Source organism: Cardinium endosymbiont of Oedothorax gibbosus (assembly GCF_936981045.1).
GTDB lineage: Bacteria > Bacteroidota > Bacteroidia > Cytophagales > Amoebophilaceae > Cardinium.
The window spans coordinates 346,029-807,401 of record NZ_OW441264.1 but is presented as its reverse complement, the minus strand read 5'-3'; the positions used below and the strand labels follow the sequence as shown (position 1 = coordinate 807,401).

General features: G+C 36.6%; 326 protein-coding genes, 17 tRNA genes and 118 pseudogenes (2 of these 461 running past the window's edge). 211 read left to right on the top strand and 250 right to left on the bottom strand.

The annotated features are described in order from the left end of the window. The 3 genes and pseudogenes from NBW36_RS03735 to NBW36_RS03725 form a co-directional block, all read right to left on the bottom strand. A pseudogene (locus tag NBW36_RS03735) lies at positions 1 to 674 on the bottom strand (IS256 family transposase) (it extends 501 nt beyond the left edge of the window). A 139-nt stretch (positions 675 to 813) separates the two neighbouring features. Next, positions 814 to 1,695, bottom strand: coding sequence for an IS982 family transposase (locus NBW36_RS03730; RefSeq protein ID WP_250237876.1), 882 nt, complete (start codon positions 1,693 to 1,695; stop codon positions 814 to 816). A 765-nt stretch (positions 1,696 to 2,460) separates the two neighbouring features. Next, a pseudogene (locus NBW36_RS03725) lies at positions 2,461 to 3,060 on the bottom strand (IS6 family transposase); the annotation flags it as partial. 241 nt (positions 3,061 to 3,301) lie between these two features. Between NBW36_RS03725 and uvrA the strand changes: the two are divergent. The 5 genes and pseudogenes from uvrA to NBW36_RS03700 all read left to right on the top strand — a co-directional run. Then, the gene (uvrA, locus tag NBW36_RS03720) at positions 3,302 to 6,112 is read left to right on the top strand and encodes an excinuclease ABC subunit UvrA (RefSeq protein ID WP_250237874.1); all 2,811 of its coding nucleotides are present in this window, start codon (positions 3,302 to 3,304) and stop codon (positions 6,110 to 6,112) included. Positions 6,113 to 6,347: 235 nt separating this feature from the next. Next, a complete protein-coding gene (locus tag NBW36_RS03715; protein WP_250237872.1) occupies positions 6,348 to 8,447 on the top strand; it encodes a hypothetical protein in 2,100 nt (699 codons plus the stop codon). Positions 8,448 to 9,056: 609 nt separating this feature from the next. Beyond that, positions 9,057 to 9,284: a hypothetical protein gene (locus NBW36_RS03710; protein ID WP_250237870.1), complete on the top strand. Its 228-nt coding sequence runs from the start codon at positions 9,057 to 9,059 to the stop codon at positions 9,282 to 9,284. An 8-nt stretch (positions 9,285 to 9,292) separates the two neighbouring features. Next, positions 9,293 to 11,917, top strand: coding sequence for an alanine--tRNA ligase (alaS, locus tag NBW36_RS03705; protein ID WP_250237868.1), 2,625 nt, complete (start codon positions 9,293 to 9,295; stop codon positions 11,915 to 11,917). Positions 11,918 to 12,237: 320 nt separating this feature from the next. After that, a pseudogene (locus tag NBW36_RS03700) lies at positions 12,238 to 12,441 on the top strand (DDE-type integrase/transposase/recombinase); the annotation flags it as partial. A 106-nt stretch (positions 12,442 to 12,547) separates the two neighbouring features. Here the strand turns inward: NBW36_RS03700 and NBW36_RS03695 are convergent. Further along, a complete protein-coding gene (locus tag NBW36_RS03695; protein ID WP_250237867.1) occupies positions 12,548 to 12,706 on the bottom strand; it encodes a hypothetical protein in 159 nt (52 codons plus the stop codon). Between the two features lie 37 nt (positions 12,707 to 12,743). On the opposite strand from NBW36_RS03695, the gene NBW36_RS03690 reads away from it, so the two are divergent. Beyond that, complete coding sequence (locus NBW36_RS03690; RefSeq protein ID WP_250237865.1) at positions 12,744 to 13,055, top strand: reverse transcriptase domain-containing protein; 312 nt, start codon at positions 12,744 to 12,746, stop codon at positions 13,053 to 13,055. A gap of 429 nt (positions 13,056 to 13,484) precedes the next feature. After that, a complete protein-coding gene (locus tag NBW36_RS05725; RefSeq protein WP_439099463.1) occupies positions 13,485 to 13,685 on the top strand; it encodes a hypothetical protein in 201 nt (66 codons plus the stop codon). Between the two features lie 89 nt (positions 13,686 to 13,774). Here NBW36_RS05725 and NBW36_RS03680 read toward each other — a convergent pair. Next, positions 13,775 to 13,848: transfer RNA gene (locus NBW36_RS03680), tRNA-Arg, on the bottom strand. On the opposite strand from NBW36_RS03680, the gene NBW36_RS03675 reads away from it, so the two are divergent. The 16 genes from NBW36_RS03675 (at position 13,821) to NBW36_RS03600 (ending at position 28,499) form a co-directional block, all read left to right on the top strand. Then, positions 13,821 to 14,006, top strand: a complete 186-nt coding sequence (locus NBW36_RS03675; RefSeq protein ID WP_250237863.1) for a hypothetical protein — start codon at positions 13,821 to 13,823, stop codon at positions 14,004 to 14,006. The two genes, NBW36_RS03680 and NBW36_RS03675, sit on opposite strands and share 28 nt — an antisense overlap. A 131-nt stretch (positions 14,007 to 14,137) precedes the next feature. Further along, a complete protein-coding gene (locus tag NBW36_RS03670; RefSeq protein ID WP_250237861.1) occupies positions 14,138 to 14,947 on the top strand; it encodes a hypothetical protein in 810 nt (269 codons plus the stop codon). A gap of 163 nt (positions 14,948 to 15,110) precedes the next feature. Further along, positions 15,111 to 15,191: transfer RNA gene (locus tag NBW36_RS03665), tRNA-Tyr, on the top strand. A gap of 29 nt (positions 15,192 to 15,220) precedes the next feature. Further along, positions 15,221 to 15,293: transfer RNA gene (locus NBW36_RS03660), tRNA-Gly, on the top strand. A 16-nt stretch (positions 15,294 to 15,309) separates the two neighbouring features. Beyond that, positions 15,310 to 15,384, top strand: a tRNA-Thr gene (locus NBW36_RS03655). 95 nt (positions 15,385 to 15,479) lie between these two features. Further along, positions 15,480 to 16,667, top strand: a complete 1,188-nt coding sequence (tuf, locus tag NBW36_RS03650; protein ID WP_250237859.1) for an elongation factor Tu — start codon at positions 15,480 to 15,482, stop codon at positions 16,665 to 16,667. Positions 16,668 to 16,757: 90 nt separating this feature from the next. Further along, positions 16,758 to 16,830 (top strand) — tRNA-Trp (locus tag NBW36_RS03645). 11 nt (positions 16,831 to 16,841) lie between these two features. Further along, positions 16,842 to 17,033, top strand: a complete 192-nt coding sequence (gene secE / locus NBW36_RS03640; RefSeq protein WP_250237857.1) for a preprotein translocase subunit SecE — start codon at positions 16,842 to 16,844, stop codon at positions 17,031 to 17,033. 16 nt (positions 17,034 to 17,049) lie between these two features. Next, positions 17,050 to 17,604 carry a transcription termination/antitermination protein NusG gene (nusG, locus tag NBW36_RS03635; protein ID WP_250237854.1) on the top strand — a complete coding sequence of 185 codons (555 nt, stop codon included), beginning with the start codon at positions 17,050 to 17,052 and terminating at the stop codon, positions 17,602 to 17,604. A 46-nt stretch (positions 17,605 to 17,650) separates the two neighbouring features. Further along, a complete protein-coding gene (gene rplK / locus NBW36_RS03630; protein WP_250237852.1) occupies positions 17,651 to 18,094 on the top strand; it encodes a 50S ribosomal protein L11 in 444 nt (147 codons plus the stop codon). 11 nt (positions 18,095 to 18,105) lie between these two features. After that, on the top strand, positions 18,106 to 18,798 hold the full coding sequence (gene rplA, locus NBW36_RS03625; RefSeq protein WP_250237850.1) for a 50S ribosomal protein L1: 693 nt from the start codon (positions 18,106 to 18,108) through the stop codon (positions 18,796 to 18,798). 4 nt (positions 18,799 to 18,802) lie between these two features. After that, complete coding sequence (gene rplJ / locus NBW36_RS03620; RefSeq protein WP_250237848.1) at positions 18,803 to 19,342, top strand: 50S ribosomal protein L10; 540 nt, start codon at positions 18,803 to 18,805, stop codon at positions 19,340 to 19,342. 57 nt (positions 19,343 to 19,399) lie between these two features. Continuing rightward, positions 19,400 to 19,777: a 50S ribosomal protein L7/L12 gene (gene rplL / locus NBW36_RS03615; RefSeq protein ID WP_250237846.1), complete on the top strand. Its 378-nt coding sequence runs from the start codon at positions 19,400 to 19,402 to the stop codon at positions 19,775 to 19,777. A 208-nt stretch (positions 19,778 to 19,985) separates the two neighbouring features. Next, the gene (rpoB, locus tag NBW36_RS03610) at positions 19,986 to 23,825 is read left to right on the top strand and encodes a DNA-directed RNA polymerase subunit beta (RefSeq protein WP_250239131.1); all 3,840 of its coding nucleotides are present in this window, start codon (positions 19,986 to 19,988) and stop codon (positions 23,823 to 23,825) included. A 51-nt stretch (positions 23,826 to 23,876) separates the two neighbouring features. After that, positions 23,877 to 28,172 (top strand): DNA-directed RNA polymerase subunit beta', encoded by a 4,296-nt coding sequence (rpoC, locus tag NBW36_RS03605; protein WP_250237844.1) that lies wholly within the window; start codon positions 23,877 to 23,879, stop codon positions 28,170 to 28,172. Between the two features lie 24 nt (positions 28,173 to 28,196). Continuing rightward, positions 28,197 to 28,499, top strand: a complete 303-nt coding sequence (locus tag NBW36_RS03600) for a transposase (protein ID WP_250237842.1) — start codon at positions 28,197 to 28,199, stop codon at positions 28,497 to 28,499. 122 nt (positions 28,500 to 28,621) lie between these two features. Here NBW36_RS03600 and asnS read toward each other — a convergent pair whose 3' ends face one another. Then, positions 28,622 to 30,037 (bottom strand): asparagine--tRNA ligase, encoded by a 1,416-nt coding sequence (gene asnS, locus NBW36_RS03595; protein ID WP_250237840.1) that lies wholly within the window; start codon positions 30,035 to 30,037, stop codon positions 28,622 to 28,624. Positions 30,038 to 30,151: 114 nt separating this feature from the next. Between asnS and rpoN the strand changes: the two genes are divergently transcribed. Beyond that, positions 30,152 to 31,561, top strand: a complete 1,410-nt coding sequence (gene rpoN, locus NBW36_RS03590) for an RNA polymerase factor sigma-54 (protein ID WP_250237838.1) — start codon at positions 30,152 to 30,154, stop codon at positions 31,559 to 31,561. 630 nt (positions 31,562 to 32,191) lie between these two features. Here rpoN and NBW36_RS03585 read toward each other — a convergent pair. Beyond that, positions 32,192 to 34,123, bottom strand: coding sequence for a hypothetical protein (locus NBW36_RS03585; RefSeq protein ID WP_250237836.1), 1,932 nt, complete (start codon positions 34,121 to 34,123; stop codon positions 32,192 to 32,194). A 391-nt stretch (positions 34,124 to 34,514) separates the two neighbouring features. Continuing rightward, a complete protein-coding gene (gene uvrB / locus NBW36_RS03580) occupies positions 34,515 to 36,527 on the bottom strand; it encodes an excinuclease ABC subunit UvrB (RefSeq protein WP_250237834.1) in 2,013 nt (670 codons plus the stop codon). Positions 36,528 to 37,007: 480 nt separating this feature from the next. On the opposite strand from uvrB, the gene NBW36_RS03575 reads away from it, so the two are divergent. Continuing rightward, entirely contained in the window at positions 37,008 to 38,819 is a 1,812-nt protein-coding gene (locus NBW36_RS03575) for a tyrosine-protein phosphatase (RefSeq protein WP_250237832.1), read from the top strand. 664 nt (positions 38,820 to 39,483) lie between these two features. Here the strand turns inward: NBW36_RS03575 and NBW36_RS03570 are convergent. Next, positions 39,484 to 39,899: pseudogene (locus tag NBW36_RS03570) on the bottom strand (transposase). 185 nt (positions 39,900 to 40,084) lie between these two features. Here NBW36_RS03570 and NBW36_RS03565 point away from each other — a divergent pair. The 3 genes and pseudogenes from NBW36_RS03565 to NBW36_RS03555 all read left to right on the top strand — a co-directional run bounded on the left by NBW36_RS03565 (position 40,085) and on the right by NBW36_RS03555 (position 42,878). Next, positions 40,085 to 41,259 (top strand): annotated as a pseudogene (locus NBW36_RS03565) (IS256 family transposase). A gap of 122 nt (positions 41,260 to 41,381) precedes the next feature. Further along, a complete protein-coding gene (locus tag NBW36_RS03560; RefSeq protein WP_250237830.1) occupies positions 41,382 to 42,206 on the top strand; it encodes a sodium:solute symporter family transporter in 825 nt (274 codons plus the stop codon). 48 nt (positions 42,207 to 42,254) lie between these two features. Then, positions 42,255 to 42,878 carry a sodium:solute symporter family transporter gene (locus NBW36_RS03555; RefSeq protein ID WP_320412885.1) on the top strand — a complete coding sequence of 208 codons (624 nt, stop codon included), beginning with the start codon at positions 42,255 to 42,257 and terminating at the stop codon, positions 42,876 to 42,878. 87 nt (positions 42,879 to 42,965) lie between these two features. Here NBW36_RS03555 and NBW36_RS03550 read toward each other — a convergent pair. The 5 genes and pseudogenes from NBW36_RS03550 to NBW36_RS03530 all read right to left on the bottom strand — a co-directional run. Continuing rightward, a pseudogene (locus NBW36_RS03550) lies at positions 42,966 to 43,073 on the bottom strand (IS6 family transposase); the annotation flags it as partial. A 164-nt stretch (positions 43,074 to 43,237) separates the two neighbouring features. Next, entirely contained in the window at positions 43,238 to 43,603 is a 366-nt protein-coding gene (locus NBW36_RS03545; protein ID WP_250237826.1) for a group II intron maturase-specific domain-containing protein, read from the bottom strand. Then, positions 43,591 to 43,932 (bottom strand): annotated as a pseudogene (locus tag NBW36_RS03540) (IS982 family transposase); the annotation flags it as partial. The pseudogene NBW36_RS03540 and the gene NBW36_RS03545, both read right to left, overlap by 13 nt. A 261-nt stretch (positions 43,933 to 44,193) precedes the next feature. Then, positions 44,194 to 44,412, bottom strand: coding sequence for a hypothetical protein (locus NBW36_RS03535; protein ID WP_250237824.1), 219 nt, complete (start codon positions 44,410 to 44,412; stop codon positions 44,194 to 44,196). Between the two features lie 488 nt (positions 44,413 to 44,900). Continuing rightward, a pseudogene (locus tag NBW36_RS03530) lies at positions 44,901 to 45,500 on the bottom strand (IS6 family transposase); the annotation flags it as partial. 235 nt (positions 45,501 to 45,735) lie between these two features. On the opposite strand from NBW36_RS03530, the gene yihA reads away from it, so the two are divergent. Continuing rightward, a complete protein-coding gene (gene yihA / locus NBW36_RS03525; protein WP_256465571.1) occupies positions 45,736 to 46,341 on the top strand; it encodes a ribosome biogenesis GTP-binding protein YihA/YsxC in 606 nt (201 codons plus the stop codon). A gap of 21 nt (positions 46,342 to 46,362) precedes the next feature. Here yihA and NBW36_RS03520 read toward each other — a convergent pair whose 3' ends face one another. Beyond that, complete coding sequence (locus NBW36_RS03520) at positions 46,363 to 50,604, bottom strand: translocation/assembly module TamB domain-containing protein (protein ID WP_250237823.1); 4,242 nt, start codon at positions 50,602 to 50,604, stop codon at positions 46,363 to 46,365. 300 nt (positions 50,605 to 50,904) lie between these two features. Further along, a complete protein-coding gene (recA, locus tag NBW36_RS03515; RefSeq protein WP_250237822.1) occupies positions 50,905 to 51,915 on the bottom strand; it encodes a recombinase RecA in 1,011 nt (336 codons plus the stop codon). 267 nt (positions 51,916 to 52,182) lie between these two features. Here recA and NBW36_RS03510 point away from each other — a divergent pair, with 267 nt between their 5' ends. Then, entirely contained in the window at positions 52,183 to 54,513 is a 2,331-nt protein-coding gene (locus NBW36_RS03510) for a BamA/TamA family outer membrane protein (RefSeq protein ID WP_250237821.1), read from the top strand. A gap of 59 nt (positions 54,514 to 54,572) precedes the next feature. Here the strand turns inward: NBW36_RS03510 and fabV are convergent, their stop codons facing one another. The 5 genes from fabV to NBW36_RS03485 form a co-directional block, all read right to left on the bottom strand. After that, positions 54,573 to 55,787 (bottom strand): enoyl-ACP reductase FabV, encoded by a 1,215-nt coding sequence (gene fabV / locus NBW36_RS03505; RefSeq protein ID WP_250237820.1) that lies wholly within the window; start codon positions 55,785 to 55,787, stop codon positions 54,573 to 54,575. Beyond that, on the bottom strand, positions 55,784 to 56,257 hold the full coding sequence (locus NBW36_RS03500) for a bactofilin family protein (protein ID WP_250237819.1): 474 nt from the start codon (positions 56,255 to 56,257) through the stop codon (positions 55,784 to 55,786). The genes fabV and NBW36_RS03500 overlap by 4 nt, the downstream gene beginning before the upstream one ends. Positions 56,258 to 56,279: 22 nt before the next feature. Then, complete coding sequence (locus NBW36_RS03495; protein WP_250237818.1) at positions 56,280 to 57,065, bottom strand: M23 family metallopeptidase; 786 nt, start codon at positions 57,063 to 57,065, stop codon at positions 56,280 to 56,282. 138 nt (positions 57,066 to 57,203) lie between these two features. Then, positions 57,204 to 57,278 (bottom strand) — tRNA-Val (locus NBW36_RS03490). 201 nt (positions 57,279 to 57,479) lie between these two features. Then, a tRNA-Leu gene (locus tag NBW36_RS03485) sits at positions 57,480 to 57,562 on the bottom strand. Between the two features lie 291 nt (positions 57,563 to 57,853). Between NBW36_RS03485 and pssA the strand changes: the two genes are divergently transcribed. The 4 genes from pssA (at position 57,854) to NBW36_RS03470 (ending at position 60,284) form a co-directional block, all read left to right on the top strand. Then, a complete protein-coding gene (pssA, locus tag NBW36_RS03480; protein ID WP_250237816.1) occupies positions 57,854 to 58,540 on the top strand; it encodes a CDP-diacylglycerol--serine O-phosphatidyltransferase in 687 nt (228 codons plus the stop codon). 30 nt (positions 58,541 to 58,570) lie between these two features. Next, on the top strand, positions 58,571 to 59,563 hold the full coding sequence (trpS, locus tag NBW36_RS03475; protein ID WP_250237814.1) for a tryptophan--tRNA ligase: 993 nt from the start codon (positions 58,571 to 58,573) through the stop codon (positions 59,561 to 59,563). Then, complete coding sequence (locus tag NBW36_RS05660) at positions 59,554 to 59,919, top strand: GNAT family N-acetyltransferase (RefSeq protein ID WP_369127324.1); 366 nt, start codon at positions 59,554 to 59,556, stop codon at positions 59,917 to 59,919. Before trpS ends, NBW36_RS05660 begins: the two co-directional genes overlap by 10 nt. 122 nt (positions 59,920 to 60,041) lie before the next feature. Beyond that, positions 60,042 to 60,284 carry a hypothetical protein gene (locus NBW36_RS03470; protein WP_250237812.1) on the top strand — a complete coding sequence of 81 codons (243 nt, stop codon included), beginning with the start codon at positions 60,042 to 60,044 and terminating at the stop codon, positions 60,282 to 60,284. 16 nt (positions 60,285 to 60,300) lie between these two features. On the opposite strand, the gene NBW36_RS03465 is transcribed toward NBW36_RS03470, so the two are convergent. Beyond that, a complete protein-coding gene (locus NBW36_RS03465; protein ID WP_250237810.1) occupies positions 60,301 to 60,564 on the bottom strand; it encodes a carbonic anhydrase in 264 nt (87 codons plus the stop codon). Between the two features lie 666 nt (positions 60,565 to 61,230). Between NBW36_RS03465 and pdhA the strand changes: the two genes are divergently transcribed. From pdhA to recJ, 3 genes are read left to right on the top strand one after another with little or no spacing between them, the layout of a single operon-like run. After that, the gene (gene pdhA / locus NBW36_RS03460; protein ID WP_250239104.1) at positions 61,231 to 62,241 is read left to right on the top strand and encodes a pyruvate dehydrogenase (acetyl-transferring) E1 component subunit alpha; all 1,011 of its coding nucleotides are present in this window, start codon (positions 61,231 to 61,233) and stop codon (positions 62,239 to 62,241) included. Between the two features lie 5 nt (positions 62,242 to 62,246). Continuing rightward, positions 62,247 to 62,936, top strand: coding sequence for a tetratricopeptide repeat protein (locus NBW36_RS03455; RefSeq protein WP_250237808.1), 690 nt, complete (start codon positions 62,247 to 62,249; stop codon positions 62,934 to 62,936). Positions 62,937 to 62,963: 27 nt separating this feature from the next. Beyond that, a complete protein-coding gene (gene recJ / locus NBW36_RS03450) occupies positions 62,964 to 64,685 on the top strand; it encodes a single-stranded-DNA-specific exonuclease RecJ (protein WP_250237806.1) in 1,722 nt (573 codons plus the stop codon). A 481-nt stretch (positions 64,686 to 65,166) separates the two neighbouring features. Here the strand turns inward: recJ and NBW36_RS03445 are convergent. Beyond that, positions 65,167 to 66,048, bottom strand: a pseudogene (locus NBW36_RS03445) (IS982 family transposase). Positions 66,049 to 66,693: 645 nt separating this feature from the next. Continuing rightward, positions 66,694 to 69,117, bottom strand: a complete 2,424-nt coding sequence (priA, locus tag NBW36_RS03440) for a replication restart helicase PriA (protein WP_250237804.1) — start codon at positions 69,115 to 69,117, stop codon at positions 66,694 to 66,696. A 451-nt stretch (positions 69,118 to 69,568) separates the two neighbouring features. Here priA and NBW36_RS03435 point away from each other — a divergent pair. Next, positions 69,569 to 69,646 (top strand): annotated as a pseudogene (locus tag NBW36_RS03435) (IS6 family transposase); the annotation flags it as partial. 138 nt (positions 69,647 to 69,784) lie between these two features. Next, positions 69,785 to 70,375, top strand: a pseudogene (locus NBW36_RS03430) (IS982 family transposase); the annotation flags it as partial. Positions 70,376 to 70,386: 11 nt separating this feature from the next. Here the strand turns inward: NBW36_RS03430 and NBW36_RS03425 are convergent. Then, positions 70,387 to 71,268 (bottom strand): annotated as a pseudogene (locus NBW36_RS03425) (IS982 family transposase). Between the two features lie 103 nt (positions 71,269 to 71,371). Here NBW36_RS03425 and NBW36_RS03420 point away from each other — a divergent pair. Then, positions 71,372 to 71,674 (top strand): annotated as a pseudogene (locus NBW36_RS03420) (transposase); the annotation flags it as partial. A 14-nt stretch (positions 71,675 to 71,688) separates the two neighbouring features. After that, positions 71,689 to 72,291, top strand: a pseudogene (locus NBW36_RS03415) (IS6 family transposase); the annotation flags it as partial. A gap of 149 nt (positions 72,292 to 72,440) precedes the next feature. Here the strand turns inward: NBW36_RS03415 and NBW36_RS03410 are convergent. Next, the gene (locus tag NBW36_RS03410) at positions 72,441 to 72,644 is read right to left on the bottom strand and encodes a hypothetical protein (RefSeq protein WP_250237802.1); all 204 of its coding nucleotides are present in this window, start codon (positions 72,642 to 72,644) and stop codon (positions 72,441 to 72,443) included. Here NBW36_RS03410 and NBW36_RS03405 point away from each other — a divergent pair. Next, positions 72,643 to 75,645 (top strand): tetratricopeptide repeat protein, encoded by a 3,003-nt coding sequence (locus tag NBW36_RS03405; RefSeq protein ID WP_250237800.1) that lies wholly within the window; start codon positions 72,643 to 72,645, stop codon positions 75,643 to 75,645. The genes NBW36_RS03410 and NBW36_RS03405 overlap by 2 nt on opposite strands. A 14-nt stretch (positions 75,646 to 75,659) precedes the next feature. On the opposite strand, the gene NBW36_RS05720 is transcribed toward NBW36_RS03405, so the two are convergent. The 10 genes and pseudogenes from NBW36_RS05720 to NBW36_RS03365 all read right to left on the bottom strand — a co-directional run bounded on the left by NBW36_RS05720 (position 75,660) and on the right by NBW36_RS03365 (position 82,034). Next, complete coding sequence (locus NBW36_RS05720; RefSeq protein WP_250237722.1) at positions 75,660 to 75,800, bottom strand: hypothetical protein; 141 nt, start codon at positions 75,798 to 75,800, stop codon at positions 75,660 to 75,662. A 125-nt stretch (positions 75,801 to 75,925) separates the two neighbouring features. Continuing rightward, positions 75,926 to 76,882, bottom strand: a complete 957-nt coding sequence (locus NBW36_RS03400) for an IS256 family transposase (RefSeq protein WP_439099461.1) — start codon at positions 76,880 to 76,882, stop codon at positions 75,926 to 75,928. Between the two features lie 130 nt (positions 76,883 to 77,012). Then, a complete protein-coding gene (locus NBW36_RS03395) occupies positions 77,013 to 77,426 on the bottom strand; it encodes a group II intron maturase-specific domain-containing protein (protein WP_250237797.1) in 414 nt (137 codons plus the stop codon). A gap of 206 nt (positions 77,427 to 77,632) precedes the next feature. Then, a pseudogene (locus tag NBW36_RS03390) lies at positions 77,633 to 78,232 on the bottom strand (IS6 family transposase); the annotation flags it as partial. A 102-nt stretch (positions 78,233 to 78,334) separates the two neighbouring features. Continuing rightward, positions 78,335 to 79,624, bottom strand: coding sequence for a tyrosine--tRNA ligase (tyrS, locus tag NBW36_RS03385; RefSeq protein ID WP_250237795.1), 1,290 nt, complete (start codon positions 79,622 to 79,624; stop codon positions 78,335 to 78,337). Positions 79,625 to 79,759: 135 nt separating this feature from the next. After that, positions 79,760 to 79,867 (bottom strand): annotated as a pseudogene (locus NBW36_RS03380) (IS6 family transposase); the annotation flags it as partial. A 90-nt stretch (positions 79,868 to 79,957) separates the two neighbouring features. Continuing rightward, positions 79,958 to 80,098: a hypothetical protein gene (locus NBW36_RS05715; protein ID WP_250237722.1), complete on the bottom strand. Its 141-nt coding sequence runs from the start codon at positions 80,096 to 80,098 to the stop codon at positions 79,958 to 79,960. Positions 80,099 to 80,223: 125 nt separating this feature from the next. Then, complete coding sequence (locus NBW36_RS03375; protein WP_439099460.1) at positions 80,224 to 81,180, bottom strand: IS256 family transposase; 957 nt, start codon at positions 81,178 to 81,180, stop codon at positions 80,224 to 80,226. 130 nt (positions 81,181 to 81,310) lie between these two features. Continuing rightward, on the bottom strand, positions 81,311 to 81,616 hold the full coding sequence (locus tag NBW36_RS03370; RefSeq protein WP_256465608.1) for a group II intron maturase-specific domain-containing protein: 306 nt from the start codon (positions 81,614 to 81,616) through the stop codon (positions 81,311 to 81,313). Positions 81,617 to 81,653: 37 nt separating this feature from the next. Beyond that, positions 81,654 to 82,034 carry a reverse transcriptase domain-containing protein gene (locus NBW36_RS03365; RefSeq protein ID WP_250237792.1) on the bottom strand — a complete coding sequence of 127 codons (381 nt, stop codon included), beginning with the start codon at positions 82,032 to 82,034 and terminating at the stop codon, positions 81,654 to 81,656. A gap of 134 nt (positions 82,035 to 82,168) precedes the next feature. On the opposite strand from NBW36_RS03365, the pseudogene NBW36_RS03360 reads away from it, so the two are divergent. Then, a pseudogene (locus tag NBW36_RS03360) lies at positions 82,169 to 83,050 on the top strand (IS982 family transposase). A 338-nt stretch (positions 83,051 to 83,388) separates the two neighbouring features. After that, positions 83,389 to 83,493, top strand: a pseudogene (locus NBW36_RS03355) (IS6 family transposase); the annotation flags it as partial. A gap of 329 nt (positions 83,494 to 83,822) precedes the next feature. Here NBW36_RS03355 and murD read toward each other — a convergent pair. Together murD and NBW36_RS03345 are read right to left on the bottom strand one after the other, a co-directional pair. Next, entirely contained in the window at positions 83,823 to 85,151 is a 1,329-nt protein-coding gene (gene murD / locus NBW36_RS03350) for a UDP-N-acetylmuramoyl-L-alanine--D-glutamate ligase (protein WP_250237790.1), read from the bottom strand. Between the two features lie 6 nt (positions 85,152 to 85,157). Continuing rightward, positions 85,158 to 85,961, bottom strand: coding sequence for a CPBP family intramembrane glutamic endopeptidase (locus NBW36_RS03345; protein WP_250237788.1), 804 nt, complete (start codon positions 85,959 to 85,961; stop codon positions 85,158 to 85,160). A 47-nt stretch (positions 85,962 to 86,008) separates the two neighbouring features. Here NBW36_RS03345 and ruvB point away from each other — a divergent pair, with 47 nt between their 5' ends. Together ruvB and NBW36_RS03335 are read left to right on the top strand one after the other, a co-directional pair. Beyond that, complete coding sequence (gene ruvB, locus NBW36_RS03340) at positions 86,009 to 87,031, top strand: Holliday junction branch migration DNA helicase RuvB (protein ID WP_250237779.1); 1,023 nt, start codon at positions 86,009 to 86,011, stop codon at positions 87,029 to 87,031. A 139-nt stretch (positions 87,032 to 87,170) separates the two neighbouring features. Next, positions 87,171 to 87,917 carry a YebC/PmpR family DNA-binding transcriptional regulator gene (locus tag NBW36_RS03335; protein WP_250237776.1) on the top strand — a complete coding sequence of 249 codons (747 nt, stop codon included), beginning with the start codon at positions 87,171 to 87,173 and terminating at the stop codon, positions 87,915 to 87,917. 398 nt (positions 87,918 to 88,315) lie between these two features. Here the strand turns inward: NBW36_RS03335 and pdxY are convergent, their stop codons facing one another. Further along, entirely contained in the window at positions 88,316 to 88,819 is a 504-nt protein-coding gene (pdxY, locus tag NBW36_RS03330) for a pyridoxal kinase (protein ID WP_256465607.1), read from the bottom strand. Positions 88,820 to 89,309: 490 nt separating this feature from the next. On the opposite strand from pdxY, the gene NBW36_RS03325 reads away from it, so the two are divergent. The 10 genes and pseudogenes from NBW36_RS03325 to NBW36_RS03280 all read left to right on the top strand — a co-directional run. Beyond that, positions 89,310 to 89,552, top strand: a complete 243-nt coding sequence (locus tag NBW36_RS03325; RefSeq protein ID WP_250237768.1) for a F0F1 ATP synthase subunit delta/epsilon — start codon at positions 89,310 to 89,312, stop codon at positions 89,550 to 89,552. A gap of 347 nt (positions 89,553 to 89,899) precedes the next feature. After that, the gene (locus NBW36_RS03320; RefSeq protein ID WP_338140490.1) at positions 89,900 to 90,457 is read left to right on the top strand and encodes a Pvc16 family protein; all 558 of its coding nucleotides are present in this window, start codon (positions 89,900 to 89,902) and stop codon (positions 90,455 to 90,457) included. 5 nt (positions 90,458 to 90,462) lie between these two features. Beyond that, complete coding sequence (locus tag NBW36_RS03315; RefSeq protein ID WP_250237764.1) at positions 90,463 to 91,323, top strand: hypothetical protein; 861 nt, start codon at positions 90,463 to 90,465, stop codon at positions 91,321 to 91,323. A gap of 45 nt (positions 91,324 to 91,368) precedes the next feature. Continuing rightward, a complete protein-coding gene (locus NBW36_RS03310) occupies positions 91,369 to 92,856 on the top strand; it encodes a phage tail sheath family protein (protein ID WP_250237762.1) in 1,488 nt (495 codons plus the stop codon). A 94-nt stretch (positions 92,857 to 92,950) separates the two neighbouring features. Further along, entirely contained in the window at positions 92,951 to 93,415 is a 465-nt protein-coding gene (locus tag NBW36_RS03305) for a hypothetical protein (protein ID WP_250237760.1), read from the top strand. Between the two features lie 63 nt (positions 93,416 to 93,478). Further along, positions 93,479 to 93,934, top strand: coding sequence for a hypothetical protein (locus NBW36_RS03300; RefSeq protein WP_250237758.1), 456 nt, complete (start codon positions 93,479 to 93,481; stop codon positions 93,932 to 93,934). A 33-nt stretch (positions 93,935 to 93,967) separates the two neighbouring features. After that, complete coding sequence (locus tag NBW36_RS03295; protein WP_250237756.1) at positions 93,968 to 94,417, top strand: phage tail protein; 450 nt, start codon at positions 93,968 to 93,970, stop codon at positions 94,415 to 94,417. Positions 94,418 to 94,462: 45 nt separating this feature from the next. Beyond that, positions 94,463 to 94,630, top strand: coding sequence for a hypothetical protein (locus tag NBW36_RS03290; RefSeq protein ID WP_250237754.1), 168 nt, complete (start codon positions 94,463 to 94,465; stop codon positions 94,628 to 94,630). An 18-nt stretch (positions 94,631 to 94,648) separates the two neighbouring features. After that, positions 94,649 to 95,902: a CIS tube protein gene (locus tag NBW36_RS03285; RefSeq protein WP_250237751.1), complete on the top strand. Its 1,254-nt coding sequence runs from the start codon at positions 94,649 to 94,651 to the stop codon at positions 95,900 to 95,902. A gap of 567 nt (positions 95,903 to 96,469) precedes the next feature. Then, a pseudogene (locus NBW36_RS03280) lies at positions 96,470 to 96,631 on the top strand (IS982 family transposase); the annotation flags it as partial. Between the two features lie 520 nt (positions 96,632 to 97,151). On the opposite strand, the gene gyrA reads toward NBW36_RS03280, so the two are convergent. The 3 genes and pseudogenes from gyrA to ybeY all read right to left on the bottom strand — a co-directional run bounded on the left by gyrA (position 97,152) and on the right by ybeY (position 101,757). Beyond that, on the bottom strand, positions 97,152 to 99,623 hold the full coding sequence (gyrA, locus tag NBW36_RS03275) for a DNA gyrase subunit A (protein WP_250237740.1): 2,472 nt from the start codon (positions 99,621 to 99,623) through the stop codon (positions 97,152 to 97,154). Positions 99,624 to 99,893: 270 nt separating this feature from the next. Then, positions 99,894 to 101,068, bottom strand: a pseudogene (locus NBW36_RS03270) (IS256 family transposase). Positions 101,069 to 101,238: 170 nt separating this feature from the next. Beyond that, on the bottom strand, positions 101,239 to 101,757 hold the full coding sequence (gene ybeY, locus NBW36_RS03265) for an rRNA maturation RNase YbeY (protein WP_250237737.1): 519 nt from the start codon (positions 101,755 to 101,757) through the stop codon (positions 101,239 to 101,241). A gap of 45 nt (positions 101,758 to 101,802) precedes the next feature. Between ybeY and NBW36_RS03260 the strand changes: the two genes are divergently transcribed. The 8 genes and pseudogenes from NBW36_RS03260 to NBW36_RS03205 all read left to right on the top strand — a co-directional run. Next, positions 101,803 to 103,431 carry a 1-acyl-sn-glycerol-3-phosphate acyltransferase gene (locus NBW36_RS03260; RefSeq protein ID WP_250237734.1) on the top strand — a complete coding sequence of 543 codons (1,629 nt, stop codon included), beginning with the start codon at positions 101,803 to 101,805 and terminating at the stop codon, positions 103,429 to 103,431. Further along, positions 103,403 to 104,416, top strand: a complete 1,014-nt coding sequence (locus tag NBW36_RS03255; protein WP_250237732.1) for an NAD(P)H-dependent glycerol-3-phosphate dehydrogenase — start codon at positions 103,403 to 103,405, stop codon at positions 104,414 to 104,416. Before NBW36_RS03260 ends, NBW36_RS03255 begins: the two co-directional genes overlap by 29 nt. Positions 104,417 to 104,524: 108 nt before the next feature. After that, a pseudogene (locus NBW36_RS03250) lies at positions 104,525 to 104,888 on the top strand (IS6 family transposase); the annotation flags it as partial. 2,838 nt (positions 104,889 to 107,726) lie between these two features. Continuing rightward, positions 107,727 to 108,455 carry a hypothetical protein gene (locus NBW36_RS05640; RefSeq protein WP_250237728.1) on the top strand — a complete coding sequence of 243 codons (729 nt, stop codon included), beginning with the start codon at positions 107,727 to 107,729 and terminating at the stop codon, positions 108,453 to 108,455. A gap of 217 nt (positions 108,456 to 108,672) precedes the next feature. After that, complete coding sequence (locus tag NBW36_RS05635; RefSeq protein ID WP_250237726.1) at positions 108,673 to 109,347, top strand: SMI1/KNR4 family protein; 675 nt, start codon at positions 108,673 to 108,675, stop codon at positions 109,345 to 109,347. A gap of 442 nt (positions 109,348 to 109,789) precedes the next feature. Continuing rightward, positions 109,790 to 110,671, top strand: a pseudogene (locus NBW36_RS03220) (IS982 family transposase). Further along, positions 110,652 to 111,856: pseudogene (locus NBW36_RS03215) on the top strand (IS256 family transposase). Before NBW36_RS03220 ends, NBW36_RS03215 begins: the two co-directional pseudogenes overlap by 20 nt. A gap of 90 nt (positions 111,857 to 111,946) precedes the next feature. Next, positions 111,947 to 112,054 (top strand): annotated as a pseudogene (locus NBW36_RS03205) (IS6 family transposase); the annotation flags it as partial. A 156-nt stretch (positions 112,055 to 112,210) separates the two neighbouring features. On the opposite strand, the gene NBW36_RS03200 reads toward NBW36_RS03205, so the two are convergent. The 4 genes from NBW36_RS03200 to hslU form a co-directional block, all read right to left on the bottom strand. Next, positions 112,211 to 112,417, bottom strand: coding sequence for a BF3379 family histone-like protein (locus NBW36_RS03200; RefSeq protein WP_250237720.1), 207 nt, complete (start codon positions 112,415 to 112,417; stop codon positions 112,211 to 112,213). Positions 112,418 to 113,119: 702 nt separating this feature from the next. Further along, positions 113,120 to 115,597, bottom strand: coding sequence for an endopeptidase La (gene lon, locus NBW36_RS03195; protein WP_250237718.1), 2,478 nt, complete (start codon positions 115,595 to 115,597; stop codon positions 113,120 to 113,122). A gap of 97 nt (positions 115,598 to 115,694) precedes the next feature. Beyond that, positions 115,695 to 116,996, bottom strand: a complete 1,302-nt coding sequence (gene rseP, locus NBW36_RS03190) for an RIP metalloprotease RseP (protein WP_256465570.1) — start codon at positions 116,994 to 116,996, stop codon at positions 115,695 to 115,697. Positions 116,997 to 117,128: 132 nt separating this feature from the next. After that, the gene (gene hslU / locus NBW36_RS03185) at positions 117,129 to 118,502 is read right to left on the bottom strand and encodes an ATP-dependent protease ATPase subunit HslU (protein WP_250239098.1); all 1,374 of its coding nucleotides are present in this window, start codon (positions 118,500 to 118,502) and stop codon (positions 117,129 to 117,131) included. 491 nt (positions 118,503 to 118,993) lie between these two features. Here hslU and NBW36_RS03180 point away from each other — a divergent pair, with 491 nt between their 5' ends. Next, on the top strand, positions 118,994 to 119,167 hold the full coding sequence (locus tag NBW36_RS03180) for an ankyrin repeat domain-containing protein (RefSeq protein WP_250237715.1): 174 nt from the start codon (positions 118,994 to 118,996) through the stop codon (positions 119,165 to 119,167). A 184-nt stretch (positions 119,168 to 119,351) separates the two neighbouring features. After that, positions 119,352 to 122,081 carry a PD-(D/E)XK nuclease family protein gene (locus NBW36_RS03175; protein WP_250237714.1) on the top strand — a complete coding sequence of 910 codons (2,730 nt, stop codon included), beginning with the start codon at positions 119,352 to 119,354 and terminating at the stop codon, positions 122,079 to 122,081. Positions 122,082 to 122,165: 84 nt separating this feature from the next. On the opposite strand, the pseudogene NBW36_RS03170 reads toward NBW36_RS03175, so the two are convergent. The 7 genes and pseudogenes from NBW36_RS03170 to NBW36_RS03140 all read right to left on the bottom strand — a co-directional run. Next, positions 122,166 to 122,273: pseudogene (locus tag NBW36_RS03170) on the bottom strand (IS6 family transposase); the annotation flags it as partial. A 164-nt stretch (positions 122,274 to 122,437) separates the two neighbouring features. After that, the gene (gene ltrA, locus NBW36_RS03165; RefSeq protein WP_250237713.1) at positions 122,438 to 123,751 is read right to left on the bottom strand and encodes a group II intron reverse transcriptase/maturase; all 1,314 of its coding nucleotides are present in this window, start codon (positions 123,749 to 123,751) and stop codon (positions 122,438 to 122,440) included. A gap of 320 nt (positions 123,752 to 124,071) precedes the next feature. Next, positions 124,072 to 125,097 (bottom strand): annotated as a pseudogene (locus tag NBW36_RS03160) (IS5 family transposase). A 94-nt stretch (positions 125,098 to 125,191) separates the two neighbouring features. Continuing rightward, positions 125,192 to 125,668, bottom strand: a complete 477-nt coding sequence (locus NBW36_RS03155) for a transposase (RefSeq protein ID WP_250237712.1) — start codon at positions 125,666 to 125,668, stop codon at positions 125,192 to 125,194. Between the two features lie 510 nt (positions 125,669 to 126,178). Beyond that, positions 126,179 to 127,477 (bottom strand): UDP-N-acetylglucosamine 1-carboxyvinyltransferase, encoded by a 1,299-nt coding sequence (gene murA, locus NBW36_RS03150; protein WP_250237711.1) that lies wholly within the window; start codon positions 127,475 to 127,477, stop codon positions 126,179 to 126,181. A gap of 45 nt (positions 127,478 to 127,522) precedes the next feature. After that, entirely contained in the window at positions 127,523 to 128,119 is a 597-nt protein-coding gene (locus tag NBW36_RS03145; RefSeq protein ID WP_256465569.1) for a DUF4290 domain-containing protein, read from the bottom strand. A 41-nt stretch (positions 128,120 to 128,160) separates the two neighbouring features. Further along, complete coding sequence (locus tag NBW36_RS03140) at positions 128,161 to 130,395, bottom strand: ATP-dependent helicase (RefSeq protein WP_250237707.1); 2,235 nt, start codon at positions 130,393 to 130,395, stop codon at positions 128,161 to 128,163. 948 nt (positions 130,396 to 131,343) lie between these two features. On the opposite strand from NBW36_RS03140, the gene NBW36_RS03135 reads away from it, so the two are divergent. The 5 genes and pseudogenes from NBW36_RS03135 to NBW36_RS03115 form a co-directional block, all read left to right on the top strand. After that, positions 131,344 to 132,558 (top strand): esterase/lipase family protein, encoded by a 1,215-nt coding sequence (locus NBW36_RS03135; protein ID WP_250237705.1) that lies wholly within the window; start codon positions 131,344 to 131,346, stop codon positions 132,556 to 132,558. Positions 132,559 to 132,621: 63 nt separating this feature from the next. After that, the gene (locus NBW36_RS03130; RefSeq protein WP_439099487.1) at positions 132,622 to 134,022 is read left to right on the top strand and encodes a CCA tRNA nucleotidyltransferase; all 1,401 of its coding nucleotides are present in this window, start codon (positions 132,622 to 132,624) and stop codon (positions 134,020 to 134,022) included. A 195-nt stretch (positions 134,023 to 134,217) separates the two neighbouring features. Beyond that, entirely contained in the window at positions 134,218 to 134,544 is a 327-nt protein-coding gene (gene trxA, locus NBW36_RS03125; RefSeq protein WP_250237694.1) for a thioredoxin, read from the top strand. 556 nt (positions 134,545 to 135,100) lie between these two features. After that, the gene (locus tag NBW36_RS03120) at positions 135,101 to 136,870 is read left to right on the top strand and encodes an ABC transporter ATP-binding protein (protein WP_250237691.1); all 1,770 of its coding nucleotides are present in this window, start codon (positions 135,101 to 135,103) and stop codon (positions 136,868 to 136,870) included. A 75-nt stretch (positions 136,871 to 136,945) separates the two neighbouring features. Then, positions 136,946 to 137,544: pseudogene (locus NBW36_RS03115) on the top strand (IS6 family transposase); the annotation flags it as partial. Between the two features lie 106 nt (positions 137,545 to 137,650). Here NBW36_RS03115 and NBW36_RS05475 read toward each other — a convergent pair. Continuing rightward, positions 137,651 to 137,782 carry a hypothetical protein gene (locus tag NBW36_RS05475; RefSeq protein ID WP_256465568.1) on the bottom strand — a complete coding sequence of 44 codons (132 nt, stop codon included), beginning with the start codon at positions 137,780 to 137,782 and terminating at the stop codon, positions 137,651 to 137,653. A gap of 187 nt (positions 137,783 to 137,969) precedes the next feature. On the opposite strand from NBW36_RS05475, the gene NBW36_RS03110 reads away from it, so the two are divergent. Further along, positions 137,970 to 138,995: an IS5 family transposase gene (locus NBW36_RS03110; RefSeq protein WP_250237689.1), complete on the top strand. Its 1,026-nt coding sequence runs from the start codon at positions 137,970 to 137,972 to the stop codon at positions 138,993 to 138,995. Positions 138,996 to 139,236: 241 nt separating this feature from the next. Continuing rightward, positions 139,237 to 139,904, top strand: a pseudogene (locus tag NBW36_RS03105) (IS256 family transposase). Positions 139,905 to 140,177: 273 nt separating this feature from the next. Here the strand turns inward: NBW36_RS03105 and NBW36_RS03100 are convergent. Continuing rightward, positions 140,178 to 140,474, bottom strand: a complete 297-nt coding sequence (locus NBW36_RS03100; RefSeq protein ID WP_250237686.1) for a hypothetical protein — start codon at positions 140,472 to 140,474, stop codon at positions 140,178 to 140,180. A gap of 150 nt (positions 140,475 to 140,624) precedes the next feature. On the opposite strand from NBW36_RS03100, the gene NBW36_RS03095 reads away from it, so the two are divergent. From NBW36_RS03095 to NBW36_RS03075, 5 genes are all read left to right on the top strand, one after another. Continuing rightward, on the top strand, positions 140,625 to 141,401 hold the full coding sequence (locus NBW36_RS03095; protein ID WP_256465567.1) for a biotin--[acetyl-CoA-carboxylase] ligase: 777 nt from the start codon (positions 140,625 to 140,627) through the stop codon (positions 141,399 to 141,401). 42 nt (positions 141,402 to 141,443) lie between these two features. Next, the gene (gene truB, locus NBW36_RS03090) at positions 141,444 to 142,133 is read left to right on the top strand and encodes a tRNA pseudouridine(55) synthase TruB (RefSeq protein ID WP_250237681.1); all 690 of its coding nucleotides are present in this window, start codon (positions 141,444 to 141,446) and stop codon (positions 142,131 to 142,133) included. Positions 142,134 to 142,580: 447 nt separating this feature from the next. Beyond that, on the top strand, positions 142,581 to 142,751 hold the full coding sequence (locus NBW36_RS03085; protein WP_250237679.1) for a hypothetical protein: 171 nt from the start codon (positions 142,581 to 142,583) through the stop codon (positions 142,749 to 142,751). Positions 142,752 to 142,920: 169 nt separating this feature from the next. After that, on the top strand, positions 142,921 to 144,837 hold the full coding sequence (gene dnaK / locus NBW36_RS03080; RefSeq protein ID WP_250237677.1) for a molecular chaperone DnaK: 1,917 nt from the start codon (positions 142,921 to 142,923) through the stop codon (positions 144,835 to 144,837). A gap of 214 nt (positions 144,838 to 145,051) precedes the next feature. After that, on the top strand, positions 145,052 to 146,023 hold the full coding sequence (locus NBW36_RS03075; protein ID WP_250237675.1) for a M23 family metallopeptidase: 972 nt from the start codon (positions 145,052 to 145,054) through the stop codon (positions 146,021 to 146,023). Between the two features lie 19 nt (positions 146,024 to 146,042). Here the strand turns inward: NBW36_RS03075 and NBW36_RS03070 are convergent, their stop codons facing one another. From NBW36_RS03070 to NBW36_RS03050, 5 genes are all read right to left on the bottom strand, one after another. Further along, positions 146,043 to 147,230 (bottom strand): FtsW/RodA/SpoVE family cell cycle protein, encoded by a 1,188-nt coding sequence (locus NBW36_RS03070; protein ID WP_250237673.1) that lies wholly within the window; start codon positions 147,228 to 147,230, stop codon positions 146,043 to 146,045. A gap of 348 nt (positions 147,231 to 147,578) precedes the next feature. Then, positions 147,579 to 148,589, bottom strand: a complete 1,011-nt coding sequence (locus NBW36_RS03065) for a glycosyltransferase family 2 protein (protein WP_250237666.1) — start codon at positions 148,587 to 148,589, stop codon at positions 147,579 to 147,581. 17 nt (positions 148,590 to 148,606) lie between these two features. Then, entirely contained in the window at positions 148,607 to 148,897 is a 291-nt protein-coding gene (locus NBW36_RS03060) for a YbaB/EbfC family nucleoid-associated protein (RefSeq protein WP_256465566.1), read from the bottom strand. Between the two features lie 59 nt (positions 148,898 to 148,956). Next, on the bottom strand, positions 148,957 to 150,120 hold the full coding sequence (locus tag NBW36_RS03055) for an anaerobic C4-dicarboxylate transporter family protein (RefSeq protein WP_250237661.1): 1,164 nt from the start codon (positions 150,118 to 150,120) through the stop codon (positions 148,957 to 148,959). Between the two features lie 19 nt (positions 150,121 to 150,139). Beyond that, positions 150,140 to 151,465 (bottom strand): anaerobic C4-dicarboxylate transporter family protein, encoded by a 1,326-nt coding sequence (locus tag NBW36_RS03050; RefSeq protein WP_250237659.1) that lies wholly within the window; start codon positions 151,463 to 151,465, stop codon positions 150,140 to 150,142. Positions 151,466 to 151,740: 275 nt separating this feature from the next. Here NBW36_RS03050 and NBW36_RS03045 point away from each other — a divergent pair. From NBW36_RS03045 to NBW36_RS05630, 4 genes and pseudogenes are all read left to right on the top strand, one after another. Further along, a pseudogene (locus NBW36_RS03045) lies at positions 151,741 to 152,076 on the top strand (IS4/Tn5 family transposase DNA-binding protein); the annotation flags it as partial. A gap of 77 nt (positions 152,077 to 152,153) precedes the next feature. Further along, positions 152,154 to 152,567, top strand: a pseudogene (locus NBW36_RS05430) (transposase); the annotation flags it as partial. Beyond that, positions 152,560 to 152,883, top strand: coding sequence for a transposase (locus tag NBW36_RS05425; RefSeq protein ID WP_252393347.1), 324 nt, complete (start codon positions 152,560 to 152,562; stop codon positions 152,881 to 152,883). The pseudogene NBW36_RS05430 and the gene NBW36_RS05425, both read left to right, overlap by 8 nt. A gap of 83 nt (positions 152,884 to 152,966) precedes the next feature. Further along, on the top strand, positions 152,967 to 153,155 hold the full coding sequence (locus tag NBW36_RS05630) for a transposase (protein WP_369127316.1): 189 nt from the start codon (positions 152,967 to 152,969) through the stop codon (positions 153,153 to 153,155). A 38-nt stretch (positions 153,156 to 153,193) separates the two neighbouring features. Here NBW36_RS05630 and NBW36_RS03035 read toward each other — a convergent pair. Beyond that, positions 153,194 to 153,709 (bottom strand): annotated as a pseudogene (locus NBW36_RS03035) (transposase); the annotation flags it as partial. 360 nt (positions 153,710 to 154,069) lie between these two features. On the opposite strand from NBW36_RS03035, the pseudogene NBW36_RS05625 reads away from it, so the two are divergent. Continuing rightward, positions 154,070 to 154,201, top strand: a pseudogene (locus NBW36_RS05625) (transposase); the annotation flags it as partial. A gap of 461 nt (positions 154,202 to 154,662) precedes the next feature. On the opposite strand, the gene map reads toward NBW36_RS05625, so the two are convergent. Then, positions 154,663 to 155,424, bottom strand: a complete 762-nt coding sequence (gene map / locus NBW36_RS03030; protein WP_250237652.1) for a type I methionyl aminopeptidase — start codon at positions 155,422 to 155,424, stop codon at positions 154,663 to 154,665. A gap of 356 nt (positions 155,425 to 155,780) precedes the next feature. Here map and NBW36_RS03025 point away from each other — a divergent pair. The 4 genes and pseudogenes from NBW36_RS03025 to NBW36_RS03010 form a co-directional block, all read left to right on the top strand. Further along, positions 155,781 to 156,380 (top strand): annotated as a pseudogene (locus tag NBW36_RS03025) (IS6 family transposase); the annotation flags it as partial. A 488-nt stretch (positions 156,381 to 156,868) separates the two neighbouring features. Then, complete coding sequence (locus NBW36_RS05620) at positions 156,869 to 157,645, top strand: reverse transcriptase domain-containing protein (protein WP_250237649.1); 777 nt, start codon at positions 156,869 to 156,871, stop codon at positions 157,643 to 157,645. Next, positions 157,596 to 158,063, top strand: coding sequence for a group II intron maturase-specific domain-containing protein (locus NBW36_RS05615; RefSeq protein WP_250237647.1), 468 nt, complete (start codon positions 157,596 to 157,598; stop codon positions 158,061 to 158,063). The genes NBW36_RS05620 and NBW36_RS05615 overlap by 50 nt, the downstream gene beginning before the upstream one ends. Positions 158,064 to 158,589: 526 nt before the next feature. Continuing rightward, positions 158,590 to 158,697 (top strand): annotated as a pseudogene (locus NBW36_RS03010) (IS6 family transposase); the annotation flags it as partial. A gap of 116 nt (positions 158,698 to 158,813) precedes the next feature. Here the strand turns inward: NBW36_RS03010 and accC are convergent. From accC to NBW36_RS02960, 10 genes and pseudogenes are all read right to left on the bottom strand, one after another. After that, positions 158,814 to 160,169, bottom strand: a complete 1,356-nt coding sequence (gene accC / locus NBW36_RS03005) for an acetyl-CoA carboxylase biotin carboxylase subunit (RefSeq protein ID WP_250237645.1) — start codon at positions 160,167 to 160,169, stop codon at positions 158,814 to 158,816. Positions 160,170 to 160,328: 159 nt separating this feature from the next. Next, positions 160,329 to 161,515 (bottom strand): annotated as a pseudogene (locus NBW36_RS05610) (IS256 family transposase). A 167-nt stretch (positions 161,516 to 161,682) separates the two neighbouring features. Next, on the bottom strand, positions 161,683 to 161,931 hold the full coding sequence (locus NBW36_RS05605; protein WP_250237643.1) for an RNA-dependent RNA polymerase family protein: 249 nt from the start codon (positions 161,929 to 161,931) through the stop codon (positions 161,683 to 161,685). Continuing rightward, on the bottom strand, positions 161,882 to 162,658 hold the full coding sequence (locus NBW36_RS05600; RefSeq protein WP_250237641.1) for a reverse transcriptase domain-containing protein: 777 nt from the start codon (positions 162,656 to 162,658) through the stop codon (positions 161,882 to 161,884). Before NBW36_RS05600 ends, NBW36_RS05605 begins: the two co-directional genes overlap by 50 nt. A gap of 488 nt (positions 162,659 to 163,146) precedes the next feature. After that, positions 163,147 to 163,746 (bottom strand): annotated as a pseudogene (locus NBW36_RS05595) (IS6 family transposase); the annotation flags it as partial. A 573-nt stretch (positions 163,747 to 164,319) separates the two neighbouring features. Next, positions 164,320 to 165,078: an ABC transporter ATP-binding protein gene (locus NBW36_RS02980; protein WP_250237639.1), complete on the bottom strand. Its 759-nt coding sequence runs from the start codon at positions 165,076 to 165,078 to the stop codon at positions 164,320 to 164,322. Between the two features lie 15 nt (positions 165,079 to 165,093). After that, positions 165,094 to 165,837: an MlaE family ABC transporter permease gene (locus tag NBW36_RS02975; protein ID WP_250237636.1), complete on the bottom strand. Its 744-nt coding sequence runs from the start codon at positions 165,835 to 165,837 to the stop codon at positions 165,094 to 165,096. 186 nt (positions 165,838 to 166,023) lie between these two features. After that, positions 166,024 to 166,461, bottom strand: coding sequence for an MATE family efflux transporter (locus NBW36_RS02970; protein WP_250237634.1), 438 nt, complete (start codon positions 166,459 to 166,461; stop codon positions 166,024 to 166,026). Continuing rightward, on the bottom strand, positions 166,462 to 166,803 hold the full coding sequence (locus tag NBW36_RS02965) for an MATE family efflux transporter (protein ID WP_250237632.1): 342 nt from the start codon (positions 166,801 to 166,803) through the stop codon (positions 166,462 to 166,464). Between the two features lie 726 nt (positions 166,804 to 167,529). Then, positions 167,530 to 168,129 (bottom strand): annotated as a pseudogene (locus tag NBW36_RS02960) (IS6 family transposase); the annotation flags it as partial. Between the two features lie 53 nt (positions 168,130 to 168,182). On the opposite strand from NBW36_RS02960, the pseudogene NBW36_RS02955 reads away from it, so the two are divergent. Further along, positions 168,183 to 168,317, top strand: a pseudogene (locus tag NBW36_RS02955) (IS5/IS1182 family transposase); the annotation flags it as partial. Positions 168,318 to 168,541: 224 nt separating this feature from the next. Here NBW36_RS02955 and NBW36_RS02950 read toward each other — a convergent pair. After that, positions 168,542 to 169,132: pseudogene (locus NBW36_RS02950) on the bottom strand (IS982 family transposase); the annotation flags it as partial. A 170-nt stretch (positions 169,133 to 169,302) separates the two neighbouring features. Between NBW36_RS02950 and NBW36_RS02945 the strand changes: the two are divergent. From NBW36_RS02945 to NBW36_RS02930, 4 genes and pseudogenes are all read left to right on the top strand, one after another. Continuing rightward, positions 169,303 to 169,530 (top strand): annotated as a pseudogene (locus NBW36_RS02945) (IS982 family transposase); the annotation flags it as partial. A gap of 261 nt (positions 169,531 to 169,791) precedes the next feature. Further along, positions 169,792 to 170,118, top strand: coding sequence for a group II intron maturase-specific domain-containing protein (locus NBW36_RS02940; RefSeq protein WP_250237623.1), 327 nt, complete (start codon positions 169,792 to 169,794; stop codon positions 170,116 to 170,118). A gap of 164 nt (positions 170,119 to 170,282) precedes the next feature. Further along, positions 170,283 to 170,390 (top strand): annotated as a pseudogene (locus NBW36_RS02935) (IS6 family transposase); the annotation flags it as partial. Between the two features lie 93 nt (positions 170,391 to 170,483). Continuing rightward, positions 170,484 to 171,723 (top strand): annotated as a pseudogene (locus NBW36_RS02930) (IS256 family transposase). A gap of 134 nt (positions 171,724 to 171,857) precedes the next feature. On the opposite strand, the pseudogene NBW36_RS05590 reads toward NBW36_RS02930, so the two are convergent. Together NBW36_RS05590 and NBW36_RS02925 are read right to left on the bottom strand one after the other, a co-directional pair. Beyond that, positions 171,858 to 171,974: pseudogene (locus tag NBW36_RS05590) on the bottom strand (helix-turn-helix domain-containing protein); the annotation flags it as partial. Between the two features lie 175 nt (positions 171,975 to 172,149). Further along, on the bottom strand, positions 172,150 to 172,656 hold the full coding sequence (locus NBW36_RS02925) for a reverse transcriptase domain-containing protein (RefSeq protein WP_250237621.1): 507 nt from the start codon (positions 172,654 to 172,656) through the stop codon (positions 172,150 to 172,152). An 825-nt stretch (positions 172,657 to 173,481) separates the two neighbouring features. On the opposite strand from NBW36_RS02925, the gene leuS reads away from it, so the two are divergent. Beyond that, the gene (leuS, locus tag NBW36_RS02920; RefSeq protein WP_250237619.1) at positions 173,482 to 176,268 is read left to right on the top strand and encodes a leucine--tRNA ligase; all 2,787 of its coding nucleotides are present in this window, start codon (positions 173,482 to 173,484) and stop codon (positions 176,266 to 176,268) included. A gap of 796 nt (positions 176,269 to 177,064) precedes the next feature. Here the strand turns inward: leuS and NBW36_RS02915 are convergent. After that, positions 177,065 to 178,227: pseudogene (locus tag NBW36_RS02915) on the bottom strand (IS256 family transposase). Positions 178,228 to 178,317: 90 nt separating this feature from the next. On the opposite strand from NBW36_RS02915, the pseudogene NBW36_RS02910 reads away from it, so the two are divergent. From NBW36_RS02910 to NBW36_RS02890, 5 genes and pseudogenes are all read left to right on the top strand, one after another. Then, a pseudogene (locus NBW36_RS02910) lies at positions 178,318 to 178,457 on the top strand (IS256 family transposase); the annotation flags it as partial. A 9-nt stretch (positions 178,458 to 178,466) separates the two neighbouring features. Further along, the gene (locus NBW36_RS02905; protein WP_250237617.1) at positions 178,467 to 178,628 is read left to right on the top strand and encodes a hypothetical protein; all 162 of its coding nucleotides are present in this window, start codon (positions 178,467 to 178,469) and stop codon (positions 178,626 to 178,628) included. Positions 178,629 to 178,885: 257 nt separating this feature from the next. Then, complete coding sequence (locus NBW36_RS02900) at positions 178,886 to 182,497, top strand: sodium:solute symporter family transporter (RefSeq protein WP_250237615.1); 3,612 nt, start codon at positions 178,886 to 178,888, stop codon at positions 182,495 to 182,497. 685 nt (positions 182,498 to 183,182) lie between these two features. Next, entirely contained in the window at positions 183,183 to 183,722 is a 540-nt protein-coding gene (locus NBW36_RS02895) for an IS3 family transposase (RefSeq protein ID WP_250237613.1), read from the top strand. A 400-nt stretch (positions 183,723 to 184,122) separates the two neighbouring features. Further along, positions 184,123 to 184,308, top strand: a pseudogene (locus NBW36_RS02890) (DDE-type integrase/transposase/recombinase); the annotation flags it as partial. A 38-nt stretch (positions 184,309 to 184,346) separates the two neighbouring features. On the opposite strand, the pseudogene NBW36_RS02885 reads toward NBW36_RS02890, so the two are convergent. From NBW36_RS02885 to NBW36_RS02825, 13 genes and pseudogenes are all read right to left on the bottom strand, one after another. Next, positions 184,347 to 184,870: pseudogene (locus tag NBW36_RS02885) on the bottom strand (IS256 family transposase). A 109-nt stretch (positions 184,871 to 184,979) separates the two neighbouring features. Then, a pseudogene (locus NBW36_RS02880) lies at positions 184,980 to 185,861 on the bottom strand (IS982 family transposase). A 327-nt stretch (positions 185,862 to 186,188) separates the two neighbouring features. Further along, a complete protein-coding gene (gene aspS / locus NBW36_RS02875; RefSeq protein WP_250237611.1) occupies positions 186,189 to 187,589 on the bottom strand; it encodes an aspartate--tRNA(Asn) ligase in 1,401 nt (466 codons plus the stop codon). Positions 187,590 to 187,617: 28 nt separating this feature from the next. Then, a complete protein-coding gene (locus NBW36_RS05500) occupies positions 187,618 to 187,965 on the bottom strand; it encodes an ATP-binding cassette domain-containing protein (protein WP_320412869.1) in 348 nt (115 codons plus the stop codon). 8 nt (positions 187,966 to 187,973) lie between these two features. After that, the gene (locus tag NBW36_RS02865) at positions 187,974 to 188,462 is read right to left on the bottom strand and encodes an oligopeptide/dipeptide ABC transporter ATP-binding protein (protein ID WP_250237609.1); all 489 of its coding nucleotides are present in this window, start codon (positions 188,460 to 188,462) and stop codon (positions 187,974 to 187,976) included. A 578-nt stretch (positions 188,463 to 189,040) separates the two neighbouring features. Beyond that, complete coding sequence (locus NBW36_RS02860; RefSeq protein ID WP_250237607.1) at positions 189,041 to 189,265, bottom strand: hypothetical protein; 225 nt, start codon at positions 189,263 to 189,265, stop codon at positions 189,041 to 189,043. Continuing rightward, positions 189,255 to 189,734, bottom strand: coding sequence for an ABC transporter permease family protein (locus tag NBW36_RS02855; RefSeq protein WP_250237605.1), 480 nt, complete (start codon positions 189,732 to 189,734; stop codon positions 189,255 to 189,257). Before NBW36_RS02855 ends, NBW36_RS02860 begins: the two co-directional genes overlap by 11 nt. Positions 189,735 to 189,886: 152 nt before the next feature. Then, a complete protein-coding gene (locus tag NBW36_RS02850) occupies positions 189,887 to 191,629 on the bottom strand; it encodes an ABC transporter substrate-binding protein (protein WP_250237603.1) in 1,743 nt (580 codons plus the stop codon). Positions 191,630 to 192,019: 390 nt separating this feature from the next. Beyond that, a complete protein-coding gene (locus NBW36_RS02845; protein WP_250237601.1) occupies positions 192,020 to 192,184 on the bottom strand; it encodes an integrase core domain-containing protein in 165 nt (54 codons plus the stop codon). Between the two features lie 27 nt (positions 192,185 to 192,211). Continuing rightward, positions 192,212 to 193,033 (bottom strand): annotated as a pseudogene (locus NBW36_RS02840) (IS982 family transposase). An 85-nt stretch (positions 193,034 to 193,118) separates the two neighbouring features. After that, entirely contained in the window at positions 193,119 to 193,373 is a 255-nt protein-coding gene (locus NBW36_RS02835) for a DDE-type integrase/transposase/recombinase (protein ID WP_250237598.1), read from the bottom strand. Positions 193,374 to 193,417: 44 nt separating this feature from the next. Next, positions 193,418 to 193,726: a hypothetical protein gene (locus NBW36_RS02830; protein ID WP_250237596.1), complete on the bottom strand. Its 309-nt coding sequence runs from the start codon at positions 193,724 to 193,726 to the stop codon at positions 193,418 to 193,420. A 717-nt stretch (positions 193,727 to 194,443) separates the two neighbouring features. Continuing rightward, a tRNA-Ala gene (locus tag NBW36_RS02825) sits at positions 194,444 to 194,517 on the bottom strand. Positions 194,518 to 194,635: 118 nt separating this feature from the next. Between NBW36_RS02825 and NBW36_RS02820 the strand changes: the two genes are divergently transcribed. The 4 genes from NBW36_RS02820 to NBW36_RS02805 all read left to right on the top strand — a co-directional run bounded on the left by NBW36_RS02820 (position 194,636) and on the right by NBW36_RS02805 (position 197,811). After that, complete coding sequence (locus NBW36_RS02820; RefSeq protein WP_256465565.1) at positions 194,636 to 195,133, top strand: dihydrofolate reductase; 498 nt, start codon at positions 194,636 to 194,638, stop codon at positions 195,131 to 195,133. Positions 195,134 to 195,468: 335 nt separating this feature from the next. Next, positions 195,469 to 196,581 carry a DNA polymerase III subunit beta gene (dnaN, locus tag NBW36_RS02815; RefSeq protein ID WP_250237594.1) on the top strand — a complete coding sequence of 371 codons (1,113 nt, stop codon included), beginning with the start codon at positions 195,469 to 195,471 and terminating at the stop codon, positions 196,579 to 196,581. A gap of 92 nt (positions 196,582 to 196,673) precedes the next feature. Beyond that, positions 196,674 to 197,636, top strand: coding sequence for an esterase/lipase family protein (locus tag NBW36_RS02810; protein ID WP_250237593.1), 963 nt, complete (start codon positions 196,674 to 196,676; stop codon positions 197,634 to 197,636). Positions 197,637 to 197,722: 86 nt separating this feature from the next. Next, a tRNA-Ser gene (locus NBW36_RS02805) sits at positions 197,723 to 197,811 on the top strand. A 583-nt stretch (positions 197,812 to 198,394) separates the two neighbouring features. Here NBW36_RS02805 and NBW36_RS02800 read toward each other — a convergent pair. The 11 genes and pseudogenes from NBW36_RS02800 to NBW36_RS05470 all read right to left on the bottom strand — a co-directional run bounded on the left by NBW36_RS02800 (position 198,395) and on the right by NBW36_RS05470 (position 208,833). Next, positions 198,395 to 199,087, bottom strand: coding sequence for a hypothetical protein (locus NBW36_RS02800; protein WP_250237590.1), 693 nt, complete (start codon positions 199,085 to 199,087; stop codon positions 198,395 to 198,397). Then, entirely contained in the window at positions 199,059 to 199,445 is a 387-nt protein-coding gene (gene secG / locus NBW36_RS02795; protein WP_250237588.1) for a preprotein translocase subunit SecG, read from the bottom strand. Before secG ends, NBW36_RS02800 begins: the two co-directional genes overlap by 29 nt. A 2-nt stretch (positions 199,446 to 199,447) precedes the next feature. Then, entirely contained in the window at positions 199,448 to 200,083 is a 636-nt protein-coding gene (locus NBW36_RS02790; protein ID WP_250237586.1) for a DUF8458 domain-containing protein, read from the bottom strand. Positions 200,084 to 200,102: 19 nt separating this feature from the next. Then, entirely contained in the window at positions 200,103 to 200,627 is a 525-nt protein-coding gene (gene lptE / locus NBW36_RS02785; RefSeq protein ID WP_250237584.1) for an LPS assembly lipoprotein LptE, read from the bottom strand. Next, positions 200,602 to 201,843 carry a sigma-54 interaction domain-containing protein gene (locus NBW36_RS02780; RefSeq protein ID WP_250237582.1) on the bottom strand — a complete coding sequence of 414 codons (1,242 nt, stop codon included), beginning with the start codon at positions 201,841 to 201,843 and terminating at the stop codon, positions 200,602 to 200,604. Before NBW36_RS02780 ends, lptE begins: the two co-directional genes overlap by 26 nt. A gap of 11 nt (positions 201,844 to 201,854) precedes the next feature. Beyond that, positions 201,855 to 203,309 (bottom strand): tRNA (N6-isopentenyl adenosine(37)-C2)-methylthiotransferase MiaB, encoded by a 1,455-nt coding sequence (miaB, locus tag NBW36_RS02775; RefSeq protein WP_250239089.1) that lies wholly within the window; start codon positions 203,307 to 203,309, stop codon positions 201,855 to 201,857. A 105-nt stretch (positions 203,310 to 203,414) separates the two neighbouring features. Then, entirely contained in the window at positions 203,415 to 205,436 is a 2,022-nt protein-coding gene (gene acs / locus NBW36_RS02770) for an acetate--CoA ligase (protein WP_250237580.1), read from the bottom strand. A gap of 138 nt (positions 205,437 to 205,574) precedes the next feature. Then, positions 205,575 to 206,668: pseudogene (locus NBW36_RS02765) on the bottom strand (IS256 family transposase). 168 nt (positions 206,669 to 206,836) lie between these two features. Then, positions 206,837 to 207,043, bottom strand: a complete 207-nt coding sequence (locus NBW36_RS02760) for a transposase (RefSeq protein WP_250237578.1) — start codon at positions 207,041 to 207,043, stop codon at positions 206,837 to 206,839. A gap of 651 nt (positions 207,044 to 207,694) precedes the next feature. Continuing rightward, a pseudogene (locus NBW36_RS02755) lies at positions 207,695 to 208,531 on the bottom strand (IS5 family transposase); the annotation flags it as partial. A gap of 176 nt (positions 208,532 to 208,707) precedes the next feature. Then, on the bottom strand, positions 208,708 to 208,833 hold the full coding sequence (locus NBW36_RS05470; protein WP_256465564.1) for a hypothetical protein: 126 nt from the start codon (positions 208,831 to 208,833) through the stop codon (positions 208,708 to 208,710). Between the two features lie 356 nt (positions 208,834 to 209,189). Between NBW36_RS05470 and mfd the strand changes: the two genes are divergently transcribed. The 4 genes and pseudogenes from mfd (at position 209,190) to NBW36_RS02740 (ending at position 214,963) form a co-directional block, all read left to right on the top strand. Next, positions 209,190 to 212,453: a transcription-repair coupling factor gene (mfd, locus tag NBW36_RS02750; protein WP_250237576.1), complete on the top strand. Its 3,264-nt coding sequence runs from the start codon at positions 209,190 to 209,192 to the stop codon at positions 212,451 to 212,453. 394 nt (positions 212,454 to 212,847) lie between these two features. Next, positions 212,848 to 213,228 (top strand): annotated as a pseudogene (locus NBW36_RS02745) (DUF4277 domain-containing protein); the annotation flags it as partial. 352 nt (positions 213,229 to 213,580) lie between these two features. After that, positions 213,581 to 213,706 carry a hypothetical protein gene (locus NBW36_RS05465; protein WP_256465563.1) on the top strand — a complete coding sequence of 42 codons (126 nt, stop codon included), beginning with the start codon at positions 213,581 to 213,583 and terminating at the stop codon, positions 213,704 to 213,706. 81 nt (positions 213,707 to 213,787) lie between these two features. Then, positions 213,788 to 214,963 (top strand): annotated as a pseudogene (locus NBW36_RS02740) (IS256 family transposase). Here the strand turns inward: NBW36_RS02740 and NBW36_RS05420 are convergent. Together NBW36_RS05420 and NBW36_RS05415 are read right to left on the bottom strand one after the other, a co-directional pair. Next, a complete protein-coding gene (locus tag NBW36_RS05420) occupies positions 214,915 to 215,538 on the bottom strand; it encodes an IS256 family transposase (RefSeq protein WP_252393346.1) in 624 nt (207 codons plus the stop codon). The pseudogene NBW36_RS02740 and the gene NBW36_RS05420 sit on opposite strands and share 49 nt — an antisense overlap. Then, positions 215,535 to 215,894 carry a transposase gene (locus tag NBW36_RS05415; RefSeq protein ID WP_252393345.1) on the bottom strand — a complete coding sequence of 120 codons (360 nt, stop codon included), beginning with the start codon at positions 215,892 to 215,894 and terminating at the stop codon, positions 215,535 to 215,537. Before NBW36_RS05415 ends, NBW36_RS05420 begins: the two co-directional genes overlap by 4 nt. A gap of 153 nt (positions 215,895 to 216,047) precedes the next feature. On the opposite strand from NBW36_RS05415, the gene NBW36_RS02730 reads away from it, so the two are divergent. After that, complete coding sequence (locus NBW36_RS02730; protein ID WP_250237574.1) at positions 216,048 to 217,073, top strand: IS5 family transposase; 1,026 nt, start codon at positions 216,048 to 216,050, stop codon at positions 217,071 to 217,073. A gap of 375 nt (positions 217,074 to 217,448) precedes the next feature. Here the strand turns inward: NBW36_RS02730 and NBW36_RS02725 are convergent, their stop codons facing one another. After that, positions 217,449 to 217,802 (bottom strand): DUF4296 domain-containing protein, encoded by a 354-nt coding sequence (locus tag NBW36_RS02725; protein ID WP_250237572.1) that lies wholly within the window; start codon positions 217,800 to 217,802, stop codon positions 217,449 to 217,451. 313 nt (positions 217,803 to 218,115) lie between these two features. On the opposite strand from NBW36_RS02725, the gene NBW36_RS02720 reads away from it, so the two are divergent. The 4 genes from NBW36_RS02720 (at position 218,116) to NBW36_RS02705 (ending at position 220,824) form a co-directional block, all read left to right on the top strand. Next, complete coding sequence (locus NBW36_RS02720) at positions 218,116 to 219,018, top strand: DUF3822 family protein (RefSeq protein ID WP_250237563.1); 903 nt, start codon at positions 218,116 to 218,118, stop codon at positions 219,016 to 219,018. 64 nt (positions 219,019 to 219,082) lie between these two features. Further along, entirely contained in the window at positions 219,083 to 219,751 is a 669-nt protein-coding gene (gene tsaB, locus NBW36_RS02715; protein ID WP_250237561.1) for a tRNA (adenosine(37)-N6)-threonylcarbamoyltransferase complex dimerization subunit type 1 TsaB, read from the top strand. Positions 219,752 to 219,938: 187 nt separating this feature from the next. Beyond that, positions 219,939 to 220,658 carry a porin family protein gene (locus NBW36_RS02710; RefSeq protein ID WP_250237559.1) on the top strand — a complete coding sequence of 240 codons (720 nt, stop codon included), beginning with the start codon at positions 219,939 to 219,941 and terminating at the stop codon, positions 220,656 to 220,658. A 94-nt stretch (positions 220,659 to 220,752) separates the two neighbouring features. Next, a tRNA-Glu gene (locus NBW36_RS02705) sits at positions 220,753 to 220,824 on the top strand. Positions 220,825 to 221,521: 697 nt separating this feature from the next. Here the strand turns inward: NBW36_RS02705 and radA are convergent. From radA to NBW36_RS05570, 9 genes and pseudogenes are all read right to left on the bottom strand, one after another. Further along, the gene (gene radA, locus NBW36_RS02700) at positions 221,522 to 222,865 is read right to left on the bottom strand and encodes a DNA repair protein RadA (RefSeq protein ID WP_250237557.1); all 1,344 of its coding nucleotides are present in this window, start codon (positions 222,863 to 222,865) and stop codon (positions 221,522 to 221,524) included. A gap of 28 nt (positions 222,866 to 222,893) precedes the next feature. After that, positions 222,894 to 223,784 carry an IS982 family transposase gene (locus NBW36_RS02695; RefSeq protein ID WP_250237555.1) on the bottom strand — a complete coding sequence of 297 codons (891 nt, stop codon included), beginning with the start codon at positions 223,782 to 223,784 and terminating at the stop codon, positions 222,894 to 222,896. 80 nt (positions 223,785 to 223,864) lie between these two features. Next, on the bottom strand, positions 223,865 to 224,533 hold the full coding sequence (locus NBW36_RS02690; protein ID WP_338140488.1) for an SH3 domain-containing protein: 669 nt from the start codon (positions 224,531 to 224,533) through the stop codon (positions 223,865 to 223,867). A gap of 801 nt (positions 224,534 to 225,334) precedes the next feature. Beyond that, a tRNA-Ser gene (locus NBW36_RS02685) sits at positions 225,335 to 225,424 on the bottom strand. Between the two features lie 153 nt (positions 225,425 to 225,577). Then, complete coding sequence (locus NBW36_RS02680) at positions 225,578 to 226,156, bottom strand: DUF502 domain-containing protein (RefSeq protein WP_250237552.1); 579 nt, start codon at positions 226,154 to 226,156, stop codon at positions 225,578 to 225,580. Positions 226,157 to 226,575: 419 nt separating this feature from the next. Next, positions 226,576 to 226,683: pseudogene (locus NBW36_RS05585) on the bottom strand (IS6 family transposase); the annotation flags it as partial. 164 nt (positions 226,684 to 226,847) lie between these two features. Continuing rightward, entirely contained in the window at positions 226,848 to 227,432 is a 585-nt protein-coding gene (locus NBW36_RS05580; RefSeq protein ID WP_250237550.1) for a group II intron maturase-specific domain-containing protein, read from the bottom strand. Beyond that, the gene (locus NBW36_RS05575; protein ID WP_250237548.1) at positions 227,383 to 228,159 is read right to left on the bottom strand and encodes a reverse transcriptase domain-containing protein; all 777 of its coding nucleotides are present in this window, start codon (positions 228,157 to 228,159) and stop codon (positions 227,383 to 227,385) included. The genes NBW36_RS05580 and NBW36_RS05575 overlap by 50 nt, the downstream gene beginning before the upstream one ends. A 488-nt stretch (positions 228,160 to 228,647) precedes the next feature. Further along, positions 228,648 to 229,247 (bottom strand): annotated as a pseudogene (locus NBW36_RS05570) (IS6 family transposase); the annotation flags it as partial. Between the two features lie 764 nt (positions 229,248 to 230,011). On the opposite strand from NBW36_RS05570, the gene NBW36_RS02655 reads away from it, so the two are divergent. From NBW36_RS02655 to NBW36_RS02640, 4 genes are all read left to right on the top strand, one after another. After that, positions 230,012 to 230,671 carry a metal-dependent transcriptional regulator gene (locus NBW36_RS02655; RefSeq protein WP_250237546.1) on the top strand — a complete coding sequence of 220 codons (660 nt, stop codon included), beginning with the start codon at positions 230,012 to 230,014 and terminating at the stop codon, positions 230,669 to 230,671. A 48-nt stretch (positions 230,672 to 230,719) separates the two neighbouring features. Then, positions 230,720 to 231,607 carry a metal ABC transporter solute-binding protein, Zn/Mn family gene (locus NBW36_RS02650; protein WP_250237543.1) on the top strand — a complete coding sequence of 296 codons (888 nt, stop codon included), beginning with the start codon at positions 230,720 to 230,722 and terminating at the stop codon, positions 231,605 to 231,607. Between the two features lie 215 nt (positions 231,608 to 231,822). After that, entirely contained in the window at positions 231,823 to 232,722 is a 900-nt protein-coding gene (locus NBW36_RS02645) for a metal ABC transporter solute-binding protein, Zn/Mn family (protein ID WP_256465562.1), read from the top strand. A 2-nt stretch (positions 232,723 to 232,724) separates the two neighbouring features. Then, positions 232,725 to 233,489, top strand: a complete 765-nt coding sequence (locus NBW36_RS02640) for a metal ABC transporter ATP-binding protein (RefSeq protein ID WP_250237539.1) — start codon at positions 232,725 to 232,727, stop codon at positions 233,487 to 233,489. Between the two features lie 168 nt (positions 233,490 to 233,657). Here the strand turns inward: NBW36_RS02640 and NBW36_RS02635 are convergent. Both NBW36_RS02635 and NBW36_RS02630 read right to left on the bottom strand, forming a co-directional pair. Then, positions 233,658 to 234,892 (bottom strand): annotated as a pseudogene (locus NBW36_RS02635) (IS256 family transposase). Positions 234,893 to 234,968: 76 nt separating this feature from the next. Then, positions 234,969 to 235,850, bottom strand: a pseudogene (locus NBW36_RS02630) (IS982 family transposase). Between the two features lie 427 nt (positions 235,851 to 236,277). Here NBW36_RS02630 and NBW36_RS02625 point away from each other — a divergent pair. Further along, a pseudogene (locus tag NBW36_RS02625) lies at positions 236,278 to 236,385 on the top strand (IS6 family transposase); the annotation flags it as partial. 77 nt (positions 236,386 to 236,462) lie between these two features. On the opposite strand, the gene NBW36_RS02620 reads toward NBW36_RS02625, so the two are convergent. Genes NBW36_RS02620 through NBW36_RS02610 form a run of 3 tightly spaced genes read right to left on the bottom strand, consistent with a single transcriptional unit; the run spans position 236,463 to position 238,291 of the window. Then, positions 236,463 to 237,053 carry an energy-coupling factor transporter transmembrane component T family protein gene (locus NBW36_RS02620; protein ID WP_250237537.1) on the bottom strand — a complete coding sequence of 197 codons (591 nt, stop codon included), beginning with the start codon at positions 237,051 to 237,053 and terminating at the stop codon, positions 236,463 to 236,465. Beyond that, a complete protein-coding gene (locus NBW36_RS02615; protein WP_250237535.1) occupies positions 237,040 to 237,723 on the bottom strand; it encodes an energy-coupling factor ABC transporter ATP-binding protein in 684 nt (227 codons plus the stop codon). The genes NBW36_RS02620 and NBW36_RS02615 overlap by 14 nt, the downstream gene beginning before the upstream one ends. A 25-nt stretch (positions 237,724 to 237,748) precedes the next feature. Continuing rightward, positions 237,749 to 238,291, bottom strand: coding sequence for a biotin transporter BioY (locus NBW36_RS02610; RefSeq protein ID WP_250237533.1), 543 nt, complete (start codon positions 238,289 to 238,291; stop codon positions 237,749 to 237,751). Positions 238,292 to 238,452: 161 nt separating this feature from the next. Here NBW36_RS02610 and NBW36_RS02605 point away from each other — a divergent pair. Further along, a pseudogene (locus tag NBW36_RS02605) lies at positions 238,453 to 238,683 on the top strand (IS982 family transposase); the annotation flags it as partial. Between the two features lie 270 nt (positions 238,684 to 238,953). Here NBW36_RS02605 and NBW36_RS05695 read toward each other — a convergent pair. The 4 genes from NBW36_RS05695 to NBW36_RS02585 form a co-directional block, all read right to left on the bottom strand. Next, a complete protein-coding gene (locus tag NBW36_RS05695) occupies positions 238,954 to 239,175 on the bottom strand; it encodes a hypothetical protein (protein WP_439099484.1) in 222 nt (73 codons plus the stop codon). A 122-nt stretch (positions 239,176 to 239,297) separates the two neighbouring features. Next, positions 239,298 to 239,936 carry a 16S rRNA (guanine(527)-N(7))-methyltransferase RsmG gene (gene rsmG / locus NBW36_RS02595; protein WP_250239023.1) on the bottom strand — a complete coding sequence of 213 codons (639 nt, stop codon included), beginning with the start codon at positions 239,934 to 239,936 and terminating at the stop codon, positions 239,298 to 239,300. Between the two features lie 19 nt (positions 239,937 to 239,955). Continuing rightward, positions 239,956 to 240,516, bottom strand: coding sequence for an ATP-dependent protease subunit HslV (gene hslV, locus NBW36_RS02590; protein ID WP_250239021.1), 561 nt, complete (start codon positions 240,514 to 240,516; stop codon positions 239,956 to 239,958). A gap of 24 nt (positions 240,517 to 240,540) precedes the next feature. Further along, positions 240,541 to 241,767, bottom strand: coding sequence for a dihydrolipoamide acetyltransferase family protein (locus NBW36_RS02585; protein WP_250239019.1), 1,227 nt, complete (start codon positions 241,765 to 241,767; stop codon positions 240,541 to 240,543). A gap of 314 nt (positions 241,768 to 242,081) precedes the next feature. On the opposite strand from NBW36_RS02585, the gene tilS reads away from it, so the two are divergent. The 5 genes and pseudogenes from tilS to NBW36_RS02565 all read left to right on the top strand — a co-directional run bounded on the left by tilS (position 242,082) and on the right by NBW36_RS02565 (position 246,773). Beyond that, positions 242,082 to 243,485 (top strand): tRNA lysidine(34) synthetase TilS, encoded by a 1,404-nt coding sequence (tilS, locus tag NBW36_RS02580; RefSeq protein WP_250239017.1) that lies wholly within the window; start codon positions 242,082 to 242,084, stop codon positions 243,483 to 243,485. An 18-nt stretch (positions 243,486 to 243,503) separates the two neighbouring features. After that, positions 243,504 to 244,103, top strand: a pseudogene (locus NBW36_RS02575) (IS6 family transposase); the annotation flags it as partial. Between the two features lie 481 nt (positions 244,104 to 244,584). Continuing rightward, positions 244,585 to 244,707, top strand: coding sequence for a hypothetical protein (locus NBW36_RS05460; protein ID WP_256465598.1), 123 nt, complete (start codon positions 244,585 to 244,587; stop codon positions 244,705 to 244,707). A 101-nt stretch (positions 244,708 to 244,808) separates the two neighbouring features. After that, positions 244,809 to 245,688: pseudogene (locus NBW36_RS02570) on the top strand (IS982 family transposase). A 75-nt stretch (positions 245,689 to 245,763) separates the two neighbouring features. Further along, positions 245,764 to 246,773 (top strand): annotated as a pseudogene (locus tag NBW36_RS02565) (IS256 family transposase). Positions 246,774 to 246,892: 119 nt separating this feature from the next. Here the strand turns inward: NBW36_RS02565 and NBW36_RS02560 are convergent. From NBW36_RS02560 to NBW36_RS02535, 6 genes are all read right to left on the bottom strand, one after another. Next, positions 246,893 to 247,120: a DEAD/DEAH box helicase family protein gene (locus NBW36_RS02560; RefSeq protein ID WP_250239013.1), complete on the bottom strand. Its 228-nt coding sequence runs from the start codon at positions 247,118 to 247,120 to the stop codon at positions 246,893 to 246,895. 26 nt (positions 247,121 to 247,146) lie between these two features. Next, a complete protein-coding gene (locus tag NBW36_RS02555) occupies positions 247,147 to 247,881 on the bottom strand; it encodes an ankyrin repeat domain-containing protein (protein ID WP_250239011.1) in 735 nt (244 codons plus the stop codon). A 225-nt stretch (positions 247,882 to 248,106) separates the two neighbouring features. Then, a complete protein-coding gene (locus tag NBW36_RS02550) occupies positions 248,107 to 249,051 on the bottom strand; it encodes an FKBP-type peptidyl-prolyl cis-trans isomerase (protein WP_250239009.1) in 945 nt (314 codons plus the stop codon). 40 nt (positions 249,052 to 249,091) lie between these two features. Further along, on the bottom strand, positions 249,092 to 250,096 hold the full coding sequence (locus NBW36_RS02545) for a DHH family phosphoesterase (protein WP_250239007.1): 1,005 nt from the start codon (positions 250,094 to 250,096) through the stop codon (positions 249,092 to 249,094). 243 nt (positions 250,097 to 250,339) lie between these two features. Then, positions 250,340 to 252,106: a SurA N-terminal domain-containing protein gene (locus NBW36_RS02540; RefSeq protein WP_250239005.1), complete on the bottom strand. Its 1,767-nt coding sequence runs from the start codon at positions 252,104 to 252,106 to the stop codon at positions 250,340 to 250,342. Between the two features lie 104 nt (positions 252,107 to 252,210). Further along, the gene (locus NBW36_RS02535; RefSeq protein ID WP_250239003.1) at positions 252,211 to 252,684 is read right to left on the bottom strand and encodes a YcxB family protein; all 474 of its coding nucleotides are present in this window, start codon (positions 252,682 to 252,684) and stop codon (positions 252,211 to 252,213) included. Positions 252,685 to 252,856: 172 nt separating this feature from the next. On the opposite strand from NBW36_RS02535, the gene NBW36_RS02530 reads away from it, so the two are divergent. Continuing rightward, positions 252,857 to 254,257, top strand: coding sequence for a sodium:proton antiporter (locus NBW36_RS02530; RefSeq protein WP_250239002.1), 1,401 nt, complete (start codon positions 252,857 to 252,859; stop codon positions 254,255 to 254,257). Positions 254,258 to 254,301: 44 nt separating this feature from the next. Next, the gene (locus NBW36_RS02525) at positions 254,302 to 255,051 is read left to right on the top strand and encodes a cell division protein FtsQ/DivIB (protein WP_250239000.1); all 750 of its coding nucleotides are present in this window, start codon (positions 254,302 to 254,304) and stop codon (positions 255,049 to 255,051) included. Positions 255,052 to 255,160: 109 nt separating this feature from the next. Here the strand turns inward: NBW36_RS02525 and NBW36_RS02520 are convergent, their stop codons facing one another. From NBW36_RS02520 to NBW36_RS02495, 7 genes are all read right to left on the bottom strand, one after another. Continuing rightward, positions 255,161 to 255,475 carry a DUF167 domain-containing protein gene (locus NBW36_RS02520; RefSeq protein WP_250238998.1) on the bottom strand — a complete coding sequence of 105 codons (315 nt, stop codon included), beginning with the start codon at positions 255,473 to 255,475 and terminating at the stop codon, positions 255,161 to 255,163. Positions 255,476 to 255,748: 273 nt separating this feature from the next. After that, positions 255,749 to 255,940: a hypothetical protein gene (locus tag NBW36_RS02515; RefSeq protein WP_250238996.1), complete on the bottom strand. Its 192-nt coding sequence runs from the start codon at positions 255,938 to 255,940 to the stop codon at positions 255,749 to 255,751. Between the two features lie 89 nt (positions 255,941 to 256,029). Next, complete coding sequence (locus NBW36_RS02510) at positions 256,030 to 256,227, bottom strand: hypothetical protein (RefSeq protein ID WP_250238994.1); 198 nt, start codon at positions 256,225 to 256,227, stop codon at positions 256,030 to 256,032. A 146-nt stretch (positions 256,228 to 256,373) separates the two neighbouring features. Then, a complete protein-coding gene (gene gyrB, locus NBW36_RS02505; RefSeq protein WP_250238992.1) occupies positions 256,374 to 258,323 on the bottom strand; it encodes a DNA topoisomerase (ATP-hydrolyzing) subunit B in 1,950 nt (649 codons plus the stop codon). 105 nt (positions 258,324 to 258,428) lie between these two features. Then, positions 258,429 to 258,620: a Smr/MutS family protein gene (locus NBW36_RS02500; protein ID WP_250238990.1), complete on the bottom strand. Its 192-nt coding sequence runs from the start codon at positions 258,618 to 258,620 to the stop codon at positions 258,429 to 258,431. 520 nt (positions 258,621 to 259,140) lie between these two features. Beyond that, a complete protein-coding gene (locus tag NBW36_RS05565; RefSeq protein ID WP_369127318.1) occupies positions 259,141 to 259,281 on the bottom strand; it encodes a hypothetical protein in 141 nt (46 codons plus the stop codon). A gap of 140 nt (positions 259,282 to 259,421) precedes the next feature. Continuing rightward, a complete protein-coding gene (locus NBW36_RS02495) occupies positions 259,422 to 260,150 on the bottom strand; it encodes an IS256 family transposase (RefSeq protein ID WP_252393351.1) in 729 nt (242 codons plus the stop codon). A 408-nt stretch (positions 260,151 to 260,558) separates the two neighbouring features. Between NBW36_RS02495 and NBW36_RS02490 the strand changes: the two genes are divergently transcribed. From NBW36_RS02490 to NBW36_RS02465, 7 genes and pseudogenes are all read left to right on the top strand, one after another. Next, positions 260,559 to 260,852: a hypothetical protein gene (locus NBW36_RS02490; RefSeq protein ID WP_250238988.1), complete on the top strand. Its 294-nt coding sequence runs from the start codon at positions 260,559 to 260,561 to the stop codon at positions 260,850 to 260,852. 631 nt (positions 260,853 to 261,483) lie between these two features. Then, a complete protein-coding gene (locus NBW36_RS02485) occupies positions 261,484 to 262,374 on the top strand; it encodes a hypothetical protein (RefSeq protein ID WP_250238987.1) in 891 nt (296 codons plus the stop codon). A gap of 363 nt (positions 262,375 to 262,737) precedes the next feature. After that, positions 262,738 to 262,944 (top strand): transposase, encoded by a 207-nt coding sequence (locus NBW36_RS02480; protein WP_250238985.1) that lies wholly within the window; start codon positions 262,738 to 262,740, stop codon positions 262,942 to 262,944. Positions 262,945 to 263,112: 168 nt separating this feature from the next. Further along, the gene (locus NBW36_RS02475) at positions 263,113 to 263,925 is read left to right on the top strand and encodes an IS256 family transposase (RefSeq protein ID WP_252393352.1); all 813 of its coding nucleotides are present in this window, start codon (positions 263,113 to 263,115) and stop codon (positions 263,923 to 263,925) included. Between the two features lie 140 nt (positions 263,926 to 264,065). Further along, on the top strand, positions 264,066 to 264,206 hold the full coding sequence (locus tag NBW36_RS05560; protein ID WP_369127320.1) for a hypothetical protein: 141 nt from the start codon (positions 264,066 to 264,068) through the stop codon (positions 264,204 to 264,206). A gap of 109 nt (positions 264,207 to 264,315) precedes the next feature. Further along, positions 264,316 to 265,427, top strand: a pseudogene (locus NBW36_RS02470) (IS256 family transposase); the annotation flags it as partial. A gap of 117 nt (positions 265,428 to 265,544) precedes the next feature. Continuing rightward, positions 265,545 to 266,570, top strand: coding sequence for an IS5 family transposase (locus NBW36_RS02465; protein ID WP_250238983.1), 1,026 nt, complete (start codon positions 265,545 to 265,547; stop codon positions 266,568 to 266,570). A 596-nt stretch (positions 266,571 to 267,166) separates the two neighbouring features. On the opposite strand, the pseudogene NBW36_RS02460 reads toward NBW36_RS02465, so the two are convergent. After that, positions 267,167 to 267,274 (bottom strand): annotated as a pseudogene (locus NBW36_RS02460) (IS6 family transposase); the annotation flags it as partial. A 358-nt stretch (positions 267,275 to 267,632) separates the two neighbouring features. Here NBW36_RS02460 and NBW36_RS02455 point away from each other — a divergent pair. Beyond that, positions 267,633 to 267,740 (top strand): annotated as a pseudogene (locus NBW36_RS02455) (IS6 family transposase); the annotation flags it as partial. Between the two features lie 67 nt (positions 267,741 to 267,807). Here NBW36_RS02455 and NBW36_RS02450 read toward each other — a convergent pair. The 4 genes from NBW36_RS02450 to vgrG form a co-directional block, all read right to left on the bottom strand. Further along, a complete protein-coding gene (locus NBW36_RS02450; RefSeq protein ID WP_250238981.1) occupies positions 267,808 to 270,357 on the bottom strand; it encodes a baseplate wedge protein in 2,550 nt (849 codons plus the stop codon). Between the two features lie 255 nt (positions 270,358 to 270,612). Further along, positions 270,613 to 271,017: a GPW/gp25 family protein gene (locus NBW36_RS02445; RefSeq protein ID WP_250238979.1), complete on the bottom strand. Its 405-nt coding sequence runs from the start codon at positions 271,015 to 271,017 to the stop codon at positions 270,613 to 270,615. Positions 271,018 to 271,050: 33 nt separating this feature from the next. Then, positions 271,051 to 271,317 carry a PAAR domain-containing protein gene (locus tag NBW36_RS02440; protein ID WP_439099483.1) on the bottom strand — a complete coding sequence of 89 codons (267 nt, stop codon included), beginning with the start codon at positions 271,315 to 271,317 and terminating at the stop codon, positions 271,051 to 271,053. Between the two features lie 102 nt (positions 271,318 to 271,419). Next, complete coding sequence (gene vgrG, locus NBW36_RS02435; RefSeq protein WP_250238975.1) at positions 271,420 to 273,210, bottom strand: type VI secretion system tip protein VgrG; 1,791 nt, start codon at positions 273,208 to 273,210, stop codon at positions 271,420 to 271,422. A 1,466-nt stretch (positions 273,211 to 274,676) separates the two neighbouring features. Here vgrG and NBW36_RS05690 point away from each other — a divergent pair. The 4 genes and pseudogenes from NBW36_RS05690 to NBW36_RS02415 all read left to right on the top strand — a co-directional run. Continuing rightward, positions 274,677 to 274,895, top strand: coding sequence for a DDE-type integrase/transposase/recombinase (locus tag NBW36_RS05690; RefSeq protein WP_439099486.1), 219 nt, complete (start codon positions 274,677 to 274,679; stop codon positions 274,893 to 274,895). 145 nt (positions 274,896 to 275,040) lie between these two features. Then, a pseudogene (locus tag NBW36_RS02425) lies at positions 275,041 to 275,226 on the top strand (DDE-type integrase/transposase/recombinase); the annotation flags it as partial. 766 nt (positions 275,227 to 275,992) lie between these two features. Continuing rightward, positions 275,993 to 276,874: an IS982 family transposase gene (locus NBW36_RS02420; protein ID WP_250238973.1), complete on the top strand. Its 882-nt coding sequence runs from the start codon at positions 275,993 to 275,995 to the stop codon at positions 276,872 to 276,874. Between the two features lie 76 nt (positions 276,875 to 276,950). Beyond that, positions 276,951 to 278,063 (top strand): annotated as a pseudogene (locus tag NBW36_RS02415) (IS256 family transposase); the annotation flags it as partial. Between the two features lie 410 nt (positions 278,064 to 278,473). Here NBW36_RS02415 and NBW36_RS02410 read toward each other — a convergent pair. From NBW36_RS02410 to NBW36_RS02395, 4 genes and pseudogenes are all read right to left on the bottom strand, one after another. Beyond that, positions 278,474 to 278,593, bottom strand: a pseudogene (locus NBW36_RS02410) (IS982 family transposase); the annotation flags it as partial. A 100-nt stretch (positions 278,594 to 278,693) separates the two neighbouring features. Next, positions 278,694 to 279,728, bottom strand: a complete 1,035-nt coding sequence (gene ltrA, locus NBW36_RS02405; protein WP_250238971.1) for a group II intron reverse transcriptase/maturase — start codon at positions 279,726 to 279,728, stop codon at positions 278,694 to 278,696. 729 nt (positions 279,729 to 280,457) lie between these two features. Continuing rightward, positions 280,458 to 280,853 carry an acyl-CoA dehydrogenase family protein gene (locus NBW36_RS02400; protein ID WP_250238969.1) on the bottom strand — a complete coding sequence of 132 codons (396 nt, stop codon included), beginning with the start codon at positions 280,851 to 280,853 and terminating at the stop codon, positions 280,458 to 280,460. A 20-nt stretch (positions 280,854 to 280,873) separates the two neighbouring features. Beyond that, positions 280,874 to 281,440, bottom strand: a complete 567-nt coding sequence (locus NBW36_RS02395) for an acyl-CoA dehydrogenase family protein (protein WP_250238967.1) — start codon at positions 281,438 to 281,440, stop codon at positions 280,874 to 280,876. 535 nt (positions 281,441 to 281,975) lie between these two features. On the opposite strand from NBW36_RS02395, the gene NBW36_RS02390 reads away from it, so the two are divergent. After that, the gene (locus NBW36_RS02390; protein WP_250238581.1) at positions 281,976 to 282,188 is read left to right on the top strand and encodes an MbtH family protein; all 213 of its coding nucleotides are present in this window, start codon (positions 281,976 to 281,978) and stop codon (positions 282,186 to 282,188) included. A gap of 112 nt (positions 282,189 to 282,300) precedes the next feature. Then, positions 282,301 to 282,924: a 4'-phosphopantetheinyl transferase family protein gene (locus NBW36_RS02385; RefSeq protein ID WP_250238965.1), complete on the top strand. Its 624-nt coding sequence runs from the start codon at positions 282,301 to 282,303 to the stop codon at positions 282,922 to 282,924. 22 nt (positions 282,925 to 282,946) lie between these two features. On the opposite strand, the pseudogene NBW36_RS02380 reads toward NBW36_RS02385, so the two are convergent. The 4 genes and pseudogenes from NBW36_RS02380 to NBW36_RS02370 all read right to left on the bottom strand — a co-directional run. Further along, a pseudogene (locus NBW36_RS02380) lies at positions 282,947 to 283,054 on the bottom strand (IS6 family transposase); the annotation flags it as partial. A 332-nt stretch (positions 283,055 to 283,386) separates the two neighbouring features. After that, positions 283,387 to 284,268: pseudogene (locus NBW36_RS02375) on the bottom strand (IS982 family transposase). An 80-nt stretch (positions 284,269 to 284,348) separates the two neighbouring features. Next, a complete protein-coding gene (locus tag NBW36_RS05555; RefSeq protein ID WP_369127323.1) occupies positions 284,349 to 284,531 on the bottom strand; it encodes a group II intron maturase-specific domain-containing protein in 183 nt (60 codons plus the stop codon). 372 nt (positions 284,532 to 284,903) lie between these two features. After that, positions 284,904 to 285,194 carry a reverse transcriptase domain-containing protein gene (locus NBW36_RS02370; RefSeq protein WP_250238963.1) on the bottom strand — a complete coding sequence of 97 codons (291 nt, stop codon included), beginning with the start codon at positions 285,192 to 285,194 and terminating at the stop codon, positions 284,904 to 284,906. Positions 285,195 to 285,328: 134 nt separating this feature from the next. Between NBW36_RS02370 and NBW36_RS02365 the strand changes: the two are divergent. Together NBW36_RS02365 and NBW36_RS02360 are read left to right on the top strand one after the other, a co-directional pair. Next, positions 285,329 to 285,814: pseudogene (locus tag NBW36_RS02365) on the top strand (transposase); the annotation flags it as partial. A 92-nt stretch (positions 285,815 to 285,906) separates the two neighbouring features. Further along, the gene (locus tag NBW36_RS02360; protein WP_250238961.1) at positions 285,907 to 286,053 is read left to right on the top strand and encodes a hypothetical protein; all 147 of its coding nucleotides are present in this window, start codon (positions 285,907 to 285,909) and stop codon (positions 286,051 to 286,053) included. 106 nt (positions 286,054 to 286,159) lie between these two features. Here NBW36_RS02360 and NBW36_RS02355 read toward each other — a convergent pair. The 7 genes and pseudogenes from NBW36_RS02355 to NBW36_RS02325 all read right to left on the bottom strand — a co-directional run. Next, positions 286,160 to 286,357: pseudogene (locus NBW36_RS02355) on the bottom strand (DDE-type integrase/transposase/recombinase); the annotation flags it as partial. Between the two features lie 510 nt (positions 286,358 to 286,867). Next, positions 286,868 to 287,362, bottom strand: coding sequence for a glutathione peroxidase (locus NBW36_RS02350; protein WP_250238959.1), 495 nt, complete (start codon positions 287,360 to 287,362; stop codon positions 286,868 to 286,870). Positions 287,363 to 287,688: 326 nt separating this feature from the next. Beyond that, positions 287,689 to 291,126, bottom strand: coding sequence for a DNA polymerase III subunit alpha (gene dnaE / locus NBW36_RS02345; protein WP_256465597.1), 3,438 nt, complete (start codon positions 291,124 to 291,126; stop codon positions 287,689 to 287,691). Positions 291,127 to 291,325: 199 nt separating this feature from the next. Further along, complete coding sequence (locus tag NBW36_RS02340) at positions 291,326 to 291,820, bottom strand: hypothetical protein (RefSeq protein WP_250238956.1); 495 nt, start codon at positions 291,818 to 291,820, stop codon at positions 291,326 to 291,328. 58 nt (positions 291,821 to 291,878) lie between these two features. After that, a complete protein-coding gene (locus tag NBW36_RS02335) occupies positions 291,879 to 292,319 on the bottom strand; it encodes a hypothetical protein (protein WP_250238954.1) in 441 nt (146 codons plus the stop codon). Positions 292,320 to 292,508: 189 nt separating this feature from the next. After that, a tRNA-His gene (locus tag NBW36_RS02330) sits at positions 292,509 to 292,584 on the bottom strand. A gap of 351 nt (positions 292,585 to 292,935) precedes the next feature. After that, a pseudogene (locus NBW36_RS02325) lies at positions 292,936 to 293,610 on the bottom strand (IS5 family transposase); the annotation flags it as partial. 418 nt (positions 293,611 to 294,028) lie between these two features. Between NBW36_RS02325 and NBW36_RS02320 the strand changes: the two are divergent. Both NBW36_RS02320 and NBW36_RS02315 read left to right on the top strand, forming a co-directional pair. Continuing rightward, positions 294,029 to 294,184 (top strand): annotated as a pseudogene (locus NBW36_RS02320) (IS982 family transposase); the annotation flags it as partial. A 43-nt stretch (positions 294,185 to 294,227) separates the two neighbouring features. Then, on the top strand, positions 294,228 to 295,457 hold the full coding sequence (locus NBW36_RS02315; RefSeq protein ID WP_250238952.1) for an MFS transporter: 1,230 nt from the start codon (positions 294,228 to 294,230) through the stop codon (positions 295,455 to 295,457). 45 nt (positions 295,458 to 295,502) lie between these two features. Here NBW36_RS02315 and NBW36_RS02310 read toward each other — a convergent pair. From NBW36_RS02310 to NBW36_RS02300, 3 genes and pseudogenes are all read right to left on the bottom strand, one after another. Beyond that, a pseudogene (locus NBW36_RS02310) lies at positions 295,503 to 296,757 on the bottom strand (IS4 family transposase). A gap of 159 nt (positions 296,758 to 296,916) precedes the next feature. Next, positions 296,917 to 297,738 (bottom strand): annotated as a pseudogene (locus NBW36_RS02305) (IS982 family transposase). Positions 297,739 to 297,871: 133 nt separating this feature from the next. Then, positions 297,872 to 298,897 carry an IS5 family transposase gene (locus tag NBW36_RS02300; protein ID WP_250238950.1) on the bottom strand — a complete coding sequence of 342 codons (1,026 nt, stop codon included), beginning with the start codon at positions 298,895 to 298,897 and terminating at the stop codon, positions 297,872 to 297,874. 464 nt (positions 298,898 to 299,361) lie between these two features. Between NBW36_RS02300 and lysS the strand changes: the two genes are divergently transcribed. The 5 genes and pseudogenes from lysS (at position 299,362) to NBW36_RS02275 (ending at position 305,168) form a co-directional block, all read left to right on the top strand. Then, positions 299,362 to 300,885 (top strand): lysine--tRNA ligase, encoded by a 1,524-nt coding sequence (gene lysS, locus NBW36_RS02295; RefSeq protein WP_250238948.1) that lies wholly within the window; start codon positions 299,362 to 299,364, stop codon positions 300,883 to 300,885. A gap of 187 nt (positions 300,886 to 301,072) precedes the next feature. Next, positions 301,073 to 301,933 carry an acetyl-CoA carboxylase, carboxyltransferase subunit beta gene (gene accD / locus NBW36_RS02290; RefSeq protein ID WP_250238946.1) on the top strand — a complete coding sequence of 287 codons (861 nt, stop codon included), beginning with the start codon at positions 301,073 to 301,075 and terminating at the stop codon, positions 301,931 to 301,933. Between the two features lie 415 nt (positions 301,934 to 302,348). After that, positions 302,349 to 303,584, top strand: a complete 1,236-nt coding sequence (locus tag NBW36_RS02285; RefSeq protein ID WP_250238944.1) for a DNA recombination protein RmuC — start codon at positions 302,349 to 302,351, stop codon at positions 303,582 to 303,584. Between the two features lie 211 nt (positions 303,585 to 303,795). Beyond that, positions 303,796 to 304,392 carry an IS256 family transposase gene (locus tag NBW36_RS02280; protein ID WP_250238943.1) on the top strand — a complete coding sequence of 199 codons (597 nt, stop codon included), beginning with the start codon at positions 303,796 to 303,798 and terminating at the stop codon, positions 304,390 to 304,392. Positions 304,393 to 304,668: 276 nt separating this feature from the next. Further along, positions 304,669 to 305,168: pseudogene (locus tag NBW36_RS02275) on the top strand (IS256 family transposase). A gap of 326 nt (positions 305,169 to 305,494) precedes the next feature. Here the strand turns inward: NBW36_RS02275 and mnmE are convergent. The 5 genes and pseudogenes from mnmE to NBW36_RS02250 form a co-directional block, all read right to left on the bottom strand. Continuing rightward, on the bottom strand, positions 305,495 to 306,850 hold the full coding sequence (mnmE, locus tag NBW36_RS02270) for a tRNA uridine-5-carboxymethylaminomethyl(34) synthesis GTPase MnmE (protein WP_250238939.1): 1,356 nt from the start codon (positions 306,848 to 306,850) through the stop codon (positions 305,495 to 305,497). Then, positions 306,840 to 307,601, bottom strand: coding sequence for a tRNA pseudouridine synthase A (locus NBW36_RS02265; protein ID WP_250238919.1), 762 nt, complete (start codon positions 307,599 to 307,601; stop codon positions 306,840 to 306,842). Before NBW36_RS02265 ends, mnmE begins: the two co-directional genes overlap by 11 nt. Positions 307,602 to 307,842: 241 nt before the next feature. After that, positions 307,843 to 307,950: pseudogene (locus NBW36_RS05550) on the bottom strand (IS6 family transposase); the annotation flags it as partial. A 164-nt stretch (positions 307,951 to 308,114) separates the two neighbouring features. Continuing rightward, a complete protein-coding gene (ltrA, locus tag NBW36_RS05545; protein ID WP_250237730.1) occupies positions 308,115 to 309,428 on the bottom strand; it encodes a group II intron reverse transcriptase/maturase in 1,314 nt (437 codons plus the stop codon). A 525-nt stretch (positions 309,429 to 309,953) separates the two neighbouring features. Beyond that, a pseudogene (locus NBW36_RS02250) lies at positions 309,954 to 310,317 on the bottom strand (IS6 family transposase); the annotation flags it as partial. A 525-nt stretch (positions 310,318 to 310,842) separates the two neighbouring features. Here NBW36_RS02250 and rpsL point away from each other — a divergent pair. The 9 genes and pseudogenes from rpsL (at position 310,843) to NBW36_RS02205 (ending at position 320,183) form a co-directional block, all read left to right on the top strand. After that, on the top strand, positions 310,843 to 311,220 hold the full coding sequence (gene rpsL / locus NBW36_RS02245) for a 30S ribosomal protein S12 (protein ID WP_250238916.1): 378 nt from the start codon (positions 310,843 to 310,845) through the stop codon (positions 311,218 to 311,220). A 107-nt stretch (positions 311,221 to 311,327) separates the two neighbouring features. Beyond that, positions 311,328 to 311,798 carry a 30S ribosomal protein S7 gene (gene rpsG / locus NBW36_RS02240; protein ID WP_250238913.1) on the top strand — a complete coding sequence of 157 codons (471 nt, stop codon included), beginning with the start codon at positions 311,328 to 311,330 and terminating at the stop codon, positions 311,796 to 311,798. Beyond that, positions 311,799 to 313,940, top strand: a complete 2,142-nt coding sequence (fusA, locus tag NBW36_RS02235; RefSeq protein WP_250238911.1) for an elongation factor G — start codon at positions 311,799 to 311,801, stop codon at positions 313,938 to 313,940. A 24-nt stretch (positions 313,941 to 313,964) separates the two neighbouring features. Then, positions 313,965 to 314,270 (top strand): 30S ribosomal protein S10, encoded by a 306-nt coding sequence (gene rpsJ, locus NBW36_RS02230; protein WP_250238908.1) that lies wholly within the window; start codon positions 313,965 to 313,967, stop codon positions 314,268 to 314,270. 244 nt (positions 314,271 to 314,514) lie between these two features. After that, entirely contained in the window at positions 314,515 to 315,393 is an 879-nt protein-coding gene (rfbD, locus tag NBW36_RS02225) for a dTDP-4-dehydrorhamnose reductase (RefSeq protein WP_250238905.1), read from the top strand. A gap of 574 nt (positions 315,394 to 315,967) precedes the next feature. Next, positions 315,968 to 316,291: pseudogene (locus NBW36_RS02220) on the top strand (IS4-like element ISWosp8 family transposase); the annotation flags it as partial. A 381-nt stretch (positions 316,292 to 316,672) separates the two neighbouring features. Beyond that, positions 316,673 to 317,065 (top strand): annotated as a pseudogene (locus tag NBW36_RS02215) (IS4-like element ISWosp8 family transposase); the annotation flags it as partial. A gap of 274 nt (positions 317,066 to 317,339) precedes the next feature. Continuing rightward, the gene (gene der, locus NBW36_RS02210) at positions 317,340 to 318,656 is read left to right on the top strand and encodes a ribosome biogenesis GTPase Der (RefSeq protein WP_250238902.1); all 1,317 of its coding nucleotides are present in this window, start codon (positions 317,340 to 317,342) and stop codon (positions 318,654 to 318,656) included. A 606-nt stretch (positions 318,657 to 319,262) separates the two neighbouring features. After that, positions 319,263 to 320,183: an MlaD family protein gene (locus NBW36_RS02205; RefSeq protein ID WP_250238887.1), complete on the top strand. Its 921-nt coding sequence runs from the start codon at positions 319,263 to 319,265 to the stop codon at positions 320,181 to 320,183. 92 nt (positions 320,184 to 320,275) lie between these two features. Here NBW36_RS02205 and NBW36_RS05540 read toward each other — a convergent pair whose 3' ends face one another. Then, positions 320,276 to 320,398 carry an RING finger domain-containing protein gene (locus NBW36_RS05540; protein ID WP_369127322.1) on the bottom strand — a complete coding sequence of 41 codons (123 nt, stop codon included), beginning with the start codon at positions 320,396 to 320,398 and terminating at the stop codon, positions 320,276 to 320,278. Between the two features lie 336 nt (positions 320,399 to 320,734). On the opposite strand from NBW36_RS05540, the pseudogene NBW36_RS02200 reads away from it, so the two are divergent. After that, positions 320,735 to 321,762, top strand: a pseudogene (locus NBW36_RS02200) (IS5 family transposase). Positions 321,763 to 321,968: 206 nt separating this feature from the next. Here NBW36_RS02200 and NBW36_RS02195 read toward each other — a convergent pair. Further along, complete coding sequence (locus NBW36_RS02195) at positions 321,969 to 323,783, bottom strand: ABC transporter ATP-binding protein (protein ID WP_250238884.1); 1,815 nt, start codon at positions 323,781 to 323,783, stop codon at positions 321,969 to 321,971. A 690-nt stretch (positions 323,784 to 324,473) separates the two neighbouring features. On the opposite strand from NBW36_RS02195, the pseudogene NBW36_RS02190 reads away from it, so the two are divergent. Then, positions 324,474 to 325,040 (top strand): annotated as a pseudogene (locus tag NBW36_RS02190) (IS6 family transposase); the annotation flags it as partial. Positions 325,041 to 325,395: 355 nt separating this feature from the next. Here NBW36_RS02190 and NBW36_RS02185 read toward each other — a convergent pair. Continuing rightward, positions 325,396 to 325,539, bottom strand: coding sequence for a hypothetical protein (locus tag NBW36_RS02185; protein ID WP_250238881.1), 144 nt, complete (start codon positions 325,537 to 325,539; stop codon positions 325,396 to 325,398). A 238-nt stretch (positions 325,540 to 325,777) separates the two neighbouring features. On the opposite strand from NBW36_RS02185, the gene NBW36_RS02180 reads away from it, so the two are divergent. Continuing rightward, positions 325,778 to 325,996, top strand: a complete 219-nt coding sequence (locus tag NBW36_RS02180; protein ID WP_250238875.1) for a hypothetical protein — start codon at positions 325,778 to 325,780, stop codon at positions 325,994 to 325,996. A gap of 412 nt (positions 325,997 to 326,408) precedes the next feature. On the opposite strand, the pseudogene NBW36_RS02175 reads toward NBW36_RS02180, so the two are convergent. The 17 genes and pseudogenes from NBW36_RS02175 to NBW36_RS02100 all read right to left on the bottom strand — a co-directional run. After that, positions 326,409 to 327,682 (bottom strand): annotated as a pseudogene (locus NBW36_RS02175) (IS4 family transposase). 210 nt (positions 327,683 to 327,892) lie between these two features. After that, positions 327,893 to 329,067, bottom strand: a pseudogene (locus NBW36_RS02170) (IS256 family transposase). 307 nt (positions 329,068 to 329,374) lie between these two features. Continuing rightward, positions 329,375 to 330,046, bottom strand: coding sequence for a group II intron maturase-specific domain-containing protein (locus NBW36_RS02165; RefSeq protein ID WP_250238872.1), 672 nt, complete (start codon positions 330,044 to 330,046; stop codon positions 329,375 to 329,377). A gap of 42 nt (positions 330,047 to 330,088) precedes the next feature. Beyond that, positions 330,089 to 330,970: pseudogene (locus NBW36_RS02160) on the bottom strand (IS982 family transposase). A gap of 286 nt (positions 330,971 to 331,256) precedes the next feature. Further along, positions 331,257 to 332,510 carry a TolC family protein gene (locus NBW36_RS02155; protein WP_250238869.1) on the bottom strand — a complete coding sequence of 418 codons (1,254 nt, stop codon included), beginning with the start codon at positions 332,508 to 332,510 and terminating at the stop codon, positions 331,257 to 331,259. Between the two features lie 116 nt (positions 332,511 to 332,626). Then, on the bottom strand, positions 332,627 to 333,286 hold the full coding sequence (locus tag NBW36_RS02150; protein ID WP_250238858.1) for an ABC transporter ATP-binding protein: 660 nt from the start codon (positions 333,284 to 333,286) through the stop codon (positions 332,627 to 332,629). A 1-nt stretch (position 333,287) separates the two neighbouring features. After that, complete coding sequence (locus NBW36_RS02145; protein WP_250238856.1) at positions 333,288 to 334,409, bottom strand: efflux RND transporter periplasmic adaptor subunit; 1,122 nt, start codon at positions 334,407 to 334,409, stop codon at positions 333,288 to 333,290. 2 nt (positions 334,410 to 334,411) lie between these two features. Beyond that, positions 334,412 to 335,617: an ABC transporter permease gene (locus NBW36_RS02140; protein ID WP_256465596.1), complete on the bottom strand. Its 1,206-nt coding sequence runs from the start codon at positions 335,615 to 335,617 to the stop codon at positions 334,412 to 334,414. 70 nt (positions 335,618 to 335,687) lie between these two features. Then, positions 335,688 to 336,899 carry an ABC transporter permease gene (locus NBW36_RS02135; RefSeq protein ID WP_250238852.1) on the bottom strand — a complete coding sequence of 404 codons (1,212 nt, stop codon included), beginning with the start codon at positions 336,897 to 336,899 and terminating at the stop codon, positions 335,688 to 335,690. Positions 336,900 to 337,025: 126 nt separating this feature from the next. After that, on the bottom strand, positions 337,026 to 337,175 hold the full coding sequence (locus NBW36_RS05410; RefSeq protein ID WP_252393350.1) for a tyrosine-type recombinase/integrase: 150 nt from the start codon (positions 337,173 to 337,175) through the stop codon (positions 337,026 to 337,028). 34 nt (positions 337,176 to 337,209) lie between these two features. Further along, positions 337,210 to 337,947 carry a site-specific integrase gene (locus NBW36_RS02130; protein ID WP_252393349.1) on the bottom strand — a complete coding sequence of 246 codons (738 nt, stop codon included), beginning with the start codon at positions 337,945 to 337,947 and terminating at the stop codon, positions 337,210 to 337,212. 305 nt (positions 337,948 to 338,252) lie between these two features. Beyond that, entirely contained in the window at positions 338,253 to 338,447 is a 195-nt protein-coding gene (gene rpsU, locus NBW36_RS02125) for a 30S ribosomal protein S21 (protein ID WP_250239084.1), read from the bottom strand. Positions 338,448 to 339,068: 621 nt separating this feature from the next. After that, the gene (gene lnt, locus NBW36_RS02120; protein ID WP_250238850.1) at positions 339,069 to 340,757 is read right to left on the bottom strand and encodes an apolipoprotein N-acyltransferase; all 1,689 of its coding nucleotides are present in this window, start codon (positions 340,755 to 340,757) and stop codon (positions 339,069 to 339,071) included. 739 nt (positions 340,758 to 341,496) lie between these two features. Then, a pseudogene (locus NBW36_RS02115) lies at positions 341,497 to 341,958 on the bottom strand (IS3 family transposase); the annotation flags it as partial. 715 nt (positions 341,959 to 342,673) lie between these two features. Then, positions 342,674 to 343,384, bottom strand: a pseudogene (locus NBW36_RS02110) (IS982 family transposase); the annotation flags it as partial. Positions 343,385 to 343,613: 229 nt separating this feature from the next. Continuing rightward, a complete protein-coding gene (locus NBW36_RS02105) occupies positions 343,614 to 343,799 on the bottom strand; it encodes an AAA family ATPase (RefSeq protein WP_250238833.1) in 186 nt (61 codons plus the stop codon). Between the two features lie 75 nt (positions 343,800 to 343,874). After that, positions 343,875 to 344,108, bottom strand: a pseudogene (locus NBW36_RS02100) (transposase); the annotation flags it as partial. Between the two features lie 250 nt (positions 344,109 to 344,358). Here NBW36_RS02100 and NBW36_RS02095 point away from each other — a divergent pair. Continuing rightward, positions 344,359 to 344,619 (top strand): annotated as a pseudogene (locus tag NBW36_RS02095) (IS4-like element ISWosp8 family transposase); the annotation flags it as partial. Positions 344,620 to 344,680: 61 nt separating this feature from the next. On the opposite strand, the gene NBW36_RS02090 reads toward NBW36_RS02095, so the two are convergent. From NBW36_RS02090 to NBW36_RS02080, 3 genes are all read right to left on the bottom strand, one after another. Further along, on the bottom strand, positions 344,681 to 345,142 hold the full coding sequence (locus NBW36_RS02090; RefSeq protein WP_250238828.1) for a helix-turn-helix domain-containing protein: 462 nt from the start codon (positions 345,140 to 345,142) through the stop codon (positions 344,681 to 344,683). A gap of 365 nt (positions 345,143 to 345,507) precedes the next feature. Then, complete coding sequence (locus NBW36_RS02085; RefSeq protein WP_250238826.1) at positions 345,508 to 345,996, bottom strand: helix-turn-helix domain-containing protein; 489 nt, start codon at positions 345,994 to 345,996, stop codon at positions 345,508 to 345,510. Between the two features lie 286 nt (positions 345,997 to 346,282). Further along, on the bottom strand, positions 346,283 to 347,842 hold the full coding sequence (locus NBW36_RS02080; protein ID WP_250238823.1) for an LptF/LptG family permease: 1,560 nt from the start codon (positions 347,840 to 347,842) through the stop codon (positions 346,283 to 346,285). Between the two features lie 84 nt (positions 347,843 to 347,926). On the opposite strand from NBW36_RS02080, the gene NBW36_RS02075 reads away from it, so the two are divergent. Continuing rightward, a tRNA-Met gene (locus tag NBW36_RS02075) sits at positions 347,927 to 348,001 on the top strand. 41 nt (positions 348,002 to 348,042) lie between these two features. After that, the gene (trmD, locus tag NBW36_RS02070; protein WP_250238821.1) at positions 348,043 to 348,759 is read left to right on the top strand and encodes a tRNA (guanosine(37)-N1)-methyltransferase TrmD; all 717 of its coding nucleotides are present in this window, start codon (positions 348,043 to 348,045) and stop codon (positions 348,757 to 348,759) included. A gap of 115 nt (positions 348,760 to 348,874) precedes the next feature. Here trmD and NBW36_RS02065 read toward each other — a convergent pair. The 4 genes and pseudogenes from NBW36_RS02065 to NBW36_RS02050 form a co-directional block, all read right to left on the bottom strand. Next, positions 348,875 to 348,982: pseudogene (locus tag NBW36_RS02065) on the bottom strand (IS6 family transposase); the annotation flags it as partial. A gap of 164 nt (positions 348,983 to 349,146) precedes the next feature. Next, a complete protein-coding gene (locus tag NBW36_RS02060; protein ID WP_256465605.1) occupies positions 349,147 to 349,452 on the bottom strand; it encodes a group II intron maturase-specific domain-containing protein in 306 nt (101 codons plus the stop codon). Between the two features lie 3 nt (positions 349,453 to 349,455). Continuing rightward, on the bottom strand, positions 349,456 to 350,460 hold the full coding sequence (locus NBW36_RS02055; protein ID WP_250238817.1) for a reverse transcriptase domain-containing protein: 1,005 nt from the start codon (positions 350,458 to 350,460) through the stop codon (positions 349,456 to 349,458). A gap of 488 nt (positions 350,461 to 350,948) precedes the next feature. Continuing rightward, positions 350,949 to 351,548, bottom strand: a pseudogene (locus NBW36_RS02050) (IS6 family transposase); the annotation flags it as partial. Between the two features lie 211 nt (positions 351,549 to 351,759). Here NBW36_RS02050 and gatC point away from each other — a divergent pair. From gatC to NBW36_RS05455, 4 genes and pseudogenes are all read left to right on the top strand, one after another. Further along, positions 351,760 to 352,083 (top strand): Asp-tRNA(Asn)/Glu-tRNA(Gln) amidotransferase subunit GatC, encoded by a 324-nt coding sequence (gene gatC, locus NBW36_RS02045; protein ID WP_250238814.1) that lies wholly within the window; start codon positions 351,760 to 351,762, stop codon positions 352,081 to 352,083. Between the two features lie 18 nt (positions 352,084 to 352,101). Next, positions 352,102 to 353,145, top strand: a complete 1,044-nt coding sequence (locus NBW36_RS02040) for a lysylphosphatidylglycerol synthase transmembrane domain-containing protein (protein ID WP_250238811.1) — start codon at positions 352,102 to 352,104, stop codon at positions 353,143 to 353,145. 206 nt (positions 353,146 to 353,351) lie between these two features. Continuing rightward, a pseudogene (locus tag NBW36_RS02035) lies at positions 353,352 to 354,377 on the top strand (IS5 family transposase). Positions 354,378 to 354,513: 136 nt separating this feature from the next. After that, positions 354,514 to 354,645: pseudogene (locus tag NBW36_RS05455) on the top strand (IS256 family transposase); the annotation flags it as partial. Between the two features lie 131 nt (positions 354,646 to 354,776). Here the strand turns inward: NBW36_RS05455 and NBW36_RS02030 are convergent. The 11 genes and pseudogenes from NBW36_RS02030 to NBW36_RS01980 form a co-directional block, all read right to left on the bottom strand. Then, positions 354,777 to 355,082, bottom strand: a complete 306-nt coding sequence (locus NBW36_RS02030) for a group II intron maturase-specific domain-containing protein (protein WP_256465604.1) — start codon at positions 355,080 to 355,082, stop codon at positions 354,777 to 354,779. 12 nt (positions 355,083 to 355,094) lie between these two features. Beyond that, positions 355,095 to 355,292: a hypothetical protein gene (locus tag NBW36_RS02025; RefSeq protein ID WP_250238808.1), complete on the bottom strand. Its 198-nt coding sequence runs from the start codon at positions 355,290 to 355,292 to the stop codon at positions 355,095 to 355,097. Positions 355,293 to 355,409: 117 nt separating this feature from the next. Continuing rightward, a complete protein-coding gene (locus NBW36_RS02020; protein WP_250238805.1) occupies positions 355,410 to 355,676 on the bottom strand; it encodes a reverse transcriptase family protein in 267 nt (88 codons plus the stop codon). Between the two features lie 976 nt (positions 355,677 to 356,652). Next, positions 356,653 to 357,252, bottom strand: a pseudogene (locus tag NBW36_RS02015) (IS6 family transposase); the annotation flags it as partial. Between the two features lie 139 nt (positions 357,253 to 357,391). Next, positions 357,392 to 359,815: an FtsK/SpoIIIE family DNA translocase gene (locus NBW36_RS02010; RefSeq protein ID WP_250238802.1), complete on the bottom strand. Its 2,424-nt coding sequence runs from the start codon at positions 359,813 to 359,815 to the stop codon at positions 357,392 to 357,394. Positions 359,816 to 359,864: 49 nt separating this feature from the next. Next, entirely contained in the window at positions 359,865 to 360,167 is a 303-nt protein-coding gene (locus NBW36_RS02005) for an iron-sulfur cluster assembly protein (protein WP_250239078.1), read from the bottom strand. A 359-nt stretch (positions 360,168 to 360,526) separates the two neighbouring features. After that, complete coding sequence (locus tag NBW36_RS02000) at positions 360,527 to 364,111, bottom strand: sodium:solute symporter family transporter (protein WP_250238799.1); 3,585 nt, start codon at positions 364,109 to 364,111, stop codon at positions 360,527 to 360,529. 226 nt (positions 364,112 to 364,337) lie between these two features. Then, entirely contained in the window at positions 364,338 to 364,919 is a 582-nt protein-coding gene (locus NBW36_RS01995) for a sodium:solute symporter family transporter (RefSeq protein ID WP_250238796.1), read from the bottom strand. A 28-nt stretch (positions 364,920 to 364,947) separates the two neighbouring features. Beyond that, entirely contained in the window at positions 364,948 to 365,766 is an 819-nt protein-coding gene (locus NBW36_RS01990) for an SLC5/6 family protein (RefSeq protein ID WP_250238794.1), read from the bottom strand. A 67-nt stretch (positions 365,767 to 365,833) separates the two neighbouring features. Further along, positions 365,834 to 366,715, bottom strand: a pseudogene (locus NBW36_RS01985) (IS982 family transposase). Positions 366,716 to 366,810: 95 nt separating this feature from the next. Further along, positions 366,811 to 367,246 (bottom strand): annotated as a pseudogene (locus NBW36_RS01980) (IS6 family transposase); the annotation flags it as partial. A gap of 482 nt (positions 367,247 to 367,728) precedes the next feature. Between NBW36_RS01980 and NBW36_RS01975 the strand changes: the two are divergent. Continuing rightward, positions 367,729 to 368,610, top strand: a pseudogene (locus tag NBW36_RS01975) (IS982 family transposase). Positions 368,611 to 368,622: 12 nt separating this feature from the next. On the opposite strand, the pseudogene NBW36_RS01970 reads toward NBW36_RS01975, so the two are convergent. Continuing rightward, a pseudogene (locus NBW36_RS01970) lies at positions 368,623 to 369,021 on the bottom strand (IS6 family transposase); the annotation flags it as partial. Positions 369,022 to 369,131: 110 nt separating this feature from the next. Here NBW36_RS01970 and NBW36_RS01965 point away from each other — a divergent pair. Both NBW36_RS01965 and NBW36_RS01960 read left to right on the top strand, forming a co-directional pair. Continuing rightward, a pseudogene (locus NBW36_RS01965) lies at positions 369,132 to 369,341 on the top strand (IS982 family transposase); the annotation flags it as partial. A gap of 453 nt (positions 369,342 to 369,794) precedes the next feature. Beyond that, positions 369,795 to 369,902: pseudogene (locus NBW36_RS01960) on the top strand (IS6 family transposase); the annotation flags it as partial. 148 nt (positions 369,903 to 370,050) lie between these two features. Here the strand turns inward: NBW36_RS01960 and murB are convergent. The 6 genes and pseudogenes from murB to NBW36_RS05450 form a co-directional block, all read right to left on the bottom strand. After that, positions 370,051 to 371,073: a UDP-N-acetylmuramate dehydrogenase gene (gene murB, locus NBW36_RS01955; protein WP_250238790.1), complete on the bottom strand. Its 1,023-nt coding sequence runs from the start codon at positions 371,071 to 371,073 to the stop codon at positions 370,051 to 370,053. 339 nt (positions 371,074 to 371,412) lie between these two features. Beyond that, positions 371,413 to 372,837 (bottom strand): annotated as a pseudogene (locus NBW36_RS01950) (IS1634 family transposase); the annotation flags it as partial. Positions 372,838 to 373,050: 213 nt separating this feature from the next. After that, positions 373,051 to 375,954, bottom strand: a complete 2,904-nt coding sequence (locus NBW36_RS01945; RefSeq protein ID WP_250238787.1) for a hypothetical protein — start codon at positions 375,952 to 375,954, stop codon at positions 373,051 to 373,053. A gap of 185 nt (positions 375,955 to 376,139) precedes the next feature. Continuing rightward, positions 376,140 to 376,759 (bottom strand): annotated as a pseudogene (locus NBW36_RS01940) (IS256 family transposase); the annotation flags it as partial. A 16-nt stretch (positions 376,760 to 376,775) separates the two neighbouring features. Next, a pseudogene (locus tag NBW36_RS01935) lies at positions 376,776 to 377,657 on the bottom strand (IS982 family transposase). An 80-nt stretch (positions 377,658 to 377,737) separates the two neighbouring features. After that, on the bottom strand, positions 377,738 to 377,863 hold the full coding sequence (locus NBW36_RS05450) for a hypothetical protein (protein WP_256465593.1): 126 nt from the start codon (positions 377,861 to 377,863) through the stop codon (positions 377,738 to 377,740). 335 nt (positions 377,864 to 378,198) lie between these two features. Here NBW36_RS05450 and NBW36_RS01930 point away from each other — a divergent pair, with 335 nt between their 5' ends. From NBW36_RS01930 to NBW36_RS01910, 5 genes are all read left to right on the top strand, one after another. Continuing rightward, a complete protein-coding gene (locus tag NBW36_RS01930) occupies positions 378,199 to 378,663 on the top strand; it encodes a nucleoside deaminase (RefSeq protein WP_250238784.1) in 465 nt (154 codons plus the stop codon). Positions 378,664 to 378,708: 45 nt separating this feature from the next. After that, positions 378,709 to 379,347, top strand: coding sequence for a superoxide dismutase (locus NBW36_RS01925; RefSeq protein WP_250238781.1), 639 nt, complete (start codon positions 378,709 to 378,711; stop codon positions 379,345 to 379,347). Positions 379,348 to 379,519: 172 nt separating this feature from the next. Then, positions 379,520 to 381,475, top strand: coding sequence for an ATP-dependent zinc metalloprotease FtsH (ftsH, locus tag NBW36_RS01920; protein ID WP_250238778.1), 1,956 nt, complete (start codon positions 379,520 to 379,522; stop codon positions 381,473 to 381,475). A 239-nt stretch (positions 381,476 to 381,714) separates the two neighbouring features. After that, complete coding sequence (locus NBW36_RS01915; RefSeq protein WP_250238775.1) at positions 381,715 to 383,103, top strand: D-alanine--D-alanine ligase family protein; 1,389 nt, start codon at positions 381,715 to 381,717, stop codon at positions 383,101 to 383,103. A gap of 62 nt (positions 383,104 to 383,165) precedes the next feature. Further along, on the top strand, positions 383,166 to 383,876 hold the full coding sequence (locus tag NBW36_RS01910; protein ID WP_250238772.1) for a PASTA domain-containing protein: 711 nt from the start codon (positions 383,166 to 383,168) through the stop codon (positions 383,874 to 383,876). On the opposite strand, the pseudogene NBW36_RS01905 reads toward NBW36_RS01910, so the two are convergent. From NBW36_RS01905 to NBW36_RS01890, 4 genes and pseudogenes are all read right to left on the bottom strand, one after another. Continuing rightward, positions 383,839 to 384,791 (bottom strand): annotated as a pseudogene (locus NBW36_RS01905) (IS481 family transposase). The gene NBW36_RS01910 and the pseudogene NBW36_RS01905 sit on opposite strands and share 38 nt — an antisense overlap. Positions 384,792 to 385,331: 540 nt before the next feature. Then, positions 385,332 to 385,634 carry a PDDEXK nuclease domain-containing protein gene (locus NBW36_RS01900; protein WP_250238769.1) on the bottom strand — a complete coding sequence of 101 codons (303 nt, stop codon included), beginning with the start codon at positions 385,632 to 385,634 and terminating at the stop codon, positions 385,332 to 385,334. Between the two features lie 243 nt (positions 385,635 to 385,877). Beyond that, entirely contained in the window at positions 385,878 to 386,201 is a 324-nt protein-coding gene (locus NBW36_RS01895; protein WP_250238766.1) for a PDDEXK nuclease domain-containing protein, read from the bottom strand. 51 nt (positions 386,202 to 386,252) lie between these two features. Then, positions 386,253 to 387,134, bottom strand: a pseudogene (locus NBW36_RS01890) (IS982 family transposase). A 37-nt stretch (positions 387,135 to 387,171) separates the two neighbouring features. Here NBW36_RS01890 and NBW36_RS01885 point away from each other — a divergent pair. Continuing rightward, positions 387,172 to 387,456, top strand: coding sequence for a CatB-related O-acetyltransferase (locus NBW36_RS01885; protein ID WP_320412882.1), 285 nt, complete (start codon positions 387,172 to 387,174; stop codon positions 387,454 to 387,456). A 476-nt stretch (positions 387,457 to 387,932) separates the two neighbouring features. Further along, on the top strand, positions 387,933 to 388,958 hold the full coding sequence (locus tag NBW36_RS01880; protein WP_250238764.1) for an IS5 family transposase: 1,026 nt from the start codon (positions 387,933 to 387,935) through the stop codon (positions 388,956 to 388,958). A 104-nt stretch (positions 388,959 to 389,062) separates the two neighbouring features. On the opposite strand, the gene NBW36_RS01875 is transcribed toward NBW36_RS01880, so the two are convergent. The 3 genes from NBW36_RS01875 to NBW36_RS01865 form a co-directional block, all read right to left on the bottom strand. Then, positions 389,063 to 389,293 carry a hypothetical protein gene (locus NBW36_RS01875; protein ID WP_250238763.1) on the bottom strand — a complete coding sequence of 77 codons (231 nt, stop codon included), beginning with the start codon at positions 389,291 to 389,293 and terminating at the stop codon, positions 389,063 to 389,065. 87 nt (positions 389,294 to 389,380) lie between these two features. Further along, positions 389,381 to 389,752 carry a hypothetical protein gene (locus NBW36_RS01870; RefSeq protein WP_250238761.1) on the bottom strand — a complete coding sequence of 124 codons (372 nt, stop codon included), beginning with the start codon at positions 389,750 to 389,752 and terminating at the stop codon, positions 389,381 to 389,383. Positions 389,753 to 390,074: 322 nt separating this feature from the next. Continuing rightward, positions 390,075 to 390,359 (bottom strand): TrmH family RNA methyltransferase, encoded by a 285-nt coding sequence (locus NBW36_RS01865; protein ID WP_256465603.1) that lies wholly within the window; start codon positions 390,357 to 390,359, stop codon positions 390,075 to 390,077. 235 nt (positions 390,360 to 390,594) lie between these two features. Here NBW36_RS01865 and NBW36_RS01860 point away from each other — a divergent pair, with 235 nt between their 5' ends. Beyond that, positions 390,595 to 390,888, top strand: a complete 294-nt coding sequence (locus NBW36_RS01860) for a hypothetical protein (RefSeq protein WP_250238757.1) — start codon at positions 390,595 to 390,597, stop codon at positions 390,886 to 390,888. A gap of 743 nt (positions 390,889 to 391,631) precedes the next feature. Here NBW36_RS01860 and NBW36_RS01855 read toward each other — a convergent pair. The 5 genes and pseudogenes from NBW36_RS01855 to NBW36_RS01835 all read right to left on the bottom strand — a co-directional run bounded on the left by NBW36_RS01855 (position 391,632) and on the right by NBW36_RS01835 (position 395,962). After that, positions 391,632 to 392,854: pseudogene (locus tag NBW36_RS01855) on the bottom strand (IS256 family transposase). A 165-nt stretch (positions 392,855 to 393,019) separates the two neighbouring features. Further along, complete coding sequence (locus NBW36_RS01850) at positions 393,020 to 393,322, bottom strand: phage holin family protein (RefSeq protein ID WP_250238755.1); 303 nt, start codon at positions 393,320 to 393,322, stop codon at positions 393,020 to 393,022. A gap of 352 nt (positions 393,323 to 393,674) precedes the next feature. Then, positions 393,675 to 394,232 carry a rhomboid family intramembrane serine protease gene (locus NBW36_RS01845; RefSeq protein WP_250238754.1) on the bottom strand — a complete coding sequence of 186 codons (558 nt, stop codon included), beginning with the start codon at positions 394,230 to 394,232 and terminating at the stop codon, positions 393,675 to 393,677. A gap of 743 nt (positions 394,233 to 394,975) precedes the next feature. Beyond that, entirely contained in the window at positions 394,976 to 395,683 is a 708-nt protein-coding gene (locus NBW36_RS01840) for an IS6 family transposase (protein WP_250239072.1), read from the bottom strand. A 206-nt stretch (positions 395,684 to 395,889) separates the two neighbouring features. Then, a tRNA-Met gene (locus NBW36_RS01835) sits at positions 395,890 to 395,962 on the bottom strand. Positions 395,963 to 396,060: 98 nt separating this feature from the next. Here NBW36_RS01835 and era point away from each other — a divergent pair. Further along, entirely contained in the window at positions 396,061 to 396,972 is a 912-nt protein-coding gene (gene era, locus NBW36_RS01830; protein WP_250238752.1) for a GTPase Era, read from the top strand. Here the strand turns inward: era and yidD are convergent. Continuing rightward, positions 396,964 to 397,215, bottom strand: coding sequence for a membrane protein insertion efficiency factor YidD (gene yidD, locus NBW36_RS01825; protein WP_439099482.1), 252 nt, complete (start codon positions 397,213 to 397,215; stop codon positions 396,964 to 396,966). The two genes, era and yidD, sit on opposite strands and share 9 nt — an antisense overlap. A 394-nt stretch (positions 397,216 to 397,609) precedes the next feature. Here yidD and NBW36_RS01820 point away from each other — a divergent pair, with 394 nt between their 5' ends. After that, positions 397,610 to 398,317, top strand: a complete 708-nt coding sequence (locus NBW36_RS01820; RefSeq protein ID WP_250239072.1) for an IS6 family transposase — start codon at positions 397,610 to 397,612, stop codon at positions 398,315 to 398,317. A gap of 281 nt (positions 398,318 to 398,598) precedes the next feature. Here the strand turns inward: NBW36_RS01820 and NBW36_RS01815 are convergent, their stop codons facing one another. Next, on the bottom strand, positions 398,599 to 399,396 hold the full coding sequence (locus NBW36_RS01815; protein ID WP_250238744.1) for a 3'-5' exonuclease: 798 nt from the start codon (positions 399,394 to 399,396) through the stop codon (positions 398,599 to 398,601). 202 nt (positions 399,397 to 399,598) lie between these two features. Here NBW36_RS01815 and mutY point away from each other — a divergent pair, with 202 nt between their 5' ends. Further along, complete coding sequence (gene mutY, locus NBW36_RS01810; RefSeq protein ID WP_250239076.1) at positions 399,599 to 400,690, top strand: A/G-specific adenine glycosylase; 1,092 nt, start codon at positions 399,599 to 399,601, stop codon at positions 400,688 to 400,690. A 411-nt stretch (positions 400,691 to 401,101) separates the two neighbouring features. Then, positions 401,102 to 402,100 (top strand): dTDP-glucose 4,6-dehydratase, encoded by a 999-nt coding sequence (gene rfbB, locus NBW36_RS01805; protein WP_250238743.1) that lies wholly within the window; start codon positions 401,102 to 401,104, stop codon positions 402,098 to 402,100. A 197-nt stretch (positions 402,101 to 402,297) separates the two neighbouring features. Here the strand turns inward: rfbB and NBW36_RS01800 are convergent, their stop codons facing one another. The 5 genes from NBW36_RS01800 to NBW36_RS01780 all read right to left on the bottom strand — a co-directional run bounded on the left by NBW36_RS01800 (position 402,298) and on the right by NBW36_RS01780 (position 408,887). Further along, on the bottom strand, positions 402,298 to 404,448 hold the full coding sequence (locus NBW36_RS01800) for an HD domain-containing protein (RefSeq protein ID WP_250238742.1): 2,151 nt from the start codon (positions 404,446 to 404,448) through the stop codon (positions 402,298 to 402,300). Between the two features lie 188 nt (positions 404,449 to 404,636). After that, positions 404,637 to 405,857: an IS256 family transposase gene (locus NBW36_RS01795; protein ID WP_250238741.1), complete on the bottom strand. Its 1,221-nt coding sequence runs from the start codon at positions 405,855 to 405,857 to the stop codon at positions 404,637 to 404,639. A gap of 170 nt (positions 405,858 to 406,027) precedes the next feature. Continuing rightward, complete coding sequence (locus tag NBW36_RS01790; protein WP_250238740.1) at positions 406,028 to 406,909, bottom strand: IS982 family transposase; 882 nt, start codon at positions 406,907 to 406,909, stop codon at positions 406,028 to 406,030. Between the two features lie 519 nt (positions 406,910 to 407,428). Then, positions 407,429 to 408,649, bottom strand: a complete 1,221-nt coding sequence (locus tag NBW36_RS01785) for an ATP-dependent Clp protease proteolytic subunit (RefSeq protein WP_250238738.1) — start codon at positions 408,647 to 408,649, stop codon at positions 407,429 to 407,431. A 166-nt stretch (positions 408,650 to 408,815) separates the two neighbouring features. Beyond that, positions 408,816 to 408,887: transfer RNA gene (locus tag NBW36_RS01780), tRNA-Gln, on the bottom strand. A 285-nt stretch (positions 408,888 to 409,172) separates the two neighbouring features. Here NBW36_RS01780 and NBW36_RS01775 point away from each other — a divergent pair. The 5 genes from NBW36_RS01775 to NBW36_RS01755 all read left to right on the top strand — a co-directional run bounded on the left by NBW36_RS01775 (position 409,173) and on the right by NBW36_RS01755 (position 413,562). Beyond that, complete coding sequence (locus tag NBW36_RS01775) at positions 409,173 to 411,203, top strand: hypothetical protein (RefSeq protein ID WP_250238730.1); 2,031 nt, start codon at positions 409,173 to 409,175, stop codon at positions 411,201 to 411,203. A gap of 382 nt (positions 411,204 to 411,585) precedes the next feature. Continuing rightward, positions 411,586 to 411,816, top strand: coding sequence for an IS110 family transposase (locus NBW36_RS01770; RefSeq protein ID WP_320412881.1), 231 nt, complete (start codon positions 411,586 to 411,588; stop codon positions 411,814 to 411,816). Positions 411,817 to 411,840: 24 nt separating this feature from the next. Further along, positions 411,841 to 412,494 carry a transposase gene (locus NBW36_RS01765; RefSeq protein ID WP_250238728.1) on the top strand — a complete coding sequence of 218 codons (654 nt, stop codon included), beginning with the start codon at positions 411,841 to 411,843 and terminating at the stop codon, positions 412,492 to 412,494. 162 nt (positions 412,495 to 412,656) lie between these two features. Next, positions 412,657 to 412,812 (top strand): DDE-type integrase/transposase/recombinase, encoded by a 156-nt coding sequence (locus NBW36_RS01760; protein WP_250238726.1) that lies wholly within the window; start codon positions 412,657 to 412,659, stop codon positions 412,810 to 412,812. 42 nt (positions 412,813 to 412,854) lie between these two features. Further along, positions 412,855 to 413,562 (top strand): IS6 family transposase, encoded by a 708-nt coding sequence (locus NBW36_RS01755; RefSeq protein WP_250239072.1) that lies wholly within the window; start codon positions 412,855 to 412,857, stop codon positions 413,560 to 413,562. Here NBW36_RS01755 and NBW36_RS01750 read toward each other — a convergent pair. Together NBW36_RS01750 and NBW36_RS01745 are read right to left on the bottom strand one after the other, a co-directional pair. Continuing rightward, a complete protein-coding gene (locus tag NBW36_RS01750; RefSeq protein WP_250238724.1) occupies positions 413,517 to 413,924 on the bottom strand; it encodes a transposase in 408 nt (135 codons plus the stop codon). The genes NBW36_RS01755 and NBW36_RS01750 overlap by 46 nt on opposite strands. Before the next feature lie 104 nt (positions 413,925 to 414,028). Then, positions 414,029 to 414,700, bottom strand: a complete 672-nt coding sequence (locus NBW36_RS01745) for a hypothetical protein (protein ID WP_250238722.1) — start codon at positions 414,698 to 414,700, stop codon at positions 414,029 to 414,031. 533 nt (positions 414,701 to 415,233) lie between these two features. Here NBW36_RS01745 and NBW36_RS01740 point away from each other — a divergent pair. From NBW36_RS01740 to NBW36_RS01730, 3 genes are all read left to right on the top strand, one after another. Continuing rightward, positions 415,234 to 415,307, top strand: a tRNA-Ile gene (locus NBW36_RS01740). Positions 415,308 to 415,464: 157 nt separating this feature from the next. Further along, positions 415,465 to 416,280 (top strand): glutamate racemase, encoded by an 816-nt coding sequence (locus NBW36_RS01735; RefSeq protein WP_250238720.1) that lies wholly within the window; start codon positions 415,465 to 415,467, stop codon positions 416,278 to 416,280. A 69-nt stretch (positions 416,281 to 416,349) separates the two neighbouring features. Then, complete coding sequence (locus NBW36_RS01730) at positions 416,350 to 417,057, top strand: IS6 family transposase (RefSeq protein WP_250239030.1); 708 nt, start codon at positions 416,350 to 416,352, stop codon at positions 417,055 to 417,057. A 112-nt stretch (positions 417,058 to 417,169) separates the two neighbouring features. Here NBW36_RS01730 and NBW36_RS01725 read toward each other — a convergent pair whose 3' ends face one another. After that, positions 417,170 to 417,553, bottom strand: a complete 384-nt coding sequence (locus NBW36_RS01725) for a transposase (RefSeq protein ID WP_250238718.1) — start codon at positions 417,551 to 417,553, stop codon at positions 417,170 to 417,172. Between the two features lie 134 nt (positions 417,554 to 417,687). After that, positions 417,688 to 419,484, bottom strand: a complete 1,797-nt coding sequence (mutL, locus tag NBW36_RS01720) for a DNA mismatch repair endonuclease MutL (protein WP_250238716.1) — start codon at positions 419,482 to 419,484, stop codon at positions 417,688 to 417,690. A 693-nt stretch (positions 419,485 to 420,177) separates the two neighbouring features. On the opposite strand from mutL, the gene NBW36_RS01715 reads away from it, so the two are divergent. Then, positions 420,178 to 421,401, top strand: a complete 1,224-nt coding sequence (locus NBW36_RS01715) for a hypothetical protein (RefSeq protein WP_250238714.1) — start codon at positions 420,178 to 420,180, stop codon at positions 421,399 to 421,401. A 664-nt stretch (positions 421,402 to 422,065) separates the two neighbouring features. Here the strand turns inward: NBW36_RS01715 and NBW36_RS01710 are convergent. After that, positions 422,066 to 422,350: an FtsB family cell division protein gene (locus NBW36_RS01710; RefSeq protein ID WP_250238712.1), complete on the bottom strand. Its 285-nt coding sequence runs from the start codon at positions 422,348 to 422,350 to the stop codon at positions 422,066 to 422,068. Between the two features lie 710 nt (positions 422,351 to 423,060). On the opposite strand from NBW36_RS01710, the gene NBW36_RS01705 reads away from it, so the two are divergent. Both NBW36_RS01705 and NBW36_RS01700 read left to right on the top strand, forming a co-directional pair. After that, on the top strand, positions 423,061 to 423,936 hold the full coding sequence (locus tag NBW36_RS01705) for an NAD(+)/NADH kinase (RefSeq protein ID WP_250238710.1): 876 nt from the start codon (positions 423,061 to 423,063) through the stop codon (positions 423,934 to 423,936). A 159-nt stretch (positions 423,937 to 424,095) separates the two neighbouring features. Beyond that, positions 424,096 to 424,803, top strand: coding sequence for an IS6 family transposase (locus NBW36_RS01700; protein ID WP_250239072.1), 708 nt, complete (start codon positions 424,096 to 424,098; stop codon positions 424,801 to 424,803). Positions 424,804 to 424,918: 115 nt separating this feature from the next. Here NBW36_RS01700 and mnmA read toward each other — a convergent pair whose 3' ends face one another. From mnmA to NBW36_RS01670, 6 genes are all read right to left on the bottom strand, one after another. Further along, entirely contained in the window at positions 424,919 to 426,025 is a 1,107-nt protein-coding gene (mnmA, locus tag NBW36_RS01695; protein ID WP_250238707.1) for a tRNA 2-thiouridine(34) synthase MnmA, read from the bottom strand. 100 nt (positions 426,026 to 426,125) lie between these two features. Beyond that, positions 426,126 to 426,959: a translation elongation factor Ts gene (gene tsf / locus NBW36_RS01690; protein WP_250238705.1), complete on the bottom strand. Its 834-nt coding sequence runs from the start codon at positions 426,957 to 426,959 to the stop codon at positions 426,126 to 426,128. Between the two features lie 32 nt (positions 426,960 to 426,991). Beyond that, entirely contained in the window at positions 426,992 to 427,891 is a 900-nt protein-coding gene (rpsB, locus tag NBW36_RS01685; protein ID WP_439099480.1) for a 30S ribosomal protein S2, read from the bottom strand. Positions 427,892 to 427,928: 37 nt separating this feature from the next. Beyond that, a complete protein-coding gene (gene rpsI / locus NBW36_RS01680; RefSeq protein ID WP_250238703.1) occupies positions 427,929 to 428,318 on the bottom strand; it encodes a 30S ribosomal protein S9 in 390 nt (129 codons plus the stop codon). 10 nt (positions 428,319 to 428,328) lie between these two features. Further along, on the bottom strand, positions 428,329 to 428,778 hold the full coding sequence (gene rplM / locus NBW36_RS01675) for a 50S ribosomal protein L13 (RefSeq protein ID WP_250238701.1): 450 nt from the start codon (positions 428,776 to 428,778) through the stop codon (positions 428,329 to 428,331). 148 nt (positions 428,779 to 428,926) lie between these two features. After that, the gene (locus NBW36_RS01670; RefSeq protein WP_250238691.1) at positions 428,927 to 430,189 is read right to left on the bottom strand and encodes a M16 family metallopeptidase; all 1,263 of its coding nucleotides are present in this window, start codon (positions 430,187 to 430,189) and stop codon (positions 428,927 to 428,929) included. A 72-nt stretch (positions 430,190 to 430,261) separates the two neighbouring features. Here NBW36_RS01670 and NBW36_RS01665 point away from each other — a divergent pair, with 72 nt between their 5' ends. After that, positions 430,262 to 430,954, top strand: coding sequence for a ComF family protein (locus NBW36_RS01665; protein ID WP_250238689.1), 693 nt, complete (start codon positions 430,262 to 430,264; stop codon positions 430,952 to 430,954). An 8-nt stretch (positions 430,955 to 430,962) separates the two neighbouring features. On the opposite strand, the gene NBW36_RS01660 is transcribed toward NBW36_RS01665, so the two are convergent. The 3 genes from NBW36_RS01660 to smpB all read right to left on the bottom strand — a co-directional run bounded on the left by NBW36_RS01660 (position 430,963) and on the right by smpB (position 433,504). Next, positions 430,963 to 432,069, bottom strand: coding sequence for an SUMF1/EgtB/PvdO family nonheme iron enzyme (locus NBW36_RS01660; protein WP_250238687.1), 1,107 nt, complete (start codon positions 432,067 to 432,069; stop codon positions 430,963 to 430,965). Positions 432,070 to 432,259: 190 nt separating this feature from the next. Continuing rightward, the gene (locus tag NBW36_RS01655) at positions 432,260 to 432,793 is read right to left on the bottom strand and encodes a hypothetical protein (RefSeq protein WP_250238681.1); all 534 of its coding nucleotides are present in this window, start codon (positions 432,791 to 432,793) and stop codon (positions 432,260 to 432,262) included. Positions 432,794 to 433,054: 261 nt separating this feature from the next. Continuing rightward, a complete protein-coding gene (gene smpB, locus NBW36_RS01650; protein WP_250238680.1) occupies positions 433,055 to 433,504 on the bottom strand; it encodes an SsrA-binding protein SmpB in 450 nt (149 codons plus the stop codon). Between the two features lie 14 nt (positions 433,505 to 433,518). Here smpB and NBW36_RS05445 point away from each other — a divergent pair, with 14 nt between their 5' ends. The 5 genes and pseudogenes from NBW36_RS05445 to NBW36_RS01630 all read left to right on the top strand — a co-directional run bounded on the left by NBW36_RS05445 (position 433,519) and on the right by NBW36_RS01630 (position 438,591). Next, entirely contained in the window at positions 433,519 to 433,650 is a 132-nt protein-coding gene (locus tag NBW36_RS05445; protein WP_256465592.1) for a hypothetical protein, read from the top strand. A gap of 418 nt (positions 433,651 to 434,068) precedes the next feature. Further along, positions 434,069 to 435,622, top strand: a complete 1,554-nt coding sequence (locus NBW36_RS01645) for an AMP-binding protein (protein ID WP_250238679.1) — start codon at positions 434,069 to 434,071, stop codon at positions 435,620 to 435,622. Positions 435,623 to 435,708: 86 nt separating this feature from the next. Beyond that, on the top strand, positions 435,709 to 436,932 hold the full coding sequence (mraY, locus tag NBW36_RS01640; RefSeq protein ID WP_250238678.1) for a phospho-N-acetylmuramoyl-pentapeptide-transferase: 1,224 nt from the start codon (positions 435,709 to 435,711) through the stop codon (positions 436,930 to 436,932). A 151-nt stretch (positions 436,933 to 437,083) separates the two neighbouring features. After that, positions 437,084 to 437,683, top strand: a pseudogene (locus NBW36_RS01635) (IS6 family transposase); the annotation flags it as partial. Positions 437,684 to 438,171: 488 nt separating this feature from the next. Continuing rightward, positions 438,172 to 438,591 (top strand): reverse transcriptase family protein, encoded by a 420-nt coding sequence (locus NBW36_RS01630; RefSeq protein ID WP_250238677.1) that lies wholly within the window; start codon positions 438,172 to 438,174, stop codon positions 438,589 to 438,591. On the opposite strand, the pseudogene NBW36_RS01625 reads toward NBW36_RS01630, so the two are convergent. Both NBW36_RS01625 and NBW36_RS01620 read right to left on the bottom strand, forming a co-directional pair. Beyond that, positions 438,571 to 439,808 (bottom strand): annotated as a pseudogene (locus NBW36_RS01625) (IS256 family transposase). The gene NBW36_RS01630 and the pseudogene NBW36_RS01625 sit on opposite strands and share 21 nt — an antisense overlap. A gap of 103 nt (positions 439,809 to 439,911) precedes the next feature. Beyond that, a pseudogene (locus tag NBW36_RS01620) lies at positions 439,912 to 441,185 on the bottom strand (IS4 family transposase). Positions 441,186 to 441,353: 168 nt separating this feature from the next. On the opposite strand from NBW36_RS01620, the pseudogene eno reads away from it, so the two are divergent. The 4 genes and pseudogenes from eno to NBW36_RS05525 all read left to right on the top strand — a co-directional run. Further along, positions 441,354 to 441,503: pseudogene (gene eno, locus NBW36_RS01615) on the top strand (phosphopyruvate hydratase); the annotation flags it as partial. Between the two features lie 312 nt (positions 441,504 to 441,815). Continuing rightward, positions 441,816 to 442,229, top strand: coding sequence for an esterase/lipase family protein (locus NBW36_RS05535; RefSeq protein ID WP_250238676.1), 414 nt, complete (start codon positions 441,816 to 441,818; stop codon positions 442,227 to 442,229). A 6-nt stretch (positions 442,230 to 442,235) separates the two neighbouring features. Further along, entirely contained in the window at positions 442,236 to 442,850 is a 615-nt protein-coding gene (locus NBW36_RS05530; RefSeq protein WP_250238675.1) for a hypothetical protein, read from the top strand. Positions 442,851 to 443,373: 523 nt separating this feature from the next. Continuing rightward, positions 443,374 to 444,459, top strand: coding sequence for a lipase family protein (locus tag NBW36_RS05525; RefSeq protein WP_250238674.1), 1,086 nt, complete (start codon positions 443,374 to 443,376; stop codon positions 444,457 to 444,459). Between the two features lie 428 nt (positions 444,460 to 444,887). On the opposite strand, the gene NBW36_RS01595 is transcribed toward NBW36_RS05525, so the two are convergent. Then, on the bottom strand, positions 444,888 to 447,482 hold the full coding sequence (locus NBW36_RS01595; protein ID WP_250238673.1) for an ATP-dependent Clp protease ATP-binding subunit: 2,595 nt from the start codon (positions 447,480 to 447,482) through the stop codon (positions 444,888 to 444,890). A gap of 250 nt (positions 447,483 to 447,732) precedes the next feature. On the opposite strand from NBW36_RS01595, the pseudogene NBW36_RS01590 reads away from it, so the two are divergent. Next, positions 447,733 to 448,554, top strand: a pseudogene (locus NBW36_RS01590) (IS982 family transposase). Between the two features lie 48 nt (positions 448,555 to 448,602). On the opposite strand, the gene NBW36_RS01585 reads toward NBW36_RS01590, so the two are convergent. After that, entirely contained in the window at positions 448,603 to 449,226 is a 624-nt protein-coding gene (locus NBW36_RS01585) for a reverse transcriptase domain-containing protein (protein ID WP_250238672.1), read from the bottom strand. A gap of 488 nt (positions 449,227 to 449,714) precedes the next feature. After that, positions 449,715 to 450,314 (bottom strand): annotated as a pseudogene (locus tag NBW36_RS01580) (IS6 family transposase); the annotation flags it as partial. Positions 450,315 to 450,621: 307 nt separating this feature from the next. Between NBW36_RS01580 and NBW36_RS01575 the strand changes: the two are divergent. From NBW36_RS01575 to NBW36_RS01550, 7 genes and pseudogenes are all read left to right on the top strand, one after another. Then, positions 450,622 to 452,919 (top strand): transglycosylase domain-containing protein, encoded by a 2,298-nt coding sequence (locus NBW36_RS01575; protein WP_250238671.1) that lies wholly within the window; start codon positions 450,622 to 450,624, stop codon positions 452,917 to 452,919. Positions 452,920 to 453,324: 405 nt separating this feature from the next. Continuing rightward, entirely contained in the window at positions 453,325 to 453,450 is a 126-nt protein-coding gene (locus NBW36_RS05440; RefSeq protein WP_256465563.1) for a hypothetical protein, read from the top strand. An 18-nt stretch (positions 453,451 to 453,468) separates the two neighbouring features. Next, positions 453,469 to 454,707 (top strand): IS256 family transposase, encoded by a 1,239-nt coding sequence (locus tag NBW36_RS01570; protein ID WP_250238666.1) that lies wholly within the window; start codon positions 453,469 to 453,471, stop codon positions 454,705 to 454,707. Beyond that, positions 454,704 to 455,561: pseudogene (locus NBW36_RS01565) on the top strand (IS982 family transposase). Before NBW36_RS01570 ends, NBW36_RS01565 begins: the two are co-directional and overlap by 4 nt. A 26-nt stretch (positions 455,562 to 455,587) precedes the next feature. Continuing rightward, a pseudogene (locus NBW36_RS01560) lies at positions 455,588 to 456,031 on the top strand (non-canonical purine NTP pyrophosphatase); the annotation flags it as partial. A 318-nt stretch (positions 456,032 to 456,349) separates the two neighbouring features. After that, positions 456,350 to 456,438: transfer RNA gene (locus tag NBW36_RS01555), tRNA-Ser, on the top strand. 60 nt (positions 456,439 to 456,498) lie between these two features. Continuing rightward, positions 456,499 to 457,050, top strand: a pseudogene (locus tag NBW36_RS01550) (IS6 family transposase); the annotation flags it as partial. Between the two features lie 106 nt (positions 457,051 to 457,156). On the opposite strand, the gene NBW36_RS01545 reads toward NBW36_RS01550, so the two are convergent. Further along, positions 457,157 to 457,300 carry a hypothetical protein gene (locus tag NBW36_RS01545; RefSeq protein ID WP_250238664.1) on the bottom strand — a complete coding sequence of 48 codons (144 nt, stop codon included), beginning with the start codon at positions 457,298 to 457,300 and terminating at the stop codon, positions 457,157 to 457,159. Positions 457,301 to 457,755: 455 nt separating this feature from the next. Between NBW36_RS01545 and NBW36_RS01540 the strand changes: the two genes are divergently transcribed. Beyond that, positions 457,756 to 458,637: an IS982 family transposase gene (locus NBW36_RS01540; protein WP_250238661.1), complete on the top strand. Its 882-nt coding sequence runs from the start codon at positions 457,756 to 457,758 to the stop codon at positions 458,635 to 458,637. A 14-nt stretch (positions 458,638 to 458,651) separates the two neighbouring features. Here the strand turns inward: NBW36_RS01540 and NBW36_RS01535 are convergent. The 4 genes and pseudogenes from NBW36_RS01535 to lptC all read right to left on the bottom strand — a co-directional run. Next, positions 458,652 to 459,002 (bottom strand): annotated as a pseudogene (locus NBW36_RS01535) (DUF4277 domain-containing protein); the annotation flags it as partial. Next, a pseudogene (locus tag NBW36_RS01530) lies at positions 458,983 to 459,863 on the bottom strand (IS982 family transposase). The pseudogenes NBW36_RS01535 and NBW36_RS01530, both read right to left, overlap by 20 nt. A gap of 324 nt (positions 459,864 to 460,187) precedes the next feature. Beyond that, the gene (locus NBW36_RS01525; RefSeq protein WP_250238659.1) at positions 460,188 to 461,327 is read right to left on the bottom strand and encodes a UDP-N-acetylglucosamine--N-acetylmuramyl-(pentapeptide) pyrophosphoryl-undecaprenol N-acetylglucosamine transferase; all 1,140 of its coding nucleotides are present in this window, start codon (positions 461,325 to 461,327) and stop codon (positions 460,188 to 460,190) included. Between the two features lie 6 nt (positions 461,328 to 461,333). Then, positions 461,334 to 461,373 carry the end of an LPS export ABC transporter periplasmic protein LptC gene (lptC, locus tag NBW36_RS01520; RefSeq protein WP_250238657.1) on the bottom strand. The gene runs 551 nt beyond the window's last position, so the window shows 40 of its 591 coding nt (coding positions 552-591); the start codon falls outside the window, past its right edge; its stop codon occupies positions 461,334 to 461,336.

Genomic DNA, 461,373 nt, shown 5'->3' with positions numbered 1-461,373 from the left:
AAAGCTTTTTAGGCCATCAACACAGGCAATAAGGATATCTTCTACACCTCTTTCCTTAAGCTCGTTAAGTACACCCAACCAGAAGTTAGCCCACTCACTTTCAGACAAATAAATCCCAATACTTCTTTTTTACCCTCTTGATCTATGCCTAATAAGGTATACATGCATTTGCTTACACATCTGCCATCTTCTTTTACCTTAAAAAATATCCCATCCATGAAAACTATCGGATAAACTGATTGAAGAGGGCGGTTACGCCATTCATTTATTATCGGTAACAAGCTATCTGTAATAGATGATATTTCAGCAGCTGATACTTTATGATCATAGATCTCTTCAACATGAACGGCTATAGATTTATAGCTCATATCACTAGAAAACATGCTTAAGATCTTGCTTTCCAGCTCAGGATGTAGGCTTGTTTGACGCTTTTTAACTATTTGTGGATCGAAACTACCTGTCCTATCCCTAGGAGTTAGCAGATCAAAGGAACCAGAACTTGTACGTAAAGTTTTAAAGCTTTTTCCATTTCTTCTATTATTTTCTGTTGAATCACTAGATAAATGGTGTGCCATTTCACCTTCTAGACTTGCCTCTAGAAGCTTTTTTATCAGAGGCGTTAAAGCACCACCTTTTCCTGTTAAAGGCTTACCTAAACGGATAGAGCACAAAATATTTTCCTACAGAAATTTGTAATCTACTAAACCAACATAGGAATTGTTCTTATTTTCTTCCATGTCTAAAACCTTTAATGTTTATTTAATTAATTTATAACTTTTTATCGCCTTGACACAGTTTATAGAACACTTCCGATTAGACGTATTGTGAACCAGTCATATATATATTAGTTATAGAAGGTTTTTTCTCTTTTAGTGCATAAGCTGTAATTCCAGCTATCAAATTGACTAGAAAATTAGGTATGCTTCTATGCCTGGAATGTTCTATCTGGCTAATATTTTTGAGCTGATCTATAATAGTTTCAATTATAGATCGTTTTCTAAGCATCAGTTTATCCCAGAGTGGCATAAAAGCATTTTTCATATTTTTTCTGATTTGGGTAATGAGTTCCGCGCCTTTTTCGATCAGTTTTTCAAATAAATCTTTGCTTATGTAACCTTTATCGGCAAACATTTTACCCATGAAGTGTTTACATAAATTTTCTACAGGAAGCCTATCATTAGTTTTACCTGTGGTCAGTTGAAAATTCATAATTTCTCCTAAATCATTGACTATCAAGTGCAACTTTAATCCAAAAAACCAACCGGTGCTGGTTTTACCTTTAGTAGCAATCGATTTAAAAACCCTGTGCGTATAGGCTCTTTTGACATGGCAAACCTTGATGGCTGTTGCATCCATAAAATAACAACCTGTTTTTGTTTTAGAAAGACTTTGTGTAAAACAGTACAAGGGAACTAACGTTCTTTGGATCAGTTCTATAAATCTATTGTAGCTCACTAACTTTCCAAATTTACTAGAATGAAATTGCTGTAAATGAATATAATAAGACTTAAAATTTCTAAAACCAATCACATGAAAGGCAATAAGAACAGTCATTATTTCACTCAAAGTTAATGAACAAGTTCTAGTGGGTTTTCTTTTAGAGTTGGTTAACAGTTGTTTTTCCATGTACGGCATAAACTTTATGAGAAATTCATTAACAGCATAATATATTTCAACTAACTTTTCTACATTCATAACTGGCTCCTTTGGATAATCTGGTTAGTATTTTTTTATCTCCAAATTTAAAACACAAAGGAGCTTTTTAAAGCTATTTTTTAACAAGCTAATCCCGAACTGAGGTTTCTATGGGTTAAGTATCTGAGAAATCGGTTATTAATAAACGTGAGTTCGGGATTTATGTGACTGATTTACAACAATTTAATATCAATTATTTAGTTAATATTTGCACCTATTTAACAAGTTTTTATATCTAATTTTATAAATATAATATATATAATAAACTGATTATCAGAATTATTTGTTATTCAACTATCTATTTAACTGTCTATAAAACAAATTTTATAAATTTTCATTGATATTGATTATCAAATGAAAAAATAATATAATCCCAAACTCACGTTTATTGATTTCGCTTTACTTATACAATAAAGTTTCCAGTGGCCTACTGGATTCATATCAGATCTCCCGGACTACGATGTGAAACATTCATAGCGTGCAACCCCTAACACCCCGGCACTTGTATGATGGTCATGGTCTATTTTTTCCATCCTACTATCAGCCTTCCTGTAGCCACTAGATAGTCGGCAAATGCGCTTAAACGGCTTAACGAGGCTAATTTAGGTTCACTTTTGTTGCAGCCCGCTATTTTGCAGATGCATTTAAAGGTAACTTAAACCTGTGAATCACCCCACAAATCCAACCTCCTGCTAGACTCCCGAAATAGACAAATTAGAGTCAGGGGACTTACACCCCATTTGTTGCACACCTGTGCCGGCGTGCAATGGCTGCAGACTTAAAACACTTAAAACTAAGCATAGGTTTTAGCCGTTTTTTGATAAACCTATGATCTTGTTCAACTCTATTATTCAAGTATTTGTTTTGAAATATTTGAATGGTATGATCTTGATCAAGTTCTGTATTGATCGTATCAAAGGCAGCTTTATTACTACCGCTTTTGTCAATTACTACTTTCTTAAGAATATTATTTTCTGTGATCGCCTTACGAAAAAAAGAAAAAGTTGCAGACTTGTCTCTATGCTCAGATAGAAAAAAGTTAACTGTATCACCATAACGATCTACTGTTCTATATAAATAGATCCACTTCCCGTTTAGTTTAATATAGGTCTCATCGATTCTCCAACTACCACCAACTGGTCGTTTTCTTTTGCTTACTGCTTCATCTATAAGAGGAACAAACTTAATAACCCATCTTTGTAGCGTAGAACGATCAACTCTTGCGCCTCTCATACGCATCATCTCTTCCAAATCTCTATAGCTCAAGGAAAAACGACACTTCATCTAGACAAATAACAGGATGACTTCTGCTGAAGAACAATAGCCTTTAAAATAAGGTAATAATTTGAGCGAAATATTAAACATAATAACTACTTTTTTAACTGCAGATGCTAAAATAATGATTTTTTAGAATAAACGCGACAGAACCTTTTGTTGCAGCCGTTTTAAACTTTTGGTTATTGATTTGGTTGCCTTTGTTTTGATAGGGATCATTCATAAATTGAAAAAATCGGAAGAAAAATCTGCTGCACAGACCCCTACCCTTACAGAGAAGCTTTTGATGTAAATAAGGGATGCGCTAAAAAAATAGTACGGTATACAATTCATGCATTTCCATGTGTTAGGCTTAGATAACCTCAGTCCAAAAGATTTTATTATTATAAGGGGTGCTAAAATGCATAACCTTAAAAATATAAATGTAGCGATTCCACGTAACCAATTGGTAGTAGTGACGGGGTTATCTGGTTCTGGAAAATCCTCTTTGATTTTAGATACCCTTTTTGTAGAAGCCCAGCGCATGTATATAGAGAGCCTCAGCGCCTATGCGCGGCAGTTTCTAGGTAAAATGGAAAAGCCTGCGGTTGATACCATTCAAGGCCTTTCTCCAGCTATTGCCATTCAGCAAAATGTTGCCAATAAAAATCCCCGTTCCACAGTAGGTACGCTTACAGAGCTTTGTGACTATCTCTATCTACTCTATGCCCGTATCGGTACAACCTACTCGCCTATAAGTGGTCAAGAAGTCAAAAAAGATAGCGTTGCTGATGTGGTGGATTACATTCAACAGCAGCCGGATGGCACTAAGGTATTGATCCTTTACCCTATGGTAGTGACCAATCAAGCCGCGTTAATGCAGAAGTTAAAAGTCGAGCAGGGCAAAGGGTTTACCAGAGTTATGCAGGGGAACCTTCTTTTCTTTATAGAAGACCTGTTAGCAGGCAAGGCCCTATTGTCACTAGATCAGCCCATGTATGGGTTAGTAGACCGAATTATAGTTAAAAAAGAGAACCAGGACAACCAATATAGAATAGCAGATTCTGTTCAAGTAGCCTTTTTTGAAGGGATGGGCCATGCTGTAATAGAATTGGTTGGGTTAGGCCAGCGATCTTTTTCAGATCGCTTTGAACTAGATGGCATTTCATTTGCCTTACCTACCGTTTCCTTTTTTAGTTTTAATACCCCCCATGGGGCTTGTAAAGCCTGTTCAGGCCTAGGGCAGTTGGTGGGCATAGACCCCCGTAAGGTTATACCCAACCCCGCCCTTTCCCTAGTAGAAGGAGCGATAGCCCCCTGGAATGGGCCCACTATGTGTAAGTGGTTGGCTCCCCTTTTGGCCGCACATGCAGCGCTCCATTTTCCCATTTACACCCCCTATAGCAGCTTAACCCCCGATCAACAAAAACTTTTATGGTGTGGCAGTGGCGATTTTATAGGTATTGATCGATTTTTTGATTTTTGTGCTAGCCAAACCGATAAAATACAGTATCGGGTGTTGCTATCCCGTTACCGGGGCAAAACCATATGCCCTGCTTGTCAGGGTAGCCGTGTGCGTCCAGATGCCCACTATGTTAAAATCGATAACCATTCCATAATCGATCTATTATTGATGCCCATTCACGACTTAATTTCTTTTTTTGATCAGTTATCTCTTACAGCGCGTCAGGCCGCTATTGCCCAAAGCGTGGTAGTAGAAATTAAAAACAGCCTTTGTTATTTAGCCCAGGTTGGATTAGGCTATTTAACCCTTAGTAGGCCTGTAGCCACCCTATCTGGCGGCGAGCATCAACGGGTTAAATTGGCTGCGGCAGTAGGAAGTCCCCTTTTTGGCACCATTTATATTTTAGATGAACCCACCATTGGGCTCCATCCCCGTGATACCGATCAGTTGGTGCAGTTACTTTTAGATTTAAAAAGTCAAGGCAATACGGTTATTGTCGTAGAGCATGAGGAGTTGGTGATGCGTGTGGCCGATGCGCTTATTGAGATAGGCCCTGAAGCAGGCGCTGGTGGGGGCACATTGGTGTTTCAAGGAACCTTTCAAGCATTGATGCAATCTACCACCCATACCGCACAATACCTTAATGGCGGCGCTTCTATTCCCCTACCTAGGTACAGACGTTCTTGGCGCAAGCATTTGCTTATCAAAGAGGCTAGTCTCCATAACCTGCAGCAGGTTACCGTCACCATTCCCCTCAATGTATTTACCGTAGTCACAGGCGTGAGTGGATCAGGCAAATCCACTTTGATCAAAGAAGTTTTCTATCCTGCTTTGGTACAACACCTGACCAAACCCTTAGGGATTTTGGGGTTGTCCCCCACTACTTCTACGCTATTGGGTGGTGATTTAGGTTGTATTCAAGCAGTAGAGTTGGTCCACCAGCATCCATTGGGGAAATCTTCCCGTTCCAATCCAGCCACCTATTTAGCTATTTATGATCTTATTCGAGACCTTTTTGCCCAAACCAATCTGGCCCGTTCCCGCCACTATCAAGCAGGTCATTTTTCTTTTAATTCCGAAAAAGGGCAATGCCCCACTTGTCGCGGTGAAGGTCAGCAGAAGATAGAAATGCAATTTATGGCAGATATTTACCTACCCTGTGAGCGCTGTAAGGGGAGTCGTTTTAAGCCTGAAATAGCTGATATAACCTATTATGGAAAAAGCATTACCCAAGTACTCAGCATGACGGTAGAGGAGGCATTAGTGTTTTTTGCCGATCATCCTTCCATTGCCCATAAGTTAAAAGTTTTACAAAAGGTCGGTTTGGGGTATATACAATTGGGGCAATCTTCCAGTTCATTCAGTGGGGGGGAAGGGCAGCGGCTTAAGTTGGCTTATTATTTAGAAAAAGAGTTAGCAGATCAATCTATATTATTTATATTTGATGAGCCCACTACTGGGCTTCATATGCATGACGTAGCGCAATTATTAAAGGCCATCCATGCCCTAATCGATCAGGGACATACCGTGGTTGTGATTGAACACCATATCGATGTGATAAAGAGTGCAGATTGGCTTATTGATCTAGGCCCTGATGGGGGCCAGCAAGGCGGTAAAGTGGTATTTGCCGGCACACCAGAGGCGTTGGTCCAACAGCATGGCAGCCATACCGCGCATTATTTAAAGCAAAAAATGTAGTAAATAGTTGCATGCTGTTTTTTTTTATATTATTATTGTAGCAAATTTAAGGACTTTCTACAAAGCTGCCTATGTGTGCATGGATCAGATAACCTAAGTTTAGGTTAGTGCATTTGGATGGTGTTTGGTTATATATTATTTTTGTGTAAAAGCCCATTGATAGTATAGTTAGGTGTTTGAGCGCTTAAAGCAGTTAAATTAATAAGTAATTCATAATCAATAAAATTGAATAAAAATGGTGTATAAAAAAATTGGAGATAAAATTCCTTCTTTGTCCAGTCTGCTCTTGGCCGGCGTATTATTTGGTGGTTGCAAAGATGACAAGAATAAGAATAATGGTAGTGATACTGGGACTGATAATGCTATTTTTTCTGATCATAAGCAAGAAAATGCAGAGGGGGGTAAGGCCAACCAGAAGCTCAGCTCGGATCTTACAGCAGCTGTTCGAAAGTTCAAAAGAGCTCTTGCAAGTTGTTCAGCTATAGACCACTTAGCAGCTAAAGTAAAACCTCTAATTGTGAACCTAGATGAGTTGAAGGGAGACAAGGGTGGTAAGGCTAAGCTAGAAGACAGGGTTAGAGCCCTGATCTCTAGCTTTTATGATGGGTCTACATGTGCAGAAGCTTATCCTAAAAGCTTGAAGGGATGTTTTTCTAGTCTGAGTCACATTGTTAAGAGGAAGTCTTATATTCCTTACACTTATGCCTATGGTGCGGCTATGAAAGCAATAGCTGAATTTTGGAAGGAACTTCATGATATTTATGGAGAAATGATGAAGCAAATTGATAACGGTACGCCACAGGCTAAATCAGATAGTTTAACAAAAAAAGTGGATGCGTTATTGGAAAAAGTCAATGGTTCAGACTCAAAGTTTACCTCTTCTTATCAATTTCTAGATACAGGGGGGTATCAAATGCTCAACGGACCTCGACTAGCTAGGTTCTTGATTGATAAAAGTAAAGGCGGTTCATCTTACGGTCTGCAATCATTACTGAATGATCGCATGTTTAATAGAGTTTGGTTTAAGTATAAGCAAAACCCGTTGCCTAACCTGGATCCAACGGATGTTAGAATCAATAATGTTTTAACCAAAAAAGGGACTGGTATATCAGTTAGTTGGAAGGTAGAAGGGGGTGAGCGGAATGATCATATGCCTGGTATTGGGAATATTGATAATCACCTAAGTTATGATGCTGACACGATGACCCATAGGTTCGACTTTTCTAAGGTGGGTGGTGTAAATGATATTGAAGCTGCTAATTGCTTGGTTCGAATCACCCAGGGTGATACTCCTAATCAAAACGCTTCTACACAAAGAGACCTAACATTTGGTCAACTTTTGTTTACTCTTTTTAGGGGGAGAGCAGCTAATGATTTTTTAACCGTCGAACCTTCTTCTGAAGGGGATGATTTTGTTAAGCTTACTGCAAACAATGAAAAATATATGAATTGGGTAAAGGAAGCTAATAAAAGTGATGAGGAGTTTGCTCAATATTTGGGTCGTCATTTAGGGTCGAGTGAGGAGCTAAAAGGGTTGTTTGTTATTCCTGATACTAATGTACTTGAAAGTAAGCTCATGCAAGGTATGAATGAGACAAATCCAGCAAATGGTGGTAGTTCTGATAACGTCTCTGCTGCAGCAGGAACATCTTCTACTGTTCCAGGAACAGTAGGTACAGGTAGTGAATCTGCTAAATTATTTAAGAATATTTTGAGCACGTTCTCATCTGGCCAGAATGTTAGTGGAACAGGGGAAGAATTGAGGCAAAAAATTCAAACGTTGGCGAACCTGAAAAATAACCCCAACATTGGAAAAGTTTCAGATTTGACCTTTGATCAAAGGGTGTGTATTGAGCTTGCTGCTTCGCTCATAAATAGTCCAAGCATGATCACTAATATGGACAATGATTCGGCCAAGGCTCTTATAGCCAGTTTGAAGAATGAAATTAGCGTGCAAGCAGACCGTGCAATTGTGAAGCTTGAGTCGAGTAAGTATGTTTTTACTACTATAAGTAAGCAAATTAGACAGGCTATTTTAGATTTTGATGAAAAATTAAGGCAAAAGCATCGCAGGGCTGCTGTTACTTATGAAATGATTAATAGAGGTAGTACAACTGGAAGCTTTAACATTGATGATGTTCGTGAAGCTATGAAACAGGATTGCTTAGCACTGAAAGGTATTCTTACAGCGGATGTGGCTCCTGTCATTGAGGTGCCTGCTGGTCAGGTAGTGGATTATGTAGCTCGTTTCCCTTATCTGAAAGGGCTGACGGAGGCTCATTATCCAACTCTTGATGAAATCAGACAAGAGTATCATGATAAGGCAGGCAAGTGAGCAGCTCCAGACGCTTAGTTTTTAATTCTATCTTTTTAAATTAGGTCTTCTAGAATGGGGGTTGGCTTTTGCTGGCTCCCATTTTTTTATGTCTGTGTTTATACTTGACTTTTAGAGGGGAAAAATAGATGTTGCAGTTGTATGTGAATCTTGTTTCTAAATCACCCCTTTCCTTTCTATTTATCCCTTATTTAAAAGTAATTATATGGCTGGTAACCAGGTAAGTAAAAAATACTCTTGTATAGAGTATTCATATGCATCTTATGCAGCAAGCGTTTACCAACTATAGCTTTATTTTGGGGATTATTTATAGTAGTTTCTACAACTTGTAAGCAAGATAGGCCCACTTAAACAGTTAAGTCTATAAATGCATGGTGCTCATCCATGTGTTTCAGAAGTGAAACCCAGACCTCCTGTAATGCATCAAAGGCCTGTTGGTATTCCTAATAGAAGTGGTATTTGTTGTATCAATGTAGTACCCATTTATCTATTGTTGAAAATGATAGTAAGCTATTTGTAGATAGCCTATCAGAAGTTTATAGAAAACCATTACATGATAGAAGTGATGTGGTTTAGTTTTTGACTGTATTGCACGAGTTATCTCCTTTTTTGCCTAAAATTACTGTTGCTACTCGTTTTTCTAGGCAGGAGCAAGATGTAATTAAAAGCTATGCTTTCAAAATTCCTATGCCCTTTATATGGCTCTATCCACCCCTGTATCAAGGATTTCAAGTAGTATTGTTGTCAATCGATGCAGTAGTAACGTCTATGGCTCATACCGATGCTATTCAGGCCTCTAAACAAGCACGGGTTTTATTTTATCGCAAAGCAAACTAATTCAAACCATGCAATCCAAACGCATAAGAGAAAAATTTCTTCAATTTTTTATACAAAAGGGGCATCAACACCAGCCCGCAGTACCTATTGTTAATAAAGATGATCCTTCCTTACTCTTTGTCAATGCAGGCATGAATCCTTTTAAGGATATTATTTTAGCCAACCAACCCATTACTGTTCCGCGTGTGGTTACAGTACAGCCCTGTTTGCGTGTCTCCGGTAAACACAATGACCTGGAAGAAGTAGGGGTAGATACCTACCACCATACCTTCTTTGAAATGTTAGGCAATTGGTCCTTTGGGGATTATTTTAAAGAAGAAGCCATTGCCTGGGCATGGGAACTCCTAACAGGAGTTTACCAACTTCCTAAGGAGCGCATCTATGTGACCATATTTGGGGGAGACCAGCAAGATGGTTTGCCAAAAGACCATGAAGCCGCTGTAATTTGGGCTAAATACTTGCCTGCCACACATATTCTTTCCTTTTCTAGGGAAGATAATTTTTGGGAAATGGGCGAACAAGGTCCCTGTGGTCCCTGTTCTGAAATCCATTTAGATATTCGTTCTGATGCCCAGCGTAAGAGGCTACCAGCTGCCCAATTGGTCAACAAAGGCTATCCTCAGGTCATAGAGATTTGGAATCTGGTATTTATGCAATACAACCGACAAGCTTCTGGTAAGCTGGTTGGCCTGCCGCATAAGTATATCGATACCGGTATGGGCTTTGAGCGGTTGGCCATGGTATTGCAAGGTAAAACCTCCAACTATGATACCGATATTTTTACCCCACTTATAGCAAAAATAGAACAGATTTCTGGTAAAGCCTATCACCAAAGTGAAACCATTGCAATAGCCATGCGGATCATTGCAGACCACTTGCGTGCAGTAGCCTTTTCCATTGCCGATGGACAAGCCCCTGCGCATGCCAAAGCTGGTTATGTGATACGCCGTATTGTACGTAGAGCCATTCGCTATGGGTATAGCCACTTGTCCATACAAACCCCTTTTATCTATCAATTAGTACCTGTTTTAGGAGCACAAATGGAAGGAATATACCCAAATCTGACTACCCAACAACATTATATTGAACAACTGATTCAAGCAGAAGAAACCGCTTTTTTAAAGACATTGGCTACTGGATTGCAGCTCTTTAACCATCTAGATTCGGGCAAGATCCATCAGGGTGTCATAGAGGGCCGTGTAGCCTTTGAACTCTATGATACCTATGGCTTTCCTTTAGACCTGACCCTGCTGATGGCTAAGGAGCAAGGGCTAACCGTAGATCAAGCGGGCTTCCAAGAGGCACTCCAAGAACAAAAAAGACGTTCTCAAAAAGATGCTGCCATTCAACAAGGAGATTGGCAAGTAGTTACAACAGCAGTTCAACCCCGATTTGTAGGCTATGATCAACTGGTAGTGACTACCTTTATTGTGCAATGGCGTACCATTACCAATAAGCAGAGCGTTGTTTACCAATTGGTATTAGCAGCTACCCCTTTTTATCCAGAAGGAGGGGGGCAAGTAGCCGATGAGGGGGTCATCCTATCTGGCCACCAGTCTATTGCAGTGGTAGATGTACAAAAAGAACATGGATTAATCGTGCATACCGTTGATCAGCTGCCTGCTCAACTGGAAGCGCCTGTTGAAGCCCGTGTAGATTTCACCAAACGCACCTTAGCGGCCGGTAACCATACCGCTACCCATCTTTTACAGGCTGCTTTAAAACAGGTTATTGGCGCCCATGTGGTTCAAAAAGGTTCCTTGGTAACACCAGCCCTATTGCGGTTTGATTTTGCCCATCCTACTAAGTTGTCTACCACACAACTAGAAGCCGTGGAAGCGATCTTAAACCAAAAAATCAGAGAAAATATTGCTTGTGTAGAACAACGTGCTGTGTCACTTGAAGCTGCCAAAGCCATGGGTGCGCAAGCCCTATTTGGTGAAAAATATGGTGCGGAAGTACGTGTGATTACTTTCGATCCAGCCTATTCTATAGAGCTTTGTGGGGGTACCCATCTGCCCTTCACAGGACAAATTGGCTTTTTTAAGATCATCCATGAAACCGCTATAGGTAGCGGCATACGCAGAATAGAAGCCCTAACCGCTGGTCATGCCTACCATTTTGTAACCCAGCAATCTGCTGCTTTAACTACCATAGCGGATCTATTAAAACACCCCAAAGATCTCATTCAGGTAGTAGAAAAGCTGATCCACGAAAAAAAACAGTTGCAGAAACAGGTAATTGCCTACCAAGATAAAGCCATACAGCAAGTTACCCAGCAACTGCAACAGCAATTAGAACAAGTTGATGATGTCTATCTATTGATTCAGGTTGTCCAGCTGCCCTATCTCCATGCATTGCAACAGATTGCATGGCACTATAAAGCCCAATATCAGAAAATATTTATCGTATTAGCCGCTACATTGGAACAGCAAGCGCACCTTATGATACTCGTATCAGATCCATTGGGGCCATACAACCATGCCCATAAGATGATGCAATCTATAGCCCCCCTGGTTGGCGGTAAGGGAGGCGGGCAGCCTTGTTTTGCAACCGCTAAAGGCAATAACCCCGCAGGTATACCAGTTGCATTAAAAGCAGCAAGGCGCCTTTTTACCATGCCCCATGCATAGAGTTCAGCCATCTTAGCCAGGTTCTGTCGCGTTTATTCTAAAAAATCATTATTTTAGTATCTGCAGTTAAAAAAGTAGTTATTAACGTGAGTTCGGGATTAGATTATTTTTTCATTTGATAATCAATATAAATGAAAATTTATAAAATTTGTTTTATTAGACAGTTAAATAGGTAGTTGAATAACAAATAATTCTGGTAATCAGTTTATTATATATATTATATTTATAAAATTAGATATAAAAACTTGTTAAATAGGTGCAAATATTAACTAAATAATTGATATTAAATTGTTGTAAATCAGTCAAATAAATCCCAAACTCACGTTCCTAAGAAAGTAGTAATTGACAAAAGCGGTAGTAATAAAGCTGCCTTTGATGCGATCAATACAGAACTTGATCAAGATCATACCATTCAAATATTTCAAAACAAATACTTGAATAATGGAGTTGAACAAGATCATAGGTTTATCAAAAAACGGCTAAAATCTATGCTTAGTTTTAAGTGTTTTAAGTCTGCAGCCATTGCACGCCGGCACAGGTGTGCAACAAATGGGGTGTAAGTCCCCTGATTCTAATTTGTCTATTTCGGGAGTCTAGCAGGAGGTTGGATTTGTGGGGTGATTCACAGGTTTAAGTTACCTTTAAATGCATCTGCAAAATAGCGGGCTGCAACAAAAGTGAACCCAAATTAGCCTCGTTAAGCCGTTTAAGCGCATTTTCCGACTGTTTAGTGGCTACAGGAAGGCTGATAGTAGGGAGGCAGAGATTATCAATAAATTGTAGCAGCAACTACGCGCAAAGCTATACAAATTTACCTCAAGCAGGTTTGGTAGAAATACCCAAAGCTAAAGGTGGAACAAGGCCACTAGAGGTAATGACCGTAGAAGATCTCATAGTGCTCACAGCAATGAAAATAGTCATTGAACCGATCTTCGAAGCTGATTTTCATAAATGTTCATACGGCTATAGACCGAAACGAGGAGCCAAACAAGCGAGTTTAGTGATCCGAGAAGATCTATACCAGCAGGCATGGGGCGTAGTTGAGATTGATTTTCAATCATACTTTACTAGCATCCCACACGAAAAGTTATTAAAACTTATTAACGTGAGTTCGGGATTAGATTATTTTTTCATTTGATAATCAATATTAATAAAAATTTATAAAATTTGTTTTATAGACAGTTAAATAGGTAGTTGAATAACAAATAATTCTGATAATCAGTTTATTACATATATTATATTTATAAAATTAGATATAAAAACTTGTTAAATAGGTGCAAATATTAACTAAATAATTGATATTAAATTGTTGTAAATCAGTCAAATAAATCCTGAACTCACGTTAATAACCGATTTCGCAGATACTTAGCCTATAGAAGAAAAGGCCGTGGGTGTGGGTGTCAAAGCTATCCCAATAGCAAACTCTATACAATGGGGATGTTGTACATTGGTAGTGGAATGATTAAGTATCCTGAGAGAGTTGTGCAAGGTTTATGAAGAAGACTGTCGGACCGCCGTATTCGGGAAAACTGAACGTACCTTGGGATGAGAAGGGAATGGGTAAACAATGAAGAATCAAGTTAGTCAGCTACTGTATTGCGAGCAATCAGAAGCAATAGATATGCTTAATTTTAAGTGGTCCAACCATTTCTTTACTCTAGACCATTGCAGGAATGAAAACATTCCTATGATTCAAAAAGGACAAGTAATCGGAGCTAAAAATCATCTTTCTACTTTTGAGAATTTTGTTATGCTAATGGCCGAATAATAACCAATATATATCCAAAACTTCACTTAAAAGAAAAGACGTTACTAACGAAAATATAGAAGCGACAGAACCCATACAATTGCCTTCTGTGGACTTGAAGGGATTCGAACCCCTAACCGCTGCATCCGTAGTGCAGTGCTCTATCCAGTTGAGCTACAAGTCCATCCTAATGTATCTATTTCAGCAGTATGGCAATGTTATAGAAAAACCACCCCCCTGTGTAAAAAGTTGCCCAACTTTTTACACAGGGGGGTGGTTTTTTTGCATACTTCTTTGCCAAGAAAAGTGTGGTTAAAAATGCCTTATTTACTACTACCCTGAACAGATACATCCTAATAATACTATGCAAATTTAATGAACAAAAATTTATTTCAAAGTAATGTTTTGACTTATTTAAAAAAAAAACTACCTTTGTTAAGTAATATTTCTATGCTAAAATATCATTGATGTACATGAAAAAAAAGATCTTTCCTCTGTTATTGTTTTTTGTTGCTTTGCATGTTGTCCATCCAGTTTCTGCAGATGATGTAGATCCTGTTGTGATGGATACGCAAGAAATCCCAGCCGATACTTATGTGCCACTTATTGAAAATTATCCTAGCTTTATGGTTGAACCGCTACGAATGGATTATGTATACAATCTGGGTTCGGATCAATCTAAGCCATTTGATAAGGTGAGAAAATTTGATTGGCATAGTTTATTGCGTGGAAATGTAGCCTTGTTATATGCTATTCGTATCAATCAGTCTCGTTTTGCTTTCTGTCCAGGGATTGGTTGGAGTACTTTGTACTATGCTTTTGCTCTCGAGCATAAGGATGGTAAAATGACCTGTCCAACACTTGAAAGAGAGTCGGAATCGCAGACAATTGATAAATATTTGGAGAATGATGCAGATAAAAAATTTATCTATTCTGCTTTTAAGATTTCTTTCGTTGACCTTTTGTTGAGGCTTCGGTTCAACAGTGTCTTAGATGAGCCTAAGGCAGGATTTCATGCTTGGTTAGGTGTTAAGCTTGGTATACGTAGGTCTGCTTTTACGATAGTCGATTATAAAGAATATGGGCATACAGGTGCTTTGAAGTGTAAAGGTGATTTTAATTTTAAGCCATGGGCGTTTGCTGTTCAAGCTGGAGTCGGGTATCACCGTTTTGGTTTGGTAGGAGGTTTTCATTTGACGCCCCTTTTTAGGCAAAACCAAGGTCCTCCTCATTCCGATTCGCTTAGACCATTCTCTTTCGGTATATATATAGATCTGGTATAGACATTTTACTAGTAGGGGTTGCTTGTTTGTATGATGTAAAAGAAGTTCGTTTTTGCCGTTTATTTTGGGCCTTTTGTAGAAGAGAAATATTTTTCGTAAATTTGCTTGACCTATTTGAATGGTCGTGTGTTATTTTCTCCTAATCTTTATTTATTAATACCTGGGGGGGATGCCAGAGCGGTCAATTGGGGCGGACTGTAAATCCGTTGCGTAAGCTTCGAAGGTTCGAATCCTTCTCTCCCCACTAGGTGGCAGTAATCGTAGGGCATAAAAGCGGGAGTAGCTCAGTTGGTAGAGCGGCAGCCTTCCAAGCTTCAGGTCGCGAGTTCGATTCTCGTCTCCCGCTCTATAGTTTCTATAGGGCCGGTGTAGCTCAGTGGTAGAGTGCTTCCTTGGTAAGGAAGAGGTCGCGGGTTCAAATCCCGTCATTGGCTCCATTTTGCAATAGATCTGAGGAAGTTAGTTTTAGGTAAGTCCAAAAATGTATTGGATGAATTATTTATTTCATTGAAAATCTAGAGAATTATAAGCTATGGCAAAGGAGACATTTAATCGCTTAAAGCCTCATGTAAACATTGGTACAATTGGCCACGTTGACCATGGGAAAACAACGCTGACGGCTGCTATTACTACTGTTTTAGCTAAAGAAGGGTTGGCAGAAAAAAAAGAGTTTTCAGCTATTGACGCTGCTCCAGAAGAAAAGGAACGAGGGATTACCATTAACACCGCTCACGTAGAATACCAAACCAAAAATAGGCACTATGCCCATGTGGATTGCCCAGGTCATAAAGACTATGTTAAAAATATGATTACAGGCGCTGCTCAGATGGATGGCGCTATTCTTCTAGTCGCGGCTACAGATGGTGCAATGCCCCAAACTAGGGAGCATATTCTTTTGGCTAGTCAAATTGGTGTCCCGTGTATCGTAGTATTTTTAAATAAAGTGGATCTAGTAGATGATCCTGAAATGATCGAGTTAGTAGAACTTGAGATTAGAGAGCTTCTCAATGCCTATAAGTTTGATGGAGACAATACACCTATTATTCGCGGCTCTGCGCTGGGTGCTTTGAATGGAGAGCCAAAATGGGAAGCCAAAGTTCAGGAGTTGATGGATGCAGTAGATACTTATATCCCACTTCCTGTACGATTGGTAGATCAAGACTTTTTAATGCCTGTAGAAGGAGTATGTACGATTACGGGCCGTGGAACCGTTGTAACAGGTAGAATTGAAAAGGGTGTAATTACGACAGGTAGCTCTGTTGAGATTATTGGTATGGGGGCTGACAAGTTGACCTCTACTGTTACGGGTGTGGAAATGTTTCGAAAAAACTTGGATAGGGGTGAGGCTGGTGATAATGTTGGACTTTTGCTTCGTGGTATTGATAAGTCTTCTATTCAACGCGGTATGGTGGTTTGTAAACCGGGAAGTGTTAAGCCACATAGTAAGTTTAAAGCTGAGGTCTATGTTTTAACGAAACAAGAAGGAGGGCGTCATACACCATTCTTTAATAAATATAGGCCGCAGTGCTACTTTAGAACAACAGATGTTACAGGTGAAGTAAAGCTTCCTCAAGGTGTTGAAATGGTTATGCCAGGTGATAATGTTAACTTGGAAATTATGCTTATCCACAGCATTGCTATGGAAGTAGGGTTGCGTTTTGCGATTCGTGAAGGAGGAAGAACGGTTGGCGCTGGAAGGGTTACTGAGATTATTGAGTAATCCATTTTCGTACCCTTTTGTTACTTGTTTATCCTAGAAGGCGCTTTAGAAATAGTGTGATTTTTCTTCTAATTTCATGGTATAAACAATACGGGTGTAGCTCAACTGGTAGAGTGGTGGTCTCCAAAACCATAGGCTGGGAGTTCGAGTCTCTCCACCCGTGCATCAAATAATATGTCAAAAGCAAAGATATTTATACAGAATCTGATACAGGAAGTAAGGTATAAGATTACTTGGCCTCCTTACCATAGGTTGCAAAATGGTTCTGTACTTGTGCTTGTAGCCTCCTTTATATTTGCCCTTCTTATTGGGCTCATGGATTGGTCTTTAAAAAAAGCTTTTGTGTGGTTTTATAATGCTTTTTAAACAGTGGACGAGTTGAATGAATGCGTTACAGTGGTATGTGCTTAAAGTAGTTGCTAAGCAAGAAGAAAAAATAAAGGCTAATCTGCAAGTAGAGCTTGCAAGAAATAATTTACAACATATTGTTGGTGAATTATTAATACTCTATGAAAAGGTATATGAAGTCCGTGCTGGGAAAAAATATGTAAAAAATAGGCACTTGTTTCCTGGTTATATATTCTTGCAGGCAGACTTGTCAAATAATCTTCTTGTACAGTTGCTAAAGAGTATAACAGGCGCTTTGGGTTTCTTGGGTGTTAGAGGGTGGCGTAGTACACCTGTTCCATTGAGTCAAACGGAAGTAGATCGTATTATAGGTAAAACCAGTAATCTTGGACCTAGTCATCTGAAGTTGAATGCTATTTTCGCGTTAGGGGAAGTAGTTGAAATCATAGATGGCCCTTTTGCAGGCTTTTCTGGAAACGTGCAGGAGATTTTTGAAGAAAAGAAAACATTAAATGTGGTGGTTAAAATTTTTGATGAACGGAGTACCCCTGTAGAGTTAAGTTATACGCAGGTTAAAAAGATTTTTTAATCACGAGGCGCATCTGCGCTAATGATTTTTATAAAATTCATATAATATGTCTAAGCCAATTTTAGGTTATGTAAAGTTGCGGGTTAAAGGTGGCTCAGCTAATCCATCTCCACCAGTAGGTCCAGCATTGGGTAGTAAGGGTGTCAATATCATGGAGTTCTGTAAGCAGTTTAATGCTAGAACCAAGGATCAAAAAGGGGAAGTGATACCTGTCATCATTACTGTTTATCAAGATAAGTCTTTTGACTTTATCACTAAAACATCCCCTGCTGTTATTTCAATTATGAGGCTTACGGAGATCACAAAAGGTTCCCCTGAGTCCAATAGACGTAAAGTGGCGACTATTAGCTGGGGGCAGATTCAACAAATTGCAACGGATAAGCTTCCAGATTTGAATACCTTAAACCTACATGCGGCCATGCGTATGATAGCTGGAACAGCAAGAAGTATGGGCGTTGCGGTACAGGGTACTGCGCCTTGGGTCAAATAAAAGATATGAAAATGGCAATTCAAAAAATGGATAAATGGAGCGCAGTGGTTTCTTCTAAAGAGGTGTACAATTTAAGCGAGGCCGTTCAGTTGGTGCAAAAAAATACTTTTACAAAGTTTGATGCTTCCATGGATGTTGCGGTTCGTTTGGGTGTAGACCCTAAAAAATCTGATCAAATGGTACGGGGAACTGTATCTCTTCCACATGGCACAGGTAAGCCCTGTAGGATTTTAGTGCTTTGTACAGCTGATAAAGAACAAGAAGCCAAACAGGCTGGCGCTGACTATGTAGGGTTAGATGATTATCTAGAAAAGATGGCAGCGGGGTGGACAGATGTAGATGTGATTATCACTATGCCAACCCTTATGGTTAAACTGGGGAAATTGGGTAAGATATTAGGTCCTCGTGGGCTTATGCCTAATCCTAAGGTAGGTACGGTAACCATGGATGTTGCTAAGATGGTTAAAGAGGTCAAGAGCGGAAAGGTAAGCTTTAAGGCGGATAAGTATGGTATTGTACATAGTAGTGTAGGCCGCGTCTCTTTCCCCCAGGAGAAGATCGTAGAGAATATAATGGAGTTGTTAAGAGCGATTGTTAAGTTAAAGCCTGCCTCCTCAAAAGGGCTTTATGTAAATAGTATTAGTCTTTCTAGTACGATGAGTAGAGGCGTTTTTGTAGATAGAAGTATTGCCGTTGGGCTTTAGAGAAATGAAACGAGAAGAAAAATTACAGGTTATACAAGGTCTAGTGGAAAAATTTTCTACTTTCGACTGTTTTTATGTGATAGACGCTATGGGTCTCACCGTGGAACAGGTAAACAAATTTAGGAAAAGTTGTGCAGAACAAAATATAGTCTATCAAGTGGCTAAGAATACTTTGATACAGAAAGCGCTCGAGCGATCTGAGAAGCTTGCTGCTTATGTGGGCTCTTTTTCAAGCATATTGAAAGGGTTTTCTGGTATTTTGTTTAGTCATGACAGCGGGCGTGCTCCCGGAAAAATGTTAAAAACTTTTTTAGAAGCCGAAAAATTAAGCCTTCCTGCATTGAAAGGTGCTTCTATTCATGGTGATCTATTTATTGGCGCAGGATACTTAGATGCGTTGAGTAACCTAAAATCAAAAGAGGAGATTTTAGGGGATATTATGACGCTTTTGAAAGCTCCTATTTTAAGTGTTGTGACCGTGATTCAATCTGGAGCAAAACGTTTAATGGGAGTGGTAGAGTCTTGGTCGAAAGCATCTGCTTAACTAAGGTAAGTTTCTGTATTTTTATATCTATCTAAATTTTATAAACGTTTATAAATTATGGCCGAGTTAAAAGTTTTAGCTGAACAGCTTGTTAATTTAACGGTTAAGCAGGCAAATGAGCTATCTGATATTTTGAAAAATGACTATGGTATTGAGCCTGCTGCTTCAGCTCCTATCATGGTGGCAGCTGGTCCTGCTGTTCCGGTTGTAGCAGCGCCAGAAAAAACAACATTTGATGTGGTGCTAAAATCAGGAGGTGCTTCTAAGCTGGCAGTGGTAAAACTGGTAAAAGAAATAACCGAATTGAGTCTGAAAGAAGCCAAGGAGTTTGTGGATGGTCTGCCAGGTACTATGAAAGAAAGCCTTCCTAAAGAAGAAGCAGAATCCATCAAAAGAAAATTAGAAGAAGCGGGTGCAGAGGTTGAGTTAAAGTAGTCAGCTATCCTATTATAATATAATTTTTAGGGCGTGCAAGGGTGCCTATTTAGCTCTGGGCTTACTTATTTGCATATGTTGCTTCCTTTAGCGTTTGGTCTATTTTATGTTAATGTAGCTTAGGGTATATCCTTTTTTTACTTCCTATAAATTATAAGCTTGTAGCACCTTTGTGAAGAAAAAACAATCTAGTAAACAAAATTGCCATATGCCTTCTTCTGATGCCGCTGCAAACTATACTGATTTGCTTGAAATCCAATTAAAGTCTTTTAGAGACTTTTTTCAACTGGGTGTTAGTCCAGAAAGTAGAATCAATGAAGGGCTCTATAAAGTTTTTATGGAGCATTTTCCTATTGAAGATTCTAAGCGAAACTATATTCTGGAGTTTATTGATTACAATTTAGAACTTCCCCAATATACTCCTCGGGAGTGTATTGAACGCGGGTTGACCTATGATGTTCCTTTGAAAGCAAAGTTACGCTTGTTACAAAATGATGAGTATACTGGAAAGTATGAAGGAGTTGAGCAAGAGGTTTTTTTGGGTAATGTACCCTATATGACTGATCAGGGTTCCTTTATTTTGAGTGGTGTGGAGCGTGTGGTCGTTTCTCAGGTGCATAAATCTTCCGGCATTTTCTTTTTTCAGAATAGACACATTAGTGGGTCAAGTGTTTACACTGCTAAGGTGGTTCCTGCTAAAGGTGTTTGGATTGAATTTTCGGTTGATATCAATTCGGTGATGTATATCTACCTAGATAGGAAAAAGAAAATTCCAATTACCACTATGTTGCGTGCCATTGGGTATAGTAGTGATAAGGATATCTTAGATATATTTGGTCTTGCAGATGAGGTAGAAGCAAGTAGAGCTGTGCTGGAAAAGCATATAGGCCGTAAATTAGCTGCTCGGGTTTTAAAAAGCTGTGCGGAACGTTATGTAGATGAAGAAACCGGTGAAGAGTATGTACGCACCAGCCATGAAGTCCTTGTAGAGCGTAACACTGTATTGGATGAAGCGGCTATAGAGGTGATCCTATTTTCTGAGGTCTCTTCTATTATTTTGCATAAATCAGAAACAGCTTATATGGACTACCACCTTGTCTATAATTCCTTTGGAAAGGATAATACCAATGATACCAAGGAGGCAATAGAACAAATTTATCGCCAGTTGCGTAATGCGGAGGCCCCTGACGAGCAGGCGGCTCGTGAAACGGTAGAAAGCCTTTTTTTTAGCAGTAAGCGGTATACCCTGGGTGAGGTAGGTCGTTATAGGATCAATAAAAAATTAAATCTAGACATCCCGGTAAAGACTGCTGTATTGACACAAGAAGATATTGTACAAATTATTCATTATCTCATCAAAGTGGTCAATGGTAAAGCAGAAGTAGATGATATTGATCACTTAAGCAATCGCCGGGTTCGTTCTGTTGGAGAGCAGCTCTATACCCAATTTGGTGTAGGACTTTCTCGTTTGGCTAGAACCATTCGTGAACGCATTAACATTAGAGATAATGAGTTATTTAAGCCTGCAGATCTCATTAATGCACGTACACTTTCTTCTGTTATCAATTCTTTTTTTGGGATCAATCCACTTTCTCAATTGATTGATCAAGTGAACCCACTGGCAGAAATTACCCATAAACGTCGTGTATCTGCACTAGGGCCTGGTGGACTTTCTAGAGATCGTGCTGGTTTTGAGGTTCGTGATGTGCACTACTCCCACTATGGCAGGTTGTGTACCATTGAGACACCGGAGGGCATGAACATTGGTTTGATTTCTTCGCTCTGTATGTATGCGCGTGTAAATAGCATGGGGTTTATTGAAACGCCTTATAGGCGGGTAGAGGATGGTAAGGTTGATCTAAGTGGTGTGATTTATTACCTGAGTGCTTCAGAAGAAGAGAATGCTAATTTTGCTCCAGCTAATGTACGGTTAGATTCAAATGGTGCTATCTTAGATAGCCGTATTAAAGTCCGAAATGGAGATGAGTATCCTCTGGTAAAACCAGAACGGGTCAATTATATGGATGTTGCCAGTAGTCAGATTGCTTCGGTTGCTGCTTCTTTGATTCCATTTTTGGAGCATAATGATGCCAGTCGTGCCTTGATGGGTTCTAACATGCAACGTCAGGCCGTTCCTCTGGTCCGACCAGATGTGCCCATTGTTTGCACCGGTGTAGAAAAGAGAGTGGCTAAAGAGTTTAGGGGCTTACCTACTGCAGAGGGTAGTGGGCTAGTGACTTATGTGGATAGTAGAAAAATTGTTGTGCAGTATGATCGTTCAGCGGAAGAAGCACTCGTTGCATTTGATGATGCTTCTGTAACCTACTCTATGGATAAGTTTAGAGGCACCAATCGAAGTACTTGTATTAACCTATTGCCAATCGTTTCTAAGGGAAGTCGTGTGGAAAAAGGTCAAGTACTTGGTGAGGGCTATGCTACTAAAAATGCGGAGCTGGCACTGGGTAAAAATTTAAAAGTGGCCTTCTTATCCTGGAAAGGATATACTTTTGAAGATGGTATTGTGATTTCTGAACGTATTGTGCGGGATGATGTGTTTACCTCTATTCACATCAAAGAATTTATTCTAGAGGTAAAGGATACCAAATTTGGTGCAGAAGAGTTAACCAATGAAATTCCTAATGTTAGTGAAGAAGCGATTGCTAAGTTAGACCTTCATGGAATTGTTAAAATAGGTACAGAAGTTAAAGAAGGTGATATTTTAATTGGTAAAGTTACCCCAAAGGGGGAGGTAGATGTTACCCCAGAAGCAAGGCTTTTGAAAGCTATTTTTGGTGATAAAGCAGGCGATGTAAAGAATACCTCTTTAAGAGTCCCATCTGGCATGGAAGGTATTGTAATCGATACCAAAATTTTCTCTAGCCCTGAAAGAAATAAGCAAAATAAGGAAAAAATCAAAAAAGAACTAGAGCTCTTAAAGAAGGCACATGCCAAACATTTACTAAAATTGCGTGATATAGCTATTAAAAAGTTGTCAGTTGTTTTAGATGGGGTGGTTACTAATGGTATTTATCATCAGTTTGGCGATGAAATTATTGCAGAGGGTATACACCTGACAGCTTCACTCATTGCTGAAAAGCTTTTTCCTTCTAAAAATATTTACCGTGATGAGTCCCTTTACAATGTTCCGGCAGAAGCCAATCTAATTGGAGATCTTGTGCTGAGTAATTGGACGGCTGATCCATCTAAAAATGATTTGGTGCAGCGTATTGTAGGCAATTACATTAAAAAGTATACAGAGTCTATTGTGCGTTTTAAACGTGAAAGGTTTACGCTAGAAGCAGGTGATGGGCTACCCAAAGGGGTTGTAAAAGTAGCTAAGGTCTATATTGCAGAAAAAAGAAAGCTTAAGGTTGGTGATAAAATGTCTGGAAGACATGGTAATAAAGGTATTGTTTGTAAGATAGTTCCTCAAGAGGATATGCCCTTCTTAGCAGATGGAACGCCAGTAGATGTCGTGTTGAGTCCACTTGGATTGCCTTCTCGTATGAACTTAGGTCAGTTATATGAAGCAGTGTTAGGATGGGCTGGTTATCAATTAGGCAAGCGGTATACCAATCCTATTTTTGAGGGTATGACCCTGGATCAGATCTCCAGTGAGTTGGATCAAGCTGGCTTGCCTGCTTTTGGTAAAACAACCGTTTATGATGGGGGAACGGGTATGCCATTTGATCAAAAAGTTACAGTTGGGGTCGTATATCTTCTCAAGCTTGCCCATTTGGTAGATGATAAAATGCATGCCCGTTCTACAGGTCCTTATTCATTGATTACCCAGCAACCATTAGGCGGTAAAGCCCAATTTGGAGGACAGAGATTTGGTGAAATGGAGGTATGGGCATTGGAAGCATATGGCGCTGCCTATACTTTACAAGAAATGCTCAATACCAAATCAGATGATGTAGTCGGTAGGTCTAAAGCCTATGAAGCCATTGTGAAAGGTAATAATATTCCAAAGCCAAATTTATCCGAGTCATTCAATGTATTGATTCATGAACTAAGGGGGCTAGGTCTTGAAATTACACTTGTATAATAATGGTCCGTTTGATATTCCATATCTCAAATCGCTTAGCAAGTTAACCGTATGAAGTTTAAAAAAAATAACGCACACTCCACTCAATTTTCTGGTATTATTGCCAGTCTTTCTTCTCCAGAGGTTATTTTATCTCGTTCATCAGGAGAAGTGACCCTGCCAGAAACCATTAATTATAGAACCCACAAGCCTGAAACCAAGGGGTTGTTTTGTGAGCGTATATTTGGCCCTGTAAAAGACTGGGAATGTCATTGTGGCAAGTACAAAGGCATTCGCTATAAAGGCATTGTATGTGATAGATGCGGTGTTGAAATTACAGAAAAAAAGCAACGTAGGCAACGGGTTGGCCACATCGAGTTGGTGGTTCCGGTAACCCATATTTGGTACTTTAAGGTGCTCCCTAGTAAAATTAGTTATTTACTTGGTCTACCTACTAAAAAGGTGGAACAGATTATATACTATGAGCGTTATGTAGTAATGCAACCCGGTATCAAAAAAGAAGATGGTATAGCTGCTATGGATCTGCTATCCGAGGATGAGTATCTGGATATTTTAGATCAGTTGCCTGCAGATAATCCATTACTCAGTAACTCAGATCCTAATAAGTTTATCGCCCTAATTGGTTCAGAAGCTATTGAATCTATTCTAAAAGGGCTTGACTTAGAAAAGCTTTCAATTTATTTAAGGGAACAGTTATTGACCGATGCGTCTCAACAACGTCGTCTAGAAATTGTCAAAAGGCTAAAGATTGTAGAAGGGTTTAGGGATGTACATAAAAAAGTAGAAAATCGTCCAGAATGGATGGTGATGCGTATATTGCCTGTTATTCCTCCTGAGTTACGTCCTCTTTTTTCACTGGGCGGTGGGAAATTTGCTACTTCTGATTTGAATGATCTCTATAGAAGGGTTATTATTAGAAATAATAGGCTCAAAAGATTATTAGCTATTAAGGCCCCTCAGATCATCATACGTAATGAAATGCGTATGTTGCAGGAGGCAGTAGATTCTTTATTTGATAATTCCCGTAAAGTCAATTCTGTTGCTTCAGAGGGCATTCGGCCATTGAAATCCCTTTCTGATATGTTGAAAGGGAAGCAAGGCCGTTTTAGGCAGAATTTACTTGGTAAGCGCGTGGACTATTCCGGTAGGTCTGTTATTGTGGTAGGGCCTGAGTTACGGCTCCATGAGTGTGGGCTGCCTAAAGAGATGGCAGTTGAGCTATTTATGCCCTTTATCATACGTAGGCTTATAGAGCGTGGCGTAGCAGAAACCGTAAAAGTTGCCAAAAGGTTAATAGAGGAAAAAGATCCTGTTATTTGGGATGTATTAGAGAATGTATTGAAAGGTCATCCTGTATTGCTTAACCGAGCGCCAACCCTCCACCGATTGGGTATACAAGCCTTTCAGCCTAAGTTGATTGAAGGCAAAGCCGTTCAATTGCATCCTTTGGTTTGTACTGCTTTCAACGCCGATTTTGATGGGGATCAAATGGCGGTTCATGTGCCCCTTGGGCAGCAAGCCATTGCCGAAGCTTCATTGCTTATGTTGGCCTCTTACAATGTATTGAATCCTTCAAATGGTATTCCTATTACCATTCCATCTCGTGATATGATTTTGGGATTGCATTATCTAACCAAGGGAAAACGTAGTACTCCAGGTGATGTTGTATTAGGAGAGGGTATCTCTTTTTATGCGCCTGAAGAAGTATTGATTGCATTGGCCCATAAAAAGGTTTCTAAACATGCTTATGTCAAGCTGCGTGTGCCCACCACGGATTTAGATGGAACGGTCGAGTATCGTTTAATAGAGACAACGGTGGGTAGAGTAGTGTTCAATGAATATTGTCCAGCTGGCATGGCATTTGTTAATGAAACGCTTAATGTTAGAAACATGCAGCGCATTGTAACAGATATGTACAGTAAATTTGGTACAGTTGTTACAGTTGAGTTTTTAGATAATATTAAAGCTTTAGGTTTTAATACAGCATTCAAGGCAGGGATGACCATTGGGCTGGATGATGTGAAGGTACCAGCCAATAAGCATGAATTGATTGCCCAAGCTACTGAGGAGGTGGAGTCCATTTGGGGTAATTATATGTTGGGTTTAATAACTGATAATGAAAGATATAATCAAGTTATTGATGTGTGGACCAGAACCAATACACGTATTACCAATCAACTAATGGAACAGTTGGAGCAAGACCAAAACGGTTTTAATTCCGTTTACATGATGATGATTTCTGGTGCAAGGGGTTCCCGTGAACAGGTGCGTCAGTTAGGCGGTATGAAAGGATTAATTGGTAGGCCTCAAAAGAGTACACAAGGAGCAGTAGGAGAAATTATTGAGCACCCTATTATTTCTAACTTCCAAGAGGGGTTGAATGTGATTGAGTATTTTATTGCTACGCACGGTGCTAGGAAGGGATTGGCTGATACTGCCTTAAAAACAGCCGATGCAGGGTATCTCACCAGGAGGTTAGTAGATGTAGCACAAGACTTAACCGTCGTTGAAGAGGATTGTGGTACCCTTAAAGGTATTAGTGTAACTGCTGTGCAAGTTGAAAATAGAATAGTTGAACCACTTGCAGAACGTATTCTAGGGCGTGTAGTAGTGGATGATGTGTTGGATCCTCAAACAGGCGCTTTGTTGATTGCGCGTGGCCATGGAATTGATGAGCAAATTGCTGTTAACATAGAAAAGGCTGGTCTAGAAGAAGTGTTTGTACGTTCTGTATTGACCTGTGATTTGTCTCAAGGCGTTTGTGTAAAATGTTATGGTCGAAACTTGTCCACAGGTAATATGGTATCCGTTGGCGAAGCAGTGGGGGTAATTGCTGCCCAATCTATTGGGCAACCTGGTACACAGCTTACCATGAGAACCTTCCATGTCGGGGGTATTGCCTCTAATGTTACGGTTGATGCTAAGGTCAAAGCAAAGTATGCAGGTATTATAAATTTTGAAGACCTAATGGTTACAGAGTATGTAGATTCAAATGGCCAGGAAGTGAAAGTCGTCATGAGTCGCTCTGCTGAGCTGCAAATTTTAGATCCTGATACAAGAAAAGTATTAACCAGTACCCATTTGCCATATGGTGCCCACCTTAAGGTAAAAAACAATCAAATCGTAAGCTACGATCAAGAACTTTACCATTGGGATCCTTATAACGTTGTGTTATTGGCTACTCAGGATGGAGTAGTGAATTTCCTAGGTCTTGAAGAGGGCATTACCTATCAAGAAGAGTTTGATGAACAAACAGGGCGTAAAGCAAAGGTAATGATTGAGTCTAGGGATAAGACCAAACATCCAAGTGTTGTTTTATGTGATGATGCAGGTGTCACCATTGCCTCATATACACTTCCTGTTAAAGCACAACTGGCAGTGGAAGTAGGTGATAAGGTTCATAAAGGTGAAGTATTGGCTAGGGTCCCTCGTATCATTAATCAATCTCGAGATATTACGGGTGGTTTGCCTCGTGTAGTCGAGCTTTTTGAGGCTAGAAAGCCTGCTAATACTGCTTTTATTAGTGAGTTAAGTGGTGTGGTAACTTATGGTGGCATTAAAAGAGGCAATAGAGAAATTTTTATTCAATCTAAAGAAGGCATACAGGTCAAGTATATGATCCCATTATCTAAACATATTTTGGTTCAAGACAACGACTATGTTAAAGTAGGGGAGGTGATCACGGATGGTGCAGTAGCTGCTGCTGACCTTTTGGTTACAAAAGGTCCACTGGTTGCACAGGAATACATCATGAATGAGTTGCAAAACGTATACCGTTTACAAGGTGAGAAAATCAATAATAAACATATTGAAACCATCATTAAGCAGATGATGCGTAAAGTAGAGGTCATAGATCCAGGCGATACAACCATGTTGCATGGGCAAATTGTTGATAAAGTTAAATTTTTTGAAGAGAATGATAAAATTCGTGATCAGTCTATTGTGCTAACACCTGGAGATTCTAAATTGTTTAAACAGGGGCAATTTGTTTCCTCTAGCAGGTTGCTACAAGAGAATGATAAACTGAAGGAGCAGGGGTTGGTTTCTGTCGAAGCCAGGCCAGTAGAATTAGCGATTGCTCAGCCGAAACTGCAAGGTATTACACAAATCTCCTTGGCTACGGAAAGCTTCTTATCGGCAGCTTCTTTCCAAGAAACTGCTAAAGTATTGAGTGATGCAGCTGTTAGTGCTAAGTATGATAAGCTAAAAGGCTTGAAAGAGAACATTATTGTAGGTCATTTAATTCCTGCTGGAACGGGTATGCGATGTTATGAAAAATTGGTTGTAAATTCTAAAAAAGAGTACGATGCTTTAGCCTCTGCTAAAGCTAGTGCAACAGGAGGATAATTGCGCAGCGAGAAGGGTTCGGCTATGCGCATTATCAAACAAATCAAGGATTTACCAATAAGCATTTGTTTAAGTCCCCTTCTTCGTAGCATCTCGAATAGCCAGGCTAGAGTAGCTGCAAAATGTCAAGAAGCTTACCAAGCTATAGAAGCAACAATCGAGCAAAGCAAAGTGCTACATATAGATAAAACAAGCCACTATAATAGTGGTGAGTTAGGGTGGTGCTGGATATGCACCAGCCCTAAGGCCAGTCTACTCAAGCGAACCCCTTCTAGCAGCAGGAAGGTTTTAGAAAGTAGTGGATTACATCCTAATGCACAACGTTGAACGACAGATACAGGGACGGTTTTATTTTTTTTATAGACATGGCATACTGCTGAATAGATACCTAAAAATAGATTTTCCTTGAGTTGGGGATATGGGTTGAATAGATGCGAAACCCCATCCTGCTAACAGGGCACATGGCCTGGTGTACGTGGAAATGGGATGACGTCACGTATGTTTTCCATGCCTGTTACAAACAATACAAATCGGTCCAGCCCTAACCCAAACCCGCTATGGGGTATGGTACCAAAGCGTCTGGTATCCAGATACCAGTTTAAATTTTGTATATAGGTACGTTGCACCACTGCTTTCAAATAATCCATGCGTTCTTCCCTTTGAGATCCGCCAATAATTTCTCCTATGCCAGGGAAAAGCACATCCATAGCCGCTACCGTTTGGCCATCATTATTTTGACGCATATAAAATGCTTTGATCTCTTTTGGATAATCCGTTACGACTACCGGTCTTTTAAAATGATGCTCTACCAAATAACGTTCATGTTCCGATTGCAGATCCATGCCCCAACCCGTAATAGGATAGACAAATTTGCCCTTCTTGTTTGGTTCGGCATCCATTAAAATAGCAAGGGCTTCTGTGTAGGTAATACGGGCAAAAGGGTGTGCTAATACGAATGGTAACCGTTCCAATAAAGGCATGGGTTCAGTTGAATCTTGTTCATTTCTATCGTTCAGCAAGCGTTGGTTTAAAAAGTCAAGTTCTGCTGGGCAGTTTTTAAGTACATAGTCCAATAGGAATTTTAACAACGCTTCTGCAAGCACAATGGTATCATCCAGATTATTAAAGGCTACCTCTGGTTCAACCATCCAGAATTCTGCTAGGTGTCTGGATGTATTAGAATTTTCTGCTCTAAAAGTAGGCCCAAAAGTATAGACCGCCCCTAGTCCCATAGCAGCTGCTTCTGCAGCAAGCTGTCCAGAAACGGTTAAGTGGGTAGGTTGATTGAAAAAATCCTCTCTAGGATCCACGTTACCATCTGGATGGGTAGGTGGCGCATCTAGGCTTGTGACACGAAATAATGCTCCTGAACCCTCTGCATCTGCTGCAGTAATAATAGGCGTATGGAGGTAAAAGAAACCACGTTCGTGAAAAAAATGGTGAATGGCATAACTAATAGCATGCCTGATGCGAAACACTGCACCAAAAGTGTTGGTACGAAAGCGAAGATGTACCCATGTACGTAGGCATTCCAATGAATGGGCTTTGGGTTGCAATGGGTAGTCTGGGGCATTGCCTAGTAGGGTCAAGTGATGACCATGTACTTCTACCGATTGTTTGGTACCTTTTGAAGCGACTAAACTTCCAGATACGGCAACACTAGCACCTGTAATCAGTTGATTGAGTAGTGTTTTGGGTAGTTCAGATGGTGTCATCACCACCTGTAAGTTTTGCTGACAAGAGCCATCATTGATCGTAAGAAATACAACCTGCTTATTGATGCGTTTGGTGCGGATCCAACCTTTTATTTCAACTTTTGCGTCAACTGTGCCAAATTGTAAAAGTTCTTTAATTTTGGTATGCAATGTATTCTTTTTTAGATGAGAAATTAATATTTGTTTGGGTTTTAGTACCTATATAGTGTGCTTAGCAAGACCTAATCTATAAATAGTTTTTATTTAATCCAACTGAATGCTAAGATGCAGAAGTTACAATTAGAACAAAAGTTGGCTCAGAGATTATCTGGGCAACAAATTCAATTTATTAAGCTGCTACAAGTGCCTACTGTAGCACTCAATGACTATATCTCACAAGAGGTCACCGCTAATCCTTTGCTAGATGAAAGAAAAGAGGTAGAAAATAAAGAAGAAGGTGCTACAGAACCATTCGTTCAGGATTTTTCTGATTGTCGTTCAACGGAGCTAAATAAAAAAATATACAAAACACAACCCTCTCGTGACCTTTGGACCCCAGCTATTGTTTCGCTTCAAGAAAAGTTAAAGGAACAGCTCTACTTGCTCCATTTAAGCAAAGTAGGGTATATCATAGGCGAACATCTGATCGGTAGTTTAGACCAAGATGGTTACCTGCAATGTGACCTAGAAGTTGTGGTACAAGATCTCCATGTAATGCATTATTTAGAACTTTCTCTACAAGAAGTAGAGGAAGTATTAACCGCCATTCAGCGTTTAGATCCACCTGGTATTGCAGCTAGAAACCTACAGGAATGTTTGTTGATACAACTGCGGGAACAAGATCAGAAAGATCCGATCATTCGGTTGGCACAACGTGTGATAAGTAGTTGTTTTGAAGCCTTTACGAAGAAGCACTATGAGACAATGGTTAAAAAATTAGGACTTACAGATAGACATCTTTTGAAAAATGCCTTGGCCTATATTGCCCGGTTGAATCCCAGACCAGGGCGGCATAATCATGGCATTGATGATACTAATGATTACCTTACGCCCGACTTTATAATCGTCGAACATCAAGGCAAGCTTACCGCTGAGCTGGTCCACTATCCAGTGCATAGACTACGCTTTAATAAAAAATATCTTACCATGTTGGAAGCGTATGAACAAAAGCCCAGACAAGATCTAGAAAGTCAGGAGATGGTTTCCTTTTTGAAAAAAAAGCTGGAGCATGCCAAATGGTTTATGGAGGCGCTTAGTCAAAGGAGCCAAACCCTTTTAAAGACCATGGAAGCAATTTTACAATTACAATATACTTTCTTTGTAGAAGGAGAAGAAACAGATAGATTAAAGCCAATGGTTTTGCAACATGTAGCCGATAAGGTTGGTATGGATGCTTCTACCATTTCAAGAATTGTCAATCAAAAATCAGTACAAGGAAAGTTTGGTGTGTATCCGCTTAAATTTTTCTTTTCTGAAGGCGTCCGTACCGCTACTGGAGCAGATATCAGTAATAAAGTGGTTAAAAATAGAATTTTAGAATTGATTGACAGCGAGGACAAACAAAATCCTTATTCGGATGAGCGTATGGTAGACTTATTGATGGCCGAAGGGTATCATGTGGCACGTCGTACCGTAACCAAGTATAGAAAGCAGTTGCATCTGCCGGTTGCTAGGTTGCGGAAGGTATTGGCATAAGGATTGTATATACGTGAGTTCGCGATTAGATTATTTTTTCATTTGATAATCAATATCAATGAAAATTTATAAAATTTGTTTTATTAGACAGTTAAATAGGTAGTTGAATAACAAATAATTCCGGTAATCAGTTTATTATATACGTGAATTCGGGATTAGATTATTTTTTCATTTGATAATCAATATTAATAAAAATTTATAAAATTTGTTTTATAGACAGTTAAATAGGTAGTTTAATAACAAATAATTCTGATAATCAGTTTATTATATATATTATATTTATAGAATTAGATATAAAAACTTGTTAAATAGGTGCAAATATTAACTAAATAATTGATATTAAATTGTTGTAAATCAGTCAAATAAATCCAGAACTCACGTTATATGCTACTTTTTTCTGGATCAAAAAGTATCCAAAAAACCGCCCCTGTGTAAAAAGTTGAGCAACTTTTTACACAGGGGCGGTTTTTTGTTTCGTGTGGCAGAAACCTGAATGGATAGTATGGCATTGACCTACAAGCAGGAAAGCAACTAAACCTAGTGGCAGGCGGCAATGTAATACTGGAATACTTGCACCTTACCACTAGGTGGTAAAGTAAGTTAGGAACCTACTTCAAATGGCGTATTGTATTATCCTTCCCATTGATCAGCGTTATCATCATCATTATCATCATCGTCATCATTACTATTTGTCTGGTTGGCTCTAACCATTGCTTGAAACCTAGACGACTTTAGGATAGCTTGTGCGATATCTCCTTGATCTTTAGGTTGCGTTTTATTAGCAGCTATCCGTTCTTCTATAGTCCTCTCATTATAATCCACTTTTTTATTACCCTCTCTAATATCAGCCATTAACGCATCATGAGGATTTCCTGGTTTAGGATCTGGTTCACACTTCTTTAGGTTCTTACCTTGTCTAGTCTGGTCCAGAAAATGACCATTACCTTCGTTTGAACCATTTATATTCGAACAAGATTTAGACATTAGCGGTAGCGGCGGTGGTGGTGGAACAGATCCACTTCCACTTGGAATTGGCGGTGGCGGTGGAATTGATCCATTTTCAGAACCATTAGAAGCAGGTTGCCGATTCTGTACATTCTCACTATTTTGGGAGGAAATAACCTGTCTAGATGAAGTATGTACAGTCTTAGATGGCTCTAGCGGACCATTTATTGGAGGCAGTGGCGGTGCAGCGCATGTATTTATACTGGTTGTATTTTGTGCGGATGAAGCATCTTGACTTAGGTGCATCAACGCATCGGGAGATGGAGGTGGTGGCCAATTATCAGGATGCTCATGCGTAGCTTGTGCCTCCTGCTTATTTGGACTAGATTCTGAAACCACTGAATCGGTTGGCTTCTGTGGTGATATTACAGTTGGCGTCGGTGGAACCAGTTCAGCGTTTTCTGTAATCTGCATAGGTGAAGTTTGTGTATTATTAGTAGCAATACTAGTATTATTATTAATAGTATGGTTTGCATCTGGCGTAGATTGCTCTGCCGAACTATTGGTTATTGGATCAGTCTGTGCACCATTGACGTGTACACCATTTATATTTGACTGCCCATCATTTGTATCTCCAGATCTATCTGGCTGTGTTCGTGGTATTGCAGCAGTGCCATTTTTAGGAGCCCGCACTACTTGATTCCAACAGTACCGCTTTTCAGGGGACTCTTCTACCAAAGATTTTATATTTTCTAATTGTATCAACCGGCTATATTCCCCATCTTTAAGGTAACAGTAAATAGCGTAATCTTCTAACCGTACATCTTGTAATGGCAACGCTACATCACTTGAATCAAATTGTAATACATCGCCATCCAATGCAGCAGGACAAGTTATATAATCCGCTGTTACTTTTGCTTTAGTGCTCCATTCAGTACCCCCTTCTAGTATATTTTTTACCAAATGTATTAGACCACTGGTATCCTTTTTAACCAACACAAAACCTACTTTTTCAAGCTCTTTAAAGGTAGTGGAAGCTACGCTACCGCTAATCGATAGTCTGTTACTGGTTAAGTGGTTTACACTACTAATAGTAAATTCCGTAGAGGATCTGATGCCATCTTTTGTGAAGATAGGACTATCGCCAATAGCCTTTTTATAGTAAAATTCTATATCACGCCAAGATATGTTCTCGTTGCTGCTAGATTTCTGGGTGAATTGCTCAAGTACTGAATCATCAACTTTTATAATACACGGATCTGGGACAGCATTATAGCGAACACGTGATATATCTATTTGCCTACCTTGGCCGTCTTGCTGAGGTGGTTCAACGAGTTGCATCCATCCGTCTGCTGAAGGAAGCTTAATAATAAATGCCTCTTTGGTTGTAGATACGAAAACACCATATGGATCACCACCTAGATTGAACATCGCCCCCCTACCCGATAGAGACGTAACGCCTAGTGTATCACTTTTAGATTCGTCTGGACCTTTCGCTTGCGTTGATACTAGGGACTCGCCTATTGATCTTTTCCCTGCTGTAGTAGCATGAGATATACCACACATGTCTGCACCAAGTAAAATACAAGCTGCTGGAAAAATTATATTTGGGCGCATTAACCCTTTCGTAATAGATTTAAATGTATTAAATTCATAAGCCATAGTTGTTTTTTGTTTTTTATCTGTTGTTTGAGATGTTTTGCAAGCGGAACTATAGCGCTCATATGGAGCATCCTATTCCATAACTGAAAATATAGCTCCCTCTAATGGCTGATGTAAGCCATTAAAAGAGCATATGGCATGTAACATAACCCCCATCAATGATGGGGATATACCCATGCTAGCCGTTGATATGCGCTTCTATAGACCTTTTCTATAGAAAACTCCAGATAATGAAATAGATCCCAGGAGGTAACACCTACTCCACCTCCTCTTGCACCCGGGAGTCTGTTGCTACAGGCTCATAAGGGATGGTACTGAAAAAAAATTAAAAAACAAAAAAATTGTATTAAGCTTTGTGCTGTTTCTTTAAGTTTTCTATGGCTTCTTTTAGTCGGTCTGCTTCCAAAAATTGTAGCGCTTCTGCAGCTTGGTACATTTGATCTTCCAGTGTTTTAATACGCGTTTGTATGGTTGCTTGCTTGCCATAAGGAAGAGTACGATCGGAAACGACTGTAGGAAAATCTCTATCGTCTGTAACGAGTTGTGCAAACGGACGCACCATTTCATCCTCTAAGTCCATAGTGGTTTGTTTTTGGGGTATGGGGCTAGGGGTAATGTGATGTTGCCTATTATAATCCATTTGTAAAGCACGTCTACGCTGCGTTTCGCCAATGGCTTGCTCCATGGAAGCAGTAACTCTATCTGCATACATAATCACACGCCCTTGTGCATGGCGTGCTACTCTACCTATGGTTTGAATAAGAGAGCGGGTATTTCTTAAAAACCCTTCTTTGTCTGCATCTAAAATAATCATTAAAGAGACTTGTGGTACATCTAATCCTTCTCGTAGTAAGTTTACACCCACTAGTACATCAAAGGCACCATTGCGTAGCCCATTCAATATGGTAACACGATCTAACGTTTTGATTGCAGAATGGATATACCTGCAGCGAATGTTTGCATGGACTAAATAATCGGTAAGTTCTTCTGCCATGCGTTTGGTGAGCGTGGTAATGAATACCCGTTCCCCTTTTTTGACTGCTTGATGGATCTCTTCTAAAATATCATACATTTGATGCAACGTAGGTCGGACTTCTATTTGCGGATCTAGTAACCCGGTTGGGCGTATGATCTGCTCTATAACGATGCCACTAGATCTTGTTAGTTCATAATCGGCAGGCGTTGCACTTACAAAAATAACTTGGTGGATCAGTTGTTCAAATTCGCTAAAACTTAATGGACGATTATCCATAGCAGAGGGCAGCCTAAAACCATGCGCTACTAGATTTATTTTTCTAGCTCTATCCCCTCCTGACATAGCCCTGAATTGGGGAATGGTAACATGGCTTTCGTCAATAATCATCAGGTAATCATCAGGGAAATAGTCTAGCAAACAAAAAGGCCGTTCTCCAACCGACCTGCCATCTATATAGCGTGCGTAGTTTTCAATACCTGTACAATAACCTAATTCGCGCAGCATTTCTAAATCTAGCTCCGTTCTTTCTTGTAGCCGTTTGGCTTCTTCAAACTTACCAATTTCATTAAAATGGTTTGACTGTATATGAAGATCTTCTTGAATGTTTTTTATAACATTATCCAATATATCTTTACCCGTCACAAAAAGATTAGCCGGAAAAACAAATGCTTCTTGCAGCTCTTTTGTCTTTCTGCCAGAGGCTGGATCTATGATATGGATGGCTTCCAGTTCATCTCCCCAAAAGATAAAGCGATAGGCATAATCGCCATAAGCAACAAATAGGTCAATGGTATCCCCCATTACACGGAAACGGCCCCGTGTAAAGGTGTCATCATCTCGGCTGTAGAGCATCGCTACAAAGCACTTTAAAAGATCGTTGCGTGATAATTGGGAGCCTACTCTAAATAAATAGCTATTGCGCTTGAAGGATTCTGGCTTACTAAGCCCATAAATACAGGAGACAGAGGCTACTACAATAACATCTCTTCGGTCGCTTAATAAAGCGGAAACGGTACTAAGGCGCAGCCGCTCCAATTCATCATTAATGGCCAATTCCTTTTCTATATAGATGTCGCTAGCTGGTAAGTAGACTTCTGGTTGATAGTAATCGTAATAGGATACAAAATATTCAACCAAATTGTTGGGAAAAAAGGAACGTAGCTCACTATATAATTGTGCCGCTAATGTTTTGTTGTGGCTAATCACTAGCGTAGGCCTATTTAACGCCTTGATGGTATTAGCTATCGTAAAGGTTTTACCAGATCCCGTAACGCCCATCAGTACTTGGCTAGATACCTCACGGTTGATGTGCGTTACAAGTTCTACAATAGCCTTTGGCTGATCGCCTGCAGGTTGATAAGGTGATACAATTTTAAATGACATAGCAAAATTAAGCAAAATGGTGCGGTTAAAGATCGAACCATAGAAAGGGTAGGATTGGTCGGCCCATAATACGAAAGAAAAGCATCATACACAAATCCTATACTCTTATACGTAAGTTCGGGATTAGATTATTTTTTCATTTGATAATCAATATTAATAAAAATTTATAAAATTTGTTTTATAGACAGTTAAATAGGTAGTTGAATAACAAATAATTCTGATAATCAGTTTATTATATATATTATATTTATAAAATTAGATATAAAAACTTGTTAAATAGGTGCAAATATTAACTAAATAATTGATATTAAATTGTTGTAAATCACTCAAATAAATCCCGAACTCACGTTCTTATGAATAAAAAATGTTGCACTATAAATTTGTTTTATTGATTTGAAATCAATATTGTACTAGACATACATCTGTTCATATTTGCGGCACGCATGCACATCTCTTTCATAATATAATTTTAATATAAAAATGCCCTACGCTAAACAAGCTATTATTCTATGCGCTCTAACGCTGTTTTTACAAGCATTTGGGTGCAGCAATAAAACAAATAACAAATCTCATCTAATGGCTGTATCTCCCCAAATGGCTGATAAGGAGTTGGCATTAAGCCATCAAGAACAAGAAGATGATGACGATGAGGGTTATTATTCTGATTCTGATAATAGCCTTAAAACAGCATTACCTGGTCATGAAGCAAACAATGTAGACTTTGCAGTTTTGATTCACGGACTGCGTAGAATAGCTGATCTAAAAAGAGGTATTAGATGGGATGTATCAGGGGATAGATTGATACGAGAGGTAGCGGATGGTAAGGATAGCCTATACGCTGCAGAAGACTATGCCGTTCAAATACTGAATATATATCGTGCTGCAAAAAGAACATCTGATGTATATGGAAAAAATGGCGCTTTATTTGCAAGCATGGCCAATAGGTTTATGGATTACTATGGTAATGAAGTAGAAAAATCAGAAGAATTCTGGATACAAAAGATAAAAAATGAAAATACAAAGGTAGTATCAAAGCTACATAAAATAGTTTTCCCCAATCAAGATATGGATGCCATAAACAAAAAATTAAGATTAGCAGAAAACTATGTTGGATTAGATGATACACATTATAACGTTACTACTACCTTCACGATAGAAGGCAAAAAATTTGGATTAGAAGATAAAAAGTGGTTAACTCTAACAGAAAGACAGAAACAGGCATATCTAAATAGGAAATCACAGAAATGGTACAAGCGTTTAGACCCATTTGAACAAAAGCTCATTGATGCCTATCTCAATAAATTTTTAGATGGCAACCACTATATTCCAACCCAAATCCGAAATCTTCCAGGGTGTAGAAATGCCTATCAGAAAAGGATTCTGGCTTATGATCAAAATAACAACCCAACTGTATTAGGCCGTTACTATCATAGTGGTGCATTGGTTTCGCTGATTCAAGACAAAGATCCAACGATTAGCCAGCAAATCACCCAAGAAAATTGGAACCAAATTCTGCAACATGCCCAAGATCAAGGTATAGAGGTAATGTCTTTAAATCATAATACAGATTTTATTGTACCATTTTTGGGCAATTTCGGAGAAAAGCATATTGTAGAACCGGTCAAGCGTATAGTAGGTGCTAAGCGATTTATCTATTTACCCATCAATCATATCGGTACCTTGACAAGACCTATATTTAAGAATCAAGTCAATAAGTTGGTACAGGAAAGCACAAATTTTTATCAAAAAAGGTATCCAAACCTATGTGATGCTTTTATAAAGGGTACCAAAATGGATAGAAAAAAGCAAATAGAACAGATTAAAGATCCAAAAGATCAAGACTATTTTAATAGATTAGAACAATTAAAAGAGCCTGCTGAAAACTCTGATATAAAAAATACAAGAATCCATAATGTGGACGCAGTTACCAATAATTACTATGCCGATATTGCCTCAAATTATATTGCATGTAAGGCAGTATTAGGCCAAGCTACATCCACCGCTCCTGTTTTATTTTTTTGTAAAAGTGGCAAGGACAGAACCGGTTGCACGAGTAGTTGGGGGGATAAAAATATTATTGGGATGAACCATTCATCGTTGGCTGAAGATAAGGACATCGAAATCAGTAGGCAACTAGTACAGACTGGACATTATCAATTTTTGGCTTCGGTAAATGGAGGCATGCCGGGTAGATTTGGTATGAAACCTGTGAGAGTGAATACAATAACTTCTAATTTTACTCAACAACTATTTCCTAAAGCAGCACGGTCAACCGCAATTGATTTAAATTAATAGCATCCATGCTTGATAAAACCCCGCATATGTTAAAAGTATTAAAAGATACATCCGGGATATATTATTTTATATGCTGAAAATCAATATATTAACGTGAGTTTGGGATTAGATTATTTTTTCATTTGATAATCAATATTAATAAAAATTTATAAAATTTGTTTTATAGACAGTTAAATAGGTAGTTTAATAACAAATAATTCTGATAATCAGTTTATTATATATATTATATTTATAAAATTAGATATAAAAACTTGTTAAATAGGTGCAAATATTAACTAAATAATTGATATTAAATTGTTGTAAATCAGTCAAATAAGTCCCGAACTGAGGTTAGTTAGTATTTTTTTATCTCCAAATTTAAAACACAAAGGAGCTTTTTAAAGCTATTTTTTAACAAGCTAATCCCGAACTCAGGTTATTAAAAACAATGCGGCTACTTTCATCCTTCTATACAATGAAAAAGATTCTAGAAGGGAAGAAATAGGTTCTTTTTTAGGTATGAATTCGTTGGATATCGAAAAATATGTCAGTTTGCGCAGGCAAAATGGACCAGGAGGTTTTAGAGAAATCTTTATTAAAGAGATGGGCAGAAGCCATGTATGGCTACTAGAGCCCTCTCTTTGGCTTTGTCCACTTGAGTGTGTAAATTATTTTTTTGGTTTTATTCAATTCTGTTTTCAAATTTAATTAAAAAATGTGCCATAGCCTCGCTCCAGTTATGAATAGAGGTGGTCCATTTTCTAGTCATGTAGTTAATAGTTAGATATAATGTTTTAAAAACAGCTAGATCGTTAGGGAACACTTTTTTATTTTTGGTAACTTTACGAAATTGGCTATTTACAGATTCCAAACATTTGTTGTGTAAATGACCTTACGTATGGCATTAGGGTACTGTAAAAATACCATCAGATTATCCCAGTTAGCATACCAAGATTGGGCTATTTGTGGGTATTGTTGATTCCACTTAGTAGCAAAAGCTTCTAAGGCCATCAATGCTTCTTGCTCGGTAACTGCTGTATAAATTGGTTTTAAATCAGCAACTAATACCTTTCTATGTTTATAAGAAACATACTGCAAACTACCCCTAATTGCATGAACAATACAGAGCTGATGTTCCGTTTTTGGGGAAGTGTTCTATAAACTGTGTCAAGGCGATAAAAAGTTATAAATTAATTAAATAAACATTAAAGGTTTTAGACATGGAAGAAAATAAGAACAATTCCTATGTTGGTTTAGTAGATTACAAATTTCTGTAGGAAAATATTTTGTGCTCTATCCGTTTAGGTAAGCCTTTAACAGGAAAAGGTGGTGCTTTAACGCCTCTGATAAAAAAGCTTCTAGAGGCAAGTCTAGAAGGTGAAATGGCACACCATTTATCTAGTGATTCAACAGAAAATAATAGAAGAAATGGCAAAAGCTCTAAAACTTTACGTACAAGTTCTGGTTCCTTTGATCTGCTAACTCCTAGGGATAGGACAGGTAGTTTCGATCCACAAATAGTTAAAAAGCGTCAAACAAGCCTACATCCTGAGCTGGAAAGCAAGATCTTAAGCATGTTTTCTAGTGGTATGAGCTATAAATCTATAGCCGTTCATGTTGAAGAGATCTATGATCATAAAGTATCAGCTGCTGAAATATCATCTATTACAGATAGCTTGTTACCGATAATAAATGAATGGCGTAACCGCCCTCTTCAATCAGTTTATCCGATAGTTTTCATGGATGGGATATTTTTTAAGGTAAAAGAAGATGGCAGATGTGTAAGCAAATGCATGTATACCTTATTAGGCATAGATCAAGAGGGTAAAAAAGAAGTATTGGGATTTATTTGTCTGAAAGTGAGTGGGCTAACTTCTGGTTGGGTGTACTTAACGAGCTTAAGGAAAGAGGTGTAGAAGATATCCTTATTGCCTGTGTTGATGGCCTAAAAAGCTTTCCTTCAGCCATAAATAGCGTTTTCCCTAATGCACAAGTGCAGGTCTGTGTAGTACATCAGATACGAAACTCACTCAAGTATGTAGCTAGCAAAGACGTAAAACGTTTTTTAACTGATTTAAAGCAAATATATCAAGCTTCAAGTAAGGAAGTTGCTGAGCATTATCTATTGGAATTAGAAGAAAAATGGGGGGGGAAGTATCCAATGGTTACCAAATCTTGGCAAAATAATTGGGAACATTTGTCTGGTTATTTTAAGTATTCAGATCCTGTCAGAAGGCTAATTTATACCACCAATCCTATAGAAAGCTTGCATAGGCAGATTAGGAAGTTTACCAAGACAAAAGGAGCGTTTACCAGTATAAATGCTTTGTATAAATTAGTATATTGTGCCATAAAGAAGATCGAGGATAAATGGACTATGCCGCTGCGAAACTGGGCGTTGACTATATCTCAGATAGACATCTTTTTTCCCGGTAGATTAAAAGAGACGTTGAGATGAACAGGAGATGTGACACAGTTTATAGAACACTTCCTAAAATACTCAAAATTTCAGGTAAAGAGAACAAGCTATACAAAAAGAAATTATAGACGTGACAGAACCCGAAATATTACACTCCATCTATGCTACTGTATAACGCTCCCTTGCTAATAGTATTGTCCTTTCTCGTATTGAGCCTAGCAGTAGGTCTTTACAGTGGGCAAAAGGAAAATACATTTCGAGAATATGCTGTGGGTAGTAAACGATTTTCTACGCCTATTTTAATGGCTACTCTGTTAGCTAGTAACTTTGGAGGAGAAATACTGATAACTAGTATAGTGTTAACCTATATCAAAGGCCTTGAGAGCATAATCTGGGAGTTTATGGGGTTCTTTAGCTTCTGGATGACTAGTTTGATTTGGTTACACATAACTCCATTTATAAAGCACTTTTCTGTTTCAGAAACAATAGGTCATGTATATGGTAAGTACCCAAGGGTAATTACTGCTTTATTTATTTTTGTTTGGTGTATAGGTGGTATTTCTCTACAAATCAGTACAATGTGCATTGTTATGAGTATGTTTATAGAATCAGTAGATTACCGTATTATGGTTATATTGGCTACTTTCATCTTTATTACTTATGCTGCTTTAGGGGGTATTCGTTCCGTTACCAATACCGACGTATTGCAATTTATAACCTTTGTTATTATCATCGCCTTTTTTGCAAAACTCTGCTTTGAAAAAACAGGTAAGTCGGTTGTAGAGGTTGTATCCTTTCTGAAAAATCAAGAAAAATTTCAATGGAGTAGCCTACATTGTAATACAATATTACACTTAGTTCTCCAGGCCCCATATTGGTTTTTAACTATTTATGACCCATTGAGCATCCAAAAAGTATATATGGCTTCTAGTCCGTTTCAAGTCAAAAAAGTTTTTTATATAGCACTTTCTTTTACCTTTTTATAAAAATCGTTTTGTGCTCTACCAGCTCATTTATCTTTATAAAAGAACCAAATTCTTTCACAAAAAGAAATTATACCTTATATAATTGCTTATATACCATCCTTTTTTAAAGGATGTATTGCGGTTTGTATACTAGGAATGGCTATGTCTACAGCTGATTCTTATTTACATATTTGCTCTATTATGGTTAGTCATGATATATTGGAAAATATTAGAAGGGTAAAACCAATTACCGATACCTATAAAATTCTAGTAGCTAAACTGTCTTCATTAATTGGTGGTCTATTGGCTATGATGGCAGCTATTTATTACAATGATTTATTTAAGTTAGCCCATCGTTTTATATCTTTTATTACTATAGGTCTTAACTGTACAACAGCAGCTCCTTTTATCTTAGCTGTGTTTGGTTTTCAAGGTACTTCACGTACATTCCTAATAGGAATAGTTATAGGTATATTAAGTATTTTTATATGGAGGAAACTGTTTCCTGAAATATTATTATTCACTTATCATATTGGACCCATTATAACTACTGGATTGGCTATGATGGCTTCCTATTATCTATTGGCACAATCAGCTGATAAGGGGTGGATGAAGAGAAATGATCAACAGAAAAGAATCCAGAAATTGATACAGGCATTTAAAATGTATAAAAAACGTGTAGACCAAGAATAATACGACCCTATAAACAGCAGTAAAGGTTCTGTCGCGTCTATAATTTCTTTTTGTATAGCTTGTTCTCTTTACTTGAAATTTTGAATATTATTCGGCCATTAGCATAACAAAATTCTCAAAAGTAGAAAGATGATTTTTAGCTCCGATTACTTGTCCTTTTTGAATCATAGGAATGTTTTCTATCTCTACAATGGTCTAGAGTAAAGAAATGGTTGGACCACTTAAAATTAAGCATATCTATTGCTTCTGATTGCTCGCAATACAGTAGCTGACTAACTTGATTCTTCATTGTTTACCCATTCCCTTCTCATCCCAAGGTACGTTCAGTTTTCCCGAATACGGCGGTCCGACAGTCTTCTTCATAAACCTTGCACAACTCTTTCAGGATACTTAATCATTCCACTACCAATGTACAACATCCCCATTGTATAGAGTTTGCTATTGGGATAGCTTTGCCACCCACACCCACGGCCTTTTCTTCTATGGGTTAAGTATCTGCGAAATCGGTTATTAATAAAGTCCTGCAATCTAACAAAAGCTTCACTGGCATTCGTATGTTTAAAATAGTTAACCCATCCTAACACTACTGGTTTTATTTGCTCGATGAATGTTTGAGGTTTGATTGGTGCTCTTCTACAAGTCAGGTATTTTAGTCTGTTACGGATGCTTTGTTGGGATTGTTTCGTTGGAAATACATAAATGAGGCCGTTGCAATAAAATAACAACCTGTTTTTGTCTTAGCAAGACTTTGTGTAAAACAGTACAAGGGAACTAACGTTCTTTGGATCAGTTCTATAAATCTATTGTAGCTTACTAACTTTCCAAATTCACTAGAATGAAATTGCTGTAAATGAATATAATAAGACTTAAAATTTCTAAAACCAATCACATGAAAGGCAATAAGAACAGTCATTATTTCACTCAAAGTTAATGAACAAGTTCTAGTGGATTTTCTTTTAGAGTTGGTTAACAGTTGTTTTTCGATATACGGCATAAACTTTATGAGAAATTCATCAACAGCATAATATATTTCAACTAATTTTTCTACATTCATAACTGGCTCCTTTGGATAATCTGGTTAACGTGAGTTCGGGATTAGATTATTTTTTCATTTGATAATCAATATTAATAAAAATTTATAAAATTTGTTTTATAGACAGTTAAATAGGTAGTTGAATAACAAATAATTCTGATAATCAGTTTATTATATATATTATATTTATAAAATTAGATATAAAAACTTGTTAAATAGGTGCAAATATTAACTAAATAATTGATATTAAATTGTTGTAAATCAGTCAAATAAATCCCGAACTCACGTTAATATATCACTTATGCTTTTACCATCAATTCCTGCTGAACCTTGATTTGCTTTGACTTGACGCCAAGCTTCCCAAAGTACATCTTTTAGATAAATTTTATCATATATACTATAAAATCTGACTTCCTTACATTGCTTGGATTTGAGATATAGAGTTCTTTGGAGTTTCTGAACTTTTAATGTTCCGTTCATAGCTTTAGGGCAATCAGACATTCTCAACTCTTTTAAACTCGTTAACTGAAGTAGGGTCCCTTTCCTCTTGAGTGGTTTCCCAATCAATACGAACGGTATTATAGACCCCGCGGACTTCTGATATGACCCTTATTGATTTCGCTTTACTTATACAATAAAGTTTCCAGTGGCCTACTGGATTCATATCAGATCTCCCGGACTACGATGTGAAACATTCATAGCGTGCAACCCCTAACACCCCGGCACTTGTATGATGGTCATGGTCTATTTTTTCCATCCTACTATCAGCCTTCCTGTAGCCACTAGATAGTCGGCAAATGCGCTTAAACGGCTTAACGAGGCTAATTTAGGTTCACTTTTGTTGCAGCCCGCTATTTTGCAGATGCATTTAAAGGTAACTTAAACCTGTGAATCACCCCACAAATCCAACCTCCTGCTAGACTCCCGAAATAGACAAATTAGAGTCAGGGGACTTACACCCCATTTGTTGCACACCTGTGCCGGCGTGCAATGGCTGCAGACTTAAAACACTTAAAACTAAGCATAGGTTTTAGCCGTTTTTTGATAAACCTATGATCTTGTTCAACTCTATTATTCAAGTATTTGTTTTGAAATATTTGAATGGTATGATCTTGATCAAGTTCTGTATTGATCGTATCAAGGGCAGCTTTATTACTACCGCTTTTGTCAATTACTACTTTCTTAGGAATATTATTTTCTGTGATCGCCTTACGAAAAAAAGAAAAAGCTGCAGACTTGTCTCTATGCTCAGATAGAAAAAAGTTAACTGTATCACCATAACGATCTACTGCTCTATATAAATAGATCCACTTCCCGTTTAGTTTAACATAGGTTTCATCCATTCTCCAACTACCACCAACTGGTCGTTTTCTTTTGCTTACTGCTTCATCTATAAGAGGAACAAACTTAATAACCCATCTTTGTAGCGTAGAATGATCAACTCTTGCGCCTCTCATACGCATCATATCTTCCAAATCTCTATAGCTCAAGGAAAAACGACACTTCATCTAGACAAATAACAGGATGACTTCTGCTGAAGAACAATAGCCCTTAAAATAAGGTAATAATTTGGGCGAAATATTAAACATAATAACTACTTTTTTAACTGCAGATGCTAAAATAATGATTTTTTAGAATAAACGCGACAGAACCATCTAATACAACATATAGCTTGCTCTGAAGCATTACGAGTAAAAAACTCCTTTTAAGCTATACCATCCTTACATTAAGCTTAATAAAATTTTACAAAATCACAAATTGTATAAAAAATATTCTTTTAATTAACTTGCGTCATACCACATACGTCAATGATAGAAATTGCATATGAAAATCTATTCTAGTTGCCTTGTATCCAGTAATGCAAGCTATAAAATGTGTCCTCATGATGCCAAACCAGAAGTTGCTTTTATAGGCCGTTCTAATGTAGGAAAATCTTCCTTAATTAATGCGATTTTGCAACGGAAACAATTGGCTAGGGTATCTAAAATGCCTGGAAAAACAAAACTGATCCATCACTTCTTAGTGAATCACCAGATCTATTTTGTAGATCTTCCAGGATATGGATGGGCACAAGTAGGACATGTTATAAAAATAAAATGGGAAAAAATGTTGCGGGAATATCTTTTGCATAGACCCAATATGGTTACTGTTTTTTTGTTGATCGATGCCAAAATTGCACCTCAAGCCATCGACCTCGAATGCATAGATTGGCTGGGCGCGCATCACATTCCTTTTGCTATTGTACTTACAAAAGCAGACAAGAAACATAAAATGGTAGTCCAAAAGCACTACATCGCCTTAACCCATGTCTTGCAACAAGACTGGGCCACAATGCCACCATTCTTTTTTGTTTCTGCGCACAATAGACTAGGCATGGAAACCATCTTAGGATATATTCAAACGGTTACACAGTCTAAAAGAAGTAATTAATGCATGTATCGATCCGATTGGCTACCAAAATTGCTTAGTATAAGCAAAACTTATGCCAAAAAGATGCAGGTCCTGCGCACTGTTTACAGGTTGTCGATAAAACTTGGCATCCATATGGTGGGCTTTTGAAATAGAATAGGCAATTTCCCAATCATTGATGAAATAAGAGCTCCTTCCCATTGTACTGGACAATTTAAGTTTTGATAGCAGTAGATAGCTTACTTTAATGCTGGTTTTTTGTAAAATATTTGTTTCCTGATCATCTGAATGATGCATACCTAAACTAGTTTCTATCTCTAGGTTATGGTCAATTTTAGATGCTAAGTTTTGTATCCTTGGAGCAAGCAAATCATTTATACTATTGCTTAGTGCATCCCAGCCATTTATTTTTTTCTCATTATAGACTCTTTTAGCTATTAACAGGCTTAAAATTTGCTTGCTGAGATAGTTTTTATCTAATAATGCCTTTGATGCACACTCCTCTAAAGAAGTATTGAGTTCAAAATCCATACTTTTTACTGGAAAGAGAAGTTGTTGATAAGCAATATTTGGATGCGCTAATGTGCCAGATGCAGAAAGTACAATTTCTACTGGAAGCGGTCGCTTATCATGACTTTCAGGATAAAGCTCTGCCACAGAGGCAATCTGTCTGTAGGACGCACCAATACGGATTATCCCTTCTTGGGGATAACCATTAAAATTAACCTGGCTATTAGGCGCAATGGTAAATGTTTTTTGAATTAAACTATACACAGAAACCGTGTAGGTACCACTTTGAAAGAGGTAGTTGCCCATTACATATGGCTTGCGATTGGTACCTACTTCTAGTTGAATCGATCCCGTGCCTTGGACTTTTAGAATATCGCCTTTATTATTATAAGCGTCAAATAATACCTGAGCCTTGATAGTAGGTAGTATGGTTAGGTCAAGCATCAGTTTAATGGCTGATCTATTTCCATTTTTAGGGGCGTTATTTGGCTGCTTTTTTGCCTTGTTATAAACAAACTGTACCAATTTTGTGGTGTTCTCTATGTCTTCTTTATCGTGTGCAACAATCGTAAAGGTGCCTTTATCAATTGTGATTTTCATTTTAAGGAGTAAGTCATAAATAGAACCCTCCATTTGTAAAGTCCCAGTGGCATATAGATCTCCATAGAAGTCGGGATGATGCATTGGAGTCGTATGCAACAGATGTAATGCTTCCATGTGACCTGAAAGCATTACAGGAAATCCATTTTGTATTACCATATGGCCAGATAAAGTGGCATGACCTGACGCGCCATCATAAAGAGCAAGCTGGTTAACGCATAAGCGATTCTCTTGGACCTGAATGGCTCCAGCCACTTGGTAATAGGTGTTCAAGTAGTTAATTTTAAATGTTCCTTTATCTATTGTGCCCTTACCATTTAGCTTGGGCGCGGCCAGACTACCTGTTAGTTGAAACTGGCCGCTTAGTTTACCATTTATATCTGAACAAACAGATGTAAACCAAGTATTTAGTAGATCCAAATTCATGTGGTCAAATGTAGTGGTGATGGCTAGGTTATCAGAGGGTAGATCATAGCAACCATCTATCTGTAGCAATCTCTTGCCCTCTTTTTGGAGCACCCCTTCTAGGACTAATTTATTTTCTAATAGATTCCAATCTACCTTTGTACGCAAAGTACCTACAGCATAGTCTTGAATGGTAGCTTTTTGTAAACTGAATCTACCGGTTGCTATGAGCTGATCTTTTTGAAGATGGGCTACTAACTTAGTGTCTATTATACCTTTAATCGGTCCTACTGCTGAAGCATAGTTTAATGCAAGATGGCGTATGGTGCAATGTAAGGGATCTTTTGTATCTAATTGAGCAAGTTTACCACCTATGCAAATGGCCTCTTGGCCACTCGTTATAGATAAATTCCCAATGGCTATGGCTGCTTTGGAAATAAAACTGGTACGGTCTGTTTGTATGGTCCATATTTTTTCCTTGGTCGTTAGCCTAGAAGGAAGCAGGTCAACTTGTATCGCATCATCGGTAAGGGTACCGAAACAAGCTATAGATAGACGACCATGATGATTGGATAACCTATTTGAAATGGTAAATTTATCTTTATCCATCCATAACTGAAGGTATAGGTGATCTGTTTGAAATATTTGATGCCAATCTTGCTGGTCTGAAGAAATGTATAACTGAATCAATCGCTTTTGAACATCCATGAGATGCCCCACATTCAATTTCACTTTGACGTTTTCCAAGCTAAACTTCTTAAAACAAAGGGTTGATGCGGTAGGTAGATGGAAGGAAAAATGATAATCTCTATCGTAGGCAAAATGACCCCAAAAGGTTGTAGCAGGGGATATATATAAATCATCTAAAAACCATTTTAATACTGGCAATATCTTTTTACAGTTGATGGCGTAATCTACATGAAGCTTATCAGGGATAGGGAGCAGATCTACTGGATTTTTAAGTCGTGCGATAAGATGCCTTATATGATGGGCTAAGTCATTCATTGTAAATGTCCCTTGTAGCTTACAGTCTATAAATGGCGAGATAAGGGTTAACACATCTTTGTTCTCATGCTCTATAGCATGTATCGAAACCTGTTTGCAAGCTACTTTTTGGGCCAATCCCTGAACGATACATTGGTTTAAAATAACTGTTCCCCGTGGACGTTTACTTAATATATCTCTGATTTTGAATGAAAATTTTGTACTAAGTAATAGGGGCATTGGCACAAAACCAAGTTTTGATAGGTGGACCTCTTCTATTATTCCATCTGCCTTTAAACTCGTTTGAGAGTCCATATGATAACTGCCTGCTACCGTTAGCTTTGCATTAGGATCTTGGCTATTTAGATGAAATGTCACCATAGCATTGGAAACCATACAGGAGGCTTGTACCTGTTTATAGTTATAATGGTTGGTCCCGATTTCTGTTAGATGGGCTACTGCATCTAGAGCATTGAAGTGCTCTCCTTTTGATTTTATCGAAACTTTTCCTGAAAGGGACTGAATAGGAAAAGAGGGGAACAGGGCCTCTATATCTACCTTATGCAAGATTATTTTACCGATTAAATCCTGTATGGGTTTACCTAAATGGTGTACCATTAAATCTGTTTGTATAGTACCTATATTGGTAGTAATATCCCCAGTTAGTTTGGCTTTTTGGGTGTTACCCACAAACGTGGCATTGGTGATACTAACGTATTGCAATTGAGTTGGATATAGGGCTGGCTTTTTCTGTAGGTCATGCATATAGACCTTACCAGCTTTCACTAAGACATCCGAATCGACACGGTTATAGCAACCTGTACTCTCAATATAGCTATCTCCAAAAACTAGCTTACAGTTTTTCCATGCCATAGCATAAGGGGTTAAAGAGACTACGCCATCTAGCTTATATAATGTATGAGCGCCTTTAAAAAAATCTGCAAAGGCACCTAATTCAATCGATGACAGAACGGTTGTATGCAATCTTGCTTCCAGTTCAATGTTGTCCTGATCAGCAACAAGTGGAAGTTGTTTGGTGTGCCTCAGTGTGCAATCCCCTTGTAGATGGCTATATTTTGTAATCAAGCGACCATCTTTGAGCACTATACGATGAGGGGTAATGCTAAATGTACCCATCATATTTTTTAATACCAGTGGTATATCACTTGTTTCTTGGTAAGAAAAGTGCGTAAGGTTGCCTGAATGGTTCCCCGAAGAGGAAAGGAAATGGCTTATAGCTAGATCTATATTTTCTACTTTAACCTTTTGTTTTTTTATTTGATTATGGTAGTATAGGTTGATGCCATGTAGTTGAATCTTATTGATATATAGATCTGTATTTGCTTCTGGTACAAAGGGTAAAATAACCTTGGTATAGAATGTAACCATATTAAAATCTTGATCAATATGCTTTTCTAGGAAAAATTGTCCTCCTGTGACTGAAACGGAATCGATCATATTGGGCTTTAGCAAAAGTAAACTAAATAGATTGAGCCTACCCTTGCATAGATGCATGGTAAATAGGGGCTTGTCTTGAGGATCTGCAACGGTTACACCCTCTAATGCAATGTGGCGCAACCAGGTGAACTGGAACGCATCACACTTAATATGGTAATGGGTAGTTTTATGCAGGTAGCCCATTAAACTACGAAGCAGTTGTTGCTGTACCACAGGCAGGTGCAATAAAGCCAGCATGGCTGCTATCAGCATGGCTACAGTGCAGAATAGATTGCTAAGTGGCCTTAAATACCACTTTTTATGCAAAGATTTTTCTATCTTTTTCAAAGCAAGTAAAAGGGGCTATTTTGACCTTGCTGCAACATCTTTAGGCATTTGAGCTATTGCATGGATCTAAATCTGATGATTATAAAGTATCATCACACTTAAATACTGCAAGTATAAGGTTAATTGGGTCTAGATCCAAGCTTTAATATTGCGCTATACTGCTTAACCTTAATAAGGCAAAAACAAGCCCTAGTGAAGGGGAATGGCAGCACAAGGCATCTGCTTACCCTGCATCTACTACTATATAGAAAAAAATAAATACAATTCCATACGGTAGTGATGAGCAATAATCATATTTAGCTAGCCCTTATCCACAGCACCAGCAATTTTTGCTTTAATAGCTGCTTCTATCTTGCTAAATAGCTCTGGATGGTCATTTAAGAGCTCCTTACTAGCCTCTCTTCCTTGGGCAAGCTTATGCTCTTCATAGGAAAACCAAGATCCGGCTTTCTTAACCACACCCAATTCTACGCCAATATCAATCAGTTCTCCTACTTTAGAAATGCCTTCCCCATAGACAATATCAAACTCAACCACTCTAAAAGGAGGGGCTACTTTATTTTTTACAATCTTAACGCGTGTGCGCTTCCCGGATACGGTGCCATCACTCTCTTTTAATGAGGTAATGCTACGAATATCCAAACGAACAGAGGCATAGAACTTTAATGCATTGCCACCAGTAGTGGTTTCTGGATTGCCAAATAGCACACCAATTTTTTCCCTAAGCTGATTGATAAAAATGCAAGCACACCCTGTTTTATTAATGGTTCCGGTCAGTTTGCGCAAAGCTTGTGACATCAAACGTGCCTGTAACCCCATTTTGCTATCCCCCATATCCCCTTCTAGTTCACTACGAGGGACCAAGGCTGCCACAGAATCAATTACTAAAATATCTATGCTACCAGAACGAATCAAATGTTCCGCTATTTCTAGTGCTTGTTCTCCATCATCTGGTTGAGAGATGAGCAGGTTTTCTGTATCTATCCCCAAACGTTCTGCATAGCTTTTATCAAAAGCATGCTCCGCATCAATAAAAGCAGCGAACCCGCCTTTTTTTTGCGCCTCTGCAATACAATGTAAAGAAAGTGTTGTTTTTCCTGAAGACTCTGGTCCATAAATCTCAATAATTCTTCCACGCGGTATCCCACCTACCCCTAGTGCTAGGTCTAAACCAAGAGAACCTGTGGAAATGACAGGAATATCTACTATATGATTGTCGCTTAACCGCATAACTGCCCCACGGCCATATGTCTTCTCTAGCTTGTCAATGGTAATTTGTAGCGCTTTTAATTTGTCTGTATGATCAGTCATAATCTAAGTTTTAAAAAATAAAAAGGGACTAAATTTAACTTAATAAAACGGACACCAAAACAGGCCATCCACAGTTAACGCAATCAGATACAATAGGACGAACCGACCTAGTAGATCAACCTACCCCTAAACATACTACATTTATTTGATATGGCATCATAATAGGTCCGCCTTGTATACAAGGCATAAGCTGTTCCATTATATCTCGTATCTTTGATAGCGTTTCAAATAGGTAGACTATAACTTCAAAATTTTTAATATAGAAAATTGAAAAATTATTTCTTAGGCAAGAAGAAAGCTATTCTACCATGCATCATGCGGCTACTGCTATCTATTAGTTGTCTACATGCAACTGCTCAGGAAGCTTTACCCATTAAAGAGGTAATCATAGCTGTACATAATGGGCATAAGAAAGCATTACAAAAACGTTCCCTCCACCAACCTAACACTACTGTTTTAGGAATGCCTATTCAAAAATGGCTTTACCAACGGGGTCAAAACCATTTCAACGTTGAAAAGATAAAAAATGAGGTCGCATCTATTAAACAAATATATGCATACCGCATCAGTAAAGCAGCTGGTGAAAAAGAAAAAATGAAACTCATGGCCAAACGAGATAAACTTATTAAACGAAAAGAACGTATAATGACAGATGGAAACCGTCTCATGCGTATGGGTGAAAAACCCCTATACTATAACCCAACATATGTACAACATAATGAAAAAATATTTTTAAACTATCTGCATTCCAAAGGATATTTGGATGCTGAGGTTACCAGTAAAACGGATTTTGAGAAAAAAAGAGTATGTGTGACCTATTACATACAGCAAAAAAATATATATACAATTGCCTCAACAAGTCTACAAATAAACTATGAACCAATAAGAACGCTATTAGCTAGCCATAGTGATGCAAGTTTTATTAAGGTAGGTTGCGCTTATCAATATCAAGATTTTGTCAATGAGCAAGAGCGTATTATAAACTTATTGTCTGATAATGGTTACTTTGAATTCGATGAACAATATGTCTACTTTCAAGCCGCTCTATCACAGGATGACCATACCATAGCCGTGACTACTATAGTAGGTATACCCGAGTCTATAGTAGCCTATCATAAAACAAAAATAGGACGTGTCGTAGTAGATCTAACCACCCAAAAGGATTACCAATCAAGTAGTACGAACCTACAAACCAAAATATGCCAAGATCTTGATTTTTTAGTTCCATTAGACCGATATCCCCTAGACGATCTAGCAGGTAAAATACCCCTTCGACCTGGTGATTTGTATAACAAAAGTAAAATTCTAGAAACCTATGAACGACTCCATCGAATGAATACATTTGAATCTATTGCGATTTTCCCCAAAATAGAAGCGGACCAGTTAGTCATTTATATTCATGCAAAGCCTTATGAACGTGTAAGGTTGCAAACAGAATTGGGCGGGGAATGTATTAATCTGAACCTAAAGCGGCTCCGTCCTACTATCAAGTTAAACCCTACTATAAGACGGGTTGGTGGACTAGGTATACTGAACATAGAGGCAAGTATTGCGTTTAGGGAAGAGTTCATAACAAATAAGAAAGGATCCATAACAAATATTACATATGGATTACATGGCAAATTTAGCACACCACATTTTATATTCTGGCTGCCAAAAAAAACCAATCTGATGCTGGAAAATCTTCATCCAAGTACCACCATGGATATCGGCTACAGTCTCACCCAAAAACTTACTTGCAGTAGTAGCCAAAAAATAGATGCCATATTACACTATGACTGGTATAGTAAGCATATCTCCTACCAATTTGCGCCATTTAAAATGGTATTTGATTATCCCAAAGTCATAGATCCAACAAAAATAAATGAAGATAAAACACGATTAAGATCACCTTCTTTTTTGACTAGCATAGGATGCATATCTACCATAAGCGCAGCCATCTCTACGCTATATCTAAATGCGTTAGATAGGTATAAATGGATGGTTTCAATTGGTATAGAGCATGGAGGACTATTTGAGCATCTTTTTCCGTTTAAGCAGATTTTACCTAAGGGATTGCAAGTGTACAAATATATTAAATTTGATACAGAGTATCGTCATACTTTTAACCTTACCACCTATACGACACTGGCTTATCAAACTAAATTAGGTGTTGCTAAAGGCTATACAACAGCAGATAAAGTCCATCCAGAAAAACAATATGCAATAGGAGGACATGGTAGCGTGCGGGCTTGGGATAGACACATGGTTGGCCCTGGTGCGTACGAAGAAGATAAAAAGGAAGAACGAAAAGGAGATTTACTCTTGCTAGGCAATATAGAACTACGTCGAAAATTGATTGGATATTTAGAGGGGGCACTTTTCCTAGACATAGGAAATACCTGGCGGTTATCAAAAGATGCACCAGCAAAAATGCAATTCTATTTTCATAAATTTTACAAAGCTTTTGCAGTAGGAGGTGGTTTTGGCTTAAGATTAAATTTTCACAATACCTTTGTACTATGTGGGGATTTAGCGTTTCCGTTACATAAACCTTCTGGGAAAAAACTAAATAAGTTAAAACCAAACTTCAGCTTAGCTATTGGCTATCCTTTTTAAGGAAAAAATACATATGCCACTTTTTGATGCATCAAAAAGTGGCATACAACGATTAGGCTTTATTTAGGAACATTTAAAGAAGGTATGGGCACTTCTACCATCTGCGTTTGGGTATAATCCACCCCTTCTATTTTGAAACCAAACAATTTGTAAAATTCATGACGATATCCTACAAAGTCAGTGAGGGTAGCTACATTTTTATCATCTACCTTCGACCAAAGCTCCGAAACAGCTTGTTGTACATCTTCTCGGATCTCCCAATCATCTATACGAATCAGGCCTTGTGCATCTACTGGCACCTTACCATCTTGCCTATACAAGCGATCTGCATACAACCTGTACATTTGTTCTATACATCCCTCGTGTAGCTTTTTTGCTTTCATTATCTTGTAAAGCAATGAAATATAAAGAGGTACTACCGGTATGGCTGCACTTGCTTGTGTAACCAATGCTTTATTCACAGAAATAAAAGCGCTCCCATTAATAGGGAAAAGCCGTTGTTGTAGTATTTTACTTGCTGCTACTAAATCCTTTTTCGCTTCCCCAATGGTTCCTTTGGAATAGATTGGATCGGTTAGCTTAGGTCCAAGATAAGTGTACGCTATGGTTTGTGCAGCCTTAGCTAGTAGACTTTCCTTTAAAAAAGCCTCTATCCACATGATCCAGTCTTCACCTCCCATAACCGCAACCGTATCTACTACCTCTTTAGGTATTGCAGGCTCAATGCAAACATTCAAGAGATGACCACTTATTATATCAATGGTTTTGTTGCTATAAGGTGCTCCAATAGGTTTTAAAGCAGATGTAAAAGATATACCCGTTCGAGGATGGGTGCGACGCGGGGATGCTAGGCTATAGATCACCAAATCTACTGCACCACCCCAATCTTGTTTTATTAATGCAATGGCTTCTTGCTTTATGGCATCTGAAAAGGCATCGCCATTAATACTTTTAGCATAAAGTCCCGCTTGATGCGCAGCTTGCTCAAAAGCAGCTGCATGGTACCAACCAGCAGAAGCTGTGCGTTTATCGTTAGCTGCTCGCTCAAAAAAGATACCTATGGTCTGGGCTCTGGCACCAAAAGCAGCCACTATTCTGCTGGCTAAGCCATAACCCGTAGATGCACCTATGACCAGCACTTTTTTAGGCCCAGATGCAATTGGAGCATGGTTGGTTACATACTTGATTTGTTCGTGTACATTTTGGGCGCAGCCTGCCGGATGGGCGGTGGTGCATATACATCCACGTACCTTTGGTTCTATTAGCCTATTCATTTTAAGGAATGATTGATTGATTGATTTGAGCGGGTAGATGCTATTGGATTTTCTGAGTGATTCGTAGCACGTTCAACTGTTTCAAGTTCAGAAGATGGACCAGCTGCAGCAACAGAAAGGTAATCTTGCCCTTGGTCATGTATGGCTTTATGCTCCTTACCCATTTTACACTTTCCATCAAAACAAGCCCCTTCTTCAAAAATCAGTTTGTTGGCAATAATATCGCCCCATACGGTTGCAGTTGATTTAAGCACAAGCAATTCTATAACTTCTATGGTTCCTTTGACCTCTCCACCAATTTCAGCATTTTGTGCTACAATATTGCCTTCTATTTGAGCAGTATGGCTTAAAACTACTTTTGCTTTTGTCTTGATGCCGCCCGTTATCTTGCCTTCTATACGCAAATTGCCTGTAGTGTTTATATTGCCTTCTAAGTGAGAGCCCTGGCCTATGATGTTGCTAATGGCCACAGGATTTGTACTTTTTATTTTGTTATTGAACATTGTTTTGGGAATTAATATAGTCTTCCGGATTTAGTGCAAAGCCTTCTCTCCAAAGCTCAAAGTGCAGATGTGGCCCCGTAGAAATTTCTCCAGAGTTGCCCATAAGGGCTACTACATCACCTGCTCTAACCAAGTTACCAACTTTTTTAAATAAAATGGCACAATGTTTACAGATTGAAACCATGTTATCATAGTGTTGAATCACAATAACCCATCCTGTATCAACGGACCAATCAGCAAAAATGACGATTCCGGTTGATATCGCTTTAATAGGATCTTTTTCTTTTGCTACAATATCAATTCCATAATGGTTGCCTTCCCTATGGAATGGTTTTGTAATCATTCCATTAATAGGGGGAAACAATAAAGGTGGCCTATTTTCAATAGGCCTTTTCGAGCCGGTTGCTGTTGCTACAGATGGCTCTGCTTTTGAGGCGGTTTCTATTGGTGGCTCCAGAATAGTAGAAGGGGCTGTAGGACGAAGTGGGTGTTTAGATTTTCCTTGAATGATTTTTTGAAGGGTGGCAATAAACTTTGTTTGGGAGGTAATTTGCTGCTCCAACGCTTCTACTGTAGTAGCCAAGGAAAGTATTTTTTTTTGATTTTCTGTTTCTATATAGATGGGGCTCATCCATTTGGCTAAAACGGTTTTAGCCAGCCATAGGCTGAGGCCAAAACTTATGCACAACCAAGATAAAAATACTGTAATAAGGGTTGCATAACTAAAGGGAGGCGTTATATGCTCCGCAAAATTTTCAATATTCCGAATAACCAACTGATACCTACATTCGAAATAATCCAGAAATCTTCTATGGGTACGCAATGATCAATTTATTTTAGTATTTATTGATGCGGTTTTAAAAACCATCTCTACTACTTAGGACTGCAGCTGTTTTAAATATTGTCCATATTGTGGGCGGCATTGGATTCGAACCAACGACCTTTCCGATGTCAACGGAATGCTCTAAACCACCTGAGCTAACCGCCCCAAGGGCTTTTACAAGCCTACGCTTAAGTGCTTTAATGTTACGCCTTAACACCTACTTTAACAATTGGTTCAACCTTCTGAAAACACGAAACAAGAAAAAACACTGTTTGGAAAAAGTTGCGGCCAGAAAATAGACCTTACAGCTGCAGGGAAAAACCATTTAATGGGGGCCGCAGGGCGGCTTCTGATTTTCCTCTCCCGTGCGCACGGGGGGACTCGAACCCCCATGCCCGAAAGCACCACCCCCTCAAGATAGCGTGTATACCTACTTTCACCACATGCGCAAAAATTCTAGCTGCTTTAATGCTTGATATTTCAAGCGAAATAAAGCTACCTAATTTAATATATATTAGGGTATTTGCCAAATGTTGAATGGATAATTTGTAAGGCTGAATGCCTCTATTGTCAAGCAGTTTCAGATTTTCTGTAGGATACAGTAAAGTGCTGACACAGATAGATACCACTATGATTTTAATATCGAGCATAAATCAGTTATATTGCTACTACTTGTAACAGCATGATTTTAACATCCTATAGCAGCCGCTGCACAATGGTTAATTTCAATGTACTAAAATATGAAAAAATATATTCCCAATTGTTTATCTGTTTTAAACCTAATCAGTGGTGCTATAGGCACCCTATTGGCCCTAAACGGGCATCTGGTATATGCTGCTTATAGCATTTTTATAGGTGCTTGTTTTGATTTCTTGGATGGCTTTGCTGCAAAACTGCTGCGCGCGCAGTCTGCCTTTGGCAAGCAATTAGATGCATTGGCAGATCTTATTACTTTTGGGATGTTGCCTACAGCCATTCTTTATATGTTGATCAAAACCTACGAAAGCTGTCCTTATCGCCCTTATACAGCTTTGTTCATAGTTGTCTTTTCTGCGTTTAGGTTGGCTAGGTTTAATGTGGACCCTAAACAAGTAGATCAATTTGTAGGATTGCCCACACCAGCTAGTGCTACGATAGTAGCGACATTGCCTATTATTTTAAAGCGCGCCCTTTATCCGAACTTGGTCAATGGGTTAACGCAGCCCTTGGTTTTGCCTTTATTAACCATGCTGCTTGCTTATCTATTGGTTGCCAATATTCCATTTGTAGCTTTAAAATTTCAAGGGTTTTCCTTTCAAGCCAATAGGTCTCGTTATTGTTTAATAGCGCTATGGACACTATTAGCAGTTGCTATGCATGTTGAAGGATTTTTTTTTAGTGTTTGGTTGTATATATTGTATGCCTTATGTAAGGCTAAGATAGGATAAAAAAGATGTGTATAATAGGGTTACATAAGCATGAAAAAGAAAATTTTAACGGGTGATAGACCAACTGGGAGGCTCCATTTAGGCCATTATATTGGGTCCTTGCAAAACAGAATCAAGTTACAAAGTACGTATGATCAGTACATTTTAGTGGCAGATCTACAAGCCTTAACGGATCATTTTGATAATCCAGCAAAAATTACCCAAAATATTGTTGAACTTACTAAAGATTATTTAAGTATTGGGATTGATCCTAACCAAACAACGATTGTAGTACAGTCTCAAATATCAGAAATCGCAGAGCTAACGGTTTATTATCTCAACCTTGTTACCTTGCGTCAATTGCACCGAAACCCTACTATAAAGTATGAAATCCAGCAAAAAGGGTACAATAAAGCTATTCCGGCAGGTTTTTTCTGTTATCCGGTCAGTCAAGCGGCAGACATTACCCTATTTCAAGCAGAGTTGGTACCGGTTGGGGACGACCAATTGCCCATGATTGAACAAACCAATGCAATTGTTAGGCGTTTTAATAAGATTTATCATACCAACGTTTTAAAAGAATGTAAGGCGGTTTTAAGTAAAACATCTAGATTAGTGGGTATAGATGGTAAATCCAAGTCAAGCAAATCACTGGACAATGCCATTGCACTCTCCGACCCACCAGAAGTGATCAAACAAAAAGTTTTTCAAATGTATACAGATCCTAACCATGCTAAAGCTAGTAACCCTGGCCGTGTAGAAGGGAATGTTGTATTTACCTATTTGGATGCCTTTCATAGTGATGAAGAATCTGTTGCCGATTTAAAAGCCGACTATAGACGCGGTGGGTTAGGTGATGTAGTGATTAAAAATATCTTAAATGATAGTTTACAACTTTTATTAGCACCAATCAGAGAAAAAAGGAATAACTTGGATGCTAAAATAGTAAAAGAAATACTCCATCAAGGTACCGCAAAAGCAGCTCAATTGGCTAAAGTAACGATAGCAATGGTGCGAGAAGCGATAGGTATTCAATCTTTTTAAGGCGTAAACTAAATGAAACAGCTGAAGGGTTTAAAGCAGTTTATCCTTTTGGTTTTTTTATAAGAGACGAAGCCAAACAACTTAAGGTAGGTGTAAATGGCGATATCATCTATGGTGTGATTTATGTTGATCAACTTTGGGTGGATGCTGATTATCGCAACCGGGGCTTAGGGAGTCAACTTATGGAGCGGGTTCATAAACTTGGCCACAAGGAACGCTGTTCTATGGCAACCGTTTGTACCATGAGTTTTCTAGGTGTTCAAAAATTTTATGAACGCCTAGGCTATAAAGTTGACTTTGTCAGGTCGGGTTATGCAAATGGTGCAAGCTGTATATTTTTAAGTAAAAAGTTATAATATTTGAATATTATATCCTTAGCATGCTATTATTCAGGTATCTGTTCAGATGAGCGGTAAAAAATGAATTTTTATATCCTACTTTTTGATTAATCAAAAAGTAGGCAAAAAATCAAGCGCTGATGCAAAAATTTTCTAAAAGTGCGGCCTTAAAGTTGGAAAATCAGCATCTACCCTGCATACCCAACCAACCTGATTTTCTGATCATCTTTGTAAACACATTTCTAGTCGCAACTTTTTACAAGGCACGTTTTTCTATTTTTTCACAACATTGCCACGAGGCTGAACGACGGGTACATTGTTCAACCAATGGTATCACCCTTAAGTTGACACCATTGGTTAAAGAGATACAAATCTATGTGTAGCAAATAAAAATTAGTATTAAACCCTGTAACTATTTTTTGGATTGTTGCATCGTAGTTTTTCTATTCCGCCAAAGCCCACGTTACGCACCACAAATAAATCCCCTGGATCACATTGCAATATTAAAGCTGGATCTACTCTAGCATCACAACAGGCAATCACCATAATTTTAGGCTGTTGTCCATTACGATGCAAATTATACATAATAGATGCATCCGCATTAACGTATTTATTTCTAAATTCCTTGTAGCCTTGTAATATTTTTTTAAAATCATGTTCCATAGACTTACTTAAATTTAAACAAGATTAAAATAACATCATCCAATTTAAAGTAGAGCTTTAAATTGGATGATAAAACTGAAAATTCAAGGCCTAAATGAAATGTTCCTATAAACTTTCTGTACAGGTTTTGAGAACGTTCATATAAATATGTCATTTTAAAAATTTTCTTCAAACGTGAGTTCGGGATTTATTTGACTGATTTACAACAATTTAATATCAATTATTTAGTTAATATTTGCACCTATTTAACAAGTTTTTATATCTAATTTTATAAATATAATATATATAATAAACTGATTACCAGAATTATTTGTTATTCAACTACCTATTTAACTGTCTATAAAACAAATTTTATAAATTTTCATTGATATTGATTATCAAATGAAAAAATAATCTAATCCCGAACTCAGGTTTCAAAATTTATCCTAAGTACCTATCTAAAGGTGCCTACTACTGGCTTTAGGTATAGCTCTATCCTTCTGATATAGTTTTAGTGGGTGGATTTTCTTTTGATTTTTTGTGACTACTTGGATAAATTTGTAGCACGATAGGGTACATCCTTCTAAATTTCTAGGCAAAGTAAAAAATTAAGCATCCTTTGGAAACAGAAGATGTATCAAATGATAGCAACTAAGTATAATCATGGTATCGTCAACTATAGCTCAAATGCAACCTCCTTTATCGCCTACTGACGCAACAGATCTTTCTTCCTTTTATGAGCAATGGTATGAAATGATGTTGCTAATACGTAAATTCGAAGACAAAGCAGCCCAGCTCTATGGGCAGCAAAAAATTAGAGGATTTTGCCACCTTTACACAGGGCAAGAAGCTTGTATAGCTGGCGCTGTGACGGCACTGTGCCAGGGAGATAAATATATTACGGCTTACCGTGACCATGCCCATCCAATTGCATTGGGAACTAGTCCAAATCATGTAATGGCGGAACTTTATGGTAAAGCTACTGGTGTCTCTAAAGGACATGGTGGTTCCATGCATATGTTCGATAAAGCTTGTCATTTTTTAGGTGGTCATGGCATTGTTGGCGGGCATGTTCCTTTAGGGGTGGGTATTGCCTTTTCGGAGCAATATAAAAAAACAGGCAACCTTTGTATTACCTTTATGGGAGACGGCGCAGTGCGCCAGGGTGCGGTCCACGAATCCTTCAATTTAGCCATGCTCTATAGGTTACCCATTATTTTCGTCATTGAAAATAATGGATATGCTATGGGTACTTCAGTAGAACGAAGTTCTAATGTCACGGAACTCTATCGATTGGGTAGCAGTTATGCTATGGAAGCAGAGCGCTTAGATGGATTATGTGTAGAAGCAGTACACCGTGCTGTTCAGCGAGCAGCCTTAAAGGCTAGAAAGGGTATACCTAGTTTGTTGGAATTTGTAACCTACCGCTATAAGGGCCACTCCATGTCTGATCCTGCTACCTATCGCACGAAAGAAGAGGTAGAGGCCTATAAGAGGCAAGATCCTATTCTTAAGTTTAAAGCGTTGATTCTAAAAAATAAAGTTATGGATGAAGCAGCATTGAAAACGATTGAGCGCAAAGTCAAAGATCAAATTGCGCAAGCCGTTGCTTTTGCAGAGGCATCTTCCTTTCCAGATCGAGCAACTGTTTACCATTATGTTTACAAACAGACTGATTATCCATTTCTACAGCATTAAACTTTATGAAAACAATAGACATCAACAGTATTCCTAGAAGCCTTTCAAAAGACCATAAAGAAGTAAAAGAAACAATAGGCATTCTAAATTGTGACAAACGAAAATTGTATATCATTGGCTTGTGTGTAACCTTTTTTGCAGCGGCTTCTTTCTTTTGGTTTTTTTATCTAAGGGAAGCCAAAAATTTAAACGCACAGGATGATGTTTTTCAAGCGATCTATCATTTTGAAGCCGGTGATTTTGATAAGGCACTAAACGGGGATGGCTTCCACAAAGGCTTTTTAGAAGTCATCAAACAATACCCTTATACTAAAACCGCCAATTTAGCTTGTTTTTATGTAGGGGTTTCCTACATGCACCAAAAGGAATATGATCAAGCGCGCTCTTTTTTAAGTAGATTTAAAGCTAGAGATTGTATCTTACAAGCCCGTGCTTGGTGTGTGATGGGTGATGCCTATAGTGAACAAAAAAACTATAAGCAAGCGGCTATCTATTACATGAAGGCTGCTCGTTATAAAGCAAACAGTGTATATACCCCTGGCTATTTGGTTAAAGCAGCTATCGTTTTTGAAGCAGATGCGCAATATAAAAATGCCTATGGTTGCTATCAAGAGATAGTAGAAAAATATCCTACCTCTGGGTATGGCAGTGGTTTGGCTATTAAAGAAGCCAGTCGTTTGTCTGTACTTTTCTAGTTGGATCAACTTCTTTCTATTGCGCTTATGCAGAAACGTTGGGTCATTCAATCTTTTAAGGAGCCTGATCAGGTAGCAGGATTAGAAAAGGTACTGGGTACTCCTTCTGCTATTTCTGCCATTTTGTTACATAGGGAAATAGAAACTTTTGAAGCTGCTAGGTGTTTTTTTCGCCCCTCTTTAGCGCAGTTGTATGATCCATTCTTAATGCAAGACATGGAACAAGCGGTAACCCGTTTGCACCAAGCGCTAAGCAAAAAAGAAAAAATATTAATTTATGGTGACTATGATGTAGATGGTACCACAGCTGTGGCCATGGTCTATGGTTTTCTTCAATTATTACCTGGTACAGCGGTAAGTTATTATGTGCCAGACCGCATGGTGGAGGGCTATGGCGTTTCCATGCAAGCCATAGAAAAAGCACATCAAGAGGGTATTAAACTGATCATTACCCTAGACTGTGGCATAAAGGCTTATGCATCCATTGCTCGAGCGGTTGAACGGGGCATAGATGTGATTGTTTGTGACCACCATGAAGCAGGAGACACCTTACCACTAGCTTATGCCATTTTAGATCCAAAACAGTCAGGTTGTCCTTACCCCTTTAAAGAATTATCAGGCTGTGGTATAGGCTTTAAACTATTACAAGCTTTTTGTAAACAATACGGATGCAACCCTGACATCCTTTATACTTATTTAGACCTTGTAGCGGTTAGTATAGCTTGTGATATTGTTCCATTGGTAGGTGAAAACAGGATTTTAGCTTACTTTGGCATCAAACAGTTGGAAACGAATCCTCGTCCAGGGCTACAAGCATTAATAGAATTGGGGATTTTTGCCACTACGATTACCATTTCCGATATTGTTTTTAAAATAGGCCCACGGATTAATGCTGCTGGACGCATGAGCCATGCCGCTTTGGCTGTTCAGTTACTTATAGAACAGGATGCAGTAAAAGCCTATCACTTAGCGCAGTCTATTGACCAGCAGAACCTCTTACGCCAATCGCTTGACTATACCATTACACAAGAAGCCTTGGCTATGATAGAAAATAGGCCCTATCAAAGCAAGAGCAATGTGCTTTTTAATCCAGATTGGCATAAAGGTATTATTGGCATTGTAGCGTCCCGTTGCATTGAACAGTGTTACAGGCCTACTGTGATTTTAACACTGTCTGATGGTCAGGCTACTGGCTCTGCACGTTCCATACCTGGCTATAATATCTATGAAGCCATCTCCGCCTGTAGTGGGCTTTTACACCAATATGGTGGCCACGCGTTTGCTGCAGGTCTTACTATGCCACTAACACATATGACTAAATTTCAGAAAAAATTTGAGGAAGTGGTATCACAAACCATAACAGATGATTTGCTAATGCCTCAACAAACCATTCATGCCCTTATTCCCTTTCAGGCCATTACGCAAAAATTTGTTAATATATTGATGCAAATGGCTCCTTTTGGTCCAGGAAATGCTACGCCAGTATTTGCTAGTGAAAAAGTTTATGCCCGCAAATTTCACGCGATAAAAGGAAAGCATCTTAAGATGGAGCTTTACCAAATAGATTGTGCACAGTCCTATGAAGCGATAGGGTTTGGACTGGGTCCCTATCTACCACTAGTTTCCACTGGGAAACCATTTTCTATAGCCTATACCATAGGGTATAATTATTACTTAGGTAATAAATCTTTACAGCTTATGGTAAAGGATATTAAAGAAGCAGCATATATCAATCCCTACATACCCTAATCCCTTCTAAAATTATTCCTTTTTGCAGCAGCTTCTCTTCTTCATCTTGAATAGCTACATTGGTAATAACGTGAGTTCGGGATTTATTTGACTGATTTACAAAAATTTAATATCAATTATTTAGTTAATATTTGCACCTATTTAACAAGTTTTTATATCTAATTTTATAAATATAATATATATAATAAAATGATTACCAGAATTATTTGTTATTCAACTACCTATTTAACTGTCTATAAAACAAATTTTATAAATTTTCATTGATATTGATTATTAAATGAAAAAATAATCTAATCCCGAACTCAGGTTAATAAGATCATTTAAGCTGGGCGCACCTGCGTTGGCCCAAGCAGTGAACCAAAAATTGCCTACTTCTCTAATGGATTGTTGCAAACGTGCTTCAACCTGCCCTTGTAGACCTTGGTGGTAAGCAGTAGAAAATGCAATAGAGTACTGTTTTTTTAATAACCTGAATTCGGGATTATACGTATTGAAAGTCAGCCATATATATTCTAGTTATAGAAGTTTTTTTCTCTTTTAGTCCATAAGCTGTAATTCCAGCTATCAAATTGACCAAAAAATTAGGTATACTTCTATGGCTGGCATGTTCTATTTGGCTAATATTTTTGAGCTGATCTATAATGGTTTCAATTATAGATTGTTTTCTAAGCATCAGTTTATCCCAGAGTGGCATAAAAGCATTTTTCATATTTTTTCTGATCTGGGTAATGAGTTCCACGCCTTTTTCCATCAGTTTTTCAAACAAATCTTTGCTTATGTAACCTTTATCGGCAAACATTTTACCCATCAAGCGTTTACATAAATCTTCTACAGGAAGCCTATCATTAGTTTTACCTGTAGTGAGTTGAAAGTTCATAACCTCTCCTAAATCGTTGACTATCAAATGTAATTTGATGCCAAAAAACCAACCAGTACTGGTTTTACCTTTAGTAGCAATTGATGCCAAAACCTTGTTAGAATGGGTTCTTTTGATGTTACAAACTTTGACAGCCGTAGCATCCATAAAGTAACAGCCTGTTTGGGTTTTAGAAAGACTTTTGGTAAAAAAGTAAAAGGTAATCAAGGTTCTTTGAACCAGTTCGATGAACCTATTATAGCTTACTAATGTTTTAAATTCATTAGAATGAAACTGCTGTAAATGAAGATAATAAGCCTTAAAATTTCTAAAACCAATCACGTGAAAGGCAATAATTATAGTCATTATTTCACTTAAAGTTAATGAACAGGTTCTAGTGGGTTTTCTTGCTGAAGTGGGTAAGAGCTGTTTTTACGTATAGGGCATAAATTTTTTTAAAAACTCATCAACAGCATAATATATTTCTACTAATTTTGCTACATTCATAACTGGCTCCTTTGTTAATTTTACTACAAACTTGATCTCCAAATTTAAAACACAAAGGGGCTTTTTTAACACAATTTATAAACATTTAATCCCGAACTGACGTAATTAATATTTGCACCTATTTAACAAGTTTTTATATCTAATTTTATAAATATAATATATATAATAAACTGATTATCAGAATTATTTGTTATTCAACTACCTATTTAACTGTCTATAAAACAAATTTTATAAATTTTTATTAATATTGATTATCAAACGAAAAAATAATATAATCCCGAACTCAGGTTAAAGGAAAGGTTTCGGCTTTATTACCAACATAACCGTAGCTAACGTGGGATTCTATCGATAAAATGTTAGGCATTTATGTGCAAATTTTATTTAGTATCCGTTTTATCTTCTTTATCTTTTATAAGATTGATAGCTTGCAGGCTGTGTAAAAATTTTTTACGCCACAGTGTCTGTTTCATTTAATTTATAAACGCTAATGCATAAAAGTTGCACAGCTTGGCTATACGCTGCTTGCTGGCTTAACTTTTAGCCCGGGTGAGACGTTCTAGTTTTATTAAAATTTATAACGCTTTGCAAGTTAGCTATTTTAAAGAAAAATAGGCTAACCTCAAACAGACCTTGAAAGCATTTGGACTAAATCGGATCTATATCTAATACTGTTTTGATTTTTCTATATAGTCCTTTACCCAATGCATAGTTGCAGGCACTCCTTAAGGTTTCTTTTGTGTTTTGCAATGTGTCTAAATTTTTACTCGGTATTTTTAAAAATATATCCAATAAAAAGTGGTTCCTAACCTTACCAACTAATGGTTGTTGAGGGCCTAGTACCATGCCCTCAAACTTTTTTTCTAATATTTTTTTTAATGCAATGGTGCCTAATTGCAAGGTAGAGGCATCAACACAACTTAAGCTTAGTTTAATAAGTCTAACATAAGGAGGATATAGAAACCGCTTTCTTTCTGCTAACTCAGCTCTGTACATGCCTTCGTAGTCACCATTAGATAAGTAGTGAAATAAGGGATGATGGGGCTGCCTGGTTTGAATAAATACACTACCTTGTTGGTTGCGTCTACCTGCTCTTCCTGCCAACTGTGTAATCAATTGAAAACATTTTTCATTGGATCTAAAATCAGGAAAGTAGAGTAATCCATCTATATCTAGTATGCCTATAAGGCGTATGTTGGCCAAATCCAATCCTTTGGCCATCATCTGTGTGCCCACTAAAATATCTATCGATCCAGAAGCAACCTCTTTTAAAATAGATTGGTAACTATTTTTCCCTCTTGTGCTATCCAAATCCATGCGCCCAACTTTTTGTTCCGGAAAGATAAGTTGTAAGCTCTCTTCTAGTTTTTCTGTACCAAAGCCTATGTTGTGTATCTGCTGAGATCCACAATGGTGGCACGATCCAAAAGGAGGTGTAGCATAGTCACAATAATGGCAGCGTAGCTGATTTGCCTCTTGGTGGTAGGTAAGGCTTACCGCGCAAGTAAGGCAACGGGGAATCCATCCACAAGCGGCACATAAAAAATAGCGTGCATACCCTCTTCTGTTTTGAAAAATCATTGCTTGACCACCTTCTATACTATTTTTTTGAAGCTGAGATAGTAATGTAAGCGAGAAAATTTCTCGCATAGCTTTACGCTTTTTTTCTATGTTCAGGTCAATAAAAAATAATTTGGGAGGGCTTGCTGTGCCAAACCTATGGCCTAATGTTACCAGGCCATACTTCCCAGATTGGGTATTATAATAGCTTTCTATTGAAGGTGTACCCGAACCCAGTAAAACGTTTGCGTGATGCTGTTGGGCCAATAGGATGCTACTATCTCGTGCATGGTAAGTAGGCATCGCATCGCTCTGTTTATAGGCAGGATCGTGTTCTTCATCTACAATAATGAGTTGTAAGGCCTTAAAAGGTAGGAAGAGTGCAGAGCGTGTCCCTACCACCATTAATGTGGTTTGGTGTAACAGGCGAGACCATGTATTTAAACGCTCTTTATCAGACTGTTTAGAGTGATGTACCACCAGCCAGTTTCCTAAGAAAGGTCTAATACGCTCTACTATATGCGTTACTAAACCTATTTCTGGTACTAAAAGCAAGACTTGTTTTTGTTGGCGCAATGCTGATGTAATCAGATGCATATACAACTCTGTTTTGCCACTTCCTATAGCACCATGTAGGAGTACCACTGCTTTTTCAGCAAACTGTTTTTGAATGTTTATCAGTGCTTTATTTTGAAATGCGGTTAAAGTAGCTAATGGTGCTAAAGGTGCAGTAAAAATTGGTGAAGACAAATGGTCCAGACTAGTCTTTATTAAAATTCCTTTCTTAAATAAAGCATGAAAGGCTGATTTGGAATAAGCTAAAAGCGTTTTTTTAGAAGCATATAGAGTCGATTTTTCTTTTTTAGGTAAAAAATAAGCTAAAAGGGCTTGTTGTTTGGGGGATCGTGGTGCTACCTTGGCGATGGTAAGTGCGTCTAGATGGAGGGTAGGAGAGAGGGTAAAGTAGAGGTTGTCGTCATCTGTCGGATCGATTGTAGCCGTGGCAACTATCTGCACCAAGCGTTGGGATAATAAAGATATAAGTGCTTTGTTGGCTTCTTGTGGCGCCATTAATTGGACAATAGATCTATAAGATAAAGGTTGGTATTGTAACGCAGTGATAATAGCTTGCTCGATTGTGGAGGTTTGATTTGGGGAAATGGTTCTATTGATTTGAAAGACTATTTGGTTAGGAGCGTTGAGGACTTTAGGCCATGCAAGCGATAAGGTTTCACCAAGGCTAGATACGTAATAAGCGCCTATCCATTCTAGAAATGCCAATTGCTGAGGTGTAAATAAGGGTGTTTCGTAGATTACGCCTAATAGATCCTTAGTAGGGTAAGTGGGTGCGTTACTATGATATCTCATAACAATACCCAGCAAAAGTTTTCCTCTACGCAGCGATACGAGTACACTACTGCCTATATCTACCATACTTTGGTATATGGAAGGAATATGGTAGGTTAAAGGTTTAATGGGAAGTGGCAGTATAACATCTGCAAATTTTTTCAAGTGTAATGCAATTTTTTAGAATGGTTAGGTTTTTAAAATAAAAAATAGGAAGTGTTCGTTCAACCATAGGCGTCAAGTTAAGGAATGTTAGTAATAACATTAAGGATAGTATGGGCAATAATTTTAATTACGGTATAAAATAGATTCTGTCGCGTTTATTCTAAAAAATCATTATTTTAACGTGAGTTCGGGATTAGATTATTTTTTCATTTGATAATCAATATTAATAAAAATTTATAAAATTTGTTTTATAGACAGTTAAATAGGTAGTTTAATAACAAATAATTCTGATAATCAGTTTATTATATATATTATATTTATAAAATTAGATATAAAAACTTGTTAAATAGGTGCAAATATTAACTAAATAATTGATATTAAATTATTGCAAATCAGTCAAATAAATCCCGAACTCACGTTTTTAGTATCTGTAGTTAAAAAAGTAGTTATTATGTTTAATATTTCGCCCAAATTATTACTTTACTTTAAAGGCTATTGTTCTTCAGCAGAAGTCATCCTGTTATTTGTCTAGATGAAGTATCGTTTTTCCTTGAGCTATAGACCTAAGTTCGGGATTAGCTTGTTAAAAAATAGCTTTAAAAAGCTCCTTTGTGTTTTAAATTTGGAGATAAAAAAATACTAACCAGATTATCCAAAGGAGCCAGTTATGAATGTAGAAAAGTTAGTTGAAATATATTATGCTGTTAATGAATTTCTCATAAAATTTATGCCGTATATAGAAAAACAACTGTTAACCAACTCTAAAAGAAAACCCACTAGAACTTGTTCATTAACTTTGAGTGAAATAATGACTGTTCTTATTACCTTTCATGTGATTGGTTTTAGAAATTTTAAATCTTATTATATTCATTTACAGTAATTTCATTCTAGTGAATTTGGAAAGTTAGTAAGCTAGAATAGATTTATAGAACTGATCCAAAGAACGTTAGTTCCCTTGTACTGTTTTACACAAAGTTTTTCTAAAACAAAAACAGGTTGTTATTTTATGGATGCAACAGCCATCAAGGTTTGCCATATCAAAAGAGCCTATACGCACAGGGTTTTTAAATCGATTGCTACTAAAGGTAAAACCAGCACCGGTTGGTTTTTTGGATTAAAGTTGCACTTGATAGTCAATGATTTAGGAGAAATTATGAATTTTCAACTGACCACAGGTAAAACTAATGATAGGCTTCCTGTAGAAAATTTGTGTAAACACTTCATGGGTAAAATGTTTGCCGATAAAGGTTACATAACCTCAGTTCGGGATTAGACGTATTGTGAACCAGTCATATATATATTAGTTATAGAAGGTTTTTTCTCTTTTAGTGCATAAGTTGTAATTCCAGCTATCAAATTGACTAGAAAATTAGGTATGCTTCTATGCCTAGAATGTTCTATATGGCTAATATTTTTGAGCTGATCTATAATAGTTTCAATTATAGATCGTTTTCTAAGCATCAGTTTATCCTAGAGTGGCATAAAAGCATTTTTCATATTTTTTCTGATTTGGGTAATGAGTTCCACGCCTTTCTCGATCAGTTTTTCAAATAAATCTTTGCTTATGTAACCTTTATTGGCAAACATTTTACCCATGAAGTGTTTACATAAATTTTCTACAGGAAGCCTATCATTAGTTTTACCTGTGGTCAGTTGAAAATTCATAATTTCTCCTAAATCATTGACTATCAAGTGCAACTTTAATCCAAAAAACCAACCGATGCTGGTTTTACCTTTAGTAGCAATCGATTTAAAAACCCTGTGCGTATAGGCTCTTTTGATATGGCAAACCTTGATGGCTGTTGCATCCATAAAATAACAACCTGTTTTTGTTTTAGAAAGACTTTGTGTAAAACAGTACAAGGGAACTAACGTTCTTTGGATCAGTTCTATAAATCTATTGTAGCTCACTAACTTTCCAAATTTACTAGAATGAAATTGCTGTAAATGAATATAATAAGACTTAAAATTTCTAAAACCAATCACATGAAAGGCAATAAGAACAGTCATTATTTCACTCAAAGTTAATGAACAAGTTTTAGTGGGTTTTCTTTTAGAGTTGGTTAACAGTTGTTTTTCCATATACGGCATAAACTTTATGAGAAATTCATCAACAGCATAATATATTTCAACTAATTTTTCTACATTCATAACCGGCTCCTTTAGATAATCTGGTTAGTATTTTTTTATCTCCAAATTTAAAACACAAAGGAGCTTTTTAAAGCTATTTTTTAACAAGCTAATCCCGAACTTAGGTTACATAAGCAAAGATTTATTTGAAAAACTGATCGAGAAAGGCGTGGAACTCATTACCCAAATCAGAAAAAATATGAAAAATGCTTTTATGCCACTCTAGGATAAACTGATGCTTAGAAAACGATCTATAATTGAAACTATTATAGATCAGCTCAAAAATATTAGCCATATAGAACATTCTAGGCATAGAAGCATACCTAATTTTCTAGTCAATTTGATAGCTGGAATTACAGCTTATGCACTAAAAGAGAAAAAACCTTCTATAACTAATATATATATGACTGGTTCACAATACGTCTAATCCCGAACTGAGGTTTTAGAGATTTGGAAGAGATGATGCGTATGAGAGGCGCAGGAGTTGATCATTCTACGCTACAGAGATGGGTTATTAAGTTTGTTCCTCTTATAGATGAAGCAGTAAGCAAAAGAAAACGACCAGTTGGTGGTAGTTGGAGAATGGATGAAACCTATGTTAAACTAAACGGGAAATAGATCTATTTATATAGAGCAGTAGATCGTTATGGTGATATAGTTGACTTTTTTCTATCTGAGCATAGAGACAAGTCTGCAGCTTTTTCTTTTTTTCGTAAGGCGATCACAGAAAATAATATTCCTAAGAAAGTAGTAATTGACAAAAGCGGTAGTAATAAAGCTGCCTTTGATGCGATCAATACAGAACTTGATCAAGATCATACCATTCAAATATTTCAAAACAAATACTTGAATAATAGAGTTGAACAAGATCATAGGTTTATCAAAAAACGGCTAAAACCTATGCTTAGTTTTAAGTGTTTTAAGGCTGCAGCCATTACCATTGCAGGGATAGAAAACATTCGTATGATTCAAAAAGGACAAGTAAGAGGAGCTAAAAATCATCTTTCTATTTTTGAGAATTTTGTTATGCTAATGGCCGAATAATACCCAATATATATCCAAAACTTCACTTAAAAGAAAAGACGTTACTAACGAAAATATAGAAGCGACAGAACCAAAGTTGAGCAACTGTTTACAAGAGTTGGTTTTTTATTTTTTTCGTAGCATGGCCATACCGGTGAATAGATACTTTTTTATAAAAAATGTAAAAGGGCCATCACACAATAGTAAGATACAATAGAAATCCATATTTTGGCCATATGGAATTTTCCAATCATTTTTATAGATGCGGCCCATACCGTTCCATCTATATGACGCACCTGCATGGTGTAATAGATTGGTTGGTATGCACCAAGGCTACTACAGAAGCATGCTAATTTTGAAACTAATATACCCATGACACAACCCATATTTTCTATTATTTTAATAGCCATTTTCCTAATCGCCACTGCTTACAAAGGCTTCTCTATGGCCAACCATCAGCCTGGTCCATTGCCTCAGGCTATTTTTCATGAAGGGATAGTGCTTTTTGATCAACATCAATATGCAGCTGCCCAAAAGTACTTTGAGGCCTATTTAAACCGTCACGGAAAAAGGTATCAGCAAGAAGAGGCTGCCTACTATGCTGTTTTATCTGCTTTAGAAAATAAAGATCCGCATATAGAAACCCTTTTACAATATTTTATAGTAAGGTACCCTACCAGTGCATATGTAGAAACCGTGCGTTATCATTTGGCAAAGTGCTTTGCTCAAACAGGTTTATTTTATAAAAGTCTCTCTTTATATCGAAATATCAAAGCAGCTTGTTTGACACCTACGGATCGCGCAGCCCTTCCATATGTTGCAGGGACTACTTATTTGCAACTAAAAGATTGGGAAAATGCAAAAAAATGCTTTGCAGCCATTAACCATACAAACCATCCTTATTATTACGCTGCACAATTACAGATGGGGTATATAGCTTTTGAGCAAGGCGACTATAATGGTGCGCTTATAGCACTTCAAAAAGCAAGTAAAAAATATAAACTAGAAACCAAAAGGTTAACCTTAAAAGTATACCATAAAGCGGGTAAGTTTGAATCATTGCTTGACTATGTACAACGCTGTCCCGCGTCATCTTTTACCAAACAAGATCACCTACTCATTGCCGGTGCCTATTTTTTTCTCAAGCAATATCAAACTGCCATTATCCACTATCAGATGGCCTTAGATGATGCGGTAGACAGCATGACCCAGGCTAAGCTGGGCCATGCGTTATATAAAACGGAACAGTATGCTAAAGCAGTTGTTTGCTTTCAGAAACTGTTGCATAAGAATGATCATGCCAGTCAAATTGCTGCTTACTATAGTGGCCTTATTTATGAAAAAGATGGTGCTGTTTCAGCAGCAATAGCTGCCTTTTCCCAAGCTGCACGGCTAAAGTTTGATCCAGAGATAAGCGATTTAGCCGCTATCAAGCTTGCAGGCCTACACTATCAACAATGCGCCATTCCAGAAGTTATAGAAGCGATGACTGCTTTTATTGAAACCCACCAGGAAAGCAAACACCTTTCCACTGCACAAGCTTTACTGGCACAGTGTTACTATAAAACAAAAGCTTATCAACTGGCTATAGACTATATAGCAGGACTCTCTTATAAAACTGAACGACTCTTAAAGTTATACCAAAAAGTACTTTTTTACCAGGGGTTGGAAGCCTACAATAAGGCTGCGTTAGATGCCGCTATAAAATATTTAAAGCAATCTCTGCTTTTCCCTTTTAAACCATCTTTAGTGTTACAGGCTCAGTTTTGGTTAGGAGAAGTATTTTCTGCGCTTGGAAAATATGAAAAAGCATTAAAGTTTTATACGAAATACATGCAACAAGGCAGTTTAAATACGCTCTATTACGAGAAAAACCTATATGGACTAGCCTATGGTTATTTTAACACAGGCCATTACACCACTGCAGCCAAAACCTTTGAACAGTATATAGCGATTACCCAAAAACAGCCTGCTGCTACCCACTACGATGCAATCCTTCGGCTAGCTGACTGTTATTATGTAAAGAAAAATTATAAGGAAGCACTTAGGCTATATGCGTCTGTGTATACCTACCATCCTGCCCATGTTCGTTACCAAGAAACACTGATTTATCAGACATTAGAAGACACCCTTCGTGCGGAACTTTGCCTGCAAGAAATACTCACACACCACACAGAAACCAAATATTATGAAAAAGCATGCTATCATAAGGCTTGTACCCTATTCAATGCAGGCCATTATGAAGCAGCCATTCAATCATTTAGCTATCTTATTGAAAGGGAGCCAACTAGTGATCTACAGCCAGATTTATTGATGAAACGGGCCCTTGCTTATGAAAATCTTCAAAAGTATGAAGCTGCTACTGCGGACTATACGACCATTTTAGATCAACATCCTACCCATCTCCATGCAGAAAATACTTTGATGGCTCTATCGAACCTATTTGCTGGAACCCCTGAAAAAATAGATGTTTACTTAGAAAAGTATGCCCACATTGCTGAAAAAATGGCCAGCCATTCCGATAAGCGTGCCATTGATACGGCTAGGCAGCTCTTTTATAATCAGGCCTATCATAAAGCATTGCACCAACTTACTGCTTTTGATAAAAAGTATCCAAATAGTCAGCTGCTTTCAGAAGCGTATTTTTTAATGGCAGAAAGCTATTACAGGCTACAAAAGCACAAACAGGCGATAAGTTATTATAAAAAGGTAGTGGCTGACCGCCAAGCCACTTTCCATAAAAAAGCATGGTTAAGAATGGCTGATCTGGCTTACCAAAAGAAGCGTTTTCAAGAAGCCGTCACCCATTACCAAAAGCTACAGAAGATGCATCTGACAGATAAAGAATATCATCATACCTTAAGTGGGCTTATAAAAGCTAGTTTTGTCCTAAAACAATATCAAATTGCAACACCAGCTTGTTTACAATTATTGAATAGTCCTAAGGAAGCACCCATTGAAACCCTTCAACAAACTTCTCTTTATCTAGGCAAGATAGCCATGCAACGATCAGAATACAAACGTGCTAGAAGCCATTTTTTAAAGGCCAGTAGACCGTCACATACCGTTACTGCAGCAGAAGCACAATATCTATGGGCCCATACAGAATTTCAACTAAAAGCTTATAAAGCTTCCTTAAACATCTTATTTGACCTTGTAGAAAAATTTCCACACAATAACCATTATATAGATGGCGCCTTTTTACTTATGGCAGATAATTATATAATGCTAGGCAACCTTACACAGGCTAAAGCTACTTTGGACTCTATGATTAGTAAATCGAAAAATAAAAATAACATTGAACTGGCTAAGCAGAAAAGAGCCAAAGTAGTCTCTAAAATAAAAACAAAGAGCTCTGTCCACTTAAGTGTGTAAATTATTTTTTGGTTTTATTCAATTCTGTTTTCAAATTTAATTAAAAAATGTGCCATAGTCTCGCTCCAGTTATGAATAGAGGTGGTCCATTTTTTAGTCATGTAGTTAATAGTTAGATATAATGTTTTAAAAACAGCTAGATCGTTAGGGAACACTTTTTTATTTTTGGTAACTCTACGAAATTGGCTATTTACAGATTCCAAACATTTGTTGTGTAAATGACCTTACGTATGGCATTAGGGTACTGTAAAAATACCATCAGATTATCCCAGTTAGCATACTAAGATTGGGCTATTTGTGGGTATTGTTGATTCCACTTAGTAGCAAAAGCTTCTAAGGCCATCAATGCTTCTTGCTCGGTAACTGCTGTATAAATTGGTTTTAAATCAGCAACTAATACCTTTCTATGTTTATAAGAAACATACTGCAAACTACCCCTAATTGCATGAACAATACAGAGCTGATGTTCCGTTTTTGGGTATACAGCAGCAATGGCCTCAGACATGCCTGACAAATTATCTGTACATGCAATGAGCATATCGTTCATACCCCGATTTTTGAGTTCTGTTAAATTGCCTAACCAAAATTTAGCCCCTTCATTTTCACTCATCCAAAGCCCTAAAACATCCTTTATGCCAGATCTATCTATACCTAAAGCGACATAGACTGCCTTGTTGATGATGCGCTTATCTTGTCTAACTTTAACTACAAAGCAATCAAAAAAAACAATAGAATAGACTGATTCTAAGGGACGATTTTGCCATATCTTAACATCTTCAATAACAGAGTCTGTGATGTTACTTATCAGGCTTTCACTTACTTCTGCGCCATATAATTCCTGTATTTGAATCTGAATATCTGACAGACTCATACCTTTAGCATGTAAAGATAAGATCTTATCATCCAAACTAGGAATTCTTGTTTGACGATTAGGCAATAAAATAGGTTCAAAAGTCGATGCTCTATCTCTGGGTACTTCAACCGATATAACGCCATTATCAGTAATAACTTGCTTACTGGATAATCCATTACGTACATTCTCTGAATCACTACGTGCATACTTATTATAACCTAAATGGTCATCCATTTCTGACTGTAATGCTTTTTCTACAAGACGCTTACTTAATTGTTTGAGTAAGCCGTCTTGATCAAAAAGTCTGGAAAGGTCTACACCTGATTCTATCAGTACATCTATGGCCTTGCTTATCCCATCTTTAACTGTCTCTTTTCTTTTCATTGTTTTAAGTGTTATGATTTAGGTAAAGATAAATCCTAAAAAATATTTACACACTTAAAACAAAAGACCATTCCCTTCTCATCCCACCGTACGTTCAGTTTTCCCGAATACGGCGGTCCGATAGTCTTCTTCATAAACCTTGCACAACTCTCTCAGGATACTTAATCATTCCACTACTAATGTACAACATCCCCATTGTATAGAGTTTGCTATTGGGATAGCTTTTCCACCCACACCCACGGCCTTTTCTTCTATAGGTTAAGTATCTGCGAAATCGGTTATTAATAAAGTCCTGCAATCTAACAAAAGCTTCACTGGCATTCGTATGTTTAAAATAGTTAACCCATCCTAACACTACTGGTTTTATTTGCTCGATGAATGTTTGAGGTTTGATTGGTGCTTTTCTACAAGTCAGGTATTTTAGTCTGTTACGGATGCTTTGTTGGGATTGTTTCGTTGGAAATACATAAATGCTATTTCTGCCACTTGTTGGACTCTTTCTTTTTACAAAGTAAAATCCTACTATCAGCCTTCCTGTAGCCACTAGATAGTCGGCAAATGTGCTTAAACGGCTTAACGAGGCTAATTTAGGTTCACTTTTGTTGCAGCCCGCTATTTTGCAGATGCATTTAAAGGTAACTTAAACCTGTGAATCACCCCACAAATCCAACCTCCTGCTACACTCCCGAAATAGACAAATTAGAGTCAGGGGACTTACACCCCATTTGTTGCACACCTGTGCCGGTGTGCAATGGCTGCAGACTTAAAACACTTAAAACTAAGCATAGGTTTTAGCCGTTTTTTGATAAACCTATGATCTTGTTCAACTCTATTATTCAAGTATTTGTTTTGAAATATTTGAATGGTATGATCTTGATCAAATTCTGTATTGATCGCATCAAAGGCAGCTTTATTACTACCGCTTTTGTCAATTACTACTTTCTTAGGAATATTATTTTCTGTGATCGCCTTACGAAAAAAAGAAAAAGCTGCAGACTTGTCTCTATGCTCAGATAGAAAAAAGTCAACTGTATCACCATAACGATCTACTGCTCTATATAAATAGATCCACTTCCCGTTTAGTTTAACATAGGTTTCATCCATTCTCCAACTACCACCAACTGGTCGTTTTCTTTTGCTTACTGCTTCATCTATAAGAGGAACAAACTTAATAACCCATCTTTGTAGTGTAGAATGATCAACTCTTGCGCCTCTCATACGCATCATATCTTCCAAATCTCTATAGCTCAAGGAAAAACGACACTTCATCTAGACAAATAACAGGATGACTTCTGCTGAAGAACAATAGCCTTTAAAATAAGGTAATAATTTGAGCGAAATATTAAACATAATAACTACTTTTTTAACTGCAGATACTAAAATAATGATTTTTTAGAATAAACGCGACAGAACCCTGCTGAAAGACCTAGTGATCATCTTTTTGCAAAAAAATTATTGAACAACAATAAGGTAGTAATTTTTTTTGCCTTTTTGAACCAATAGGTAACGATCATGTAACAAAGTAAAATCGGGTTTTTGATAAGGATCGGTTATCAATATCTTATTTACCTTGATACCAGATGAGGCGATCAGGCGTCTTGCTTCTGCCTTAGAAGGCATAATAAGATTTTGCGTAGCCACGGATAATAAAGAGACCATAGAGTGTACTGCACTTAAAGCAGTTCTTGCGACATGCACCTTAGGTATAGTACCACAGACACTTAATAGATCATCTTCACTGAGTGCATAGAGCGCATCTACTGAATCGGCATGGCCAAAAAGAATATTGCTGCAGACCACGGCTTGCCTACAAGCCTCCTCTGAATGCACCATAGTGGTTACAATCTTAGCCAATGTTTGCTGCAACAGCCGCATTTCGGGTTTGGCTTGGTGGGCCACAATAAGGGCTTCTATCTCCTCTTGCGTACAAAAAGAAAATATTTTAATCCATTTCTCTACTTCATGGTCTCCACCATTCAACAAAAACTGATATAACTCATAAGGAGATGTTTGCGCTGGATCTAGCCATATATTGCTTCCAGAGGCTGTTTTTCCAAACTTGGTTCCATCCGAACGGGTCAATAAAGGGGCAGTAATCGCAAAGGCTTGATATTGCGCTTTTTTACGAATAAGCTCTACCCCTGTAGTTACATTGCCCCATTGATCAGCGCCACCCATTTGCAGGGTTACATTTTTATGTAGATAGAGATAATAGAAATCATATCCTTGTATGAGTTGATAGGCAAATTCGGCATAAGAGATACCAGTTTCTATGCGTTGTTTTACACTATCCTTAGTGATCATATACCCAATAGGTATATGTTTGCCTATATCACGTAAAAATCTTAGGAAAGAGAAATCTTTCAACCAATCAAAATTATTCAATAAAACAGCCTTGTTGGGACCAGTAGAGAAATCTAAAAACTTTTCTAATTGCTTGGCAATACAGGCCTCATTGTAACGCAACACTTCCTCTGTTAAAAACAGGCGTTCTTGGCTACGCCCAGAGGGATCTCCAATCATGCCAGTAGCACCACCTACTAGTGCAATGGGCTTATGACCCGCCTCTTGGAAGTGCTTTAATAACATTATAGGAACCAAATTGCCAAGGTGTAAAGAGGGGGCAGAAGGCTCAAAACCAACGTATCCGGTAGCCATGCCTTTGCTTAGATGTTTCGCTGTACCTGGAACCATATCATGGACCATACCACGCCAACGCAAATTGGCAATAAAACTTTTCATAAAACTCAACAATAATAATACCTCAAGATAGATAATATTATAAAGAATGACAATAAAGGAATGGGTTCTGTCGCGTCTACATTTTCGTTAGTAACGTCTTTTCTTTTAAGTGAAGTTTTGGATATATATTGTTTATTATTCGGCCATTAGCATAACAAAATTCTCAAAAGTAGAAAGATGATTTTTAGCTCCGATTACTTGTCCTTTTTGAATCATAGGAATGTTTTCTATCCCTGCAATGGTCTAGAGTAAAGAAATGGTTGGACCACTTAAAATTAAGCATATCTATTGCTTCGGCTCTGTCCACTTAAGTGTGTAAATTATTTTTTGGTTTTATTCAATTCTGTTTTCAAATTTAATTAAAAAATGTGCCATAGTCTCGCTCCAGTTATGAATAGAGGTGGTCCATTTTTTAGTCATGTAGTTAATAGTTAGATATAATGTTTTAAAAACAGCTAGATCGTTAGGGAACACTTTTTTATTTTTGGTAACTCTACGAAATTGGCTATTTACAGATTCCAAACATTTGTTGTGTAAATGACCTTACGTATGGCATTAGGGTACTGTAAAAATACCATCAGATTATCCCAGTTAGCATACTAAGATTGGGCTATTTGTGGGTATTGTTGATTCCACTTAGTAGCAAAAGCTTCTAAGGCCATCAATGCTTCTTGCTCGGTAACTGCTGTATAAATTGGTTTTAAATCAGCAACTAATACCTTTCTATGTTTATAAGAAACATACTGCAAACTACCCCTAATTGCATGAACAATACAGAGCTGATGTTCCGTTTTTGGGTATACAGCAGCAATGGCCTCAGACATGCCTGACAAATTATCTGTACATGCAATGAGCATATCGTTCATACCCCGATTTTTGAGTTCTGTTAAATTGCCTAACCAAAATTTAGCCCCTTCATTTTCACTCATCCAAAGCCCTAAAACATCCTTTATGCCAGATCTATCTATACCTAAAGCGACATAGACTGCCTTGTTGATGATGCGCTTATCTTGTCTAACTTTAACTACAAAGCAATCAAAAAAAACAATAGAATAGACTGATTCTAAGGGACGATTTTGCCATATCTTAACATCTTCAATAACAGAGTCTGTGATGTTACTTATCAGGCTTTCACTTACTTCTGCGCCATATAATTCCTGTATTTGAATCTGAATATCTGACAGACTCATACCTTTAGCATGTAAAGATAAGATCTTATCATCCAAACTAGGAATTCTTGTTTGACGATTAGGCAATAAAATAGGTTCAAAAGTCGATGCTCTATCTCTGGGTACTTCAACCAATATAACGCCATTATCAGTAATAACTTGCTTACTGGATAATCCATTACGTACATTCTCTGAATCACTACGTGCATATTTATTATAACCTAAATGGTCATCCATTTCTGACTGTAATGCTTTTTCTACAAGACGCTTACTTAATTGTTTGAGTAAGCCGTCTTGATCAAAAAGTCTGGAAAGGTCTACACCTGATTCTATCAGTACATCTATGGCCTTGCTTATCCCATCTTTAACTGTCTCTTTTCTTTTCATTGTTTTAAGTGTTATGATTTAGGTAAAGATAAATCCTAAAAAATATTTACACACTTAAAACAAAAGACCATTCCCTTCTCATCCCACCGTACGTTCAGTTTTCCCGAATACGGCGGTCCGATAGTCTTCTTCATAAACCTTGCACAACTCTCTCAGGATACTTAATCATTCCACTACCAATGTACAACATCCCCATTGTATAGAGTTTGCTATTGGGATAGCTTTTCCACCCACACCCACGGCCTTTTCTTCTATAGGTTAAGTATCTGCGAAATCGGTTATTAATAAAGTCCTGCAATCTAACAAAAGCTTCACTGGCATTCGTATGTTTAAAATAGTTAACCCATCCTAACACTACTGGTTTTATTTGCTCGATGAATGTTTGAGGTTTGATTGGTGCTCTTCTACAAGTCAGGTATTTTAGTCTGTTACGGATGCTTTGTTGGGATTGTTTCGTTGGAAATACATAAATGCTATTTCTGCCACTTGTCGGACTCTTTACTTTTTACAAAGTAAAAACCTATGAAGTTAAAGCCTTCTTTCAGTTTCGTTATTCGTGTCTTTTGGTGGTTAATAATGAGCGATAATCTCTTTGCTAATTCTGTGAATTTCTCCAGCGCTAAGCTAGCACTCTTACGACATACCAAAATTGCATCATCATAATACCTATGCAAGGTTGTGCTTAGCTTTTCTGGATACCCCCTTGAGTGCCACACTTGGTCTATAACATTTAGGTAGATATTACTATACAACGGTGATATTGGTGATCCTTGCGGTACTCCAACTTTCTTGCATGTAATTTTACCTTGTTTTACTATTGACGTTGTTAGGGTTTGTTTAATTAGCTTCAACATACTGCCATCTGCTATCCTTTTACTAATAACCTAAGTTCGGGATTAGCTTGTTAAAAAATAGCTTTAAAAAGCTCCTTTGTGTTTTAAATTTGGAGATAAAAAAATATTAACCAGATTATCTAAAGGAGCCGGTTATGAATGTAGAAAAATTAGTTGAAATATATTATGCTGTTGATGAATTTCTCATAAAGTTTATGCCGTATATGGAAAAACAACTGTTAACCAACTCTAAAAGAAAACCCACTAAAACTTGTTCATTAACTTTGAGTGAAATAATGACTGTTCTTATTGCCTTTCATGTGATTGGTTTTAGAAATTTTAAGTCTTATTATATTCATTTACAGCAATTTCATTCTAGTAAATTTGGAAAGTTAGTGAGCTACAATAGATTTATAGAACTGATCCAAAGAACGTTAGTTCCCTTGTACTGTTTTACACAAAGTCTTGCTAAAACAAAAACAGGTTGTTATTTTATGGATGCAACAGCCATCAAGGTTTGCCATATCAAAAGAGCCTATACGCATAGGGTTTTTAAATCGATTGCTACTAAAGGTAAAACCAGCATCGGTTGGTTTTTTGGATTAAAGTTGCACTTGATAGTCAATGATTTAGGAGAAATTATGAATTTTCAACTGACCACAGGTAAAACTAATGATAGGCTTCCTGTAGAAAATTTATGTAAACACTTCATGGGTAAAATGTTTGCCAATAAAGGTTACATAAGCAAAGATTTATTTGAAAAACTGATCGAGAAAGGCGTGGAACTCATTACCCAAATCAGAAAAAATATGAAAAATGCTTTTATGCCACTCTAGGATAAACTGATGCTTAGAAAACGATCTATAATTGAAACTATTATAGATCAGCTCAAAAATATTAGCCATATAGAACATTCTAGGCATAGAAGCATACCTAATTTTCTAGTCAATTTGATAGCTGGAATTACAGCTTATGCACTAAAAGAGAAAAAACCTTCTATAACTAATATATATATGACTGGTTCACAATACGTCTAATCCCGAACTGAGGTTATTAATAACCGATTTCGCAGATACTTAACCCATAGAAGAAAAGGCCGTGGGTGTGGGTGGCAAAGCTATCCCAATAGCAAACTCTATACAATGGGGATGTTGTACATTGGTAGTGGAATGATTAAGTATCCTGAGAGAGTTGTGCAAGGTTTATGAAGAAGACTGTCGGACCGCCGTATTCGGGAAAACTGAACGTACCTTGGGATGAGAAGGGAATGGGTAAACAATGAAGAATCAAGTTAGTCAGCTACTGTATTGCGAGCAATCAGAAGCAATAGATATGCTTAATTTTAAGTGGTCCAACCATTTCTTTACTCTAGATCATTGCAGGGATAGAAAACATTCCTATGATTCAAAAAGGACAAGTAATCGGAGCTAAAAATCATTTTTCTACTTTTGAGAATTTTGTTATGCTAATGGCCGAATAATACTCAATACGTGAGTTCGGGATTTATTTTACTGATTTACAACAATTTAATATCAATTATTTAGTTAATATTTGCACCTATTTAACAAGTTTTTATATCTAATTTTATAAATATAATATATATAATAAACTGATTATAAGAATTATTTGTTATTCAACTACCTATTTAACTGTCTATAAAACAAATTTTATAAATTTTTATTAATATTGATTATCAAATGAAAAAATAATCTAATCCCGAACTCACGTTCAATATATATCCAAAACTTCACTTAAAAGAAAAGATCTTACTAACGAAAATATAGAAGCGACAGAACCTAGATTTACGCGTCACAAAGTTGACGCCATGGCCCGTGCACTTACTTTTTCTTTAAATTGATTGCCCCGATCCTCAAAGTTTTTAAATAAATCAAAGCTGGCACATGCAGGGGATAGCAATATCACTTCTCCGGGCAGTGCAATGGCTACCGCTCTATCTATTGCTACAGATAGGTTGTCCGTCTCTTCTATGGGTAGACTTAGGGGATGAAAAGCTTTCATAATAGGGCTGTTCTCTTTTCCCAAACAGATGATTGCTTTTACCCGCTCTTGTACAATGGGTAATAGTGGGCTATAATTGTTTCCTTTGTCTATGCCACCTGCAATCCAGATAATGGGTTGATTAAAACTAAGCAATGCAGCTGTTGTAGAGGCTATATTGGTAGATTTGGAGTCATTATAACAGTCTATACCTTGTGGCGCGCCACACCATTCCAGTCGATGGGGTAGTCCACGAAATTTAGGTAAAGCAGTAGCGATGATTTTAGAGGATACGCCTGCTAATGCCGCTGCTGTAGCAGCAACCATAGCATTATACTGATTATGCCTACCTAGCAAAGCTATTTGTTCCCTGCTCATAGAAAAAGCGTAGCTGTGCCCATTAAAGCGAAATAGACCATTTTTAGAGCAAATAGGGGAGGACACAATAGGATGTAGTTGGGGTAAAATCTTCTGTGTTGGAAGATATTGCGTGGTGATTGGATCCGCTTTATGGTAAATAAAGTGGTCTAATGGGGTCATGTTGCGCAATAGGTTCAATTTAGCTTTTGCATAGGCTTCTATGGAATCATGATACCTATCCAAGTGGTCAAGTGTAATGTTTAATAGGCAGGCAATGTTTGGCTTAAAATTTTTGATTCCTTCCAGTTGAAAGCTGGAAAGCTCTAGTACATAGTAGTCATAGATCGATTGTGTGAGACATTTTGCAAAACTATATCCTATATTTCCAGCTAAAGCAACATGGAAGTCGGCTGCATGGAGCAAATGGTAGATCAGCTGTGCAGTGGTACTTTTTCCATTTGAACCCGTTACAGCTATAATCCTACCCTTTGCATAGCGTGCTGCAAACTCTATTTCGTCTATGATGGGTATATGGTGAAGTTGCTTGATGATCGTGGCTTCATAGGGTATACCAGGACTTTTGATGACCTCGTCAGCCGATTGTATTTTTTCTACCGTGTGGCCTCCTTCTTCAAATGCAATTTGGTTGGTTATCAGTAAATTCTTATAATCTGCTTGAATGATACCAGCATCCGAAACGAAAACATCTATGCCTTGTTGTTTGGCTAGAAGGGCTGCACCTGTACCGCTTTCTCCTCCACCTAGTACCACTAAGCGCATCTTCGTCTAGTTTAAATGATATGCTTTTGTGTTTTTGCCTGTTAGCATATAGGTTACATATCCATAAGTTGCTAGGAGAGACCCAATAGCTAGTATGATACGTGTTCCAATGGTTAAGCTATTGACGGCTAAGTCTAATGTTTTATCTAATGGGAGATACATTATAGATGTGGCACATAAGTTATGTAGTCCATGGGCAATAATAGGATAAATAATATGGTTGGCTTGGCGGTATAGGTAGCTCAGAAAGCATCCCATTACAAAATACAATAGGTTATTGATCATATTATAGTGCATCAAGCTAAAGGTTAGCGCACTGATCATGGTAATCCATGATCGGATGGGCGTAATGTTACTGAGTAGTTTTTCTAAAATACCTCGAAACAACAGTTCTTCTAAGATAGCAGCTAGGCAGGTTATTTCTACAATGCCACGGTATAAAAAATCGATTCTACTACTAAAATGTAATACAGGTTGTACGCTGGGATACCCTAATGCCTCTTGAATGCTGCTGAGTACCATTAAGGCAAATGTCATCATGAGTTGGGTCAATATTGTACCAATGGTTAATCTATAACCATTGGTACTTGGCTGTATAGGGTGTTCTATACCTTTTTTTTCCTGTAGATGTAAATAGTAGGTCAAAGCAGTGCAACAAATGATGATGCGTAACATAAAGCGCTCAAGCACACAGTGGTTCAATGGGCAGTAATCAGTCCACTCTATCAGCATGTTGGAAAGCCGAATAACCAGATAAAGCCCTATAAATGATAGCGTCAATAGCTTGAGTAGTTTGATTTTTGGTCTCATTATTGATATTTTTTTACGTATATTTTGGTTTAGTAAAGATAGAAAAAATGGAGCATGATCTTATCAATGGCCCCTTTAGTGTGCTAAGAAAACCAGAAGAACAGCTTGATAAAGCCTTACGTCCCCTTCAATTCAACGACTTTTTTGGGCAAGAAAAACTAGTCCAGAATATTCAAATATTTGCAGCAGCTGCTCAGCAAAGGAAAGAAGCCTTGGACCATGTGCTGTTACATGGTCCGCCTGGTTTAGGGAAAACGACATTGGCCTATATTATTGCTTATGAACTGAATACCAATATAAAAATTACTTCTGGTCCAGTATTGGATAAACCAGGGGATTTAGCAGGGTTGTTGACTAGTTTAGAACCTACTAATATGCTTTTTATAGATGAGATCCATCGTCTTAACCCTATAGTGGAAGAGTACCTATATACAGCCATGGAGGATTTTAAAATAGACATTATGCTGGATGCAGGTCCCAACGCACGTAGTGTACAATTGGCACTCAACCCTTTTACCTTAATTGGGGCTACTACTCGTTCCGGTTTGCTCACTGCACCATTACGGGCTCGTTTTGGTATTAATGCGCGATTGGATTACTATCATGCTACGTTACTGACCAAAATTGTTCAGCGCGCCAGTGGTATATGGGGTACACCTATTGACCAAGAAGCTGCTTATGAAATTGCAAGGCGTAGTCGAGGAACCCCACGTATAGCCAATAATCTGCTGAAACGTACGCGGGATTTTGCCCAGATTAAAGGGGATGGACGCATTACCAAAGATATGGTTACATTAAGTTTAGCGGCCTTGAATGTGGATGAGAATGGACTAGATGAAATGGACAAACGTATTCTTATCAATATTATTGAAAAATTCAAGGGTGGTCCTGTAGGCCTTACCACTATTGCAACTGCTTGCCTGGAGGAGGCAGAAACAATAGAAGAAGTATATGAACCATTTCTTATTCAAGAAGGATATATCAAACGTACGCCACGTGGAAGGGTTGCAACAGAGGCAGCTTATAAGCATTTGGGCTTGCCTTATACGGCTGATCTATTCGACAAATAATTCGCATTTCCCGGCTTTTTTTATCTTATAGGGTATCTAATTATGTTTATATATATTATTATTTGGGTAGTAATTGTTATACAGCTTACCTACAGTTCTAACTGTTTTTCTTATACTTTATCTATAATGAAGCAATACAATGGCAGGACATAGTAAGTGGTCTAATATCAAGCATAAAAAGGGTGTAAATGATGCAAAAAAAAGTAAAATTTTTACAAAGCTGGCTAAGGAGATCACCGTAGCTGCTAGGAGTGCAGGAGGGGAACCAGAGTTTAACCCACGATTGCGTTTGGCCGTTCAAAATGCCAAGGGGGCTAATATGCCTAAAGAGGCTATTCTTCGTGCCATTAGCAAGGCTAGTGGGCATGATGTAGCAGCCTATCATGAAGTGACCTATGAGGGGTGTGGCCCACATGGTGTGGCTATTATGGTGGTCTGTATGACTGATAAAATCGTTAGGACAGTAGCTAATGTGCGGGCCATATTTACTAAATATGGCGGCAGTTTAGAAAAAAGTGGTGCGATTGCTTTTTTATTTGATTACAAAGGGGTCTTTACCATTCCTGCAGCTGATATTAAAGGCCAGGATGATTTTACATTAGGGTTGATAGATGCAGGAGCAGAAGCATTAGAAAACGATGTTGCATATGCCCATGTGATTTGTGGTGTAGAAGACTTTGGAAAAGTACAAAAACACTTGGAAACACTTGCTATTGCACCAACTTCTGCGGGTTTAAAGTATATTCCTCGTACGCTGGTACAAGTAAGTGATGCCGCATTCCTTAAACTTATAAAGCTTATAGATGCGCTCAAGGATGACGATGATATACAAAAGGTCTATCATAATATCAATATTCAACCAGAGCAGGAAACTTTATGGGAGTAGAAGGATCGGTTGCTTGCTGGATTATCTAAGGGCTGGTTCAACAGTTATCCTAGTAATTAGAATAATCCTAATATAAGAATCTATCTTTATATTTAAATTGGGGTCAACTTCGTATCTAATTTAGAGTGTGCACAATAATTATGTCCCAAAATTTTTAATTCTCTTTGTTTAGCTAGAGTGATCTCCATAATAATTTCCTGCGTTTTATTGAATGCATATTCAAAAGATTTAAGCTGCGAATAGCCCAGCAGGTTAAATCCTAAATACAGCGCGGAAAAAAGATCTCCGGAACCATTGATAGGTGTGTCTAATGGTATCTTGGGTGCTGTAACAAGCCAGTGGGGTTGTATCCCTTGGTCTGAAAAAAAAGCGCAATGTTCATTTGGATATATGTCCTCCTATTGTAGGTCTGTAACCATAACCGTTTTAATGCCTTGTTGATGAAAAAAGTAGGCGGCTTGTTTTAATTGTTGGGTGTTGTTAATTTTTGCTCCGTATAGCATCTCTGCTTCGAAATGATTAGGTGTTATGATATCAGCTACAGATAAATATTCTTTAAAAAAGGGAGGAATATCTTCTTGTACAAAACAGCGCTTGTGATCATTACTACCCATTACTGGGTCACAAAGGTAGAAAAGATTGGGGTTGATTTTTTTGAAACGTTCAACCGTATTGATAATAACTTTACCAATAGATCTATCGCCGATATAACCGGATAAAATACCGTCACATTTTTCGGCAAGGCCTTGTGCTTCTAAGCCTTGAATCAGGTCAGTTATGTGTTGTGCGGAAAATACCTGACCCTTCCAATCGCCATAGCCTCTATGGTTTGAAAATTGGACGGTATGCACTGTCCATACTTCTAAACCTAAACTTTGTAATAACGTGAGTTCGGGATTTATTTGATTGATTTACAACAATTTAATATCAATTATTTAGTTAACCTGAATTCGGGATTAGATTATTTTTTCATTTGATAATCAATATCAATGAAAATTTATAAAATTTGTTTTATAGACAGTTAAATAGGTAGTTGAATAACAAATAATTCTGGTAATCAGTTTATTATATATATTATATTTATAAAATTAGATATAAAAACTTGTTAAATAGGTGCAAATATTAACTAAATAATTGATATTAAATTGTTGTAAATCAATCAAATAAATCCCGAACTCACGTTATTATTTTACTCAAAGCTAATGAGTACCTTCTAGTCGGTTTGCTTTGTGAGATGGTTAAGTGCGATTTTTATTCAGTACATTTGCTTTTAAAAGACCTTTTGGTTACCTTTCACTTAAGTAAGAAGGAGAAAAAATAATCAAAGGAGAAAAGATAATCAGTAGTTTAGGTTGTAAGTGGCTCTCTGCCAAATAAGTAAATACACTAAAGATGAACTTATCGATCATATCGCCTAGTGGTAAGCTTTTTAATGGAACGGTGGGTAGTGTGAAGTTGCCGGGTGCGCTTGGTCCATTTCAGGTACTTTCCAATCATGCGCCTACTTTAAGTAATTTAATACCAGGGAAGATCACTTATACGGTCGGGGCTATTTCATCGTCCATTTCAATAAGAGGTGGTTTTACCTCAATAGCTGATAACCAGGTTATGGTGGTTTGTGAGCCTATGGGATAGAGCCGAACATAGATGGGAGTAATGTGACCAGGTGTTTCGACGACTGTTTTTGATGCTACTTGTATTGGCTTGTAGTCTATTTCTGTAATAAAGGATGCCGTCTGTTGGCTACTAAATCGAGGCATAAGCGGTGTTTTTGTACGGTTTTTAGACAAAAAGTGATGGCATTTATCTTTTTGAGTAAAAAAGTAACCTAAAAATGTAATATAATTTAGACAATAAAGCGTCTTGTTTAGCTCAACCGATGGGTAACAAGGAGTAACAAGCCCTATTGCGTTTCACTTTTGTAATCATTACAGGTGGTCATAGGTTACAGATCATTAAAATAATATATAGAGCGGCTGACAATGCTACATCATTGCACTAGTACTATATTATCTGAGGCAAATCAATACGTTCAGTCTAAAACGAATGTAAAGTGTCCAGTTATATCCTTGGCAGTTTTAGGAAATTCCCAAGTAGAAAGCAAATCTTCAAAGGGAATTATGATGAGATTAGTGGATATTACTTCAGTGGAATTGTGCAGCAATCCTACTCAATATGTCCCACAGGGGGATGGTTTTATCGTACGTAAAGCACCGGAGGCATTTAACCTTTATTTCTTATTTTCTGTTGATTATAAAGCATCTGACCTATTAAAAAATTTAGAATTACTTGCTTATGTGGCGGCATTTTTTCAAAATAAATCACACTTTGATACCTCTAATACCCCTATTCTACAAGGAATAGGGATTGAAAGTTTTTCTGTTGAGTTGGTTAAAATGTCTACATTAGAGAAGTCTATGCTTTGGGAAAATTTACAGGCGCCTTATAGTCCTTCTTTGCTGTATAAGGTAGGTCTGATATTTATAGGAGATGCTACAGTGGGTTTAAAAGTATCAGCATTTTCATCACGTGAAAGGTAATAGGTATGGCATTTGCAACAAAATTATTTCGAATAGCTATTTCGAATCATTATTATAAATCTAATAACGTCCGCAATGATTTCGATATCGAGCCAACTCGGTCTACCGCTTCCTGGATGGCCGAACGCAGGGTTAGGATCTTGCGTCATTCAGATGGCATAGCGTTGATATGGCTTTCGCAGGATTATGATCATCCGCTAGAGTTGTTTAAAAAAAAGACAGATGGCATCACCCTTTCCTTTGTGATGACATTAAAAAATAGCCAAGCATTGAATCTTTTGGAATTAGAGGCTGGCCATTCGACTGGGCAAGTCTATTATTTGTATAATGGGCATACGCATAATCATAATTGGCTACATAGCAAACCTTTTATGGGTAGCGCTGATCTAGTCAAGATTCAGGAAGTGGCGCATTATCCTACGCAACCAGGTTGGAATGTATTTGCAATGATTGATATAGATCTTACCCATTGGAGCCATACTGTATCAAAACAAAAAGATAGCCGCTTTGTTGAGCCTATTACCTATTCCATTAAGATTCAAAATCGCTCCACCTTTTGGAGATACCATTTAGTAGACACCCAAAAGCGGCTCAATGGGCCTTTAAGTATTCTATCTAAAGGAGATACCGATTACTTTAGTCAAGTGAAGGCTTCCACTGAATTGCCTCATACCTATTGTGCAGAATCTACCATGCCCATAGAACTTTGTGATCAATACGATCGTTCTTTCTCGCTTTGTAAACTTGGTGGTGCAAAAGGCGAAACCATATTATTAGAAAAATTGCCTTATCCTACCTATGACTCGCTCAAAAAGGATAAGGATGATAAAAAGAAACTATATAGTGATATAGTTGTATATGTTTAGTTTAAATTTAATTTAGCCTTTATATAATTCATAAAATCAAATAAAATGGCTGAAAATTTAAAGACTCCCGGCGTGTACATCGTCGAGAAGGATACGGGTGCCAACGCCGTGGTTCAAGTATCAACCGCAGTTCCTGCTTTTATAGGTTTCACTGAAAGGGCTGAAATTAATGGAAAGTCTTTTCATATGAAACCCGTTCAGATCTCTTCGCTTTCTGAATATGAGTTGTTTTTTGGAGGACCAGCAGTTCCTGTCTATACCATTAAGGAGGTAACTGGTAGGGATAAAGATTTGGTGATGCATGGCAAGTCTTATGTCGTGGAGCAGAGTCCAAACTCTACATTTTACCTCTATAATAGTTTAAAACTATTCTTTGATAATGGTGGGGCAGATTGTTTTATTGTTTCTGTTGGTCAATATGGAGATCCTAACGCACCATTAGAAATTACAGCACATGTATTTAAGCAAGGTATAGATACGTTAGCTGGAGAAGAGGTTCCAACCATGTTGTTAATGCCAGACTCCCTCTTATTAGATGAAGAAGATGCCTCTTACTATGCTGTACAGACTTATGGTCTTGCGCATTGTGGCAAATATCTAAATAAAGTCGCATTATTTGATATATGGGGTGGAAACAAGGAATTATCTATCGAGGATAAGAATAAATATGTAAACAGGTTTCGTGAATATATTGGATTAGATAATTTGAGTTATGGTGCTGCCTATTATCCATGGATTAAAACGAATATTATCCCATTGAATAGTATTGATTATAGAAATTTTGATCTAGAGTCGCTCAAGGATGTATTACAAGAAGAGCACAAAATCATGCTCTCTAATCTGATGGGTGCTACTACAGAGAAAGAAAAAGCGTATTGGGATGCTGGACTAAAGAATGCCAGTAAGGAGTACAAATTACTGCGCAAAACCATTGCAGATCGGTTAAATATTCTTCCAGCCGCTCCGGCTATGGCTGGGCTTTACACCAGAACGGATAAAGCAAGAGGAGTATGGATTGCCCCAGCCAACCAAAACTTAAACTCTGTGATTGAGCCAATGGTTAAAATTACCCACGAAGAGCAAGAAGCACTTAACGTAGATGGCATTAGTGGTAAGTCTATCAATGCGATCCGTACCTTTAAAGGAGCAGGTGCTGCAGTAGTTTGGGGTGCCAGAACGTTGGCTGGAAATAGTCCAGAATGGAGATATGTTAATGTTAGAAGGTTGTTTATCCTTATCGAGCAGTCCATTAAAAATGCAGCCTTTTCCGTTGTGTTTAGGCCAAATGTTCCTGTTACTTGGGCAGTTGTACAGGGTATGATTTCAAACTTCTTAACCAATCTTTGGAGACAAGGTGCTTTAGTGGGTGCAAGTCCTGCAGAAGCCTTCACGGTACTCTGTGGGCTAGGTGAAACCATGTCTCAAGATGATGTTAATGAAGGCATCATGCGTATTTCAGTAAAAGTAGCGTCTCCTAGACCAGCTGAGTTTATTGTGATTACCTTTGAACAAAAAATGGGTGCAGACGGTTAAGCTACGTTTATCTATAGGGGGTAAACTACTGTTTTGCCCCCTGTATTAAGAAGATTGCTTGTGGTTCTAAAAATATTTAAAACTAAAAATCAACATGACCGAGAATTTGTTAATACCTGCTATAGTCCATTTTAATTTAGGCTCCTCAAAGGTTAATATAACCGATTACCATATAGCGATTGCCTTAGAAAATGGATCCCAATATGTTAGGTCCATTAATGCACAAGGTAAAGCCGTTTATGCGATACGTAAAGGAGGAGAAATTGGGCAGGCGACTGATATTAAAGTTTCTGTGTTGAAAACTCCAGATAAAAAATTTGATGATGACATTAAAAAATTAGAAAAAGCCTTAGAAGTAACCAAGGAAAATGATCCTAAAAAATATGTGGAAAATATGCTTTTTAGTATTGCCACCAACGATGATAAGCCATTTACACATATACAATTTCAGGGGTATGTTAGTGAAATGAGCAGTGAGGTAGATGCTGAAACTGGATTACAGGAAGTGACTGCCGAACTTGCTGTTTATGATCCAGTTAGTTTTGTTATTAAAAAATAGCTTGTTGAATTCATGATTGAGTTTTCCGGATATTAAGTAGTTTAACTAGAAGTTTGAGATATTATGCAAAGAGTAACTATTGATTATAAACACTTTAACAAAGCAGGTTTTGATAGTAAAACTTGTAGTGTTTCGGCTGTTAGTATGCCCAATCAAAGAACATCTACCAAAACAGCCATATATGATACGGCAACCAAAGCACCGCTTTTTCAGAATCAACACAATGCGCAAGAAGTGGTAACTTTTACCGTAGAGTTTTTACCATTTATAACCGGAAAAGAGTTGTTAGTGAAAGCATATAGCCTGGTTCAGGATGTGCTTTCGGATAAATATAATGCAGAACCATTTACAATTTGTGTACATAAAAAAGATGGTGCAATAGATACGAAAACAACTGTAAATGACGTTATCGTACAAAAAGCAGAGTTGTTTTTAAATAGAAAGCATGAGTCTACAGGTGAAATGGGGTATATTCGTATACGTTTTACTTTACAAGGCTTGAATCCAGATAAAAAGTAATCGTATGATGTTTTTAACCTTATTCTGATATTTATGACTGGTTTTAATTTAGTCCATTCACATTCTTTTCAAATAGAAATTTTGGGCGTAACAGATGGTAGTTCCCCAGAATATTTCTGCAAGGTTGAAGGATTAAATAATGCTTTGAAGATGGAGCCCTATCTACCTGGGGGCGCTAATAGGCCTTATTATAGATCCAATGCATGTGAGACTACTGACTTAATCTTGACTAGGCCCTTAGTAGAAGGCAAAACCAAAATGACCGTTTGGTGCGAAGAAGCCATTGATAAAGGTATTTTTAAACTTACACAGGCCCATATTTTGGTTCTCAATAAAGAAGGTAAGATTCTAGCGCAATGGAAGATAGAGGATGTGTATCCAAAGGGGATAGCCATTACATCTTTCCAGTTAGATGGTCAAGCGGATCCTGCCATAGGGGAAACCATTACCATTGGGTATTCTAGGTTGGTACGAACAAAGTAATATCCGTAATGTCTAATGTAGTGTACAAAATTAATTTTGTTGATTATGGCAGTTATAATTAAGGAACTAGTAATCCGGGTTGAAGTAACTAAAGAAAAAGTAGACAATACTAAAACTATGCCAGAAAATCTTCTATTGAATACTACTACGCAGCAGCAATTGGCATTGACAAGAGCCATTTCGAGCTTATTAAAAGATCAGGAAACCAGGTAAAATGATCCATCTATAGTTATGAGTAATGTTAGTAAACTAGTTATTAAAGCATGTAGTGACAATAAGTTTGCCTCTTTTACAGGAGAGTTTATTACATCTATTAATCCTGAGAACTTGGTTATTAAAAGTGCAGTGTCCTACCATGTTCCTGAGGGAATCCCGAGTTCTAGTTTGCTGAAATACCGTGGATCTCCTCCAAAGCTGCTCTCTTTTAGTCTCTTGTTTGATAATACAGGCATTATACCTGGTAGCAATACCATTGCTGTGATGGAGCAAGTAAAGCAACTTCAAAATGTTGCTTACAGTATCCATAAAAAGAACAATGCTCCCAATTACATCCGTGTAATCTGGGGCCAGATTGATTTTAAAGGCAGATTGGTAGCTCTAGACATCGTTTATTCTATGTTTCAAGTAGATGGTACGCTTGTTAGAGCAGAGGCGCATATATCTGTATTGGAGGAGCTCGTTCCTTTAGGAAAAGGGAAGTCTGCTGCTGGTGTAGATGGCAAATATGCAAAGGCATCTGGTGCCAATGCAACCTCGAATCAAAAGGTTCCTTCTGGCCAAGGTCCACCTGTTCAGGAGGTTTTTGGACCGACACCTAATGGCATGAGTGGTGCTTACAGTGGTGCGCCACCTGGTGCCTATGATGGAGGACCTGATCAGATTTATCAGGGATCTAATGGTGCTGGGGGTGCGGTTTATAGTTCCGGTGTTGGTGCAAGCCCTTCTGGTCGAACTTCTAGTATTGCTGCGAACCGTTCTGGGGATGGGGCTTATGGTACCAATGTTGGCGCAAGCCCTTCTGACAGTGGCTTGCAAGGAGGTGTTGCCGGCAATGGGCCTGGTGGTAGTGGAGGTGGAGTTGGAGGAGGTGGTCATAGGTTAGGTAGTAGTAGCAGTAGTGGTGGTCGCGGGCCGGGTAGTGGTCCAAGTGGATCCAGAAAAAGTAGTGTTAGTCCTAGACCGGGTGGTGGTGCAGCTGGGTCCCCAAAGAGCAGTGCTAGTGTTGGGCTGGGTAGTGGTAGAGCCGAAAAAAATAGTCTCTTTGGAATGGGTAGCATTGGAGCTGCCGGTGTAGCTGGTAGTGCTGTAGCTGCTGCAGCTGCCGGTGGAGCGAATAGTTTGCGTAAACTAAAAGCAAATGCCAATCTTATGCAGAAAATGGAGCAAAAGATGCGTTTTTGGAGAAGGTTGAAAAATTTTGCTAAAAAAGTATCACCTAAAGGATATGAAGCTGGAAAAAAATTAGTAAAGTCAAACGGTTTTTAAAGGAATAGGGAAAAGGTGCCCTATCGGCCATCTGGTAGCGTTACACTCCAAAAAAGTGAAAAATGCCCCTTGCAATGAGTTGCTGAAATTGTTCTCTTATAAGGTAGAAAATCAGCATTTACCTATAAACCCAATTAAGTTGATTCTTATATCATCTTTCATCGTCAATAGGCACCACCGTATGTTTACCATTTTGTGGTGAAGGATATGTATCTTACCGTGGGAGATCTATAGCATGTTTGATCGATATACGAAAGAACTGAACACCTTCCGGACGATACTAAGGATTACTAAATCTGGGCATTTCACCTCACACAGCTAAACCAATCTCATATAGTTCAAAAGGAGTATGTAACCTGATTCACAGTAAAATAATACATATGGCCATAAACAATACTTACTTGGAAAAGATAGGTTTAAACTCTCTATTGCAACAGTGAACTAATCGAACCGCTCTATACACCTGAGTTCGGGATTAGCTTGTTAAAAAATAGCTTTAAAAAGCTCCTTTGTGTTTTAAATTTGGAGATAAAAAAATGCTAACCAGATTATCCAAAGGAGCCAGTTATGAATGTAGAAAAATTAGTTGAAATGTATTATGCTGTTGATGAATTTCTCATAAAGTTTATGCCGTATATGGAAAAACAACTGTTAATACGTGAGTTCGGGATTTATTTGACTGATTTACAACAATTTAATATCAATTATTTAGTTAATATTTGCACCTATTTAACAAGTTTTTATATCTAATTTTATAAATATAATATATATAATAAACTCATTACCAGAATTATTTGTTATTCAACTACCTATTTAACTGTCTATAAAACAAATTTTATAAATTTTCATTGATATTGATTATCAAATGAAAAAATAATCTAATCCCGAACTCAGGTTATACGGATCCGTATTGTACGCTAGTGTGAGGAAGAAAACCCGTGAGGGCCTACCTGCCTCGATACATCAAGCCCTGTGCGAAAATTGCTGAAATCCCCCCTTACAGCTGGAAAAATAGAAGCCACCTTATGGCCTCCATTAAACTGTTTTTCTAATCAGCTGAAAGGTGTGCTTTCTAATCGCACCTTTTTACAAGGGTCGGTTTTTCTTGTTTCGTATTGCCAGAAGGCTGAATGGGTACTTTAATATTGGATCAACTAGTTTTGAAGGGGTTACTGAAATTAGCACAGGGTCAACGTATTTTTTTCTAATCTACTGATAATGAGTCCATATTTTCTGCATATACAGATGTTTAACGATCTTGTGCATCTACCTGTGCTAAAACATCTATTCTGGCTACGGAAGCGATCTTATCATTTTGACTCAAGCGAATCAAGCGAACGCCTTGAGTAGCTCTACCTATAAGCGGCAATGTACTTACTTCAATCCGAATGGCCACACCAGATTGGTTCATAATCATCAGCTCATCCTGGTTTTTCACAGCATGAATGGCCACTAGCTTTCCGGTTTTTTCAGTAATTTGAAGGGTTTTCACACCCTTACCACCTCTTTTGGTAATACGATAATCTGCAAGAGGGGAACGTTTCCCATAACCGTTTTCAGAAACAACTAAAACATCTAAATCCAGTGTTGGAAAACAGGCCATACCAATCACACGGTCTTGTTCATGCGCTAGCGTAATGCCCCTTATGCCAGAAGCCACACGTCCCATAGGACGAACATCTTGCTCATTAAACTGCGTGGCTCTACCAGACTCTAATGCCAATACAATATGGTGGGTGCCATTGGTTAATTGTACATCTAATAGAGAATCTCCTTCTCGAATTACAATGGCATGAATGCCATTGGCACGTGGCGTAGCATAGGCATGAAGAGGCGTTTTTTTAATAATGCCTTGCCTGGTACACATGACTACATGATGATGATCAACATATGTATTATCTTTCAAATCCCTAACCTGAATAATACTACGTACTTGATCCCCAGGAGCTATATTGATTAAGTTCTGTATGGCTTTGCCTTGTGTGGTCTTCTTCGTTTCTGGTATCGTATAGACTTTTACCCAATAGATCTTGCCATATTCGGTAAATATTAGTAAATATTGGTGTGCAGTAGCTATAAATAGATGCTCTGTAAAATCATCTTTTTTAGTAGTGATGCCCTTGGCACCTATTCCGCCTCGACCTTGTAGACGATAGTCAACCAATGGGGTCCTTTTAATGTAACCTTGGTTGGAAACCATAATCACCATTTCCGTATCTGGAATCATATCTTCCATGGTAAATGCATCTGCCTCATACTCTACTACTGTTCTACGTGCATCGCCATAACGCTCTTTTAGAGCAATCAGCTCCTCTTTAATCAACTGCATACGAAGCGCCTTATCAGCCAATATCTCTAATAAATGGTCAATCAGTTTTTGCACCTGATGATGTTCTTCTACTATTTTAGCACGCTCTAGACCAGTAAGACGCTGTAAACGCATTTCTAGAATGGCTTTTGCTTGTACTTCACTTAAGGGAAAAGTCTCCATCAATGCGGCTTTAGCTACTTCTGGATCTTTTGACTCACGAATCAGCGCAATCACCCTATCTAAATGATCTAAAGCTATAAGATAGCCTTGTAACAGATGTATTTTCTTCTTGGCATGTTCCAGATCAAAGGTGGTTTTGCGTACCAATACCTCATGTCTATGGTCTACAAAATGGACAATAAGTTCTTTGAGGTTTAAAATCTTAGGTCTACCCTCTACCAGTGCTACATTGTTCACACTAAAAGAACTTTGTAGTTGGGTTTGTTTATAGAGGTTATTGAGGACTACATGGGCTATTGCATCCCGTTTGAGGTCATAGACAATACGCATCCCTTCTTTGTCTGATTCATCTCGAATGTCGGCAATGCCTTCTATTTTTTTTTCATTCACCAGGTGTGCAGTCCTTTCTATCATGACCGCTTTGTTCACCTGATAGGGTATTTTCGTCACAATAATTTGCTCTTTTCCATTAGCAGTCACTTCAATCGTAGCCTTCCCACGCAATACAACACGTCCTTTGCCCGTTTGAAAGGCTTCGCGTACCCCATTATAGCCATAGATAATGCCGCCAGTAGGAAAGTCAGGTGCTATAACATATTCCATCAATTCAGAAATGGTGATATCATTATTCTCAATATAGGCCACAATAGCACTTAATATTTCCGATAAATTATGTGGAGCCATATTAGTCGCCATACCCACTGCAATACCAGAAGCACCATTTAAAAGTAAGTTGGGCAGTTTTGCGGGCAATACAACGGGTTCCTCTAAGGAGGCATCAAAATTAAACTGAAAATCAACAGTATTTTTATTGATTTCTTTAATCAGCTCTTCAGAAATGCGCACCAAACGGGCTTCGGTATAACGCATAGCTGCAGGGGCATCTCCATCGATAGAGCCAAAATTACCCTGGCCTTCTATAAGTGGATAACGGAGTGACCAACTTTGGGCCATACGAGCCATTGCTTCATAAATTGCTACATCACCATGTGGATGGTACTTACCCAGTACTTCCCCCACAATTCTTGCAGACTTTTTATAAGATTTACTCTGGCTCAGACCAAGCTCATACATACCATACAATACCCGTCTATGTACAGGTTTTAAACCATCCCGAACATCAGGCAGTGCCCTGGCTACAATAACAGACATAGAATAATCTATGTAGGCATCGCGCATTTCGTCCTCTATATTGATTGGTATGATACGATCCGTTGGTGCTATATCCATAAATGGGAAAATTAAGGTTTATAAATAGTTGAAAATACGAATAAAATGGAGAAAAATCGTAAGCAGTAGCAATTGTTGTGCAACTTAAATAATAAGGCATTAATCTATTGAATGTACGTCGTATATACCCATTGATAATACAACGGTCTACATGGCTTCTGGCCCATTCCAAGCTCAAAAAGTTTTTACTTATGCCACTATTTGTAGTGCTATTGTATGGGGCTTTATACTCCGGTGGAAGTGTTCTATAAACTGTGTCACATCTCCTGTTCATCTCAACGTCTCTTTTAATCTACCGGGAAAAAAGATGTCTATCTGAGATATAGTCAACGCCTAGTTTCGCAGCGGCATAGTCCATTTATCCTCGATCTTCTTTATGGCACAATATACTAATTTATACAAAGCATTTATACTGGTAAACGCTCCTTTTGTCTTGGTAAACTTCCTAATCTGCCTATGCAAGCTTTCTATAGGATTGGTGGTATAAATTAGCCTTCTGACAGGATCTGAATACTTAAAATAACCAGACAAATGTTCCCAATTATTTTGCCAAGATTTGGTAACCATTGGATACTTCCCCCCCCATTTTTCTTCTAATTCCAATAGATAATGCTCAGCAACTTCCTTACTTGAAGCTTGATATATTTGCTTTAAATCAGTTAAAAAACGTTTTACGTCTTTGCTAGCTACATACTTGAGTGAGTTTCGTATCTGATGTACTACACAGACCTGCACTTGTGCATTAGGGAAAACGCTATTTATGGCTGAAGGAAAGCTTTTTAGGCCATCAACACAGGCAATAAGGATATCTTCTACACCTCTTTCCTTAAGCTCGTTAAGTACACCCAACCAGAAGTTAGCCCACTCACTTTCAGACAAATAAATCCCAATACTTCTTTTTTACCCTCTTGATCTATGCCTAATAAGGTATACATGCATTTGCTTACACATCTGCCATCTTCTTTTACCTTAAAAAATATCCCATCCATGAAAACTATCGGATAAACTGATTGAAGAGGGCGGTTACGCCATTCATTTATTATCGGTAACAAGCTATCTGTAATAGATGATATTTCAGCAGCTGATACTTTATGATCATAGATCTCTTCAACATGAACGGCTATAGATTTATAGCTCATACCACTAGAAAACATGCTTAAGATCTTGCTTTCCAGCTCAGGATGTAGGCTTGTTTGACGCTTTTTAACTATTTGTGGATCGAAACTACCTGTCCTATCCCTAGGAGTTAGCAGATCAAAGGAACCAGAACTTGTACGTAAAGTTTTAGAGCTTTTGCCATTTCTTCTATTATTTTCTGTTGAATCACTAGATAAATGGTGTGCCATTTCACCTTCTAGACTTGCCTCTAGAAGCTTTTTTATCAGAGGCGTTAAAGCACCACCTTTTCCTGTTAAAGGCTTACCTAAACGGATAGAGCACAAAATATTTTCCTACAGAAATTTGTAATCTACTAAACCAACATAGGAATTGTTCTTATTTTCTTCCATGTCTAAAACCTTTAATGTTTATTTAATTAATTTATAACTTTTTATCACCTTGACACAGTTTATAGAACACTTCCGCTCTTAGCTATGCGCTAAGCTTCATAAGTAATCTATGCTTCCATTGTACATAGCGTTCGTTCTTTTAACGCTAAATATCGTCCTAACTGGTTCAAATAAAAGGTTTCTTTTTCTCTCATAATCAATTGATCTTCTGATTTTTGATCATTGTAGGCCAACAGGTGCAATAGACCATGTACCATTACTGTATAGAGTTCTTCTTCCATTGTTCGGTTATATATTTTAGCATTTTCGCCGACACGTTCAATGCTTATATACACATCTCCTAAGATGGTTTTTGCACCTGTGGAATAGTTAAATGTAATTACATCCGTTAAAGTGTCATGTCCTAAATAGGTTATATTTTTGGCATGCAAATAGTTATCCGAACAAAAAATAAAGTTAAGATGATCTAGTGTGTATCCTTCTTGTTTGATAACCGTTTGTAACCAAGCAGAAATTTTTCTTTTTTGTCTTAGTCTAAAACTAATTTCTTCTGAAAAATAATAAATATTCATTTTGATCTTATTATCTTGCAATACCAAACGATCAGGTAAGCTTTTTAATCTCATCCATTTGGCCGTAAATTACGGCTTATTTCGTTAAAAAGATACAATATGTCTACCCAAGATCAGTTTATACCTATTGAGCCTCAAGCCAGTCGTTGGCCCATTACCATACTTCATAAACACCACAAAGCTTTTTTAAGGGCAGTCGTGGATAAAAGTTTTAAATCTTTGTGCGCACGTTATCCAATAGATGGAGCGCTTTACCAGATATTAGCGCAAACAACTTCTAGAGAATTGGCTAGAATGGCATCAGATCCATGGAGCTGTGATCCTAAGGATGACCGTTCCTTTTGGGAGACTATCGCTTTGTCCATTGAAAGTAAAGTGGAAGCCACTAAGCTTTTAAAAAATGTTATAGAGCGATATGTAAGGGAGATTTGCAGCTGTTTTAGTGTGCGCCATTATGAGTATATATCCAAAGGTATGCACCATACCTTTATACATCTGCTTAAGCCCCATTGTTTTGGATCCGGAGCAGAACGTTGGACCACTCGCCACAAAAGGTTACAGGAAAAATTTCATTTGATGGGTCAAACGGATACCATTCGCGCATTGGCGAAAATAGGGACGATTGTTTTGGTACCTACTCATACCAGCAATTGGGATTCTGTTGTGATAGGATTGGCTATGAAACAATTAGGATTACCCCCTTTGACTTGGGGAGCAGGATTGAATTTGTTTAATAATAAGGGGTTTCGGTATGTTTTTAATAAGCTAGGCACCTATAAGGTAGATCGCCGCAAAAAGACCATACCCTATTTACAAGCACAGAAAGATTATGCGTGTCTTACACTAGAATGGGGCTGCCATATGCTATTTTATCCGGGTGGAACCCGTAGCCGCTTGGGTGCGATAGAGACTGATTTGAAATTAGGATTATTAGGTACCCCTTTTGAAGCACAAGAAAGTAACTTTCAAAACCAAGGGGCAAATGCTAAGAAGCTTTTTATTGTGCCCATAGTACTAAATTATCATTGTGTGTTAGAGGCCTGTCAATTGATAGGTGAATCGGTTCAAATAGAAAGTGTTGCAGCATCTTTGGCCGAGCAAAGTTGTTGTTATACCAACCTTCTATTCAGCAAAAATATATTATTTAAGGGTTCAGAAATATTCATTAATATAGGTACGCCTTTAGATGTAATGGGGAATAGGGTAGACATAGAGGGACGTAGTTATGATGATCAAGGTCAGGAAATAGACTTATATCAACAGTTTCTCAATTTGCCCATAAAAACGCCTACTAGAAAACGGTCAGATGACTATGTACAAACACTGAGTCGTAAAATTGTAGCAGCTTATTATCGTATTAATACCGTACTAAGTAGTCACTTAGTAGCTTTTGTAGCTTATGAATTGGCTCAAAAAAAAGAAGGATTTTCAATGGATCTAACGGATGTTACCATCCATCATGTCGATTTTATGGTGGCATTTGGGCATACGTATACAGCGTTGCAATTGCTTTATACAGCGCAAAAAATAGATTTTGCGCCTATTGTACGGGATGGTCCGTTGGAGGCTATTGCCAAAGATGGATGGACTAAATTGGGAATATACCATGCCCAAGCACCATTAGTGGTAACGGAAAGTGGTGATTTAGTTATTCAAGATCTTTTGATATTATATTATTATCACAATAGACTTACTGGTTATGGCCTCGAAGTACCTTTTTCGCAATAAAGTGGTAGCGGTTTTAGGGGCTGGAAAGTTTGGTACTGCTGTTGCAAACTTAGTGGCACCTAATGTAAACCGTGTGTGCTTGTATATGCATAAAGCGGAACATGCTTGCGCCTGGCAAATAAGCCGTAGCGTTGCGGATCAACTATTATCAGCTAATGTAGTTGTTACGAATGATTTGGTAATGGTCTTGCGCACTTGTTCTGTGATCTTTCCAGTAGTACCTGCTGCTAAATTTCGTGGATTGATGCAACAGATCGCTTCAGATCTCAGACCAGACCACATACTAATACATGGAACCAAGGGATTCGATTTTGCCCAAGATGATGATACATTGACCAGACGCCATGTGGCTACTATGAGTGAAGTAATCATGCAAGAAACAGTGGTGCAACAAATTGGTTGCTTGGCTGGTCCTAATTTGTCTACAGATTTGGTTAAAAAGCATCCCGCTGTTACAGTCGTTGCCAGTGCTACTCAAAAGGTTTTATCTGTAGGAGAGCAGCTTTTAACCAATGACTGGTTTCGTGTCTACACGACGCATGATTTGCTCAGTGTAGAAGTATGTAGTGTGCTGAAAAATATTTTTGCTATTGGTGCGGGTATAATAGGAGGCATGGGGTATCAATCTAATACCTATGCTTTTTTCATGACCATGGCCATCTCAGAAATGCGTTATATCATGACTACTATGCGCATCAGCAAAAATGCCTTATTAGGGCCAGCTGGTCTAGGAGATTTAATAGCCACTTGTGGCAGCACGGTTAGTAGAAACTATACCATTGGCTACCGTTTGGCCAACGGTGAAACGCTGGCCGATGTCTTGAGCACAACAAAAGAGGTTTCCGAAGGGGTGCAAACGGTTAAAGCCATTCACCAGTTGATGCAATCTTATGGGAGGAAGGCGCCCATTACGGAAATCATCTATCGCATTCTTTTTGACGAACTTCCATTGAAGCAAGGACTTGATGGCTTGTTTGATGTGTGATTCGGGTAGATCTACTGATTCGAGCCATTAAATATTCAATAATAGGTTTTGTCGCGTTTATTCTAAAAAATCATTATTTTAGTATCTGCAGTTAAAAAAGTAGTTATTATGTTTAATATTTCGCCCAAATTATTACCTTATTTTAAGGGCTATTGTTCTTCAGCAGAAGTCATCCTGTTATTTGTCTAGATGAAGTATCGTTTTTCCTTGAGCTATAGAGATTTGGAAGAGATGATGCGTATGAGAGGCACAAGAGTTGATCATTCTACGCTACAAAGATGGGTTATTAAGTTTGTTCCTCTTAATAGATGAAGCAGTAAGCAAAAGAAAACGACCAGTTGGTGGTAGTTGGAGAATGGATGAGACCTATGTTAAACTAAACAGGAAGTGGATCTATTTATATAGAACAGTAGATCGTTATGGTGATACAGTTGACTTTTTTCTATCTGAGCATAGAGACAAGTCTGCAGCTTTTGCTTAGTTTTAAGTGTTTTAAGTCTGCAGCCATTGCACGCCGGCACAGGTGTGCAACAAATGGGGTGTAAGTCCCCTGACTCTAATTTGTCTATTTCGGGAATCTAGCAGGAGGTTGGATTTGTGGGGTGATTCACAGGTTTAAGTTACCTTTAAATGCATCTGCAAAATAGCGGGCTGCAACAAAAGTGAACCTAAATTAGCCTCGTTAAGCCGTTTAAGCGCATTTGCCGACTATCTAGTGGCTACAGGAAGGCTGATAGTAGGATGGAAAAAATAGACCATGACCATCATACAAGTGCCAGGGTGTTAGGGGTTGCACGCTATGAATGTTTCACATCGTAGTCCGGGAGATCTGATATGAATCCAGTAGGCCACTGGAAACTTTATTGTATAAGTAAAGCGAAATCAATAAGGGTGATATCAGAAGTCCGCGGGGTCTATAATACCGTTCGTATTGATTGGGAAACCACTCAAGAGGAAAGGGACCCTACTTCAGTTAACGAGTTTAAAAGAGTTGAGAATGTCTGATTGCCCTAAAGCTATGAACGGAACATTAAAAGTTCAGCAACTCCAAAGAACTCTATATCTCAAATCCAAGCAATGTAAGGAAGTCAGATTTTATAGTATATATGATAAAATTTATCTAAAAGATGTACTTTGGGAAGCTTGGCGTCAAGTCAAAGCAAATCAAGGTTCAGCAGGAATTGATGGTAAAAGCATAAGTGATATAATAGATCAAGGTGAGGCAAAGATTATCAATAAATTGCAGCAGCAACTACGCGCAAAGCTATACAAATTTACCTCAAGCAGGTTGGTAGAAATACCCAAAGCTAAAGGTGGAACAAGGCCACTAGAGGTAATGACCGTAGAAGATCTCATAGTGCTCACAGCAATGAAAATAGTCATTGAACCGATCTTCGAAGCTGATTTTCATGAATGTTCATACGGCTATAGACCGAAACGAGGAGCCAAACAAGCGAGTTTAGTGATCCGAGAAGATCTATACCAGCAGGCATGGGGCGTAGTTGAGATTGATTTTCAATCATACTTTATTAGCATCCCACATGAAAAGTTATTAAAACTTATTAGTAAAAGGATAGCAGATGGCAGTATGTTGAAGCTAATTAAACAAACCCTAACAACGTCAATAGTAAAACAAGGTAAAATTACATGCAAGAAAGTTGGAGTACCGCAAGGATCACCAATATCACCGTTGTATAGTAATATCTACCTAAATGTTATAGACCAAGTGTGGCACTCAAGGGGGTATCCAGAAAAGCTAAGCGCAACCTTGCATAGGTATTGTGATGATGCAATTTTGGTATGTCGTAAGAGTGCTAGCTTAGCGCTGGAGAAATTCACAGAATTAGTAAGGAGGTTATCGCTCATTATTAACCACCAAAAGACACGAATAACGAAACTGAAAGAAGGCTTTAACTTCATAGGTTTTTACTTTGTAAAAAGAAAGAGTCCAACAAGTGGCAGAAATAGCATTTATGTATTTCCAACGAAACAATCCCAACAAAGCATCCGTAACAGACTAAAATACCTGACTTGTAGAAAAGCACCAATCAAACCTCAAACATTCATCGAGCAAATAAAACCAGTAGTGTTAGGATGGGTTAACTATTTTAAACATACGAATTCCAGTGAAGCTTTTGTTAGATTGCAGAACTTTATTAATAACCGATTTCGCAGATACTTAACCCATAGAAGAAAAGGCCGTGGGTGTGGGTGGCAAAGCTATCCCAATAGCAAACTCTATACAATGGGGATGTTGTACATTGGTAGTGGAATGATTAAGTATCCTGAGAGAGTTGTGCAAAGTTTATGAAGAAGACTGTCGGACCGCCCTATTCGGGAAAACTGAACGTACCTTAGGATGAGAAGGGAATGGGTAAACAATGAAGAATCAAGTTAGTCAGCTACTGTATTGCGAGCAATCAGAAGCAATAGATATGCTTAATTTTAAGTGGTCCAACCATTTCTTTACTCTAGACCATTGTAGAGATAGAAAACATTCCTATGATTCAAAAAGGACAAGTAATCGGAGCTAAAAATCATCTTTCTACTTTTGAGAATTTTGTTATGCTAATGGCCGAATAATAACCAATATATATCCAAAACTTCACTTAAAAGAAAAGACGTTACTAACGAAAATATAGACGCGACAGAACCGGTAGATAGTGGTGTATCTTCACCAGAAAAAGTAAGGTTTTCTTTTATAAATTTAACTTGCACGCCTTTACCTGTAAGGTACTTGATAATGCCTCTCAGATCTTCTAGGTTTCTGACCATTCGGTCCATACTATGCACAAAGACAATATTTCCTTGGCGGACAAAATCCAATAACAGTTCTAACTGGGGTCTATTTTTATCTTTTCCACTGGCTCTATCTATAAAGACACGATCTAGTGGAATATTGTCTAGTTATCGTTCTATGTTTTGTTCTAATTGTGCTCACATGCACATATCCTATTTTTTGTCCATTCATCTTTAGGAATGTAAATTTAGCGTCTAAGACGCTACTGAAAATGCGTGAATATATTAAAAAATAGACTTTAATGGCACACGTTTTAGGTAAGTTTATAGTATGTCATTAGACTATAACCTAAATAAACATTTTCCCTTAAGAATTTTATTTCCAGTGTTAAATACCATGAATGATAAACCTAAATAAATTATAATATTGAATATGAGACATATAGATATATATTAACTTAACAATTAAGTTGTATGACTATAATTATTTGTAGATTTTATTAATCTTTTGTACACTTATTGAATTGAATTATTCAAGGTGCTATTAATATTCTGAATTTAAGTTTGGCTTATGGTAAGTATGATAAAGATATATGGGAACAAAAAATATGCATTCATTTCATTAACTGTATTATTATTATGGTTTTTTAGTTTTTCCTTACAATCTTGCAGCTCTATTGGGCGGAACAAGTCGAATATAACTCCTATTACAAGTCAGGATCTATTAGGACAAGCACAACAAGCAAATGAGCCATTGATCCGGGAATTAGTTGATAAAATTGATTTATTAGAACAGAGTGGATTTGTAGGAGGTGTAGATCCTAATCATAATGACATAAGAAAGCATTTTATGTTTGTATTTCATCATTCTCTTACTCATAGACAAAACAACATTCCTTTGCAAAATAGGCTCGCTTTTTTTCAAAACCCAAATAATGTTGATGCTCAAAATTTAGTTTGGAACTGTAGACAAGTGAACATAACAAATAGAAGGACTGGGATACAAAGACAAGTATTAGAGTTTAGGCTAAGGAATCTTTTATTCTCAGCAAACGCTCCAGCAGGTAATTTGCATAGGGCAAGAGAAGGGAGAGCACCCGATGTTCTATACAATGGCGTATTGGAAAGTGTAGAAATAGATCATCTTCTTAAAAATAATGATATTGTGATTGAGCTGCCACAAGCTTTACATCAACAAAAAACCTTACTTATAGATAATCTAGTAAATCCTCCTCAAGAAGGAGTAATTAGGGACGCTCGTTCTCACTGGACAAGAAGGGCCAATCTTGGCCATGACTAATGATATTATATGACATTACATGAGTAGATCAGGGATACATTTCAACTTTACAAATCGAAGAAAAAATAGATTACATACAGACAAACAACCAAATTAAATAATTAATTATATTATGAACTCTAAAGCAATTCATCTTATTCTAAGTGCAAGAAATATATACCTTTTATTATTCATATGTATAATACACTTAGGTTGTTCATCAAGTTGTCGTTATCAAATGGAAAAAGGAAGTGGTGATTCAGATCGTCCATCTGGTTCTAAGATAGCATCTATGCCTAGTGTGGGTGAAGGTGATATTAATACACAGCTAGATGAAAAGATAAAAAAGTTCTTGGATGAGGAAGGTTCTAAAGAAGGATCACCTATAGCTAAAAGGATCAAAGAAGAATTACCTAAGACTAAAAAAAAATTTAAACAAGGAACATCTGTATCTGATAGCGAAATAAATAAGATAATTAAAAAATTAGATAAGAGTATAGACATACCCAATATAGACAAAGAGTACAATGAATTTTTAAATAAATATGGATGCATATATGGAGAAGGATTTGAGATATGTGGACCTATTGAAGGTACTATTGATAGCAAAATGAAGACTGAATATATATCATTAAAACAACTTGGATTTGAGAATCGTTGTAAGATGAATAGAATGACAGAAGAAGAAGTAAAATCCTGCTGGTTAATAGCTGAAATAGATCAAGGAGATCAATATTATATAAAATATAAAAAAAATAAGAAATGGCTTATATACTCTATGGATCGTTATGGTAAGTCTAAGATATTTGCTAAAAATTTCTTGGAATTTTTGGATAAGTTCTTTGAAGCTTATGAAATAAAAACAGAAGAAGGAGATTCTGAAGAAGAAGAATACTCCGAGTTAACTAAATAGTATTTAGTTGTGTGATTCGTAGAGGTTGTTACAACTTGATTGTCCGATCAAGTTGTAACAACCTCTAGAGCCTGTAAACCATTTTGTGTAAATAGGGTACTAGGCAAAATCGTTCGTAAATGCACGCTCAATGGTGTCAACTTAAGGCAAAATATGAGTAATTATTTGCTTAGTAACGTGAGTTCGAGATTATATTATTTTTTCATTTGATAATCAATATTAATAAAAATTAATAAAATTTGTTTTATAGACGGTTAAATAGGTAGTTGAATAACAAATAATTCTGATAATCAGTTTATTGTATATATTATATTTATAAAATTAGATATAAAAACTTGTTAAATAGGTGCAAATATTAACTAAATAATTGATATTAAATTTTTGTAAATCAGTCAAATAAATCCCGAACTCACGTTAACCAGATTATCCAAAGGAGCCAGTTATGAATGTAGAAAAATTAGTTGAAATATATTATACTGTTGATGAATTTCTCATAAAGTTTATGCCGTATATGGAAAAACAACTGTTAACCAACTCTAAAAGAAAACCCACTAGAACTTGTTCATTAACTTTGAGTGAAATAATGACTGTTCTTATTGCCTTTCATGTGATTGGTTTTAGAAATTTTAAGTCTTATTATATTCATTTACAGCAATTTCATTCTAGTAAATTTGGAAAGTTAGTAAGCTAGAATAGATTTATAGAACTGATCCAAAGAACGTTAGTTCCCTTGTACTGTTTTACACAAAGTCTTGCTAAAACAAAAACAGATTGTTATTTTATGGATGCAACAGCCATCAAGGTTTGCCATATCAAAAGAGCCTATACGCACAGGGTTTTTAAATCGATTGCTACTAAAGGTAAAACCAGCATCGGTTGGTTTTTTGGATTAAAGTTGCACTTGATAGTCAATGATTTAGGAGAAATTATGAATTTTCAACTGACCACAGGTAAAACTAATGATAGGCTTCCTGTAGAAAATTTATGTAAACACTTGATGGGTAAAATGTTTGCCGATAAAGGTTACATAAGCAAAGATTTATTTAAAAAACTGATCGAGAAAGGCGTGGAACTCATTACCCAAATCAGAAAAAATATGAAAAATGCTTTTATGCCACTCTGGGATAAACTGATGCTTAGAAAACGATCTATAATTGAAACTATTATAGATCAGCTCAAAAATATTAGCCAGATAGAACATTCCAGGCATAGAAGCATACCTAATTTTCTAGTCAATTTGATAGCTGGAATTACAGCTTATGCACTAAAAGAGAAAAAACCTTCTATAACTAATATATATATGACTGGTTCACAATACGTCTAATCCCGAACTGAGGTTGATAGAATCAGGTGTAGACCTTTCCAGACTTTTTGATCAAGACGGCTTACTCAAACAATTAAGTAAGCGTCTTGTAGAAAAAGCATTACAGTCAGAAATGGATGACCATTTAGGTTATAATAAGTATGCACGTAGTGATTCAGAGAATGTACGTAATAGATTATCCAGTAAGCAAGTTATTACTGATAATGGCGTTATATCGGTTGAAGTACCCAGAGATAGAGCATCGACTTTTGAACCTATTTTATTGCCTAATCGTCAAACAAGAATTCCTAGTTTGGATGATAAGATCTTATCTTTACATGCTAAAGGTATGAGTCTGTCAGATATTCAGATTCAAATACAGGAATTATATGGCGCAGAAGTAAGTGAAAGCCTGATAAGTAACATCACAGACTCTGTTATTGAAGATGTTAAGATATGGCAAAATCATCCCTTAGAATCAGTCTATTCTATTGTTTTTTTTGATTGCTTTGTAGTTAAAGTTAGACAAGATAAGTGCATCATCAACAAGGCAGTCTATGTTGCTTTAGGTATAGATAGATCTAGCATAAAGGATGTTTTAGGGCTTTGGATGAGTGAAAATGAAGGGGCTAAATTTTGGTTAGGCAATTTAACAGAACTCAAAAATCGGGGTATGAACGATATGCTCATTGCATGTACAGATAATTTGTCAGGCATGTCTGAGGCCATTGCTGCTGTATACCCAAAAACGGAACATCAGCTCTGTATTGTTCATGCAATTAGGGGTAGTTTGCAGTATGTTTCTTATAAACATAGAAAGGTATTAGTTGCTGATTTAAAACCAATTTATACAGCAGTTACCGAGCAAGAAGCATTGATGGCCTTAGAAGCTTTTGCTACTAAGTGGAATCAACAATACCCACAAATAGCCCAATCTTAGTATGCTAACTGGGATAATCTGATGGTATTTTTACAGTACCCTAATGCCATACGTAAGGTCATTTACACAACAAATGTTTGGAATCTGTAAATAGCCAATTTCGTAGAGTTACCAAAAATAAAAAAGTGTTCCCTAACGATCTAGCTGTTTTTAAAACATTATATCTAACTATTAACTACATGACTAAAAAATGGACCACCTCTATTCATAACTGGAGCGAGACTATGGCACATTTTTTAATTAAATTTGAAAACAGAATTGAATAAAACCAAAAAATAATTTACACACTTAAGTGGACAGATCCGAAGCAATAGATATGCTTAATTTTAAGTGGTCCAACCATTTCTTTACTCTAGACCATTGCAGGGATAGAAAACACTCCTATGATTCAAAAAGGACAAGTAATCGGAGCTAAAAATCATCTTTCTACTTTTGAGAATTTTGTTATGCTAATGGCCGAATAATAACCAATATATATCCAAAACTTCACTTAAAAGAAAAGACGTTACTAACGAAAATGTAGACGCGACAGAACAAAATTTTGGGAATCCTTCTATAGAGCTTGATATTTGGGCTGCTTTCTTATCAAGAAAAAAGATATAAGCGTTTAGAATTGCTCGTTAGGATTGTTTGCCTGGACGCTTTAGCCCCCCCATAGACGCTTTGTATACCGATACATTCCCTCGAATTTCTTGTGCAATTTTTTTTAACGTTTGCATACCTTTACGAACCCTTGTTCCAGCTGCTTTATTGTCTTTCTCGTAGAATTTATGAAACTCATCTTCTAATGAAAGTACTAATGTTTTTAATTCTTCAAATCGATTCATGGCATAATACCTATTTAGACTTATTAGGTGGTTTTATTTTCCCATAAAATGTCTATTATGGTTCCTGGTACTAACTAAAGATAATACCCAAATGCTGGGCCTTCAGTAAGGTTGGCTCCTGCTTACCTTTCTACTCTATGAATCTAATAATTTTTGATCAAATTATGCTGATCTTTCTTGAAATTTTTAACCTGTTGCATACATCTAAGACCTTAGCAATTTCTATGGTACTTTGTTCTTGTTTGTTTCCTAATTTAACATGAGTTCGGGATTTATTTGACTGATTTACAACAATTTAATATCAATTATTTAATTAATATTTGCACCTATTTAACAAGTTTTTATATCTAATTTTATAAATATAATATATATAATAAACTGATTACCAGAATTATTTGTTATTCAACTACCTATTTAACTGTCTATAAAACAAATTTTATAAATTTTCATTGATATTGATTATCAAATGAAAAAATAATCTAATCCCGAACTCAGGTTAATTTAAAGTACAAAAGAGCTTTTTTAATGTCTTTTTCCCTGGTAGTAAGCCAGGCTACTACTGGCCCTGAAGCACTCCTCTTAATTGGATCTGCAGGGTGGATGTTGATTTTATATCTTTAGGTGGGCACTTTCAGCAAATAAACGCTTTTTGCGCGTCTGCGCTAGTATCTGTTCAAGTCAGTGGTAAATGTATATCTTACTTTATTTACTTGCTATTGTGTCACTGCCATCCCAGACCTTTGGATCAGGTATTTTATGTTCTTGCAGCGCCAACCGATAAACTTGATCTACAGAATCTACATAATGAATGATTAAATTTTCACGGTAGATTTCTTTAATCTCTTGCACATCTTTTTTGTTCTTGCTACTCAGTATAATCTCTTTTATGCCCACACGTTTTGCGGCCAGAATTTTTTCTTTAATGCCACCTACGGGCAGTACTTCCCCCCGTAAGGTAATTTCTCCTGTCATAGCTAAGCGGTCTTTTACCTTTTTTTGCGTATAGAGGGAGGCTAATGAGGTAAAAAGGGTAATCCCTGCAGAAGGACCATCCTTAGGAACTGCGCCAGAGGGCACATGAATGTGCAAATCATAATTTTCAAATACACTATGTGCTACATCAAGGTATTGGTCATTTGCTTTTAGGTAAGAAAGCGCTGTCATGGCAGATTCTTTCATCACTTCTCCTAAGTGACCAGACAAATTAACCTTTCCTTTTCCCTTACTCAACACAGATTCTATAAAGAGAATTTCACCACCAGCAGCCGTCCAGGCTAAGCCAACTGAAACACCAGGCAGGGGCGTGGTTTGGTAGGGTGTTTGATCAAATGGTTCTGAACCGAGTAAAGTAATAATATCTGATTGTTTGAGTTTTTTAGTGTAAGCTTTGCCTAAAGCAATGGATTTAGCAGTCTTTCTGCAAATATTGGCCAATTGACGCGATAGTTCACGTACACCAGATTCCCGCGTATAACTTGCTATAATAGTGGACAAAGCATCATCTTGTATTATTAAATCAGTAGCTTTAAGGCCATGTTCTTTTCTTTGTTTCTGGAAAAGATATTTTTTTGCAATTTCTATCTTTTCTTCTAGAAGATAGCCACTCACTTCAATAACCTCCATTCTGTCTTGTAAAGGAGCTGGAATACGGTCCATCGCGTTGGCAGTGGCTACAAACAAAATATTAGAAAGATCGTATGGCACCTCTAAAAAATTATCAACAAAAGCATTGTTTTGCTCTGGATCTAGGACTTCTAGTAGGGCAGAGGCGGGATCTCCACGCATCCCATCTATTTTATCTATTTCATCTAATACAATAACAGGATTGGATGCGCCGCTCTTTTGAATGTTATAGATAATTTTTCCAGGCATAGCGCCAATATAGGTTTTTCTATGACCACGTACCTCAGCTTCATCATTTAACCCACCTAGTGCAATACGTGCATATTTCCTACCCATTGCTTTTGCAATAGACTTACCCAAGGAGGTTTTGCCTACCCCAGGAGGACCACATAAACATAAAATAGGCCCTTTCATATTTTTTTTTAGCTGTAAAACAGCTAAATATTCTAAAAGACGCTCTTTTACTTTTTCAATACCATAGTGGTCCGCATCAAAAATCTTCTTGGCTCGGTTCAGGTCTAGGTTATCTTTCGTATAGGTTTCCCAAGGAAGATCTACGAGTAGCTCTGCATGGTTGATGCTAATGGAATATTCTGGACTATGGGGACTCATCCGCTCCGCTTTTTCCAATGCTTTTTTAAAGTAAGCTGCTACTTCCTTAGGCCATTGTTTTTTATTGCCTTTTTCACGTAATGCATCGATTTCGTCGGAAAGATCATTTTCGCCTAGTTCATCTTGTAGGACTTTTACCTGTTGCCTTAAGTAGTAATCTCGTTGCTGCTGACTAATGTCAGAGTGAGCTTTATCCTGAATCTCTTTTTTAAGCTCTGAAATTTCTAGTTCCCTTAAAAGATGCTTTAAAAGTAAGTTGGCGCGTTTCGTGCTATTGCTTAACTCTAGTAGCTTTTGCTTATAGTGGATATCTGTATTTAAATTAGAAGCTAAAAAGTAGGTAAGAAAATCTAGACTTTTAATATTGGTCAACGCGGCTTCTGCTTCACTAGAAACATCAGATCGAAATCTAAGGATCTTAATCGCAACATCTTTCAATGACTGCATCAGTGCAAGCACTTTTTTATCCTCTTTATAGGGTTGGTCTTTAAGTAGTTGAATGGTAGCTTCTAGCCCAAATGACTCTGTAAAGAGTTGGATCGTTTGAAATCTTTGCTTGCCATGTACCAAAGCAATCGTTTTATCATTTGGTAAATTGATGATTTTAATAATTTTGGCCAATGTTCCTATTAGGTAAATATCTGTTTGCTTACCTTCAAAGGTTTCTGGGTTGCGTTGTGCAATGATGCCTAATAGGCCATCTCTTTCATGTATGGCTTCTATCAAATGCATGGCTTGCCTTTCTTTGACAGTAATAGGTACTACAACATTGGGAAAAAGAACCGTATTACGAAGTGCCAACAAGGGTATTCTACCTTGGGTGTTATCGTCGGAGAGTTGTTCTTTTTTATCAGAGACAATCAGCTCCACCATGCCGCCTATGCCATCCTCACCCCATGCAGAAGTAAGCCTTCCATCCATTGCTAGTGACTTATTGAAGTACATATGCTTGGTTTACATTTACCTGTTTATCATTTTATCACTTTGTATGGTAATACAAGCAAATAATATGCCAGAAAAGTGAAAACAGTAGGCTTATAACTTATAATAACTTACGAATATCATTACCGAATGCATAAAGCATCAGTAAAAGTATAAGGAGCATACCCAATTTTTGGGCGCCTTGTAAAAATCTATCGGAAGGCTTTCTGCCAGATAGTGCTTCATATAATATACATGAGGCATGTCCTCCATCTAATGCTGGAATGGGCAGCAAGTTGACTAAGGCAATCGCGATGGATAAAGAGGCAACCAGTACCCAGAATCTATACCCAATAAATTCATCTCCAAAACTTTGGGCAATGCCAATGGGGCCACTTAAAGATTTTAAACTAAGTTTGCCTGTGATAAGTTTCCAGATGGCTAAAAATTGCCCTTGCATTAACTCCAAAGCTTTTCCTAGACCCACAGGGATAGATTCTATAAATGAATAATTTAGTTTCTCATACTTAGGCCCGGCCAATTGAATACCTAATCTTTTGGGGTCCATCTGAATGTGGGTAGACATTTTTATACCATTCCGCAAATAGGTCACTTCGACTGTTTTGTCCCAATAAGTATCAACTACCTGGGCCAATTCATGTAGATAAGGGGTAGCTAGGCTACCTAGTTCAATAATTTGATCTCCAGCCATTAAGCCTGCTTGCGCAGCACTGCTGTTTGTGGCAACAGCGTGAATCAAACAAGGACAAATGGGCGTTACAATCCCCCCTTTTTTTAACGCTGATAGGCTTTCTATGACTTTATCTGGAATGGGTAGATCTAAGAGCTTACCCGCTCTTTTGATGGTATAGTAACTTTTATTACGGAGTAAAAGGTTGGGTGATAAGATCGCATTAAAATCTTCAAAATTTTTTCCATTGATTTTGATAATTTGATCCCCTGTTTTAAAACCCATTTGGCTACCTATGGCATTTGGCACAATGCCATATTTATTTACTTCATCTTTAGGCAAATAGCTATGCCCCACCATGTAGGTTATACCAATCCATATGAGCATGCCACTAATCAGGTTAAAAATAATACCCCCTAATATAGTGAGGAACCGCTGCCAAGCTGGCTTTGAACGAAACTCCCAAGGTTGTGGGGCATTTTGCAAATGATCGACAGCTAATGACTCATCCACCATGCCTGCAATCTGCACGGCTCCACCTAAAGGAATGGATCCTAAGGCATATTCCGTTTCACCCCATTTCACTTTAAATATTTTAGGCGGGTATCCGATTATGTAGCTATTGACCCGCATTTTAAATAGCTTAGCAAAAAGTAAGTGACCCAATTCATGGGTGCCAACTATAATGAATAGAGCTGCCAAAAATTGAATCATCTTAATAAGGAATGTCATGTGGTATAAGAATTGTTATCTTAAATTTTGGTAGTTCATAAATATAAGCAAAAAATAAAAAATATGTTCTAAAGGCATGATACACGCTGCGCCATCTATGGGCAAAAAGGACCCGTTGGCCAGAAAGAACCTTTATAAAATATAACTGCTAAGATTTTTCCGTTTTATTAAGTCAGCTAGCGCTTCTTGGACCATTTCTTTGGTGATGGTAATGGCTGTATAGGGGGCAATGGTATCTGGCACATCAAATAGTATGGGTGTTAACAGATGGCTCATTACGGTTTGCAACCGCCTTGCACCAATATTTTCTATCTCTGCATTGAGCAGGTAAGCAGTGGCTGCAATTTCTTGTTTTGCCTCTGGGGTAAACTCTAGCCTAACCTTTTCTACTGATAACAGAGCTTGATACTGGATCGGTAGTGCACTTTTAGGTTCATCTAGGATTTTATAAAAATCCTTTTGTGAAAGGTTGTCTAATGTCACACGAATAGGGAACCGGCCTTGTAATTCTGGAATCAGGTCAGATGGTTTAGTCATATGAAACGCACCTGCCCCAATAAAAAGAATATGATCTGTGTCGATCGGGCCATGTTTGGTTTGTACCGTACTGCCCTCTACAATGGGTAAAAGATCGCGTTGCACCCCTTCTCGACTTACACCTGGACTATTGCTTGAACTGGTATCGGCAATTTTATCAATTTCATCTATAAAAATAATACCTGTGTTGCTGGCTCTGGCTAAGGCTTCTTCTCTAACCGCGCTCATATCAATCAGCTTGGTGAGTTCCTCTGTCAATAGTAACGTGCGTGCCTCTGCAATGGTAACTTTTCTTTTTTTAGTTTGTTTGGGTAAAAAACTGCTGAGCATATCTTGAAAGTTCATGACCAATCCTTCGTCCATAGCAGGCCCTATCCCTAGACTACTTATATTACCAGAAGGGGTAGGATTGGTTATTTTAATTTCGATTTGCTGTTGATCTAGTGCGCCACTTCTTAGCTTTTCACGAAAACGATCTCGAGTAATAGTATGGTTGCTTTGGCCCTCATCTAAGGATAGGTCTACTGTTTTTTTTGGATGAAGGGGAGGAAGCAATATATCTAAAATAATTTCTTCTACTTGCCTAGTCGCTTTGTGTTGGAGTGCTTCCATTTTTTCTGCCTTTACCATGGCTACGGTACGTTCTACTAAATCCCTGACCATGCTCTCTACATCACGTCCTACATAGCCCACTTCTGTAAATTTAGAGGCTTCTACTTTAGTAAAAGGCACCTTTGCAATTTTGGCCAACCGTCTAGCTATTTCTGTTTTGCCTACGCCAGTTGGCCCAATCATTAAAATGTTGTTCGGGACAATGTCTTCCTTAAGCACTTCAGTAACCTGCATTCTACGCCATCTATTGCGCAATGCAACTGCAACGTTGCGTTTAGCTTCTGCTTGACCGATAATATATTTATCAAGTTCTTGTACAATTGCTTTGGGTGTAAGTGCATGCGGATCAGTTGACATCATTTCTAGTTGGTTGGGTCTATATAAGTTGCTTGGTCGCAATACCTTATCTGTCTTATCTTTAAGACGGTAGGGCTGCGTCGTTGGCACCTAACGCTGCTTGAATTTACTAATTTTTGAAGATTAAATAACTATATTGAAAACAGTTGTGCAAATCTATGTACTGTGCAGTTATTAAAGTTCGAAGTGTAAGAAAACCCTTCTAAAAGCTTGTGGAAAAATTAGAAAGTTTCGCTCAGTATAAATTTTAAGTAATTGTGGTAATTAATGCACTAATAATGATTAAGCGTAGGACATACTTTATGCGTACCAATCGGATATTCTGGGTGGTGCTAGTATCTTTTGGATTTATGTCACTTGCTGTTTGCAGTAGCTTACCAAGCAGGTACGGTATGGCTAACGATTAAAATCAGCAAGCAAAATTGTTGAATCCAGATAGCCTTGTATCCATTTCCTTACAACAACTTGTTGCATTTGGTCAGTAAGCCGAGTTGGAAGAGTTTCTGGGTAAAGGGATCGATATCGAATTATTAAATAGACTTAATCGGAACGGATCTGCTCTACTCCATCTGGCACTACAACATGGGCATGTAGGGGTAGTCAATGCTTTGATAACCAAAGGTATAGATGTGAATCTACAAGATAGTAATGGGGCTACTGCATAGAATAGTTAGCTATATAACGTTTATAAAACTATTCGTCCTCTAGTATTAGTGACCACTCCGTAGATATTAATTGACTGATAATCAATTATTAAAATTGCATAATCCTTGCTAGTTTCATCATATAAATCATTCAAAATCATTCACTTTTAGCACACTTTTAATCCCGAATCATGTTATAAGTGTCATGAAAACGATAACGCATCCCCCTTTTTTAGCAGAAGTTATTTCGCATGTAAATAAGTCCAATAGTGTGGGGAAATGCCTTTTCATATTTCCCAATCAACTATCTATTGATTATTTCCAATCCTTATGTAATAAGGAAAGGTGGCAAGATAGTTGTGTAACCTTGCATCAGTTGATGCTGACGCATAGTAGGATAGCGCCTCTACCTACTTTGGCTTTGTTAAGCAGGCTACATCGATTGGCCGAGCACATTTTAAATAGAAAGGAATCTTTTGAGCAATTTTATGGTTGGGGCTTTACCCTTTTACAAGATTTTAATACTATAGATAACCATCTTGTAAATGGTGCTGAGTTGTTTGCATCTTTAATGGAACAAAAACAACTGACCAGCGATGCTTTTGTAAGTCAGAAGGCGAGTGCACTACCATTATTGCAACCAAAAGAAGCGCTGCTTTTTTGGAAACAATTGCCTCTGCTCTATCAATCTTTTAGAAAAAAGTTAATAGGAGAAGGGAAAGGGTATGAAGGGTTATGCTATAGCATGGCCCAACCCTTACCGGAAATAATGGCTCAGGAGCTGATCTTTGTTGGATTTAATTTGCTAACGCCTGCTCAAGAACAGTTTATTAGGCAATTCCAGGCAGTTGTTTTGACCACCTTTTTCTGGGATGTGGATAGCCATTATTTGGATAATGCAGTCAACCTAGCGGGCCATTATCTACGCCAGCATAGGGAAAAAAAATGGTTCCAGAAAAATTTTGTGCCAGGTACTTATTTCAATGATCCCCATAAAAAGGTCTTTCTAAGAGAAGCATCTACTATGGTAGCCCAAGTGCAAGCAGTGGTAGCTGCCCTACAAGAAAAAACAGATGATGGCAAGCCAAAGTTTTTGCCTTGCCAAACCGCAATCGTAGTAAGTGGTAGCGATCTACTGATACCTTTACTGGATCACCTCTCTAACCTACCTATTTCGCTGCATTGTAGATTGGATTATCCATTTAGTGCTACGGTTGTCTATACCTTAGTAGCGCGATTGGTAGCGCTTTGGGAAGCCTTTATTGCAGAGAGGGAGGAAATATATCGCTATATGGCTGATGTATTGGCATTATGGTATCCGTTTGCAGAAGCAGCGGTGCAATCGCAGCTTACTGCTATACGCCAATCATTGGATGAACGTAAGGTATATCACGTCTTTGACCTATGGTTGCATCAGGAGGGTATGTTGCCCTACCTTCAGGAAGGAGTAACCTATATATATAACCATTGTATAACGTCAGATCATCTTTTCTTGGAACTGAATAAAACGGCATTATACCATGTATTGGTCTACATAAAGGAGTTGCGAGCAGAAATGGCTACCTGTTCTGCTTCTTGTTTCTTAAATGGTTTAAAGCAAAGTAGGATGCTATTTCATAAAGCTAATCCTGTGACGGGTCTCTATATTGTAGAGGTTTCTGAATCCTATAATTTAGATTTTGAACATGTTTTCTTTCTGAATATGAATGAAGGGTGCTTCCCTAAGGTTACCTATAATGATTCTTTTTTACCTTATGACTTATGTTATAGTTTTGGGCTGCCATTGGCAGATAAAGTAGCAGAAAATAAAACCGCTTATGGATTTTATAGATTACTGCAGCGCGCCCAAAATGTGTATGGTTACTATGCTCCAAAAAATCATTTAGAGGCTTCTAATGAAATGAGTCGATTGTTGCTACAATTGACTTTTGATAGCAAGTTAAAAATGATACCGTCTTATCATTCCATGCAGCTTCTAGAAAGGACAATAGCTACTATAGCTATTCAGAAAGACCATGCAGTGATGCAGTTATTAGATAGGTTTTTGGTAAAAGAGGCAGTAGCTGCTGCTAGCATAACGCCTGCTGCGCTCATCTCTTACTTGTCTTGTCCACTTCAATTTTATTTTAGCTATTTGCTGCAACTAAAGCAGACGGCGTTGCCAAAAGATGGGGCAGAGGCTGTGCAGTTGGGTATATTATTTCATGATGTTATGGCAAGGTTGTATCAACCTTTTATAGGCATGCAGATAGATACAAGCGTTGTAGTGCAGCTACAATCAAAAATAAAAACAAAGATAGAGGAAGCTATAGCTGCGTGGCGTACTGCACCCGGTATGCCTATCTTACTTCGTGCGCTACTGGAAAAACTCTTAACAGCTATGTTGGACATAGATGGTGCAGATGCGCCATTTACCCTTTTGGGCGTTGAGGTAGCTATAAAGCAGCCAATGGTTTTAGATGCACAAAGGAAGGTCTGGTTGAGCGGTGTGATAGATCGTATAGATAGGCAAAACCATTTGATCCGTATTATAGATTATAAGACAGGTTTATCCAATTGTAAAATATCGAGCATAGCTACCTTATTTGATCCTACTAAGATTAAAAAAAACAGGGCTATTTTTCAGCTTTTTTTTTACGCTTGGCTTTTTCAGTCTCTACATGGAGCAGATGATCCGCAACTGATCATGCCCTACTTGATCCATATTCAGGAGATCTTTTTAAAAGATTATAGGCCTGGTATCTTTATACAACAGCCTGATAATGGTAAAAAGTACCAACGAATAAAAGATATGATGGCACATGCGCAACCATTTGAAGAGGGACTCAAGGAACTGCTTGTAGAAATATTTAATCCTGTTATACCTTTTGTACAAACAGAAGATCTTGAAATATGTGCCTATTGTCCATACGTGCGTATTTGTCAAAGAGATTAGTGTATAGAAGCGGGTTCTGTCGCGTCTATATTTTCGTTAGCAACGTCTTTTCTTTTAAGTGAAGCTTTGGATATATATTGGTTATTATTCGGCCATTAGCATAACAAAATTCTCAAAAGTAGAAAGATGATTTTTAGCTCCGATTACTTGTCCTTTTTGAATCATAGGAATGTTTTCTATCTCTACAATGGTCTAGAGTAAAGAAATGGTTGGACCACTTAAAATTAAGCATATCTATTGCTTCTGATTGCTCGCAATACAGTAGCTGACTAACTTGATTCTTCATTGTTTACCCATTCCCTTCTCATCCCAAGGTATGTTCAGTTTTCCCGAATACGGCGGTCCGACAGTCTTCTTCATAAACCTTGCACAACTCTCTCAGGATAGTTAATCATTCCACTACCAATGTACAACATCCCCATTGTATAGAGTTTGCTATTGGGATAGCTTTGCCACCCACACCCACGGCCTTTTCTTCTATGGGTTAAGTATCTGCGAAATCGGTTATTAATAAAGTTCTGCAATCTAACAAAAGCTTCACTGGAATTCGTATGTTTAAAATAGTTAACCCATCCTAACACTACTGGTTTTATTTGCTCGATGAATGTTTGAGGTTTGATTGGTGCTTTTCTACAAGTCAGGTATTTTAGTCTGTTACGGATGCTTTGTTGGGATTGTTTCGTTGGAAATACATAAATGCTATTTCTGCCACTTGTTGGACTCTTTCTTTTTACAAAGTAAAAACCTATGAAGTTAAAGCCTTCTTTCAGTTTCGTTATTCGTGTCTTTTGGTGGTTAATAATGAGCGATAACCTCCTTACTAATTCTGTGAATTTCTCCAGCGCTAAGCTAGCACTCTTACGACATACCAAAATTGCATCATCACAATACCTATGCAAGGTTGCGCTTAGCTTTTCTGGATACCCCCTTGAGTGCCACACTTGGTCTATAACATTTAGGTAGATATTACTATACAACGGTGATATTGGTGATCCTTGCGGTACTCCAACTTTCTTGCATGTAATTTTACCTTGTTTTACTATTGACGTTGTTAGGGTTTGTTTAATTAGCTTCAACATACTGCCATCTGCTATCCTTTTACTAATAAGTTTTAATAACTTTTCATGTGGGATGCTAATAAAGTATGATTGAAAATCAATCTCAACTACGCCCCATGCCTGCTGGTATAGATCTTCCCGGATCACTAAACTCGCTTGTTTGGCTCCTCGTTTCGGTCTATAGCCGTATGAACATTCATGAAAATCAGCTTCGAAGATCGGTTCAATGACTATTTTCATTGCTGTGAGCACTATGAGATCTTCTACGGTCATTACCTCTAGTGGCCTTGTTCCACCTTTAGCTTTGGGTATTTCTACCAACCTGCTTGAGGTAAATTTGTATAGCTTTGCGCGTAGTTGCTGCTGCAATTTATTGATAATCTTTGCCTCACCTTGATCTATTATATCACTTATGCTTTTACCATCAATCCCTGCTGAACCTTGATTTGCTTTGACTTGACGCCAAGCTTCCCAAAGTACATCTTTTAGATAAATTTTATCATATATACTATAAAATCTGACTTCCTTACATTGCTTGGATTTGAGATATAGAGTTCTTTGGAGTTGCTGAACTTTTAATGTTCCGTTCATAGCTTTAGGGCAATCAGACATTCTCAACTCTTTTAAACTCGTTAACTGAAGTAGGGTCCCTTTCCTCTTGAGTGGTTTCCCAATCAATACGAACGGTATTATAGACCCCGCGGACTTCTGATATCACCCTTATTGATTTCGCTTTACTTATACAATAAAGTTTCCAGTGGCCTACTGGATTCATATCAGATCTCCCGGACTACGATGTGAGGCCGTTGTGATAGATTTCTATTATAATATTTTTAGGGTTGTTTAGACTGATTTTTGGTATTAAAGTGGTATTAGTTTTATTATTTATTGATTTTCATGTACTTTTATTGCATTTTAGACAGACCATTCCCCTAAAGACCTCTTAATATGATATTTGGCGACCTGTATAAGTTATAGGCTATTGCTTCGATAACGTGTTGCGTATGAGTTTTATCAAGTCCTATGTAGCGAGCTCCTGAGCTTCGGAACCAACTTTTAATACTTCCAAATACACGTTCTACTTTATACCTGGTTTTAGCTACCAATGTATTAAACCGTTTAGCAGTAGGTGATAAAGGATTATTTCTAGTAGCTTTCTTCTGAATAGCTGATTTTAAGGCTTTATTCTTTAATAAGGTTTCATTAGGTGATCCGCTATAGCCCTTATCTGCATATAGCCTACTACCTACTTTTAGCTCTACTTTATCCAATAAGACTTGTAAATGAGCACTATCATGACTAGATGCTTTTGTGGTACTGACTGCTAGGACTAAGCCTTCTTTACTTTCCACAAGGATGTGACGCTTATACCCATAGTAGAGATTATCTCCTTTTTTTGTTCAACTCGCTTCTGGATCTACACCTTTTTGATAACTTTCGGCTACAGTTATAGTGCCATCTTCATGGAGATCATAGCTTTTTTTACCTTTAGAGCGCCTAGGGGTAGGCGTAATAGAGGCATCAACAACTGCACCATGTTGAACTAATACACCATGACTAGATAGTTGATCGTTAATTATTTTCAATAACCTTTCTAGGACCTGCTTCTCCGTAAGCGCAGTCCTAAACCTGCTTAATACGCTATGATCTGGAACAGAACTATCCATGGAAATACGACAAAATCTGCTGAAAGTGATACGATCATTTACTTCTTCTTCTACTTGATAGTCACTCAGAGCATACCATGTTTGAAGCAACAGCATTTTAAATAAAAGAAGCGGGCTATAAGCTGCCTTTCCTGATAAACACAAACCTTTAGGATAATACAAGAAAAGTTCTTTTTCTATTACTTGCCAAGTAATCAACTTATTAAGCTGATCGAAAAAAGTATGCTTACACTTACGTCGACTGGCTGAAATATCTGCAAAACTTAATTGATTATTTGTTTTGATGGCCATAACAATACTATTAAAAAGCTTAAGTTTAAACGATTAAAGAATCAACCTAATTTAACCATTGTATAACACTAAAAGTCACTTTTTATAACAAAGCTTAAAACTCTATTGCAACAACCTCAGAGTCTGTGATGTTACTTATCAGGCTTTCACTTACTTCTGCGCCATATAATTCCTGTATTTGAATCTGAATATCTGACAGACTCATACCTTTAGCATATAAAGATAAGATTTTATCATCCAAACCAGGAATTCTTGTTTGACGCTTAGGCAATAAAATAGGTTCAAAAATCGATGCTCTATCTCTGGGTACTTCAACCGATATAACGCCATTATCAGTAATAACTTGCTTACTGGATAATCCATTACGTACATTCTCTGAATCACTACGTGCATACTTATTATAACCTAAATGGTCATCCATTTCTGACTGTAATGCTTTTTCTACAAGACGCTTACTTAATTGTTTGAGTAAGCCGTCTTGATCAAAAAGTCTGGAAAGGTCTACACCTGATTCTATCAGTACATCTATGGCCTTGCTTATCCCATCTTTAACTGTCTCTTTTCTTTTCATTGTTTTAAGTGTTATGATTTAGGTAAAGATAAATCCTAAAAAATATTTATACACTTAAAACAAAAGACTCCGGGATTAGACGTATTGTGAACCAGTCATATATATATTAGTTATAGAAGGTTTTTTCTATTTTAACGTGAGTTCGGGATTTATTTGACTGATTTACAACAATTTAATATCAATTATTTAGTTAATATTTGCACTTATTTAACAAGTTTTTATATCTAATTTTATAAATATAATATATATAATAAACTGATTATCAGAATTATTTGTTATTCAACTGCCTATTTAACTGTCTATAAAACAAATTTTATAAATTTTTATTAATATTGATTATCAAATGAAAAAATAATATAATCCCGAACTCACGTCTTTACTAACGAAAATGTAGACGCGACGAACCAAAAAGTTGCCTTAAGTCTACCCCTTACAGCTAGCGCAACAGAACAGACCCGCTGCTTGGATTAAAAATTCCTGAACGGAAAATCTAGGGTGGTTGCTATTCAATTAAACCCTTTCAATCGACGCACCTAAAGCATTGAGGCGTTGGTCAATACATTCATATCCTCGATCAATTTGACCAATATTTTCAATTGTACTGGTGCCTTCTGCAGCTAGTGCAGCAATTAATAAAGCAATGCCTGCTCTAATGTCACTTGAACTCATATGGATGCCATGCAACTTATGGCTATTGCCTAGGCCTACTATATGTACCCTGTGTGGGTCGCATAATACCAGTCTTGCACCCATTTCAATCAAATGATCTACAAAAAAGAGCCTGCTTTCAAACATTTTCTGATGGATTAAAATATGGCCTTGTGCATGTACAGCAGCTACAACTGCAATACTAAGTAAATCAGCGGGTATGCCTGGCCAAACCGCATCATAAAGCGTTGCAAGGTTCCCATCCATCTCTGCTTTAATAGAATAGCAGGACTGGGCTGGAATATGCAATGTATGATCCTGTTTCTCTAGAGAAATACCTAACTTTTCAAAACAATACCAAACGGGCGCAAAAAGTTTAATAGGGACATCTGTAATGGTCAGTGCAGACTGGGTGGCTGCAGCCAACCCGATAAAGCTACCCACTTCCAACATGTCCGGTAAGATGGTGTGCGTTGTACCCCTTAGTTCGGGTACGCCCTCTATGGTTAATAGATTAGAGCCAATACCTGAAATGCTAGCGCCCATAGCCACCAGCATATGGCAAAGCTGCTGTACATGCGGCTCACAAGCTGCAGGGTAAATAGTGGTTTTGCCTTTGGCCCTGCTGGCAGCCATAATCAGATTAGCCGTGCCCGTTACGGATGCTTCTGGCGCCAGCACATTGGCTCCCTGTAATGCATTGCATTGGGCTACCCAAGTGGCCTGAGCAGCATGGAAAGAAATACCTAGTTGCGCTAGCCCTTCAAAATGCGCATGCAGCCCCCTGCGCCCAATCCGATCTCCTCCAGGTTTAGCTATAACTACTTCCTTGAAACAGATTAAAAGGGGGGGGAGTAACATAATAGAGCCCCTTACTTTAGTGTATTCCTGGCAAAATGGTGCCGTAAGCATCGCATCTTTTTCAAGATGCGATGCACAAAATTGATACGCCCTATCCCCCAATGGGGTAATTTGAACACCCAACAGGGTCAGTAACTTCATAACACTGCGCACATCTGCAATGTTGGGAAGATTGTTTAGAGTTACTATTTCATGGGTCAATAAGGTGGCACACATTACTTGTAGTGCTTCATTTTTTGAACCTTGCGGCTTGATGGTACCAGACAACTGATGTCCCCCATTGACAATAAATTTACTCATTTCCCGCAATTAGATTTTATTATAATCAGCCTATTATTGGTTGGACTACTTTTTAAAAGTATTGGATTTTAGATTAGGTTTATTTCTAGACTTTTGACCATTGGCCCCCGCATCTGGTAGGGTGCATATGATTTCTACATTAAGCGTTGTACCATCTGGAAGGATCCGCTTGATATCCTGCATAATTCTTTCATTATTGATATAATCGTTGTTCCATATGCTACTAAAACGACGCATAAGTTTTCCAACTGCTATAAGCATCTGCTCTTGCTCTTTAAGCGTCGGCAGGGTAGTTATTTTTTTCAAGAGTGACTCCATATGCCGCCCATAATATTTGTATGTGATCAGCTGCATAGAGTGTATATGCACGTAATGCTGTTGACTACTTTCTCTCTTAGTAGGTTTAGGATTTGGACTATCAATATCTAATTTGTAATCTGATAGTATAAAAAGATCATCCCACCGTTTTTGTGGCGATGTTGCATCAGGCCTGATCACCTCCATAAGTTTTACAATCCCATAGGCTTTTTGTGTGCGAACAGCCTTGTCTTCAATCGTTTCAAGTTGCTCCATAAGCTTCTGAACGTTTCTACCATATTCTTTAAGCATTAAGGGCGATCGAATCGTATTATAGTCGTACATTATGGGTTATTGGGTTATCCTAAATATATTCATTAAGCGCTCTATGTTGAAGGCAATATGTCTAGTTTGGCATAATTTAACAAGAGGGTCTTCTCTCCAAATTTATGAAAAAGAATAACAGCTTTACGCATGCCTGCAGATTCTACTAACTTCAAAACTTGTCCTACACCAAAATAGAGGTGATGTACTGAATGCCCAACTTGTAGGGAAGCCAGATTGGTTGTAGGCTGAGCGACTGAAGATACCCCTATTTTTCTAGCGGAACTGCTCAGTTTGGTTGGATGCTTTTGGATCGGCTTAGCAGTAGTAGCCAATAGAGAAGATTTAGTTATCGTTTTCGCTTCTGTATGGTCTCCTATTTCTTTTAAAAAACGACTGGGCTGGACGTTGGTTAATTTCCCAAATCGGTATCTGCTTAAAGCATGAGACAAGGTTAACTTGAGTTGTGCACGAGTAACTGCTACGTAAAAAAGGCGCCTTTCTTCTTCTAAGTCTGCTTTGCTGCCCAACATCATAGAAGAAGGAAAGAGTTCTTCTTCCATACCTACTAGATATACATATTTGAATTCTAAGCCTTTAGACGCATGAATGGTCATTAGTGTGACTGCGTCTTCATGCACGTTTTCTTTATCTGCACTGGTAAGCAATGCTATTTCTTGTAAAAAACTGCCTAGACTTGGATCATTGTTGTCAGAGTAGTCTACAAAATGTTTGATGCTATTCAGCAGCTCTTGGATATGTTCATAGCGGATTAATCCTTCTACGGTTTTATCTTCATGTAGTTCTTTTAGTAGGCCAGATGCTTTGGCCATATAGTCTGCTATAGTATAGGCATTTTCGCTTTCTAGTTTTAAAGTAGCCGTATCAATGAGTGCTACAAAACGGGAGACAGCAGTTGCAGCGGTGCTACTTAAAAAATCATTCAGGTGACCCAGGACCGTCCAAAGGGGAAGTACGCTTTCGGCAGAAATAGAAACTATCTTATCAATAGTAGTGGGTCCAATACCGCGTCTAGGGAAATTAATAATCCTTCTAAAGGCTTCTGTATCATTATGGTTTACTACAAAACGCAAATAGGCTAAAAGGTCTTTTACCTCTTTGCGCTGGTAAAAAGAGAGTCCACCTATGATGTGGTAAGGAATATTTTTTTTACGCAATGCTTCCTCAAAATTGCGGGACTGCTTATTGGTACGGTATAAAATAGCAAAATCTCGATAGAGCAGTTGGTTGCTGAGCTTCTCTACTAGTATCTGATCTACTACCAGCCGGCTCTCTTCCATATCTGACATAGTCCTTAGCACCTGAATGGGTGCCCCAAGGGGATTGGCTGTCCAAACTTTTTTCTTTAACTGCGCTTCATTGTGGCTAATAATATGGTTGGCGGTATTTACAATATGCCTTGTAGAACGGTAGTTCTGCTCCAGTTTTATCATTTGATGATTGGGGTAATCATGGACAAAATGCAAAATATTGTGAATATCGGCACCTCTAAATGCATAAATACTTTGCGCATCATCTCCGACTACGCAGATATTCTGGTGATGGGCCGCCAGTTTTTTGGCAATACTATACTGCACTAGATTGGTATCTTGAAATTCGTCAATCAATAGATAATGAAATTGTTGTTGGTACTTTGCACTTAATGCAGGATAATCATATAACAACTTATGGGTTTGTACCAGTAAATCATCAAAATCCATTGCACCGGCTTGTAGACAGTGGCCAGCATATCTTAGAAAGATTTCACTGAATCTAGGCATACGCATATAGGCATCTTCCTTTTGATAGGTTGGGTCTGCTGCGTAAACCTCTGGCGTAATCAACCTATTTTTAGCATGGGAGATACGTCCTAATATAACCCCTGGCTTATATATCTTATCATCAAGATCCAATGCTTTAGTAATTTGTTTGATAAGTGATTTGCTGTCGTCTGTGTCATAAATACTAAAATGAGAGGGGTACCCCAAGGTATTGGCTTCTCGGCGCAATAGTTTCATAAAGACACTATGAAAGGTGCCCAGCCATAGGGCTTTAGCCCCATTGCCCACTATACCGGTTATGCGATGACGCATTTCATCAGCCGCTTTGTTGGTAAAGGTTAAAGCAAGAATCTGATCAGGTGCTGCTTTTTTTTCTTTAAGGAGATGGGCGATTCTTGCGATTAGCACTTTGGTTTTACCTGAGCCAGCACCTGCTACAACAATCGATGGGCCCTCGGTATGCATGACAGCTTTCTTTTGCATCTCATTAAGCCCAGAAAGATAGATTGATTCCATAGCGATGACTATTTTAATACTTGATGCAACTTAAGCAAGCATGCTTGTATGGTTGTAAACCAGAGATTATACCTTGCGATTGGTTCAATGCGTAGGGGGGCAATTTAATAAATAGTTAGCTAAAGCACAAACAAGGGCGTGCGCAATGGTGTTGACGTAAGGAAATATATTTTATTGCAGTTATGTGTATAGATTGTTGGTGTGCCCCCCTCTACTTATGGCCCTCTATAAAAAATTTGGCACGCAGTAAAAATAATGAAACGAACTGTTTTTCAGCGGTAAAATAATCAACTCAGCCCGCTATGTGGGCCTCAAACAAGATGATTTTCTGATCGGCTGAAAAACAGTTCGTGACTCCTATCTACTCAGCCAATGACATCAATTATAGGCATGAACGTTATTGATTATTAAATAGAATAAAACAAGAAAAAACACCCCTTGTAAAAAGCTTATCTGATTAGAAAGACTTAGTAACGTGAGTTCGGGATTAGATTATTTTTTCATTTGATAATCAATATTAATAAAAATTTATAAAATTTGTTTTATAGACAGTTAAATAGGTAGTTGAATAACAAATAATTCTGATAATCAGTTTATTATATATATTATATTTATAAAATTAGATATAAAAACTTGTTAAATAGGTGCAAATATTAACTAAATAATTGATATTAAATTGTTGTAAATCAGTCAAATAAATCCCGAACTCACGTTACTAAGAATAGAAACCTTAAAGTAGCCCCATTGAAGATGCGCGCATATGCTTCTTATTTATTTACAGCTTTCTAAAGTAGCTCAAAAGTCCTATATTTAGCTAATTAGGGGGTCACTAATTTTATTATATCCACTATATCATCTACAGGAACCAGTATGTACCATATCATAGGCATTCGTAGGGCCCTTATTTGCATTTATCGATCCAGTTTAATTTTTTGTTTTGCCTTAAGTATGGGTTGTAGAGGTAGATGTTGTCCTGATCATCAGAATAAAAGTAAAAAATTACCTGCATTAGAGGAAAAAAGCAATACCACTCAAGAAGATAATGAACCAGAAGGAGTGGACACAGGAGACCTAGATGGATCAAATGATCCTAAACCTCTTATAAATCAAGTGAAAAGGCGGCATCGAGTAGCTAAAGTAGCAGAGCATCAACAAGCGATTGTATTGTTGCATGGACTACATAGGTTGTCTTATGATTTTAATAAGATGAAGGAAGTTTTACAACAAACATTTCCATATGCCACTATAGTTCCCTTAACATGTGTCAATAAAGATCCTAGTAAACAAGGTGGCCCTTCTCCCACTGTAGAACGATCGATCAAGGAGCAAGCTGAATTAGCTTATGAAGAGATCAAAACAAAGGTTGCGTACGGTAGTCGTGTTGTACTAGTAGGCCATAGCCAAGGGGGATTACGGGGGTTTGTCCTTGTTAAGGAATATAGGGACCGTTTAAAAAGTGAAAATGGAATAGTTATCAATCAATTGATTACTATAGGCACACTATGGAAAGGAGCCCCAGTAATGGACCATATCAAAAATATTAAGAATTTTAAGAAAAAATTTGAAAAGATAGAAGCTATTTTAGATACCATAAAGAAAGATTATGCTAAAGATGTAATCAAATATTTTTTTAAATTTAAGCCCAAATTAGCAGAAAGATGGCCCAGCTTATATGAAATAGCAGTACCATACTTCATGAAAAAAAAATGCCCGGGAGCTGCAGATTTAGAGCCAGGTAGTGCGTTTATTTCTAAGTATGTTGCCTTAGGTCTTAAAGAAGTTGATCTTCCTATTACTGCTATTGCAGGTGCGTTAACTGATTTCTCTAAGCTTTTTAATTCATTTCCATCCTCTATTAGCAAACAAGCATTGAAAGAACTCAATGCTACCTATGCAGAACTGATTGGAGGTAACCCACACGATATGTTGCTTCCTGTGGCTACACAACATGCTGAAGGGTTGGTTACAAAAAACTTTAAACGCATAACAGTGCCTGGTGCCTCTCATGGTAATAAAGTAGGTGTTTCGGTAAAGCGTGGACTTTCTGAACTCAATAATGAGCAAGTTATACAGAAAGTAGTGGAATGTGTAGAAGCAGCTTTTTATAAGCAAAAAGAAGAAAAAGTTATAGAGCAAGAGGGGTATGTTTCGCTGGCTGCTTAACTGTGTGTGCTCAAAAACATATTAAAAAATAGAATCTTGGAAAGTGTAAAAAGTAATGAGATTATGGTGCAGTTAGATGGCATAGGACATCATCCCATCTTGCGCAAAATTGGTAAGATTGCCGATTCGCTTCAATTAGAGACCTATGTAGTAGGCGGATTTGTGCGGGATATATTGTTAGGGCGTGCCTCCAAAGATATTGATATTGTCTGCATAGGAGATGGTATGGTACTGGCAGAGGCTGTAGCAAAATACAAAGCCGTGTCCGTTAGCCTATTTAAAAGTTTTGGTACCGCCATGTTACAGTGGAATGGATGGGTAGTAGAGTTTGTAGGCGCTAGAAAAGAATCTTACCTGCTTGGTTCTCGTCATCCAAGTGTATCAGCTGGTACACTCCCTGATGATCAAATGCGTCGGGACTTTACCATTAATGCAATGGCGATCTCTTTAAATAAGGAAGGGTATGGACGATTATTGGATCCATTTAACGGCCATCGAGACTTGATAGATGGGTTGATTAGAACCCCTTGTGATCCCAAGCAAACCTTTTCAGATGACCCTTTGCGCATCATGCGTGCCATACGATTGGCGGCTCAGTTGCATTTTAGTATCACACCAGAAACATTGGTGGCCATGACCGCTGTGCGGGATCGCTTGGGTATTGTGGCTCAGGAACGTATTTCCGAAGAGCTGCATAAAATGATGGCTACCGATAGGCCTACTTATGGATTTAAACTTTTATTCGATACCAACTTATTATCGATTGTACTACCAGAACTACAAAGCCTTTCAGGGAAAGAACAAATTGGATGCCATTCCCATAAAGATAATTTACTCCATACACTTGAAGTGTTGGATAATCTGGTGAAGTATTCTTCTAAATTATGGCTTCGTTGGGCAGCTGTTTTGCATGATATCGCCAAGCCATTGACTAAAAAATTTGATCCTGTGCATGGTTTTTCTTTTCATGGTCACGAAGAGCTGGGTGCTAGAATGTTGCCTAAGCTATTTAAAAAAATGCGCTTTCCTATCAGTAAGGAAGTCCTGGGATATGTACAAAAATTGGTTAGGTTACATTTGCGTCCTATAGCCTTGGTAAAAGAGGTCACTGATACCGCTATACGCCGTCTTTTATATGAGGTTGGAGATGATTTAGAGGATTTATTTTTGTTATGTAGAGCGGATATTACCTCTAAAAATGAAATAAAGGTGCAGCACTATTTGGCTAACCTTGATAAAGTTCAAAAGAGGGTGTTGGAGGTAGAAGCACGTGATAAAGTTAGAAATTTTCAACCGGTTATTACGGGTGCAGTTATTATGGAAACATTTGCACTAAAGCCATCCGCTCAGGTAGGTCTTATTAAGGAGGCTATTAAAGAGGCTATATTAGAGGGTACAATTAAGAATGAATACGAAGAGGCATTTAACTATATGTTACTGATCGGTAAACGTTATAAACTGTAGGGAATACAATCCTTGGGGTTTGGTGTTATGCAAGATGGAACCTTTAAATTGACCCCATTGCATGTTGCTTTGCATAGCTTTATGTAACATATCTGTTTCCCTATAAATGTTTGTATATTGCATGAAAATGTTTTAAATTTCCCATATACAGTAAAACTTCCGGGTAACGTCCATTATAAAAAACTATTCTAACTTATGGATCAAAATATTGTAGAGATTACAGATGCACAGTTTGATGAGGTAATAAGCCAACATAAACTTGTTTTAGTAGATTTTTGGGCACCTTGGTGTGGGTCTTGCCTAAAACTTGCCCCCGCTATAGAACAGATTGCTGCCATGTATAAAGGGAAGGCATATATCACTAAGGTTAATATCAGTGAAAATAGTCAAACACCTTCTAGATATATCATTAGTACGATACCTACTATGGTGTTTTTTCATCAAGGTCAACAGGTAGATCGTTTGGTTGGGAATGTACCGATCAGTCAAATTCAGGAATCACTAGATAGATTTTTACCTTAATGTGAAAGATTGTACATGCTCCTTTTTTGCTTACTCAAAAAGTAAGATATAAATCCCTTTACCTATGTATATGTTCTATTTACCCGTCTGACAGTATTATGAAAAAGAACGTCCCCTTATAAAAAGTTGCAATGAGGCAGGTATGCCATTAAAGATCCTTCTCAAATCAGCTGCGTTGGGCTTGCAGGGCAGATTCTGATTTCCCAACTTTAAGGGGGGGCACTTTTAGAGTCCGTTGCAATAGAAAACTAAGTTTTTATAAGATAGAGGTAATTATCGCCTAATAGTTACTTTTAAGTATTAAAAATACATAAACAATAATATTTCTAGTCTAGAAACATTACGAATGTGTCCGAGTTATTATAGTAAAATCATGTAAAATTTTCTATTGCAACGGCCTTTTTTAGTAATTTTTCGCATAATGGCTTGACTTTTTCCCTACTTCTTTATCAAGAAAAAAATAAGATATAAATGCCTTTTTGATCAACTCAAAAGTGTTTTACATCATCTCTTTTCCGAATCAACATAACGGATATGTTTTGACACCTTTCCACTCATGCAACCCATTACTAAAAATTTAAAAACCTTTATCTCGCACTTTGTAAGTCAATACAAATGGCATTTTATTGCGATGGCTTGTTTGCGCATGTGTTTTGTGCTTGATAACTTAGTAGTCCCCTATACCTTCAAGGTACTTGTTACACGACTTACAGAATTAGCTGACCATAGAACAGGTGCTTGGATAAAACTCGGCTGTCCGCTTACCGCTTTAGTAGGTGTAATCGTGCTCATAGAGATTTTATTTCGCCTATTTGACTATATGAAGATTAAGACTATTCCTGGTTTCGAGTCAAAAATACGCATCTGGATTGTACGATATTTTCAGGGTCATTCCTACCAGTTTTTTACAGAGCATTTTTCTGGTGATTTGGTAAAACGTGTCAACGATTTGACAGATGGCATCAGTCAAATCATGATGATTGTTATTTCATGGTTTTTGCCTACATTTTGTACTATGTTAGTGGGTGTATTTTCCTTTGCCTATATACAGCCTACCTTTGGTGCAGTGTTGATGGCTTGGCTTATACTGTATACGGCTACTTACCTTGTTTATTCAAAAAAGTATCGCCATAGTGTAGCGTTACATGCAGAAAAGGGAAGCCGCTTGTCTGGCACTATTGTAGATGGGTTTACCAATATCTTAAGCGTTAAACTTTTTGCTCGAAAAAATCAAGAAACTTCACATTTGTTGGTGCCGCAAGCAACAGAAAAACACGCACATGAAAAAGCTTTAAAGCTTATTATGCAGCTACATCTTATCATTAGTGGATTTTCCATTGGCTTTATGGGTATAGCGATACTCTCTTATATGATCTATTATTGGCAGCTTGGTAAGCTTTCTATTTCTGAAGTCACTTACATTTTTTATGCGGGCAATAATATTTGTAACTTGGTTTGGGTTTCTGTAGCAGAGTTTTCTGATTTCTTCGAGGAAATAGGTTATTGTCAACAGGCGTTAAAATTATTACAAAAGAAGCATGCTGTTCTGGATGCACCCGGTGCTTATGTGCTTACATGTCATTCCGCTGCTATTTCCTTCAAGGATGTCTCCTTTGCTTATGTGCCAGGTAAACCTATATTTGAGCATCAAAGCATTGATATAGCACCTGGTGAAAGAGTAGGCTTGGTCGGCTTATCTGGTAGTGGTAAAACTACCTTTATTAACCTTTTGCTAAGGTTTTTTGATCTGAATGAGGGTGTGATTACTATTGATGGTCAAAATATATCGACCGTTACACAAGAATCATTGCGTGCGGCTATTTCCCTTATCCCTCAAGATACGACTCTTTTTCATGATAGCATTTTAGAAAATATTCGTTATGGGCGCAAAGAAGCAACGGATGATGAAGTGATTGCCTCTGCTAAAAAGGCAAAGTGTCATGACTTTATTATCGGTCTATCACGGGGATATCATACGTTGGTAGGTGAAAGAGGATCAAAGCTTTCAGGTGGCCAGCGTCAACGCATAGCCATTGCACGTGCTATATTAAAAGATGCACCTATTTTAATATTAGATGAGGCCACTGCTGCATTGGATGCCGTTACTGAAACTGAAATTCAAGAAAGCCTCTATATGATTATGGCGGGTAAAACAACTATTGTGATTGCGCATAGATTGAGGATTTTAGCTGCAATGGATCGGGTGCTGGTATTTAATGGTGGTAAAATAATTGCAAATGGATCCCATGAGACGCTTTTAAAGATTAGCCCCCTCTATGTAAATATGTGTAGAATGCAGTTCGATGGTATGCGTTGGCTACAATAGGCATTATGATCGGTTCTGTCACGTTTATTCTAAAAAATCATTATTTTAGTATCTGCAGTTAAAAAAGTAGTTATTATGTTTAATATTTCGCCCAAATTATTACCTTATTTTAAGGGCTATTGTTCTTCAGCAGAAGTCATCCTGTTATTTGTCTAGATGAAGTGTCATTTTTCCTTGAGCTATAGAGATTTGGAAGATATGATGCGTATGAGAGGCGCAAGAGTTGATCGTTCTACGCTACAAAGATGGGTTATTAAGTTTGTTCCTCTTATAGATCAAGCAGTAAGCAAAAGAAAACGACCAGTTGGTGGTAGTTGGAGAATGGATGAAACCTATGTAAACTAAACGGGAAGTGGATCTATTTATATAGAACAGTAGATCGTTATGGTGATACAGTTAACTTTTTTCTATCTGAGCATAGAGACAAGTCTGCAGCTTTTTCTTTTTTTCGTAAGGCGATCACAGAAAATAATATTCTTAAGAAAGTAGTAATTGACAAAAGCGGTAGTAATAAAGCTGCCCTTGATACGATCAATACAGAACTTGATCAAGATTATACCATTCAAATATTTCAAAACAAATACTTGAATAATAGAGTTGAACAAGATCATAGGTTTATCAAAAAACGGCTAAAACCTATGCTTAGTTTTAAGTGTTTTAAGTCTGCAGCCATTGCACGCCGGCACAGGTGTGCAACAAATGGGGTGTAAGTCCCCTGACTCTAATTTGTCTATTTCGGGAGTCTAGCAGGAGGTTGGATTTGTGGGGTGATTCACAGGTTTAAGTTACCTTTAAATGCATCTGCAAAATAGCGGGCTGCAACAAAAGTGAACCCAAATTAGCCTCGTTAAGCCGTTTAAGCGCATTTGCCGACTGTCTAGTGGCTACAGGAAGGCTGATAGTAGGGTGCAAAAAAATAGACCATGACCATCATACAAGTGCCGGGGTGTTAGGGGTTGCACGCTATGAATGTTTCACATCGAAGTTGTTGCAATAGAGTTTTAAGCTTTGTTATAAAAAGTGACTTTTAGTGTTATACAATGGTTAAATTAGGTTGATTCTTTAATCGTTTAAACTTAAGCTTTTTAATAGTATTGTTATGGCCATCAAAACAAATAATCAATTAAGTTTTGCAGATATTTCAGCCAGTCGACGTAAGTGTAAGCATACTTTTTTCGATCAGCTTAATAAGTTGATTACTTGGCAAGTAATAGAAAAAGAACTTTTCTTGTATTATCCTAAAGGTTTGTGTTTATCAGGAAAGGCAGCTTATAGCCCGCTTCTTTTATTTAAAATGCTGTTGCTTCAAACATGGTATGCTCTGAGTGACTATCAAGTAGAAGAAGAAGTAAATGATCGTATCACTTTCAGCAGATTTTGTCGTATTTCCATGGATAGTTCTGTTCCAGATCATAGCGTATTAAGCAGGTTTAGGACTGCGCTTACGGAGAAGCAGGTCCTAGAAAGGTTATTGAAAATAATTAACGATCAACTATCTAGTCATGGTGTATTAGTTCAACATGGTGCAGTTGTTGATGCCTCTATTACGCCTACCGCTAGGCGCCCTAAAGGTAAAAAAAGCTATGATCTCCATGAAGATGGCACTATAACTGTAGCCGAAAGTTATCAAAAAGGTGTAGATCCAGAAGCGAGTTGGACAAAAAAAGGAGATAATCTCTACTATGGGTATAAGCGTCACATCCTTGTGGAAAGTAAAGAAGGCTTAGTCCTAGCAGTCAGTACCACAAAAGCATCTAGTCATGATAGTGCTCATTTACAAGTCTTATTGGATAAAGTAGAGCTAAAAGTAGGTAGTAGGCTATATGCAGATAAGGGCTATAGCGGATCACCTAATGAAACCTTATTAAAGAATAAAGCCTTAAAATCAGCTATTCAGAAGAAAGCTACTAGAAATAATCCTTTATCACCTACTGCTAAACGGTTTAATACATTGGTAGCTAAAACCAGGTATAAAGTAGAACGTGTATTTGGAAGTATTAAAAGTTGGTTCCGAAGCTCAGGAGCTCGCTACATAGGACTTGCTAAAACTCATACGCAACACGTTATCGAAGCAATAGCCTATAACTTATACAGGTCGCCAAATATCATATTAAGAGGTCTTTAGGGGAATGGTCTGTCTAAAATGCAATAAAAGTACATGAAAATCAATAAATAATAAAACTAATACCACTTTAATACCAAAAATCAGTCTAAACAACCCTAAAAATATTATAATAGAAATCTATCACAACGGCCTCACTCTGTTATTGAAGATGTTAAGATATGGCAAAATCGTCCCTTAGAATCAGTCTATTCTATTGTTTTTTTTGATTGCTTTGTAAGTTAAAGTTAGACAAGATAAGCGCATCATCAACAAGGCAGTCTATGTCGCTTTAGGTATAGATAGATCTGGCATAAAGGATGTTTTAGGGCTTTGGATGAGTGAAAATGAAGGGGCTAAATTTTGGTTAGGCAATTTAATAGAACTCAAAAATCGGGGTATGAACGATATGCTCATTGCATGTACAGATAATTTGTCAGGCATGTCTGAGGCCATTGCTGCTGTATACCCAAAAACGGAACATCAGCTCTGTATTGTTCATGCAATTAGGGGTAGTTTGCAGTATGTTTCTTATAAACATAGAAAGGTATTAGTTGCTGATTTAAAACCAATTTATACAGCAGTTACCGAGCAAGAAGCATTGATGGCCTTAGAAGCTTTTGCTACTAAGTGGAATCAACAATACCCACAAATAGCCCAATCTTGGTATGCTAACTGGGATAATCTGATAGTATTTTTACAGTACCCTAATGCCATACGTAAGGTCATTTACACAACAAATGTTTGGAATCTGTAAATAGCCAATTTCGTAGAGTTACCAAAAATAAAAGAGTGTTCCCTAACGATCTAGCTGTTTTTAAAACATTATATTTAACTATTAACTACATGACTAGAAAATGGACCACCTCTATTCATAACTGGAGCGAGGCTATGGCACATTTTTTAATTAAATTTGAAAACAGAATTGAATAAAACTAAAAAAATAATTTACACACTTAAGTGGACAGAGCCGGACAGAGCCAAAAGCTGCTACAAAACTACTTTTTCCTAGATCAATTCCTATATATTTCATAATTTACAATATATATATTACATTTAATTCATCTTTTAAACTAGCGTCGCATATACAGGCTTTAAAGTCTATCGAACTATTCAGTTTTTAAGATGAAAGACCTGGGGGCTGAACGTAATCAACGATATCTAATACCAACTTTAGGGCAGCCTTTTTCCAGGTCTTTTTTTATTCTACAAACATACGACCATAGGTAACTTTTGGTCAACCTGTGGAAAATTCCCTAGGTACAAAAAGATATGTCCTTTAATATACATTATGGTAAAGAATGGGTTCCCATGCTCAATTAAATAATTAAGACGCTCCGTTGGTGTAGAAGTACTCAAATCCATCGCTGCTGTTGTCTTTATTTGGTCATATGATTGACGGGCCAACCAAATACCAAAAGGAAGAAAAAGCCCTTTAAGCTCTGCAGAACAATCGTTATAACCTGAGTTCGGGATTAGATTATTTTTTAATTTGATAATCAATATTAATAAAAATTTATAAAATTTGTTACTGGCTCCTTTGGATAATCTGGTTAGTATTTTTTTATCTCCAAATTTAAAACACAAAGAAGCTTTTTAAAGCTATTTTTTAACAAGCTAATCCCGAACTCAGGTTATATAGATCATATTCCCATGGATTATCTATTCGACCCCTTCAATAGTGCTATTCAGCCTGATGGGTTATTTGATAGGGCTTCATTTTATTATAAAAGCTGTTCTTCTACCAATGATATGGCCCAAAAACTTCTGCTACATGCAGCAGAAGGAACGGTTTTTATTGCAGAGCATCAGTCCAAAGGAAGGGGGCAGCGTGGTAGTACTTGGACATCAGAGGCGGGTACAAATCTTCTTTTTTCGTTTATTTTATATCCAGAATGGTTAACGGTAGATGCTGTTTTTACCTTGAATATTATTACTAGTTTAGCCATTTATGATGTACTGGTAGATTACTTTCCGAAGGAGATTTCTATAAAATGGCCCAATGATATCTATTATTTGGATAAGAAACTGGGTGGCATATTGATTGAAACCCATATAGGCATCCAGAACAAGATCAAGGCAGCTGTAATCGGTATAGGCCTAAATGTTAACCAACTACATTTTAAATCTTCTAAATGCACTTCTTTAGCAATACAAAAAAGAACTACCTTTGATAGAACGCTTCTGTTTACCAATATCATGGATACCTTGGGTAAGTATTATGCACAGTTGCAACATGGAATCCGTAACGTACTTTGGGAAAAGTATATCCATATACTCTATCGTAAAACAGGATTTCATACCTTTGCAACCATACATGGACTGTTGGAAGGCCGTATTGTAACTGTGAATAGGCTAGGCGCATTGGTTATAGCAGCACGCAATGGCACCCGATATCGCTACAACGCTAAAGAGATTGTTTTTATATAGTAGAAGCACTAGCTTATAACAATTGACCTGTAATATCCCAATATGCATAGACCACAAGGTGACTTTTCTGAGGCTATTTTTATGGTAGATAAACCTTTGGGCTGGACTTCCTTTGATGTGGTAAAAAAGGTTCGTCATGTCTTAAAAATAAATAAAATAGGTCATGCGGGTACCTTAGATCCTTTAGCTACAGGATTACTTTTGCTATGTAGTGGTAGGCAAACTAAACAAATTAGTAGGCTGCAAGCGTTGGATAAGGTGTATACTGGCCAAATTGTGCTTGGTAAGACTACGCCATCCATGGATTTAGAAACCCCTTTTAATAGTGTATCTAGCTATGATCATATCACCGAAGAGATGGTAAGGGCTGCTGCTGCTACCTTTGTTAGGTCTATCATGCAAGTACCTCCTATCTATTCAGCCGTTAGTGTAGGTGGAAAAAGAGCCTACAAAATCGCTAGGAAAGGAGAAGAAGCTATTTTGCGTCCCCGTTCCATTACCATCCATTCCTTTTTCATTACGGCGATTGAGCTGCCATCTATTACGTTCAAGGTGGCTTGTACTAAAGGAACCTATATTCGGCGTCTTGCTCATGACTTAGGAGAAAAATTAGGTGTTGGAGGCTACCTCCATGAGTTATGCCGCACCCAAATAGGGCATTATACTTTAGATCAGGCCTATACTCTAGAAGCATTACTGCAAAGTAATAGCTTGTCCACTATACTGGACTGATTTATTCGGACATCTTTTTCTTAATTTTATTTTCTATTTTTTCCCATTTGCTAGTCTACCAATTTTACATGGTTAAGATAGACGTTCATAGGTTTTTGATAGGGTTCTGTCGCGTCTATATTTTCGTTAGTAACGTCTTTTCTTTTAAACGTGAGTTCTGGATTTATTTGACTGATTTACAACAATTTAATATCAATTATTTAGTTAATATTTGCACCTATTTAACAAGTTTTTATATCTAATTTTATAAATATAATATATATAATAAACTGATTATCAGAGTTATTTGTTATTCAACTACCTATTTAACTGTCTATAAAACAAATTTTATAAATTTTTATTAATATTGATTATCAAATGAAAAAATAATCTAATCCCGAACTCACGTTTTTAGAACAACGTGAGCCTAAGAAAGGGTTTAAAAACTATAAAGTTTTTATTAAACCTATGGGCAAAAATGGAAAAATTCAGTACCTTTATAAGGTAGTTCCTGGGGCCTCTAATCAAACCATTGCCATAGATATACTGGCAGAACAAGGATATGCAACTGAAATGTTTCAGCAAGCCAGAGATATTATCAACCATCCAGAGCGGTACAGGAAAAGCTTTTCAAAATAGCGCCCATACTTTTCATGCACAACGCTGCTGTAGCTTATGCCATTTTGACATAAGCTGCTACAGCATAACTGATTTGGCATGGACTTTGTACTATCCCAATGCAATAAATCTAAATAGATTTCTCTACGATAGAGGAAAGGATTCAATACAAACAAAATAGAAATTAGACATGGGAAAACTAATTGGAATCGATTTAGGAACTACTAACTCCTGTGTTGCCGTTATGGAGGGCAATGAACCAGTAGTGATTCCTAATAATGAAGGTAAAAGAACTACGCCATCTGTAGTAGCTTTTTTAAATAGTGGCAAGGGTGAACGTAAAGTAGGTGATCCTGCCAAACGTCAGGCCATTATAAATCCTCATAATACCATAAGTTCGATTAAGCGTTTTATGGGTAAGGGTTACAACAGTGTGGCCAATGAGATTAACGAAGTGGCCTATAAGGTAGAAAGTGGAGTCAACAATACCGTCCGTGTGCGGATTGGTGATCGGCTCTATACGCCTCAAGAGATTTCTGCTATTATCTTACAAAAGATGAAAAGTGCTGCAGAGGACTATCTGGGAACTACCGTTGCAGATGCGGTTGTTACCGTACCTGCTTATTTTAATGATGCAGAGCGACAAGCCACTAAAGAGGCGGGAGAAATAGCCGGTTTGTCTGTAAAGCGTATTATCAACGAGCCAACTGCTGCTGCATTGGCTTACGGTTTGGATAAAAAAAATAAAGATATCACCATTGCTGTATTTGACCTTGGGGGAGGTACCTTTGATATTTCTATTCTAGAGTTGGGTGATGGCGTTTTTGAAGTTAAATCTACCAATGGGGATATCCATCTAGGTGGAGATGATTTTGACCAAAAAATAACAGATTGGCTTGCAGATAACTTTCAAAAGGAGGAGGGCGTTGACTTAAGAAAGGACCCCACTGCGCTACAGCGCCTAAGAGAAGCTGCTGAAAAAGCCAAAATTGAGCTTTCTAGTGCCACCACTACAGAGATCAATCTCCCTTACATTACAGCCATTGATGGTGTCCCTAAACACTTCGTACAACAACTCTCTAGGGCACAGTTTGAAAAATTGGTAGATGACTTGGTAAAGCGTACGCTGGCCCCTTGTAGGCAAGCGTTAAAAGATGCTTTTGGCGATATTCCTGATCCACATAGTAAGATTCATGAGGTTATTTTAGTGGGTGGGTCTACCCGTATACCAAAGATTCAGGAAGAAGTAGAGCGTTTTTTTGGTAAAAAACCTTCTAAAGGGGTTAATCCTGATGAAGTGGTAGCCATAGGAGCCGCTATTCAAGGAGGTGTGTTGACGGGAGAAGTAAAGGATGTTTTATTGCTTGATGTCATTCCACTATCGTTAGGTATTGAAACGCTAGGGGGTGTTTTTACCAAGCTGATTGAAGCCAATACTACTATTCCGACAAGGAAATCGGAAGTTTTTTCTACAGCTTCAGACAACCAATCTTCTGTTATGGTGCATGTACTACAAGGCAATCGACCTATGGTCAAACACAACCGTACCATTGGTCAGTTTCACTTATCTGATATACCACCCGCTCCCAAGGGCGTTCCACAGATAGAAGTTGCTTTTGATGTAGATGCCAATGGTATATTGCATGTTTCTGCAAAGGATAGAGGTACTGGCAAGGAACAAAAAATTCGCATCGAAGCTTCATCTGGTTTAACCGAAGCGGAGATCAAACGGATGAGGGAGGAAGCAGAAGCCAATGCAGCAGCAGATAAAGCAGAAAAAGAACAAATAGATAAAATAAATCAAGCGGATTCACTTATATTTGAGGTGGAAAAACAACTCAAGGAGTTAGGTGATAAAATTGGAGAAGCGGATAGGAAAAATATAGAGCCCGCCTTGGCAGATTTGAAAAAAGCGCATGCGGAAAAAGAAGTTGTGGCTATTGATCGTGCATTGGAATCTCTAAACAAAATTTGGAGTGAAGTAATGGCTAAGGTCTACCAACAATCGCAACCTACAGGGGGAGCGTCCGCTGCTAATGTGGGGCAGGAAAATGCTAAAGAAGGTAGCGGTAATGTGACAGATGCTGAATTTGAAGAAGTAAAATAATATTCTTTGTTCTTTTTTCTTCTATTAAGAGCGACTTTCTAATTTGCTTTTAGAAAGTCGCTTTTTTATATTGCGTCTTCAGGCAGTGGTTCCTTTAAAGTGGCATATTCGCCTAGAGTTGGTCCTTCAAGGTCACACAATAGTTGACTATTCTGTTCAATTTTACTAAATTGAAATAGCCTGGGTGTGTATATTCCATAATTATATATTTTTTATGCTTAAAACCAAGTATTATTATAACCCTGCTACTTGTAGCTATGAGCGTGTCCAAACATCTATATCAGCCTTCATTTTACGCAGTTCTCTTTATATATTTTTTTCAGTGCTGTTAGCGGTTGTTATAGTTAGGTATTATAGAGGTTGTTTTGTTTCTTCCAGAGAGAAAGAGCTATTAGCAGATAATAAAGTACTTAAGGATTATTACGATGTTATACAAAAAAAAATAGAAAGGAGTGCGGCACTCTTAGCTGCCTTGCAACAGAGGGATGATGACTTGTATAGGGTATTGTTGAATGCTGCTCCGCTTTCTGCTGCAGAGCACAATGCAGGCGTGGGAGGCGTAAATAAATATGCTCACTTAGGGAAAAGTACATTAATTGCCCAAACATTGTCTAAAGTAGATCAACTCATTAGTCAGTTGACGATTCAAAAGAAATCTTATGATCAAATATGGAGTCTTGCAAAAAGAAACAGCAGCAGATTGCAATCTATGCCTACCTTACCACCGGTTGCTAAGGAACATTTAAAGAGAATATCTGCTCCTTTTGGTATGCGCTGGCATCCAATCTATAAAATACGCAGGATGCATCAAGGCGTTGATTTTTCAGCTCCTATGCATACGCCCATCTATGCTGCTGCGGATGGGTATGTTCAATGGGTTAAAAACGATAAAAGAGGATATGGAAACCATCTGCTTATTGATCATCGCCATGGCTTCCAAACCCACTGTGCCCATATGCATACTATAATCGTTAAACAAGGACAGCGCGTAACCAGAGGGCAGCAGATTGGTACAGTGGGCAATTCAGGGGATTCAACTGCCCCTCATCTCCACTATGAGACCTACCACAATGGACATCGTGTAAATCCATTTGACTATTTTGTGGGGGAGCTTACTCCTGCTGAATATGAAGCGGTGCGTCAGCAAGCTGCTCATCAAACACAAGCCCTTTGCTCGAATTTTTAATGGGTAAGGAGTGGGTGTGCTACTTTTTACAAGGGCTATCTAGTTTTTTTTTATACTTATTATAGCGCATACCAACAACAATTTCTTTTTTTAAAGTAAGTAGTTCTGTATCAATTTCTCCTTGACTGATGCTTAATAATATGCCTAGTGCCACACCTGTAAATACAAGTGAGGTACCACCCATGCTGACAAATGGTAGTGGAAGTCCTGTTACAGGGCCAAGACCTACTGCAATGGCCATATTCAATAAAGCCTGAAATACAAGTAAAAGGCTTATACCTATAGCCAAAATTCCTCCATAATAACTAGTCGCTGTGGGCAGCAAGGCAATGGCCCTATATAGTAAAATCAAATAGAGCACCATGACAAATATACCGCCTATAAGGCCATACTCTTCTATTAAGATGGCATAAATAAAGTCGGAGTAAGGATGGGGCAAGAAGTTACGTTGGGTACTATTGCCAGGACCTTTACCAGAAAGTCCGCCTGTTGCAATAGCAATATAAGATTGCTCAGTTTGAAAGGAGACATCACCTTTTAGAAAATTTTCTATTCGTTTGATAGCTGTTCCACCACGTTGACCCCAGATCAATGCGCCTCCTGCCACTAGGATGCTAGAGGGTACGATAATGAGTAGATGCTTAATAGGGATTCTTCCAATGAACATGAGTACCAAACAAGTACCAAATAATAGAATGGCGCTAGAGAAATTGGTCAAAGCAATTAAACCACTAATAAGACCAGACCAGGTTAACATAGGCAAACAGGCAGATCTAAAGTAAGTAATATGTTTTTGTTCCTTGGCCAGCATATGAGCGATTCGTATAATAAGTGTAAGTTGTGCTAGGTCAGATGGTTGAAAGGATTTATTGATAAAAGGAATATTAAGCCACCGAGAAGCTTCATTTAACTTTAATCCATATCGCCAAGTTACGAGCAATAGCGGAATCGACATCCAAAGCGCAACTTTAGCAATAGCAGCATAGTAGCGATAATCAATCCGGTGGCTTAACCACATAGCAGATAGTCCGGCCCCTATAAGTAGGGTCTGCCTTAGCAAATAATATTCGGTATTATGATGCATTTGTCTATAGGCTAAAGAACTAGAAGCACTATAGACGGTTAGAATACTTAGGCTAGACAACATAAAGGCAATGCCCCATATAATGGGATCTCCTTTTAGTTTTGCTTTAATCAACTCCTTCATAGGTCATCTATAGGTCATTATGGCCTAACGGTATCAGGGAAAAAGTGCATACAAACTTAATACTAACGTGAGTTCGGGATTTATTTGACTGATTTACAACAATTTAATATCAATTATTTAGTTAATATTTGCACCTATTTAACAAGTTTTTATATCTAATTTTATAAATATAATATATATAATAAACTGATTACCAGAATTATTTGTTATTCAACTACCTATTTAACTGTCTAATAAAACAAATTTTATAAATTTTCATTGATATTGATTATCAAATGAAAAAATAATCTAATCCCGAACTCACGTTACTACACTAATTTATAAGATATAAGTAGGAATAACCATTCCTTATGTAAACCGATGGGAAGCAATTTCCGAAAAGTACTTCTTATTTTTAATAAAAAAATTAATCAGCATACTCCCCTTATAGCGGTTGGGCAAACAGGCGGAGGAAGGTTGTGCGGTACCTTTTTTTTTAAATTTAAAAAAATCTATTTGTGCTTTCAGAATAGCCCAGCTATGTGCAAATTTGCCCAGAGACAACATCCCAAAAATAGCTAATAGATCTAGGCATACATTTTTTATCTGATATATCATATCATTTGGGTGATATTTATACAACATGAATAATCTATTTCTAAAATTTAAATACGTTTTCCTAGGACTGTTATAGGGCAATGTAGCCCCTCCTATATGGTAAACCGTACTGCTACCGCAGTAATAGACCTTCCAGCCGGCAAGATGCGCACGCCAACAAAGATCAATCTCCTCAAAGTGGGCAAAAAACAGCTCATCAAAGCCACCCAGCCTATGGAAAGCTTTGGCACGCACCAATAGACAAGCCCCACTGGCCCAAAAAACAGCTCTTGTATCGTTGTACTGTCCGGTATCTTTTTCAATACAATTAAAAATCCTTCCCCGACAAAAGGGATAGCCATACGCATCTATAAATCCACCAGCTGCGCCAGCATAATCAAATTGATCTGGTTTTGGGAGAGCAAGTATTTTAGGTTGGCAAAATGCGATAAAAGGATCACCCTCCATAAGGGTCAATAGCGCTTTTAACCAGGATTCTGTAACCAGTAGATCATTATTCAACAGCAAATAATAGGTAGCTTGAATCTGTTGTAGGGCTAGATTATACCCTTTTGCCACTCCATAATTTGCCCCATGCACCATACATGTTACTGTTGGAAAATGGACTTGTATATAATCTACAGACCCATCTGTAGAAGCGTTATCCACGACTATTATTTTATAGCCATTACTATATAGCACTAACGTAGGTAAATAGGCTTTTAATAGCGCTAGGCCATTATAGTTTAACACTACAATCACTACACTTGGCAGATGGTTCATCTGGTATATTGGCGCTCTTATAGCGTTGCTGCCTGCTGTTGTATGACTTCTTGGACCTTATGGTCTACTGCTTCCAAGGCTAGGTTGGCCGCGCCGACTATAAGATCTTGAACCATTTTTCGGTCTGTTTTATTAAACAGTGTTTCATCTATTGAAACAGCAAGGATTTTTTTATCGCCACGTATGGTTACCTGAACCAGTCCAGCGCCGGTTTCTTTGGTTACGATAAGCTGGTCTATTTGCTTTTTGACCGCTTCCATTTTTTCTCGAACCTGGTCCATTTGTCCAAGTAGCTTTTTTATGTCCATAGTAATGAGGTAAAAATTAGTGCAATGATAGGGCTTAGTGGAGGCATCTACTTGCCTTTCTAAATAGAATTACTATTTTTATATGATTGTAAGATACTGCTGATCCAACATCTTATAGGCGCTAGACTATGCACTACAACAAGCCATAGGGCAAGCGTTACAATGTTGCAATGCTGCTCTATCAGTAGTGCACTAAAAAGCCAAATGACAATAGGTATATCTATCAAAAGCATATATAATGCTGCTACTAGATAATCACCATAATTAGCCTTACCATCACACACTATTTTTATTAAATAAGTTTTGTCATGGCTTATTAAACTATCTAATAACCAAGTTAATCCTAAAAATATAAAGAACTGCTGAATCCCTAATTTAAATCGATAGGTTTGCAAAATCTTAGCAGGCTTTATCTTAAACCCCAATATGGCTACAGCTGCAATGGAAAGCATGACTAAAGCAAAAAATATAGGAAATCTAACTGGAAAAATCTTGCAACTTAGCCCCGTTAATCTATTGGCTTCAGGTTTTATAAGTAGAAACAGCATGGCAACCAGTAACAAAAGCAAAAAGGAAAATTGTACCTTACCTGTTGATTCAGTTACTGCCTTAGCATCATCCTTAGGATACGCCTTCAACCACTCACATGCCTTCATAAGCCATTTGTCGGGTATACGTCCAACCAGCAGGCTACTAGCTGCTGTTATGCTGGCCGTAATCGCAACAATCATCCCTATTAAATCCAGTATAGCCAACCCACCATTTCCTGCCACCACTATAAGTAGTATACCTGAAATAGATAAAGGACTAGCCAGTAATGCCATATGTGCAGCAATGCCAAGAGGAACCAGTAGCCGGGGTTTGTCTCTATATAGCGCATTTTGATCACATACCAATCGATGCAACCATTTTGCATCTCCTGTTAAAAAAACCAAACCATAGCAAAACAGCACAACGAAACCCCCATGATGGTTGTGGGCTTGCGCTATGCAAGACCTGAGCTTGGTTTCCAGTAGATAAAAAAACCCGGTTGCTTCCAGTGTAGCCATCAAGAGGAACCAGGTGGCTTGCAGAAGCATTAAGTCATTGGGAGGAGCAGCAGGTTGTATCGAAAAAGTCAATAACCCCAAGCCCAGTCCGCTCAATAAACCAAGCGAAACCCCACCTAAGCGTAAACCTATTACAAGCATCAGCAGGAGCACAAGCCATCCAATTGTAACCATTATACATTAAATATGATTATTATAGGCCACCCATATACACTAGCAAGAATCCAATGCCCATTGCGCCAGCAATCGAAACCAAACCTGGCAACATAAAACTATGGTTAAAAAGAAATTTACCAATTCGGGTTGTGCCTGTAGTATCTAAATGAATAGCAGCCAGTATGGTTGGATAAATGGGAATAATAAAGACACCATTAACAGCTGTTGCAGCAGCCAATAATATTTTAGGAGGAATCCCTAAAGCGATACCTAATGGAAATACCGCTTTAATCGTGGCAGCAGAGCTACCCATAATAGCAGCCATACAGAGTAGGATAATAGAAAATTGCCAGGGCTCAGAAAGATAAGCTGATATAAACTGCAGTAAAACTGGTTGATTACTTTGCACAAATGTACTGCTTAACCAAGCAATACCTAGAATAGCGAACATCCCTTGTATGCCAGCAGTAAATGCTTTGCCCTGGGTAATAGACTTGGGTGCAATCCGGCACAACAACATAATAGATGCAGCAGTGGATAACATCACAAGGGGCATAATATAAGCAGATGGTAGGAGTATCTTGATGCCATTTACTTCCCAAGAGGGGCGTAAAGATGGAATAGCATCTATCAAAACTGTACCTAAACTACCCAGTAAGAAGCAAACAATTGAAAGCTTTGCTATCCTAGCACCGCGGGGCAGACAGGCAGGGGCCATATCTGTTGTTGCTGTTTCTGTAACCGTTGAGGCCTCTGGCATGGCTTTACTCAATAAACTGGTTACAAATGTTGCCATTAGCAATCCACCCATTGTTGAAGGAATGATAATCTTAAAAATGGTGACCATATCTATGCCAGAAATCCTTAAAAATCCGCTTAAAATAACCATTATAGAAGAAATAGGGCTAGCAAGCGCACCGTGCAAAGCGGCAATAACAGAAAGGGATAAAGGGCGTTCTGGGCGAATGCCTACTTCTTTAGATACCTCCGCAATAACAGGCAGAATTGAGTAAGCGATGTGGTTGGTACCACCCAAAAAGGTAATGGCATAGGTTACCATAGGACTAATATATATGATGCTGCGTGGATGTTTTCGGATGCATAACTCAGCCAGTTGCACCAAATAGCTTAATCCACCTGCAGCCTCTATGGTTCCCACTGCAGCCACTACTGCAGCAATACAGAGCATGATTTGAAAAGGAGGATCTGCTGGCGTCGCATGTAAAACTACCATAAACAACCATACCCCCAACCCGCCCAGCATACTGAGACTCATGCCTTGTAACCGAGATCCCAAAAAAGAAACGATCAAAAGTATAGCTAAACCTATAAGAAGCATTTGCGTAAGTGCATTTAAATTCATTAAACTATATCCTCAACAACAAGTCTATGACCTTTCTATTGTACCTTAACAGCAAAAATTAAAGCGCAATATACACAAAATATTGCAAATAATAAAATATTTACATACGGTGATTATCATATGAAATGGGTATTGATTTGGGTATGGTTCAGCTGTATCTCTTGTATGGGTTTGGGTCTTACTATTACCCATAAGTCAAAAAATGCTAAGGCATATTTTACTAACTTGTTGGATGAGTATAAATTAGGTCAGTTATAATTTGATAATGGGGATAAATGACAGAAAAAGATTTAAGTATCTCAAGCAGTTATTGGGCAGAGCATGCATTTGGGATGGTGCATTTTGGTGATAAAAGGTTAAGTAAAAGACTATTAAAAATAGCTAACAGTTTTGTCGACTCTCCTGAAGGTTGAATAAATCAAGCCTGTCAAGGTTGGCATCAAAGTAAAGCAGCCTGTAGATTTTTCTAAAATGATTCTATTTCTAAGAGCAAAATATTAGCTAGTCATATACTTAAAACTGTTGAAAGATCTAACTCATATTCAACTATCTTAGCTATCCAAGGCACAAGTTATATTTCATATAAAAACCATAAAAAGACTAGATGTTTAGTCCCAAAGTGTAATGGCAAGGATTAGTATGAAATAATTCAGGCTTTTTCTCCCACTGTTCATATGGATTATCCAGTAAGCAAGTTATTACTGATAATGGCGTTATATCGGTTGAAGTACCCAGAGGTAGAGCATCTACTTTTGAACCTATTTTATTGCCTAATCGTCAAACAAGAATTCCTGGTTTGGATGATAAGATCTTATCTTTATATGCTAAAGGTATGAGTCTGTCAGATATTCAGATTCAAATACAGGAATTATATGGCGCAGAAGTAAGTGAAAGCCTGATAAGTAACATCACAGACTCTGTTATTGAATATGTTAAGATATGGCAAAATCGTCCCTTAGAATCAGTCTATTATATTGTTTTTTTTGATTGCTTTGTAGTTAAAGTTAGACAAGATAAGCGCATCATCAACAAGGCAGTCTATGTCGCTTTAGGTATAGATAGATCTGGCATAAAGGATGTTTTAGGGGCTTTGGATGAGTGAAAATGAAGGGGCTAAATTTTGGTTAGGCAATTTAACAGAACTCAAAAATCGGGGTATGAACGATATGCTCATTGCATGTACAGATAATTTGTCAGGCATGTCTGAGGCCATTGCTGCTGTATACCCAAAAACGGAACATCAGCTCTGTATTGTTCATGCAATTAGGGGTAGTTTGCAGTATGTTTCTTATAAACATAGAAAGGTATTAGTTGCTGATTTAAAACCAATTTATACAACAGTTACCGAGCAAGAAGCATTGATGGCCTTAGAAGCTTTTGCTACTAAGTGGAATCAACAATACCCACAAATAGCCTAATCTTGGTATGCTAACTGGGATAATCTGATGGTATTTTTACAGTACCCTAATGCCATACGTAAGGTCATTTACACAACAAATGTTTGGAATCTGTAAATAGCCAATTTCGTAGAGTTACCAAAAATAAAAAAGTGTTCCCTAACGATCTAGCTGTTTTTAAAACATTATATCTAACTATTAACTACATGACTAAAAAATGGACCACCTCTATTCATAACTGGAGCGAGACTATGGCACATTTTTTAATTAAATTTGAAAACAGAATTGAATAAAACCAAAAAAATAATTTACACACTTAAGTGGACAGAGCCGTTTTACCTATGGTCAGTTGAAAATTCATAATTTCTCCTAAATCATTGACTATCAAGTGCAACTTTAATCCAAAAAACTAACCGATGCTGGTTTTACCTTTAGTAGCAATCGATTTAAAAACCCTGTACGTATAGGCTCTTTTGATATGGCAAACCTTGATGGCTGTTGCATCCATAAAATAACAACCTGTTTTTGTTTTAGCAAGACTTTGTGTAAAACAGTACAAGGGAACTAACGTTCTTTGGATCAGTTCTATAAATCTATTGTAGCTTACTAACTTTCCAAATTTACTAGAATGAAATTGCTGTAAATGAATATAATAAGACTTAAAATTTCTAAAACCAATCACATGAAAGGCAATAAGAACAGTCATTATTTCACTCAAAGTTAATGAACAAGTTCTAGTGGGTTTTCTTTTAGAGTTGGTTAACAGTTGTTTTTCCATATACGGCATAAACTTTATGAGAAATTCATCAACAGCATAATATATTTCAACTAATTTTTCTACATTCATAACTGGCTCCTTTGGATAATCTGGTTAGTATTTTTTTATCTCCAAATTTAAAACACAAAGGAGCTTTTTTAATTCTTTTAAATCTAATCACGTCAGTTCGGGATTTATTTGACTGATTTACAACAATTTAATATAAATTATTTAGTTAATATTTGCACCTATTTAACAAGTTTTTATATCTAATTTTATAAATATAATATATATAATAAACTGATTACCAGAATTATTTGTTATTCAATTACCTATTTAACTGTCTAATAAAACAAATTTTATAAATTTTCATTGATATTGATTATCAAATGAAAAAATAATCTAATCCCGAACTCACGTTAATCCAGAACTCACGTTAGTAGCAATCAACTAGCCTCTTTAGTAGGTATAGTACCATATCCGTTAGATAGTGGAAAAAAACAGGGAAAAAGATTTGTTAGTGGAGGTAGAAAAATACCTAGAGATGCCTTATATATGGCCGTATTAACAGGAAAAAAATGATTTCGATACTTAAAAACAGTCTATGATAGACTAGTAGGTAAGTATAAACCTAAAAAAGTGGCAATTGTGGCTTGTATGAGGAATCTTTTAGAGCTGGCACACAAGCTTATATAACATAAACACGTTTTCGTTAAACAAGCAAAATCGAGCCAAAAATCGCTCAATAAGTTGCGAGTTAAGATAATAGCTTTCTCATAGCTTTAATCAGTAAAAATAGCTTTCAGATCAGCGTGTGCAACATCATATTGAGGCCGTTGCAGTAGAAAATTTGCATGGTTTTAATATAATAATTCGGACATATTTGTAATGTTTCTAGACTAGAAATATTATTGCTTATGTATTTTTAATACTTAAAAGTAACCATTAGGCGATAATTACCTTTATCTTATAAAAACTTAGTTTTCTATTGCAACGGCCTCATATTATGTATTAAAGGGGAATAGGGTAGGCCCTGCACATCGTTAAATGGATGTCCCCATTAAAGTGGTTAAAACAGCATATCCCTCTTCTTCCACAGCAATGGTATGCTCAAAATGGGCAGAGTCTTTTCCATCTTTGGTGACAATGGTCCAACCATCTTGCAAAGTTTTAATGGCTGGATGGCCAAGGTTTAATATAGGTTCTATCGCTAATATCATACCAGCTTTTAAAATAGGTCCCTGATTGGGCTTACCATAATTTTGAATCTGAGGTGGCTCGTGCAGCATGGTGCCCACACCGTGTCCACCCAATTCTTTCACAATGCTAAGCTTATGCTGTGTAGCATATCGACCTATGGCATGAGAAATGGTAGAAAGGTGAATGCCTGCTTTAATGACACGTAGCCCTTCCCACAAAGCTTTTTCTGTATGCGCTAATAAAAACTTTTTTTCATCAGAGATATTGTCCACAGGATAGGTCCAAGCGCTATCTCCAATGTAGCCCTTATACTTTACACCTATGTCAATACTAACAATATCCCCCTCATGCAACAGTCGGTTATTAGGTATGCCATGTACTACACCATTGTTGATAGAGATGCAAGTAGCATTTGGAAAGCCACGATACCCCTTAAATACAGGCTCGGCATCATTGTTGCGAATGATGTCTTCCACTATTGCGTCTAAGGCTAGACTACAGACACCTGGCCGAATCGAATTTTTTAAAACATCATGACAAAGCGCTACAATATGACCCGCCCGTTGCAATAGCTTTAGCTCAGAGTGGGTTCGTATTTTTATCATATAATTATAAATTCATGCTGAATTACTGCAAGATAAATATTTTTTTCAGTTCTGTCGCGTTTATTCTAAAAAATGATTATTTTAAAGTGAGTTCGGGATTAGATTATTTTTTCATTTGATAATCAATATTAATAAAAATTTATAAAATTTGTTTTATAGACAGTTAAATAGGTAGTTGAATAAAAAATAATTCTGGTAATCAGTTTATTATATATATTATATTTATAGAATTAGATATAAAAACTTGTTAAATAGGTGCAAATATTAACTAAATAATTGATATTAAATTGTTGTAAATCAGTCAAATAAATCCCGAACTCAGGTTTTTAGTATCTGCAGTTAAAAAAGTAGTTATTATGTTTAATATTTCGCCCAAATTATTACCTTATTTTAAGGGCTATTGTTCTTCAGCAGAAGTCATCCTGTTATTTGTCTAGATGAAGTATTGTTTTTCCTTGAGCTATAGAGATTTGGAAGATATGATGCGTATGAGAGGCGCAAGAGTTGATCGTTCTACGCTACAAAGATGGGTTATTAAGTTTGTTCCTCTTATAGATGAAGCAGTAAGCAAAAGAAAACGACCAGTTGGTGGTAGTTGGAGAATGGATGAAACCTATGTTAAACTAAACGGGAAGTGGATCTATTTATATAGAGCAGTAGATCGTTATGGTGATACAGTTAACTTTTTTCTATCTGAGCATAGAGACAAGTCTGCAGCTTTTTCTTTTTTTCGTAAGGCGATCACAGAAAATAATATTCCTAAGAAAGTAGTAATTGACAAAAGCGGTAGTAATAAAGCTGCCCTTGATACGATCAATACAGAACTTGATCAAGATCATACCATTCAAATATTTCAAAACAAATACTTGAATAATAGAGTTGAACAAGATCATAGGTTTATCAAAAAACGGCTAAAACCTATGCTTAGTTTTAAGTGTTTTAAGTCTGCAGCCATTGCACGCCGGCACAGGTGTGCAACAAATGGGGTGTAAGTCCCCTGACTCTAATTTGTCTATTTCGGGAGTGTAGCAGGAGGTTGGATTTGTGGGGTGATTCACAGGTTTAAGTTACCTTTAAATGCATCTGCAAAATAGCGGGCTGCAACAAAAGTGAACCTAAATTAGCCTCGTTAAGCCGTTTAAGCGCATTTGCCGACTATCTAGTGGCTACAGGAAGGCTGATAGTAGGATGGAAAAAATAGACCATGACCATCATACAAGTGCCGGGGTGTTAGGGGTTGCACGCTATGAATGTTTCACATCGTAGTCCGGGAGATCTGATATGAATCCAGTAGGCCACTGGAAACTTTATTGTATAAGTAAAGCGAAATCAATAAGGGTGATATCAGAAGTCCGCGGGGTCTATAATACCGTTCGTATTGATTGGGAAACCACTCAAGAGGAAAGGGACCCTACTTCAGTTAACGAGTTTAAAAGAGTTGAGAATGTCTGATTGCCCTAAAGCTATGAACGGAACATTAAAAGTTCAGCAACTCCAAAGAACTCTATATCTCAAATCCAAGCAATGTAAGGAAGTCAGATTTTATAGTATATATGATAAAATTTATCTAAAAGATGTACTTTGGGAAGCTTGGCGTCAAGTCAAAGCAAATCAAGGTTCAGCAGGAATTGATGGTAAAAGCATAAGTGATATAATAGATCAAGGTGAGGCAAAGATTATCAATAAATTGCAGCAGCAACTACGCGCAAAGCTATACAAATTTACCTCAAGCAGGTTGGTAGAAATACCCAAAGCTAAAGGTGGAACAAGGCCACTAGAGGTAATGACCGTAGAAGATCTCATAGTGCTCACAGCAATGAAAATAGTCATTGAACCGATCTTCGAAGCTGATTTTCATGAATGTTCATACGGCTATAGACCGAAACGAGGAACCAAACAAGCGAGTTTAGTGATCCGAGAAGATCTATACCAGCAGGCATGGGGCGTAGTTGAGATTGATTTTCAATCATACTTTACTAGCATCTCACACGAAAAGTTATTAAAACTTATTAGTAAAAGGATAGCAGATGGCAGTATGTTGAAGCTAATTAAACAAACCCTAACAACGTCAATAGTAAAACAAGGTAAAATTACATGCAAGAAAGTTGGAGTACCGCAAAGATCACCAATATCACCGTTGTATAGTAATCTACCTAAATGTTATAGACCAAGTGTGGCACTCAAGGGGGTATCCAGAAAAGCTAAGCGCAACCTTGCATAGGTATTGTGATGATGCAATTTTGGTATGTCGTAAGAGTGCTAGCTTAGCGCTGGAGAAATTCACAGAATTAGTAAGGAGGTTATCGCTCATTATTAACCACCAAAAGACACGAATAACGAAACTGAAAGAAGGCTTTAACTTCATAGGTTTTTACTTTGCAAAAAGAAAGAGTCCAACAAGTGGCAGAAATAGCATTTATGTATTTCCAACGAAACAATCCCAACAAAGCATCCGTAACAGACTAAAATACCTGACTTGTAGAAGAGCACCAATCAAACCTCAAACATTCATCGAGCAAATAAAACCAGTAGTGTTAGGATGGGTTAACTATTTTAAACATGCGAATGCGAGTGAAGCTTTTGTTAGATTGCAGGACTTTATTAACGTGAATTCGGGATTAGATTATTTTTTCATTTGATAATCAATACCAATGAAAATTTATAAAATTTGTTTTATAGACAGTTAAATAGGTAGTTGAATAACAAATAATTCTTATAATCAGTTTATTATATATATTATATTTATAAAATTAGATATAAAAACTTGTTAAATAGGTGCAAATATTAACTAAATAATTGATATTAAATTTTTGTAAATCAGTCAAATAAATCCCGAACTCACGTTATTAATAATCGATTTCGCAGATACTTAACCCATAGAAGAAAAGGCCGTGGGTGCGGGTGGAAAAGCTATCCCAATAGCAAACTCTATACAATGGGGATGTTGTACATTGGTAGTGGAATGATTAAGTATCCTGAGAGAGTTGTGCAAGGTTTATGAAGAAGACTGTCGGACCGCCGTATTCGGAAAAACTGAACGTACCTTGGGACGAGAAGGGAATGGGTAAACAATGAAGAATCAAGTTAGTCAGCTACTGTATTGCGAGTAATCAGAAGCAATAGATGTGCCTAATTTTAAGTGGTCCAACCATTTCTTTACTCTAGACCATTGCAGGGATAGAAAACATTCCTATGATTCAAAAAGGACAAGTAATCGGAGCTAAAAATCATCTTTCTACTTTTGAGAATTTTGTTATGCTAATGGCCGAATAATAACCAATATATATCCAAAATTTCACTTAAAAGAAAAGACGTTACTAACGAAAATATAGACGCGACAGAACCCTCGTAGCAGTGAATATATAAGTAGGATACAAATTCCTTTTTATTTATTCTACTGGTTTAAGTCGTGAAAAGTCAAAAGTATCTAAGTATTGCGTAGTGAAGTGGCCTGCCTGAAAGGCTGTATCCTCTACCAAAACACGATAAAAAGGTATATTGGTTTGAATACCCTCTATTACAAGTTCTTCTAATGCGTGCTTCATTTTGGCAATCGCATCCAATCTGGTATTTGCATGCACAATAAGCTTTGCAATCATAGCATCATAGTAAGCAGGCACTACATAACCCGCATAAATATGGCTAGCCATGGTTATGCCCAGTCCACCGGGGAAATGCATATAGTTAATTTTTCCAGGAGATGGTCGAAAGTCATGAAAAGGATCTTCTGCGTTGATACGGACCTCTATGGCATGACCTTGCGGATATAGACTGGGTAGATCTAGTGGTTTCCCAGCTGCTATGTCAATTTGGGTTTTTAGTAGATTAAAGCCAGTAACCGCTTGTGTAACGAGATATTCTACTTGAATGCGCGTATTCATTTCCATAAAGTAAAAGTTTTGGTATTTATCCACTAAAAACTCGATGGTACCAACGCCTTCATACCCTATAGCAGATACGCCTTTTATAGCCGCTTCTGTTATTTTTGCCCGTAATGGACCTGTTACAAAGGGAGAAGGGGCTTCTTCTACCAATTTTTGATGTCTACGCTGGATGGAACAGTCTCTTTCAGATAGATGAATGACTTTACCATATTGATCTGCCACGATTTGTATCTCGATATGGCGAGGTGCTTCTATATATTTTTCCAAATAAAGCCCATCTTTACCAAAAGAAGCGATGGCTTCTTGCCTGGCCTCTATCCATTTTTGCTGGAATGCCTTCGGCGTATCGACCAACTTGATCCCTTTCCCTCCACCTCCTGCAGTTGCTTTGAGTAATACAGGGAAGCCTATTTTATGGGCTAGGCGGATGCCTTCATCAACAGAAGTTAGTAGCCCATTGGAACCAGGCACGGTGGGTACACCGGCAGCCTGCATCGTTGCTTTTGCAGTAGACTTATCACCCATTTTGCTAATGGCTGTAGCGGAAGGACCTATAAATTTAATACCATATTCTGCACAAATACTTGCAAAGCTAGCATTTTCAGATAAAAAACCATAGCCTGGATGAATCGCATGGGCATTGGTTACTTCCGCAGCAGCAATAATGGATGGAATAGAGAGATAAGACAAATGGCTTGGAGGTGGTCCAATACAGACCGATTCATCGGCAAAACGAACATGTAGGCTATCCTTATCTGCGGTAGAATGTACCGCAACGGTTTTAATACCCATTTCTTTGCAAACCCGAATGATGCTTAAAGCAATTTCTCCACGATTGGCAATCAATATTTTTTGAAACATAGTAGATCAAAAGGTTCTGTCGCTTCTATATTTTCGTTAGTAACGTCTTTTCTTTTAAGTGAAGTTTTGGATATATATTGCGTATTATTCGGCCATTAGCATAACAAAATTCTCAAAAGCGGCTCTGTCCACTTAAGTGTGTAAATTAGTTTTTTGGTTTTATTCAATTCTGTTTTCAAATTTAATTAAAAAATGTGCCATAGCCTCGCTCCAGTTATGAATAGAGGTGGTCCATTTTCTAGTCATGTAGTTAATAGTTAGATATAATGTTTTAAAAACAGCTAGATCGTTAGGGAACACTTTTTTATTTTTGGTAACTCTATGAAATTGGCTATTTACAGATTCCAAACATTTGTTGTGTAAATGACCTTACGTATGGCATTAGGGTACTGTAAAAATACCATCAGATTATCCCAGTTAGCATACCAAGATTGGGCTATTTGTGGGTATTGTTGATTCCACTTAGTAGCAAAAGCTTCTAAGGCCATCAATGCTTCTTGCTCGGTAACTGCTGTATAAATTGGTTTTAAATCAGCAACTAATACCTTTCTATGTTTATAAGAAACATACTGCAAACTACCCCTAATTGCATGAACAATACAGAGCTGATGTTCCGTTTTTGGGTATACAGCAGCAATGGCCTCAGACATGCCTGACAAATTATCTGTACATGCAATGAGCATATCGTTCATACCCCGATTTTTGAGTTCTGTTAAATTGCCTAACCAAAATTTAGCCCCTTCATTTTCACTCATCCAAAGCCCTAAAACATCCTTTATGCTAGATCTATCTATACCTAAAGCGACATAGACTGCCTTGTTGATGATGCGCTTATCTTGTCTAACTTTAACTACAAAGCAATCAAAAAAAACAATAGAATAGACTGATTCTAAGGGACGATTTTTCCATATCTTAACATCTTCAATAACAGAGTCTATGATGTTACTTATCAGGCTTTCACTTACTTCTGCGCCATATAATTCCTGTATTTGAATCTGAATATCTGACAGACTCATACCTTTAGCATATAAAGATAAGATCTTATCATCCAAACTAGGAATTCTTGTTTGACGATTAGGCAATAAAATAGGTTCAAAAGTCGATGCTCTACCTCTGGGTACTTCAACCGATATAACGCCATTATCAGTAATAACGTGCTTACTGGATAATCCATTACGTACATTCTCTGAATCACTACGTGCATACTTATTATAACCTAAATGGTCATCCATTTCTGACTGTAATGCTTTTTCTACAAGACGCTTACTTAATTGTTTGAGTAAGCCGTCTTGATCAAAAAGTCTGGAAACCTCAGTTCGGGATTTATTTGACTGATTTACAACAATTTAATATCAATTATTTAGTTAATATTTGCACCTATTTAACAAGTTTTTATATCTAACTTTATAAATATAATATATATAATAAACTGATTATCAGAATTATTTGTTATTCAACTACCTATTTAACTGTCTATAAAACAAATTTTATAAATTTTTATTAATATTGATTATCAAATGAAAAAATAATCTAATCTCGAACTCACGTTTTTTACAAAGTAAAAACCTATGAAGTTAAAGCCTTCTTTCAGTTTCGTTATTCGTGTCTTTTGGTGGTTAATAATGAGCGATAACCTCCTTACTAATTCTGTGAATTTCTCCAGCGCTAAGCTAGCACTCTTACGACATACCAAAATTGCATCATCACAATACCTATGCAAGGTTGCGTTTAGCTTTTCTGGATACCCCCTTGAGTGCCACACTTGGTCTATAACATTTAGGTAGATTACTATACAACGGTGATATTGGTGATCCTTGCGGTACTCCAACTTTCTTGCATGTAATTTTACCTTGTTTTACTATTGACGTTGTTAGGGTTTGTTTAATTAGCTTCAACATACTGCCATCTGCTATCCTTTTACTAATAAGTTTTAATAACTTTTCGTGTGAGATGCTAGTAAAGTATGATTGAAAATCAATCTCAACTACGCCCCATGCCTGCTGGTATAGATCTTCTCGGATCACTAAACTCGCTTGTTTGGTTCCTCGTTTCGGTCTATAGCCGTATGAACATTCATGAAAATCAGCTTCGAAGATCGGTTCAATGACTATTTTCATTGCTGTGAGCACTATGAGATCTTCTACGGTCATTACCTCTAGTGGCCTTGTTCCACCTTTAGCTTTGGGTATTTCTACCAACCTGCTTGAGGTAAATTTGTATAGCTTTGCGCGTAGTTGCTGCTGCAATTTATTGATAATCTTTGCCTCACCTTGATCTATTATATCACTTATGCTTTTACCATCAATCCCTGCTGAACCTTGATTTGCTTTGACTTGACGCCAAGCTTCCCAAAGTACATCTTTTAGATAAATTTTATCATATATACTATAAAATCTGACTTCCTTACATTGCTTGGATTTGAGATATAGAGTTCTTTGGAGTTGCTGAACTTTTAATGTTCCGTTCATAGCTTTAGGGCAATCAGACATTCTCAACTCTTTTAAACTCGTTAACTGAAGTAGGGTCCCTTTCCTCTTGAGTGGTTTCCCAATCAATACGAACGGTATTATAGACCCCGCGGACTTCTGATATGACCCTTATTGATTTCGCTTTACTTATACAATAAAGTTTCCAGTGGCCTACTGGATTCATATCAGATCTCCCGGACTACGATGTGAAACATTCATAGCGTGCAACCCCTAACACCCCGGCACTTGTATGATGGTCATGGTCTATTTTTTCCATCCTACTATCAGCCTTCCTGTAGCCACTAGATAGTCGGCAAATGCGCTTAAACGGCTTAACGAGGCTAATTTAGGTTCACTTTTGTTGCAGCCCGCTATTTTGCAGATGCATTTAAAGGTAACTTAAACCTGTGAATCACCCCACAAATCCAACCTCCTGCTACACTCCCGAAATAGACAAATTAGAGTCAGGGGACTTACACCCCATTTGTTGCACACCTGTGCCGGCGTGCAATGGCTGCAGACTTAAAACACTTAAAACTAAGCATAGGTTTTAGCCGTTTTTTGATAAACCTATGATCTTGTTCAACTCTATTATTCAAGTATTTGTTTTGAAATATTTGAATGGTATGATCTTGATCAAGTTCTGTATTGATCGTATCAAGGGCAGCTTTATTACTACCGCTTTTGTCAATTACTACTTTCTTAGGAATATTATTTTCTGTGATCGCCTTACGAAAAAAAGAAAAAGCTGCAGACTTGTCTCTATGCTCAGATAAAAAAAAGTTAACTGTATCACCATAACGATCTACTGCTCTATATAAATAGATCCACTTCCCGTTTAGTTTAACATAGGTTTCATCCATTCTCCAACTACCACCAACTGGTCGTTTTCTTTTGCTTACTGCTTCATCTATAAGAGGAACAAACTTAATAACCCATCTTTGTAGCGTAGAATGATCAACTCTTGCGCCTCTCATACGCATCATATCTTCCAAATCTCTATAGCTCAAGGAAAAACAATACTTCATCTAGACAAATAACAGGATGACTTCTGCTGAAGAACAATAGCCCTTAAAATAAGGTAATAATTTGGGCGAAATATTAAACATAATAACTACTTTTTTAACTGCAGATACTAAAATAATGATTTTTTAGAATAAACGCGACAAAACCGGAATTTGTATCACACTTTTTTCTTGATAAAAAAGTGTACAAAAAATCAAGCCCTCTGGAAAAAGTTGCTGAAAGCACTCCTTGCAGCTGGAAAATCAGAAGCCACCCCTCGGCCCCATTAAACTAATCTTCTAATCATCTTTAATGGTATATTTCCTACTGGCAACTTTTTAACGTGAGTTCGGGATTAGATTATTTTTTCATTTGATAATCAATATTAATAAAAATTTATAAAATTTGTTTTATAGATAGTTAAATAGGTAATTGAATAACAAATAATTCTGATAATCAGTTTATTATGTATATTATATTTATAAAATTAGATATAAAAACTTGTTAAATAGGTGCAAATATTAACTAAATAATTGATATTAAATTGTTGTAAATCAGTCAAATAAATCCCGAACTGACGTTTTTACAATGGGGCATTTTTTCTTGTTCCCAAGGCTAAATGGATAGGTTTTTTTCGTAGCACTACCACCTAGATGTATTAAGATAGTCATCCTGCACTACTTATTATTTTCCTGCAACAAAAGTTCTTTAATCTTCCCAACAAATAGAAAGTCTTGTAGTTCCTTTAGTCTAGTATATAAAATATCTTTAGAATTACCCTCCCATGATTTTTTACCCTGGTGTAAGAATAGAATAAAATCGCCCCAAGATAAAATCGTATTCATGTCATGGGTCACTATCACAGTGGTTGTTTTATAGGTATGGGTTACCTGTGCAATTAACTCATCTATTTTAAGTGATGTTTGAGGATCTAGACCTGAGTTAGGTTCGTCACAAAACAAATATTTAGGATAGTTCACGATAGCCCTAGCTATACCAGCACGCTTTTTCATACCACCACTCAACTCATTAGGCATCTTATGGTGTGCATCTGTAAGACCTACTTGTACCAAACACTCATGCACACGATCTTTCTTTTCTGATACACTCATAGTAGTGAGCACATCTAACGGAAAACGAACATTTTCCTCTATGTTTTTAGAATCAAATAAAGCCCCCCCCTGAAAGAGCATACCAATTTCCCGCCTTATTTCGGTTTGCAGCAACCTATCTCCATATACTAGATCACGCCCATCAAAAAGAGCAACGCCTTGGTCTGGTATTACTAATCCAAGTAAACATTTAATTAAAAGACTTTTCCCAGTTCCACTGGCCCCTATTACCAAACTTATTTGTCCAGCTTTAAATGTACCAGTGATCCCATTTAGAACCACTTTATTATTAAAAGTTTTGGAAATATTTTCGAAGGTAATCATAAAGGAGCGGTCAGTTTAGATACGATGACCAAGTAAAACATAAACTAAAAATAGATCTGCTACTAGAATAGCAATACAACTATTGGTAACGGCATTTGTACTGGACCTTCCTACATCTAATGACCCACCCCTTGTAAAAAACCCTTTGTAACAGGAAATAGAAGAGATAATAAAGCTATAAACCAATGATTTATAAAGTGCTACATGCACATCATATGCATCAAACGCATTTCTTAACCCATTTATATAGGCTTGAGGAGAGACTGACGTAAGCCATTTACAAGAGAGAAATCCACCATAAATAGAAAGAAACATAGCTACAATAACCAACAACGGATACATGCAAACGCTAGCAATAATTTTAGGTAAAACCAAATAGTTATTGGCATTTACACCCATAATCTCTAATGCATCTATTTGCTCACTAATGCGCATAGAACCCAACTCACTAGCCATACTAGAACCTATGTTGCCGGTAAAAACAATACCAATTACAGTTGGCGCTAATTCAGAAACCGTCATATTGCGTACCGCAACACCTATAAAATCTTTCGTTATAAGTGGATTTTTTAATTGAGATGCAAGCTGAATACAGGTAGCCCCCCCCATAAAAATAGAAATAATACAAACAATAAAAAGAGAGTCAACCCCCACTTGAATGCATTCTTTAGCAACCCGAGACAAAAACATGCGGTATGGAACAGGGTTTCCAAACATAGCACGTAAAAAAAGTAAATATGCTCCAAATGCTTTGATCATAGCTTATATTATAGAACCCAAAACAAGAAACGCGTGTATGCTTTGAGAAAATAACCAAAAAATAGATAGCAATCAAGTTATAACCCTCTATTAAGTTTTATAAATAGCATCTTTGACTTAGGCTATATCACCTTTATAGGATTGGTATGTATACCAACCATTTATGCGCAGAGGGTTTTTATCATTCTAAGCAGATATTCTAGTTTTATAATCAAACCGAATAAGTAAAAAAAAGATGAGTAGCATGAGTTCCAGTATCAAAGCGATCCATATACCACTGATGTTCCAGTTATATTTTATAACTAAAATATAGCACATACCTACTCCTATAAGTTGTGTGATCAGACTAAACAGGAATAAAAAGGCATTATCATTCAAACCACGTAATATACTATTTCCCCAATGGCCCATACTATAAAATAATTGAAAAAGAGATAGATATGTAATTAATAGCCTTACCACAGAACGTACAGCATCGACAGGTTTATAAACAGAAACCATATAAGGACCAATCGTGAGTAGCATCAGCCCAACTATTATGGAAACCATACCAATCATAAAACATGCGATAAACGCTACCTGCCTAACTAAGCAGCCATTTTTTGGATGATGTTGTTGGGTCACCTATATCGAACCAGAAAGCCCTAAACCAATAGCAAAAATGGTAATTAATTGGCAAATATTAAATAGAATAGCATGTGCGACTTGTGCTTCTATGTTGATCCAACGTACTATTATGGCAATAAAAAGCAGATAAGCGCCCTCTATTCCAAACTGGAGCCCGACTGGCCAAGTGATCCACAATATTTTTCTAAAATATCGCCACGATACTTGGCTCCCATTGAAATCCATTATATACTGACCTTGTGGTGATATATACATCAAATAGAGCGCACCTGCTACGGCCGTAAGTGTTTCTGAAAGCACAATGGAAATAGCCGCTCTATTCAACCCAAGCATTGGCAAACCACATGGCCCATACATCAATAAAAAATTAAATATTAAATTAGTAATCAGTGTAAAAAAAGTTAAAAGCAATGCAATGTTTCCATGAGCATGGCCCTCCAGATAGCTTTTGATCATATTATTAACCTGAGTTCAGGATTATATTATTTTTTCATTTGATAATCAATATTAATAAAAATTTATAAAATTTGTTTTATAGACAGTTAAATAGGTAGTTGAATAACAAATAATTCTGATAATCAGTTTATTATATATATTATATTTATAAAATTAGATATAAAAACTTGTTAAATAGGTGTAAATATTAACTAAATAATTGATATTAAATTGTTGTAAATCAGTCAAATAAATACCGAACTGAGGTTTATACAATAAAGTTTCCAGTGGCCTACTGGATTCATATCAGATCTCCCGGACTACGATGTGAAACATTCATAGCGTGCAACCCCTAACACCCCGGCACTTGTATGATGGTCATGGTCTATTTTTTCCATCCTACTATCAGCCTTCCTGTAGCCACTAGATAGTCGGCAAATGCGCTTAAACGGCTTAACGAGGCTAATTTAGGTTCACTTTTGTTGCAGCCCGCTATTTTGCAGATGCATTTAAAGGTAACTTAAACCTGTGAATCACCCCACAAATCCAACCTCCTGCTAGACTCCCGAAATAGACAAATTAGAGTCAGGGGACTTACACCCCATTTGTTGCACACCTGTGCCGGCGTGCAATGGCTGCAGACTTAAAACACTTAAAACTAAGCATAGGTTTTAGCCGTTTTTTGATAAACCTATGATCTTGTTCAACTCTATTATTCAAGTATTTGTTTTGAAATATTTGAATGGTATAATCTTGATCAAGTTCTGTATTGATCGTATCAAGGGCAGCTTTATTACTACCGCTTTTGTCAATTACTACTTTCTTAGGAATATTATTTTCTGTGATCGCCTTACGAAAAAAAGAAAAAGCTGCAGACTTGTCTCTATGCTCAGATAAAAAAAAGTTAACTGTATCACCATAACGATCTACTGCTCTATATAAATAGATCCACTTCCCGTTTAGTTTAACATAGGTTTCATCCATTCTCCAACTACCACCAACTGGTCGTTTTCTTTTGCTTACTGCTTCATCTATAAGAGGAACAAACTTAATAACCCATCTTTGTAGCGTAGAATGATCAACTCTTGCGCCTCTCATACGCATCATATCTTCCAAATCTCTATAGCTCAAGGAAAAACGACACTTCATCTAGACAAATAACAGGATGACTTCTGCTGAAGAACAATAGCCCTTAAAATAAGGTAATAATTTGGGCGAAATATTAAACATAATAACTACTTTTTTAACTGCAGATACTAAAATAATGATTTTTTAGAATAAACGCGACAAAACCGTCTGGTATGCCGGTCAGGGCTATTATTACGGAAGGTACCACAGCTGACTGTAGGGAAGCTGAAACCCTTATTGAAGGAATAAAGCCAAAGTATTTATTAGCAAACTGGGCCTATGATACTGAAAATGAATAATTTTAATATATTTGTGTGCTGAAATCATCAAAATTTATATAAATTTTTGTCCTTATTTTGAATTTACGTTCTTGCAATTTAGGCAACCTGTTAGCAGCATGTAAAACACTGGAATATATTAGAAATAGCTATTACCAACTCAACTAAAAAAATGCTTATGCCTTCGGATGAGCATTTTCAAATATATTTTTTAATCTTGTAACCTCAGTTCGGGATTAGACGTATTGTGAACCAGTCATATATATATTAGTTATAGAAGGTTTTTTCTCTTTTAGTGCATAAGCTGTAATTCCAGCTATCAAATTGACTAGAAAATTAGGTATGCTTCTATGCCTGGAATATTCTATCTGGCTAATATTTTTGAGCTGATCTATAATAGTTTCAATTATAGATCGTTTTCTAAGCATCAGTTTATCCCAAAGTGGCATAAAAGAATTTTTCATATTTTTTCTGATCTGGGTAATGAGTTCCACGCCTTTCTCGATCAGTTTTTCAAATAAATCTTTGCTTATGTAACCTTTATCGGCAAACATTTTACCCATGAAGTGTTTACATAAATTTTCTACAGGAAGCCTATCATTAGTTTTACCTGTGGTCAGTTGAAAATTCATAATTTCTCCTAAATCATTGACTATCAAGTGAAACTTTAATCCAAAAAACCAACCGATGCTGGTTCTACCTTTAGTAGCAATCGATTTAAAAACCCTGTGTGTATAGGCTCTTTTGATATGGCAAACCTTGATGGCTGTTGCATCCATAAAATAAAAACCTGTTTTTGTTTTAGCAAGACTTTGTGTAAAACAGTACAAACGTGAGTTCGGGATTAGCTTGTTAAAAAATAGCTTTAAAAAGCTCCTTTGTGTTTTAAATTTGGAGATAAAAAAATACTAACCAGATTATCCAAAGGAGCCAGTTATGAATGTAGAAATAATTAGTTGAAATATATTATGCTGTTGATGAATTTCTCATAAAGTTTATGCCGTATATGGAAAAAAAACTGTTAACCAACTCTAAAAGAAAACCCACTAGAACTTGTTCATTAACTTTGAGTGAAATAATGACTGTTCTTATTGCCTTTCATGTGATTGGTTTTAGAAATTTTAAGTCTTATTATATTCATTTACAGCAATTTCATTCTAGTAAATTTGGAAAGTTAGTAAGCTACAATAGATTTGTAGAACTGATCCAAAGAACGTTAGCTCCCTTGTAACGTGAGTTCGGGATTTATTTGACTGATTTACAACAATTTAATATCAATTATTTAGTTAATATTTGCACCTATTTAACAAGTTTTTATATCTAATTTTATAAATATAATATATATAATAAACTGATTATCAGAATTATTTGTTATTCAACTACCTATTTAACTGTCTAATAAAACAAATTTTATAAATTTTCATTGATATTGATTATCAAATGAAAAAATAATCTAATCCCGAACTCACGTATTTATGTATTTCCAATGAAACAATCCCAACAAAGCATCCGTAACAGACTAAAATACCTGACTTGTAGAAGAGCACCAATCAAACCTCAAGCATTCATCGAGCAAATAAAACTAGTAGTGTTAGGATGGGTTAACTATTTTAAACATACGAATGCGAGTGAAGCTTTTGTTAGATTGCAGGACTTTATTAATAACCGATTTCGCAGATACTTAACCCATAGAAGAAAAGGCCGTGGGTGTGGGTGGCAAAGCTATCCCAATAGCAAACTCTATACAATGGGGATGTTGTACATTGGTAGTGGAATGATTAAGTATCCTGAGAGAGTTGTGCAAGGTTTATGAAGAAGACTGTCAGACCGTCGTATTCGGGAAAACTGAACGTACGGTGGGATGAGAAGGGAATGGGTAAACAATGAAGAATCAAGTTAGTCAGTTACTGTATCGCGAGCAATCAGAAGCAATAGATATGCTTAATTTTAAGTGGTCCAACCATTTCTTTACTCTAGACCATTGCAGGGATAGAAAACATTCCTATGATTCAAAAAGGACAAGTAATCGGAGCTAAAAATCATCTTTCTACTTTTGAGAATTTTGTTATGCTAATGGCCGAATAATACCCAATATATATCCAAAGGAAGTGTTCTATAAACTGTGTCAAGGCGATAAAAAGTTATAAATTAATTAAATAAACATTAAAGGTTTTAGACATGGAAGAAAATAAGAACAATTCCTATGTTGGTTTAGTAGATTACAAATTTCTGGAGGAAAATATTTTGTGCTCTATCCGTTTAGGTAAGCCTTTAACAGGAAAAGGTGGTGCTTTAACGCCTCTGATAAAAAAGCTTCTAGAGGCAAGTCTAGAAGGTGAAATGGCACACCATTTATCTAGTGATTCAACAGAAAATAATAGAAGAAATGGCAAAAGCTCTAAAACTTTACGTACAAGTTCTGGTTCCTTTGATCTGCTAACTCCTAGGGATAGGACAGGTAGTTTCGATCCACAAATAGTTAAAAAGCGTCAAACAAGCCTACATCCTGAGCTGGAAAGCAAGATCTTAAGCATGTTTTCTAGTGGTATGAGCTATAAATCTATAGCCGTTCATGTTGAAGAGATCTATGATCATAAAGTATCAGCTGCTGAAATATCATCTATTACAGATAGCTTGTTACCGATAATAAATGAATGGCGTAACCGCCCTCTTCAATCAGTTTATCCGATAGTTTTCATGGATGGGATATTTTTTAAGGTAAAAGAAGATGGCAGATGTGTAAGCAAATGCATGTATACCTTATTAGGCATAGATCAAGAGGGTAAAAAAGAAGTATTGGGATTTTATTTGTCTGAAAGTGAGTGGGCTAACTTCTGGTTGGGTGTACTTAACGAACTTAAGGAAAGAGGTGTAGAAGATATCCTTATTGCCTGTGTTGATGGCCTAAAAAGCTTTCCTTCAGCCATAAATAGCGTTTTCCCTAATGCACAAGTGCAGGTCTGTGTAGTACATCAGATACGAAACTCACTCAAGTATGTAGCTAGCAAAGACGTAAAACGTTTTTTAACTGATTTAAAGCAAATATATCAAGCTTCAAGTAAGGAAGTTGCTGAGCATTATCTATTGGAATTAGAAGAAAAATGGGGGGGGGAAGTATCCAATAGTTACCAAATCTTGGCAAAATAATTGGGAACATTTGTCTGGTTATTTTAAGTATTCAGATTCTGTCAGAAGGCTAATTTATACCACCAATCCTATAGAAAGCTTGCATAGGCAGATTAGGAAGTTTACCAAGACAAAAGGAGCGTTTACCAGTATAAATGCTTTGTATAAATTAGTATATTGTGCCATAAAGAAGATCGAGGATAAATGGACTATGCCACTGCGAAACTGGGCGTTGACCATATCTCAGATAGACGTCTTTTTTCCCGGTAGATTAAAAGAGACGTTGAGATGAACAGGAGATGTGACACAGTTTATAGAACACTTCCAATATAGACGTGACAGAACCTCTTTAACTGTCTCTTTTCTTTTCATTGTTTTAAGTATTTTAGTTTATCTAAATATATAACCCGAAATATATTTACATACTTAAAACAAAAGACCCATATCAGGGGTTACTTTTAACTTACTAAGCTTATTAGGTCTTTGTGTTTTATCCTGTAGCCCTGCCAGACCGTCTTGTTTATACCTTTTTAACCAACGATAAAGAGTTTATCTAGGAATACCACAACGCCTAGCTAACTTACTTATAGAGACTAACGTTTCATAAGTTTGTACCCAAATCTTACGTGCATTAACCTTACGAGTTTTATTGTCCACTAGGCTATCATGTGAGACTATGGATAAGTTTAACAACTTACCCACAATCCCACATAATCTACTATATAATTTTATATTTTTTGTAGCGTTTCTGTTGAAAGTTCACACTTAATGCTTTCATTAACAGCTTGTGATCTATATTATCAAATAGTCCTTTTATGTCAAACTCAACAACCCAAGGATATTGCCTACTTCTTTTCCTTGTTACTTCTATAGCATCATGTGCACTTTTACCTGGCCTATATCCATAAGAATCTTTATGAAATATCTTTTCTAGATCAGGTTCTAGTATACTTTTTACTATAGTTTGCGCAATTCTATCAGTAACAGTAAGAACGCTTAATGTTCTTGTTCCTCCACTTTTCTTTGGAATTAAAACAGCTTTAACAGGTGGTGGAAAATAACTACCTGAAGACATTCTGTTCCAAACCTTATACAGATTATCCTTCAGATTAAGCTCAAATTGATCAATTGACTCTTGATCAATACCTGCTGACCCTCTGTTGGCTTTAACTTGTTTATATGCTTCCCACACCAACTTTTTAGAAATTGTAAATGGTTTTGTCATATCTATATATTCCTCCTATATTTTTTTAGTTGATATACATACGTAACTAGATAAGGTAGCCCCTTTGCTCCACAACTATTACAGTTGCTTCATCACTACTACGAACTATTCCGCCCCTTGATTGTGCTTCGATACTTTTGGCCTTGTAAGATTTATTACTTGTGCCTTTTCTCTTTAACATCACAAACGAAGGTTCCTGCAGTTCAATACTTAAGCCTAGATGAGCGTCACGCCTCTTTTATGCCGGATGCCACTTGGACAGTAATCAGGTGTCCTCCAAACTTATCCTAGTGTTGGTACTTAACCTGGTTTTGACATCACTTAAATCTATCGAAACATGTACGGTGGTTCACTTGTATGCGTCTCTCTCATCCTTACGTGATACATCTTGTGCATCTTTTCTTTAACGCTCACTACCACAGCTTTTTACTATAGCAGCTTACAGTCATTGGCAACCAGTGCCTGAACACAGATTGCGGAGGGCCTACCTCTATCTTAAGTACTGCTTTGCTGCAGCACACAATAGCCTGCATACACCAAATGTCAGCTTCAATAAAAGGCTAATCTACAGAAGGTAAGCAATAGATAGCCAATGCCAATATAAATAATCAATACCCACCAACTATATCCAACTTAGGATCAACCCAAGAATAATATTGGTAAATTTATATATTTTCTTATTAGTTTTAAACTAAATTGGCGTCTTATAAAGATTAAAGAGGTGTATTCCATTTTTAGATGAAGCTAGTGGCTACACGTTTATGAACGGGTATAAGCCATCCCGATGTATTATTGATTTTACTGATTACTGAATAATATTTAGACATGCAACCCTATATTTTTACCGAGATAGAAAAAAAATGGCAGAATAGATGGAAGGCACAAAAATCTATTATAGATAGTAGGTCCCTTACTACTAAAAATGTACCCAAGTATTATATACTGAATATGTTTCCTTACCCTTCAGCGGAAGGACTCCATGTAGGGCACTACGTGGGGTATGTCGCTTCAGATATATTATCTCGTTACTATAAGCATAGTGGATACCGTGTGATGAATCCAATGGGATTTGATGCTTTTGGTCTTCCTGCTGAGCAGCATGCTATTCAAACCGGCCAACATCCCGCCATTACCACTGCAAAAAATATAGAAAAATATATAGTACAACTTAAACAAGTTGCTTTAGACTTCGATTGGGATCGATCAATCAATACCAGTGAACCTGCCTATTATAAATGGACACAGTGGATATTTTTGCAAATGTTCAATGCTTGGTACAATACCGCTATACAAAAAGCAGCCCCTATTGATACCCTTATTCAGGAATTTACTTTCCACGGCAGTACCAAAGTGCAAGCTGCTTGTGACGACCATACGCCTATTTTTTCAGCTGAGGAATGGAATGCATTTACTGAAACAGAAAAACAAACCAAACTATTGCATTATCGATTAGCTTATCTTAAAGATAGCATGGTAAACTGGTGTGAAGCATTGGGTACTGTTTTGGCCAATGAGGAAGTTAAAGATGGTTTTTCTCAAAGAGGTGGTTATCCAGTCACACGTAAAAAAATGAAGCAATGGAGTTTACGTATGACTGCCTATGCAGAACGTCTGTTAACCGATCTAGAAGCCTTAGATTGGCCACTTTCTACTAAAGAGATGCAACGCAATTGGCTGGGCAAGTCTCAAGGCGCAGAAATTACCTTTAGGGTACAAGGCCAACGAGGAGAGACCATTACGGTTTTTACCACAAGACCAGAGACCATTTTTGGCGCTTGTTTTATTGCCTTAGCACCTGAGCATCCTTGGGCTAGTTTTATAGCACAACAAACAGGTGATGTAGAACTTATTGCTTATATTGAGCAAGCTAAAAATCGTTTAGAGAGAAGTCGTCTTGCAGAAACTACCTTTTTAAGCGGTGTATTTGTAGGTGCTTGTGTAATACATCCCTTTACAGGTTCCCCATTGCCTATCTGGGTGGCAGATTACGTATTACCCAGCTATGGTAGAGGTGTTATTATGGGTGTTCCTGCTCATGATAAACGAGATTATATCTTTGCACAATCTTTTGATTTGCTCATCTTGCCTGTAATAGAAAGTACGATCCTTATAAAAGATGGTCCATATGAAACACCTAAAGGTAGGATGATTAACTCTGACTTTCTAAATGGACTTTCTGTACCAGAAGCTGTTGAAAAAGTTATGCAACAACTTACGCAAAAAACGGTTGGGAGGTATAAGGTTAATTATAGATTACAAGATCCTATATTTAGTCGGCAACGTTATTGGGGAGAGCCTTTTCCAATATACTATAAGGAAGATGGCCTTCCTTATGCCCTTTCTGAGGACCAACTACCCCTTGTATTACCAGAAGTAAGTAGTTATCAACCAAACAAATCTGGTGCACCACCATTGGGTAATGCATCCAGTTGGTCTACCCCAGAGGGGTACCCTTTAGACCTTTATACTATGCCAGGTTGGGCAGGTTCTAGTTGGTATTTTTTGCGATACATGGATCCACATAATACAGAAGCGTTTCTGAGTAAGGAAAAAGAAGCTTATTGGAAAGGTGTAGATTTTTATATAGGTGGCGCAGAACATGCAACCGGACATCTCCTTTATGCATGCTTTTGGACCAAGCTATTGTATGATTTGGGTCACATTGATATAAGTGAGCCATTTCCAAAATTATTCCATCAAGGGCTTATTCAAAAACCTACGGCAATAGCATATCGTTTAAAAGATCAAAATATCTTTCTGAGTGCTGGTCTTATATCGGAATATGATGTCATTCCTATCTATATCCCTACTGCGTTTGTAGAAAAAGATATTTTAGACCTAAAAGCGTTAAAAAATTGGCGCCCTGAATTTGCGGATGCGCGCTTCCTGTTAGAAGGAGGTAAATATATATGTGGGAGTAAAATGGAAAAAATGTCTAAGTCCAAATACAATGTGGTGGACCCAGATAAGGTTATTGCTCAATATGGCGCTGATGCTTTACGTTTGTATTTGATGTTTTTAGGACCATTGGAACAATCTAAACCATGGGATTTGTCTGGTATAGAAGGGGTCTTTCGTTTTCTGAATAAGGTATGGCGTTTTGTACACCATGCAAAAGCTTCGTGGGCCACTACTGAGTTGCTTCCTCATCAGGAAATGCTTAAAGTAATCCATAAAACCATCAAAAAAGTAACAGAATCAATTCAAAAATGTTCTTTTAATACGGCTATAAGTAGTTTAATGATTGGTCTAAATAGGTTATCAACTTTTGAAAGGGTCACCCAATCTATTGTAGCAGATTTTATTTTGTTGTTGGAACCTTTTGCCCCTTACATGGCTGCTGAGCTATGGGAAAGTATAGACAAAACAGATAGTATTACAGAGGTGGCTTTTCCACTTTGGAATGAAGCATACTTAGAAGAGAAAAGTTTTGAATATCCTATTGCAGTAAATGGTAAGGTGCGTACTAAAATGGTTTTTGGCTGTAATGCATCCTCTATGGCTATAGAAAAAGCAGTATTGGCCAATGAAGTGATTCAAAAATGGGTTATAGGTAAATCACCTAAAAATGTGGTGATTGTTCTTAACAAAATGGTAAATGTAGTTGTATAATAGCATGAGTTTATGAAAAATACAAATTGGGTTGAAGCTGAAAAAATAACAGCCATGTATACATGGCGCAGGTGGGGAGCACAGGCATTCGATGGTTGCTTGTATATGCATATAATTTTACTTTTAGCATATTCACTAAAAAATATGCTAAAAGATATAGCATATCTATTGTTCAGTGATCTAGGTACCTATTGTAAGACTCAAGGTGTCTTATTTATTTTCCTAATCTTTTTCATATTTAGAGGCCGTTGCAATAGAGTTTTAAGCTTTGGTATAAAAAGTGACTTTTAGTGTTATACAATGGTTAAATTATGTTACTTCTTTAATCGTTTATACTTAAGTTTTTTAATAACGTGAGTTCGGGATTAGATTATTTTTTCATTTGATAATCAATATTAATAAAAATTTATAAAATTTGTTTTATAGACAGTTAAATAGGTAGTTTAATAAAAAATAATTCTGATAATCAGTTTATTATATATATTATATTTATAAAATTAGATATAAAAACTTGTTAAATAGGTGCAAATATTAACTAAATAATTGATATTAAATTGTTGTAAATCAGTAAAATAAATCCCGAACTTACGTTATAAGTAAAGCGAAGTCAATAGAGGTGATATCAGAAGTCTGCGGGGCTCATACTACCGTTAGTATTGATTGGGAAACCATTCAAGAGGAAAGGAGCTCTACTTCAGTTAACGAGTTTAAAAAGAGTTGAGACCGTTGTGATAGGTCGATAGTGTAATTTTGCTATTTGTAGGAAGTGTTCAATGAACTGTGTCACAGTACCGCTCTATCTCAACTCGAACTTTAACCTACCGGGAAAAAAGATGTCGAGCTGAGATATCGTTTTTATACAAGGAATTTATACTGGTAAATGCCCCCTTTGTCTTAGTAAATTGTCTAATCTGCCTGTGCAAGCTTTCTGTGGGATTGGTTGTATAAATTAGCCTTCTGACAGAACCTGAATACCTAAAATAAGCAGATAAATGGTCCCAATTATTTTGCCAAGATTTGGTAACCATCTGATACTTTTTTTCCTATTTTTCTTCCAGTTCCAATAGATAATGTTCAGCAACTTCCTTACTTGAGGCTTGATATATTTGCTTTAAATCAGTTAAAAAACGTTTTACATCTTTGCTAGCTACATATTTGAGTGTGTTGCGTATCTGATGTACTATACAGACCTGAACTTGTGTATTAGGAAAAACGGTATTTATGGATGAAGGGAAGCTTTTTAGGCCATCAACGCAGGCAATAAGGATATCTTCTACACCCCTTTCCTTAAGTTCGTTAAGTACACCTAGCCAGAAGTTAGCACCTTCACTTTCAGACAAATAGAAGCCTAATATTTCTTTTTTCCTCTCCTGATCTATGCCTAATAAGGTATATATGCATTTACTTACACATTTTCCATCTTCTTTCACCTTAAAAAACATGCCATCCATAAAAACTATTGGATAAACTGATTGAAGAGGACGGTTACGCCATTCATTTATTACCGGTAACAAGCTATCTGTAATAGCCGATATTTCAGCAGCTGGCACTTTATGATCATAAATTTCTTCAACATGAGACGCTATAGAATTATACCTCATACCACTAGAAAACATGCTTAAGATCTTGGTTTCCAGCTCAGGATGTAAACTTGTTTGACGCTTTTTAACTATTTGCAGATCGAAACTACCTGTCCTATCCCTAGGGGTTACTAAATCAAATGAACCAGAGCTTGTACGAAAAGTTTTAGAGCTTTTGCCATTTCTTCTATTATTTTCTCGTGAATCACTAGATAAATGGTGTGCCATTTCACCTTCTAGACTTGCCTCTAAAAGCTTTTTTATCAGAGGCGTTAAAGCACCACCTTTGCCTGTTAAAGGCTTACCTAAACGGATAGAGGATAAAATATTTGCCTCTAGAGATTTGTTAATCTACTAAGCCAACGTAGTCATTATGCATTGTTTCTTCTATGTCTAAAACCTTTATCTGTTAAGTATGCAAATTATAACTTTTTAAAGATTTGACACAGTTTAGTGAACACTTCCGAACCATCCCATAGAAAGCTTGCACAGGCAGATTAGACAATTTACTAAGACAAAGGGAGCATTTACCAGTATAAACCTTGTATAAAAACGATATCTCAGCTCGACATCTTTTTTCTCGGTAGGTTAAAGTTCGAGTTGAGATAGAGCGGTACTGTGACACAGTTCATTGAACACTTCCTGTGGCCTCCATTAAACTATTTTTTTGATCAGCTGCAAGGTGTTCTTTCTGATCGTATGATTCAAAAAGGACAAATAATCGGAGCTAAAAATCATCTTTCTACTTTTGAGCATTTTTCTATCTTAATGGCTGCATGATATTCAAAATTTCAGCTAAAGAGAAAAGCTATACAAAAAGAAAATATAGACGCGACAGAACCCTATCTATCTATCTATCTATCTATCTATCTATCTATCATATATGATCCTGTTCAGTATAATGCGTAGCCATACCTGAAATATCAGTAATATTCCTCCCTTTATTTTTTTTGATTTTTAACTAAAAATCCTTACTATACAACTTGTGTTGCTTGTGTATCTGTAAGTATTTTTTAACCTTTTTAACAGCATTCTTTATGATCTGCTTTAATGAGTCGCTATTTATAGTGTCTACTTTTTTGGTATTAACCTTGGTAGTGGGGATCTACTTTAGTAGAAAGGAAACCACCTTTCGGGAATATGCGGTGGGGAATAAGCAATTTGCTACCGCTACTTTGGTGGCTACCGTATTGGCTACTTTGTATAGTGGGGGGGGCTTAGTATTTAATGTACAACAAGTATATAACTTTGGCCTTTACTGGATCATCCTTATTGTGGGTGTGAATAGTTTCAGTATATGGCTCTTTAGTCGGTTGATGTTACGTATGGGGCCATTTATGCAAAACCTTTCTATTGCAGAAACGATGGGTAATGTCTATGGTAAGTACCCAAGGATTATTACAGCTTTGGTTGGTATTTGTAGATCTATTGTTGCAATTACTATGCAAATCATTGCAATGGCCCAGGCAGTTAGCATGTGTGTAGATCTAGATTTGTTTAATCCCCGAATTATTACCGTCTTTGCTGCCTTAATCCTTATTTTCTATTCTATGTTTGGCGGTGTTCGTGCAGTTACCTTTACAGATATCTTGCAGTTTGTGACCTTTACTATAATTATTCCATTTTTGGCTTGGTTTATGTTTAAAAAAACAGGTAAATCCATTGTAGAAGTGGTTTCTTTGCTACAAACGCAAGAAAAATTTCAGTTTAGTAGTCTGCTCCATTTTGATACTAAACTAGTGGGTATGGTTGCGATGGCTCTATGTATTATGGTTCCTGATCTGGGGGTACCTGCAGTTATGCAAAGAGTCTATATGTCTTCTGGGCCTACTCAAGCAAGAAGAATATTTTTGTATACCAGCCTTTTTAGTGTTGTGATAAGTAGTGTCATACTTTTGATTGGTCTATTTGTTTTTGCAGCTATACCAACACTACCAATCAAAGATATTTGGTATCATATAATGACTAATATTCCCCCTATTTTTAGGGGTATGGTTTGTACTAGTTTACTCGCCATGGCTATGTCTACAGCTGATTCTTATTTAAATTCTTGTGCTGTTATGGTTGGCCATGATATTTTGGAAAGTCTACCAAAGGAAAAAGAAATTGATGACGTGCGTCAACTTAAGATAGCTAGATGGACCACCTTAGTAGTGGGCCTACTTAGCATGTTTTTGACTTTTTATTGCAAGGATCTGCTGGATTTACTTATGTTGTCTTTTGCCTTTTCTCTTCCAGTAATTACTGCCCCGGCTTTATTAGCTATCTTTAGCTTTCGAGGAACTTCCCGTACGGCTTTAATTGGTATGGCTACAGGTGCGCTATCTATTTTAGCTTGGAATAAGTGGGTTAAGTCCACAATTGGTATAGATGGTGCTTTTATTTGTATGCTAGCCAATGCCCTAGCCATGATGGCTGCCCATTATCTACTGAAACACCCAGAAAGTGCAGGTTGGGTTGGTCCAGATTACCAGTTTAAACAAATCCAACAGGAAAACGCCCGCAAGCGCGCAGAACGAAAAGAGGCCATTAAAAATGCTTGGGTCAATAAAGCAACCACCTTGGCCAAGCTAAGACCCAGTGATGCTATCTTATGCTTAACGGGTCTCTATATAATCGCTACTGCTACTCTAGGTTATTGGTTTCTTAAGCAAGGCTGCTTGCACAAGGCTATATGCCAAGTGGTTGTAGGTTTTCTTTTTGCATCTTATGGCCTATTCACCCGCTATAAAACTTTCTTTAGCAAATCAATTCCAAGCTGGTTTATTGGCCTATGTTGGCTTATAGGGTTGGCCCTTTACTTTCCTATAGATCTGCTTTGGAACTGGTGGCATCTGGTGGATCCAATCTTTACCGCATCCTTATTTTTGACCCATTGTGCTATAATCTTATGGCTATTACCCCTCTATCTGGGCATAGGGGTTGTAGCAGTTACTTCATTAGTAGCCATTTATCCTATTGCTGCTGGATTGTCTTTCCCACTATTATCTTCCCTATTTCCGCTATTTATAGCGAGCCTATTGCTATTTACTGTTATTATCTGTTTTAAAGTCAAAGTAGGTGACCTTACTGGACAAATTCTTTACCTAAAAGACCACGAAAAGATCAGGGAAAACCAAAATCTAAAAGCCTCCCTCTATGAAGCGGCTCTAGTTTCCTCTAATAGGGGTACTTTTCCTAAACCTAGGGGTTATGGATTTGTTTTAACACAAGTAGTGCGTAAAATTGAAGAATCTATCTCCTTTTTAGATAGCAATATGACTCTTTATAAGCAAGATTTCCAGAGCATTATCAATAAGTTTTATGATTGGGTGATCTATTTCAATAAAAAGGAAAGGGCCAAGGAACATGCACTACTGCAGCCTACTAAAATTACTTTAGATAAGCTGATCCGTAAGGTGGAAGTAGCGTTATCCCAAGAGATCGATGAGCCGCCTAGACTTCTGGTAGAAAAAATAAACGATCCTAATAAAGGACCATGCCCTTATATTGTATGCGATATCCACCAAGTAGTCTACTCATTGGTGCAGAGTGTTTTGCGGGTTGGTAAGCCAGAGGGATCCTATGCACCAGTTGTGCGCATACAACTGCACCCCACTGTTTTACAATTTAAGCAAACAGATCCTTTTGACGGTAGCGATCCTGTATGCCTGATTTTCCAAGCTACTGCCCTGGTAATAAGCCAAGCTACTACTCCTGCTGATTTGCTTCCAAAAGTAAAAGCGTCTTACGCTGATGTAATAAATTTTACAACCTCTCAAGAGCGAAAAGAAGCCCCACCATCTATAGATCTCCAACAGCAAACCATATCCAATGTTATTGGGGCTCACTATGGCTGTTTAGAAGATGCTAGTGACCAAAAGCAACCCACTATGCTACTGGTGCTGCCTAATGATGTTACTGAGATTCTCGGTAAGATAACTACCACACTACCCATAGATGCCTTAACCTTAGAAACCCCTGTTACGCCTAAAGAGCAAGCCGATTCGATGATGGTATTAATGCAATTTCATGACTATGTCTCCAAATCTTCTCTTCAAGAAGATCCTATTGATATGAAAACGATTTCAGGTTTGCTTTTATTGCTGCGGAAGCACTTTGGCTTTAAGCGGCATGAATCGGGTCAATTATTTTACGTTCGGGCAGTAGGTATTGCAACATTAGTAGTAGAATGGGTGTTTCATTCCCCTAAAGTGATCTATGCTGCTTTACTCTATGGATTGGTGCGCCGTACTTGTTTGCCCCTTTCTTATATTAAGGAACATTATAACTTTGGTGTATATGCCTTTGTATTGAATGTAGTAGGTATAGATAAGCGGCAAGCGTTAGACCATCCTTCGTTGCTGCATGTGAAGAATCGATTGAAAGAAGCGATTAAGGAAGAGCATGTACAGCTTTCTGTGCTCTTTATCAAACTGGCCGAACGGCTCTATGACCTATGTCATGCAGCAGGTTATATCCAACTAACAGAAGTGCAACATATGGCGCAAGAAACTTTGGCCATAGATGTGCAGATAGCCAACACATACTTAGGTCCAGAGATAGGAGTAGTATTAGAAGAAGCAGCTAAACAGGCACTAGAGGTGTGTAAAAGTAAGGAAGAAGAAAGAGAAAAAGAGAAAAACAAGGATAAAGACCAAGATAGTTAATGCGTTGCTTGGGTAATTCTTCTGGATACCAAATAAGGCCATTACAGTATAATATTCAAAAGTCTTTCTTATATAGGGGTCAACTTTAATATGGGTTATTGTGTCTCCAGAGAGACTAGTATTTTCCAGTAAGTGGAAGTCCTACTAGGCTGAAAGTTAGAATATACTGGACTGAAAAAATCGGACAAAAATATTTTAATTTATTTTCCATATCGTTTAGTTTTAGAGTCATACAATAAATTAATCAGATGGGTAGGAATAAGATTAGGCATTTTAATTCGGAAGAAAAAACTAAGATAGTATTAACGTGTGTTCGGGATTTATTTGACTGATTTACAACAATTTAATATCAATTATTTAGTTAATATTTGCACCTATTTAATAAGTTTTTATATCCAATTTTATAAATATAATATATATATTAAACTGATTATCAGAATTATTTGTTATTCAACTACCTATTTAACTGTCTATAAAACAAGTTTTATAAATTTTTATTGATATTGATTATCAAATGAAAAAATAATCTAATCCCGAACTCACGTTATTAGCTTTACTAAAAGAAGATTTAACGCTAGTTGAGCTGTCTTCCAAATATGGCGTCACTAGTAAAACCCTTCAAAATTGGAAGCGTCAATTTTTAGAGAATGCCTGCATAGCCTTTGATCCATCCAAGGTTGTTAGTGTGTATAAAGAGGAAATTAGCACACTTAAGCATCAAAACGATGCACTTGCGAAGGCTTTAGGAAAGGCTATCGTTGGGCGAGATTGGGCAGTGGGCAAGCTAAAGAGCTTGGATTTACCAAATAAGCAAAGTCTTGTCAGATCCAAGCTTCCCAACTTATCCAAGGCAAGACAATGTGCATTATTATCGATACATCGCTCTTTGATATATTACAAAGCTAGGGAATTAAATGGTTGTAATACAGCTGTTTTAAACAAAATAGATTCAATCTACAGGGAATATCCGGAATATAGTTATCGCTATATATACAATCAGCTACAAGAGGATGGCTTTAATGTAGGCAGAGATCGTGTGCTTAAGTATATGGGTGTACTGAACATATGGGCTGTTTATCCACGTAAGAAGCCCTCTATTTCTTGTAGAGATGCTCAGCATAAGGTATATAGTTACTTGTTGGATAAATATTGGGCCAACTCTGGTACAACAAAGCAGGTGCATGTACCTAAACCGAATCAAGTTTGGAGTGGGGATGTTACTTAGTCGACCCTGAAGTATTATTATAAGTTCTGAATTATATTATTTTTTATATTGATAATCAGTATAAATAAAAATTTATTTTACATAACTCATCTTATATATAATTAAATAAAATAACTGAACAACAAGTTATTTTGATTATCAATATATTATATATGATCTATAGATAAAATACTTATTTAGTAGATATAGATATTAACGAATTAAGTAATACTAAACATTTGTAAATCAAGCAAATAAATCTACAACTCAGGTTACTACAAATATTATATATCTGCTTAAATTTGATCCTTGTTTTGCAAGATTTTTATATAAAACAACTCAAAAAGTGGTTATTTTTTAATATAAATTTAACAGGTTTTTAATATTTTTTATTTTGATTAACAAGTAGATAAATAATACTTCAGGGTCGACTACTTATATTCGCACCAGTAGTGGGTTTATCTACCTCTCAGCTATTATAGATTGGCACAGTAAAGCCATATTGAGTTATAAGGTATCCAATACTATGGATACAACGCTTGTAACAGATACCTTGCAAGAGGCACTGAGTAAATATCCTCCACCAGAATGCTTTAATAGTGATCAGGCTCTGTCCACTTAAGTGTGTAAATTATTTTTTTGGTTTTATTCAATTCTGTTTTCAAATTTAATTAAAAAATGTGCCATAGTCTCGCTCCAGTTATGAATAGAGGTGGTCCATTTTCTAGTCATGTAGTTAATAGTTAGATATAATGTTTTAAAAACAGCTAGATCGTTAGGGAACACTTTTTTATTTTTGGTAACTCTACGAAATTGGCTATTTACAGATTCCAAACATTTGTTATGTAAATGACCTTACGTATGGCATTAGGGTACTGTAAAAATACCATCAGATTATCCCAGTTAGCATACCAAGATTGGGCTATTTGTGGGTATTGTTGATTTCACTTAGTAGCAAAAGCTTCTAAGGCCATCAATGCTTCTTGCTCGGTAACTGCTGTATAAATTGGTTTTAAATCAGCAACTAATACTTTTCTATGTTTATAAGAGACATACTGCAAACTACCCCTAATTGCACGAACAATACAGAGCTAATGTTCCGTTTTTGGGTATACAGCAGCAATGGCCTCAGACATGCCTGACAAATTATCTGTACATTCAATGAGCATATTGTTCATACCCCGATTTTTGAGTTCTGTTAAATTGCCTAACCAAAATTTAGCCCTTCATTTTCACTCATCCAAAGCCCTAAAACATCCTTTATACCTCAGTTCGGGATTAGACATATTGTGAACCAGTCATATACATATTAGTTATAGAAGGTTTTTTCTCTTTTAGTGCATAAGCTGTAATTCCAGCTATCAAATTGACTAGAAAATTAGGTATGCTTCTATGCCTGGAATGTTCTATCTGGCTAATATTTTTGAGATGATCTATAATAGTTTCAATTATAGATCGTTTTCTAAGCATCAGTTTATCCCAGAGTGGCATAAAAGCATTTTTCATATTTTTTCTGATCTGGGTAATGAGTTCCACGCCTTTCTCGATCAGTTTTTCAAATAAATCTTTGCTTATGTAACCTTTATCGGCAAACATTTTACCCATCAAGTGTTTACACAAATTTTCTACAGGAAGCCTATCATTAGTTTTACCTGTGGTCAGTTGAAAATTCATAATTTCTCCTAAATCATTGATTATCAAGTGCAACTTTAATCCAAAAAACTAACCGGTGCTGGTTTTACCTTTAGTAGCAATCGATTTAAAAACCCTGTGCGTATAGGCTCTTTTGATATGGCAAACCTTGATGGCTGTTGCATCCATAAAATAACAACCTGTTTTTGTCTTAGCAAGACTTTGTGTAAAACAGTACAAGGGAACTAACGTTCTTTGGATCAGTTCTATAAATCTATTCTAGCTTACTAACTTTCCAAATTCACTAGAATGAAATTTCTGTAAATGAATATAATAAGACTTAAAATTTCTAAAACCAATCACATGAAAGGCAATAAGAACAGTCATTATTTCACTCAAAGTTAATGAACAAGTTCTAGTGGGTTTTCTTTTAGAGTTGGTTAACAGTTGTTTTTCCATATATGGCATAAACTTTATGAGAAATTCATCAACAGCATAATATATTTCAACTAATTTTTCTACATTCATAACTGGCTCCTTTGGATAATCTGGTTAGTATTTTTTTATCTCCAAATTTAAAACACAAAGGAGCTTTTTAAAGCTATTTTTTAACAAGCTAATCCCGAACTCAGGTTAGTATTAACTATCAAAAACCTATGAACGTCTATCTTAACCATGTAAAATTGGTAGACTAGCAGATGGGAAAAAATAGAAAATAAAATTAAGAAAAAAATGTCCGAATAAATCAGTCCAGTATAACGGAGGCCTTATGCCAGCTCTTTGATTTAAAAATATCATCTTAATAATACAAACGTAAGACGGGCACCTATTTTTTTATGTAAAAAAGATAACTGATTAAGGATGCAACCGCTTAGGATCACGCGGAAAGAAATTGCTGTAACGTACATCTGGTAAGCCTAAAAAATACTTTAACATACGCTCTAATCCGATGCCGACCCCTGCATGAGGAGGCGCACCATATTTAAATGCATGCAAATAATGCGCTATAGTACTAGGTGCTATGCCCAGCTCAGCAACGCGTTCTAATAACTTTGTGTAATCATCTATCCGCTGTGCGCCAGAAAGAATTTCTGCACCGCGTAACATAAAATCATAGGCATGGCTATATCTACCATCATTTGGATCAACCATGGTATAAAAGGGACGTACACGAGATGGATAGCACGTAATCACATACAAATCTGTATGGTACTTTTCTTTTACAATAGTACCTAATTGCTTTTCATCATCCGTAGACAAATCCTCTAACTCCCCCCGAGCCTTTCCATGGGCCTTCAATAAGGCAACGGCATCGGGAAAAGGCACCACAACCAATTCTGATGCAAGGGTTAGCGCAGGAACATCAAAAAAAGATTGTATGATGGCAATCTCCCGGTTATATTTTTTATTTAATGCATCAAACAGATCAACCAATAGCTGATATACTAGACGGACCACTTCCATATAGCTCTGATCTATAACCATTTCAAGGTCAACACCTATAAACTCTGTAAGATGTCTATTGGTATCGGAGTTTTCTGCACGAAAGAGAGGCCCAACCTCAAATACCCGTTTAAAATCACCTATAATTGCCATCTGTTTATACAACTGAGGGCTCTGTGCCAGACAAGCCGGTTTCCCAAAATAGTCTACCTTAAATACATCTGTACCACCCTCAGAAGCCCCTCCTATGAGCTTAGGCGTTTTGATTTCTACAAACCCATGACCACGCAGATATTGCTGTATATAGAAAAGCATGCCATCATTGATTCGAAAAATAGCCTGCGACAAATCGGTACGCAAATCTAATACGCGATTATCCAATCGCTTTACATACTGAACAGGTGAAAATACCTGATTTTCAGCTTTTTTATCTTCTATAAGGGCTGTTTCTTTTAGGGTAATAGGCAGGTCTAATACAGACCTACTGAGCACTGTATAATTCATTATAGCCAATTCAATCGATTGTTGAGAACACGCCAATATTGCTTTTTCAGAACAATGAATCTGACCAATTACTTCAATGAAAGATTCATTTTCAATTCTACGCAATACATTACAGTCCTCTAGAGAGAGATGGATAGGGGTTCCTTCTTTGTTTTTTACTAGTACCACCTGTAAAGTATCGATACCATCGCGTAAAATCAAAAAAAATACCCGGCCACAGTCTCTCTTGGAAAAGACCCTTCCCCTAACCCTAACGATTTCCTGATTGTGTAAGCTAGAAAGATTTTTGATTTCTGAAAGAGGGTACATATGTTTTTGATAGGCTAATTATAAATTATTATTTAATACCGTTTCTGGAAAATGATAAGCTACCTGATGATTTTCCCCCTTCTGTTTGAGCCAGTTCTGGATGGATATACCTACATTTTTCTACCACTTTCCAGCAACGTCGATGAAAATAACGCCCAGCAGTAGGCTCAACCAACCTCAAAATGGTCCTACCCAGTGTGGTTTTGCCACAACCAGATTCTCCTACTAAGCCTAGTGTCTCTCCTTTGTATAGGGTAAAACTTACACCATTCAGAGCAGAGATGGTACGAATCGTATGGCCTAAGCGATAATGCTTTACAGCAAAGGTCTTGCAAAGGTGATCTACTTCTAACAAAACTTCTTTATTGACTTGCATACCCCTTACTATTTAACGCCATTTTGTAATGGATAAAAACAGGCTACGGAATGGCCACAGTTTAATTCTTGAAGAGACGGGTTATTCGTTCTACATCGATCTTGTACGTTGGGGTAACGGTCTTGAAAAGAACAACCAATGAGCAGATCCCATAAAGGAGGCACTACGCCATCAATGGTAGGTAATCTATGGATTCCCCTACTATCAGATAAAGCAGGAATTGCATCGAGTAATGCCTGTGTATAGGGGTGCATCGGCGCATTAAAAACAGCTTTTACTGAGCTCTTTTCTACAATGCTACCACTATACATGACTGCCACCTTGTCACATACTTGAGCCACTATGCCCAGGTCATGGGTAATCAGTATAATACCCATATTATTTTCCACTTGGCGTCTTTTAATCACATCCATAATCTGCGTCTGAGTCGTCACATCTAAAGCAGTAGTAGGTTCATCCGCAATCAATACAGGGCCCACAAGCCAATGCAATAGCAATCATTACCCGTTGCTGCATACCCCGTGAATCTGATGTGGATATTCAACATGCGCTGGTGAGGAGCCGGTATTCCGACTAGGGTTAACAAGGTTATACATCGTATTTTTGCCTCTTTGGGTGGAACCTGTTGATGCAACTGAATGGTTTCCATAATCTGTTCACCAATTGTAAACACTGGGTTGAGTGCCGTCATAGGTTCCTGAAAGATCATAGAAATACGATTGCCACGTATCTCTTGGATCTCTTTTAGCGAAAGTTGTAAAATATCCCTTCCTTCTAGAAAAATGCCGTACAGAACCAAGTAGCAATGATGGCAAATCCTTTAAGAAAGTTGTAATAATAGGGACCATTACATTTTTAAAGTTATGTTTAACGTGAGTTCGGGATTTATTTGACTGATTTACAACAATTTAATATCAATTATTTAGTTAATATTTGCATATATTTAACAAGTTTTTATACCTAATTTTATAAATATAATATATATAATAAACTGATTATCAGAATTATTTATTATTCAACAACCTATTTAACTGTATATAAAACAAATTTTATAAATTTTTATTAATATTGATTATCAAATGAAAAAATAATCTAATCCCGAACTCACGTTATGTTTAAATAGTACAATCTCTTCTTGCAGCCCCTTTGCCTGTGTCGTATGCACATAATATTGATAAATTTCTTCTAACATAATGGTGCTATAAAACCGATGGTGATAACAAAAATGAAGTAATACTACAATAATAGTTGGCAAAGTGATGTAAGGCATAGAGGCTAAAAAGACTTTTTCATAACCCATTATGGGAAAAGTCCTTAATTTGAACCCAAAAAACAACTGACCAATTAGAATATATACTAACGAAGCAATACTGGTTATTACAATGCAGCAGATGACCAAAAGAAGGCCCCACATGGTTTCCCCTATATTGGGTTATCCAAAGGGCAACAGATATCACCAAGCTATTCCCTATTAAAAAAGCAGGTAATGTAACGGTTAAAGAGACTAGTCCGCCCTCTTGAAAGATATTTAAAATATACTGCTTGGTCATCCGGGAGTAGCCAAAATTAAAGGTAAAAGCAGATTGTAAAACCTTCCAATATTGAATATACCAAGGTCTATCTAAACCTGGTTCACGGACAGATAGTGCCGTGGATTCGGGTGTTACATATTTACCCAATAAAATATAGGTAGGGTCCCCTACAAGAATATTAAAGATAACAAAAACTAAAAAAGCAGCCCCTACAATAACCGAAAGCGCATAGAGCAACCTTTTTAAGAGATATACAAAAAACACGTCATAATAAGGAAGAGGTGTTACCCTTTGTGTAAATTGCCCCTTCCATTTACCCACATAGATTAAAAACAAATAAAAGACTGTATTATACCCGAAGGGAAAATACGCATAACGTAGACAACGGATTACTTAATAGCTTTGACCTTGGCAGCCATATCTACTGCAATATATGCATCTAGAGATGGACAAAAGTCACTAAAAGCTACATTTTTAACCCAGTTGTAATGCAGATATTGCTCAGGAACATGCAGTGCACAAATCATAGGTACTTCCTCAGTTGCTATTTTAGCCAACTCTAGATAGAGTGCTTTCCTTTCCCCATCATCGGTTGTGGCCATAGCTTTATGGAACAGTGTATTAAAACGAGCATTTTCATAGAATAAACCACATAATTCTTTGTTGCGAATCACCTGTAAAAAAGAAGATGGTTCTGGACAATCAGCCTGCCATCTCAACAGGTGCATCATAGTAGCTCCTTTAGTGATCTTATTCCAGTGTTCTGCAGGAAGGTTGGTTACTACCTGAACTTCTATACCGATATGAGCCATACACTTAGCAAAAAATTGTGCTTGATCTTTATAGTTGGTTCCTGCAATCGCATCAAGTGTAATAACGGGCAGCCCTTTTCCACCTGGATAGCCTGCTTTAACCAAATATTCTTTTGCGCGTTCAAGGTTATAACCATACGATACTTGCAAGGCATTGGCTTCATCCATTAACGTAGGCGGTAGTAAAGAATGCGCCAGCTGAGCAGCACCCTTATAGAAGGTTTGATTATAGGTTTCCCTATCAAAAGCCATAGACATCGCTCGTCTTAAGTCAGGGTTTTGAAAGACCGTATGGCTGTGGTTAAAGCCAAAAAACTGAGTAATTACACTAGAAGATTGCACCAAGACCAATCCCTTTTTGCCCCACTTTGGTAAAAGGGCATTATTTTCAATCATACTCAATGCAATACTAGAACTACTAATCGGGGCTACATCCAGTTTTTTATTTTCTAGTTTTAATGTAAGCGGCTGCTCTGCGATAATAACATCAGTCACTACTTTGTCTACCAAAGGTAGCTTTCTACCCGCATAAGCCACTATCATAGGCTGATAGAGCGTATCTCCTTCAGCAGGGAAGAATTTTTCTCTAAAGGAAGGATTCTTTACAAAAGTCAATTGGTTGGCTTGCGGATTAAACCCACCCTCTAGGGTAAAAGGGCCCGTACCTACCGGATGGTTTAAAAACTCAGGGCCATAGTGTATTACAGCTTCTTTAGCAACCACAAAAGCAGCTGGCATAGCTAAAAAGTGTACAAAATCTGCCCAAGGTTCTGTAAGGGTAACTTGCAGGGTATAGTCATCCAACACTTTTAACCCCTCCACCTCTTGCGCATAATCTGCCTGTTGCTTCCATGCATCCAAGCCCTTGATTTTACCCTTTATAAGACCCAGATAAGGTACTATATTTTTAGGATCTGCTAGCCTTTTCAAACTAAAAACAAAATCAGCTGCTTTAAGCACTCGACCTTTGCCATCTGGAAAGCAGGGATCATCTTGAAATACAACACCTTGCTTAATTTTAAAAGTATAAACCAAACCATCTGGAGAAATGGAAGGCATCTCTTCAGCAAGATTGGTTACCAACTGAAAAGGTCTTTTTAAATAATGATAGGCATACAAACCTTCATAGATTTTACCGACCACCTCTGTAGAATATTTATCACTTATCCTTATTGGGTCAGTACCATTAATGGTAGATAGCGCTACGTTGTTTAACGTGGGGGTAGCAATCATCTTTTGCTCTTTTTTATACTCTTTCCAGTAGATAGAGGCAAAAACCCATACAGCCATCAATAATAATATTGTCCGTTTACTAATCATAATGAATTGTTTATAATGTTTATAATTTTAACCTTAAAAAGCATAAGCAAAACTTAACCATAGGCTATGCTCAGCGCTCGTACCAGGGGCTTAGCATAAATAAAGAATCAATAAAACCATAAAACCATAATGAATATATAATTTAATTTATTTTACTTTAATAAACAACCGACAAGGAATTTGTATGCTTACTTTTTTGATAGAAAGTATGCAAAAAATCAAGCCCTGATGCAAAAAGTTGCCAAAAGTGTTCCCCTAAAGATGGAAAATCAGAAGCCGCCATGCGGTCCCCAATTAAACTTTTTTATAGTGGACTGATTTATTCAGACAAATTATTAATAATTTTGTTTCCTAATTTTTCCCATTTGCTAGCCCCCATTTTTTAAATACCTAAGATAAACACTTCCTAGGTTTTTGATAGTTAATGCTAGCATGGAATCTTTGATAATTATACTTGGTAATGTACCTATTAATTCCCTCTTTTAGCGCTTTAATATTTTTAAACTTATGGATAAAGAGGCAATTATATTTTAGCGTTCTAAAAAATCTTTCCATCACAATCTTATTAACCTCAGTTCGGGATTAGACGTATTGTGAACCAGTCATATATATATTAGTTATAGAAGGTTTTTTCTCTTTTAAGTGTATAAGCTGTAATTCCAGCTATCAAATTGACTAAAAAATTAGGTATGCTTCTATGCCTGGAATGTTCTATCTGGCTAATATTTTTGAGCTGATCTATAATAGTTTCAATTATAGATCGTTTTCTAAGCATCAGTTTATCCCAGAGTGGCATAAAAGCATTTTTCATATTTTTTCTGATTTGGGTAATGAGTTCCACGCCTTTCTCGATCAGTTTTTCAAATAAATCTTTGCTTATGTAACCTTTATCGGCAAACATTTTACCCATGAAGTGTTTACACAAATTTTCTACAGGAAACCTATCATTAGTTTTACCTGTGGTCAGTTGAAAATTCATAATTTCTCCTAAATCATTGACTATCAAGTGCAACTTTAATCCAAAAAACCAACCGGTGCTGGTTTTACCTTTAGTAGCAATCGATTTAAAAACCCGTGCGTATAGGCTCTTTTGATATGGTAAACCTTGATGGCTGTTGCATCCATAAAATAACAACCTGTTTTTGTTTTAGAAAGACTTTGTGTAAAACAGTACAAGGGAGCTAACGTTCTTTGGATCAGTTCTACAAATCTATTGTAGCTCACTAACTTTCCAAATTTACTAGAATGAAATTGCTGTAAATGAATATAATAAGACTTAAAATTTCTAAAACCAATCACATGAAAGGCAATAAGAACAGTCATTATTTCACTCAAAGTTAATGAACAAGTTCTAGTGGGTTTTTTTTTAGAGTTGGTTAACAGTTGTTTTTCCATATACGGCATAAACTTTATGAGAAATTCATCAACAGCATAATATATTTCAACTAATTATTTCTACATTCATAACTGGCTCCTTTGGATAATCTGGTTAGTATTTTTTTATCTCCAAATTTAAAACACAAAGGAGCTTTTTAAAGCTATTTTTTAACAAGCTAATCCCGAACTCAGGTATATCAATACTTCTACCTCTGCCATTCATGGAAATTTTAATACGATGATTTTTTAATAGCTCTGTATGCTTATGACTGGTATACTGACTACCTTGATCACTGTTAAAGCACTCTGGTGCAGGGTATGTGCTAAGTGCTGCTTTCAATGTACCTATTACAAGCGTTGTATCCATAGTATTGGATACCTTATAACTCAATATGGCTTTACTGTGCCAATCTATAATTCTATAATAGCTGAGAGGTAGATAAACCCACTACTGGTGCGAATATAAGTAATATCCCCACTCCAAACTTGATTCGGTTTAGGTACATCAATGCGCTTTGTTTTACCAGCGTTTACCCAATATTGATCCAAAAAGTAACTGTATACCTTATGCTGATCATGTTTACAAGAAGTTAATGGCTTCTTGCCAGGATAGACAGCATATACCAAAGAGCGATGTATCGATAACAATGCACATTGGCTTGCCTTGGGTAGCTTGGGAAGCTTGGATCTAACAAGACTTTTCTTACTTAATACATCCAAGCTCTTTAGCTTTCCCGCTGCCCAATCTCGCTCAACGGTAGTCTTCCCTAAAGCTTTAGCCAGTGCATCATTTTGATCCTTAAGAGTCTGTATTGCATCTTTATAAACGCTAACAATTTTTGATGGATCAAAGGCTACTGAAGCATTTTCTAAACACTGACGTTTCCAATTTTGAATAGTTTTAGTCGTTACTCGCTATTTGGACGATAATGCAACCAGTGTGGAATCTTCTTTTAGTAAAGCGAATACTATTTTAGTCTTTTCTTCCGAACTAAAACGCCTAATCTTATTTCTGACCATTGGATAGCTCTATTTTAATATCATTAAACTGAAATATACAGAAACAAATTGTCATTTTTTTGTCCGAATTTTTCAGTCGATTATATTGGACATTAACTAAATTAGTTGATACCTTCAATGTTAATAGAATAAATCTTTTTAAGCAAGCCTCTTTATTAGAATTTTTTACTAAAATTTTTTGTGGTAAAACCTGTGATAGAACCATTGTAAAGCTATACCCATATCCCATATAATACAAACGCGAAACATTACCAGCACCTGTAAAAAACATTTACCTAAACATGCTGAGGACATTTATAGAAATCTATTGAATCATGCCTTATGAGGAGTATCAAAATCTTGATAAGAAACATAATTAAAGCGATTTAGCAACTAAACGAGCCAATGGCAGTTGATTGAGCAGACAACAAGAAAAAGTGGAGAATATCGGATTCGAACCGATGACCCCTTGCTTGCAAAGCAAGTGCTCTAACCAGCTGAGCTAATCCCCCTGTTGTTATAGCCTACAACCCACCGATTCAATGCTTTTTTAGTGTCTAACAAAGATAGTAGTGTTTTTTGAATAATTCAAAATAAATTGTTTTATTTTGAATATATTTAAAACATACTATGGTTATATCCCTTATTGTCGCGATGTCATTAAATAGAGTAATAGGCAAGCAAAATAAGCTTCCTTGGCATCTTCCTGCTGATTTACAAGAATTTAAAAAACGTACACAAGGTCATCATATGGTAATGGGCAGCCATACTTTTCGTTCTATTGGGCGTATTTTACCGAATCGGGTTAGTATAGTAGTCAGTATAAAAATGGATCGATCAGTTGTAGGGTATCATATAGTGAGCAGCATAGAAGAAGCTATAAGTTTATCAAAAGCGCAAGGCGAATCAGAGTTATTTGTTATTGGAGGGGGAAAGATTTACCGCCAAACTTTACCTATAGCCCATAGAATTTATTTAACAAAGATCCATGCTATTTTACCTGGGGATACTTATTTTCCCGTATTAGGGAAAGAGTGGGTGCAACGTGATATACGTTCTTTTAAAGGAGATGCGAAAAATTCTTATGATTATGAATTGATTGTATTAGAAAAGGAATGCAAAAAATAACTATTTTCCTTATTTTTTATAAGTAATATCGTAAGATTAAAGGCTTGTCTTTCTTTACGAAAAAGGAGATCCCTTTTTGCATAAAAATAATAAGGTAGATTTACCATTAAATAGCCAAAAATAAAATCTTTTAAGTTTTTTTTTAAATTGTGTTCATTTATAAGCCTAACTTTACGCAAGTAGCATTTTAAAGCGTGGGGAGCAGCGCTTTGTCTATAACAAAATATCCAAATGGTCATGGTCATCGGTCAAACAGATAAAAGCATCAGGAAGATGGATAGGGATTTCCTTGATAGCAGCATAATCCCCATATTCAAATCAAAAAAAAAATAACCATGGAGTTCACCGTATCATCAGCTTTGCTGTCACGGCAGCTAAATGCCATTAGTGGGGTTATCACCCGTAATCCAGTTGTTCCAATCTTAGAAAATTTTCTTTTTCAGATAGATGATAATCGTTTAGTCGTTACAGCATCAGATTTACAGACTTCTATTAGTGCTGCTTTGGCGATTCAATCAGATGTTCAAGTAAGTGTGGCCATACCGGCTCGTATGTTGCTGGATACGGTTAAGAACCTACCAGAACAGCCTATTAGATTAGAAGTGAACCCAAATTCTTATACGGTTTCTATTAAATCTGATAGTGGGCAGTATAAATTGGCAGGGGAGAGTGCGAGTGATTTTCCACAACTGGCTACTTTAGATGATGGTATAACGTTAGAGGTAGAAGTGGATGTGTTGAAAAATATTTTACAAAAAACCATATTTGCCACTAGTAATGATGAATTAAAACCGGCTATGTCCGGTGTGTATATAGAATTAACCCATGCCATGGCTACTTTTGTGGCTACGGATGGGCACCGGTTGGTGCGTTATATTCGTGAAGATCTAGCAGCATCTACACAAAGCCCGATTATTGTGCCTAAAAAAGCATTGATACTTTTGAATGGTCTATTGAGTGGTAGAGATAAGAAGATTGGCTTTATTTTTGATCGACATAAAATCCAATTTAGTATCGATAACATTAGTCTGATCAGTAGATTAGTGGATGAACGATATCCAGACTATGAGAACGTGGTACCCAAGGAACATACCAGTAAGCTTACCATAAGTAGACCTGCTTTAGTGAGTGCACTTAGGCGCGCCGCTATTTACGCCAATAAAGCTACCCATCAGGTCAAGTTGAATCTTATCGAGAACCAATTGACCATCTCAGCAGAAGATTTGGATTTTTCTAATGAAGCACAAGAACAACTTATTTGTGTATATGAAGGATTACCCCTAGAAATAGGGTTTAATGCCAAGCTTTTACTAGAGATGCTTGCTAGTATCACAACAGAAGAAGTAGAATTCTTTTTCTGGGGAGCCAATAAAGCTGTTTTAATTTTTCCTAAAACACAAAATAAACAGGAACACTTGCTATTATTAATTATGCCTATTATTTTTTAGATTAATTTTTAGCTACTTTAGTTTAGATTTTATTCCATATACAACTTGATCTTTATACCTCTATGTCATACATCTTTTACACATTTAAGTCGATGCTGCTTTGTTTATTGCTGATTCCAAACCCCTCTCAAGCAGCGTCATCTAAAAATCAGCACAATCCATTAATTGTCCTATTTCATGGGTTGGGCAACAGCGCTACCTCTTTTGATACGATGAAGCAAGGGCTTGAGCAAGCCTTTCCTGCTGCTTCTGTGGTTGCGTTGACCAGTGTGGAAGGTATGCAGAGTATAAACCTTCCTATAAAAGAACAAGCTGAATGTAGTTTTAAAGAGCTCTCTAGCAAGGTGGAACATTTGAACAAGCGCTCTATGTTACTGATAGGTCATAGTCAAGGTGGTCTACGTGCTTATGCTTTTCTCAAGCAATATGAAGCTCTTTTAAATATAAAAGGGCTGGTTACGCTAGCTGCGCCATGGGAAGGGGCGCCTGGTGCTAGGGTGGATGCTACAATACTGTCACAGCATTTAACAGATCCTATTTTACATGATCTCCGTATGCTTTCGCTTGCCCTTGGTTATCCTAAAACTGGTCTTGAAGAGCAGCTTATGTTAAATGCAGAAGTCAACCAAACTGTATGTCTCTGCCCTGGTGGTAAAGACTTGATGGAAGGGAGTGCTTTTTTATGTGAGGTTCAAAAATGCCTTGCTAGTGAAAAAGTTCCTATCCTAGCAGTAGGAGGGGGGCAAAATGATTTTAGATCGCTTCTGACTAGGAAAGGGACGCATCGTTTTAAGGCTTTAAATAACATCTATACTTTTTTTGTAGTGGGTGAAAACCATCCTAATAGCCGTCATGACATGCAGCTTCCGCTTTATAGCCAGCATGCGCTCCATATTATCTCTAAAGGCAAGAAAAATTTCAAAAGCGTTTTAATCAAAGACGCTTTTCATAGTACCCATGTTTGGAAGATACCTGTTCCAAAGTCTAAAGCTATACTTGCACATCCCCTTGCATTGCATACAGTTATAAAGTTCACCAAAAGCATATTCCAGTAAATAAGGAATGTTGATTGCTAGGGTGTCTTTTATTATTCTTAAGCAGTTGACCATACGGCTGAATGGATGCTGTCCGTCTAGCTATTGGAGTAGTGTCTGAGTGGTTGAAGGTATCCGTCTCGAAAACGGATGTACTTTGAAAAAGGTACCGGGGGTTCGAATCCCTCCTACTCCGCTTGTGGCCACAATATAAAGGAATTTATATCACACTTTTTTCTTGATAACGTGAGTTCGGGATTTATTTGACTGATTTACAACAATTTAATATAAATTATTTAGTTAATATTTGCACCTATTTAACAAGTTTTTATATCTAATTTTATAAATATAATATATATAATAAACTGATTATCAGAATTATTTGTTATTCAACTACCTATTTAACTGTCTATAAAACAAATTTTATAAATTTTCATTGATATTGATTATAAAATGAAAAAATAATCTAATCCCGAACTCATGTTGATAAAAAAGTGTGCAAAAAATAAAGCCCTCTGCAAAAAGTTCTTAAAACTACACCTTGCAGCTGGAAAAATAGAATTTGCCCGCTATGCGGGCTGCAAACATGCTGTTTTTCTGATCAGCTGCAAGGTGTGCTTTCTCATCGCAACTTTTTATAAAGGACGGGTTTGTATTTTTTTCGTAGCATGGCCAGACTGCTGAATAGGTACCTAGAAAACTAGTGCTTAAGCTATAAGGATAAAAAATAGTAGCTTTTTGATCAAGCAAAAAGTAGAATATCATGTCATTTCCTTATATCAGCCCAGTAAGTTGTAACCGACCCTTAAGGTAAGTTGCCCAGGTCTATACTGTTTATGACCATCTATCAGGGCATCGCTTATAGATTTTCTAGCTACTGGTGATCGCGCAAATTCCCAATAGACATCCATTAAAATATTGCCTAGATCTATACCCAAACCTAATATATAGCCATTGATTTTTTCTTTATAGCTTTTTATAAGGCAGTTGCCTTTAAACCTCGCATCATCTACACCAATAGGTAGCCGAAACACAAGACCAATATGAGGCCGAAAGAGATCAAAAAGAGGTAGACCAATCGTCAAGGGTAGGGTAATAGATTTAAAATGGTGTCGCTTCGATTTATTGGGTAATTTACGCCAATCTAATACAAACAAGGCATCTAACCTAGCATATAAAAGCCAAACATCTAACTTTGCAAAGCACCCCACCTGTAATGCCATATTATCCGTAGAGATTTTTTGGCGTTGCAGTTTTAAGTCAAAACTAGTATGAAACCCAGCTATACCTAAAGATGGCCCCGTAGTCAATCCAACAGCGCGTGATGGATGTGCTACAAGAAAATAGGCAAAAAAAACTGGGATAGACTTCCTTATGTTGATTACTTTCATATACATAACCATTTGTATTAACAAACATTGATACGCTCTTTTATCTTGAAAGTTAGTTTTTAGAAGCAGCGTTTGTTGCATTAGATGCAGGTTTCTGATCCTCTTGGGTAATAGCTGCATCATCCGTAGTGCTTGGAACGGCTGTGGTGTTTGATGCTTGGTCCTTCTGAGCTTTAACCAAATTGGGACTCCTATTTGACTCTAGTGCATCTTTAAGAAAAATAGAAGACAAGAGGGTTAAAAAGAGCAATAATCCTATCAATACCCAAGTAGCTTTTTCTAAAAAGTCTGCCTTTTGATTAATGCCAATGCGTTGCACGGAAGCTGAGCCTCCACCTGAAGGGGTGATCCGTTCCTTAGGCTCTTGCAGTAAAATAGCACCAAGCAATAGAATGGCTACTATAATGATAAATATAGTAAGCAGATTGAATATAGACATAACTAAAGATTACTATTTAAATTAGCAATGATCCCCTCAATATACGATTTTTTTTCAGGATGCTTTGATATTAAATGGCTATAAATTTCAATTGCACGTTTATATTTTTTTTGCTGGATCATTATTCTAGCTAATGTTTCAGTTGCAAAACGATCGTCTAAAGTAGTAGCTTGTTCGGAAAGATCTACAGATACTTCCTCGTGTGATGGCATTGCTTCCATACAAGGATCAAACTGCAAATTTTTATTTAAAATAGTGTCTATAACGGAGAACTGTTTGATACTATTTTCATTCGTACTCTTTTTAAGAGACTTTTTAGCAATTATTTCCAGATAATTATTAACGGTAGCAGAGGGTTCCTGCATAGGTTTAGCGTTGGCGTTTCTAACAATGGGCGGTAAGGAAAGTTTGTCTTCCAACCATGCGCGCAAATGTGTGCGGTCAATAGCATAGGTAGCAGCCCTTTGAACCGCATACTTTTCTACATCTTTCTCCTGTGTATAAGTTGCCTTAGCAAGGAGCGCATGGGCTAAGTAGAAATAGGGGTATCTTTTTATAAGTTCCTCTAAATCAGGCACGTCTGCTGGAGAAAGCGTTGAAGGCTGCGCCAATAATTTTAATAGTTTTTGAACTTGCATGGTAAAAACAATTTGAATCTTACCAATTATCTATGGATTTATTATAAATATCATCTACTAGTTGACGAACAATTAACTCAATCAACTCAGGTTCTTTTTTTGATTGATCTTCAGTAGACATTATATCTGCGCTAGCCGAAAATTGTTTTTTCTTAAATGAAGACGCTTCATTAGAAGGATTCAAGTAAGAAACTTCTATGGTTATGGTTAAACGTTGTACTTCTTTAAGCTCCTTATCCTGATCATTATCTTTTGTACTGAAGGTTGTACGATACGAAAAGGACTTAATTACGCCTTCATATTGGATGTCACCATCTTTTTCTTCTCTGGTTAAAGAGTTGGTTATGCGTAATATTTGTGTTGCAAGTGCTTCAGTAAGCTTGTCCGGCATATCTGTTGGGCCATCTGAAACTTCTGTATAAAACTGAATAGAAAAGGTCTTTACATTAGGAGAGAGCGAAACACCTGAGAAAGTAAAAAGACCACAACCCCATAATAAACTAAAAAAAAAGTATAGGCTATTGCTTAAAATCAGATTCTTCAATCTCATATTGTTTAATTTTTCGATAGAGCGTTCTTTCAGAAATCCCTAAATCATCAGCTGCATTTTTACGATTTCCATCGTTTTTTTGCAGAGATCTACGAATTAACGCTTGTTCTTGGGCTTCAATAGAAAGATTTTCTCCTGTATAGGATGCCCCTATGTAATTTAGATTATCCTCTTTAAAAGATTGCGCTGTATCTAAAAAGTGGATCTTTTTGGATATGTTTTCTTGGTCACTGCAGGCTCCAAGGCGAGTATGTTCTTTTAGAATAGGATTTTTAATAGCGCCGGATTCCATAAAATTAAACATTAATGCTTTTAATTCTGCAATATCTCTTTTTACATCAAAGAGGATGGGATAGATATATTCTTTTTCAAGCAGTCCATTATCCTTCCATTTCTTATACAGAACTGGTAACGTATGGCTTTGTATTTTCGGTAAATACTTCTCTATTACCTTTGGTGTAACCATACCCACCTCTTCAAGCAGTGCCATTTGCTCAACAATATTTTTCAACTGTCGGATGTTACCCGGAAATGGATAGGTGCGCAAAATATCTTTTGTATCTGGGCTGATTTCTAAAGGCTTAACGCGGTATTTAGTAGCAAAATCACTGGAAAATTTATGAAATAACTGTATAATATCTGCATCACGTTCACGCAGAGGGGGTATGTTAATCGGAATTGTATTGAGCCTGTAATACAAATCTTCTCGGAATTTGCCTTGTTTAATGGCATAGAGTAAATCTACATGCGTAGCAGCTACTACACGCACTTTGGTTTTTTGTACGCTAGAGGAACCTACTTTTACATATTCTCCATATTCTAATACACGTAAAAGTCTAGTTTGTGTCCCCAAAGGCATTTCACCTATCTCATCTAGAAAAATGGTGCCACTATTTGCTTCTTCAAAATATCCCTTTCGGCTTTCTAGGGCACCCGTAAAGGCTCCTTTTTCATGGCCAAAAAGTTCAGAATCTATTGTACCTTCTGGAATAGCTCCACAATTAATAGCTATAAAGCTACCATGACGGTAGGGACTCAGTGCATGAATAATCTTTGAAAAAGATTCCTTGCCAGTACCACTTTCACCTATGATTAAAACGGATAGATCAGTAGAAGCGACCTGCATCGCTATTTCAATAGCTCTATTTAATAATGGAGCGTTTCCAATAATATTAAACCGTTGTTTGATATATTGAAGATCTTCTTTCATAGCTCATATGCTTATGATACCACAGTGCCAAATAGGGTCGCTGCATTGCAATTGGTAATCTCTACGTCTACGTAATCTCCTATTTTATAGGTCCCTTTGGGGAATACAACAATCTTATTTTGACTGGTTCTACCTTGAAAAAATGCTTCTGATTTTTTGGAGCATTTTTCAATTAACACTTGATAAACCTGATTTATGCTTTTTTGATTGTGCATCAAGGCATGTTCACGTTGCTTGGCTATAATTTCACTTAATCTACGTTTTTTAACTGCTTCTGAAAGATCGTCTGGATATTTTCTGGCAGCTAACGTACCCGGCCGCTCGGAATAGTAAAACATAAAAGAAAAATCATATTGCACACAATCCATTAGAGAGAGCGTATCTGCATGCTCTTCTTCTGTTTCAGAGCAAAATCCTGCAATCATATCAGAAGAAATCGAACAAGATGGACCTAAAATATTCCTAATAGCATGAATTCTTTCCATATACCATGCCCGATCATAAGTACGATTCATTAGCTTTAAGATACGGTTGTTGCCACTTTGAACGGGGAGGTGAATGTGCTTACAGATGTTATGATAGGCCTTCATCGTATACAATACCTTATCGGTCATATCTTTAGGATGAGAAGTAGAAAAACGAACCCTTAAATTGGGATCAATCTCGGCCACCATGGCTAGTAATTGGGAGAAGTGAATCACCTGATCACTGGATGTATGATGCTGCGACCCAGCAGCTGTTGAAATAGATGGGTTCCAGCTATAAGAATCTACATTTTGTCCTAAAAGGGTAATTTCCTTATAGCCTACTTCAAACAATTTTTTAGCCTCTTGGACAATGGAGTAGGGATCTCTGCTTCGTTCACGCCCTCGGGTAAAAGGCACAATGCAAAAAGAGCACATATTATTACATCCCCTCATAATAGAGATAAAAGCAGTTACACCACTTGAATGTAACCGAATAGGGGCAATATCGGCATAGGTTTCTTCTTTAGACAAAAAGGTATTGACTGCCTTATGCCCTTGATCTACCTGACTAATTAATCTGGGAAGGTCTCTATAGGCATCTGGACCCGCTATCAAATCAACAACTTTTTCCTCTTCTAGTAATTGTGTTTTAAGCCGTTCTGCCATACAACCCAATATACCTACAATAAGATCTGGCTGTTTTATCTTTTGTTGGTTAAAAACCAATAGTCTATTGCGAATAGTTTGTTCAGCTTTATCCCGAATGGCACATGTGTTGATGAGAATGAGATCTGCCTCATGATACTGGTCTGTAAACACAAAACCTTGCTGGGCCATGATAGAAGCTACTATTTCACTATCCGAAAAATTCATTTGGCAGCCGTAGCTTTCTATATATAGTTTTCTATGCAACAGAGGGTTGTGTGTGCCAGGCGGTTTGGGTAGGCTTTTTGCTGCAGAACCATGTGTAGAGATAAATGTTTTTTGTTCCATATTGATAGGATCATGTTACGATATAGCCTATAGCAAAGCCGTAGCATAGACGTACACCAGATACAAACTATATAAAGGTACAAAATAGGCGGGGATTGCCCCATACGCGAGTTAAGAAATCTTAACCTTATGTAGGGTAAGTATGCGCAGCCAATCAATAATATTTTGATCAACTAGTGTGGAGGTATCACCGAAATGCACTTCTTGTCGAACTATTTTTCTGAGCAGCCGGCGCATTATTTTCCCAGAACCTACTTTAGGTAGAGCGGGTACAGGGTACACCAGATCTGGAGCAGCAAAGGCCCCTAGCTTATTTCGAACGATTGATTTGATCTCAGAATCAATCATTTGATTATACAACCATCCGTTTTTTAATACAATAAAACAATGGATGGATTCGCCTTTTATGGCATGCGATGCAGAGACAGCAGCCGCTTCTGCCACTGATGGGTGTTGCATCAATGTAGACTCAATTTCAGCGGTTGATATCAAGTGACCTGATCTATTCAACATATCATCTGTTCTACCTGTTATCCAAAAATACCCATCTGCATCACGTTTTGCACTATCGCCTGTGTAGTAGTACCCATTGTATGGCTCAAAATAGGTGGATTGAAACCGCTGATGATGCCCATCAATGGTCCGTGCCATTCCTGGCCAGGGATTTTTGATAACAAGATGTCCTTTTCCTTCACCTATAATGTCAACGCCATGATCATCAACGATGGTTGGCACAATACCCCAAAAAGGGAGTGTAGCAGATCCAGGTTTCAATGGCGTAAATCCAGGAAGTGGACAAATTATGGGCGCGCCTGTTTCTGTCTGCCAAAAGGTATCAATGATCGGACAGCGCTTTGCACCAACTACCTCATACAACCAGGTCCAGGTTGAAGGATCAATAGGCTCACCAACTGAACCAAGTATACGAAGGGAGGTTCTGTTATGTTTTGTAACATAGGACGATTCAAGTTTCATAAGGGTTCGAATCGCAGTGGGCGCTGTATAAAATGTCGTTACTTTATATCTGTCAATCAAATCCCAGAAGCGACCTCCATCTGGGTAGGTTGGAATGCCGTCAAATATAACAGAGGTGCTTCTACAGGCAAGTGCGCCGTAAACATTGAAAGTATGTCCTGTAATCCAGCCTAAATCTCCAGAACAGAAAAATATATCTTCTGGATGATAATCAAATGCATATTTAAATGCAGTTGCTGCATATAACAGGTATCCTCCACCGGTATGTACCACCCCTTTTGGCTTTCCAGTCGAACCGCTTGTATACAGTATAAATAGCGGATCCTCAGCATCAACCCACTCAGGTTCACATACATCTGATGCAGATGCGATCAGTGCTTCCCACGAGTGATCCATGGAATCGTCCCATGGGATATCTGGTATATTGCTCGGTTGCTTAATAGTCTGCAGTCTATTAAAAACAATACAATGGTGGAGTGGATGATCAGCTGCTTTACATTGTATCAATGCTTGGGTGGCAATCGACTTAAGTGGAATAAATTTTGTTCCACGAAATGTTCCATCAGCCGTTATCAAGAGTTTTGCTTTTGCCGCTATCATGCGTTCTGCTAGTGCATCTGCTGAAAAGCCTGCAAAGATAACAGTATGGATCGCACCAATGCGGGCGCAACTTAACATTACTACTATAGCCTCTATAGTGGTCGGCATATAGATAGCTACTCGGTCTCCCTTTGTTATGCCCAGAGATTTTAAAACATTTGCACATTTACAAATAGCTTGAAGCAACGCTTGGTAGGTGATTTGTTTTTGTTCACTTGGCTCATTTCCTTCCCAATAGTAGGCAACCTTATTTCCATACCCATCTTGAACATGTTTATCCACTAGGTTATAACAAATATTAGTTGAGGCACCTTCCATCCATTTTACAAAAATGGGCCCTTTTTGTAGGTCAAAATTATAGCTCAGAAATCGACCAGCTGGCTTACTTTTCCAAAAAAATTGTGCTGATATGTTTTCCCAAAATTGCACTGGATCCTCAATAGAGGCGTTATACATTTTTAGGTATTCATCTAATGATGAAATATATGCTCTTTTTTGGATGGTATCAGAAGGAGGGTATACTGGGTTTAAATCTAAATTGGTTTTAAGGCTTTTCATATTTTCAAAGTATAATGGACTGAAAAATTCGGACAAAAATCTTTTAATTTATTTTCCGTATCGTTTAGTTTTAAAGTCATACAATAAATTGATCAGATGGGCTCTGTCCACTTAAGTGTGTAAATTATTTTTTTGGTTTTATTCAATTCTGTTTTCAAATTTAATTAAAAAATGTGCCATAGCCTCGCTCCAGTTATGAATAGAGGTGGTCCATTTTCTAGTCATGTAGTTAATAATTAGATATAATGTTTTAAAAACAGCTAGATCGTTAGGGAACACTCTTTTATTTTTGATAACTCTACGAAATTGGCTATTTACAGATTCCAAACATTTGTTGTGTAAATGACCTTACGTATGGCATTAGGGTACTGTAAAAATACCATCAGATTATCCCAGTTAGCATACCAAGATTGGGCTATTTGTGGGTATTGTTGATTCCACTTAGTAGCAAAAGCTTCTAAGGCCATCAATGCTTCTTGCTCGGTAACTGTTGTATAAATTGGTTTTAAATTAGCAACTAATACCTTTCTATGTTTATAAGAAACATACTGCAAACTACCCCTAATTGCATGAACAATACAGAGCTGATGTTCCGTTTTTGGGTATACAGCAGCAATGGCCTCAGACATGTCTGACAAATTATCTGTACATGCAATGAGCATATCGTTCATACCCCGATTTTTGAGTTCTGTTAAATTGCCTAACCAAAATTTAGCCCCTTCATTTTCACTCATCCAAAGCCCTAAAACATCCTTTATGCCAGATCTATCTATACCTAAAGCGACATAGACTGCCTTGTTGATGATGCGCTTATCTTGTCTAACTTTAACTACAAAGCAATCAAAAAAAACAATAGGATAGACTGATTCTAAGGGACGATTTTTCCATATCTTAACATCTTTAATAACAGAGTCTGTGATGTTACTTATCAGGCTTTCACTTACTTCTGCGCCATATAATTCCTGTATTTGAATCTGAATATCTGACAGACTCATACCTTTAGCATATAAAGATAAGATCTTATCATCCAAACTAGGAATTCTTGTTTGACGATTAGGCAATAAAATAGGTTCAAAAGTCGATGCTCTATCTCTGGGTACTTCAACCGATATAACGCCATTATCAGTAATAACGTGCTTACTGAATAATCCATTACGTACATTCTCTGAATCACTACGTGCATACTTATTATAAACGTGAGTTCGGGATTTATTTGACTGATTTACAACAATTTAATATCAATTATTTAGTTAATATTTGCACTTATTTAACAAGTTTTTATATCTAATTTTATAAATATAACATACATAATAAACTGATTACCAGAATTATTTGTTATTCAACTACCTATTTAATTGTCTAATAAAACAAATTTTATAAATTTTCATTGATATTGATTATCAAATGAAAAAATAATCTAATCCCGAACTCACGTTATAACCTAAATGGTCATCCATTTCTGACTGTAATGCTTTTTCTACAAGACGCTTACTTAATTGTTTGAGTAAGCCGTCTTGATCAAAAAGTCTGGAAAGGTCTACACCTGATTCTATCAGTACATCTATGGCCTTGCTTATCCCATCTTTAACTGTCTCTTTTCTTTTCATTGTTTTAAGTGTTATGATTTAGGTAAAGATAAATCCTAAAAAATATTTACACACTTAAAACAAAAGACCATTCCCTTCTCATCCCACCGTACGTTCAGTTTTCCCGAATACGGCGGTCCGACAGTCTTCTTCATAAACCTTGCACAACTTTCTCAGGATACTTAATCATTCCACTACCAATGTACAACATCCCCATTGTATAGAGTTTGCTATTGGGATAGCTTTTCCACCCACAACCAAGGCCTTTTCTTCTATGGGTTAAGTATCTGCGAAATCGGTTATTAATATACGTCAGTTCGGGATTTATTTGACTGATTTACAACAATTTAATATCAATTATTTAGTTAATATTTACACCTATTTAACAAGTTTTTATATCTAATTTTATAAATATAATAAACTGATTACCAGAATTATTTGTTATTCAACTACCTATTTAACTGTCTATAAAGCAAATTTTATAAATTTTCATTGATATTGATTATCAAATGAAAAAATAATATAATCCCGAACTCACGTTATTAACTACATGACTAGAAAATGGACCACCTCTATTCATAACTGGAGCGAGGCTATGGCACATTTTTTAATTAAATTTGAAAACAGAATTGAATAAAACCAAAAAAATAATTTACACACTTAAGTGGACAGAGCCGCAGGTGATAAGGGATTATTTCTAGTGGCTTTCTTCTGAATAGCTGATTTTAAGGCTTTATCCTTTAATAAGGTTTCATTAGGTGAGCCGCTGTAGCCCTTATCTGCATATAGCCTACTACCTGCTTTTAGCTCTACTTTATCCAATAAGACGTGTAAATGAGCACTATCATGACTAGATGCTTTTGTGGTACTGACTGCTAGGACTAAGCCTTCTTTACTTTCCACAAGAACGTGTCGCTTATACCCATAGTAGAGATTATTTCCTTTTTTTGTCCAACTCGCTTCTGGATCTACACCTTTTTGATAACTTTCGGCTACAGTTATAGTGCCATCTTCATGGAGATCATAGCTTTTTTTACCTTTAGGCCGTCTAGGCGTGGGGGTAATAGAGGCATCAACAACTGCACCATGTTGAACCAGTACTCCATGTGCAGCTAGCTGATCATTAATGATTTTCAATAACTTTTCTAGGGCCTTTTGTTCGGTAAGGGAAGTCCTAAATCTGCTTAATACACTATGATCTGGAACAGAACTATCCATGGAAATATCACAAAATCTGCTAAAAGTAATACGATCATTTACTTCTTCTTCTACTTGATAGTCACTGAGTGCACACCAGGTCTGAAGCAAGAGCATTTTAAACAAAATCAGCGGACTATACGCTGGCTTTCCTGATAAATGTAAGCCTTTAGGGTAATATGAGCGGAGTAATTTTTCTACTGATGACCAATTAACTAGCTTATTAATTTGATCAAAAAAGGTATGTTTGCATTTACGCCTGTTCGCTGAAATATCTGCCAAACTTAACTGACCACTTGTTTGAATTACCATAACAATACTATTAAAAAGCTTAAGTATAAATGATTAAGGAAGTAACATAATTTAACCATTGTATAACACTAAAAGTCACTTTTTATACCAAAGCTTAAAACTCTATTGCAACCGCCTCGTTTTGATGCTTAAGTGTGCTAATTCCCTCTTTATACACGCTAACAACCTTGGATGGATCAAAGGCTATGGAGGCATTCTCTAAAAATTGACGCTTCCAATAACGTTAAATCTTCTTTTAGTAAAGCGAATACTATCTTAGTTTTTTCTTCCGAACTAAAATGCCTAATCTTGTTTCTACCCATCTGATTAATTTATTGTATGACTCTAAACCTAAACGATACGGAAAATAAATTAAAATATTTTTGTCCGATTTTTTCAGTCCAATATATTATTTATCTAACCCATCACCACCACTTTTCTATACGCTGTAGCAAATAAGAGTCGTATGGCCGTAGGTAAAAAGCGTCTCAAATCCTAGCAAAGCGATTCGCTTACCACTATCTTTTTAAAAAAGTATTTGTAGCTTTGCGTTGGACGTAATCTTCGTAGTTGAATTGATTCCATTTTATCATTCAACCATAGCTGTTATAGGTCATTTTATATCCTTTTTTAAGGATGTACGGCAACAGTTTTATTTTCATTAATCTTTATTCCAATCTTGCAGATCAACGATTTTATAGCACTGTATCAAAAAAAAGAAGTTGTAGCCAAGCTTACAGACTACCTAAAACAGGATCCGAAAAATATTCACCTACAAGGCATTCAAGGCAGCTTAGATGCGTTACTGATTGCAGCACTGCAACAAAATTGCAACCAGGTACAGCTTGTTGTGGTGGAAAACAAAGAAGAAGCATTGGCCATTTATGGAGATTTAACCCAGCTATTGCCCGCCCATTCTGTGCTGCTCTTTCCTAGTTTCGCACAAAAAGACGATAAGTATAAAACCATTCAATACAAACGATCCGCCATCATACACGCCATAAGCGAAAACCAATCTGCTCCATTGGTAGTCACCCATATAACGGCACTTTTAGAAAAGATCTTGGATCCATCCCTGGTTGCCACTATGCATTACAGGATAGATGTAGGCCAAACGCTATCGATCCAAACATTGGAAAACATGCTTGGGCAAAAAGGCTTTACAAAAGTAGATTTTGTCTATAGCGCAGGTCAGTTTGCCATACGGGGCGGCATTATTGATGTTTATACGATGAACCAACCTTCTCCCTACCGAATAGAACTATGGGGTGATCAAGTTTCCACCATCCGTATTTTCGACCCTAAAGACCAAAAGTCTTTTAAAAAGACAAATGTGGCAATTATTTTAGCCAATCACGAAACAGCAGCTGAAAAACAGTTGGTCTATACCTCCTTTGCAGCTTGCCTACCAACAGGCAGTTGTATTTGGCTAAAAAATAAAAAAAAGATTTTAGAGGAATTGAAAAATACTGCATCAACCGCTACCCGTCCTCTAGAGACTATGCAAAGCTTTATGGCATCCATTGTGCCCTTTCATCAAATTCTATTTGGGCCAGAGCCATCTATGGTTTCAGATAGCGACCTCGTAATATCATATAATGCTGAAAAACAGCCTTGTTTTCAACAAAACTTTACCTTTCTAGCGGATGATCTCTACAAAAGAAATCAGCAGAACTATGATATATATATTACGGCTACTGCTACAGGGCAATTTGCACGATTGACTACCATTTTAGAAGCCCAAGTGCGCAAAACAACTTTTACGCCATTGCTGGTGAGTTTACGGGAAGGTTACATAGATCATACAGCTAAAATAGTCTGCTATAGTGATCATCAAATTTTTAATAGATACTATAGATACCAACTGCCCAAACGACATTCCACGACGGAAACCTTACTTGCCGATGCATGTCAAAAACTAGAAATTGGCGATTATGTGGTGCATAGTGACCATGGCGTTGGCCGATTTTCTGGATTACATTCCTTACATATCAATGGCGAAAAGCAAGAAGCCATTCGACTGATCTATAAAAACAACGACATGGTGTACGTAAACGTACACGAATTATACAAAATCAGCAAATATACGAGCAAAGATGGCACAACGCCTAGCATGCATACCTTAGGCACATCTGCCTGGAAACGTAAAAAAGATAGCATTAAAAAACAGATCAAAGACATTGCTAAAGAACTGATTACCCTCTATGCAGAACGTAAAAAAACGAAAGGGTTTGCTTTTGGGGAAGATACGCTACTAGATGCAAAGTTAGCCGCTTCTTTCTGTTATGAGGAAACCCCAGACCAAGCTATGGCTATTGCCTCTATTAAAGCAGATATGCAACGCCCTACCCCCATGGATCGACTGGTTTGTGGAGATGTGGGATTTGGCAAAACAGAAATAGCCATTCGTGCAGCTTTTAAAGCAGCAGCACATGGCAAACAAGCAGCTGTACTAGTGCCTACTACTATTTTAGCACTACAACACTACAACTCTTTTATCAATAGGCTCGCTAACTTACCGATTCATGTTAGTTATATCAATCGATTTAAAACCAAACAAGAAATCGAGCAAACGCTTGCCGATACGGCTTCTGGAAAGGTGGATATTCTAATTGGTACACATAAACTACTGTCCAATGGTGTTAAGTTTAAAGATTTAGGTCTGCTGATTATCGATGAAGAACAGAAATTTGGTGTAAGTGCCAAAGAAAGATTGAAAAAGATGCGTTTGAATGTAGATACACTCACCTTAACCGCTACGCCTATTCCACGAACCCTCCATTTTTCCCTGATGGGTGCAAGGGATTTAAGTATTCTGACTACTCCCCCTACCAATAGACTGCCTATCCAAACAAAGTTGCATCGCTTTGATGATAAGCTCATTAAAGAAGCCATAGAAGATGAAATCGCTCGTGAGGGACAAGTCTTTTTTGTGCACAATAAGGTAAGCAATATCAATGCCATCGCACAAAATCTATCAGACTTACTGCCCACAGCACGAATCTGTGTAGCGCATGGTCAAATGGCCGGATCTATGCTAGAGGAAAAAATATTGCAGTTTATAGTAGGTCGCTACGATATACTGGTCGCAACTAGCATCATAGAATCTGGAATGGATATGCCCAATGTGAATACCATTATTGTCAATGATAGCCATCTTTTGGGGCTTTCTGATTTGCATCAAATGCGTGGAAGAGTGGGACGCTCCAATGTGCAAGCTTTTTGCTACCTATTGATTCCAGAAAATATAACCCTTACGCCAGAAGCCAAGCTAAGACTGGCTGCATTAGAAGAGTGTTCAGCATTAGGAGATGGCTTTAAACTTGCTATGCGAGATTTAGACATACGTGGTGTGGGTGATCTACTGGGGGCATCGCAAAGTGGATTTATATCGGATATTGGCTTTGAGACCTATTGTAAAATATTAGAGGAGGCTGTAGACGAGGTAAAACATACCGATTTTAAAACATTGTTTGAAGCTAGAACGCTCTGCAATGCGTGTTCTATTGAAACAGATTGTGAAGCGCTTTTACCATCTGAATATGTACAAAGTACAGCGCAGCGGATGACGCTTTACACCAGGCTCAATGCGCTTAAAAATATCAACCAACTCACACGTTTTAAAGAAGAGTTAATAGACAGGTTTGGTTCATTACCTACTGCTACAGAAACCCTATTGGAAACAGTACAACTCCGATGGGAATCAGAACGGATTGGGTTTCAAAAAATTTCATTTAAAAGCCAACGTTTACACTGCTACCTAAGCGCTGATTTTCAAAAAAGAAATTTGGACATGTGGAATAACATCATGCGCTATATGCAACAACACCCCGCTTGTTGTCAACTAAAAAGAATGGGGCAAAACTTAATACTTACCATTACTGGAAAAATCCATAGTGTCCTTGCGGCAAAGGAGCTACTGGCTACTATAGGAGCTCCTTAACAATTGATTTTATGACAATGTTATGAAAAAACAGAAAAACTTCACCCTGTGCTCATATTCCGCACCAGGATCATAGATAAATTTTAATTTAATCTTTTGTAAATTAATTGGATTGAATTTTTCTGTCATTAGCTTACTAATGTATTCACGTGAGTTCGGGATTAGATTATTTTTTCATTTGATAATCAATATTAATAAAAATTTATAAAATTTGTTTTATAGACAGTTAAATAGGTAGTTGAATAACAAATAATTCTGATAATCATTTTATTATATATATTATATTTATAAAATTAGATATAAAAACTTGTTAAATAGGTGCAAATATTAACTAAATAATTGATATTAAATTGTTGTAAATCAGTCAAATAAATCCCGAACTCACGTTATTCGAATGTTAAAAGAAGAACAAATTATAGGCAGCTTAGTCCTAGATTATTTAGGATTAATTTCCAGTGTAATAGATAAAATTGGATTGATCCAAAAAATAGATGAATGCCTTCCAGTCTCACAAGAAAAAGGAGCTAAAGTAAAGATGGGAGAGCGGGTCACTGCCATGATACTCAATGGGCTAGAATTTATGGATGATCGACTTTATATGTTTCCAGAATTCTTATCTAATAAACTTGTAGATAAGTTATTTAGGCCTGATATTACAGCAGAAATGTTTAATGACGACGCTTTAGGGCGTTGTCTAGACGCCATTGCGGAATATAGTCCAACCAAACTTTTTTCCCAAATCGCATTCCAGATTGGTACACAATTTAATCTAATAACGTGAGTTCGGGATTAGATTATTTTTTCATTTGATAATCAATATCAATGAAAATTTATAAAATTTGTTTTATTAGACAGTTAAATAGGTAGTTGAATAACAAATAATTCTGGTAATCAGTTTATTATATATATTATATTTATAAAATTAGATATAAAAACTTGTTAAATAGGTGCAAATATTAACTAAATAATTGATATTAAATTGTTGTAAATCAGTCAAATAAATCCCGAACTCACGTTATAAACCTGAGTTCGGGATTAGCTTGTTAAAAAATAGCTTTAAAAAGCTTCTTTGTGTTTTAAATTTGGAGATAAAAAAATACTAACCAGATTATCCAAAGGAGCCAGTTATGAATGTAGAAAAATTAGTTGAAATATATTATGCTGTTGATGAATTTCTCATAAAGTTTATGCCGTATAGGAAGTGTTCTATAAACTGTGTCAAGGCGATAAAAAGTTATAAATTAATTAAATAAACATTAAAGGTTTTAGACATGGAAGAAAATAAGAACAATTCCTATGTTGGTTTAGTAGATTACAAATTTCTGTAGGAAAATATTTTGTGCTCTATCCGTTTAGGTAAGCCTTTAACAGGAAAAGGTGGTGCTTTAACGCCTCTGATAAAAAAGCTTCTAGAGGCAAGTCTAGAAGGTGAAATGGCACACCATTTATCTAGTGATTCAACAGAAAATAATAGAAGAAATGGCAAAAGCTCTAAAACTTTACGTACAAGTTCTGGTTCCTTTGATCTGCTAACTCCTAGGGATAGGACAGGTAGTTTCGATCCACAAATAGTTAAAAAGCGTCAAACAAGCCTACATCCTGAGCTGGAAAGCAAGATCTTAAGCATGTTTTCTAGTGGTATGAGCTATAAATCTATAGCCGTTCATGTTGAAGAGATCTATGATCATAAAGTATCAGCTGCTGAAATATCATCTATTACAGATAGCTTGTTACCGATAATAAATGAATGGCGTAACCGCCCTCTTCAATCAGTTTATCCGATAGTTTTCATGGATGGGATATTTTTTAAGGTAAAAGAAGATGGCAGATGTGTAAGCAAATGCATGTATACCTTATTAGGCATAGATCAAGAGGGTAAAAAAGAAGTATTGGGATTTTATTTGTCTGAAAGTGAGTGGGCTAACTTCTGGTTGGGTGTACTTAACGAGCTTAAGGAAAGAGGTGTAGAAGATATCCTTATTGCCTGTGTTGATGGCCTAAAAAGCTTTCCTTCAGCCATAAATAGCGTTTTCCCTAATGCACAAGTGCAGGTCTGTGTAGTACATCAGATACGAAACTCACTCAAGTATGTAGCTAGCAAAGACGTAAAACGTTTTTTAACTGATTTAAAGCAAATATATCAAGCTTCAAGTAAGGAAGTTGCTGAGCATTATCTATTGGAATTAGAAGAAAAATAGGGGGGGAAGTATCCAATGGTTACCAAATCTTGGCAAAATAATTGGGAACATTTGTCTGGTTATTTTAAGTATTCAGATCCTGTCAGAAGGCTAATTTATACCACCAATCCTATAGAAAGCTTGCATAGGCAGATTAGGAAGTTTACCAAGACAAAAGGAGCGTTTACCAGTATAAATGCTTTGTATAAATTAGTATATTGTGCCATAAAGAAGATCGAGGATAAATGGACTATGCCACTGCGAAACTGGGCGTTGACCATATCTCAGATAGACGTCTTTTTTCCCGGTAGATTAAAAGAGACGTTGAGATGAACAGGAGATGTGACACAGTTTATAGAACACTTCCTTTCTAAGGCCATCAATGCTTCTTGCTCGGTAACTGCTGTATAAATTGGTTTTAAATCAGCAACTAATACCTTTCTATGTTTATAAGAAACATACTGCAAACTACCCCTAATTGCATGAACAATACAGAGCTGATGTTCCGTTTTTGGGTATACAGCAGAAATGGCCTCAGACATGCCTGACAAATTATCTGTACATGCAATGAGCATATCGTTCATACCCCGATTTTTGAGTTCTGTTAAATTGCCTAACCAAAATTTAGCCCCTTCATTTTCACTCATCCAAAGCCCTAAAACATCCTTTATGCCAGATCTATCTATACCTAAAGCGACATAGACTGCCTTGTTGATGATGCGCTTATCTTGTCTAACTTTAACTACAAAGCAATCAAAAAAAACAATAGAATAGACTGATTCTAAGGGACGATTTTGCCATATCTTAACATCTTCAATAACAGAGTCTATGATGTTACTTATCAGGCTTTCACTTACTTCTGCGCCATATAATTCCTGTATTTGAATCTGAATATCTGACAGACTCATACCTTTAGCATATAAAGATAAGATCTTACAGAAATTCTTGTTTGACGCTTAGGCAATAAAATAGGTTCAAAAGTCGATGCTCTACCTCTGGGTACTTCAACCGATATAACGCCATTATCAGTAATAACTTGCTTACTGCATAATCCATTACGTACATTCTCTGAATCACTACGTGCATACTTATTATAACCTAAATGGTCATCCATTTCTGACTGTAATGCTTTTTCTACAAGACGCTTACTTAATTGTTTGAGTAAGCCGTCTTGATCAAAAAGTCTGGAAAGGTCTACACCTGATTCTATCAGTACATCTATGGCCTTGCTTATCCCATCTTTAACTGTCTCTTTTCTTTTCATTGTTTTAAGTGTTATGATTTAGGTAAACATAAATCGAGGTTGTTGCAATAGAGTTTTAAGCTTTGTTATAAAAAGTGACTTTTAGTGTTATACAATGGTTAAATTAGGTTGATTCTTTAATCGTTTAAACTTAAGCTTTTTAATAGTATTGTTATGGCCATCAAAACAAATAATCAATTAAGTTTTGCAGATATTTCAGCCAGTCGACGTAAGTGTAAGCATACTTTTTTCGATCAGCTTAATAAGTTGATTACTTGGCAAGTAATAGAAAAAGAACTTTTCTTGTATTATCCTAAAGGTTTGTGTTTATCAGGAAAGGCAGCTTATAGCCCGCTTCTTTTATTTAAAATGCTGTTGCTTCAAACATGGTATGCTCTGAGTGACTATCAAGTAGAAGAAGAAGTAAATGATCGTATCACTTTCAGCAGATTTTGTCGTATTTCCATGGATAGTTCTGTTCCAGATCATAGCGTATTAAGCAGGTTTAGGACTGCGCTTACGGAGAAGCAGGTCCTAGAAAGGTTATTGAAAATAATTAACGATCAACTATCTAGTCATGGTGTATTAGTTCAACATGGTGCAGTTGTTGATGCCTCTATTACGCCTACCCCTAGGCGCCCTAAAGGTAAAAAAAGCTATGATCTCCATGAAGATGGCACTATAACTGTAGCCGAAAGTTATCAAAAAGGTGTAGATCCAGAAGCGAGTTGGACAAAAAAAGGAGATAATCTCTACTATGGGTATAAGCGTCACATCCTTGTGGAAAGTAAAGAAGGCTTAGTCCTAGCAGTCAGTACCACAAAAGCATCTAGTCATGATAGTGCTCATTTACAAGTCTTATTGGATAAAGTAGAGCTAAAAGTAGGTAGTAGGCTATATGCAGATAAGGGCTATAGCGGATCACCTAATGAAACCTTATTAAAGAATAAAGCCTTAAAATCAGCTATTCAGAAGAAAGCTACTAGAAATAATCCTTTATCACCTACTGCTAAACGGTTTAATACATTGGTAGCTAAAACCAGGTATAAAGTAGAACGTGTATTTGGAAGTATTAAAAGTTGGTTCCGAAGCTCAGGAGCTCGCTACATAGGACTTGCTAAAACTCATACGCAACACGTTATCGAAGCAATAGCCTATAACTTATACAGGTCGCCAAATATCATATTAAGAGGTCTTTAGGGGAATGGTCTGTCTAAAATGCAATAAAAGTACATGAAAATCAATAAATAATAAAATTAATACCACTTTAATACCAAAAATCAGTCTAAACAACCCTAAAAATATTATAATAGAAATCTATCACAACGGCCTCAAATCCTAAAAAATATTTATACACTTAAAACAAAAGACCCGATTTCGATACTTAAAAACAGTCTATGATAGACTAGTAGGTAAGTATAAACCTAAAAAAGTGGCAATTATGGCTTGTATGAAGAAGCTTTTAGAGCTGGCACACAAGCTTATACAACATAAACGCGCTTTTATTAAACAAGTCAAAATCGAGCCGAAAACCGCTCAATAAATCGAAATGAGCATATATCAAAAAATTAAAAACTAAATAGAGAGCGCTTCTAAAGCTAAACAAACTTGTTCATATACTTTAAGTCCCCTTTCCAAAGAATCTTCTAAATAATATTGTACACTTTCTTTAAACGCTTGCGGATCCACCTTATATGATGCCAATATCTTTTGATGGTTTTGATAACGTAATCTATCTATAGTTTCTTGACGATAATAGCTATTTAGCAACCAACTATTGAGTAGTTCTAGATCTCTTATCACATTGATGAAAATTTCTTCTTGGATTATAGTAGTGGGTGGGTGATTGGCAGAGTCAGTTGTAAATACCGATGTGCTTACCTTATATAATAGCGATGATGCTAAAAGAATAGTAGCTATTTTTTTCATACTACAAACAAGAAACTAAGTAATTTGATTTTATTTAAAGTTAAGTAAAAACCCCTATATTAGGTAAACGTGAAGTAAAAAATTTAGCTACATAGGTAGACATTTTGGATGCACCATTATAGCAAGCAAAATAGCAATACTGATAGGAAACCATTGTAAAACAGGGTAAGTGTCCAACAACCAGATCGTTAATATCACCACAAGTTACATCAAAAATTCAACCACTAGGCCATACCAAAGCAGTAAACGGGTTTTGCAGGAGCCTCATTACATATTTTTATGTAAGTAACGATAGCTCATATAAAGATTGATTATGGAAGTCTTCCCAAAAAAAATTCTTTCTGTTATTCATCCAAGCAAATTCAACTTCGATAAAAGTATCAATTACCACTTGTCCATTCATATAGGCCATGGTTTGATTAAAGTATGTTGTATAGAACGGACGACTCAAGAATGCTTATTACTGGGTGTATATGCACTTCCTCTCGATAAAAACCACCCAAGCTATATCAGGAGTTTGGAGCAATTTTATAATCAAGATTTTTTTCTAATTAAAAAGAATTGGAGTTCTGTTACTTTATCTATTTCAAATCAAAAGTTTACGCTTTTGCCGCATTTGTTGCTCAGTACAAAGGATTTATTTGCCTATATGCATGTGGCTTGTGGCGTAGATCCAAATGATGAAGTCATCTCTTTTACCCATGCATTAGCAAAAGTGTCCGTTGTCTTTTCAGAAAATGCTGCTGTATTGGACTGGTTTAGAAAACGTTATACAGGTAGTAATTTTCATATTATCCATCAGGCTAATGCAATTATAGAAGGATACCAGATAGAGTGCTTACCTAAACCAAAATTATTTGTCTGGTTGGCAGAGGACTATTTCTATATAATTGTCCATAACAAAAGAAAATTACTTTATTGTAATCTTTTTACATATAATACATCCGATGATTTTTTAAGCTATCTATCGGCTGTAATCCAGGTTATGCACTTAGAACGCACCTCTTGTGCATTACTAGTCGGTGGATTAATTGAAAAAAGATCATTGGCTTATCGTCAGTTAAAAGCATATATTCCAAGGACTACATTAAAAACTAAGATCAACTTCTTAAACGCAAATGCATATGTTTTTAAAAAGAGTGGCACCTTGCCTATGTTGTATTTTGATCTGATCAGTAGTTTTCTTTGTCATACCCATAGCAAAGCATGGAAATAAGTCAAGAGCAGTTGTATGGTTATACATTGTGTAAGATTTATTATCCTTAGCCAAATGTGCCTGTATGTCCCTTATTTTAAGCATTGAAACGGCCACAGCTGCTTGTTCCGTTGCATTACATCACGCCGGTAAACTTATAACGCATACCGAACTTTTAATAGATCGTTCCCATTCGGAATACCTGATGCCCATTATAGAAGATTTATTAAAAAATAGCCATTATGATCGCAAATCGTTGGCCGCTATAGCCATCTCTAGCGGTCCTGGTTCTTTCACTGGGTTACGGATTGGCACCGCAGTGGGAAAAGGGTTGTGTTATGGATTAGACATTCCACTGATTTCGGTTGGCACGCTAGAAGCCATGGCATATGGCATGCGCCCATTTGTTAATGGGGATACCTTATTATGTCCGGCCATTGACGCGAGGCGAAATGCTATTTATACCCTTATAGCTGACCAATCAGGCCAGATCAAACGCTCCACCCATGTGGCGCTATTGGATAGTAAGGTATATAGAGATGCACTTCCGGGCGGGCCTTTACTCTTTTTTGGAGATGGTGTGCTAAAATGTAAAACACTCCTTATGGAACACCAGAATATCCATTTCATAGAGCAGGTAGTCCCTTCTGCTATACAAATAGGCTATTTAGCTTTTGCGAAGTTTCAACAACAGCTTTGGGAAAATATTGCCAGCTATACACCTTATTATTTAAGCCAGTTTCAAGAAAAATAAAAAAATAAAGAATATGAAATATTTATTTGCTTTTTTAAAAGATTAGCTTTAATATTGCTGCTATTAAGTCATTTAGTGGGGTGGATTGGCCTGTAATGGGGTCAGGTTATTTGCGCATGATAAATAGAAGTTATAAATAAGTAATAATCAAGGAGTTCATAACACACACAATTTTTAATATAATATTATGAAAGGAATTAAAAAAACTTTGATGGCAGGCGTTTTAGCTTGCGCTACATTTAATGCACACGCAGAAGTGAGTCCGTGGGGTTTTGGTGTTAAGGGTTACGGAGGCGTCTCTTCCGCTGTAAGATATAGTGAGAAGGCTAAGATTGATAATAAACAAGCGGAGAGTGATTTCTTTAGTAATGGCACTTTTGGTGGTCACGTCTATGGTGAATATGCATTTACAAACATTTTCGGTGTTGGGTTAGAGGGTGGTTATATGATGCAAAAGATTACTTTCACAGGAAAGACAAAAGAGAAAGAGAACAAAGATGAGAAAAACAATACTGCTAGTATGACCAGTCATAGTATTGCTATTGGACCTTATCTATGCGCCTATCCACTTGGTCGCGAAGAGGAACAAGGTATTTTAAAAATTATGCTAGGCGCCTATCCTTACTTTCCATTGAAATCAACTCGTAAAGAAGGTAGTCAAGAGGAAGACATTAAGAATGATCCAAAGCCAAGCTATGATATAGCTCTGGCTGGTGCTGTTGCATATGAGTTCCCTTTTGGGCTCTCTCTTGAAGCTAAATATAGCCACGGGTTAATGAATAGATTTAAAACAGAAAAAAATCAAGACCAAGCTATATTAAAAACTGTGAACCACCTAAAAGAGGCGCATGTGCAACATGCAACGATCGGTATAGGTTATAACTTTGCTTCTTTGTTGTGCGAGTAATCTGGAAGTAAGGAGGGCTAACGTTTAAGTGCCTTGTTTTACCTGGCTTTAGTGATAGCTAGCTGCTGTAAATCAGCTAGCTATTTTTTTATATGGCCCGTTCGTCTAGGGGTTAGGACGTCAGGTTTTCATCCTGGAAACAGGGGTTCGATTCCCCTACGGGCTACGTCCAGATCTACTTAGTCGTCCCTGAAGTATTATTATAAGTTCTGAATTATATTATTTTTTATATTGATAATCAGTATAAATAAAAATTTATTTTACATAACTCATCTTGTATATAATTAAATAAAATAATTGAACAACAAGTTATTTTGATTATCAGTATATTATATATGATCTATAGATAAAATACTTATTTAGTAGATATAGATATTAACGAATTAAGTAATACTAAACATTTGTAAATCAGGCAAATAAATCTATAACTCAGGTTACTACAAATATTATATATCTGCTTAAATTTGATCCTTGTTTTGCAAGATTTTTATATAAAACAACTCAAAAAGTGGTTATTTTTTAATATAAATTTAACAGATTTTTAATATTTTTTATGTTGATTAACAAGTAGATAAATAATACTTCAGGGACGACTACTTAAGCTATCTTTATAAAAAACTACGCCTTAGAAAAAATTGCTAAAATCAGGCCCTGCAGCTTGCTCGCTTTTCGGGCTTTAAGCATGCTGTTTTTCTGATCAGCTGCAGGGCCTGATTTCTGATCTCAACTTTTTGCAAGGGGAGGAGGGGGGTATTTTTTTCGTGGCATTGCCATGCTGCTGAATAGATATGATACCTTTATCAAGCAAAACGTAGGGTATACATTACTTGTGATCCAGCAAAAAGCATCATAATATACATTCTTTATAACCATTTATCTGAGCGGATGCAATCTTTTAGATTACTTATAAAGTTAATTTTTATACCAAAAGATTTAGAAAGTTGTTGATGCTGAGCCGCTATAAATACCTCTTTAAATCCCAGTTTTTCTGCTTCTGCTATTCTATATTCCATTCTTTGTACGCTCCTAAGTTCACCTCCTAACCCTACTTCTGCTATAAAACATTTAAAATTCGGGATAACTTTATCCTGTAGAGAACTTATCACTGCCATACAGATGGCCAAATCTAATGCGGTATCATCTACCCTAAGTCCCCCTGTAATATTTAAAAATACATCACGGTCATGTAGGCGCACACCCGTTCGCTTTTCTAATACAGCTAGTAACATATTCAACCGTCTGGAGTCATAGCCTGTAGCATTTCTCTGAGGGTTTCCATATCTGGTTGCTGTTACCAAGGATTGAATTTCAAGCATTAGGGGTCTAGTGCCTTCTAAGCAGGAGCCAATCGCTATGCCACTTAAAGCATAGTCTTGCTGGGAAAGCAGTATGGAAGAAGGATTTGTAACACCATGCAGTCCACTCACTTTCATTTCATATATACCTAGTTCTAAGGTAGGACCAAATCTATTCTTTATCGTTCGTACCATTCGATATAAGCATGGTTTATCTCCTTCGAACTGCAATACCGTATCTACCATATGTTCCAATAGTTTAGGACCTGCTAAAGCCCCATCCTTATTGATATGCCCTATTAAAAATATAGCCACGCCTGAACTTTTGGCGTAATGCAACAATCGTGTTGTACAAGCTCTAATCTGATTGATGCTGCCTACCATACCTTCCTCTTCTTCAGAAGATAAGGTTTGAATAGAATCTATAACCAATAAGGTTGGGTCCAAATCATTGGCATGTTTAAGGATCTGCACCAGCGCGCACGCTTGGAGTAAAAAGCAATTTGGAGCGGACAATCCTAGACGGGAAGCACGTATTTTGATTTGATTTTCTGTTTCTTCTCCAGATACATATAATACTTTACCCTCTTTTAACTGTAGCGCTATCTGGAGCAAAAGGGTTGATTTACCAATACCAGGCTCACCGCCTAGTAGCACCAAGGACCCTGGAACGATTCCGCCACCTAGTACTCTATTGAACTCTGCATCTGCAGATAGCAGGCGTTTGCTAGTCGTCGTTTGGATTTCGTCTAATCTTTTAGGACGGTTGGTAGATGACTGATTTTCAATTATACCATGCTTGGTGCTACCTTTTTTAGTAAATACGGTGAGCCTATTCCATTCCTTGCAAGCGTCACACTTCCCTTGCCATTTAGGATATTCAAGCCCACAATTTGTACAGACATATGCCATATAAGTTTTATTTAGGTCTCTATTAACCTCAGTTCGGGATTAGACGTATTGTGAACCAGTCATATATATTAGTTATAGAAGGTTTTTTCTCTTTTAGTGCATAAGCTGTAATTCCAGTTATCAAATTGACTAGAAAATTAGGTATGCTTCTATGCCTGGAATGTTCTATCTGGCTAATATTTTTGAGCTGATCTATAATAGTTTCAATTATAGATCGTTTTCTAAGCATCAGTTTATCCCAGAGTGGCATAAAAGCATTTTTCATATTTTTTCTGATCTGGGTAATGAGTTCCACGCCTTTCTCGATCAGTTTTTTAAATAAATCTTTGCTTATGTAACCTTTATCGGCAAACATTTTACCCATCAAGTGTTTACATAAATTTTCTACAGGAAGCCTATCATTAGTTTTACCTGTGGTCAGTTGAAAATTCATAATTTCTCCTAAATCATTGACTATCAAGTGCAACTTTAATCCAAAAAACCAACCGATGCTGGTTTTACCTTTAGTAGCAATCGATTTAAAAACCCTGTGCGTATAGGCTCTTTTGATATGGCAAACCTTGATGGCTGTTGCATCCATAAAATAACAACCTGTTTTTGTTTTAGAAAGACTTTGTGTAAAACAGTACAAGGGAACTAACGTTCTTTGGATCAGTTCTATAAATCTATTGTATCTTACTAACTTTCCAAATTCACTAGAATGAAATTTCTGTAAATGAATATAATAAGACTTAAAATTTCTAAAACCAATCACATGAAAGGCAATAAGAACAGTCATTATTTCACTCAAAGTTAATGAACAAGTTCTAGTGGGTTTTCTTTTAGAGTTGGTTAACAGTTGTTTTTCCATATATGGCATAAACTTTATGAGAAATTCATTAACAGCATAATATATTTCAACTAATTTTTCTACATTCATAACTGGCTCCTTTAGATAATCTGGTTAGTATTTTTTTATCTCCAAATTTAAAACACAAAGGAGCTTTTTAAAGCTATTTTTTAACAAGCTAATCCCGAACTTAGGTTGATAGCACTAAGTGCTGGAAACAATGTGCCAATATAAGCTGTTGCTAAATAGCTTCCTTGTTGATTGACTAAAGCTGTATCTGTTTGTATAATCGCAGCAAGCTTTTCTTTTGCAATAGATTTCCACTTTTCAATAAAGCGATCATTGGTATAGGCTACTCCCTTGCTTTCAACCCATACAATAAAGTCTGGTGTTATAACAAGCGACCAGCGTTTATCTTTCGTTTGGTTTATAATATAAATAGGGGTACCAATAAAGAGCGCAGAAGCTTGTAGCTTGTCAAGCGGATAGCCATAGCCCGGCATAATGCTGCGCACATAAATATCTGTTGTAGGTAGGCTTCTTGCGGCTAAATTCTTAGTGGTTATTGCCCTGTTTTCTTTATGAAAGGATAATCTTTTCAGTTTGTCTAAGGGGATGGTATCGGCTATATTTTGTATCTTTTTGTGTGGATAAAGTATAAATTTAAGGCCATACCATTTGGCTTGCGATAGATCATCCTGATTAGAAAATATTGTAAACTGTTTTTTTTCGCTAGCCCAGATGTCTGTTTGCAGAACCTGTTTAACGTAGGCTTGATCCCAAGGAGATGCAGTGGCAAAAAGACCTTTATGTAAATTTTTGACATAAGATTGTTGCATCTTTTTGTCCAAGATTGGTTTTTCATATCCCTCCTGATGTGGATTAATCCATTTGTCTGTCTCCTGTTGGTAAACCTCTATAGGGAATAACTCCGTTGGATAAGATCAAAAAGGTGGTTGTGCTTGATTTTTGGGCTACTTTTTGATCAAGCAAAAAAAGTAATTTTTATGCTCATTCCCCTGATATATTAGCACTTCTAATAAAAAAATTACAAAAACATAATACAATGATTGCTCTATAACTAGTCAATGGGGACGAGTAGAAATTATAGCAAATGGACCATCCATTTTCCTGCTAAACTTATTAAAAAACACTTCTTAACAGGCCAACCTATAACAAACCCCTTAGACTTGTATCTCACTTTAGCAACCACATTAAAACGCTACTTTACTTCGTAAGTAAGGTTTAATAATCCCATCCCACCCTTCTTGAGTTGGGCATTTCTAGAATGTTTTACAAAAAGTTCTGGTTGTATTAGTTTAGGTAATAATAACCTTTCGCTAAAATTAATGCAAGCTACGTATCTTTGGCATATATTTACTTAATAACGTGAGTTCGGGATTAGATTATTTTTTCATTTGAAAATCAATATCAATGAAAATTTATAAAATTTGTTTTATAGACAGTTAAATAGGTAGTTGAATAACAAATAATTCTTATAATCAGTTTATTATATATATTATATTTATAAAATTAGATATAAAAACTTGTTAAATAGGTGCAAATATTAACTAAATAATTGATATTAAATTGTTGTAAATCACTCAAATAAATTCCGAACTCACGTTAATAAACTTCTATGGAGGAGGGTGAGGGATTCGAACCCTCGGTACCGTTAAAAGCACCACGGTTTTCAAGACCGTTGCATTAAACCACTCTGCCAACCCTCCTAGAAATAAAACATACTTCCCATGCGTTACGGACTGTAGCCGCATCGCAATATTGCAAAAAAAATGGACCGTGCAAAAAAGTGCTTTAAAATAACCACTTTAGTTTCATATAGCCTGCTGCTATACTACTTTATCCAAATCTGGAATATCTTCTTAACCATCGGTATTTTTTAGTGGTGTGATCCCTCCAGAAAAGTTAAACTTCATCACTTCAGAACCAGGCAAATCCAAAGGTGTAACCAATTCTGCAGGAACAATAATAAGGATGCCAGCCAAATCATAAGCATTAGGGAGATAAACCGCTACATGATTAGGCATAGAAAGTACTTCTAACGATTCTTTTGTAATAAACCCTATCCTATAGATCTGAGTGGTTTTATTCGTTAGAATGATAACAGGCTTATCAAACTTTCCTTTGCTGTTTACAAAAGCTGAAGTAAAATCTTTTAAATAAGAATAGAGCGCACGAATAAAGGGAACTTTTTTGATTAGTCCTTCTGTAAATCCAAATACTGACTTAACTAATAAGGTAGTACCTATATATCCTAATAACGTTATAGAGGCCACTATAATGAACATGCCCAGACCTGGAATGCTAAGGCTAACAAATCCATCTATTTTCAGCAATATCACTGAAATTAAATAAAGCGTTCCACCTAATGGAATAATCAATAGCAATCCTCTAAAAAAGTAAAGTACAAGTCGGTTAATAAGTGGCTGTTCCCTGTTCATAGTTTCAACCTTCTAAATGTAAAGCAACCTAATCTTTAGGTATTTAACCTCAATTTTAAGAAAAAAGATGATACTATACAATAGTAGTTTCGACCACCTTTTTTAAACCCTACATGTTAAAGTAAGAGATTTACAATTACACATATATATATGATAATGAGTTTATATATTTTTTTTACAATATTTTATTCAGCTTCATACTCGATTAAAGGGATTAAAAATGGGGTATATATAGCTGTAAATATTAAAGTAAAGATTTAATATTTTTATTTTTTATTCTGATTATGAGATAATATAATATTAATTATAAATAATATTTAGACGTATTGTTTTCTAGTTTGTATCCGGGTTCTGTCGCGTCTATATTTTCGTTAGTAACGTCTTTTCTTTTAAGTGAAGTTTTGGATATATATTGGTTATTATTCGGCCATTAGCATAACAAAATTCTCAAAAGTAGAAAGATGATTTTTAGCTCCGATTACTTGTCCTTTTTGAATCATAGGAATGTTTTCTATCTCTACAATGGTCTAGAGTAAAGAAATGGTTGGACCACTTAAAATTAAGCATATCTATTGCTTCTGATTGCTCGCAATACAGTAGCTGACTAACTTGATTCTTCATTGTTTACCCATTCCCTTCTCATCCCACCGTACGTTCAGTTTTCCCGAATACGGCGGTCCGACAGTCTTCTTCATAAACTTTGCACAACTCTCTCAGGATACTTAATCATTCCACTACCAATGTACAACATCCCCATTGTATAGAGTTTGCTATTGGGATAGCTTTGCCACCCACACCCACGGCCTTTTCTTCTATGGGTTAAGTATCTGCGAAATCGGTTATTAATAAAGTCCTGCAATCTAACAAAAGCTTCACTCGCATTCGTATGTTTAAAATAGTTAACCCATCCTAACACTACTGGTTTTATTTGCTCGATGAATGTTTGAGGTTTGATTAGTGCTCTTCTACAAGTCAGGTATTTTAGTCTGTTACAGATGCTTTGTTGGGATTGTTTCGTTGGAAATACATAAATGCTATTTCTGCCACTTGTTGAACTCTTTCTTTTTACAAAGTAAAAACCTATGAAGTTAAAGCCTTCTTTCAGTTTCGTTATTCGTGTCTTTTGGTGGTTAATAATGAGCGATAACCTCTTTACTAATTCTGTGAATTTCTCCAGCGCTAAGCTAGCACTCTTACGACATACCAAAATTGCATCATCACAATACCTATGCAAGGTTGCGCTTAGCTTTTCTGGATACCCCCTTGAGTGCCACACTTGGTCTATAACATTTAGGTAGATTACTATACAACGGTGATATTGGTGATCCTTGCGGTACTCCAACTTTCTTGCATGTAATTTTACCTTGTTTTACTATTGACGTTGTTAGGGTTTGTTTAATTAGCTTCAACATACTGCCATCTGCTATCCTTTTACTAATAAGTTTTAATAACTTTTCGTGTGAGATGCTAGTAAAGTATGATTGAAAATCAATCTCAACTACGCCCCATGCCTGCTGGTATAGATCTTCTCGGATCACTAAACTCGCTTGTTTGGCTCCTCGTTTCGGTCTATAGCCGTATGAACATTCATGAAAATCAGCTTCGAAGATCGGTTCAATGACTATTTTCATTGCTGTGAGCACTATGAGATCTTCTACGGTCATTACCTCTAGTGGCCTTGTTCCACCTTTAGCTTTGGGTATTTCTACCAACCTGCTTGAGGTAAATTTGTATAGCTTTGCGCGTAGTTGCTGCTGCAATTTATTGATAATCTTTGCCTCACCTTGATCTATTATATCACTTATGCTTTTACCATCAATCCCTGCTGAACCTTGATTTGCTTTGACTTGACGCCAAGCTTCCCAAAGTACATCTTTTAGATAAATTTTATCATATATACTATAAAATCTGACTTCCTTACATTGCTTGGATTTGAGATATAGAGTTCTTTGGAGTTGCTGAACTTTTAATGTTCCGTTCATAGCTTTAGGGCAATCAGACATTCTCAACTCTTTTAAACTCGTTAACTGAAGTAGGGTCCCTTTCCTCTTGAGTGGTTTCCCAATCAATACGAACGGTATTATAGACCCCGCGGACTTCTGATATCACCCTTATTGATTTCGCTTTACTTATACAATAAAGTTTCCAGTGGCCTACTGGATTCATATCAGATCTCCCGGACTACGATGTGAAACATTCATAGCGTGCAACCCCTAACACCCCGGCACTTGTATGATGGTCATGGTCTATTTTTTCCATCCTACTATCAGCCTTCCTGTAGCCACTAGATAGTCGGCAAATGCGCTTAAACGGCTTAACGAGGCTAATTTAGGTTCACTTTTGTTGCAGCCCGCTATTTTGCAGATGCATTTAAAGGTAACTTAAACCTGTGAATCACCCCACAAATCCAACCTCCTGCTAGACTCCCGAAATAGACAAATTAGAGTCAGGGGACTTACACCCCATTTGTTGCACACCTGTGCCGGCGTGCAATGGCTGCAGACTTAAAACACTTAAAACTAAGCATAGGTTTTAGCCGTTTTTTGATAAACCTATGATCTTGTTCAACTCTATTATTCAAGTATTTGTTTTGAAATATTTGAATGGTATAATCTTGATCAAGTTCTGTATTGATCGTATCAAGGGCAGCTTTATTACTACCGCTTTTGTCAATTACTACTTTCTTAGGAATATTATTTTCTGTGATCGCCTTACGAAAAAAAGAAAAAGCTGCAGACTTGTCTCTATGCTCAGATAAAAAAAAGTTAACTGTATCACCATAACGATCTACTGCTCTATATAAATAGATCCACTTCCCGTTTAGTTTAACATAGGTTTCATCCATTCTCCAACTACCACCAACTGGTCGTTTTCTTTTGCTTACTGCTTCATCTATAAGAGGAACAAACTTAATAACCCATCTTTGTAGCGTAGAATGATCAACTCTTGCGCCTCTCATACGCATCATATCTTCCAAATCTCTATAGCTCAAGGAAAAACAATACTTCATCTAGACAAATAACAGGATGACTTCTGCTGAAGAACAATAGCCCTTAAAATAAGGTAATAATTTGGGCGAAATATTAAACATAATAACTACTTTTTTAACTGCAGATACTAAAATAATGATTTTTTAGAATAAACGCGACAAAACCGAAAACATTCCTATGATTCAAAAAGGACAAGTAATCGGAGCTAAAAATCATCTTTCTATTTTTGAGAATTTTGTTATGCTAATGGCCGAATAATACCCAATATATATCCAAAACTTCACTTAAAAGAAAAGCCTTTACTAACGAAAATATAGAAGCGACAAAACCTCTGTCTACGCTTAACTATAGTTGTTACCAATTATAGCCCAAGACTCGATAACAAGTGTAGTAGGTCATACTTCTTGTATAGCTCTTTCAACTATTAACCTGAGTTCGGGATTAGATTATTTTTTCATTTGATAATCAATATCAATGAAAATTTATAAAATTTGTTTTATAGACAGTTAAATAAATAGTTAAATAACAAATAATTCTGGTAATCAGTTTATTATATATATTATATTTATAAAATTAGGTATAAAAACTTGTTAAATAGGTGCAAATATTAACTAAATAATTGATATTAAATTGTTGTAAATCACTCAAATAAATCCCGAACTCACGTTATTAGTTTATAAGCATTTCGCTTGGCGCACAGAGATTATATTTTGGTTTGATTATTAAATTTAAAAATATTTAGTCTAGTCTAAATATTTTTTTATACAAGTCTCAATCTGTAAGCTATACAATCTAAAATCGAGAGGGGGCATTGATATTTAGATAGGTCTAAATATTTATTTAAATTTGACTAAACCCAATAGTTATGAAACGTACACATGCAGAAGAGAATTATTTAAAAGCCATTTATATGCTTTCGGAAAGGAAAGAAACATTGGTTTCCACTACGGCCATGGCGGAGTTTTTACAGACCAGTGCTGCATCCATTACCGATATGATGCAGAAACTACATAGCAAAGGGCTGGTTGTCTACCGAAAATACCAAGGTGTAACTTTGACAGAAACAGGGAAACAATCTGCTATAAAGATTCTAAGAAAACATTTGCTGTGGGAGGTTTTCTTAGTAGATAAACTAAAGTTTGGATGGAGTGAAATAGACGAGATCGCAGAACAACTAGAGCATATTGACTCCAATATACTGATAAATCGGCTGGACAATTTTCTAGGCAACCCCTATTGCAACCCTCATGGTATAGTGATTCCAAATGCTGATGGAAACATTATAGTTAAGCCCAGATTATTAATGACAGATCTATCTGAGGGAGCAAGTGGTATAGTAAGTGCCATTAAAGATGATTCAGCCCCCTTTTTACAATATCTGGGTAAAAGAAATATCTATTTGGGATCTAAAATAACCGTTGTTGAAAAAATTCAATTTGATGAATCTATGGATGTAACTATTGATAACCAGCATAAAATTAATATATCTCGTAAGATAACAGATCATATTTTAATAACTTTATAGTATTGTATGATAGCTTTTATTAGGTACCTATCGTCCAATAGGTATAAGATGGTTTATTTGTTTTTTGGGTTAAGCCTATTTTCGTGTGTTGATCATACTCCAGACGAACCATTTACCATTTTAACCACCACGGGTATGCTCAGAGACGCTGTTGAAAACATTGTAAAAGAGGATGCGCGTGTAGTCAGCCTAATGGGACCTGGTATAGACCCTCATACCTATCAAACTACTCAAAAAGATGTACAGCAGCTTATGCATGCGCATATAATCTTTTATAATGGCCTTGATTTGGAAGGCAAAATGAATAATCTATTGAAAGAAATGGCCAAAGCAAGGAAGGTGTATGCGGCTAGTGATGCCCTCAATAAAACACAGCTACTATGCGACGGTTCTATCGGAGTAGACCCCCATATCTGGTTTGATGTAAAGCTATGGAAACAGGTGATTGGTTTTATCAGTCAAAAACTTCAAGCAGCAAAGCCTGAATCAGCGGCTTATTATCAAAATAATACGTTGACTTATATGGAAGTACTAGAGCAATTACATCAATCGGTTGTTGCCCAAATCCAATCCATTCCAAAGAAACAACGGGTATTGATTACTGCACATGATGCTTTTGGTTACTTTGGAAAGGCTTATGATATAGAAGTAGTTGGTTTACAGGGTATTTCTACTGCATCTGAGTGCGGGTTAAAAGATATTAGGCGCATTGTAAAGCTTATTATAGAACGAAATATTAAAGCAGTTTTTTTTGAAACTTCTGTTTCAGATAAGTCCATGCGGGCTGTAGTAGAAGGTTGTGCCCGTTACAGCCATAAAGTAAGGGTAGGGGGCTACCTCTATTCTGATGCACTGGGTGCACCTAATACGCTAGAAGTAACCTATTGTGGCATGGTCAGTGCCAATGCTAAAACGATTGTCAATGCACTATCATAAATATGATATCTAAGAGAAGCATAAAGATATAATAATTCATCTTTACAAATAGCAAAAATTTATAAGGAAAAAGTTAGCTTTGCATTGCCCACTTATAAAATTACAAAGAAGTGCAATCGCATTATTGGGTCGACTTATCTAAGCGATAGAAAAGATCGAGTAGCCTATAGCAATAGGCTATCAATGGGTATGTAGTGTTAAACATAATATTCTGTATGATAGAAAATTTTACTAGATGCATATTATTAAATTCGTATAAAGCTTTTTGTCTATTTTCTTGTTTGATCCTATCCTCTTGTATTTTAACCACGACAGACATCTTGAGAGATGCTATTAAAAACATTGTGAAGGAGGATGCCCAAGTAGTGAATTTGATGGGACCTGGTATAGATCCTCATATATATCAAACTACCCAAAAAGATGTGCAACAGCTTAGGCGCGCGCATATAATATTTTACAATGGTCTTGATTTAGAGGATAAAATGACAGATCTATTGCAAAGAATGTCTAAAGAAAGGAAAGCTTATGCGGTTAGTGAGGCCCTCAATAAAACAGAGCTGCTATACGGTCCCATTGGGGTAGACCCCCATATCTGGTTTGATGTAAGACTATGGAAACAGGTAGTCAGTTTTATCGGTCAAAAGCTACAAGAAGCAAGACCCGTATCAGCGGCTTACTATCAAAATAATACGTTGGCTTATATAGAAGCACTAAAGCAATTACATCAATCAGTTACTACCCAAATTCAATCTATTCGAGCAAAACAGCGGGTACTGATCATAGCACATGATGCTTTTGGTTGCCTTAGCAAGGCGTATAATATAGAAGTAGTTGGTTTACAAGGCGTTTCTACTATACCTGAATCTGGGTTAAAAAACATTAAAAATATTGTAGAGCTTGTTATAGAACGAAATATTAAAGCAGTTTTTTTTGAAACTTCTGTTTCAGATAAATCCATGCAGGCTGTAGTAGAGGGTTGTGCCCATTATGGGCATAAGGTAGTGGTAGGAGGCTGCCTCTATTCTGATGCACTAGGTGCATCTGATACTATAGAAGGAACCTATTGTGGCATGGTCCGTTCCAATGCCACAACGATTGTTAATGCACTGAAATAAGCATGATGCAGGTAGAAGCGTATAGCGTAAGCATAAAAGACTTAACCGTTGGCTATACAAAGGGCAAAATTGTGCTGGAAAAAGTTAGTTTTGGTTTGCCACCACATAAAATTATTGGAATAATAGGTCCCAATGGAGCAGGTAAATCTACCCTACTGAAAGCTGCTATGGGGCTTATTCCTTGTCAAACGGGTGAAATAAAATTATTTGGGGAACCTATCCACAAGGTAAGAAGACGTATTAGTTATGTCCCCCAAAAAGAGTCAGTAGATTGGGACTTTCCTGCTTCTGTGTTTGACATTGCGCTTTTGGGTAGGTATAATAGATTGGGATTTTTTCAATGGCCTAACAAAAGAGATAAAGCAGTAGCTATGCATTGCTTAGAAAAGTTGGGCATGGCCCATCTTGCCAAGCGACAAATTGGAGCTCTATCTGGAGGACAACAGCAGCGCGTATTTTTAGCGAGAGCATTGGCACAAGATGCAGAATTGTATTTTATGGACGAACCGTTTACAGGTATAGATGTTACTACAGAAAAAATGGTTATTACACTTTTAAAAAACATGGTGGCAGCAGGGAAAACGATTGTGGTCGTACACCATGACTTGGGATCCGTACATAGCTATTTTGATTGGCTGGTGTTGCTCAACCATACACTTATAGCTTCTGGTGATACAAAAGAGGTTTTTACAGCTGGCTTACTAGAAAAAACCTATGGTAGTGCGTTTCCTTGCTTTCAAGAATACTCAAGAAAGTCTACGTTATAAGTTCTAGAGCGTTCATCTATTACTTATGTTTATAGCATAATGTTTAAAAATCTAAATATTCTATATACAAGAGGTTCCGAGGACTAGGAAGAGTGGTTCTGTCGCGTCTACATTTCCGTTAGTAAAGGCTTTTCGGAAGTGTTTTATAAACTGTTTCACATCTCCTGTTCATCTCAACGTCTCTTTTAATCTACCGGGAAAAAAGATGTCTATCTGAGATATAGTCAGCGCCCAGTTTCGCAGCGGAATAGTCCATTTATCCTCGATCTTCTTTATGGCACAATATACTAATTTATACAAAGCATTTATACTGGTAAACGTTTTGTCTTGGTAAACTTCCTAATCTGCCTATGCAAGCTTTCTATAGGATTGGTGGTATAAATTAGCCTTCTGACAGGATCTGAATACTTAAAATAACCAGACAAATGTTCCCAATTATTTTGCCAAGATTTGGTAACCATTGGATACTTCCCCCCCCATTTTTCTTCTAATTCCAATAGATAATGCTCAGCAACTTCCTTACTTGAAGCTTGATATATTTGCTTTAAATCAGTTAAAAAACGTTTTACGTCTTTGATAGCTACATACTTGAGTGAGTTTCGTATCTGATGTACTACACAGACCTGCACTTGTGCATTAGGGAAAACGCTATTTATGGCTGAAGGAAAGCTTTTTAGGCCATCAACACAGGCAATAAGGATATCTTCTACACCTCTTTCCTTAAGCTCGTTAAGTACACCCAACCAGAAGTTAGCCCCCTCACTTTCAGACAAATAAAATCCCAATACTTCTTTTTTACCCTCTTGATCTATGCCTAATAAGGTATACATGCATTTGCTTACACATCTGCCATCTTCTTTTACCTTAAAAAATATCCCATCCATGAAAACTATCGGATAAACTGATTGAAGAGGGCGGTTACGCCATTCATTTATTATCGGTAACAAGCTATCTGTAATAGATGATATTTCAGCAGCTGATACTTTATGATCATAGATCTCTTCAACATAAACGGCTATAGATTTATAGCTCATACCACTAGAAAACATGCTTAAGATCTTGCTTTCCAGCTCAGGATGTAGGCTTGTTTGACGCTTTTTAACTATTTGTGGATCGAAACTACCTGTCCTATCCCTAGGAGTTAGCAGATCAAAGGAACCAGAACTTGTACGTAAAGTTTTAGAGCTTTTTCCATTTCTTCTATTATTTTCTGTTGAATCACTAGATAAATGGTGTGCCATTTCACCTTCTAGACTTGCCTCTAGAAGCTTTTTTATCAGAGGCGTTAAAGCACCACCTTTTCCTGTTAAAGGCTTACCTAAACGGATAGAGCACAAAATATTTTCCTCCAGAAATTTGTAATCTACTAAACCAACATAGGAATTGTCCTTATTTTCTTCCATGTCTAAAACCTTTAATGTTTATTTAATTAATTTATAACTTTTTATCGCCTTGACACAGTTTATAGAACACTTCCGATTAGACGTATTGTGAACCAGTCATATATATATTAGTTATAGAAGGTTTTTTCTCTTTTAGTGCATAAGCTGTAATTCCAGTTATCAAATTGACTAGAAAATTAGGTATGCTTCTATGCCTGGAATGTTCTATCTGGCTAATATTTTTGAGATGATCTATAATAGTTTCAATTATAGATCGTTTTCTAAGCATCAGTTTATCCCAGAGTGGCATAAAAGCATTTTTCATATTTTTTCTGATCTGGGTAATGAGTTCCACGCCTTTCTCGATCAGTTTTTTAAATAAATCTTTGCTTATGTAACCTTTATCGGCAAACATTTTACCCATGAAGTGTTTACATAAATTTTCTACAGGAAGCCTATCATTAGTTTTACCTGTGGTCAGTCGAAAATTCATGATTTCTCCTAAATCATTGACTATCAAGTGCAACTTTAATCCAAAAAACCAACCGATGCTGGTTTTACCTTTAGTAGCAATCGATTTAAAAACCCTGTGCGTATAGGCTCTTTTGATATGGCAAACCTTGATGGCTGTTGCATCCATAAAATAACAACCTGTTTTTGTTTTAGAAAGACTTTGTGTAAAACAGTACAAGGGAACTAACGTTCTTTGGATCAGTTCTATAAATCTATTCTAGCTTACTAACTTTCCAAATTTACTAGAATGAAATTGCTGTAAATGAATATAATAAGACTTAAAATTTCTAAAACCAATCACATGAAAGGCAATAAGAACAGTCATTATTTCACTCAAAGTTAATGAACAAGTTCTAGTGGGTTTTCTTTTAGAGTTGGTTAACAGTTGTTTTTCCATATACGGCATAAACTTTATGAGAAATTCATTAACAGCATAATATATTTCAACTAACTTTTCTACATTTATAACTAGCTCCTTTGGGTAATCTGGTTAGTATTTTTTTATCTCCAAATTTAAAACATAAAGGAGCTTTTTAAAGCTATTTTTTAACAAGCTAATCCCGAACTCAGGTTATTAATAACCGATTTCGCAGATACTTAACCCATAGAAGAAAAGGCCGTGGGTGTGGGTGGCAAAGCTATCCCAATAGCAAACTCTATACAATGGGGATGTTGTACATTGGTAGTGGAATGATTAACTATCCTGAGAGAGTTGTGCAAGGTTTATGAAGAAGACTGTCGGACCGCCGTATTCGGGAAAACTGAACGTACCTTGGGATGAGAAGGGAATGGGTAAACAATGAAGAATCAAGTTAGTCAGCTACTGTATTGCGAGCAATCAGAAGCAATAGATATGCTTAATTTTAAGTGGTCCAACCATTTCTTTACTCTAGACCATTGCAGGGATAGAAAACATTCCTATGATTCAAAAAGGACAAGTAATCGGAGCTAAAAATCATCTTTCTACTTTTGAGAATTTTGTTATGCTAGTGGCCGAATAATAACCAATATATATCCAAAACTTCACTTAAAAGAAAAGACGTTACTAACGAAAATATAGAAGCGACAGAACCAGACCTTATTCGCAGGATCGAGCCTCTATGGCTTCCGCTATATCATCTGCCATTTTTATGGTTTTTATAATTGAAGGAATAAGTATGGCTATAAAATTTTTATCTATTCCTTTTGCTTTTTGAGCTATTTTTACTTCCTTAAAGGTATCGATGATCAGTGGAGTAAAACGTACGGCTAGCGCAAAAGAAAGGCCAACCTCAGTAGGCTTTACCCCAATATATGATAATGGCTTTAGTAAAGCCGTTAATCCCTCAATCATATCTGAACTAGATGTGGTCAATAGGATCCATGAAGCAAACATTACAATGTTACATAATCTGAGTATCACCTTTATGCCATCTACCCAATCCCCCCAAATGGAATGCAGCACGAAAATTATAATCAATAGGTAAAAATAAGACCTTATTGGCTTAAGCAATTGCTTATAAGTACTATGCGTTAAGCAACTTAAAGAAAAGGTTATAAGCAGATTTACTAGGTAAAAACGCCAATCATATACTATAAAAGATAAACTCGCTACTAGTATAAGCAGCATGAGCTTCCATTTAGGGTCTATCCTACAAAATTTCTTAATGTATATTTTACAATTGATCATATATTAGATTTTGATAGCCTTTTATAGAGACAGAAGGGATATCATCTACAACTAAGCCTCCTTGGTCAAAAACCAGTACACGGTCGAAATGAGCCAACAGATCTAGGTCATGCGTAACCATTATAATGGTTTGCTGGAGTTCGTCTATTACTTGAAGTATTTTTCTCTTATTTTTCAGATCCAAAAACGTGGTTGGTTCATCAAATACAATATAGGTAGGCTCCATAACCAGAACAGACAAAATGGCTAAAAGTTGCTTTTCACCTCCACTAAGCAGATGTGATTTTCTATATCTTAGGTGAGATAGACCATAGGCAATGAGCAAATCATGAATCGCCTGGTTAATTTCTATCTTATTATAACCGATATTTTTAAGGCCAAATGCAATATCTTCTTCTACTATTGGAAATATAATTTGATGATCAGGATTTTGAAAAATAAATCCTACTTTACGTCTAATGGCTTTACCATTTTTACAAGTAGATAGATAATCAATTTGCACTTTCCCTTTAGATGGAAGCTGCAATCCATTTATAAGCCTAGCAAACGTACTTTTACCACTACCATTTGAACCTATAATGCCAATCCTTTTTTCATGTAATGTTACATTAATACCTTTTAAAGCATAGAAGCCGTCAAAGGAGACACTTACATTTTCTATTTTCACCATCTCATATGCTCAATATTACCTAGCGTTAAACTTTAATCAAAGGATAAGATTTTTTAATGACTATTGAGGTAGTAGCTGCAATCATGGCCTTAATGATATCCCCTGGAATAAATATAAAAGAAGATAAAAAAGCTTTATATAACTGAATATCAAATAGTATACTAATCCATAATAGACCCAAAATATAGAGCACAATAATCCCACCCAATAGGATATTTATAAAGGCCCAACCTAGATTCAGTCTATTCCAATTCCTTTCAAATAATAAGCCAATAACATATGCAGAAGCAGGGAAACCAAGTATAAAACCACCAGATGGTCCCATGATAACGCCTATTCCACCATGTCCACCTGCCATAATAGGCAGCCCAGTTGCCATGATGGTTATAAATAAAGTAGCGGCCAAAGCGCCTCTCTTAGCGCCTAAAATGCTACCTGCTAACATAGGTCCTAAAGATTGGGCGGTTATTGGAACTGGATTAAAGGGTAATAATATGGGGGGAATTACTGCTAAAACAGCAAATATTCCAGCGAATAGCGCAATGTATACAATATCTTTGGTGGACATAAGTGATTTCTATTTTTAAGATACAAGGTTGCCAGGTGGCTAACACAAATATAATAACGTGCGTTTTGGATTAGAAAATAAAAAATAGCTTTAAAAAGCTCCTTTGTGTTTTAAATTTGGAGATAAAAAAATACTAACCAGATTATCCAAAGGAGCCAGTTATGAATGTAGAAAAATTAGTTGAAATATATTATGCTGTTGATGAATTTCTCATAAAGTTTATGCCGTATATGGAAAAACAACTGTTAACCAACTCTAAAAGAAAACCCACTAGAACTTGTTCATTAACTTTGAGTGAAATAATGACTGTTCTTATTGCCTTTCATGTAATTGGTTTTAGAAATTTTAAATCTTATTATCTTCATTTACAACAGTTTCATGCTAATGATTTTGGCTAGCTACTAAACGTGAGTTCGGGATTTATTTGACTGATTTATAACAATTTAATATCAATTATTTAGTTAATATTTGCACCTATTTAACAAGTTTTTATATCTAATTCTATAAATATAATATATATAATAAACTGATTATCAGAATTATTTGTTATTAAACTACCTATTTAACTGTCTATAAAACAAATTTTATAAATTTTCATTAATATTGATTATCAAATGAAAAAATAATCTAATCCCGAACTCACGTTAGTAAGCTATAGTAGATTAATAGCTCTGGTTCAGAGCACAGTGCTTCCTTTTTACTTTTTTACAAAAAGTCTTTCCAAAATGAAAACAGGCTGTTACTTTATGGATGGAACGGCTATCAAGGTTTGTAACGTGAAAAGATCCTATGCTCACAAGGTTTTTCTTTTCAGCTGCAAGGTGCACTTTCCTATCATAACTTTTTATAAGGGGCAGTTTCTTATTTTTTTGTAGCATGGCCATACCGGTGAATAGGTACTTTTGATCAAGCAAGAATGTCATATAAATGCCTTATAATTTAGGTTTATTTATTAAGGGATAAATCTTTAAGCCCACACTATTGTCTAAATGCATACAATGATAAATTATATCATGTACCCATGCACCAAATATTTTTCTTTAAAAAAAGACTCGGTAAAATACTGCTGAAGGGGATATAGATCCATAGATAATGGCAAGGTTTCAAATGGCGCGCCCTTCAGGTAGAGTATACCATTATATAAGCTATTTTTGCTTTCCTTAGCTATTTTATCTTTTACCCAACTATAGAACAAGTTTAGATTGGTAACGCCTCTGCCCACTATAAAATCATACGCCCCCTTTAAGGTCTCTCCTCTTACCCAAGAGACTGTAATATTGTTCAACCCAAGGGTGGTTATAATTTCTTGTACTGCTTTTATCTTTTTTGCAGTAGCATCCACTAAATGAAAATCCACCTCTGGAAAGACAATCGCCAAAGGAATACCAGGAAAGCCTCCTCCTGTTCCAAAATCTAAAATCTTACTATGGGCAGAAAAAGTAGTTACCTTAGCAATAGCCAACGCATGCAAGACATGGTGGAGATAAAGATGGTCTATATCTTTACGAGATATAAGATTGAGGGTTTCATTCCAATAGGCATAAATAGGACCTAGACGATGAAAAAGCGCTATTTGGGCTGGTGACAGTTCAGGAAAATAATGCGGTACAATAGAAGCTGCATACAAATTTTTTTGTTGAACCATGCTTTATAAACCTATTGCATCAATCGTTTTTGCTATCTTCATTCTGCAATGCTTCAAAGACAAAGTTGTGGTTGGTATAGATACAAATATCTGCTGTTATGGTCAAGCTTTCTCGGACCATTTCCATAGCGGTTAAATGAGGCGCATGTTTCATCAAAGCCATGGCAGCCGATTGTGCATACATACTGCCCGATCCAATAGCTGCTAAAGGGTAATCTGGTTCCAACACATCACCTGTACCCGTAACCATTAATAGCGCTTCTCGATTGGCCACTACCAACATCGCTTCCAACCGTTTAAGGATACGATCTGTACGCCAATCCTTAGCCAATTCAATGGCCGATCGCTTCATATTGCCGTGATAACTTTGCAGTTTTTCCTCAAAACGTTCTAGTAAGGTAAAGGCATCAGCTGTAGAACCTGCAAAACCGGCTAAAATTTTTCCTCCAAAGAGCTTTCTTACCTTTTTAACATTATGTTTGGCAACCGTATGGCCAAATGTAGCCTGGCCATCTGCACCAATGACTACCGCTCCATTGTGCATCATCGCTAAAACGGTGGTCGATTGAACTTGGGTCATATGATTATTTTAAGCTAAATAAGTTTATAGCAATAAACTAAATGGTTTTTCCAACAATGCTTTTAAGGTGGATAAAAACAATGCGCCCACTGAACCATCGACCACACGATGGTCACAAGATAAGGTAACCTGTAACATGTGCGCAGGAATAACCTGATTATCTTGAATAATAGGTATCTGCTGAACCGCACCAACCGCTAAAATACAAGCCGCTGGTGGGTTAATAATAGCTGAAAAGGATTTTATACCCAACATGCCTAAATTTGAAATAGTAAAAGTAGCACCTGTAGTATCTTGAGCAGTCAGTTTTTTCTGTTGTGCCTGCTCAAACAGTACTTTTACTTCTTTACTAATTGCTATCAGTGGTTTTCGGTCTGCAAAACGGACTACAGGAACGATTACCCCCTCTTCAACTGCTACCGCTACACCTATATGCACATCCTGGTAACTTCTAATCTTATCGGTTAACCATACAACATTTACTTTTGGATGTTGGGCAAGTGCTAAGGCAGCAGCCTTAATGATCAGATCATTAATAGAAATTTTTGTTGCCGCATGGTGGTTCAGCTCTGTGCGCAGCGCAACGATTTTATTCATATTGATGCCAACTGTCAAGTAGAAATGGGGAATGTTCATTTTACTTTCTGTCAGAACTTTGGCTATGGTCTGACGCATAGCAGAAATTGGCAGGTCTTGATAGGATGGTTCAGTCGACTGTGCATCCATGTAATCTTGGTGCAATCGATGAGGGACAAAATGGATCACATCCTTTTTAACCACCCGCCCTGCTTCACCAGATCCCTGAATCTGTGTAATATCATATCCCTTTTCTTTTGCTATTTTTTTAGCCAAGGGCGAAGCAAAAAATCGATCTGAAAGCAGAAAGGGTTGGGTATGACCGGCAGGTTCTACTACTGGGCTATCTACAACTGGAACAGATGGCAGTGCTACACTCCTATCAGTAGCCCCATCTATAGAAGCAGTAGAAGCAAGAAAAGCGCTAATATCTTCTTCCGCGTCCCCTATAATGGCAATAATATCATTCACCCGTGCCGCTGATTTGTCTGCTACACCTATATACAACAATGTGCCCTCTTCATACGCCTCCAACTCCATAGTAGCCTTGTCTGTCTCTACTTCAGCAAGTATATCACCTGCCACCACCTTATCCCCCACCTGCTTTACCCAACGGCTTATGATACCTTGGTGCATAGTATCACTCATCTTAGGCATCCTAATGAACTCTGCCATATGCTTTAAATAACGCGTTAAAACAACCTAATACTACCTTAAATGTATCCGTTTAGCCAGTATGGCCATGTTACGCAACAAACAAAAAAAAGAACGGGCTCAGCATCAAGCAAAAAGTAGCATATATATTCCTTTCTTACCACTGATCTGACCATATACCCTTGAATAGCTAGGACAGGATACATTTTCCCTAACTTTAGAATAAATTTACATATAATTTAGCAACTATACTGCTTGATCTATGATTCCTTGGGTGTAAAAGAAACAATGATGGCATATTTTCTACCTATGGTTGGTGCTCCAATTTTAGATCCATGTTAGCATCTTTTTTAGACTTTCTACAGCGCGAACAACTGATCGTAGGTAGACACCAAACTACCCTTTTAGCAGTAAGTGGTGGGGTAGATTCTGTAGTACTCGCTCACCTGTTCAAACAGGCTTGCTTGCCTTTTGCTATTGCCCATTGCAATTTTAATTTACGTGGCGCAGAAGCAGCAGCTACAACTGCATTTGTAAAAGCGTTAGCGGAATCCTATCAAGTACCTTTTTGTAGTACTCAATTTGACACCACCACTTTTGCATGCCACCACAAAGTTTCCATACAAATGGCTGCTAGAAGCTTACGCTACCAATTTTTTGATAAACTGCTGCAACAACATGGATGGCATCAAGTCGCTACGGCACACCATTGGGACGATGCCATTGAAACCATCCTATTAAACTTTATTAAAGGCACGGGTATTAGGGGGTTTTATGGCATACAACCTCTCCATGGTCAGGTCATACGCCCCCTGCTTTTTGCTAGAAAAAAGGAAATAATAGATTATGCACAACAAGAAAAGCTGCATTGGCACGAAGATAGCTCTAACAGATGTAACCACTATCAAAGAAATTTTATTCGCAACAAAGTTATTCCCCTTTTACACCAAGTCAATCCAAACTTTGAGACAACTACTCAAGAAACCGCTACAAAATTAAAAGACATAGGCAGCTTCTTCGAAGGCCATTTGGCTCAGATTAAAAAAGAGATAAGCCATTTTAAAGATGGAATCCATTACCTAGCGATTGACCCAATCGTCCATCAGCCATGGGCAGCTACTGTCGCATTTGAGCTATTACGTCCTTATGGCTTTACCTTTCAACAAATTAAAAAGCTTACCACAGCCACCATGACCAGTGGAAAGAGGATCCACTCAACGGGCTATACGCTATATGTAGATAGAAAAGAGTGGCTGATAAGCAAGAAAAAACGATCACTGTTTCAGCAGGCATTGGTTACCGTGACTACACAATCCATTGCATATGGCAGTCATGCTTTGCATTTGCAAACCTACGATAGAGCCGACTATATACTAAAAAAAACAGTAATGATCGGCGCATTCGATTACCATATGTTGCAATTTCCGCTGATCATACGTCCATGGCAAGCTGGAGATCTTTTCTATCCCCTTGGCATGCAAGGGCGTAAAAAGATCAGTGATCTATTGATTGACCTTAAAATACCAATGGCTATCAAAAACAAGGTATTAGTGGTCACAAGCAATGATCAGATCATATGGGTAGTGAGCCACCGAATAGACGAACGCTTTAAAGTAGCCCAGACCACAAAAGCAGTATTTGAAATAATAGTGGCCGAATCGCAAGATCTGTTTAGGGCAGATGCAAAAGGTTCTGTCGCGTTTATTCTAAAAAATGATTATTTTAGTATCTGTAATTAAATTAAAAAAGTAGTTATTATGTTTAATATTTCGCCCAAATTATTACCTTATTTTAAGGGCTATTGTTCTTCAGCAGAAGTCATCCTGTTATTTGTCTAGATGAAGTGTCGTTTTTCCTTGAGCTATAGAGATTTGGAAGATATGATGCGTATGAGAGGCGCAAGAGTTGATCATTCTACGCTACAAAGATGGGTTATTAAGTTTGTTCCTCTTATAGATGAAGCAGTAAGCAAAAGAAAACGACCAGTTGGTGGTAGTTGGAGAATGGATGAAACCTATGTTAAACTAAACGGGAAGTGGATCTATTTATATAGAGCAGTAGATCGTTATGATGATACAGTTAACTTTTTTCTATCTGAGCATAGAGACAAGTCTGCAGCTTTTTCTTTTTTTCGTAAGGCGATCACAGAAAATAATATTCCTAAGAAAGTAGTAATTGACAAAAGCAGTAGTAATAAAGCTGCCTTTGATACGATCAATACAGAACTTGATCAAGATCATACCATTCAAATATTTCAAAACAAATACTTGAATAATAGAGTTGAACAAGATCATAGGTTTATCAAAAAACGGCTAAAACCTATGCTTAGTTTTAAGTGTTTTAAGTCTGCAGCCATTGCACGCCGGCACAGGTGTGCAACAAATGGGGTGTAAGTCCCCTGACTCTAATTTGTCTATTTCGGGAGTCTAGCAGGAGGTTGGATTTGTGGGGTGATTCACAGGTTTAAGTTACCTTTAAATGCATCTGCAAAATAGCGGGCTGCAACAAAAGTGAACCCGAATTAGCCTCGTTAACCGTTTAAGCGCATTTGCCGACTGTCTAGTGGCTACAGGAAGGCTGATAGTAGGATGTAAAAAATAGACCATGACCATCATACAAGTGCCGGGGTGTTAGGGGTTGCACGCTATGAATGTTTCACATCGTAGTCCGGGAGATCTGATATGAATCCAGTAGGCCACTGGAAACTTTATTGTATAAGTAAAGCGAAATCAATAAGGGTGATATCAGAAGTCTGCGGGGTCCATAATACCGTTCGTATTGATTGGGAAACCACTCAAGAGGAAAGGGACCCTACTTCAGTTAACGAGTTTAAAAGAGTTGAGAACGTCTGATTGCCCTAAAGCTATGAACGGAACATTAAAAGTTCGGCAACTCCAAAGAACTCTATATCTTAAATCCAAGCAATGTAAGGAAGTCAGATTTTATAGTCTATATACCTGAGTTCGGGATTAGCTTGTTAAAAAATAGCTTTAATAAAGTTCCTTTGTGTTTTAAATTTGGAGATAAAAAAATACTAACCAGATTATCCAAAGGAGCCAGTTATGAATGTAGAAAAATTAGTTGAAATATATTATGCTGTTGATGAATTTCTCATAAAGTTTATGCCGTATATGGAAAAACAACTGTTAACCAATTCTAAAAGAAAACCCACTAGAACTTGTTCATTAACTTTGAGTGAAATAATGACTATTCTTATTGCCTTTCATGTGATTGGTTTTAGAAATTTTAAGTCTTATTATATTCATTTACAGAAATTTCATTCTGGTGAATTTGGAAAGTTAGTAAGCTAGAATAGATTTATAGAACTGATCCAAAGAACGTTAGTTCCCTTGTACTGTTTTACACAAAGTCTTGCTAAAAAAAACAGGTTGTTATTTTATGGATGCAACAGCCATCAAGGTTTTCCATATCAAAAGAGCCTATACGCACAGGGTTTTTAAATCGATTGCTACTAAAGGTAAAACCAGCATCGGTTGGTTTTTTAGATTAAATTTGCACTTGATAGTCAATGATTTAGGAGAAATTATGAATTTTCAACTGACCACAGGTAAAACTAATGATAGGCTTCCTGTAGAAAATTTGTATAAACACTTGATGGGTAAAATGTTTGCCGATAAAGGTTACATAAGCAAAGATTTATTTGAAAAACTGATCGAGAAAGGCGTGGAACTCATTACCCAGATCAGAAAAAATATGAAAAATGCTTTTACGCCACTCTGGGATAAACTGATGCTTAGAAAACGATCTATAATTGAAACTATTATAGATCAGCTCAAAAATATTAGCCAGATAGAACATTCCAGGCATAGAAGCATACCTAATTTTCTAGTCAATTTGATAGCTGGAATTACAGCTTATGCACTAAAAGAGAAAAAACCTTCTATAACTAATATATATATGACTGGTTCACAATACGTCTAATCCCGGAGTCTTTTGTTTTAAGTGTATAAATATTTTTTAGGATTTATCTTTACCTAAATCATAACACTTAAAACAATGAAAAGAAAAGAGACAGTTAAAGATAGGATAAGCAAGGCCATAGATGTACTGATAGAATCAGGTGTAGACCTTTCCAGACTTTTTGATCAAGACGGCTTACTCAAACAATTAAGTAAGCGTCTTGTAGAAAAAGCATTATATGCTAAAGGTATGAGTCTGTCAGATATTCAGATTCAAATACAGGAATTATATGGCGCAGAAGTAAGTGAAAGCCTGATAAGTAACATCACAGACTCTGTTATTGAAGATGTTAAGATATGGCAAAATCGTCCCTTAGAATCAGTCTATTCTATTGTTTTTTTTGATTGCTTTGTAGTTAAAGTTAGACAAGATAAGCGCATCATCAACAAGGCAGTCTATGTCGCTTTAGGTATAGATAGATCTGGCATAAAGGATGTTTTAGGGCTTTGGATGAGTGAAAATGAAGGGGCTAAATTTTGGTTAGGCAATTTAACAGAACTCAAAAATCGGGGTATGAACGATATGCTCATTGCATGTACAGATAATTTGTCAGGCATGTCTGAGGCCATTGCTGCTGTATACCCAAAAACGGAACATCAGCTCTGTATTGTTCATGCAATTAGGGGTAGTTTGCAGTATGTTTCTTATAAACATAGAAAGGTATTAGTTGCTGATTTAAAACCAATTTATACAGCAGTTACCGAGCAAGAAGCATTGATGGCCTTAGAAGCTTTTGCTACTAAGTGGAATCAACAATACCCACAAATAGCCCAATCTTGGTATGCTAACTGGGATAATCTGATGGTATTTTTACAGTACCCTAATGCCATACGTAAGGTCATTTACACAACAAATGTTTGGAATCTGTAAATAGCCAATTTCGTAGAGTTATCAAAAATAAAAGAGTGTTCCCTAACGATCTAGCTGTTTTTAAAACATTATATCTAATTATTAACTACATGACTAGAAAATGGACCACCTCTATTCATAACTGGAGCGAGGCTATGGCACATTTTTTAATTAAATTTGAAAACAGAATTGAATAAAACCAAAAAAATAATTTACACACTTAAGTGGACAGAGCCGCTTTTGAGAATTTTGTTATGCTAATGGCCGAATAATACGCAATATATATCCAAAACTTCACTTAAAAGAAAAGACGTTACTAACGAAAATATAGAAGCGACAGAACCGTATTTTTTATCTTTTTTATAGCATCCCGTGCAAGTTGGGGAACTTCCATAAAATCATCATAGTTAAATATGGTAAAAATAGGGTTATCCACCAAATGATTATCACAAACAATATACTTAAATTGAGCCAATTCTTGGGCAATGGTATATTTACCTGTTCCAGGTTTTCCTATAAGATATATAATGATGGTACCTTGCATTTTTTATCATGCTCAATAAAATAGGATTAGTTGCTACTATGTAATAGCAGCTGAACTATAACATTACTGCTTTGAGCGTAGTCTAATGGCGTACAATCATTATCATCTTTTGCATTTGGATCTAATTTTAATGCCAATAACTGCTCAACTATTTTATGACTTTCTTTATTTTTATCTTTATCTTTATTATCTTCTAACGCAGCTGCATAGTGCAATAAGGTTTTTCTATCCTCTCCCCGAATCGTTAGATTGTTCTGATCTACTGCTTTTTGAATCAATTGTTTCATAGCAAATGTATTGGGTGTATTAGGTGGGCTCCATGCACGATCTAAGGGCGTCTTACCCTCTCCATCTTTGGCATCTATCTTTGCACCTGCATCAAGCAACATTGTAATAATAATATCACCTTCTGTATTCCAATCACAGGCCCAATGTAAGGGCGTATTACTCTCTTTATCTTTGGCATCTATCTCTGCACCTGCATCAAGCAACATCTTAATAAGATCACTGCTTCTATTGAGATAACAGGCCCAATGTAAGGGCGTATGATGATTTGCATCTTTAGTATTGGGATCTGCATCTTGACGCAAACATGCGCTAACTTTTTCAGGTTTATCTTTTTGCAGAGCGCTAATCAGAGCACTCTGTGCCCGTTGTGGTTTATTTCCCCTTCCACAATTGCTTGCTTGCAAGGCAAATAACATCAGAATAGATAAAGCTATATAGTGCATATAATAGGCCAATATAATCAATAAGCGCATCAGATGTAGCTCAATATAATAACCTTAAAACAAGAAAAAACGCCTCTTGTAAAAAGTTACGACTAGAAAATACATCTAATAGCTGAAAAGAAAATCAGTTTGATAGAGGCCACGAGGTGACTTCTGTTTTTACCAGTGTGCTTTCAGCAGCTTTTTGCATCAGTATTTGATTTTTGCTTATTTGTTGATCAAGCAAAAAATAGGATATACATTCTTTCTCTTAACCTAGCAGACATCTACGACCTCAACCTCAAATAATAGAATTGAATTTGCAGGAAACGGCTTTCCTGTAGCATCTGGGCCATAGGCTAAAGTAGATGGTATAAAAAAACGTGCTTTTTCATGCTTCTTGAGCAATAATACACCTTCATCCAATCCTTTAATAACATCGCCAGCACCTACCTGAAACACAAATGGCTTGTAGGAATTTGTCTCATTGTAGAGATTGTTGGCCTTGGACACCTCTTCCACACTGGTATCAAAAATAGTACCATCTAATAGTCTACCGGTATAATGGACTTTAATGGTCTTACCCTTAACCACAGGCGTCGTAGCCTCGGCAGGCTGATCAATGATATAAAAAAAACCAGAATCAGTTGAAGATGCCTTAATATGACGCGTAGCTAAATAGTCGGTAATAAGCTGTTTATCTTTAGCTAGTTGTGCAGCACGGTCTGTTTCTACCATTTGGTTGTATGCTTGGTCGGTCATAATCTTACTTAATTTAATATCCGTTACTAGTTCATCATCCTTATGTACATGCAACGCCTTTAAAATCTGTTTCAACCGTTCTGGATTTTCTTCTTTCAGGTAGTATTGAGGAGCGCACTTAAAAACCATTCGTTGGTTTTCTTGCATCATACTGATCATTTCAGCTATTTGCTTGTATTTGGATTGAAAAGATTGATCAAATCGCAAGAAGAAAGGCTCCGGGTTATTGATTAATATGCTTTCTGTATGGCTACTTTGCTTGTCTTTTGCTCCTTTTTTAGGTATTGCTTTCATGACGAGAGAGAGCTCGATCCATTCACCATGCTTTTTTACTTGTCGTCCATTACCTCTATTCCCTATGGACTTGTAAGAAAGACCAGATAGAGTGGTTAAAAAAGGATAGCCATAACAATAGTACTGATGATTGTACCAGGCAAGTCCCACAACTAATGCCAACAATATCCACGTGTATACTATTTTACGTTTCATATGATTTTAATTAAAAATTAAATGGAAGCTCTTTTAATATTTTTTCAAATCGGTCCACTGTTTCAGTTAAACTTAAATGGGAAATACCTCCTGCAGCATTCTTATGTCCTCCGCCATTAAAGTATTTCTTGGCAATTAAGTTGGCTGGTAGGTCGCCAACAGATCGCAGGGAAAGATATACCATTTCATCTTTTTCCTTTAGCACAGCAGCTAGCGATATCCCTTGTAGGGAAAGTGCATAATCTACCAATCCTTCCGTATCGCCACTCTTTAAGTCGTATCTTTTGTAATCGTCTTTTTGAATAACAAAGTAGGCTACATGCAATTCGGGTAGCACAACCAAACGTTGACTAATTGCAAAACTAAAAAAATGCAACCTACTAAGCGGTTTATTGTCATAAATAAGCCATTGTACTCTAAAAGGATCTACACCATATTCTATCAAATCTGCTGCAATGCGATGCGTTATAGGTCTGGTGTTTGGATTTTTAAACGAGTTGGTATCGGTTACAAGACCGGTATACAAACAAGTGGCAACGGAAAGGGTGATCTTTTCTTTCTGTTCTAATGCTTCAAAAATTTGAAACAACACCTCTGCACTAGCAGCTGCTTTAGGATCCCATAATAAAAGGTCTGCAAAATTTTCAGGTTCTGTATGATGATCAATAATAATCTTAAATACATCGGGTCGCTTCAATAGATATGCCCATTCATCCAAGCGGCTAGCAGTAGAAAAATCCACACAAAATAGTAGATCTATCTCCTTTATTTGCGCCAGTAAGGTTTCCCGTGTGTGGTGGGCAGCTATTACTACAGAATCTACCCCTGGCAGCCAAGATAGAAAACTAGGATATTCGGTTGGCGTAATTACATGAACGGAATGCCCCTGTTCTCTTAGGAATAAAGCCAAAGCTAACGAAGTCCCAAGTGCATCCCCATCAGGCCTAGCATGCATGACCACTGCAACCTGCTTAGGACTAGCCAACTGTTCCTTTAGAATAAATATATCGTACATATAATATAGAGCATCTAATAAAAAATTGTGATATGGAAAAATTAATTTGTCTGTAACAATAGGGTTATTAAAACAATAATGGTTGAGGCGTTAAATGACATCTACGCTTATTGAGCGCTATAGATATAAGGGCCAACCTACTTTGACCATTATGGCTAATGGTTTAATTTTAAATGAAACTGATTAAATTGGGCCATTCCATAGCAACCTGTATAAGGATGAGTAGGCTATGGATCAACCAGCTTATTCAACTTTATATCTTTCATCGGTAATTTGTGCCAATTCTTCCATCGCATTACTAACATAATAGGGTTGCATCCATCGTTCTATCTGCATCATCCGTTCATTATACTTTTCTTGTGTGGCTGCTCTATCCTTGTGTTTTACACAAGCAATGAAAATGCCTGTATCATCAATAACCGGATCACTTATAACATTTAACCTTAAGCCAAAACATTTTCCTACAAAAGCTTCGGCTTGTTTAAGATGAGGGTCGTCATTTTCCAAAAAGCGCAATCGTTCCACCGATTGTACGGTTATACCCTCACCATACTGTTCTGCTATATCTTGTAGCGCAGTAGCTTTAATTTGTTTGAGTTTATCTAAAATTACTTTAGATTTTTCTTGATGAAGCACTTTTTTATATACTTTTTGAAAAACTGAATCTAAAGGAACTAAATCACCTGCTTTTACCTGATCCACCATAACCGCTAATAGATAGGCATTCCCCAGATCAAAAAGCTGGGAAACCTTACCTACAATAGCCTCATTGTATAACCAGCGCACTACCTTTCGGGCATCTGCATACGCACCGATAGAGGCATCAGAGGGCATAAGGGTCTCTTTCTGAATGGATAAGTGCGCATTGGTAGCTAATTTTTTGAAATCATCCCATTTTTTTACTGAACCAGTAAGATGCATTACCTGCCTAAAATGCTTATTACGTGTATGGTCACTGATCATGGTCTTTTTCTCAATGACAGCTATTTCATAATGGTCTTTCTCTTTTTTAATCAGTTTATACAAGGTATGGAACGGATCATTCACGACGGGCCCTACCACCATACCTTCTTTTAAAGTATGCTTTATGGTTGCAAAGGCATTAGGCAACGTATCAGCTGTAGAAACCAAACGTGTATCTGCAAGATGACCATCTGTATGCTGTTTGGCAAAAGTATAAGGATCAGTTGTAGTGGCAAATTGAGTCACAAGGGAGTTTAGATCTTTTTGAAAATCAGAATTATCCTTTTCATCTGCTTGAATAGGAACAGTAATATACTCAATGGTTCTGCTTTCTGATAAAGATATATAATGGTTTTTATGGGCAGCCATGTAATCTCGTAATTGTTGATGGCTCAGTGGTACCAAATCATCTTTAACCGACGTAAAGGGAATATAGAGATAATCTACATTACAAAACTGGCTGGAATGTTGTGCAGTTTGCTCCGCTTCCAATGTGCTAGTAAAGCAACTTTGTGCCATGAGTTGATGTAACTTCTGTTTGGCCCTTTTTAGGGCAAGTCCTTTTTCAACCTGATACCACCATTCTTGTTCACGTTTAGATAAGTTATTGAGATAGGTCAATAATTTTTGCTTATCAAATGCAGCTGTTTTAGGGTCCTTAAAAGCGTCGAGCAGCTCAGAATCAATGTGGTTACCCTGCACCAAATCGACCAGCTCTTGGCTACCTACTGCAATGCCAGCCTGTTGTATTTCCTTGATATAAAGCAGGCGCTCAATCAATTGACGCCATGCATAATCACGAATCTGATCTTCTCTTGCTTGTTGCTTACCTTGACTGGCAAAATGCTGATAAATGGCTTCATAAGATTTTCGGTAATCCATATAACTGATTTTCTTACCAAATAGCCTACCAATTTGATCTTTGCTACTAAAAAGATAAGGGGCTATACGTTCCAGCCGATCACCCAAAAACATGACCACCAAACAAGAGACTACTATAACAACAAAAGTATTACCACTCTTTCTAATATTTGCAAGAATTGCCATTTATACAAACCATTTACATTAGATATTATCCACATACCCATCACGGCTACGAATTTACCGCCTAATAAGATAGGATCAAAATAGTGTTCCATTGCAAGCAGTGGTTACCTCAATATCCCTTTGCGCTGCAATACAGTTGTAAAAAATTTAATCTCATTATCCCCATGAAAGATTTTAAATGGAAGATAAAAAAACTGAACCTTAGATAATACCAATAAAAAGTATCCTTTTTTCTTATAAGCCTTTTTAATGTCTATCCATGGTATGGGCATCGTTTGTTTTGCATTGATCTGCATCATCAGATGCTGGTTATTGATTGCATAAGTTACGCGTTCAAACATAGGACGATTGGTATCTATCTGGGTAAGTCCATACAATTGAATCACCCAAAAAATTAGATAACAGGTAAAACCTATCATGCCAATCACCACAAACCAGATCGTTTTTATAAAAAAGGTACTGCTCGTAAAAAGAGCAAGCAGAGGGAAAATCCACCACTGCATGCGTAAAATATTTTGTAGCCCTAATTTTACATAAAGGCTGTTCGACATTTTATACTTTTTTGTTTTGACAATCATAATGTTCAAAATAATAACTAAATAAAGAGCGTTGCATAGGCTGGTTGGCTAGGCTATTGCTTTTTTACTTAATCCCTGGTGAATATAGTGATTTTACCTATAACTTTAAGTATATTGCTTGTGCTTAGTTATTGCGATAGGCTTACCATAAAACCTAGAATCTATGTTTGCTATGCTACCATTATTATGCCATAAAACTGCTATGGCTACGCTATCAAATGGAATCCAGTGTGGTACTGCTGCAGGTAGTAGCCTAATGGCTCCTCCATTTTGGTTGGCCATGCCTTTTATAGGTTTATTGTTGATGATTGCTACTGGTCCACTTTTTTTCGCTGATTTTTGGCACAAACATTATCCAAAGGTAGCCATATTGTTGGCTACTTTTGTGATGGCTTACTATTGTATCGTGCTGGAAAATAAGATAAAGCCTATAGAAGCAGCAGTGGAATACATACAGTTTATGGCTTTGATTACTGCTTTATACATTGCAACCGGTGGTATTGCCATTAAAGTACATGCACGTGCTACCCCACTGGCCAACATGATTTTACTCTTCATAGGGGCCTTATTTGCCAATTTAATTGGGACAACGGGTGCTTCTATGCTTTTCATACGTCCTTATCTAGACTTAAATAAAGACCGCATTAAAGTCTACCATGTTGTCTTTTTCATCTTTATCGTTAGCAATATAGGGGGCGCATTAACACCTATTGGAGATCCCCCCTTGTTTCTAGGGTTTCTCAAAGGGGTACCTTTTGAATGGACTTTAATACACAATAGTCTGCCTTGGCTGGTGGCCCTTTTGATGCTGTTATCTATTTTTTACTTTTTTGAGCGCAGCAATAAGGTAGTGTTAGATGGTAAGGCTTACCAAGGAAGCATCTCTATGGCAGGTGGTAAAAATATAATTTGGTTGGTCATAATTATTGGTGCCGTCTTTTTAGATCCAACCATTTTCTCTTGGTTGCCTACTATTGATTACCATGGCCATCCTATTTCTTTTGTACGTGAGTTGATGATGCTGACCGTAGCCACTCTTGCCTATTATACTACCAACAAACAGGTACTGCTATCGAATGGATTTAGTTTTGCGCCTTTAAATGAGGTCTGTCTAATCTTTATAGGTATTTTCGGTACCATGATTCCGGCACTTGAATTAATTGGTAGATTTGCTGCATCTGAAATGGGCAAACCGTTGATTACGCCTACTACTTTATACTGGGGGACCGGATTTTTTTCCTCTGTTTTGGATAATGCACCTACCTATCTAAACTTTGTAGCGGCCAGCATGGCCGCACAAGGGGCAAGTGTTCAAATGGTAGCCAATGTGCAAGCCTATGCAACAGGAGGCATCTACCCTGATTCAGTCATTCGATTAAGTGCGATTGCCTTAGCTTCCGTTTTTTTTGGTGCCATGACCTATATTGGCAATGGTCCTAACTTTATGGTTAAAGCTATTGCGGAGCAAGCAGGCATCACCATGCCTTCTTTCGGCCACTATATGGTTCGGTTTTCTCTACCTATTTTGCTTCCTCTTCTTTTTATGATTTGGATCTTTTTTTTCGCATCGTAACCCAATAAGGATCTACCTAGGATCATAGGCTATACATCATCAAAATGGGTCAAATAGTAAGCAGGGTAGTCACTTTATTTTTAACAATTGGTCTATGCTTGTCGCTATTATTTGCGCAAAAAAAGCATGCTACTTTAGTATGCAAAGATATAGAAATAGCTATCAAGAGTGATCCAGAACAATCTTTTATAACGCCCAAGGATATAGTTGATCTATTGCAATCAACGCATCACATCTCTTTACGTAAGACGCCACTAAAAAATATTAACGCTTATGCCATACAACATCAACTTAAAAGCCACCCGCTTATAAAGAATGTATTGGTTTATAAAACTTGGAGCGGTACTTTAAAAATCTGTTTAGAAACCAAATATTTTATTGCCCGTATCATTAGCCTAATGGCGCCAAATGTTGCGCAGATCTATCTGGATGAACAAGGTGGCTTGATAGCGCTTAAAGATCTACCACTACTTCGACTGCTTGTTGTGACTGGTGACCATATAGCGACAGAAAACAAAAAGTTATGCGATCAGGGATTATTGGCGTTGTTACACTACATCTATCAGGATGCCTTTTGGAGACGGCAGATTACAAGCTTACAAGTAGAAACGAATGGTAAAATCATGCTTGGTGCGCAAATAGGTGGCCATCGAGTAGTATTTGGAAAGGCAGAACACATAGACGAAAAGTTTAAGAAACTATGGCTTTTTTATAGTCAGGTTATGCCTTATAAAGGCTGGAGGGCTTACGGTCGTGTAAACTTAGAGTTTGAGCATCAGTTAATTTGTGAATAAAAACATTATGTACCACTGACTTAAACAGATACAGGCGCCATACCAGTGGTTTATACACGCAGCTGCAATAAAATATATTTTTCTTAAGCCCCCCATTGACTGAACGATATTAAAAAAGCGTAGGCAATAGGGTCCGCTTCGGTAATTTCTCAGCCAATAGAGCAGACCATGGTGCGATCTTAAAAGTTTTGTGGCGTGCAGTAGCACCACTTATTAAAGTAATATTGCTTTTGGCTATATCCAATGTTTTAGCTAATAGTGCGATAATGGCTTTGTTGGCTTTAACCCCTTCAGGAGGGGCCATAATACGGAGCTGTAATATATACTTGTTTCCTTCCTTTATCCAGTATTCAAGTTTGTCTTGATGGCTTTTAGGTTTTGCATAGATATGCAAAAAATAGGCTGAGGTACTAAATATGGTCACTTCAACTTTTGGTTATTAGAAGGAATGCAAAAGTAGGTCTACCCTTAAAGCTGGAAAGCCAGAAGCCACGCCGCAGCCCCATTAAACTGATTTTCTGGTCATCTTTAAAGGCACACTTCCTGATTGCAACTTGTACAAGGAGCCGTTTTTTTCTTTTTCGGAGTACAGCGTTTCCATATGGCTGAACGGAGGCCTTGTTCTAGCCCTTTGTTATAGTAATCTTATAATACAAACGTACAACGCATATAGTTTTAATCTATGGTTCATTCAGTACTAAAATAGTAGAGGAGCGATCTTTTTTATCCAAGGTTTCAATAGACACTTGGCTATAATAGATAAGGAAGCCCGTTTCATAACATCATATAGCTCCTCTTTAATCTTTGTTTTACCTGTATTAGATATAAAAAGCCATACAGAAAGCCCACCCAAAAGTGTACCCCAACCTAATAATAATTTTTTAGACATAGATTACAGGGATTAAGTGCGTGCGGTAAGGGAATCAATAAACCAACGGTTTTTTGATTCCCTATTGCATTCCATTAGTCTTAGTTAGGTTATCCCTTAACAGCGCTTTTAACCCCATGAATGGCTTCCTCGACTTTTTCAGAAGATGACCTAACACAACCAGAAAGCCGCTTGGCTTTATTGTGGATGGCTTTGGTGATTTTTTTCTTGGTATCATCGCAGACTAAAAAACCCAATACAGAGCCTAATACCACGCCCAACACTAGGCAATATGCATTTTTAAACATAATGTTACTTTTATTAAAGTGTTAAACCGTTAAATAAAAATGAACTACTCTATCGAAATTTACAAATTTTCACTCAATAAAGCTATGAAAACATACAATTATAATACCCTGCCAATAGGGTGACCAAATGACCAATCAGTTGAAATCTAAATATCCAGTTTAGCATATTTAGCATAACGTTCTATAAATTCTCTACGAGGCGGTACTTCATCGCCCATTAACATGGAAAATAGGTGTTCTGCAGCCAGTGCAGAGGCTATGGTTACCTGTTTTAGGTTGCGGCGGGTTGGGTTCATAGTGGTATCCCAGAGTTGGATTTCATTCATCTCACCCAAACCTTTATAACGCTGTACAAATACGGCATCCACTTTTCCATCTTTAAGGCTAAATTGGGTTACCCATTCTTCTTTGTCTGATTCTGTCCAGCAATACTGCTCTTCTTTGTCTCGTTTCACCAGGTAGAGTGGGGGAGAGGCAATATAAAGGTATCCCTTTTCTATAATGTCCCGCATATAACGGAAGAAAAAGGTTAAAATAAGGGTACGAATATGGCTTCCATCTACATCTGCATCAGTCATAATCACAATTTTATGGTAGCGTAATTTATCTAGATGCATCGCTTGATCATTCCCATCTGTGCCCATGGTGACGCCTAGTGCAGTGATCATATTTCTAACTTGCTCATTATCATATATTTTGTATGCTTGTGCTTTTTCTACATTTAGAATTTTACCCTTTAAGGGAAGAATGGCTTGGAATCTTCTGTTTCTACCCATTTTAGCTGTACCGCCAGCGGAATCACCCTCTACCAAAAATAGCTCACAAAGAGCAGGGTCCCGTTCGGAACAATCTGCTAATTTACCAGGCAAGCTGTTGCTTATCAACACATTTTTGCGTTGGACCATTTCACGTGCTTTTCGGGCCGCTTGTCGGGCTTGGGCTGCTATGATAACTTTATTAATAATTAGTTTCGCTTCCTTGGGGTGTTCTTCTAAGTAGTAATGTAATACTTCGGCTACACAGCTTTCTACAGCGCCTTGTACCTCTGCATTCCCTAGTTTGGTTTTCGTTTGCCCTTCAAACTGAGGCTCTGCTACCTTTACACAGATTACAGCGGTTAAACCTTCTCGAAAGTCATCTCCAATGATCTCTATTTTGGCTTTCTCTAATAAACCAGATTTATCTGCATAGCTTTTTAAAGTGCGGGTTAAGGCTCTTTTAAATCCAGTGACATGCATGCCCCCTTCGATAGTATGTATGTTATTAACATAGGAGACTACGGTTTCAGAATAGCCTGTATTGTAGGTCATTGCAACCTGTACCATTACATTATTTTTTTCCCCTTCTACAAGAATAGGGGCAGGCATAATAGAAGCCTTAGTGCTGTCCAAGTGGGCCACAAACTCCAGTAGCCCCCCTTCAGAGTGAAAGGTTTGCCTGAAAGGATTGCCTTGCGCATCTCGTTCACGGTGATCCTCTAGTTGCATCTTTAGCCCTACATTTAAATAGGCCAGTTCTTGTAGTCTACCTGCAATAGTATAGAGGTTATAGACTGTAGTGGTAAAAATAGAGCTATCTGGAACAAAATACACCGTAGTACCACGTAGGTCTGTAGTACCTATTTCTTTAACAGGGTAACGTGGAATGCCTTGGGCATATGCTTGTTTGTAGATCTTTCCATTTCGGTATACGGTAACCTCTAAGTGAGCGGATAATGCGTTAACACAGGAAACCCCTACACCATGCAAGCCTCCAGAAATTTTATAGGTATCCTTGTCAAATTTACCACCTGCATGCAATACGGTCATGACCACTTCCAAGGCTGATTTTTGTTCTTTTGGATGTATCTCAGTAGGGATACCACGACCATCATCCCATACAGTAATAGCATTATTCTCGTGGATGGTAATGCCAATTTTAGTGCAATAGCCTGCTAAAGACTCATCAATAGAGTTGTCTACTACCTCCCAAACAAGATGGTGTAATCCCTTTATGCCTACATCCCCAATGTACATGGCAGGACGTTTTCGAACCGCTTCTAGCCCTTTTAGGATTTGAATATTATCTGCTGAATAGTCATTAATGGTTAGGGTCATTTTTAAAAGCTGGTTTAAAAAAAAATTTATATGCGAAGATAATAGGTTTCATCAAAAGGAACACTATATTTCAACTATTGTCATACCAGCCATAAGGGGTGTTCCTTATAAATAGTCTCGTATGACACTACGCAAAATGCCCCTTCCCCGCCCATGGATGATTTTTAATCGACTATGACCCAATAGCAATGAACGATATAGAAATTTTTCTAATGCCAACAGTGCTTGCGCTTTGTTGAAACCATGCAGATCAAGTGTTGGATCGGCTTGCGTAAAATGGTGCACGAATGGTAACATGATTGGGCTGCTTAACTTTTGCTCGTATAGATGGAGGAGGTTTTACTAATTCAACAGCTTGAATCGGAAAATAAACATGTATCTTATATCTTAGTATTAAATAACAACTTATAGATGAGGGTAGTTGAAATGTTGATCAAGCGCATGTGGTTTAGGTTAACCAAACAGAAAACTATATTGATAAGCAGGTTACTTGAGAGTAACTGGACTTTATTTTAATAGTCGAAGAAAGAGTAAGCACCTGCTTATAATTATTTTTTCTTTGCATAAATAGCAGAAGAAGTTGTTTAACTTTCTTGTACGAATAAGAATAAAGAAATTTAATTATAATATACCATGAATACAATATTAGGATTGGATGTAAGCAAAAAATCGCTTGATGTATGCATCTATAATTCACAAACTAAGCTTATATATCAAAAATTTAGTAATGATGATAAAGGGCATAAAGCGCTTATTAATTACTTAGATCAGTCACCCCGGCTCTGTCCACTTAAGTGTGTAAATTATTTTTTTGGTTTTATTCAATTCTGTTTTCAAATTTAATTAAAAAATGTGCCATAGCCTCGCTCCAGTTATGAATAGAGGTGGTCCATTTTCTAGTCATGTAGTTAATAGTTAGATATAATGTTTTAAAAACAGCTAGATCGTTAGGGAACACTCTTTTATTTTTGGTAACTCTACGAAATTGGCTATTTACAGATTCCAAACATTTGTTGTGTAAATGACCTTACGTATGGCATTAGGGTACTGTAAAAATACCATCAGATTATCCCAGTTAGCATACCAAGATTGGGCTATTTATGGGTATTGTTGATTCCACTTAGTAGCAAAAGCTTCTAAGGCCATCAATGCTTCTTGCTCGGTAACTGCTGTATAAATTGGTTTTAAATCAGCAACTAATACCTTTCTATGTTTATAAGAAACATACTGCAAACTACCCCTAATTGCATGAACAATACAGAGCTGATGTTCCGTTTTTGGGTATACAGCAGCAATGGCCTCAGACATGCCTGACAAATTATCTGTACATGCAATGAGCATATCGTTCATACCCCGATTTTTGAGTTCTGTCAAATTGCCTAACCAAAATTTAGCCCCTTCATTTTCACTCATCCAAAGCCCTAAAACATCCTTTATGCCAGATCTATCTATACCTAAAGCGACATAGACTGCCTTGTTGATGATGCGCTTATCTTGTCTAACTTTAACTACAAAGCAATCAAAAAAAACAATAGAATAGACTGATTCTAAGGGACGATTTTGCCATATCTTAATATCTTCAATAACAGAGTCTGTGATGTTACTTATCAGGCTTTCACTTACTTCTGCGCCATATAATTCCTGTATTTGAATCTGAATATCTGATAGACTCATACCTTTAGCATATAATGCTTTTTCTACAAGACGCTTACTTAATTGTTTGAGTAAGCCGTCTTGATCAAAAAGTCTGGAAAGGTCTACACCTGATTCTATCAGTACATCTATGGCCTTGCTTATCCCATCTTTAACTGTCTCTTTTCTTTTCATTGTTTTAAGTGTTATGATTTAGGTAAAGATAAATCCTAAAAAATATTTACACACTTAAAACAAAAGACCCTCTTTCTACTTTTTAGAATTTTGTTATGCTAATGGCCGAATAATACCCAATATATATCCAAAACTTCACTTAAAAGAAAAGACGTTACTAACGAAAATATAGAAGCGACAGAACCAAAAATCTTTATTTATCCAATTGTATTGCAGTATACAAATACTCTGCTACTTAAAAATGATATAAAATTTCCATATGGGATACTTGTATAATTATATAAAATTACTTAAAATTGCTATCTAAATGAAGTGTTGCAAGCTCCAGTTTATAGGCTTATGCCTTAGATGGTAGCTATATAAGCATCGATTAAACCAATAGAAACCCATACGAAAACCTTATTAAAAATGGAACACAACATAAAAATATTTTCAAAGCGTACTGTATTGTACTTTGCTATAGTAGTTTTAAGTGGAGCTGAATGCAAAAATAGACTAACAGATAGACTAATTGCAGATATAGATGGGGATAATGCAACAACAATACAACAGGAACAACAACAGCAGGGCAAAGACAACCAAGCACAGGTCATAGTTGACAGTGTGGATAATAAAACATCGGAACAAAACAAATCCCACACCGCATTAGAAACTAGCGGACAAAAACAAGAAAGCCAAAGTACACAACAACTTAACAGTTAGAATAATAAAACATCGGACAAAACAAATCCGATAATCCAGAAGAAGGCGATCGGAAAACAATAAAAAGAAACAATAAAAAGCAAATGCACAAGAAATAAAAGAAACGAATTTATTAAAAAAATCTCAACCACCTAAAAATAAAAAAAACACAGAAATAATGACATCTTTAGGAAGCTGTTTGCCAAGGCAGTTGACACTATTGGATGCACAGGTATATTTTATCTACCAATACAACGTTCTTAATAATCAGCACACTAAATTAACACATATGTATCCATTCAGCGATCTAGTAAAATGGCCTAAAGATAAGAAAAAAATTTACCATTGCCTTGCTACCTGTTCAGCACTGTGATGGAAATCTGCTTCCCGGCATACTTTTAGGCCATTTTTTTAGCATAAAAGTGTAAGTTTTAATGCATTTCCTTAAAAAATTAGAAAAAATGCGCTTTCTGCCACAGCGCTTAACGGATACTGCCTTGAACAGATACACACATATAAACAATCAAAATAACCGATACTAGTTAAATGCATGGTATTAAATTTATATTCATACAATATTTTTTGCTTAACCTTTTTAATAGCCACTAATTGCAACAGTATTAAAAAAAGCAACTTACCCATACCAGATCCAATGGGTCAGAAAAAGCCATGTGTAATCATGTCATTAGTAGGCCCCTATGCCCAACTGCGCACTGGGCCGAACAATATACTCTATGTAGAGACAACTGATCCAAACCTTCAGGCCAACCAAGACGGCACATCTATCACCGTCACTCCAACAAACCCTAACAGCACCATAGAGGTGAGATTTAATAGTGGCACCCAATCTACACCTACTCAACCACAACAAACACAGAAACAAACAACAGAAACAAACAACAGAAACAACACAGAAACAGAAACGCAAGGTAGCGATGTATTGGAACAACCCAATCAGAATAAAGTATATGTTGTACCAGAACAACCCTCAACCATGCCTCAAGCTGCTTTGGGAAGCAGTAATAACACTAACCAGACGTTTGGTACAGCGGAAAATCATGGCCCTATATCCACCAATAGATTGCCTCAACCAAGCCAAAATATGATGCTAGGCGGTCCTAAAGAGGAGAGGCGTGATGGTGACAAGGTAACAGGCCCAAATTCCCAACTTAATAATAGCCGATTAGACAACGTTGATGAACAAGATAGTATGCAAGAACAAGTTGAGCCATCGTCTTCTGATCAACAAGATAGTGTGCAACTATCAAACAATACAACAAGACAGGACAGACCACTAGATCAAAATCTACAACCTACATCACAAGGTCTATTCGAGAGATTCTCCCAAGAAAAGAGTGAGCATTTGCTCTGCGAGCAAAAAGACGAAATTTATATCAACAGAATATTCGGAGGAAGACGGAAAAGAAGCTCATACATATACAAAATCCCAGTTGATCTTCTTAAAAATTTTTCAGCAAGTGATTTGGAAGCCTGTGACCTATCTAATTCACCACTTTTGCAGGCCGTTGCAATAGAAAACTAAGTTTCTATAAGATAGAGGTAATTATCGCCTAATAGTTACTTTTAAGTATTAAAAATACATAAACAATAATATTTCTAGTCTAGAAGCATTACAAATATGTCCGAATTATTATATTAAAACTATGTAAAATTTTCTATTGCAACGGCCTCTTTTGTGTAAATAGTCGTCCCTGAAATATTATATATTTATTTGTTAATCAAGATAAATATGATTAAATTTTTATTATAGAATAACCAAATTTTGCGTTATTTTTTATAAAAACCTTGTAAAATAAGGATGAAATCTAAGAGATTGGGTCTTTTGTTTTAAGTGTATAAATATTTTTTAGGATTTATCTTTACCTAAATCATCACACTTAAAACAATGAAAAGAAAAGAAACAGTTAAAGATGGGATAAGCAAGGCCATAGATGTACTGATAGAATCAGGTGTAGACCTTTCCAGACTTTTTGATCAAGACGACTTACTCAAACAATTAAGTAAGCGTCTTGTAGAAAAAGCATTACAGTCACAAATGGATGACCATTTAGGTTATAACGTGAGTTCGGGATTAGATTATTTTTTCATTTGATAATCAATATCAATGAAAATTTATAAAATTTGTTTTATTAGACAATTAAATAGGTAGTTGAATAACAAATAATTCTGGTAATCAGTTTATTATATATGTTATATTTATAAAATTAGATATAAAAATTTGTTAAATAAGTGCAAATATTAACTAAATAATTGATATTAAATTGTTGTAAATCAGTCAAATAAATCCCGAACTCACGTTTATAATAAGTATGCACGTAGTGATTCAGAGAATGTACGTAATGGATTATCCAGTAAGCAAGTTATTACTGATAATGGCGTTATATCGGTTGAAGTACCCAGAGGTAGAGCATCGACTTTTGAACCTATTTTATTGCCTAAGCGTCAAACAAGAATTTCTGGTTTGGATGATAAGATCTTATCTTTATATGCTAAAGGTATGAGTCTGTCAGATATTCAGATTCAAATACAGGGATTATATGGCGCAGAAGTAAGTGAAAGCCTGATAAGTAACATCACAGACTCTGTTATTGAATATGTTAAGATATGGCAAAATCGTCCCTTAGAATCAGTCTATTCTATTGTTTTTTTTGATTGCTTTGTAGTTAAAGTTAGACAAGATAAGCGCATCATCAACAAGGCAGTCTATGTCGCTTTAGGTATAGATAGATCTGGCATAAAGGATGTTTTAGGGCTTTGGATGAGTGAAAATGAAGGGGCTAAATTTTGGTTAGGCAATTTAACAGAACTCAAAAATCGGGGTATGAACGATATGCTCATTGCATGTACAGATAATTTGTCAGGCATGTCTGAGGCCATTGCTACTGTATACCCAAAAACGGAACATCAGCTCTGTGTTGTTCATGCAATTAGGGGTAGTTTGCAGTATGTTTCTTATAAACATAGAAAGGTATTAGTTGCTGATTTAAAACCAATTTATACAGCAGTTACCGAGCAAGAAGCATTGATGGCCTTAGAAGCTTTTGCTACTAAGTGGAATCAACAATACCCATAAATAGCCCAATCTTGGTATGCTAACTGGGATAATCTGATGGTATTTTTACAGTACCCTAATGCCATACGTAAGGTCATTTACACAACAAATGTTTGGAATCTGTAAATAGCCAATTTCGTAGAGTTACCAAAAATAAAAGAGTGTTCCCTAACGATCTAGCTGTTTTTAAAACATTATATCTAATTATTAACTACATGACTAGAAAATGGACCACCTCTATTCATAACTGGAGCAAGGCTATGGCACATTTTTTAATTAAATTTGAAAACAGAATTGAATAAAACCAAAAAATAATTTACACACTTAAGTGGACAGTGGAAGTGTTCTATAAACTGTGTCAAGGCGATAAAAGGTTATAAATTAATTAAATAAACATTAAAGGTTTTAGACATGGAAGAAAATAAGAACAATTCCTATGTTGGTTTAGTAGATTACAAATTTCTGTAGGAAAATATTTTGTGCTCTATCCGTTTAGGTAAGCCTTTAACAGGAAAAGGTGGTGCTTTAACGCCTCTGATAAAAAAGCTTCTAGAGGCAAGTCTAGAAGGTGAAATACCACACCATTTATCTAGTGATTCAACAGAAAATAATAGAAGAAATGGCAAAAGCTCTAAAACTTTACGTACGAGTTCTGGTTCCTTTGATCTGCTAACTCCTAGGGATAGGACAGGTAGTTTCGATCCACAAATAGTTAAAAAGCGTCAAACAAGCCTACATCCTGAGCTGGAAAGCAAGATCTTAAGCATGTTTTCTAGTGGTATGAGCTATAAATCTATAGCCGTTCATGTTGAAGAGATCTATGATCATAAAGTATCAGCTGCTGAAATATCATCTATTACAGATAGCTTGTTACCGATAATAAATGAATGGCGTAACCGCCCTCTTCAATCAGTTTATCCGATAGTTTTCATGGATGGGATATTTTTTAAGGTAAAAGAAGATGGCAGATGTGTAAGCAAATGCATGTATACCTTATTAGGCATAGATCAAGAGGGTAAAAAAGAAGTATTGGGATTTTATTTGTCTGAAAGTGAGGGGGCTAACTTCTGGTTGGGTGTACTTAACGAGCTTAAGGAAAGAGGTGTAGAAGATATCCTTATTGCCTGTGTTGATGGCCTAAAAAGCTTTCCTTCAGCCATAAATAGCGTTTTCCCTAATGCACAAGTGCAGGTCTGTGTAGTACATCAGATACGAAACTCACTCAAGTATGTAGCTAGCAAAGACGTAAAACGTTTTTTAACTGATTTAAAGCAAATATATCAAGCTTCAAGTAAGGAAGTTGCTGAGCATTATCTATTGGAATTAGAAGAAAAATGGGGGGGGGGAAGTATCCAATGGTTACCAAATCTTGGCAAAATAATTGGGAACATTTGTCTGGTTATTTTAAGTATTCAGATCCTGTCAGAAGGCTAATTTATACCACCAATCCTATAGAAAGCTTGCATAGGCAGATTAAGAAGTTTACCAAGACAAAAGGAGCGTTTACCAGTATAAATGCTTTGAGGTTGTTGCAATAGAGTTTTAAGCTTTGTTATAAAAAGTGACTTTTAGTGTTATACAATGGTTAAATTAGGTTGATTCTTTAATCGTTTAAACTTAAGCTTTTTAATAATATTGTTATGGCCGTCAAAACAAATAATCAATTAAGTTTTGCAGATATTTCAGCCAGTCGACGTAAGTGTAAGCATACTTTTTTCGATCAGCTTAATAAGCTGATTACTTGGAAAGTAATAGAAAAAGAACTTTTCTTGTATTATCCTAAAGGTTTGTGTTTATCAGGAAAGGCAGCTTATAGCCCGCTTCTTTTATTTAAAATGCTGTTGCTTCAAACATGGTATGCTCTGAGTGACTATCAAGTAGAAGAAGAAGTAAATGATCGTATCACTTTCAGCAGATTTTGTCGTATTTCCATGGATAGTTCTGTTCCAGATCATAGCGTATTAAGCAGGTTTAGGACTGCGCTTACGGAGAAGCAGGTCCTAGAAAGGTTATTGAAAATAATTAACGATCAACTATCTAGTCATGGTGTATTAGTTCAACATGGTGCAGTTGTTGATGCCTCTATTACGCCTACCGCTAGGCGCCCTAAAGGTAAAAAAAGCTATGATCTCCATGAAGATGGCACTATAACTGTAGCCGAAAGTTATCAAAAAGGTGTAGATCCAGAAGCGAGTTGGACAAAAAAAGGAGATAATCTCTACTATGGGTATAAGCGTCACATCCTTGTGGAAAGTAAAGAAGGCTTAGTCCTAGCAGTCAGTACCACAAAAGCATCTAGTCATGATAATGCTCATTTACAAGTCTTATTGGATAAAGTAGAGCTAAAAGTAGGTAGTAGGCTATATGCAGATAAGGGCTATAGCGGATCACCTAATGAAACCTTATTAAAGAATAAAGCCTTAAAATCAGCTATTCAGAAGAAAGCTACTAGAAATAATCCTTTATCACCTACTGCTAAACGGTTTAATACATTGGTAGCTAAAACCAGGTATAAAGTAGAACGTGTATTTGGAAGTATTAAAAGTTGGTTCCGAAGCTCAGGAGCTCACTACATAGGACTTGCTAAAACTCATACGCAACACGTTATCGAAGCAATAGCCTATAACTTATACAGGTCGCCAAATATCATATTAAGAGGTCTTTAGGGGAATGGTCTGTCTAAAATGCAATAAAAGTACGTGAAAATCAATAAATAATAAAATTAATACCACTTTAATACCAAAAATCAGTCTAAACAACCCTAAAAATATTATAATAGAAATCTATCACAACGGCCTCGTTCTGTTTTCCCGAATACGGCGGTCCGACAGTCTTCTTCATAAACCTTGCACAACTCTCCCAGTATACTTAATCATTCCACTACCAATGTACAACATCCCCATTGTATAGAGTTTGCTATTGGGATAGCTTTGCCACCCACACCCACGGCCTTTTCTTCTATGGGTTAAGTATCTGCGAAATCGGTTATTAACGTGAGTTCTGGATTTATTTGACTGATTTACAACAATTTAATATCAATTATTTAGTTAATATTTGCACCTATTTAATAAGTTTTTATATCTAATTTTATAAATATAATATATATAATAAACTGATTATCAGAATTATTTTTTATTCAACTACCTATTTAACTGTCTATAAAACAAATATTATAAATTTTTATTAATATTGATTATCAAATGAAAAAATAATCTAATCCCGAACTCACGTTTTAAGTGAAGTTTTGGATATATATTGGTTATTATTCGGCCACTAGCATAACAAAATTCTCAAAAGTAGAAAGATGATTTTTAGTTCCGATTACTTGTCCTTTTTGAATCATAGGAATGTTTTCTATCCCTGCAATGGTCTAGAGTAAAGAAATGGTTGGACCACTTAAAATTAAGCATATCTATTGCTTCTGATTGCTCGCAATACAGTAGCTGACTAACTTGATTCTTCATTGTTTACCCATTCCCTTCTCATCCCACCGTACGTTCAGTTTTCCCGAATACGGCGGTCCGACAGTCTTCTTCATAAACCTTGCACAACTTTCTCAGGATACTTAATCATTCCACTACCAATTACAACATCCCCTGAACGTACCTTGGGATGAGAAGGGAATGGGTAAACAATGAAGAATCAAGTTAGTCAGCTACTGTATTGCGAGCAATCAGAAGCAATAGATATGCTTAATTTTAAGTGGTCCAACCATTTCTTTACTCTAGACCATTGCAGGGATAGAAAACATTCCTATGATTCAAAAAGGACAAGTAATCGGAACTAAAAATCATCTTTCTACTTTTGAGAATTTTGTTATGCTAGTGGCCGAATAATAACCAAAGTTTCAGGTAAAGAGAAGAACTATACAAAAAGAAATTATAGACGAGACAGAACCGAACCTTATCCACATAGATTTGCTTCTTTATTATTATAAGAAGCTATAAGATCCATTAATACTTTGGCTGCTGCATCTATTTCTACTTTGCTAGATTTACCATCAGTTTTTAACAGTATCCATGATTTATAGGCCTTCTCGAAGGTTTCCATATCTTCAAAATCTAACCAAAAAGTATTAGTAAGTATATGGGCTGGGCCTTCCATTAGAACCATTTCTTCTACAGCATGCCTAAATGAAGATTGTTGAAACCTGGCTGGCCATGCAGGAAAAACCATTGTCATGATAAATGAATAGGGATCCTGTTCTGTTGTTAATGTATCGTCACTTCTAAGCAGAATATGTTCTATTAAGTGAAATCCTTCACATGCTTGGTTCAATGCTCTAAGCAACTCCACACTTTGTTGTACAATAGCCTCTGCTTCTTCGATATGCATAACAGGTTCAGTAACTAGCTCAATAGTGTGCTTTTTTACTTTATCCACATAAAGTAGAATGCTATAGGTATCATTGGCTTTTTTTACAATATTGTAATACTGTTCATTGATACCATAGGATATAACTAAGGATTGCAGATTTTCATATTTCCCTCTAAACATGAAAATATCATCATATGCTGTTTGGCAATTTTTGCCTAGAAAAATATCCAAATTATATTGTACGGACTTTTTGTCTAAGTACATACTATTCTTGACTACTTGATGTAAAAGCTTTTTTTCTAAACTTTTAATACCTAAATTGCGGTAAATACGACGCTTAAAACCAGATGGCGTATAATGGATCCAGTTATTCACTTCATTGGCCGCTATATGGGCCGCTCGGTTTCTATTTTTACTGATATCAGTATAATCCTTTAGAAAAAGAGCTTTATTTGTATTAAATTCATCCCATTGCATTTCCTCATTTTTAGGATAGAGGTGCAACGAGTAGATGGTAAATCGTTCTGCAAAATAAGCTAATAAATGGTCTAATACCCTTGATCGTTTGTCTAAGCTTCGAATATCACTTTCTAATGCTCTATTGATATAAGAATAGTAAGCTTTAGTCGTTGCATCACCTTGGTCTTTATCTTCAGAAGATCTATCTACTATTTCTTTTTTTAAATCTAAGTACTTTCTTTGTACCACAAAGTCAAGATCATTACCTGAATCAGACTCTTTAGTAGGTTGTTTAATAATGCTATGCATTCTAGATACGTCCAAGGGCAAACGGCCATTAGGCTGATTATAACGCTCACTGTAGATGGCCATAGTGTGTTTGATATTGGACAATTGACCCAGATAATTGGCAAAAAGCTGGTCAAAAAACATTAAGTAGCTTTTTAATTGTTTTGCTTTCGATTGGTTTTCAAGAGTTTCAGATGGAGAACACCCTTCATGACCTACATTATAGAGTAAGGGAAAGTCTTGTTGTATGGAAACATGGTCTTCTAAATATCTATAGTTTCCTTCTAAAACAAAGACATTTTCCTCTTGTAGATAGGCTTTTGTTAAAGTGCCCCTTCCTTTCATATCTTCAAGTAGGTCTATAACTTTTCCCCAATCTGTACTAATGGGTAGGCCATTATAATGGAGGATAATTTCACTTTGTGGAATATCCAGCACTAAAGATCGATCTGGTAAGACAGGTATCGTGACGCTACTGGTCCTTGTATTTTCTTCATGAATAAAGAGTTCAAAGTTTAATACACTTTTAATACTAGCCATTTTAGTGGCCTGTTCTAAGAGTTCAACTACGTAAATTCTAGATTTGTTTTTTAGGCAAATGAGCTCCTCTTCATCTATAAAACCTTGGGTTAAAAGTGGTCCCGTAAAGATCTGGTCTATAATTCTACCTTTTTCTAGTAATTGACTAATGCTGTAAAAAGTAATACGTGGTGAGAAAAACTCTTGAAAAGCAAATAATATCTGAGCAATAATGGTTTCTCCTTCTTCATAAGCCAAACAATTAGCTACCTCAAAGGTTGCTTTAATACTAATGGGCAGGGTTTCCATCGTTTGAATCAGAAAGAAATCTTCACATAGATTCCTTTGTGCATATAATCTTTGCTTGATTAAATCTAATACCTCTTTTTCTTGCAGTGTATGGCTGATACGTTCTTCTACATCCACAAAAATCTTGTAACCACCTTTGATTTCTTTTGGTCCATCACTTAAAAAGATATTCGCATTTTTCACCCCTGGAACATCCAAGACAATCTTTAAAAAGTCCCACTGGGTTAGCGGATTACAAGGAAGGATCTCTTCAGCTTTGTAGAATGGTTGTTCATTGGGATTGGCTACTGCATCAGGATCCTTAGTCCATATATCTTCTATATAGAAATTGGTTCTATATTCTAGGTCCATGATCACAAAAGAAAGTACCTCTAAAATGGTAATTCCAGGGTCGTGATCTCCATAGTCCGTCCATTTCTTTCCTGCTAATTGTTGAATGTAGGCTATCCCTTGCTCCTTTAAAAAAGGATAATCCAGTTCTAGTAGGGTGTTTTTCATAGTCTTTAATCTATAAATAATGCTGATTTTGAATTCATAGTGGATAAAACATAAATAGAGCATCCATTTAGCGTTCCAGCAACACAAAACAAAAACGCCCCTTGTAAAAAGTTACGATGAGAAAATGCAGCTTGCAGCTGATCAGAAAAACAGTTTAATGGGGGCTGCAGAGCGGCTTCTGTTTTTCCAGCTCTAAGGAGTACTTTCAGCAATTTTTTGCACAGGGCTTGATTTTTTGGCTGCTTTTTTATCAAAAAAAAGTAGCATACAAATTTTGCCTTATTATGCATGATTTGTCTACATACTATTTCTAAGATGCTATTTATTAAAAATAGGATGGTAGCCATATTGGATCGTTTCTTCTATATCTAGTTTTTTTACCTTATAACTTATATTAATATCGATAGCCCCTTCTCCATCATTTGGCGTAGTTAATTGTACATCAAGCACCTCTACTCTAGGCTCATGTTCTGCGATGGTTTGCTTGATGTTATTGACCATAAAGGTTTCCAAGTTAAGATCCAATTGCTGAAAGGCAAGTGGGGTCAAATCACAACCATATCTCTGTTCTACAATGCGTTCACCCACTCTAGTACGCATTAAGATGATTAAACTTTCTCTGATATCGTTCAATCCGCTTACCATTTCTACTGTGCTACTATGGTGGTTAAAAGAAGGTGGAAACTTCCATCCTATACCCAAGAAATTATTTTCATCTTCCATACGCAGCCTTTTTTCTATTTGTTTAATTGTATTCTACCCACCAATGATTACTGTAGGGCACCCTTGCAATATCATTCCGCCCATACCTGTTGTATCGCCTAAGCGTGCTGCTGGCTTTTTACCTATTAGAACAGTTGCAGATCCCTTGACAATAGTATCCGGATGGGGTGGGGGGCCATTACAAAGCATCATGTCTCCCATTCTTGCTGCCGGGAACTTGCCGATTAAAACTGTTGGACAACCCAACATAATCATTCCTCCACTAGCATGCGGAACAGGTGGAACACCTGGCGTGACCATAGGGCACATGTGTTTATTTAATAATACAGCTGCAGGTGGCATAGTGTTATATGATTATAATGATATTATGATGTAAGCATAAGAATCTAAAAAATAATTCTATTAATTTATAAGTACTGTTGTACCTTTGACAATGGTAGCCATACCAGACTTTACTTCTGTACTAGCATTGCCACTTAAGATGGCCTTCATGGAAGCTTGTGCATTAATGTTCATGCTCTTCAAGTTTACACTTTGCGTACCATTTACCACTACATCTTTGCCTGACTTTATGGTGATGCTAGCCCTTGCACTCAAATGAATATCTTTCCCGCTGGTTAGGTTGATTCCATCGTTGTTTAAAACCAATTTATTACCATTCTGGTCTACTATTTCAAGACTTTTTTTCTTATCTGATATCTGAATAAGTCCTCCCTTGGATGTTTTAATAATGATTTCAGGGCCTTCTTTATTGTCATGAAAGGTAAACTCTAATTTTTCTCTAGAAACAAAAGATTTAAAAAGATTGTTAGGATCAGCTGTTTTAGGTGGCACATGTTTACTGCTATGCAGGGAGCCTAGAATAATAGGAAATCGAATATCATCGTTTACAAAACCTACTACCACTTCATCCTCTAGCTCTGGAATAAAAAAAGCACCTGATGCTTGCGTAGCATAAAATGAAGCCAAGCGACACCAAATGCCCTCTTTAGGTTTGTCTTGTACCAAAGGCAGATGTACCAAAATTCGATTATGCTTTTGAGGATCCTCTGTGATTTGCTTGACAATACCGAGTTGTAGCCCATGTATAGGAGGCATTATGCCTGCTGCTGGAAGTGCACCAATGTCATGGTATTTGTGCATGTAGCGTTGTGCATCTAGCCCTAAGGTTAATAGAGTCTGCCAACCTCCATCTGATATGATATGTTGAACACCAGATACATAAGCATTTCCTGAAAAGTGGTTTGCACCTTTTTCAATGGTTATAAGCCCATCATGACGTAATTCCGCATTACCTGAAACCGTAACGCTACCTTTTATTTTAGCTATTCTACTCCGGTTTAGTAAGCCAGTTGCCAATGTTTTGATTTCCAAGGGATCTAATACACCACTGTGGGATATAGCAACGTTACCTGGTTGGGCAGCAGCGGTTAATTTTTTATAAGAAAGGTCCCCTATAGACTGTTCTCCTGGGTCGCTTGCTTTTTCAGAAACTTTACTTTGTTTGCTACTATTCCAGGAGAAGGCGGTAGCAGCTGACCATGGGTCTTTTGCATCTATTTCAGCATCAAAGTCAATAAAATCGGCTCCATAGGTATAGGTAAAGGAGCCTTTTCCGGTTGATTTAAGTTTTTTAACTGAAATGACTCCATCATTCACCACTATGATCTGTCCATTTGCCTCCGCGCGAATGTTTAGGAAGTCCCAATCTGATATTTCATGCTGTGAAATATTTTCATGTACAATAGTGGTCGCTTCAATTTTATAGTTTAAACCGCTATACCCGTTCAAAATTTTTTTTAAAAGATCACTATCCTTGCTCTTTACAAAATGCGCCGTTTTAGGCGTAAGAGTAGTCTTATAAGCAACATCTCTACACGTTACAGTCAGAGTAGATAACGCTGTTAAGCTAGACTGAATGGCTAGTTTGGCTACTACACCTTCGAAGAGCTGCGCTAATCCATCGCCGTAACTGGCTCGTATGGTAACCGTGGCGCCAATGGAAAAGGTTTTGTCATTGGCTATAGAAAAAGTTTGCGACTGAATGTTACCATCATGCAAAACTATTTTGGCATAAGGTATTTTGTTGATTCTTTTATCCACTATTATGGATTGTATAGGGTAGCTGGCATCTAGGGTTTTAGAACCTACCTTGATGGTATACTTAATAAAATCACCTGATATAGCGGCCATGGAAATAAAGAATATAAAGCAAAGAAAAATATTGTTGAAACTACGCCCACTTAAATATAAAATATACCGCTGGTCGTTCCAACCAATTTCTACACCTTGTATACGCCTATTTGCTTACGCCTCAGATAACCTAGCTAAATACTATAGATAGGATCAATAGAACAAAATAGACTGCATTGGGTAAACCGCATGATCAAAGTCTAAAAATGTTAGGCCCTCAACAATAGCAATAAAATAAATAAAGGATAAAATTCCAAGAATATAGACCATAAACGCACCTTTGAGGATGTAAAACATAAGCTGTAAATGAGTAATACAAATGCCTTTACAGCTTACCTAAAGCCATGCATAGCGTTTTTACGGTCTGTCGGAAGTGTTCTATAAACTGTGTCAAGGCGATAAAAAGTTATAATTTACATACTTAACAGATAAAGGTTTTAGACATGGAAGAAACAATGCATAATGACTACGTTGGCTTAGTAACCTGAGTTCGGAATCAGATTATTTTTTCATTTGATAATCAATATCAATGAAAATTTATAAAATTTGTTTTATAGACAGTTAAATAGGTAGTTGAATAATAAATAATTCTGGTAATCAGTTTATTATATATATTATATTTATAACGTGGGTTCGGGATTTATTTGACTGATTTACAACAATTTAATATCAATTATTTAGTTAATATTTGCACCTATTTAACAAGTTTTTATATCTAATTCTATAAATATAATATATATAATAAACTGATTACCAGAATTATTTATTATTCAACTACCTATTTAATTGTCTATAAAACAAATTTTATAAATTTTCATTGATATTGATTATCAAATGAAAAAATAATCTAATCCCGAACTCACGTTTCTACGGTCATTACCTCTAGTGGCCTTGTTCCACCTTTAGCTTTGGGTATTTCTACCAACCTGCTTGAGGTAAATTTGTATAGCTTTGCGCGTAGTTGCTGCTGAAATTTATTGATAATCTTTACCTCACCTTGATCTATTAACGTGAGTTCGGGATTTATTTGACTGATTTACAACAATTTAATATCAATTATTTAGTTAATATTTGCACCTATTTAACAAGTTTTTATATCTAATTCTATAAATATAATGTATATAATAAACTGATTATCAGAGTTATTTGTTATTCAACAACCTATTTAACTGTCTATAAAACAAATTTTATAAATTTTTATTAATATTGATTATCAAATGAAAAAATAATCTAATCCCGAACTCACGTTATTATATCACTTATGCTTTTACCATCAATCCCTGCTGAGCCTTGATTTGCTTTGACTTGACGCCAAGCTTCCCAAAGTACATCTTTTAGATAAATTTTATCATAGTTTTTAACTACAGGTACTAAAATAATGATTTTTTAGAATAAACGCGACAGAACCAAAAAACGCCTACGGAATTCTATTTAACATAATATTAATTATATAACAAAGTGAATCTATTTATTATAGAGCAGTAGATCGTTATGGTAATTCAGTTGACTTTTTTCTATCTGAGCATAGAGACAAGTCTGCAGCTTTTTCTTTTTTTCGTAAGGCGATCACAGAAAATAATATTCCTAAGAAACGTGAGTTCGGGATTTATTTGACTGATTTACAACAATTTAATATCAATTATTTAGTTAATATTTGCACCTATTTAACAAGTTTTTATATCTAATTTTATAAATATAATATATATAATAAACTGATTATCAGAATTATTTGTTATTCAACTATCTATTTAACTGTCTATAAAACAAATTTTATAAATTTTCATTGATATTGATTATCAAATGAAAAAATAATATAATCCCGAACTCACGTTAATTGACAAAAGCGGTAGTAATAAAGCTGCCTTTGATGCGATCAATACAGAACTTGATCAAGATCATACCATTCAAATATTTCAAAACAAATACTTGAATAATAGAGTTGAACAAGATCATAGGTTTATCAAAAAACGGCTAAAACCTATGCTTAGTTTTAAGTGTTTTAAGTCTGCAGCCATTGCACGCCGGCACAGGTGTGCAACAAATGGGGTGTAAGTCCCCTGACTCTAATTTGTCTATTTCGGGAGTCTAGCAGGAGGTTGGATTTGTGAGGTGATTCACAGGTTTAAGTTACCTTTAAATGCATCTGCAAAATAGAGGGCTGCAACAAAAGTGAACCCGAATTAGCCTCGTTAAGCCGTTTAAGCACATTTGCCGACTGTCTAGTGGCTACAGGAAGGCTGATAGTAGGATGGAAAAAAATAGACCATGACCATCATACAAGTGCCGGGGTGTTAGGGGTTGCACGCTATGAATGTTTCACATCGTAGTCCGGGAGATCTGATATGAATCCAGTAGGCCACTGGAAACTTTATTGTATAAGTAAAGCGAAATCAATAAACGTGAGTTTGGGATTATATTATTTTTTCATTTGATAATCAATATCAATGAAAATTTATAAAATTTGTTTTATAGACAGTTAAATAGATAGTTGAATAACAAATAATTCTGATAATCAGTTTATTATATATATTATATTTATAAAATTAGATATAAAAACTTGTTAAATAGGTGCAAATATTAACTAAATAATTGATATTAAATTGTTGTAAATCAGTCACATAAATCCCGAACTCACATTTATTAATAACCGATTTCTCAGATACTTAACCCATAGAAACCTCAGTTCGGGATTAGCTTGTTAAAAAATAGCTTTAAAAAGCTCCTTTGTGTTTTAAATTTGGAGATAAAAAAATACTAACCAGATTATCTAAAGGAGCCAGTTATGAATGTAGAAAAATTAGTTGAAATATATTATGCTGTTGATGAATTTCTCATAAAGTTTATGCCGTATATGGAAAAACAACTGTTAACCAACTCTAAAAGAAAACCCACTAGAACTTGTTCATTAACTTTGAGTGAAATAATGACTGTTCTTATTGCCTTTCATGTGATTGGTTTTAGAAATTTTAAGTCTTATTATATTCATTTACAGCAATTTCATTCTAGTAAATTTGGAAAGTTAGTAAGCTACAATAGATTTATAGAACTGATCCAAAGAACGTTAGTTCCCTTGTACTGTTTTACACAAAGTTTTTCTAAAACAAAAACAGGTTGTTATTTTATGGATGCAACAGCCATCAAGGTTTGCCATATCAAAAGAGCCTATACGCACAGGGTTTTTAAATCGATTGCTACTAAAGGTAAAACCAGCACCGGTTGGTTTTTTGGATTAAAGTTGCACTTGATAGTCAATGATTTAGGAGAAATTATGAATTTTCAACTGACCACAGGTAAAACTAATGATAGGCTTCCTGTAGAAAATTTATGTAAACACTTGATGGGTAAAATGTTTGCCGATAAAGGTTATATAAGCAAAGATTTATTTGAAAAACTGATCGAGAAAGGCGTGGAACTCATTACCCAGATCAGAAAAAATATGAAAAATTCTTTTATGCCACTCTGGGATAAACTGATGCTTAGAAAACGATCTATAATTGAAACTATTATAGATCAGCTCAAAAATATTAGCCAGATAGAACATTCCAGGCATAGAAGCATACCTAATTTTCTAGTCAATTTGATAACTGGAATTACAGCTTATGCACTAAAAGAGAAAAAACCTTCTATAACTAATATATATATGACTGGTTCACAATACGTCTAATCGGAAGTGTTCTATAAACTGTGTCAAGGCGATAAAAAGTTATAAATTAATTAAATAAACATTAAAGGTTTTAGACATGGAAGAAAATAAGAACAATTCCTATGTTGGTTTAATAGATTACAAATTTCTGTAGGAAAATATTTTGTGCTCTATCCGTTTAGGTAAGCCTTTAACAGGAAAAGGTGGTGCTTTAACGCCTCTGATAAAAAAGCTTCTAGAGGCAAGTCTAGAAGGTGAAATGGCACACCATTTATCTAGTGATTCAACAGAAAATAATAGAAGAAATGGAAAAAGCTCTAAAACTTTACGTACAAGTTCTGGTTCCTTTGATCTGCTAACTCCTAGGGATAGGACAGGTAGTTTCGATCCACAAATAGTTAAAAAGCGTCAAACAAGCCTACATCCTGAGCTGGAAAGCAAGATCTTAAGCATGTTTTCTAGTGGTATGAGCTATAAATCTATAGCCGTTCATGTTGAAGAGATCTATGATCATAAAGTATCAGCTGCTGAAATATCATCTATTACAGATAGCTTGTTACCGATAATAAATGAATGGCGTAACCGCCCTCTTCAATCAGTTTATCCGATAGTTTTCATGGATAGGATGTTTTTTAAGGTAAAAGAAGATGGCAGATGTGTAAGCAAATGCATGTATACCTTATTAGGCATAGATCAAGAGGGTAAAAAAGAAGTATTGGGATTTTATTTGTCTGAAAGTGAGGGGGCTAACTTCTGGTTGGGTGTACTTAACGAGCTTAAGGAAAGAGGTGTAGAAGATATCCTTATTGCCTGTGTTGATGGCCTAAAAAGCTTTCCTTCAGCCATAAATAGCGTTTTCCCTAATGCACAAGTGCAGGTCTGTGTAGTACATCAGATACGAAACTCACTCAAGTATGTAGCTAGCAAAGACGTAAAACGTTTTTTAACTGATTTAAAGCAAATATATCAAGCTTCAAGTAAGGAAGTTGCTGAGCATTATCTATTGGAATTAGAAGAAAAATGGGGGGGGAAGTATCCAATGGTTACCAAATCTCGGCAAAATAATTGGGAACATTTGTCTGGTTATTTTAAGTATTCAGATCCTGTCAGAAGGCTAATTTATACCACCAATCCTATAGAAAGCTTGCATAGGCAGATTAGGAAGTTTACCAAGACAAAAGGAGCGTTTACCAGTATAAATGCTTTGTATAATTTAACGTGAGTTCGGGATTAGATTATTTTTTCATTTGATAATCAATATAAATGAAAATTTATAAAATTTGTTTTATAGACAGTTAAATAGGTAGTTGAATAACAAATAATTCTGATAATCAGTTTATTATATATATTATATTTATAAAATTAGATATAAAAACTTGTTAAATAGGTGCAAATATTAACTAAATAATTGATATTAAATTGTTGTAAATCAGTCAAATAAATCCCGAACTCACGTTAAATTAGTATATTGTGCCATAAAGAAGATCGAGGATAAACGGACTATGCCGCTACGAAACTGGGCGTTGACCATATCTCAGATAGACATCTTTTTTCCCGGTAGATTAAAAGAGACGTTGAGATGAACAGGAGATGTGACACAGTTTATAGAACACTTCCAAAACAAGTTCTAGTGGGTTTTCTTTTAGAATTGGTTAACAGTTGTTTTTCCATATACGGCATAAACTTTATGAGAAATTCATCAACAGCATAATATATTTCAACTAATTTTTCTACATTCATAACTGGCTCCTTTGGATAATCTGGTTAGTATTTTTTTATCTCCAAATTTAAAACACAAAGGAGCTTTTTAAAGCTATTTTTTAACAAGCTAATCCCGAATTCAGGTTATGAGGTACCTCTCTATATTTCTCAGAGATGGATACATCTCTGATTTACAAAACCTGCCATAGTACTTAAACCAGCCTCTGACTATTGGATCTATTTTCTTAGATATTTCCTCTAATAATGAGATGAAATAATTCCCCATCTTATTCTTTGCCCCTCTAGGTCTAAAAGTATAGCCTAGGAAATCAAAACTCTGTGTAGGAAATTCCTTTCTTCTATCGTCATCCTTACAATAGACAATCTGAGTCTTTTCAGGATGCAACTGCAATTTGCACTTAGCCAATCTTTCTCCGATCATTACTTGCATAGATTCTGCCTGTCTCTTAGTCCTACAATGTACTATCGCGTCATCAACGTACCTCTCAAATGGTATTGTTGGGTAATTGTGTTTCATCCATTCATCAAATGCGTGATGCATAAATATGTTTGAAATGATCGGGCTTATAGAACCTCCTTGCGGAACTCCCTTATTCCTAATTACCTTGCTACCATCTGCTAGTTGAATAGGAGCTTTCATCCACCTTTCAACGTAGAGTATGACCCATTTACAGCTTGTATGTTGCTTAATAGACCGCAGTACTAATTCGTGGTCCAGATTGTCAAAAAATCCAGATATATCAAGATCTATTGCCCAATCATTTGCCCAACATCTCTTCCGTGCTGTGTATATCGCATCCAATGCAGACTTATTTGGTCTATAACCATAGGAGTCTTCTTGAAATTTCGGCTCTACTAATGGTTCAAGATACATGCTAGCAGCTGTTTGTGCTATCCTGTCGGATACTGAAGGTACACATAAGTTTCTTTTCCCTCCTGTATCTTTTGGTATAGAAACAGCTTTTACTGGCTCTGGAAAATAACTTCCGGATGATATCCGATTCCATAGTTTGTATAGATTATCTTTTAGATTTTCTTCAAACTTTGTTATCGAGACTTCATCTACACCTGCTGCACCTTTATTTTTGGATACTCGTTTATAAGCTTTCCAAATCAACTGCTTTGGTATATCAAAAGACTTTGTTTCATTCATTAATTCCTCCCTTTCAGTTGATTAATAATTAAAACTAAATAACGCAACCCTTTCATTCCATTTCCATTACAGAAACTTCATCACTACTACAAGTTGCTCCGCCCCTGTTTTTCGCATCCATACTCTGATCCTCAGAGATCAGCTCTTTAGATTTCTCCCTTATCATCGAAATGACAGGTTCCCGTAGTTCCATGCAATAGCCTGAAATAGATTCACGCCACTTTTATGCCAGAGGCCACCTACCCAGTAAACAAGCTCCCGGTAGATTTGTCCCAGGTTAACGACTACCCCCTGGTTTTGACTTCTTCTTTACACTTTCGACACTTCATCAATGGTTCACTTCCGTTCGTCTCTCTATTTCATACATGACACATAATTGTGCCTTTTCCATAACGCTCACTACCTTGACTCTTTACCAAAGCAGCTTATGGTTGTTTAAAGCCTGCTCTTGTAAGCCGGCTTTGAGGGGCCTTCCCTCATCTACTGCACAGCTTCAACACTTTCCTGTGCTTCTACGGCACACGGTCATCATCATATTGAATATTGAATCACTCATCGCTGACCAGTAAATGCTGGCGAACAAATTCATCTATTTTATCTTGTATTGTATTTTTCATAGTTTTATGACTTGGGTTTTTGTTAACTTACAATAATGCACCAATAATATTTTTTTGTATCTCACTGGTTCCAGAAAATAGCCTAGAAGCTAGCCCATCCAATACCCATCGGCTAAAGGGTTTGGTTTACTTCTAGTCCAAAGGCACCTATCATATGGGCAATATCTATAGGAACTTGTAGAAATGCTTCACTACAAAACAATTTAGTATATGAACTCTCTAGCGTAATACGTGCATCACTATCTTTTAATTGAGCACATCTATGCAACCATAATGTTACCGTTTTAAGCTTCATGGAAATATCAGCTATCTTATGATAAATAGCTTGTAAATCATAGAGTGCAACCTGTTTACCAACCCGTCTTAACTTGGTATATCTGATAACTTGTTCCAATTGCCATTCCATAATGCCCAATATACCTGCAAAGATAAATGCCCGTTCTAACTCCAATACTTTTTGGATAATTACCTGCCCTGTACCTACTGAACCTACTAACCTATTATGCACTATTTTTCAATCTTGAAGAACTACTTCACCCATAGACGAATGAGGAAAACCAGTAACCCTGTGATCTTGATGCAAATAGACCCCTGAGTCTTGCTTTTCAATGATAAATGCATTACGGTATCCCCTGTCTTTGCATAAACTAATAAGATGTCGTTAATGGGAACATTAGTAATATATCGCTTGGATCCATTTAGTCTAAAGCCATCATCTATACTATCTGCTCGCATTTTCATTAAAGATACATTAGATCCTGCTTGTGCTTCGGTAATAGCATGTCCACCTATTAATTTCCCATCCATCAATGGCTTGAGGTATTGACTTTTTTGTTGCGTGGTACCAAAGTAATAGATGGGAAAAAGAGCGCCCCATAAATGGCCATTTATGGAAAGTAGTAAGCTACTATCTAAAGTAGATTTACCTAAATCCTTGTGATGGGCAATTAAATCACAAAAACTATCCCCATTACCTCCATGACTTTGGTCTATAGCATGCCTAAATAGACCATACATCCCCGCCAACCTTAATTTCTTATCTGTATGGTGGGGAGATAATGATGTTAACTCCTTGCTAAGCTTTTGTCTAACCATTGCTATGTAAGTTGATATGATTAGTACATATAAATGTAGGGTTATCCTATTTAGATAGTAACGGCAGCCTTATAAAGCCACTTTTATACCTAATGTTTATATAACACTAAGGATAGATTAACTAAAAATCAGTATAAAATGATATGATGATTTCACCGATATAAGACTATATTTATCTTTGATTGGTTACCATGCATTCATTTCCTAACCTTGCTCCTGCTTTTTAAGGCTCCTCTTAGACCTTTAATTTCAACAAGGCTTTATGTACGATATAAAAGGAAAAAAATTGTATTATGCAATATGCTCTGATATTTTATATAAAAATTCTTCTTTTAAAAAATTATTTTTATGTGATTAAGAGTATAATTTATGACAAGAATAAGATTATGCTAAATTAGGGTCTTGTACTGTATCTATTTTAATGTTTATTTTAACTCTATACTTAGGGGCTTAGAACACAACTGTGGGGATGACCAATCCTCCAATCTAAGTCCATTGTCGCAAACAAGATGTAACCAGTAAATTATTATATACTATGTCAGACAAACATGAAACATATATATGCTTGATAAATGAGGAAGAACAGTATTCACTTTGGTTTGCATGGAAACCCATTCCACATGGTTGGAAGCAGGTTAGGCCCAAAGGTAGTAAAGAGGAGTGCTTGCAATACATCAATCAGGTATGGACAGATATGAAACCAAAAAGCCTTAGGGAAAAAATGGACAAATTAACTGCCTCTAATTAGGGAAAATCTAAGCAAAGCAGCTTTGCTTGATACTTGGTGTATGTTTGCATATGGGCTATAGGACATAAAGTGAAATAATCATAAGCTAGGGCAATATATGCTAAAGGGTTTAATGGAATGTGCTGGTATTTTTGAACAAAAACTTTTAGACCAGTTGGTATTCAATCAAAACCCTAATAAAGTGTTTATTTATATTGTCAATCTAGCTGAGTGCAAATTAAATATAAACCCATTCCTTCAATGTTTAGCAGCTGAAGAACAAGTTCAAGCCAGCAAATATTATACGGACCATTTAAGGAGGCAGTACATTATCTCACATGGAATTTTAAGGTATATATTAGGCTATTACACTAAGCAGCATCCAAAAGATATTATATTTTCCTACGGAGCCTATGGTAAACCTTTCTTGAAGGAGTCTAATATTACCTTTAATATGTCCCATTCGCATGACCTAGTTGGTTATGCGATTGCTTTAGATAGTAGAGTGGGTATTGATATTGAACTACATGATAAGAATCTAGAAGTGCAAGAGCTGGCTCATCTGGTATTTACTCCCACAGAATATCGCTTTTTTACTTGCCTGAATGGTGATGCAAAAGTTAGTTTTTTTTACGATATATGGACTAAAAAAGAATCATTGATTAAAGCAAATGGGCAGGGGTTATCCTATCCGATTAACACCATTGGGTTCTGTCGCGTCTATATTTTCGTTAGTAACGTCTTTTCTTTTAAGTGAAGTTTTGGATATATATTGGTTATTATTCAGCCATTAGCATAACAAAATTCTCAAAAGTAGAAAAATGATTTTTAGCTCCGATTACTTGTCCTTTTTGAATCATAGGAATGTTTTCTATCCCTGCAATGGTCTAGAGTAAAGAAATGGTTGGACCACTTAAAATTAAGCATATCTATTGCTTCTGATTGCTCGCAATACAGTAGCTGGCTAACTTGATTCTTCATTGTTTACCCATTCCCTTCTCATCCCACCGTACGTTCAGTTTTCCCGAATACGGCGGTCCGACAGTCTTCTTCATAAACCTTGCACAACCCTCTCAGGATACTTAATCATTCCACTACCAATGTACAACATCCCCATTGTATAGAGTTTGCTATTGGGATAGCTTCGCCACCCACACCCACGGCCTTTTCTTCTATGGGTTAAGTATCTGCGAAATCGGTTATCAACCTCAGTTCGGGATTATACGTATTGTGAACCAGTCATATATATATTAGTTATAGAAGGTTTTTTCTCTTTTAGTGCATAAGCTGTAATTCCAGCTATCAAATTGACTAGAAAATTAGGTACGCTTCTATGCCTGGAATATTCTATCTGGCTAATATTTTTGAGCTGATCTATAATAGTTTCAATTATAGATCGTTTTCTAAGCATCAGTTTATCCCAGAGTGGCATAAAAGCATTTTTCATATTTTTTCTGATCTGGGTAATGAGTTCCACGCCTTTCTCAATCAGTTTTTAAAATAAATCTTTGCTTATGTAACCTTTATCGGCAAACATTTTACCCATCAAGTGTTTACACAAATTTTCTACAGGAAGCCTATCATTAGTTTTACCTATGGTCAGTTGAAAATTCATAATTTCTCCTAAATCATTGACTATCAAGTGCAACTTTAATCCAAAAAATCAACCGATGCTGGTTTTACCTTTAGTAGCAATCGATTTAAAAACCCTGTGCGTATAGGCTCTTTTGATATGGCAAACCTTGATGGCTGTTGCATCCATAAAATAACAACCTGTTTTTGTTTTAGAAAGACTTTGTGTAAAACAGTACAAGGGAACTAACGTTCTTTGGATCAGTTCTATAAATCTATTCTAGCTTACTAACTTTCCAAATTTACTAGAATGAAATTGCTGTAAATGAATACAATAAGACTTAAAATTTCTAAAACCAATCACATGAAAGGCAATAAGAACAGTCATTATTTCACTCAAAGTTAATGAACAAGTTCTAGTGGGTTTTCTTTTAGAGTTGGTTAACAGTTGTTTTTCCATATACGGCATAAACTTTATGAGAAATTCATCAACAGCATAATATATTTCAACTAATTTTTCTACATTCATAACTGGCTCCTTTAGATAATCTGGTTAGTATTTTTTTATCTCCAAATTTAAAACACAAAGGAGCTTTTTAAAGCTATTTTTTAACAAGCTAATCCCGAACTCAGGTTATTAATAAAGTCCTGCAATCTAACAAAAGTTTCACTCGAATTCGTATGTTTAAAATAGTTAACCCATCCTAACACTACTGGTTTTATTTGCTCGATGAATGCTTGAGGTTTGATTGGTGCTCTTCTACAAGTCAGGTATTTTAGTCTGTTACGGATGCTTTGTTGGGATTGTTTCGTTGGAAATACATAAATGCTATTTCTGCCACTTATTGGACTCTTTCTTTTTACAAAGTTAAAACCTATGAACGTGAGTTCGGGATTTATTTGACTGATTTACAACAATTTAATATCAATTATTTAGTTAATATTTGCACCTATTTAACAAGTTTTTATATCTAATTTTATAAATATAATATATATAATAAACTGATTATCAGAATTATTTGTTATTCAACTGCCTATTTAACTGTCTAATAAAACAAATTTTATAAATTTTCATTTATATTGATTATCAAATGAAAAAATAATCTAATCCCGAACTCACGTTATGAAGTTAAAGCCTTCTTTCAGTTTCGTTATTCGTGTCTTTTAGTGGTTAATAATGAGCGATAACCTCTTTGCTAATTCTGTGAATTTCTCCAGCGCTAAGCTGGCACTCTTACGACATACCAAAATTGCATCATCACAATACCTATGCAAGGTTGCGCTTAGCTTTTCTGGATACCCCCTTGAGTGCCACACTTGGTCTATAACATTTAGGTAGATATTACTATACAACGGTGATATTGGTGATCCTTGCGGTACTCCAACTTTCTTGCATGTAATTTTACCTTGTTTTACTATTGACGTTGTTAGGGTTTGTTTAATTAGCTTCAACATACTGCCATCTGCTATCCTTTTACTAATAACCTCAGTTCGGGATTAGCTTGTTAAAAAATAGCTTTAAAAAGCTCCTTTGTGTTTTAAATTTGGAGATAAAAAAATACTAACCAGATTATCCAAAGGAGCCAGTTATGAATGTAGAAAAGTTAGTTGAAATATATTATGCTGTTGATGAATTTCTCATAAAGTTTATGCCGTATATGGAAAAACAACTGTTAACCAACTCTAAAAGAAAACCCACTAGAACTTGTTCATTAACTTTGAGTGAAATAATGACTGTTCTTATTGCCTTTCATGTGATTGGTTTTAGAAATTTTAAGTCTTATTATATTCATTTACAGCAATTTCATTCTAGTGAATTTGGAAAGTTAGTAAGCTAGAATAGATTTATAGAACTGATCCAAAGAACGTTAGTTCCCTTGTACTGTTTTACACAAAGTCTTTCTAAAACAAAAACAGGTTGTTATTTTATGGATGCAACAGCCATCAAGGTTTGCCATATCAAAAGAGCCTATACGCACAGGGTTTTTAAATCGATTGCTACTAAAGGTAAAACCAGCACCGGTTGGTTTTTTGGATTAAAGTTGCACTTGATAGTCAATGATTTAGGAGAAATTTGGCCTACTGGATTCATATCAGATCTCCCGGACTACGATGTGAAACATTCATAGCGTGCAACCCCTAACACCCCGGCACTTGTATGATGGTCATGGTCTATTTTTTTTTCCATCCTACTATCAGCCTTCTTGTAGCCACTAGACAGTCGGCAAATGTGCTTAAATGGCTTAACGAGGCTAATTTGGGTTCACTTTTGTTGCAGCTCGCTATTTTGCAGATGCATTTAAAGGTAACTTAAACCTGTGAATCACCCCACAAATCTAACCTCCTGCTAGACTCCCGAAATAGACAAATTAGAGTCAGGGGATTTACACCCCATTTGTTGCACACCTGTGCCGGCGTGCAATGGCTGCAGACTTAAAACACTTAAAACTAAGCATAGGTTTTAGCCGTTTTTTGATAAACCTATGATCTTGTTCAACTCTATTATTCAAGTATTTGTTTTGAAATATTTGAATGGTATGATCTTGATCAAGTTCTGTATTGATCGTATCAAGGGCAGCTTTATTACTACCGCTTTTGTCAATTACTACTTTCTTAGGAACGTGAGTTCGGGATTAGATTATTTTTTCATTTGATAATCAATATCAATGAAAATTTATAAAATTTGTTTTATTAGACAGTTAAATAGGTAGTTGAACAACAACGTGAGTTCGGGATTTATTTGACTGATTTACAACAATTTAATATCAATTATTTAGTTAATATTTGCACCTATTTAACAAGTTTTTATATCTAATTTTATAAATATAATATATATAATAAACTGATTACCAGAATTATTTGTTATTCAACTACCTATTTAACTGTCTAATAAAACAAATTTTATAAATTTTCATTGATATTGATTATCAAATGAAAAAATAATCTAATCCCGAACTCACGTAATAACAAATAATTCTGGTAATCAGTTTATTATATATATTATATTTATAAAATTAGATATAAAAACTTGTTAAATAGGTGCAAATATTAACTAAATAATTGATATTAAATTGTTGTAAATCAGTCAAATTGCTTAAGCTGAGACTATCATCTAAAGGGATAGAGAGTTAGTGGTTACCTAGTGCGGCCTCTATTGCTGCTATTACCTTTGGGGCTAAAGGATCTGTTGCAGAAGAAAACCATGTGATGCACCCGCCATCTTTTCCTATCAAGTATTTATGAAAGTTCCATTTTGGACGACCCCATAAAAGTACTTGGGTAGCAGCCCATGCATAAAATGGATGAATGGCTTTTCCACGGACAGCTGTTAACTGGGTAATAGGAAAGGTAACAGCACTGCATTTCTTTTTTATAGCAGCCGCTATATCGCAAGGCCTGTCAAATTCTTGCTTCCTAAAGCTTTGGGAAGATACCCCAAGCACAGTAAAGCCATGGACATAGTAACGATCATGTAGCTTTTGTAATGTATCAAATTGACGGGAAAATCCACAGCGTGAAGCCGTATTCACCACCAACACCACCTGGGGAACGCCACTACAAAGATGAAATGTAGTGCCATCTAGTAGGGTAAACGAAAAATTTTTAGGGTTGTTCGCATGCATATCCATACTTTTATCTGGGACTACCTACTTTCTACTGCACACATCTGAAGCCTGGATTAGATGACAAAAAAAAGGCATTTGTTCAGGCCAGGGGTAAAAAAGGAATTTATATCCCACTTTTTTCTTGATAAATAAAGTGTGCAAAAAATCAACCCCTGTGCAAAAAGTTGAGCAAATTTTTACAAGGGGCGGTTTTTCTGTTTTTTCATAACATTGCCACAAGGCTTAACGGGTACAAAAAATCTGCTTAAAAATGACTATCTTAAATTTAAGCCTTAAAATATTAAAATACAACACCAACCAACCAATAGATCAGTTATATATGATTAGGCAAATAGGTGAAAATCTATAGACAGCTGGTTGAATAATTCAAATAGTTCATTGTTGAGTTCGACACGGTATTGGGTAGAGCATGTTGGAATGGTGATTTGCGCTTCATGATCTATGATCGATATCTTTATAAAAGATTTGCCTGGATAACGTTTGATACAAGATTCCAATTCATGCACCAATGGTGGATTGACATGGTGTTGTGCTAGCTTTAAATGGACCCCTTGAGCCATTCTTTCCCGAATCTCTTCCAACAGGTTAATGGTTTGGGGTTTAAAGGTTTGCATTTCTTGGTTCCCATAGCGTGGGGCTACATGGCCTGTAAGGAAGAGTAATGTGCCGACTTCTAATAGATGTTTGTATTTTAAGTAGTCTTCTCCAAAAAGTGCAAAGTTAAGCGAGCCATGATAATCATCTAATGTGAGTAAAGCAAAAGCATTGCCTTTTCCATTTTGCTTAATGGTAGAGGCGGTAAGCATACCCGCTATGGTTACGGCTTTTCGACTAGCGGTTAATATATTTTGTGTGGTTACATTGCAGAAGTTTTCTATATCCACTTTAAATGGATCGAGTGGATGACCAGAAATATAAAAACCAACCAGTTCTTTCTCTATACGCAATTGTTCCAACGGCTCATAAGGCGCACAATCAGCGGGTTCTGGCCTTTTAATGTGACTATGGGCACTGGCTGCAAAAAGCGATTGAAGGGCTTCCATCCGCTCTTTTTGAATACGATTGCGATATTGTATGACTTTTTCTATAAAGCTGCTACCTGACACTCCATAGACATACTGCCTTCTATGTACCGCTTTAAAGGTATCAAAAGCACCCGATAAGGCAAGCGCTTCCATGGTTTTCTTGTTCACGGTTTTAAGTTGGATAGATTCCAAGAAATCAAAGATATCTTTAAAAGCGCCTTTCTGCGCTCTTGCTTCTATAATAGCGGTAACAGCTGACGCACCAGCTCCTTTAATCGCACCTAGTCCAAATCGTATTTCTTTATGGAGGCCAGCACTAAAATTGACTTGACTTTCATTTATATCAGGTCCTAATACAGAGAGTCCTTGCTGGCGGCTTTCTTCCATAAAGAAAGCAATTTTTTCAATATCGCCCTGGTTATGGGTCAATACAGCAGCCATATATTCGGTAGGGTAATGGGCCTTTAAATAAGCAGTTTGGTAAGCAATAAGGGAATAAGCCGCTGCATGCGAACGATTAAAACCATATTGCGCAAATTTTTCCATAATCTCAAAAACAGCCAATGCTTTTTCTTTAAGGATCTTATGTTTTTGGACTGCACCTGTTACAAAGATATCGCGTTGCCTAGCCATTTCTGCTGCATTTTTTTTACCCATGGCCTTGCGCAATAAATCGGCACCCCCTAGGGTATAACCTGCCATGGCTTGTGCCGTTTGTATGATTTGCTCTTGGTAAATCATAATACCATAAGTGGGCTTTAGAATGGCTTCCAAAAGTGGATAAGGATATTCAATGGGTTCTTTGCCATGTTTACGGGCAATAAAATTAGGAATAAACTGCATGGGGCCTGGCCTATAGAGGGCATTCATGGCAATAAGCTCCTCCATCGTGGTGGGTTGCAGTTTAAACAGCCATTGGCGCATGCCTTCTGACTCAAATTGAAAGGTTCCTTTGGTATTACCAGATTGGTATAGTTTAAACGTAATAGGGTCGTCTAATGGGATGCGATCTATATCTATGGTAATGCCTCTATTTTGCTCAATTAATAGCAGTGCATCTTTAATAATGCTAAGCGTTTTGAGCCCTAAAAAATCTATTTTTAACATACCCAGTCCTTCCAGTACCGACCCATCATATTGGGTAACCAATAAGTCAGAATTTTTATCTGTTTTTACCGGGATATATTCTACAATATCATTGGGTGCAATGATGATGCCTGCTGCATGAATACCTGTATGGCGCACCAGCCCTTCTAAGGTTTCAGCCAAATCGAGCACTTTACCTTCTGGAGTGGCAATGGCTTTTTTGATCTCAGCCAGTTCTTTTACCTCCTCAAAGGCTTCTGATAACGTAATGCCTAATTTGTTTGGTATCAACTTGGTGAGATAGTTGGCCCGTGCCAAAGGAATGCCTAATACACGCGCCACATCACGTATGGCAGATTTAGCTGCCATACTACCAAAGGTGATAATGGAAGCAACTTGGTTTCTACCATATTTTTGAATTACATAATCAATTACTTTTTTACGACCTTCATCATCAAAGTCTACATCTATATCGGGCATGGAGATCCGCTCTGGATTTAAAAAGCGTTCAAAAAGTAGATTATAGCGAAGGGGATCTATTTTGGTAATCCCTATACAAAAAGCGACTAACGAACCTGCTACAGAGCCGCGCCCTGGTCCTACGATTACACCTAATTGTACAGCCGCTTCAATAAAGTCTTGTACGACTAAAAAATAACCGGCAAAACCGGTTTGGGCAATAATGGCCAATTCATAATTCAGTCTACTTTCTACTTCCATAGAAATGGTCCCATACTTGGCTCGGGCCCCAGAAAAAGCCAAATGGGTTAAATAGAGATTGGGATCTGAAAAACCGTCAGGAAGTTGAAAAATAGGCAGCAGCACATCGCGGGTTAAGGAGGGTGTTTCTATGTTTTCTACCAATGCTAGGGTATTGGTAACAGCAGCTGGCACATCTGCAAAAAGCAGAGCCATCTCTTCTGGTGACTTTAAAAAGAATTGATCGTTGCTAAAACGCATACGATTGGGGTCATTGTAATCTTTTCCAGTCTGCAAACAGAGCAATACATCCTGAGCAAGACTGTCTTGTTGCGCAATGTAATGGACATCGTTGGTAGCAATGACTTTTACATTATATTTTTCAGCCCAACGCAGTAATACGGCATTACAAATTTCTTGTTCCTTAATGCCATGTCTTTGTAGTTCTATATAATAATCTTCACCAAATAGGTCCAACCATTCTAAAAAGAGCTTTTCTGCAACTGTTTCCCCGTGTCGAATAATGGTTTTAGGAATTTCTGCACCTAAGCAACAGGTAGTGGCGATTAAGCCTTCTTTGCATTGTTTGAGTAAAGCCTTATCAATGCGTGGCTTATAATAATAACCTTCTAAAAAACCTAGGGAACATAGTTTGGTAATATTTTGATAGCCTATGGCATTTTTAGCCAACAACAGCTGGTGGTAACGGGTTTTATCTTTATGGTCGTGCCGATCAGGTGCCATATAAAATTCACCCCCTATAATGGGTTTTACCCCTTCCTTGGCTGCTGCGGCTACGAACTGAGGCACACCAAACATATTGCCGTGGTCTGTAATGGCCAATGCATTCATGCCCAACTGTTTATTGGCTACTATTAAACGCTCTACCTTGGCTGCGCCATCCAACAGGGAATATTCTGTATGGCAATGTAAATGACAAAAGTTATGCATGGTTAAAGGAATTTATATGCTGCTTTTTGCTTTTGGCTTGGATGTACTAAAGGATAAATCCTTAGCTTGACAAGCTTTGAGCGTATGCTTTCTGATCGCAACTTTTTACAAGGGGTATTTATGCTATAATAAGACTAGTAAATAGCATATATTCTATACATCTATTCTAACCTAAACACTCGGTTGTATTTCCTATTCCTTATGTTTTATGATGGGCTTTTGAATCTCCGCTAATGGCCGCTGCCTGCTTTTGTACTTCCTTCTTAAGATCTTGCAACTCCCTTATTAAGGAATTAGGCATTATTTGCTTAAGCGTTCTTGTGTTTTCTACCATGCTCTGGGATAAACTTAACAAATGAGCCAAATGAGCCTGGTACGCTTGCTGCTCTTCAGGTAAACATTCCAGAAATACTGCTTGCATTTTCTCGTATAAACAAGTACTATACTCACGTACCGACTGGAGTTCCGAAAGACTTATATGATCTTCAGGGTGGATAAAATCTTGAGCAATTATAAATGCCTCCTGACTCGCTTTAACAAGCTCCTGAAATATAGGTTGAGGTACATTACCTTCTAACTCTACTCGGCAACCCTCTTCCAGGCTATTCTTTGCTTTTTCTAGATTCTGCACTAGACTCTGAAACGGCTTAAAAGTCTCAACAATATTTTTTGCTAGCCTTATTTGCTCATTCATGCAATGACATAGAGGCTTCAGCTGCTCAAAAGGCAGCTTAAAAACCTCCTCCTGCAGCTTACACACTATACCTTATATTAAGTATTATAAGCTTTTCAATTTGGTCACCCGATAGACGACCATCGTCCACTAGCATTTTTTTCACTTGCGTCGTATACCATTCGTTACTGTCTTCAAACTCTTTTTTTAATTTTTCCTGATGAGCATCCTGTGATGCTGCTGGAGCAGTAGGCTGCGATGCTGTTGAATGGGTATCCATAAACTGCTGCTGCAACAGTGACACTACCTCATTCTGTAATGCTTTTTTATCATCACTTTGTTGAGCACTTTGTTCAGGCTTTTTTTCATCACCGCTTTCTACTAGTTCTTTTTCAGGACGCTTTGTATTGGGTGCTTTAAGAATCGACTTTTTGTTAGAAGAAAACCCACATCTTGGGCATAAGAATGTAATTAAGCAAAATAAAGCAACGTTTTTAAATAAACTGCTTATATCGCACATAATTTTAGAATTAAAACTAAATTAAATAGATCCTTACCAATTGCTTTAAATATAGGCATAGAGGTATACACAATAAAAAACAAACCTATGCCAACCGTTACTATTCACGCCCATTTAGATATGAGCGCTTTTATAAAACTTGGGCTAAAAGGATTATTGACTGGACGGATCAATAATAAATGGGAATAAGGGTGAAAGACGGGATTCGAACCCGCGACCCTTGGTACCACAAACCAATGCTCTAACCAGCTGAGCTACATTCACCATAAAACCAGGCCTATAGAGCCGTTAGGCTAAAGGAGAACCCGATTGCCAAATCTAAACAAAAAAATAAAGGTTTCAAAAAATAAGTGCCATAGTGGTACCCGATCACTCAATGGCATCAACTTAAGGGAAAATATGAGTAATTATTTGCTTAGTATTGTTTAGTTTTTCCCTTCAAGTATCTACCTATAATTGTCTTTTAATTCTATAAATAAAGACTTTCCTTCTGTATTATTTGATGAATAAAGTTTAAAATGTACTTTTTTATATAAAGACATGGTAGAGAAAGGGAAAAACCAAACAATACTAAGCAAATAATTACCCATATTTTCTCTTAAGTTGACGCCATTGAATGAGCACTATCATGACTAGATGCTTTTGTGGTACTGACTTCTAGGACTAAGCCTTCTTTACTTTCCACAAGAACGTGTCGCTTATACCCATAGTAGAGATTATCTCCTTTTTTTGTCCAACTCGCTTCTGGATCTACACCTTTTTGATAACTTTCGGCTACAGTTATAGTGCCATCTTCATGGAGATCATAGCTTTTTTTACCTTTAGGCCGTCTAGGTGTGGGGGTGATAGAAGCATCAACAACTGCACCATGTTGAACGAGTAGTCCATGTGCAGCTAGCCGATCATTAATGATTTTCAATAACTTTTCTAGGGCCTTTTGTTCGGTAAGGGAAGTCCTAAATCTACTTAATACACTATGATCTGGAACAGAACTATCCATCGAAATACCACAAAATCTGCTAAAAGTAATACGATCATTTACTTCTTCTTCTACTTGATAGTTACTGAGTGAATACCAGGTTTGAAGCAAGAGAATTTTAAACAAAAGCAGCGGACTATACGCTGGCCTTCCTGATAAACCTAAGCCTTTAGGGTAATATGAGCGGAGTAATTTTTCTACTGATGACCAATTAACTAGCTTATTAATTTGATCAAAAAAGGTATGTTTGCATTTACCCCTGTTCGCTGAAATATCTGCCAAACTTAACTGACCACTTGTTTGAATTGCCATAACAATACTATTAAAAAGCTTAAGTATAAACGATTAAAGAAGTAACATAATTTAACCATTGTATAACGCTAAAAGTCACTTTTTATACCAAAGATTAAAACTCTATTGCAACGGCCTCAGTTTGGTTGGGTTTGCAGGGTAGATTCTGATTTTCCAGTTTTAAGGGGACAATTTCAGCAACTTTTTGGATTAGGGCTTGATTTTTTGTTTACTTTTTTTACAAAAAAGATTTCTTAATATATTTCGACTAATTTCACTAGCTTCATATCTCATCCAAAAGGTAGGTTATCCAATAGTTGGTTTAGGTCCTAAGAAAGATTGACTATTTTTACCTAATAACCTAAGTTCGGGATTAGCTTGTTAAAAAATAGCTTTAAAAAGCTTCTTTGTGTTTTAAATTTGGAGATAAAAAAATACTAACCAGATTATCCATATTAGCCAGATAGAACATTCCAGGCATAGAAGCATACCTAATTTTCCAGTCAATTTGATAGCTGGAATTACAGCTTATGCACTAAAAGATAAAAAACCTTCTATAACTAATATATATATGACTGGTTCAAAATACGTATAATCCCGAACTGAGGTTAGTAAAGAGAAAACACAATGCGATATAGATGAAAGGAAAATTTGTAAACAAGTCACAACTATCCATGTTAATGGCTAATGCCTTTATTCATTTTGATAATGCCTTATATGGTTATTTGGTTCCTATGATAGCCCCTCTTTTTTTTCCAAAGAAAGAGCCAGTGGTCCAACTGATATGGGGCTATAGTCCATTTATAATTTCCTTTATAGCCAAACCATTGGGGCTCCTTTTTTTTAGCAAAATGGCCCAAACTACAAAAGAAATGATTGTATTGCGCTATACACTTTTGGGTGTAGGGATCAGTTTAATGGCTATGGGTTGCTTGCCTACCTATACACAAGGGTCACTATCGAGCATTATTTTGTTGTTGGTAGCTAGGATCTGTGCAGAATCATGTGCAGCGGGAGAACATAACATTACCCAAATTTACCTGCTCAAAGGTGTGGCTATGCAACAGGCTAAAAAGGTTGCAGCATTTTATGAAGTTTCTACTATGGTAGGTATTTTATTTGCTGGAGTTGTGGGTACCTGCTTTGCATGGATCCATGATCCCCTGCCCTACTGGCGCCTGCCCTTTTTAATTGCAGCGCTATCTACGCTATTGAATGTTATCTTCTTTAGATTAAAGACAACAGAAATCGAACAAAACTGCTACCCTATGGCTCAAAAAGTAGCCCTATATCTACAACTTTGGAAAGCACGCCAACCCATTATGCGAATCGCCATAGTGGCTGGATTTGGTTACCTTACCTATACGATTCCCTTTCTTTTTATGAGTAGTTTTGTACCTATCGTTACCACGATTACCTATTCAACTATGATGCAATATCTGCCCCTCTTCATGGTATTGGATATACTATTAATCGGTTGGATCGCTAAAATTGGTCCAAAGTATGACCACAATAACCTTATGGCAGCAGCCAGTGGTCTGGTCGCCTTATCCATTATTCCTCTTTTTGCAGGATTACAAGGTGCTTCTATCTTCTATGTAACTGCAGTACGTTGTTGGATAATCTTTTTGGGTGTGGTCTTTAGCTGTTTTCTAACCATTTGGTCCAAAGTACAAGTGGTCACTGAAGCACCCTATGTTACGATAGGATTCGCTACTATCTTGGGGAGTAGTTTGTTTGGAAAATCTGCTGCGGTGATTTGTTTCTATCTTTTTCATAGATTTAATAGCCCCATAGCCCCTGCCTGTTATATAGCGCTGTTGGCTTTCTTGGCTACACTCATTATGGCTGATTCTGTATCAGAATAATGACCAGGGTGATCGTTCAATAGCGTCAACTTAAGGGTTTATTGGTTAGCAAACTCTTCTAAAAACATGATTCCGTCTAGGTTTATCGACCTTGTCTCGACTATATAATCGACTTATCCGGATTTTAATTTTAGCACGTATACTGGCTCTATTAAAAAGTCTCTGAAAGCTCTTGGGAGAGCAATCGCCAACAAAAACCTGATACAGTTTCTGCCTCATTACACCAAATAAAACGGAAAAGTTTAACCGATATTGAGCAATTTGGTCTGGGTTCCAAGCGCCTTGTCTATCACACATATGAAGTGATAGTATATTACACATCACTAAGTGTGCCCAAAACTCTTGTAGTACGGCATCTAAGTTTTTTCCAGAGAAATTCTCTAATTCTGAACCTATCTTAAGTCGTTTATAACACTCCTCTATGTGCCACCTTAATAGGTATGCTTTGCTGATATCGTCTGCAGTAAATTTTTCTCGGTCAAAAAGAGAGGTAACCAATACTTCCAGTTTGTCGTTGGGTAAACTAAGGGCTATGACCCTTACTTTTTGGCCGATTGTCTTGGAATTATTTGCCAACATAAAATCAAAATCTGATTTACCAGATGAAACCATTTTCCATAGATTGGTATAATTTTTTTCTTGCACACGAAAAATAAAGTCTGTTTGGCAAGCATTATGTTGCTCAATAAACTTTATTGAAATATAACCACGATCATAGATGAATAATAGTTTTTCTTGCTCTAATGAACGCAGTTGGTTAATTACTTCAGGTAATTGTTCTTCTGCCATTGTTTGCTCTCCCACATGCCAAGGTGCAAAACGTACACTGATAATCAGAGAAGTACATAAATCAACGAAAAGGGAACCTCTAGCCAATGAAGGCATAGTGCCTGTAGTTCCATTCGGGTTAAGGCGACCAAACTTAGAGACGATTTCTTGAGAACCAGGCAAGCGAACTGAGAAGCCATCTCCAGCAATAACTCTATAACCTCTCCATGTTCCATATGAGGTATCACCTTGATAAGCTGTTTGAAGGCTTAAATCCAATAATTCTTTAAATCCTGTATGAGCAATTTTATATCTTGCTTTTGAAAAAGCTTGCTTGGATGGGGGAATTTTAAAAGTTGAGTGGTTCCATAAGTTCACACTCTATACCTAAACTTTTTTTAACTAACCTCAAAATCATAGAAAATACCACTGGAAATGTAAGTTTTCTCCTGCGTGTGAAACTATTTTTTGCCAAACAATGCTTCACTGGAAACTTACGCAAGTGTATGGTATCTTTAATTCGTAAAATAATTTTTCCCTTTCTCTACCATGTCTTTATATAAAAAAGTACATTTTAAACTTTATTCATCAAATAATACAGAAGGAAAGTATTTTTTATAGAATTAAAAGACAATTATAAGTAGATACTTGAAGGGAAAAACCAAACAATACTATTAACCTCAGTTCGGGATTAGACGTATTGTGAACCAGTCATATATATATTAGTTATAGAAGGTTTTTTCTCTTTTAGTGCATAAGCTGTAATTCCAGCTATCAAATTGACTAGAAAATTAGGTATGCTTCTATGCCTGGAATATTCTATCTGGCTAATATTTTTGAGCTGATCTATAATAGTTTCAATTATAGATCGTTTTCTAAGCATCAGTTTATCCCAAAGTGGCATAAAAGAATTTTTCATATTTTTTCTGATCTGGGTAATGAGTTCCACGCCTTTCTCGATCAGTTTTTCAAATAAATCTTTGCTTATGTAACCTTTATCGGCAAACATTTTACCCATGAAGTGTTTACATAAATTTTCTACAGGAAGCCTATCATTAGTTTTACCTGTGGTCAGTTGAAAATTCATAATTTCTCCTAAATCATTGACTATCAAGTGAAACTTTAATCCAAAAAACCAACCGATGCTGGTTTTACCTTTAGTAGCAATCGATTTAAAAACCCTGTGCGTATAGGCTCTTTTGATATGGCAAACCTTGATGGCTGTTGCATCCATAAAATAACAACCTGTTTTTGTTTTAGAAAAACTTTGTGTAAAACAGTACAAGGGAACTAACGTTCTTTGGATCAGTTCTATAAATCTATTCTAGCTTACTAACTTTCCAAATTTACTAGAATGAAATTGCTGTAAATGAATATAATAAGACTTAAAATTTCTAAAACCAATCACATGAAAGGCAATAAGAACAGTCATTATTTCACTCAAAGTTAATGAACAAGTTCTAGTGGGTTTTTTTTTAGAATTGGTTAACAGTTGTTTTTCCATATACGGCATGAGGCCGTTGTGATAGATTTCTATTATAATATTTTTAGGGTTGTTTAGACTGATTTTTGGTATTAAAGTGGTATTAATTTTATTATTTATTGATTTTCATGTACTTTTATTGCATTTTAGACAGACCATTCCTCTAAAGACCTCTTAATATGATATTTGGCGACCTGTATAAGTTATAGGCTATTGCTTCGATAACGTGTTGCGTATGAGTTTTAGCAAGTCCTATGTAGCGAGCTCCTGAGCTTCGGAACCAACTTTTAATACTTCCAAATACACGTTCTACTTTATACCTGGTTTTAGCTACCAATGTATTAAACCGTTTAGCAGTAGGTGATAAAGGATTATTTCTAGTAGCTTTCTTCTGAATAGCTGATTTTAAGGCTTTATTCTTTAATAAGGTTTCATTAGGTGATCCGCTATAGCCCTTATCTGCATATAGCCTACTACCTACTTTTAGCTCTACTTTATCCAATAAGACTTGTAAATGAGCACTATCATGACTAGATGCTTTTGTGGTACTGACTGCTAGGACTAAGCCTTCTTTACTTTCCACAAGGATGTGACGCTTATACCCATAGTAGAGATTATCTCCTTTTTTTGTCCAACTCGCTTCTGGATCTACACCTTTTTGATAACTTTCGGCTACAGTTATAGTGCCATCTTCATGGAGATCATAGCTTTTTTTACCTTTAGGGCGCCTAGCGGTAGGCGTAATAGAGGCATCAACAACTGCACCATGTTGAACTAATACACCATGACTAGATAGTTGATCGTTAATTATTTTCAATAACCTTTCTAGGACCTGCTTCTCCGTAAGCGCAGTCCTAAACCTGCTTAATACGCTATGATCTGGAACAGAACTATCCATGGAAATACGACAAAATCTGCTGAAAGTGATACGATCATTTACTTCTTCTTCTACTTGATAGTCACTCAGAGCATACCATGTTTGAAGCAACAGCATTTTAAATAAAAGAAGCGGGCTATAAGCTGCCTTTCCTGATAAACACAAACCTTTAGGATAATACAAGAAAAGTTCTTTTTCTATTACTTTCCAAGTAATCAGCTTATTAAGCTGATCGAAAAAAGTATGCTTACACTTACGTCGACTGGCTGAAATATCTGCAAAACTTAATTGATTATTTGTTTTGACGGCCATAACAATATTATTAAAAAGCTTAAGTTTAAACGATTAAAGAATCAACCTAATTTAACCATTGTATAACACTAAAAGTCACTTTTTATAACAAAGCTTAAAACTCTATTGCAACAACCTCAATATATATAATAAACTGATTACCAGAATTATTTGTTATTCAACTACCTATTTAACTGTCTAATAAAACAAATTTTATAAATTTTCATTGATATTGATTATCAAATGAAAAAATAATCTAATCCCGAACTCACGTTACAAAGTAGTAACCCAAATAAAAAATGCGCCACCCTTTAGGGACTTCAATCCAATACATGTAAAAATAGTAAAGCCCCTAATAAGAATTATAGAAATAAAGTGTAAATTAAGCGAGGCGCTATGGATAGCCATTATCGGCGTACCCACAGGTTGCTGCTGCCTATCCATGGCCATACATTATTAATATTAGTTATAACCATACCAAAGCCATGCAGGAGCTGAGTGAACAAGCCATCATTCGAACGCAGAAAAAAGCCCTTTTAGAATCGATGGGGATCAACCCCTATCCAGCCTTTGTTGCGCCCATCAATGCTAAAGCAGCAACGATCCTTGCCCACTACAAAGAAGAAGATAAAGCAAGCTATAGCCATGTAGTACTGGCAGGCCGCATTATGAGCCGCAGAATTATAGGGGCAGCCTCCTTTGTAGAATTACAAGATTCAAGTGGACGCATTCAACTCTATGTGCAACGAGATGCTATTTGTTCAGGGGAGGATAAAAGCCATTATAATACTTTATTTAAGAAATTACTAGATATAGGTGATATCATTGAAGTGAAAGGCTTTGTATTTACCACTCAAGTAGGTGCTATAGCAGTACACGTTACCCATCTTCGCTTATTAACCAAAGCACTTACCCCCCTACCGATTGTCAAAGAGATAACCACTAAAGAGGGGAGACAAATTTATGATGCCTTTACAGATCCAGCGCAACGGTATCGTCAAAGGTATGTCGATTTAATAGTTAATCCAGAGGTACGAAAGGTATTTGAGCAACGGGCCAAGTTGATTCATACCATTAAAGCCTTCTTACATTGTGAAGGATATCTAGAAGTAGAGACCCCTATTCTACAACCCATTTATGGCGGCGCATCTGCACTCCCTTTTACCACCCACCACCATACCCTAGACATACCTTTATATTTACGTATTTCCAATGAACTCTATTTAAAAAGATTAATTATAGGCGGCTATGATGGCGTATATGAATTTGCCAAAGATTTTAGAAACGAAGGGATGTCCCGTTTTCATAATCCAGAATTTACGCAAGTAGAGCTTTATGTTGCCTACAAAGATTACATTTGGATGATGGACTACGTAGAAGAATTGGTAGAAGGGGTAGCACTAGCCCTACATGGTAGGACAACGGTTCCATTTGGTGCCCACCTGATCAACTTTCAACGGCCATGGAAACGGTTTACAATGTTTGAAGCCATTCACCATTTTACAGGATATGATGTAAGCAATATGGATGAGGCTGCATTGCGCACAGTGGCCTATCAACTCCACGTCCATGTAGCAGATAACCTAAGCAAAGATAAAATTATAGATGAAATTTTTGGAGAAAAGTGTGAACCGCATCTTATTCAGCCTACTATCATAATGGACTATCCTGTTGAAATGTCTCCTTTAGCCAAACGGCATCGAGACAATCCAGCTTTAACCGAACGATTTGAGGTGATATGTGCCGGTAAAGAAATCTGCAATGCATTCTCCGAGTTAAATGATCCAATTGATCAACAGCAAAGATTAGAGGAACAACGCACATTAGGAACACATGGCGATAAAGAGGCTATGGTGGTAGATCATGATTTCTTAAAAGCCTTACGGTATGGCATGCCCCCAACCGTAGGTATTGGCATAGGCATAGATCGACTAACGATGATCATGACCAACTCAAACTCTATCCAAGATGTTATATTTTTTCCACAAATGCGTCCAGAAAACCCATAAAACTTTAACCATAGTTTTTTTGATAAAAACCGTATCTTATGGGTAGCAGTATGGTTGGTTTATCATTCAAGCCTATTGCAAAGTTTATAACTTGATATTGCTGATCTACTTTAGTATGGTTTTTCCTTTCATCTAGAAAAAGGAGGCCATTACAATAGGCTGCAATCATTACCTATTACGTGATCTTATGAGTTTAATAAACGACAACCTAAGCTGGTTTAAGCGAAAAAAGAAAGGCATCTTAACCCCCAGTTCTGCCAAAAAAGAGTCACCCGATGGTCTTTGGGTTAAAACCCCTAAAGGAAAAATTATACACAGCAAAGTATTACAAGAAAATTTACAGGTGGTACCTGATGATGGCTATCACTTACCGATTGGTTCCAAGGAATATTTTACCATTTTGTTTGATGAGAACAGCTTTATAGAACTCAATCCAACCTTCCGATCTGCAGATCCACTTAAATTTGTAGACAACAGGCCTTATACAGAACGCCTAAAGCAAGCAGAAGCACAAACCAATTTGACAGATGCCATACGAACGGCTTATGGCAGGATCCATACCCTACCACTTGCCATTGCCTGTATGGATTTTAAATTCATTGGTGGTTCCATGGGTAGTGTAGTAGGCGAAAAAATAGCACAATTGGTCAACCATTGTTTGGCCCATCAAACCCCGTTATTGATTATCTCCAAGTCTGGCGGTGCACGCATGATGGAAGGTAGTTTTTCACTAATGCAAATGGCAAAAACATCTGCCAAATTATTGCAATTAGCGCAAGCTAAAATTCCTTATATTTCGCTGCTAACCGACCCCACTACAGGTGGTGTAAGCGCCTCTTATGCGATGCTAGGTGATATCAATATGGCTGAACCAGGTGCACTGATTGGTTTTGCAGGTCCACGTGTTATTCGAGAAACCGTGGGCAAAGCATTACCCAAAGGCTTTCAAACTGCAGAATTCTTATTGGCACATGGCTTTTTGGATATAATTGTAGATAGACGCAAGTTAAAAGAGACCCTTACCCTACTCTTGAAAATGTTGGTATAATAAAAAGGTAGTAAGCTATTTATATGCTATTTTTACCACTGACCTGAACAGCCCATAGCATCAACTTAAGGCAATGATTAGTGGTTACTGCAGGCGATAACCTATTGAAAATAAAATTATTTATTCAGAAATTATGCTGTTTACTGGGCCTATGGTACAAAATTCCCCTTTGTACAAGGTTACGATTAGAAAGTCTACCCTTAAAGATGTATAGAAAATCAGTTCAATGGGGCCACGGGACGGATGCTGATTTTCCAACTTTAAGCATACGCTTTCAGCACTTTTTACACAGCGCTTGATTTTTGGTTGAGTTTTTAATCAAGCAAAAAAAAAGATATAATACCTTATTTGCTTTACGATGCCCTTTATAATCTATTTTATCATTACATGGCTGATTGGCTTGATCATTGGATGGTTGGTAACCAAAATCCTGCACAAAGTACCGATTTCCACCCTACAAAATAGGGTTGCCCATCTAGAACAACATTTATCAGAGAGCCAACATCAATCTCAGACATTACAGGCGCAACATCTACAACTCGGTAAAGAATTGGCAACTGCACTGGCACATAACAGCTACTTAGAAAAAAAAATAGCCGAACAAGGACAATCTGTTGAACAGCTCCAAAGCCAACTCACCATCCATTTTAAAAACTTAGCCAATGAACTATTAGAAGAAAAAAGTAAAAAGTTTTCAGACCATAACCAACTCCAAATGGAACGGTTGCTCACTCCACTCAGCGACAAAATTAAGACCTTTTCGCAACAAGTAACGCAGTATAACCAAGAAAGTTTGGAAAGAAATGTAGCTTTACGGACAGAATTAAAACAACTGCATGACCTCAACCTAAAAATCACGCAAGAGGCGGAAGGTCTGACCAAAGCACTTAAAGGTGATTCAAAATTACAAGGAGGATGGGGTGAGTTTATTTTAGAAAATATTCTAGCGCAATCTGGACTCGTTAAAAATAGAGAATATGTCATACAAACCTCTATTACAACAGAAGATGGACAAAGATTGCAGCCAGATGTAATCCTTAATCTTCCAGAAGGCCGCAATATTGTGATTGATGCCAAGGTATCTTTAAGTCACTATGAGCAATTTTTTAATAGTGAGCATGCGATTCAACGGGCTTTTCACCTGAAGCAACATGTGCACTCTATTAGACGTCATATTAAAACACTAAGTGAGAAGCGTTACCAATCGCTCTATAACCTTCAAGGTTTGGACTTTGTCTTAATGTTTATACCGATTGAACCAGCCTTTGCACTAGCTGTTCAAGAAGAAGTAATGCTCTTTAACGAAGCCTATGAACGCAATATTGTGATCGTATCCCCCTCAAATCTAATAGCGACCCTACGAACCATTGCAAATTTATGGCGGCAAGCCCATCAAAATCAAAATACCTTAGAAATTGCTACACAAGGCGGTGCCTTATATGACAAATTTGTTACCTTCGTAAAAGATATTAAAAATATAGGTCGCCAATTGGATTTAACACAAAAAAACTACTTAGAGGCCACTAAAAAACTATATGATGGTAGGGGAAGTTTGGTATCTAGGGCGCAAAAAATGAAACTATTAGGTGCACGTACTAGTAAGGTGTTAGATCAACAACTCATAGATAGAGCGGATCAAGCAGAAAGATAATCTGTATGTTATTTTTGGCTGGATTAAAAAGTGTGATATAGATACCTGTTAATCAATAAAAACCGTATACTATTTACTTAGATGTTTAGTCCCAAAGTGTAGTGGCAAGAATTAGTATGAAATAATTCAGGCTTTTTCTCCGGATCTTTTGTTTTAAGTGTGTAAATATTTTTTAGGATTTATCTTTACCTAAATCATAACACTTAAAACAATGAAAAGAAAAGAGACAGTTAAAGATGGGATAAGCAAGGCCATAGATGTACTGATAGAATCAGGTGTAGACCTTTCCAGACTTTTTGATCAAGACGGCTTACTCAAACAATTAAGTAAGCGTCTTGTAGAAAAAGCATTACAGTCAGAAATGGATGACCATTTAGGTTATAATAAGTATGCACGTAGTGATTCAGAGAATGTACGTAATAGATTATCCAGTAAGCAAGTTATTACTGATAATGGCGTTATATCGGTTGAAGTACCCAGAGATAGAGCATCGACTTTTGAACCTATTTTATTGCCTAATCGTCAAACAAGAATTCCTAGTTTGGATGATAAGATCTTATCTTTACATGCTAAAGGTATGAGTCTGTCAGATATTCAGATTCAAATACAGGAATTATATGGCGCAGAAGTAAGTGAAAGCCTGATAAGTAACATCACAGACTCTGTTATTGAATATGTTAAGATATGGCAAAATCGTCCCTTAGAATCAGTCTATCCTATTGTTTTTTTTGATTGCTTTGTAGTTAAAGTTAGACAAGATAAGCGCATCATCAACAAGGCAGTCTATGTCGCTTTAGGTATAACGTGAGTTCGGGATTTATTTGACTGATTTACAACAATTTAATATCAATTATTTAGTTAATATTTGCACCTATTTAACAAGTTTTTATATCTAATTTTATAAATATAATATATATAATAAACTGATTATCAGAATTATTTGTTATTCAACTACCTATTTAACTGTCTAATAAAACAAATTTTATAAATTTTTATTAATATTGATTATCAAATGAAAAAATAATCTAATCCCGAACTCACGTGTATAGATAGATCTGGCATAAAGGATGTTTTAGGGCTTTGGATGAGTGAAAATGAAGGGGCTAAATTTTGGTTAGGCAATTTAACAGAACTCAAAAATCGGGGTATGAACGATATGCTCATTGCATGTACAGATAATTTGTCAGGCATGTCTGAGGCCATTGCTGCTGTATACCCAAAAACGGAACATCAGCTCTGTATTGTTCATGCAATTAGGGGTAGTTTGCAGTATGTTTCTTATAAACATAGAAAGGTATTAGTTGCTGATTTAAAACCAATTTATACAGCAGTTACCGAGCAAGAAGCATTGATGGCCTTAGAAGCTTTTGCTACTAAGTGGAATCAACAATACCCACAAATAGCCCAATCTTGGTATGCTAACTGGGATAATCTGATGGTATTTTTACAGTACCCTAATGCCATACGTAAGGTCATTTACACAACAAATGTTTGGAATCTGTAAATAGCCAATTTCGTAGAGTTACCAAAAATAAAAAAGTGTTCCCTAACGATCTAGCTGTTTTTAAAACATTATATACGTGAGTTCGGGATTAGATTATTTTTTCATTTGATAATCAATATTAATAAAAATTTATAAAATTTGTTTTATAGACAGTTAAATAGGTAGTTGAATAACAAATAATTCTGATAATCAGTTTATTATATATATTATATTTATAAAATTAGATATAAAAACTTGTTAAATAGGTGCAAATATTAACTAAATAATTGATATTAAATTGTTGTAAATCAGTCAAATAAATCCCGAACTCACGTTATACACTATTTATGGACACGGTCAAAGGATATAAAAAGAGCCAGATGATCATGCATGTAAGTAAATGCAACGATGTTATAAGCCAAAGCTATTATTTTCCAATGCAAAACTTAGAGAAAATTTCTCCTAGTATCTCTTCTGTGGTGATCTCTCCTGTAATTTCACCCAGCGCATGTAGGGCGCGGTTTATATCTACAACCAGTAACTCATTGGATCGTTTTTGTTCGAGTCCTATAATCACAGCTTCCAATGCTTGCTTACTTTTTTGTAACCGATCGTAATGTCGTGCATTGATCACAATAGTAGCTGGCCCATCGGTAGGTTTTTGCTCTACAAGTTGCAAAAGCTTATCCTTAAGCTGCGCTATACCCCTACCGGTTTGTGCAGCAATGCACAAATAATCTTTAAATTTTTCTAACGCATCAGGTGGCGCAAGATCCATTTTATTGCCAATTTTAAGTAGAGCCCCCCCCCCTAATGCAACCAAATCTGCCTCTGCTTGTCTAAAGGTCATATGGGATAGATCAACCAAATAGAGTACTATAAAAGCTTTGCTTAATTGCTGTTTGGTCCGTTCAATACCTATTGCTTCTATGGCATCCGAAGTCGTTTCTCGTAAGCCCGCTGTATCCACAAACCTAAATCGTATACCCCCTAAGTGTAACGTTCCCTCAATAGTATCACGCGTAGTACCTGCTATAGGCGAAACAATCGCCCGTTCTTCTTGTAATAACACATTCAATAAGGTTGATTTGCCTACATTGGGCTTGCCCACAATCACGACAGAAACACCCTGTTTAATGGCATTGCCTAGTTGAAAGCTATCTATCAACAACGTTAAGGTTTTAATCAGCTTATCAGCCAATGTTTTTAAATCTTTTCTGTCTAAGAAGGCGACATCTTCCTCGGCAAAATCCAGTTCTAGGGCTAACATTGCTGCAAAATGGCATAATGCTTTACGCAACGTTTGTAATTCTGAAGAAAAGCCACCACGCATTTGACTAAGAGCCGTTTGATGGGCCAGCGTACTATCGGCTGCAATCAAATCGGCTACCGCCTCTGCTTGAGCTAAGTCAAATCGACCATTTAAAAAAGCCCTTTTGGTAAATTCACCCGGCTCAGCGATGCGCACACCTTGTTCTACAAACAGTTGTATCAATTGTGCAACAATAAAAGGCGTACCATGGCAAGAAATTTCTACTGAGTCTTCCTTAGTAAAGGAGTGAGGCGCAATAAAAATGGAAACCAGTACTTCATCAATTTTAGTATCACCCTTTTTTATGACGCCAAAATGAATCGTATGGGAGGCTTGTTGGGTCAAGTCACTTCCACAAAATAGCTGGTTGACGATGCCAATAACACCCTTTCCAGATAGGCGCACTACTGCAATAGCGCTGACGCCTTGTGGCGTAGCTAGTGCAACAATAGGATCTTGGTTATGATGCATTTTCTTGTATAAATAAAGTTTCTGGATAACCTATTTCCACCAATGTTAATCCATGCGGTGGCATTAAGGTCAGCATGGGACGGACCCTAGGTTTTTGCCTAATGAGTTGCACCAATGTGGCTAGATCCATTTTACCAGTGGCTACTGCCAATATCGTACGTACAATAGTCCGAACCATACCCCGTAAAAAACGATCCGCTTGTATGTAAAAAACAAGTTTGTGATCCATCTGCAACCAAGAAGCTTCCTCTACCTTACAGACAAAATGCCTTGTTGAATCGGTTATTTTACTAAAAAATTCGAAATCAGCTTGTATAGAAAACAAAGCTGAAATCTGGTTCAATAAGGGAAGTGGTGGAACGCAGCGCATCCAAACTGACTTGTCTCTATAAAAAGGATCTTTTTGCGTAACGATAGTATAGGCATATCTACGATAGCATGCATCAAAACGCGCATGTGCACCCTCTACTACTGGACGAATAGCAGTAATACTGATATCAGATGGCAAAATCCTATTAAGCCTATAGGTCAAATGCGCAGGATCTATAGGCGTTATTAGATCAAAATGGGCCACCTGTTGCGCTGCATGTACCCCTTTATCCGTTCGACTGCTGCCTGAAATAGCAATCGATGTGGATAACAGCTTACCAAGTGCCTCTTCTACCACTTGTTGCACAGAAACTGCATTTTTTTGAATCTGCCAGCCACTATAGGCTTTACCAAAATAGGATATATATATGAAATAACGCATGAGATGCTTTGGCGTAGCCTATAGAGCTTGATCTTTTATTAGGTTAGGCTAGGTTAAGTTTAAAAAACTACCCTAAAGCCGTATGTTTATAGAGGAAAAAAAGACCTGGAAAAAGGCCGCCACAAGGTTGGCTATTAGATACCGTTAAATACATTGAGCCCCCAGGTCTGGTTCTGTCGCGTCTATATTTTCGTTAGTAACGTCTTTTCTTTTAAGTGAAGTTTTGGATATATATTGGTTATTATTCGGCCATTAGCATAACAAAATTCTCAAAAGTAGAAAGATGATTTTTAGCTCCGATTACTTGTCCTTTTTGAATCATAGGAATGTTTTCTATCTCTACAATGGTCTAGAGTAAAGAAATGGTTGGACCACTTAAAATTAAGCATATCTATTGCTTCTGATTGCTCGCAATACAGTAGCTGACTAACTTGATTCTTCATTGTTTACCCATTCCCTTCTCATCCTAAGGTACGTTCAGTTTTCCCGAATAGGGCGGTCCGACAGTCTTCTTCATAAACTTTGCACAACTCTCTCAGGATACTTAATCATTCCACTACCAATGTACAACATCCCCATTGTATAGAGTTTGCTATTGGGATAGCTTTGCCACCCACACCCACGGCCTTTTCTTCTATGGGTTAAGTATCTGCGAAATCGGTTATTAATAAAGTTCTGCAATCTAACAAAAGCTTCACTGGAATTCGTATGTTTAAAATAGTTAACCCATCCTAACACTACTGGTTTTATTTGCTCGATGAATGTTTGAGGTTTGATTGGTGCTTTTCTACAAGTCAGGTATTTTAGTCTGTTACGGATGCTTTGTTGGGATTGTTTCGTTGGAAATACATAAATGCTATTTCTGCCACTTGTTGGACTCTTTCTTTTTACAAAGTAAAAACCTATGAAGTTAAAGCCTTCTTTCAGTTTCGTTATTCGTGTCTTTTGGTGGTTAATAATGAGCGATAACCTCCTTACTAATTCTGTGAATTTCTCCAGCGCTAAGCTAGCACTCTTACGACATACCAAAATTGCATCATCACAATACCTATGCAAGGTTGCGCTTAGCTTTTCTGGATACCCCCTTGAGTGCCACACTTGGTCTATAACATTTAGGTAGATATTACTATACAACGGTGATATTGGTGATCCTTGCGGTACTCCAACTTTCTTGCATGTAATTTTACCTTGTTTTACTATTGACGTTGTTAGGGTTTGTTTAATTAGCTTCAACATACTGCCATCTGCTATCCTTTTACTAATAAGTTTTAATAACTTTTCATGTGGGATGCTAATAAAGTATGATTGAAAATCAATCTCAACTACGCCCCATGCCTGCTGGTATAGATCTTCTCGGATCACTAAACTCGCTTGTTTGGCTCCTCGTTTCGGTCTATAGCCGTATGAACATTCATGAAAATCAGCTTCGAAGATCGGTTCAATGACTATTTTCATTGCTGTGAGCACTATGAGATCTTCTACGGTCATTACCTCTAGTGGCCTTGTTCCACCTTTAGCTTTGGGTATTTCTACCAACCTGCTTGAGGTAAATTTGTATAGCTTTGCGCGTAGTTGCTGCTGCAATTTATTGATAATCTTTGCCTCACCTTGATCTATTATATCACTTATGCTTTTACCATCAATCCCTGCTGAACCTTGATTTGCTTTGACTTGACGCCAAGCTTCCCAAAGTACATCTTTTAGATAAATTTTATCATATATACTATAAAATCTGACTTCCTTACATTGCTTGGATTTGAGATATAGAGTTCTTTGGAGTTGCTGAACTTTTAATGTTCCGTTCATAGCTTTAGGGCAATCAGACATTCTCAACTCTTTTAAACTCGTTAACTGAAGTAGGGTCCCTTTCCTCTTGAGTGGTTTCCCAATCAATACGAACGGTATTATAGACCCCGCGGACTTCTGATATCACCCTTATTGATTTCGCTTTACTTATACAATAAAGTTTCCAGTGGCCTACTGGATTCATATCAGATCTCCCGGACTACGATGTGAAACATTCATAGCGTGCAACCCCTAACACCCCGGCACTTGTATGATGGTCATGGTCTATTTTTTCCATCCTACTATCAGCCTTCCTGTAGCCACTAGATAGTCGGCAAATGCGCTTAAACGGCTTAACGAGGCTAATTTAGGTTCACTTTTGTTGCAGCCCGCTATTTTGCAGATGCATTTAAAGGTAACTTAAACCTGTGAATCACCCCACAAATCCAACCTCCTGCTAGACTCCCGAAATAGACAAATTAGAGTCAGGGGACTTACACCCCATTTGTTGCACACCTGTGCCGGCGTGCAATGGCTGCAGACTTAAAACACTTAAAACTAAGCAAAAGCTGCAGACTTGTCTCTATGCTCAGATAGAAAAAAGTCAACTGTATCACCATAACGATCTACTGTTCTATATAAATAGATCCACTTCCTGTTTAGTTTAACATAGGTCTCATCCATTCTCCAACTACCACCAACTGGTCGTTTTCTTTTGCTTACTGCTTCATCTATTAAGAGGAACAAACTTAATAACCCATCTTTGTAGCGTAGAATGATCAACTCTTGTGCCTCTCATACGCATCATCTCTTCCAAATCTCTATAGCTCAAGGAAAAACGATACTTCATCTAGACAAATAACAGGATGACTTCTGCTGAAGAACAATAGCCCTTAAAATAAGGTAATAATTTGGGCGAAATATTAAACATAATAACTACTTTTTTAACTGCAGATACTAAAATAATGATTTTTTAGAATAAACGCGACAAAACCCGTACTAATGCATAAGAACGTGAGTTCGGGATTAGATTATTTTTTCATTTGATAATCAATATCAATGAAAATTTATAAAATTTGTTTTATTAGATAGTTAAATAAGTAGTTGAATAACAAATAATTCTGATAATCAGTTTATTATATATATTATATTTATAAAATTAGATATAAAAACTTGTTAAATAGGTACAAATATTAACTAAATAATTGATATTAAATTTTTGTAAATCAGTCAAATAAATCCCGAACTCACGTTAAGATGGTTACGCACCTAACCTTTAAGCAAAGTATGCTATGAGCAGGATATATTTATTATTAGAAATAATCAATATTAATAGCTATCTTCATATGATAGGCCTTTAATAGGCCGCAAATAGCGGTCAAAGGTTTTGATAAAGGCCCATAATTTTTTTAAATTTGCACATCTCTAGGTTTAGAACAAAAATTATAAGCAATACATGTTAACCATACAGCAGCTAGTAAGAAAAGGGAGAAAAAAACCTTCTTCTTCTTCAAAATCTCCAGCGCTTTCATCTTGTCCGCAGCGAAGGGGCGTATGCGTCAAAGTCTATACTATGAAGCCAAGAAAGCCAAACTCCTCTATGAAAAAAGTAGCTAGAGTACGCCTAACAACGGGTAAAGAAATAAATGCCTACATTCCTGGGGAAGGCCATAACCTACAAGAACACTCTATCGTTCTGATTAGAGGCGGAGGGGTAAAAGACTTATCAGGTGTAAGCTACTCTATTATTCGTGGTGTGTTGGATACTTCAGGTGTTAGTGGAAGGTGTCAAGCAAGGTCCGTATATGGAACCAAGAAGCCTAAGAAAAAATAAAAGTTTAATGTATATGCTGATTATCCTAATTGGTTATATAGGGTAATAGAATACAGTAGGGATCTAAGCAACTACGCTAAAACATTAATTTCAGTGAAAGGAATAATATGAGAAGAAAACAAGCTATAAAAAGAGTATTAATACCTGACTATAAATATGGAGATCCGTTGGTAACTAAGTTTGTAAACGGATTAATGCAACAAGGCAAGAAAAGCCTTGCTTTTAGCATCTTTTATGATACCATTGCATTAGTCTCTCAGAAAACAAAAGAAAAGGGATTAGAGATATGGCGTAAGGCGCTCCATAATGTAACCCCTATTTTAGAAGTCAAACGTCGACGAGTTGGGGGAGCTACCATTCAAGTTCCCATTGAAATACGACCAGATAGAAAGATATTTTTAGGCATGAAATGGCTGATTGATTATGCAAGATCCCGTGGGGAAAAGACTATGAAAGAAAGGCTTACCAATGAAATTATTGCCGCTGCTAAAGAAGAAGGAGCGGCTTTCAAACGTAAAGTAGATACCCATAAAATGGCAAGTTCGAATAGAGCCTTCTCACATTTTAACTTGAGATAAATGGCAAATGAACTAACCTTTTTAAGAAACATAGGCATCATGGCGCATATTGATGCTGGTAAAACAACTACTACTGAGCGCATTCTATATTATACAGGCCTAACCCACAAAATAGGTGAAGTACATGATGGAGGGGCTGTAATGGACTGGATGGCTCAAGAACAAGAACGCGGGATTACCATTACCTCTGCTGCCACTACTACCTTTTGGAAGTATCCTACCATACAAGGAAAAGCAAGTGATAAGACGCAAACTTACAAAGTTAACATCATCGATACACCTGGCCATGTGGATTTTACAGTAGAGGTAGAGCGCTCTTTGCGTGTTTTGGATGGTGCAGTTGCTTTATTTTGTGCCGTATCTGGTGTAGAACCCCAATCTGAAACAGTTTGGCGTCAAGCTGACAAATATAGGGTACCCCGTATCTGTTTTGTAAACAAAATGGATAGAGCCGGTGCCAACTTTTTTAATGCGCTACATGAAATCAAGGAAAAGCTAGGGGCTAATCCTGTTCCATTGCAAATTCCTATTGGTAGTGAAACGGCATTTAAAGGGGTAGTGGACTTGATTACCAATGAAGCGATCGTTTGGGACGAGCATGACTTAGGCATGACCTACCAGGTAATAGCTATTCCCGACGATTTAGTAGAGGCAGTTGGGGAATGGCGTCAAAATCTAATTGAAAATGTAGCCAGTTACGATGAAGCATTAATGGAAAAATTCTTTGATCAGCCAGATGCTATTACACCAGATGAAATCAGGGCAGCCATTCGCAAAGCGGTTATCGACCTCTCTTTCTCTCCTGTGCTCTGCGGTTCTGCTTTTAAAAATAAGGGAGTTCAAGCGCTATTGGATGCAGTGTGTGCCTACCTTCCCTCTCCACTAGATTTACCCCCAGTAGCATGTACCTATCCAGATACAGGAGAAGTAATGTTAAGAAAGCCAGAGAATAGTGAGCCATTTACGGCACTAGCTTTTAAAATTGCAACGGATCCTTTTGTCGGTAGGCTTGCCTTTTTGCGTGTCTATGCGGGCACTCTAGATGCTGGATCCTACGTTTACAACAATAGAACTGGCAAAAAAGAACGAATTGCTCGTTTGATGCAAATGCATGCCAATAAACAAAATCCAATTAGCGCGGTACAAGCAGGAGATATTTGTGCAGTAGTAGGATTTAAAGAAATTAAAACAGGCGATACGCTGACCAGTGAAAAACAGAAAGCTATACTAGAAGCCATCACCTTTCCAGAACCCGTAATCGGTTATTCGATTGAGCCTAAAAAACAGGCAGATCAGGATAAGCTAACCCTATCTATTGCCAAGCTCATGGAAGAGGACCCAACCTTGCGCATGGAAACCAATCATGAAACAGGTCAAACCATTTTAAAAGGCATGGGTGAACTACACCTAGAAATTATTATTGACCGGCTGAAACGCGAATTTAAACTTGAAATCAACCAAGGTGCCCCACAAGTTGCCTACAAGGAAGCACTCACTGCTACAGTGGAGCACAAAGAAGTCTACAAAAAACAAACAGGCGGCAGGGGTAAATTTGCCGATATTGTTTTTGAGATAGGGCCTAGGGAAACAGTTGAAGGAGAGTCAGTAAAGCCAGGATTGGAATTTGTGAATAAGATTGTTGGAGGGGTTATTCCTAAAGAGTTTATTCCAGCTATTCAAAAAGGGTTTACAACAGCTATGGAGAATGGTCCATTGGGCGGCTATCCTGTAGAATCCATGTGGGTTAAAATCTTTCATGGCTCCTATCATGAGGTTGACTCAGATTCTTTATCTTTCGAATTAGCCGCTAGAGCTGGTTTCAGAGCAGCTGCACAGAAAGCTTCTCCCGTACTTTTGGAGCCCATTATGTCTGTAGAAATAGCTACCCCCGATTCGTTTACAGGCCCTGTAACAGGAGATCTCAATAGAAGAAGAGGGGTTATGAAAGGAATGCATGGTAAAGGTGGCGCACAAATTGTTAAAGCAGTTGTTCCATTAGCAGAGCTATTTGGTTATGTTACAGATCTTAGAACCATTACCTCGGGTAGAGCCTCTGCTTCATTAACTTTTTCGCATTATGAACCAGTCCCTAAACATTTAGCAGAAGCCATTATTAATAAAGCAAAAGGCATAACGGTATAGTACCCTATCATAGCAACCAAATATATGAATCAAAAAATTCGAATCAAACTTAAATCATTCGATGCTGCCCTATTAGATAAATCGGCAGATAGCATCGTTAGAGCTGTAAAAGCTACAAAAACAGTAGTAAATGGTCCTATTCCGCTTCCAGGTAAGAAAGAAGTGTATACGGTATTGCGTTCTCCACATGTAAATAAAAAGTCACGGGAACAATTTCAACTTTGTACCCATAAAAGATTGATAGATATTTACTCTAGCAGCTCAAAAGCAGTAGATGCCTTAACCAAGCTAGAACTACCTAGTGGTGTAGAGGTTGAAATTAAAGTTTAAGCCTGGAGTAAGGAAAAGCAGTAGACACTATTCAGAAGTGGCACTTTCTCCTTCTGGCTATTCTGCCTATCAATAAGAAAAACCGCCTCTTGTAAAGAGTTTCTAGTAGGAAGGTTACCCTTAAAGAGGGAAAACATCAGTTTAGTGCGGGTGCGGGACGGCTTCTGATTTTCCAGCTTTAAGGATAGGCCTGATATTGTGTTACTTTTTGATCAAGCAAAAAGGCATACAACCATATCATTAAATGGCTATCCCTGGTGTTTTAATCACTGGTTCAGAAGGGCTGTTAGGTGGTGCATTACAGGCTACCTTCAAAGCCTATTCCTTACTTGCACCACTGTTTTGCAGTAAGTCCGTGCTGGATATTACCGATCCAGATCAAATAGAGTCTTACCTCAAAGCACATGCAATCCAATACATCATAAACTGTGCAGCCTGTACCGATGTGCAATTGGCAGAGCAAGAAGTAGCAAGCTGTTTTAAAGTAAATAGTATAGGTGCGGGCCACTTGGCTGCATTAGCTGCAAAATACCATGTTGTACTCTTCCACATTTCAACAGACTATGTATTTGGTGCGACCATAGGGCGTCCATTAAGGCCAGATGATCCTACTGATCCACTGAATCAATATGGGCGATCCAAACGAACTGGTGAACAGCTGGTAGCTGAACAGGCTACCCATTTTTATATCATTCGAACGGCATGGTTGTATGGCGAAAAGGGTAATAATTTTTTTACAAAAATAGCTGCATTGGCCCAGCAAGGACGCACCATTCAAATGGTCGATGACCAAATAGGCAGTCCTACCTACGTCTATGACCTGGCAACCGCCATTTGGGAGATTATTGAAAAAATGGCCAAACATAATCCAGAGCACTACCCCTCGGGTATTTATCATTACACCAATGAGGGCGTAGCCAGTTGGTATGATTTTGCCTATGCCATTGTAACTACCTTTTCAAATAGATGTTCCTTGATGCCCCTATCATCATCTGTAGTAGATCTTAAAAGGCCTTACTACAGTGTACTAAGCAAGTCTTCTTTTCGAGAAGTATTCCAGATAAAGATTCCCCACTGGCAACATAGTCTTGCTATTTGCTTAAAAAGGTGGCAAGCCCAATGATCCGTTGCCTTAGCTGCTACCCAAATCCATTGCTTGATAGGGTGTGGTATGACTTCTTTACTTTATCCATTCGCTTTTGTATCTGTTCAAGCAATGGCGTCAACTTAAGGGAAAATATGAGTAATTATTTGCTTAGTATTGTTTGATTTTTCCCTTCAAGTATCTACCTATAATTGTCTTTTAATTCTATAAAAAAGACTTTCCCTCTGTATTATTTGATGAATAAAGTTTAAAATGTACTTTTTTATATAAAGACATGGTAGAGAAAGGGAAAAATCTTATTTTACGAATTAAAGATACCAACGTGAGTTCGGGATTAGATTATTTTTTCATTTGATAATCAATATCAATGAAAATTTATAAAATTTGTTTTATAGACAGTTAAATAGGTAGTTGAATAACAAATAATTCTGATAATCAGTTTATTATATATATTATATTTATAAAATTAGATATAAAAACTTGTTAAATAGGTGTAAATATTAACTAAATAATTGATATTAAATTGTTGTAAATCAGTCAAATAAATCCCGAACTCACGTATACCATACACTTGCGTAAGTTTCCAGTGAAGCATTGTTTGGCAAAAAATAGTTTCACACGCAGGAGAAAACTTACATTTCCAGTGGTATTTTCTATGATTTTGAGGTTAGTTAAAAAAAGTTTAGGTATAGAGTGTGAACTTATGGAACCATCAACTTTTAAAATTCCCCCATCCAAGCAAGCTTTTTCAAAGGCAAGATATAAAATTGCTCATACAGGATTTAAAGAATTATTGGATTTAAGCCTTCAAACAGCTTATCAAGATGATACCTCATATGGAACATGGAGAGGTTATAGAGTTATTGCTGGAGATGGCTCCTCAGTTCGCTTGCCTGGTTCTCAAGAAATCGTCTCTGTCCACTTAAGTGTGTAAATTATTTTTTTGGTTTTATTCAATTCTGTTTTCAAATTTAATTAAAAAATGTGCCGTAGCCTCGCTCCAGTTATGAATAGAGGTGATCCATTTTCTAGTCATGTAGTTAATAGTTAGATATAAACCTGAGTTCGGGATTTATTTGACTGATTTACAACAATTTAATATCAATTATTTAGTTAATATTTGCACCTATTTAACAAGTTTTTATATCTAATTTTATAAATATAATATATATAATAAACTGATTACCAGAATTATTTGTTATTCAACTACCTATTTAACTGTCTAATAAAACAAATTTTATAAATTTTCATTGATATTTATTATCAAATGAAAAAATAATCTAATCCCGAACTCACGTTATTAAGGTGGCACATAGAGGAGTGTTATAAACGACTTGAGATAGGTTCAGAATTAGAGAATTTCTCTGGAAAAAACTTAGATGCCGTACTACAAGAGTTTTGGGCACACTTAGTGATGTGTAATATACTATCACTTCATATGGGTGATAGACAAGGCGCTTGGAACCCAGACCAAATTGCTCAATATCGGTTAAACTTTTCCGTTTTATTTGGTGTAATGAGGCAGAAACTGTATCAGGTTCTTGTTGGCGATTGCTCTCCCAAGAGCTTTCAGAGACTTTTTAATAGAGCCAGTATACGTGCTAAAATTAAAATCCGGATAAGTCGATTATATAGTCGAGACAAGGTCGATAAACCTAGACGGAATCATGTTTTTAGAAGAGTTTGCTAACCAATAAACCCTTAAGTTGACGCCATTAGCTGTTCAAGTAAGTAGTAAAATAGACGTTTTTTCTTGTCTTTGGCTAGTAATTCCAAAAATATGAATGGATATCAGATTTTTGCTTTTGGCTATTATTTATTCTAACTTTAGAAAATCTTTCTGGTACTTACTATACCTTACGTTCCACCTGTAAAGGTACCATGATCAGGTGATGGGGTGATCCACTAGAGGAACCAGGCTGTTTAGGCGCCATAGTGCTATTCAAATTGCTTATTTTAACTTTATGGCAAATGTTGTTGCAATTGTAGGAAGATCCAACGTAGGTAAGTCTACCCTTTTTAATAGATTGATCGAAGCAAAAAAAGCGATTATGGATGGGTCTGCCCATACTACCCGGGACCGGAACTATGGTTATGCACAGTGGAGCAACAGATTTTTTACCGTTATTGATACCGGAGGCTATATGTGTGGTACAGATCATACCTTTGAGCATGGTATTCGTGAACAGATCCAACTTGCACTAGATGAAGCTAATGTAGTACTCTTTATAGTGGACTGTATAGACGGTCTAACCGATGCAGATAAAGAATTTGCCCATCTATTGCGAAAAATCAATAAGCCTGTTTTTTTAATAGCCAATAAAGCAGAAAGCGTAATAGCTGCCATGGTTGCACCCAGTTTCTATACCTTAGGCCTTGGTAGGCCATTGCCCATAGCAGCTATAAATGGGTCTGGAACAGGCGATTTGTTGGATGCTTTATTGCCTTATTTAAAAGAAGCCCCCCCTACAGAAGCCGATCAAGCGCCAGATAAGCTCCCTAGATGCACCATTTTAGGCCGTCCAAACGTAGGAAAATCTTCTTTTTTAAATGTGTTATTAAATGAAAAAAGAAGTATGGTAAGTCCTCGCTCTGGTACCACTAGAGATGCAATAGATACGGAATACAACCGTTATAATAAGAAGTTCATCCTTACCGATACAGCCGGCATACGCAAAAAGTCAAAAGTAAGGGATGCCATTGAATTCTACTCTGTATTGCGTGCCGTAAAAGCCATGCAAGAAGCTGATATCTGTTTGATCATGATAGATGCCCAGCATAGTATAGAAGCACAGGACATTTCAATTATTGCACTTGCACACCGGTATAAGAAAGGTATGGTCTTAGTGGTCAATAAATGGGATTTGATTGATAAGAAGATTATAACTGCTAATGACTACAGAAGGGACCTATTGCGCAAGCTAGCCCCTTTAGACTACTTGCCTATTTTATTTGTTTCAACGGTAAAGAAACAAAGGGTTTACCAAACTATTGAAAAAGCACTTAGTGTCTATCAAAATAAAATAAAAAAAATTCCCACCTCTGAGTTAAACAAAGTCCTCTTACCCATTATTGAAAAAAAACATCCGCCTGCTGTAAAAGGAAAGCACATCCAAATTAAATATTGCACTCAGGTTACTGGCCATGCGCCTACCTTTGCTTTCTTTTGCAACCATCCAACCTATATTCAGCCTAATTACAAAAGCTATTTGGTCCATCAGCTTAGGTCCCACTTTAACTTTGAAGGTGTGCCTGTTCAAGTGGTATTTAAAAAAAAGTAGTAAGGAATTTGTATCTCGCGCTCTACTGGATCAAAGGGGTAACAAAAAATCAAGGGCTGTGCAAAAAGTTGCTGAAAGCACACCTGGAAAAACAGAACTTGCCCGCTACGCGGGGCTTCAAACATGCTGTTGTTCTGATCAGCTGCGAGGAGGCATCTCTGATGGCAACCTTTTACAAGTGGTGTTTTTGTATTTTTTTCGTAGCATCAGTCATACCGCGGAATAGATACTTAGCCCCCATTAGCCATTAAAAACATTAGTTGGCTGCAACTTAATAACGTAAGTTCGGGATTAGATTATTTTTTCATTTGATAATCAATATCAATGAAAATTTATAAAATTTGTTTTATTAGACAGTTAAATAGGTAGTTGAATAACAAATAATTCTGGTAATCAGTTTATTATATATATTATATTTATAAAATTAGATATAAAAACTTGTTAAATAGGTGCAAATATTAACTAAATAATTGATATTAAATTGTTGTAAATCAGTCAAATAAATCCCGAACTCACGTTATTAAGTAATTTTCTAAATTACGCATTGTAAAATGGTTGTTTATTTTATATTTGTATCCATTATTGAAACAAGCAAAAGATGCCAATATGCACATCAATAAGAACTATATGATAGGGTTACTAGCCCTATTTTCCTTGGGGATTTTATATTATGGTTTTCTTTTCCTGAAAGGCCACAATGTATTTTCTCAATATAATCATTACAAGGTTGCTTATCCTGTAAATAAGAACTTACATGTTTCTGCCCCTGTCAAACTAAAAGGTCATGTAGTAGGGATGGTTACAAAAGTAGAAATCAAGCCTAAGCAGAATTACAGCACATTGGTTACCATTGAAGTAGATAAACAATTTCCTTTGACCTACGCTAGTAAGGTTATGTTGAATAATGCAGGTATGATGGAAGGAAATGCTTTAGAAATTGAACTGCATGAGGGCAACCCCATCCGTAACGGTGCTACTATCATTGGCCAACTCCATCCAAATTTTAATGAGATTGATCTTAATGCAATGACGGCGCAGGTAGCAACGGTTACGCAGAACCTTATCAAAACAACTGAGGGGGTGAATGCCATTCTAGCCAATCTTGAAAGAACAAGTTTCACCTTAAGCACGGCCATTCATGGACTTGAAGATAACATAAATACCATTGCAAAAAACATTATTGCGATTTCTGGACCATTGGCAAATTCGAAAAGAGGTATTCCCGCTATGTTGCCTGCGATACATAGCCTACTTTTAGAAGTAAAGTCTATTCCTTTTAAGGATATCTCTTTTAGGGTTACCAATGTACTCAAAGATGTAGAAAGATTGATACAACATACTGCTAGTGATGGTGGAAGCTTTGGGCGATTCATGCACGATGCAACCCTCTATCATAATCTGAATCATAGTGTAGAAAACTTAAATGCATTACTTTTTGACATGAAGAAGCGACCATTCCGCTATTTAAATTTTTCGCTACTTGGTTGTTTAAAAAGCAATCACCAAAAACAACTAGCCCATCGTTAAAGTATCTATTACATCCATGTTGTTGGCTTAAGCGCGCTACCACTTAGCACGCCCAAACCAGAAGCCATTTTACTTGATCAAAAAGTTTATATCTATTCAAGCGGATGACGCCTGCAATTAGGGCAAGAGATCGTGGTCTTTAGCCATTGCTTTATACAGTCTAAGTGAAAATAGTGACTACATGGTAACCAATATGTAGCTTGTTCAAGACATATAGTACAAGTACACTCTTAGGGCGCTGTTGCGTTATGCTGCGCTTCCATTTTCATTATCTGCATTGCCTGTAGTATCTGTTCTATTTGTACTGCACCTGTTGGTACCTATTGCCTCTTATCGAGCCCAATCCAGACCATCAACAAGTAGTATAGAAAGATAGCATAAAGAAGCAATTAACCTGCTTTTAATTTTATATGTGATACTAGGCATATGGTTTGAGACCGTTGCAATAAAATTTCAAGCTTTGGTATAAAAAGTGGCTTTTAGTGTTATAAAATGGTTAAATTATGTTACATTTTTAATGGTTTATACTTAAGATTTTTAATAGTATTGTTATGGCCATCAAAACAAATAATCAATTAAGTTTTGCAGATATTTCAGCCAGTCGACGTAAGTGTAAGCATACTTTTTTCGATCAGCTTAATAAGCTGATTAATTGGCAAGTAATAGAAAAAGAACTTTTCTTGTATTATCCTAAAGGTTTGTGTTTATCAGGCAAGCCAGCTTATAGCCCGCTTCTTTTATTTAAAATGCTGTTACTTCAAACATGGTATGCTCTGAGTGACTATCAAGTAGAAGAAGAAGTAAATGATCATATCACTTTCAGCAGATTTTGTGGTATTTCCATGGATAGTTCTGTTCCAGATCATAGTGTATTAAGTAGATTTAGAACTGCGCTTACGGAGAAGCAGGCCTTAGAAAGGTTATTGAAAATCATTAATGATCAGCTATCTAATCATGTTGTATTGGTTCAACAGGGTTCAGCAGCTGTTGACGCCTCTATAACTCCTACCCCTAGGCGCCCTAAAGGTAAAAAAACTATGATCTTCATGAAGATGGGACTATAACTGTAGCCGAAAGCTATCAAAAAAGTGTAGACCCAGAAGCAAGTTGGGCCCAAAAAGGTGATACACTATATTATGGCTATAAGCGGCACATCCTTGTGGAAAGTAAAGAAGGCTTAGTCCTAGCAGTCAGTACCACAAAAGCATCTAGTCATGATAGTGCTCATTTACAAGTCTTATTGGATAAAGTAGAGCTAAAAGCAGGTAGTAGGCTATATGCAGATAAGGGCTATAGCGGATCACCTAATGAAACCTTATTAAAGAATAAAGTCTTAAAATCAGCTATTCAGAAGAAAGCCACTAGAAATAACCCTTTATCACCTACTGCTATACGGTTTAATAGATTGATAGCTAAAACCAGGTATAAAGTAGAACGCGTATTTGGTAGTATTAAAAGTTGGTTCCGAAGCTCAGGAGCCCGCTATATAGGCCTTGCTAAAACCTATACGCAACACGTTATGGAAGCAATAGCCTACAACTTATATAGATCCCCAAACATCATATTAAAAGGTATTTAGGGGGATGCTCTGTCAAAAAATGAATAAAATTAACCTGAAAATCCATAAATAATAAGAATATTTAGACCCATAACACTAAAAATCAAAAAAATAACCCTAGAAAAATAGTAAAAATTATACTATCGATCTATCACAACGGTCTCGGTTTATACGATTACAACAGCATCGTATGGCTTCTATAACTGCCTTAAAGTTAAAAATAAGGTTTAATTTTTGTGTCTGTTCAAATCAGTAATAAATTCTTTTCTTTCTAGAAGAAATCCACCGGCCTGCATCTCCCAAAGTTTTGCAAAATGTCCTCTTCGAGCTAAAAGTTCTGATAGCGTTCCATCTTCAATGATTCCTCCCTTATCAAAAACCAAAATCCGATCCATATAACTTAAGGTAGATAAACGGTGCGCAATGACCAGGGTAGTAGCACGTTGCATTACTCTTTTCAAATTATTTTGAATAAACTTTTCCGTAATGGAATCTAGCGCAGAAGTAGATTCATCCATAATAAGAATAGGTGCATTTTTTAAAATAGCACGTGCAATAGCAATACGTTGCCGTTGCCCTCCTGAGAGCTTTACACCACGTTCTCCAACCATCGTTTGAAACCCCTTGTTTAAGTCTTGTATAAAACCCATACAATGTGCCAATCTTGCTGCTTCCAGCACCTCTTCTGCTGTTGCATCCAAACGACCATATCGGATATTTTCAAAAATTGTGCGGTGAAAAAGAATTAGATCCTGTGGAATCATGGCAATTTGCGCATGTAAAGATGTTTGTGTTACCCTTGCAATATTCTGGTCATCAATGAATATTTTTCCACTATTCAGATTATATAAACGCAATATGAGATGCACAAAGGTAGTTTTCCCTGAACCAGAGTATCCCACTAAACCAACCTTTTCCCCTGCCTTAATCTTAACAGACATTTGGTTAAATATATTGGCTTTCGGTTTATAACGAAAGGTAACCCTATCCAAACAAATGGCTCCTTTTTTCACAAGCAGCTCGGTTGCATCGGGGTGATTTTTGATCCCATATGGCACATTGAGAAGAGACAATGCGGCTTTACAAACCCCCACTTCTTTGGCAATCTGGGTGATATGAAAAGAACTATGCCAAATCAATCCCATGAGATTAAAAAAAGTCATGGTAATAAGTGAACAATCCCCTATGGTAATCCAGCTGTTATTCCATGCATGCACCAATGTGAAAAATGTAATAATCACAAAGATTAAAGTAAGCAATCCTTTAAAACAACTAGCTTGTTCAATAACCCAAGCGGCCTTTTTAGACTTTTTTATTTCATCTGTTTGGTATCTATTTAGATATTTTAGTTCGTAGGATCCCCGTGCAAACAAACGCACAGCCAACATACAACCCAGACTATCTATGATTTGGCCATCTAATGCAGAGATAGCTTCTGCATGCATTTTAGCTTTGCTATTTATGCTGCCAATATTTACAATCGTTAGGACAACAAAAACGGCTACAAAAACAAATAAGATTATGCCGAAAACAACACTTACCTGAAAGACTAGTCCCAATGAAATCCAAAAAGTAAGCATAGTGCAGAAAAAATTACTGATTAAAATATCTAAAATATGCTCACACGCGCGAGGTAATTCCGCAATCTTTTTGGCCAGGTCACCTGTAAAATGTCCAGAAAAATAGCTATGCGATTGACCTTGTGTATAGGAAAGAAGGCTTTCCCGAATAGCTTTTCGAAAGCTAGGCCAAACATAAATCGCTACCATACCATAAGACCTGACAGAAATTTCCATCAGCAACCAAGATGTTAACACACCGATTAAAGGCAAAGCGAGTGACCGAAAGGGTGCCTCCATACCTGGCGTAAATTGTACCAGCCTATTGATTAATATCTTGACAAAGTAAGGACATAACGATTCATTCAGCGGCCAAAATATTAGCGTAAAAAACATAACGCCAAAACCGATTCGTTGTCGTTTTACGAAATAAAAAATAAAAGCAAAGAGGGTTCGGGGTAAAATGTTGATTTCTTTAGGCATTATGGCGTTTTTTTCGCAGCAGGGCTAGTAAGCAACATAATGCCCGAATGAATAATTTTATTTTCATAAGCTATTCCCTGCAGTAGTCATTTGGTCCCATTGACTGAGCAGACAATGGTATTAACTTAAGGAAGCATATTTTATTATAGCTGCGTTTATAGACCGTTGGTATGCCCCTTGCTACCAACCGACTCAATACTTCTAATACCTTAACTTGATTGAATATCAAATTTTGTTAGCGTACTTTTGACGAAGTAATCCATTAAGTTGACCCTACTGGCTAAACAGATAACGGTCTACCCATAGGGAATGACGTATGCTATTTTTTTGTTTAATTCGATCACTGAGCTAAATAAATATCGTTAAAAAGCATTATGGAAGCAAGATAGATGATGCATTCAAAATAATTCATAGGAATGACTCACTTAAGGGGGATAAACAGCCCCTATGCCTATAAATAACTTTATTGCAAATAACATTCTTTTGTTTTTTTTATAAAAAGCCCATTATAGATTTAGATTAATAGGCTAACTAAATTTAGGGATAACCAGGATCAGGTTACACCTCATACAACCTATAAATTAAGCAGCATATGTTTTTAAAGGCGCGTACCGCTTGTACCGTGTTATTACTATTGCTCAGTTGCAACGGTTCTGTCGCGTTTATTCTAAAAAATGATTATTTTAGCATCATTTCAAAGGCTATTGTTCTTCAGCAGAAGTCATCCTGTTATTTGTCTAGATGAAGTGTCGTTTTTCCTTGAGCTATAGAGATTTGGAAGATATGATGCGTATGAAAGGCGCAAGAGTTGATCATTCTACGCTACAAAGATGGGTTATTAAGTTTGTTCCTCTTATAGATGAAGCAGTAAGCAAAAGAAAACGACCAGTTGGTGGTAGTTGGAGAATGGATGAAACCTATGTTAAACTAAACGGGAAGTGGATCTATTTATATAGAGCAGTAGATCGTTATGGTGATACAGTTGACTTTTTTCTATCTGAGCATAGAGACAAGTCTGCAGCTTTTTCTTTTTTTCGTAAGGCGATCACAGAAAATAATATTCCTAAGAAAGTAGTAATTGACAAAAGCGGTAGTAATAAAGCTGCCCTTGATGCGATCAATACAGAACTTGATCAAGATCATACCATTCAAATATTTCAAAACAAATACTTGAATAATAGAGTTGAACAAGATCATAGGTTTATCAAAAAACGGCTAAAACCTATGCTTAGTTTTAAGTGTTTTAACGTGAGTTCGGGATTAGATTATTTTTTCATTTGATAATCAATATTAATAAAAATTTATAAAATTTGTTTTATAGACAGTTAAATAGGTAGTTGAATAACAAATAATTCTGATAATCAGTTTATTATATATATTATATTTATAAAATTAGATATAAAAACTTATTAAATAGGTGCAAATATTAACTAAATAATTGATATTAAATTGTTGTAAATCAGTCAAATAAATCCTGAACTCACGTGTTTTAAGTCTGCAGCCATTGCACGCCGGCACAGGTGTGCAACAAATGGGGCGTAAGTCCCCTGACTCTAATTTGTCTATTTCGGGAGTCTAGCAGGAGGTTGGATTTGTGGGGTGATTCACAGGTTTAAGTTACCTTTAAATGCATCTGCAAAATAGCGAGCTGCAACAAAAGTGAACCCAAATTAGCCTCGTTAAGCCGTTTAAGCGCATTTGCCGACTGTCTAGTGGCTACAGGAAGGCTGATAGTAGGATGGAAAAAATAGACCATGACCATCATACAAGTGCCGGGGTGTTAGGGGTTGCACGCTATGAATGTTTCACATCGTAGTCCGGGAGATCTGATATGAATCCAGTACGCCACTGAAAACTTTATTGTATAAGTAAAGCGAAATCAATAAGGGTGATATCAGAAGTCCGCGGGGTCCATAATACCGTTCGTATTGATTGGGAAACCACTCAAGAGGAAAGGGACCCTACTTCAGTTAACGAGTTTAAAAGAGTTGAGAATGTCTGATTGCCCTAAAGCTATGAACGGAACATTAAAAGTTCAGAAACTCCAAAGAACTCTATATCTCAAATCCAAGCAATGTAAGGAAGTCAGATTTTATAGTATATATGATAAAATTTATCTAAAAGATGTACTTTGGGAAGATTGGCGTCAAGTCAAAGCAAATCAAGGCTCAGCAGGGATTGATGGTAAAAGCATAAGTGATATAATAACATGAGTTCTGGATTTATTTGACTGATTTACAACAATTTAATATCAATTATTTAGTTAATATTTGCACCTATTTAACAAGTTTTTATATCTAATTCTATAAATATAATATATATAATAAATTGATTATCAGAATTATTTGTTATTCAACTACCTATTTAACTGTCTATAAAACAAATTTTATAAATTTTTATTAATATTGATTATCAAATGAAAAAATAATCTAATCCCGAACTCACGTTAATAGATCAAGGTGAGGAAAAGATTATCAATAAATTTCAGCAGCAACTACGCGCAAAGCTATACAAATTTACCTCAAGCAGGTTGGTAGAAATACCCAAAGCTAAAAGTGGAACAAGGCCACTAGAGGTAATGACCGTAGAAGATCGCTCAATGGCGTCAACTTAAGGGTTTATTGGTTAGCAAACTCTTCTAAAAACATGATTCCGTCTAGGTTTATCGACCTTATCTCGACTATATAATCGACTTATCCGGATTTTAATTTTAGCACGTATACTGGCTCTATTAAAAAGTCTCTGAAAGCTCTTGGGAGAGCAATCGCCAACAAAAACCTGATACAGTTTCTGCCTCATTACACCAAATAAAACGGAAAAGTTTAACCGATATTGAGCAATTTGGTCTGGGTTCCAAGCGCCTTGTCTATCACACATATGAAGTGATAGTATATTACACATCACTAAGTGTGCCCAAAACTCTTGTAGTATGGCATCTAAGTTTTTTCCAGAGAAATTCTCTAATTCTGAACCTATCTTAAGTCGTTTATAACACTCCTCTATGTGCCACCTTAATAGGTATGCTTTGCTGATATCGTCTGCAGTAAATTTTTCTCGGTCAAAAAGAGAGGTAACCAATACTTCCAGTTTGTCGTTGGGTAAACTAAGGGCTATGACCCTTACTTTTTGGCCGATTGTCTTGGAATTATTTGCCAACATAAAATCAAAATCTGATTTACCAGATGAAACCATTTTCCATAGATTGGTATAATTTTTTTCTTGCACACGAAAAATAAAGTCTGTTTGGCAAGCATTATGTTACTCAATAAACTTTATTGAAATATAACCACGATCATAGATGAATAATAGTTTTTCTTGCTCTAATGAACGCAGTTGGTTAATTACTTCAGGTAATTGTTCTTCTGCCATTGTTTGCTCTCCCACATGCCAAGGTGCAAAACGTGCACTGATAATCAGAGAAGTACATAAATCAACGAAAAGGGAACCTCTAGCCAATGAAGGCATAGTGCCTGTAGTTCCATTCGGGTTAAGGCGACCAAACTTAGAGACGATTTCTTGAGAACCAGGCAAGCGAACTGAGAAGCCATCTCCAGCAATAACTCTATAACCTCTCTATGTTCCATATGAGGTATCACCTTGATAAGCTGTTTGAAGGCTTAAATCCAATAATTCTTTAAATCCTGTATGAGCAATTTTATATCTTGCTTTTGAAAAAGCTTGCTTGGATGGGGGAATTTTAAAAGTTGATGGTTCCATAAGTTCACACTCTATACCTAAACTTTTTTAACTAACCTCAAAATCATAGAAAATACCACTGGAAATGTAAGTTTTCTCCTGCGTGTGAAACTATTTTTTGCCAAACAATGCTTCACTGGAAACTTACGCAAGTGTATGGTATCTTTAATTCGTAAAATAATATTTTTCCCTTTCTCTACCATGTCTTTATATAAAAAAGTACATTTTAAACTTTATTCATCAAATAATACAGAAGGAAAGTATTTTTTATAGAATTAAAAGACAATTATAAGTAGATACTTGAAGGGAAAAACCAAACAATACTAAACAAATAATTACTCATATTTTCCCTTAAGTTGACGCCATTATGCGATCTTCTGGAAGTGTTCTATAAACTGTGTCACATCTCCTGTTCATCTCAACGTCTCTTTTAATCTACCGGGAAAAAAGATGTCTATCTGAGATATGGTCAACGCCCAGTTTCGCAGCGGCATAGTCCATTTATCCTCGATCTTCTTTATGGCACAATATACTAATTTATACAAAGCATTTATACTGGTAAACGCTCCTTTTGTCTTGGTAAACTTCCTAATCTGCCTATGCAAGCTTTCTATAGGATTGGTGGTATAAATTAGCCTTCTGACAGAATCTGAATACTTAAAATAACCAGACAAATGTTCCCAATTATTTTGCCGAGATTTGGTAACCATTGGATACTTCCCCCCCCATTTTTCTTCTAATTCCAATAGATAATGCTCAGCAACTTCCTTACTTGAAGCTTGATATATTTGCTTTAAATCAGTTAAAAAACGTTTTACGTCTTTGATAGCTACATACTTGAGTGAGTTTCGTATCTGATGTACTACACAGACCTGCACTTGTGCATTAGGGAAAACGCTATTTATGGCTGAAGGAAAGCTTTTTAGGCCATCAACACAGGCAATAAGGATATCTTCTACACCTCTTTCCTTAAGCTCGTTAAGTACACCCAACCAGAAGTTAGCCCCCTCACTTTCAGACAAATAAATCCCAATACTTCTTTTTTACCCTCTTGATCTATGCCTAATAAGGTATACATGCATTTGCTTACACATCTGCCATCTTCTTTTACCTTAAAAAACATCCTATCCATGAAAACTATCGGATAAACTGATTGAAGAGGGCGGTTACGCCATTCATTTATTATCGGTAACAAGCTATCTGTAATAGATGATATTTCAGCAGCTGATACTTTATGATCATAGATCTCTTCAACATGAACGGCTATAGATTTATAGCTCATACCACTAGAAAACATGCTTAAGATCTTGCTTTCCAGCTCAGGATGTAGGCTTGTTTGACGCTTTTTAACTATTTGTGGATCGAAACTACCTGTCCTATCCCTAGGAGTTAGCAGATCAAAGGAACCAGAACTTGTACGTAAAGTTTTAGAGCTTTTTCCATTTCTTCTATTATTTTCTGTTGAATCACTAGATAAATGGTGTGCCATTTCACCTTCTAGACTTGCCTCTAGAAGCTTTTTTATCAGAGGCGTTAAAGCACCACCTTTTCCTGTTAAAGGCTTACCTAAACGGATAGAGCACAAAATATTTTCCTACAGAAATTTGTAATCTACTAAACCAACATAGGAATTGTTCTTATTTTCTTCCATGTCTAAAACCTTTAATGTTTATTTAATTAATTTATAACTTTTTATCGCCTTGACACAGTTTATAGAACACTTCCTTTGCTTCTGATTGCTCGCAATACAGTAGCTGACTAACTTGATTCTTCATTGTTTACCCATTCCCTTCTCATCCCACCGTACGTTCAGTTTTCCTGAATACGACGGTCCGACAGTCTTCTTCATAAACCTTGCACAACTCTCTCAGGATACTTAATCATTCCACTACCAATTACAACATCCCCATTGTATAGAGTTTGCTATTGGGATAGCTTTGCCACCCACACCCACGGCCTTTTCTTCTATGGGTTAAGTATCTGCGAAATCGGTTATTAATAAAGTCCTGCAATCTAACAAAAGCTTCACTGGAATTCGTATGTTTAAAATAGTTAACCCATCCTAACACTACTGGTTTTATTTGCTCGATGAATGCTTGAGGTTTGATTGGTGCTCTTCTACAAGTCAGGTATTTTAGTCTGTTACAGATGCTTTGTTGGGATTGTTTCGTTGGAAATACATAAATGCTATTTCTGCCACTTGTTGGACTCTTTCTTTTTACAAAGTAAAAACCTATGAAGTTAAAGCCTTCTTTCAGTTTCGTTATTCGTGTCTTTTGGTGGTTAATAATGAGCGATAACCTCTTTACTAATTCTGTGAATTTCTCCAGCGCTAAGATAGCACTCTTACGACATACCAAAATTGCATCATCACAATACCTATGCAAGGTTGCGCTTAGCTTTTCTGGATACCCCCTTGAGTGCCACACCTGGTCTATAACATTTAGGTAGATATTACTATACAACGGTAATATTGGTGATCCTTGCGGTACTCCAACTTTCTTGCATGTAATTTTACCTTGTTTTACTATTGACGTTGTTAGGGTTTGTTTAATTAGCTTCAACATACTGCCATCTGCTATCCTTTTACTAATAACCTCAGTTCGAGATTAGACGTATTGTGAACCAGTCATATATATATTAGTTATAGAAGGTTTTTTCTCTTTTAGTCCATAAGCTGTAATTCCAGCTATCAAATTGACTAGAAAATTAGGTATGCTTCTATGCCTGGAATGTTCTATCTGGCTAATATTTTTGAGCTGATCTATAATAGTTTCAATTATAGATCGTTTTCTAAGCATCAGTTTATCCCAGAGTGGCATAAAAGCATTTTTCATATTTTTTCTGATCTGGGTAATGAGTTCCGCGCCTTTCTCGATCAGTTTTTCAAATAAATCTTTGCTTATGTAACCTTTATCGGCAAACATTTTACCCATCAAGTGTTTACATAAATTTTCTACAGGAAGCCTATCATTAGTTTTACCTGTGGTCAGTTGAAAATTCATAATTTCTCCTAAATCATTGACTATCAAGTGAAACTTTAATCCAAAAAACCAACCGGTGCTGGTTTTACCTTTAGTAGCAATCGATTTAAAAACCCTGTGCGTATAGGCTCTTTTGATATGGCAAACCTTGATGGCTGTTGCATCCATAAAATAACAACCTGTTTTTGTTTTAGAAAGACTTTGTGTAAAACAGTACAAGGGAACTAACGTTCTTTGGATCAGTTCTATAAATCTATTCTAGCTTACTAATTTTCCAAATTTACTAGAATGAAATTGCTGTAAATGAATATAATAAGACTTAAAATTTCTAAAACCAATCACATGAAAGGCAATAAGAACAGTCATTATTTCACTCAAAGTTAATGAATAAGTTCTAGTGGGTTTTCTTTTAGAGTTGGTTAACAGTTGTTTTTCCATATACGGCATAAACTTTATGAGAAATTCATCAACAGCATAATATATTTCAACTAATTTTTCTACATTCATAACTGGCTCCTTTGGATAATCTGGTTAGTATTTTTTTATCTCCAAATTTAAAACACAAAGAAGCTTTTTAAAGCTATTTTTTAACAAGCTAATCCCGAACTCAGGTTGCTAGAAAAATAGCAAGACTATACTATCGACCTATCACAGCGCTCTCAGTTTAACGGAGGCCACAGCGCGGCTTCTCTGTTTCCAGCTGTAAGGAGAGATTTCAGCAACTTTTTACGTTAGAGCTTTACTTTTTGGTTACTTTTTGATCAAGCAAAAAGTAGCATGTACATTCCTTTTCCTAATATAGCTTCTGGTGAAACATAACAATCAGTCGATAGAGATCAAATTCTGCTTGTTTTACCTTAAAAGCGTGTTCGACCAAAGCGATTTCTGCTTTTTGAGTAGCTTCTTCTGCTTCATGTAATTCAAGTAATTTTACTTGCCTTAGGCGATACTTTTCTCTTATAAAAACCAATTTTTGTTTACTTATTTTCAGTTGTTCTGCTACTACTTTATGTGCATCTAAAGCATGGCGATAGTTCCATTTTTTATCTTTTAAACCACCCTCTACAGCTAACTTTTGTTGTTGTAACGCAAAGCTTGCATTATTTAATGCGATCTTTGCTTTTTTAATCTTTGCAGGCATTAGTAGCAAGGTCACTATATCCATACTAATCCCAATGCGCCCCAACCATCTACTAGGCTTCTTATCATCAAGATAGAATGCTGCATCTGCTAAATCATAGAAATAACTATTCGAGTGAAAACTACCCGATAGGTTTAAACAAGAAAGCAGATAGGATTTAGCTCTACTTAACTCGGTTGCTGCTATGGCTACTTTCTTCTCTTGTATAGCTGTTTCCAAATCAACCACTTTTTCTGTTGTAACCGCTTTAATATCCCATATAGGTTGCACAGATATATCTGACTGTACCAATGTTTCTTCATGGAGGAGTTTACCAAGTATTAAATTTAAATTTCGGCGCTTCCCTGTCAAAGCTTCCCGCCGCTCTAATAAGCTTAATCTTACCTGCTTCAGCGCCAGCTGAGCATCCAAACAATCTATTTTGGAGATGCATCCTACTCTTAATTTCTCCTCCTCTACCTTTAACCTAGCAGTAGCAAGCTTAATAAGGTTATTGGATAATTCCCATTTTTTTTGTGCCAATGCCAGTTCATAATAAGCAGTAACTACTTGCTGTAATTCTTTTTCTATTGATTTTTTTGCAACCAGTTTATGCACAAAATTATTTTGACAACGAATTTTAGTCTGGAAAATTTTATCAAATAATGATGAGAGTTCCCATGCGAATGCAAAAACAGGTGCGGATCGAATATACCATCGTATCGTGCCTGTTTCAGAGCTATTTCCCTGAGGATACACTTTAGAACCTGATCTCCAGATGTTTTCGTGAGAAAGCATGAAGGTAGCCCGAGGCGTCCACATGCAGAAATTATCTATTCTGTTACAAAGAATGGCTTGCTTTTTAGTATTTCCAGCGATCTGAATATTAAAATTATCTTTTAGGGCAATATCTATAGCTTCTTGCAAACTTATCGGTTTCTTGTTCGCCTGTGTTGTGTTATGGGCTAAAAGTATGATGCTACACATTATGCTTAAGCGTAAAACCAATTTTTTAATCATTAACATCTTTAATAAAATTTTTATTAAACAATTTTCCCATCTACAATTTCTTGAATACTATTGCATTGCCGTGCTACCTGAATAGAATGTGTTACAATAAGAACCGTATTCCCCTCTCTATTCATTTCCTTAAGCAGGGCAATGATTTCATGCGCAGTACTGCTATCTAAGGACCCTGTTGGTTCATCTGCTAAGATTAAGGGGGGAGCGGTTACCAACGCACGTGCAATAGCCACTCTCTGTTGTTGCCCCCCTGAAAGGACATTCGGTCTATGATCGGCATGCGCAGATAACCCAACTTTATCAAGCATGGCCCAGGCACGTTTGCAGCGCTCTTCTCTTTCTACACCTTGGTAATAGAGGGGCAGGGCTACATTCTCTAAAGCCGTTTTGAACGGAATTAAATGAAACCGCTGAAAGACAAACCCAATTAACTGATTCCTATACCTACTGGCTTCTTGGCTAGAAAGATTTTTCATATGCACACCATTAAGGTAATAATCCCCATGGTCATAATCATCCAATAGACCAATTATATTCAACAACGTAGACTTTCCAGCACCAGATTGCCCCATTAAGGCAACCAGGTCCCCCTTTTCAAGGTGAAAATTTATCCCTCTAAGTACTGCTCTAGTGATCGTTCCGTTTTGATAGGATTTATATAAGTCCTGAATCTGAATCATGCTACGTTTCTACAATTAAGTGGTCCGCTTCTGTAAGACCTTCTTTTACCTCGACATACATACCATCTGATAGCCCTAATGCCACCTTTTTTTGAACAACTTTACCTTCATGTAAACATTTTACGAAATAGGTTGTTCCTTTCATTTGAATCATGCTTTCTGGAACAGCCAACACATCCTTTACTTGCTCTAGAATGATCTCTGCAAGCGCTACATAACCTGCACGTAAAATAACCTTGGTTTTTTTCGGTTTTTGTATAATTCCTTCTATTGCAAATTTAATTTCTCCTTTTTTTAATTCCTCTTCACTGGCTTTTGGTGAAATTTTAGTTAAAGTGACTTGCAGTTTTTCGCCACTCAAAGCATTTAATGAGGCCGTAAAGGTCATCCCTTTGGTTAAATGGACCACATCTAGTTCACTTACCTTAGCTGAAAACAAAAAATGATCCATATCCCCAATAAGGGCCACTGTGGTGCCAGAAGCTTTTTCACTAACTGCCTGCACCATACTGCCCTCCCTAACAGGTAAGTCTAAGATAGTCCCTTTTGTAGTGGCTTTAACAATGTTGACACCTGCTCCTTTTTCTGTAGTATAGCCATGCTTACTGAGTTCCAACTTCTTCTGGGCTGCAGAGCATTTTTCTTTGGTTTGCTCCAAGACCGCTAAAGAAGTTTCATAGGCTTCCTTAGCCAGCATCTTTTTACTAAACAGTTGTTTGTTTCTTAAATATTTGGCTCTGGCTTGACTAAGGTCAATAGCGGCCAAACGTAACTCGCTTTCTGCAGCCGCAACCTCTTTCGGATTAGGCTGTATTTTAATACGGGCAATCACTGCGCCTTGTTGTACATAATCACCTAGACACACGAATAATTTATCTACAATGCCCGTAACATGGGCTGCTAATTTAATTTCTTTATGGGGTATTAGGCTACCAGAAAAAACTTTTTTTCGAAGAATAGTCCTACGAGTGGGCACCGTGGTTGGAACGTTTACTTGATCTAACTTCTTCCAAAAGGCTAGCGCGTCTAGCCTGCCCCATTGTGCTTTATATACTTTGGAATAAGTAAAAACGCCTCCAGTGATTATACCAGTGGTTAAAATAAATTTGGCTATTGTACGCATTTTTATTCATTATTTAAAGCATCTACTGGTTTAATACACAATGCCCTTTTTGCAGGGATAATGCCTGCTAAACAACCAGACAGCACCAAAAAGACTAAGGCATATACCACCATAGGAAATTGGAATTCAAAACGAGCGATACCATGCTTTTCAATAATAGGAAGCAGATAGCTATTCATCCATTGGAGCATACTGATGCCAATGCCCAGACCTAAGATACCAGAAATCAAATTAATGACAATCGATTCCAGTAAAATTAAACCCATAATATGGCCTGATGTAGCACCGACCACCTTACGAATCGCCAGTTCTTGTCTACGCTCCTTCACCACAACTAGCATCATATTACCTACACCAACCACGCCACTAACCAAAAAACAGAGACTGACCAACCAAATAAACCCCTGCATCACCCTAAACAGTATTTGAAAAGGTCTAGCGCGTTTAGATGAACTATTGATCTGCAATGCCTGTGTATCTTGCCGCTCAAAATTGAGACACCTGGCTAAATAGGCCCGAGCCTTTTTTGCTACCTGTATAGGGTTTTGGTTGGGTGTTAGGGTGGCCATTATGGTATCAACCCTTTCAACATTTTGGGGAAACAATGCTTTGAATAAACTGCTTGAAATAATGATTGTATCATCATCCATCCCATCGGTTGCTTCTAATACACCAATCACACCAACCACAGTGCCATCTACTGTGATGGGCTGGCCAACTGCTGATTGCTTATCAAAAAGAGCGGTTTTCGTTTTCAAGCCTAGTATACAAACCGGCAGCTTTTGTGCTACATCACGTTCAGTGAAAAAACGGCCCTCTACAAGTTCCAAATGTTTGATCTTTCTATACCCAACACGCACGCCTAGTATACTGCTTTTATGTACGACTTGCGCATAAGCAACGGAACGATCGGTTCGAAACACAGGCATAATTTGTTCAAACGCATTCAAATTCCTAGCAAGATCCTCTGTCAGTGTTTCTGTCAAGTGCACCGTACCAGTCGACCTGTAACCTGCATGAATGGACATAAAACGGTTGCTATAACTTTGAAATCTTTTAACCATACCATTATAGAACCCAGCACCCGCCCCTTGTAAAAGCAGCAAGATCAGCATCGCCCACATCACGCCAAAGCCGGTAAAAACCGTCCTGATTCTATGCGCTTTTAAGCTACAAAAAACTTCTAAAAACCACTGATATCCAAACATATATGTATATATACAATAGGTTTACCTAGCATAAAGGCCCTATCATACGAAACCAAGTAACTCGATTCTATTACTTACTACCCAATGCCTCCACAGGCTTTATGTGTACAGCCCTGATAGCCGGTATAATCCCAGCCAAACAGCTGGTTAAAGCGATCAGTCCCATTCCACCAAAGATAAACGAAGGGGGACAGGTTAAATTAGATAGATGATAGGCCTTGCATAATGGGACTACCCATGTATTTAACAATTGCATAAGGGAAAAGCCTGCTGTAAAGCCAATAATGCCCGCCACAAGGGTTACTATAGCTACTTCACATAAAATCATGGCTACAATTTCTATAGAACGACTCCCCAATACTTTTCTAATCGCCATTTCTTGTATTCTTTCTTGAATGGTCACTAGCATCATATTGCTAATACCTACCATACCTGTTATGAGTAGACATATGCCTATAATGGTATTAAAAATAGATATATTTTTAAAAAAATTATCAAATTGAGCAGCATGTTTGGCAAGACTAAATAGACCAAGCCCTTTTGTATCTTTAACATCAAAATTTAAGTGGCGCGCAAAATAAGAACGGAATTGTGCTTCCACCACTTCCTCACGAACAGTTGGCAGCAGTGTAAGGCGAATAGAATCTACATAATCACTACGCTTAGGAAATAATTGTTTAAACAAACCATTTGTAAGCAATATAGCATTAGGTTCGTTATAGAAATTAACATCTCTATCTAATACACCCACTACTTGCAGGCCACTATCTCCCAAAAAAATATATTGCCCAATAGCAGAGGCTTCCCCAAATAATTTTTCCTTGATGTTTATACCCACGACACAAATATTATTTACTGCTACTTTATCACGTGCTGTAAAAAAACGTCCTTCCTGTATGGGTAAATGGGTTAATAAGGCATAGCAAGGATCACATCCCAAAATCGATACAGTGACCTTTTTAGTTGCATACCTTACCGGGCTGTTATGCCGTAATATAGGACTAACATGTTGAATAGCACTAAATGGATCAGATAAGTTTGCAGCCATTCCTAGTGGAATAGGGTGATGGCCACCAGCACTTCTACCTCCCCAAATAATCATGGTTTTTGCGCCGTACTTTGCAAATGCTTCGGAAACACCATTGTGAAACCCATTTCCAATACCTAACAGCAATACCAGCACAAAAATAGCCCACAATACACCAAAACTCATAGCAAGGGTTCGAGATGCATGGGTTTTAAGGTTCTGATAGGCCTCTCTTAAAGCATATAAAACGAGCATAAGCTTCTATAATCGCGTAACTAAACAGTTGATTAAATTTAATACAAAACGCACAAATAACTTGACCAATATATTTTAGGTGTAATCTACAAAACTTTAGGCCCTATCCCTAAAGGCAACCTTATTTTATACGCCTTCTTCTGCCCTAGGGTGGGCTTTTTGGAATACTTCTTTTAATCTAGTTAAAGAATTATGGGTATAAACTTGGGTAGCTGCCAAACTTGCATGACCTAATAATTCTTTAATAGCCTGTAAGTCAGCTCCTCTATCCAACAAGTGTGTGGCAAAGGTATGGCGTAATATATGCGGGCTATGCTGACTGGCACGCGTAGTGGATGCGAAATACTTCTTGGACTCGATAAATAAACATAGGATAACAGGGTCTTCCAGCATCGGTTACGATGAGTGGGGGAGTAAGGTGATAACCTAATTTTTCTTTTTCCAGCAAATAAGCGGCTATTGACTGCTTTAATGGCCTTGGGAAAGGAATGATACGCGCTTTATCACGCTTCCCTACTACTTTAACAGTTCCATCTGCAAGATTGATATCTGTTTGGCAAAGCGCTATAAGTTCAGCTAAGCGCATACCTGTCCCATATAGCAACTCTAAAATTAACTGATCACGCAACCCAGAAAAGTTAACCGGAAATAGATATGGGTCTAAGCACGCCAAGAGCTCTTTTTCTTGAAAGAAGATAGGCAACCTTTTTTTCCCTTTTAGGCTTTTAAGTGCATCCGTAGGATGACCCATCATAAATGCTCTTTTTTGTAAAAAAGCATAGAAGATACGTAGCGCAGCCATTTTTCTATTGATAGAACGATGGGTAAGCGCTATTTTAGCTAAAGCCATCATCCAACCGCGTAGATCCTGTGCGGTCACCTCCGTCACTATTTTTGCAGGGGCCAGCCCGGACAGATAGTCTACAAATTGATGTAAATCTGTCTTATAGGCTACAACGGTATGTGGACTGGCTCTTCTTTCTGACGTTAAATAGGCCTCAAAAAGAGCAAGGAATGATTGATTGTCCATAAGAAATTTGTATGCCACTTTTTTCTTGATAAGAAAGTAACCAAAAAATCAAGCCTTGCGTAAAAGGCTGCTGAAAGCACACTGGGAAAAACAGAACTTGACCGCTACGCGGGCTTCACATAGGCTATTTTTCTGTTCAGCTGTAAGGTGCACTTTCTGATCGCAGCTTTATTACAAGGGGCGGTTTGCACAACATTACTCAGTGGCTGTAAGGATACTGTTTTGCCTTTCACCTTATGCTATGCCTTGTAGCCATTACTCATATTTTCCTTAAGTTGACACCATTGCCTGAACAGAACTGCAAGCAAAACCAGTTGCTATCTCTACCCATTATTGCCATATAGCATCCGATATTTATACATTGCTTTCAACTTTTGAACTTTTCTACGCACCGTCGGTTTCGTATAAGCCATACGCTTCCTGGCTTCTTTTAGTATACCTACACGCTCTACTTTCTTTTTAAATCTTTTTAGCGCTCTATCCACGCCTTCGTTGTCTTTTATTTCTACAACAATCATACACTTTTTTAGTTTGTAATTTACAATGGGTACTTTATAGTTACCCACCTACAAATCTACTCTAAAAATAGAGCAAGCACAAGGTGGCCTTAATAAAATATTTTATTTTAACTTGATAACGTGAGTTCTGGATTTATTTTACTGATTTACAACAATTTAATATCAATTATTTAGTTAATATTTGCACCTATTTAATAAGTTTTTATATCTAATTTTATAAATATAATATATATAATAAACTGATTACCAGAATTATTTGTTATTCAACTACCTATTTAACTGTCTAATAAAACAAATTTTATAAATTTTCATTGATATTGATTATCAAATGAAAAAATAATCTAATCCCGAACTCACGTTGATAGAGTATCCTTATTCATTTGTGCATTTTAATCGATCTATGATATCTATGCAACTCTTTTTCAGTATCCATTCAGCAGCATGGAAATGTTACGAAATAACAAACGTCTCCTTGTAAAAAGTTGCGAATAGAAAAGGTATGCTTAAAGCTGATTAGAAAATCAGTTTAGTTCGGTCTGTAGGGTGGATGCTGATTTTCCATCAAGGGTACACTTACAGCAACTTTTTGTATGAGAGCTTGATTTTTTGGCTACTTTTTTATTAAGAAACAAATTCCTTCTTTTGTCGTAATCGAACCATGTATACTCTACACAATAATAGCAAACAAGCCCATGAGGCGATACGACCGATATAATCGCCATATAAGCTATAAAAAGTTATTTGATTATTGGCGCATACTACTGCTCGCATAGCAGCGGCTTCTAACCGGTTGGTTGAAGCTATTACCTCTCCACGCTGGTTGATAAATCCAGAAATACCGGTATTGGCTGCACGCATCACGCTCTTTCGATGGGCTATAGCTAGCAAGCGACTATATTGAAAAAACTGGTGGTATACAGGAGTATCACCCCACCAACCATCATTGGTCACTACCGCAAAAAGATTTGCTCCTTTTTGAACACTGCTACCTACAAAAGCGCCATACAGCAATTCATAACAAATAATCGGTGCAACCTTTATGTAATGATTTATTTCAAAAACTTTAGCGCCATTTCCCTTACCCAAACAAGGATCTATATCCCCAATATCGGCAAATCTTTGCTTCAGCCAAACCAATGCCTTTTCTGGCAAAAGATGGAAGTAGGGGATATATTCTCCACCTGGCAATCTTTTTACCTTATGGTATATATCTATTGTTCGTCCAGCCTTTAAATACAAAACACTATTAAAGTAGTCCATATACTGTCCCCTTCTTTTTTGAGCCGTTTGGGTAGCTTTCATTGGACCATACACACAAAAGGAACTAGAACCGGTTATAAGGTTTAAAGAAGCATAGGTTTCGAGAAACTGGAATATAGGCTGCATCAATAGATAGTCACGAACCCTTACTTCTTCTAAGCAGAAGTCAATGGCGGATTCAGGCCACACTACTAAACAAGTCGCTGGTGTAAGCTGCTGCTTAGAAAGGGTCAATAACCGATCTATCTGGCGCGTATAGGGCACAAAGTATGGAGAGGTATAATCTTTCTCGGTATAGCTATCAAAATTGGGTTGGATCACCACTGCCTCTACATGAATTCCTTTTTCTTTATAGGAATAATAAATCATTAAGCTTATAGATATGGGTAGTAGTACCCAACCCAAAAATCCCTTTAATAGGAAGGGGTGTGCTTTTTCAAACAGCAAGTGATAGAGCAAGATATTGGCCATCAAAATCCAAAGGGATCCCCCGAGTATACCAGTATATTCATACCATTGAATCCACCAGGGTAATGCGGCCAATCCATTGCCTAAGTTGAGCCAAGGAAAGGTAAGTTCCCAATATTCCCAGGAGAGGTGTACATGCTCTAAGGTAAGCCAACTGGTCACCAATCCTAGATAGCCTATATATAGACCACCCCATTTTCGCATGTAATAATACAAAAACCAAGGTAAAGCAAGACAACCTGTATTATAACATGCTGCAAAGAGAAAACCTTCAAACGCAGCTTTATAAATCCACCAAATCGTTAGTGTATTCCAAAGCAATAGGGTTAACACAATGGAGGCCAAGCAAAAAATTTTTTTTGGGGGTACTATGATGAGCAGTTTGATCATACATAGCATAGGCACAATCGCTACGCATAACAAGCAACCAAACCAAAAAGAACACCAGGATAAGTAAAAAAAACCACTGCTTAAGGCGATTAAAAGTACCAGATATCGCTTAGAAAATTGTTGGGGAAAAAGTTTTGTAGTAATATGGTTCAGCCATGAAACATATGGAGCAACAATCAGATGATCAGACATAAACTATTTATTTTTTGGTGAACCCGCCCAAAATTTTTAGTATTGAGGCGTCCTATGCATTATTTTGCTGTTTACACATATAACGTGAGTTCGGGATTTATTTGACTGATTTACAACAATTTAATATCAATTATTTAGTTAATATTTGCACCTATTTAACAAGTTTTTATATCTAATTTTATAAATATAATAAACTGATTACCAGAATTATTTGTTATTCAACTACCTATTTAACTGTCTAATAAAACAAATTTTATAAATTTTCATTAATATTGATTATCAAATGAAAAAATAATCTAATCCCGAACTCACGTATATAGCACCTGCAAAAGTATCCGCTCAGCCTTCTGACCACACTACCCAAAAGCAAGAAAAAACGCCCATTGTAAAAAGCTTCCATTAGAAAGCGTACCCTACAGTTGAGCAGAAAAACAGTTTAATGGGGGCCACATGGCGGCTTTTGTTTTTCCCAGTGTGCTTGCAGCAACTTTTGCACAGAGCTTGATTTTTTGGCTACTTTTTGATCAAACAAAAAGTAGCATATACATTCCTTTTTACCACTGATCTGAAAAGATAAAGCTGTGCTAATTTACAAAAAAGGAAAAAACTTAATAGGAGAAACTGCGTCCAAAAGGCTCCTATAATCAGTTCCGCAGCGGAAATATATAACAAGAGGTATACCGGACCGATTTATTCGGATATCTTTTTCTTAATTTTATTTTCTATTTTTTCCCATTTGCTAGTCTACCAATTTTACATGGTTAAGATGAACGTTCATAGGTTTTTGATAGTTAATACTAGAATGAAACCTTTGGTAATTGTATTTAGTAATGTACCTGTTAATTCCCTCTTTTAACACTTTAATATTTTTAAAATCATTGATAAATATGGAATTATATTTTAGGGTTGTAAAAAATCTTTCCATTACAATATTATCAATGCTTCTACCTCTGCCATTCATAGAAATTTGAATATTATGCCTTTTTAATAAGTCTGTATGCTTATGACTAGTATATTGACTGCCTTGATCACTATTAAAGCATTCTGGTGGAGGATATTTACTCAGTGCCTCTTGCAAGGTATCTATTACAAGCGTTGTATCCATAGTATTGGATACCTTATAACTCAATATGGCTTTACTGTGCCAATCTATAATAGCTGAGAGGTAGATAAACCCAATACTGGTGCGAATATAAGTAATAACGTGAGTTCGGGATTATATTATTTTTTCATTTGATAATCAATATTAATAAAAATTTATAAAATTTGTTTTATAGACAGTTAAATAGGTAGTTGAATAACAAATAATTCTGATAATCAATTTATTATATATATTATATTTATAGAATTAGATATAAAAACTTGTTAAATAGGTGCAAATATTAACTAAATAATTGATATTAAATTGTTGTAAATCAGTCAAATAAATCCCGAACTCACGTTTATATCCCCACTCCAAACTTGATTCGATTTAGGTACATGCACCTGTTTTGTTGTACCAGCGTTGACCCAATATTTATCCAACAAGTAACTATATACGAACTATGTTAAAAAACAAATCTGATCGTAGAAATTTTTATAATTATTTGGTTCATTAATCTCAAACAAGAGCGCTTTAAGATGCTTCTAAAAGTCTTCTCTTAACTGCTAAGAAGTTACTTATATCAAGCTATAAACGTGAGTTCGGGATTAGATTATTTTTTCATTTTATAGTCAATATCAATGAAAATTTATAAAATTTGCTTTATAGACAGTTAAATAGGTAGTTGAATAATAAATAATTCTGGTAATCAGTTTATTATATATATCATATTTATAAAATTAGATATAAAAACTTGTTAAATAGGCGCAAACATCAACTAAATAATTGATATTAAATCGTTGTAAATCAGTCAAATAAATCCCGAACTCATGTTTATAGATTGTTTTCTAAGCATCAGTTTATCCCAGAGTGGCATAAAAGCATTTTTCATATTTTTTCTGATCTGGGTAATGAGTTCCACGCCTTTCTCGATCAGTTTTTTAAATAAATCTTTGCTTATGTAACCTTTATCGGCAAACATTTTACCCATGAAGTGTTTACACAAATTTTCTACAGGAAGCCTATCATTAGTTTTACCTGTGGTCAGTTGAAAATTCATAATTTCTCCTAAATCATTGACTATCAAGTGCAACTTTAATCCAAAAAACCAACCAGTGCTGGTTTTACCTTTAGTAGCAATCGATTTAAAAACCCTGTGCGTATAGGCTCTTTTGATATGGCAAACCTTGATGGCTGTTGCATCCATAAAATAACAACCTGTTTTTGTTTTAGAAAAACTTTGTGTAAAACAGTACAAGGGAGCTAACGTTCTTTGGATCAGTTCTACAAATCTATTCTAGCTTACTAACTTTCCAAATTTACTAGAATAAAATTGCTGTAAATGAATATAATAAGACTTAAAATTTCTAAAACCAATCACATGAAAGGCAATAAGAACAGTCATTATTTCACTCAAAGTTAATGAACAAGTTCTAGTGGGTTTTCTTTTAGAGTTGGTTAACAGTTGTTTTTCCATATACGGCATAAACTTTATGAGAAATTCATCAACAGCATAATATATTTCAACTAATTTTTCTACATTCATAACTGGCTCCTTTGGATAATCTGGTTAGTATTTTTTTATCTCCAAATTTAAAACACAAAGAAGCTTTTTAAAGCTATTTTTTAACAAGCTAATCCCGAACTCAGGTTAATATCTAACTATTAACTACATGACTAGAAAATGGACCACCTCTATTCATAACTGGAGCGAGGCTATGGCACATTTTTTAATTAAATTGGAAAATAGAATCTAATAAAACCAAAAAAATAATTTACACACTTAAGTGGACAGAGCCTACTTTGTAGCCATTATACCAATCTCTTACTGCTTCCATGGAAGTACCAAGACCATTTGCTTTAAATAAAGATGAAACTTCTATTTCACTAAAGCCAAAGTGAGCACTATATTCTTCATCTAGCATGGTATAGGTTTCTAGGTTATTTAATCCAGATAGCATACTGTCCTTAGAAACACGTAATATTCCTGTTAATAGGCTCTGTCCACTTAAGTGTGTAAATTATTTTTTGGTTTATTAGATTCTATTTTCCAATTTAATTAAAAAATGTGCCATAGCCTCACTCCAATTATGAATAGGGATGGTCCACTTTCTAATCATGTAATTAATAGTTAGATACAATGTTTTAAAAACAGCTAGATCGTTAGGAAATACCCTTTTATTTTTGGTAACTCTACGGAATTGGCTATTTACAGATTCAACAGCATTTGTTGTGTAAATCACTCTACGTATGGCACTAGGGTATTGTAAAAATAACGTGAGTTCGGGATTAGATTATTTTTTCATTTGATAATCAATATTAATAAAAATTTATAAAATTTGTTTTATAGACAGTTAAATAGGTAGTTGAATAACAAATAATTCTGATAATCAGTTTATTATATATATTATATTTATAAAATTAGATATAAAAACTTATTAAATAGGTGTAAATATTAACTAAATAATTGATATTAAATTGTTGTAAATCAGTAAAATAAATCCCGAACTCACGTTATGAGCACTGCATGTGGGTGATGTCCAAGGTCCTTGGAACCCAGAGCAGGTTGCTAAATATGGCTTAAATTTTTCAGTTTTATTTGGTGTAATGCGACAAAAGCTCTGTTAAGTCCTTATGGGGAATTACTCGGCTAAAAGCTTTCAAGCACTATTCGATAGAGCCTGTATACGCGCTAAAGTTAAAATTCGACCTGGACGATTATATAGTCGAGATAAGGTCGATAAGCCAAAACGTTATCATATTTTTAGAAGAGTCTGTTAATCAATGGATTCCTTAAGTTGACGCCATTGACTGAACAGATACAATCCAAGCCGCAAGGATTTTAATCTTCTTGCTTCTCATTTTCTATGAATGCCATAATCTCTTGCTTAATGCCCACTAACTCATTATCATTAGCTAGGATAATTAAAATGTTTAAAAGTTTATTGTAATCTTCCATCAGCTTCAAATATTTTTTATTTAATGCCTGTAATTGAGTAAAATGTGGGTCCCTAATAATGGCTGACTCATCAATATATTCATGCCTATCTCCTTTAGGTTCATAACCAGGAGATTCAGCGTTACCTTTTGGTTCATTTTTTTCATATATGCCTGGAAAATCATTAGAAAAATCATAGTATATAATCTTACCAATCTCTATAATAAATGTGTCCTTTATATCCGCTTCCTTGAGCCTAGTGTAAAGCGTATTACGGGCAATACCTAGCTTCTTGGCCAATGCTTTCATTCGAAAGCCACTCTTCTTAATGGCTTCCTCGACTATTTTTCCTTTATGTTGTTCCATAATTGGACTATAAATGGCTGCGAATAAAACAAAAAAGTATCACACTTGCTTCAATATGTTAATACAATTGTTAATTATATGCTTAAATATTGTATAAAGATCGACAAATATACTAACATGACAAAATTGTAACTTATGAAAAAGTTAAATTTATTATGCTAGGCCAAGATTGAAAATGCTATAGAGAAGAAGCATCCTAACCACCCATTCAGCCAATCATAATTAAGGCAAACCGGTTGCTATAGCAAATGGTACGTACTATCAGCTACAGGAGCCATGAACATTTTTTTTAGGAAAAAATTTTGCATCTGTATGCTACTTTTATAGACTTTTATGGTATAGCTTATAATCTATTTGTATTTTCTCTAATCTTCTTTTGCTTCATTTTTTAGGAATTCCATAATTTCTTTTTTAATGCCCACGAATTGGCTGCTATTGGCCAACACCACCAATATTTTTAAAAGCTTACAGTAATCCTCCATAAGTCTCAAATATTTTCCACTTAATGCTTGCAATTGAATAAAGCATGAATTTTTATATTCAGTACCATAATGTGGGAGCTCATTAGATGCGTTATGTTTTCCAGACTTAGCTAGATAAAGACGCCTAGGGTTATTTTCAACCTTGGCTGCAACTCTTTCATATACCTCCGGCAAAACCTTAGAAAAATCGTAGTGTATGATATTGCTGACATGTATAATAAACGAATCCTCTAATTCTGCCTCCTTCAGCCGCTTATAAAGCGTATTACGAGCAATAATCAACCCTTTGGCTACTGCCTCCACCTGGTAACCCGTTTCTTTAATAGCTTCCTGGATTATTTTCCTTTTATGCTTCTCTGTGAGCTGTTCCATGAATCCAATATAAGTAGCTAGGAAGTACACAAAAAAGTACCACTATTGCTCAAATATGCTGATATAACTGTCAACAGAATGCGCATATGTTGTATCAACATTGCCAAATGTACTTTTAGAAAAAAATCATATTTTAATGAAAATTGGATTTGTTGTCTGTCAAAAACAAAACGCCTACGTTCTGTTCATGCACGTAACTGGCAGTTCTACAAAAAAGAACACTTTGGTTTAAAAAGTATGGTAGGTAGATTCCTTGCTTACCGCTGATCTGAACAGATATATAAACTTATACTGCTGGTACAGTACCAATTTTGCGCTTAATGATCGTTATAATCTTTATATAAAAATCGTACCAATCGATTGAACATAACCCTCTACCCTGCTGAGCCTTTACCAAAAAGAAGCAACAAAAAGGGAACAGTACAAAGTTAGGGAGCCAAACACCCATAAAAGTGGAGATGGTACCCGCTATCGCCCAATCTCTGCACAATATAGAAAGAATATACCCCAGGAGTATAAAAAAGAAACTAATACATACAGAGATCCCAAAGCCACCTCGCCTAATAATGCAACCTAAGGGAGCTGCTAGCAAAAACACAATGACACACCGCATGGCCAATGCAAAGCGACGTTCCTTCTCATATAAAGCCTCACTTAATGCTTTATTAAATAGGTTTTTATTGTCTTTTTGGGCTATTAAGGCATTTTTCATTTTTCTTACACGCCACAAGGACTCCTGCACAACCTGTTGTGGTAACGTATGACCATACTGTTGGAAACGACACGCTATATTTGAATCAAACTTTCTTTCTACAAGCTGTTCCCTAAATAATATAAAATCAGCATCTTGGGTTACTTCTTGAACAGGCGATGCAGATCCCTTTAGCTCATGGCCGTTTAATTGGGTGCTAGGCTGTTCTGTATAATGGTACCGAATGGTCTGCCTGGCAAGTAAGTTTTTACTATTTTGCTCCTGATTTAAAACTTCTTGCCATCTTTCCTCAATCATTTTTTTTAGGAGCGGGCGGGTTCTTGCCCTTGGATCATGTACAAATTTAGCATTTGTGCTACCCAGCCTAAGGGCGTCTAAGCTAATTCTTACCTTTTGCTTGGAAAAATTATTTCTATAAAAAGTGGGATTTTGATCAGACTTATCATCATTGCGCTTACCAGATAAAGATTCTACATAATTATGCCCATTAGTCAATTCCATCACCAAGTAACCTTCATCTGGTGTAGTGTACAGCCTACCCTTTTCTGCAATGGTTGTAGCAACCGCCCCATATCTTTTAGTATAATCATAGACCATAATCCCTTCCATATGCTCATTATCACTTAGCTTTTTATCTACCCGAATACTATATCTAGGTATATTATTACAAAAAACACCTTCTTGAATAAACAAAGCAGATTTTTTTTCCAAGATATCATTTACTAAAGCAAATATTTTATGCTTGCTATTTGGATAAATGTAATCCTGAAAATAAAAGAGCGCACCGATTAAAAAAAGAATAAAAATAAAAGGCAACCGTAGGGTACGTTGCAGAGAAAGACCTACAGAACGCATAGCTGTTAACTCAAAGCTTTCAGAAAGATTACCAAAAACAATAAGAGAGGTCATTAGAATCGCAATAGGAAAAGCATCAGGAAATGTGTTTAGAGATAAGTAAAACAACAACTTTGCATAGATGCTGATCCCCAACCCTTTACCTGCAATAGTGCTAAACAAAAAGAAAAAACTTTGTATGACCATTACAAATAATACCAGTGCAAGTAATAGGATAAAGGTCGTTATAAAGGTACGTAGTAGTAGTTTATCAATTTTTTTGATAGCGATATTGCTCATTTTTGTAAATTTGTGTCTAACTTTACCCTAAATATAAGAACAATTTAAGTACTATACCTACATAACCTAGTAAACGCAATGTATGGCGAGGTAGCTCAGGCGGTTTAGAGCGTCGGATTCATAACCCGAAGGTCAGGGGTTCAACTCCCCTCCTCGCTACATAGCTGTCTATAACTTAACGAAGTGTTTTTCCTACTTGGATGAGGCTTGATATTATAACCTGCTGTCCGCAGTTGTTTGAAAGTCCACTTAGACATTTTATCTTTCAAAGAGCTATGCAACAGCAGCTGCTTTCGATCTACATACATAACTTAAGAGATTATACGCCATATAAGCATGGTAAAATTGATGATCAACCCTATGGTGGAGCTGCTGGTATGTTGTTAATGGTAGAGCCCATTGCCAATTGCATTAGATCCCTTCAAAAAGAAAGAAGCTATGATGAAATCATATATATGGCCCCAGATGGTGAGCTACTGCATCAAGACCTTGTCAACAAATGTTCACTCAAGCAGCATTTGATATTACTGTGTGGCCATTATAAAGGGATAGATGAACGCATACGTGAGCACTTTGTTACACTAGAAATCAGTATTGGAGACTATGTGCTTTCCGGAGGCGAGTTACCTGCGCTTATCTTGGCGGATGCTATGGTTCGGGTTATACCAGGTGTTATATCAGATGCTGCTTCTGCACTGACTGACTCTTTTCAAGATGGATTAGTAGCGCCACCTGCTTATACACGACCTTATAATTTTGAAGGTAAAAAGGTTCCAGATGTATTATGCTCTGGTAACCACAAAGCTATTCAGAAGTGGATGCAACAAGAAACAGTGTCTAGAACCCAAAAAAGAAGACCCCATCTGCTGAAAAATAACTATATCCATCGGTTTTCCAGGACAAACCTGGTTGAATAAAGAGGTGGAATTCCTCTCTGGCCAAGAACTAACCATCCATCCAGGTTCTGTCGCTTCTATATTTTCGTTAGCAACGTCTTTTCTTTTAAGTGAAGTTTTGGATATATATTGGTTATTATTCGGCCATTAGCATAACAAAATTCTCAAAAGTAGAAAGATGATTTTTAGCTCCGATTACTTGTCCTTTTTGAATCATAGGAATGTTTTCTATCTCTACAATGGTCTAGAGTAAAGAAATGGTTGGACCACTTAAAATTAAGCATATCTATTGCTTCTGATTGCTCGCAATACAGTAGCTGACTAACTTGATTCTTCATTGTTTACCCATTCCCTTCTCATCCCAAGGTACGTTCAGTTTTCCCGAATACGGCGGTCCGACAGTCTTCTTCATAAACCTTGCACAACTCTCTCAGGATAGTTAATCATTCCACTACCAATGTACAACATCCCCATTGTATAGAGTTTGCTATTGGGATAGCTTTGCCACCCACACCCACGGCCTTTTCTTCTATGGGTTAAGTATCTGCGAAATCGGTTATTAATAAAGTTCTGCAATCTAACAAAAGCTTCACTGGAATTCGTATGTTTAAAATAGTTAACCCATCCTAACACTACTGGTTTTATTTGCTCGATGAATGTTTGAGGTTTGATTGGTGCTTTTCTACAAGTCAGGTATTTTAGTCTGTTACGGATGCTTTATTGGGATTGTTTCGTTGGAAATACATAAATGCTATTTCTGCCACTTGTTGGACTCTTTCTTTTTACAAAGTAAAAACCTATGAAGTTAAAGCCTTCTTTCAGTTTCGTTATTCGTGTCTTTTGGTGGTTAATAATGAGCGATAACCTCCTTACTAATTCTGTGAATTTCTCCAGCGCTAAGCTAGCACTCTTACGACATACCAAAATTGCATCATCACAATACCTATGCAAGGTTGCGCTTAGCTTTTCTGGATACCCCCTTGAGTGCCACACTTGGTCTATAACATTTAGGTAGATATTACTATACAACGGTGATATTGGTGATCCTTGCGGTACTCCAACTTTCTTGCATGTAATTTTACCTTGTTTTACTATTGACGTTGTTAGGGTTTGTTTAATTAGCTTCAACATACTGCCATCTGCTATCCTTTTACTAATAAGTTTTAATAACTTTTCATGTGGGATGCTAATAAAGTATGATTGAAAATCAATCTCAACTACGCCCCATGCCTGCTGGTATAGATCTTCTCGGATCACTAAACTCGCTTGTTTGGCTCCTCGTTTCGGTCTATAGCCGTATGAACATTCATGAAAATCAGCTTCGAAGATCGGTTCAATGACTATTTTCATTGCTGTGAGCACTATGAGATCTTCTACGGTCATTACCTCTAGTGGCCTTGTTCCACCTTTAGCTTTGGGTATTTCTACCAACCTGCTTGAGGTAAATTTGTATAGCTTTGCGCGTAGTTGCTGCTGCAATTTATTGATAATCTTTGCCTCACCTTGATCTATTATATCACTTATGCTTTTACCATCAATTCCTGCTGAACCTTGATTTGCTTTGACTTGACGCCAAGCTTCCCAAAGTACATCTTTTAGATAAATTTTATCATATATACTATAAAATCTGACTTCCTTACATTGCTTGGATTTGAGATATAGAGTTCTTTGGAGTTGCTGAACTTTTAATGTTCCGTTCATAGCTTTAGGGCAATCAGACATTCTCAACTCTTTTAAACTCGTTAACTGAAGTAGGGTCCCTTTCCTCTTGAGTGGTTTCCCAATCAATACGAACGGTATTATAGACCCCGCGGACTTCTGATATCACCCTTATTGATTTCGCTTTACTTATACAATAAAGTTTCCAGTGGCCTACTGGATTCATATCAGATCTCCCGGACTACGATGTGAAACATTCATAGCGTGCAACCCCTAACACCCCGGCACTTGTATGATGGTCATGGTCTATTTTTTCCATCCTACTATCAGCCTTCCTGTAGCCACTAGATAGTCGGCAAATGCGCTTAAACGGCTTAACGAGGCTAATTTAGGTTCACTTTTGTTGCAGCCCGCTATTTTGCAGATGCATTTAAAGGTAACTTAAACCTGTGAATCACCCCACAAATCCAACCTCCTGCTAGATTCCCGAAATAGACAAATTAGAGTCAGGGGACTTACACCCCATTTGTTGCACACCTGTGCCGGCGTGCAATGGCTGCAGACTTAAAACACTTAAAACTAAGCATAGGTTTTAGCCGTTTTTTGATAAACCTATGATCTTGTTCAACTCTATTATTCAAGTATTTGTTTTGAAATATTTGAATGGTATGATCTTGATCAAGTTCTGTATTGATCGTATCAAGGGCAGCTTTATTACTACCGCTTTTGTCAATTACTACTTTCTTAGGAATATTATTTTCTGTGATTGCCTTACGAAAAAAAGAAAAAGCTGCAGACTTGTCTCTATGCTCAGATAGAAAAAAGTTAACTGTATCACCATAACGATCTACTGCTCTATATAAATAGATCCACTTCCCGTTTAGTTTAACATAGGTTTCATCCATTCTCCAACTACCACCAACTGGTCGTTTTCTTTTGCTTACTGCTTCATCTATAAGAGGAACAAACTTAATAACCCATCTTTGTAGCGTAGAATGATCAACTCTTGCGCCTCTCATACGCATCATATCTTCCAAATCTCTATAGCTCAAGGAAAAACAATACTTCATCTAGACAAATAACAGGATGACTTCTGCTGAAGAACAATAGCCCTTAAAATAAGGTAATAATTTGGGCGAAATATTAAACATAATAACTACTTTTTTAACTGCAGATACTAAAATAATGATTTTTTAGAATAAACGCGACAAAACCAAATATATACCCCGAAATATATTTACACACTTAACACAAAAGACCTCTATCCCCTTTCCGATGTTTACCTGAGCAGGTCCCTATTTTGTTCTATTTAATTTATAAAGTAACTTTAGCACCAGAAAAACTTTTTTATTTAGTTTGTACATGATCATTGATAACGACCTTTTAGATAAATTGGTATACCTTTGTCGCCTTGAATTGCCGCTGCATGAACGAGACACCATGCTCCATGACTTAAATGCGATGGTAGATTGGGTAAAGCAATTAGATGAACTCGATGTCGACCATAATGTTATTTTAGAAGAATCTGTTAGATTAGTATCTACTAATTTACGTCCAGATGTTCCATCAAATTCACTTTCGCACACCCAAGCCCTAGCGCTTGCTCCTAGAAGTGATTCAAATTATTTCAGGGTTCCCGCTGTAAAAGGGATAACAGCACATACAGACCTAGCTGAGCCAAGTTAAATTAATGATTAGACACATATGGATGCTCAAGAAGCACTTAAAACATTAAATGTTAAAAAAGTATGGTTACCTATATTATGTGGACTAGCCATCACAGGATTTTTATTTTATAGGTCTGGTAAAATTTCAATTGAAATAGTTGCATTATTAAGTGAACCCAATTGGAACTATTTGTGTATAGCTTTCCTTTCCATTCTGCTGCGAGAGGTGGGTCATATTTACAGGTTACGGATCTTAAGCAATAGCAGCTTGGGTTGGACGAGTTGCTTTTATGTTGCCATCCTTTGGGAGTTTGGCACTGCTGTAACGCCATCAGTAGTAGGGGGAGGCCTAGTGGCCATTTTTCTCCTATCTAAAGAAGGATTATCATTAGGAAGATCTATTGCGTATATCGTTGTAACCGGGATTATGGATAATCTTTTCTTTCTTTTAGCTGGTTCATTCGGTTTGGGTGGGGCATATGAAGCTATTTTTACTATGGCAGGCCCATTAAGTAGTAGCATAAAAGCCTTCTTTTTTATTATCTATACTTTTTTCTTGCTCTATAACTTGGTTATGATCATTGGTATTTTTATAAACCCCAAGTTATTAAAGTACATTTTAATCCATATGACCAGTATTGGTTTTTTGAAGCGATGGCGTCGACCTGCTTATCAGCTTAGCAAGGATATAATGATTACTTCACATGAGTTTAGAGGGAAGTGCTCTCTTTTTTGGTGTAAAATGTTCCTCTGTACCCTTTTAATCTGGATGACTCGATATATTTTAATGAATTGTTTGATGGCTGCTTATTGTCCTATTTCTTTGCGTCAACACCTAGCTATTTGGGGCAGGCAGATTGTCATGTGGGCACTGATGCTAGTTCCTGTTTCTCCAGGTGGAAGTGGCATTGCAGAATTCTGGTTTCAGGAATTTTTTGAACCTATGTTAGGTAACTATACTTTATTGATTGCGCTGCTATGGCGTATATGTACTTTCTATCTCTACTTGATTCTAGGCGCTATGCTACTACCTAAATGGATTCAAAGGGGATTTAAAAGTAAAGCCGTTCAATCATCTTAAGCTTTAATCCCTTTTTTGCAATTCATCCGTGTACCTATTCAGGCGCGCCATCCATTCAGCTGTATGGCCAAACCGCCTGCTACCCTTTGAGGTTGTTGCAATAGAGTTTTAAGCTTTGTTATAAAAAGTGACTTTTAGTGTTATACAATGGTTAAATTAGGTTGATTCTTTAATCGTTTAAACTTAAGCTTTTTAATAATATTGTTATGGCCGTCAAAACAAATAATCAATTAAGTTTTGCAGATATTTCAGCCAGTCAACGTAAGTGTAAGCATACTTTTTTCGATCAGCTTAATAAGCTGATTACTTGGAAAGTAATAGAAAAAGAACTTTTCTTGTATTATCCTAAAGGTTTGTGTTTATCAGGAAAGGCAGCTTATAGCCCGCTTCTTTTATTTAAAATGCTGTTGCTTCAAACATGGTATGCTCTGAGTGACTATCAAGTAGAAGAAGAAGTAAATGATCGTATCACTTTCAGCAGATTTTGTCGTATTTCCATGGATAGTTCTGTTCCAGATCATAGCGTATTAAGCAGGTTTAGGACTGCGCTTACGGAGAAGCAGGTCCTAGAAAGGTTATTGAAAATAATTAACGATCAACTATCTAGTCATGGTGTATTAGTTCAACATGGTGCAGTTGTTGATGCCTCTATTACGCCTACCCCTAGGCGCCCTAAAGGTAAAAAAAGCTATGATCTCCATGAAGATGGCACTATAACTGTAGCCGAAAGTTATCAAAAAGGTGTAGATCCAGAAGCGAGTTGGACAAAAAAAGGAGATAATCTCTACTATGGGTATAAGCGTCACATCCTTGTGGAAAGTAAAGAAGGCTTAGTCCTAGCAGTCAGTACCACAAAAGCATCTAGTCATGATAGTGCTCATTTACAAGTCTTATTGGATAAAGTAGAGCTAAAAGTAGGTACTAGGCTATATGCAGATAAGGGCTATAGCGGATCACCTAATGAAACCTTATTAAAGAATAAAGCCTTAAAATCAGCTATTCAGAAGAAAGCCACTAGAAATAATCCTTTATCACCTACTGCTAAACGGTTTAATACATTGGTAGCTAAAACCAGGTATAAAGTAGAACGTGTATTTGGAAGTATTAAAAGTTGATTCCGAAGCTCAGGAGCTCGCTACATAGGACTTGCTAAAACTCATACGCAACACGTTATCGAAGCAATAGCCTATAACTTATACAGGTCGCCAAATATCATATTAAGAGGTCTTTAGGGGAATGGTCTGTCTAAAATGCAATAAAAGTACATGAAAATCAATAAATAATAAAATTAATACCACTTTAATACCAAAAATCAGTCTAAACAACCCTAAAAATATTATAATAGAAATCTATCACAACGGCCTCCCTTTGTATAAATTAGTATATTGTGCCATAAAGAAGATCGAGGATGAATGGACTATGCCGCTGCGAAACTGGGCGTTGACCATATCTCAGATAGACATCTTTTTTCCCGGTAGATTAAAAGAGACGTTGAGATGAACAGGAGATGTGACACAGTTTATAGAACACTTCCCAGTAGCTGACTAACTTGATTCTTCATTGTTTACCCATTCCCTTCTCATCCCAAGGTACGTTCAGTTTTCCCGAATACGGCGGTCCGACAGTCTTCTTCATAAATCTTGCACAACTCTCTCAGGATACTTAATCATTCCACTACCAATGTACAACATCCCCATTGTATAGAGTTTGCTATTGGGATAGCTTTGCCACCCACACCCACGGCCTTTTCTTCTATGGGTTAAGTATCTGCGAAATCGGTTATTAATAAAGTCCTGCAATCTAACAAAAGCTTCACTCGCATTCGTATGTTTAAAATAGTTAACCCATCCTAACACTACTAGTTTTATTTGCTCGATGAATGCTTGAGGTTTGATTGGTGCTCTTCTACAAGTCAGGTATTTTAGTCTGTTACGGATGCTTTGTTGGGATTATTTCGTTGGAAATACATAAATGCTATTTCTGCCACTTGTTGGACTCTTTCTTTTTACAAAGTAAAAACCTATGAAGTTAAAGCCTTCTTTCAGTTTCATTATTCGTGTCTTTTGGTGGTTAATAATGAGCGATAATCTCTTTGCTAATTCTGTGAATTTCTCCAGCGCTAAGCTAGCACTCTTACGACATACCAAAATTGCATCATCACAATACCTATGCAAGGTTGCGCTTAGCTTTTCTGGATACCCCTTACTAATAAGTTTTAATAACTTTTCGTGTGGGATGCTAGTAAAGTATGATTGAAAATCAATCTAAACTACGCCCCATGCCTGCTGGTATAGATCTTCTCGGATCACTAAACTCGCTTGTTTGGCTCCTCGTTTCGGTCTATAGCCGTATGAACATTCATGAAAATCAGCTTCGAAGATCGGTTCAATGACTATTTTCATTGCTGTGAGCACTATGAGATCTTCTACGGTCATTACCTCTAGTGGCCTTGTTCCACCTTTAGCTTTGGGTATTTTTACCAACCTGCTTGAGGTAAATTTGTATAGCTTTGCGCGTAGTTGCTGCTGCAATTTATTGATAATCTTTGCCTCACCTTGATCTATTATAACGTGAGTTCGGGATTAGATTATTTTTTCATTTGATAATCAATATTAATAAAAATTTATAAAATTTGTTTTATAGACAGTTAAATAGGTAGTTGAATAACAAATAATTCTGATAATCAGTTTATTATATATATTATATTTATAAAATTAGATATAAAAACTTGTTAAATAGGTGCAAATATTAACTAAATAATTGATATTAAATTGTTGTAAATCAGTAAAATAAATCCCGAACTCACGTTAATATATCACTTATGCTTTTACCATCAATCCCTGCTGAGCCTTGATTTGCTTTGACTTGACGCCAAGCTTCCCAAAGTACATCTTTTAGATAAATTTTATCATATACTATAAAATCTGACTTCCTTACATTGCTTGGATTTGAGATATAGAGTTCTTTGGAGTTGCTGAACTTTTAATGTTCCGTTCATAGCTTTAGGGCAATCAGACATTCTCAACTCTTTTAAACTCGTTAACTGAAGTAGGGTCCCTTTCCTCTTGAGTGGTTTCCCAATCAATACGAACGGTATTATAGACCCCGCGGACTTCTGATATCACCCTTATTGATTTCGCTTTACTTATACAATAAAGTTTCCAGTGGCCTACTGGATTCATATCAGATCTCCCGGACTACGATGTGAAACATTCATAGCGTGCAACCCCTAACACCCCGGCACTTGTATGATGGTCATGGTCTATTTTTTCCATCCTACTATCAGCCTTCCTGTAGCCACTAGATAGTCGGCAAATGCGCTTAAACGGCTTAACGAGGCTAATTTAGGTTCACTTTTGTTGCAGCCCGCTATTTTGCAGATGCATTTAAAGGTAACTTAAACCTGTGAATCACCCCACAAATCCAACCTCCTGCTAGACTCCCGAAATAGACAAATTAGAGTCAGGGGACTTACACCCCATTTGTTGCACACCTGTGCCGGCGTGCAATGGCTGCAGACTTAAAACACTTAAAACTAAGCATAGGTTTTAGCCGTTTTTTGATAAACCTATGATCTTGTTCAACTCTATTATTCAAGTATTTGTTTTGAAATATTTGAATAGTATGATCTTGATCAAGTTCTGTATTGATCGTATCAAGGGCAGCTTTATTACTACCGCTTTTGTCAATTACTACTTTCTTAGGAATATTATTTTCTGTGATCGCCTTACGAAAAAAAGAAAAAGCTGCAGACTTGTCTCTATGCTCAGATAGAAAAAAGTCAACTGTATCACCATAACGATCTACTGCTCTATATAAATAGATCCACTTCCCGTTTAGTTTAATATAGGTCTCATCCATTCTCCAACTACCACCAACTGGTCGTTTTCTTTTGCTTACTGCTTCATCTATTAAGAGGAACAAACTAATAACCCATCTTTGTAGCGTAGAACGATCAACTCTTGCGCCTCTCATACGCATCATATCTTCCAAATCTCTATAGCTCAAGGAAAAACGACACTTCATCTAGACAAATAACAGGATGACTTCTGCTGAAGAACAATAACCCTTAAAATAAGGTAATAATTTGGGCGAAATATTAAACATAATAACTACTTTTTTAACTACAGATACTAAAATGATTTTTTAGAATAAACGCGACAGAACCTCCCAATCTAACCTTAGATTAAGTTTTTTGCCTTTAACATGGTTCTACAAAGACCCTAACATAGGGGCCACTTGGCGTTTAGTCTTTGTGTGGCAACCTGTCTAAGATTTCATTTAAACTAGCTTCATCTGGTACCAAAACTTCTCTAGCTTTACTCCCCTCAAAGGGGCCTACAATGCCTGCAGCTTCCAATTGGTCTATAAGTCTTCCGGAGCGGTTATAGCCTAGTTTCAGCTTTCGCTGGAGCAAAGAAGTACTGCCTTGTTGATGCAGTATAATCAGTCTTGCTGCTTCTTCAAATAAGGGATCTGCTGCTTGTAAATCTACTGCCACGTTATCCTCTTTGTCTTCCTGATCATAAGTAGGTAGCATGTAGGCAGATGGGTAGCCTTGTTGTGCACCAATATAGCTACAAACACGTTCTACTTCTGCTGTATCTAAAAAGGGAGTTTGTAATCGAATAATATCAGAGTTCATAGAGAGCAACATATCACCATTTCCTACTAGTTGTTCTGCACCACTTGCATCTAAAATGGTTCTAGAATCAATCCGTGAACTTACTTTGTAGGAAATCCTAGCCGGAAAGTTGGCCTTGATAATACCTGTAATCACATTTACAGAGGGTCTTTGTGTAGCCAGAACAAGATGGATCCCAATGGCACGTGCCAATTGGGCCAGCCGTGCAATGGGTACTTCTATTTCCTTTCCTGCTGTCATCATCATATCAGCAAATTCATCTATAACCAATACAATATAGGGTAAAAACCGATGGCCTTCTTGAGGGTTCAATATTCTTTTTATAAACTTTTCATTGTATTCCTTAATATTGCGTGTACCCGCTTCCTTTAATAGTTCATAGCGGTGGTCCATTTCAATGCATAAAGAATTAAGCGTATGGATTACTTTTTTGGTTTCTGTAATAATGGGTTCTTCACTGATCGGTAATTTGGCTAGAAAGTGACGTTCTAATCTATTGTATAAGGAAAGTTCTACCTTTTTCGGATCTACCAATACCAGTTTTAATTGGGAGGGATGCTTTTTATAAATCAAAGAGGTCAGTAATACATTGAGCCCCACAGATTTGCCTTGCCCGGTAGCACCTGCAATAAGTAGATGCGGCATACGGCCTAAATCTGCAATAAACAGCTCGTTCGAGATGCTTTTACCCAATACAATTGGTAAATCCATCTTCCCTTTTAAAAACTTTTCAGAGGCAAGCATCTCCTGAAGTGGTACGACTTCTCTATTTTTATTGGGTACTTCAATACCAATAGTGCCTTTGCCTGGTATGGGGGCAATGATACGAATACCTAACGCAGCTAGGTTTAGTGCAATATCGTCTTCAAGATTCTTTATCTTGGAAATCTTTACCCCTGCTTCGGGTACAATTTCATAAAGGGTAACAGTAGGGCCAATAGTAGCTTTTATTTTAGCTATATTGATCTTAAAGTTTTGTAAGGTTTGTACAATATTGTTTTTATTTATAGCCAACTCTTCCTGTGTAACAGATAGTTGTTCTTGTTCATACCGTTCTAATAGATCTAAAGGGGGATATTTATAGTTAGATAGATCTAAGGTTGGATCGTAGTTTTCGCTTCGCATATGGGGCATCGTTAAGGGAGCAGCAGAGGGAGACGCTTTGGACAAGTTTTTAGGGGGTGGCTGGGGAGCAACTACTTCAAAGTCTACATTGCTTTTGTGAGTAATTTCTACACTGGTTTGGTCGCTTGTATGGGCTGCATCTGTAGGTTCACTTACGATTTCTATTTTATTCGTTTTTTTTTTACTAGATGGTGGCTCACTTTCTGAGTCAAGTGGGTCACTAGCCCTATTATCGTCCTGATGGACAAAGCATGTATCATCCTTTTTTGTATTTTTGTGTACAAATAGATGCATCTTCGGTAACGAAGTTACATTAAAGCATACTACAACAAAGATAATCAAGGTGATAAAAAGCAAGATAAAAGTACCATAGCCTAACAGCCCTTTAAACAAGGTGCCAAGGGCATAACTGGCGCCTCCTAGGTGGCCAGCCAGTAGGATAGCGGTTGGGTAGAGTGTGTATAGATAGCCCAATAAAATATTGGACCATAATACAAGAAAAATAGAAGCTATCATAACTTTTAATAAGGAAAGATTAGGCCAAATCTTTTGTGTGACCATTTTTATGCCAGTCAAAAATAGAAAAGGCAAAAAGATAAATGCAGTGATGCCCAACCATACATGTATACAATAATAGCTTACAAAAGCTCCCGTAAAACCTAACCAGTTAGAAATGACCAGACTAGATGCTTTTACACCTAGTCTTCGAAAGGACTCAATAATATGCTGATCTTTAATGCCATGAATCAAATGAGAGAAGAAGGCAAGGGCTAGACAAATGCTAACCCCCTGTAGAAAAAATCCAATGGTTATTTGAGTACGTTGATCTAATATAAACGGCTTCGATGAAGCGCTTTTTTTAGGCGCATCTGGTTGAATTTTATAATTATTTTGGGCCATTGAATAAACAAAAGTAAAGATAAAATAGGATTCCCCAAGTAGGACAAAATTAAGCAAATCCCAATTCTAGTTTAGCTGCTTCAGACATGCGTTCTATTGTATAAGGCGGCTCAAAAGTAACATGCACCTTTACTTGGTGTACCCCCTCTATTGCTTTAATTTTTTCTTCCACTTGGCTAGGTATAATATCTGCTGCTGGACAATTAGGAGAAGTAAGTGTCATTAAGATTTCAATATTATTGAGTGGCAAAATAGTTATTTCATAAATAAGCCCTAATTCATAGATATCTACTGGTATTTCTGGATCATAAACTTGTTTAATGGCCTCTATGACTTGTTCTTTTTGAATCATAACGGTTGATTTGAGTAGTTGATCAGTTGCAATATAACCAATCATCTCTAAAAAGGACACGATCGCTTCAGATTATAGCGCTAACTTAAGCATTGAAGCTTTAGGGGTATGTGATGGGCAGAGGGTGTGACACTAAAAATATGTTGAAAGGTTCAATCTGTATTATGGGTAGTTTTTTTCATAGCTTATTTCATTCGTTTAGGCGCAATGCCAAATGTATAAGCAGAATACACGCTGCAAAATACATAACTCTTATAGAACCTAGTCGGAATTCCTTAGTTGCTTCATTTGTTTTAAGGGCTACCGGATGGCTAAACAGATATAAAAGTTAAGCAATCGCCTAGATAAAATATAACTAACTAACTATCTTTATCCTTTTCTGTATCTTTAGCTTTACTGGCATCTTCACAAATTTCTAGCGCCTGTTTAGCTGCTTCTTCTAATGCTACTCCTATTTCTGGTCCTAAGTATGTGTTGGCTATCTGCACATCTATGGCCAGGGTTTCTTGCGCCATATGGTGCACTTCTGTTAGATGAAGATAACCTGATGCATGGCGTAGGTCATAAATCCGCTCGGCTAGTTTGATAAAGAGCACAGAAAGCTGTACATGCTCTTCTTTAATCGCTGCTTCCAATCGGTTCTGAACATGCAATAAAGAAAGATGATCTAATTCTTTCCGTTTATCTATTTTTACCACATTCAATACAAAAGCATAAACACCTAAATTATAATGTTTCTTGACATAAGAAAGCGGTAAACAGGTATGACGTACCAACTCATAGAGCAAAGTAGCATAAATTACTTTAGGAGAGTGAAAAACCCATTCTACCACTAATTCAGCAATCCCTACCGCCCGCACATAAAACAACTGGCCCGAAGCATGCCGTTTAAAGCCAAAATGTTTCCGCAACAATAAAAGCAAACCAGAAATTGTTTTTATATCAATAGGATCATCTTCATGAGAGGATTGGCAAACATAATCATGGAAATGCATTAATGCCATCATGGAATCTGCTTGCTCCTTAGGGGTAACAGGGCCTTTAGAGATTAGGCAATCTATTGGTAGTCCAGCAGTCATTTTATTAAGTATCTGCGTGACATCATTAGGCAGTACCAGTAGCATAGTGAGTCTCTTTTGGTCACTAGGGACTTCCAAATAGCCATAGTGGGCCCCAACAATAGTAGATATGGTTTCCCGCTGAAGGTCTATGGATGGTGCCCCTTCCTGCTGCCCTTTAGGGTCCATAGCATCCATCTCATCATCATAGAGTGCTTTCACTTTGGGCAGCACCTCAGCAGCAGTAGTAGCCTGACTTACTACCAGAGCGGTAGCTTGGAAAAGCAAGTATACAGGATGGCTACCGTCAATAGGATCTGCTTGCTTAAACTGTAAAGCAGTAGGATGCAGTTGTATGCGCACAACAGGTGCATGGGCGCCTTCTAGCTTACCAACCCACAAAACACTCTGAACCAATACATAGACGACCTGGTTGATATCGCATACAATATAGGAAGATGGCGCTCCGTTAGGATCTTTTATTTTTTCTACCAGTAGCCTAGGCGGATCAGTGACCTCTTGGGACAAAGCCACTTCCACCTTACGGATCAGCTTATCGAAAGTAATTTTAGCAGGCTGTAGCAATGCATGTTTTTTGGCTTTTGCACTTCTATTGAAATAGGCTACCCATTCATAGAGCTTATTGATAATACTCTGAAAATCTTGCTTATAAAGAGGTGTATCGTTATCTAAAAAAGAGATAGATTCCTCAATTTTACGAATCACTTGCGCTAAAATAGAACCATAACCTTTGGCCTTATCAACCGTAGTAGCGGGCGCTATAGCTGCATCATACAGGAAGGCTTTTATGCGTTGGGAGTCTCTGATCTTTTCTTGATTTTTTAGGTAAAGAACTTGCGTTATATAATCACCTAGGTTGGCCCTAAGTGAAATAATAATCGAAAATACCAGTAGACTGGCTATAAATAGTGGGAATAGCGAAGATAATATTGGGGAAGACAATCCACCAACAATAGGATAAATAGCTACTAATGCAGTAACGGCTACAACCCCTATACCCAGATAGAGCGGCAACAGCCATAAGATTACAGCACAATGGGTCAAAGATAAGGATGCGGTAAAAATTCGATCCACCAGATGCCACCAGTGCCCAACCAGATTTAAAGGAAAATAAACCGCTAACCATACTAGCCAACATAGGCCAATAAACCAGCTTGGAATCGCTCTTATTTTTTTCGAGATAGCATAGAGCAATGGATAACCTAAAAAATAAGCTGCTACAAAGAGTTGAAGTATAAGCCAAAAGCCATGATGCGTAATACGCACTATAGAATAAGCCAACAAACTAGTGATGGTAGTATAGAATCCTACATATATCATCGTAGTATGGCTGGGCACTAACTTAGCCAATATGGTTTTTCTATTGGCCCAAGCATTTTTAATGGTTTCTTTTTGTTCCGCTCTCTTGCGCGCTTGCGCTTGTTGCATTTGTTGAAACTCATAATCTGGACCAACCCACCCAGCATCTTCCGGTTGTTTTAAGAAATAGTGAGCAGCCATCATCGCTAGGCCATTGGCTACCATAGCGATAAAAGAACCATCTATACTTGTTGAAGGCTCAACCCATTTATTCCAGGCTAAAATAGTAAGTACGCCTGTAGTCATACCTACTAAAGCCGTTCGGGCAGTACCCCGAAAACCCAAAACAGCTAAAATAAAGGGAGCAGCTAGTATAGGCACCTTGCAGTTAAGGGACCAATACATTAATCTTAGCAGATCTCTACACTTAAAAGTTACCATCATAGCCAATAGCCCTACCGTTAGTGTGGTCCACCTGGCTATCTTAAGTTGAGCTACATCATCAATCTCCTCTTGCTTTTTTAGGCTTTTCGCGATATCATGACCGACCATAACAGCAGAAGCATTTAAACAAGAATCAGCTGTAGACATCGCCATAGCTAGTAAACTAATCGCCAAAAATCCTTTAAAAAGAGGGGGGATATGGGCGATTATATAATCCCAAATTCTTTCTTTCAGCAAATCTGGTGCTCCTATAAAAGTAAATAGACCAATTAAAACTATAAAAACTTGAATAATAATGGCAAACGTAGTAGCATACGAAAAAACCTTTTGAGCCTGAATGGGACTAGAAGCCATATATACCCGCTGCATAAGAGCGGGATCTACTATATTACTCGGTATATCAGCTAGCAACAGTAGTACTATACTGGCTAGTTGGGTATTACAAAGGAATAGGTTACTAATTTGAAACTTAGTGTGGATCTGTAGCATAGGAACAATTGCAGCAACTGGTTTGCCTACTTTTAGAAACATAAACCAAGCCAGAAGAGGAATAATAATAGAAAAGGTTACAAATTGCAATATATCTGTAAAGGTAACGGCACGAATACCCCCAAAGGTAGCATAAAAAATAAGAAGTAAGGTAGAAAAAACAGGTATTACATAGGGGTTAACTAAGGTCACATACATGCTAATAGCCTGGGACATTATGATGATTTGAGAAGTAATTACAATGATGCTACGACAAATGCCAACTAAAACAGTAATAAATTTTGGATATTTACCATAGATACTACCCATCGTCTCTGCTATAGAAAGGTGCTGCATAAATGGGCCCATACGTAAGGATAACTTGCTAATAGTCCACATACCAAAAGGAACTAAAAGCAAAACGCCTATAAACCACAAGCCAAGGTCATAAATACACTCTACATTACGTACCAACCCACCCCCTTCATACCAAGTAGCCAACACGGTAGCCACCAAGGTAGCCGTAGCAAACTGTTTATTCCCTACCGCATATTCTCGAAAGGTGGTTTTTTTTCTACTAAAATAAATACCTACCACCAAGGTTAATACCAAAAAAGCCGACACCATAAATAGAGGCACATCCAAGCAGATCATAAAGGAAACAGTTAAAAAATATTATAGCGGTAGCACCGCCTTCTTATAAGGTATGAATTTTTAGATAAAAATCAAAAAAAAGAAAGGTAGTGCATAGCTAATTTTTGCTTGATCAAAAAGTAGGCAGTATCACTGGTTATCAGCTTGTTCAAAGTACTTTTTCTATTGGCCCAACCATTTTTAATGGCTTCTTTTTGTTCCGCGCGCTTGCGCTTGTTGCATTTGTTTAAACGGGTAATCCGGACTCACCCAACCTGCAATTTTCGGCTGTTTCAGTAGATAGTGGGCAGTCATCATAGCCAAACCATTGGCTAACATACAAATAAAAGACCCATCTATCTCTGTTACCGGTTGCACCCATTGGTTCCAAGCTAATATGGATAGTATACCGGTAGCCATGCCAATTAAAGCTGTACGGGAAGTACCTCGAGCCAAAAATAGCTAACAAAGCTGGAGCAGTGATTATTGGAAGAGAAAAAGCAAAACCTAGCAGCAACAATTCCAAGAGATCCTTGCAATAAAAAGCCAAAAACATACTGTATAAGCCCACTACTAGGGTGGCCCATCTAGCTATGTTAAGTTGATGCGCATCAGGAATTTTGTTTTCCTTTTGTAGGCTTGCCAAAATATCATAACTAACTATAACGGAACAAGCGTTTAAGCAAGAGTCAGCTGTAGACATTGCCATAGCTAATAAACTACTACAAACCACCCCCCTAAAAACAGGTGAAATATTAGTCATTATATGATTCCAAATAGACTCGATGGGTAAGGCTGCTCCACCATCTACAAAAACAAATAGACCCATTAGAACTATAAAACCGGTAATGAAAAAACTAAACAAACTGACATATAATAAAGACCTCTTTTGCTTGATTAGCTTCAGAAGACATATAGACCCTTTGCATAATTGCAGATGACCCTATATCAGGAACCATAATACATAAACACATTGTAATCATACGTACTAGATTAGTATCAAAATGGCATAGACTACTAAACTGAAATTTTTCTTGCGTTTGTAGTAAAGAAACCACTTCTATAACAGATTTACCTGTTTTTTTTAGCACAAAACAAGCTAAAAATGGAATAATTATAGTAAAGATCAAAAACTGCAATATATGTGTAATGGTAACTGTATGCACACCTCCAAAAATAGAATAGAAAATAAAGATTAAGGCAGCAAAAATGGTGACCATTTGGGCATAAAACAAATCTAGATCTACACACATGCTAATGGCTTGGACCATTGCGATAATTTGCATAGTAATGCCAACAATAGACTGACCAATACAAACCAGAGCTGTAATAATCCTTGGGTACTTGCCATAGACATTACCCATCGTCTCTGCAATAGAAAGGTTTTGCATAAATGGCCCCATACGTAACATCAATCGACTAAAGAGCCATATGCTGAAACTATTCACAAACAGACCAAGAATGATCCAAAAAAGACCAAGTTTATAGACATATTGTACATTACGAATCGACCCTCCTGCACCATAATATGCAGCCAATACCGTAACCACTAAAGTAGCCGTAGCAAATTGTTTATGCCCTACTGCATACTCTCGAAAGGTGGTTGCTTTGCTACTAAAATAAATACCTGCCACCAAGGTTAATACCAAAAAAGCTCCCACTATAAACAGGGGCATATTAAAGCAGGCCATAAAAAAAAGCGTTAAATAACGCAAAAAAAATACTTAAAACCTCAGTTCGGGATTAGACGTATTGTGAACCAGTCATATATATATTAGTTATAGAAGGTTTTTTCTCTTTTAGTGCATAAGCTGTAATTCCAGCTATCAAATTGACTAGAAAATTAGGTATGCTTCTATGCCTGGAATGTTCTATCTGGCTAATATTTTTGAGATGATCTATAATAGTTTCAATTATAGATCGTTTTCTAAGCATCAGTTTATCCCAGAGTGGCATAAAAGCATTTTTCATATTTTTTCTGATCTGGGTAATGAGTTCCACGCCTTTCTCGATCAGTTTTTCAAATAAATCTTTGCTTATGTAACCTTTATCGGCAAACATTTTACCCATGAAGTGTTTACATAAATTTTCTACAGGAAGCCTATCATTAGTTTTACCTGTGGTCAGTTGAAAATTCATAATTTCTCCTAAATCATTGACTATCAAGTGCAACTTTAATCCAAAAAACCAACCGATGCTGGTTTTACCTTTAGTAGCAATCGATTTAAAAACCCTGTGCGTATAGGCTCTTTTGATATGGCAAACCTTGATGGCTGTTGCATCCACAAAATAACAATCTGTTTTTGTTTTAGAAAGACTTTGTGTAAAACAGTACAAGGGAACTAACGTTCTTTGGATCAGTTCTATAAATCTATTCTAGCTTACTAATTTTCCAAATTTACTAGAATGAAATTGCTGTAAATGAATATAATAAGACTTAAAATTTCTAAAACCAATCACATGAAAGGCAATAAGAACAGTCATTATTTCACTCAAAGTTAATGAACAAGTTCTAGTGGGTTTTCTTTTAGAGTTGGTTAACAGTTGTTTTTCCATATACGGCATAAACTTTATGAGAAATTCATCAACAGCATAATATATTTCAACTAATTTTTCTACATTCATAACTGGCTCCTTTGGATAATCTGGTTAGTATTTTTTTATCTCCAAATTTAAAACACAAAGAAGCTTTTTAAAGCTATTTTTTAACAAGCTAATCCCGAACTCGGGTTATTACCATTTTTGTCAATTACTACTTTCTTAGGAATATTATTTTCTGTGATCGCCTTACGAAAAAAAGAAAAAGCTGCAGACTTGTCTCTATGCTCAGATAGAAAAAAGTCAACTGTATCACCATAACGATCTACTACTCTATATAAATAGATCTACTTCCCGTTAGGTCTCATCCATTCTCTAACTACCACCAACTGGTCGTTTTCTTTTGCTTACTGCTTCATCTATAAGAGGAACAAACTTAATAACCCATCTTTGTAGCGTAGAATGATCAACTCTTGCGCCTCTCACACGCATCATATCTTCCAAATCTCTATAGCTCAAGGAAAAACGACACTTCATCTAAACAAATAACAGGATGACTTCTGCTGAAGAACAATAGCCCTTAAAATAAGGTAATAATTTGGGCGAAATATTAAACATAATAACTACTTTTTTAACTGAAGATACTAAATGATTTTTTAGAATAAACGCGACAGAACCGTAAAAAGTGGTATACTTTTTCTATTTTTTTGGATTTATATCTAACAATCTTTATTATGCAATTTCTATAAACGTGAGTTCGGGATTAGATTATTTTTTCATTTGATAATCAATATTAATAAAAATTTATAAAATTTGTTTTATAGACAGTTAAATGGGTAGTTGAATAATAAATAATTCTGATAATCAGTTTATTATATATATTATATTTATAAAATTAGATATAAAAACTTGTTAAATAGGTGTAAATATTAACTAAATAATTGATATTAAATTGTTGTAAATCAGTCAAATAAATCCCGAACTGACGTTATAAACCTGAGTTCGGGATTAGCTTGTTAAAAAATAGCTTTAAAAAGCTTCTTTGTGTTTTAAATTTGGAGATAAAAAAATACTAACCAGATTATCCAAAGGAGCCAGTTATGAATGTAGAAAAATTAGTTGAAATATATTATGCTGTTGATGAATTTCTCATAAAGTTTATGCCGTATATGGAAAAACAACTGTTAACCAACTCTAAAAGAAAACCCACTAGAACTTGTTCATTAACTTTGAGTGAAATAATGACTGTTCTTATTGCCTTTCATGTGATTGGTTTTAGAAATTTTAAGTCTTATTATATTCATTTACAGCAATTTCATTCTAGTAAATTTGGAAAATTAGTAAGCTAGAATAGATTTATAGAACTGATCCAAAGAACGTTAGTTCCCTTGTACTGTTTTACACAAAGTCTTGCTAAGACAAAAACAGATTGTTATTTTATGGATGCAACAGCCATCAAGGTTTGCCATATCAAAAGAGCCTATACGCACAGGGTTTTTAAATCGATTGCTACTAAAGGTAAAACCAGCATCGGTTGGTTTTTTGGATTAAAGTTGCACTTGATAGTCAATGATTTAGGAGAAATTATGAATTTTCAACTGACCACAGGTAAAACTAATGATAGGCTTCCTGTAGAAAATTTATGTAAACACTTCATGGGTAAAATGTTTGCCGATAAAGGTTACATAAGCAAAGATTTATTTGAAAAACTGATCGAGAAAGGCGTGGAACTCATTACCCAAATCAGAAAAAATATGAAAAATGCTTTTATGCCACTTTGGGATAAACTGATGCTTAGAAAACGATCTATAATTGAAACTATTATAGATCAGCTCAAAAATATTAGCCAGATAGAACATTCCAGGAATAGAAGCATACCTAATTTTCTAGTCAATTTGATAGCTGGAATTACAGCTTATGCACTAAAAGAGAAAAAACCTTCTATAACTAATATATATATGACTGGTTCACAATACGTCTAATCCCGAACTGAGGTTAGGAATATTATTTTCTGTGATCGCCTTACGAAAAAAAGAAAAAGCTGCAGACTTGTCTCTATGCTCAGATAGAAAAAAGTCAACTGTATCACCATAACGATCTACTGCTCTATATAAATAGATCTATTTCCCGTTTAGTTTAACATAGGTTTCATCCATTCTCCAACTACCACCAACTGGTCGTTTTCTTTTGCTTACTGCTTCATCTATAAGAGGAACAAACTTAATAACCCATCTCTGTAGCGTAGAATGATCAACTCTTGCGCCTCTCATACCCATTATCTCTTCCAAATCTCTATAGCTCAAGGAAAAACGACACTTCATCTAGACAAATAACAGAATGACTTCTGCTGAAGAACAATAGCCTTTAAAATAAGGTAATAATTTGGGCGAAATATTAACCTGAGTTCGGGATTAGCTTGTTAAAAAATAGCTTTAAAAAGCTCCTTTGTGTTTTAAATTTGGAGATAAAAAAATACTAACCAGATTATCCAAAGGAGCCAGTTATGAATGTAGAAAAGTTAGTTGAAATATATTATGCTGTTGATGAATTTCTCATAAAGTTTATGCCGTATATGGAAAAACAACTGTTAACTAACTCTAAAAGAAAACCCACTAGAACTTGTTCATTAACTTTGAGTGAAATAATGACTGTTCTTATTGCCTTTCATGTGATTGGTTTTAGAAATTTTAAGTCTTATTATGTTCATTTACAGTAATTTCATTCTAACGTGAGTTCGGGATTTATTTGATTGATTTACAACAATTTAATATCAATTATTTAGTTAATATTTGCACCTATTTAACAAGTTTTTATATCTAATTTTATAAATATAATATATATAATAAACTGATTATCATAATTATTTGTTATTCAACTACCTATTTAACTGTCTATAAAACAAATTTTATAAATTTTTATTAATATTGATTATCAAATGAAAAAATAATATAATCCCGAACTCACGTATTAAGTATCCTGAGAGAGTTGTGCAAGGTTTATGAAGAAGACTATCGGACCGCCGTATTCGGGAAAACTGAACGCACCTTGGGATGAGAAGGGAATGGGTAAACAATGAAGAATCAAGTTAGTCAGCTACTGTATTGCGAGCAATCAGAAGCAATAGATATGCTTAATTTTAAGTGGTCCAACCATTTCTTTACTCTAGACCATTGCAGGGATAGAAAACATTCCTATGATTCAAAAAGGACAAGTAATCGGAGCTAAAAATCATCTTTCTACTTTTGAGAATTTTGTTATGCTAATGGCCGAATAATAACCAATATATATCCAAAACTTCACTTAAAAGAAAAGACGTTACTAACGAAAATATAGAAGCGACAGAACCGACACAGTTCATTGAACACTTCCAGTAATGTAGATAAAACCTACAGATCTGGTATTGCTTGGTAATTCTTGGTTGATTATTCAACCACGTCTCCTACAATGTTAACTTCCGGTATGAGCGTGATATTAAACTGATTTTTTACTTTTTGTTTGATTTGGGTAGCTAGATCTATAATATCTTTACCAGTAGCTCCTCCATAGTTTACGAGTATAAGTGCATGTAACGGATAGATACCTGCATTTCCTTGACGTAGGCCTTTAAAACCTGCCCTTTCTATCAGCCAGGCTGCTGAGATTTTTATCTGTTCTTTATTTTGTGTGCTGAAAGCAATTAGTGAGGGATATTGCTGCTTAAGCCATTGATAGTGTGCCATAGATATCAAAGGATTCTCAAAAAAGCTACCTGAATTACCCAAAATAGCAGGATCTGGTAGTTTTTGTTTTCGAATGGCAATAATGGCATCACTTATTGCTTTAAATGACAATTGCTTAATCTCCATTTTTATTAGCATGTTTTGGATGGCTTCATATTCTATAGAAAATTTTTTCTCTTTATGTAATGCTAGCGTAATACCTGTAATTAAATACTGATTTTGCCATTTTGTCTTGAAAAAGCTTGTTCTATACCCAAAGCCACATGCTGAAGGTTTAAAAATTGTTTTTTTTCCAGTTGCTAATTCGATTGCCTCAATAGTATCCAGTACATCTTTAAGTTCTATACCATATGCGCCTATATTTTGTATAGGCGCGCCACCAACCGTACCCGGAATAAATGATAGGTTTTCTATGCCCCCATACCCCTTTGTTATACAGAATAGGACAAGTTGATGCCAAGGCACACCTGCCGCTGCCTTAATCAGGACTTTATGGAACGTTTCTTCTATTACTTCCATACCAGGTAGTTGAACATGAAGTATGTAGCCAGGAAAGTCTCTCGTAAATAGTGTATTGCTGCCACCACCTAAGATGTAAAAATGACTTTGTATTACATTTACTGCAGCACAAAAATCCTCTATGTCTTTTAGACTATTAAACTGAATATAATCAGCTGAAAATGCTGGAATCTTGAAACTATTTAATGATTGTAAGGGAAAATGCATCGCAAAGTATTATAAAAACAAAAAATAGGTGCCTGTTTAGCCACTGCTCATATTCCGCATCAACATCAGACTTCTTTAGGAATTTATTATAGCATCTAAACTTTGCAACGTAAGTTCGGGATTAGATTATTTTTTCATTTGATAATCAATATCAATGAAAATTTATAAAATTTGTTTTATAGACAGTTAAATAGGTAGTTGAATAATAAATAATTCTGATAATCAGTTTATTATATATATTATATTTATAAAATTAGATATAAAAACTTGTTAAATAGGTGCAAATATTAACTAAATAATTGATATTAAATTGTTGTAAATCAGTAAAATAAATCCCGAACTTACGTTATATACCATTAAACATAGCGTTATAATCATCATCAGGGCTTGTATACGACTCTCTTTTTTTAGAAAGACAGAGGATACCTCGAAGGCATTACCTTTAATAAATCGAAACGCTTGTTCTGTTTTATGCTGATCCTTATCCTCCTGGAACATTTCCTGATCACTTAAAGCCTTGTTATCTAGCTGATTAGTAGCCAAAATAAATCGCCCCTGTTGGGAACGCAATACAGCTATTCTGCACTCATTAGCAACTAGTCTCGTACGTAATTTATAACCTATGACAGTAGGTTTGGTATCCTTTTTAGGTCTTCCTTGTCCACTATATTGGGTAACTTCTTCCACTTGTGTGACGGCTAAATCATAGTATCTCAATGGTTTACTGAGTAAAGCAAGTGCTTTTTCCCCATCAGCTTTCCAAAAGAACAACTGATTTTCAAATCGATCAATATTTTTAAGTGTGTTAAGGTATTCTTGTTCAATATGTCGATCTAGGATAGCTATTTCTGAGGCATAAGCCTGTGCTGAGTATACCAATAACCAACGCTGCTCTAGGCCCTTATACAACTGTTTAGAGGAAGTAATCTTACATCCGTTCTCTATTACTTGCCAAGTAATGGCCTCATTAGGTGTTTGTAAGTAGGCTTTAGCTTGATTAAGCTTAGCAGGAACTTTTGAAAGCCAATGGATAGCTGGATTATCCGCTACACACTTTTCATACATAGCGCTATCGCCTACAAATAGAAAGGCAGGGGCAGCCTTGAGTTGCTTACAAAATTCTTTCATACGTTTAGCTGCATGTTGCAGAATGATCTTATCAGAAGCGTTTCCATTATGTGCTTCCATCCAGATAAGAAAGGCACCTGCACCTGTGGTAGCCAAGTTGAGAACCATCTGTTTTAAGTTCGGTCTGCCTTCCTTGGAATAACCATAGGTAATCTTAAAATCATCTGCACCTGGTGAAGCAGGATTATTTGCAGCCGATTGCTCATAATCACCAAATACAGTTAAGGTAGTAGTATCTAAACGTGCTGTTTTACCTAATAGATTAAATTGTGTACCAATCTGGAATGCGATTTGGGAAAAAAGTTTGGTTAGACTATATTCCGCAATAGCGTCTAGACAACGCCCTAAAGCGTCATCATTAAACATTTCTGCTGTAATATCAGGCCTAAATAACTTATCTACAGGTTTATTAGATAAGAATTCTGGAAACATATAAAGTCGATTGTCCATAAATCCTAGCCCATTGAGTATCATGGCAGTGACCCGCTCTCCCATCGTTGCTTTAGCTCCTTTTTCTTGTGAGACTGGAAGGCATTCATCTATTTTTTGGATCGATCCAATTTTATCTATTACACTGGAAATTAATCCTAAATGATCTAGGACTAAGCTGCCTATAATTTGTTCTTCTTTTAACATTCGAATACATTAGTAAACTAATGACAGAAAAATTCAATCCAATTAGTTTACAAAAGATTAAATTAAAATTTATCTATGATCCTGGTGCGGAATATGAGCACTGGCGTCTATTTAAGGATTGCATCTTTACTAAATCCTTCTAAAAACATCCTCCTCTAATGGTCGTATGCTGCTTTTTGATCCAGCAAAAGGTAAGATAAAAATAGATTGCAATCAATCATTTACATGCAATATCCCGAAACTTAGTTTAGGTAATGGAAACTGGCACTTCCAAACATTATCCTGCTTTTTAAAAAAAGGAAAATCTAGCAAGACTTGCACAGCAGGTATGTTTTTACTAGCTAGAAATCTACTTAAAAAATAAAGTTTTGTACCTATAGTGATAGTGTCTTGGCAATTATCTGAAAGTATATAGGCAACTTTACCTATGGACTCTGTCAGATGTATTTTTATAGGTTCAACCTTATAACTATAATAACCTTCGATCCATATCTTCTCTAAAAACCAAATAAGCGGTATACCACACTCTGGATAGCCCCAAGGAAAACCATACACTAAGTTAATACATGGTGTCCAATCCAATTTATGACCGGGTTTTTTAAACCATTCAATAGTTGGACTTAAACTACAATAGTGGTGATCGACAATCCCTGGGATGTAAAATTCAATATTAAAATAAAGCCTATTTTCATACCATGTTTTTAATAACCTAGGACTCTCTTTTGCATACTCAAAACCTATACGAAGTTTTTGGCACCAGGGTGGATGAATATCCCTTTTGCTTTTAGTTGAGGAATTGGTTATACTAAAGGCATATTTTTCAGTATGATCTTTTTTTTTATTTCGATCAGATGGGCTTAGACGTATTGTGGCCTCTAAATATGCTTCCCCCGAAGAACTGCCTAAAGTGAAATAATAAGGCAATTTTATGCCTAAACTTAATTTTGGTTTCCAGTAGGGTATTTCACTTGGTTCACACAGGTATAGAGCACTATCCCTAGAGATAACTGCTGTTTTCATACTTTCCCATCTATACCTAGCAGCTTTAATATCTACTTCCAAGATTGGATACCAGGTTGTATAGCTTACTTTTAATCCTACTTTTCTGGTCATATATTCGTATATATATCTAGGATTCCTAACCTTATTAGATATATCATTAGATATATCCCAATTTTCGTACCAATAGGGAGTGGCTTTCAGGATATTCTCTAGGTTTACTAATGCAAAAGGTTCGAGACTTGTCTCAAGCCCACCATGATCCCAATTGGTTTTTTTTAAGTTTGCTCCAATAAAAGCAAGATTATCTTTTGCAAAACAGTATTTAGTCAGGGGATATAGATGGTTGGGAACTTTTGTCAAAATATCACTGTTCTGTTCTTGTACAACCAATGGCTCATAATACCCTACAGACCTATCCTTTACTGCCCCTAGAGGTGTCCATAAAAGAGGATCAAAAGGCATCACAACTATATCCATACCATTTTTAGTATAATCATTAAAAACAAGTTGATGGTTTATAGGATACACCATTCCCAAATAAGCCCCATATTTTCTTGAGGTAACTTGAAAACAAGCTTTTGTAGGCAAATGCATCGCATAAATATTATCAATACCATTGTACGAGCTGTTATAGAGCAAATAGTCTTTATATATCCTAGGGTAGCTTCTATGCTCGTAGGTGTAAGGCAAGAGTATTTCTGCTTTACTGGTAGCCACATTGATCCGCAAAATGCTATTTTGTTGATTCTTGGTTTTTACTACTATTACATAGTCTTCACCAGACCAACTGGGCGTTAAATAATAACCCTCATCGGGGTTATCTATTTTTTTGACCACTTTACCAGACTTCATTTCTAAAACAACCAGAAGATGTTTACCGGTTTTGTCAGTTGTTACGGCAACCAGTTGATGGGTATTAGGACTCATGGCTAATGCAGTATACCTACTGCTTGAAATAAGGGTGCGCCTTTTTTTCTGTTTAAAGTCGTAATATTGTAAACGATTGGTTTGCTTATTCTCTTGCCAAGGATGGCTACACGTTTCTAGCCAGGCTGCACACCCTTCTCCTATAGCAAAAGCAGCGGGTGGGAGGCTATTATCCTTTATAAAGTAAAATATAGTCTTGTCTTTTCGCAAAGATGAAAATATTTTTTTCGATGTAGCGGGTTCAGTAAGGGAGGTCCTAACCTGTACCAGTTGAGGACGCAAACCTATACCTGTTTTCCAAGCCATCAGGTTACCTGATGCGTCAATAAATGGATTAATATAATCAAAGCTATCATTGGGTTTTTTAATGGTAAGCTGAGTTCCAGGCGTGATCTTTAACCCCTCTAGCTGCTTTTGCCAACTAAGCAACAGCTCTTGGTTCATATCCTCATATACCTTTAGTATCGACTTTTTGGTAACCTTTTTTAGGGCATGGTAAAATCCAAAGAAAGGCATACTGCGAACGCTTTTTTCAAAAATAGATTTGATGGAATCTGCACCATATTTTCTTCGGATATGTGTAGTAAAATAATACCCTATGTGGTATTCAGATGGCATTTCATGTTGCAAAGAGCCAAACAATTGTCTGTCGAAACTAGCTGTACCACGTTCTAGAAGGTTGACCCTGTATATCTTTTCCCACTCAGGTAAACGGCCTCGACCAGCTTTTGAAAGTGCTGTTTCTATACCAACCGCATCACCTTCCTTGAAAAATTTGGGAACACCGCATGGGGTAATAAGATTGCATCCAAAGTATAAGAGTCTAAGCCAACGAGGCGTACTATAGTATTCAATACTATGTTGTACTGCATGCCTAAACTCATGTATGCACAACATATTGAACCAATTAGCATTGCCAATAAAATAGGGATCAGAAGGGTGTAAGGTATAAAAAGATATATGGCGTGGAAGATGTTTAAAATATCCATTCAGCAGAGTAGATCCATTATTGACTACTAAGCGAATAGGACTAGGATATACGCCCAATGTTTTAGAGACAGGTTGATATATTGTTTCTAACGTGTTGGCTATACGCTGTGCTGAGTGAGTGGTACTTTTATCAAACAAAATACTAAAATGAGGCGTTCTTATTTTTTCCTTAGCGTGGAGAAAAAAACTAGGTAACAAAAAAAATAAAAAATGAACAATAGCAATAAAATATTTTTGCTTCTTGTGCTTAAAAAAGATGCATAATAAATGATATGGAAACATATAAAAGTAAACGGAAATAACATCTATTGAGTTGATATACCGGACTATACTGGACTGATTTATTCTAGGAAGTGTTCAATGAACTGTGTCACAGTACGGCCCTATCTCAACTCGAACTTTAACCTACCGGGAAAAAAGATGTCGAGCTGAGATATCGTTAATGCCCATTCTCGCACGGGCATAGTCCACTTTTCTTCCATCTTTTTTATGGCACAATATACTAATTTATACAAGGAATTTATACTGGTAAATGCCCCCTTTGTCTTAGTAAATTGTCTAATCTGCCTTTGCAAGCTTTCTATGGGATTGGTTGTATAAATTAGCCTTTTGACAGGACCTGAATACCTAAAATAAGCAGATAAATGCTCCCAATTATTTTGACAAGATTTGGTAACCATCTGATACTTTTTTTCCCATTTTTCTTCCAGTTCCAATAGATAATGTTCAGCAACTTCCTTACTTGAAGCTTGATATATTTGCTTTAAATCAGTTAAAAAAATTTTACATCTTTGCTAGCTACATACTTGAGTGTGTTGCGTATCTGATGTACTATACAGACCTGAACTTGTATATTAGGAAAAGCGGTATTTATGGCTGAAGGGAAGCTTTTTAGGCCATCAACGCAGACAATAAGGATATCTTCTACACCCCTTTCCTTAAGTTCGTTAAGTACACCTAGCCAGAAGTTAGCACCTTCACTTTCAGACAAATAGAAGCCTACTAACCTCAGTTCGGGATTAGACGTATTGTGAACCAGTCATATATATATTAGTTATAGAAGGTTTTTTCTCTTTTAGTGCATAAGCTGTAATTCCAGTTATCAAATTGACTAGAAAATTAGGTATGCTTCTATGCCTGGAATGTTCTATCTGGCTAATATTTTTGAGCTGATCTATAATAGTTTCAATTATAGATCGTTTTCTAAGCATCAGTTTATCCCAGAGTGGCATAAAAGCATTTTTCATATTTTTTCTAATCTGGGTAATGAATTCCACGCCTTTCTCGATCAGTTTTTTAAATAAATCTTTGCTTATGTAACCTTTATCGGCAGACATTTTACCCATCAAGTGTTTACATAAATTTTCTACAGGAAGCCTATCATTAGTTTTACCTGTGGTCAGTTGAAAATTCATAATTTCTCCTAAATCATTGACTATCAAGTGCAACTTTAATCCAAAAAACCAACCGATGCTGGTTTTACCTTTAGTAGCAATCGATTTAAAAACCCTGTGCGTATAGGCTCTTTTGATATGGCAAACCTTGATGGCTGTTGCATCCATAAAATAACAACCTGTTTTTGTTTTAGAAAAACTTTGTGTAAAACAGTACAAGGGAACTAACGTTCTTTGGATCAGTTCTATAAATCTATTCTAGCTTACTAACTTTCCAAATTTACTAGAATGAAATTGCTGTAAATGAATATAATAAGACTTAAAATTTCTAAAACCAATCACATGAAAGGCAATAAGAACAGTCATTATTTCACTCAAAGTTAATGAACAAGTTCTAGTGGGTTTTCTTTTAGAGTTGGTTAACAGTTGTTTTTCCATATACGGCATAAACTTTATGAGAAATTCATTAACAGCATAATATATTTCAACTAATTTTTCTACATTCATAACTGGCTCCTTTAGATAATCTGGTTAGTATTTTTTTATCTCCAAATTTAAAACACAAAGGAGCTTTTTAAAGCTATTTTTTAACAAGCTAATCCCGAACTCAGGTTACCTAGCTCCATCATACCCAAATGCTTATCAAGTCCATTGCACCCCGCTTGGGTGCCTAGTAAAAGTGCACCAACTGCTGGAAATATTGTTTTTGACAATATAAAACCCTTGCGGATCGATTTGTTTTTGTTTATATCCATAGGCGTAATTGATTTTCAATTATAGTTTAATGTAGTGCAGGTCCATGCCATAAAGAGAAGATACCAATAGATGAAGGACACACCTATATGGTAAATAGACCGCTTGGTGCATGGGTTTTACCATGCCATACAACTACTACTTGTAATAACTCTTAAATAGGCTGATCTTCAATGAAATATTACTAAAATATATTGCCAATTCCAATATACTTTGTGTAAGTGTAGCCTAAACTTTGCTAAATTAGCCGTACTTAAATAGTCTACTAAACTATGTGCCATCAAATGCGTATTACATGAGCCGCATACAACCTGTCAATGACGATGCTTTCTTTATGCAAGCAGCGTTACAAGAAGCAACACGTGCAGCTGAATTAGGAGAGGTGCCGGTTGGAGCGGTGATTGTAGCGGATCATAAGATTATTGCACGTGCCTATAACCAAGTAGAACGACTAAAAGATCCAACGGCTCATGCAGAACTATTGGCCATAACTGCTGCTGCTAATTATTTCAGTAGCAAATACCTCCTTAACTGTACCCTATATGTTACCCTAGAACCCTGTATCATGTGTAGTGGTGCACTCTACTGGTCTCAAATACAGCGACTTGTTTTTGGCGCTAGTGACCATAAAAGAGGCTATCAAACCCTTTCTAAAGCTGCGCTGCACCCACGAACAGCAGTCCAACCAGATATTTTAGCAAAAGAAAGCAACCAATTGCTGATTTGTTTTTTTAAAAAGTTAAGAAACACTATATTGTAGCACAACAAGCTAATTGTATTCTTTATTCTATAAACGTAAATGCTTATGATTCTTGCACTTCCCGCCTTGCCTTATGCCTACAATGGATTAGCACCCTACATAGATGCCCAAACTATGGAGATCCACCATACCAAACACCATCAAACTTATGTGGATAAACTCAATCAGGCTATAGCCGGTACCGCAATAGCAACCGCAGAAGGAGCCGAAATATCGGTATTGACCCACCTTCTAAAAGATATAAGCGCCTACCATACTGTTGTGCGCAACAACGCTGGTGGCCACTTTAACCATTTATTTTTCTGGGATAGCCTGAAACCTAATGGTGCCCAAGCACCTGGAACAAACTTATTGCATGTATTAGAAAAATCATTTGGAAGCTTTCAAGGATTCAAAGAAGCTTTTACAGCAGCCGCAGCAGCACACTTTGGTTCTGGATGGGCTTGGCTATCTGTAGCTAAGAAAGATGGTAGTTTGCTTATTTCTACAACCAACAATCAAGATAATCCACTTATGAACACCACCCCTGTTCAAGAACAAGGTGTGCCTATTTTAGGACTAGATTTATGGGAGCATGCCTATTACCTTCTTTACCAAAATAGACGCTTGGCCTATATAGAAGCTTTTTGGAAAATTATTTACTGGGAAGTAGTGGAAGGTAGATATATGGAGGCAACACAATAATAAAAAGCTGCATAACGCCAATCATACATAAAGGTATAGACGCAAACTGGTACAAGGTATCCCTTTGCCCATAAGCCATTATTTAGTTCTTTTTTATGTTCTTTTTCAGTGCCTTTTTGTAAATTTACCTATTCACTTAGCAAAAAAACAGCTATTCAATTTAAATCAAATTATGAAACAAAGAGAAAAAAAATTTGTGCAACACAATGCTCCTCAGTCCATTTTTGTATTAGCTATATTAGTCATATTGGGGTTGCTTTTTTACTACAGCAAGGAAAAAAGTTCGATTGCTATTTCTGAGAAACGTTTTGAATCAATGATGCTAAACCAGGAGGTAAAGTCGGTTACTTTAATCACCAATCAACACCTAGTGGAAGTAGTCCTTAAAGAGGATGCATTAAAAAAAGAGCGTTATCAAAAGGAATTAGCAGGAAGAAGTGCCTGGAAAAGTGCCAGTGGATTGGTCTACACGTTTCGAATACCGAATTTCGATATTTTTGATAAAAAATTTGCAGACATAGAAGCCAAAATGGCCCCTGAAGCTAGAATAGGTTACACTTGCGAAGAACATTCAGAACCTGCTAGTTTTATCAACTGGTCTTTTTTGCTCACTCTATTCCTTATCTACTGGTTCTTTATTCGTAAACCAGGTAATGGTATGGCAGGCCCCGGCACACAGCTTTTTAATATGAATACATTAAAAGCAACTATTTTTGATAGAGATAATCAGTTAAAAGTTACATTCCAAGATGTAGCTGGCATGAAAGAAGCTAAGGAAGAGGTAAAGGAGGTGGTAGACTTTTTAAAAATGCCTGAAAAGTTTACCCTGCTTGGTGGAAAAATTCCTAAAGGTGTGCTGCTTGTAGGTCCTCCAGGAACAGGTAAAACCTTACTGGCCAAAGCGGTAGCTGGGGAAGCAGGTGTGCCTGTTATTTGTCTCTCTGGATCAGACTTTGTGGAAATGTTTGTGGGCATAGGTGCGGCTCGTGTCCGTGACCTCTTTAAAAAAGCAAAGGAAAAGGCACCTTGTATTATTTTTATCGATGAAATAGACGCAGTGGGCAGAACACGGGGTAAGGCCAATATGCCTGGCGTGAATGATGAACGTGAAAATACTTTGAACTCCCTCTTGGTAGAAATGGATGGTTTTTCAACCAATTCTGGTGTGATTGTGATAGGTGCTACCAATAGAGCAGAGGTATTAGATCCTGCCCTGCTGCGTCCAGGAAGATTTGATAGACAGGTTACCATAGATAACCCAGATATATTGGATAGAGAAGAGATTATACGCTACCATAGCAAAGGATTAAAGCTAGAACGACACATCCGGATTAAACAACTGGCAGAACAAACACCAGGATTCTCTGGAGCCGATCTCTCTAATATGTGTAATGAAGCAGCTTTAATAGCAGCTAGAAAAAATAAGAAATTTGTAACCATGAGCGACTTTCATGCAGCTATAGATCGAATTATTGGTGGATTGGAAAAAAAAAATAAACTTATCTCTCCAGAAGAGAAAAAAATAATAGCTTACCACGAAGCAGGCCATGCGATTGCTGGATGGTTTTTAGAACATGCACACCCACTGGTGAAAGTAAGTATTATACCACGTGGTATAGCCGTATTGGGTTATGCACAGTATTTGCCGAAAGAGCAGTTTGTTTATCAGGAAAATCAATTGTTAGACGAATTGGCTATGGCATTGGGAGGAAGAGCAGCTGAGGAACTTATTTTTGGAAAAATTTCTACTGGTGCCCTAAATGATTTAGAGCGTACTACTAAATTGGCCTACAGTATGGTTACAGTCTATGGCATGAACCCTAAAGTGGGGCACCTCTCTTTCCACAATGCTAAACAAGCAGACTATACTTTTACAAAACCTTACTCGGAAAAAACAGCCTATACTATAGATGAAGAGGTAAAAGCAATTATAGATGGTGCCTATGAACGGGTGAAAGGATTGCTTAAAGAAAAGATCGATAAACTAACCCTTTTGGCTGAAGCTTTATTGGTAAGAGAAACCATTCTTAAGTCAGATTTAGAGCGTTTAATAGGGAAACGCTTTGCGAAAGAAGCTAAAGAGATACCTGCTGAAGATGTGCCGCAAGTGCCACCAAGTGAAGTATAACCTGATAATAATGAATTAGAACCGGCCTAAAGAAGTTGTATTTTACGGTTTGTTTGATCAAAAAGTAAGCAAAAATCAAGCGCTGATGGAAAAGGTTGCTGAAAGCACATCAGGAAAAACAGAAGCCGCCATGCGGCTCTAATTAAACTGTTTTGCGCCTCAGCTGGTCTACTTGCTCATCGCAATTTTTTACAAGGGGTATTTTTTCTTGTCTTAAGGTAATGTTTCAAGAAGGCTGAGTGGAAACTGTTCTTTTTGGCTTGTTTTGTAACCTAGCCATAGAGCTGAATGGGCAATGTATCAACTTAAGGAATAGAAAAGTGGTGAACCAAAAAATAGGTGTGCTAATGGGCGGGTTTACGCCCGAACGACATATATCATTAGAAAGCGGACGGAATGTCTATAGTAAGTTGGCTGCCTCTACCAAATATGAGCCCCTTCCACTTTTTTTATCTGGCTCTAGGGAGGCTTATCGTATTTTTACACTACCTGCTTCCCTGTTGTTAAAAGATAATGCAGATGATATCCATGATGCGCTCTTAGATCCAACTATATTGCATCAATCAGAAGCATTAGTAGCCTCTATTAGGCAAGAAGCTGCCTCTATTACAAAAAATTATGCAAAAGATGCTATTTTTACACCGGAAGAACTTACCTTTCCTGCCTTAAAAGAAAGAGTAGATTTTATCTTTATAGCCTTGCATGGTAGACCTGGAGAAGATGGCACCTTGCAAAGGATACTAGAGGCCTATGATATACCTTATAACGGATCTGGTATAGCCACTACTGCCTTAACCATCGATAAGTATGCAACCAATCAATTTTTAGCTCAAAAGGGCTTTCCCATTGCACAACAGCTTTTGATCACAAAAAAAGATTGGACGTATGATCAGGATGGCGCTATCCATACGATAGAGGAGGCGTTTACTTATCCTATTATGGCCAAACCAGTAGATGACGGTTGTAGTGCAGGGGTTGTACGCATCACCTATAGCGCCATGTTGATTGCTTATGCATCGGCTAGTTTTAGAAATAAACCGCTGATTTCCGTTGATCTAATGCAAATATTGGGGTTGCATGCAGCAGACTATATTCCTAAGCAAGAACGATTTCTGCTAGAAGCGCTGATCCAAAAAGATCCAGAAAGCCTTCATTGTTTAGAAACCACAACGGGCTTACTGACCCATATGGATCCTAATGGCAGCACCTTCTATGAAGTCTTTGAACCATCAGAAACCATAGCAGCAGATGCGATACTTTCATTAGAAGAGAAATTTTTAGCAGGAGAAGGGCATAATATTACCCCGGCACGTTTTCATAGCGATCCTAAAGCAGTTGCAATGATTAGCAAAAGTGTCAAGAGCCAACTGGTAACTATTGCAGAAGCTTTAAATCTACAAGGCTATGCCAGAATAGATGCCTTTGTAAAAATCTATGCCCATCAAAAAGTAGAAGTTTGGGTGATTGAAATCAATGCGTTACCTGCTATGACACCAGCTACCTGTATTTTTCACCAATGTGCCTTAAATGGCTATGCACCATTTGATTTTATAGATGCCATTATTCAATATGGGTACACCAAAAGAAATTTTTCTACTTCTGTAGCAGCACTAACCTCAGATATATGAACAAGGAAAAGCTAAAAAAGATATTCAAACACCTTGTGTGCATGTTTTGCTTAAGTATAACAATGCTATATATCTTTTTCTATATCGTATTGCCTTATATTACCCATCAAGGTAAAATCGTTCAAGTACCTGATCTAACAGGTGTACACTTAGAGGGAGTAGATGAAAAGCTTAGCAAAGCTCATTTGCGTTACGTTATAACCGATAACAATGGTTACTCTGAACAACTACCTCCCTTTACCGTTTTACAACAATTTCCTGCAGCAGGTGCTTGGGTGAAGCAAAACAGAAAAATCTATTTGACCCTAAATGCAGAAAATCCGCCACTTGTATCCATGCCCAACCTTATTGAAGGTTCTATTAAACAGGCAAAATTACTCCTGCAGGACAAGGGATTAAAATTAGGTAAGATCAAGTATGTCCCTGACGTTACAAAATTTGCTGTTTTAGAACAATGGCATAATCGCCATCCTATACCTCCTGGCAAACTGATTCATAAAGGATCAAAGATTGATTTAGTCGTTAGCGGTGGATTAGGCAACCAAATCATTGAGGTGCCAAATGTACTAGCAATGCCTTTAGAGGAAGCGCATCTAATACTACTCGAGCAGGGGATGCGGATAGGAGTATTGCATCATGTTACAAACAACCATACAACCATCGGTACCGTTATGCGCCAAAAGCCCGCACCAGGCAGCAAGGTACCATTAGGCACTGCGATAAATCTATGGGTGGTTAAGTGTTTAGTCCCAAAGTGTAGTGGTAAGGATTAGTATGAAATAATTCAGGCTTTTTCTCCCACTGCTTACAAATAAACTCATAAGGTGAAAGTCCCTTAAGTGTTTTAAGCCGTTTAGCGTGATTATAAGCTATAATAAAATGATAAAGATGCGTTTTTAGATGCTCATGAGATTGATAATAGTATTTTTTCACCGTAGCATCTTTAAGAGTTCTATTCATTCGTTCCACTTGTCCATTTGTCCAGGGATGGTTCACTTTTGTGAGACGATGCTCAATTCCATTGGCTAAACAGACTAGATCGAAAATATGTACAAAACTGTGGCGATCTTTTTGCCTATTACAAAACTGGATCCCATTGTCTGTGAGTATAGTATGTATTTTACAAGGAGTCGATTTAATCACATTTTCGAGAAAAGTTGCAGCTATCATTTTAGTCATTTTGGGATGTAGCTCCACATAAACAAATTTAGAGGTTCGATCAATGGCTACAAATAAATATAATTTGCCTCCTTCAGTACTCACTTCTGCAATATCGATATGGAAATAACCAATAGGATATACTTTAAACTTCTTTTTAGCTGTATGTTCTTTCTCTACAGATTCAGGCAAACAACTTATTCCATGCCGTTGTAAACAACGGTGCAAACTCGAACGAGTCAAATGCGGAATAACTATTTGCAGCGCATATAGACAATCATCTAACGGTAGAAGGGCATGCCTACGACAGGAATAGTTATACCTTCTTCCTCTCTGGTTAAAACTGTTGATTTTCGCTCTTTAGGTCCTATGGCTACATCTTCAAAAAATGAACGATTTTTCCATTTTGAAGCGGTTTTTATGTTGATGCCGTAATGTCGTGCAAGGGAAGCTAGACTCTGTGTACTCTCTTGTATGTCTTTACGAACTCTAATTGTCGTTTTGGCGCAGCCGTGTAATAATTGTCCCATAATTGTTCTCTACTTGCTAAGGATAAGTAAAATATACCACTTTCGTAGAATATATCACTACACTTTGGGACTAAACAGTTAAGGTCTAATAGATCTATTGTTTTGTAATACTTTGTATCCGTTTAGCTTTCTGACAACACTTTCTAGCAATAGGAAAAAAGAGTAACAACGTGAGTTCGGGATTTATTTTACTGATTTACAACAATTTAATATCAATTATTTAGTTAATATTTGCACCTATTTAAGAAGTTTTTATATCTAATTTTATAAATATAATATATATAATAAACTGATTACCAGAATTATTTGTTATTCAACTACCTATTGAACTGTCTAATAAAACAAATTTTATAAATTTTCATTGATATTGATTATCAAATGAAAAAATAATCTAATCCCGAACTCACGTTATTACACTGGAAATTAATTCTAAATGATCTAGGACTAAGCTGCCTATAATTTGTTCTTCTTTTAACATTCGAATACATTAGTAAGCTAATGACAGAAAAATTCAATCCAATTAGTTTATAAAAGATTAAATTAAAATTTATCTATGATCCTGGTGCGGAATACGAACTTAACAAGTTCTGCTTCCAATTCTTCAATGGTTGGAAGCACTTTTTGTAATTTTTCAGGCAAATTCTTAGTAAGTCTGTATGTTGAAAGGCCTATCGGCTTATTTATATCACGTAATGTATATTCTGCTAAAACGCCTACCTTAGATCGGCATAGAATTAACCCAATAGAAGGATGATCGTTTGAGTGGCGTAATAAGTCATCCACAGCAGAAAGATAAAAATTCATTTTTCCTACATATTCAGGCTTGAAATTTCCAGATTTCAACTCTATAAACGTGAGTTCGGGATTAGATTATTTTATTCATTTTATAATCAATATTAATAAAAATTTATAAAATTTGTTTTATAGACAGTTAAATAGGTAGTTGAATAATAAATAATTCTGATAATCAGTTTATTATATATATTATATTTATAAAATTAGATATAAAAACTTCTTAAATAGGTGCAAATATTAACTAAATAATTGATATTAAATTGTTGTAAATCAGTAAAATAAATCCCGAACTCACGTTATAACTATAAAAGAACCAAGCTTAATATGGTAAAATAATAGGTCTATACAAAAATCTTGCTCTTCAACTTGAAGATGATATTGACGCCCTAAGAAGGCAAATCCTTCACCTAATTCAAGTAGAAATTTTTCAATGTGTGCAACGAGTCCTTTTTCTAATTCTCTTTCATGGGCTTCATCCCCAAGACTTAGAAAGTCAAATAAACAAGGATTTTTTAGGGTAGCCTGGCCTAGGGCGGCGTGTGTGGGAGGTAATTGTTGATCAAAATTAGTGATGGCACCTGACTGACGTTGATACAAATTGGTTTCTATTTGCATAGATAAACTACTTCTTGATCAGCCATTTTTAATAGTAACCTCAGTTCGGGATTAGACGTATTGTGAACCAGTCATATATATATTAGTTATAGAAGGTTTTTTCTCTTTTAGTGCATAAGCTGTAATTCCAGTTATCAAATTGACTAGAAAATTAGGTATGCTTCTATGCCTGGAATGTTCTATCTGGCTAATATTTTTGAGCTGATCTATAATAGTTTCAATTATAGATAGTTTTCTAAGCATCAGTTTATCCCAAAGTGGCATAAAAGAATTTTTCATATTTTTTCTGATCTGGGTAATGAGTTCCACGCCTTTCTCGATCAGTTTTTCAAATAAATCTTTGCTTATGTAACCTTTATCGGCAAACATTTTACCCATCAAGTGTTTACACAAATTTTCTACAGGAAGCCTATCATTAGTTTTACCTGTGGTCAGTTGAAAATTCATAATTTCTCCTAAATCATTGACTATCAAGTGCAACTTTAATCCAAAAAACCAACCGATGCTGGTTTTACCTTTAGTAGCAATCGATTTAAAAACCCTGTGCGTATAGGCTCTTTTGATATGGCAAACCTTGATGGCTGTTGCATCCATAAAATAACAACCTGTTTTTGTTTTAGAAAGACTTTGTGTAAAACAGTACAAGGGAACTAACGTTCTTTGGATCAGTTCTACAAATCTATTCTAGCTTACTAACTTTCCAAATTTACTAGAATGAAATTGCTGTAAATGAATATAATAAGACTTAAAATTTCTAAAACCAATCACATGAAAGGCAATAAGAACAGTCATTATTTCACTCAAAGTTAATGAACAAGTTCTAGTGGGTTTTCTTTTAGAGTTGGTTAACAGTTGTTTTTCCATATACGGCATAAACTTTATGAGAAATTCATCAACAGCATAATATATTTCAACTAACTTTTCTACATTCATAACTAGCTCCTTTGGGTAATCTGGTTAGTATTTTTTTATCTCCAAATTTAAAACACAAAGGAGCTTTTTAAAGCTATTTTTTAACAAGCTAATCCCGAACTCACGTTATAAAGGAGATACTGTCATTAGAAATGATGTATGGATTGGATATGAAGCGTTACTTATGCCGGGTGTTGATGTTGGAAATGGTGCGATCATTGCATCCCGCTCAGTCGTAACTTCTGACGTACCTGCCTATGCAATCGTAGGAGGTAATCCTGCCAGAGTAATTCGGTCACGTTTCCCAACTGACACCGTGGCAAATCTAGAAGAACTGGAGTAGTGGGAATGGCCATTGGAGAAAATTACCCTGAATCTGTCGCTCATTGTCTCGGGAGATGTGGAAAAACTAATCTCCGCTGAAGACGTATAGCAATATTAGTCACTACGCACCCAAATAGAGCCAGTTGACCTTGGAGATAGGTTCCTAGATGAGGTCTCAGTAAGCCACCTCATCTGTCTGTACAGAAAACAGGATGAACGACGTATAATAATTTCTGAAACCTATATAACGAGCCCCTGAACTTCGGAACCAACTTTTAATACTTCCAAACCCACGTTCTCGATAGAGCTATGTTCGGGTCTTTTGTTTTAAGTGTGTAAATATTTTTCAGGTTGTATATTTATTTAAACCACAACACGAGGTTGTTGCAATAGAGTTTTAAGCTTTGTTATAAAAAGTGACTTTTAGTGTTATACAATGGTTAAATTAGGTTGATTCTTTAATCGTTTAAACTTAAGCTTTTTAATAATATTGTTATGGCCGTCAAAACAAATAATCAATTAAGTTTTGCAGATATTTCAGCCAGTCAACGTAAGTGTAAGCATACTTTTTTCGATCAGCTTAATAAGCTGATTACTTGGAAAGTAATAGAAAAAGAACTTTTCTTGTATTATCCTAAAGGTTTGTGTTTATCAGGAAAGGCAGCTTATAGCCCGCTTCTTTTATTTAAAATGCTGTTGCTTCAAACATCGTATGCTCTGAGTGACTATCAAGTAGAAGAAGAAGTAAATGATCGTATCACTTTCAGCAGATTTTGTCGTATTTCCATGGATAGTTCTGTTCCAGATCATAGCGTATTAAGCAGGTTTAGGACTGCGCTTACGGAGAAGCAGGCCCTAGAAAGGTTATTGAAAATAATTAACGATCAACTATCTAGTCATGGTGTATTAGTTCAACATGGTGCAGTTGTTGATGCCTCTATTACGCCTACCCCTAGGCGCCCTAAAAGTAAAAAAAGCTATGATCTCCATGAAGATGGCACTATAATTGTAGCCGAAAGTTATCAAAAAGGTGTAGATCCAGAAGCGAGTTGGACAAAAAAAGGAGATAATCTCTACTATGGGTATAAGCGTCACATCCTTGTGGAAAGTAAAGAAGGCTTAGTCCTAGCAGTCAGTACCACAAAAGCATCTAGTCATGATAGTGCTCATTTACAAGTCTTACTGGATAAAGTAGAGCTAAAAGTAGGTAGTAGGCTATATGCAGATAAGGGCTATAGCGGATCACCTAATGAAACCTTATTAAAGAATAAAGCCTTAAAATCAGCTATTCAGAAGAAAGCCACTAGAAATAATCCTTTATCACCTACTGCTAAACGGTTTAATACATTGGTAGCTAAAACCAGGTATAAAGTAGAACGTGTATTTGGAAGTATTAAAAGTTGGTTCCGAAGCTCAGGAGCTCGCTACATAGGACTTTCTAAAACTCATACGCAACACGTTATCGAAGCAATAGCCTATAACTTATACAGGTCGCCAAATATCATATTAAGAGGTCTTTAGGGGAATGGTCTGTCTAAAATGCAATAAAAGTACATGAAAATCAATAAATAATAAAATTAATACCACTTTAATACCAAAAATCAGTCTAAACAACCCTAAAAATATTATAATAGAAATCTATCACAACGGCCTCGTTCTGTAAGCATCTGCAGTAATAAAGCGCCATAGTTTCCTGTAGCTTCTAAGACACAGTGATACGATGCTTTATCAAGTTGAGCTAAAAAGGTTTCGATTCCTTTAGTATCATTCTTATAGGTGATGGTACGGTATCCTTTCTCTTGGGGAAAAGCTACTACAAAACTACTTTTTCCTAGATCAATTCTTATATATTTCATGATTTAAAATATATATATTACATTTAATTCATCTTTTAAACTAGCGTCGCATATATAGGCTTTAAAGCCTATCGAACTATTCAGTTTTTAAGATGAAAGACCTGGGGACTGAACGTAATCAACGGTATCGCCATCCTCTTGTAGCTGATTGTATATATAGCGATAACCATATTCCGGATGTTCCCTGTAGATTGAATCTATTTTGTTTAAAACAGATGTATTACAACCACTTAATTCCCTAGCTTTGTAGTATATCAAAGAGCGATGTATCGATAATAATGCACATTGTCTTGCCTTGGATAAGTTGGGAAGCTTGGATCTGACAAGACTTTGCTTATTTAGTAAATCCAAGCTCTTTAGCTTGCCCACTGCCCAATCTTGCTCAACGGTAGCCTTTCCTAAAGCCTTCGCAAGTGCATCGTTTTGATGCTTAAGTGTGCTAATTTCCTCTTTATACACACTAACAACCTTGGATGGATCAAAGGCTATAGAGGCATTCTCTAAAAATTGACGCTTCCAATTTTAAAGGGTTTTACTAGTGACGCCATATTTGGAAGACAGCTCAACTAGCGTTAAATCTTCTTTTAGTAAAGCGAATACTATCTTAGTTTTTTCTTCCGAACTAAAATGCCTAATCTTACTTTCTACCCATTTGATTAATTTATTGTATGACTCTAAACCTAAACGATATGGAAAATAAATTAAAATATTTTTGTCCGATTTTTTCAGTCCAGTATATTTTTTCATGGACGTCCTTCCCTGAAGGGTATAGACAACACCCTTATGCAAAACGTTTCCGAAATACTTCGTAGAGCATGATACCAGCTGCCACAGAGACATTAAAAGAACCAATAGGGCCTTGCATAGGAATACAAATATGATGGGTCGCTAATCTTAAATGTTTTACAGCTATACCAACCCCTTCTCCACCTAAAATAAGTGCAACAGGAAGTTTGAAATCTATCTTATACAGTAATTGCTTAGCTTGTGCATGACAAGCCAATATGGTTAATCCACTTTCTTGTAAATAACGCAGGGCCTTACTTAAATCAGCTACGCGACAGATGGGTTAATACTGCATCTTTACCGTCTAAGTATGTTGAAACGACGCACTTCAAGTGCGGGGTTTTTCTCCCAAAGTGGGACAATAAATAGCTGTACTATAGATGCACCCATCTGTTATGGGCATGCGAAACGTCAATCATAGAGGTGTAATGGCCAACTGAAAAATCAACTAAATAAAATATATGTTTACAATATTGCTTGTAATTTTTGAATTGTTATGCAAGTTGAAAGACCTTATGGTCTCATTAGTCCAAACGGGAGATGTAGGTAGTATACATAAGCAGAATGTGGTGGATGCTTTAGTGAAAGCTAAACAGGCAGTCCAACCAGGCTCTAGAATGGGGAATCTATTAGCTGCTCTAGAAAATATCATGGTAAAAATACAAAGTGATCATAGAGTAGCTGAAATAATTCATGATTTAAAGATCATTGAAACAGAAATAAGTGCTGTTGCTTCTGAGAGAATGGACCTATTCGGTAAAATTGCTCAATTAATTAAGGATATAAAGAAGTTATCAATAGATTTGTAGGGTTAACGAAAGAACGTTGTGAGGCCATTGCAATAGAAAACTAAGTTTTTATAAGATAGAGGTAATTATCGCCTAATAGTTACTTTTAAGTATTAAAAATACATAAAACGTGAGTTCGGGATTAGATTATTTTTTCATTTGATAATCAATATCAATGAAAATTTATAAAATTTGTTTTATTAGACAGTTAAATAGGTAGTTGAATAACAAATAATTCTGGTAATCAGTTTATTATATATATTATATTTATAAAATTAGATATAAAAACTTGTTAAATAGGTGCAAATATTAACTAAATAATTGATATTAAATTGTTGTGAATCAGTCAAATAAATCCCGAACTCACGTATAAACAATAATATTTCTAGTCTAGAAACATTACAAATATATCCGAATTATTATATTAAAACCACGTAAAATTTTCTATTGCAACGGTCTCGTTGTGTATATCTTTTTTAACTTAAAAATAAAGCTTGAACGATATAGTCAAAGGTTATAGTCCTAATTTTTATTTTTCAATTATCTATTAAAAGTTACCGCTCCATAAATAAGCTCATGGGCGGGTCTTTTGAAAAGATTGTGTAAAATACTTTTCAACCATAGATTTATTGTGAGAAGGCGGAGCAGATGTATCCATCCTATTTGTTGAAGATGGTCTACTAAAGGTTTTAACTAAAATATAGTAGATCAGGCCCTAACAGATCGGCTCTGTCCACTTAAGTGTGTAAATTATTTTTTTGGTTTTATTCAATTCTGTTTTCAAATTTAATTAAAAAATGTGCCATAGCCTCGCTCCAGTTATGAATAGAGGTGGTCCATTTTCTAGTCATGTAGTTAATAGTTAGATATAATGTTTTAAAAATAGCTGGATCGTTAGGGAACACTCTTTTATTTTTGGTAACTCTACGAAATTGGCTATTTACAGATTCCAAACATTTGTTGTGTAAATGACCTTACGTATGGCATTAGGGTACTGTAAAAATACCATCAGATCATCCCAGTTAGCATACCAAGATTGGGCTATTTGTGGGTATTGTTGATTCCACTTAGTAGCAAAAGCTTCTAAGGTCATCAATGCTTCTTGCTCGGTAACTGCTGTATAAATTGGTTTTAAATTAGCAACTAATACCTTTCTATGTTTATAAGAAACATACTGCAAACTACCCCTAATTGCATGAACAATACAGAGCTGATGTTCCGTTTTTGGGTATACAGCAGAAATGGCCTCAGACATGCCTGACAAATTATCTGTACATGCAATGAGCACATCGTTCATACCCCGATTTTTGAGTTCTGTTAAATTGCCTAACCAAAATTTAGCCCCTTCATTTTCACTCATCCAAAGCCCTAAAACATCCTTTATGCTAGATCTATCTATACCTAAAGCGACATAGACTGCCTTGTTGATGATGCGCTTATCTTGTCTAACTTTAACTACAAAGCAATCAAAAAAAACAATAGAATAGACTGATTCTAAGGGATGATTTTGCCATATCTTAACATCTTCAATAATAGAGTCTGTGATGTTACTTATCAGGCTTTCACTTACTTCTGCGCCATATAATTCCTGTATTTGAATCTGAATATCTGACAGACTCATACCTTTAGCATATAAAGATAAGATCTTATCATCCAAACCAGGAATTCTTGTTTGACGATTAGGCAATAAAATAGGTTCAAAAGTCGATGCTCTATCTTTGGGTACTTCAACCGATATAACGCCATTATCAGTAATAACTTGCTTACTGGATAATCTATTACGTGCATTCTCTGAATCACTACGTGCATACTTATTATAACCTAAATGGTCATCCATTTCTGACTGTAATGCTTTTTCTACAAGACGCTTACTTAATTGTTTGAGTAAGCCGTCTTGACCAAAAAGTCTGGAAAGGTCTACACCTGATTCTATCAGTACATCTATGGCCTTGCTTATCCCATCTTTAACTGTCTCTTTTTTTTTCATTGTTTTAAGTGTTATGATTTAGGTAAAGATAAATCCTAAAAAATATTTACACACTTAAAACAAAAGACCCAACAGCTGAGCTAGAAAATCTATTTTTTGATTACTTTCACCCAACGTCTGGACCTCAAGAGCATATAGGGCAAGGAATGAGCTATATCAAACCACCTACTCACCATCCGTAATGTGGCCCTGTTCCACTTCTTGGTTATTGATTTTCCTGCGCAGCATAAGTACGATAAGTATAACCATTAAAAAACAACCCATTGCAACAAGCAAAAAACCAAGATAAGTATTACAGAGTACTGCATTCAGCCAGCAAGCTAATCCAAATAATAAGAACTGCAACCCTAAACCAAGTAATATAAAAGCTAGGGAACCCAGTAAAAACATTTGAGCAATTTTCTTGGCTTGTGCTTTAAGATTATGCTGCAGTGCACAGACCAACATACCCATCCTTTTTCTTACCATCTCTACTATACAAGCTATGCCAAATAGTTTACATAGCATCTTTATAATTCTAAAAAACATCCTATTCAAGTGAAGTAAAAATAAAGATTAACTTTGGTCGACTTGGCTTTATAGCCATTATCCACTCAGCCTTCTGACCATACTGTCAAAAAACAAGAAAAAAACTCCCCGTATAAAAAGCTGCTGAAAGGTGCACTTTCTAATCGCAACTTTTTACAAGGGGCTTGACTTTCTGCTTACTTTTTTATCAATCAAAAAGTAAGATTAAAAATGTCTTATGGCCTGGATTTGCTGCCACGCTTAAGTTGATACCAGTACCTGAACAGATCCCTCTAAGACCATACGATCTAACCTATTTCTTAGTAACACTAACCGACATCTTTGTTCTACTTAGACTATGTATATTAAAAAAAGAACGATTAATGTCCATATCATTTTTACAAAGCCTGGCATAAACATATCCAACCAACGAACCACCCAATTGCGCCAGGTAATGACCCGCATGTTGGGTGGGCAAATGCATAAGGGCTGTTACCAGTAAAGCAAGTGCAACGTACCTTAATGGTAGAGAGAAAAAGAAGCAATATAACCTTAAACTAGGCATCAACACACAGACTGCGATCATTATAGCATAAATGGCTGCTGAAGGCCCCGTAAGATCAGCAGCAATCCCCCTAAAGGGAGGCGAAAACTGATATAGTATAAAAAAAACAATGGATCCGATTATTTGCCCTAAACCATAAAGCCGTAATATATGTTTTGAGCGTGTAATGGCCGGTATTCTTTGACCAAAAAGATACAGTATGAATATATCCCAGAACAAATCTACAAAACCTTTATGTATAAAGGAGTAGGTAATAATGGTCCACGGCCGCTCTAATAACGATGGATAAAGAGAAGGAAAAGCCAATTGCCTATAGAGCCATGCGTTATGATCTTCATAACCGCAGATATAACATCCAGTATTAAATAAAAAAAGAAAGAAAAAGCTTAAAATATGAACCAAAATGACTTGTATAAACCCATTCCCAGGCTGCTTAAATTGATTTCGAAGATAAGCATAAACCATATGCATGACTAAAAAATTTAATAAAATTACCCAATCAGAGACTATATTAATACATTCACAAAAATTAGTACACCCATTAACGCTTTGTCCCTATAAGTCATAACATCATTCCGGGCTTACATTAAGCCTAATTTATAAAAAATGATTTTATATTTAAAGGGTCTTTTGTTTTAAGTGTGTAAATATATTTCGGGTTATATATTTAACGTGAGTTCAGGATTAGATTATTTTTTCATTTGATAATCAATATTAATGAAAATTTATAAAATTTGTTTTATTAGACAGTTAAATAGGTAGTTGAATAACAAATAATTCTTATAATCAGTTTATTATATATATTATATTTATAAAATTAGATATAAAAACTTGTTAAATAGGTGCAAATATTAACTAAATAATTGATATTAAATTGTTGTAAATCAGTCAAATAAATCCCGAACTCACGTTATAAATATTTTTTAGGATTTATCTTTACCTAAATCATAACACTTAAAACAATGAAAAGAAAAGAGACAGTTAAAGAGGTTCTGTCGCGTCTATAGTTTTCTTAGTATAGGTTTTTCGTTTAAGTCAAATTTTGGATATTATGCGGCCATTAAGATAGCAAAGTTCTCAAAAGTAGAAAGATGATTTTTAGCTCCTCTTACTTGTCCTTTTTGAATCATACGAATGTTTTCTATCCCTGAAATAGTAATGGAAGCAGAATAAAAATTCTTAAAACCCAGCATAGGTTTTATCCGTTTTTTGATAAACCTATGATCTTGTTCAACTCTATTATTCAAATATTTGTTTTGCAATATTTGAATGGTATGATCTTGATCAAGATCTGTATTGATCGCGTCAAGGGCAGCTTTATTACTACCGCTTTTGTCAATTACTACTTTCTTAGGAATATTATTTTCTGTGATCGCCTTTCGAAAAAAAGAAAGCGTTGAAGACTTGTCTCTATGCTCAGATAGAAAAAAGTCAACTGTATCACCATAACGATCTACTGCTCTATATAAATAGATCCACTTCCCGTTTAGTTTAACATAGGTTTCATCCATTCTCCAACTACTACCAATTGGTCGTTTTCTTTTTCTTACTGCTTTATCTATCAGAGGAACAAACTTAATAACCCATCTCTGTAGCGTAGAATGATCAACTCTTGCGCCTCTCATACGCATCATCTCTTCCAAATCTCTATAGCTCAAGGAAAAACGACACTTCATGTATACAAATAACAGGATGACTTCTGATGAAGAACAATAACCTTTAAAATATGGTAATAACTCGGGAGAAATATTAAACATAATAACTACTTTTGTAAATACCGATACTAAAATAATCATTTTTTAGAATAAACGCGACAGAACCTGTTATAATCACAACCATTTATCATGGGCGTTCTATTGCCCAATAGGGCCAAAAAGCAGCATAATTTCTGTTTGATGCGATCTAAAAATGGTTAAAAACGCAAACAGATATACCATACACTGCAAAAGTAAAGAAGGGAAAGTTGCGGGGATAGGACTCGAACCTATGACCTTCGGGTTATGAGCCCGACGAGCTACCAACTGCTCCACCCCGCGGTAAAGCCTTAACCACCAAGCGATAAATGATCCATATAGCTACTTGAATTATTACAAATTTATATGTTTTTTTGTATCATTGCAAATATATTACGTTTATGCATGAAGATAAAAGTGACTATAAGTCTGGTTTTGTAGCTATTATTGGCAAACCCAATGCTGGCAAATCTACCTTAATGAACCTATTGGTAGGTGAACAACTGGCTATTACCCATGCAAAAGCACAAACAACACGCCATCAAATCTATGGAATGGTTTCTAGAAAAAACTTTCAAATCATTTATATAGATACACCAGGCGTTATTACACCTACTTATCCCCTACAAACAGCTATGATGGAAACTGTAAAAACGGCTCGTACAGATGCTGACCTTATCATCTGGCTAGTAGATGTAAAAGAGCTAGAACTGCTTCCATGGCTTTATGAAAACCGCACTAAAAAACCCATTATATTGGTACTGAATAAGGTTGATTTAATCACAGCTAACCAGCTCAATAAAGCAATGGCCTACTGGAAACACCATTACCCAGACATAACTATCATACCTATATCAGCCATACAAAATGAAAACATCGATCAACTCATGCAAAAAATTGTTCAATGGTTACCCAACCACCCTCCTTATTATCCAGCAGAAACCCTAACAGACAAGCCAGAACGCTTTTTTGTACAGGAGATCATACGTAAAAAAATACTAGACCAATACCATCAAGAAATACCTTACAGTGTAGAAGTAGTCATAGACTATTTTAAGGAAATGGAAACCCTGATTAAAATTAGATCGATTATACATGTAGAACGAGCAACACAAAAGCGGATTATGATCGGCCAAAGAGGGGACGCGCTAAAAAAGTTAGGGATAAATGCCAGGAAAGCATTAGAAAACTTTCTTCAGAAGAAAATCTTCCTAGAACAACATGTCAAAGTCACTCCGAACTGGCGTAAAAGTGGATTACTACTAACAAGATTTGGTTATCCAACCATTCGCAAAAATAAACATTCAAAGTAATGGATCATATCCACTACTTCCCCAGGGATGGCAACGAAGCAGTCTGCGTAAGGTAAGCAGGGTACCCTTTCGAATGCCATACTTGGCAAAAGCAACTTTTGCATAACAAGAACAACTGGGTTGAAAACGGCACATAGGAGGGCATAAAGGTGCCATGCAATTCTGATAGATGCCAATAGAAAAGCAACAAAAACATCTAAAAAACTTGCAAAATAACGCCAACCATTTTCGGAATGGTTCCATGATGGGCAAATAAGGCATTTATATTACTTTTTTCTTAATAATAAAGTGTGCAAAAAACTAAGCGTTGTGCAAAAAGTTAAGCAACTTTTTACAAGGAGCGGTTTTCTATTTTTTTCGCAGCATTGCGATACACTGAATAGATACGACGCCACCAGCTGAACAGATACTGAGGCTCTGCCCAATTAAGCGTGTAAATTATTTTTTGGTTTATTAGATTCTATTTTCTAATTTAATTAAAAAATGTGCCATAGCCTCACTCCAATTATGAATAGGGATGGTCCACTTTCTAGTCATGTAATTAATAGTTAGATACAATGTTTTAAAAACAGCGGTTCTGTCGCGTTTATTCTAAAAAATGATTATTTTAGTATCGGTATTTACAAAAGTAGTTATTATGTTTAATATTTCTCCCGAGTTATTACCATATTTTAAAGGTTATTGTTCTTCATCAGAAGTCATCCTGTTATTTGTATACATGAAGTGTCGTTTTTCCTTGAGCTATAGAGATTTGGAAGAGATGATGCGTATGAGAGGCGCAAGAGTTGATCATTCTACGCTACAGAGATGGGTTATTAAGTTTGTTCCTCTGATAGATAAAGCAGTAAGAAAAAGAAAACGACCAATTGGTAGTAGTTGGAGAATGGATGAAACCTATGTTAAACTAAACGGGAAGTGGATCTATTTATATAGAGCAGTAGATCGTTATGGTGATACAGTTGACTTTTTTCTATCTGAGCATAGAGACAAGTCTTCAACGCTTTCTTTTTTTCGAAAGGCGATCACAGAAAATAATATTCCTAAGAAAGTAGTAATTGACAAAAGCGGTAGTAATAAAGCTGCCCTTGACGCGATCAATACAGATCTTGATCAAGATCATACCATTCAAATATTGCAAAACAAATATTTGAATAATAGAGTTGAACAAGATCATAGGTTTATCAAAAAACGGATAAAACCTATGCTGGGTTTTAAGAATTTTTATTCTGCTTCCATTACTATTTCAGGGATAGAAAACATTCGTATGATTCAAAAAGGACAAGTAAGAGGAGCTAAAAATCATCTTTCTACTTTTGAGAACTTTGCTATCTTAATGGCCGCATAATATCCAAAATTTGACTTAAACGAAAAACCTATACTAAGAAAACTATAGACGCGACAGAACCGTTTTTTCTTCCGAACTAAAATGCCTAATCTTATTTCTACCCATCTGATTAATTTATTGTATGACTTTAAAACTAAACGATACGGAAAATAAATTAAAAGATTTTTGTCCGATTTTTTCAGGCCACTATACTTCCATTATTTTGTCATTTTATATAATACTAGTATTAGCTAATGCCATCATAGCACCAGCCTATAGCCTAAATCGATAGGATCATGTAATTACATGATCCCCATTTTAATTTTGGTGAGTTTACGTTTGGTATCCAAAGGGAAAGCTCCTTGCATCATCCAGTTATAGTAAGAAGGTTCTAGTTTGAGCACTTCTGAGACGGTTTTTCCTTTGTGTTTGCCAAAGTTAAAGATGGGTACATGTTGTTCGTTGTACACCATTCTAGCTGCAAAATCGATCATGTTGGTATTGGTTAAATGATGTAGGGTAGCTACATCATTTTTTATGACACCCAATGTATTCCCTAAAGAATCAACTACGGACTGATTTTCATATCTTTTTACTTGTTCCGTCAATATTTCTAAAGTAGCTTCTATATCTACCATGGCATTATGGGCACCTTTTAGTTCCTTCTGACAATAAAATAGATAAGCTGCTTTTAACGTCCTTTTTTCCATTAGGTGAAAAAGCTTTTGCACATCTATGATTTTGCGATTTTCTATTTTAAAGTCTAATTCTGCACGCAAAAAGCTTTCTGTTAATATGGGTATATCAAAACGAAGCAGATTAAAACCAGCTAAGTCAGCTCCTTTTAAAAACGCAATTAATTCTTTACTGGTTTGTTTAAAGGTTGGTTTGTCGTGTAAATCCTCAGCATAAATACCATGAATTAAACTAGCTTCAATGGGAATGGCTTGTTCTGGATTAATTTTTTTGTAAAAAGTTAAGCGGTTACCATTGGGCATAAGCTTAATTATTGCAACTTCTACGATGCGATCATGTACCACATTGGTACCTGTAGTCTCTAAATCTAAAAAAGCAAGTGGGTTGGTTAGTTGTAAACTCATGGTATATTTTGCGCTGCTGCTGTTTGCATTTTTTAACTAAATTATTTTTTATCTATAGCAAAAAAATGGTTGTCATACTTAAATTCTTGTATTTTTAGCTATTTATGGAAAATACTTGTGCTGCTATCTAATGAACTATGCAGTAATACTGCTTGTTAAATATAATAAAATTTGCATTACACTTTCAATTATTTTATTGCCTATGTTACCTAGTACGATCAACCATATTATGTTTCGTAGGTTGTTGCTTTCTTGGTACAAGTTACATCAGCGTTGTTTGCCTTGGCGCATTACTAAAGATCCATATAAGATATGGTTATCAGAAGTTATTCTACAACAAACCAGAGTAGTACAGGGGTTGCCTTACTATAAGCGTTTTATAGCTCAATATCCTTCTGTAATCGCATTAGCCAGTTCCACAGAGCAGGAAATCCTGCGTTTATGGCAAGGATTGGGTTACTATAGCAGGGCACGTAACCTACACTGTTGTGCGCAAACCATTGTTGAGCAATATAATGGTATCTTCCCCACTAATTACCGAGCATTACTTATGCTTAAGGGGATTGGGCCTTATACAGCTGCAGCCATTGCAGCAGTTGCTTTTAAAGAAGTAGTTGCTGCGGTGGATGGAAATGTCTATCGTGTATTGGCACGTATTTTTGGACTAACTTACGATATAGGTACATCGCAAGGGAGAAAACAAATGCATCAATTTGCAACCCTACTGGTAGATCATACGCAGCCCGATATATATAGCCAGGCCATTATGGATTTTGGCGCACTCCAATGTACGCCAGTATCTCCTTTTTGTACCACTTGTGTTTTTAAAAACTATTGCATTGCCTTCTATACCGATAGACAAAAAGTACTACCTGTTAAAACCAATAGACTACATAAAAAAGCCCGTTATTTTGACTATTTCATTTTGCAATATAAGGATGTTATATATATGAAAAAGCGTGTAAAAAGTGATATTTGGAAGGGTATGTATGATTTCTATTTATTAGAAAATAAGCAGCGCTTGGTGGTAGATCAGATGGATGATCCTTTGTTTTATTTAGTTAAAAAAAACCATTTATCCATTATTACTTTTGAAAAAGAGGAGCGCCATTTGCTAACCCATCAGAAGTTGTTTGTAAAATTCCACAAGATAGAAATTACTCCAGCTTTCTTGCAAGAAGCCAAATATCTATTCAATCAATTTTCCTTAGTACCATTTAATCATGCAGAGATTGAAACTTTGCCCAAACCTATATTGATTCAGAATTTTCTAAAAAAGCTGAACGGTTCTTAGCCAAAGTATTTAAATAGTTGGTTGCTACGCTAGTAATATCCCTACTATTTACCTATCTGTATAATGACGCCTGCCCAATGGTGGGGGTATTAATAGCTGCGCATAGCATATGGAAAGCACATCATATCCACTATTTATTTTATCTAAATTTTATTGAATATTGAAAGTTTATTATATGTTTTTCCATTCACTGGTCTGGCAGCTCTATAAAAAAACACCTTTCAGTAACTTTTTGCATGAAGGCTTGATTTTTGCTTACCTTTTGATCAAGCAAAAGGTAAGATAAAATTCCTTATGGCTTGGATTTACTGGGTGATAAATCCTTAAGTTGACACCATTTGGTGTGCACTTAAAGAAAACTTCAGGTAATGATTTGGTTCTTTATTATGCATTTTTCAGTAATTTTCTTTTATGCAAAAGTTATTAGTAACGGGTGGAGCTGGTTTTATAGGTTCTCACTTTATTCAATTGTTTTTAAAAAAATATCCTGATTATTACATTGTTAACTTGGATAAGCTCACTTATGCTTCCCGTCTATCTTTTGCACTTCAGAAGAAGCCAAACTACTATTTTGTAGAAGGAGATATTACCAACTTGTTATTGGTTTCGGAGTTATTTCAAAAATTTAACTTTGATGGGGTTATTCATTTGGCTGCTGAATCACATGTTGATAGATCCATTGTTGATCCTCTTCTTTTTGTAAAGACCAATATAGAGGGCACTAGTGTGCTATTGCATGCAGCTTATAGCCATTGGTTTAAAGCACCCAATCAACCACGGAATCCTCAGCATCGGTTTTTATATGTTTGTACGGATGAGGTTTATGGTGCATTAAATGGTCATAATAGGCCATTTACAGAAACTGCTACTCTTGCGCCAGGTAATCCCTATAGCGCCAGCAAGGCTGCAGGAGAATATTTAGTGAAGTCTTATGCCCATACGTATGGACTTCATACAGTTATTACCCGCTCAACCAACAACTATGGGAGGCATCAATATCCAGAAAAGCTTATTCCTATGGTGTTGGAAAATGCATTACAAGAGCAGCCTATTACCTTGCATGGAGATGGAAGTAGTATTCGAGATTGGTTGCATGTAGAGGACCATTGTAGGGCTATTGATTGCGTTTTTCATACAGGCCAAAGTGGTCAATCTTATAATATTGGTGCCAATGAAGAGCGCACTAATCTTGAAATCGCATGGATGATTTGTCAAATACTGGATCGTTGGAAACCACTGCGTGGAAGATCGTATACTTCTTTTATTCGTTTCACTGCTGAAAGAGTAGGTCAAGATAGACGTTATGCACTTGATTGCACAAAAATTAAAAAAGCACTAGGATGGGTACCATCTATTACGTTGCAAGAAGGTATGCAGCGTCTTGTACGTCGCCAGATTGAACAAAATTGATCTTTGCAGGGCATAAAAAGGAAAAGTGCGTCTTGTGAGAAGTTCCGGTAGGAAAGTGCAGCTTGCGGCTGAGCAGAACAACAGTTTAATGGAGGCCACAGGGTGGCTTCTGTTTTTCCAGGTGTGCTTTCTTTTTTCCATCAGGGCTTGATTTGTAGATACTTTTTGATCAAGCAAAAATTAAGATAAATATTCCTTTATTTTTTTTCACAGACCTGAAGCGCTTGTTCTGCTGCATTGGTTAATGCTTCTACGATTTTAGTGTTCAAATATTTCTTTGCTAATTCAATATCTATTGTAAGGGTTTCTTCAGCCATGTATTTTAATGCATCTAGATGGGTGTAGCTTTTAGCATGCCTTAGGTCATAAAGTCGTTCAGCCAATTTAATGCAAAGCACAAAAAGTTGTTCTCGATTGATTACTTGCTTAAGAGCATTTCCAATATAAAGTCCACATGGCTCCATGCTTTGGCGATCATTTACTGCTAAAATACTTTCTATAAAGGCGTAAATATTCATATCATAGTTGGCCTTAATATACGCAAGTGGTAAATCCGCATGATGCACTAAGTCATACAGTAATACACCATAAATGGGTTGCGGATAAAAGCGTATCCATTCTGTCACTAATTGTGCAATACCTATCGCACGGATGTACAACAATTGTCCGGATAGATGGCGTCTAAAACCATAGCACCTTCTGATCAATAGAAGTATTTCATCTAATACAGCTTTACGAGCCTCGCATATTTCTAAAATATGGTTATAAGATCTCATAAATACTTCCATGGATTGATCGATTTCTTTTTGGTTTATAGGAACATCTAAAGGGAGTATTTTGTCGATCATTGCATCTCGAACCTGTACTACATTATAAGGCAGTACCATCACTATAGGCCTTTTTTGGGAAAAAGGGAAGCGTAGGTAACCATAATGGGCACGAACTGCTCGTTCTATGACATGTTTTTCAACCTGTATACGTTCTAAGTTTGTTTGACCACTGTGCCACTTAAGCTCTCTTCCTTCTGTAATATCCTCATAATAATTTTTAATTTTGGGCAATATGGTTAGAGGGATAGTAGTGCTGCTGATCACCAGGGCTATAGCTGGGAAGTTCATTTCCGATTTGCCTTTTTGCGCATATTTTAAGTGCGTAGCATGTAATTGAATGTTTACACGTTCACCTTTTGAACTACCTGGGTTAGCGGTACGTAAAACAATAGGGACTAATGATTGGATCATATGATTGACATCACATGTGATCTTTTTAGGAATAACATTATTTTTCATTTCTACCACCAGTTTTGGGACTGGTGAGGTCCTAGCTTCCAGTGTAGCCTCTAGTTTAGAGATCAATGCATCTATAGTAATTTCATTTGGTATTAACGGTATGTGGTCTATAGACCTGGCCTGTTGCTTTAAAAAAGTAGTAAAAGTGAAAAAATTTTTGATAATACTTTGGATATCTTGCTGATAAAGAGTCCTAGTATCTAAATATGACATAAATTCAGTAACGTCCTGAATGGTTTTTTCTACACAAGGTCCAGCCTCTTTTGGGTTTTTACGAGCATTTTCTGGATGTAAGTTGGAGTTGGTTTGCATAGGCGCATGGTCCTTGTTTTCTGCTAATTTTATTTGACTTTTTAAGTAGCGGTTATATAGTGTATAGGCAGCTATTTTGCGTTTATTATAAATAATAATGCTAAAGACCATTAAGCCGAACCCCAATAGAGATAGTAAAGAATCCCCTGACATCAACAGTTGATCTATACCTATGTTATAGATTGCGTAAAAGATCATTAAAAGTGTAAGGACTACGAGTTTTATACTTATATACAGGGGCAATACAAATAAAGTTGCAGATAAATGTCCAACAGATAAAGTTAGTGTAAATTGAGCATCTTGCACATGAAACCAATGCCAAAATACATTTACAGGAAGGCAAAAAACGGTGTATACTAGCCAAGATCGACCAATTTTCCATGATGGAACCGTTTTTTTGCGTGTAATTCCATTACCTATAAGCCAAATACCTATAAAAAATTGAACTATGTACCAATAAATAGTCAGTCCTCCAATGATGTAATCTAGTATGGTGGTAAGTATAATGTAACACCCTGTACATCCCATTGTAGCATCGCTTGGTTTTAATTTGGCCAGTTTTTCTTTTATAAAAACAGATTGTAACGATTTTTTTATGCGACTTTTGATACGTGTAATAGCTTGTTGAATCGCTCTAATTTCATAGGCAAATTGTTTGTGATTTAGACTATGCTCCCCAAATGGAGCTTTGATTTGCTTAAGGTAAAAAATCACCACTAGAACCAATAGCAAAAAGGGTAATGCCATGAGGAAAGGTGTATAGAATGACATCGTATAATAAATTTTTAAATTACTTAAAAAAGAATTACAAAATATTATGTAGGTAAACTACCTATTATAGGAAAATTATAAGAATAAACTCAACTATTTTAGTTTTAATTTGTGGCTCTGTCCGGATCTGTCCAATTAAGTGTGTAAATTATTTTTTTGGTTTATTAGATTCTATTTTCTAATTTAATTAAAAAATGTGCCATAGCCTCACTCCAATTATGAATAGGGATGGTCCACTTTCTAGTCATGTAATTAATAGTTAGATACAATGTTTTAAAAACAGCTAGATCGTTAGGAAATACCCTTTTATTTTTGGTAACTCTACGGAATTGACTATTTACAGATTCAACAGCATTTGTTGTGTAAATCACTCTACGTATGGCACTAGGGTATTGTAAAAATACCATCAAATTATCCCAGTTAGCATACCAAGATTTGGCTATTTGTGGGTATTGTTGATTCCACTTGGTAGCAAAAGCTTCTAAGGCCATCAATGCTTCTTCTTCAGTAACTGCAGTATAAACTGGTTTTAAATCAGCAACTAATGCCTTTCTATGTTTATAAGAAACATATTGCAAGCTATTCCTAATGGCATGAACAATACAGAGCTGATGTTCCGTTTTCGGGTGTACAGCAGTAATGGCCTCAGACATACCTGGCAAATTATCTGTACACGCAATGAGTATATCGTGCATGCCACGATTTTTGAGTTCTGTTAAATTCCCCAACCAAAATTTAGCTCCTGCATTTTCACTCATCCAAAGACCTAAAACATCTTGCATGCCCAATCTATCTATACCTAACGCAACGTAGACTGATTTATTGCTTATGCGCTTATCCTGTCTAACTTTAACTACAAAACAATCAAAAAAAACGATAGGATAAACCGACTCTAAGGGACGATTTTGCCATATTTTAACATCTTTGATAACAGCATCTGTGATGTTACTTATCAGGCTTTCACTAACTTCTGCGCCATATAACTCTTGTATTTGAATCTGAATATCTGATAGGCTCATGCCTTTAGCATATAGAGATAAGATCTTATTATCTAAACCAGGTATTCTTGTTTGACGCTTAGGTAATAAAACAGGTTCAAAAGTGGATGATCTATCTCTAGGGACCTCAACCGATATAACCCCATTATCAGTGATAATTTGCTTACTAGACAAGTCATTACGAGCATTATCTGAATCACTACCTGCATACTTGTTATAATCTAAATGGTTATCCATTTCTGATGCTAATGCTTTTTCTACAAGACGTTTGCTTAATTGTTTGAGTAAGCCGTCTTGATCAAATAGGGTCGATAGCTCTACACCTGAGTCTATCAGTACATCTATGGCCTTGCTTATCCCATCTTTAACTGTCTCTTTTCTTTTCATTGTTTTAAGTATTTTAGTTTATCTAAATATATAACCCGAAATATATTTACACACTTAAAACAAAAGACCCGAATTTGTAAAAAATCTGCTATTTGAGCTTAATCATTTAACCTGAGTTCGGGATTAGATTATTTTTTCATTTGATAATCAATATCAACCTCAGTTCGGGATTAGACGTATTGTGAACCAGTCATATATATATTAGTTATAGAAGGTTTTTTCTCTTTTAGTGCATAAGCTGTAATTCCAGTTATCAAATTGACTAGAAAATTAGGTATGCTTCTATGCCTGGAATGTTCTATCTGGCTAATATTTTTGAGCTGATCTATAATAGTTTCAATTATAGATCGTTTTCTAAGCATCAGTTTATCCCAGAGTGGCATAAAAGCATTTTTCATATTTTTTCTAATCTGGGTAATGAGTTCCACGCCTTTCTCGATCAGTTTTTTAAATAAATCTTTGCTTATGTAACCTTTATCGGCAAACATTTTACCCATCAAGTGTTTACATAAATTTTCTACAGGAAGCCTATCATTAGTTTTACCTGTGGTCAGTTGAAAATTCATAATTTCTCCTAAACCATTGACTATCAAGTGCAACTTTAATCCAAAAAACCAACCGGTGCTGGTTTCACCTTTAGTAGCAATCGATTTAAAAACCCTGTGCGTATAGGCTCTTTTGATATGGCAAACCTTGATGGCTGTTGCATCCATAAAATAACAACCTGTTTTTGTTTTAGAAAGACTTTGTGTAAAACAGTACAAGGGAACTAACGTTCTTTGGATCAGTTCTATAAATCTATTGTAGCTCACTAACTTTCCAAATTTACTAGAATGAAATTGCTGTAAATGAATATAATAAGACTTAAAATTTCTAAAACCAATCACATGAAAGGCAATAAGAACAGTCATTATTTCACTCAAAGTTAATGAACAAGTTCTAGTGGGTTTTCTTTTAGAGTTGGTTAACAGTTGTTTTTCCATATACGGCATAAACTTTATGAGAAATTCATTAACAGCATAATATATTTCAACTAACTTTTCTACATTCATAACTGGCTCCTTTGGATAATCTGGTTAGTATTTTTTTATCTCCAAATTTAAAACACAAAGAAGCTTTTTAAAGCTATTTTTTAACAAGCTAATCCCGAACTCACGTAATATCAATGAAAATTTATAAAATTTGTTTTATAGACAGTTAAATAGGTAGTTGAATAACAAATAATTCTGGTAATCAGTTTATTATATATATTATATTTATAAAATTAGATATAAAAACTTGTTAAATAGGTGCAAATATTAACTAAATAATTGATATTAAATTGTTGTAAATCAGTCAAATAAATCCCGAACTCACGCATTTACTATTTGAATGTTTGAATAATTGTTGCACTTTTGATAAATGGTATGACCACCTATCTGTAGCAGAAAGTGGGAAGCGTTTTTTAGCCTATTGTAGGTATATAACTTTGTTAACCACCTATACTAGGTAAAACACCTTTACAGATGGTGGCTATTTAAATGGAACACTAAGTAATAACCATATCACCAACAAGATGATAGCTATCAAACTTATTGCTTACCCATTATCTGAGATTTTCTATTAGTAGGCCTGTAGCTATAGTCAAAATCGTGGGGCGCTAGTGCATGGCAATACCACTCTTCAGATGGTTCTTTTCCTTTTGCTTCACCAAAGCCGTACTGCTTTATAAATTGTTCAAAAGTATAGTCAGTTGGATCTGGTAAGCTGCTCACCGCACTATGTTGTATACCACTGATCACATAATCGACCCATTTAAGCTTTTTAGCATTGTCACCATACTCCATCCAGTCTCCATACATAGACTTCTCATAGAGCTTTTTCTCAAATGCTGCAAGTGATATGCCCATTTTTCTGGCTACTCTACCCCCTAAACGGTTCCATGTTTCCTTAAGGTCCTCATACATCTCTTTTGTTTCTCTTAGATTTAATCTACCAAAAAAATTTTTTATTCCGGGGTGATGATGTAGGATTTCAGCATTTGGATAAGCATAAGATTTAGTAGCCAATGTAGTAATCAAAGCGGCCATAGAAGCAGCGAATGCTTTTACGACCACATAGACAGGTGCTTTACTATGCTCTATTGCTTGTAGAATATTCCACCCTGCGGATACCCATCCGCCTGGGGAATAACCAATGATAAGAAATATAGGATACTGACTATTTTTGTTGTTAAAATAGTGAATTTGATCTACAATATAATTTGCTTTCCAGGGTGTAATGGAACCATTTAGTTGAATATATCGATCAGAGAGGACTAAAGTATTGCTTCGTTTGATCAATGGGTCTTTCAGGTAAATAGGCTTTTTTTGGATATAGTTATCTCGTGCTATTTTAGCTTGCAAGGCCCCCATTTCTGCTTGCAACCGGTGGCTGGTCTCTTGCAACAGTTGCGTTTGCCCTTTTTCTAATTGTATCTTTTTATCTAATGTGATTAACTGGGTATCATACTGCTCCATTTGCTTCATAAATCTAGCTTTTGCTAGCTCTAGTTCGATGGTCACCTTTTCTCTTTCCATATTTAGCAAAAGCATAGCTTTATCATGCGCTTCTCGCGCGTTGTCATCCTCTATCTCCTTATTCAAGCGCTGAAGTTCTTTTTTAAGACGAAGCTGCTCAATTTGAGCAATAATAGTTGAAAGCTGTTTTTCCAAGCGTGCTCGATTAAGCGCGTTTTCTGCTTCTAGATCACTTTTTAGCTTGGCTTTACTGGCAGCGTTAGAATGATCAACATCAGAGGCTTTTTTTTGCATTGTAGGGGATACAATAGCCACCTTCTTACCTTTTTCCTCTTTTGCGAATCCTATATGATGCGTGACTAATAATGTGAAAAAAAACAACCCCAATCTTATTAACCCACGATTATAATTCAAACCTAACATCTTAATTATTAATTTAGTATGAGCGTTGTTCTGGAAGTTGTCCGGCTAGGGGTCGAACCTAGAGTCTTCTGGACCAAAACCAGACGTGTTGCCGTTACACTACCGGACAGTAACTGACTGCATACAACTACAAATGTATTAATTTAATTGGAAAAAGTAAGTAATGATCCGCTTTTTATGGCTCAAGTTTTATTTCATATATTAGGGCTACGTAGGCTTTTTATATCTTGGGTAAGATCATAGAACGTTCTATACTTGAAACTTGGTTTTATAATTAGCCTCTGGCCCGTTCTCTGGGACAATTTAGTATAATTTTTGGTTTTTGATTTGATTTTATTAAAAGGTCATAATGTCATTTAATATTCTACCTTTTGTTACAATATTAATCTTGTTGTTGCTGAAATCTTCTTTTACAAAAGAAAGGTTGGCTAAGCTTAAGCCAAGTGATGCTATAATGGGATGTATGGGGTGTTATGTTATATGCACTACTGTATTAGATTATATAAATGATCGCTTTATCTACTGGTACCTACTTCAATTTATTACGGCTATTTCGCTTATAGGTTATGCAATCGATTCTAAGAAAGAAATTCCATCCTGGAAAATTGGGCGACGTTGGTTAATGAGTGTAGTTTTTTGTCTTCCTATAAATGTGCTTTGGAATTGGTCAGGTCTGACTCAACCTCCATCTGCTTTTGCGTTAGCCTTATCTATAGCCCATTTGGCTGTAACCTTATTTGTATTGCCCTTGTATATAGGCATGAAGCTAGTCTTCTTTACATTATTAGTGCTCTTTTACGTCATTTATAACATGGGCACGGAGCAACTGTTGGCATCAAGTGGTTTCTTAATATCCTTTCTGGGATTAAGCCCAATGATTTTTTTTATTATTGCTTATAATAAGCGTAAGCTAGCTGGCTATAAATATCATGACTACTATTTAAAAAATAAAATAGAAGAACAACAAAGAGAAGAGCAGGAACAAAGGCAAACAGAGTCTTGCTTATACTCGGACCTAGGGGCGGTTCGTAATAATCCAAAGGGAGTGTACGCTTCTATAGATCAAACAATGAAAGAGGTCACAAATTTTATTTCCTATTTAGATGATAGGCCGCTTTATAAAGAAGATTTAGATATCATTACCAAGAATTTTGTCATTTGGGATATTTTTCTAAAACAACGGGCCAAGTCTGACAATCATATCATTTTGCTACCAATTGAAGTAAGCCTTGATGAGCTGATCCGAAGGTTAGAAGTTTCGCTAGAGTTTGAAAGTAGTGCGCGCGCTATGCCAAAGTTGGTCATAGAGACCAAAGGTGATAAGCTGCCTCAAAAGATCATATGTGATGCAAACCAGCTGGTCTGTTTATTGCGTCCTGTTATTTTAAGTCTTGCCAGCCTAGATGCTTCAAAAGATCGGTTTGTACGCATTCAATTATATACCACCTGTTTAAAATATGAGCCAAGGGACCCTTCCGAAGAGAGATATACTACAGATGTGTGCTTTCCTGCTATAGCTCTAGTCATTAGTAATGCTGCTATGTCTGAGGAAGCCTTGCCTACAATTAAAAGTGCTTATCAAGATGTTACAGTAGGTAGTGAGTTTAATTGGCACAATGTGATGCAAGAAGAAGGAGAGTGGACCAATATAGAAAAACGAAACATAGAAAGAATCGTTCGTATCCACTATGGTTACTTACAATTTCCGGCTTCTCCTAAAAGATCTATGCTTATAGTGGTGCCTTGTAATGCAGCTGCTGTACGGGATGAAATGATTTCCAGAATACCACCTTCAGATGTTTCTATTTCCTATAGAGAATTTAAGGCGTCTATGGTAACATTAACGCAAGCCTATAATAGTTTTTGCACGATGGCTGATGTGCGTACGATTGTATTAGATGAGCTTTTTTTCCTGGTACGGCGTTGTTATGGTTTTAGGCGGCACGCATCAGGACAATTACTTTATGTACGTGCGTTAGGTATTGCCCAATTAGTAGCAGAATGGGTGCCTTACCAATCAAGGATAGTTTATTTCAGTGTGCTGTATGGCTTAGTACGTTATGCAGGTTTACCACTTGCTTATATTAAAGCCAATTATAGTGTGGAAGCCTATCGTTTTGTAGAAAGTATTGTAGCAGTCAATAAACGTGAAGAGATGGAGCCATCTGGACTCTATGTGGGTAATCGTCTCAAACGAATCATCAACCGAGAACAACTTTACGTACTTTGCATTAAATTTGCTGAACGACTTTATGATTTACGTCATGCCAAAGATTATATCCAACTGGACGAGGTAAAATATATGGCCCAAGAAACCCTTACGATAGATATTGAACTTGGTAAGAAATATTTGAATGCTAAAATCGTAGAAGAATTAGTACAGGCAGCTAACCAGGCATTACAGCTCTGTGAAGGCACCTGTTAGGTATCTTGCATCTATTTTTTTATAAGCACATAAAAAAGTGTTGGTTGAGAGGTGTAGAAATGTTACGAAATAAAAAAACGCCCCTTGTAAAAAGTTGCCATGCGGGAGTACGTGCTTAAAGATAATAAGGTCGTATGTTTGTAGAATAAAAAAAGACCTGGAAAAAGGCCGCCACAAGGTTGGTTATTAGATACCGTTAAATACGTTGAGCCCTCAGATCTTTCATCTTAAAAACTGAATAGTTCGGTAGGCCTTAAAGCCTGTATATGCGACGCTAGTTTAAAAGATGAATTGATATAGTATATATATAATAAGTTATGAAATACATAGGCATTGACCTAGGAAAAAGCAGCTTTGTAGCAGCTTTTCCCCAAGAGAAAGGATACCTACTATCACCTATAAGAATGATCCCAAAGGAATTGAAACCTTTTTAGCTCAACTTGATAAAACAACGCATCACTGTGTCTTAGAAGTCACAGACAACTATGGCGCTTTATTACTGCAGATACTTACAGAGCATGAAATAGTTGTGTCGATGGTCAATCCCAAGCAAATCAAACATTTTGCTCGGATGATGCTAGTTATAACCAAAACCGATAAGGTAGATGCCTAACTTATTGCCCTTTATGGAGAAAAGATGCAGCCTGCCCCTTACAGAATGCTTCCCCAAAATATACAAGGGTTAAATCAACAAAAAAAGCTTCTTGTTCAGCTAAAAAAACAACTTATTATGTTCTATAATCTGCTAGAGTCTTTTAATGTGTTGCCTCAAGCAGATGACTTCGCCTTAAGAACACTCAAGGAAACTATAGCCTGCCTGGAAGAACAGATAGAGCTTCTGGAGCAACAAATGCTTTCTATCACCCAGGAGAGCTATAATGAGCTCTATAAGCGCATTAGTTCTATTAAGGGCATTGGAGATAGAACCGCTCTGCAGCTTATTGTTTCCACTGGAGGGGGGCAGCATTTTCAAAGGGCCAAACAGTTCTCTAAGTTCATTGGCTTAGCTCCTAGTTATGAGCATTCAGGCTCTTCCATAAGGAAGAAGGGGCATATCAACCGTCATGGGAACTCCCAGCTGCGTTCTTTGCTCTATATGGCTTCTTGGTCTGCTATACGGTTTAATAAGGCGTGTAAAACATTTTATGAGAGATTAAAAGCCAGAAGAAAACCTGGGAAAGTGGCGCTTATTGCTGTCGCTAATAAACTGATTAGAAAAGTGTTTGCTATTCTTAGGGACTATACTTGCTATATTGATGGGTACCTTTCTAAGCTGAAAGTAACTTCTTAGCAGTTAAGAGAAGACTTTTAGGAGCATCTTAAAGCGCTCTTGTTTGAGATTAATGAACCAAATAATTATAAAAATTTCTACGATCAGATTTGTTTTTTAACATAGTTCGTATATAGTTACTTGTTGGATAAATATTGGGTCAACGCTGGTACAACAAAGCAGGTGCATGTACCTAAACCGAATCAAGTTTGGAGTGAGGATATTACTTATATTCGCACCAGTATTGGGTTTATCTACCTCTCAGCTATTATAGATTGGCACAGTAAAGCCATATTGAGTTATAAGGTATCCAATACGGTTCTGTCGCGTTTATTCTAAAAAATGATTATTTTAGTATCGGTATTTACAAAAGTAGTTATTATGTTTAATATTTCTCCCGAGTTATTACCATATTTTAAAGGTTATTGTTCTTCATCAGAAGTCATCCTGTTATTTGTATACATGAAGTGTCGTTTTTCCTTGAGCTATAGAGATTTGGAAGAGATGATGCGTATGAGAGGCGCAAGAGTTGATCATTCTACGCTACAGAGATGGGTTATTAAGTTTGTTCCTCTGATAGATAAAGCAGTAAGAAAAAGAAAACGACCAATTGGTAGTAGTTGGAGAATGGATGAAACCTATGTTAAACTAAACGGGAAGTGGATCTATTTATATAGAGCAGTAGATCGTTATGGTGATACAGTTGACTTTTTTCTATCTGAGCATAGAGACAAGTCTTCAACGCTTTCTTTTTTTCGAAAGGCGATCACAGAAAATAATATTCCTAAGAAAGTAGTAATTGACAAAAGCGGTAGTAATAAAGCTGCCCTTGACGCGATCAATACAGATCTTGATCAAGATCATACCATTCAAATATTGCAAAACAAATATTTGAATAATAGAGTTGAACAAGATCATAGGTTTATCAAAAAACGGATAAAACCTATGCTGGGTTTTAAGAATTTTTATTCTGCTTCCATTACTATTTCAGGGATAGAAAACATTCGTATGATTCAAAAAGGACAAGTAAGAGGAGCTAAAAATCATCTTTCTACTTTTGAGAACTTTGCTATCTTAATGGCCGCATAATATCCAAAATTTGACTTAAACGAAAAACCTATACTAAGAAAACTATAGACGCGACAGAACCATAAAACAGGTTCAAAAGTGGATAATCTATCTCTAGGGACCTCAACCGATATAACCCCATTATCAGTGATAATTTGCTTACTAGACAAGTCATTATGAGCATTATCTGAATCACTACCTGCATATTTGTTATAATCTAAATGGTTATCCATTTCTGATGCTAATGCTTTTTCTACAAGACATTTCCTTAATTGTTTGAGTAAGCCGCCTTGATCAAATAGGGTCGATAGCTCTACACCTGAGTCTATCAGTACATCTATGGACTTGCTTATCCCATCTTTAACTGTCTCTTTTCTTTTCATTGTTTTAAGTATTTTAGTTTATCTAAATATATAATCCGAAATATATTTACACACTTAAAACAAAAGACCCGATACTGATATACTTATTAGATGCTAAAAAGCAACTACCCAGCAGTATGGATAAAAGTAAAGACCTTTTTCCCTTCTTTAACATATTGGTTATGTCTTATTATAGCACCCTTAGTCGTTAGCATTCGATAATCTCGAATTGCACCCTTTCCTTTTTTATCTTCTAAGGCCTTTTCTAGTGGTTCACTGACACCTAACTTACCTCCTATTCCTGTAGCAATAATCAATATAACGTCTTTATAATCGATAGGGTCTACCGCCAACCATTCCTCTAAAAAGGAGAACGGGATACCATATTCCTTACTAAGGTTAGGCTTAAACTTATACTTCATGCCCGTTTGCATAGTTTTAGGAAATTTTTCCTTTGTCACGCTGCCATAAAAATTAGGCGTTAACACCCAATTATTTTCTTCTGTATCCTGCGTATCTACAATATTATTTTCAGATTCTGCACAAGAATCGTTTGAATTAAAACATTTTTGACGATCCGTAACATGAAAACGCAAGGCCCCTAAACGACATTTGGTAATGGTACACTTATCTTTATCCAAATTATCCTCTGAAATATTAATCACCTCCCAACGGGGATGCAAAGTTTCGCTTTCTTTTTTCTCAGAAGGGCAAGTTGAAGCCCACAATAGACATAATGGAACAATAGCTATTAAAGATTTCTTCCAAGAAGATAACAAGTATATAAAATAACGCATAGGCAAAATTGAAAATAGAGCAGTAAAAAATATAGCACTAAGTTAAGTATTTCCTAAAGTTTAAAAAAAATAAGTAAAATACAAAAACAACTAAAAATAATCCTTACCGAACAGATGGATGAAATGGTTATGCCATAGGCAAATTTAGCTATTAACGTGAGTTCGGGATTTATTTGACTGATTTACAACAATTTAATATCAATTATTTAGTTAATATTTGCACCTATTTAACAAGTTTTTATATCTAAATTTTATAAATATAATATATATAATAAACTGATTACCAGAATTATTTGTTATTCAACTACCTATTTAACTGTCTAATAAAACAAATTTAATAAATTTTCATTTATATTGATTATCAAATGAAAAAATAATCTAATCCCGAACTCACGTTATTACAAGCGTAACTAGATCAAAATCTATCCAAAGATACAACACAGGCCCTGGTTTTTTATAAAAAAAGGCGTAGTATTGTAAAGTGTTGTTCGCTTTATCGCCGAGGTTTCTTTGGAGCAGTAGGTTGCTTATAGGGGCCCATAGCTCAGTTGGTTAGAGCATCTGACTCATAATCAGCAGGTCCCAGGTTCAAGTCCTGGTGGGCCCACGTTGTTTACCTGGTTGGAACAATATTCTGTTGTAGGGCCGCAGTTGCGTCATTTTTTTGTATTATTTATTAAGCCCTAGTAGCCACCTTTTCTATTGTGTGTTCCGATACCTATAAGCATGCCCCTATTGCCATTTACGACAGCGGCATAGGGGGTTTGGCCATTGCTAGCGTCATCAAAGCACTTTTACCACAAGAAACAATTCATTATATCGGAGATACTAAAAACTTGCCTTATGGTGAAAAGAGATCGATGGCGCTACGTGGCTATATCGCACAAGTAATAAATTTTTGCTTAAGTAAAGACTATAAGCTGCTGGTGATGGCTTGTAACACTGCCACTGCTGCTGCAGATCGGTTTTTGCCATCTTATCTTAAAGCCATAGGAGCAGAAATTGATATCATCAATGTCATTGACCCAGTAATAACCTATATTAATGCAACCAACCGTTATAACCAGGTCGGTCTTATAGGTACCCACTATACCGTATCAAATGGCATCTATGCAGAACGATTGCGCACCACTGGCATTAGACTTACTGCTCTAGCCACTCCCCTACTGGTGCCTATGGTAGAAGCTTGTTTCAATGGGAGCAAGATAGATCACCTTTTATTAGATCATTATTTAAATCAAATCGCTCCCCCGCATTTAGATGCACTGATCCCAGCTTGTACACATTATATATTTTTAGAAAAAGCATTAAAAAGTTTTGTCAGGGCGCATTATCCAAAAGAAATTGAAATAATAGATGTAGCAAAACTTACCGCATTAGCAGTCAAAAAATTTTTAACTGCACATAATCTCTTAAACACCACAGAAAGAACACCACTTGATCGTTTTATGGCAACTGCACTAACCCCATCTTTTAAAAATGCCAGCAAGAAACTATTTGGGCAAACCCCTATAGAAATTAACCTAGTGAACGATACGCAATCAATAGACCGAGTCTGTTGTGATAGGTCGATAGTATAATTTTGGGTTCTGTCGCGTTTATTCTAAAAAATGATTATTTTAGTATCGGTATTTAAAAAAGTAGTTATTATGTTTAATATTTCTCCCGAGTTATTACCATATTTTAAAGGTTATTGTTCTTCATCAGAAGTCATCCTGTTATTTGTATACATGAAGTGTCGTTTTTCCTTGAGCTATAGAGATTTGGAAGAGATGATGCGTATGAGAGGCGCAAGAGTTGATCATTCTACGCTACAGAGATGGGTTATTAAGTTTGTTCCTCTGATAGATAAAGCAGTAAGAAAAAGAAAACGACCAGTTGGTAGTAGTTGGAGAATGGATGAAACCTATGTTAAACTAAACGGGAAGTGGATCTATTTATATAGAGCAGTAGATCGTTATGGTGATACAGTTGACTTTTTTCTATCTGAGCATAGAGACAAGTCTTCAACGCTTTCTTTTTTTCGAAAGGCGATCACAGAAAATAATATTCCTAAGAAAGTAGTAATTGACAAAAGCGGTAGTAATAAAGCTGCCCTTGATGCGATCAATACAGATCTTGATCAAGATCATACCATTCAAATATTGCAAAACAAATATTTGAATAATAGAGTTGAACAAGATCATAGGTTTATCAAAAAACGGATAAAACCTATGCTGGGTTTTAAGAATTTTTATTCTGCTTCCATTACTATTTCAGGGATAGAAAACATTCGTATGATTCAAAAAGGACAAGTAAGAGGAGCTAAAAATCATCTTTCTACTTTTGAAAACTTTGCTATCTTAATGGCCGCATAATATCCAAAATTTGACTTAAACGAAAAACCTATACTAAAAAAACTATAGACGCGACAGAACCTCTCTTTTCCTTTCATTGTTTTAAGTGTTATGATTTAGGTAAAGATAAATCCTAAAAAATATTTACACACTTAAAACAAAAGACCCGGTTGGGAAGCTTGGATCTAACAAGACTTTTCTTATTTAATACATCCAAGCTCTTTAGCTTTCTCACTGCCCAATCTCGCTCAACGGTAGCCTTCCCTGAAGCTTTAGCCAGTTCATCATTTTGATGCTTAAGAGTCTGTATTGCATCTTTATAAACGCTAACAATTTTTGATGGATCAAAGGCTACTGAAGCATTTTCTAAACACTGACGCTTCCAATTTTGAAGGATTTTACTAGTGACGCCATATTTGGACGATAGCTCAACTAGCGTTAAATCTTCTTTTAGTAAAGCGAATACTATCTTAGTTTTTTCTTCCGAACTAAAATCCCTAATCTTATTTTTACCCATCTGATTAATTTATTGTATGACTCTAAAACTAAACGATACGGAAAATAAATTAAAATATTTTTGTCCGATTTTTTCAGTCCACTATATTCAGGTTTTCCCACATATTAACGCTGCAGTAGTGATTGACATTTTCCTTATTTCAACAAATTTGCCAAACTATCTTTTGATAACATTACACATATTTTTTTTCCATCTGGCGCATACATGGTATTGCTAGATGAAAATAATTGTGCCAATAACGCATCTATTTCGATTCCATTTAGTTTTGTGCCATGTGGTAGGCTCGCTTTTTTAGCCAATGTCCTGATGCAACATTCTGAAGTTTCCAGTTTATGCTTACTGTTGTTCCATTTGAGTTGTTCTATTAGCCCTTCCAATAATTGCTTTGGTGAGTGGTGGCTCAGTTCAGCTGGGCAGCCATGGATAATAATAGTAGATTCCCCAAATGGGTCAATAACAAAGCCTAATGAACGCAAAATAGCTTCATTTTCTAGTAAAACCATATAATCTATAGGGTTTACTACTAGGTGTTCTGGCATAAGCAACTGTTGTGATGCACCACTTTTATTTTGAAAGTGGGCCAAAAACTTGTCATACAGTACCCGTTCATGTGCTGCTTGCTGATCAATTAAAAGTGCACCAGACTGTACTTGCACGATAATATAGTTGGTATACAATTGTACAGCTGTTCCTACTCCATGCTGATGTTGCAATGTACCAACGGTTTGGTCTAATGTGCGCGTTGTGCTGTTATCTTTGTGATCCGTAAATAAATTTTGCCAGTTTTTAGAAGGCGTAGAAGATAGCGTAGAATGGTCTACTTTAAATTGTGTATAGGTGCGTTCTTTTTCTGAGTGCGTAGGATGGTTGTTTATTTGGACAGGATTTGTAAAGCGTAACAGAGAAAAATTGGTATCCTGGTCAAAATCTAAAGAATCGACTACATGATGGGTCGCCAAACTTTTTTTAATGGCCGCTTGCAAAATCGCATAAAGCGCTCTTTCGTCTTGAAATTTAATCTCTGTTTTAGTAGGGTGTACGTTTATGTCAACCCATTTAGGGTCAATGGTTAAATAGATGGTATAAAAGGGGAAGTTATCTACTGGTAAGAGTCTATCGTACGTGTTTTTAATCGCATGGTTTAAAAATGGGCTCCTTATAAAACGCTGGTTTACAAATAAAAATTGTTCCCCTCTTGTTTTTTTTGCTTGTTCTGGTTTGCCTATGTAACCTTCTATAGTCACTATATCGGTAGTTTCTTTACAGGGGATCAGTTGTTTTTTATAACTTTCTCCAAATAGATGGACAATTCTATGGCTTAATTTTTCTGGTGACAGATTATATATTTCCGTATCATTGTGGTAAAGTTTCCATCCAATCTCTGTTCTAGCAAGTGCTGCATGTTGGACTTCTTCTAGGATATGCTTGAATTCTACAGGGTTAGATTTCAAGAAGTTTCTTCGTGCTGGAACATTATAAAATAGATTTTTAACACTAACCTTAGTGCCTGGTGATGTAGCGACCGCTTCCTGTTTTTTGATCTTAGATCCCTCTATAGCAATCAAGACGCCGATAGACGCTTGATGTAGACGGGTTTCCATTTCTACCTGTGCTACTGCTGCGATAGAGGCCATTGCCTCTCCTCTAAAACCCATGGTTTGGATTTTAGATAAATCATCCGTGTTGGCAATCTTAGAAGTGGTATGTTTTTCAAAACACATTCGAGCATCTACTTCACTCATGCCTATACCATCATCAATCACTTGAATAAATTGCTTTCCAGCATCTTTTATAACAATTTTTATATTCTTGCTGCCTGCATCTATCGCGTTATCGAGTAGTTCTTTGACTACAGAAGCAGGACGTTGTACTACTTCGCCAGCTGCTATTTGATTAATCAGTAAATCAGAGAGAAGGCGAATTGTATTCATTACATTTGTGCTATGTGATGATTAGGGAATTTGGAACATTTAAGAAAACTTTATGTAGCCATGTCTTTGACCTTTCAATCGTTTTATTCAATTGTATCGGCCTATCATTCCCTAAAAATTAAAAATGTTGCTTTACAGATATAGTGGCCTGTAGGTAACATAAAGCGTTCTAAAAGTTTTTGCTTGTCATAAAACAAGTTTGTGAAAAGCCCGTTAACTGTTTTATGCAATAAGTGGTTACATAAATTTGCAGATTCTAATTTTTTTTGGTACCATATGTAAACAGCCTCTAGCAAGGGAATAGGAATTTTTTCTATGAAAATGAATCATAATCTTCATAGTTTTGTCTTTTCAGAGTTATTTGGGGGAGCGCATAGTACCCGTTTTATCAGCTCTTTTAAGATTTGGTTTTATGCAAGGGATAGTTTTAACCATTTACAAATTTATGCTACGCTATTATGCATTTCTGATGAGTTTATTTTATTCAAATTACATACTATAGCTTTATAGGTATGGAGGCGTTATTGGCCTAATCGCATGATGTGGCTGGCACAATGGCTGTTAGGGAAATTCATCCTGTGGGGCTGATATGTAAAGCCTTATACTAGTAAAAAAACAAACATGTGTGACAATATACGTAAAACCCAGTCAATATGCAAAGGATACATTGGACCAAAGGTGATTTTAGCAAACATGAGTACGCTTCTACTTGGTTTTCAAGGGTGCGATAAAGGTGTTTATAACCTTTTTTCAAAAGAAAGTAAAGACTCGTCATCTATTGCATTCAAATCACCCAAACACCAAACAGTATCTAATAATGTTATCTCTTCAAAAAGTAACTCCAGCCATTTTCTAGGAGTGGTAAGTTACTTCAAGATGGATCATAACCTTGGTCTTATACAGATTGATCCAGCAAACCAATCCGGTAAAACTGAATCGCAAAAAATGGGGTTGCTTTTTTATGCTCCTAAGAGTTTAAAGCATTGTGCAAATATGCATCTTTCCAATCAAGAGGTTACTTTATCTTACCTTGATGGTAGTAGTGAAGTACTTAGTATACTTATAGAGGTTCCAAACGAATGGATAGATGGGTTATCTAAGGAAAAGGAAGTGGAATCATTGTTTCATAAAGATGCCTGTAGTAAGCTAGAAGCAACCTGTACCAATGATTTTACTATTTTCAGTGTTTTAGATTATGGCATAAAAGCGTTTAATGGTATGAGTAGCATAGTGCTGCTTGAGAGTAGGCAAGATAAGACAAGATTTGAAGATGTTAATCATGCAGGTTTTATGGTTACAAAACGTACGCCTGCATCTACTAGTGAACTCGTTCAGCTGGTAAGATATCTTTCCACAAATACGGTTCATTCTACAAACGAAATCTGTTCTGCTTCGGTTTGTGGCAATAGATTGCAACCTGCTGCAAGCCCATCAGACGATGCTGCTTATCTTTATATTAAACATGGTAATCGTTATCGTCTGATATCATTAAATAATAGCGCATCCTCTGTTAAAGAGGGTAAGGCTATATATAAGCGTGTAATCGAGCAAGTAGATGCCTCAAGCCTAAAGCAGATGTCTCAAGAAGGAGTAGTTGCTGATGGTTTGAAAAAGCCTAAACAAACTCGTGATATTCAGGTCCAAACAGAAGATATGCCAGGAGAAGATTATCATAGTGACCATGAAAATAGTAAATTTGTTGATAGTAGCTTGTATGGTAGCTCGGGTATTGGCTGGGATTTTGATGGATGTGAAGACAATAATAGTAATATTTCAGAAGATGTAGAATGGGATAGTGATAAACTAGAAAAAGATGATGATGACGGTGGTGGTCAAGAAGAGGAAGATAAATATAATCCTGAGGTAGTAAAGCATTGTAGTGAAAAAACTCCATACTACACGCTGTATTTTAGCTAAAATGGACCAGGAAGCAATAGCTCGATTGCGTGATTAGTGGATTTCCTGTAAGAAGTTGCTTAACTTTTGTATCCATTTAGCTGTCTGTTTCTTACTATATAACAAAATCGTATCCATCGTTCAGCCAATGGTGGGGGCTTAAGGGCGAATGTATTTTAGCGCAGACGTGCAAAAAGCGGTTTGTGGATGGTTAGTATGCCCCCTGCTTATGGCTGCCGATAAAGGAATTTGGCACACAGTAAAATTAATGAAACAATCTGATTTCGAGAGGGAAAATCATAAACTCAGCCCAATACTCGGGCTTCAAACAGATGATTTTCTGATCCGCTGAAAACCAGATTGTTTAAAGACTAATGTTTTACTAAAACGCCAAATTCCTTTATCGGCGGCCATAATATCCCTAATAACGTGAGTTCGGTATTTATGTGACTGATTTACAACAATTTAATATCAATTATTTAGTTAATATTTGCACCTATTTAACAAGTTTTTATATCTAATTTTATAAATATAATATATATAATAAACTGATTATCAGAATTATTTGTTATTCAACTACCTATTTAACTGTCTATAAAACAAATTTTATAAATTTTTATTAATATTGATTATAAAATGAAAAAATAATCTAATCCCGAACTCACGTTAATACCTTAGTACAATGCTATTCCCGTATAATATACAAATCTTCTTTCGCTCGCTTCATATAATATTTTTCACGCGCAACCTTCTCTAAGAAATCCATATTATCAATAAGCTCTTTTTTTTCTTTCTTAATCTGCTGAATCTGAAATTTATAATCGATAGCCTCTGCTTGCAACTTTTGCCAACATTTGTATAATCTATACTGTACAAATACATTTTGATAATCCAAAAAGAGCATCCATACAGCAAACAAGATGGTTAAAATAAAATAGGGGTCTAACAATACTTTTTTAATAGGTTGCATTTTATTTTTATAGTTCATACTAAGCCAAAAACGTTAAAAAATTATTGTATATGTTCAGCCAATGGTGGGGGCTTAAGATACCCATACAGCTGATCGGTAAAAATTAACCCGATAGACAATAAACAAAAGGATAAGCAATATAAAATAATTACTTTAATAAGTAAAAGGCATAAATGCCTTTTATCTATCATCTTTGGGCCGATAGAAAGCATTATGTAGTATGGTTGTGCTATCTATGTCTTCCATATGTATACGTGAGTTCAGGATTAGATTATTTTTTCATTTGATAATCAATATCAATGAAAATTTATAAAATTTGTTTTATTAGACAGTTAAATAGGTAGTTGAATAACAAATAATTCTGGTAATCAGTTTATTATATATATTATATTTATAAAATTAGATATAAAAACTTGTTAAATAGGTGCAAATATTAACTAAATAATTGATATTAAATTGTTGTAAATCAGTCATATAAATCCTGAACTCACGTTAATAGGCTTACTTTTATACTTTTAAGCATCAATTAAACGGTGTAGGGTTCATGTGTAGGGTTCATCTTTTAAGTAAAAATTAGTTGTATTCAAATTATTACGGTAAGTTTGGAACTTATTTAAAGCGCAACTTTTTAAAAACGTTTCACTACCTACATCAACGTTAGATTTTTTAGCTGTTTGTGATGTGGTATTAAGATCTTTAATAACAGCTATATGTCGATTGCCATACATAGCAGAAAAGTGTGTCCAGTTAGTCTAGCATTTTTAGAGCAGGTCTGCTCTTTAGTAGAAGCTTACCAAAAGCGCGTAATGGTTTCTAATATTTTAGCTGCATTACTGAATGGATCTACTGCTTTGCTGAGCCAACTACCCGTTTTCGATCTAGAGCAGTTAGATCTACAACTAGATTTAGAGTTGATCATCAGTTTAGGTGGGGATGGAACCTTGTTAGAAACCATCCATTATCTTAAAGATCATGCGATTCCTGTACTAGGCATGCATACAGGTAATTTGGGATTTTTAACTAGGGTAACCCATACGGAAGTTATTGCTGGATTGGTAGATTTTTTTGAAGGCAATTATACCCTAGAAGAGCGGATACTTTTGGCTGTATATGGTTCAGATCTTCCTATTGCTTGTGCGCTTAACGAAGTAGCGCTGCTTAAGCAAGATAAGGTTAATTTACTAACCGTTGATGCCTATATAGATGAACAATTCATTACTACCTATCGAGTAGATGGGCTGATTATTGCTACACCTACAGGTTCTACTGCTTATTCACTGAGTTGTTCAGGTCCTATCGTGTTGACCCGCTCCAATAGCTTAGTTATTACCCCTATAAGCCCTCATAATTTGGCCTTACGTCCATTGGTTGTTCCCGACACTGCTTTATTAAGTTTTGTAGTTAAAAGCTGCAATAAAGAGATCCTGGTTGCCGTAGATGGAAGAATGATGCCCATGGCTGTTCACCAACCATTTGTAGTTAAAAAGGCTCCTTTTTCATTAAAGTTGGTGCAGCTTGGCCATACAACTATTTTTGATGTGTTACGTGAAAAGTTTTACTGGGGATTGGATGCTAGAAAGCCATAAGCATTTTATATGTTACTTTCTTATTAAGCAAAAAGCTGTTATCTTAATATGCAAATGATTGAGCTATAGTGGACTGATTTATCCGGACAAATTTTGGTTCTGTCGCGTTTATTCTAAAAAATGATTATTTTAGTATCGGTATTTACAAAAGTAGTTATTATGTTTAATATTTCTCCCGAGTTATTACCATATTTTAAAGGTTATTGTTCTTCATCAGAAGTCATCCTGTTATTTGTATACATGAAGTGTCGTTTTTCCTTGAGCTATAGAGATTTGGAAGAGATGATGCGTATGAGAGGCGCAAGAGTTGATCATTCTACGCTACAGAGATGGGTTATTAAGTTTGTTCCTCTGATAGATAAAGCAGTAAGAAAAAGAAAACGACCAATTGGTAGTAGTTGGAGAATGGATGAAACCTATGTTAAACTAAACGGGAAGTGGATCTATTTATATAGAGCAGTAGATCGTTATGGTGATACAGTTGACTTTTTTCTATCTGAGCATAGAGACAAGTCTTCAACGCTTTCTTTTTTTCGAAAGGCGATCACAGAAAATAATATTCCTAAGAAAGTAGTAATTGACAAAAGCGGTAGTAATAAAGCTGCCCTTGACGCGATCAATACAGATCTTGATCAAGATCATACCATTCAAATATTGCAAAACAAATATTTGAATAATAGAGTTGAACAAGATCATAGGTTTATCAAAAAACGGATAAAACCTATGCTGGGTTTTAAGAATTTTTATTCTGCTTCCATTACTATTTCAGGGATAGAAAACATTCGTATGATTCAAAAAGGACAAGTAAGAGGAGCTAAAAATCATCTTTCTACTTTTGAGAACTTTGCTATCTTAATGGCCGCATAATATCCAAAATTTGACTTAAACGAAAAACCTATACTAAGAAAACTATAGACGCGACAGAACCAGATTTGCTGAAGGTGTCACTCTTAAGTTGACAGCATGACGTCAACAGACACCCTTACCTTTTTTGAAAAGCCGAGACAATCCATCCTCCTCCTATTACATCTTCTGCCTCATAAAAAACAGCCGCTTGGCCAGGTGTAATGGCATGAACACCAGCACCAAAAAATACATGCATTTGATCACCTACTTGCTCAATCACAGCAGGCATACCTTGGTCATTATATCTCACCTTAGTAAGGGTATCTAATTTTCTGCCCTTTAGATCTGGATATTTGGATAAATTGAGTTGGTGTACATACATACCATCTCGACGCAATTGATCAAAAGTACCCAATACTACTCGATTGGTCTCCTTCTGTATAGCTATTACATATACTGCATAACCCAAAGTAATATTTAACCCTTTTCGCTGACCAATGGTATAAAAGGGATATCCTTCATGATGGCCCACTACCCTACCATCTTCTAATATAAACTCCCCCCCTTTAACCGTTTCTTCCAATCCAGGAACTTGTCGCTTTAAAAATCCACGGTAATCATTATCAGGAATAAAGCATATTTCATATGATTCAGACTTATTCACCAAATCTGTGAATCCACGTTCAGCAGCAAATGCACGAATAAAAGATTTGGTAAACCCACCTAACGGGAGTAAGGTCCTACTAAGACTCTCTTGAGAGATCCCCCACAGGGCATAGGATTGGTCTTTTTTAGGATCTAATCCCTTAGATATCATATAACGCCCCCGCTCTTCTCGTACCTTTGCATAATGACCGGTTGCTAGATAATCACAACCTAACTGATTAGCACGTTGCAAAAGTGCATCCCATTTAATATGAGTATTGCACAATACGCATGGATTTGGGGTTCTACCAGCTAGATATTCAGATTTAAAATGGTCAATTACATGCTCCCCAAATGCTTCTCTTATATCCACAACAATATGGGGAACACCCAATTCAACCGCCACATGCCTTGCATCATTGATGGCATCTAAACTACAACATCCCGTCTCTTTTTTCTTTCCACCACTACCCGCATAACTCCATGTTTTCATAGTAATACCTACTACTTCGTAGCCCTGCTCATGCAACATCACAGCGGATACAGAACTGTCTATGCCACCACTCATGGCTACCAATACACGTGCCTTTTTACTCATTTAGGTGCCTCTTAGGGGTTATTAAATTGCTATCAGGGTGCATATACCCTAGTGCAGGGAAAGGAAACAAAAAGTGGCTTTTTTAGCATAAAAGGAGAAATTATGCACCCACATCAATGCGTTTGAATGCAGTAACCGTTAAAGATGGCGCAACGGTCTTAAGGTATTGGGCTACAGTCAACTTACCATGCTTCACAAATGGTTGCTGCAATAGGGTATTTTCCTGAAAAAACTTATGTAATCTAGCTTGTGTTATTTTGTCGGCCTTAGCGCCATCATACCCTGCATCCATAATTTGTGCTTGGATAACGGCTGATTCCCTTTCTATGACAGCTGGGTCAACTTGATCTTTATCAACCGCTACTGGATTCATAGCAGCTACTTGCATGGCAACATCTCTACCTGCAGCGATCACTTGTTCACCTTGAGCGCCTTGTAAGGCTACCAAAACAGCTAAACGATTACCCGTATGGATATAGGAAACCGTTACCTCAGCGGCTAAGGTTTCATAAGTAGAAATTGTAATTTTTTCACCAGTGGTACCAGTAGATGCCAGAATGGCCTCCTGAACGGTTCCATTGCCCAATGGCAAGGCTTCTAGTGCGGCTATGGAAATAGGTTTATGCACTACTGCAACCTCCAAAATTGATTGGCCCAATTGCAAAAACAGCTCGTTTTTAGCTACAAAGTCGGTCTCACAGTTAAGCGCCAATAAGAAAGACTCCCTATTGTCTAAACTTGCACAAGCAAAAACAGCGCCTTCACTTGCATGATGTGTTACGCGATTTGCAAGTATTTTTTGCCCTTTCTTTCTAAGCAAATCAATGGCTTGCTCAACATCACCACCTGCCTCAATCAATGCTTTTTTACAATCCATCATTCCTGCACCTGTTCTTTTTCTCAGTGCAGCTACTTCTTCTGCTCTAACAACCATATATTATTTAGAATATCGCAATGACTTAATGATTATTTTTCTTTTTCTGGTTGGCCCTTAGGTGACGCAGGAGCTGCGGTCACTTTTTCCTTAGCTTCAGGTCTAGAAACTTTAGCTTTAGAAGGAACGGTTCTCTTGATTACCACGCCCTGCACCACTCTTATACCCCTTTTAGGAAGCACCTTGTTTCCTGCGTTACTGAGGGATTCTTCCTCCCTTTTAGGAGCTGTTTCTGCTTTCTCTTTTCTATAGGATGCTATACCTTCTTTAATTGCCTCAGCGAGATAACGCACTACAATATCAACAGAACGGAATGCATCATCATTACCAGGAATAGGAAAATCAACGATATCTGGATTTGTATTGGTATCTACAAGGGCAAAAACCGGAATACCCAATTTTCGAGCTTCCTCAACAGCAATATGCTCCTCCTTAATATCAATTACAAATAGTGCAGATGGCAACCTTGTAACATTGGCTAATCCCTTCAATATTCTATTGAGCTTCTCTTGCTCTCGCGCAATAACCAACCTTTCTTTTTTGGCTAAGTTTTTATAAGCAGCCATATGCATGTTTTTTTCTATGGAAAGCATGCGCTTTAATAGCTTGCGCGTATTTACAAAATTAGTAAGTGTACCACCAAGCCATCGTTCTGTAACATAAGGCATACCTAAGTCTTGTGCTGCCTGCTCTGCAGAGGCTTTAATTTGTTTTTTAGTAGCCACAAACAAAATCTTTTTCCCAGCTTGTGCCATTGCATTGAGTTGCAAAGCAGCCTCTTGCATACAGGTAATCGTTTGGTTCAGATCAATGATATGTATACCATTCTGCTTCATAAAAATAAAGGGAGCCATCTTAGGATGCCATTTCCTAGTCAGATGACCAAAATGGACGCCCGCATCAAGTAGTGCTTTGAATTCTAATTTTATCATTATGGGTAATAACAAATAATAACATATGAGAATAGGTCTAACGTTTTGTAAACTGGAATTTCTTTCTCGACTTTTTACGACCATATTTTTTACGCTCCACGACTCTAGCATCCCTGGTTAAGAAGCCTTCTTTCTTCAAGATAGGCCTATTGTTTTCTAAGTCCAATTTACAAAGCGCCCTAGCAATACCCAAGCGAATGGCTTCAGCCTGCCCACGCAATCCCCCACCTACAACGTTAACTTTCAGGTTATACTGGCCTGCCTTATCTAATTTTTCCAAAGGTTGCTTAACGATTAGACTAATTTCTTCTACTAGGAAATAATCTAAAAGTGGCTTATGATTAATGACAATATCTCCTGTCCCTTTCATAAGATAAACCCTAGCTACGGCGGTCTTTCTTCGACCTACTGCATTGACTGTCTCCATCCGTTAATAATTAGTACTTTAGGGTTACTGGGGTTGGTTTTTGAGCTGCATATGGATGAACAGATCCTTCACAAACATGTAAGTTGTGCAACAACCTTCTGCCCAACCTATTTTTAGGCAACATACCTTTTACAGCATGCTCTATCACACGTTTGGGGTTGACCGCTTGAACTTCTTGAAGTGTAGCACGCTTTAACCCACCAGGGTAACCCGAATAAGTGGTATAGGTTTTTTTTACCGATTTACTACCCGATAAAACTATTTTATCAGCATTCAAAACGATAACATGATCCCCTCCATCTACATGAGGCGTAAAATTGGGCTTATGCTTTCCACGAATGATGTACGCAAGCCGGCTAGCGAATCTACCCAACGGCTGAAATGAAGCATCAACAACAATCCATTGTTTGTTAACACTTTGCTTGTTAGCATATTTTGTCTTATAACTGATATAATCCACGCTTTTTAAAGAAAAAGTTGAACCAACAAAAAAACTTGAGGCCCTAAAAAACTAAAGGCCCCAAATATACCCCCTTATTGGATAAAATGCAAATTAAAGGCAATGAAAGCGCTATATAGTCGCTCCTCCTACTACAAAGTTAGGTGCATCAGCGCACAACCACCTCTGTAAAGGTATCTAAAGATAAGTATTTTTGTGCTAAGTTTCTAATTTCTAGAGGGGTTATGTGACGCACCTGATGGAAAAATGTAGCATAATAACTTTGGTCTAAGCCATGCAGGTAGGCTGCTTGAAACTTTTGCATGATAGCAAAGGGATCGTTAATGGTTGTTAAAAAGTGACCCAGTAAGTAATTTTTAACATTTTGTAAGGCTTCCTCTGGAATCTGTTCATGCTGTAATATTTCTATTTCTTTATAAATTTCTTGGATGGTTGCCTGAGTCACTTCTTGCGCTACTTCTGTAGTGATGGCTAGGTAACCAGCTTGTAGCAAAGCTACCATACTGGAATGAATCCCATAAGTATAGCCTTTGTCTTCTCGAATGTTCCGCATCAACCGAGAACCAAAATAACCACCTAAAAGGGTATTGACCACAACCATGGGTAAAAAATCTGGTTCCTTTTTGACCAATAATTTTTTACCGATTACAATGGCAGACTGCAAATGTTGCCCATCCACTAAGTCTACTTTTTCAGTAGGATTGCTACATGGCATTAGACCTACTTGCAAATCTTTTGTTGGGGTTAGCTGTTCTAGGGATTGTTTGATGCGTTGTAAGGCGGCTGGAGTAACCCATCCACTCACAAAAGCAGAACCATGCGCAAAGAGTACTTGCTCATAATGGTGGTGTAAATCGGCTCGTTGAATGCCAGCAACATCTTGCACGGTTAGATGCCTTCCATAAGGATGTGCTGCTGTAAAGAGCGCTGTACAAAATCGCTTATAGGCTACCTGATTATTCTTCTTATCGGCCATTTGAATGGCTTGCGCTTTTACATTTTTCAGCAATCGGAGTGATTTTTCAGGAAAACTAGCGGTCAATAGTATCTCTACTAATAAGTCTAACACGGGACTAAGATGCTTAGCAAGCGTGGAAAGAGAAATGGTGCAAAAGTCCTTCTGTACTCGCGTGCCAATAGTTGCACCATAATAATCGATGATGTGGGCAATATCTTGAGTACTTTTGGTTACAGTACCCTCTAGTAACATAGCAGCAGTAAAATAGGCTGCACCTGGATGCCGCTCATAGCAACTACCCGATTTAAAAATCAACTCTAATTCTATAATGGGTTGACTGCCCATATTTAGGAGATAAAGCGGCATCCCATTCGAAAGTATATGCCTTTCCGGCGATGGAAAGTCAATAGTTTCAATTGCTTTAAATTTTGGTGGAATGGTTCTATCGGGCATAAAAAATAGACTTTTAAAAGGAATTTTTATCTTACTTTTTTATCAAGAAATAAAGAGCATATAAAATACACCATGAAACGATTTATAGCCGGGCTATTAGATGTGTTGTTCCCACCCCTATGCGCAAGGTTCAACCATACACTTGTGCATGGAGAAACATTGATTTGTACCATTTGTTTCAGTTCATTTCCAGAAACAGATTCCCATACCTTAGTAGATAGCGCTATCACCAACCATTTTATAGATAAAGCAACTATAACCTATGGATTTGCGCTTTACAAGTTAAGAAAGAAGAGTCATTTTGAGCAAGTGCTCTTTGCAATGAAGTATAACAACCAACCCAAAATTGGAGAGATACTAGGATGGCACTATGGAAATATCTTGAATCAGCTGTCGATTATGCAAACCATCGATGCGATCGTAGCGATTCCTTTACACCCCAAAAGATTCAAAGAACGGGGATACAACCAAAGTGACTTTTTTGCAAAAGGACTTTCTGCTGCATTACACATCCCCTTCTACCCAAAATGTATAGCACGCATCGGCGATACGCCCTCCCAAACCAAGAAAAACAAAACAGAATGTATAACCAATCTTGAAGGCGCCTTTAAAGTCATAGAACCAGGTTTACTAACAGGCAAACATCTTTTTCTGGTAGATGATATTCTCACTACAGGGGCTACATTAGCCTCTTGCACCCATGCGCTTTTAGCATCAGGTGCATCGGAAGTGAGTATTGCCACAATAGCTGTAGTAGAAGCATAAAAAAAGCATTATCGGCCTGAGCTAGAGACCACACATCGGAATCCAATTGTAGCCGTAGTATCATCTTTATTCAAATAACGCCGAGTCCCTATTTGTAAAAAATAGGGACAATCCGCCCAAGAACAGCCTTTATACACTTTTTTAGCATCATCCTGGCCATCACGTCTAATAGGGTTTAAATCACTGGTCTCTTGCAAGGAAAGCGGACTGTAAGTATCACTTACCCAACAACAAACATTACCCACCATATCATACAGATCGAGATCATTTGGAGGGTAGGCATAGACATAAGAAGTAGATGCCGCATGGTCAGATGCACCAGCCATTCCCTTGTAATTGCCCTTTCCGCGCTTAAAATTAGCTAAAAACTGACCATTTTTTCCTCTTGGAGAGGGACCATCCCAAGGATAAATGCGTTGATGGCGCTGCAAATAGTCTATACCAGCTACACCAACTATACCGCGCGCAGCATATTCCCATTCTGCTTCGGTAGGCAGGCGAACTTTAAGTCGCGCTACTGCTTCACTCATCTGCTTATTCACAAGATCTGATGCAGCCGTATCACTACGAGGTTCAGCAGCTAGCTTTGCTTCAAGTTTCTTCATTTCCGCCTCCTGAAGCTTTTTGGTGCGCCACTTACAATATTCTGTAGCTTGTTCCCAACTGACACCGACAATGGGGTAATATATAAAGCCAGGGGCATATAAATAATTTTCTAATAATGGGTCATTAAAACTAGATCCCTCTACAAAAACCTGCTGATTGGGCATAGCAACTTTATATTGTTCCATCAAACCACTCTGTTGCAAATCATATAGGTATTCTCTATAGGCCAAATTGGTAATAGGTGTTTGATCTATCCAAAAAGCATTCACGGTGACAGGCTTGGCACAACAGCCTCCTGTACCAAGCCTATCTTCGCCTAAATTACCCATGATCATATACCCTCCTTCTACATAGACCATGCCTGGAATAGGTGGTGCTTGCTTACAAGGGGCTACAGAGAGCGTACCTGGTTGATTAAAGGGACGCCCTGTTGTCAAACTTACCTTACCTGGATCGGCGCTATCAGGGTGGCCTGTTCCGCAAGCTGTAACCCAAACCAAAGGGAACAAGGTAAAAAAATATCTTAACCAGGAGATACCAAGCATCATAGTCATATTCATTGTCTTGCGCACATCATGTGCAAAATTTTCTCTTTAAGGCATGTATTTCCATAAAAGATAGCGGGCGCATAGTTTATTTAAAAATAAACAAAAATATTGAATAGCGCGCACGATTACACCCATCATACCTTTTATATAATTACCCTAAGGGCAGGGAATCGTCAGTTATATCATTGGACGCTACAGCCTCATGAGGGTACAGCATAGCGGCTAAATAGGCTTGCCTAGTGTACATGCAAGGACAAATCACCGCACCCGGTATTTTTTTTAATAAAGTCAGATAGACAAAATAGGCCTCTAGCCTATCCGAAAAAAAACCAAGCTTCACAATATAATGCGGTTGCCTATAGCGGAGTTCAGAAGGATAAATAAAGGTGCTCACGAAGTCTTGTACCTTTAATGCTGCGGTCCTACTACTACCCATGTAGAGTTGTATGGTGTAACCCTTTAAGCAACCCATATGCGCATAAGCTACCTTTCGTTGCGCCAAACGTTGTGCCAAATGGTTGGTTTGGTCCAATGGGCAGACTAACGGCACAAGGGGGACTTTTTTTACCGCTTTAGGCTGTTTGCAACATTCAACCCTATATGCAGCAAGGTTTTCATCATAGGTCCCCTTTTTCAATCTTTGCAAGCTAGATGGAGATGCAGCATTTGACTCGACCCATACCATGAGGCTGAGCAAAAAGGACCATACTAGTTGCCCTATTGTCATTTTACTTGCATGGTGATGCATCATTCAAAAATTGAAGATTCATATGATAGCGCACTAAGCCTATTTTAAATCCAACATAAATAGCTCAAAACTAAATACCCCCAACCCCCACTGCTTTCCTAATTATAACAAAATGCATAGAAGAAAGGTGTAATCCATACTTTTTGATCCAGCAAAAAGCAAATCAAAATTCCCTCCCAGACGCCCCCGTATTATAGATCACATCTGCCCAGATCGTTCCAAGTCCCTTTCTTTAATGGCCTGACGTTTATCGTATAGTTTTTTACCACGTGCCAAGACAATGGCCAGCTTAGCAAACCCACGTTGGTTAATAAACAATTCTATAGGAATAATAGTCAAACCTTTTGCTTGGTTTTTAAGTAATTTCTGAAATTCTTTTTTCTGCAACAACAACTGACGGTCACGTTTCTCTTCATGATTATAGATGTTACCATGGCTATAGGCAGCAATATGCATCCCCTTTATCCAAAGTGATCCGCGATCAAAATAACAATAAGCCTCCTGAAGCGACCCTTTACCCATTCGAATGGACTTTATTTCTGTTCCTTTCAAAATAAGGCCAGCTGTATACCTATCTAAAAAAGTATAGGAAAAATGGGCTTGTCTATTCTTAATACAAACCTGAAATGGGGTTTTCTTACCTGACATAGGCTTAAAAAAAGATGATCTCTATAGATTTTCCAAATCTAAAAAATAAAATTGTAAAAGAAGGCGCACATTCACAGCTACCACTGACCAACAGGTCTATACAAATAAAAAATAAGCCTTATAACGTGAGTTCGGTATTTATTTGACTGATTTACAACAATTTAATATCAATTATTTAGTTAATATTTGCACCTATTTAACAAGTTTTTATATTTAATTGTTATAAATATAATATATATAATAAACCGATTATCGGAATTATTTGTTATTCAACTACCTATTTAACTGTCTATAAAACAAATTTTATAAATTTTTATTAATATTGATTATCAAATGAAAAAATAATCTAATCCCGAACTCACGTTTATAGCATCATCTGGATAGATAGGTAAATTTTAAATGATCCGCATCGCATTCTATAAAATTATACTATATTGCAAGAGGGTTTGAGAAAACACTAAAATTGTTTTACATACTATGACAGGAAGACCTTGGATTCAGCATTATCCTGCGTCCATCCCGCACACCGTTGATACTTCTAGATATAGCTCATTGGTCCATTTCATGGAAGAAATTTTTGAGCAGTATCAAGATTTGCCGATGTGTGAAAACATGGGCAAAGTACTGACTTTCAGTGCAGTAGATAAGTTATCTAAATCTTTTGCAGCTTATATTCAGCAATATACCAATTTACCAGTAGGATCACATGTAGCCATCCAACTACCGAATCTATTACAATATCCGATTGCCATGTTGGGTATGCTACGTGCTGGATTAGTAGTGGTCCACATCAATCCACAGTACACTCCTTCTGAAATGGCCTACCAGCTTAAAGATGCAAGTGTGCGTGCGATCGTTATATTAGAAAACTTTGCGCACAAACTGGTTGAAATTTTACCAGATACATCTATTCAAACCATTATTGTTACCAAGGTAGGTGACATGCTTGGTTCCATAAAAGGCAAGTTGCTTAATTTTGCCATTAAGCATATTAAAAAACTGGTGCCTACTTACAGCCTACTACACGCCATCTCTTTTAAGGAGGTTTTAGCAAACGGGAAAGAGGCTATTTTTCATCCTGTTGCTTTAAAATCTTCTGATACTGCTTTTTTACAATATACGGGCGGGACGACAGGTGTATGCAAAGGGGCTATTCTATCCCATGGGAACCTTACTGCTAATTTCCAACAATCAGAACCTGTGCTGCGTCTTTTCTTAAAGGAAAAAGAAGAACGGGCCGTCATTCCGTTGCCACTTTATCATATTTTCGGATTAGGTAGCCTATTTATGATGGCCAAACTGGGGGTAAAATGTTCACTGATTACGAATCCTAGAAACATTCCCAGATTTATAAAAGAATTGCAGAAAAGTAAACCTACTTGTTTAATAGGCATTAATACATTATTTGAAAAGTTATTGGCACATAAAAAATTCAAAAAACTAAAGCTTACTGCTTTAAAGCTTACCATAGCAGGTGGCATGAAAACGGAAGAACAGGTTAAAAATCAGTGGGAGCACCTAACCGGTAGCAAACTTATGGAAGGGTATGGTCTAACAGAGTGTTCGCCTGTTATCTCCACCGATATGATTAATGGCATGCGCCATATGCCACTCCCTGGCACATTTGTAATCATAGCAGATGAAACGGGTAAAGAAGTGCCCTATGGAACAGCTGGCGAGCTACTGATTAAAGGACCTCAACTGACCCAAGCCTATTGGCAGAAACCCACAGAAACAGCAGGCGCTTTTGTGAATGGATGGTTTAAAACAGGCGATATAGCCACAATGGATGAAAATGGATTTGTATCTATTGTGGACCGCAAAAAAGATATGATCAATATTTCTGGCTTTAACGTATACCCGAATGAAATAGAGGAAACCTTGATAGGTCACCCAAAAGTATTAGAAGTAGGCGCTATTGGGATAACCGATGTCACACTCAAGGAAGCGATTAAGGTGTGTATTGTAAAAAAGGATGCAACGCTTACTGCTGAGGAAATTATAGCCTATTGTAAAGCAAAAATGGCCCGCTATAAAGTACCTAAATATGTGGAATTTTGTAATAGCTTACCTAAATCACCTATAGGTAAAGTACTCAGGAGATTATTAAAGGAATAGATAAAGGAGTTTTTATATTACTTTTTGCTTGATAAAAGCCTTTTTATCAAGCAAAAAGCTGCGCACATATTCCTTTTTACTAAAATATGTTGTACTATTTATTCAAATATCTACAGGCTACTTTTCACTGGCCTGGGACAGGCTTATTTAAGTATATTTCTTTTCGAGCAGCTATGGCCACACTTAGCTCTTTTACCATTACCTTTCTACTAGGGCAACGTTTTATAGACTATTTAAACAAAAGACAAATCACTGAACCCAATCGACCCTTAGGATTTAATGAAGCCAAAAAGAACGCCCATACCCCTACCATGGGGGGTATGCTTATTATACTGGCAACCGTGGTACCCACGTTACTCTTTTCAAAATTGCATAACATATACATCATCCTATTGTTAACCACTACTATTTGGATGGGGTTAGTTGGCTTTTTGGACGACCACATCAAGGTATTTAAAAAACAAAAAAATGGATTGAATGGATGGATCAAACTATTAGGCCAAATTGCTTTAGGTTGTATTGTAAGTATGACCCTTTATCTACATAAGGCCGTAGTCATACGTGAGGTATCCATTGCTCAGGAAACACCCACTGGACTAGTGGACCAAGTATCCTCTGGATACAACGATATTAAATCCACTAAAACAACTATCCCTTTTTTCAAAGAAAATGAACTCGATTATGCACAAATAAGTGCCCTCTTGCTAGGCAATGCAAACTATACATGGATCGTTTACATGGCTATGGTAGCTTTTATTATTGCGGCTGTTTCAAATGCCTCTAATTTAACAGATGGGCTTGATGGATTAACGGCTAGTACTTCTGTAATTGTTGGTACTACGTTGGCCGTCCTTGCTTACTTATCTGGCCACATAATATTTGCCCAATATTTAAATATTATGTATATCCCAAATTTGGGAGAGCTTACTATATTTTGTTGTGCATTTGTGGGGTCATGTATGGGTTTTCTTTGGTATAATGCTTATCCTGCACAAATCTTTATGGGCGACACGGGCAGCTTAACCATTGGCGCCATTATTGCCGTAGTAGCCATTTGTATTCGAAAGGAACTGCTGATTCCCATGCTATGTGGTATATTTCTCATGGAAAATCTATCGGTGATATTACAAACCAGTTATTTTAAGTTCACCAAAAAACATTATGGAACAGGCAGAAGAATTTTTAAAATGGCACCTCTGCATCACCACTATCAGAAATTAGGATGGCATGAATCAAAGATTGTAACACGGTTTTTAATCCTTAGCATTTTACTAGCCATTGCTACCCTGGTCACTTTAAAAATCCGATAAAAAAGGATGGTTTATTAGGTTTTATAAAGTGTGTGTTTTCTTTTTTCGTGCGGGAGTCAGATCAGTAAATCGCCCTGAATAGATGCCGGTTCTGTCGCGTTTATTCTAAAAAATCATTATTTTAGTATCTGTAGTTAAAAAAGTAGTTACTATGTTTAATATTTCGCCCAAATTATTACCTTATTTTAAAGGCTATTGTTCTTCAGCAGAGGTGATCCTGTTATTTGTATATATGAAATGTCGATTTTCTTTGAGCTATCGGGATTTAGAAGAAATGATGCGTATAAGAGGCGCCAAAGTCGATCACTCTACTTTACAGAGATGGGTTATTAAGTTTGTTCCTCTTATAGATGAAGCAGTAAGAAAAAGAAAATGACCAGTTGGTCGTAGTTGGAGAATGGATGAAACCTATGTTAAACTAAACGGGAAGTGGATCTATTTATATAGAGCAGTAGATCGTTATGGTGATACAGTTAACTTTTTTCTATCTGAGCATAGAGACAAGTCTGCAGCTTTTTCTTTTTTTCGTAAGGCGATCACAGAAAATAATATTCTTAAGAAAGTAGTAATTGACAAAAGCGGTAGTAATAAAGCTGCCCTTGATACGATCAATACAGAACTTGATCAAGATCATACTATTCAAATATTTCAAAACAAATACTTGAATAATAGAGTTGAACAAGATCATAGGTTTATCAAAAAACGGCTAAAACCTATGCTTAGTTTTAAGTGTTTTAAGTCTGCGGCCATTGCACGCCGGCACAGGTGTGCAACAAATGGGGTGTAAGTCCCCTGACTCTAATTTGTCTATTTCGGGAGTCTAGCAGGAGGTTGGATTTGTGAGGTGATTCACAGGTTTAAATTACCTTTAAATGCATCTGCAAAATAGCGGGCTACAACAAAAGTGAACCCAAATTAGCCTCTTTAAGCCGTTTAAGCGCATTTGCCGACTGTCTAGTGGCTACAGGAAGGCTGATAGTAGGATGGAAAAAATAGACCATGACCATCATACAAGTGCCGGGGTGTTAGGGGTTGCACGCTATGAATGTTTCACATCATAGTCCGGGAGATCTGATATGAATCCAGTAGGTCACTGGAAACTTTATTGTATAAGTAAAGCGAAATCAATAAGGGTCATATCAGAAGTCCGCGGGGTCTATAATACCGTTCGTATTGATTAGGAAACCACTCAAGAGGAAAGGGACCCTACTTCAATTAACGAGTTTAAAAGAGTTGAGAATGTCTGATTGCCCTAAAGCTATGAACGGAACATTAAAAGTTCGGCAACTCCAAAGAACTCTATATCTTAAATCCAAGCAATGTAAGAAAGTCAGATTTTATAGTATATATGATAAAATTTATCTAAAAGATGTACTTTGGGAAGCTTGGCGTCAAGTCAAAGCAAATCAAGGTTCAGCAGGGATTGATGGTAAAAGCATAAGTGATATAATAGATCAAGGTGAGGCAAAGATTATCAATAAATTGCAGCAGCAACTACGCGCAAAGCTATACAAATTTACCTCAAGCAGGTTGATAGAAATACCCAAAGCTAAAGGTGGAACAAGGCCACTAGAGGTAATGACCGTAGAAGATCGCTCAATGGCGGAAGTGTTCTATAAACTGTGTCACATCTCCTGTTCATCTCAACGTCTCTTTTAATCTACCGGAAAAAAAGATGTCTATCTGAGATATGGTCAACGCCCAGTTTCGCAGCGGCATAGTCCATTTATCCTCGATCTTCTTTATGGCACAATATACTAATTTATACAAAGCATTTATACTGGTAAACGCTCCTTTTGTCTTGGTAAACTTCCTAATCTGCCTATGCAAGCTTTCTATAGGATTGGTGGTATAAATTAGCCTTCTGACAGGATCTGAATACTTAAAATAACCAGACAAATGTTCCCAATTATTTTGCCAAGATTTGGTAACCATTGGATATTTCCCCCCCCATTTTTCTTCTAATTCCAATAGATAATGCTCAGCAACTTCCTTACTTGAAGCTTGATATATTTGCTTTAAATCAGTTAAAAAACGTTTTACGTCTTTGCTAGCTACATACTTGAGTGAGTTTCGTATCTGATGTACTACACAGACCTGCACTTGTGCATTAGGGAAAACGCTATTTATGGCTGAAGGAAAGCTTTTTAGGCCATCAACACAGGCAATAAGGATATCTTCTACACCTCTTTCCTTAAGCTCGTTAAGTACACCCAACCAGAAGTTAGCCCCCTCACTTTCAGACAAATAAATCCCAATACTTCTTTTTTACCCTCTTGATCTATGCCTAATAAGGTATACATGCATTTGCTTACACATCTGCCATCTTCTTTTACCTTAAAAAATATCCCATCCATGAAAACTATCGGATAAACTGATTGAAGAGGGCGGTTACGCCATTCATTTATTATCGGTAACAAGCTATCTGTAATAGATGATATTTCAGCAGCTGATACTTTATGATCATAGATCTCTTCAACATGAACGGCTATAGATTTATGGCTCATACCACTAGAAAACATGCTTAAGATCTTGCTTTCCAGCTCAGGATGTAGGCTTGTTTGACGCTTTTTAACTATTTGTGGATCGAAACTACCTGTCCTATCCCTAGGAGTTAGCAGATCAAAGGAACCAGAACTTGTGCGTAAAGTTTTAGAGCTTTTTCCATTTCTTCTATTATTTTCTGTTGAATCACTAGATAAATGGTGTGCTATTTCACCTTCTAGACTTGCCTCTAGAAGCTTTTTTATCAGAGGCGTTAAAGCACCACCTTTTCCTATTAAAGGCTTACCTAAACGGATAGAGCACAAAATATTTTCCTCCAGAAATTTGTAATCTACTAAACCAACATAGGAATTGTTCTTATTTTCTTCCATGTCTAAAACCTTTAATGTTTATTTAATTAATTTATAACTTTTTATCGCCTTGACACAGTTTATAGAACACTTCCTCAATAGCGTCAACTTAAGGGTTTATTGGTTAGCAAACTCTTCTAAAAACATGATTCCGTCTAGGTTTATCGACCTTATCTCGACTATATAATCGACTTATCCGGATTTTAATTTTAGCACGTATACTGGCTCTATTAAAAAGTCTCTGAAAGCTCTTGGGAGAGCAATCGCCAACAAGAACCTGATACAGTTTCTGCCTCATTACACCAAATAAAACGGAAAAGTTTAACCGATATTGAGCAATTTGGTCTGGGTTCCAAGCGCCTTGTCTATCACACATATGAAGTGATAGTATATTACACATCACTAAGTGTGCCCAAAACTCTTGTAGTACGGCATCTAAGTTTTTTCCAGAGAAATTCTCTAATTCTGAACCTATCTTAAGTCGTTTATAACACTCCTCTATGTGCCACCTTAATAGGTATGCTTTGCTGATATCGTCTGCAGTAAATTTTTCTCGGTCAAAAAGAGAGGTAACCAATACTTCCAGTTTGTCGTTGGGTAAACTAAGGGCTATGACCCTTACTTTTTGGCCGATTGTCTTGGAATTATTTGCCAACATAAAATCAAAATCTGATTTACCAGATGAAACCATTTTCCATAGATTGGTATAATTTTTTTCTTGCACACGAAAAATAAAGTCTGTTTGGCAAGCATTATGTTGCTCAATAAACTTTATTGAAATATAACCACGATCATAGATGAATAATAGTTTTTCTTGCTCTAATGAACGCAGTTGGTTAATTACTTCAGGTAATTGTTCTTCTGCCATTGTTTGCTCTCCCACATGCCAAGGTGCAAAACGTGCACTGATAATCAGAGAAGTACATAAATCAACGAAAAGGGAACCTCTAGCCAATGAAGGCATAGTGCCTGTAGTTCCATTCGGGTTAAGGCGACCAAACTTAGAGACGATTTCTTGAGAACCAGGCAAGCGAACTGAGGAGCCATCTCTAGCAATAACTCTATAACCTCTCCATGTTCCATATGAGGTATCACCTTGATAAGCTGTTTGAAGGCTTAAATCCAATAATTCTTTAAATCCTGTATGAGCAATTTTATATCTTGCTTTTGAAAAAGCTTGCTTGGATGGGGGAATTTTAAAAGTTGATGGTTCCATAAGTTCACACTCTATACCTAAACTTTTTTAACTAACCTCAAAATCATAGAAAATACCACTGGAAATGTAAGTTTTCTCCTGCGTGTGAAACTATTTTTTGCCAAACAATGCTTCACTGGAAACTTACGCAAGTGTATGGTATCTTTAATTCGTAAAATAATATTTTTCCCTTTCTCTACCATGTCTTTATATAAAAAAGTACATTTTAAACTTTATTCATCAAATAATACAGAAGGAAAGTATTTTTTATAGAATTAAAAGACAATTATAGGTAGATACTTGAAGGGAAAAACCAAACAATACTAAACAAATAATTACTCATATTTTCCCTTAAGTTGACGCCATTGACCGATCATATAGGTTGGAAGCAACTTACGCAAGCATTGGGGGACCGGGTACAATTAGTAGGGGATGATCTATTTGTGACCAATCCCGTACGCTTAAAGAAGGGCATAGAAGAAAATTTAGTGAATGCAGTGCTGATTAAATACAATCAGATAACGTGAATTCGGGATTAGATTATTTTTTTATTTGATAATCAATATTAATAAAAATTTATAAAATTTGTTTTATAGACAGTTAAATAAGTAGTTGAATAACAAATAATTCTGATAATCAGTTTATTATATATATTATATTTATAAAATTAGATATAAAAACTTGTTAAATAGGTGCAAATATTAACTAAATAATTGATATTAAATTGTTGTAAATCAGTCAAATAAATCCCGAACTCACGTTATGTATGTAAAGTAATGCGCACTAATCTGAAGAAGTTGGCGCAACGGCTACATCTGAACTAAGTAGACTAGATGAGTATAAAAAACAGAATGGGTACACCCACTTTAGACCAAGCACCTACTTTTGCGGTTTTACTTTTACATGGTTTATACGCCAAGGCAGATGAGTTGAAACCCATTGCAGCCAAGTTGAATAAGCAATTTGGAAACGCGGTTCTACTTATTCAGCCAACATGTAGGGTTGGACTAAAGTCTGTCATACGATCTATAGATCAACAAGCAGAAGACCTGCTTAGACAGGTACAACTTGCGCTCATGCGCTATCAAAAAGAAATACAACCTTTTCCACTCATTATCATCGGCTATAGTCAAGGTGGGGTATTGGCCTGTATTTTAGGAAAAGCCTATAAAAGCCAGCTCAATATAGTTGGCATTATTACCCTTAATGCGCCCCTAATGGGCACACCACTCCTTGAGCGCAGCTGAAGGGATGTGCAGGAATTTATAGCCAGCGCAGAAAAGGGATTGCAGCTTATAGATTATCCCCTATCTAGAATCAAATGGAGTATGACCCTACAGACATGGATGCTACTATTTACACGTCCACGCTGGGTGCCTATAAATGGTTTAAAAGATATACTGCCCAATAGTGCATGTATACAAGGTATATGTAGCTTCCTACAAGATAATAGGGAGTTACCTTGTTTGTTGATTGCTACCCATCAGAATGATTTTTCAGGATTATTCAATATGAAAACAGTTGACCAGCATAAGGCCATAGAGGCATTAAATGATGCCTATGCGCTATGGATTACTGGCGAAAAGGGCGGAAGACACGATACCCTAATTCCGTTAGCCAGTCAGTTAGGAAGGAAAGATGATCTTAATAACCTGATGCCCATAGATACGAACAACCTAAACTATAGGCATGTGGCTGTGATTTGGCCCAGCCGCTCCCAAATAAAAGGCCGTATGTATAAGGGGATACTCCATGAGAGCAACTTAGTAGCTATAGATCCTAATTTATTTGTAGACCAGCGTGAAACGGTACTTTATGCTGACTTAATTTTAACCGATGTAATCCAATTTATTCAGCAGTTGGTATAAAGATATGGACACAGTCCTAATAAAGATGGTCATACTAAAGCCCCCTATATACCCCTTATTATAGGGTAAAAGAGATACAAGCTACAAGAGGATCCATAGTAAAAATTTGGAAAATCTATATACGTGAGTTCGGGATTAGATTATTTTTTCATTTGATAATCAATATCAATGAAAATTTATAAAATTTGTTTTATAGACAGTTAAATAGGTAGTTAAATAACAAATAATTCTGGTAATCAGTTTATTATATATATTATATTTATAAAATTAGATATAAAAACTTGTTAAATAGGTGTAAATATTAACTAAATAATTGATATTAAATTGTTGTAAATCAGTCAAATAAATCCCGAACTCACGTTATATAAATGTATTACTATCAAGTAGGTGCAAATCTAACCTAATCGAGGTCGGTATCTTAAATCTTTCTAATGCACCTGTGTTAACATTTAACCTTAAGAAATACTTTTTTTTAATTGCAGCTTACCTGTTCTATGGTTGTTGGCCCTATCATCATATCGAAATGGGTGCTGGTTTAACCAAACAAATAAAGGAAAATATAAGTTTCTCAACAACTGAACTTAGTAGTAAAGAAACAAGACCTTCTTTGCTCAAATGTGTTCTGGTATTGTTGCATGGCCTTACTATGGATGCGTCTGAGTGTAATGCAATCAAGAAAACAGTGGAGGATCAATTCGAAAAAGTTGTTGAGATCATTCAGCCAAAATGCAGAGAGGAATGGGCATCAGCACGCCTATCAATAGATGAGCAAGCAAGAAAAGTTGTTTCAGAGGTAAAAGAGATATTACGTACTAGCTATTCGAAATATTCTGAGGAAGAACGTAAAGCGTTACCAATCAATATATTTGGCTATAGCCAAGGTGAGTTAGTAGCTTGTATTTTAGCAGACAACTATGGACATGAACTCAAGATTAAAGCTGTAATATCCGCTTTTGCACCTGTATCCGGCACAGATGTATTTGAGAATAGTCGATCTGATGTAAATGCGTTTAACGAAAAGGCAAAGCCAGGATTAGGAGCTATAGGTCATCCTAAGACTTCATTAGCTGAAGCAAAAGCCCTAGGAATGATACTAAACACTCCTGTTGTTCAGAAAGTTGCCCATGTATTCTTTCAAAGCGTAAGCGACATGCGTATACATGCTACGTGCACTGCAGATATAAAAGCATTCATACGTGAAGGCAAGCACAAGATCCCTATATTACTTATAGCTGGTTATATAGATAACTTCTCTGAATGCTTTGATTTTGAAGAAGAGGACAACGAACAAGTTAATACATTTGCTAAAGCCTATGCAAAACTTACTACTGGACAAGAGGATGGAGCACATGACATTCTGATTCCTGTAAAACGTCAACTATGTAGGATAGATAGCTTTGAAAATCTTGCTACTTCCAAAGATGACCCTGTTTATCCTTACAATGTAAGAAGATATATTGCTAAAGAAACAATCCATTGTTACAATTTAACGCCGATCCTTTCTGATTTCCAAGTGAACCATGGCAAAACATTATTTGAATCTGAGAAAACTATAGCAGCTATTATAGACTTTATAGGTCAACACAATAATCTGAGTATAGAAAGGTAGTAACCACAGACCTACTTGTAAAAAAGTAGAAAATATCTGGGACCCGTTCAGCCTTGTCGGAATATTATGAAAAAACAGAAAACCCGCTCCTGTGTAAAAAGTTTCTCAACTTTTTACACAGGGCTTGATTTTTCGTTCAATTTTTATCAAGCGAAAGAAGTAATATATACCTTCCTTTTTCTTTTTACGTGAGTTCGGGATTTATTTGACTGATTTACAACAATTTAATATCAATTATTTAGTTAATATTTGCACCTATTTAACAAGTTTTTATATCTAATTTTATAAATATAATATATATAATAAACTGATTACCAGAATTATTTGTTATTCAACTACCTATTTAACTGTCTATAAAATAAATTTTATAAATTTTCATTGATATTGATTATCAAATGAAAAAATAATCTAATCCCGAACTCAGGTTTTTATTTTCCATTTACAAACACCACTTCTCCTTGGTCATAACCGATAAGGATAGGCTGATCTTTCGTAACGCGTCCAGATAGCAATTCCTTAGACAATACATTGAGTATGGTGCGTTGCATTAAACGTTTGAGCGGCCTTGCACCAAACTGCACGCTATACCCTTCTTGTGATAGGTAATCTATCAGAACCTCATCCATCTGGATCACTATACCATTCTTTCGTAAATCTGCTTTGAGTTTTTCTACCTGAATATGTACAATATCTTTAATCACCCCTTTCGAGAGTGGATTAAACATAATGATTGCATCTACTCGATTTAAAAACTCTGGACGCATCTGATTTTGCAGCAATTGTATAACCGCTTCTTTCGTTTCTGCCCATACTTCTTTAGCAGGTAAGTCTTCAATACCAGCGAATCTACTTTGAATAAGATGGGCACCCATATTACTGGTCATAATAATAATGGTATTTTTAAAATTTGCTGTTCTGCCTTTATTATCTGTTAGCCTACCGTCATCCAATACTTGCAACAAAATATTAAAAACATCTGGATGTGCTTTTTCTATTTCATCTAATAAAATTACTGAATAGGGTTTGTTCCGTACCGCTTCTGTCAGCTGGCCACCTTCATCATATCCCATATAGCCAGGTGGTGCACCAATCAACCGACTAACCGCATGTTTTTCTTGGTATTCTGATATATCTATGCGAATCATGGCCTGTTCATCTTTGAATAAGAATTGTGCCAGTGCTTTGGCTAGTTCGGTTTTACCTACTCCAGTAGTACCTAAAAAGATAAAAGAACCAATAGGCTTACGGGGGTCTTGTAATTCAGCGCGGCTTCTACGCACTGCGTCAGCAATAGCCTGAATGGCTTCTGCTTGACCTGCAACACGCTCGGCCAGTACAGCCTCTAAGTGGAGTAGTTTTTCTCGTTCATCTTGTAGCATTTTAGCAATAGGAATACCCGTTCTCTGCGCTATAACTTCAGCAATATCCTCCTGTGTCACTTCTTCTTTAAAAAGTGGACTCGTGTCACGAAGTGCTTCTACTTTTTCTTGTAATGCTTTGAGTTTTTTTTCTGCTTCTATAAGCTTTCCATATCGAATTTCCGCTACCTTACCATAGTCAAAACTTCGCTCAGCTTGTTCGGAATCTAAACGCAATTGTTCAATTTGTTTCTTCTGTGTACTAATATCCTGAATAATTGACTTGTCATGTTCCCATTTTGCTTTCAGAGTATTCTTCTTTTCATTTAGTGCTGTAATGGTTTTAGACAATTCTTCTAACTTAACTATATTTCTTTCTTTTCGAATCGCTTCTCTTTCAATTTCTAATTCGGTAATTTTTCGTTGGATTTGGTCTAAATCCACAGGAATAGCATCTAAATCAATCCGTTTTTTGGCAGCAGCTTCATCCATTACATCTATGGCTTTATCAGGGAGAAAGCCCGGTAAATAGCGATCAGAGAGCCGTACAGTTGCTGTAACCGCATTATCTTTAATGCGTATACCATGATGTAGCTCGTACTTTGGCTTTATGCCTCGTATAATAGAAATAGCATGCTCCTGACTTGGTTCATCTACCATTATAACTTGAAACCTTCTTTCTAGGGCTTTATCCTTCTCTATATACTTTTGGTATTCCTTTAGCGTAGTAGCACCAATCGCATGTAGTGCTCCACGCGCAAGTGCTGGTTTAAGTAGATTTGCAGCATCCATGGCACCTTCTCCAGAGGCACCTGCCCCAATAAGCATGTGGATTTCATCAATGAAAAGCATAAACTCCCCATTAGAATCAATTACCTCCTTAATGACGGCTTTAAGTCGCTCCTCAAACTCACCTTTGTATTTGGCACCAGCAATCAAAAGGCCTAAGTCTAATGCAAAAATTAACTTAGATTTGATGTTTTCAGGGACATCACCAGCTACAATTCTTTGCGCTAACCCCTCTACAATAGCTGTTTTACCTACACCAGGTTCTCCAATTAATAGGGGGTTGCTTTTTGTTCTACGTGAAATAATTTGTACCATTCTTCTAGATTCTTCATCACGCCCAATGACTGGATCTATTTTGCCTGCTTTAACCAATTGATTTAAGTTTTTTGCGTAACGCTCCAGCGACCTATATTTAGACTCTGCACTAGGATCAGAAACTTTGTGAGTACCCCGTAAGGCTTGAATGGCTTGTAGCAACGGTTGTTCTGTTATGCCATGCGTTTTCATTAACGCTGCTGTCTTATCTTTACCTGCGCAGAGGCTTAAAAGTAAATGATCTACCGCGATAAAATCATCACCTAATTTGTTTTTGTAACTTTCTGCGACACGAAAGGTAACATCCATATTTGGTGATAAATAAGGCTGCTGCCCAGAGGCTTTTGGATAGGTTTGGATAAGTGTATCCAATGCTTGCTCTAAAGGCATTAAGGCAACCTGAAGTTGCCTGGTAAGGAAGGTAACGTGTGCTTCGTTGCTGCTTAAAATGGCCTTCAGTAAGTGACCATTTTCAATAGTAAGTTGTTGATTGGCTTGCGCAATCTCTATAGCGCTTTGTATAGATTCTTGTGCTTTAATGGTGTATTTTCCAAAGTCCATAATGTTTGGTATCTGTTGTTGATTTACTATTAACGTGAGTTCGATATTTATTTGACTGATTTACAACAATTTAATATCAATTAACCTGAGTTCGGGATTAGCTTGTTAAAAAATAGCTTTAAAAAGCTTCTTTGTGTTTTAAATTTGGAGATAAAAAAATACTAACCAGATTATCCAAAGAAGCCAGTTATGAATGTAGAAATAATTAGTTGAAATATATTATGCTGTTGATGAATTTCTCATAAAGTTTATGCCGTATATGGAAAAACAACTGTTAACCAACTCTAAAAGAAAACCCACTAGAACTTGTTCATTAACTTTGAGTGAAATAATGACTGTTCTTATTGCCTTTCATGTGATTGGTTTTAGAAATTTTAAGTCTTATTATATTCATTTACAGCAATTTCATTCTAGTAAATTTGGAAAGTTAGTAAGCTACAATAGATTTATAGAACTGATCCAAAGAACGTTAGTTCCCTTGTACTGTTTTACACAAAGTCTTGCTAAAACAAAAACAGGTTGTTATTTTATGGATGCAACAGCCATCAAGGTTTGCCATATCAAAAGAGCCTATACGTACAGGGTTTTTAAATCGATTGCTACTAAAGGTAAAACCAGCATCGGTTAGTTTTTTGGATTAAAGTTGCACTTGATAGTCAATGATTTAGGAGAAATTATGAATTTTCAACTGACCATAGGTAAAACTAATGATAGGCTTCCTGTAGAAAATTTGTGTAAACACTTGATGGGTAAAATGTTTGCCAATAAAGGTTACATAAGCAAAGATTTATTTAAAAAACTGATCGAGAAAGGCGTGGAACTCATTACCCAGATCAGAAAAAATATGAAAAATGCTTTTATGCCACTCTGGGATAAACTGATGCTTAGAAAACGATCTATAATTGAAACTATTATAGATCAGCTCAAAAATATTAGCCAGATAGAACATTCCAGGCATAGAAGCATACCTAATTTTCTAGTCAATTTGATAGCTGGAATTACAGCTTATGCACTAAAAGAGAAAAAACCTTCTATAACTAATATATATATGACTGGTTCACAATACGTATAATCCCGAACTGAGGTATATAAAAACTTGTTAAATAGGTGCAAATATTAACTAAATAATTGATATTAAATTGTTGTAAATCAGTAAAATAAATCCCGAACTCACGTTAATAAGTTTTAATAACTTTTCGTGTGGGATGCTAGTAAAGTATGATTGAAAATCAATCTCAACTACGCCCCATGCCTGCTGGTATAGATCTTCTCGGATCACTAAACTCGCTTGTTTGGCTCCTCGTTTCGGTCTATAGCCGTATGAACATTCATGAAAATCAGCTTCGAAGATCGGTTCAATGACTATTTTCATTGCTGTGAGCACTATGAGATCTTCTACGGTCATTACCTCTAGTGGCCTTGTTCCACCTTTAGCTTTGGGTATTTCTACCAACCTGCTTGAGGTAAATTTGTATAGCTTTGCGCGTAGTTGCTGCTGCAATTTATTGATAATCTTTGCCTCACCTTGATCTATTATATCACTTATGCTTTTACCATCAATTCCTGCTGAACCTTGATTTGCTTTGACTTGACGCCAAGCTTCCCAAAGTACATCTTTTAGATAAATTTTATCATATATACTATAAAATCTGACTTCCTTACATTGCTTGGATTTGAGATATAGAGTTCTTTGGAGTTGCTGAACTTTTAATGTTCCGTTCATAGCTTTAGGGCAATCAGACATTCTCAACTCTTTTAAACTCGTTAACTGAAGTAGGGTCCCTTTCCTCTTGAGTGGTTTCCCAATCAATACGAACGGTATTATAGACCCCGCGGACTTCTGATATCACCCTTATTGATTTCGCTTTACTTATACAATAAAGTTTCCAGTGGCTTACTGGATTCATATCAGATCTCCCGGACTACGATGTGAAACATTCATAGCGTGCAACCCCTAACACCCCGGCACTTGTATGATGGTCATGGTCTATTTTTTCCATCCTACTATCAGCCTTCCTGTAGCCACTAGATAGTCGGCAAATGCGCTTAAACGGCTTAACGAGGCTAATTTAGGTTCACTTTTGTTGCAGCCCGCTATTTTGCAGATGCATTTAAAGGTAACTTAAACCTGTGAATCACCCCACAAATCCAACCTCCTGCTAGACTCCCGAAATAGACAAATTAGAGTCAGGGGACTTACACCCCATTTGTTGCACACCTGTGCCGGCGTGCAATGGCTGCAGACTTAAAACACTTAAAACTAAGCATAGGTTTTAGCCGTTTTTTGATAAACCTATGATCTTGTTCAACTCTATTATTCAAGTATTTGTTTTGAAATATTTGAATGGTATGATCTTGATCAAGTTCTGTATTGATCGTATCAAGGGCAGCTTTATTACTACCGCTTTTGTCAATTACTACTTCCTTAGGAATATTATTTTCTGTGATCGCCTTACGAAAAAAAGAAAAAGCTACAGACTTGTCTCTATGCTCAGATAGAAAAAAGTTAACTGTATCACCATAACGATCTACTGCTCTATATAAATAGATCCACTTCCCGTTTAGTTTAACATAGGTTTCATCCATTCTCCAACTACCACCAACTGGTCGTTTTCTTTTGCTTACTGCTTCATCTATAAGAGGAACAAATTTAATAACCCATCTTTGTAGCGTAGAATGATCAACTCTTGCGCCTCTCATACGCATCATATCTTCCAAATCTCTATAGCTCAAGGAAAAACAATACTTCATCTAGACAAATAACAGGATGACTTCTGCTGAAGAACAATAGCCCTTAAAATAAGGTAATAATTTGGGCGAAATATTAAACATAATAACTACTTTTTTAACTGCAGATACTAAAATAATGATTTTTTAGAATAAACGCGACAAAACCCGATTGGTTCCAATGTATCAACAGACCATCTGCTAAATGGCACTAAAGTTATAGGCACAAAAAACCAACAGATAGATCAAATCATTTTTGAAAATTCTACAATGGCTCTAGTATAACCGTAAACAAGGAAAAAATAGCTTGAACCCAATCGGTTATGTTGTATTTTTTACTTTTAAAAAAGTTAAATTTATAGGTATTTTGTACTGCTTCATTAAGCAGGGTTAGACGGATAGATTATAACATATGGAAAAAATAATACGTACAATTTGGAAACTTTTTGTAGCAGTAGTCATAGGTATTCCTATTTACCTTTTTTCTGTTCAAGTTGATTTCTACAATTTGTATGGTAGCATGCCACCAAAAGACTTATTAGATAACCCACAAAGCGAATTAGCTTCTGAACTCTATGCTGCTGACGGCATCTTGCTAGGCAAGTACTTTAGAAACAACCGCAGTTCTGTAACCTATGAAGAGATTTCCCCTAATATGATTCATTCGCTTATCGCCTCAGAGGATTATCGTTTTGAACAACATGCTGGTATAGATTTACGGGGATTATCACGTGCCTTTTTTCTCTCGGTTGTATTGCAACAAAATAAAGGAGGAGGCAGTACCCTTACCCAACAGTTGGCAAAAAACCTTTTTAACATTAGAAAGGAGGTAAACTACAGAGGAAAATGTTCCAACATTCCTTTACTCAGTACACTGATACTGAAAACGAAGGAGTGGATTCTGGCGGTTCAACTCGAGCGCGCCTATACCAAGCAAGAAATTATAGCCATGTATCTGAACACAGTTACTTTTGGAAGTAATACATATGGCATCAAAGTAGCCGCACGTACCTTTTTTAACAAAACACCAGCCGAATTACGCATAGAAGAGGCTGCGCTATTGGTAGGTCTATTACGTGCACCTAGCCGCTATAACCCCAGAAAACATCCTAAAAGGGCCAACCAGATTAGAAATGTAGTGCTATCCCAAATGGTCAAATATGATTTTCTAAAACAATCTGAATACGACCTTATCTGCGAAATACCTACTGAATTACAATATCAAGAAGAAAATTATGAAAATGGTATAGCGCCTTATTTTAGAGCGGTAGTACGTGATTTCCTCTTAAAGTGGACGCAAGAAAATGGTTATGACCTTTTTTCAGATGGGCTACGCATCTATACTACCATCGATAGTCGGGTTCAAGCACACGCAGAAGCTGCTGTAAAAGAACAAATGAGGCTGCTACAAAATAAATTTGATGCCCACTGGAAAGATCAAAATCCATGGGTTCATGAAAATGGGAAAGATATAGTAGGTTATATTGAAAACGCAATAAAAAAAACACCACTTTACCAAAAGTTGCTTAAAAAATATGGAACAGACACTGAGTCGATCGATAAGGTATTAAATACGTCTGTACCCACCACATTATTTTCCTGGGAAGGCCCCATTCAAAAAACAATAACCCCTTTAGAAGCCTTTAAACATCATAGAAGGATACTACAAGCAGGATGTATGGCCATGGATCCTTATACAGGCCATATCAAAGCTTGGGTAGGTGGTATTGATTACACATATTTTAAATACGATCATGTGAAACAAAGTAAACGACAAACCGGTTCAACCTTTAAGCCTATCGTTTATACGGCAGCATTAGCTAGCGGCTACTTGCCCACAGACTTGGTCACAGATGAACCCGTTACTTTTGTACAGCCTAATGGAGCAACTTGGACACCGCAAAATGCCTGGAAAACTTACTCTGGCAAACAATATACCTTGCGTTATGCTATGGCCCAATCCTACAACTCTATCACATCTCATCTGATTAAGAAACTTACCCCTGAACGGGTTGTAGATTACGCCAAGCGCATGGGCCTAAAAGGTCCTTTAGATCCAGTTCCTGCCATTTGTCTGGGCTGTAGTGATGCCTCTATTTATGAAATGGTGGGTGCATACAGTGCTTTTTTAAACAAAGGTATTTGGACAGAACCCTCTTTCATCACCCATATTGAAGATAAACACGGTAATATACTACAAACCTTTACACCAGAACACCATGAAGCCATTCACGAAGATACGGCTGATCTTATGACCTATATGCTGCAAGGCTCACTAGATGAAGGTGCCCTAAATGGCGTATCTATAGCACTAAGAGCAGACAACGAGATAGCAGGAAAATCGGGCACTACTTCCAATCACTCAGATGGTTGGTTTATTGGGTTAATCCAAAACCTATGTACAGCTGTTTGGGTAGGGGGAGAAGATCGTTGCATTCATTTTAGAGATTTTTCCCTAGGGGCGGGAAGTGTAACCGCTCGCCCTATATGGGAAAAATTCATTACAAGGTTATATAATGATCCCCATCTGGTTTATAAAAAAGGTCCTTTGATCGCGGGCCGCACCTTATCTGAAAAGGTAAAGAATATTATTCAAGGTAAACCACAGCATCCCCAATCGATCCATACAACTAGCGGTGCATCAACAGATGTAGAAAACAAAAAGAAAACAGCTATAGAATTAAAATTAAATATAACTGATATACTCTAAAATAGGCATCTTGAGCCGATGCAATAGTTGTTTTAATATTTAAAAAATTATAAAATAGTAGATGACTACTTCGTAATTTCCTATGCAAACCATCAACTTCGTTACCAGCAACCTATCAAAGCTAGAACAGGTTCATGCCATTTTAGGCAATGATATTCCTTTTAAGTTGGTGCACCATTCCTTAGAATTACCAGAACTATAAGCATCTTTGGATGAAATCGCTATTAACAAATGTATAACCGCCTCTTCTATTATTAGGAGATACCGTATTAGTAGAAGACACTGCGCTAAGCTTTAATACCTGAGTTCGGGATTAGCTTGTTAAAAAATAGCTTTAAAAAGCTTCTTTGTGTTTTAAATTTGGAGATAAAAAAATACTAACCAGATTATCCAAAGGAGCCAGTTATGAATGTAGAAAAATTAGTTGAAATATATTATGCTGTTGATGAATTTCTCATAAAGTTTATGCCGTATAGGAAGTGTTCTATAAACTGTGTCAAGGCGATAAAAAGTTATAAATTAATTAAATAAACATTAAAGGTTTTAGACATGGAAGAAAATAAGAACAATTCCTATGTTGGTTTAGTAGATTACAAATTTCTGGAGGAAAATATTTTGTGCTCTATCCGTTTAGGTAAGCCTTTAACAGGAAAAAGTGGTGCTTTAACGCCTCTGATAAAAAAGCTTCTAGAGGCAAGTCTAGAAGGTGAAATAGCACACCATTTATCTAGTGATTCAACAGAAAATAATAGAAGAAATGGAAAAAGCTCTAAAACTTTACGCACAAGTTCTGGTTCCTTTGATCTGCTAACTCCTAGGGATAGGACAGGTAGTTTCGATCCACAAATAGTTAAAAAGCGTCAAACAAGCCTACATCCTGAGCTGGAAAGCAAGATCTTAAGCATGTTTTCTAGTGGTATGAGCTATAAATCTATAGCCGTTCATGTTGAAGAGATCTATGATCATAAAGTATCAGCTGCTGAAATATCATCTATTACAGATAGCTTGTTACCGATAATAAATGAATGGCGTAACCGCCCTCTTCAATCAGTTTATCCGATAGTTTTCATGGATGGGATATTTTTTAAGGTAAAAGAAGATGGCAGATGTGTAAGCAAATGCATGTATACCTTATTAGGCATAGATCAAGAGGGTAAAAAAGAAGTATTGGGATTTTATTTGTCTGAAAGTGAGTGGACTAACTTCTGGTTGGGTGTACTTAACGAGCTTAAGGAAAGAGGTGTAGAAGATATCCTTATTGCCTGTGTTGATGGCCTAAAAAGCTTTCCTTCAGCCATAAATAGCGTTTTCCCTAATGCACAAGTGCAGGTCTGTGTAGTACATCAGATACGAAACTCACTCAAGTATGTAGCTAGCAAAGACGTAAAACGTTTTTTAACTGATTTAAAGCAAATATATCAAGCTTCAAGTAAGGAAGTTGCTGAGCATTATCTATTGGAATTAGAAGAAAAATGGGGGGGGAAGTATCCAATGGTTACCAAATCTCGGCAAAATAATTGGGAACATTTGTCTGGTTATTTTAAGTATTCAGATTCTGTCAGAAGGCTAATTTATACCACCAATCCTATAGAAAGCTTGCATAGGCAGATTAGGAAGTTTACCAAGACAAAAGGAGCGTTTACCAGTATAAATGCTTTGTATAAATTAGTATATTGTGCCATAAAGAAGATCGAAGATAAATGGACTATGCCGCTGCGAAACTGGGCGTTGACCATATCTCAGATAGACATCTTTTTTTCCGGTAGATTAAAAGAGACGTTGAGATGAACAGGAGATGTGACACAGTTTATAGAACACTTCCGCCGTATATGGAAAAACAATTGTTAACCAACTCTAAAAGAAAACCCACTAGAACTTGTTCATTAACTTTAAGTGAAATAATGACTGTTCTTATTGCCTTTCATGTGATTGGTTTTAGAAATTTTAAGTCTTATTATATTCATTTACAGAAATTTCATTCTAGTGAATTTGGAAAGTTAGTAAGCTACAATAGATTTATAGAACTGATCCAAAGAACGTTAGCTCCCTTGTACTGTTTTACACAAAGTCTTTCTAAAACAAAAACAGGTTGTTATTTTATGGATGCAACAGCCATCAAGGTTTGCCATATCAAAAGAGCCTATACGCACAGGGTTTTTAAATCGATTGCTACTAAAGGTAAAACCAGCATCGGTTGGTTTTTTAGATTAAAGTTGCACTTGATAGTCAATGATTTAGGAGAAATTATGAATTTTCAACTGACCACAGGTAAAACTAATGATAGGCTTCCTGTAGAAAATTTATGTAAACACTTGATGGGTAAAATGTTTGCCGATAAAGGTTACATAAGCAAAGATTTATTTGAAAAACTGATCGAGAAAGGCGTGGAACTCATTACCCAGATCAGAAAAAATATGAAAAATGCTTTTATGCCACTCTAGGATAAACTGATGCTTAGAAAGCGATCTATAATTGAAACTATTATAGATCAGCTCAGAAATATTAGCCAGATAGAACATTCCAGGCATAGAAGCATACCTAATTTTCTAGTCAATTTGATAGCTGGAATTACAGCTTATGGACTAAAAGAGAAAAAACCTTCTATAACTAATATATATATGACTGGTTCACAATACGTCTAATCCCGAACTGAGGTTTTAATAGTTTAAATGGCCTACATGGCCCTTACATTAAAACCTTTATACAGCAAATAGGATTAGAAGGACTAATACGAATTTTATCAAATTTTGAAGATAAAACTGCAACAGAAATTTCTACTTTTGCCTATACAGAAGTCCCGAACCAGCCTGTAAAATTATTTACTGGTAATATGCAGGGAAAAATGATTAAACCGAGTAGCTCTACACCGAACCAAACCAATTGGCAATCTATTTTTCAACCAGAAGGATACAATATGAGTTATGGTATGATGGAACAAGATCAGAAAAATAAAATTTCACATCGCTATAAAGCGCTTATGCTATTTGTAGACTATCTGTACAAAACAGACCAAACCATTGCAATAAAGCGCAGTAAATACAATATTTGCTTGAATAAATATATGAAGCATTCATATGAAATTTTTGTATACCTTGATAACTTGTATCAATAGCCACTTCAATAGTTAGATCAATAAAAGTTTTCGATTCCTTAAAAAATTATAATGCTTATCATTGCTAAAAGAGAAGCCACCAAACAGCTTCATACAATTGTTTTATTTTTTCCGAATTAGAAAAAAAGCTGTAAATTTAGTTCCATTAGTTGGGAGTATCTATTCAACGGTATGGCCTCGCTAGGAAAAATAAAAAACCGCCCCTGTGCAAAAAGTTGCTCAACTTTTTGCACAGGGCTCGATTGTTTGCACACTTTTTTATCAAGAAAAAAGTGTGATATAAATGCTTTTTTACCACTAACTTGAACAGATTCAGTTGGAGTGGTGGCCGAGTGGCTTAAGGTGCCCGCCTGGAAAGTGGGTGTACCCCTAAAAGGGTACCGGGGGTTCGAATCCCCCCTGCTCCACCCGGTTCTGTCGCGTTTATTCTAAAAAATCATTATTTTAGTATCTGTAGTTAAAAAAGTAGTTATGCAGAAGTCATCCTGTTATTTGTCTAGATGAAGTGTCGTTTTTCCTTGAGCTATAGAGATTTGGAAGATATGATGCGTATGAGAGGCGCAAGAGTTGATCGTTCTACGCTACAAAGATGGGTTATTAAGTTTGTTCCTCTTATAGATGAAGCAGTAAGCAAAAGAAAACGACCAGTTGGTGGTAGTTGGAGAATCGATGAGACCTATATTAAACTAAACGGGAAGTGGATCTATTTATATAGAACAGTAGATCGTTATGGTGATACAGTTAACTTTTTTCTATCTGAGCATAGAGACAAGTCTGCAACTTTTTCTTTTTTTCGTAAGGCGATCACAGAAAATAATATTCTTAAGAAAGTAGTAATTGACAAAAGCGGTAGTAATAAAGCTGCCTTTGATACGATCAATACAGAACTTGATCAAGATCATACCATTCAAATATTTCAAAACAAATACTTGAATAATAGAGTTGAACAAGATCATAGGTTTATCAAAAAACGGCTAAAACCTATGCTTAGTTTTAAGTGTTTTAAGTCTGCAGTCATTGCACGCCGGAACAGGTGTGCAACAAATGGGGTGTAAGTCCCCTGACTCTAATTTGTCTATTTCGGGAGTCTAGCAGGAGGTTGGATTTGTGGGGTGATTCACAGGTTTAAGTTACCTTTAAATGCATCTGCAAAATAGCGGGCTGCAACAAAAGTGAACCTAAATTAGCCTCGTTAAGCCGTTTAAGCGCATTTGCCGACTGTCTAGTGGCTACAGGAAGGCTGATAGTAGGATGTAAAAAATAGACCATGACTATCATACAAGTACCGGGGTGTTAGGGGTTGCACGCTATGAATGTTTCACATCGTAGTCCGGGAGATCTGATATGAATCCAGTAGGCCACTGAAAACTTTATTGTATAAGTAAAACGAAATCAATAAGGGTCATATCAGAAGTCCGCGGGGTCCATAATACCGTTCGTATTGATTGGGAAACCACTCAAGAGGAAAGGGACCCTACTTCAGTTAACGAGTTTAAAAGAGTTGAGAATGTCTGATTGCCCTAAAGCTATGAACGGAACATTAAAAGTTCAGCAACTCCAAAGAACTCTATATCTTAAATCCAAGCAATGTAAGGAAGTCAGATTTCATAGTCTATATACCTGAGTTCGGGATTAGCTTGTTAAAAAATAGCTTTAAAAAGCTTCTTTGTGTTTTAAATTTGGAGATAAAAAAATACTAACCAGATTATCCAAAGGAGCCAGTTATGAATGTAGAAAAGTTAGTTGAAATATATTATGCTGTTAATGAATTTCTCATAAAGTTTATGCCGTATATGGAAAAACAACTGTTAACCAACTCTAAAAGAAAACCCACTAGAACTTGTTCATTAACTTTGAGTGAAATAATGACTGTTCTTATTGCCTTTCATGTGATTGGTTTTAGAAATTTTAAGTCTTATTATATTCATTTACAGCAATTTTATTCTAGTGAATTTGGAAAGTTAGTAAGCTACAATAGATTTATAGAACTGATCCAAAGAACGTTAGTTCCCTTGTACTGTTTTACACAAAGTCTTTCTAGAACAAAAACAAGTTGTTATTTTATGGATGCAACAGCCATCAAGGTTTGCCATATCAAAAGAGCCTATACGCACAAGGTTTTTAAATCGATTGCTACTAAAGGTAAAACCAGCACCGGTTGGTTTTTTGGATTAAAGTTACACTTGATAGTCAATGATTTAGGAGAAATTATGAATTTTCAACTGACCACAGGTAAAACTAATGATAGGCTTCCTGTAGAAAATTTGTGTAAACACTTGATGGGTAAAATGTTTGCCGATAAAGGTTACATAAGCAAAGATTTATTTAAAAAACTGATCGAGAAAGGCGTGGAACTCATTACCCAGATCAGAAAAAATATGAAAAATGCTTTTATGCCACTCTGGGATAAACTGATGCTTAGAAAACGATCTATAATTGAAACTATTATAGATCAGCTCAAAAATATTAGCCAGATAGAACATGCCAGGCATAGAAGCATACCTAATTTTCTAGTCAATTTGATAGCTGGAATTACAGCTTATGCACTAAAAGAGAAAAAACCTTCTATAACTAATATATATATGACTGGTTCACAATACGTCTAATCCCGAACTGAGGTTAATAGATAAAATTGTGTACCAATCTGGAATGCGATTTGGGAAAAAAGTTTGGTTGGACTATATTCCGCAATGGCGTCTAGATAACGCCCTAAAGCGTCATCATTAAACATTTCTGCTGTAATATCAGTCCTAAATAACTTATCTACAGGTTTATTAGATAAGAATTCTGGAAACATATAAAGTCGATTGTCCATAAATCTTAGCCCATTGAGTATCATGGCAGTGACCCGCTCTCCCATCGTTACTTTAGCTCCTTTTTCTTGTGAAACTGGAAGGCATTCATCTATTTTTTGGATCAATCCAATTTTATCTATTAACCTCAGTTCGGGATTAGACGTATTGTGAACCAGTCATATATATATTAGTTATAGAAGGTTTTTTCTCTTTTAGTGCATAAGCTGTAATTCCAGCTATCAAATTGACTAGAAAATTAAGTATGCTTCTATGCCTGGAATGTTCTATCTGGCTAATATTTTTGAGCTGATCTATAATAGTTTCAATTATAGATCGTTTTCTAAGCATCAGTTTATCCCAGAGTGGCATAAAAGCATTTTTCATATTTTTTCTGATCTGGGTAATGAGTTCCACGCCTTTCTCGATCAGTTTTTTAAATAAATCTTTGCTTATGTAACCTTTATCGGCAAACATTTTACCCATCAAGTGTTTACACAAATTTTCTACAGGAAGCCTATCATTAGTTTTACCTGTGGTCAGTTGAAAATTCATAATTTCTCCTAAATCATTGACTATCAAGTGTAACTTTAATCCAAAAACCAACCGGTGCTGGTTTTACCTTTAGTAGCAATCGATTTAAAAACCCTGTGCGTATAGGCTCTTTTGATATGGCAAACCTTGATGGCTGTTGCATCCATAAAATAACAACCTGTTTTTGTTTTAGAAAGACTTTGTGTAAAACAGTACAAGGGAGCTAACGTTCTTTGGATCAGTTCTACAAATCTATTCTAGCTTACTAACTTTCCAAATTTACTAGAATGAAATTGCTGTAAATGAATATAATAAGACTTAAAATTTCTAAAACCAATCACATGAAAGGCAATAAGAACAGTCATTATTTCACTCAAAGTTAATGAACAAGTTCTAGTGGGTTTTCTTTTAGAGTTGGTTAACAGTTGTTTTTCCATATACGGCATAAACTTTATGAGAAATTCATTAACAGCATAATATATTTCAACTAACTTTTCTACATTCATAACTGGCTCCTTTGGATAATCTGGTTAGTATTTTTTTATCTCCAAATTTAAAACACAAAGAAGCTTTTTAAAGCTATTTTTTAACAAGCTAATCCCGAACTCAGGTTATTACACTGGAAATTAATCCTAAATGATCTAGGACTAAGCTGCCTATAATTTGTTCTTCTTTTAACATTCGAATACATTAGTAAACTAATGACAGAAAAATTCAATCCAATTAATTTACAAAAGATTAAATTAAAATTTATCTATGATCCTGGTGCGGAATATGAGCTTAGGCTTGGGGGCAGGTATATTTTACAGATCACATAAAAACAGCATGCATTAGTTGAAATCAAGAGATTTAGATGGACCGCAATCAGCGTTCGATTTTACCAAATCAACCACTACATCGGCTATTTTATCCTGCGCACCTGCATGTAATGCAGCAAAAGGCTCCATGCGTTGGACGAGTTCTAATGATTGCGCCTCATCATTCAATAATTCCATTACCTTAGGGATGAGTAAAAAGGGACATTCCTGGTCTGTAATACATATAACCGCTCCCTGATCAGCCAATGGCAAACTATTCTTCGTTTGATGGTCCCCTACTACATTGGATGATGGCACCAAAATGGTCAGTTTTCTCCTTACACAAAGCTCTGCAATAGATAAGGCGCCAGCTCTAGAAACAACAATATCCGCCGCTGCATACGCCATCTCCATATTACTTAAAAATGGATAACATTTTATAGAACGATAGTCCTTCATGGCTTTTTTAATAGACTCAAAATACCGCTCGCCCGTTATCCATATAACTTGCATATCTAAGGCGCACAATTGTGCCCTCCATTCTAGGATCGTTGTATTCAATACACTTGCACCTCCGCTGCCACCAATCACAAGTAGGCATTTTCTTTCCTGAAAGCCAGAAAAACCAAAATACTCAAGCGCATCCATTTGGTCTTCTTGGAAAGTACAGAGTGCAGAACGTATGGGATTACCCGTAAATACTACTTTTTCCTTGACACAAGGCAAAACCACATCTGGATAGCCTGTACAAATCTTACTTACCAATCTAACAAGGAATTGGTTGGTTAACCCAACCACGCTATTTTGTTCTTGAATAAGCGTAGGAATCTTTTGCATAGCAGCTACAAATAGCGTAGGAAAAGAGGCATATCCGCCCGTTCCAATAACGACATCAGGCTTAAATGATTGAATAATAGACCTTGCTTGATAGAGACTTTTGAAAAGAAGAAAGGGAAAGCATACATTTTTAAGGACCTTTTTTCTTTGAAACCCCCGTATACTGATTGGCTTAATTGAATAACCGGCAGCAACTACCAATCCCACTTCCCTACCCCCTTTTGCACCCACAAACAAGAACACTGCATCTCGAAACTTGCTTTTAATGCCATCAGCAGTAGCTATAGCAGGATAAATATGCCCCCCGGTACCCCCACAACCTATCAAAACACGCATAAAATATTATAATGGATTAGCCCCTAAAACTGTTTCTTGCTTTATT

Bases quoted from the DNA above. Each gene is read 5' to 3' on its own strand.
- NBW36_RS03730 (WP_250237876.1), bottom strand. From the start codon at position 1,695: ATGAATGTAGAAAAGTTAGTTGAAATATATTATGCTGTTAATGAATTT.
- uvrA (WP_250237874.1), top strand. From the start codon at position 3,302: ATGCATTTCCATGTGTTAGGCTTAGATAACCTCAGTCCAAAAGATTTT.
- NBW36_RS03715 (WP_250237872.1), top strand. From the start codon at position 6,348: ATGGTGTATAAAAAAATTGGAGATAAAATTCCTTCTTTGTCCAGTCTG.
- alaS (WP_250237868.1), top strand. From the start codon at position 9,293: ATGCAATCCAAACGCATAAGAGAAAAATTTCTTCAATTTTTTATACAA.
- NBW36_RS05725 (WP_439099463.1), top strand. From the start codon at position 13,485: ATGAAGAATCAAGTTAGTCAGCTACTGTATTGCGAGCAATCAGAAGCA.
- NBW36_RS03670 (WP_250237861.1), top strand. From the start codon at position 14,138: ATGAAAAAAAAGATCTTTCCTCTGTTATTGTTTTTTGTTGCTTTGCAT.
- tuf (WP_250237859.1), top strand. From the start codon at position 15,480: ATGGCAAAGGAGACATTTAATCGCTTAAAGCCTCATGTAAACATTGGT.
- secE (WP_250237857.1), top strand. From the start codon at position 16,842: ATGTCAAAAGCAAAGATATTTATACAGAATCTGATACAGGAAGTAAGG.
- nusG (WP_250237854.1), top strand. From the start codon at position 17,050: ATGAATGCGTTACAGTGGTATGTGCTTAAAGTAGTTGCTAAGCAAGAA.
- rplK (WP_250237852.1), top strand. From the start codon at position 17,651: ATGTCTAAGCCAATTTTAGGTTATGTAAAGTTGCGGGTTAAAGGTGGC.
- rplA (WP_250237850.1), top strand. From the start codon at position 18,106: ATGGCAATTCAAAAAATGGATAAATGGAGCGCAGTGGTTTCTTCTAAA.
- rplJ (WP_250237848.1), top strand. From the start codon at position 18,803: ATGAAACGAGAAGAAAAATTACAGGTTATACAAGGTCTAGTGGAAAAA.
- rplL (WP_250237846.1), top strand. From the start codon at position 19,400: ATGGCCGAGTTAAAAGTTTTAGCTGAACAGCTTGTTAATTTAACGGTT.
- rpoB (WP_250239131.1), top strand. From the start codon at position 19,986: ATGCCTTCTTCTGATGCCGCTGCAAACTATACTGATTTGCTTGAAATC.
- rpoC (WP_250237844.1), top strand. From the start codon at position 23,877: ATGAAGTTTAAAAAAAATAACGCACACTCCACTCAATTTTCTGGTATT.
- NBW36_RS03600 (WP_250237842.1), top strand. From the start codon at position 28,197: ATGCGCATTATCAAACAAATCAAGGATTTACCAATAAGCATTTGTTTA.
- rpoN (WP_250237838.1), top strand. From the start codon at position 30,152: ATGCAGAAGTTACAATTAGAACAAAAGTTGGCTCAGAGATTATCTGGG.
- NBW36_RS03585 (WP_250237836.1), bottom strand. From the start codon at position 34,123: ATGCGCCCAAATATAATTTTTCCAGCAGCTTGTATTTTACTTGGTGCA.
- uvrB (WP_250237834.1), bottom strand. From the start codon at position 36,527: ATGTCATTTAAAATTGTATCACCTTATCAACCTGCAGGCGATCAGCCA.
- NBW36_RS03575 (WP_250237832.1), top strand. From the start codon at position 37,008: ATGCCCTACGCTAAACAAGCTATTATTCTATGCGCTCTAACGCTGTTT.
- NBW36_RS03560 (WP_250237830.1), top strand. From the start codon at position 41,382: ATGCTACTGTATAACGCTCCCTTGCTAATAGTATTGTCCTTTCTCGTA.
- NBW36_RS03535 (WP_250237824.1), bottom strand. From the start codon at position 44,412: ATGTCTGATTGCCCTAAAGCTATGAACGGAACATTAAAAGTTCAGAAA.
- yihA (WP_256465571.1), top strand. From the start codon at position 45,736: ATGAAAATCTATTCTAGTTGCCTTGTATCCAGTAATGCAAGCTATAAA.
- recA (WP_250237822.1), bottom strand. From the start codon at position 51,915: ATGACTGATCATACAGACAAATTAAAAGCGCTACAAATTACCATTGAC.
- fabV (WP_250237820.1), bottom strand. From the start codon at position 55,787: ATGAATAGGCTAATAGAACCAAAGGTACGTGGATGTATATGCACCACC.
- pssA (WP_250237816.1), top strand. From the start codon at position 57,854: ATGAAAAAATATATTCCCAATTGTTTATCTGTTTTAAACCTAATCAGT.
- trpS (WP_250237814.1), top strand. From the start codon at position 58,571: ATGAAAAAGAAAATTTTAACGGGTGATAGACCAACTGGGAGGCTCCAT.
- NBW36_RS03470 (WP_250237812.1), top strand. From the start codon at position 60,042: ATGCAAAAATTTTCTAAAAGTGCGGCCTTAAAGTTGGAAAATCAGCAT.
- NBW36_RS03465 (WP_250237810.1), bottom strand. From the start codon at position 60,564: ATGGAACATGATTTTAAAAAAATATTACAAGGCTACAAGGAATTTAGA.
- pdhA (WP_250239104.1), top strand. From the start codon at position 61,231: ATGCAACCTCCTTTATCGCCTACTGACGCAACAGATCTTTCTTCCTTT.
- NBW36_RS03455 (WP_250237808.1), top strand. From the start codon at position 62,247: ATGAAAACAATAGACATCAACAGTATTCCTAGAAGCCTTTCAAAAGAC.
- recJ (WP_250237806.1), top strand. From the start codon at position 62,964: ATGCAGAAACGTTGGGTCATTCAATCTTTTAAGGAGCCTGATCAGGTA.
- NBW36_RS03405 (WP_250237800.1), top strand. From the start codon at position 72,643: ATGACACAACCCATATTTTCTATTATTTTAATAGCCATTTTCCTAATC.
- NBW36_RS03410 (WP_250237802.1), bottom strand. From the start codon at position 72,644: ATGGGTATATTAGTTTCAAAATTAGCATGCTTCTGTAGTAGCCTTGGT.
- NBW36_RS03400 (WP_439099461.1), bottom strand. From the start codon at position 76,882: ATGAAAAGAAAAGAGACAGTTAAAGATGGGATAAGCAAGGCCATAGAT.
- tyrS (WP_250237795.1), bottom strand. From the start codon at position 79,624: ATGAAAAGTTTTATTGCCAATTTGCGTTGGCGTGGTATGGTCCATGAT.
- NBW36_RS03375 (WP_439099460.1), bottom strand. From the start codon at position 81,180: ATGAAAAGAAAAGAGACAGTTAAAGATGGGATAAGCAAGGCCATAGAT.
- NBW36_RS03365 (WP_250237792.1), bottom strand. From the start codon at position 82,034: ATGTTGAAGCTAATTAAACAAACCCTAACAACGTCAATAGTAAAACAA.
- murD (WP_250237790.1), bottom strand. From the start codon at position 85,151: ATGCGCTTAGTGGTACTAGGTGGAGGAGAAAGCGGTACAGGTGCAGCC.
- NBW36_RS03345 (WP_250237788.1), bottom strand. From the start codon at position 85,961: ATGAGACCAAAAATCAAACTACTCAAGCTATTGACGCTATCATTTATA.
- ruvB (WP_250237779.1), top strand. From the start codon at position 86,009: ATGGAGCATGATCTTATCAATGGCCCCTTTAGTGTGCTAAGAAAACCA.
- NBW36_RS03335 (WP_250237776.1), top strand. From the start codon at position 87,171: ATGGCAGGACATAGTAAGTGGTCTAATATCAAGCATAAAAAGGGTGTA.
- NBW36_RS03325 (WP_250237768.1), top strand. From the start codon at position 89,310: ATGAACTTATCGATCATATCGCCTAGTGGTAAGCTTTTTAATGGAACG.
- NBW36_RS03320 (WP_338140490.1), top strand. From the start codon at position 89,900: ATGCTACATCATTGCACTAGTACTATATTATCTGAGGCAAATCAATAC.
- NBW36_RS03315 (WP_250237764.1), top strand. From the start codon at position 90,463: ATGGCATTTGCAACAAAATTATTTCGAATAGCTATTTCGAATCATTAT.
- NBW36_RS03310 (WP_250237762.1), top strand. From the start codon at position 91,369: ATGGCTGAAAATTTAAAGACTCCCGGCGTGTACATCGTCGAGAAGGAT.
- NBW36_RS03305 (WP_250237760.1), top strand. From the start codon at position 92,951: ATGACCGAGAATTTGTTAATACCTGCTATAGTCCATTTTAATTTAGGC.
- NBW36_RS03300 (WP_250237758.1), top strand. From the start codon at position 93,479: ATGCAAAGAGTAACTATTGATTATAAACACTTTAACAAAGCAGGTTTT.
- NBW36_RS03295 (WP_250237756.1), top strand. From the start codon at position 93,968: ATGACTGGTTTTAATTTAGTCCATTCACATTCTTTTCAAATAGAAATT.
- NBW36_RS03290 (WP_250237754.1), top strand. From the start codon at position 94,463: ATGGCAGTTATAATTAAGGAACTAGTAATCCGGGTTGAAGTAACTAAA.
- NBW36_RS03285 (WP_250237751.1), top strand. From the start codon at position 94,649: ATGAGTAATGTTAGTAAACTAGTTATTAAAGCATGTAGTGACAATAAG.
- gyrA (WP_250237740.1), bottom strand. From the start codon at position 99,623: ATGGATATAGCACCAACGGATCGTATCATACCAATCAATATAGAGGAC.
- ybeY (WP_250237737.1), bottom strand. From the start codon at position 101,757: ATGAGATTAAAAAGCTTACCTGATCGTTTGGTATTGCAAGATAATAAG.
- NBW36_RS03260 (WP_250237734.1), top strand. From the start codon at position 101,803: ATGTCTACCCAAGATCAGTTTATACCTATTGAGCCTCAAGCCAGTCGT.
- NBW36_RS03255 (WP_250237732.1), top strand. From the start codon at position 103,403: ATGGCCTCGAAGTACCTTTTTCGCAATAAAGTGGTAGCGGTTTTAGGG.
- NBW36_RS05640 (WP_250237728.1), top strand. From the start codon at position 107,727: ATGGTAAGTATGATAAAGATATATGGGAACAAAAAATATGCATTCATT.
- NBW36_RS05635 (WP_250237726.1), top strand. From the start codon at position 108,673: ATGGAAAAAGGAAGTGGTGATTCAGATCGTCCATCTGGTTCTAAGATA.
- NBW36_RS03200 (WP_250237720.1), bottom strand. From the start codon at position 112,417: ATGAATCGATTTGAAGAATTAAAAACATTAGTACTTTCATTAGAAGAT.
- lon (WP_250237718.1), bottom strand. From the start codon at position 115,597: ATGTACTTCAATAAGTCACTAGCAATGGATGGAAGGCTTACTTCTGCA.
- rseP (WP_256465570.1), bottom strand. From the start codon at position 116,996: ATGACATTCCTTATTAAGATGATTCAATTTTTGGCAGCTCTATTCATT.
- hslU (WP_250239098.1), bottom strand. From the start codon at position 118,502: ATGTCAACTGATCCGCATGCACTTACACCCAAAGCAATTGTACAAGAA.
- NBW36_RS03175 (WP_250237714.1), top strand. From the start codon at position 119,352: ATGAAAACGATAACGCATCCCCCTTTTTTAGCAGAAGTTATTTCGCAT.
- ltrA (WP_250237713.1), bottom strand. From the start codon at position 123,751: ATGTCTGATTGCCCTAAAGCTATGAACGGAACATTAAAAGTTCAGCAA.
- NBW36_RS03155 (WP_250237712.1), bottom strand. From the start codon at position 125,668: ATGAAAAGAAAAGAGACAGTTAAAGATGGGATAAGCAAGGCCATAGAT.
- murA (WP_250237711.1), bottom strand. From the start codon at position 127,477: ATGAGTAAATTTATTGTCAATGGGGGACATCAGTTGTCTGGTACCATC.
- NBW36_RS03145 (WP_256465569.1), bottom strand. From the start codon at position 128,119: ATGTACGACTATAATACGATTCGATCGCCCTTAATGCTTAAAGAATAT.
- NBW36_RS03140 (WP_250237707.1), bottom strand. From the start codon at position 130,395: ATGGAATCAATCTATCTTTCTGGGCTTAATGAGATGCAAAAGAAAGCT.
- NBW36_RS03135 (WP_250237705.1), top strand. From the start codon at position 131,344: ATGGGTTGTAGAGGTAGATGTTGTCCTGATCATCAGAATAAAAGTAAA.
- NBW36_RS03130 (WP_439099487.1), top strand. From the start codon at position 132,622: ATGGTGCAGTTAGATGGCATAGGACATCATCCCATCTTGCGCAAAATT.
- trxA (WP_250237694.1), top strand. From the start codon at position 134,218: ATGGATCAAAATATTGTAGAGATTACAGATGCACAGTTTGATGAGGTA.
- NBW36_RS03120 (WP_250237691.1), top strand. From the start codon at position 135,101: ATGCAACCCATTACTAAAAATTTAAAAACCTTTATCTCGCACTTTGTA.
- NBW36_RS03110 (WP_250237689.1), top strand. From the start codon at position 137,970: ATGGCCATCAAAACAAATAATCAATTAAGTTTTGCAGATATTTCAGCC.
- NBW36_RS03095 (WP_256465567.1), top strand. From the start codon at position 140,625: ATGGATTATCTATTCGACCCCTTCAATAGTGCTATTCAGCCTGATGGG.
- truB (WP_250237681.1), top strand. From the start codon at position 141,444: ATGCATAGACCACAAGGTGACTTTTCTGAGGCTATTTTTATGGTAGAT.
- NBW36_RS03085 (WP_250237679.1), top strand. From the start codon at position 142,581: ATGGGCAAAAATGGAAAAATTCAGTACCTTTATAAGGTAGTTCCTGGG.
- dnaK (WP_250237677.1), top strand. From the start codon at position 142,921: ATGGGAAAACTAATTGGAATCGATTTAGGAACTACTAACTCCTGTGTT.
- NBW36_RS03075 (WP_250237675.1), top strand. From the start codon at position 145,052: ATGCTTAAAACCAAGTATTATTATAACCCTGCTACTTGTAGCTATGAG.
- NBW36_RS03070 (WP_250237673.1), bottom strand. From the start codon at position 147,230: ATGAAGGAGTTGATTAAAGCAAAACTAAAAGGAGATCCCATTATATGG.
- NBW36_RS03065 (WP_250237666.1), bottom strand. From the start codon at position 148,589: ATGAACCATCTGCCAAGTGTAGTGATTGTAGTGTTAAACTATAATGGC.
- NBW36_RS03060 (WP_256465566.1), bottom strand. From the start codon at position 148,897: ATGGACATAAAAAAGCTACTTGGACAAATGGACCAGGTTCGAGAAAAA.
- NBW36_RS03055 (WP_250237661.1), bottom strand. From the start codon at position 150,120: ATGGTTACAATTGGATGGCTTGTGCTCCTGCTGATGCTTGTAATAGGT.
- NBW36_RS03050 (WP_250237659.1), bottom strand. From the start codon at position 151,465: ATGAATTTAAATGCACTTACGCAAATGCTTCTTATAGGTTTAGCTATA.
- NBW36_RS05425 (WP_252393347.1), top strand. From the start codon at position 152,560: ATGAGTGAAAATGAAGGGGCTAAATTTTGGTTAGGCAATTTAACAGAA.
- map (WP_250237652.1), bottom strand. From the start codon at position 155,424: ATGATAAAAATACGAACCCACTCTGAGCTAAAGCTATTGCAACGGGCG.
- NBW36_RS05620 (WP_250237649.1), top strand. From the start codon at position 156,869: ATGTCTGATTGCCCTAAAGCTATGAACGGAACATTAAAAGTTCAGCAA.
- accC (WP_250237645.1), bottom strand. From the start codon at position 160,169: ATGTTTCAAAAAATATTGATTGCCAATCGTGGAGAAATTGCTTTAAGC.
- NBW36_RS05600 (WP_250237641.1), bottom strand. From the start codon at position 162,658: ATGTCTGATTGCCCTAAAGCTATGAACGGAACATTAAAAGTTCAGCAA.
- NBW36_RS02980 (WP_250237639.1), bottom strand. From the start codon at position 165,078: ATGATTACCTTCGAAAATATTTCCAAAACTTTTAATAATAAAGTGGTT.
- NBW36_RS02975 (WP_250237636.1), bottom strand. From the start codon at position 165,837: ATGATCAAAGCATTTGGAGCATATTTACTTTTTTTACGTGCTATGTTT.
- NBW36_RS02940 (WP_250237623.1), top strand. From the start codon at position 169,792: ATGAAACAATCCCAACAAAGCATCCGTAACAGACTAAAATACCTGACT.
- NBW36_RS02925 (WP_250237621.1), bottom strand. From the start codon at position 172,656: ATGACAAAACCATTTACAATTTCTAAAAAGTTGGTGTGGGAAGCATAT.
- leuS (WP_250237619.1), top strand. From the start codon at position 173,482: ATGCAACCCTATATTTTTACCGAGATAGAAAAAAAATGGCAGAATAGA.
- NBW36_RS02900 (WP_250237615.1), top strand. From the start codon at position 178,886: ATGATCTGCTTTAATGAGTCGCTATTTATAGTGTCTACTTTTTTGGTA.
- aspS (WP_250237611.1), bottom strand. From the start codon at position 187,589: ATGTACCCTCTTTCAGAAATCAAAAATCTTTCTAGCTTACACAATCAG.
- NBW36_RS05500 (WP_320412869.1), bottom strand. From the start codon at position 187,965: ATGCAAGTCAATAAAGAAGTTTTGTTAGAAGTAGATCACCTTTGCAAG.
- NBW36_RS02860 (WP_250237607.1), bottom strand. From the start codon at position 189,265: ATGGGTTATGAAAAAGTCTTTTTAGCCTCTATGCCTTACATCACTTTG.
- NBW36_RS02850 (WP_250237603.1), bottom strand. From the start codon at position 191,629: ATGATTAGTAAACGGACAATATTATTATTGATGGCTGTATGGGTTTTT.
- NBW36_RS02845 (WP_250237601.1), bottom strand. From the start codon at position 192,184: ATGGAAAGATTTTTTAGAACGCTAAAATATAATTGCCTCTTTATCCAT.
- NBW36_RS02835 (WP_250237598.1), bottom strand. From the start codon at position 193,373: ATGGATACAACGCTTGTAATAGGTACATTGAAAGCAGCACTTAGCACA.
- NBW36_RS02820 (WP_256465565.1), top strand. From the start codon at position 194,636: ATGGTTATATCCCTTATTGTCGCGATGTCATTAAATAGAGTAATAGGC.
- dnaN (WP_250237594.1), top strand. From the start codon at position 195,469: ATGGAGTTCACCGTATCATCAGCTTTGCTGTCACGGCAGCTAAATGCC.
- NBW36_RS02810 (WP_250237593.1), top strand. From the start codon at position 196,674: ATGCTGCTTTGTTTATTGCTGATTCCAAACCCCTCTCAAGCAGCGTCA.
- NBW36_RS02800 (WP_250237590.1), bottom strand. From the start codon at position 199,087: ATGCAACAAACGCTGCTTCTAAAAACTAACTTTCAAGATAAAAGAGCG.
- secG (WP_250237588.1), bottom strand. From the start codon at position 199,445: ATGTCTATATTCAATCTGCTTACTATATTTATCATTATAGTAGCCATT.
- NBW36_RS02790 (WP_250237586.1), bottom strand. From the start codon at position 200,083: ATGCAAGTTCAAAAACTATTAAAATTATTGGCGCAGCCTTCAACGCTT.
- NBW36_RS02780 (WP_250237582.1), bottom strand. From the start codon at position 201,843: ATGAAAGAAGATCTTCAATATATCAAACAACGGTTTAATATTATTGGA.
- acs (WP_250237580.1), bottom strand. From the start codon at position 205,436: ATGAAAAGCCTTAAAACCAATTTAGATTTAAACCCAGTATACCCTCCT.
- NBW36_RS02760 (WP_250237578.1), bottom strand. From the start codon at position 207,043: ATGAAAAGAAAAGAGACAGTTAAAGATGGGATAAGCAAGGCCATAGAT.
- NBW36_RS05470 (WP_256465564.1), bottom strand. From the start codon at position 208,833: ATGGGTAGAAACAAGATTAGGCATTTTAGTTCGGAAGAAAAAACTAAG.
- NBW36_RS05465 (WP_256465563.1), top strand. From the start codon at position 213,581: ATGAATGTAGAAAAATTAGTTGAAATATATTATGCTGTTGATGAATTT.
- NBW36_RS05420 (WP_252393346.1), bottom strand. From the start codon at position 215,538: ATGAGTCTGTCAGATATTCAGATTCAAATACAGGAATTATATGGCGCA.
- NBW36_RS05415 (WP_252393345.1), bottom strand. From the start codon at position 215,894: ATGAAAAGAAAAGAGACAGTTAAAGATGGGATAAGCAAGGCCATAGAT.
- NBW36_RS02730 (WP_250237574.1), top strand. From the start codon at position 216,048: ATGGCCATCAAAACAAATAATCAATTAAGTTTTGCAGATATTTCAGCC.
- NBW36_RS02725 (WP_250237572.1), bottom strand. From the start codon at position 217,802: ATGAAAAAAATAGCTACTATTCTTTTAGCATCATCGCTATTATATAAG.
- NBW36_RS02720 (WP_250237563.1), top strand. From the start codon at position 218,116: ATGGAAGTCTTCCCAAAAAAAATTCTTTCTGTTATTCATCCAAGCAAA.
- tsaB (WP_250237561.1), top strand. From the start codon at position 219,083: ATGTCCCTTATTTTAAGCATTGAAACGGCCACAGCTGCTTGTTCCGTT.
- NBW36_RS02710 (WP_250237559.1), top strand. From the start codon at position 219,939: ATGAAAGGAATTAAAAAAACTTTGATGGCAGGCGTTTTAGCTTGCGCT.
- radA (WP_250237557.1), bottom strand. From the start codon at position 222,865: ATGGCATATGTCTGTACAAATTGTGGGCTTGAATATCCTAAATGGCAA.
- NBW36_RS02695 (WP_250237555.1), bottom strand. From the start codon at position 223,784: ATGAATGTAGAAAAATTAGTTGAAATATATTATGCTGTTAATGAATTT.
- NBW36_RS02690 (WP_338140488.1), bottom strand. From the start codon at position 224,533: ATGCAACAATCTTATGTCAAAAATTTACATAAAGGTCTTTTTGCCACT.
- NBW36_RS02680 (WP_250237552.1), bottom strand. From the start codon at position 226,156: ATGAACAGGGAACAGCCACTTATTAACCGACTTGTACTTTACTTTTTT.
- NBW36_RS05575 (WP_250237548.1), bottom strand. From the start codon at position 228,159: ATGTCTGATTGCCCTAAAGCTATGAACGGAACATTAAAAGTTCAGCAA.
- NBW36_RS02655 (WP_250237546.1), top strand. From the start codon at position 230,012: ATGAAACGTACACATGCAGAAGAGAATTATTTAAAAGCCATTTATATG.
- NBW36_RS02650 (WP_250237543.1), top strand. From the start codon at position 230,720: ATGGTTTATTTGTTTTTTGGGTTAAGCCTATTTTCGTGTGTTGATCAT.
- NBW36_RS02645 (WP_256465562.1), top strand. From the start codon at position 231,823: ATGATAGAAAATTTTACTAGATGCATATTATTAAATTCGTATAAAGCT.
- NBW36_RS02640 (WP_250237539.1), top strand. From the start codon at position 232,725: ATGATGCAGGTAGAAGCGTATAGCGTAAGCATAAAAGACTTAACCGTT.
- NBW36_RS02620 (WP_250237537.1), bottom strand. From the start codon at position 237,053: ATGATCAATTGTAAAATATACATTAAGAAATTTTGTAGGATAGACCCT.
- NBW36_RS02615 (WP_250237535.1), bottom strand. From the start codon at position 237,723: ATGGTGAAAATAGAAAATGTAAGTGTCTCCTTTGACGGCTTCTATGCT.
- NBW36_RS02610 (WP_250237533.1), bottom strand. From the start codon at position 238,291: ATGTCCACCAAAGATATTGTATACATTGCGCTATTCGCTGGAATATTT.
- NBW36_RS05695 (WP_439099484.1), bottom strand. From the start codon at position 239,175: ATGGCCATGCTACAAAAAAATAAGAAACTGCCCCTTATAAAAAGTTAT.
- rsmG (WP_250239023.1), bottom strand. From the start codon at position 239,936: ATGGTTCAACAAAAAAATTTGTATGCAGCTTCTATTGTACCGCATTAT.
- hslV (WP_250239021.1), bottom strand. From the start codon at position 240,516: ATGACCCAAGTTCAATCGACCACCGTTTTAGCGATGATGCACAATGGA.
- NBW36_RS02585 (WP_250239019.1), bottom strand. From the start codon at position 241,767: ATGGCAGAGTTCATTAGGATGCCTAAGATGAGTGATACTATGCACCAA.
- tilS (WP_250239017.1), top strand. From the start codon at position 242,082: ATGTTAGCATCTTTTTTAGACTTTCTACAGCGCGAACAACTGATCGTA.
- NBW36_RS02560 (WP_250239013.1), bottom strand. From the start codon at position 247,120: ATGCAAGGTACCATCATTATATATCTTATAGGAAAACCTGGAACAGGT.
- NBW36_RS02555 (WP_250239011.1), bottom strand. From the start codon at position 247,881: ATGCGCTTATTGATTATATTGGCCTATTATATGCACTATATAGCTTTA.
- NBW36_RS02545 (WP_250239007.1), bottom strand. From the start codon at position 250,096: ATGTACGATATATTTATTCTAAAGGAACAGTTGGCTAGTCCTAAGCAG.
- NBW36_RS02540 (WP_250239005.1), bottom strand. From the start codon at position 252,106: ATGGCAATTCTTGCAAATATTAGAAAGAGTGGTAATACTTTTGTTGTT.
- NBW36_RS02535 (WP_250239003.1), bottom strand. From the start codon at position 252,684: ATGATTGTCAAAACAAAAAAGTATAAAATGTCGAACAGCCTTTATGTA.
- NBW36_RS02530 (WP_250239002.1), top strand. From the start codon at position 252,857: ATGCTACCATTATTATGCCATAAAACTGCTATGGCTACGCTATCAAAT.
- NBW36_RS02525 (WP_250239000.1), top strand. From the start codon at position 254,302: ATGGGTCAAATAGTAAGCAGGGTAGTCACTTTATTTTTAACAATTGGT.
- NBW36_RS02515 (WP_250238996.1), bottom strand. From the start codon at position 255,940: ATGTCTAAAAAATTATTATTAGGTTGGGGTACACTTTTGGGTGGGCTT.
- NBW36_RS02510 (WP_250238994.1), bottom strand. From the start codon at position 256,227: ATGTTTAAAAATGCATATTGCCTAGTGTTGGGCGTGGTATTAGGCTCT.
- gyrB (WP_250238992.1), bottom strand. From the start codon at position 258,323: ATGACCCTAACCATTAATGACTATTCAGCAGATAATATTCAAATCCTA.
- NBW36_RS02500 (WP_250238990.1), bottom strand. From the start codon at position 258,620: ATGTTACCATTCGTGCACCATTTTACGCAAGCCGATCCAACACTTGAT.
- NBW36_RS02495 (WP_252393351.1), bottom strand. From the start codon at position 260,150: ATGAAAAGAAAAGAGACAGTTAAAGATGGGATAAGCAAGGCCATAGAT.
- NBW36_RS02490 (WP_250238988.1), top strand. From the start codon at position 260,559: ATGGAACACAACATAAAAATATTTTCAAAGCGTACTGTATTGTACTTT.
- NBW36_RS02485 (WP_250238987.1), top strand. From the start codon at position 261,484: ATGGGTCAGAAAAAGCCATGTGTAATCATGTCATTAGTAGGCCCCTAT.
- NBW36_RS02480 (WP_250238985.1), top strand. From the start codon at position 262,738: ATGAAAAGAAAAGAAACAGTTAAAGATGGGATAAGCAAGGCCATAGAT.
- NBW36_RS02465 (WP_250238983.1), top strand. From the start codon at position 265,545: ATGGCCGTCAAAACAAATAATCAATTAAGTTTTGCAGATATTTCAGCC.
- NBW36_RS02450 (WP_250238981.1), bottom strand. From the start codon at position 270,357: ATGCTCTATTTATGTTTTATCCACTATGAATTCAAAATCAGCATTATT.
- NBW36_RS02445 (WP_250238979.1), bottom strand. From the start codon at position 271,017: ATGGAAGATGAAAATAATTTCTTGGGTATAGGATGGAAGTTTCCACCT.
- NBW36_RS02440 (WP_439099483.1), bottom strand. From the start codon at position 271,317: ATGGTCACGCCAGGTGTTCCACCTGTTCCGCATGCTAGTGGAGGAATG.
- vgrG (WP_250238975.1), bottom strand. From the start codon at position 273,210: ATGGCCGCTATATCAGGTGATTTTATTAAGTATACCATCAAGGTAGGT.
- NBW36_RS02420 (WP_250238973.1), top strand. From the start codon at position 275,993: ATGAATGTAGAAAAATTAGTTGAAATATATTATGCTGTTGATGAATTT.
- ltrA (WP_250238971.1), bottom strand. From the start codon at position 279,728: ATGAATGAAACAAAGTCTTTTGATATACCAAAGCAGTTGATTTGGAAA.
- NBW36_RS02395 (WP_250238967.1), bottom strand. From the start codon at position 281,440: ATGGTTAGACAAAAGCTTAGCAAGGAGTTAACATCATTATCTCCCCAC.
- NBW36_RS02390 (WP_250238581.1), top strand. From the start codon at position 281,976: ATGTCAGACAAACATGAAACATATATATGCTTGATAAATGAGGAAGAA.
- NBW36_RS02385 (WP_250238965.1), top strand. From the start codon at position 282,301: ATGGAATGTGCTGGTATTTTTGAACAAAAACTTTTAGACCAGTTGGTA.
- NBW36_RS02370 (WP_250238963.1), bottom strand. From the start codon at position 285,194: ATGTTGAAGCTAATTAAACAAACCCTAACAACGTCAATAGTAAAACAA.
- NBW36_RS02360 (WP_250238961.1), top strand. From the start codon at position 285,907: ATGGTCTATTTTTTTTTCCATCCTACTATCAGCCTTCTTGTAGCCACT.
- NBW36_RS02350 (WP_250238959.1), bottom strand. From the start codon at position 287,362: ATGCATGCGAACAACCCTAAAAATTTTTCGTTTACCCTACTAGATGGC.
- dnaE (WP_256465597.1), bottom strand. From the start codon at position 291,126: ATGCATAACTTTTGTCATTTACATTGCCATACAGAATATTCCCTGTTG.
- NBW36_RS02340 (WP_250238956.1), bottom strand. From the start codon at position 291,820: ATGAATGAGCAAATAAGGCTAGCAAAAAATATTGTTGAGACTTTTAAG.
- NBW36_RS02335 (WP_250238954.1), bottom strand. From the start codon at position 292,319: ATGTGCGATATAAGCAGTTTATTTAAAAACGTTGCTTTATTTTGCTTA.
- NBW36_RS02315 (WP_250238952.1), top strand. From the start codon at position 294,228: ATGAAAGGAAAATTTGTAAACAAGTCACAACTATCCATGTTAATGGCT.
- NBW36_RS02300 (WP_250238950.1), bottom strand. From the start codon at position 298,897: ATGGCCGTCAAAACAAATAATCAATTAAGTTTTGCAGATATTTCAGCC.
- lysS (WP_250238948.1), top strand. From the start codon at position 299,362: ATGCAGGAGCTGAGTGAACAAGCCATCATTCGAACGCAGAAAAAAGCC.
- accD (WP_250238946.1), top strand. From the start codon at position 301,073: ATGAGTTTAATAAACGACAACCTAAGCTGGTTTAAGCGAAAAAAGAAA.
- NBW36_RS02280 (WP_250238943.1), top strand. From the start codon at position 303,796: ATGAAAAGAAAAGAGACAGTTAAAGATGGGATAAGCAAGGCCATAGAT.
- mnmE (WP_250238939.1), bottom strand. From the start codon at position 306,850: ATGCATCATAACCAAGATCCTATTGTTGCACTAGCTACGCCACAAGGC.
- NBW36_RS02265 (WP_250238919.1), bottom strand. From the start codon at position 307,601: ATGCGTTATTTCATATATATATCCTATTTTGGTAAAGCCTATAGTGGC.
- ltrA (WP_250237730.1), bottom strand. From the start codon at position 309,428: ATGTCTGATTGCCCTAAAGCTATGAACGGAACATTAAAAGTTCAGCAA.
- rpsL (WP_250238916.1), top strand. From the start codon at position 310,843: ATGTTAACCATACAGCAGCTAGTAAGAAAAGGGAGAAAAAAACCTTCT.
- rpsG (WP_250238913.1), top strand. From the start codon at position 311,328: ATGAGAAGAAAACAAGCTATAAAAAGAGTATTAATACCTGACTATAAA.
- fusA (WP_250238911.1), top strand. From the start codon at position 311,799: ATGGCAAATGAACTAACCTTTTTAAGAAACATAGGCATCATGGCGCAT.
- rpsJ (WP_250238908.1), top strand. From the start codon at position 313,965: ATGAATCAAAAAATTCGAATCAAACTTAAATCATTCGATGCTGCCCTA.
- rfbD (WP_250238905.1), top strand. From the start codon at position 314,515: ATGGCTATCCCTGGTGTTTTAATCACTGGTTCAGAAGGGCTGTTAGGT.
- der (WP_250238902.1), top strand. From the start codon at position 317,340: ATGGCAAATGTTGTTGCAATTGTAGGAAGATCCAACGTAGGTAAGTCT.
- NBW36_RS02205 (WP_250238887.1), top strand. From the start codon at position 319,263: ATGCACATCAATAAGAACTATATGATAGGGTTACTAGCCCTATTTTCC.
- NBW36_RS02195 (WP_250238884.1), bottom strand. From the start codon at position 323,783: ATGCCTAAAGAAATCAACATTTTACCCCGAACCCTCTTTGCTTTTATT.
- NBW36_RS02185 (WP_250238881.1), bottom strand. From the start codon at position 325,539: ATGGTCTATTTTTTCCATCCTACTATCAGCCTTCCTGTAGCCACTAGA.
- NBW36_RS02180 (WP_250238875.1), top strand. From the start codon at position 325,778: ATGTCTGATTGCCCTAAAGCTATGAACGGAACATTAAAAGTTCAGAAA.
- NBW36_RS02165 (WP_250238872.1), bottom strand. From the start codon at position 330,046: ATGTTGAAGCTAATTAAACAAACCCTAACAACGTCAATAGTAAAACAA.
- NBW36_RS02150 (WP_250238858.1), bottom strand. From the start codon at position 333,286: ATGATTCAGATTCAGGACTTATATAAATCCTATCAAAACGGAACGATC.
- NBW36_RS02145 (WP_250238856.1), bottom strand. From the start codon at position 334,409: ATGCGTACAATAGCCAAATTTATTTTAACCACTGGTATAATCACTGGA.
- NBW36_RS02140 (WP_256465596.1), bottom strand. From the start codon at position 335,617: ATGTTTGGATATCAGTGGTTTTTAGAAGTTTTTTGTAGCTTAAAAGCG.
- NBW36_RS02135 (WP_250238852.1), bottom strand. From the start codon at position 336,899: ATGCTCGTTTTATATGCTTTAAGAGAGGCCTATCAGAACCTTAAAACC.
- rpsU (WP_250239084.1), bottom strand. From the start codon at position 338,447: ATGATTGTTGTAGAAATAAAAGACAACGAAGGCGTGGATAGAGCGCTA.
- lnt (WP_250238850.1), bottom strand. From the start codon at position 340,757: ATGTCTGATCATCTGATTGTTGCTCCATATGTTTCATGGCTGAACCAT.
- NBW36_RS02105 (WP_250238833.1), bottom strand. From the start codon at position 343,799: ATGCTATCTGGATTAAATAACCTAGAAACCTATACCATGCTAGATGAA.
- NBW36_RS02090 (WP_250238828.1), bottom strand. From the start codon at position 345,142: ATGGAACAACATAAAGGAAAAATAGTCGAGGAAGCCATTAAGAAGAGT.
- NBW36_RS02085 (WP_250238826.1), bottom strand. From the start codon at position 345,996: ATGGAACAGCTCACAGAGAAGCATAAAAGGAAAATAATCCAGGAAGCT.
- NBW36_RS02080 (WP_250238823.1), bottom strand. From the start codon at position 347,842: ATGAGCAATATCGCTATCAAAAAAATTGATAAACTACTACTACGTACC.
- trmD (WP_250238821.1), top strand. From the start codon at position 348,043: ATGAGGCTTGATATTATAACCTGCTGTCCGCAGTTGTTTGAAAGTCCA.
- NBW36_RS02055 (WP_250238817.1), bottom strand. From the start codon at position 350,460: ATGTCTGATTGCCCTAAAGCTATGAACGGAACATTAAAAGTTCAGCAA.
- gatC (WP_250238814.1), top strand. From the start codon at position 351,760: ATGATCATTGATAACGACCTTTTAGATAAATTGGTATACCTTTGTCGC.
- NBW36_RS02040 (WP_250238811.1), top strand. From the start codon at position 352,102: ATGGATGCTCAAGAAGCACTTAAAACATTAAATGTTAAAAAAGTATGG.
- NBW36_RS02010 (WP_250238802.1), bottom strand. From the start codon at position 359,815: ATGGCCCAAAATAATTATAAAATTCAACCAGATGCGCCTAAAAAAAGC.
- NBW36_RS02005 (WP_250239078.1), bottom strand. From the start codon at position 360,167: ATGATTCAAAAAGAACAAGTCATAGAGGCCATTAAACAAGTTTATGAT.
- NBW36_RS02000 (WP_250238799.1), bottom strand. From the start codon at position 364,111: ATGATCTGCTTGGATGTGCCTCTATTTATGGTGTCGGCTTTTTTGGTA.
- NBW36_RS01995 (WP_250238796.1), bottom strand. From the start codon at position 364,919: ATGGGTCTATTTGTTTTTGTAGATGGTGGAGCAGCCTTACCCATCGAG.
- NBW36_RS01990 (WP_250238794.1), bottom strand. From the start codon at position 365,766: ATGCCCCTGTTTATAGTGGGAGCTTTTTTGGTATTAACCTTGGTGGCA.
- murB (WP_250238790.1), bottom strand. From the start codon at position 371,073: ATGCATTTTCCCTTACAATCATTAAATAGTTTCAAGATTCCAGCATTT.
- NBW36_RS01930 (WP_250238784.1), top strand. From the start codon at position 378,199: ATGAGCCGCATACAACCTGTCAATGACGATGCTTTCTTTATGCAAGCA.
- NBW36_RS01925 (WP_250238781.1), top strand. From the start codon at position 378,709: ATGATTCTTGCACTTCCCGCCTTGCCTTATGCCTACAATGGATTAGCA.
- ftsH (WP_250238778.1), top strand. From the start codon at position 379,520: ATGAAACAAAGAGAAAAAAAATTTGTGCAACACAATGCTCCTCAGTCC.
- NBW36_RS01910 (WP_250238772.1), top strand. From the start codon at position 383,166: ATGCTATATATCTTTTTCTATATCGTATTGCCTTATATTACCCATCAA.
- NBW36_RS01895 (WP_250238766.1), bottom strand. From the start codon at position 386,201: ATGCAAATAGAAACCAATTTGTATCAACGTCAGTCAGGTGCCATCACT.
- NBW36_RS01880 (WP_250238764.1), top strand. From the start codon at position 387,933: ATGGCCGTCAAAACAAATAATCAATTAAGTTTTGCAGATATTTCAGCC.
- NBW36_RS01875 (WP_250238763.1), bottom strand. From the start codon at position 389,293: ATGAAATATATAAGAATTGATCTAGGAAAAAGTAGTTTTGTAGTAGCT.
- NBW36_RS01860 (WP_250238757.1), top strand. From the start codon at position 390,595: ATGGTCTCATTAGTCCAAACGGGAGATGTAGGTAGTATACATAAGCAG.
- NBW36_RS01850 (WP_250238755.1), bottom strand. From the start codon at position 393,322: ATGGTAAGAAAAAGGATGGGTATGTTGGTCTGTGCACTGCAGCATAAT.
- NBW36_RS01840 (WP_250239072.1), bottom strand. From the start codon at position 395,683: ATGTTTAATATTTCTCCCGAGTTATTACCATATTTTAAAGGTTATTGT.
- era (WP_250238752.1), top strand. From the start codon at position 396,061: ATGCATGAAGATAAAAGTGACTATAAGTCTGGTTTTGTAGCTATTATT.
- yidD (WP_439099482.1), bottom strand. From the start codon at position 397,215: ATGGAACCATTCCGAAAATGGTTGGCGTTATTTTGCAAGTTTTTTAGA.
- NBW36_RS01820 (WP_250239072.1), top strand. From the start codon at position 397,610: ATGTTTAATATTTCTCCCGAGTTATTACCATATTTTAAAGGTTATTGT.
- NBW36_RS01815 (WP_250238744.1), bottom strand. From the start codon at position 399,396: ATGAGTTTACAACTAACCAACCCACTTGCTTTTTTAGATTTAGAGACT.
- mutY (WP_250239076.1), top strand. From the start codon at position 399,599: ATGTTACCTAGTACGATCAACCATATTATGTTTCGTAGGTTGTTGCTT.
- rfbB (WP_250238743.1), top strand. From the start codon at position 401,102: ATGCAAAAGTTATTAGTAACGGGTGGAGCTGGTTTTATAGGTTCTCAC.
- NBW36_RS01800 (WP_250238742.1), bottom strand. From the start codon at position 404,448: ATGGCATTACCCTTTTTGCTATTGGTTCTAGTGGTGATTTTTTACCTT.
- NBW36_RS01795 (WP_250238741.1), bottom strand. From the start codon at position 405,857: ATGAAAAGAAAAGAGACAGTTAAAGATGGGATAAGCAAGGCCATAGAT.
- NBW36_RS01790 (WP_250238740.1), bottom strand. From the start codon at position 406,909: ATGAATGTAGAAAAGTTAGTTGAAATATATTATGCTGTTAATGAATTT.
- NBW36_RS01785 (WP_250238738.1), bottom strand. From the start codon at position 408,649: ATGCAAAAAAAAGCCTCTGATGTTGATCATTCTAACGCTGCCAGTAAA.
- NBW36_RS01765 (WP_250238728.1), top strand. From the start codon at position 411,841: ATGCAGCCTGCCCCTTACAGAATGCTTCCCCAAAATATACAAGGGTTA.
- NBW36_RS01755 (WP_250239072.1), top strand. From the start codon at position 412,855: ATGTTTAATATTTCTCCCGAGTTATTACCATATTTTAAAGGTTATTGT.
- NBW36_RS01750 (WP_250238724.1), bottom strand. From the start codon at position 413,924: ATGAAAAGAAAAGAGACAGTTAAAGATGGGATAAGCAAGTCCATAGAT.
- NBW36_RS01745 (WP_250238722.1), bottom strand. From the start codon at position 414,700: ATGCGTTATTTTATATACTTGTTATCTTCTTGGAAGAAATCTTTAATA.
- NBW36_RS01730 (WP_250239030.1), top strand. From the start codon at position 416,350: ATGTTTAATATTTCTCCCGAGTTATTACCATATTTTAAAGGTTATTGT.
- NBW36_RS01725 (WP_250238718.1), bottom strand. From the start codon at position 417,553: ATGGGTAAAAATAAGATTAGGGATTTTAGTTCGGAAGAAAAAACTAAG.
- mutL (WP_250238716.1), bottom strand. From the start codon at position 419,484: ATGAATACAATTCGCCTTCTCTCTGATTTACTGATTAATCAAATAGCA.
- NBW36_RS01715 (WP_250238714.1), top strand. From the start codon at position 420,178: ATGAGTACGCTTCTACTTGGTTTTCAAGGGTGCGATAAAGGTGTTTAT.
- NBW36_RS01710 (WP_250238712.1), bottom strand. From the start codon at position 422,350: ATGCAACCTATTAAAAAAGTATTGTTAGACCCCTATTTTATTTTAACC.
- NBW36_RS01705 (WP_250238710.1), top strand. From the start codon at position 423,061: ATGTCGATTGCCATACATAGCAGAAAAGTGTGTCCAGTTAGTCTAGCA.
- NBW36_RS01700 (WP_250239072.1), top strand. From the start codon at position 424,096: ATGTTTAATATTTCTCCCGAGTTATTACCATATTTTAAAGGTTATTGT.
- mnmA (WP_250238707.1), bottom strand. From the start codon at position 426,025: ATGAGTAAAAAGGCACGTGTATTGGTAGCCATGAGTGGTGGCATAGAC.
- tsf (WP_250238705.1), bottom strand. From the start codon at position 426,959: ATGGTTGTTAGAGCAGAAGAAGTAGCTGCACTGAGAAAAAGAACAGGT.
- rpsB (WP_439099480.1), bottom strand. From the start codon at position 427,891: ATGATAAAATTAGAATTCAAAGCACTACTTGATGCGGGCGTCCATTTT.
- rpsI (WP_250238703.1), bottom strand. From the start codon at position 428,318: ATGGAGACAGTCAATGCAGTAGGTCGAAGAAAGACCGCCGTAGCTAGG.
- NBW36_RS01670 (WP_250238691.1), bottom strand. From the start codon at position 430,189: ATGCCCGATAGAACCATTCCACCAAAATTTAAAGCAATTGAAACTATT.
- NBW36_RS01665 (WP_250238689.1), top strand. From the start codon at position 430,262: ATGAAACGATTTATAGCCGGGCTATTAGATGTGTTGTTCCCACCCCTA.
- NBW36_RS01655 (WP_250238681.1), bottom strand. From the start codon at position 432,793: ATGGTATGGGTCGAGTCAAATGCTGCATCTCCATCTAGCTTGCAAAGA.
- smpB (WP_250238680.1), bottom strand. From the start codon at position 433,504: ATGTCAGGTAAGAAAACCCCATTTCAGGTTTGTATTAAGAATAGACAA.
- NBW36_RS05445 (WP_256465592.1), top strand. From the start codon at position 433,519: ATGATCTCTATAGATTTTCCAAATCTAAAAAATAAAATTGTAAAAGAA.
- NBW36_RS01645 (WP_250238679.1), top strand. From the start codon at position 434,069: ATGGAAGAAATTTTTGAGCAGTATCAAGATTTGCCGATGTGTGAAAAC.
- mraY (WP_250238678.1), top strand. From the start codon at position 435,709: ATGTTGTACTATTTATTCAAATATCTACAGGCTACTTTTCACTGGCCT.
- NBW36_RS01630 (WP_250238677.1), top strand. From the start codon at position 438,172: ATGTCTGATTGCCCTAAAGCTATGAACGGAACATTAAAAGTTCGGCAA.
- NBW36_RS05535 (WP_250238676.1), top strand. From the start codon at position 441,816: ATGAGTATAAAAAACAGAATGGGTACACCCACTTTAGACCAAGCACCT.
- NBW36_RS05525 (WP_250238674.1), top strand. From the start codon at position 443,374: ATGGGTGCTGGTTTAACCAAACAAATAAAGGAAAATATAAGTTTCTCA.
- NBW36_RS01595 (WP_250238673.1), bottom strand. From the start codon at position 447,482: ATGGACTTTGGAAAATACACCATTAAAGCACAAGAATCTATACAAAGC.
- NBW36_RS01585 (WP_250238672.1), bottom strand. From the start codon at position 449,226: ATGTCTGATTGCCCTAAAGCTATGAACGGAACATTAAAAGTTCAGCAA.
- NBW36_RS01575 (WP_250238671.1), top strand. From the start codon at position 450,622: ATGGAAAAAATAATACGTACAATTTGGAAACTTTTTGTAGCAGTAGTC.
- NBW36_RS05440 (WP_256465563.1), top strand. From the start codon at position 453,325: ATGAATGTAGAAAAATTAGTTGAAATATATTATGCTGTTGATGAATTT.
- NBW36_RS01570 (WP_250238666.1), top strand. From the start codon at position 453,469: ATGGAAGAAAATAAGAACAATTCCTATGTTGGTTTAGTAGATTACAAA.
- NBW36_RS01545 (WP_250238664.1), bottom strand. From the start codon at position 457,300: ATGGTCTATTTTTTACATCCTACTATCAGCCTTCCTGTAGCCACTAGA.
- NBW36_RS01540 (WP_250238661.1), top strand. From the start codon at position 457,756: ATGAATGTAGAAAAGTTAGTTGAAATATATTATGCTGTTAATGAATTT.
- NBW36_RS01525 (WP_250238659.1), bottom strand. From the start codon at position 461,327: ATGCGTGTTTTGATAGGTTGTGGGGGTACCGGGGGGCATATTTATCCT.